Here is a 454,600-nt window from a genome sequence, read left to right as displayed (position 1 = left end):
AGGTGCGGGTGCCCGAGACGTCGGTCCCCGACACCGCGGCGGCCGAGGTCACCGTCCGCTCCGACGACGGCGATGTCGTCGTGGACAGTGTCGTCGAAGACGTGGGCCTCGGGCGCCGCTAGGCCGGGGCGACGCGGTCGATGATCTCGGCCGCCGACCCCGGACCGGCCTGGCGCCACCCGGTACCGGCCCATACGTTGGTGGCGTTGGGATCGCCCGCGGCCACCGAGGCCTTGCGCACCGGGCTGGTCAGATAATGGATCTCGGGATAGCCCAGCGGAGCCTGTGCGTCGTGCTCGACGGTGAAGCGGTTGCGCAGCCCGCGGGCATAGCGCCCGGAAAATGCCCGGGTGACAACGGTTTCGGTGAACTCGGGACTCTGCAGAGCGGCGCGGTGCACCGGGCTGCTGCCGGATTCGTCGGCCAGCAAGAACGCGGTACCGAGCTGGACGGCCACCGCGCCGGCGGCCAGCACACGCGCCACGTCGGCGGCGCTGACCAGCCCGCCCGCCGCGGCGACCGGGACGTCAACCGCGTCCAGCACCTCGGCCAGCAACTGATCCAGTGGTTGGGATGCGGGCGCGGCGGCCGGGTCGAACGTGCCCCGGTGTCCACCCGCTCCCGGCCCCTGTACGGCCAGGGCATCCACGCCCCGGGCCACCGCCAGTCGTGCCTCGTCCAGCGTCGTCACCGTCCCGACGGTCGTGATACCCGCACCGCGCAGCCGGGCGATCTCCTGCTCGCCCGGCAGTCCGAAGGTGAACGACACCACCTCCGGACGCAGGTCGAGCACCACGTCCAGCTTGTCGGCCCACGCGTCGTCGTCGTAGCGAGGGTCACCCAGTGCCACGCCGTAGCGCTGCGCCTCACCGGCCAGTTCCGCGGCGTAAGCCCGGATCTGCTCGGATGTACCCGCGCTGGGCTGCACGGCGAACAGATTCACGCCGAGCGCTTCGGTGGTCAAACCGCGCGCGGCAGTGATCTTTTCGGCCAGCGTTTCCGCGGCCAGATAACCGGCTGCGAGGAACCCCAAGCCGCCGGCGGTGCTGCCCGCCGCGGCCAGTTCCGGGGTCGTGGGCCCGCCGGCCATCGGCGCCACGATCACCGGCCGTTGCAACCCGCGAATATCGAATGTGCCCATCACCGCACCGCCTTCCCGAACAACAGCACGTCCTGCGGTTCGTCGCTGATATTGGGGAACACCGCATACCGCGCAAGCCTTCCCTCAAGTGGCAGACCACACCGTCGCAGTACCCCGGCCGAACCGGCATTGTCGACATGGCAGTACGCCGTGATCCGGTACACCGTGGGATCGGGCCGCAGGTCGGCCAGCATCAACGAAACCGCCTCCGACATCAGGCCTCTTCCCCACCACTGCCGCGCCAGGCAGTAACCCAGTTCCACCGCATACGGCTGCGGGCGTCGACGGCCACACAGCCCGGCCACTTCGCCGTCCACTTCGATCAGCCAGGTCTGCTCGTCCCCCACGTTGAACAACGTGGTGATGACGCGGCGCGTTTCGGTCACTCCCGCGTGCGGGCGCCAGGACAGATACCGCGTCACCTCGGGATCGGAGGCGATGCGGGTGTACAACGCCTCGGCGTCCTCGACAACCGGTGGCCTCAGCCGCACCTGCGGCCCGGCCAGGATCTGGGTGTTGGGCATGGTTCCCATCCTGCACCGTTGCCGGTGCCCCGGGTCCAGCGGTTTACTGGACTGAATGGCAATCACCTTCAATCACACCATCGTCGCCGCCAGGGACCGGCGTGTCTCAGCCGAGTTCCTCACCGAGTTGTTCGGCCTGCCCGGCCCGCAGGAGTTCGGGCCGTTTCTGGCCGTGACCCTCAATCACGGGGTGAGCCTCGACTACGCCCAGGTGGGTGCCGACGACGAAATTCGGCCACAGCACTACGCATTCCTGGTCTCCGAGGAAGAGTTCGACTCGATCTACGGCAAGATCCGCGACCGCGGCATGCAGCACTGGGCCGATCCCCGCGGTCAGCGCCCAGGCGAGATCAATCACAACGACGGCGGCCGCGGGGTCTACTTCCAGGACCCTTCAGGGCATTACCTGGAAATCATCACCCGACCGTACGGCGGCTGAGCACTCGCGCCGCGAGCAGCGCGACGCCTTCGCCGTGCAAGCGCGGCAACATCTCCGCCCGGTTGCCGAGCACCGATACCAACTCGGCCGCGCGGCCCTCGACGAGCGGGCCGTGCTCACCGTGTGCCCATTCCACATCCGTCGCCACCAGCTTCAGTCCACGACTGTTGCGGTACGCCGGCACGAACGGGTTCGGAAGGGCCACTTGGGTATTGAGCACCGCGATGATTGTGTCGGCGGGGATCCGCGGTTCCCGGCCGAGGGCGCACAGGATGTCGAGCTCGTGGGTGACGTGGTCACCGACGAGCAACCGACGCGGGAAGTACCGGCCGAGGCCGGACGGCCGGTCCGTCAACCTGCGGAAATCGTCCAACAGTTCGCCGGGGCTGCGGCGGAAGGCGCAGCTCTGGGCCAACGCGGTGTTGGCGGGGTCGAAAGCACGCCTACGGACTATCGCCGCGGTGAACTCCCCGAAACCACAGCTGTAGCCGACCACCATGTGCGCCAGCACCTCATGGTTCGTCCACTCCGTACACAGGCTCGGTGAGGCCCACTCGTCTTCGCCCAGCGTCGCGGCGACCTCGGCGAACCGGGTGTCGTTGGCCCGCAGCATGTCACGCGTGGACACCGAGATGCTCCGTGAGGAAGGCGGTTTGATCGGCCACTACCCCGCTCACCAGTGGTGGGTGATAGATCGCGAAATGGTCGGAGTCGTAGTGCCGGGCGACGCCATTGGGCGCCCGCTCGGCCACGAGCTCGGCGTAGCGCGGATCCATCAGGTTCTCCCGGTCGCACACGCAGACCAGCAGCGGGGCCCGGACGCGACGCGCATGCCGCAGCGCTGAGGTGGCCACCATGCGCAGCGCGTCGAGCGCGGCGATCCGGTTGTCGAAGCCGGCGCCCGGCGGCACGGTCGAGTTCCAGCCGGCCTCCGCCGCCGGCGCGCTGACCATGGCGTACCCGCCGGGCGGACCGACGATCGGCACGTAACGGCGGCTCCGGCGCAACAACGCGCGCACCCCGTCCTCGAGAATGGCCGGCGTCAGCCGCAAGGGGCCGAGCAGACCCGAACTGCGTATCGCACCCGGCCCGTGCACGATCGGGCACTGCACGACTGCGGCTACGACATCGACACGCTCGGCGGCCACCCGCACCACGTTCATCCCGCCGAGGCTGGTGCCCCACAATCCCAGGCGGGCGGCGTCGACATCGGTGTGCCTGCTCAGGTAATCCAGCGCCGCATGCACGTCCTGGCATTGCTTCGGAATGGAGATATGTTGGCGCGGAAGGCCTTCCGACGCTCCGGTGTGGCGATAATCGAAAGCCAGGGTGGCGAGGCCCGCGGTCGCGAAATGCTGCTCGTACTGCGCCAGCATCATGTCGTGCGTCGCGCCGAGCCCGTGGGTCAGCACCACCGCCGGGTGCGGGCCGGGCGTCGTGGGCAGCGTCAGCCAGGCTGCGCATTCGTCGGTGCCGGATACGAAGCCGACGCGGGTGGTGGGTATCGCGACCTGCATGACGACCTCCAAGATAAGTACGGTGTACGTATTCGATACACTGCAATACGTACGACGTACTTGTCAAGGAGTCAGGCATGCGGGCACGTTTCACGGTCGATGAAATCGCCTCAGCGGCATTGGGAATCGTCGACGCATCCGGACCGGAGGCGTTGAGCATGCGGGCACTGGCCGCCGCCTTGGGCACCGGACCGATGACGATGTACAACTACGTCGCCGACAAGGAGGCCCTGGAGGAACTGGTGGTCGCCGCGGTGGTCGCCGAGATCACCGTGCCGGGGGTGACCGACGACTGGCGGCACGACGTGCACGCGATTGCGACCGCCATGTGGCGTGGGGTGCGGGCGCACCCGGCGGCGATCCCGTTGGTGCTGACGCGCCGAATGTCCTCGGCCACCGGTTTCGCCGTCGCCGATGCACTGGTGGCCGCGCTCGGCCGCGCCGGCCTGTCCGACGGCGACCGGCTTTCGGCTTTCCACGCCGTGCTGGGACTGGTCACCGGATCCGCGCAGGCCCAACTTGCCGGCCCGCTGACCGGTGGTAGACCCGAGGCCGCGAACCGCATCGGATCGGTGGCGGCGGACGAGTATCCGCATATCGAAACGCTGTCGCACGTGGCCGCGCGGACACCGGTCACCGACGACTTCGACGGCGGACTACGCATGCTGATCGACGGCATCGCGATGCGTGCGGGCACCGCTACCCGTGTCCGCGCTGCTCTTCCTGATTGAGGTAGTTACCCGCCAGCTTCGCCACGTGGCCGGGCAGCGAGCCGGCCGCCACGTCGGCCAGGCTGGTCTCTTCCAGCACCGAACGCATGCTGGCCCGCAGCGCACGCCAGACGTCGGTCAGCGCCGCCGTCGGGCCGGAATACGGCAGATCCCCCAGTCCGATGTCACGCACACTGGCCAGCGGTCCGTCGATGCAGCGCAGCACGTCGGCGATGCTGATCTCACCGGCCGGGCGGGCCAGCTCGTAGCCGCCGTCGCGACCTCGATGGCTGCGGACCAGCCGGTCGTTGCGCAACGCGGTCAGGATGTCGACGAGGAACTGCGCCGGGATGCCCTGCGCCTTGGCCAGGTCATCGGTTTTGACCAGCTCACCGTCGTCGACCGTCGCGAGCTGCACCATGGCTCGGACGGCATACTCCGCCTTCGCCGACATTCGCATGCTCAGGATTGTGCCAGTTCAGTCATCGCGCACCGATGTAGGAAGCGGGAGTCCCGGCCGCGTCGTCACGCCTAATCCGGGATACCCGCGGCATCCGGGACGACGATGGCGAACAGATCCGACATCGCGGCCAGGCTGGCCGACTGCATGACCGCGGCGGGCACGGGTGCGCTGTCGGGGCCGGCCAGCGTGCGGGTGGCGGTGGCAGCGGCCACCACGGTCGGCGCGTAGCCGAGGTTGAAGGCGCCGCGCGCGGTGGAGTTGACGCACATGTGCGTCATGAATCCGGCCAGCACCAGATTCGACGCGTCGAGGCCCTTGAGCCGATCGTCGAGGTCGGTCTGGACAAATGAATTGGGAAATTGCTTGACCACCACCGGTTCTCCCTCGCGCGGGGCCACCGAAGCGACGATCGCGCCACTCTCCCCGTCGATGTCGTAGAGGGAGCCGGGACCGTCGGAGTGCTGAATGTGAATGATCGGGACACCCGCGCTGCGGGCCCGGTCGAGCAGTTGCGCGGCCTGCTCGAGCGCGGCCTGCACGCCTTCGAGCTCCATGATTCCCTGCGTGTAGGTGTTCTGACAGTCGATCAGGACCAGGGTGGAATCGGCGAGACGGGCCGGTGCAGCGGGCAGACTGGCCAGTTCACGCAGCGTTGGGCGGGTCATTCTGGTGAGCCTAGTGACCTTCCCGAGATCAACGCTATGCCTTCGAGGGGCACTACCCCTTCGTGACGGCCAATACCTGCTCGGCGAGTTCGGGCCGGCATACGATCAGATCGGGCAGCGTGGGGTCGGCCGAGTTGTAGCGGAGCGGCGAGCCGTCGATGCGGGAGGTATACAGACCGGCGGCGCGGGCCACCGCGACGGGCGCGGCCGAATCCCACTCGTACTGACCACCCGCGTGCACGTACACATCGGCGACCCCGCGGACCACCGCGGCGACTTTGGCTCCGGCCGAACCCATTTCCACCAGGGTGCCGCCGAGCGCCTCCCGGACCGCGAGTGCCACCGCGGGCGGGCGGGTGCGTGACACCACGACCCGGGGCGGACCGTCGAAGGGACGCGGCGCGGCCACCTCGGGAGTGGACAGCGTGGTGTTCTGCGCCGGCAACGCGACCGCGCCGGCCACGAGCTCGCCGGCACTCCACAGCGCCACGTGCACGGCCCAGTCGTCACGGCCCAGTTCGGAGAACTCCCGGGTCCCGTCCAGCGGGTCCACGATCCACACCCTGTCGGCGCTGAGCCGGGCCGGGTCAGCCCGCTGATCGGCCGTGGCCTCCTCGGACAGCACCGAGTCGCCGGGACGCAGCGCCGCCAGCTCGGCCATCAGGAAGTCGTGGGACTGCTTGTCCCCGGCCGCCTTTCGCTCGGCAGCCGAGGCATCGGCGAAATCGGCACGGACGTCGAGCAGCAGATCTCCGGCTCTGGTGGCCAGCCGGGCAGCCAGTTCATGATCGTTCACGACGGCAATTCCAGCAGCTCGATCACCATGTCTGCCAGTTCAGCGGTGCTGTGATCCGGCGTGAGCCGCAGATCCGGGTTCTTCGGCCGCTGGTACGGGCTGTCGATTCCGGTGAAGTGGGTGATCTCACCGGCCCGCGCCTTGGCGTACAGACCCTTGGGGTCACGGCTTTCGCAGTCCTCCAGCGGGGTGTCGCAGAAGACCTCGTAGAAGTCGACTCCGCGCTCGGTGGCGACCTTCCGCGCCAGCTCACGGTGCTCCTCCAGCGGGCTGATCGCCGGCACCAGCACGATCTGGCCCGAATCGGCCAGCAGCGCCGCGACGTGGGCCAGCCTGCGCAGGTTCTCTGCCCGGTCGGCCATCGAGAAGCCGAGGTCGGCATTGAGTCCATGGCGCAGGTTGTCGCCGTCCAGAACGTAGGCGGACACGCCCTTTTCGAGCAGCTTCTGCTCGACCAGCATCGCCACCGAGGACTTGCCCGACCCGGACAAGCCGGTGAACCACACGGTGCGCCCACGGCTGAGCCGATCCTGCGGGGTGACCAGCGACTCGTGCCGCACCGCGTTGGGACTTGCGGTTTCGTGGCGGGTGTCGCGCAACACCATGCCGGCGCCCACGGTGCCGTTGGTGTTGGGATCGATCAGGATGAACGATCCGGTGGCCGCGTTGCGGCTGTACTCGTCGAGCAGCAGCGGGGCTTGGGTGCGTAGCGAGATACGGCCCAGCTCATTGAGTTTGAGGGCACTCGCGGACTTGTCCCGATGCAGGGTGTTGACGTCGAGGCGGTAGTCCAAGCCGGTGACCTTGGCCCGCGTGGTTCGCGTCGTGTGCTTGATCAGGTATTCACGCCCCGGCTCCAGCGAGGACTCGTCGGCCATCCAGCACACCGTGGCGTCGAACTCCTGGGTGACCCGGGGCTGGTTGTTGGGCCGCGCGAACATGTCGCCGCGCGAGATGTCGATGTCGTCGGACAGGCTGATGGACACCGCCATCGGAGGGAACGCCTCCTCGACCGGCCCACTGGGCCCGGCGATCTCGGTGATGCGGCTGGGCTTTCCGGCCGGCAACACGATCACATCGTCGCCCGGGCGCAGCACACCGCTGGCGACGGTGCCGGCGTAACTGCGGTGGTCCGCGTGCTCGTGGGTCTGCGGGCGGATCACGTACTGCACCGGGAAGCGCACGTCGACCAGATTGCGGTCACCGGCGATGTAGACGTCTTCCAGGTGGCTCAGCAAGGCCGGGCCGTCATACCAGGGCGTGACGTCCGACTTGGTGACGACGTTGTCGCCCTTCAGTGCCGACAGCGGGATCGTGGTCACGTCGTGAACATCCAAACGCGCTGCGAACGCGTGGAACTCGTCGCGGATCGCCTCGAACCGCTCCTGATCCCAATCGATCAGGTCCATCTTGTTCACGGCCAGCACGATGTGCTGGATGCCCAGCAGCGAAGCCAGGAACGCGTGCCGGCGTGACTGCTCGAGCAGGCCGTGACGTGCGTCGACCAGCACGATGGCCAGCTGCGCGGTGGACGTCCCGGTCACCATGTTGCGGGTGTACTGGATGTGTCCGGGGGTGTCGGCGATGATGAATTTGCGCTTGGCCGTGGCGAAGTAGCGGTAGGCGACATCGATGGTGATGCCCTGTTCCCGCTCGGCCCGCAGGCCGTCGGTGACCAGCGCGAGGTCGGTGTAGTCGTTACCGCGCTCCTTGGAGGTCCGCTCGACCGCCGCCAGCTGGTCCTCCATGACAGCCTTGGAGTCGTACAGCAGCCGGCCGATCAGGGTGGACTTGCCGTCGTCGACGGAACCCGCGGTGGCGATGCGAAGAAGCGTTGCCATGTCAGAAATACCCCTCGCGCTTGCGATCTTCCATTCCGGCCTCGGAGATCCGGTCATCGGCGCGGGTGGCCCCGCGCTCGGTGAGCCGGGATATCGCGGTTTCGGCGATCACCTCGGAAACCGTTGCCGCCGTTGACTCGACACAACCGGTGCAGGTGACGTCGCCGACGGTGCGGAAGCGCACCGACTTCTCGATGACCGGCTCATCCTTGCGGGGCTGCATGTACTTGTGGACCGCGAGCAGCATGCCGTCGCGCTCGAACACCTTGCGGCGGTGGGAGTAATAGATGGACGGCAGCTTGATCTTCTCGGCACCGATGTAGGACCAGATGTCGAACTCGGTCCAGTTCGAGATCGGGAACGCCCGGATGTGCTCGCCCTTGTGGTGCCGGCCGTTGTACAGGTTCCACAGTTCGGGGCGCTGCGCCTTGGGATCCCACTGGCCGAACTCGTCGCGGAAGGAGAACACGCGCTCCTTGGCGCGGGCCTTCTCCTCATCGCGCCGGGCACCACCGAAGGCGGCGTCGAACTTGTTCTCCCGGATCCCGCGAAGCAGGGTCACGGTCTGGATCGGGTTGCGCGACGGGATGGTCTCCACCACGCGGCCCGCATCGATGTCATCCTGCACCTTGGCGACCACAAGACGCGCACCGTAGTGCTCAACGAGTTCGTCGCGAGTCTCGTACACCTCGTCGAAGTTGTGGCCGGTGTCGACATGCATCACCGGGAACGGCAGCCGGCCGGGCGCGAACGCCTTCACGGCCAGGTGCAGCATCACGATCGAATCTTTTCCGCCGGAGAACAGCAGCACGGGCCGCTCGAACTCCGCGGCGACCTCGCGGATGATGTGGATGGCCTCGGCCTCCAGCGACCGCAGGTGGCTCAGCTCGTACTGCCCGGCGCGCCCGGACTGCTGGTCTGTTTTCTGTGCGGCGGTCATCGCTTCCCCATTAAGTTGGTAGGAATGGCCAGAATTGCAAGCATGGCCAGGAATGTATCCGTCCTGTCGCTGCGGTGTCAATGGGCCCGGCCGTCAGGCCCGGTGCCCGCTGACGTGCGCGCCCGCCCGACGGGGCAGTCGCACGGTCGCGACCAGGGTCAGCGCCAGCACCGTACCCAGGACCAGGTAGGTCGCCGAATATGAGGTGAGCTGGCTGAGCAGCAGCGCCGCCACTGCGACCCCGAGGCCGGCCGCCAGCTCCTGCACCGAGGCGTTGAGCGTGTTGGCATGCGTCAACTCCTCCCCCTCGACGTCGGAGAACGCCAGACTGTTGTATGCGGTGAAGCCGATGGACCGCAGCGCCCCGCTGACATAGAGGACGACGGCCATCAGGGCCAACGGCAGCCCCGGCCGTAATGCGGCCAGCAGCGCGAAGCACGCCACCGAAGCCAGGCCGTTGACCAGGAGCACGGTGCGGATGCCGAATCGGCGCATCAACGGAGTGGTGATCGGCTTGATGGTGAGGTTCCCGGCGAACAGCGCGGCCACCATGAAACCGGCGGCCAGCGGCGTCCAGCCGAACTCCAGCTGAAACTGCAGCGGCAGCAGAAACGGCACAGCCGTGATCACCAGGCGATACAGCGAGCCGGCCAGCACGGTGATCCGCAGGGTGTGCACCCGCAGCACCCGCAACTGCACCAGCGGGGTAGCCGCGGTGAGCAGCCGGCACACCGCGACAGCGAGCAGCAGGACGGCCGCGGCACCGCACCCTGCCACCAACCCCCAGTCGGTCCCCGAAACCCGGATGTTCTCCAAGGCGATGAGGGCCGCCGCAATCCCTGAGGTGAGTGCCAGCAGACCCGGCCAATCCAGGGAGCGGGCGCCGGGCTGCGGCGCACCGCGGACCAGTTTGAGCGCAAGGACAACTCCCACCACGCCGATCGGAATGTTGACCGCGAAGATCCACCGCCAGCTGCCCAGCGTGGCGATGGCCCCGCCGAGGACCGGGGCCAGCACCGGTGCGGTCAAGGCCGGCCAGGTCAACAGGGCGATGGCACGCACCAGGTCGGACTTGCTGCTCTGGCGCAGTACCGCCAGCCGGCCGACCGGCACCATCATGGCGCCGCCGACCCCCTGCAGGACCCGCGTCAGCACCAGCATCGGCAGCGACACACTCACCGCGCAGCCGACCGAGGCCAGCGTGAACACGGCGATGGCGCCGATGAACACCCGGCGCGTGCCGAACCGGTCGGCCAGCCAACCGCTGGCCGGGATCAGCACCGCCACCGTGACGAGATACGCCGAGATCGCCACATTGACGTCGATGGCCTCGACGCCGAACGACGCGGCGATCAGCGGGATGGCCGGGACGATGATCGTGGCGTCAAGGATCTCCATGAACAGGCTGCCGGCCACCAGCAACGCCATGCCGCGCGGAAAGCTCCGATTTTCGGGCACCGACATCACCGGCGCCGCCGAACCGGGACGGTTACCCCACAGGTAATTGAGACGCCGACCGCGGGCGGCGGACACTGGCCACCATGAGTGTCCAGACCGGCCCTGCCGTCATGGCGCAGTTTCTGCCCCAGTCGCCTTTCGTCGCCAAACTGGGCATTGTCGCCGAGAACCTGGACGGCCCCGAGGTGCGGCTGCGGCTGCCGTGGGATCCCGCGAACATCACGATCGCCGACATGGTGCACGGCGGTGCGATCGCGGCGTTGGCCGACGTCACGGTGATGGCTGCGGCCTGGGCGCAGGCCGAGGTTCCGGATTCCCTTCGCGGAGTGACCGTCTCGATGACGATCAACTATCTGGCACCGGCCCGGGCCACCGATCTGCTCGGCCTCGGGCGCGTACTGCGTCAGGGTAGGTCCTTGGTGAATTGTGAGGTCGATGTCGTCACGCCCGAAGGCGAAGCGGTGGCCAAAGCCATTGCGACGTACAAGGTGGGCTGAGCGGGCACCGAGATTCAGGTGTGGACCTCGTTGAGTTTGCCCGTGGCGACGTCGAATACGAAGCCGCGCAATGACTCGTGCTCGGTGACGAACGGGCTGGCCTCGATCCGCCGCAATGACTGACGCACATCCTCTTCAAGATCGACGAATGACTCGGCCGCCCAGTTCGGCTTGATGCCGGTGTCGTCCTGGATCTGCTGTTTGAACCCGTCGTCGGTGAACGTCAGCATGCCGCAATCGGTGTGGTGGATCAGGATGATCTCCTTGGTACCCAACAGCCGCTGACTGATCGCCAGCGACCGGATCTCGTCGTCGGTGATGACGCCGCCGGCGTTGCGGATGACATGCGCCTCACCGTCGCCCAGACCGAGGACGCGATAGACGTCCAGCCTGGCATCCATGCATGCCACCACCGCGACGTGCTTGCTCGGCGGCAGCGGCAACGGCCCCGTGAAGGTCGTGGCATAGACCTCGTTGTTGGCCAGGTACTGATCGGTGACAGACATCCTTCGACGCTAACCCCGTGCCGCCACCGGAACCAGAGGCAGAATCAGGCTGAGCCGATGGGGTGCCACCCGGGCGGGTCAGGCGACAGGCGCGGACAGGTCGTATACGGGGACCTCGCCGACCATGCTCTTGGTGAAGTGCTGGCGCACCCAAGTGGTGATCTCCCCCGAACTACTGTCGGCATCACGGGGCGGTCCGCCTCGACCGCTTGCGGGCCGATCGAGGAAGTAACGCACCTGACCGTCCGCGACATACTGCTGGAACTGCGCCAGTGTGGGCGAGTTGTCGCTGCCGGTGAATCCGCCGATCGCCATCAGCGACTCCCCCGTCTTGAGCTCGAGGTCGCTGACCATCATCGACCCCACACTCGCTGCGGCCCAACGGCCGTCGGCACCCGCGATGAGCTCGGCCAAGGCCGGGTCATCAGCGCGCCCGAAGCCGGGGCCGGGTCCGCCCGGACCGCCGAAGCCCATGTCCCGGTTGGGGCCCGAGGTGGCCATCGGCCCACCGCCGTGGACTTTGGCCACGGTCTCGACCGTGTACGCCGCGGTCGCACCCAGCCCGAACACCAAGGCTGCCAGTGCCACCACCACAGGCACCTTGCCAGGTCGGTGGGCGGCGATCGCCAGGGCCACCGCCGTCACCACGGAGCCGATCAGGACGATCCAGCGCAGCGCCGGCAGCCAGTCGGGGGTCCTTTCGAGCAGCACGAAGGCCCACACGCCCGTCCCGGCCACCATGACGGCCAGCACCAGCCGCGCCGCCAGTCGCGCACGGACACGCCATAATTCGACGACTGAGATGCCCACCACCGCGGCTGTGGCGGGCGCCAGCGCCACGGTGTAGTAGGGGTGGATGATCCCGTCCATGAAGCTGAACACCACGGCGGTGACCAGGAGCCAGCCGCCCCACATCAGCAGGCCGGCCCGCAGCCCGGCGGTCCGCGCGGTCCGCCGCGTCAGCCAGAGTGCGGCCACCAGACCGATCAGCGCAGCAGGCAACAACCACGACGCCTCGGTGCCCATCGACATGCCGAACATCCGGCCGATCCCCGGATCACCGCCGAACATCAGATTCGCGCCGCCGCCCGGGCCATGACCCGGACCTGGGCCGCCCGGTCCGGGACCACCGCCGCGGCCCGGGCCTTCACCGCCCAGAATGCGTTGCAGGCCGTTGTAACCGAAGGCAAGTTGCAGCAGGCTGTTGTCGGTCGAGCCGGCGATGTACGGCCGGGAATCCGCCGGCCACAGCGCGACCAGCGCGATGTACCAGCCCGATGAGATGACCATCGTGGCCGCGCCGATCAGCAAGGTGCCCAACCGTTTCCACACGCCGGCCGCGGGTGCGGCGACCAGGAACATCAATGCCAGGCCCGGCACGATCAAGAATGCCTGCAGCATCTTGGTCAGGAAGGCGAACCCCAGCGCGCATCCGGCCAGGGCCACCCACCCGGCGCTCGCCCTGGCCGAGACGGGCCCGACTGCGCGGACCATGAAGTAGGCGGCCAGCACCAGCAGCAGCACCAGGAGCGCATCGGGATTGTTGTAGCGAAACATCGAAGCCGCCACCGGCGTCAGCGCCAGCGCCACTCCGGCGATCAGTCCCGCCGCGGGACCGCTGGTCCGCCGCACGGTGGCATACAGGAGCGCCACGGCGCCCACGCCCATGAGCGCCTGCGGCAGCAGCATGGTGAACTCATTGAAGCCGAATACCCTGCCCGACAAGCCCATTGCCCACATCGCGGCCGGCGGCTTGTCCACAGTGATGGCATTGCCGGCGTCCAGCGAGCCGAACAGCCAGGCCTTCCAGGACTGGGTTCCGGCCTGCGCCGCGGCCGCGTAGTAGCTGTTGGCCCACCCCGAAGATCCGAGCGCCCACAAGTACAGCACCGCGGTGCCGGCCAGCAGCGCCCAGTACGACGGCCGAACCCAGCGCGGGGTCACCGCGTTCGGTGGTTCCGCGGTCACTGTGTCGGCATCGGGGGCCGCGTCAACGATGGTCGTCATATCCCTGTCTCTCGATTCAGCTCGGCGGCGCGCCGCGTCCGCGACGGGTGGAACACCCATCCTCGCAACAGCAGGAAGCGCACCACGGTGGCGAGAAGGTTGGCCGCCACCAACACCGCGAGTTCGACTCCGCGGTGCGGGACGGGCGCCACGACGTGCAGGAGCCCCAACGATCCACTCGTGATGGTCAGAGCGATCGCAAAGACAGTCAGGCCCTCAAGGTGATGCCGCGTGACGCTGCCCGTCCCGGCAATTCCGAACGTGAACCGCCGGTTGGCGGCGGTGTTCCCGATCGCCGTCACCAACAGCGCGATCAGGTTGGCCGCCTGCGCCCCGGCGCCGGTCCGCAGCGCCGTGAACAACAGCAGATAGGCCAGCGTGGAGATCACACCGACAGCGCCGAAGCGCACCACCTGACGCAGCAGCGATCCGGGGGCCGCCGTCTTCCGCGACGATCCGAGTTGCGCGGCGATGGTGTTCACCGGGATCGATCCGTTGGCGAACCCGCGCAACAACCGGCCGATACCCTTGAGGTCCGCGGTTGCGGTGGCGACAATGTCGACCCGGCTGTCCGGATCGTCCACCCAGTCCACCGGCACCTCGTGAATACGCAGGCCGCTGCGCTCGGCCAGCACCAGCAGCTCGGTGTCGAAGAACCATCCGGTGTCGGCTACATGCGGCAGCAGCCGGTCGGCGACGTCGGCGCGGATCGCCTTGAAACCGCACTGCGCATCCGAGAACCGCGCCGCCAGAGTCGATTTCAGGATCAAGTTGTAGCAGCGCGAGATGAACTCGCGCTTGGCGCCGCGGATCACCCGCGAGCCGCGGCCCAACCGGGTACCGATGGCCAGATCGGAGTGACCGGAGATCAGCGGTGCCACCAGCGGTGCGAGGGCAGCCAGATCGGTGGACAGATCGACGTCCATGTAGGCCAGCACCGGGGCGTCCGAGGTCGACCACACGGCCCGCAGTGCGCGTCCGCGACCCTTCTCCTCCAATCGCACCACCCGCACACCGTCGAGTTCGGAAGCCAGCTGGGCCGCGATGCGCGGAGTGTCGTCGACACTGGCATTGTCGGCGATGGTGATGCGCACCGGCACGGCGAAATTCTCTTCGAGGTAGCGGTGCAGCCGCCGTACCGAATCGGCGAGCGCAGCCTGTTCGTTGTACACCGGCACGACGACATCGAGCACCGGAACCCCGGCCTCGCGGGCGGCCAGTGCGGCGTTGGGCCGCGACGCGAATCGGAACCTCTGTTCGGGGTCTTGGACCAAGGTTGTCATGACTTCATCGTTCTCCGGCGGTGTGTGATCTGGGTTGGGCGAAGCTATGCGCCTGCTATGTGTTCGTCGCACGTCGAGTCAGGTCGTAGATGGTCACGCCGTCGACGGTGACCGGGTTGTAGTGGGCCTGCACCCATTCCGCTATCTCGGTGGCCGCACGACTGCCGGTGGGGGTATGCCCGCCGAATCCGCCCGCCATGATGCGGGACCGGATGAAGTAGTGGATCGCACCGTCATCGGCCAGCCGCTGGAACTGCTCAAGCGTCGGCGCCGGATCGGTGCCGTTGAAGCCGCCGACAGCCATCACCGGTGCGCGAGCGGCCAATTGGTATCCCGCGGCATTCGACGATCCCACCACCGCCGCGGCCCACCGGTAGTGCTCAGCGCCGGCAGCCAGCGTCGCGGTCAGCTCCGGTCCGGGTTCCGGCGCCGCGAACATTCCGCCGAAGCCACCTCCGCGCGCCGGCCCGACGGACGGTATCGCCCCGGTGTGCGGGCTCGCCGCGGTGGCGATCGAATATGCGGCGGGCCCGGCCAGGCATGCCGCAACGGCCAGCACCGCCGTCACCCGCACCATCGGCCGGTCCAGCCGTCCCGCCACCAGCAAAAGTACTGCCGCGCCAACGCCCCCGACCCCGACGGCGGCCCGCAGCCAGGGATACGGATCGTCATGGCGGCTCAGCAGCACCGCGGCCAGGATCGCGGTCACCAGCACCGCACCCGACATCGCGGTGGCGGCCCGGATGTCGGCGCGGCGGCGCCAGAGGAGCACGGCCCCGATGCCGCTCACCGCGCCGAGCGCCGGGGCGAGCGCCACGGTGTAATAGGGATGCACGATGCCGTGCATGAAGCTGAACACCACAGCGGTCACCAACAGCCAGCCGCCCCAGATGATCAGCGCGGCGCGGGTGGGATCGGTACGCGGTGCCCGACGGGTCAGGTAGAGGCCGGCCACCAGGCAGATCAGCGCGGCGGGAAGCAACCAGGCGATATCGGCGCCCATCTGGGATCCGAACAGCCGGCCCGGTCCGACATCGAAATTGAGATTGCCCAGGCCGCCGGTTTCATCACCGGTCAACCTCCCCAAACCGTTGTAGCCCAAAGCCAATTCGATGATGCTGTCATTCTGCGAGCCACCGATGTAGGGCCGGGCCGAGGCCGGCCACAGCTCCACGAGCACGAGATACCAGCCACCGCTGAGGATCATCGTCGCGGCGGCGGTGACGACATCGAGCACACGCCGGCCCAGCGGGCGGTCCCCGGCCACGAGCGCCGCACCGGCAAAGGCCGGCAAGACCAGGAACGCCTGCAGCATCTTGGCCAGGAAGCCGAAGCCGACCGCGGCGCCTGCGGCGACGAACCACCAACGGCTGGAATCCTTTTCGATTCCGCGCTGTACGCAGTAGGCCGCCACGACGAGCAACAGCACCAACAATGCGTCGGGGTTGTTGAATCGGAAGATCAACGCCGCCACCGGCGTCAGCGCCAGCACCGCACCGGCCAGCAGGCCGGCCCACGGTCCGGCGGCACCGCGCACCGCGGCATAGAGCACCGCGACCGCGCCGACACCCATGAGCGCCTGCGGCACCAGAACACTCCATGAGTTCAGCCCGAACAGCCGCACCGAGATGTCGACGATCCACAACGCCGCGGGTGTCTTGTCGACGGTGATGGCGTTGCCCGCATCACTTGAGCCGAACAGCATCGCGGTCCAGTTCTGCGACCCGGCCTGCGCCGCGGCCGAGTAGAACGCATTCGCCCACCCACTCCTGGACAAGTTCCAGAGGTACAGCACCGCGGTGCCGGCCAACAGCAGGCCCAGGACAACTCGGTGCGGGCAGACGGAGAATCGCGTCACCGGTCCGGCTTGTGCGCGAGTCTGCTCGGCGGGGGAAGCCTCGGCAGGCAGAACCAGGGTCACCACCCCATGTTTGCCGTGTCCGCTAGGTGCCGGATTGGTCCGTCCTGTGTGTGCCCTGTGAGCTCGACCCCGGCAGGCGCACCACGAACTCGGTCGAACCCCGGCTGCTGTCCACTTTGATGGTGCCGCCATGGGCCTTGACCACCGCGGCGACGATCGCCAGGCCCAGCCCGGTACTGCCCTCGCGCCGCGAACGCGACGAATCGCCGCGGGCAAACCGTTCGAACACGTCCGGCAGCAGGCCCGGCGATATCCCCGGGCCATCGTCGGCGACGGTGATCAGCACCGCATCCGGATCAGGTTGCAGCGACACCGTCACCGAGGTGCCCGCCGGGGTGTGGGTACGGGCGTTGGCCAGCAGATTCGCCAGCACCTGGTGAAGCCTGGCCTCGTCGCCCTCGATCACCACCGGATCCTCGGGCAGGTCAAGTGACCACTGGTGGTCGGGACCCGCGATGTGTGCATCGCTGACCGTGTCGACCACGAGCCGGGAGAGATCGACGCTGTCGCGTTCCAACGGCCGCCCGGCGTCGAGGCGGGCCAGCAACAGCATGTCTTCGACCAGTTGTGTCATCCGTGTCGTCTCGGACTCCACCCGGTTCATCGCGTGAGCCACGTCGCCGGGCAGTTCGGCACGCTTGCGCTGGGCCAGTTCGGTATAGCCGCGGATGGCCGCGAGCGGCGTCCGCAACTCGTGGCTGGCGTCGGCGACGAACTGGCGCACCCGGGTCTCACTGGCGTGCCGGGCCGACAGGGCACTCGCGATGCGATCGAGCATCCGGTTCAGCGAGGTGCCGAGCTGTCCGACCTCGGTGTGGGCGCCGGCCGGGTCGACAGGGACGATCGGCGTGGGCAACTGCACTTCACCACGGTCGAGCTCGAGATCGGCCACCCTGCGCGCCGCAGCCGAGACTCGGGACAGCGGGGCGAGTTGGTGCCGGATGATCAGGATTCCGGCGACTGTCGCGGCAATCAACGCGATGAGCGCCAACACACAGAACATTCCGAGCACCCATAGCAACGTGTCGTCGACGATGGCGGTCGGCAGCCCGGTCACGATGGTCTGCGGTCCGCCGTGGCGCGGGTGCAGACCGATCAGCCGGTAGCGGCCCAAGCCGTCGAGGTCGACCGTCTCAGGCACGCGGGTTGCCGGGATCTGCGAAAGCTGTTCAGCCGCTGCCGCAGTCACCTCGACCCGCTCGCCTTCCGCAGTGATCACCCCGGCGTCCACGGGACGGTTCGGTGACACCACCGCGCCGACCATGCGGGCGGCCTGTCCGGGGGCGTTGAGGAACCCGGGACCGGGGCCTTCCTCGGGGTCGAACGGGATGCGATGGTGACCGCGGGTACCCGGCGGCGGTGGGAATCCCGGTGGCGGGGGTGGTAATTCGAAGATCGCGGCCGAGCGCCGCCCGGCCTCGATGAGCTGATCGTCGAGCTGGTTCATCAGAAACCGTTGCAGCGCAAACTCTGTCGCCACCCCGATGCTCGCGCACACCACCGCCAGCAGAGCCACCTGGGTGATGACAAGCCGGGCCCGCAACGACCACGTCCGCGGTGACCACCATCGGGTGGCGCTCGCGGTCCCCGTCGTCACCTCAACGCGCCGGCCGGAGAACGTAACCCGCACCGCGCAAGGTGTGAATCATCGGTTCGCGGCCGCTGTCGATCTTCTTGCGCAGGTACGACACATACAGTTCGACGATGTTGGACCGTCCACCGAAGTCGTAACTCCAAACCCGATCCAGGATCTGCGCCTTGCTCAACACCCGCTTGGCATTGCGCATCATGAACCGCAGGAGTTCGAATTCGGTGGCGGTCAGCGTGATCGGTTCCCCACCGCGGGTCACCTCGTGGCTGTCCTCGTCGAGCACCAGATCGCCCACGACGATCTTGGCGCCACCGTCTTCACTGGTCACCCCGGTGCGCCGCAGCAGCGCCCGCAACCGCAGCACCACTTCCTCCAGGCTGAACGGCTTGGTCACGTAGTCGTCGCCGCCTGCGGTCAGCCCGGCGATGCGATCCTCCACCGAGTCCTTGGCGGTCAGCAGCAGCAGCGGCAGGCCGGGAATCTGCTCGCGCAGTTTCCGCAGGACGTCCAGACCGCTCATGTCGGGGAGCATCACGTCGAGCACGACCACATCTGGCGGGTTCTCCCGGGCCGCGGCAAGCGCGCTCGCGCCGTCCCCGGCCGTCGCGATGTCCCAGCCCTCGTAACGCAGCGCCATCGACACCAGTTCGGCCAGCACCGGCTCGTCGTCGACCACCAGCACCCGGATCGGGTTGCCGTCGGCGCGGCGCATGACGGCGCGCCCTGACTCGGAATCGGTGCCATTGGTCGTCGTGCTCACCTGATCATTATTCGTCGGCCCCATAGGCCCACACTGTGCGCTTTCTATGTGCAGGCTGTGAAGCGCGCAGAGTCCGCGCACAGCCGGCTCATAGGCAACACCGGCACCGTGGAGCACATGAGCATCCGACACACGGCCGCCGCGGTGGGCATCGCCGTGGCTATCGCCGGACTCGGCGGCACGGCGATCTACGCCGCCACCGACAGCCACAGCCCGGGCTTTCCTGGACCACCGCCGCGAGACCGGGCCGACTCGGCGACCGTGCACAGCGAGGCGGTGCTGGCTGACGGCGACGGCGGTTACACCACGGCGCTGACGCAGACCGGCACGATCACCGAACTCACCGCGACCTCGGTCACAGTCCGCAGCAACGACGGCTTCACCCAGAGCTACACCGTGCCGGCGGCCGCCAAAACCCCATTCGGGGTCGATGACCGGGTCATGGTGCGCGCGACCCGCAACGAGCCCGCCACAGCCGGCAAGCCGACCGTCACCAGCATGGGAGAAGCGCCGGACAGCCGCCCGCCGTCGCCCTAGTTGCCGTACCCGTCGGGCAGTTCCACCTTGACCGTCGGCTTCGCAAACGACGTCTCCAACTCACTGGGAGCCGTTGTCTTGGTTACGGTTTCACCCACGGTGACCGCCGGCACCGCCGCACTGGTCGGCGCCTGGGCCATCATCGTCCCGATGGCGCCCATGGTTGCCAGTGCGATCGCTCCCACACCGGCCATCGCATAGTTGGTCCGCTTGTTGCGTTCGTCTCCTGTCACATCGACCTCCCTACCGGGAATCCACCGCCCGCGAAACCGGGCGCATGGCGCGCCGACTGGTCGGATCAGGCCCGATCAGTGTGGCGTGGCAAACCCCGATGGCGTCGTCGCCGAGACGGTCGGTGACGCCTCTGACGTCTCGGGAGCCGTCGGCGGAGTCGTCGTAGTGACGGTCTGTCCAGTGGTGATGGCCGGCGGTTCGACCCGCTGCTCGGCGCCGGCGAGGCCACCGCCCATCCCGACCCCGAGCACCGCCGTGGCTAACCCGCCGATCACGCCGACGCCGGCCGTGATCCATTTGAGATTTCTTTGATTGTTTTCCTTCGCGTTACGCATATGTTCGCCTCCCGCCGCGTCGTATAACCCTTGCGGCCGGAGGTGAAACAAGCGCCCGGTGCCTGCTCCGGCGATCAGTGCGTGGTGGCGAACCCGGACGGCGGCGTGTTGCCCCTCATCGAGGGCACCGCCATGGATACCGCCGGCGCGGTCGGCGGCGTCGTCTCGGTACTGGTCTGGCCGAGGTTCATGTGCGAACCGGCGGCCAGTGCCCCGGAACCGGTACCCACCTGCCCGTCCGACACAGCGCCGAACACGCCGAGCCCCACCACTGCCGCACCACCGGCCACCGCAGCGAGCACTTTCACATTCTTGAGTCCGCTGAGCTTCATGTATTTCAGTGAACCCCTGATTTCTACATCGACGCTGTGGCTCGACTGACAGTTACCCACCGAGTGCGGGCGACTGATTTACCCTGTCTGGCATGCAGCCGTGGGCGGGAAGAACCGAATGACGCGCTTTCTGGCGCGCCGGCTGCTCAACTACATCGTGTTGCTGGCCCTGGCATCGTTTCTCACCTTCACCCTGACCTCGCTGAACTTCAAACCCCTCGACAGCCTGGAACAGCGCAACCCGCGGCCACCGCAGTCAGCGATCGACGCCAAGAGCGCCGAACTCGGCCTCGACAAGCCCATCCCGCTGCGGTACGTCGACTGGGCTGCCGGCGCGGTCCGCGGCGATTTCGGCACGACGGTGACCGGGCAGCCGGTATCCGACGAATTGTGGCGGCGCATCGGGGTGACGCTGCGGCTCCTGGTCGTCGGCGCGATCTCCGGCGCCGTGATCGGCGTGGTGGTCGGGGCCTGGGGCGCGATCCGTCAGTACCGGCTGTCAGATCGCGTCATCACCGTGCTGTCGCTGCTGGTGATCAGTACGCCGTCGTTCGTGATCGCCAACATGCTGATCCTGGCGGCGCTCAACGTGAACTCGATGCTGGGCGTGCAGATCTTCGAGTACACCGGCGAAACGGCGCCGGTGCCCGTCGGCGGCGCCTGGGACCAGTTCGTCGACCGCCTGCAGCACCTCGTGTTGCCGACGTTCACGCTGGCCCTGATGGCCATCGCCGGCTACAGCCGGTACCAGCGCAACGCGATGCTCGACGTGCTCGGCCAGGACTTCATCCGCACCGCGCGAGCCAAGGGACTGACCCGGCGCCAAGCCCTGTTCAAGCACGGGCTGCGCACCGCGCTCATCCCGATGGCCACCCTGTTCGCCTATGGCGTCGCCGGATTGGTCACGGGCTCCGTGTTCGTCGAGAAGATCTTCGGCTGGCACGGCATGGGCGAATGGGTCGTCCAGGGCATCGCCACCCAGGACACCAACATCATCGCGGCCATCACGGTGTTCACCGGCACCGTGATCCTCGTTGCCGGCCTGCTCTCCGACGTCATCTATGCGTTCCTCGACCCCAGGGTGCGAGTCACATGAGCCAGACCTCCGATACGACCACCGACGCCACCGCGGCCCGCTCAGGTCTGCACACCGAGGAATTCGCCACCCGGCGCACCCTGGTGTTCCGCCGGTTCCTGCGCAACTGGCCCGCCGTGGTGTCGCTGGCACTGCTGGTGATCATGTTCGTGGCCTGCTACGCGCTACCGTCGGTCCTGCCCTACAGCTACTCGGACCTCGACTACTACGCACTGCAGGAACCACCGTCGGTCCATCACTGGTTCGGCACCAACGCGCTGGGACAGGACATCTTCGCCCAAACCCTGCGCGGCATGCAGAAATCCATGTTGATCGGTGTCTGCGTGGCGTTCATCTCGACCGTCATCGCCGCCACGGTCGGTTCGGTCGCCGGATACTTCGGCGGCTGGCGCGATCGCACCCTCATGTGGATCGTCGACGTGCTGCTGGTGGTCCCCAGCTTCATCCTGATCGCCATCGTCACACCGCGGTTGAGCCAGTCCGACCGGGTGTTCTGGCTGATCGTGCTGCTCTCCGCGTTCAGCTGGATGATCAGTTCGCGCATCGTGCGCGGGATGACCCTGAGCCTGCGGGAGCGCGAATTCGTGTTGGCTGCCCGCTATATGGGTGTCAGCAGCCGGCGCATCATCGTGCGCCACATCCTGCCCAACGTGGCCTCCATCCTGATCATCGACACCGCACTCAACGTCGGTGTGGCGATCCTGTCCGAAACCGGGTTGAGCTACCTGGGATTCGGCATCCAGGCGCCCGATGTCTCGCTGGGCACGCTGATCGCCGACGGCACCAAATCCGCCACCACGTTCCCCTGGGTCTTCCTGTTCCCCGCCGGGGTGTTGGTGCTGATCATCCTGTGCGCCAACCTGATCGGTGACGGCTTGCGCGACGCACTCGACCCGGGCAGCCGCCGGCTGCGGCGCCGGAAGTCTGTTGGCCGGAGGTCACGCCGATGACCCGACTTCTCGAAGTATCCGATCTGACGGTGGACTTCCCCACCGATACCGATGCGGTCCACGCGGTGCGGGGCCTGAACTTTCACGTCGACGCCGGCGAGGTGGTGGCGCTCGTCGGTGAGTCCGGAGCCGGGAAATCGGCCAGTGCCATGGCGGTGGTCGGGCTGTTGCCGGAATTCGCCGAGGTCTCTGGATCGGTGCGGCTGCGCGGAGAGGAACTGGTCGGTTTATCGGACGCGGAGATGTCCCGAGTCCGGGGCAACACCATCGGCACGGTGTTCCAGGACCCGATGTCGGCACTCACCCCGGTGTACACGGTGGGCGATCAGATCGCCGAAGCCCTGAGAGTCCACAACCGCGATCTGGACCGGCGCGCGGCGCGGCTCCGCGCCACCGAACTTCTCGAGCTGGTCGGCATCGCGCAGCCGGCACAACGAGCCCGTTCCTTCCCGCATGAGTTGTCCGGCGGCGAACGCCAGCGGGTGGTCATCGCCATCGCCATCGCCAATGATCCCGATCTGCTGATCTGCGATGAGCCCACCACAGCCCTGGACGTCACGGTGCAGGCCCAGATCCTCGACGTGCTCAAGACCGCGCGCGACGTCACCGGCGCCGGGGTGCTGATCATCACCCACGACCTGGGTGTGGTGGCCGAATTCGCCGACCGGGCGCTGGTGATGTACGCCGGCCGGGCTGTCGAGGATGCACCGGTGGCCCGGCTGTACGAGCAGGCCAGGATGCCGTACACCGTCGGGCTGCTCGGCTCGGTGCCGCGCCTGGATGCCCCGCAGGGCGCCCGCCTGGTGCCGATCCCCGGTGCGCCGCCGTCACTCACCGCGACGCCGCACGGATGCCCGTTCGCCCCGCGCTGCCCACTGGCCATCGATGAATGTGAGGCCGCAGAACCCGAACTCATCGAGTTGGCGCCGGACCACCACGCCGCCTGTATCCGCACCGATCAGGTCGCCGGTCGCAGCGCCGCCGAGATCTATCAGGTGCCCGGCACCACCAGCACCACCGATGGTGCGCCCGACGACGACCCCCAGGTGGTGCTGCGGGTGCGGGAGCTGTCCAAGACCTACAAGCTGACCAAAGGGGTGGTGCTGCGCAGACAGGTCGGTGAGGTCCGTGCTGTCGACGACGTCAGCTTCGACCTGCGCAGCGGCCGCACCCTCGGCATCGTCGGCGAGTCCGGATCGGGCAAGTCGACCACCCTGCATCAGATACTGAATCTGTCTGCGCCGCAATCAGGTTCGATCGAGGTGCTCGGCTCGGATGTGGCCACCCTGAACCGGAAAACCCGCCGCGCCATGCGTACCGACCTTCAAGTGGTGTTCCAGGATCCGGTGGCATCACTGGACCCCCGGCTGCCGGTGTCGGACGTGTTGGCTGAGCCGTTGACCGCCAACGGTTTCGACAAACCCCGGATCGACGAACGGGTGGCCGAGCTACTCGAGTTGGTGGGCCTGCGACGCGCCGACGCCGGCCGCTACCCGGCCGAATTCTCCGGCGGTCAGAAACAACGCATCGGGATCGCCCGCGCCCTGGCCCTGCAGCCCAAGATCATCGCGCTCGACGAACCGGTCTCCGCACTGGACGTCTCCATCCAGGCCGGAATCATCAACCTGTTGCTGGACCTGCAGGACCAATTCGGCCTGGCCTATCTGTTCGTGTCCCATGACCTGTCCGTGGTCAAGCACCTGGCGCACGATGTCGCGGTGATGTACAAGGGCGCAGTCGTCGAACAGGGCTCCGGCGATGCGGTGTTCGCCAACCCCCAGCATGAGTACACCCGCAAGTTGTTGGCCGCGGTTCCGCAACCCAAGCCTGTCGACTGAATTCATCTGTTGTACGGGGTCTCCCGGACCCAACTGAACCCCCTCTCCACCAACGGAAACGAGTTCGGATCCACCTTGGTACACCAGGCGTGGATGCGGTGCCCGGCATAGTCGTCGGCGTCGATGACCAGCCGGTTCGGATCCGGCCACCAATACGTCAGGCGCACCCGCACGGGAGTCTGTTTGAAGGTACCTACCTCGACGTAGTGGTTCAGATCGATGAAATGCCGACTCGGGTCGATGCTGCCGCCATATTCCTCGAACGAGTCGTCCATATGCTGAATGGTCAGCCGCACCGGATCGGCCATGCTGAACGATCGGTCGAAAACCACCCGGCGCCACTGCAATTCATCGGTCAGGAGTGGGTCACGCCGGTAGCCTTCGGCGGAGAAACCGTCGACCTTGTAGATGCCGTACAACTCCGGGACCGGCCTGGACCATTGCTGCCAGTTCTGTGCGGCCATGGCACCGAACAGGCTCGCACCGAGGATCAACTGCGCCACCAGCGCAATCCGATTGGCTCGCCCGGTGCTGAAGAGCTGCGGCGTACGCGCCGCCGGAACCGCCCGGTAGGAGAAGAGCACCGCAGCCAGCCGCGCGGCATACGGCGCCAGCAGGAACAAGCTCACCATCAGCAGCATCGACGAAACCGTCTTGAGTCGGATGTCGTAGGTCATGTTGAGCAGGAAGACCTGCGTCATATCGACTGCGCACAGCAGCGCTCCCGCAGGGACCGCCCGCGGGATGAGCAGCAGCACGCCGGCAAGCAGTTCGGCCGAGCCGAGCACAATCTGGTACGACTGCGAGATGCTCACCTGCGACCAGAGCACGCCCTGCGGGCTGAAATTGCCGAACGGTTCGACCAGCCGGTTGAGGACGAACGGCATCTGAGTCGGGATTGCCTTGGCCATGCCGAAATAGAACATCGCGGTGGCCAGCACGAATCGCAGGTACAGCGACAGCCACGCCCACATCCGCGGGTAGCCGCCGCGATGCCGGTCCAGCACCGACCACAGTGCCGTCGCCGATATGGAGACAACCACCATGAGAAACAACGCCGTCCACTGGAAAGCGCTGTCGCTGCCCACCTGGAGGCTCTCGACCCGCAGCCCCAAAATGTGGGACGCAGTCCACTCGATCGGCGGGCGCAGCGTCGCGAGCAGCCCCGACACCGAAGCCCAGGGCAGCCTGATCCCCACCCCTGCCAGAAGGATCGGGGTCAGTCCCAGCAGGCAGGCCAGGCCGAACAAGCCGAAGTAGCAGGCACCGAACCGGAAGCCGATCCGGATAGCAAGCGGCCAGCGAACATCGTCAGGACCTGGATCTGTCACGGCGCCCCTCCCCCTGAACCACACGCGACTTATCACGGTATCGGCTGCCGAAGGTCCAGCGACCGCCAATTGACACCGCGGGGTCCTGTCCCCAAATTGGCCCGGCTACCTCTAGCATCGGCGAGATGAACGGGTTGAAGATCCGACGCGTCGCCGTCGTCGCCGCAGTCACCGCACTGGCCCTGGCCGGATGCTCGGGCGGTGACCGGGAAACCCCGTCGGCCGGCGGCAATGCCGAGATCGGTAGCACCAACGACATCAATCCGCAGGATGTCGCGAACCTGCGCCAGGGCGGCAACCTGCGGCTTGCCCTGACCGAGTTCCCCTCGAACTTCAATCCGCTGCACATCGACGGCAACACCGGCGATGTCGGCTCACTGACCCGGGCGACGATGCCCCGCGCGTTCGTGATCGCGGCGGATGGTTCGGCGACGGTGAACACCGACTACTTCACCAACGTCGAACTGACGAGCACCAACCCGCAGGTGGTGACCTACACGATCAACCCCAAGGCGGTGTGGACCGACGGCACGCCGATCACCTGGGAGGACATCAAGTTCCAGAGCGAGGCCAACAGCGGGAAGGATCCCGCATTCGTCATCGCCGCACCCAACGGCTTCGAGCGGGTGGCCTCGGTCACCCGCGGCGTGGACGACCGCCAGGCCGTGATGACCTTCGCCAAGCCGTACGCGGACTGGAAGGGCATGTTCGCCGGTAACGGCCGGCTGCTGCCCAAGAGCATGACCGCGACCCCCGAGGCGTTCAACAAGGCTCAACTGAGCCAGCCCGGTCCGTCCGCGGGCCCGTTCCTGGTGTCCAACATCGACCGCGGTGCACAGCGGATCACCATGAGCCGCAACCCGAAATGGTGGGGCGCCCCGCCGCTGCTGGACACCATCACCTACCTGGTGCTCGATGACGCCGCACGCATTCCCGCGCTGCAGAACAACACCATCGACGCCACCGGGACCGCGTCACTGGATGAGCTGACCATCGCCCGCAAGACCGCGGGCATCAGCATCCGGCGGGCACCGTCGGCCAGTTGGTATCACCTGACCTTCAACGGCGCGCCCGGCTCGATCCTGGCCGATCCGGCCCTGCGCAGTGCGGTCGCCAAGGGCATCGACCGTCAGGCGCTGGCCAACATCACCCAGCGCGGTCTCACCGACAATCCGGCGCCGCTGAACAACCACATCTTCGTCGCGGGACAGCAGGGTTACCAGGACAACGCCGCGTCGGTGGCCTTCGACCCCGAAAAAGCGAAGGCGGAACTGGACGCACTGGGCTGGAAAGTGCCTGAGGGAAAGCAGTTTCGGGAGAAGGACGGCAAGGAACTCGTGATCCGCAACGTGTTCTACGACGCGGGCAGCACGCGGCAGGTGGCCCAGATCGCCCAGAACATGCTGGGCCAGATCGGGGTGAACCTGAAGCTCGACACCAAGCCGGGCACCGGGTTCTTCACCAACTACATCATCAAGGGCGACTTCGACATCGCCCAGTTCGCCTTCCTCGGCGACGCTTTCCCACTGAGCTCACTGACCCAGATCTACGCGCAGGACGGCGCCAGTAACTTCGGCAAGATCGGCAGCCCGGAGATCGACGCCAAGATCGAGCAGACCCTGGAAGAGCTGGATCCGGCGAAGGCGCTGACCCTGGCCAACGAACTCGACCAGATGTTGTTCGCCGAGGTGTTCAGCCTCCCACTGTTCCAATCACCCGGAAACGTCGCGGTGCGCAGCAACCTCGCCAATTTCGGGGCCCCCGGTCTGGCCGACATCGACTACACCAAGGTCGGTTTCCTCAAGTAGTTCGTGGGCTGCGCCATCTGGTGGCAGGCAGCACCGCCTCCACGGCCATCGCAGCCGCGATCGCCGATATCGCCAGCCGGACGACAAGGCGCGCGGGCAAGGCGTCGAGTTCATCCGCGGTGGCCGAAAGTTGTTCCGCCGCACCGTCGACCACGGCGCGGATCACCGCGAACGCAGCTCGCTCCCGGGTATCGAGGACGCTGTGGGCGACTGTCGGCATCCTCACCAGCACGGCCCCGGGCACCAGTGCCGCGATCCGTTCGGCCACCGCCGGCGGCGTGGTCAGATCCCGGCCACCGGACACCACGACGGTGCGCCAGTGGAACTGCGGCAATTCGGCCACCAGGTCGAAGGGTTCGGCCTCGAAGGGTTCGTAGAACTTCGCACTGCCGATCATGTCGGCCATGTCGAGAGCCGGGTCCAGCGGGAGTCCGTCGGGTACGCCGGCATAATTCAACTCGCGAAAGGCTATTCGTCCGACGAGATCTACCTCATTGCGGTACGGCGCTTTTCGCGTCGAGAGCCGGCTCAGGCCGGCGAGCGCGGTCCACACCAGGGTGCGTCCGCTCAGCAGCAGGTCGAGTTGGCGGTTCAGCAGCGCGGCCCCGCCGAATCCATACAGGAGGCCGGCAAGTTCTGCACCCTTGGTGGCCAGAACCCCGTCTGCCACCAGGCGCCGGACCTTGGGCGCCAGCTCCGCCGTCTCGGGGTCCGAACCATCCCACAGCAGACCTCGAATGGCACTGCGCATCGCCTCGATATCGGCGGTGGACAGCAGGGGCGAGTCCAGGACCATCGCCGCGATCCGGTCTGGGTGCCGTACCCCGAACCCGGCGGCGATGTAACTACCGTACGACGTGCCGTAAAGCACCGCTTCGTGCACACCGGCGTCGTCGAGCACCGCGGCGATGTCATCGACCACCTGCTCGACGGTGATGGCCGCGGGCGGCAGATCAGCACCCGCATCGGTGTGCCGGGACATCCCGACGCCCCGGTGTTCGATCATGATCACGTCGAATCCGGCGGCGGCGGCGCGCCGGCGCAGCGCGCGATAGGGCTGGATCGAGGCGACGCCGGGACCGCCCGGGATGATCACGACCGGGTGCGCCGATTTGCGGCCGGCCCGCACATAGAAAAGGTCGAACTGCTCGTCGGTATCAGGACTGACCGGGCGTCGCACCGCCCGCACCCCCGGTAGCGCGGCGAGCTTGTCGTGCGCCCGCCTGCGCTTGGCGTTCATGGTCATTGCGCTCCATTGTGCCGCGCAACGCTCAGATCAGATAGATGGTGAAGATCGCCCCGAACAGCACCACCAACCACCCGTCGGTGGCGAGCTTGAGCCACCTGGGCGCGGTCCGGACCTCCATGAACTGCCGGATGATCAAGCGGGATTTGACCAGCGTCAACGCCAGCACCAGGGCGGTGATGGGCACGCTGGCCCGCAGAGCCTCCGAGTACTGGGCCGGCGCCAGCCACCAGGAGCCGACGGTGATGGCGACGAGTACGAGCCACGTCCGGGTCACTGCCCTGTCGGTCATGGTCACCTCACCACGTACAAGAGGCCGAAGATGATCACCCAGAGCAGGTCGACCATGTGCCAGTAGACCGCGCCCGATTCCACCACCGACGCCCGGCGACGGGACGGATTGCCGAGCTCGCGCACGATCACGCCCAGCACGATGAGCCCGATCAGTACGTGGATCAGGTGGACACCGGTGAGCACGTAATAGAACGAGTAGAACATCTCCGAGTTGGTGTGCCCGGCCCGGATCTTGACCACCCATTCATAACCCTTGCATGCCATGAACATCAGGCCGCCGACACCGCCGGCGTAGGTGAGCCGGATGGCCGTTGCGTGACGACCGGCCCGGGAGGCCAGCACCGCACGCGCCACCACCCAGGAACTCGTCAGCAGGATCACCGTGTTGAGGACACCCATGGTGATGTCGAGATGCTGTTGGGCACGCAGGAATTCATCCGGATGCAGGCTCCGGTAGATCATGACGACGATGAAGTAGCCACCGAAGATGACCAGATCGCCGAGCACCATCACCCACATGTGGCCGTCGCCCGGCAGGTGGGCCGGCATCGCCTGTGGTCGTGAATCAGTTTGCGTCACTGCATGCCGCCTCACGCATCGCTGCCTGCCTCAACAACACGATCAATGCCGAGAGCCAGACAGAGAACACCACCACCGCCCACCAGAAGGCGATCGAGCCGTTCCAGGCGAAGGGCCCGGACTGGAACAGGAACATTTGGGTGGCGATCACCTCCGTGATGATCTGCCAGATGGTCACATAGGCGAACCAGGCCGGGAAGACAGCGTTCTTGTCGTACAGGATCGCGATGGCCAGCACCAGGTAGGCCGCCGTGAAACAGCCCAATGATCCGTTGTACGAAAGCATTCCGAGGTCGTAGAGCAAGCTGATCAGTTCCGGGTCACGGTCGGGCCGGAACGCCGCGGTGAGGAAACACACCGACACCAACAGGAAGCCCGGCACCGCACCGACACCCATGCCGCCGATATAGCCATAGGCGAAAGCCGAACCCACCGACATGCGCTTGATCTGGTACGCGACGAGTCCGTTGGTCATCGCCGCGCCGCCCAGCAGGATCAGCAGCAGGCAGAAGCCGATCTTGATGGTCAGACCGTGTTCGGTGAAGAACGCCACCTTGTCGGCCGCGGTGACATCGGGCCGGGGTGGCGGTGTCACCCGCGTCAGTATGCAGATGATGACGCCGAAGGCCCCGTACCAGGCCGGGAAAAACCAGGTCATCAACCGCACATCGGGCTTGCCCGGCGGCGCGTCGGTGAGCAGGGTCATGCGACGACACCCTCGTGGACGGCCTGGTTGACCACCGCGCGGCGCAGCATGAAGAACATCACGACGACGAACACCGCGAATGCCCCGTTGCGCAACCAGAAGGCCAGCGCGCCATCCCAGGCCAGCGGACCCGTCTGGAACACCGCAGCACCCGCGGCCGGGATCATCGCCACCGCGGTTGCCAGCGAGTAATGCCCTACCCAGCGGGGAAACACCGGGTCGGGCCCGTTGTCGAAGTAGACCGCGACTGCCAGCAGCACGAATTGCGACACCACCATGCCCACCGGCGCGATGAACACGATCCAGGCCAGGTCGTCGAGCAGCAGGATCAGCTCGGGATTGCGGTCCGGCCGAAACGCGGCCACCAGGAAGAAGACGTTGGACAGCGCGAAGATCGTGGCGCCGCTGACCACCGCGGTGAGGTAGCAGTAGGCGAACACGTGGCTCTGGGTCTTCATGCGCTTCATCTGGACGACGATCACCATGAAGAACGGCAGGATCAGGATGCCGCAGAGGTTGAACGTCACCTGGCTGAATCGGATCCATGCGGTGTGTTCGGCGTAGAACTCGGCGACCTCTTGCGCGTTCCAGGTGGGTGACATCGGTGGCCAGAAGCCGGGGAACGCCAGCAGAGCCACCAGCAGCACCGCCCCGACCACCGGTCCGGTCCACAGGCTCACCCACTGGGCCTTGATGTTTCCGGCTTTCGGCAGGTCTTGAACCTGCTCCAGGATCTGCACGCCAACCTCCTAGAACTGACTTGAGTCAGAAACCCTCGTTGTCGAAACCGTAACCGCAGTGCCGATGAAATGAAAGGGCGATACTGAGTACAGTCAGTTCTCGGTGTCGTAGCATCGGGCCGTGCTCACTGGATCGCCGCGCAGCCGCAAAGGCCAGCAGACCCGGGAACGGTTACTCGGCGCAGCCATCGCCGAGTTCAAACGCGCGGGCATGGCCGCGGCCGACACCGCGGTGATCGCGTCGGCCGCCGGGGTCGCCCACGGCACGTTCTTCTTCCACTTCCCCACCAAGGAACACGTCCTCGTAGAACTGGAACGGCGCGAGGAAACCAGGATGGCAGCCGAACTCAACCGGTTCTTCGCCGAACCACACGATGTGCGCGCCACCCTCGCCGAATCCGTGCGCATGCTGGAGAAGCTGGAGCGGCGCCTCGGCCGTCCGTTGTTCAAAGACTTTCTGGCCCTGCACTTCTCCACCACCCGGCCGCCCACGGAGGAATGGGCACACCACCCCGTACTGGTTGCCCTGGTCGAAGAACTCCAGCGCGCCAACGACGCCGGCGAGATCCCGGACGAGGTGGACGTGCTGTACAACGGAGCATCGTTCTTCGCCGGGCTCTACGCCCTGCTGATCACCATCCCCGATTCCCCCGAGGTCCGGGCCCCGATGATGAACGAGTACCTGACCACGTACCTCTATGGCATGCGGGTAAAGGGCCTACGCCCGGCGGCCAAGGGATCAGGCTGATCCAAACGCGTGCCCACCGGTAACCCGCGCGGATACAACAGTGCCATGACCACCGTCGAGAACGTGACCCGTGTTTTGCCCGGTACGCCGGAATGGGACGACCTGCTGGCCTCGATCGCCGAGGGAGCCAAGGACCGCGACCTCAACGACGAGAATCCCTTCGATCAGGTCGCGGCGCTGAAACGGGCCGGCTTCGGAAGCCTGCGACTTCCCGAGTCCCTCGGCGGTGCCGGATACACTGTGCCGCAGCTGTTCTCCGCGGTGATCGACGTGGCCAAGGCCGATCCCATCGTGGCCCACATCTTCCGCACCCATTTCTGGTTCACCGAGGAGCGGCTGCGCAGCGCCGACGATCCGGTGGCCAAACGCTGGCTCGACAAGATCGCCGAGGGCAAGATCTTCGGTAATGCGTTCAGCGAGAAGGGTTCCCTGGCAGTGGGCAGCCTCGTGTTCAACACCCGGTTGCTGGCCGACGCGGAGAATCCGGGCGCCTTCCGGCTCACCGGCGAGAAGTACTACAGCACCGGCACCCTGTTCTCGGATTATCTGACCGTGACCGCCACCACCGACCACGACTCGGTGGCCAACGTCCTTGTCCCCACCGACCGTGAGGGCGTCCGACTCGTCGACGACTGGGACGGATTCGGCCAGCGCCGCACCGGGACCGGCACCACGACGTTGACCGATGTCGCGGTCGCCGCCGACGAGATCCTGTCCGATACCCCGTACGACGCCGAACCGGTGCCGACCGTGCAGTACGCCGCGTTGCAGTTGTTCATCCACGCCGTGGTCGCCGGCATCCTGGCCAATGTCGTCGATGACGGTGTAGCGCTGCTGCGCTCACGCGAACGCAACTTCAGCCATGCCGTCACCGAACGACCCACCGATGATCCGCTGCTGCAACGCCAGCTCGGGGTGCTGGCCAGCACCGCCTATGTGGCGCGGGCCGCAGTACTCGATGCGGCTGCCGCGATCGGGGCCGCCACGGATTCCGCCGTCGACGGCATTCCCGATCCGCGGCTCGCCGAGGAAGCCCAGCTCAAGGTCGCGAAGGTCAAAGTCCACCTAGATGACGTCGCACCCGAAGCCGCTACCCGCCTGCTGGAACTCGGCGGCGCGAGCGCGGCCTCTCGCCAGCGCAACCTGGATCGGCACTGGCGCAACATCCGGACCATCACACTGCACAATCCGGTGGCCTACAAGGCCCGGGTGATCGGCCAGAACCTGTTGCACGGCACGCCTGTTCCGGCCAACGCCTACTTCTGAGCGATCAGGTCGGCCGCCTTCTCGCCGATCAGCACACTGGGCGCGTGGGTGTGTCCGCGGATGAGCGTCGGCATGACCGACGCATCGGCGACCCGCAACGCTTCGATTCCCCGGACTCGCAGCTGAGGGTCGACCACGCTGTCCTCGTCGCTTCCCATGCGACAGGTGCCGACCGGGTGATACAGCGTGTGCGACACCGATTCCAGTGCACGCGTGAGCGTCTCGTCATCCAGATCGGACGCGTACAGTGCTGAGGCATTCAGTGTTGATGCGTTCACCGGCCTGGCCACCTTGCCGATCACGTTCGCCAGCTCCGGGGACCCGGCGATGTCGGCGGTCATCCGCAATCCGACCATCAGCGCGGTCCGATCCGCTTCATCGCTCAGGTAGCGCGGGTCGATGACCGGTTTGTCCATCGGATCGGCCGACCGCAACGTGATGGTGCCGTGACTGCGGGGCTTGAGAAGGATGGGGCCCATCACGATGGCGTGGCCATACGGGTCACCGATGCCCTCGTCGAAGAAGGGCGCGGGAGCGAAGATCAGTTCCAGGTCCGGCAGATCCAATTCGGGCCTGCTTCGGACAAACCCGTACGCCTCACCGACATTCGAGGTCAGCATGCCACGGCGCCGTGCCAGGTAGTTCACCAGTTCCAGCGGCTTCTCAGCGGCGAACAGGCTGTCGTCGCGCACGTCGAATCCCAGCGGAACAACCAGGTGGTCAAGGAGATTGGCGCCGACGCCGGGTGCATGCCGGGTCACCTCGATACCGTGGGAGGCCAGTTGATCACGGTCACCGATCCCCGACAGCATCAGCAGTTGCGGCGAGTTGATCGCGCCCCCGCACAAGATGACCTCGCGACGCGCCGTCACCACCTCCCGGACACCGGCCCTGTCGAATTCGACGCCGACGGCACGGTTCCCGGCGAAGACGATCCGCGTGGCGGTGGCCTCGGTGAGCAGATTGAGGTTGCCCCGCCGCAGTGCGGGTTTGAGATAGGCATCGGCGGTGCTCCACCGGGCACCGCGGCGCTGGGTCACCCTGGTCTCACAGAATCCGTCGTGGCCACATTCAACGGCCGCGGCCAGCCAGGCCGCCGTCGAGCCGCGTGGACTGCGTTGCGCCTCGATGACCAACGGCCCGGCCTCGATGCGCTTCATGTACTTTTCGAGGCCGGCCCAGTTCCAGTCTTCCCCGGCGTGTTCGCCCCACTCGTCGTAGTCGGCGGGAAACCCTGGGACCCACATCATCGCGTTCATCGACGATGAGCCGCCGAGAGTCTTGCCGCGCGGCCAGTAGATCTGGCGGCCGCCGAGCTGCGGTTGGGGCTCGGTCAGGTAATCCCAGTCCACTTCGCTGCGGAACAGCTTCGAGAATGCCGCAGGGATATGGATGAACTTGTTGCGGTCGCGCGGCCCGGCCTCCAAGGCCAGCACCGACACGTCCGGCTGGGCACTCAGCCGGTTCGCCAGTACCGCGCCTGCCGAACCGGTCCCCACCACGATGTAGTCAGCCTCCACGTGGCGGAGTGTATGGCCCCGGCGCGGCCGGTCGCGGCTAATTGGAGGTGGTGGTCAATTCGATGTGGTGCGCAGCCCCGACGCTCGCGTAGCGCTCCGGGCTGCAGGTCAAGACGATGACCTGCCCGTCCCCGCCGACAGCGTCGAATACGGCACCCATCTTGGTCAGCCGGTCCGGATCGGTGAAACCCAGCGCGTCGTCGATGATGACGGGGACGCTGTCCTCCTTTGCCACCATCGAGGCACCGGCCAGCCGCGCGACGATGGCCAGCTGCTCCTTGGCGCCGCCAGACAACGATTCGTAGGGCACCGTCCGGCCCGACAGCGTGCGGGTCCGGATGTTGAGGTCACTGTCGACGTCCACCTCGAAGTCCTCACCGAAGACAAGCCGGCCCAGCCGCTGCACTTCGAGGCGGAACGGATCGGCGTAACGCTGCCGGGTGGCATCCCGGTGGCGCGCCATCACCGTCCGCAGCGTCTCGGCCGCGCGGGCCCGACGGTGCACCCGTAGATACTCCGCATGGGCATGCTCGCGTTCGGTTTCGGCGGCGTCCAGATGACCTTTACGTCCCTGGGTGCCGTACACCTTGAGTTGCGCCGCCACCTCCCGCAACGCCTCGACCGCCGACTCGTGGCGGGCGTCCAGCTGCTCGGCGCGGCGGACCGCCGCGTCGAGCGTGGCGTTCACCGAGTCAGGTTCGGTAGCCGACAATTCAGTACGCAGCGCGGCTACCCGGCCGGCTGTGACGGTGGCCTCCTCGTCGGCGGCCTGGGCGTTGACTGCCAACTCGTCGTCGCCGGTCTGCGCACGCTGCACTTCCAACCGGCCGCCGGCCACCGTCAGCTCGGCCTGGGCCGTGGTGAGCTTGTCGCGTAACACGCTCAGGCGGGTCGTTTTCTCCGCCAACTTCTTCGCCGCTGCGGCCACCACCTTGCGGCTGGTCTCACTGTCGGCGACTGCCTGGCGGTGCGATGCCACGGCAGCGTCGAGTTCCGTTCGTGCGGTGGCGACATCGACGGGACCGGCCAGATCGAACAAGCCGTCCTCATCGGGCTGACCGGCGCGCAACCGGGTCAGCTGTGATCGCAGAGCAGCCAGGTCGTCCTCACCGGTCAGCGCCTCGACCGTGGCCCGCAACCGATCTCGGCTCCCGAGCAATTCGCGACGTCGGCCATCAAGGACACGCGCGGCCTCGACACCGTCGACGCCCACCGCGGCCAGCGCTGCGGCCAGCGCATCCTGCGCCTCGTCGAGGCGGGCCCGAGTCTGCGCGGCGGGGGCGCCCGGCACCACGCGGACGGTGAGCACACCGGGCACGTCGATCGCGGTGTCGGCGGTGGTATTGACCGACCACAGCCGGCCCGCCTCCAACGTCACCTGCGCCTCATCCACCCGGACATCCCGGTCGGTAGCCGCCACGAGTTCGATTCGCGCCGAGGCGAGTTCAGCCTGTCCGGCGGCGCGTTCCACCGCGACCGCGGCCGCCTCGACGGCCCGCATACCCGTATCGTCGAGCGTGATCGCGGCGAGTTCGCTCGCGATGCGATCCAGTTCCCGTGTGCCGGCGTCGATCTTGCTCAGCCGGGTGGCCAACCGATCGGCCTCGTCCCGGTCGGTCATGCGCGTCAGCGTGGCGCGGGCGGCCTCCACCCGAAGTTCCTGCTCCTGTGCCACCACCCGAGCCTGTTCGGCCGCGGCTTCAGCAGCCTCGTGAACCTCACGCGCCGTGGTGGTTTCACCCTCGGCGACAACCAAACCGGCCTGCAGCTCGGTGATGGTCGTCGCCCGCTCGTCGAGCTCGGCGCGCAGCCGCCGCCGTTCGGTGAGCGCAGCGGCCGATGCCGCCTGGGCCAGTCGCGCCGCCTCGGCGACCATCTCGGCCTCCTTGAGCCGCTGCACGAGTGCGGCAACGGTCTCGGCAGCCTTGCGGGCCGCGGTCAGCCCGGCCCGGGCCTCTTCACGCTGCCCGGTCAGCCCGGTGACCTCGGCACTGAGTTCGGTGTGCCGGCGCACCGCGTCATCGACCTCGGCGACCGCGGCGGCGCACTGGGCCACCGCGCTCTCGGCGGCGGCGAGCCGCTTGGTGACCGACGCCCACTCGCCGGTGGGCCTGCCGGTCGCGGTGAAGTAGCGCAGGTACTCCGCGTCGATGCGCTCGATCAGCAGCGGCTCATCGCCGGAGAGGGCGACCGCCTCGCCGGCGGCCACGTCCAGCGCGCGCGCCAGCGCATCCGAGCCCGACAGGTCGACCGGTGCGGTGGACCCGGCCTGCAGCACTCGCTGGGCCTGCCACAGGCTGGTGTCGACGGTCTCGGCGAGCATGGTCAGCACCCGCTCGTGCGCTTCGTCGCCGCTGAGCTGCTCGCGCACCGGCGCCAGCACGGTCAACTGGGTCTCGGCGCGCTTGTGGAAGCGCTTGCGGTACATGAATCGATAAGGGCCGGTGGAGATTTCGGCCATCACCTCGGCCCCGACATCGGCATGGGTCGGCTTGACCTGCTTGACTTCCTTCTTGCCCGAGCGGTCCTTGGCCTCGAGGAGGAGATCCAGCGCCTCGATCATCGAGGATTTACCGATCTCGTTGGCGCCGCTGACCACCACCACCCCGTGATCGGGAAACTCGATCTCACGGTGGGTGACGCCGCGGTAGTTGGTCAGGACCAGGCGGTGCAGTTTCATGCCGCACTCGACCGATCGACCAGGCGCAGCAGCAAGCCCAGCGCCGCGCGGGCGTCGTCGGCGCCGGCTCCCTCGGTGCGGGCGGTGGCCACCAACTCCTCCACCGCGGCCGCCGCGAACCCACCGATACCCAGATCGTCGAACTCACCGTCGGCCGGCAGCACTGCGATCTCGGTGTGCCGTTCCCACATCGTCAGCGCAGCGAACAACCGGGCGTACTTGTCGAGGCAGGCGTCCAGTGCAGCCTTGTCGGTCACCGTCAGGGAGCCCGTCAAGGCCAGGCGCACCACGGTTCGTTCCTTGTGCGGCAACAGGTCCAGATTGAGGTCCAGGTCGGCCACGTCGCGGTCGGTGTCCACCTCTCGGCGCAATGTGACAAACCGCCAGCGACCCACCCGCTCGGAATCGACCCGGACCCCGCGGTGCGGATCGGTCTCGTCGATCTCGACCAGAAGCACATGTCCAGGATCGGATTCGATGTCGTCGTAGTTGGTCACCTCGGGTGAGCCCGAGTACCAGACCCGGCCCGTCGAGCCGACCTCGGTACGGGAGTGCTTGTCCCCCAACGCCACGTAGTGAACCGCACCCCGCGTCAGAGCTTCCTCGACGGCGGCCAGCCGGATCAGCGACGGCTTGTCCTTGTCCGGATCGAGGATGTCGACGCCACCGTGACCGACCACCACGCGGGTGACACCGTCGGCGGGCAGCTCGGCAAGGACGTCGCCGACCAGATCCGAGGTGGGCGCCTTGGACCGCCACGGTGCGGCCACGATCTGCAGCCCGGGCCGCACCTCGTGCACCCCCGCGCGATCGAGGACCACGACGTTGTCCGGGCATTCGGCGGTGAACAGCGCACTGGTGTAGACCGAGGCCGCGTCGAGCGGATCATGGTTGCCCGGCAGCAGGTACACGGGCACGCCGATGGCACGCATGGCCTCCAGTGACAAGCTGACCTCACGCGGCGCCAACTGGTTGTGCTCGAACACGTCACCCGACACCACGACGAACTCGGCGCCCGAGGCCGCGGCCACGGCACCGAGTGCGGCGACGGCCTCGCGGCGCGCCGCCGCGTACCGGGGCTGAGCCTCACCGTCACCGGCACTGAGGAAGTGACGGGTCATGCCGAGTTGCCAATCGGCGGTGTGCAGAAAACGCATCGGCCCCGTCCTTTCTCGTCGGCTCGTCTTCCGAGCAAGGCGAGTGTAAAACCGGAGGCCGACAAGTCCCGGGACCTGCGGCGGCATGGCCCCGCCCGGGTGCCGATACCGTATGCAGCATGGCCAACCCGATCAGTCCGGTCAGAACCCTGCTGCTGATGCGCCACGCCAAGTCGGACTATCCCGACGGGGTCGCCGACCACGACCGCCCGCTGGCCGCGCGCGGCATCAGGGAGGCGGCGCTGGCCGGTGAGTGGATCCGCGAGAATTTCGGTGCGGTGGACGCGGTGCTGTGCTCTACGGCCACCCGCACCCGTCAGACACTGGAGCGCACGGGCGTCGAGGCTCCCGTGCAGTTCGCCGAACGCATCTACGACGCCAGACCGGGAACCGTGATCGACGAGATCAACGGTGTGGCGTCACGTTTCGGCTCCGACCCGTCGACGCTGCTGGTCATCGGCCACGAGCCGGCGATGTCCGCCGTCGCCCTCGGTCTCGCCGACGGCTCCAACCGCGCTGCGGCGGAGAGCATCTCGCTGAAGTTCCCGACCTCGGCGATCGCCGTCCTCCGTGCCGGCACGCCCTGGGATCAGCTGGCACTCGGCGGCGCGAAGCTGGTCCGGTTCCACATCCCCCGTTAGGAGTTCGTGGCCAGCGTCAGTTCCATGAGCTTGGTCGCCATCGGGCAGGCATCAATACCCGGACCCTGCGGATTGACCCACCAACCGACCACACCGGCCGCGTCGCTTGCCACGCCACAGGCCCCGTTGAGGCCCTGGGGCCGCATGATGATCGAATCCACACCGGCGATCCGCCGCTGCTCGATCGCATACTGCAGCTTCTCCGCAGTCTGCCGTTCGTTGTCGAGGCTGCCCTGCTCATACCAGAACCGGGTGATGTCGACCAGGCCGGCGGGATTGGCCGCCTGCCAGCGACACACGGCACCGACGAAGGTGCTCTGGATGTCCAACGGGTCGGCGCCCACCGTCTTGGCCAGGATGTCCTGCGTCAGGACATCGCATTCCTTGAGCAGGTTCGGGTAGGTCTTCTCGGACTTGTTGTTGCTGGGCCCACCACCGGAGCCCTCCTTGGCCGCGGTCCCGTCAACCGTGGTGGTGCACCCGGTCAGCCCGACGAACACTGCCAACGCGGCCATCAGTGGGGCGAACCCGCGCTTGACTGAATTGCTCCTCGCGTGCGCGGTCATCATTTGGAATTCACAATCGACTGGCGGGTCAGCTCCTTGGCGACCTCACACGGATCGGGATAGGGCTTCTGGTCGAAGCTCACGGACCACTCGATGAAATCGTCGTCGAACTGGATACCGATCTCACACAGGTTCACGTCGCCGGCCTTGAGCGGGTTCTCCCCCACGGCGATGAAACCGCCGTGGCCCTCGATGTTGATGTCCTCCACGCTGGTCCGCGACAGCTCCTCGGTCTTACGTTCGCGGCCGATTGGGCTGCCCCTGAACCAGGTGAACGAGAAGTGCGGTCCCAGGATGCTGCCGCCCTGTAACCACTGGCAGCCCGACGAATTGGTCGCGGTGTTGACCAGCCCCTGCACCTGGGTCAGCTCGGTCACCGTCTGGTCGGTCACGCCGCCGCAATGCGGAAAATGCGGGCCGTGCTCGCCCGAGCCACCGGCACTCGGCGTCTCGGTCTGCGGAACCTGAGGGGACGCCTGCTCGCCGGACGAGCAGGCGGCGAACACCGGAACCATTGCCGCAGCCAACACCGCGAAGGCTCTGGCGTGGGCGAATCGTGGCTTGGCGGCCGTGCGGACAGTCACGCCATGCACTGTAGCGGCAACACCTATGCACTATCCCGACATGCCGACTGACCTGGTCTTTCACCGAGGCGGACACGGCCGCGGCTGGACACCGACGCTGCCGCGCCGGTGTGCGAGAGTAGCCAGATGCTCTGGGCGCTGCTGCGACAGTACGTGCGGCCGTACCGGCGGCTGCTCGCGATCGTCGCCACACTCCAGGTGATCAGCACTCTGGCTTCGCTGTACCTGCCGACGGTCAACGCCGCCATCATCGACGACGGAGTGGCCAAGGGTGACACCGCGCGCATCATCGAACTCGGCGGAGTGATGCTGGGTGTCACCGGCCTGCAGGTGGCGTGCGCGATCGGGGCGGTGTTCTTCGGATCGCGTGCCGCCATGAGTTTCGGCCGCGATCTGCGCTCGGCGATCTTCCACCACGTCACCACTTTCTCGGCGGAGGAGACCGCGCGGTTCGGCGCCCCGTCGCTGCTGACCCGCACCACCAACGACGTCGGCCAGATTCAGCAGCTGCTCCAGATGACCGCCACCATCCTCATCACCGCACCGATCATGTCGATCGGCGGAATCCTGATGGCACTGCACCAGGACGCCGGGCTCTCATGGCTGCTTCTGGTGAGCGTGCCGGTGCTGGCACTGACCAATTACTGGATCATCAGGCACCTGATGCCGATCTTCCGCCGCATGCAGAGGTTGATCGACGGGATCAACCGGGTGATGCGCGATCAGCTGTCCGGCATCAGGGTGATCCGGGCCTTCGCCCGCGAACCCGTCGAGCAACGACGCTTCGCCGACGCCAGCGAGGCCTTGTCGACCACCGCGCTGGAAGCCGGGAAATGGCAGGCGCTCATGCTGCCTGCGACCACCCTGGTGATCAACATCTCCAGTGTCGCGCTGATCTGGTTCGGCGGGCTGCGCATCGACTCCGGCCACATGCAGGTGGGCTCGCTGATCGCGTTTCTGGCGTACTTCATGCAGATCCTCATGGCCGTGCTGATGGTCGCCGTACTGGGCGTGATGCTGCCGCGTGCCTCGGTGTGCGCCGAACGCGTGACCGGGGTGCTGGCCACCCGGCCACGGATCACCAGCCCGGCCGATCCGGTCCGGCTGCAGAGACTCGCCGGCGAGATCGACTTCGATGACGCGTCGTTCAGCTATCCCGGCGCCGATCGCCCCGTGCTGCAGCAGGTTTCGTTTCGCGCTCGGCGCGGCACCACCACCGCGGTCGTGGGTTCCACCGGTTCCGGCAAATCCACCCTGCTGGCGATGATCTGCCGGTTCTACGACGTCACGGCCGGCGCGGTCCGCATCGACGGTGTCGATGTCCGCGAGCTCGATCTCGAACAGCTGTGGGCGGCCATCGGCCTGGTCCCCCAGCGCGGCTACCTGTTCTCCGGGACCGTCGCCGAGAACCTGCGCTACGGGGCTGCACCGGGACAGGTGCTCACCGACGAACAGATGTGGGAGGCACTGCGCGTCGCGGCGGCCGACGACTTCGTGCGGGCCCACCCGGACGGACTGGAACGCCCGGTGGCCCAGGGCGGCATCAACTTCTCGGGTGGGCAGCGACAACGACTCGCGATCGCACGGGCGGTGATCCGCAGACCCGCGGTCTACCTTTTCGACGACGCGTTCTCGGCACTGGACGTGCACACCGATGCCCGGGTGCGGGCCGCCCTGCGCGAGGTGTCGGCCGACGCCACCGTGGTCATCGTGTCGCAACGGATCTCGACAGTGATCGAGGCCGACCAGGTGGTCGTGGTCGAGGACGGCCGCATCGTCGGCATCGGCACCCATGAGGCACTGCTCGTCGACTGCCCCGCCTACGCCGAGTTCGCCGCATCACAGGCGATCACCGCCGGAGAAGCGCGATGACCGGGCCTGCGCTGCGCCGCAGCGGAACGCCCGTCGCCCCGGTAGAGCGCACCCGCGACTTCCGGGGCTCGGCCCTGCGCCTGCTCAGACGCCTGGTGCCGCAACGAGGTCTGGCGATCTCGGTGGTGCTGCTCGGCGTGGCCGGTATCGCGATCGGGGTGATCGGCCCCCGGATTCTCGGGCACGCCACCGACCTGTTGTTCAACGGTGTGATCGGACGCGAGTTGCCCGCGGGCCTGACCAAGGACCAGGCGGTCGCCGCGGCCCGCGCCCGCGGCGACACGACGTTCGCCGATCTTCTGTCCGGCATGAACGTGATTCCCGGGCAAGGCGTGGATTTCGCCGCGGTAGCCAGAACCCTCGCCCTGGCGCTCGGCCTGTATCTGCTTGCCGCGGTGCTGGTTTGGCTGCAGGCCAGATTGCTCAACGTGACCGTACAGCGCACCATGGTGGCGCTACGGGCCGAGGTCGAGGACAAACTGCACCGACTTCCGCTGTCCTACTTCGATTCCCGACAGCGCGGTGAGGTGCTCAGCCGGGTGACCAACGACATCGACAACATCCAGGGCTCGGTGTCGATGACCATCAGTCAGCTGCTGACCTCGGTTCTGACAGTGTTCGCGGTGCTCGTGATGATGCTGACCATCTCGCCGCTGCTGGCGCTGCTGACCGTCGTCACCGTCCCGCTGTCACTGTGGGTGACGCGCTGGATCACCCGGCGCTCGCAGCCGTTGTTCGTGGCGCAGTGGCGCAACACCGGGCGGCTGGCGGCCCACATCGAGGAGACCTACAGCGGTTTCACGATCGTGAAGACCTTCGGACACCGGGAGGCCGCGCAGCGGCGCTTCGACGAACTCAACGACGAGGTCTACCGCTCCAGCATCGGCGCGCAGTTCTTTTCGGGCCTGGTGGGCCCGGCGACGATGTTCATCGGCAACCTCAGCTATGTGGCCGTCGCCGTGGTGGGCGGCCTGCAGGTGGCAGGGGGGCAGATCACCCTGGGCAGCATTCAGGCGTTCATCCAGTACGTGCGCCAGTTCAATCAGCCGCTGGGTCAGGTGGCCGGGATGTACAACACCCTGCAGTCCGGAATCGCCAGCGCCGAACGTGTTTTCGAGCTGCTCGATGCCGAGGAGCAATCCCCCGAACCGGCGTCGCCCCTGGAAATCCGCAGTGGCCGCGTCGAATTCGACCAGGTCAATTTCAGTTATCTGCCGGGCACTCCGGTGATCGAAGACCTGTCGCTGGTGGCCGAACCGGGCAGCACCGTGGCGATCGTGGGCCCCACCGGGGCCGGTAAGACGACGTGCGTGAACCTGCTGATGCGCTTCTACGACGTCGACTCCGGCCGGATCCTGATCGACGGTGTGGACATCTCGACGGTGAGCCGCCAGTCGCTGCGCTCCTCGATCGGCATGGTGCTGCAGGACACCTGGTTGTTCGGCGGCACCATCTACGACAACATCGCCTACGGCCGGCCGGATGCCTCCGAGGACGAGGTGATCGAGGCGGCCAGGGCGGCATACGTGGACCGCTTCGTGCACACCTTGCCGAACGGGTACGACACGCGCGTCGACGACGACGGCGGTGCCATCAGCGCCGGCGAGAAGCAGTTGATCACGATCGCCCGGGCGGTGCTGGCCCGGCCGCGGGTGCTGGTGCTCGACGAGGCCACCAGCGCGGTGGACACCCGCACCGAACTGCTGATCCAGCAGGCAATGGCCGAGCTGCGCCGCGACCGGACGAGTTTCATCATCGCCCACCGCCTTTCGACCATCCGCGACGCCGACCTGATCCTGGTGATGGATGCCGGGCGCATCATCGAACGCGGCACCCACGAGGAGCTGATGTCACGGCATGGCCGGTACTGGGAGATGACGCAGGTTTAGCCTCCAGATTCCGTTACAAATTGTAGTGTCGGTGTAATGACGACCAGTACCGTGCACACATTCTGCCGGTACTGCCTGGCCTCCTGCGGGCTGGAGGTCACGGTCGAGGACAATCGCGTGCTGAAGATCGCCGCAGACAAGCTCAACCCGCATTCCTGGAGTGATTTCTGCGCGAAGGGCCGCACCGCCGGCCAGGTGGTGGAACATCCGCGCCGCATCCTGGCGCCGATGCGCCGGGTCGGTGACACCTACGTCGAGGCGAGCTGGGATGAGGCGATCGGCGACATCGCCCAGCGGATGAACCGCATCATCGAGGCCGACGGCCCGGATGCGGTGGCCGCCTATTACGGGAACCCGGCCGGGTATTCGTCGTCGAATCTGGTGTTCATGAACGCCTGGCTGGACGCGATCGGCACATACAACCGCTATGCGGTCGGGTCGGTGGACCAGAACGCGCTGCACGTGGTGGCCGAGGCCATGTACGGATCACCGCTGATGGTGCCGGTGTCCGATGTCGACAACTGCGACTACTTCCTGATCGTCGGCGCCAATCCGGCTGTGAGCGCCTGGAATTGGGTTGAGTCGGTGCCGGGTGGCTGGCGCCGCGCGTTGACCCGGCAGAAGCAGGGAGCCCGCATCGTCGTGGTGGACCCGATCCGCACGGAAAGCGCGCAGGCCGCGGATCTGCATCTGCCGGTGCGTCCGGGCGCGGACTGGGCGCTGTTGCTGGGGATGGTCAAGGTCATCCTCGACGAGGGGCGCGAGCACCGCGCCGATTGCGCCGAGCTGGCCGCCGGGGTGCCAGATCTACGTGCCCTGGTCGCCGGTGCCGACATCGACGATCTGGCCGCCCGCTGCGATATCGCCCCCGAGATGATCGAGCGGGTAGCGCGCGAATTCGCCTCGGCGCCAGGGGCGATGGTGATCACCCGCACCGGGGTGTCGCTGCATACCGCGGGCACGGTGGCCGAATGGCTGGGTCACGTGCTCAACCTGATCACCGGGCGGATGGACCGGCCCGGCGGGCGCCGTTTCGAACCGGGCTATGTCGACACGCTGCGGTTGGCCGGACTGGCTGCCACCCGCCCGCACACCAGCCGGCTGGCGGGCCGTGGTCTGGTGGCCGGCGCGCACGCGCTGGCGGAGCTGCCCGACGAGATCACCACGCCCGGGCGCGGGCAGATCCGCGCGCTGCTGATCAACTCCGGCAATCCGGTGATCTCCGGACCGGATGGGGCCAGGCTCGACAAGGCACTGTCACAGCTGGAGCTGCTGGTCGCCATCGATCTGGTGCAGCGCGAGAGCCACCGGCATGCGCACTGGCTGCTACCCGCGGTGCACTGGCTGGAACGCGACGATCTACTGGCGTTCACCAGCGGTATGCACGACGAGCCCTATGTCCAGTACGGCGGGAGGGCCGTCGAGCCACCCGCAGGCGCCCGCGAAGAGTGGCAGGTGTTCACCGATCTGGCTCTGGCCATGCGCCGTCCGCTGTTCGGCGCCAGAGGATTCAACGCTTTCATCCGGGCCACCCGCTGGCTGGCCGCGCGGACCCGCCGGCCCGGCCTGTCGTTCGGGCCGCACTGGATGGACCGCCTGATCGTCCTGACGTCACGCAAGGTCGACGGGCACAAGCTCACCTGGCGAGAGTTGAAGGCGCACCCGCACGGCCTGGTGCTCGGGCCCCGGCGGTTCGGCCGGTTTCGCGACGCGTTGCGGACCCCGGACCACAAGGTCCACGCGGCACCGACCGAATTCCTGGCGCGGGCCCGGGAACTGCTCACCACGCCGGATCCCGGTGCGCCGGATGGCTTCCCGTTCCTGTTGGGCAACCGACGCCGGAGGCATTCGATGAACTCGTGGCTGAACGAGCTGCCCGGCCTGCATCCGGGCGGCAAGGGCAATGAGGTGCTGCTGCACCCACTGGACGCCGCGGCACTGGGCATCGCGACCGGCGACCGGGTGCGGGTGTTCTCACCGGTCGGGCGAGTTGAAGTGACGGCCACGCTCAGCGACCGGCCACGCCGCGGCGTGGCCGTGCTCGATCATGGCTGGGGTTCGGGCACTTTCGACCCACGTCACGGCGGCGCGCCGGAATCCTACGGGGTCAACCGCAACCTGCTGGCCGACCGGACGTCGGTGGACCCGCTCTCGCAGACCTCGGCGCTGGGCTCGGTGTACGTCGGGATCGAGCGGATCTAGACGCCTGGGCCCTCGGAGCGCAGATCGTCGACCGCCTTCATGGCGTCACGCAGCTTGTCCAGCCACTCCTCGGTGTGCTGGCCGACCAGGCGCACCGACCAGGCCAGCGCGTCAGAGCGGGAACGGGCCACGCCCGCGTCGACCAACGTGTCGAGGACCTGCCGTTCGGGCTGCTTGAGCCGGGTCATCACCGGTACTGCGATGTGGGTGAACAGGATTCGCTCCGGCTCGCCGTCGCCTGTGTCGATTTCCACTCCCCAGGAGACCTTGCGGTCGAACCGGCCCTGTGCCTCGTCGGCGATGCGCATACGTTCGCCGCGCGTCTCCTCCCGGAACCGCGAGGCGCGCCCGGAGGCGCGTGCCTTGGTCTCGGAAACATCCGGATCGGGCAGTCTGCCGATCACGGTGATCTCTTCACGGTCGACGACCACGGTCGGATCGCCGGTGAACCAGGCCTCGGGCAACCGGCCCGCGAACCATTCGGCGGCCTCATCCGCGGAGCGGCGGTGCTGTTGATGTTTAGTCATGATTACATGATTACACCGTTACAAGGCTGATAGGGCGGCGTTCACCAACGGCGAACGTGGGTTCTTCGCGGCTGCGCGGTCAGTTGCGCTTGAGCAGCAACGCGGCCCCGCCGGCCAGCACCAGGGCGACCAGCAGCAGTCCCGCCCAGCCGGGACCGGCCAGCCACCAGACGGCACCCAGCACGATCAGCGCCGGTGACACGGCGAACAGCACCATGCCGGGGTGCTGCTTCAAGACCGCGAGCGCGCCCTGAGCACGGATCGGGTCGATTTCCTTTGCCATGGCACCAGAATGCCAGGGGTTCGCCGCGTTCGTAACTTGTAACCTGGTGTCGATTTCGACTCCCCCACACGAATCAAGGAGAAACCGTGAGCGCACCCGGACAACCCGGCTGGCTGCCCGACCCCGAAGGCCGCTACGAATACCGGTGGTGGGACGGGCAATCGTGGACCGACCAGGTGTCCCATCAGGGCCAGGCGGGCCGCGCGCCGCTCGGGGGTGCGCCGCAACACCCGCAGCAGGCCCAGGCCCAGGCGCAGGCTCAGGCCCAGCCTCAGGGTGACGGCTTCTCCGGAATCAGCGGGGACCTCGTCGACGGACGGTTCAGTGAGAAAGAGGCGACTCCGATCGCCAACCAGAACAAGAAGATGCTGCGGGTGCGCCTCGGCGAACCCTTCATGGCCCGGCAGGGCTCGATGGTCGCCTACCAGGGCAACGTGGACTTCGCCTTCGAGGGCGGCGGCGCGTCGAAGTTCATCAAGAAGGCCCTCACCGGTGAAGGCCTTCCGCTGATGCGCTGCCAGGGTCAGGGCGATGTGTTCCTGGCCGATCAGGGTTTCGACGTACACCTGCTGCAGCTGTCCAACTCGGGCCTGTCGATCAGCGGCAAGAACGTGCTGGCCTTCTCATCGAGCCTGGACTGGAACATCGAGCGGGTCCGCGGCGGGAGCATCGCCACCGGCGGCCTGTTCAACACCACCCTGCGCGGCACCGGGTGGGTGGCACTGACCACCGACGGCCCGCCCGTGGTGCTCAACGCCGCCGAGGCACCGACCTTCGCCGACACCAACGCCGTGGTGGCATGGTCGGCCCATCTGCAGACGCAGCTCAAGACCAGCTTCAAGGCGAGCGCCCTGATCGGCCGGGGATCCGGCGAAGCCCTACAGGTCGCGTTCCACGGCAACGGTTTCGTGATCGTGCAGCCTTCGGAGGGTGTCACGGTCCCGGTGCAGTGACCGGCGCGCTGGGCGCCAGCCTGCCGCCGTCCCGCATCAGCACGTAGAGCGCCGCCGCGGACACCAGCCCGATTGCCGTGAGGCCCAGCCACACCAGTTCGGCCAGGCCCGCGGCGCGCGCCGCGCCGATCAGCGAGCCGGTGGCCACGTTGCCCAGCAGGATCCCGATGCCGACGACGGTGTTGTAGAACCCGTAGTGGGTGGCCACCAGCCGATCCCCCGACAACGCCACGACGGTGTCCATCTCGAACGGGAACACCGCGGCCGAGCCGAGGGCCAGCAGCGCCGACGACGCGAGCAGCGCGGCCACCGCGGCGGGGTTGCCGAACCGGTCAGCATCGGGCACCACGGCCATCGGGACGAAAGCCGCGGCCAGCACCAGCAGGCCCACCACCAGACTGCGACGCGGCCCCCAGCGGTCTACGAACCATCGCGTGATGCGCAACTGGCCGCCGACCGCGATCAAGCCGGACACCACGAATATCGCTGCTACCAAAGCAGTTTCGTCCCCCGGCCGCAGCGCGGCCGCCTGCAACGGCAATGCCAGGTAGACCTGGAAGGACAGTACGTAGGAGCCGATCATCGCCAGCGCGAACAACAGGAACCCGCGGTTGGCGACGACGCTGCGCCAGTCGTCGAGCACCGAAGTACGCTCGGCTACCGGTGCGGCGCGATGCCGCGGAAGCGCCAGCAGCTGAGCCACCGTGAGCACCGCGAAGACGCCGGCCGCCACCGCTGCCGTGACCCGGAAATCGAAGGCCAGCAAGGCCATTCCCGCCAGCGGGCCCAGCAGGATCCCGGCCTGGTAGAACACGTTGAACGTGGCGAAGGCCTCGACGCGGCGGTCACCGGCGTCGGCGGCCAGGTAGGCCCGCACCGCGGGGTTGAACAGGGCCCCGGCGAACCCTGTTGCGGCCGAGGCGATCAGCATCACCGGCAGCGTGTCGGCGACGACCAGAAGACCGAAACCCGCGGTGCGTAACAGGCACCCGGCGACGATCAGCGGCTTGTAGCCCAGCCGGTCGGCCAGGGTGCCGCCGAGAATGAACATGCCCTGCTGGGAGAAGTTCCGCACACCCAACACCAGGCCCACCGCCCACGCAGCGAGACCGAGCGGGCCCGCGAGATAGCCGGCCAGGTACGGCATCAGCATGTAGAAGCCGAGATTGATCCCGAACTGGTTGACCATCAACAGCCGGCTGGGCAGGTCGAAACTGCGGAACTGCGCGACGAGTCCGCTCATCCGGCGACCGCCATCGGGTCGGCGACCGTCTCGCAGCGGGTCCAGGATCGCACCACGCGATCGGTCGGGTTGGCGATCGTCTCCGGTTCGTCGGCCGGCCGATGATCGAGCAGTCCGAGCTCACGGCAGTAGTCGTCGTTGTACACGGTGTCGAAGTAACGCTGCGGACCGTCGGGGAACACCGCGGCGATCGTGGTGCCCTCCTGGTGATTTCGCGCGGCCCAGCCGGCAACCAGGCCGACCGCGCCGACGCTCCAGCCCCCGCTGGCGTAGTACGTCGAGGCCAATGTCCGGGCCGCCCAGACCGCGTCGGCCGGGGTGACCCAGTGCACCTCGTCGAAGGCGCCGTAGTCGACGTTGCGGGGATAGATGCTCGAACCGAGCCCCCGCATCACACGGGTCGCGGCGGGCTGACCGAAGATCGTCGAGCCGATCGTGTCCACCCCGATCAGACGCAGATCCGGGTTGAACTCCCGCAGTACCCGCGCAACACCGGCAGAATGCCCGCCCGTGCCGACCGAGCAGACCAGGACGTCGACATGGCCGATCTGGGCGTTGAGTTCCAGCGCCAACGGCCGGTAGGCCTCGACATTGTCGGGATTGTTGTATTGGTCGGGATACCAGGCGGTGTCGTCGGCCGCCAGCAACTCGGCCACCCGGTCCCGCCGGGCCTGCTGCCAGCCTCCGGTGGGGTGCGGCTGGGTCACCGTAGAAACCCGAGCACCATAGGCCGTCAGCATTCTCTCGATGATGGGTTCCAAACCGGGGTCGGTCACCACTGTCACCGGGTGGTGATAGATCGTGCCGGCGAATGCCAGCCCCAGACCCAAAGTGCCACTGGTTGATTCGATGATGCGGCCGCCCGGCTTCAGATCGCCGCGGGCCCGGGCCTGCTCGACCATGTACATTGCGGGCCGGTCCTTCATGCCGCCGGGATTGAAACCTTCGAGCTTCGCCCAGAATCCCCGCCCGGCGTCTGCGAACGGAGTCGAAACCCACAGGGTGGGAGTGTGGCCGACCATGGTGTTGGGACCACGGTTTCGACGCAATATGTGAAAGGAACGGGTGGAAAGGGCATGATTCATGGATCCGTCGTTTCTGTATCTCCAGCCGCGCCGCGCGCGGCGATTGACCTGGACAGTGTTGGAGCACTGGCAGATCAGCGGCGGGCGATACAGATCCGGATCAGAAGTTCCTGTCCGGCGAGCGGAATCCTGTGGCGGTCGGGTGGACCTCGCTGTGCCCGCACCACGGCGCACCCGCACAACACCGCACAGCCGACGATGAGTGCGACCACCGACAGCGCGGCCGCGGTGGCGATGGTCCGCGGCAACACCGCCGCGGCGAATCCCTCCGGCGAGTGGGACGCAGGATTGTCGCCGACATGCGGGTGGTCGAGCATCAGCGCATCGCTGCCGGTCCCGATCGCGGCGGACACCGCGTGAGGCAGATGCACCGGCTCGTCCCGGCTCGGCGTCTGCCACTGCCCGGCCAGAGCGGCCGCCCACAGGACGATCGCCATCATGGCCGCAAGCCGTGACGCGGTCCGAATCATCGGAACCGTCTCAGCCGCAAGCTGTTACTGACCACGAACACCGAGGAGAACGCCATCGCGGCGCCGGCCAGCATCGGGTTGAGCAGGCCGGCCGCGGCCAGTGGCAGTGCCGCGACGTTGTAGGCGAATGCCCAGAACAGGTTGCCCTTGATGGTGGCCAACGTCCGCCGGGACAACCGGATGGCGTCGGCGGCCGCCCGCAGATCACCGCGCACCAGGGTCAGATCGCCGGCCTCGATCGCCACATCTGTGCCGGTGCCCATGGCCAGGCCCAGGTCGGCCTGGGCCAGCGCGGCAGCGTCGTTGACACCGTCACCGACCATGGCCACCACCCGGCCCTCATCCTGTAGCCGCTTGATCACGTCGACCTTGTCCTGCGGTAGCACCTCGGCGTAAACCTGTTGCACCCCAACTTGTTGCGCTATCGCCTGCGCTGCGGCCTCGTTGTCGCCGGTCAGCATGATCGGTTCGAGGCCGAGGGCGCGCAGCTGCTCGACCGCCTCTTTCGAGGTGGCCTTGATCGCGTCGGCGACCACCAGGACCGCGCGTGCCCGACCGTCCCACCCCACGGCGATCGCCGTCCGGCCCTGGTCCTGAGCCTCGCGCATCGCGGTGTCCAGCTCAGCGGACAACTGCTGTCCCCAGTCGGCCAGCAACTGGCGCCGGCCCACCACCAGGGCATGGCCGTCGACGACACCCTGCACCCCGAGCCCGGCCACGTTGGCGAAGCCCTCCACCGCGGGCAGCTCGCCTACAGTGTCTTTGGCGGCGGAGCGAGCACCCTTGGCGATGGCTTGGGCAATCGGGTGTTCGGAGCCGTCCTCGACCGCGCCGGCCAGCCGCAACACCTCGGCGGGATCCTCGCCCGGCGCGGCGATCACGTCCAGCAGCGTCATGGCGCCGGTGGTCACGGTTCCGGTCTTGTCCAGCACCACGGTGTCCACCCGGCGGGTGGATTCCAGCACCTCGGGCCCCTTGATCAGGATGCCGAGCTGCGCACCGCGCCCGGTGCCGACCAACAGCGCCGTCGGGGTGGCCAGACCCAGTGCACACGGGCAGGCGATGATCAACACCGCCACCGCGGCGGTGAACGCCGCGGCCACCGAACCTCCGGTCCCCATCCAGAATCCGAGGGTTCCCACCGCGAGCGCGATGACGATCGGCACGAAGACCGCCGAAACCCTGTCGGCCAGGCGTTGCGCCTGGGCCTTGCCGGACTGGGCGTCCTCGACCAGCCGGGCCATCTGGGCCAGCTGCGTGTCGGATCCGATTCGCCTGGCCCGCACCACGAGCCGGCCGCCGGCATTGACCGTGGCGCCGACCACCTGGTCACCTGGTGCCACTTCGACGGGCACCGATTCACCTGTGAGCATCGAGACGTCGACCGCCGACGAGCCGTCGACGACCTCACCGTCGGTGGCGATCTTCTCGCCAGGCCGGACCACGAACTCGTCGCCGACGGCCAGCGAATCGATGGGGATGCGTTGTTCCACACCGTCTCTCAGGACCGCGACGTCTTTGGCGCCGAGCTCGAGCAACGCCCGCAGTGCCGCGCCGGCGCGACGTTTGGAACGCGCCTCGAAGTACCGGCCGGCCAGGATGAAGGTCGTGACGCCTGCGGCGACCTCCAGATAGATGTTGCCGGTGCCGTCGGATTGAGAGATGGAGAGCGAAAACGGGTGCGTCATCCCGGGCATCCCGGCGGTACCCCAGAACAGGGCATACAGCGACCAGCCGAACGCCGCGATGGTGCCCATCGAGATGAGCGTGTCCATGGTGGCGTTGCCGTGACGCAGATTCGTCCAGGCGGCCCGGTGGAACGGCAGCGCACCCCACACCACGACCGGTGCGGCCAGGGTGAGTGACAGCCATTGCCAGTTGGTGAACTGCAACGCCGGAATCATCGCCATGGCCACGACCGGCACGGTCAGCACGGCGGACACGATCAGCCGGGTGCGCAACGCAGCGGTCGGATCGTCCTCGGCACGGGTTTCGACCGGTCCGGTGGCGGGCAGTTGTGCGGTGTAGCCGGCTGTTTCGACGGCGTCGATCAGCTGCTCGGGCGTCACCTCACCCGCCACGTCGACAGTGGCCTTCTCTGTCGCGAAGTTCACCGTCGCCGTGACACCGTCCAGGTTGTTGAGCTTGCGCTCGATGCGTCCGGCGCACGAAGCGCACGTCATCCCGCCGATCTCGAGTACGACGTGTCCGGTCGCGGTGCTCACGGTGCCCCCTCAACGGTGAATTCGGCGGTGTGCACCGCATCGCGGTGCTTGAAATCCAGGAACAGCCGGTACGTGCCGGCACTGGGAAGGGTTGTGTGGAAAGCGATCTGCGGGCCCGGCGCGGTCGACGGATCGCCGGCATCGCTCATCGGATGGACATGCAGGTATTCCAGGTCCGCGGCGCGCACCGCGACCAGGTGACCATAGGCCCCCAGGTATGGCTGCAGGTCGGTGACGGGCTTGCCGTCCCGGCTGACGGACAGCGTCAGCTCCGAGGGCCGGCCGGACCTGGTCACCCCGGCGAGGGTCACGGTGTAACCGTCGACGGTGGCCGTTGTGGCGGGTGCGGGCAGCGGCTGTCGCTGGTATTTCCCGGCGACGGTCATATCGGCGCCGAGCGTCATCGCATCGCCGCCGGCCGGCACGACGTCGGCGAACACGCGGTAATCCCCGGGCTTGGTCAGGTCCAGCGGAACACTCCAGGTGCCGGAATCGTCGAGCACGGGATGCACGTGCTGGTAGTCGGCGAGATCGCGGCGCACCACGATCAGATGCAGCAGTTCGTCGTGACTCTCGACGTACTCGGTGACCGGCGCGCCGGAGCCGTCGACGATGCGGAACCGCAGCGGTACGGCGGGGCCCGACGGCAGATCCGTCTCATCGAGTTGCAACGTGTACTGCGAGCCATGGTCTGCAGCGTGACCGGCGCCGTGTCCGTCTACGGGGTCGCCGGCCGGCATGACCGCAGAGCCGATCCCGAAGGACACGGCGAACACCACCACAAGTCCCACGACGAACCCGATGAGCTTCTGCGGCGTACTCATGATCGACCTCGGCTCAACTCGCGACGGCGTAGCCGGCCTCGGCTACCGCGTCGCTGATCGCGGCCGGATCGAGCCGGCTCTCGCTGTCGATGGTCACCTGCCCGGACGCCAGGTCGACCTCGACGGTGCGCACACCGGGGAGTCCGCCGACCTCCTCACGCACCGATGTGGCGCAATGTCCACACGTCATGCCGGTGACCGTGACGGTTTGGGTACTCATGCACATTCCTCCTGAAGTCAGCTCGTCCTACATCCATACTATACCCCCCTAGGGTATCAATTCCACGGCTCCCCCGGTCGACTGCTGCAGTATGGGCAGATGGAGCAGATACCGGGCGGCTACCGGGCCCTCGTGGTCGACGATGAAGCCCCACTGGCCGAGGTGGTCGCGAGTTACCTCACCCGCGAACAGTTCGAGGTCACCGTCGCTCACGACGGGACCGAAGCCGTGCGACTGGCCCGCGAGGTCGACCCTGACGTTGTCGTCCTGGACCTCGGCCTGCCGGGCATCGACGGCGTGGAAGTCTGCCGATCGCTGCGCACGTTCTCCGACGCCTATGTCGTGATGCTCACCGCCCGGGACACAGAGATGGACACCATCGTCGGACTGTCGGTGGGAGCCGACGACTACATGACGAAACCGTTCAGCCCACGCGAACTGGTGGCCAGGGTCCGGGCGATGCTGCGCCGGCCGCGGGTCTCCTCCGCCGCGGCGACCGACGGCCGGGTCTTCGGTGCGCTGCGCATCGACGTCGACGGACGTCAGGTCTTCCTCGATGGTGAGCCGATCATGCTGACGCGCACCGAGTTCGATGTGCTCGCCGCCCTCTCGGCACGCCCCGGCGTGGCGCTCAGCCGGCGTCAGATACTCGAATCCGTCTGGGAGACCACCTATGTCGGCAACGAACACCTCGTCGACGTCCATATCGGTCACCTCCGCCGCAAGCTCGGCGACGATCCCGCCGACCCGGTGTACGTGATCACCGTGCGCGGCGTCGGATATCGCATGGGCACCGGGCAGGACGGCCGGCGATGAGCCTGGGCCTGCGCACGCGACTGCTGTCGGCTCAGGCCCTGGTGCTGCTGACCGGTGCGGGAACCACCGCACTGGTGGCCGCCGTCGTCGGGCCGCCTCTGTTCCGCGAACATCTGCACCGCGCAGGGGTATCCGGTGATTCGGCCGAGCAGATGCACGCCGAGGAGGCCTACGTCTACGCCACGGCGATCTCGATCGGGGTCGCGTCGTGCGTCGCGATCCTCGCGGCACTGATCGTCACCTGGTACTTCGGCAGGCGCCTGCAGCGGTCGCTCACCCAGGTGTCCCAGGCTGCCACGGCCATCGCCGACGGCCGCTTCGACTCCCGGGTTCCACCGGCCCATCTGGGCGACGAATTCGACTCCCTGGAAAGTTCTTTCAACCAGATGGCCGCGAGATTGGCCGCCGTCGACGCCGGCCGCCGCAGGCTGTTCAGCGATCTTGCCCATGAGATCCGGACTCCGGTTTCGGTGTTGGAGGCCTACTTCGAGGCCATCGAGGACGGTGTGAGAACCCTTGACCCCGGGACGGTTTCGATGCTGCGCCAACAGACCCACCGGCTGGTCCGGTTCGCCGACGACGCGGCCGCCCTGGCCAAGGCCGAGGAAAGCCCGGCCACGGTCACCCCCGCAGCGGTCGCGACGCACACCGTCGTGGCCGCCGCCGTCGCCGCGGCCCAGGACCGGTTCGACGACAAGGGGGTGACGCTGAGCTGGCAGGCCGACCAGGACCTGCCGCCGCTGTGGGCCGATCCGCACCGGCTGGCCCAGATCCTCGGCAACCTGCTGGACAACGCGTTGCGGCACACCCCGGCCGGCGGCCGGGTGACGATCGACGCCACGGCCGGCCCGGACAGGAGCGTCACGCTGACGGTGACCGACACCGGGGAGGGCATCCCTGCCGAGCACCTGCCCCATGTCTTCGAGCGGTTCTACCGGGCCGACACGGCTCGCGACCGCGACCACGGCGGATCCGGCATCGGGTTGGCGATCGTGAAGGCCCTGGTCGAGGCGCACCGCGGCCGCATCAGCGCAGCCAGTTCGGGGACCGGGACCACCTTCACGATCATCCTGCCGACCGGTTAGAGCGAGCTCAGGATCTGCCGCATGGTGTCGATCTCCTGCTGCTGGGTCTTCACGATGGTGTGGGCCATCTCGACCGCAGCGGAGTACTTGCCGTCTTTGATCTCATCCTGGGCCATGGTGATCGCGCCCTCGTGGTGAGCGATCATGTGCGTCAGGTACAGCTTGGCCGCCTCGGCGCCCTGGGCGTTGCGTAGCGCGGTCATGTCCGTCTCCGACACCATGCCCTGCATGGCGGGCATGTTCCCGTGCCCCATGTCGCCGTGGTTCATGTCGCCGTGGTTCATCGGCGGCATGGGCGGGTTGCCCCACTGCTTCAGCCAGCCCTGCATCTGCTCGATCTCCGGCGCCTGGGCGCCCTTGATCTGGGTGGCCAGCTCGGTCACCCGCGGATCGATACCCTGCTTGCCCAGCAGCACGTCACTCATCTCGACTGCCTGCTGGTGGTGCGGAATCATGTGCTGGGCGAACATCACATCGGCATCGTTGTGCGCCTCGGCGCTGACCGGCGCACCGGCCGCAGCCGAGGTGCTCGTGCCGTTGGTCATTTCCAAGTCCGCGGTCCGGTCTGCCTGGTCATTGCTACAACCGGCCACCAGGACCGCCGCGACCGCCGCGCCGGCACTCAGCATCATCAGTTTCGTCATGCCTCAAGCCTCCCGAGACTCGATGTGGCTGTCCTAGTCGTTCGATGAAGATTCGATAAAGCTCCGCGGATCGCTATGCGGGCCTGGCACGGAAGAGCTTCACGTCGCTCTTGACGCCCTTGAGGCGGCGGGCCCCCGCGAACGACCAGACGAATCGGTCTTCCTCGCCCTCCTTCCGCGCGATCGCCGTACGGGTGGACTCGGCCACCAGCACGGTCCCGGGCCGCGCCACCCCGGTGACTCGGCTGGCCAGATTCACCGAGCTGCCGAACCAGTCACCGGCCCGGCTCACCGCGGGGCCGGTCGCCAGACCGACCCGCAGTCGCGGGAAGTCCGCATCCGTTTCGGTGGCGGCCACCAACTGCAGCACCGCATCGAGCAGCGCCGCCGGATCGGGACTGACGAGCATCACCGCATCGCCGATCGTCTTGATCAGCCGCACCGGGCCGACGGCCACTGCGCGTGCCGCGTCGGCCAGCCGATTCGCCAGCCGCTCAAGGTCTTCGGGCTGCACGACCTCGCCCAGCCGGGTGAACCCGACGATGTCGGCGAACGCGATGGTGACCAACCGGGCACCGGGCAGCGGAACTCCCTCGGCCCGCTCCGAAGCGCTCACCGCCTCGGTCTCCATCGCATGCCGCAGCTGGACGAACAGCATGTCCCGGATCATCGGGCCGATCAGCGGGGCAGCCTCGGCGACCAGTGCCTCGCTCGCCTTGGCGGTTTCCAGTTCCGTCGCTCCAGGTGTCAACACCGCCGCCAGCGCGGCATAACGCATCACCTCGGCGGCCCGGCCCAGCCCCTCCGACAGCACCCGGGTGATCAAGACGAGTTCGTCCGGGGCGATACCGAGCTCAAGGAACCGCTCGGCGAAGCCGACCGCCTCGGCGTCGGCCCGCAACAGCACCGCTGCATCGGGATCCTCGACGGTTGCCAGTCCCATCGCGCGTTGCAGCCGCTGGACAAGGCCTACATCCAGTCCGGTCTGCTCGCTGATCTCCCGGGTGGACACGTAGGTGCCGTCGTCCCCGGCCACCCGGCGCGAAGCCAACAGCATCGGGGTGACGGCCTGACGGATCTGATCGGCGGTGATGCCGCGCGACAGCAGCCATTCGACCAGCTCGGCACGCTGTGCACCGGCCTCGCCGTCGAGCCCGTCCAGGAGAGTGGGGTCGGCCACCATCAGGTCAAGGTATACCCACGCACCGCATGAACCGCCGGAGCTGTCGAAGAACTCAACAGTGTCGACATGTCCTGTGGGTAGCGGACGTCCACGATCACCGAGTCCCCGAAGCGGTAGGGCCTACCGGCCACCAAGCCGGCGAACTGCTTACGCAGTCGCGACATCTCGGCGCGCACCGTCACCACCCTGGTCCGATCGCCGTAGAGATCCTCGGCCAGCTCCGGTGCCGACCGGCCCTGACGGCTGGTCGCCAGCACCAGCAGGATCTCGGCATGACGGCTGGAGATGCTGCGCCGCCAATTGCCGAACTGGCCGGCCATCTCCAGCGACGGTTCGCTGTCGCGCAGGTCCAGGATCACCCGCGACGGCGCCGCATCGGGCTCGGCCTCGTCGGCGACCCGCACCAGCCATCCGCCCGGCAGCGCCTCCACATCGCACATACCGAAGGGGGGAATCCAAGCCCGTCCCGGTAATCCGTTCTCGGGCAACAGGATCCGGTTGTGCAGCGGCAAGGAGTCCACCGCGGCGACCCAGCCCTCGGCATCGACGGCGAGCGCCGGGTTACCCACCCTGGCCAGAATCGGTGCCGCCACGGCGCGCAACCGGTTCAACGTACGGTCATGCGACTCGCGCAATTGTGATTCCGCGAGCCGCGCCACCAGATCCACCAGCGCGACGGTGGTCGGATGCACCGTCGAGGCCGGGCCGGACACGTCCACGATGCCGATGACCTGACCGGTCCGCGGATCGCGGATCGGCGCACCGGCGCAGGTCCACGGGTGGTGGCTGCGCAGGAAATGCTCGGCCGAGAAGATCTGCACCGCACGGTGTGAAGCCAGCGCCGTACCTATCCCGTTGGTGCCGACCGCGCTCTCACTCCACGTCGCCCCCTCGATGAAACCGAGGCGATCGGCAAGGCTGAGGACCCGCGGCGAGCCCGAACGCCAGAGCACCCGGCCGCGGGCATCGGCCACCACCAGGATGTTGTCCTGCTCGATCACCGAATCCAGCCCCCGCGATACGTCATCGAGGATGGCGACCAGACCCGACGTTTGCCGCAGCATGTCCAACCCTGCCGTCTCAACGCGCGGCGGGGTGTGGTGGTCTGGATTTATCCCCTTTGCCCGCAACCGATTCCAGGAATCCTCGATCACCGAGCGGGGCCGCGCCGGTGACCGATCACCGGACATGGTGGCGTCGTACACCTCAGACAGCAGTCTGGCGTACCGGCGAGGGTCGTCGCCCACGGCAACCGCGGGTTCGGGGATGCGGGGTCCGGGCATCATCACCGATTGTGCTCCACATCACACCAAGGCGCCAATCTCCGGTTACCGATACACCAACCCCCCGTCGATCAGACCCGCCTGACCGGTCATGTAATCGGCATCCGGGCCGGCCAGATAAGCGACGAATCCGGCCACGTCCTCGGGTGTTTCCGGCCGCCCCAACGCGATGCCGCCCGCGTACTTCTGGAACGTCTCCCCCTCGGCGGCACCGGTCAGCTCGGCGAACCGCTTGTCGATCTCGACCCACATGTCGGTGCCGACGATCCCGGGACAGTATGCGTTGACCGTGATGCCCGCCGACGCGTACTCCTTGGCCGCGGCCTGCGTCAGGCCACGCACCGCGAATTTGGTTGCGCTGTACACGCCCAACATCGCGAAGCCGTCATGACCGGCGATGGACGAGGCGTTGATGATCTTGCCCGGACGGCCCAGCTCGATGAACTTGGCTGCGGCAGCCTGGATTCCCCACAGCACTCCGTCGACGTTGATCGACCACACTCGGGCGACGTCGGCGGGCGTGACCTCGGCAATCGGTCCGACCAGCGCGACCCCGGCGTTGTTGATCATGATGTCGAGCCCACCGAGGGCGGCCGCGGCGTGCTCGACCGCCGCGTACACCGAGTCCCGATCACTCACGTCGGTGACGAAAGTCGTCGTTTTCGAGCCGATTTCGGCGATCTCCGCGGCGACGCCGTCGATTCCGTCCGCTACCACGTCGACCAGGGCGACGGCGGCACCTTCCCGCGCCAGTCGCAGCGCGATCCCCCGTCCGATCCCGCGGCCCGCGCCTGTCACCAGCGCCACCTTGCTCTGCAGCGTCACGATGCGCCCCCGCTCGGATCGACCAGAACCTTCATCTTCTGCCCTGCGTGCAGAGCCTCGAACCCCTCGTCGATCACGTCGTCGATCGCAATGGGCGTGACCCATCCCCTCGTGTCATAGACCCCCTGTGCCATGAGATCGATGACCGCCTCGAAATCCGCCGAGGTGTAGCACAGCGAACCTTGGATGCGGGATTCGTTCATCACCAGGTTGAGCAACGGTGTCGGCAGCGGCTTCTCGTAGATCGCGACGCTGACCGTCGGTTTGCGGGCTCCGACGCACGCCGTGGCGGCCGCGATGGCCGGTGCCACGCCGGCAGCGTCGAATGCGGCGTCGGCCCCGCGTCCCTCGGTGTGATCGGCGATGAAAGCCGGAACGTCCGTGGTTGTCGGGTCAAGGGTCTTGGCGCCGAGCGCCTCGATGGCAGTCCTGCGGGTGGGCGACGGTTCGCAGACGTACACGTCGTCGAGCCCCTTGCCCCGCAGCGCGAACCACAGACCGATGCCGATCGGGCCGGCACCGAAGATCACCGCGGTGTGCAGCGGGCCGACCTCGCCGAGGGTGGCGGCGTGGTAGGCCACCGACATCGGCTCGACCAGCGCGCCGAGTTCGAGGGAGACATTGTCAGGGAGCCGGTGCAGCATTTCCGTTGGCACCACGGTGTATTCAGCCATGCCGCCGTCGGACATCAGGCCGTGGAAGCCGATCTGCTGACAGACGTTGTAGGTCCCGGCCCGGCACGGTGCGCAGTGCCCGCAACGGTAGATCGGCTCGACGGCGACCCGGTCACCCGGGGCGTAGTCCGTGACGCCGGCGCCGACCTCGGTGATGGTTCCCGAGAATTCGTGCCCCATGGTCAGCGGAAGCTGCCGTCCGGTCAGCGGATGCGGCTCGGTCGGCACGAAGATCGGACCGGCATAGTATTCATGCAGGTCAGTACCACAGATCCCGTTGAAGCCCACCTTGATCTTGACGGTGCCGGGTGTCGGATCAGGCTCCGGAACGTCGGCGACTTCGACCTTGTTCGGTCCGTAGTACACAGCTGCTCTCATAGTGGACTGTCTAGGCGCATTGCCGGGCGCAGCGTAAGGGTTGCAAGACGTTGCGCCGTCAAACGTCGGGGGTTTGCAACCCCGTGCAACCCTTGTTGCGGTTGCCCACACGGTGTGGGCTGGGCCACATGACACAGACCACCGCCGCACCGCTGGCCACGCTGTCACCACAGGAACGGGTTGACGCCTGGCTGGCCGATTTCGAATCCGCACTGGCCGATCGGGACATCCAACGCGTCGTCGGGAAGTTCGCGACCGACAGCTTCTGGCGTGACCTGGTTGCGTTCACCTGGAACCTCAAGACCCTCGAGGGCCGGGACGGCATGGCCGACATGCTGACGGCACGCTTGGACGACACCGATCCTTCCGGTTTCCGGACGGCAGAAACTCCGACCGAGGAATTCGACGGAGAACACGTCGTCACCTCGGCGTTCATCGAGTTCGAAACCGCGGCGGGCCGGGGCAAGGGCCATCTGCGACTGCGCGACGAGCTGGGCTGGACCCTGCTGACCACATTGCAGGAGCTCAAGGGCCACGAGGAGCGTAAAGGCGCCAACCGTCCGCTGGGCGCCGTGCACGGCTCGGATCCGGACCGGCGGTCATGGGCCGAGAAGCGCCTCGACGAGGATCTGACCCTGGGCTACAGCGAGCAGCCCTACACCGTGGTGATCGGCGGTGGCCAGGGCGGTATCGCACTGGGTGCCCGGCTGCGCCAGCTCGGCGTGCCGGCCATCGTCGTCGACCAACACGAGCGGCCCGGCGACCAGTGGCGCAAGCGCTACAAGTCGCTGTGCCTGCACGACCCGGTCTGGTACGACCACCTGCCCTATCTGCCGTTCCCGCCCAACTGGCCGGTGTTCGCGCCCAAGGACAAGATCGGCGACTGGCTGGAGTTCTACACCCGGGTCATGGAGGTGCCGTACTGGAGCTCGACGACCTGCTTGTCGGCGTCCTACGACGAGGACGAACAGCGGTGGACCGTCGAGGTGAACCGCAACGGCGAGCCGGTGACGCTGCGGCCGACGCAGTTGGTACTGGCGACCGGGATGTCGGGCAAGCCCAGCATCCCGACGATCCCGGGCCAGGATGTCTTCCGCGGCGAGCAGCACCACTCCAGCCACCACCCGGGCCCAGACCAGTACACGGGCAAGCGAGTCGTGGTGATCGGATCCAACAACTCCGCGCACGACATCTGTAAAGCGTTGTACGAGAACTACGTCGACGTCACGATGGTGCAGCGCTCCTCGACCCACATCGTGCGCTCGGAATCACTGATGGAGCTCGGCCTCGGCGACCTGTACTCGGAGCGGGCCGTCGCGGCGGGAATGACCACAGAGAAAGCCGACCTGACTTTCGCGTCCCTGCCTTATGCCATCATGGCCGACTTCCAGCGGCCCATCTACGATGCAATCCGCCAGCGCGACAAGGACTTCTACGCCCGATTGGAAGCCGCCGGATTCGAGCTCGACTTCGGCGACGACGATTCAGGCCTTTTCATGAAGTACCTTCGCCGAGGCTCGGGCTACTACATCGACGTCGGCGCCTGCGAGCTGATCGCCGACGGCAGCATCAAACTCGCGCACGGCGAGGTGGACCGGCTGACCGAGGACTCGGTGATCCTGGCCGACGGCACCGAACTGCCCGCCGACGTGGTGGTGTACGCCACCGGGTTCGGTTCGATGAACGGCTGGGCGGCCGATCTGATCAGCCAGGAAGTCGCCGATCGGATCGGCAAGGTCTGGGGCCTGGGCTCGGGCACCACCAAGGATCCCGGGCCGTGGGAAGGCGAACAACGCAACATGTGGAAGCCCACCCAACAGCCCAACCTGTGGCTGCACGGCGGCAATCTGCACCAATCCCGGCATTATTCGCTGTATCTGGCGTTGCAGCTCAAGGCCCGCTATGAGGGCCTGGCAACGCCGGTGTACGGACTGCAGGAGGTCCATCACCTGAGCTGACGACCTACGACATGGCGCCCCGAACGTGACATAACCCCCACGCCGTTCGGGGCGCCCGCGTGCGCGGCGTATACATGCGAGGGTGACCGAGCTGCTGCACGGGCTGGCACCCATCGCCGGTCGGGAGCCCCGCGTACTGATCCTGGGAAACATGCCGAGCGTGATGTCGCTGGCCTCCGGTCAGTACTACGGCAATCCGCGAAACGCATTCTGGCGCATCACCGGGTCCCTATTCGGGTTCAGTGCCGATGCGCCGTATCAGGATCGGGTGGCGATCCTCCACACACACCGCATTGCGGTGTGGGACGTGCTGCGGTCCTGCCGAAGGGTGGGCAGCCTGGACTCGGCCGTGGAACGAGACAGCATGGTACCCAACGACTTTGCCGGGTTCTTCGCAGCACACCCCACGCTGCGGCAGGTGGTGTTCAACGGTGCTGCGGCCGAATCGAACTACCGGCGTCTGGTGGGCACTCCTCCGGTTCCATGCGTCCGGGCACCGTCGACCAGCCCCGCACAGACGATGCGCTATGAGGACAAACTGAAGGCCTGGCAGGCCGCGCTGGGAGTCATGGGCGGCTAGGCCCGCGTCGTCGTGCCCGTTGCTCGATTCGCTACCCATGGGAAAAGTCCCATCGTGCCTGTGCGGCAACCCGGCCCCTCTGCTGTTGCTGCGTTCTATCCTCGATGCAGCGGGTTCTCCGACGGCCGGGGGCTTCGAATGACGGAAACTACGACATGCCGTGCGTGTGGCACCGAGCCGCGGGCAGGTGCCCGGTTCTGCGACGTCTGCGGCGCACCGGTCAAGGTGGCACCTAACGCCGAATACAAGCAGGTCACCGTCTTGTTCGCCGATGTGGTGCGCTCCATGGACATCGCAACGACGCTGGGCGCCGAACGGCTCCGCGAGATCATGAGCGAGCTGTTCAACCGCTCCGCCGCGGTAGTCCGCCGCTACGGCGGCACCGTGGACAAATTCACCGGCGACGGCATCATGGCCATATTCGGTGCACCCGTGGCGCTGGAGGACCACGCTTTTCGGTCCTGCCTGGCGGCATTGGAGATCCATCAGCAGACCGCACTCCTGGCAGTGCAGGTGAAGGCCCGCGATGGCCTCGACCTGCAGTTGCGAATCGGGTTGAGTTCGGGTCAGGTCATCACCGGCGAGGTGGGCACCGACACGATGAGCTACACCGCGATCGGCGAGCACGTGGGCATGGCGCAACGCATGGAATCGGTCGCCCCACCGGGCGGAGTGATGCTGACCGAATCGACCGCAAACCTGGTCAAAGACACCATGAAGCTTGCCGACCCAGAGATGGTCCAGGTCAAGGGCGCCAGCCAGAGGACTCGGGCCCGCAGGCTCCTCGAGGTCAATTCCGCACACGACCTACTCGCTGTCGGCGAGTCGAACCTCGTCGGCCGGGGCTGGGAGTTGTCCGCCGTAGAAGGCATTCTCGAGCGCTCGGTCCAGGGGCACGGCAGCATCGTCCTGCTGGTCGGCGGGCCCGGGATCGGCAAGAGCCGGCTGGTCAGCGAACTCGCGGCCAAGGCCACTGCGCGCGGGGTGCCGGTGCACTCGACATTCTGCGAGTCGCACACCACCGAAATCCCGTTCCACGCCATCACGGGACTTCTGAAGGCAGCATTCGGCGTGGCCGAACTCGACCGCGCGGCGGCGCGTACGAAGGTCCGCACCCAGATTCCCGACGACGCCCCGGCCAGCCTGCAGCTGCTCGACGACCTGCTCGGCATCGCCGACCCCGACGTCGTCCCACCGGCGATAGACCCAGACGCTCGGCGGCGCCGGCTCACCACCCTGGTCAATGCGGCATCGCTGGCGCGAACGACACCGGCGGTCTATGTCGTCGAGGACGCGCACTGGATCGACGGCGTCAGCGAATCGATGTTGTCGGATTTCCTGTCGGTGACACCGCAAACCCCCTCCCTCGTCGTGATCACCTACCGTCCCGAATACCACGGCGCACTGAGTCATGTCCATGGTGCGCAGACGATTGTGCTTGCCCCACTGGATGATTCGGAGACCTCGACGCTGATCACCGAGCTGCTGGGAAGCGGCGACGGGGTGGCAGGCCTGACCGATACCATCGCCGCGCGCGCTGCCGGCAACCCGTTCTTCGCGCTGGAGATCGTGCGCGATCTGACCGAACGCGGTCTGCTCCGTGGCGAGCGAGGCGCCTACGTGCTGTGCGACGGGCACGGCCGCGTGAGCGTCCCCGCCACCCTGCAGGCGACCATCGCCGCGCGTATCGACAGGCTCGATCCGGCGGCCAAGCGAACCCTGTGCGCCGCGTCCGTCATCGGGTCACGGTTCAGCGCAGGTTTGTTGACCTGCCTCAACACCGATCCGGTGTTCGAGGAGCTGATCGAAGCCGAACTCATCGATCAGGTGCAGTACACGCCTCATGCGGAGTTCGCGTTCCATCACCCGATGGTGCGGACCGTCGCATACGAATCACAGCTCAAGGCCGATCGCTCAGAACTCCACAGGCGTCTGGCCGACACCATCGCCGATCGCGAACCCGGACAAGCCGACGAGAACGCGGCATTGATCGCCGAACACCTGGAAGCCGCCGGTGACCTACGGGCGGCTTACGCCTGGCACATGCGCGCCGGAGCGTGGGCCAACAGCCGCGATACCGCTGCGGCGCAAGTGTGCTGGGAGCGCGCCCGCCAGATCGCGGACTTGTTGCCCGCCGACGATCCGGACCGGGCGGCGATGCGGATAGCACCACGCACACTGGTGTGCGGCAACGGCTTCCGAAGCAAGGTAACTGTCTCCGGTGCCCGATTCGAGGAACTTCGTGAGCTGTGCGAGGCCGCCGGAGACAAGGCATCATTGGCGATCGGCATGGCCGGGCTGACCGGTGAACTGATGCTGCAAGGCCGGGTCCGCGACGCGGCGCGGCAAGTTTCCGAGCACATGACGCTGATCGAGTCCATCGGCGATCCGACACTCACCGTCGGACTGTCCCCCACACCGATCGCCCTCAAGATCGAGAGCGGCGAAATGGGTGAAGTGCTGCGCTGGTCGCAGACGGCAATCGATCTGGCCGACGGCGATCCCACCAAGGGCAACTTCATCATGGGGTCACCGCTGGCAGCCGCGTTCGCTGCCCGCAGCATCGCGAAATGGGCTCTCGGGCTTGATGGTTGGCGTGCGGATCTGGAACACGCGCTCGCCATGGCACGCACCACGGACAAGTTCTCGCATGCCCTAGTCATCACCTGGACGTACTTCACCACGTTGTCCTGCGGGGTTCTGCTCGCCAGCGACGAGGCGATGCGTGACATCGACGACGCCCTGCAGATCACCGAAGGAGCCGGCGACGATATCGCGCTCGGCCTCGCCCGGGTGACCATGGGATATGCCTTGCTGAATCGAGAGTCTCCGGCCGACCGCGAGCGGGGATTGACGATCCTCGGCGAAGTCCGGCAGATGTGTCTGAGCGGACGGTTCTACCTGTCCGAACTTGTGGGTATCGACGTGTACACCGCACGCGAGCGCGCCAAACGCGGTGACCGCGCAGGCACGATCCGGATACTGCGCCAGGCAATCGACGACCTATTTCACAGCGGGCAGCTTTCGTACAACATCCTGGCGACGGGCATTCTCGCCGAGACCCTCGTGGACAGGGGCGCCAAGGGGGACCTGGCCGAGGCTGAGGCCGCCATCAACAGACTGGCCGCGATCCCTGTCGAAGATCGCCTCATCCTTCGCGACATCATGCTGCTGAGGAGCCGGGCCCTCATCGCCCGCGCGAAAGGCGACGACGCCGGCTACCGCGAATTCCGGGACGGATACCGAGACATAGCGAGCAGGCTCGGCTTCGAGGGGCACATGGCTCTGGCTGCGGCGTTGCCCTGAGCGATCAGGAAATCTGCGTTTGCGTGTCGGTGCGTGGTGGCATAATCGAACACATGTTCGACGGGGATTCCGATGATGGCGGTGCAGCGCTGATCGACGCGATCACCGCCGGGGCGCGCGCGGAATCGGCAGCGATCGCCGCGCGGTTGGCCGCGATCGGGGAACTGGATACCCGCCGCGAACAGGAACTGGCCGAGACCGTTTTTTGGACCACCGATCCGTTCGAGGAGGTGGCCGCCGAAATCTCAGCCGCCCTGCGGATCAGCCGCAACCGGGCAGGTACCCAGATCCGGCGGGCCCGAGTCTTGCGCGACAAACTGCCCCTGGTGGCAGCCCGCTTCGCCGCCGGCGACATCGACTACCGGGTGGTGTGCATCATCATCGCCCGCACCGAAACCGCCCATTCCTCGGTGTGGGCACAGCTCGATGAGGCACTGGCCTCGCGGGCACGCACCTGGATGCGTTTGTCGGAACGGCAGTTGCGTGAACGCGTTGATCAGCAGGTCGCCAAACTCGACCCCAACGGGGTGCGGGTGCCACCGGATCTGACCGAAGACGCGTTCGTTCAGATCGACCCCGGCAGCCCCGGACGGGCCACACTATGGGCCAACGTCGATGCCACCGACGCGGCGGCACTGGATCAACGCCTGGACGCGGTGGCCAACACGGTCTGCGACAACGACCCGCGCACTCATGCGCAGCGACGTGCTGCCGCGATCGGGCCGGTGGCCCGCATGCAAGCCCAACTGCGGTGCCTGTGCGGGTTACCCGAATGCCCGGCCACCCAGAAGCGGGCCGCCGCCAATGCCGCGGTCATTCATGTGCTGGCTGAGCAGGCCACTGTGGATGGCACCTCCAATAATCCCGGCTATCTGCCCGGGCATGGCATCCTGCCCGCCCAATCGGTGCGCGATCTGGTGGGCTCGGCCAAACTCAAGCCGGTGCGCATACCCGCCGAGACGGCCGCGCCCACCAAACCCAGCACCCCCGCCGCACCCGCCGCACCCGCCGCACCCGCCGCGTCAGCCGAGACGGTGAAATCCCGTGAGTCTGCCGACCCGGCCAAATCCACCGGACCGGCTGATCCTCCTGCGCCCATCGAAACGCCTGACCCGCCTGAGGTATCCGAACCGAGCAAGCTGGTCGAGCCCACCGAACCGCCCGCACACACTGAACCGGCTGAGATGCCTGAGCCGTCCGATGCGGGCATGTCGAGCGAGCCCGGCAGGCCGACAGAAACCAGCGCACCGGACGATGCGGGCGAGCCCGGGTACCGCCCGTCGGCGGGGCTCTCCGAATTCATCCAGTGGCGCGATCTGACCTGCCGATTCCCCGGCTGCGACGCCCCCGCCCAACGCTGCGACATCGACCACACGGTGCCCTACCCGCTGGGACCGACCCACCCGTCCAACAACAAGCTCTACTGCCGGGCCCATCACCTACTGAAAACCTTCAGCGCCGGCTGGTCGGATCGCCAACTACCCGACGGCACCATCGAATTCACCGCACCCACCGGCCACACCTACATCACCGAACCCCACGGCGCCGCCCTGTTCCCCACCCTGGCCCAACCCACCGGCAACCTGCACCAGCCCGAACCCGAAACACCCCACCCCAACCGCGGCGCGAAAATGCCGACCCGCCGACACACCCGCGAACAAGACCGCCAACACCGCATCACCGAAGAACGCTGCCTACGCGCCGAACTCAACAACAACCTCGAACACGAACGCCAATTCCAAGCCTGGATCGCCGAACACTACGAACCACCCCCACCATTCTGAGTGCTGATCGCGTACTCACCCGGTGTGCTGCCCAGCATGGACCGGAAGTCGTTGATGAAATGGGCCTGGTCATACCAGCCGAGTCGCACTGCGAGGTCGGCGAAATCCACGCCGGGTGAACTCTCGATCTCCAGCGCCGCCTGCTGCAGGCGGTACCGGCACAGCACCCACTTGACCGTCACACCGACGTAGCGGCGGAACACCCGCTGCGTGCTCCGCGTGCTCCACGGCGCGAGCGCCATGACCTGCTCTACCCGATGCAATGACGCGTCGTCACGCATCCGGTCAATCAACGGCACCAACGCCCGGTACGTTTCGTCCAACGGCGCTTTGGACGCCGCGATCGTGGCATCCAGGCGGGCGCCGGCGATGTCGACGTCCTCCCCCAGTATCACTGGGCCACCCAATAATTCGTCATCGACCGAAGCTACCCGCCCGGTCATCGCGGCAGCGTCGCCGCCGAACCGCGCGGTGAAGCCGCCGGGCCGGAATCGTGCCCCCACCACACCGCCCCGACCGCTGATCGTGATGCGGAAAACCTTCGGCACCACCCCGTGCAGCAACGTGCTGGGAAGGCGATGGCCGTGGCGCACAACATCATCCCCCCACTCACGGGTCAGATGCATGGCAGGAAAGGTGATGACCGTGCTCTCGAACGGACCCGCCTCACGCCGGTCCCAGGTCACCGACCAGAAATGCTCGACAAACCTCGCGGCCTCCGCTGTCGGCGGCCACCTGCGCAGGTCGAAAGCCGAGGCATTGCCGGCGCGGCCGACCACGCCCCGCTCTGGCGCATTTTGCTCTGGCGCGTTTTTCCAAGCGGCCATGGACCACAGCCTACGAAACTGGTCGATATGAGTGTCACACCGATTCCGGAGGGCTACACCAGCCTGACCCCGTTCATCTGCGTCGACGGCGCGGCCAAGGCGATCACGTTCTACCAGAAGGTGTTCGGCGCCGAAGTCGTCGAGCGAATGGACGGACCCGACGGCACCGTCGCACATGCCGAACTGGACTTCGGCACCGGCCGGCTGCAACTCGGAGACCCGCAGGAGGCCTATCAGATCGCAGCCCCGGCACCGGGGGCCGCCGCGACCCATTCGATCGGGCTGTATTGCCCAGACGTCGATGAGGTGGTGGCCCGGGCCGAGGAGGCCGGAGCGACGATCCGTGAACCCGCGCAGACTTTCGTCACGGGCGATCGGTTTGCCTCCATCCTCGACCCGTTCGGCCAACGCTGGACCGTGATGACCCGCGTCGAGGACCTCACGCCGGCCGAACGCGAACACCGCGTCGCCGAATGGGCGGCGACCGCCGGAGGCTAACGTGGCGGGATGTCTTGCGTGTTCTGCGCCATCGTCGCCGGGCGGGCGCCCGCCGTCCGCATCTACGAGGACGACGACTACCTGGGCATCCTCGACATCAGGCCCTTCACTCGGGGACATACCTTGGTGATCCCCAAGCGGCACACCGTCGACCTGACCGATACCCCGCCGGAGGCGGTGGCCGCGATGGCGGGCATCGGTCAGCGCATCGCCCGGGCCGCCCGGCGATCCGGGCTGCACGCCGACGGCAACAACATCGTGATCAACGACGGCAAGGCGGCGTTCCAGAGCGTGTTCCACATCCACCTTCACGTGGTGCCGCGCCAGACCGGCGACAAACTGTCCTTCGTCAAGGGCATGGTGGTGCGCCGGGACCCCGACCGCGAGGAGTCCGGGCGGCTGCTACGTGCGGCATTGGCGGAACTCGACGCGGCCGAGCACGATTGACTCCATGAGTGATCTGTCCCCCGTGGAGAAGATCGGCCTCCGGCTACTGCATGTCCATGACCTGATCTACCAAAAGTCGAACGGGATGGTCGGGCACCGCCTACCCGGTGTTCCGCCCAGCCTGCTGTTGCGCACCACGGGCGCCAAGACCGGCCAGGCCCGGATCAATACGCTGAGCTATGCCCGCGACGGCGAGGATTACCTGGTGGTCGCCTCGATGGGTGGCGCCCCGCGTTCACCGGGTTGGTATCACAACCTGAAAGCCCAGCCCCGCATCGAGATCAACGTGGGCCCGCGACGGCTCAGCGTCACGGCCAAACCGGTGCTGCCCGACGATCCCGACTATCAGCGGTTGTGGAAGATCGTCAACGACAACAACTCTCATCGCTACGAGGCGTACCAGAAGAAGACCAGCCGACCGATTCCGATCGTGGTGCTGACGCCTACGAGCTAGAACAGTTCCTTCGCCAGCAGTTCCAAGGTGGTGTCGCGTGCCGTCGCGGTGGCCGGGTCCGCGCCGCGGCGGGCCGAACCCACCGGGTTGACCATGACCTCGTCGACGCCGAATTCATCGGCCAGGGCACGAACCTGGTCGGCCGCCTCGGCCGGTGAGCCCACCACGGCACGCTTGAGGCCGGAGGCCACGACGGCCCGGGCCTGCGGGGTCAGGGTGCCCGACTCTGCCACCGCCTCGGCATCCTCGACCAGGTCGAGCGGGCCGAGGGGCTGGCCGGTGCGGAGCCGGCCCATCATCTGCAACTGCGGCAGGATAAGTGCCTCCGCTTCTTCCCTGGTGTCAGCCACCGAGGCGTTGACGGTCAGGAAGGTCACCGGCTCGGACGCCAACTCGCTGGGCTGGAATTCGTCGCGGTAGACCGCCAGCGCCTCCGCGGTGCCCTGCCCTGAGAAATGGTGGGCGAACACGTACGGCAACCCCTTGGCCGCAGCCAGGTGCGCCGAGTACATCGACGAGCCGAGCAGCCACATCCGCGGTTCGGTGACCGCGGCCGGCGTCGCCTTCAGCACGTAGTTCTCCCGCATCAGGTCGCGCGGCAACGGCACCCGCACCCCGCGGGCGCCCATCAGGGCGACCACGTCGTCGAGGTACTGGGGAAACGCCTCGATGTCGCGATCATCCCGGCCGGCGGCGCCACGCAGCGCCAGCGAGGTGACGGGGTCAGATCCCGGGGCCCGGCCGATACCGAGGTCGATACGGCCGGGGTGCATGCCCTCCAGCAGCGCGAACTGCTCGGCCACGGCGAGCGGCGCATGGTTGGGCAGCATCACCCCGCCCGAACCGAGCCGCAGCTGCGAAGTGTGCGCGGCCAGGTGCGCGATCAGCACCGGCGGACTGGTGGCGGCCACCGCAGGCATGTTGTGGTGCTCGGCGAGCCAGTAGCGGGTGTAGCCCAGCCGGTCAGCCGTCTGCGCCAGATGAGTCGTTGCCGTCAGGGCATCGGCAGATGTCTGGTCGGTACGTACCGGGACGAGATCAAGGACAGAAAGCCGCATGACAGCGTCAACGTCACGAGCCGTCCCGTTCGTTCCCGGCCACCTCAGCCGAAAGACGTTTGGCGGTGACGAAGATGTCGTCGAGCATGGCCTCGGTGAGCCGGCCGGTGAACGTGTTCTGCTGGCTCGGGTGAAAGCAGCCGAGCAGCGTGACGGGGCCGAAGACCGAGGTCAGAGACGTGGTCGCGCCATGGCCGAACTTGGGCGCGGGTTTGATGTTCGAGCCGATCAGCTCCAGGGCGGCTCGCCACGCAAAACCGCCCAACGCGATGACCACCCGCACCGACGGCCCGACGAGTCGCCATTCGGCCTGTATCCAGGCCGCACAGGTTGCCCGCTCGTCCGGGGTCGGCGCATTGGCCGGCGGCGCGCAGCGCACCGCGGCGGCCATGCGGGTGTCGATCAGCTGCATGCCGTCGGCCGCGTCGACGCACACAGCCTGATTGGCCAGGCCGGCCCGGTGCAACGCCGCGAACAGGAAATCCCCGGACCGGTCGCCGGTGAACACCCGCCCGGTGCGGTTGGCACCGTTGGCGGCCGGGGCCAGCCCGACGATGAAGATGCCGGGTTGCTCGGCGCCGAACCCGGGAGCGGGCCTCCCCCAATATGGTTGATCGGCAAAGGATTTCCGCTTCGCCACGGCCACCTCTTCACGCCAGGTGACCAGCCGGGGACAAGCCCGGCACACCGAGATCTGCGCGTCGAGCTCGTCCACCGTGGCGACCCGGGCCGCCAACCGCCGGGCCTGCGCTGCCGTCTTGGCCACCGGCGTCGACGCATCAGCAGGATCACCGGGCCACCCCGAACCGGGCGGCACGGGCGAGGCGAACAGAACCCCTGTCCGCGGATGTGGGAGATGAGACGTCGACACCTCGTCCACTGTGCCGGAAATTCCGTCGCGGCGGGTGCCGGTGCGCTGTTACATTCGGCCGCGATACCCCATGACGAACACCAGGCGCGGCCCACTGCTGCTGATCCTGTTCGCCGCATTGATGGCCGGCGCAGGAAACGGAATCACGATTGTCGCGTTCCCATGGCTGGTGTTGCAGCGCAACGGATCCGCACTCGAGGCCTCCATTGTCGCGATGGCCGGGACACTCCCGCTGCTCGTCGCCACGCTGATCGCCGGGGCGGCAGTCGACTATCTGGGCCGCCGGCGGGTCTCGATGATCTCCGATCTGCTGTCCGCCCTGTCGGTCGCCGCAGTCCCGATGCTGGCCCTGACCTTCGGCGTCGACGCGGTGAATGTCGTTGCGCTCGCACTACTCGCCGGGTTGGGTGCCTTTTTCGATCCGGCCGGGATGACCGCGCGTGAGACCATGCTGCCCGAGGCCGCCGGGCGGGCGGGCTGGACGCTGGACCACGCCAACAGCGTGTACGAGGCGGTGTTCAACCTGGCCTACATCGTCGGCCCGGGTATCGGCGGCCTGTTGATCGCCACCCTCGGCGGGATCAACACCATGTGGGTGACTGCCGGGGCATTCTGCTGCTCGATCCTGGCCATCTCGGTGCTACGCCTGGAAGGTGCGGGAACCCCGGACCGCACGGCATTGCCCGAGGGCGCGTGGGCGGGAATCGTCGAGGGGTTGCGATTCGTCTGGCACACACCGGTATTGCGCACACTGGCGATCGTCGATCTGGTGGCCACCGGGCTCTACATGCCGATGGAGTCGGTTCTGTTTCCCAAATACTTCACCGACCGTGACGAGCCGGCCCAACTGGGCTGGGTGTTGATGGCGCTGAGCATCGGCGGGCTCTTGGGTGCGCTCGGCTATGCGGTGCTGTCGAAATACATGAGCCGACGGGCCACCATGCTGACCGCGGTGATCACGCTCGGCGTGGCGATGACGGTGATCGCCTTCCTGCCACCGCTTCCCCTGATTCTGGTGCTGTGCGCGATCGTCGGCTTCGTCTACGGACCGATCGCACCCATCTACAACTACGTCATGCAGACCACCGCACCCCAGCACCTGCGCGGTCGGGTGGTCGGGGTGATGGGTTCACTGGCGTACGCCGCGGGCCCGCTCGGGCTGATCCTGGCGGGGCCGCTGGCCGACGCCGCTGGGCTGCACGCGACGTTCCTGGCCCTGTCTCTGCCGATGCTGCTGCTGGGGCTCGTCGCACTGTCCCTGACCGCGCTGCGCGAGCTGGACAGGCCACGAGCTGAGCTCAACTAAGCCCTGACCCGCAGTGGCGCAAAGGCTTTCGCCAACCGCTCGACCGCCGCGGGATCACCGTCGATGACCAGCCGGCCGTCGGACACCAGGTCGGGTACCCGAGCTGGGTCCATCGCCGCGGCCAGCACCTCAGCCTCGCCGGTGAGCGTCACGTCGACCGCCGTCCCGTCGTCGCACGTGTCCACGCTGTCCGGGCCGATGACCACCGCGGCCTGCCCGTCGGGGGTCACCAGGCGGACGGTGACGGGCGACTCGTCACGGTCCGCTCGGACGTAGGCGCGCACCGCGCGGATCAGCCATTCGGGACGCACGGCGTCGCCGGGCACGCGGGTCTCGATCAGGTGCCGGCCCCAACGGATGTAAGCGTTGATGACGTCCTCCAGGGCCCGGCCGTCATCGGTGAGCTCGTACACCGTCGTGGAGGCGGGTTGCGGCAACGTGCGCTTCTGGACCAGGCCGTGCGCCTCCAGATCACGCAGCCGCCCGGCCAGCATGTCGGTGGCGATCGGAGCCAATGAGCTCAACAGGTCGCCGTAGCGCTTGGGGCCCTCGAGTAGATCCCGGACCACCAGCAAGGTCCATCGATCCCCGACCAGATCCAGGCTCTTCGCCAATGCGCAGTGCTGTCCGTACGACCGTGACGCCATATGCCCAGGATAACTCGAATTGGAATTTCCAAGTTGGTACTTGTTTTTTCCAAGTTCGTCGGCTTACCGTGACGCCATGACCCTCGACCATCTGCTCACCGCCGCCACGGGCGAAGCCCTCGCCTTCGCCGACCTGCTTGAAAGCCTCGACCCGGCCCAGCGCCGTTCCGCCACACCGTGCGCCGGCTGGACCATCGACGACCTGGCCGACCACGTGGCCGTCGTCTGCTTTCGCGACGCCGAGTCCTACCACCGGGCGCGGGCCCAAATCACCACGCCGCCAGGGCAACTCACGCTTGCCAGCCCCGATCTGCCTGGCTCGATCCGGCTGGCGGTCGGACACCTGCAAGCAGCGTTCGACCAGGCACCCAGCCAGTGGCCGGTGATACCGGCCCCGTTCGGCGACTTGCCTGTGGCGGCCGCGCTGCGCTCGCTGATCCTGGAATTCGGGGTACACCTCGACGACCTGCGAGTGGCCATCGGCGAACGGCACTCGACGTTCTCCCCCGCCACCATCGAGGCGATCCTCGGGTTCGGCGAGTTGTTCCTGTTGCGCCAGGCCCAGCCGCTGGAGAGCGGCCCTGTCACCCTGCGCCTGAACGCGCCGTCGAAGTCCATGGCGATCACCTGGACCGGGAAGGACTGGGCCCCGGGGGCCGGCGCCGACGAGCACCGCGTCAACGGCTCTGACGACGCGATTGCGCGGCTCATGCTGCGCCGAGCCGAAGCCGACGACCTGGTTGCCGCGGCGATCCGCCCACTCTAGGAGAGAGACGAAATGACGACACTACCAACACCTCTCGTCGATATCGACGCCCTCCCGGTCTGCGATCACCTGCTCGACATGCGCATCGAGTTCGAATCGGTGCATGCCTTCTCCACCCCCGTGGGCACCCGCATGACATTTGTCGTCAAGCACGGCCGTTGCCTCGGTCCGCGCATCGCTGCCGACGTCCTGCCCGGCGGGGGCGACTGGCTGCTTCTCGGCAGCGACGGGGTGGCGCGGCTGGACGTGCGCGCGACGCTGCGCACCGATGACGGCGCCTTCATCCACCTGACCAACACCGGCCGGGTCCGGATGGACCAGAAGACGGCCAACCGGTTCACCGCCGGAGAACTCATCCGTCACGACGAGATGACGGCGCGGTCCAGTCCCCTCTTCGAGACCGACGACGAGCGCTACCGGTGGCTCAACGCGATCCACACCGTTGCCATCAACCAGGTATCGCTCAGCGAAGTGCACTACCGGGTATTCGCCGTCGGCTGACGCCCGCTCGTAGGATCGCGGTGTGCTGTCAGAGCTGATCGCCGAACTTCCCGAAGGTGTCGTCGTCACCGACCCCGACATCCTGGCCTCCTACCGCCAGGACCGGGCCGCCGATCCGTCGGCGGGCACCCCGCTGGCCGTGGTCCGGCCCACCCGCACCGAGGAGGTGCAGGCCGTGCTGCGCTGGGCCAGCACCCACCGGGTTGCGGTGGTGCCGCGCGGCGCGGGCACGGGATTGTCCGGCGGCGCGACAGCGCTCGACGGCGGCATCGTCTTGTCCACCGAGAAGATGCGGGACATCACCGTCGACCAGGTCACCCGCACCGCCGTGGTGCAGCCCGGTCTGCTCAACGCCGAAGTGAAGAAAGCTGTTGCCGCACAGGGACTGTGGTACCCACCAGACCCATCGTCATACGAGATCTGCAGCATCGGCGGCAATGTCGCCACCAACGCGGGCGGGCTGTGTTGCGTCAAGTACGGAGTGACCACCGACTACGTGCTGGGCCTGCAGGTGGTGCTGGCCGACGGCACCGCGGTGCGCCTGGGCGGCCCACGCTTGAAAGACGTTGCGGGCCTGAGCCTGACCAAGCTGTTCGTCGGAAGCGAGGGCACCCTCGGCGTTGTCACCGAGGCGACGCTGCGGCTGCTGCCTCCACAGCACGCGCCGTGCACCGTGGTGGCCACGTTCGATTCTGTCGAGGCCGCCGCCGGCGCCGTCGTGAAGATCACCGGCAAGATCCGGCCGTCGATGCTGGAGTTCATGGACGCCGTCGCGATCAACGCCGTCGAGGACAAGCTCAAGATGGGGCTGGACCGCAATGCCGCGGCCATGATGGTGGCAGCTTCCGATGATCGCGGTGCCGCCGGCGCCGACGACGCCGAGTTCATGGCTCAGGTGTTCACCGAATGCGGTGCCACCGAGGTGTTTTCCACCTCCGACCCCGACGAGGGCGAGGCCTTCGTGGCGGCCCGCCGGTTCGCCATCCCGGCCGTGGAGGCCAAGGGGTCACTACTCCTGGAGGACGTCGGGGTGCCGCTGCCCGCACTGGCCGAACTGGTCAGCGGGGTGGCAGCGATCGCGGCCCGTCGGGATCTGCTGATCTCGGTGATCGCCCATGCCGGTGACGGCAACACCCACCCGCTGATCGTGTTCGACCCGGCCGATGCCGACATGGCCGCGCGGGCTCAGACGGCGTTCGGCGAGATCATGGATCTTGCTGTGGGGCTGGGTGGCACCATCACCGGGGAGCACGGCGTGGGACGGCTCAAGCAACCGTGGCTGGCCGGCCAGATCGGCCCGGACGCAGTGGAACTCAATCACCGGATCAAGCGGGCACTGGACCCGCAGAACATCCTCAATCCCGGCGCGGCGATCTAGCCGCTCAGGCCATGCCGAAACTGCTGAGCAGACTGCTTGTCCGCCATGCGATCAACGCCGCGAAGACCACCAGCACGCCCACCGAAACCGCCGTCTGAATCGCGTCGCGGCGCGCGCGGGGGGCATACACGAAGGCCGCGGCGATCCCCGCACCGGTCACCAGGCCGCCGATGTGGCCCTGCCAGCTGATGGCTCCGGTCCCCAGCGCGGGCCCGGCGAAGGTGAACACCAGGTTGATGACGACGACGGCTGCGATCGAGCGAACGTCGAGGTTGAGCTTGCGGGCCACCACGAAGATCGCGCCGAACAGGCCGAAGATCGCGCCGGAAGCGCCGGCGGTCGCGGAGTTCAGCGGGGACAGCAGATAGACGAGGACCGAGCCGCCGAGCCCGCTCAGCGCGTACAGCGCCCCGAACCGCAGCCGCCCCAGCCACTGCTCCAGCGGCGGCCCCACCACATACAGCGCCCACATGTTGAACAGCAGGTGCATCGCGCCGTAGTGCAGGAACATCGACGTCACCAGGCGGTAGTACTGGTCATGCGCGGCGACACCGGGCGGCCACAGCGTGAATTCCTGCTCCAGGCTCTTGGAGGTCATCTGCAGCACGAACATCAGCACGTTCACGGCGATGAGCGCATAGGTCAAGATTGGAGCTCCCGTGCGGGCCTTTCCGCCGAACTGGGTGCGCGGTGCCCGCACCGCCTTCGCACCCTCGTTCACGCATTCCACGCATTGATGGCCGACGGCCGCCGATCGCATGCACTCCGGGCAGACGGGACGCTGGCACCGTGTGCAGCGCACATACGTCGGACGGTCCGGATGCCGGTAACACGTCGGCGTCTGGGCAGGTAGCTGCGGCGTGCCAGGGGTGCTCATCACGTCCGAGCCTATCCGGCAACCCCGCTATTGACACCGATGCGGCGGATGTCGTACCAATAAGACATGGCAGCGACTTTGTCTCACAGCCCCGCCCGGTTCGTCCCCGCCGACGCCGACAGCTGGCCCAACCCATGGCCGATGTACGCCGCGCTGCGCGACCACGACCCGGTACACCACGTGGTGCCCGACGAGCATCCTGAACAGGACTACTACGTGCTGTCCCGGCACGCCGACATCTGGGCCGCGGCGCGCGATCACGGGACCTTCTCCTCCGCGCAGGGCCTGACAGTCACCTACGGCGAGCTGGACATGATCGGACTGGCCGACAACCCGCCGTTCGTCATGCAGGACCCGCCGGTGCACACCGAGTTCCGCAAGCTCGTCTCCCGCGGGTTCACCCCGCGGCAGGTCGAAGCCGTCGAGCCGAAGGTCCGGGAGTTCGTCGTCGAGCGCCTCGAGGGGTTGCGCTCGAACGGCGGCGGGGACATCGTCACCGAGCTGTTCAAGCCGCTGCCCTCGATGGTCGTCGCGCACTACCTCGGGGTACCCGAGACCGACCGCGACCAGTTCGACGGCTGGACCGACGCCATCGTCGCCGCCAACAGCTCGGCCGGCGGCATCGCCGAGGCGATGGGAACCGCGGGTGCCGCCGTGGCCTCGATGATGGGCTACTTCTCCGAGCTCATCGAACGGCGCCGTCGCGAACCTGGTGATGACACGATCTCGCACCTGGTCGCGGCCGGTGTCGGAGCAGACGGCGACATCGCGGGCGTGCTGTCGATCCTGGCCTTCACCTTCACCATGGTCACCGGCGGCAACGACACCACCACCGGAATGCTCGGCGGCGCAGTGCAACTCCTGCAGCAGCGACCGGATCAACGCCGGCTCCTGATCGACGATCCAGAGCTGATCCCGGTTGCGATCGACGAATTCCTGCGGTTGACCTCCCCCGTGCAGGGCCTGGCCCGCACCGCCACCCGCGACGTCACCATCGCCGACACCACCATCCCGGCCGGACGCAAGGCCCTGCTGCTCTACGGCTCAGGCAACCGTGACGAACGCGAATTCGGGAGCAACGCAGCCGAACTCGATGTGCGACGAGCTCCACGCAACATCCTGACCTTCAGCCACGGCGCCCACTTCTGCCTCGGCGCAGCGGCCGCACGGATGCAATCCCGCGTGGCTCTGACCGAATTACTCTCGCGCTACCCCGATTTCGAGGTCGACCTGGAGTCGGTGGTATGGGCCGGAGGCAGCTACGTGCGGCGGCCGCTGTCAGTGCAGTTCCAGGCCGGAACCTGATGTCGCGCGACTGGTTGTCGGCCCGGCGGTCCGAAGTGGCCGCCGACCACATCCTCGACGCAGCTGACGCCCTGTTCACCCGCCAGGACGCGGCGACCGTCGGGATGCACGAGATCGCCTCGGCTGCAGGATGTTCCCGCGCCACGCTATACCGGTACTTCGAAAATCGCGATGCGCTCTACACCGCCTACGTACACCGCGAGGCGCGCCGCCTCTACGAAGAGGTCAGCGAGCAGGTGGCCACTGTCACCGATCCGGCGCAACGGCTGATCGAAGGCGTGATCACCGCACTGAACGCGGTACGCGACAGTCCGGCACTGGCCTCCTGGTTCGCCACCGCAGAGCGGCCGATCGGCGGCGAGATGGCCGAGCACTCCGAGGTGATCCGAGCCCTGGTGGAAGGTTTCGTGCGTTCGCTCGCCGGTGGGGCCGGCGGCGACGGCGAGGTGGGACGGCGAGCCCGGTGGCTGGTGCGCGTCATGGTGTCGATGCTGCTGTTTCCCGGCGTCGACGAGGCCGACGAGCGCACCATGCTCGCCGAGTTCGTCGCCCCGCTGGTGATCCCGGGGCAATTGCCCGTCGAGTAGCCGATTGCCGGGCGCGACGCGCTGAGCTGCCCCATACTTTCGAATATGGCCAACCGCTCGACGCCGCTGCCGCCTTTGCCGACGGCGTCCACCATCGCCGAGGTGGTCGCGACCATCAACACGATCACCGACTGGGCCGCGGAAACCTCAAGCCGACTGGGCTATTTCGCAGCCCTGTACAAGCGGATCACCATCGCGGTCGGCACCGCGGTCGACGACGGGGTGTTCCAGGACGGTCCCGGCATGGACCGCCTCGACGCGGCATTCGCGTCCCGGTACTTCGACGCGCTCAACGGCTACTTCCACCCCGACCGCTACCCGAAGCCCACCCGGTCGTGGCGAGCGACGTTCGAGTGGGCTCAGAAGCCCGCGCCGATCCTGGTGCAGCACATGCTTTCCGGGGTCACCGCTCACATCGTGCTGGACCTCGGAATCGCGGTGCAGGGTCTGGTCGGGGCCAACAAACTGCCCTCGCTCCACAAGGATTTCGACACCATCAACGCGGTGCTGGCCAGCCAGATCGGCGGGGTGGTCAACGACATCAACGAACTCTCTCCGGCGCTGGCCGACATCTACGCCGTGCTCCGGCAGCATCAGATCTTCGTCCTCAACGAGGCCATCCGTTCGCTGCGCGACAGCGCCTGGCGGTTCGCCACGGTGCTGGCCCTCGAGCCCGGATTCGCGCGACCGACGACGATCTGGGCGCGCGACCTCCAGGTCAGCCGGCAGGCGCAGGCAGTGTTCGACCCGCCCAGCTTGATCGGTGCCTTCGACCTCGCGATCAAGGAGATCGCCGCCCGCGAGAGCCGCGACGTGGCCCACAACGTCCGGGTGCTCGACGAGATCGCCGAGACGCCCGCGCCGATCCAGACTGCGCTCTGAGTCAGACGCTCAGGCCACCCAATAGGCCCGTGCCTTGACGGATTTGCGGGGGATGCCGTACTCCTCGCGGAAGATCCGCGCCACGGCCCGGGTGGTGCGGTTGTTGCAGGCAACCCAGCCGAAGTGGTCGGAGGCGTCGAAAGCCGATGCACTCACAGCCTCGATCAGATTCCCGTCGGCGCGGTCCACCCAGGTGATCTCGGCGTCACCGGTGACCGGCAGTTCGCGATCGTCGTCGTGGCCCGCCTCGAGGAAGACTCGGGCCGGCGCGTCCCCGATCGCATCCAGCAGCGAGTTGATCGCGGGCAGCGACGCGGTGTCGCCGACGATCACATAGCCGGCAGGTGGCGGTTCGGGCAACGCGAAGTCGCTGCCCAGGACCGTGACCTCCAGAACATCGCCGGGCCGTGCGGTACGGGCCCAGCTGGTCGCGATGCCGTCGTGCATGGCGAAATCGATGTCGACGGTCCCGGCCTCCACATCGGGATTGACCAGCGTGTAGCCACGTTGGTGCGCCTTGCCGCCATTGGGAAACCAGCCCCGCACCCACATCGTCGGATGCACCCGCTGTTCGGCGAGCAGCCGCTCGGCGCGGAAGTGCAGTCTCAGGTAATTCGGCGTGAGTTCGGTGCAGCCTGACACCGTCAGCTCGTAATCACCGCCCCGCCAAAGCTTGACCAGGGCTCCTTCCAACCCGCGCGACGCCTTCTGCTCGCCCATGTACACCTCTCGAGAGACTCTTTCGTTAGGTAAGCATACCCTAACTACAAGATCAGGAGCGGACGCGCGTGAACCGGTGCAGCAACCACGCTGCCGGAATGGTGAACACCATCGTGAGCACGAACAGGCTGAACATCGACCCGGTGTAGACCGGATCGCGCATCACCTCGACCATCACCAATTCCATGATCATCAGGTGGATCAGGAAGATCTCGTAAGAGATCTCACCGAGGAAGACCATAGGCCGCGAAGCCAGAAACCGGTTGTACCAACCGCGGTCGCCCAGCGCCGGCGGTGCCACCAACAACGCCGCGATCACCGCGTAGAAGAACGTCTTGAACAACGCCTCACTCAACTTGGCCGGCGACGTGGTCGGTTCCCCCGCGATCGGCGTCGACGCGATGAAATAACACACCACCGCCAACGGCACACACACCATGGCGTAGCCGCGCACCTTGAGCTGCCCCAGCACCGTCAGGGCCATCCCCGCCACGAACCACGCCATGTAGGTGGGCAGCCAAAGCCGGGCGCCGTCAGGCAGATTCGTCGAATCGTGCACGATCGTGAGCCACACCGGCGACACCGCGGCCAACAGCGCCAGACCGAAGAACAACAAGCCCGGCCGCCAACGCCGCCGGCACAACACCACCATCAGCAGGTAGGCGATCAGCGGCAGCACCACATAGAACGCCGCCTCCACCGCCAGGCTCCACATCTGCGTCAGCCCCTGGTGCAGGTAGGAGAACAGGTAGTTGTCGGTGTAGATCTGGGTCAGCGTCAGATTGCGGAACAGCCCGATCCAGGTGTGCCCGGGATTCGGGCCCCCGGTCCGAAAGTGATAGAGCAGGTACGCGATGAGCACCGTCACCACGTAGGCCGGCATGATCCGTCGTACCCGGTGCCAGGCATAGCGGCGCACCGACGGTGGCGCACCACCGGTCGCAGAAGCCTTCACCCACGGCCGGAACAACAGAAACCCACTGAGCACGAAGAAGATCGGCACCCCGATCTCGGCACGCGAATACACCAGCCCCACATATCCCTGCGGGTACTTCCCGGTGGTGTAGGCCGCATGCGTCAGCACCACCAGAATGGCGGCCACCGCGCGGATCCCGGTCAGCGAAGCGACGCGGATGGACGACGACGCCGGGGCGTCGACCGATTCGAGACCACCCTGATCCGACGGATCCGTCACGCTGCGGGAAACCGTCACTTGGTCTTCCGGTGCGGCTTCCCCGAGCGGTCTTTGTTCTCGGATCGGCCCTTGTACTCGGAGCGGCCCTGGTATTCACGACGCGGCCCACGGTCGGCACGTTCACCGCCACGCTCGGGCTCCAGATTGATCAGCATGCCCGAGATGCGGGTGTTCTCCAGCGCTTTGAGCGTCTTGCTGGGCAACTTCTCGGGCAACTCCACCAACGAGTAGTCCCCACGGATGGTGATGTGACCGAACTCGTTGCGGTGCAGACCGCCCTCGTTGGCAATAGCGCCCACGATGTGGCCCGGCCCGACCTTGTGCCGCTTGCCCACCGAGATCCGGTAGGTCGCCAGGCCTTCGGGTCGCGGACGCTCCTTGCGCGGGGGCCGATCATCTCGGTCGCGATCCCGCTCTTTGCGCTTCTCCGGCGGCGGCTCGGTCATCAGGAACTGTTCGCCGTTGCGCGATTGCAACGCAAGCGCCGCGGCGATATCGACCATCGGCACGTCGTTCTCGCGCTCGAAGTCCTCGATGATCCGGCGGAACAACTCCAGCCCGTCGGCGTTGAGCGAGTCGGTGATCGAGTCACGGAACTTGGCCACGCGCTGCGCGTTGACATCGTCGACGCTGGGCAGCTCGGCCTCGATGACCTTCGACCGGGTGTGCTTCTCGATCGACTTGAGCAGGTGGCGCTCACGCGGTGTGACGAAAAGCAGTGCATGTCCGGAGCGGCCGGCCCGGCCGGTGCGGCCGATGCGGTGCACATAGGACTCGGTGTCGTGCGGGATGTCGTAGTTGACGACATGCGAGATCCGCTCGACGTCCAGGCCGCGGGCAGCGACATCGGTGGCGACCAGGATGTCGATGGTGCCGTCCTTGAGCGCGGCGATGGTGCGCTCGCGCTGGGCCTGGTTGATATCACCGTTGATGGCCGCGGCCGCGAAACCGCGTGCCTTGAGCCGCTCCGCGACCTCCTCGGTGGCCTGCTTGGTGCGGACGAACACGATCATCGCGTCGCCCTCTTCGACCTCGAGCACCCGCGTCAGCGCGTCCAGCTTGCGCGCACCGGCCACCTGGATGAACCGCTGCGTGATGTTCTCGGCGGTGGCGGTCTTGGCCTTGACCGTGACCTCGACCGGATTGTGCAGGTATTTGGTGGTGATCTTGCGGATCGCCGGCGGCATGGTGGCCGAGAACAGCGCCACCTGCTTGTACTCCGGAGTGTCGGCGAGGATCCGCTCGACCTCTTCGGCGAACCCCATGGTGAGCATCTCGTCGGCCTCATCGAGCACCAGGTAGTCCAGGTTCGACAGATCCAGCGTGCCGCGCTCGAGGTGATCGATCACGCGCCCCGGGGTGCCCACCACCACCTGCGCACCGCGCCTCAGCCCGGACAGCTGCACGGTGTAGGACGCGCCGCCGTAGATCGGCAGCACGTTGACCGCGGGCAGATGCGCGCCGTACCGGCCGAATGCCTCCGCTACCTGCAATGCCAACTCACGAGTCGGGGCCAGCACCAGCGCCTGGGTGGCCTTGCTCGACGTGTCGATCTTGGACAGGATCGGGATGGCGAAAGCCGCGGTCTTGCCGGTACCGGTCTGAGCCAGGCCGACCACGTCGGAGCCCGCCAGCATCGCCGGAATGGTCGCGGCCTGGATCGCCGAAGGCGTTTCGTAGCCGACATCAGTGACTGCCTTCAACACCGCAGGGTCAATCTGCAGGTCGGCAAACGTTGGGGCGGTATCCCCCGAATCCGGTTCTGGCGAGCTCATCGGTTCAGAAGTCTAGTGCCAATCGACGGGAATCCTGGCCGCGCGCCTGCACAAACCCGCCGCGGGGCCACGGTAGGTTGCCCAACTGTGAATCGGGTCGCAACGTTCGCGACGGCGCCATGGGCCATCTTGGCGGCCGCGCTCACCCTCACCGCGTGCGGATCGGGTGATTCCACCGTCTCCAAAACGCCCGACGCCGGACCCGGCCCCGCACCGACCTCGGTGACCGCACCCGCCGCCAAGGCCGCGCCCACGTCGGCACCAGCCCAGGCCGATCCGTGCGCGGTGAACTTGGCCGCTCCCGAGATCGCCAAAGCCGTCTCCGAGCTGCCGCGAGACCCGCGCAGCAACCAGGCCTGGAGTCCCGAGCCGGTCGCGGGCAACTACAACGAGTGCGCGCAGCTGTCGGCGGTGATCGTGCGGGCCAACACCAACTCCGCACATCCGAACACCCGGGCCGTCCTGTTCCACCTCGGCAAGTTCATCCCCACCGGTGTGCCCGACACGTACGGCTTCAACAGCATCGACAAGACGGCCAGTACCGGTGACACCGTGGCTCTGCAGTACTCCGGCGGACTCCACGGACTGGCCAGCACGGTGAAGTTCCGCTGGAACGGCGGCGGTGTGGAGTTGATGGGCAACATGTAGCTTTTCACCCGCGAGACAGAAGCCAGGGTCGTCAAATCGTCGGCTTGGCAACCGCAGGCGCTGTTTCGCGAAGGTCGGGGCCTGAATGTCGGACAGTGACTGCATTCTCGCCGCATGGGAACGATATTCGTCGGCAGCGAGGCCATCGCACGAGGCGAACTCACCAGGGGCCGCCTTCGCTCTGCATATCGGGCGATCTTTCCGGACATCTACACCCCGCGGATGGCTGAACCCTCGCTGTACGGCAACACAGTCGGCGCGTGGTTGTGGTCCAAGCGGGGTGGAGTCATCACCGGCCGAGCCGCCGCGGCACTCCACGGTGCCAAATGGGTCGACGAGGAAGCGCCGATCGAACTCATCTGGGCCAACAATCGGCCGCCGCGCGGAATCGTCACCCACAACGACCGATTCGCTCCGGACGAAGTGGAGGAGATCCACGGCATGGCCGTCACGAGCTCGGCCCGGACCGCGCTCGACCTAGGCCGATACCTGCCCCGCCGCGCCGCCGTCGAGCATCTCGACGCGCTCGCCCGAGCGACGGGCCTGGACGTAGAGCACGTCAGCCGCTCATCGACCGGTACGCGGGTGCCCGTGGAATGCGGAGGTGCCGGGAGGCGCTCAGGCTGATGGATGCCGGCGCTGATTCGCCGAAGGAGACCTGGCTGCGCCTGCTGGTGGTGGACGCCGGTTACCCGCGACCCCGCACCCAGATCCCTGTCCTCGACGATTACGGCAATGAGTTCGCCTATCTCGACATGGGCTGGGACGACCCCATGATCGCCTTGGAGTACGACGGGATTCAGCACCAGACCGACCGCAAGCGGTACGCCTGGGACGCCACACGGTTGCGCATGATCCAGCGCCAGGGCTGGCTGCACATACGCGTCATCAAGGAAGACCGTCCCCGCGAGGTGCTCAACCGGGTGCGGGCGGCTTGGGCGCAGCGCGAGACAGAAGCCAGGGCTGCCAAGCCGGCGGCTTAGCAGCCACACATGCTGTTTCACGACGGAGACGCACAGTGTCGGGGCGCTGACCTACAGTGGCACCGTGTTCGTCACCGACGAAGGCGCGTCGGGGCCGACGGTCATCTACAGCGCGTCGGACCTGGCTGCGGCCGCCCGCTGTGAATATGCCCTGCTGCGCTCGTTCGACGCGCGGCTGGGTCGAGGCCCTGCGGTGTCTTCTGATGACGAATTGCTTGCCCGCACAGCAGAACTCGGCGACGAGCATGAGCAGCGCCACCTCGATGAACTGCGCGCCGACGCTGAGGTGACGGTGATCGGCCGGCCCGCCTACACGGTGGCCGGGCTGACATCGGCGGCCGCGGCCACCCTCGACGCGGCACAACGTCGGGATCCGGTGATCTACCAGGCCGCGATGTTCGACGGCCGGTTCGCCGGATTCGCCGATTTCCTGATCTGGGACGGTGACCGCTACCGCCTGCGGGACACCAAACTGTCCCGCTCGGTGAAGGTCGAGGCGCTGCTGCAGCTGGCCGCCTACGCCGATGTGTTGTCGGGTGCCGGCGTGCCGGTCGCGGACGAGGTCGATCTGGTCCTCGGCGACGGCGGGATGTCCAGTTACCGCGTCGCCGAACTGCTGGCGGTGTACCGGCCGCGGCGCACCGCACTCCAGGCACTGCTCGACGGTCATCTCGCCGGCGGTACGGCCGTGCACTGGTCCGACGACACGGTGCGGGCATGCTTCGGGTGCGGCGAATGCGAACAGCAGGTCCGCGCCACCGACGACCTCTTCCTCGTTGCGGGTATGCGGGCGAGCCAACGGGCCCGGCTCATCGAGGCCGGTGTCACCACCACCCGTCAATTGGCCGGCCACACCGATGCGGTGCCCGGGTTGGCCCAGCGCTCCCTCACTGCGCTCAGGGGTCAGGCCCGCCTACAGGTGGCGCCGCAGCCAGATGGCAAGCCGCCGTACGAAGTCATCGATCCGCAACCACTGATGCTGCTGCCGGATCCGGACAAGGGTGACCTCTTCTTCGACTACGAAGGCGACCCGTTGTGGACGGCCAACGGCCAGGACTGGGGGCTGGAATACCTGTGGGGCGTGCTGGGCGCGGAAGGGCACTTCCAGCCGTTGTGGGCGCACGACCGGTCCAGCGAACGCCAGGTGCTCATCGATTTCCTGGATCTGGTCCGCAAGCGGCGCAAGCGTTTTCCCAAGATGCACATCTACCACTACGCGCCGTACGAGCGCAGCACGCTGCTGCGTCTGGCCGGCCGCTACGGCGTGGGCGAGAACGACGTCGACGATCTGTTGCGCAACGGTATCCTCGTCGACCTTCTTCCGTTGGTGCGCAAGAGCATTCGCGTCGGCACCGAGAACTACAGCATCAAATCGCTGGAACCGCTGTACATGGGTAACGAGCTGCGCGGCGGTGAAGTCACCAAGGCCACCGATTCGATCACCGAATACGCGCGCTACTGCGCACTGCGCGACGCCGGTCATCACGACGAGGCCGCCACCGTGCTCAAGGAGATCGAGGACTACAACCGCTACGACTGCCGGTCCACGCACCGATTGCGGGACTGGCTGATCAACCGCGCGTTCGAGGCCGGGGTGCCACCGCGTGGCCCGCAACCGGTGCGCGACGGTGCGCCGATCGAGAAGGCCGACGCCGTCGACCGCAAGCTGCTGCGCTTCGCCGGTGACGGAGTGGAACCTCGAACCGCCGAGCAGCAGGCGGCGGCACTCATCGCCGCAGCCCGCGGCTTCCACAAGCGTGAGGACAAACCATTCTGGTGGGGCCATTTCGACCGGCTCAACAATCCTGTCGACGAATGGGCGGACAGCACAGGAGTTTTCGTCGCCGAAGAGGCGGAGGTGGTCACCGACTGGCACATCCCGCCGCGGGCGCGCAAACCACAACGGCAGGTCCGGCTGACCGGCGCCATCGACTCCGGCGAGCTGGGTACCGAGGTCTACGCGCTCTACACCGCGCCGGCCCCGGCCGGGCTGTCCGACGACCCGGACCGTCGCGGGTTCGGCAGCGCCACCGTCATCGGCTGCGACAACCCCGACGCACCGACCGAGGTGCTCATCACCGAACGCCAGCCCACCGGCGGCGACGCTTTCACCCAGGTACCGTTCGCGCTGACACCCGGTCCGCCGATCAACACCCGGCCGCTTCAAGTGTCCATCGACGGGACGGCGGCGAGCGTGAGCGCCGGCCTGCCTACGCTTCCCGCCGACGCGGTGACCGACATCCTGTTGCGGCGGGCGCCACGCACCGTGAGCGGCCGGCCGCTGCCCCGCACCGGTGAGACCGCAGCCGATATCACGGCGGCCCTGCTGGATCTGGATTGCTCCTACATCGCGGTGCACGGGCCACCCGGCACGGGCAAGACCCATACCTCGGCGCAGATCATCGCCCGGCTGGTCAACGAAAACCGTTGGCGTATCGGCATCGTCGCGCAGTCGCATGCGGTGATCGAACACCTGCTCGACCAGGTCCTCGACGCCGGCGTGACACCCGAACAGGTCGCCAAGAAACGCAAGGGCGCCGACCCGCGCTGGACCGAGATCGACCAGAACCACTACGCCTCGTTCATCGCCGACCACCCGGGATGCGTGATCGGCGGTACCGCATGGGATTTCGCGAACGAAGCCCGGGTGCCGCGGCAATGCCTCGACCTGCTGGTGCTCGAAGAAGCCGGCCAGTTCAATCTCGCCAACACCATCGCGGTCGCGCCGGCCGCGCGCAACCTCCTGCTCCTGGGAGATCCGCAGCAACTCCCCCAGGTCTGCCAGGGGACCCATCCGGCTCCGGTCGACGATTCCGCGTTGGGCTGGCTGGTCGAGGGTGCGCACACGTTGCCGGCCGAGCGCGGCTATTTCCTCGACTGCTCGTTCCGGATGCATCCGGCGGTGTGCGGGCCGGTGTCGCGACTGTCGTATGACGGTCGGCTGCAGTCACACGAAAAGATCAGTGCCGCACGCCAACTCGACGGCATCCAACCCGGAGTCCGGGCACTCGAAGTCCCGCACCTCGGCAATTCGACCGACAGCCCCGAAGAGGCCGACGCGATCGTCGCGGCCATCACCGGGTTGCTGGGCACCACGTGGACCGACGAGCACGGCAGCACGCCGCTGGACCAGGACCACGTGCTGGTGGTGACGCCGTACAACGCCCAGGTGACCACGGTGCGCCGAGCCCTCGACGCGGCGGGCCTGACCGACGTGCAGGCCGGCACGGTGGACAAGTTCCAGGGCAGGCAGGCGCCCGTGGTGTTCGTCTCGATGACGGCGTCATCGGCCGCCGACGTGCCCCGGGGAATCGGGTTCCTGCTGAACCGCAACCGGCTCAACGTGGCGATCAGCCGGGCCAAATACGTCGCCTACATCGTGCGCTCGCCACAACTCACCGACTATCTGCCGGCCCAGCCGGACAGCCTGGTCGCGCTCGGCGCATTCCTGGGTCTGACCGATCCTGTGATACACCCGACCTGTGACTGAAACGCTTACCGAAACGCTTGCCGGGATTGTCGGTTCAAGTTATGTCACCACCGATCCCGACGTGCTGGACAGCCGCTGCGTCGACCACACCGGGCGTTACCGCGGGCAGGCCACGGCGCTGGTGCGCCCCGGTGACGCCGGCGAAGTGGCCGCGGTGCTGCGGGCCTGCCGCGACGCGGGAGCATGTGTCACGGTGCAGGGCGGCCGTACCTCACTGGTCGCCGGGACAGTGCCGGAGAACGACGACATCCTGTTGTCCACCGAACGACTCGACGAGATCGGCGCCGTCGACACCGTCGAGCGCCGCGTCAGCGTCGGCGCGGGGACAACCCTGGCCGCCGTGCAACGTGCCGCCACAGCGGCCGGACTGGTCTTCGGCGTAGACCTGGCCGCACGCGAGTCGGCCACGGTCGGCGGGATGGCCTCCACCAACGCCGGGGGTCTGCGGACGGTGCGCTACGGCAACATGGGCGAGCAGGTGCTGGGACTGGACGTCGCACTGCCCGATGGGTCGGTAGTGCACCGGCACAGCCGGGTACGTCGCGACAACACCGGCTACGACCTGGCCTCGCTGTTCATCGGTGCCGAGGGCACGCTCGGCGTGATCACTGCCCTGGACCTCCGGCTGCACCCCACCCCGACCCACCGGGTCACCGCGATCTGCGGGTTCGCCGACCTGGATGCGCTTGCCGACGCCGGCCGCACCTTCCGTGACCTCGAGGGCATCGCCGCGCTGGAGTTGATCGACGCGCGGGCCAGTGCGCTGACCGCCGAACACCTGGGCGTCGGCGCACCGGTCGAGGGCGCCTGGCAGCTGTTGATCGAATTGGCCGGCGCCGGCGACCAGACCGAACGCCTGGCCGACGCGTTGGAGGGCGCCGACATCTGCGGCGAACCAGCAGTCGGTGTCGACGCGAATGCCCAGCAGCGGTTGTGGCAGGTGCGCGAGTCGGTGGCCGAGGTGCTCGGATTGTTCGGTCCGCCACTGAAATTCGATGTCTCGCTGCCGTTGTCGACGATCCAGGGCTTCGCCGAGGCGGCCGCCGGGTTGATCGCCGGGCATGCGCCAGACGCCATTCCGGTGCTGTTCGGCCACATCGGCGAGGGCAATCTGCACCTGAACGTGCTGCGCTGCGGGGCGGACGCCGAGGCGGGGCTGTACGCCGCGATGATGGCACTGATCGCCCAGCACGGCGGCAACGTGAGCTCCGAACACGGCGTGGGCTCACGCAAGCGCGATTACGTGGCGATGTCCCGCACCGAGGCCGACATCGCGGCCATGCGCACGGTCAAGGCCGCGTTCGATCCGGACGGCTATCTGAATCCCGCCGTGCTGTTCCGTCGCGCTCGGCCATGAACTCCGCGTAGACGGTCTCCCACTGCGGAGCATGGAATGCGTCCGTGACGGCTTCGTCGTCGTCGAGCACGTCCTCGTCGTCGTGGCTCAGCAGGAAATCGACGTAGTCGTCGTCATCGTCGTCGCGGGGATCCAGGTACGGCTCCGGGTTCGCATGCGGCGTCCATGCCGGCTCGGCATCGAAACCGAGCAGGAACAGCGCGGCCACCACACCGAACAGCGCGACGAACGCAGGCAGAAGCATGGACTGCGACATCGCCGCGGCGAACGGCGCGTGCAGGAACGCGGGCAGCTCGGCGGCCGAACCCTCGCCGCGGGGCACAGCGCTCGCCGCTCCCGGCATCTCGGCGCCGATGCGCGAGGTCATGTATGCCGCGATCCCGGCACTGCCGAGCACCGACCCCACCTGCCGGGTCGCGTTGTACACACCGGAGCCGGCCCCGGCCAGGTCCGGCGGCAGGTTGCGCGTCGCGGTGGCCGCCAGCGGGGACCAGATGAACGCCATGCCGATGCCCATCACCAACTGCGGCAACAGCAGCCGCCAGATCGGCGTCGTCGGCGTCATCTCGAACGCCAGCCAGGTCAACCCGATCGCCATGGCCGAGAAGCCGAAGCCGATCACCGGTGTCGGATGCGCGCGGTCGACGATGCGGCCCACCACCGGAGCCAGTACACCGCTGGCGATCGCGGTCGGCGCCGTCAGCAGCGCCGAGCGGATCGGCGAAAGCCCGCACACCGTCTGGGCATAGAACATCAACGGCAGGATCATCGCGGTGACCGCGAACCCGATCGTCGCGACACCCAGATTGGCCAGGCTGAAATCGCGGTCCTGGAAGATCCGCAGCGGGATCAGCGGCTCGGCGGTGTTGACCGCCTGCCAGCACACGAACGCCACCATCACGGCGATGCCGACGGCGCCGGTGGCCCACACCCACGGCGCCCAGTCCCGCGACTGGCCCTCCTGGAGGGCGAACACGATCAGGAACATGCCGACTCCGGACAACACGACGCCCAGTACGTCGAATCGGTGCAACTGAGTCGGCAACGCCGGAACCAGCCACACCGCCAGCCCGAGACCCAGGATTCCGATCGGCACGTTGACGAAGAAGATCCACTGCCAGCCCAGTCCCCCGACCAACACGCCACCGGCCAGCGGGCCGACCAGAGTGGCCACCCCGGCGGTCGCACCCCACACGCTCATCGCCACCCCACGCCGCTCGGGCGGGAAGATCCGGGTGATCGTCGACAAGGTCTGCGGCGTCAACAGCGCCGCGCCGATGCCCTGCACCACCCTGGCGGCGATCAGCATCCCGAGGCTGCCGGACAGGCCGCACCACAGTGAGGCCGCGGTGAACACGGTCAGGCCGGCCAGGTAGAGATTCTTGGGCCCGTACACATCGCCCAGCCGCCCCGCGACCAGCAGCGGCACCGCGTAGGCGAGCAGGTACGCACTGGTCACCCAGATCACGCCGTCGTAATCGGCGCCGAGGGCATCCATGATCGTCGGGTTCGCGACGGCCACGATCGTCGCGTCGACCAGGATCATGAAGAACCCGACCATCATGGCCCACAGCGCGTTCCACGGATTGTCCGCACGCGCGGGCACACTGCCCTGCGGGCTGGAAGTTCGGGCGTTGAGCGCTGGCGACATGTCGAATGTGGTGGGTTGGGCCTCGGGTTCGACCTTTGTTGGGTAGTTGGCGGGCCCAGCTGACGCTACCCGGGACCGGGTCAGGCCGGCTCGACAACCGCCTCCGGAGCGACGTCGAGCGTGTCGCCTGAATATTCGCCAAGCTCATCCTCGCCGTTACGCCGACCGACCAGCAGCAGCGCCGTCAAGGCGATCGCCATGCCTGCCGTCATCACCCACGACAACGCCAGCGCGCCGTTGCCCAGCGCCCCGATCGCCGGAGCCACGGCGGCACCGAGCCCGAACTGCGCCGCGCCCAGCAACGCCGCCGCCGTGCCCGCGGCGTCGGGGTGACGCGACAGCGCGAGGGCCGGGGCGTTGGGAAGCACCAGGCCCATCCCAGCCAGGATCGCCAGCACCGGGACCACGAACGCCGCCAGCCCGCCCACGTGCGCGACGGTCAGCACGATGAACACCAACCCGGCGAACGCCGACCAGCTCAGCGCCGCCATCGTGATGGCCTGGGGCGAGAACCGGCGCAGCAGCACCACGTTGAATTGGGTGGAGCCGATCAGCGCGACCGCGCCCGCGGCGAACACGAGCGCGAACGCCTGCTGGTCCAGACCGTAGTCGCCCTGCAGCACGAACGGCGCTGCCGAGATGTAGGCGAACAGCCCCGACATGCCGAGCGCGGCGACCAGAACGAGGATGACGAATCGCGCGTCACGCAGAAGCTCGGCGTAGGTGCCGATGATCCCGCGCACCGCCAGTGGGCGGCGGTGCGAAACCGGCAACGTCTCGGGCAGGGCCAACGCGGCCATCGCCAGCAGTCCGCCGGCCACCACCACGAGCGCGACGAAGACCCAGTGCCACGAGCCGTGCAACAGCACCGCCGCGCCCAACGAGGGCGCCAGCACCGGGGCCACCCCGAGCACGAGCATCAACCGCGACATCACGGTGGCCGCCACGGTTCCACTGAACAGGTCACCGACCACGGCGATGGCCACCACCGAGGCGGCTGCCGCACCCATGCCCTGCAGTGCACGTGCCAACCCCAGGATCGCGATGTCGGGCGCCAGGACACACAGCACCGAGGCCACCATGTGCAGCACGATGCCCGCCATCAAGGGGCGCCTACGGCCCAGCGAGTCCGACAGCGGACCGACGATCAGCTGCCCCAGGGCCAGGCCGGCCAGCGTGCCGGTGAGCGTCAGCTGCGCCACCGAGGAGGAGACCGTGAGCTCGTCGGCGATGCGGGGCAGAGCCGGCAGATACATGTCGATGGTCAGCGGACCCAGCGCGACCAGAGCCCCCAACACGAGAATCATCCGGATCCGGCCCGGCACCGGACTGTGCACAGTTACCGATGCTGCCTTCCTCACGTCGGGCGATGATGCCATGAAGTTGAACAGCCCCGCATTCGAGTTTTTTGTTCCCGGCCGGTTGCGTCCGGCGGGTATACCCAGTGACAGCCGTCACCCTCGGGCACCCGAAGCCTGCCGTCGTTCGTTCTCCCTGCGACAGGCCACGGGTTAGCCTGGCAACCGACGATGGGTTCACAACTGGGAGGCCCCGAAGTGTTTGCGCGGTCGAAGCAACTGCCGGCGAAGGTCGAGGAGACCGAAGACCCCAGCGCGGCGGCCAAGGTGCTGTCCCATGTCATCGAACGCAGCTCGCGCGTTCAGGCCCCCGCGGTCAAGGCCTACGTGGACCGGCTGCGCAGCCAACAGCCCAACGCCACCCCGGCAGAGATCGTCACCCGGCTCGAGAAGCACTACCTGGCCGCGGTGATGGCCAGCGGTGCCGCCGTCGGCTCCGCGGCGGCGTTCCCGGGCATCGGAACCCTGGCCGCGCTGTCGGCCGTGGCCGGGGAGACCGTCGTCTTCCTGGAAGCCACGTCGGTGTTCGTGCTCGCGGTCGCCGAGGTGCACGGCATCCCCGCCGACCACCGCGAACGACGCCGCGCGCTGGTGCTCTCCGTCCTGGTCGGCGACGACAGCAAGCACGCCATCGCCGACCTCCTCGGCACCGGGCGCACCAGCGGTGCGTGGCTGTCCGACGGCGCCGCGACACTGCCGTTGCCCGCGGTCTCGCAGCTCAACTCCCGGCTGCTCAAGTACTTCGTCAAGCGGTATACGCTCAAGCGCGGCGCGATGGCTTTCGGCAAGATGCTGCCGGTGGGTATCGGGGCTGTCATCGGCGGTGTCGGCAACCGGTTGATGGGTAAGAAGATCGTCGCCAACGCCCGCCAGGCGTTCGGCGCGCCCCCGCCGCGGTGGCCTGCAACGTTGCATGTGCTGCCGTCCGTCGCGTCAGCCAGCCCCATGCCGACCTCAGGCGGAGCCGAAAGGCGATAGCCTTTATGCGGCGGTCGAGCGGGGCCAACCGCACACAGAAGAACACAAGCGGCACGCCTCCTTGTGACGGCGAGCCGGACACAAGAATCGAGGCGAGTGTCTGCCGTGAGCAGTTCACCTTCACCATTCGGGCAGAACGAGTGGTTGGTCGAGGAGATGTATCGCAAGTTCCGCGAGGATCCCTCTTCGGTGGATCCGAGTTGGCACGAATTCCTGGTCGACTACTCCCCTGAGCCCACCACCGACAGCACCGCCGCCAACGGTCAGCCGGCAGCGCCTGCCGCACCCGCGACACCTGCCGCGGCAGCTCCGGCAGCGCCCGCCCCGGCGGCTCCCGCTCCGGCCACTCCGGCGGCTCCTGCCAAGGCAGCTCCGGCAAACGCAGCTCCGGCAAAGGCGGCTCCGGCCAAACCCGCGAAGGCCGGTCCGGCTCCTGCCGAAGGTGACGAGTCACAGGTGCTGCGCGGTGCAGCGGCGGCCGTCGTCAAGAACATGAACGCCTCCCTGGAGGTGCCCACCGCGACGAGTGTGCGGGCCATCCCGGCCAAGCTGATGATCGACAACCGCGTCGTCATCAACAACCACCTCAAGCGCACCCGCGGCGGCAAGGTCAGCTTCACCCACCTGCTCGGCTACGCCATCGTGCAGGCGGTCAAGAAGTTCCCGAACATGAACCGCTACTTCGCCGAGGTCAACGGCAAGCCCGCGGCGGTCACCCCGGCCCACACCAATCTGGGCCTGGCCATCGACCTACCCGGCAAGGACGGCAGTCGATCACTGGTCGTGGCCGCCATCAAGCGTTGCGAGACAATGCAATTCGGCCAGTTCATCGCAGCCTACGAGGACATCGTGCGCCGGGCCCGCGACGGCAAGCTGACCGCCGAGGACTTCTCCGGCGTAAGCATCTCGCTGACCAACCCCGGCACCATCGGAACCGTGCACTCGGTGCCGCGGCTCATGCAGGGTCAGGGCGCCATCATCGGCGCCGGCGCCATGGAGTACCCGGCCGAGTTCCAGGGCGCCAGCGAGGAACGCATCGCCGACCTGGGTATCGGCAAGCTGATCACCCTGACCTCGACCTACGACCACCGCATCATCCAGGGCGCCGAGTCCGGCGACTTCCTGCGCACCATCCACCAGCTCCTGCTCGACGACGAGTTCTTCGACGAGATCTTCCGTGAACTGGGCATCCCCTATGAGCCGGTGCGCTGGCGCGTCGACAATCCGGATTCCATCGCCGACAAGAACGCGCGCGTCATCGAGCTGATCGCGGCCTACCGCAACCGCGGTCACCTGATGGCCGACATCGACCCGCTGCGGCTGGACAACATGCGGTTCCGCAGCCACCCCGATCTGGACGTCAACACCCACGGCCTGACGCTGTGGGATCTGGACCGCGAGTTCAAGGTCGACGGGTTCGCGGGCAAGCAGTACATGAAGCTGCGCGACGTGCTCTCGGTGCTGCGCGACGCGTACTGCCGCCACATCGGTGTGGAGTACACCCACATCCTCGAACCCGAGCAGCAGCGCTGGCTCCAGGAGCGCGTCGAGATCAAGCACGACAAGCCGACCGTCGCCGAGCAGAAGTACATTCTGAGCAAGCTCAACGCGGCCGAGGCGTTCGAAACGTTCCTGCAGACCAAATACGTTGGGCAGAAGCGGTTCTCGCTCGAAGGCGCAGAGACCGTGATCCCGATGATGGATGCCGCCATCGACCAGTGCGCAGAACACGCGCTCGCCGAGGTGGTCATCGGCATGCCGCACCGCGGCCGGCTCAACGTGCTGGCCAACATCGTCGGCAAGCCGTACAGCCAGATCTTCACCGAGTTCGAGGGCAACCTCAATCCGTCCCAGGCCCACGGCTCCGGCGACGTGAAATACCACCTGGGCGCATCCGGCAACTACATCCAGATGTTCGGCGAGAACGACATTCAGGTGTCGCTGACCGCCAACCCCTCGCACCTCGAAGCGGTCGACCCGGTGCTCGAGGGCCTGGTGCGGGCCAAGCAGGATCTGCTCGACAGCGGCAAGGATGCCGACGGCTCCGGTGAATATCCGGTGGTTCCGCTGATGCTGCACGGCGATGCGGCGTTCGCCGGGCAAGGCGTGGTCGCCGAGACACTGAACCTCGCCCTGCTGGACGGCTACCGAACCGGCGGCACCATCCACATCGTGGTCAACAACCAGATCGGGTTCACCACGGCGCCGACGGATTCGCGCTCCAGCGAGTACTGCACCGACGTGGCCAAGATGATCGGCGCGCCGATCTTCCACGTCAACGGCGACGATCCCGAGGCGTGCGCCTGGGTGGCGCGCCTGGCAGTGGACTTCCGGCAGGCGTTCAAGAAGGACGTCGTCATCGACATGCTGTGCTACCGCCGCCGCGGCCACAACGAAGGCGACGACCCGTCGATGACCCAGCCGTACATGTACGACGTCATCGATACCAAGCGCGGCTCGCGCAAGGCGTACACCGAAGCCCTGATCGGCCGCGGCGACATCTCGATGAAAGAAGCCGAGGACGCCCTGCGCGACTACCAGGGCCAGCTCGAGCGCGTGTTCAACGAGGTTCGCGAACTGGAGAAGCACGCGGCCGAGCCCAGCGAGTCCGTCGAGGCCGACCAGCAGATCCCGCAGCGTCTCGCGACCGCGGTGGACAAGTCTCTGCTGGCCCGGATCGGCGATGCCCACCTGGCCCTGCCGGACGGGTTCACCGTGCACCCGCGCGTCAAGCCGGTGCTGGAGAAGCGCCGCGAGATGGCCTACGAAGGCAAGGTCGACTGGGCGTTCGCCGAGCTGCTCGCGCTCGGGTCGCTCATCTCGGAGGGCAAGCTGGTCCGATTGAGCGGCCAGGACACCCAGCGCGGCACCTTCACCCAACGCCACTCCGTGATCGTCGACCGCAAGACCGGCGAGGAGTTCACGCCGCTGCAATTGCTGGCCACCACCACGGACGGCACCCCGACCGGCGGCAAGTTCCTGGTGTACAACTCGGCGCTGTCGGAGTACGCCGCCGTGGGCTTCGAATACGGCTACTCGGTGGGCAACCCCGACGCGATGGTGTTGTGGGAGGCGCAGTTCGGCGACTTCGTCAACGGCGCCCAGTCGATCATCGACGAATTCATCTCCTCCGGCGAGGCCAAGTGGGGCCAGCTCTCCGACGTCGTGCTGCTGTTGCCGCACGGCCACGAGGGGCAGGGTCCCGACCACACCTCGGGCCGCATCGAGCGCTTCCTGCAACTGTGGGCCGAGGGTTCGATGACCATCGCGGTGCCGTCGACCCCGGCGAACTACTTCCACCTGCTCCGCCGCCACGGACTCGACGGCATCCAGCGTCCGCTCATCGTCTTCACCCCGAAGTCGATGCTGCGCAACAAGGCCGCCGTCAGCGACATCCGCGACTTCACCGAGAACAAGTTCCGCTCGGTCCTGGAGGAATCGGTCTACACCGATGGCGAGGGCGACCGCGGCAAGGTCACCCGGGTCCTGCTCTGCAGCGGGAAGATCTACTACGACCTCGCCGCGCGCAAGGCCAAGGACAACCGCGAAGACGTCGCGATCGTGCGTCTGGAACAGCTTGCCCCGCTGCCGCGCCGCCGGCTGGCCGAGACCCTCGACCGCTACCCGAACGTCACCGAGAAGTTCTGGGTCCAGGAGGAGCCGGCCAACCAGGGTGCCTGGCCGTCACTCGGCCTGACCCTGCCCGAGGTGCTGCCGGAGCGCTTCTACGGGATCAAGCGGATCTCGCGGCGGGCGATGTCGGCGCCGTCCTCGGGTTCGTCGAAGGTGCACGCTGTCGAACAGCAGGAGATCATCGACGAGGCGTTCGGCTAGACGCCAGCTTCGCCCAGATCAACGAAATGGTCGCTGCCGCACGTCGGTAGCGACCATTTCGTGGTTTTGGGCGAGGAGTTTACATCACCGTGCGCGCAACGGTGGGCCGGGTCGGCGCGGGCGGCTACTCATCTAGGGTGACTATCGCAGCTGACCCGGTCGTCGATGAAGAGCCAGCTACACCCAACACTCCCGCAACGGTGCGCACCGCCGTGCTGGCCAGCGTGCTCGGAACCACCATCGAGTGGTACGACTTCTTCCTGTATGCCACGGCCGCGAGCCTGGTGTTCAACCACACGTTCTTCCCGGACCAGAGCTCGTTCGTCGGCACGATGCTGGCCTTCGCCACGTTCGCGGTCGGGTTCCTGGTCCGGCCCATCGGCGGATTCGTCTTCGGACATATCGGCGACCGGATCGGCCGGAAGAAGACGCTGGCGCTGACCATGCTGTTGATGGGCGCGGCCACTGCGCTGATGGGTGTGCTGCCCACCGCCGCGCAGATCGGTGTGCTGGCCCCGGTCCTGCTGCTGGTGTTACGCGTGGTCCAGGGATTCGCCCTCGGCGGCGAATGGGCAGGCGCGGTGCTGCTGGCCGTCGAGCACAGCCCCCGCAATCGCCGCGGGCTGTTCGGCAGCATCCCTCAGGTGGGACTCGCCTTGGGCCTTGCCCTCGGCACCGGCGTGTTCGTGCTGCTGCAGGTGTGGCTGTCGGCCGAGGCATTCCAGACCTACGGCTGGCGGATCGCTTTCCTGTTCAGCGTGGTGCTGGTGATCTTCGGCGTCGTGGTGCGGTTCCGGGTGGCCGAGACACCGGCGTTCGAGAAACTGCGCGACGACGACGAACGCTCTGCGGTCCCCGTGAAGGAGATCTTCCGCCCTCCGGTATTGCGCTCGACCGTGCTGGGCCTGCTGTCGCGCTGGGGCGAGGGCGCCGCGTTCAACACCTGGGGCGTGTTCACCATCTCGTATGCCACCGCCACGCTGCATCTGGGCAAGGTGCCGGTGCTGGTTGTGGTGACGGCAGCGGCGTTGCTCATGGCGGTGCTGCTGCCGGTGTCGGGTCTGTTCGCCGACCGGTTCAGCCCGAAAGCCGTCTACGCGTCCGGTATCGCCGCCTATGGCGTCGTGGTGTTCCCGGCGTTCGCATTGTTCGGCACCGGCAGCATCGTGGCGTATGCGATCGGAATGGTGTTGGCGTTCGGCGTCATTCATGCCTGGTTCTACGGTGCGCAGGGCACGCTCTACGCGTCGCTGTTCCCGACCCGGACCCGCTACACCGGGCTGTCGACGGTGTATCAGCTCTCCGGTGTCTACGCCTCGGGCCTGACCCCGCTGATCCTCACGGCGCTGATCGCCGCCGGCGGCGGCACGCCGTGGCTGGCGTGCGGATATCTGGTGGCCACCGCGGTCGTCAGCGTCGTCGCCACCCTGCTGTTGCGGCCGGAGCACTGATCAGCAGGCTCAACACGTCAGTACCTGTGGGCCCGCGTCGGTGATCGCGACGGTGTTCTCGCTGTGCGCGGTGCGTGACCCGTCGGCCGATCGGATGGTCCAGCCGTCGCGGTCGTAGACGATGCGGTTGGTGCCCGCGGCCAGCCACGGTTCCAGCGCCAGCGTCATCCCCACCCGCAACGGCATGCCGCGGCCCGACGTGCCCCGGTTGGGTACGTGTGGGTCCTCGTGCATGGTCCGGCCCAGCCCGTGCCCGCCGAAGTCCAGATTGACCGGATAGCCGTAATCGGCGACGACGGCTCCGATGGCCGCCGAGATGTCGCCCAGCCGATTGCCGGGTCGCGCCGCGGCGGTTCCGGCGGCCAGCGCCTCCTCGGTGGCCCGGATCAGGCGCACGTCGGCGGCCGCGGGCGTCCCCACGATCACGGTGCGGGCCGCGTCGGCGACCCAGCCGTCGATCGACACGGCGAAGTCCAGGCTCAACACGTCGCCGTCGTTGAGCCGATAGTTGTGCGGAAGACCGTGCAGCACAGCGTCATTGACCGACAGGCAGATGACGTTGCGAAACGGACCCCGGCCGAACGACGGAGCGTAGTCCCAGTAGCAGGACTCCGCTCCACGGCGTTTCACCATGTCGCGGGCGTGGTGTTCGAGGTCGAGCAGGTTGATGCCGACCTCGGCGAGCCCGCTCAACTCGCTGAGCACCTCGGCCACGAACCGCCCGGTGACCCGCATCTTCTCGATCTCGTCGGCGGTTTTCAGCTCGACCATGTCCACATCCTTTCCGGTATTTAAATACCAACACTAGCGGTATATAAATACCGGCGCTACCGTGGTGTCGTGGTTCGCACCCCGCTCACCCCCGCACAGATCGCCGCCGGCCGACGGCTCGGCGAGACACTGCGGGCCGCTCGCGCCGACCGATCTCTCGACGAGGTTGCCGAGCACGCAGGCATTTCCCCGGAGACCCTGCGCAAGATCGAGACGGGCCGGCTGCCCTCCCCCGCGTTCGGCACGGTCGTCGGTCTGAGCGACGCTCTCGGAATCCCGCTGGAAACCCTGGCCGAAGTGTGGCGCCCCGTCAGCGCGGCGGCGTCGTAGCCCGACTCACACGGGACCGCGGGTACCGGCTAATCTCGACACCATTCGAACCACACAAGGGAGTGTTCTATGGAGGGCTTCGCCGGAAAGGTTGCCGTCGTCACCGGCGCCGGATCGGGAATCGGACAGGCACTGGCCATTGAACTCGGACGTTCCGGGGCCAAGCTGGCGATCAGCGACGTCGACGTCGAGGGTCTGGCGGTCACGGAGGAACGCCTGAAGGCCATCGGCGCCGAGGTGAAGACCGACCGGCTCGACGTCACCGAGCGCGAGGCATTCCTGCTGTACGCCGACGCGGTCAAGGAGCACTTCGGCAAGGTCAACCAGATCTACAACAACGCGGGTATCGCCTTCACCGGCGATGTCGAAGTCAGCCAATTCAAGGACATCGAGCGCGTGATGGACGTCGACTACTGGGGCGTCGTCAACGGCACCAAGGCGTTCCTGCCGCACCTGATCGCCTCGGGCGACGGACATGTCGTCAACGTGTCGAGCCTGTTCGGCATCTTCTCGGTGCCCGGTCAGGCGGCCTACAACTCCGCCAAGTTCGCGGTCCGCGGCTTCACCGAGGCCCTGCGCCAGGAAATGATCGTGGCCAAGCATCCGGTCAAGGTGACCTGCGTGCATCCCGGCGGGATCAAGACCGCCATCGCGCGCAACGCGACCACCGCCGAGGGGCTGGACCAGAAGGCGCTCGCCGAGTCCTTCGACAAGAAGCTGGCCAACACCACGCCGCAGCGCGCGGCCAAGATCATCCTCGAGGCAGTGCGCAAGAACAAGGCGCGCGTGCTCGTCGGGCCCGATGCCAAGATCCTCGACGTGATCGTCCGGATCACCGGCTCGGGGTACCAGCGGCTGTTCGCCTCGGCGGTCGGAAAGGCCATGCCGAGCTGACGCTCCGGTCAGTGGCCCAGAGGGTTGGCCTGCAGGAACGCATCGGCCACCGCCGCAGGATCCTTGCCCTCGGCGACCTGCCTGCGCATATCGGCCAGTGACCCGGTATCGAGGACGCCGGCGATCTCGTTGAGCGCCAGGATCTGATGCTCGTCGAGTGTGTTGCGGCGATACAGCGGCACCACATTCTCACCGCGGATCAATGCGGTCTTGTCGGCCAGCACGGTCAGGTCCGACGGGATGGCCGGATCGGCCGTCGTCGACCAGGCCGCGTTGATCGTGCCGGCCCGCAGGGCGGCGAACAGGCTCTTCGCGTCGGGGAACCTGCCGGGCTCGGGCAGGGCGCAAGAACCCACCGTCGTGGGTGTCTTGGCGCCGGCCACCGCACCCGGCCGGGCCTTGGCACAGTTGCGCCGCACCGCGCTCAGATCCGTCCCGCCCCAGGCTTTGGCCGTCGCCTCGGTGACCACCAGCGCCGGCTTGTCCTGGGCCGACATGGTGTAGTCACCGGCGGCGACACCCTCGGGCAGCGCCGACACCAGGTCCCGGTAGACCTGTTCATCCGCGCGGGCCGTGGCCGTCGGATTCAGGGCGGTCAGGAACCGGCCGGTGAACCCCGGCTGCACGGTGACCGATCCCGAATCGAGCACACCGGGCACGCCGTCGGTCTCGGTGACCACGGCCGGCGTGCCGTAGTAGCGCAGCGCCGCCGCATACAGGTGCCCGAGCAACACCGACTCGGGCGCGGGCCCGGCACCGACCGCGAGAGCGGCGGGAGCCGAGTGGCCGCAACCCGCTGACGCCAGCGCGAACAGCACCAGCAGCGCCGACGCCAGCATGCGGCGCATCGGTGAACTCAGGACTCTGCGGGGTCAACCGCCGCCGCGACCGCCGCCGCCACCGCGGGGCCGACCCGCGGATCCAGCGCGCTGGGCACGATGTGGTCGACCGCCAGATCGTCGCCGACGACCGAGAAGATGGCCTCGGCAGCCGCCACCTTCATCTTCTCGGTGATCCTGCGGGCACCGGCGTCGAGCGCACCGCGGAACACCCCGGGGAAGGCCAGCACGTTGTTGATCTGGTTCGGGAAGTCGCTGCGTCCGGTCGCGACCACCGCCGCGTACTTGCGGGCGGCGTCCGGGTGGATCTCCGGATCCGGGTTGGACAGCGCGAAGACGATGCTGTTGGGCGCCATCGTCGCGATGAGCTCCTCGGGCACGACGCCTGCGGACACCCCGAGGAAGACGTCGGCACCCTCGAGCGCCTCGGCCACGCCACCGGTGAGCTTGCGCGGATTGGTCCGTCCGGCCAGCTCGGCCTTGAAGCTGTTGAGGTTGTCGCGGCCGGAATGCACGATGCCCTGCGAATCGAGCACGACGACGTCGGTGATGCCCTTGTTCAGCAAGATGTTGGCGCAGGCCACTCCCGCCGCACCTGCGCCCGAGATGACCACACGCAATGAATGGATGTCACGCTCAAGCACCTTCGTGGCGCCCAGCAGCGCGGCCAGCACCACGATCGCCGTGCCGTGCTGGTCATCGTGCATGACCGGGCAGTCAAGCGCCTCGATCACCCGGCGCTCGATCTCGAAGCAGCGCGGGGCAGAGATGTCCTCGAGGTTCACCGCGCCGAACGTCGGACGCAGCCGGATCAGGGTTTCGACGATCTCGTCGGGATCCTTGGTGTCGAGCACGATCGGGATCGAGTTCAGCCCGCCGAAGGACTTGAACAGCGCGCTCTTGCCCTCCATGACCGGGAGCGACGCCGCGGGACCGATATCGCCGAGGCCCAGCACCGCAGTGCCGTCGCTGACCACCACGACCAGGCGGTTGGCCCACGTGTACTTGGCCGCGAGGGTGTGGTCAGTGGCGATCGCCCGGCTCACCTGGGCGACGCCGGGGGTGTAGGCGATGGACAGCGCACGCTGGGTATCCAGCGGCTCCTTCAACTCGACCGAGAGCTTTCCGCCTTCATGGTGTTCGAAGATCTCGGCGTCTTCGATCACAACTTGCGGGGTGCGCTCCGCTGACGAGCGCTCGGGCGAGGAGGCGACTGTACTTTCCGACACGGCGCAAGGGTACTTCAATGCCATTTCTCACATGGCCGGGTTCCCCGCTGGTGAGGGTTACTCAACAGTAGGTGCGCGTAGCATTCGTTGTGCTGATCAGGTTGCTGCGAACCGTGCAGGAAGGTGGGGACAAATGCCCTCATTCCGCGCGCTGCCGCCGGCCCTGCGGACGACCCCGAGGCCCCGGCCGGCAGAGCCCGACGCCAAGTCGATCCACGTCCCCGTCGCGCGGGCCATGGTCGATTGCGGGGTCTACAGCGGCGGAGACCGGTTGCCCGGCAAATACACCCATGCCGCGGCGCTGAACAAGGTCCGAGAGTTGCAGGCAGCGGGCGAGAAGGCGTTCGTCTGGATCGGCCTCCACGAACCCGACGAATTCCAGATGCAATCGGTGGCAGACGTTTTCGGCCTACACGAGCTGGCGGTCGAGGACGCGGTGCACGCCCACCAGCGGCCCAAGCTCGAGCGGTACGACAAGACCCTGTTCCTCGTGCTCAAGACCATCAACTACGTCGAGCACGAGTCGGTGGCACTGGCCCGCGAGATCGTCGAGACCGGCGAGATCATGATCTTCGTGGGACCGGACTTCGTGGTCACCGTCCGCCACGGCGAGCACGGTGGATTGGCCGGTGTACGCAAACGGCTGGAATCCTCCCCCGCCATCCTCAAACTCGGACCATTCGCGGTCATGCACGCGATCGCCGACCACGTGGTGGACAGCTACCTCGACGTGACCGATCTGATGGAAACCGACATCGACTCCATGGAGGAGGACATCTTCTCCCCCGGCACGCGCACCAACATCGAGTGCATCTACCTACTCAAGCGTGAGGTCGTCGAAATGCGCCGAGCCGTAGCGCCTTTGACGCTCGCGCTGTCCCGGTTGCTGACCGACCACAACGATCTCATCTCGGTCGAGGTGCGCAGGTACATGCGCGACGTGCACGACCACAACGTGCAGGCCTCCGACCGCGTCACGAGCTACGACGAGATGCTCAGCTCACTGGTGCAGGCCGCACTGGGCAAGGTCGCCATGCAGCAGAACGTGGACATGCGCAAGATCTCGGCGTGGGTCGCCATCGCCGCGGTGCCGACCGCGATGGCCGGGATCTACGGGATGAACTTCGAGCACATGCCCGAATTACAGTGGACCTGGGGCTATCCGGCCGTGCTGGTGGCGATGGCAGTCATCTGCTTTGCGCTGTACCGCACCTTCCGCCACAACGACTGGCTCTAGCTCGGACTCGCGGCCCGGCGGGTCGGATCGAGTACGTCGACCCCGTCGGTCTGCCAGGCCTCACGCATCGCATCGGCTCCCTTGAGCCGCACCCAGGCCGCCTCGGTGGCGGTGATCGGCGTGGCCGACAGCACCGTCACCGCGGACAGTGGATCGGGCAGGGTCACCTCGCCGATATCGCTCGGGCCCAACAGAAATGCGCTGAACGGCGCGGAGTCGAACAACTGCGTCTCCAGATCGACGAGCGCGTCGGCCTCCAGGACCAGCCCCTCCACCGCGGGCGCGGCAGCCAGCACGGCCAGCGACCGGGCCAGCCCGTTCGGCGTCGGGCCCCGCAGGGACAGCACCACCTCGGCCCGGGGACCGTGGATCGGATCGGACACCAGCTCGGTCGGATCGAACATCGGATGACGTGAACAGCCCAGCGTCACATAGTGATACAGATCAGGACCACCGAACCGCAGCACGTCGATGCGCTCGGTTCCCAGGAACGTGACGCTGGCGCTGACAGGTTCTGCGGTGATGCCGGCAGCGCCGAAGTGCTCGCCCACGTGGGCGCGGACGGCAGCCAGGACGTCGATCACTCTTCTGTCGGTTCTCCGGCCGCTTCGGCCGGCGCTTCCTCGACCTCAGCTTCCTCGGCCTCAGCTTGCTCGGCCTCGGTGGGCTCCTCGGCCTCAGTGGGCTCGGTGCGGGTCAGGTTCAGCCCGGTCTCGGCATCGAAGATCACCAATTTCGAGGTGTCGAACGCCAGCTGGACCTGCTGACCGGCTGCCGCCTTGGACTCCGCGGAGACGCGCGCCACGAACTCGTTGGCGCCCGAGCCCGAATCGGCGGCCAACTCGGCGAGCTGCGCTGCCTCGGCGCCGGCACCTTCGATGGTGAAGTGCACGTACTTGTCGGCACCGAGCGACTCGACGATGTCAGCACGCACGGGGAAGCTCAGCGCCCGGATCCGGGCGTAGCCGTCGAGCAGCGAAGCATCCTCGAGATGTTCGGGCCGGATCCCGACGATGATGTTGTCCGGCTTGGGCTGGCGGGCCAGCAGATCGTGCACCTGCTGGGTCAGGGTGACGTCGCCGAACGGCAGCCGCACCCCCACGTCGGTGAAGGTGGCCGGGAAGAAGTTCATCGCCGGTGACCCGATGAAACCGGCCACGAACAGATTCGCCGGGTTGTTGTACAGCTCGTCGGGAGTGCCGATCTGCTGAATCTCGCCCGCCAGCAACACCACAACGCGATCTCCGAGCGTCATGGCCTCGGTCTGATCATGTGTCACGTAGACCGTGGTGGTACCCAGCCGGCTCTGCAGCCGCGCGATCTCGGCGCGCATCTGCACACGCAACTTGGCGTCGAGGTTGCTCAGCGGCTCATCCATCAGGAATGCCTTGGGACGCCGCACGATTGCCCGGCCCATCGCCACCCTCTGACGCTGCCCGCCGGACAGCTGAGCCGGCTTGCGGTCGAGCAGTTCGGTCAGGTCGAGGATCTTGGCCGTCTCCTCGACCTTGGCCGCGATCTCGTCCTTCTTGAGTTTGGCCAGGGTCAGCGGGAACGCGATGTTCTGGCGCACCGTCATGTGCGGGTAGAGCGCGTACGACTGGAACACCATCGCGATGTCGCGATCCTTGGGCGCCTTGTCGTTGACCCGCTCCCCGGCGATGCGCAGCTCGCCCGACGAGATGTCCTCAAGCCCGGCAATCATGTTCAGGGTGGTGGACTTCCCACATCCAGACGGGCCCACCAGGATGATGAACTCGCCGTCGGCGATGGTCATCGAGAACTCTTTGACGGCTTCCCTGGTACCGCCTGCGCCGTCGGGGTAACTCTTGGTGACCCGGTCCAACACAATTTCGGCCATCCAATTACCCCTTTACCGCACCAGATGTCAGGCCAGCGACGATACGTCGCTGGAAGATGAGAACAAAGATGATGATCGGGATGGTGATGACCATCGCCCCTGCAGCGATCGACCCGGTCGGCTCCTCGAACTGCGAACTGCCGGTGAAGTTCGCGATCGCCACGGGCGCGGTGATCGCCCGCTGCGTCGCGGTCAGCGACAACGCCAGCAGCAGGTCGTTCCACGCGAAGATGAAGACCAGGATGGCCGCGGTGACGATGCCCGGGGCCGCCAGCGGTGCGATCACCATGCGGAAGGCCTGGGCCGGGGTGGCCCCGTCCATCTTGGCGGCCTTCTCCAGATCCCATGGGATCTCCCGGAAGAAGGCCGACAGCGTGTAGATCGCCAGCGGCAGTGCGAACGTGATGTAGGGAATGATCAGGCCGGGCCAGGTGTCGAACAAGCCGATCGTCCGCCACAGGTTGAAGATCGGGGTCACCAGCGAGATCTGCGGGAACATTGCGATCAACAGGGCGACGCCCACCAACAGCTTCTTTCCGGGGAAATCCAACCGGGCCACCGCGTACGCGGCCATGCCACCGATCACCACCGCGATCACCGTGGTGATCAAGCCGATGCCGATCGAGTTGACCAACGCCGAGGTGAAGATGTTGCCGGTGAAGATGCCCTTGTAGTTGTCGAACGTGATCTGAGCCGGAATGAGCTTGCCGTCCTTGACACTCGACGTCGGCTTCAACGACAGCGACAAAATCCACAGCACCGGGATCAGCGCATAGAGCACCACCAGGATGTTCACGACGGTCCACCCCGTCGCGCGCTGCGCACTCACCCGCTCGGTCATCGACACTGTCCTCTGCTCTTCGCGCGAGCGCTCATCGGCCCTCCACCTCTGCGCCGGGCGCCGACGCACCGAAGATCTTGATGAAGACGAACGCGATGACCGCCACCGACAAGAAGATCAATACGCTGATGGCCGAACCCAATCCGAGATTGAAAGCCTTGAACAAGTTGTCATACCCCAGGATCGACACCGATCCGGTGTTGTTGGCACCACCGGTCAACACATAGATGTTGTCGAAGATCCGGAACGCGTCGAGGGTCCGGAACAGCAGCGCGACCAGGATAGCCGGTTTGATCAGCGGCAGAATCACTTTCACCAGCCGCGTCCAGGCCCCCGCCCCGTCGACCTCGGCCGCGTTGAGCAGATCCTGCGGCACCAGCGCCAGGCCGGCCAGCAACAGCAGTGCCATGAACGGCGTGGTCTTCCACACCTCGGCGAGCACGATGATGGCCAGCGACGGCAGCTGTTCGGTCAACGGGGCACTGCCGTCGGGCAGCAGGTTGGCCAGATAGCCCGTGCCCGGAGTCCAGGCGTAGTACCAGCTGTAGGACGCCGCCACCGTCACGATCCCGTACGGAATCAGCACCGCGGTACGGACCACGCCCTTACCGAAGATGGTGCGGTGCATGACGAGTGCCAAGGCCATGCCGAGGACGAACTCGATGGTCACCGAGACGACGGTGATCGCCAGCGTCACCGCGAACGCCATCCACCAGTAGCGGTCGGTGAGGATGGTCTGATAGTTCGCGAGCCCGACGAACGTCGTGTCGTCGGGAGCGGCCAGGTTGTAGCGCTGCAGGCTCAGCCACACCGCGTACCCGATCGGATACGCGGTCACCGCGACCATCAGGATCACTGCGGGCGCGATCAGCCCGAACGCCAGCCTGCGCTCCGAGGCACGGTCCGTCGTGGAGGTGCTCATGGGATCAGCCCCTTGCCGTCGATGGCCTTCTGCACCTGTTCGGTCAGCTCATCGGCGGTGTGCTCCGGGTCGATGTTCGTGATCGGCGCCAGGGTTGCCGAAATGCGGGTGGACACAGCCTGATACACCGGCGTCGCGGGGCGCACCGCGGCATTGGTCAGTTGCTCGCGGATGATCGCGTACTGCGGGTACTTGGTCTGGAACGCAGGATCGTCGTACAGCGATTCGCGCACCGCGGGCAGCCCGCCCTCGACCGAGGTATAGCGCTGATTCTCCACGTTGCGCAGGCATCGGATGGCCTCGAATGCCTCGGCCTTGTGCCGGCTGGTCTTGGCCACCGCGAGGTTCAGCCCGCCCAGGGTCACCTTGGCCGGCTCACCCTCGCGCACACCCGGATAGTTGGCGAACCCGAACACCTCTTTGCTGGCCTCATATGCCGATTCGAATTGCTCGTCCGTGGGCGAGAAGGTACCCAGATCGTTGATGGCCCCGGCGAGATCGGCACGTTGGTCGAGCGGCAGGAACTTCACGCCGCCCTTGACGGCGTTCTCCAGCAGCGAGGGCAGCACGAACGGCCAGTTGACCTCGAGTGCGGCCTTGCCCTGCTCCAGGGCGAGCCGGGCCGTCGCCTCGTCGGTCTGGGTCACCGACGGATCGGCTCCCGGAGCCGTGGCAACCGATTTGATGACCTGCAGCGCCTTGACGGTGGCCGCCCGGTGCTCCGGCGTGTCGGTCAGGGTGACGGTCTTGCCGTCATCGGAGAGCACCTGGCCGCCCGCGCTGGCCAGCAGGGTGTTGAACCAGACGACGAGGCCCTCGTACTGCTTGGCCTGTACCGCAATCCAACTGGGCTTGCCCGCCGCATGCAGGCGGTTCGCCTCGGAAACCATGCCATCCCAGGTTGACGGCGGCGCGTCCATCAAATCGGCCCGGTACCAAAGCAATTGGGTGTTGGTGGTGATGGGCGACGCATACAGCTTGTCTTGCCAGCGCGCGGTCTCCAGCGGCCCGGGCAGCGTGTTCTCCGTCGCGTCGGACTCGGCCTCCCCCGCCGGATCCTCGGATAGTGGGACGGCCCAGCCCGCCTCGGCGAACTCAGCGGTCCACACCACGTCGAGCGCCATGATGTCGAGCGTCTTGTCGTTACCGGTCAGCCGACGCGCCAGCTGCAACCGTTGGTCGTCAGCACCTTTCGGCAAACTCACCTGCTTGATGGTGAAGCGGTCGCCGAGTTCGGCGTTGCAGCGTTTGGCCACGGCGGTGAAAGTCGCCATCTCGTTGGCCGGGGTGTAGTAGTTGATGACGATCCCGTCGTCGCCCTTACCACAACCTGACACCACCGAGGCCGTCGTCAACGCGGCCACTGCCGCAGCACATAGCCGCCGAGCGCGCACCGCTGTGCCTCCCGTTCGCATTCGATGTCGCCGCCGCAGCGGCTCCCGCGCGCAAACCGTAGAGCCATGCGGAGCGGATGTCCAACAGTTTGGGCGTGCCGCGTCACAATCGTGACCTGCGGACATTCTGCCACCACGGCCGGGATGCGGCCGCCTATCGCGTCAGATCGTCAAGCGCGCCAGCAGATCCCGGCCCTGTTCGGCGCCCTGCGGATCGCACAGGACGTCGTATCGTCCCGCGACCAGCTGCATCGTCGAACTGAAATCTCTTGTGCCGCGAGCCATCGCATACGGGATGGCCGAGGTGATCAGGCCGAAGAAGACGCCGGCAACCAGGCCGGTGAGCAGCGCGCTCCACGGGTTGGGGCTGAAGAACCCCAGGATCAGGCCGATGAACAGGCCGAGCCACGCGCCCGACAAGACACCGCCGCCCAGCACCTTCGGCCAGCTCAGGCGGCCGGTGACGCGCTCGACCTGCATCAGATCAACCCCGACGATCGTCACCTGCTGCACCGGGAACTGTTGGTCGGACAGGTAGTCGACGGCGCGCTGGGCCTCCGCGTACGTCGGGTAGGAACCGATGGGCCAGCCTTTGGGCGGCGTCGGCAATGCACCGCGCGCGGCAGGCGCCGCACCCGGTGTCTGACCGGACTGAAATGGGCTCGTCATCGAACTTCACTCTCCTCCGCAGCGCCCCCTCGGCGGCTGCTCTTGTTACAGCAACGCCCTCACACCGGATTTGGTGCCGATCTCACGCGCCCGGGGCGTCACCGTCCGTGCGCTAGGTTGATCAGCATGACAAACCCGGACGGCAACGCGGGCGAAACGCCGCCATCCGATCCCGGCTCCCAGCCGTCTGAACCGTTGTCCGGCGGCTACGAAGCACCTTCCATCGAACATTCCCAGGATCGGCCGCAGAGCGGCGGGGCGCAACCGCAATACGGGTTCGAACCGCAGAGCTACGACGTCAATCCGTCTTATCCGCCGTATCCGCCGTATCCGCCCGCGATCGACTATCCCGCGGACATCCCACATGACTACGCTCCGCCGCCGTTCCCGGGCGCATCCGCTTATCCCCCGCCGTATCCGCCGCCGGGGTACGGCTATCCCGTCGGCTACGGGATGTCGCCGGCGGGCACCACCAACACCATGGCCATCGGATCGCTGGTCGCCTCGATCGTGTCGGTGCCCCTGTTCGCCGTCTGCGGGATCGGACTGCTCGCCGCCCTGGTCGGAATCGGCCTCGGGATCGCCGGACTGAATCAGATCAAGCAGAACAGACAATCCGGCCAGGGCTTAGCCATTGCCGGCATCATCATCGGGGCCCTCAGCGCCCTCTTCAATGCAGGCTGGCTCTTGTTCTTCGTCGGCGCCATGTTCGCCGCGTAGCGAGCCGTCACACGACCCGGATCAGGTCGGCGGCCGGAACGGTTCGGCCAGCCGGCTCATGCCCGCCGCCCGCCCTTTGCCCGCGATCACCAAGGCCATCTTTCTGCTGGCCTCATCGATCATCTCGTCGCCCAGCATCACCGCGCCCCTGGCCCCACCGGCGTGCGAGGTGTGCCATTCATAGGCATCGAGGATCAGCTCGGCATGGTCGTAATCGGCCTGACGCGGACTGAAGATCTCGTTGCCCGCCTCGATCTGGTCCGGATGCAGGACCCACTTGCCGTCGTAGCCCAGCGCGGCCGAACGGCCGGCCACGCGGCGGAACCCATCGACATCGCGCACTTTGACATACGGGCCGTCGATCGCGTTGATGCCGCGCGCCCGGGCTGCCACCAGGATCCGCATCAGCACATGGTGGTGCGCGTCGCCGATGTCGTACCCGTCCGGTTGCCCGCCGACCTCCAGGGTGCGCATGTTCAGGCTGGCCGCCATGTCACCGGGCCCGAGCACGAGTGCCTGTATCCGCGGAGCCGCCGCGATCGCGTCGACATTGGTCAGCCCCTGCGCGTTCTCGATCTGGGCCTCGATGCCGATGCCACCCGGTTCAAGACCGTGGGTGGCCTCCAACTGGCTGAGCAGCAGATCGAGGGCCTGGACGTGGGATACCTCGGTGACCTTGGGCAGCACGATCAGGTCGAGCGCCACCCCGGCCTTCGTGACCACCTCGATCACGTCGGCATGGGTCCACGGTGTGCTCCAGTCGTTGACCCGCACCCCGCGCAGTTGTCCGGCCCAGCCGTCGTCCGCCAGTGCCGCCGCCACCTGTGTGCGGGCCGACTCCTTGGCATCGGGGGCGACCGCATCCTCCAGGTCGAGGAACACCTCGTCAGCCGGCAGGCTTTTGGCCTTCTCGATCATCTTCAGGCTGCTTCCCGGAACCGAGAGGCACGTTCTACGGGGCCGATACGTGTTCTCCACGACCACAGTCTCTACCCTTTGATTCATGGCGGCGGTGAACAGGGTCTACGCGGCCCGGCTTGCGGGGATGGTGGTGCTGGGCCCCGACGGGGAGTCCATCGGCCGTGTCCGCGACGTGGTGATCAGCATCAGCATCGTCCGCCAACAGCCGCGCGTTCTCGGCCTGGTGGTCGAATTGCTCACGCGGCGAAGGATTTTCGTTCCGATTCTGCGGGTGACAGCGATCGAGCCGGGTTCGGTGACACTGGCGACCGGCAGTGTGTCACTGCGCCGCTTCGCGCAACGGCCCGGCGAGGTTCTGGTGTTGGGCCAGGTGCTCGAGACCCGGGTGCGGATCGACGACCCCGACCTGGAGCAGCTGGCCGGAATCGACGTCGTGGTAGTCGATCTGGGCATCGAGCAGACCCGGACCCGCGACTGGGTGGTGACGCGGGTGGCCGTGCGCCCCCAGCGACGGCTGGGGCGGCGCAGCAACATCCACGTCGTCGAGTGGCAGAACGTGCACGGGTTGACGCCGTCGGGCCTGGCGATGCCCGACCAGGGGGTGGCCTCACTGCTCGAGCAGTTCGAGGGACAGCGTCCGGTCGAGGTGGCCGAGGCCCTGCGGGAGTTGCCGGTCAAGCGGCGCTACGAGCTGTACCGGGCGTTCGACGACGAGCGTTTGGCCGACGTGCTTCAGGAGCTGCCGGAGGACGAGCAGGCCGCGGTGCTGCGTCAGCTGAACACCGAGCGCGCCGCCGACGTGCTGGAGGCCATGGATCCCGACGACGCCGCCGACGTTCTGGGCTCCATGACGCCGGCCGACGCCGAGACGCTGCTGCGCAAGATGGACCCCGAGGACTCCGAGGATGTGCGACGGCTGTTGGCGCACTCACCCGACACCGCGGGCGGTCTGATGACCAGCGAACCGGTGGTCCTCGCCCCGGACACCACGGTCGCCGAGGCGCTGGCGCAGGTGCGCGACCCGGACCTCACCCCCGCACTGGCATCGATGGCCTTCGTCACCCGTCCCCCCAGCGCCACACCCACCGGCCACTACCTGGGCTGCGTGCACCTCCAGCGGCTGCTGCGCGAACCGCCTGCGGCCCTGGTGAGCGGCATCATCGACAAGGACTTGCCCAGCTTGAGCCCGGCCGATTCGCTGGCCGCCGTGACCCGCTACTTCGCCGCCTACAACCTGGTGTGCGGGCCGGTGGTCGATGAGGAGAACCACCTGCTCGGGGCGGTGTCGGTGGACGACGTGCTCGACCACATGCTGCCGGTCGACTGGCGCGAACACGACGAGCCGGAACTCCCGGTGGCGGGCTCATGAGCGAATCGTCAGCGCGTCAGCGGTTGGACACCCCCCGTGGCACGCGCGGTTTCGGGCTGCACGTCGACGTCGAGGCGGTCGGCCAGTTCGGCGAATCCGTCGCACGCTTCCTCGGCACCGGCCGGTATCTGGCGATCCAGACGATCATCGTGCTGGTCTGGATCGCCCTGAACATCGGCGTCTTCACGTTCGAGTGGGATCCCTACCCGTTCATCCTGCTCAACCTGGCCTTCTCCACCCAGGCCGCCTACGCCGCCCCGCTGATCCTGCTGGCCCAGAACCGCCAGGAGAACCGGGACCGCGTCTCGCTGGAAGAGGACCGGCGCCGGGCCGAGCAGACCAAGGCGGACACCGAGTACCTGGCCCGCGAGCTGGCGTCGCTGCGGCTGGCGGTGGGCGAGGTCGTCACGCGCGATTATCTGCGCCGTGAGCTGGAGGAACTGCGGGAACTGATCACCGAACTGAACCCGCACCCCGATCCCGACCGAACCGCTCCGGGCAAAGTCGACGGGGCCGAGCGCCGGTCCAAACGCGGTGGTTGATATCGCTGTCCACCATTGTCGTAACAACGGAAACCGCGACTATGTATGGTGACTTGGTTCACAACGTGATATTTGGCCGAAGTCGACCTAAGGACGGGTAAGTGCGCGTAGGGGGAGGAGCGGTGATCGCAACCGCTCGGCGCCGTATGAGCCGGCTGGTGCGCTCGCCCGCGCTCGGCGTCGCCGTGCTGGCCCCCATCGTGCTGGTCGCCGGCGCCGGATCGGCCGCCCCGGGTGCCGACGTGTCCAACACCGCCGTCACGCCTCTGGCCGCGGTCGAACCGCGGATCGACCGCTCGGGTCCCGCGGTGGTCGCCGCCACCAGGCCGCCGACCAACTTCCGCATCAAGTCGATGAACACGATTTCGGCTCCGCCGCCGGCGTTCGTCGTCAATTCCCCTGGCGCCCTGGGCATTCCAGGGTCCTCACTCAAGGCCTACCGCAATGCCGAGCGGATGATGGCCGCGGCCTACCCCGGCTGCGGCATCAGCTGGAATCTGCTGGCCGGTATCGGACGGATCGAATCCGGCCACGCCAACGGCGGCGCCACCGATGCCCGCGGCACTGCCGTGCGCCCCATCTACGGCCCCGCGCTCGACGGCACCTTGCCGGGCAACGAGATCATCGTCCAGAGCGCCCAGGCCGGACGGATCTCATACGTTCGGGCGATGGGCCCGATGCAGTTCCTGCCAGGGACCTGGGCTCGCTACGCCTCCGACGGCGACGGCGACGGCAAGGCCGATGTGCAGAACGTGTTCGACTCGGCGCTGGCTGCCGCCCGCTATCTGTGCAGCGGCGGGCTCAACCTGCGCGATCAGTCACAGGTCATGTCGGCCATCCTCCGGTACAACAACTCGGTGGCCTACGCCCGCAACGTGTTGGGCTGGGCCGCGGCATATGCCACCGGCGTGGTGCCGGTCGACCTGCCCGAGATCACCGGGTCCATTCCGCCGATCGGCGACTCCCATCTGGACAATCCGGAAGGCCTCGGCCCCGGCCTGCCCACGGATGCCACCGGCCTGCCCGCGGGCGATCCGCTGGCCCTCATTCCGCTGCTCAACCGCAATGAGACCGGCACGCAGAACGTTCCCGGGTTTGCACCCGGGCAGGTGCTCGGCCCGCTGCCCGGTCCGGCACAGGCCATCCCGTCGGAGACGCCGGCCGCACCGCCACAATGGGTCCCGCCGTGGGAGCAACCGCGTCAACCCGCGTGTGTGGTTTTCTGCCTCGGAGAGCAGGCTCCCCCGCCGGCTCCCGCGCCCGGACCGCAGCAGCTTCCGCCTCCCGCACCGGGACTCGCGCCCGCTCCGCCCGCCCCGGCGGGTCCGCCGATCGAGGCGGCACCCCCGGCTCCGGCACTCGGCCCGGCATTGGGACCGGCAGTAGGACCGGCCCCCGGCCCCGCCCCGGGCCCGGCTCCAGGCCCGGCCTGACGCTGGTCTGAAGCGGCCTGGATCAGAGAGGCCGCAGCGCCGCCGTAGACTCGGCGATGATGTCCGAATCTGCCACTGAGCTGCAATCCGCGGTTCGCGCCGCGCTGGCCAAGGTGATCGACCCCGAATTGCGGAAGCCGATCACCGAACTCGGCATGGTCAAGAACATCTCGATCGAGGCCGACCACGGCGTACACGTCGAGATCTACCTGACCACCGCGGCCTGCCCGAAGAAGAACGAGATCTCCGACCTGGTGAAGGCCGCCGTCACCGACGTGCCCGGCACCGGCGCCGTCAAGGTGAGCCTCGACGTGATGAACGACGAGCAGCGCGCCGAGTTGCGCACGATGCTGCGCGGCGATTCCCGCGAGCCGGTGATCCCGTTCGCCCAGCCCAATTCCCTGACCCGGGTCTACGCGGTGGCTTCAGGCAAGGGTGGCGTCGGCAAATCGAGCGTCACGGTCAACCTGGCCGCCGCGATGGCCGCCCGCGGATTGTCCGTCGGTCTGCTGGATGCCGACATCTACGGCCATTCGGTGCCACGGATGATGGGCACCAACGACCGGCCCACACAGGTCGACTCGATGATCCTGCCGCCGATCGCCCACGACGTGAAAGTCATCTCGATCGCGATGTTCACCCAGGGCAACACGCCCGTGGTGTGGCGCGGGCCGATGCTGCACCGGGCGCTGCAGCAGTTCCTGGCCGATGTCTACTGGGGCGATCTGGACGTGCTGCTGCTCGATCTGCCGCCCGGCACCGGCGATATCGCCATCTCGGTCGCCCAGTTGATCCCAGGCGCGGAGATCCTCGTGGTGACCACTCCGCAGATGGCTGCCGCCGAGGTGGCCGAGCGGGCCGGCGCGATTGCCCTGCAGACCCGCCAGCGCATCGCGGGCGTGGTCGAGAACATGTCCGGCCTGCAGATGCCGGACGGCACCGTCATGCAGCTCTTCGGCGAGGGCGGCGGCCGTCAGGTGGCCGACTCGCTGACCCGCTCGGTGGGCGCCGAGGTGCCGCTGCTGGGTCAGGTCCCGCTGGACCCGGCGCTCGTGGCCGCGGGTGACTCCGGGGTTCCGCTGGTGTTGTCTGCGCCAGAATCAGCCGCAGGCGCCGAGCTGCGCAAGATCGCCGAGGGCCTGTCGGCCCGCAAGCGGGGCCTGGCCGGGATGTCGCTGGGTCTGGATACCGCGCGCCGCTAAGTGGCGTCGGGGTCGAATGTGGTGCCGGCCGGCTTGGCCGCGGGATCGCCGACGGGCTTGTCGTTCGTGGGTGTCGGCGGCTGCGTCCGGTTGTCGTCGAAGGCGCCGGTCAGGAATGAATCGTCACCTTCGAGCAGGTGCTTGGTGATCGCGGCCCGCGGCGTCATGCCGCGCAGCTTCTGGAGCTCGGCAAGCGGTTGCCGAAGATCGTCGAACTCCGGCCCCAGATCCTGACGCAACTGGGTGGTGGCGCCGCTGACGTAGTCGCGGGCCTGCTTCAGGGCACCGGATGTCCACCGGATGGCACCGGGCAGGCGCTCGGGTCCCAGGATCACCAGACCGGCGATCACCAGGACCAGCATCTCTCCCCACCCGATGTTCGCGAACATCGTTACTGCGCTTTTTGATCGTCGCCGATCGGCGTGACCATGAATGTCATCGGCCGACCGTCGCGGAGCACCTCGACCGGGGATTCCTGCCCGATCTTGAGTTGACGCACCGCGACAACCATCTCATCGGCGTCGGCGACCTTGCGGTCCCCCACCTTGACCACCACGTCGTTCTCCAGGATGCCGGCCTTGTCAGCCGGGCCACCGGCGTTGACGTTGCGGACCTGCGCGCCCGAGGCCACGCTGTTGCTCACCGTGACGGCGCTGAGCAACAGGGTCGGATGCGCGACCTTGCCGTCCTTGATCAGGTTCTCGACGACCTGCTTGACCTCGTTGACGGGGATCGCGAAACCGAGCCCACTGGCGCTGTCCGACAAGGACTTTCCGGCCGTGTTGATCCCGATCACCTCGGAGGACATGTTGATCAGCGGGCCACCGGAGTTGCCGTGGTTGATCGAGGCATCGGTCTGCAGCCCGTCGATCACGGTGTCGGTGTCGGAACCCTCACCCGAGAGCGGCACCGGCCGGTGCAGTGCGCTGATGATGCCGTGCGTGACCGTGCTGCGCAGGCCCAGCGGAGCTCCGGCGGCGATCACTTCCTCACCGACGCGCACCTTCTCGGAATCGCCGAACCGCGCCACGACGAGGTTGTCGACGTTGTCGACCTTGAGCACCGCGAGATCGGTCTTGGGGTCGCGGCCGACCAGGTTGGCCGGCACTTCCTTGCCGTCGTTGAACACCACGGTGATCTGGTAGTCCGCGGGCTTGCTCGCGGCATCGGAGATCACGTGGTTGTTGGTGACGATGTAGCCCTTGCCGTCGACGACGACGCCCGAGCCCTGTGAGCCCTCGGTCTTGCTCTTGGCCTCGATGGTCACCACGGAGTCCTCGACCGCGCTGGCGACGGTGGCGAACCGGCCGGCGTCGGGCGACGGAAGGTCACCGGTCTCCAGCGTCACCTTGGAGGTCGTGAAGGCCTGCACGGTGCCCGCGGTCTTCTGCCCGACCCAGCCGCCGATGAAGGCGATCAACCCGGCGACGATGAACAGGATCACCAACGACGGCCACGACACCCGGCCGCCGAACAGGACCTCGCGGGCGCCCAACTTGCCGATCGGAGCCGCAGTGACGACCGGTGCGGCCGGCGCCTGAGCGGGGGTGCCGAGCGCCGGGATGGCGCCCGGATCGCGCCAGGGATCGTCGAAATCGTCGTCGCCGGCGTTCCGCTCGGCCTCAAGCGCTCCGGCGTCGGTCGGATGGCGCTGCAGGGAGTCGTCAGTGCCGGACGGGCGGCCGAAGGCCTCGGCCAGCACAGGATCGGGTGGTTGGTCCTTGGGGGCGTACTCGCCCTGGTCCTGATACTTCTCCGCGCCGAGGAAGGAGCCGTCGACGCCCGCGGGCCGGCCGAACGTGCGCTGCGACAACTGGTCGACGGGTGGCCGCTCGACAGGGCGCGGTTCCAGACGGCCGCTCTCGTCGGACTGGTCCTGGTTGGTCACCGGTGTATCACTCTCTATCGGAGCGCCTGCCCCAGCCGGATAGGCCGACGCCGGTCACTGATCGCCTTGCTGTGCAGCCTACCGGCGCTTACGCCGACTCCGCGTCGGGTCATCGGCAAACTGAGGCTGTTCGCCGACCTCGGCCGAAGGCTGTGGGCTGTGGTGCGGTATCTGCGACAACAGTCCCAACAGGGAATTCGGAATGGCTATCGGACAGGAGTCCCGCAATGCGGCCCGGGCCTGGCCCTGGGCGTCGACCTCGGCCGCGCAATCCGGGCACAGGGACAAGTGATGGGCGGCCCGCAGATGCGCGCTCATCCGCAATTCACCGTCGACGAAGGCCGCGATGGCCTCGGTCGAGAGGTGTTCGGTGGAACCGAACTGGCGAGGTGCGCCCACCGGGGCGTCACTCTGAGAAGCGAACTGCGCAGGCAACCAGGAGAAAGCCCGACGGAACACATGTCCCGGGTCGACCATCACCCAGCTCCTCTCGCCACGACGAATTGTCCTGACCCGAATGTAGCGCGACCGGGCGCGCTGAACACCAACCACCGCTAGGCGGACTTGGCGGTTTCCGGCGAGTTCTTCGCCAGATACTCGCGCAACGCCTGCCGGCCGCGGTGAATGCGGCTGCGCACCGTGCCGAGTTTGACGCCCAGCGTGGCGCCGATCTCCTCGTAGGACAGCCCCTCGATGTCGCACAGGACCACGGCCGCGCGGAACTCCGGGGCGAGTGAGTCCAAGGCGGCCTGCAGATCGGCCCCCAACCGCGAGTCGTGGTAGATCTGCTCGGGGTTCGGGTCGTCGGCGGGCACCCGGTCGTAGTCCTCGGGCAGCGCTTCCATCCGGATACGTCCGCGGCGGCGGACCATGTCCAGGAACAAGTTGGTGGTGATGCGGTGCAACCAGCCCTCGAAGGTGCCGGGCTGGTAGTTCTGCACCGAGCGGAAGACCCGGATGAAGGTCTCCTGGGTGAGGTCCTCGGCGTCGTGCTGGTTGCCCGAGAGGCGGTAGGCCAGGCGGTACACCCGGTCCGCGTGTTGGCGGACCAGCTCATCCCAAGACGGCATCGCGGACTGATCACCGGTCGCGTCGAACACCGCGGTACCGGTCAGTTCGTCGGACGGCTCGACCCATTCACCTGCGGTGAATTGCTCCAGGTGTGCCATTGACACCGGGGCGTGCTGGGTGGCCAGGTTCGAGTTAACAGTGTCGACGCTCGTCGGATCCTCCTGATCACAGATTTCACCCGGCTCAACACGATTGACGACATCGTTATTCCGATTGGTGTCCTGGTTGTGCTGGGCGGTGCGCCAGCGGGCGCCGTGTTCCATGCCGATACCGTTCCTGATCCCGGTGTGGCGGATATATGAGCAATCTGAACTTTCCCTGAGAATGCCGACGATACGTCCGATTACCAGGCCGAACCAGCGAATATCCGGCCGGTGATAACCGCCACGCACGGGCGTGTCGCGACGGCGCCCCGTCGGTCTGGCCTACGCTGCGGGCATGGTCAGCTCCAACCCCGGTCACGCCGAGGCGATCGTGACGCATGCCGAACGGTCGATCTCCGAGGACGAGATCGTCGCGGCTGCACGCGAGCGGGCCGAAGAACTCGGCGCGGGCGCCGTCACCCCGGCCGTAGGGGCGTTGCTGAGCGTGCTCGCGCGGCTCACCGGCGGCAAGGCGGTCGTCGAAGTCGGCACCGGGGCCGGCGTCAGCGGGTTGTGGCTGTTGTCCGGCATGAGCGACGACGGCGTGCTGACCACCATCGATGTCGAGCCCGAGCATCAGCGCATCGCCAAGCAGGGCTTCAACGAGGCCGGAGTCGGCCCCGGGCGCACCCGGCTGATCAGCGGCCGCGCCCAGGAGGTCCTGACCCGTCTGGCCGACGAGTCCTATGACCTGGTGTTCATCGATGCCGAGCCGATCGACCAGCCGCAGTTCGTGGCCGAAGCGGTGCGCCTCCTGCGTTCCGGCGGCGCGATCGTGCTGCACCGGGCCGCGCTCGGCGGCCGGGCCGGTGACGCCTCCGCCAACGATGCGGAGGTCACTGCCGTGCGCGAAGCGGCCCGGCTGATCGCCGAGGACGAACGGCTGACGCCGGTGCTGATCCCGCTGGGTGACGGCCTGCTCGCGGCCGCTCGCGACTGACTTTTCTCCCGCGAGCAGACACAAAACTGCCCTCTCTGGCGCGAAAAAGGGCAGTTTTGTGTCTGCTCGCGGGCATTTCGCGATCTTTACGGATTCCTGACGGGGCCTCCCCTTGACCGCGCGCTGAACGGGTGTTTAGCGTATTGAACATGCGTTCAGTCGATGATCGGACAGCGATGGCGCGGATCCGCGATGCCGCGATCGAGCAGTACGGACAACACGGATTCAGCGTGGGGCTGCGCACCATCGCCGAGTCCGCCGGCGTCAGCGCCGCCTTGGTGATCCACCACTTCGGCTCCAAGGAAGGGCTGCGCAAGGCGTGCGACGCCTACGTGGCCGAGGTGGTGCGCGAAGCCAAGACCGAGTCACTTCAGAGCGGTGACCCCTCCACCTGGATGGCCCAGATGGCCGAGATCGAGTCCTATGCCCCGCTGATGGCCTATCTGGTCCGCAGCATGCAATCGGGCAGCGATCTGGCGAAGTCCTTCTGGCGCACCATGGTGGACAACGCCGAGGAATACCTCCAAGAGGGCGTGCGGACGGGGCTGCTCAAACCCAGCCGCGATCCCAGGGCGCGGGCCAAGTTCATGGCGATATGCAGTGGCGGCGGCTTCCTGCTGTACCTGCAGATGCACGACGACCCGACAGACCTGCGCCGGGTGCTGCGCGATTACGGCGAGGACATGATGCTGCCCGCCCTCGAGCTCTACACCGAGGGCCTGATGACCGACTCGACGATGTACGACGCCTTCCTGCACCAACGCGAACAAGGCACCCCGTTCAGTTCCACGCCAACCGAGACCAAGGAGCCAGCGTGAACAACTCCGTCGAAATCCGCGGACTGTCAAAGTCTTTCGGGCACACCAAAGCCCTCGATGGACTGAACCTGACTGTGTCCCCCGGCGACGTCACCGGTTTCCTCGGCCCCAACGGCGCGGGAAAGTCCACCGCCATCCGGGTGCTGCTCGGCCTCCTGCGCGCCGACAGCGGCACCGTGCGCCTTCTGGGCGGCGACCCGTGGCGCGACGCAGTCGCCCTGCACCGCCGGATCGCCTACGTTCCCGGCGATGTCACGTTGTGGCCCAACCTGACCGGTATGCAGGCCATCGACTTCTTGTGCCGGCTGCGCGGCAACGGCGTCGACACCAGCCGCCGCGACGCGCTGATCGAGCGGTTCGAGCTGGACCCGCACAAGAAGGCCCGCACATACTCCAAGGGCAACCGGCAGAAGGTCGCCATCATCGCGGCATTCAGCTGCCATTCCGAGCTCTACATCCTCGATGAGCCCACTTCGGGACTGGACCCGTTGATGGAAAAGGCATTTCAGCAATGTGTGGCCGAAGTCGCCGGCCAGGGTGCCGCGGTCCTGCTGTCCAGTCACATCCTTGCCGAGGTGGAAAAGCTCTGCGACAACGTGACGATCATCCGGGCAGGACGCACGGTGCGTTCCGGAACCTTGGAAGAGTTGCGACATCTGATGCGCACCAAGGTCGTCGCCCGCACGCGCTCCGACGGCCGGGCGCTGCAGAACACGCCCTACGTTCACGACTTCACCAGCCGCGACGGCGCCGTGACCTTCTCGGTGGACCGCAACGACATCGAGTTCGCCCTGGATCACCTCACCGAACTCGGTATCGAAGACCTCACCGTCGCACCGGCGTCGCTGGAGGACATGTTCCTCCGCGAATACCAAGGGGTGACGCGATGACCCCGACACCGATGGCAACTGCTGCAGCCCGGCCATCGGGTCCGGCGCGGGCGGCCACGTCGTCCTTCACCGGCACCGCAACGCTGTTGCGGCTGGCGCTGCGCCGGGACCGCGTACGTCTCAGCGTGTGGCTGGCAATCCTGACGTTGATGATGGTGTACGCCCCCAACGCAATTCGGCTGGCCTATCCGGGCGAAGAACAACGGCTGGCCCGCGTCAACCTGCTCAAGACACCCGCCGGCATGATGCTCGGCGGCCCCATGTTCGGTGTCAACGAGACCGACCTGGGCGTGATGATGGCCAACGAGCTGACACTCACGCTGACCATCGCCACCTCGATCCTCGCTATTCTCACGGTGATTCGTCATACCCGCGCCGAGGAGGAGAACGGCACCGCCGAGTTGGTGCTCTCCTCGGTGGTGGGCCGGTATGCCCGGACCACCGCGGCCCTCATCCTGGTCGGCGGCCTCAACGCCGTGCTGGCCCTCACCATGACCCTGGCGATGGCCTCCACCGGCTTCGGCATCGCCGACACCGCAGCCATGTGCCTGGGTATCACCGGGGTGGCCATGGTGTTCGGCGCGGTCGCCGCCGTGACCGCACAACTGTGGCGACAGGCCCGCACGGCGTCGGGTGCGGCGATGGCGGTGCTGGCGGTGGCCGCACTGGTGCGCGGGGCCGGCGACGTCATCGACAACTCGGGCAGCGTCTTGAGTTGGTTCTCCCCGATCGCCTGGGCGCAGCAGATGCGGCCCTTCGTGGACCTACGCTGGTGGCCGTTCGGCTTGTTGGTGATCCTGGCCGTCGCGCTGATGGCCGTGGCCGCGGTGCTGGAGCGCCGACGCCAATACGACGCGGGCACCATCGCATCCGCGGGCGAGAAGCCCGATGCGCCCACCATCACCGGCCCGCTGCGCCTGCACGCCACGCTGCAACGCGGCCAGACCATCGGTTGGGCCGCCGGGCTGTTCGTGGCAGGGCTGGTTTTCGGCTCGATGACCAAAGCCCTGCTGGACGCGGCCAAGACGAACGATTTGATCGCCCGGCTGCTCTCCACCACCGGCAACGACGGCATCTACACCACCATGACGCAGTTCCTGGCCGCGGCGGCCAGCGCGTACGTCGCCTCCGCGGTACTGCGGGTGTACGCCGACGAGCAGAACGGGCTGGGCGAGCCGGTGCTGGCCGGTGCGGTATCGCGGTGGCGCTGGCTGTTGGGCGCGGTCTGCTGTGCAGTGGCGGGAGCGGCGATCCTGATGTTCTGCGCGGGGCTGGGCAACGGCCTGGGCGCCGGGCTGACGCTGGGCCAGCCGGCCACGATCGTCCACCTCACCCTGGCCGCGCTGGCCTATCTGCCCGCGCTCGCCGTGGTGGCCTCGATCGCGGCGCTGGCCGTGGCGCTGCGGGCGCCGTGGATCGCATGGCTCGCCGTCACATTCGTGATCACCACGCTGTACCTCGGGGCGCTGCTGCGCCTACCGCGCTGGCTGCTCGACCTGTCCCCGGTGGGCCAGACGACGGTGCCGAGAGAGTTTCCCGCTCTGGCGCTGTTGGTAATGCTGATCGCCGCAACGGTTTTGGCGGCCGTCGCGGGCTGGATCTATCGCAACCGCGACGCGGTGTGAACCGAAAAGGAGGCAGTCGATGAAACTCGCACTTCAGACAATCGCTTCAGGGGTGTTCGGCCTGGCACTCTTCGCCGTTGCGCTGTTCTGGCCGGCCGGCACGTTCGACTATTGGCAGGCTTGGGTTTTCGTCGCCGTCTTCATGGCCACCACCATGCTCCCGAGCATCTACCTCGCGGTCAGAGACCCTGCCGCCCTGCAACGACGCCTGCACGGCGGGCCCACCGCGGAAACGCGGATCGTGCAGAAGATCGTCATCTGGGCGATCACGGTCTCGGCTTTCGCGGCGTTCGTCGTCAGCGCCCTCGACCACCGGTTCGGCTGGTCGAGCGTGCCGATCGCAGTGGTCGTCCTCGGCAACGTCGTGGTGGCGGTCGGGCTCGTCCTCGCCCAAGCCGTGGTCTTCCAGAACAGCTTCGCCGGCGCCAGCATCCGGGTGGAGGACCAACAGCCGCTCGTGTCAACGGGTCTCTACGGTCTGGTCCGGCACCCGATGTACTTCGGCGCGGTGGTGATGATGTTCGGCACCCCGTTGGCACTGGGTTCCTACTGGGGCCTGCTGGTGTCGATCGTGTCGGTGCCGATTTTCGGGGCGCGGATCGCCGATGAGGAGAAGATGCTGCGCACCGAGCTCGACGGCTACGACGAATACGCCCAGAAGGTCCGCTACCGGCTTTTGCCCTACGTCTGGTGAGGGCGTCGAGATGAAGATCGGCCTACGAGCAGCCGGGTCCGCGCTCATCGGGTTCGTGGTGTTCGGGCTGCTCGTGTTCGCACCGGCCGGCACGTTCGACTACTGGCAGGGCTGGGCGTTCATCGCCGTGTTCGCGGTCGTCTCGACATTGCCCAGCATCTACCTCGCCGTACACGATCCAGCGGCACTTCGACGCCGGATGCAGGCAGGGCCGACCTCCGAGACACGGCCGGTGCAGAAGTTGGCGAGCAGCATGGCGTTCCTGTTGCTTGCGATCATGATCGTGGTCAGCGCACTCGACCACCGGCTCGGGTGGTCGGCCGTGCCCCCCGTCGTCTCGGTGCTCGGAAATGCACTTGTGGCGGCGGGACTCGGCATCGCGATGCTCGTAGTCGTCCAGAACAGCTACGCGGCTGCCAACGTCAAGGTGGAGGCCGGACAGACAGTGGTGTCCACCGGCCTGTACGGGCTCGTCCGCCATCCGATGTACTTCGGCAACGTGATCATGCTGATCGGGTTGCCGCCGGCTCTCGGCTCCTACTGGGCGCTGCTGTTCATCGTCCCGGGACTGGTCGTGCTGAGCGTGCGCATCCTCGACGAGGAGAAGATGCTGCGCGCCGAACTGGACGGCTACGACCCGTACACCCGGAAGGTTCGCTACCGGCTTCTGCCCTACGTGTGGTGATCGCCGAAAACGGTCCGCAGCGGATAACCGCGAACCGCAGGGACGCGGGCCGAGTTCGCCGCATACTGCAGTGATGGAACTGTTGACTGGCTTTGGCCTGGCCACCGCGGCGGGGCTGAACGCCTACATCCCGTTGCTGGCCTTGGGCCTGCTGTCACGCTTCACCCCTCTGGTGTCGTTGCCGCCGGGGTGGTCCTGGCTCGAGAACGGCTGGGTGATCGCCATCGTGGCGGTGCTGCTGATCGTCGAAGTGATCGCCGACAAGATTCCCGCGCTCGACTCCGTGAACGACACCATCCAGACCTTCGTCCGCCCGACCGCGGGCGGCATCGTGTTCGGTTCGGGCACCGCGTCGCAGACCGCCGCCGTCGCCGACCCGGGCGCTTTCGCCCAATCCGGTCAATGGATTCCCGTGGCGATCGGCGCGGTCACCGCGCTCATCGTGTCGTTGACCAAATCGACGGTCAGACCGGCCGCCAACGTGGCCACGGCCGGGGTCGCCGCACCCGTGCTGTCCACCTTCGAGGACGTCACGAGTGTGGGGTTGGTCTTCGTCGCGATCCTGCTGCCCATCCTCGTGCTCGTTGCACTGCTCGCCCTGATCTGGGGCGCCTTCCGGCTGTGGCGTTGGCGCAGGCGCCGTGGCGAGGCCAAGGTCGGCATCAACGCACGCACCAGTGGGCTACCGCGCCGCGCGGCGGTGGACCTGTGGGAGTGAAGCCGGGCTGAGGACCAGACGGGTCAGATCCACACGCCCTTGCCCACCGCGACCACACCGCCCGCACTGATCGCGAACCGTTCCCGGTCCTTGTCGAGGTCCACACCCACCATCTCGCCCGGGCCCACCACGACGTTCTTGTCCAGGATCGCGTGGCGGACCACCGCTCCCCGGCCGATCCTCACACCCGGCATCAGCACACTGCCCTCCACGATGGCGCCGTCATCGATCGCCACGTTCGACGACAACACCGAATTGCGTACCGACGCGGCCGAAATGATGCTCCCGGCCCCGACCACCGACTCCTGGGCCGAACCTCCGTTGACGAACTTGGCCGGCGCCAGGTTCTCGGACTCACCGCGGATCGGCCAGCGCTTGTTGTAGAGGTTGAACACCGGGTGCACCGACACCAGATCCATGTGCGCGTCGTAGAAGGCATCTAGGGTTCCGACGTCGCGCCAGTACCCGTGGTCGCGTTCGGTGGCCCCGGGCACCTCGTTGTTGTTGAAGTCGTAGACCGCTGCCATGCCGTCGGACACCAGCCGCGGAATGATGTCGCCACCCATGTCGTGGTCGGAGTGGTCGTCGTCGGCATCGGCGCGGATCGCGTCGATGAGCACCTTCGTGGTGAAGATGTAGTTGCCCATCGACACGAAGGTCTGCTCGGCATCATCGGGAGTGCCCGGGGGCTCCGCCGGTTTTTCGATGAATTCCCTGATGCGCCCGGAATCGTCGGCGTCGATGCAGCCGAACGCGCTGGCCTCCGCGCGCGGCACCCGGATTCCGGCCACGGTCGCCCCGGCGCCACTGTCGATGTGGAACCGCAGCATCTGCTCGGGATCCATCCGGTACACGTGGTCGGCGCCGAAGATGATGATGTAGTCAGGGTCTTCGTCGTAGATCAGATTGAGCGACTGGTAGATCGCATCCGCCGAACCGGTGTACCAGCGCGGTCCGAGCCGCTGCTGGGCCGGGACCGGGGTGATGTACTCACCGGCCAGACCCGAGAGGCGCCAGTTCTGGCTGATGTGACGGTCCAGTGAATGCGACTTGTATTGCGTCAGAACGCAGATCCGCAGGTATCGAGCGTTCACCAGGTTCGACAACACGAAGTCGATCAGCCGGTAGGCGCCGCCGAAGGGAACTGCCGGCTTGGCGCGATCAGCTGTCAACGGGTACAGCCGTTTGCCCTCTCCCCCGGCCAGAACGATGCCCAGCACATGTGGCAACTCCCTCATGCGTCCAAACCTATCCGCCAACCAGCACCGCGGCCAGCCAATGGCAACAGAAGTGTGCGGCGGGTAGCTGGACCCATCACGACGCACTACCGTCTCGGATATGCGGGTGGCCATGATGACTCGGGAATATCCACCCGAGGTGTACGGCGGTGCCGGTGTGCACGTCACCGAACTTGTCGCGCAATTGCGGCAGCTGTGCGATGTCGACGTGCACTGCATGGGCGCCCCGCGGGACGGGGCCTTCGTGGCGCAGCCCGATCCGGCGCTGCGCGGCGCCAACGCCGCGCTGTCGACCCTGTCGGCGGACCTCAACATGGTCAACTCCGCCAGCACACCGGACCGGGCGGCCACGGTGGTGCACTCACACACCTGGTATGCCGGGATGGCCGGGCACCTGACCGGGCTGCTCTACGGCATCCCCCATGTACTGACCGCGCATTCGCTGGAGCCCCTACGCCCGTGGAAGGCCGAGCAACTGGGCGGGGGCTACCGGGTGTCCTCGTGGGTGGAACGCACCGCGATCGAAGCCGCTGACGCCGTGATCGCGGTGAGTTCCGGGATGCGCGACGACGTGCTGCGTACCTATCCCGCGCTCGACCCTAACCGGGTGCATGTGGTGCGCAACGGGATCGACACCGACGTCTGGTATCCGGCTCCGCCTGCCGTCCACGACTCGGTGCTCGCCGAACTCGGGGTCGACATGAACCGCCCGATCGTGGCGTTCGTCGGGCGCATCACGCGGCAGAAGGGGGTGGCCCACCTGGTGGCCGCGGCCCACCGGTTCAGCCCCGAGGTGCAGCTGGTGCTCTGTGCCGGCGCACCCGACACACCCGAGATCGCGGCGGAGGTGTCCTCGGCCGTGGCCGAGCTCGCTCGGGCCCGAACCGGCGTGTTTTGGGTGCGGGAAATGCTGCCGATCAACAAGATCCGCGAAATACTCTCCGCTGCAACGGTTTTCGTGTGCCCATCAGTTTACGAGCCGCTGGGTATCGTGAACCTGGAAGCGATGGCATGTTCGACACCGGTCGTCGCCTCCGATGTCGGCGGTATCCCCGAGGTCGTCGCCGACCGGCAGACCGGCCTTCTCGTGCACTACGACGCCACCGATCCGCGCTTCTTCGAGATGCGCCTGGCCGACGCGGTCAACGCATTGGTGGCCGAGCCGGAAACCGCCAGGGAGTACGGCGAGGCCGGCCGCAGACGGTGCATCGCAGAATTCTCCTGGGCCCACATCGCCGAGCAGACCCTGGAGATATACCGCAAGGTGTCCGCCTGAGCGGACACCTTGCGAAGTCGATCAGCTGGTGACGGCTTTGAGTTCGTCGCCCAGCGCAGCGGCCTCGTCGGGAGTCAGTTCGACAACGAGGCGCCCACCGCCTTCCAGCGGTACTCGCATTACGATCCCTCGCCCCTCTTTGGTTGCTTCCAGTGGACCGTCACCAGTCCGGGGCTTCATCGCCGCCATCGAGTGCTCCCTCCAACTTCGCCGGCCCGTGTCAGCGGGCCAGGTTGGGGCCGAAGCCGCCCACTCGTTGGCGGCACCCGGCGTTGAACTGCTACTGAACTAGCCCTATTGTTCCTTATCCGAGCCCATGCTTGTGCAAAGACCCTTCGGATACCGACTGATGTCACTTTTGACCGGTCGCCGGAACCCAACAGGACGCGACATGATCGTCGACCATCCCGGTGGCCTGCATCAACGCATATGCCGTAGTGGGGCCGACGAATTTGAAACCGCGGCGTTTGAGTTCTTTCGCCATGGCAGTCGATTCCGGTGTCACCGCAGGCACTTGGTCCAGGTCAGCGGGCCGCGGGCGGCTCGGCGGGGCGAATGACCACAGCAGTTCACTCAAATCGACGTCAAGGTCGGTGACGGCCCTGGCGTTGGAGATGGTCGCGACGATCTTGGCCCGGTTGCGCACGATGCCGGTATCGGCCATCAACCGCTCGACGTCGTCGTCGGTGTACTTCGCCACCTTGCCCGCGTCGAATCCGTCGAACGCGGCCCGGAAATTCTCCCGCTTGCGCAGGATCGTCAGCCAGCTCAGTCCGCTCTGGAAGGCCTCCAGGCTGATCCGCTCGAACAGCGCCGCGGAATCACGCAGCGGCCGGCCCCACTCGGTGTCGTGATAGTCGCGGTAGAGGGTGTCGCCGGATTGCACGGCCCAGCCACAGCGGATTCGGGCGTCGGCGGTGCCGACAATCCGGCCAGCGTCGGCGGTGCCGACAATCCGGCCAGCGTCGGTCACGACTCCTCCGAGGTGCGGACCTCGCCTGCAGTGGCCGACACTTCTTCGCCGTCGTCGTCCTCGTCGTCCTGGTCGTCGTCGTAGCCATCGAAGTCGTCGGGCACGCCGTAGGCCGCGCGCACGGCGGCGAGTTCTCCGCGCATCGCGTCCAGCTCCCGGCCCAGCCGGTCCAGGACCCAGTCCACCTCGCTGGTCTTGTATCCGCGGAGGGCCTGGGCGAACTTGACGGCATTCACGTCGGCCGCGGTGACGCCCGAGGCAGGCAGGACCGTAGCAGTCGTGCCCCGCGGCAACGGCGGCAGCGTCTCACCCCGGCCGAAGATGACGCTGCCCAGACCGAACAGCACCGTGGCCACCAGAACCAGCACCACCAGGTACAGCAGTATCAGTGTCACGCCCTCGATACTGCCTCACGCATGCGACACCTGGCGCGGGCGCCGGGCGACGATGGGCCACTCACCCGCCGTCGGCGCCGATCAGTGAGGCCGCAGGCTCACCATGGGCGGGCGATCGGCCAGAGACACCGACGACACCCGCGGGGTGAAATCGTCGCCGTCGAGGTAGAACTGCGTCAGCCCCACCCCGGAATCGGCGATCCCGCAGCGCGACAACAGGGTCGCGATCACCTGCCGGCTCATCGAGGCCAGTTCGGTCAGCGGCCGGTTGCGGTGGGCCCGCACTCCGAGGTTCACCTGGGCGATGGCGTCCAGGCCGAGCCGGTCGTAGGTATCGACCAGCAGGCCGATCTCCACGCCGTAGCCAGGCGCGAAGGGCACCGAGGTCAGCAGCTCGCGGGTGCCCGCGTACTCGCCGCCCAGCGGCTGCAGCACGCAGTTCAGCTCGGGGCGCAGCGAGGCCAGCAGCGGACGTGCCACCAGCTCGGTGACCCGGCCACCGCCGTTGGCGTCCTCGGCGCCGCTGACCTTGAGCGGCCGGCGGTAGAAACCCTTGACCAGGTGCACGCCGTCGGCGGTGAGCAGCGGGCCGAGAAGCTTGGGGACGAACATCGGGTCGGGGTCGATCAGGTCGGAATCGACGAAGGCGATGATGTCGCCCGTGGTGGCCGCCAGCGACCGCCACAGCACCTCGCCCTTGCCCGGCTGCGGCGCGACCTCGGGCAGCGCGACCTCGCGGCTGACCACCCGTGCCCCGGCGGCGACCGCGCGAATCTCGGTGTCGTCGGTCGAGCCCGAATCGAGCACGATCAGCTCGTCGACGAGCCCACCCAGCAACGGGGTGATGGTCTCGACTACCGAGGCGACGGTTTCTTCCTCGTTGAGGGCGGGCAGCACCACGGAAACCGTGCGGCCCGCTTTGGCGGCCTCCAGCTCGGCGATGGTCCAGCTCGGCCGGTTCCAGCTGTGGTCGGTCAGCCAGCGGTGCCCGACCACTCCGTCGGTGACGGCCAATTCGGGTATTGCGGTCATGCCAGCCCCCTCACTGTTCGTGCGGGTGTCCGCACTCCCTGGATCGACGCGACCATCTCCAGTACGCGCCGCGTGGGTCCGACCTCGTGTACCCGGAACATGGCCGCTCCATCCGCGGCGGCGAGTGCCGTCGCGGCCAGGGTGCCCTCCAGGCGTTCGGTCAGATCCACACCGAGAGTCTCCCCGACAAAATCCTTGTTGCTCAGCGCCATCAGGACTGGCCATCCGGTCTTAACAAGATCTTTTACGTGGCGCAACAAACTAAGACCGTGATGAGTGTTTTTACCGAAATCATGGGTCGGGTCGATCAGGATCCGATCCCGCGGCACACCCGTTGCTACGGCCCGCTCGGCGGCCGCGGTCACCTCGGCGATGACGTCGTCGACGACGCCGCGTTCGGTGATCCCGTAATTGACCCGGAACGGCCGCGTCCGCGGCACCGCGCCGCCGGTGTGTGAGCACACCAGCCCGGCGCCGAATTCGGCGGCCACCTCGGGCAGCCCGGGATCCGCGCCCGCCCAGGTGTCGTTGATCAGATCCGCTCCGGCCGCACAGGCCTGCTTGGCCACCGCGGCCCGCCAGGTGTCGACGGAGATCAGCTGATCCGGATAGGTGGTACGCAGCCATTCGATGAACGGCACGACGCGCGCGATCTCCTCTTGTGGATCGACCACGCCTCCGGGGCCCGCCTTGACCCCGCCCACGTCGATGACGTCGGCGCCCTCGTCGATCACCCGTGCCACTGCGGCCTTGGCCGCGTCATCGCTGAAGGTGGCACCGCGGTCGTAGAACGAGTCCGGCGTCCGGTTGACGATCGCCATGATCAGCGCACGGTCACCCGCGACCGGGCGACCCAGGAAGCGTCCACTGCACGTCGACAACACGCCTCCATAGTGCCTGGTGCGGCGCCCACGGCAGTATTCACACCAGGTTCCGCGCCGTTTTCTACCCCTTGGTCGTCGCCCGAGCGATCGACAACCCAGGCGTCGAAATCAGCGCGGAGCTCTACCCGCCTGACTACTTGGGCCGCTTCCCGGCCGTCACTTCCTCGGGGTACTCGGGATAGAACGGCACGTAGCCTTCGTCCCGGCCGGCCAGCACGTACAGCGGATCCTCGATATCCGATCCATAGCCCTGCTTGCGCAGGTCGACCTTCTGGCTCTTGAAGGTCGAGGTGTGGGCGAGTTCGGTGACGACGCGAACGAACAGCGGCACGGCATAGGCCGGCAGGTGGTCGTAGAACGCCTCGGCGATCGCCTTTCCGTCGAACTCCTTGCCGTCTTTGAGCTGGACGGCGGCCATGCCGGCGCGGCCACCGGCGCCGGGCACCTCGACACCGAAGACCGTGCATTCCTCGATCAGCGGATTGGCCGCGACGGCGGCCTCCACCTCGGTGGTGGCCACGTTCTCGCCCTTCCACCGGAAGGTGTCGCCGAGGCGATCGGCGAACGCGGCGTGGCCAAGCCCCTGCGAACGCATCAGGTCACCGGTGTTGAACCAGACGTCACCTTCCTTGAAGGCGTTGCGCACCAGCTTCTTCTCGCTTGCCGAGGGATCGGTGTACCCGTCGAACGGTTGCAGCGCGCTGATCTTGGACAGCATCAGCCCCGGTTCGCCGCGCTTGACCTTGCGCAGCCGGCCGTCGGCGCCGCGGGCGGGTTCACCGCTGTCGGCGTCGTATTCGACGAAGGCGACGGGGCTCGGGCAGATGCCGGTGGACTTCGAGACGTTGAAGACGTTGACGAAGGCGGTGTTGCCCTCGCTGGCGGCGTAGAACTCGCAGACGCGCGGGATGCCGAACCGCTGGGTGAACTCGTCCCAGATGGCCGGGCGCAGTCCGTTGCCGACGATCACGCGGACCTTGTGTGCGCGGTCGGTCGGCTTGGGCGGCTGGTTGAGCAGGTAGCCGCAGATCTCGCCGATGTAGACGAACGCGGTCGCGCCGTAGTCGATGACCTCGTCCCAGAATCGCGAGGCCGAGAACGACTTGCCCAGTGCCAGTGCCGCGCCCGAGTTCAGTGCCGAACCGACCGAGACGGTCAGCGCGTTGTTGTGATAGAGCGGCAGGCAGCAGTACAGGGTGTCATCGCTGTGCAGCCGGAGCCCCAGACCGCCGAATCCGGCCAGGGCCCGCAGCCAGCGGTAGTGGGTCATGACGCTGGCCTTGGGCATGCCCGTGGTGCCCGAGGTGAAGATGTAGAAGGCCTTGTCCTTGGCGAGGACTGCCGACGTGCTGGCCGGGTTGGTGGTCGGCGCGGTGGACGCCAGCCGGCGCAGCTCGTCGAGCGTGATCAGCCCGTTGACCTCGGCCCCGCATTCGGTGATGTGCTCGACCAGATCGACCTCGGCCACCACTGCGGCGGCGTCGAGCAGCCCGAAGCTGTGGGCGAGCACCTTGCCGCGCTGGTGGTAGTTGAGCATGCCGGCGACGGCGCCGCATTTGACGATCGCGAGCATCAGCAGTACCGCGTCGGGCGAGTTGCGCAGCATCACCCCGACCACGTCCCCGTGGCCGACGCCTTTGGCGGCCAGCACCGCGGCGTAGCGATTGACGGTCTCGTTGGCTTCCCGGTAGGTGATGCGCTCATCGCCGAACTTGAGGAAAACCCGGTCGGCGTACTGGGCGGCCCGCTCCTGGAACACCTTGCCGATCGAGGTCTTGGCCGTCGGCCGGGCCATCATCCCGGTGAGTACACCCCTGGCGATGACCGGCGCATCCATCAGCAGACCGGGCACCTGGCTGGCGAGGTCGAGTAAGCCGACGCTGCTCCTGGTGCCCGATTTCTGGTCGGTCATGCGGTGTCCCCCTGCGCGTTGTTATGGGTCTCGAGATGGCTCTCGTGTGGCCAACACCATAGCCGCGCCTGGTAACCGCCGTTACCGCCGGTTCTAGGTAACCGCCTCGCACGCCTCGAGTGCGGCGGCGACCTCGTCGACGACGACCAACCGGTCCAGCGCCTGACTGGTCACGTAGCCGGAGTCGACCAGCCCGCGCAGCCAGGCCAATAATCCGTCGTAATGGCCGAACGGGTCGAGCAGCACGACGGGCTTCTCGTGCATCCCCAGGTAACCCGCTGTCCACGCCTCGAAGAACTCTTCCAGCGTGCCGATGCCACCGGGCAACGCGATGAACGCGTCGGAGCGGTCCTCCATCTCCTTCTTGCGTTCCCGCATGGTGTCGGTGACCACGAGTTCTTCGGCGTCCACGTCGGCGAGTTCGCGGTGCACGAGTGCCTTGGGGATCACCCCGACCGTCCGGCCGTTGGACGAGCGGGCCGCACGTGCCACCGCGCCCATGGCCGACACGTTGCCGCCGCCGGAGACCAACGTCCACCCGCGCTTGGCGATCGCCACCCCTACCTCGCTGGCCAGTGCCAGCAGCTCTGGATGGGTCGGACCTGAAGCGCAATAGACACACACCGCAAACTCGCGGTCAGTTTCACCGGACACGTACACAACGTAGAGGGTGCCGGTGAACCGCCGATGTCGGGAGGGCGATGGACGGGACGCCGCCCCAGCAGGGAGACTGAGCCTGAACGCGGAGGGCGAATCTGGTGAGTGACGAAGTCGATCAACCGACACGGTTGAGCCGCGAGTTCATCCTGGACACCGCGATCGGGCTGATCGATCGCGAGGGTCTGACGAAATTGACCATGCGACGGCTGGGTACGGCGTGCGGTGTCGAGGCGATGGCGCTCTACCGCTATGTACACAGCCGGGGCGATCTGCTGACCGGAGTCGTCAACCACATCGTGGACCGCCTCCACACCGATCAGCTCGCCGCGCGCCGGCAGGAAGACGGTTGGCAGGACTTCCTGGTCCGGCTCGGTCATGGCGTGCGTCAGATCGCCATCGAACATCCCGAGGTGTTCCCGCTCGTGGCCACCGAGGCCCCGGAAGCCCCCTGGGTACGGCCGCCTTTGCGGAGCCTGCGCTGGATGGAGACGTTCCTGGAGACCCTCATCTCCTACGGGTTCAGCGATGAAGCGGCCGTGGCCGCATACCGCGCGTACACCACGTTCCTGGTGGGTCAATTGCTGCTCGAGGTATCCGCTCGCGGCGTGGCGCTCAGCCCCGCCGAGGCGGTTCTGGACGACGAGCCGCGTACCGATACGTCGCTGGCCGATTACCCGAACCTGCGGCGGTTGCAGCCGATGCTTGCCCAGGACCACAGCATCGACGAGTTCGAAGAATCGCTGGAAGCATTGCTCGACCGCATCGAAGGCTGGCTGAACTAGCGGTCGCCAGAATCATGATCAAACCCTGTTTACAACGTAAACAGACCCGGCTATGCTCGGTTTCACCGTGGAAACGCATCATGATCACCAGCTGCGCTGGACGACTCGAACCACAACCGAAGCCCTTGTTGTCCAGGTCTTCGGTCAGGTCGATGCGCACAACGAATCCGACTGGCAGCACATGCTGCGCGAGTGTGCCGCCACTCCTGACCGCTCGCTGTTCATCGTCGACTGCGGAGGCCTGGATTTCATGAGCTGCGGCGCACTGGTCGCCCTGGCCAAGCAGACGGCCGACAGCCGACAGCTCGGCGTCACCATGCGGCTCGTCATCCGCCAGCCGAGCATCATGCGAATCATCACCAGATGCGGTCTGGACGACTCGGTGTCGGCGCACCCGGACCTCGATTCGGCGTTGGACGGTCACCGCTCGCCATAGGATTCGGTGGATGGCTGTCGACTGGGTGATCGCACCGTGTGACCGTGTGCTCGACGGCCTGGAGGCCGGCCTGCAGGAACGCAGCGGCGCGGCCCTGCTCGGCCCTGACGGGGTGGGCAAGACGTCCGTGGCCCGCACTGCGGCCGAACATCTGGCGGGCGATTTCCGTCGGGTCGTGTGGATCACCGGCACCGAATCGGCTGCGGCAGTTCCGTTCGCGGCGGTGGCACACCTGATCGACATTCCCTCGGCGGGCAAGACCGCCGACGTGTTACGGGCGGCGCGCGGGGCGCTGGGGTCCGATCTGTTGCTGATCGTCGACGACGCCCATCTGCTGGACCGGTTGTCGGCAGCCCTGGTGTATCAACTCGCGGTGAGCGGTGCGGCCAAACTCATCGTGACCGCAGCCGCGGCGGAGGCACCCGATGACGTCGCGGCGTTGTGGGACGAAGGCCTGGTGAGTCGAGTCGAAATGTCACCGCCCGGGCACGACGATGCCCGGCTGGCCGATCAGGTCTCCACGTTTCTGGATGATCTGCCCGACGGTGCGGTCACCGTCCTGCGGCAGTTGGCGGTGCACGACCCGCTGCCGCTGGCCGATCTGATCGCGATGACCAGCGCCGAGGGCGTGCAGGAGGCGCAACGGTGCGGCGTGGTGAGCGTCGACGACGCAGTGGCACGTTGTGTGCATCCACTGTTTCTCAGCACGATGCGGGCCACGGTCGGCGGCCCGGGCCTGCGGCGCCTGCGCAGCAAGCTGGTCGAGCGGTTGTCCGCGGCACCACGCCGCGGGGTGGTGGACCGGCTGCGGGTGGCGGTACTGGCCCTCGACAGCGACGCCGACCTGCCCGCCGAAGAGCTCTCCGGCGCCGCCGCCGAGGCCCTTCGATTGGGCGACCTGGAATTGAGTGAGCGCCTGGCGCGGGCCGCGATCGCCGCCGGCCCCGGCTCCGGTCCGGAATTCGCCGGATTGCTCACGCTGGCATACGCGTTGGCCTGGCAGGGCCGCGGCCGAGAGGCCGACGCCGTCCTCGGACAGATCGACCCGGCAGGCCTGTCCGAGGACCAACTGATGGCGTGGGCGTTGCCGCAGGCGGCCAACCAGTTCTGGATGCTGTCGGAACCCGAACGCGCCACGGCATTCCTGCGCGCCACCCGCCGCCGGGTGTCGACACCGGCGGCGCAGAGCACGCTTGACGCGCTGGCGGCCACTTTCGCGATGAATGCCGGTACCCCACAACGTGCTTTGGGCCTGGCGCAGGAGGTGCTGGCCTCCCCCGCGGCCGACGACACCGCGCTCGGCTGGGCCGGCTCGACGGCGGCGCTGAGTTGCGCGCGGATCGGCCTCTTCGACCAGGTCGACGCGATGGCCGAGCGTGCGCTGGCGGCGGGACATCCGGGCCTGTTGCGATTCACCAGCGGATTCGGCCAGACCACGGCGCTACTGATGACGGGCCGGCTGGACCGGGCGCAGGAGACGGCCAAGAGCATCACCGATTTCACCCAGCTGCTGCAGCCCGGCCGCTCCATCGGTGAGGTTCTGATGGCCGACGTGCTCCTGGTCGGCGGCCAGCTCGATCAGGCGATCGCATTGTTACGCAAGGCAACTGTCGCCCTGGCGCCGACCGGATATTCCTGGGGATCGCTGGCCTGGATGTTGTTGGCCCAGGCCCTCGGTCAACGCGGGATGCCGGTCGAAGCCGGAAAAGCGCTGTCCCGTGCGGAATCCCGACATGGGCTGAAGTCGATGCTCTTCGCGCCCGAGTTGGCACTGGCCCGAGCCTGGACCTGCCAGGCCCGCAAGGATTCGGTGGGTGCGGTGACCGCCGCCCGTGAGGCCACCAAGGCCGCCGAGCGCGGCGGCCAATCCGCGGTGATGCTGCGAGCCTTGCACGACGGCGTTCGGCTGGGCGATACCCGCGCTGTCGATGCGCTGGCCAGGGTCGACTTGGATTGCGTGTTCGGGAAGCTGACGTCGGACCACGCGCGTGCGTTGACAGCCGGCGACAGTGCGGCGTTGCGCCACATCTCCGCTCAGTATGAGGCGGTCGGAATGTCGGCGGCTGCCCGCGACGCGGCCCGGCAGGCTTCCGCATAGAACGTAGAATGCCCGCTTAGACCGCACGATCTCCAGGGGGCTCGATGAACCAGTTCATCGCCGACGTCGGCGCCTTGAACGGCTGGCAAGGGATGGTCGACGAGGTCAGCGGACAGGTGAGCAGCTTCAAGGGTTCGTTCGCCGGCCCGTCGGACCTGGCGTCCAGCCACGGCGCCATCGGTTTCCCGATGCAGAACGCGTTCGACGGCGCGTCGTCCGCCCGGGCCGGCGCGCTGGGTGCCACGCAAGTCGCCGCAGGCAGGATGGCCCAGCTCCTCGGCGAGGCCTCGCAGGCCTATCAACGCGGCGATGTCGCTGCGGGTGACCGCCTCAGAGCCCAGGCCGAAGCGATCGAGGGCGCGGGTTCGCCGGCATCAGCACGCGGCGCAGCAGGCCCGGCGAGCTCGTCCAGTGGTGGAGCTGGACAGATGGTCGGGCAGTTCAGCCAGCTGGCCGGGCAGATGGCGCAGTCCATCACGCAGCCGCTGCAAGGTCTCACCGAAGCCATGACACAGGTACCCCAGCAGGTCATGCAGGGAGTGCAGGGCATCGTCGAGTCCGCCACCCAGGCGGCCGGAGGAGGTGGCGACGCTGCCGCCCTGGCGGCCGACCACCAGGGCCGTGACGACGCGCCTGGGGAGGGACCGGCGGATCGGGACGGCGGCCAGGGCGATGGCCAGGGCAAGGACAAAGACAAGGACGACCGCGCCTCAGCCGGGGCGGCGGCAACGGACAGCTACGACATCGGCATGGCGCCCACGCAGATCCACCACATCAACCCACGGCGGCAGTAGCGCTCACCTCACCGCCCTCCAGCCGCAGCCAGCGGTCGATGCCGATCGCCTCCAGGAACCGTTCGTCGTGGCTGACCACCACGAACGCCCCTCGGTAGGCGTTCAGGGCGGACTCCAGTTGCCCCACACTGACCAGGTCGAGGTTGTTGGTCGGCTCGTCCAGGAGCAGCAGCTGAGGCGCGGGTTCGGCGTACAGCACGCATGCCAGCGTCGCCCGCAACCGCTCCCCGCCGGACAAGGCGGCCACCGGCAGATGGATGCGGTCACCGCGAAACAGGAACTGCGCCAACAGATGCATGCGCCGGGTGTGTGACAGGCTCGGCGCGGCGGCAGCCAGACTCTCGGCCACGGTGCGCTCCTCGTCCAGCAGATCCAAGCGTTGCGACAAGGACGCGATACGTCCATCGGCCCGCTGCACGGTCCCGGTCTCGGGTTGGAGCGTGCCGTCGATGATCCGCAGCAGTGTGGACTTGCCCGCCCCGTTGGGACCGGTCAGGGCGATGCGCTCCGGACCGCGGATGGAAAGATCGATCCCGTTGTCGGCAAACAATTTCCGACCTCCGCGACTGATCTGCAATCCCTCTCCGCTGAATACGGTGCGTCCCGCGGGCACCACGGTGTCCGGCAGATCGACCGCAATCACTTTGTCGTCACGCAGCGATCGTTCGGCTTCGTCGAGCCGGGTTCGCGCGTCATCGACGCGGCGGGCATGGACATCGTCGGCCCTCGCGGCTGATTCCTGCGCATCGCGTTTGAGCTTGCCCGCGACGATTTTCGGCAGCCCCGCGTCCTTGACGTTGCGGGCAGCGTTCGACGAACGGCGGGCGGCGCGTTCCCGAGCCTCCTGCATCTGCCGCTTCTCCCGCTTGAGCTGTTGTTCGGCATTGCGGATATTGCCCTCGGCCACTGCCTGCGCGGCCTCGACCGTTTCCTGGTAAGCGGTGAAATTGCCGCCGTAGAAGACGATTTCACCCCGGTAGAGTTCGGCGATCTGATCCATGCGATCCAGCAGCACCCGGTCATGACTGACCACCAGCAGACATCCGGTGTAGCTGTCCAGTGCGTCGTACAGGCGGTGCCGAGCACCGTTGTCCAGATTGTTGGTCGGCTCGTCGAGCAGCAGAACCGCGGGCCTCTTGAGCAGTTGGGCCGCCAGCCCCAGGGACACCACTTCGCCGCCGGATAGTGTCCCCAGCCGCCGGTCCAGGGCCAGACCATGAAGGCCGAGCCGGTCCAGCTGAGCACGCGACCGTTCCTCGATGTCCCAGTCGTCGCCGATGGTCGTGAACACCTCGTCGCTGGCATCGCCGTCGGCGAGCGCCGCGAGCGCGTCGAGCACCGGCGCCACCCCCAGCACGGCCGCCACGGTGAGATCTGCTGTGAACGGCAGGGTTTGGGGCAGGTAGCCGACTCCCCCGTCGACCGTCACCGTGCCGGCCGAGGGGCGGTACTCGCCGGCGATCAGTTTGAGCAGCGTGCTCTTACCGGCGCCGTTGGGGGCGACCAGTCCGGTGCGGCCGGGCCCGACGGAGAACGAGAGGTCCGAGAACAGCTCGACGTCATCGGGCCAGGAGAACGACAAATGGGAACAGACAATAGACATGCTGGTACTCCAAGGGTGACGCGGGGCAACAACCACCGCATTGCCAGACAGGAACGAATCGACTCTCGGGGATCACCCGGAGATATCGTCGACTCCCAGCATGTTTTCAGCCCACCTCGGTTGACAGCAGATGCGTTACCCATAGTACGCACCGGTGCAACCGATTTCCGGTTCAGAGCGCCCCGCGCAGCCGATCCAGTTGTCGCCGTTCGTGTTTCGTCGGCCGGCCGGCCCCTCGATCACGAACCCCCGCCACCGCGACCGTCTCCTTCGGTGGCGGCGGCGGGCTACGGTCGATCAGACATTCCGAAGCCACGGAGGCGCCCACGCGTTTGGCGATCGGGCGGATGACCTCCACGATCCGTTCACGTCCGTCCAGCCGAACGCGGACCTCGTCACCGGGGCTGACGTGTTGCGCGGCCTTCGCGGGGACATTGTTGACCCGGACATGGCCGCCGCGGCAAGCCGCTGCCGCAGCCGAGCGGGTCTTGGTGATTCGCACGGCCCAGATCCAGCTGTCGACGCGGACGCTACTCATGCCAGGTATCGCCTCAGCATGTCGGTGACAGAGGTGATCTGGGACATCTCGACCCGCTCATCGACCTTGTGGGCGAGATTGGGATCGCCCGGCCCGTAGTTGACGGCCGGGATCCCGAGCGCGGCGAACCGGGCCACATCCGTCCACCCGTATTTGGCACGGACCTGTCCGCCGGCCGCGGCGACCAGTGCGGCCGCCGCCGGTTTGGCCAGGCCCGGAAGGGCGCCCGCGGCGGCGTCGGTCAATTCGATGTCGACGTCGAGCCCGTCGAGCACCTCGTGTACGTGGGCGAGCGCTTGTTCGATGCTTCGGTCGGGGGCGAACCGGAAGTTGACGGTCACCGATGCGGCGTCGGGGATGACGTTGCCCGCGATCCCCCCGTCGATGCGTACCGCCGACAGCCCTTCCCGGTATACGCAGCCGTCGATGTCGACATTGCGGGGCTGATAGTCGGTGAGGCGGCCCAGAACCGCGCCCAGTTTGTGAATGGCGTTGTCGCCCAGCCAGGACCGCGCCGAATGGGCCCGGGTGCCGGTGGCGCCGACGACAACGCGGATGGTGCCCTGGCAGCCCGCCTCGATGAAGCCACCGGACGGTTCACCGAGGATCGCGACGTCGGCCTGCAGCCAGTCGGGCAACTCACGCTCGATGCGGCCCAGCCCGTTGGCGCTGGACTCGATCTCCTCACAGTCGTACATCACCAGGGTGATGTCGTGGCTCGGCTCGGCGATGGTCGCGGCCAGGTGCAGGAACACCGCGTCACCGGACTTCATGTCCGAGGTGCCGCAGCCCCACAGTTCGCCGTTAGCGACGTGGCTCGGCACGTTGTCGGCGGCAGGGACGGTGTCGATGTGTCCGGCCAGCATGACCCGAGAAGCACGACCCAGGTGAGTGCGGGCCAGCACCGCGTCACCGTTGCGGATGACCTCGAAGTGCGGGGCCTGCGCGCGCAGCGCAGCTTCGATCTCGTCGGCGATGAGCTGCTCGTGGCGCGACTCGCTGGGGATGTCCACCAGGGCAGCGGTCAGCGCGATCGGATCGGCAGTCAGGTCTAGCCCCATAGCCTCCGAGGCTAGTCCAGTAACCTAGGCCAACGTGACTGCAGCATCTGGCGTCGGCCTGGCCACCATCACCGCCGACGGGACCGTCCTGGACACCTGGTTTCCCGCCCCTGAGCTGAGCGCGTCCGGCGAGGCCGGCACGGTGAAGCTGACGGGTGACGACGTACCCGCCGAGTTCGCGGACCTGACTGGCCCCGATGCCGACCGCGGTGTCGAGGTGGTTGCGGTGCGCACCACGATCGCCTCGATCGAGGACAAGCCTGCCGACACGCATGACGTCTGGCTGCGGCTGCATCTGCTCTCGCACCGGCTGACCAAGCCGCACGAGGCCAACCTCGACGGCATCTTCGGCCTGCTGACCAATGTGGTGTGGACGAGCTTCGGGCCATGCGCGGTCGACGGATTCGAAACGGTGCGCGCGCGGCTGCGGCGGCGCGGCGCGGTCACCGTCTACGGCGTCGACAAGTTCCCGCGGATGGTCGACTACGTGTTGCCGTCGGGCGTGCGGATCGCCGATGCCGACCGCGTCCGCCTCGGTGCACACCTGGCCGCGGGCACGACGGTCATGCACGAGGGGTTCGTGAACTTCAACGCCGGCACGCTGGGCACCTCGATGGTGGAGGGCCGGATCTCGGCCGGTGTCGTGGTGGACGACGGATCGGACGTCGGTGGCGGCGCGTCGATCATGGGCACCCTGTCCGGCGGCGGCAAAGAGGTGATCTCGGTCGGCAAGCGCTGCCTGCTGGGCGCCAACTCCGGCCTGGGCATCTCACTCGGCGATGACTGCGTGATCGAGGCCGGACTCTATGTCACCGGCGGCACCAAGGTCAGCACTGCTGACGGCCAGACCACCAAGGCGATCGAGCTGTCCGGCGCGAACAACCTGCTGTTCCGCCGCAACTCACTGTCGGGTGCGGTCGAGGTCGTCAAGCGTGACGGCACCGGCATCACGCTCAACGACGCGTTGCACGCCAACTAGCTCTTCCACGCAGCCGAATGTTGGCTTGTGTGTCAAAACTCGCGAAAATCTGACACACGAGCCAACGTTCGACGCTCAGCGCGGCTCAGGCGCAAGGAATCCCGTGCGGACCGCCGACCCAATGGCCCGGCGGGGAGTTCCCCGGGCACCATTTCTTGATCTGCCCTGGCGGGACGTTGGGGACCGGGTTCCAGTCAACCCAGCCAGGTCCAGGAACCCAGGGAATGTTCGGGCCCCAGCCAGGATCAGCCTGCGCTGCCGCCGCACCGAGTCCGAGAGATCCGGCACCCAGCGCACCAGCGACGATTGCCGTTCCTGCGATTTTCTTGATATTCACGTGTGGCCTCCAAACATCGGCAGGTTGACGTGCACTTTCTGACCCCTCTATCGCCCAAGCTACGCCTTTTGTTAGCGCGCCGGCGCCCGCCAGCCCCTACTACTCGGCAGCAAGCACGCAGAACTCATTGCCCTCGGGGTCGGCCAGCACCACCCATGTTTCGTCGCCCTGGCCGACGTCGACATGGCGAGCGCCCAAACCGACCAGCCGGTCCACCTCGGCCCGCTGATCGTCGGGGGTGAAGTCCGGGTGCACCCGGTTCTTGACCACCTTGTCCTCGGGCACGGCCGTGAACAACCACGTGGGGCCGGCGCCCGGTGGCGGGGTCAACAGGACGTCGCCCTCGGAATCGGTGTGTGCAGGCCAGCCGAGCGCCTTCGACCACCACGCACCCAACGCTTCGGGGTCGTGGGCGTCGATGCAGATCTCGGAGAACCTCAGCCCCATTGCGCGAGTTCCTTTTTCATCACCTTGCCCATCGCATTGCGGGGCAGGCTGTCCACCAGCCGCACTTCCCGGGGCCGTTTGTGCGCCGAAAGCTGTTGGGCGACAAACTCGATCAGCGCCTCGGGGGCGGCATCGCCGACGACGAAGGCGACGATGCGTTGGCCGAGATCGTCGTCGGGAACCCCGACCACAGCCACCTCTTCGACACCGTCGTGGCCCAGCAGCACGGTCTCGATCTCACCCGCACCGATGCGGTATCCGCCGGACTTGATCAGGTCCACCGATTCGCGCCCGACGATGCGGTGCATCCCGTCGGGATCGATGACGGCGACATCGCCGGTGCGGTACCAGCCGTCGGGGTCGAAGGCGTCGGCCGTGGCGTCGGGCCGGTTGAGGTAACCGTCGAACACCATCGGGCCCTTGATCTGCAGCCTGCCGATGGTCGCACCGTCGTGGGGCACCGCTGCGCCGTCGTCGTCGACGAGCCGGGTCTGTACCCCAGCCACCGGCAGCCCGACCCAACCGGGCCTGCGCTCGCCGTCAGCTCGTGTGCTCAACGTGATCAGCGACTCCGTGCTGCCGTAGCGCTCCACGGGGGCATGTCCGGTCAGCCGGACCAACTCGTCGAAGACCGGCTCCGGCAGCGGCGCACTGCCTGAGACCAGCAGCCGCGCCGTGGACAGCGCCAGCGCCGAGTCGAGATCCTTGACCACCCGAGACCACACCGTCGGCACTCCGAAGTAGAGCGTGCCCTGCGCTTGCGCGTACGCGGCAGGCGTCGGTTTCCCGGTGTGCACGAAGCGGTTTCCGATCCGCAGCGAGCCGAGCAGGCCCAGCACCAGACCGTGCACGTGGAACAACGGGAGCCCGTGCACCAGGGTGTCGGCCGCGGTCCACTGCCATGCCTCGGCCAGCGCGTCGATATCGTCGGCGATGGCCTTTCGGCTGATCGGCACGCCCTTGGGCGCTCCCGTGGTCCCCGAGGTGTACATGATGATCGCGGTCGCATGCGGCGGTGGCTCGGGATAGCGGTGCCAAGATCGGGCGTGCACCCGCACCGGGATGTGCGACAACCCTTCGGTCTCGTCGGGCAGCTCCCCCAGCCAGGCCTGGGCACCGGAGTCGGTGAGGATGTGCCGACGCTCTGCCGCTCCGACGTCGGCGGGTATCGGGACCACCGGCACGCCCGCGATCAGACATCCGATGATGGCGAGGACGGTCGTCGGGGTCGGTGTCGCCAGGACGGCGACCCGTCGCGCCACCGCGACCCGCTCGGCCACCGATGTGGCGGCACCGACGAGATCACTGCGGCTCAGCACCGCACCATCGATGGAAACGGCGTCGGGCAGGTCAGCACCGGCGGCGACGGCCGCGGGGTTCAGGGAGGCCAGCAACACGCTTGTGAGGCTACCGGCGCGGCGCCCGGCGAACCCACGCACTCGACAGGATGCGAAGTTGACGCGAGGCTGGAGCCCATGGGTACAGCCGGGCGCGACCGCGACGACGCCGGTCGGCCACGCAGCACCCGCCCTCGTGACGCACTCGGCCGGCCTTTGCCCTACGGCAGTGACGGCGTCGCTCGCATTCCCGATGACTTGGAGCTCACCCCGGCCGAAACTCTCGCCTACGCGCAGGAACTGCTCGACCAGGGTCAGGCGTTTCACGCGCATGAAGTGCTCGAGGCGGCGTGGAAGAACGGCCCCGAGCACGAACGTGCGCTGTGGCAAGGATTGGCGCAGTTGGCCGTGGGCATCACCCATGTGCAGCGCGGCAACCGAATTGGCGCCGCGGCCCTGTTGAGGCGCGCATCGGCGCGGCTTTCCCTCGTCGACCGACCGGCACCCTATGACATCGACGTGGCCGCACTGGTCGAGTATGCCGACGCGCTCGCCGATGAGACCGAAAAGGGCGACGTCGGAGCAGAGCGGTTACACATTCGTCTGCGCAGGGATCGATAAGGAGGAGCATGGGCACGATCCGGCAGATAGCCACGCGCCAGGTGTACCGGAACAACTGGCTGACGCTGCGCGAGGACGAGGTCGTCCGGCCCGACGGCAGCACCGGGGTCTACGCCGTGGTGGACAAACCGACGTATGCCCTGGTGATCCCATTCGATCCGGACCATGACCGGTTCCACCTCGTCGAACAGTTCCGCTACCCGCTTGGGATGCGGCGGTGGGAGTTCCCCCAGGGCACCGCACTCGAACAGGAGCATCTCGACCCGACTGCGTTGGCTCACCGGGAACTTCGCGAGGAGACGGGGCTGCGCGCCGAGAGCATGCAACGGCTCGGTCAGCTCGACGTGGCTGCCGGTATGAGCAGCCAGCGCGGCTGGGTGTTCTTGGCGACCGGCTTGACCGAGGGTGAGCACGAACGCGAGCACGAGGAACAGGACATGCACAGTGCGTGGTTCTCTCGCGAGGAGCTGAACCGCATGATCGGCGACGGCGACATCACCGACGCCCAGACTCTGGCGGCATTGACATATCTACTGTTGCACGAGAGCGGAATTCGCCGTTGACATCAACTTTCGTCGAGGTTCTCGCGTCGACCGCATGCGCCAACCAGAGGTGATAGTCACCGGCCTGAGTGCTCACTGATCTTGCTTCAGCGCCGCTCGGCCAGGGCCCGCAGGAAGAACATCAGGTTGGCCGGACGCTCGGCCAGGCGTCGCACGAAGTAGCCGTACCACTCGTTGCCGAACGGTACGTATACCCGCACGTGGTTGCCCGCCTCGGCCAGCCGGCGCTGTTCGGCATCGCGAATGTTGTAGAGCATCTGGTACTCGAATCCGTCTACGCCGCGGGCGAATTCGTCGGCCAGTCCCGGAACCGCGTCGATGATCACCGGATCGTGTGAGGCCACCATCGGATAGCCCGATCCGGCCATCAGCACGCGCAGGCACCGCAGGTAGGAGTCGGTGACCTCGTCGGCGTCGCGGTAGGCCACCGAAGCGGGTTCGTCGTAGGCGCCCTTGCACAGCCTGATCCGGGCGCCCGATGCGGCGAACTCGCGGCAGTCGCTTTCCGTCCGGTGCAGGTATGCCTGCAAAACCGTTCCCAGCCAGTCGAATTCGGTGCGGAGATCACGCACGATCGCCAGGGTCGAGTCGGTGGTGGTGTGGTCCTCGGCGTCCACGGTCACCCAGGCCCCCACTTCGCGGGCCTTGGCGCAGATGGTGTGGGCGTTCTCGTAGGCGATCTTCTCACCGTCGCGCGGCAGCGCCTGGCCGAGGGCCGACAGCTTGAGCGACACTTCCAGCGGTCGCACTTCCGCATCGACATCGCCGCGGTGCGCCAGCCCGTCGAGCAGGGTCAGGTAGGCCTGCACGGTGCGTTCGGCGTCCTCGTTGCTCGTGGTGTCCTCGCCGAGGTAGTCGACGGAGACGAAGCGGCCCGAATCTCTCAGCGCACCAACGGTGTCGAGCGCATCGGGCACCGTCTCCCCCGCCACGAACCGGTCCACCACCTTGCGCGTGACCGGCAGGCGCTCAGCTGTGTGACGTAGCCGCGATGAGTGCGACGCGGCCAGGATCGTCGGTCGGGCAACCCGCTGGAACATCGACTCAATCGCTGCTCGCGTGCGCACCATCTCAGACCCCCATGTGTGGGTAGGTGTGATCGGTGGGCGGCACGAATGTCTCCTTGATGGAGCGGGCCGAGGTCCAGCGCAACAGGTTCAGCGCCGAACCGGCCTTGTCGTTGGTGCCCGAGGCGCGTGATCCGCCGAACGGCTGCTGGCCGACCACCGCGCCGGTCGGCTTGTCATTGATGTAGAAGTTCCCTGCCGCATGCCGCAGCCGGTCGGCGGCGGTGAGGACCGCTGCACGATCGTCGGCGATCACCGCGCCGGTCAAGGCGTATCTCGCCCCGGTGTCGACCACGTCGAGGATTCGTTCGTATTCATCGTCCGGGTAGACGTGCACGGCCAGGATCGGTCCGAAGTACTCGGTGGAGAAGGCCTCGTCGGTCGGATCGTCGGACAGGAGGACCGTCGGCCGGACGAAATAGCCTTCACTGTCGTCATATTCGCCGCCGGCCGCGATGGTGAGGCCCGCGGCGCTCTTGGCTCGCTCGATCGCCGCGACGTTCTTGGCGAAGGAGCGTTGGTCGATGACGGCACCGCCGTAGTTGGTCAGGTCGGTGACATCGCCGTACTTGAGATCCGATGTGGCCGAGAGGAAGTCGTCGCCCATCCGGTGCCATACCGAACGCGGGATGAAGGCCCGGGACGCCGCTGAGCATTTCTGCCCCTGATAGTCGAAGGCACCGCGGATCATGGCCGTACGCAGGACGTCCGGGCGGGCCGAGGCGTGGGCGACGATGAAGTCCTTGCCACCGGTTTCTCCGACCAGGCGCGGATAGGTGTGGTAGCGCTCGATGTTCGCTCCGACCTCGCGCCACAGGTGCTGGAACGTGGCTGTGGATCCGGTGAAATGGATACCGGCCAGTCGCGGGTCGGCCAGCGCCACGTCGGAAACCGCGATTCCGTCACCGGTCACCAGGTTGATCACTCCGGGTGGCAGGCCGGCGGCCTCCAGCAGCTGCATGGTCAGGTATGCCGCGAAGGTCTGGGTGGGTGAGGGTTTCCACACCACCGTGTTGCCCATCAGCGCGGGCGCGGTGGGCAGATTGCCGGCGATCGCGGTGAAATTGAACGGGGTGATCGCGTAGACGAAACCTTCGAGCGGCCGGTGGTCGGTGCGGTTCCACACACCGGGGCTGCTGACGGGCTGCTGGGCCAGGATCTGGCGGGCGAACTCCACGTTGAACCGCCAGAAGTCGATCAGCTCGCAGGGCGCGTCGATCTCGGCCTGATAGGCGGTCTTCGACTGGCCGAGCATGGTGGCCGCGGCGATCTTCTCCCGCCACGGGCCGGACAGCAGGTCGGCCGCACGGAGGAACACCGCCGCGCGTTCGTCGAATGGCATGGCCGCCCAGTCATGCTTGGCGGCCGATGCGGCGTCGACGGCTGCGGCGGCCTCGGCGTGTTCGGCGTTGGTCAGCGTGCCCAGCCGAGCGCTGTGGCGATGGGGCTGCACCACGTCGATACGCGCGCCGCTGCCCATCGTGTGTCTGCCGCCGATGACGTGCGGCAGGTCGATCGGGGCGCCGGCCAGTTCGTCGAGCACGGTGCTGAGGCGGGCTCGTTCCCCCGAGCCTGGCGCGTAGTCGTGGACCGGCTCGTTGGCCGGCGAAGGCACGTCGGTGATGGCATCCATGAGTCAAGAATCCCCGACGTGATGGGCGCAACATTTGTCCGTTCCGACAAGTCTTCGCGCATCGATCGGTAGGATCGGACAATATGCGGACGACGGGCGTCAGCCTGGGCCAGCTGCTGTTGGCGCTGGATGCCACGCTGGTGCGGCTGGTACAGGCACCGCGCGGACTCGATCTGCCCGTGGCCTCGGCCGCGCTGATCGATTCCGACGATGTCCGCCTGGGCTTGGCACCGTCCGCGGGAGCCGCCGATGTGTTCTTCCTGCTCGGAGTCTCCGAGGCCGACGCGTTGCGCTGGGTCGAACAGCAGGCCGTGCGCCGGGTGCCCGCTGCAATCTTCATCAAGGAGCCGTCGGGCGCCGTCGTCGAACGTGCGGTGGCAGCAGGCACCGCGGTGGTCGCCGTCGATCCGCGGGCCCGGTGGGAGCGGCTCTACCGGTTGGTCAACCACGTGTTCGAGCACCACGGCGACGGTGCCCTGCACGATTCGGGCACCGACCTGTTCGGCCTTGCCCAGTCGGTGGCCGAACGCACCCACGGCATGGTCAGCATCGAGGACGCCCAGTCTCACGTTTTGGCCTATTCGGCATCCAGCGACGAGGCCGACGAGCTGCGCCGGCTGTCGATCCTCGGCCGGGCCGGCCCGCCCGAGCATCTCGCCTGGATCGCGCAATGGGGCATCTTCGACGCACTGCGGTCACGGCCGGAGGCGGTGCGGGTGGCCGAGCGTCCCGAACTCGGATTACGCCCCCGGCTGGCGATCGGCATCTTCGCGCCCGCGGTCGACGAGCGCCGGGCACCGCCCTTCGTCGGCACCATCTGGGTCCAGCAAGGCAGCCGTCCGTTCGCCGATGATGCCGAGGAGGTGCTGCGAGGGGCGGCGGTGCTCGCCGGGCGCATCATCGCCCGGCTGGCCGCCACCCCGTCGACGCATGCCGTGCGGGTGCAGGAGCTGCTGGGGTTGGGCGAGCCGGGCGCCCCCGTCGAGATCGACCTGATCGCCAGGGAATTGGGGGTGGCCGCCGACGGCCGGGCCGCGGTGATCGGGTTCGACAGCCGCGCCGGAGGCGCGAGAAAAACCGGCGGACCGCCCGACACCCGGATCGCCGACGTTCTGGCATTGAGCGCCAGCGCTTTTCGTCATGACGCGCAGATGGCCTCGGTGGGTTCACGGGTCTATGTACTGTTCCCGAGCACCGGTAAGGCAGTGACGTCGTGGGTGCGGGGCACCGTGGCGGCGCTGCGCGAGGAGTTGGGTCTGCAGTTGCACGCCGTGGTCGCGAGCCCGGTGGCCGGGTTGTCGGGTGCTGCCACCGCCCGGGCCGATGTGGACCGGGTGCTCGACACCGCCGAGCGTCACCCCGGAACGCTGGCCGCGGTCACCTCACTGGCCGAGGCGCGCACCACAGTCCTGCTCGACGAGATCGTCACCTCGATCGCGGCCGACGAGCGTCTGATCGACCCGCGGGTGCGGGCGTTGCGGGCCGACGAACCGGTGCTGGCCGAAACCCTGGGTGTGTACCTGGACTGTTTCGGCGATGTCGCGGCGGCGGCACAACATCTGCACGTGCACCCCAACACGGTTCGCTACCGGATCCGCCGGGTCGAGCAGTTGCTGGGGGCCTCGCTCAACGATGCGGATGTGCGCCTGCTGCTCTCGTTGAGTCTGCGCGCCACCGCCTGAGCCGAGATCCGGCACCCGGCCGAAACTGGTGCACTCGGCGGCGCTGTTCGTCGCCCAGAATGGCTTCGAGAGTGACGCGACGAGTTCGACGAGGGGGTCATCATGCTGGCGCTGGGCATTCTGTGCTTCGTACTTGCCGCCGTGCTGGCGTACTTCGCGTTTCAGCCCAAACTCGCTTTCTACCTCGACGAGGGCTGGAAGTTCCGCGACCGCACGGAGCCGTCGGACACCTACGTCGCGGTCAACGGCGTCGGGCGGATCATCGGTGCGGTCGTGGCCATGGTCGTGGGCATCGCCTGCATCGGGCAGTACTTCGGCGAGAAGGGCGATGAGCGGGCCAAGCAGGAACAAACCGACCTCTATGCCGCAGCAGAGCAACGATGCGAGGCACAGGTTCGTCCGCGGTTCAACCAGACCATCAAGTGGGACAACGGGAAGATCGCCAATCACCAAGAAGTACAAGCGCTTGCCGACGAGCTCAAAGTCGAGATCGAGTTCGTCGAGGACGCGGTCCGCAGGCGCGGCAATCAGCCCAACACCCCCACAGAGAACATGTGGGTGCGCGACCGCACGCTGCCGAAGTACCACGACATGCTGCTCTACTACCACGGCGGCTTACAGAGCCTGGGGGAATCGCAGCAGCTCACCAAATGTTCCATGGCTCGCCCGCCGGTCTGATCGGCAACGCGCTGTCCATCGTTCGGTTGACAGACGAATCAGCCGTGAAGTCGTCGCGCGGAGGCGACCGGAGGAGCACCGTGGGGGTATGACTACCGAAGCGGTTCAGCAGGAATCCGAGCATCCCTTTCTGAGCGGGAACTTCGCGCCGGTGCACGACGAGGTGACCGTCACCGATCTCACGGTCACCGGAACCCTCCCGGACTATCTCGACGGGCGCTATCTGCGCACCGGGCCCAATCCGCTGCGCGCTCCCGATCCACGACACCACCACTGGTTCCTGGGTGACGGCATGGCGCACGGGATCCGGCTGCGCGACGGCGCGGCGACCTGGTACCGGAATCGCTGGATCCGGTCGAGTTCGGTGGCACGCGAACTCGGCGAGAAATGGGCCGGAGGCGCGCACACGGGAGGATTCGACTTTCCGGCCAATACCAACATCATCGGCCATGCCGGTAGGACGTTGGTGCTCACCGAGGCCGGTGCGCGGCCGTATGAACTCACCGACGAACTCGACACCGTGGGACCGTCCGATTTCTGCGGCACGCTGTTCGGCGGATTTACCGCGCACCCCAAGCACGATCCGAAAACCGGTGAGCTGCACGCAGTCTCATACAACCCGCTGCGTGGCAACCTGGTGAGCTACTCCATCACCGGTGTAGACGGCCGGGTCCGGCGCACCGTCGACATCGCCTTGCGGGCACAGACGATGATGCATGACTTCACCCTGACCGAGAAGTATGTGGTGCTCTACGACCTGCCGGTGCTGCTCGACCTGGCCGGCATGGTCAAGAGCGCTCCCGCGCGCACTGCGGCGCGACTGCTCACCGGATTCGCCGCCCGCCACGCGGTTCCGGATTTCGTGCTGCGGGCAGCGATGCGCGGGTCCGAACGCGCCCCATTGCCTACGACGGCCATGCCCTACCGTTGGGCGCCCGAGCATGGCGCCCGGATCGGCCTGATGCCTCGCGAGGGTGCTGCCGCCGACATCCGGTGGTTCGACATCCCGCCGTGCTACGTGTTCCACGCCCTCAACGGTTACGACCGGACCGGGCCCGACGGCGAGCAGGTTGTGCTCGACGTGGTCCGGCATCCCGCGGTGTTCACCACCGGCGACCGTCTGTTCACCGATTCGATCTCGTTGGACCGCTGGACCATTGATCTTCACACCGGCCGGGTACACGAGCAGCGGCTCGACGACTCCACCCAGGAATTCCCGCGTATCGACGACCGACTGACGGGACTGCCGCACCGGTACGGCTACACCGTCAGCCTGCCGTCGGAGTCGGATGCGGCGCCGGATGCGGCGCCGGCCGCCGTCCTGCGCCACGACGTGCGCGAGGGTACCACCGAGCGCGTCGACTTCGGACCCGGGCGCGAACCGGGCGAGTTCGTCTTCGTCCCATCTGGTCCGGACGCCGACGAGAACGACGGAGTCGTCATGGGATTCGTCTACGACCGCGCCGAGAACCGCAGTGATCTCGTGCTGCTCGACGGGCAGAGCCTGGCACCCGTTGCCACCGTGCATATTCCGGTGCGGGTTCCGCACGGCTTCCACGGCAATTGGGTGGCCACCGAGGGTTCGTCCGCCCGCTAGCATCGGCAGATGACCGAAACCGGTCCCACCACAATCGCGGCTTCGAAGCCTGCCGTCGGCGAGCCGTCGGACTGGCACTGGATGTGGGAGACCTACGTCTGCGGTTTGTGCGTCGCGGCGATCATCGCGGTGGCGCTGCTCCGAGAAACCTTCGGCGGCAATGTGCCGGTGGCCTGCGGTGCGCTCGGTGCCATCGTGTTGATCGTTCTGATGTTCGGACGCAACGTCATTCACGATGCGGATCCGGCCGCCGGGCCGGTGCGAGCCCGGCCGGCGTCGTTCGTGGCAGCGGTGATCGGGTTGTGGCTGATCGCCGTCATCGCGGCGGACCCGGCCGTCGCGGCCATACCGGCGCTCTACCCGCTCATCTTCGCCACGCTGCCGCTGGCCGCGGCTTTGACGCTGACCTTCCTGGTCACCTTGGCCCCGTTGGCACTCGCCGCAGCGACCCACGGACTGGATTGGGCGAGCCTGCCCGCCGTGGCGGCGGTAACGCTGGTGGGTGCGGTGGCCGCCCCGATCATCGGCACCACGATCATGACCACCATGCGACAGCGCCAGCAGCTGGCCGAGACGGTCGCCGAATTGGCGGCCAGCCGGGCCGAGGCCTCCCGGCTGTCGCGGGAGGCCGGTGTGGCGGCGGAGCGGGAGCGGCTGGCCCGCGAGATCCACGACACCCTGGCCCAGGGGTTCACCAGCATCGTGGCGCTGGCCCAGGCGGTGCAAGCGGAAAGCGACAGTGACCCGGCCGCCGCGATCCGGCACGTCGAGCTCATCCGCAGCACCGCGCGCGACAACCTGGCCGAGGCCCGCACGATGGTGACGCGACTGACCCCGGCGGCGTTGGAGGACGGCACGCTGTCCGCCGCGCTGCGCCGTCAGGCCGAGGGCCTCGCCGCCGAGACCGGCATCGCCGTCGACGTCCGGATCGACGACGACCTGCCGCAGCTGGGCATGGCCACCGACGTGGTGTTGCTGCGCAGTGCACAGGAGGCGATGACGAACGTGCGCCGGCATTCCCACGCCAGTGAGCTCAAGGTGCGGCTGCAGGCGGCACCGGACGGAGTACGACTATCCCTGTCCGACAACGGCATCGGCCTACAGGCCGATCATGCCGACGGGTTCGGCCTGCGCGGCATGCGGGCCCGGATCGACCAGGTGGGCGGTACGTTGACGCTGTCCACGCCCGAGGGCGGCGGGGTGCGGGTCGTGGTGGCGGTGCCGGCATGACGACCGTTTTGCTGGTCGACGACCACCCTGTGGTCCGCGAGGGTCTGCGCGGCATGATCGACGCCGAGGACGACCTGACGGTGATCGGCGAGGCCGGTTCCGGGGCAGAGGCGATCGGGCTGGCCCACACGCTGCGCCCCGACGTCATCCTGATGGATCTGCGGATGCCCGGGATCGACGGCGTCAGCGCGACCGCGCGCATCCTGGCCGACAATCCGTCCACCCACATCGTGGTCGTCACGACCTACGAAAGCGATACCGACATCCTGCGGGCCGTCGAGGCCGGGGCAACGGGCTATCTGCTCAAGGACGCCTCGCGCGCCGAGCTGGCCCGCGCAGTACGTGACGCCGCGCGCGGCAAGACGGTGCTCGCCCCCGGGGTGGCCGATCGATTGGTCAACGCGGTCCGCACACCGCCTGTCACGCTGTCGGCGCGCGAGGCGCAGGTGCTGGGCTTGGTGGCCAAGGGCGCCACCAACGCCGACATCGGCCATGCCCTGCACATCAGCGAGGCCACGGTGAAGACGCATCTGCTGCGCGCGTTCCACAAGCTCGGGGTGTCCGACCGCACGGCGGCGGTCACCACAGCGATGTCGCTGGGATTGCTCGGCTGAGTCTCGCGAGCAAGTCAGGCGAGGCGCGCGACCGCAGCCGCGATGCGCTCGTCCGTCGCCGTCAGCGCAACCCGCACATACTGCGCTCCGGCCGGGCCGTAGAACTCACCCGGCGCGGCGAGGATCCCGCGCTCGGCCAGCCATCTGACGGTGTCGCGGCACGGCTCGCCGCGGGTCACCCACAGGTACAGGCCGGCCTCGGAGTGCTCCACGGTGAACCCGGCTCCCTGAAGGGCAGGCAACAGCACCGCACGACGCTTCGCGTAGCGCTCGCGCTGGGCAGCCTCGTGCTCGTCGTCGTCGAGGGCGGCCACCATCGCTGACTGCACCGGCGTCGGCACGATCATCCCGGCATGCTTGCGCACCGCGAGAAGTTCGGCCACCACGGCAGGATCGCCCGCGACGAAACCCGCGCGGTACCCGGCCAGCGAGGACGTCTTGGACAGTGAGTGGACGGCCAGCAGACCGGTGTGGTCGCCATCGCAGACCGACGGGTGCAGGACGCTGAGCGGCTCCGCATCCCAGCTGAGGCCCAGATAGCACTCATCGGAGGCGATCAGCACGTCGCGCTCGCGGGCCCAGGACACCACCTTGCGCAGATGGTCCACGCCGAGCACACGGCCGGTGGGGTTGCTGGGCGAGTTCAGATAGATCAGCGCGGGACGCTGGGGACCCAGCTGGGTCAGCGAATCGGCGCGCAGCACCTGCGCCCCGGCCAGCAGCGCGCCCACCTCGTAGGTCGGGTAGGCCAGTTCGGGGACGACGACGATATCGCCGGGACCGACGGCAAGCAGGGTCGGCAGCCACGCGATCAGCTCCTTGGTGCCGATCACCGGCAGCACGGCATCCGGCGCCAGGCCGGTGATGCCGTACCGGCGTCGCAGTGCTGCTTCCGCGGAGGCCCGAAGGGCCGGGGTACCGGCAGTCGTCGGGTATCCGGGAGACGAGCTGGCAGCGGCCAGCGCGTCCCGGATCACCGGCGCAACGGGGTCTACGGGAGTGCCTACCGAAAGGTCGACGATTCCGTCGGGGTGCGAGCGGGCCAGCGCCGTGACGTCGGCCAGGGTGTCCCACGGGAACTCTGGCAGTAGCGCCGAACGACGCTGTCGCACCACGTCAGTCTCGAAGCCGGATTCGACTGTGCTCAGTCCTCGGCCTTGGCCGGCAGGTCCTTGATGGCCTGCGGGTCGTTGTCGGTCTCGCCGACCTTCGAAGCGCCGCCGGGGGAACCCAACTCGGAGAAGAAGTCGGCGTTGGCCTGCGCGTAGCTGCTCCACTGGTCCGGGACGTCATCTTCGTAGTAGATGGCCTCGACCGGGCAGACCGGTTCGCATGCGCCGCAGTCCACACACTCGTCGGGGTGGATGTACAACATGCGTGCACCCTCGTAGATGCAGTCGACCGGGCACTCTTCGATACATGCCTTGTCTTTGATGTCGACGCAGGGTTCGGCAATGACGTACGTCACTGATGTCTCTCCTGTCCAGTGGGCTGCTGGGCTCGGTGGTCGGGACTCTGATGAGTCGACGTCACAGTATGCGTTGCCCATACTTGGACGCTCGTCTCAGTGTGCCCTAACTTCACGCACCACCCGTTAAGGGTGGCGCGTAGTAACTGATACTAAACGTCGCAGATACCTCTCGCCTAGTCGCCACGGTCGATTACTTGCCCGCCGACGATGGCATACAACTAGTTGCATAGGACCGCCGGTCCCACCTACCCTGCCGACATGGGGTTGGCCTATCCGAACCTTTTGTCACCGTTGGACCTCGGGTTCACCACACTGCGCAACCGCGTGGTGATGGGCTCGATGCACACGGGTCTGGAGGATCGCGCCGGCGACACCGCGAAGCTGGCCGAGTACTTCGCCGAGCGCGCCCGTGGCGGCGTCGGGCTGATCATCACCGGCGGCTACGCACCGAACAAGACCGGCTGGCTGCTGCCGTTCGCCTCACAACTGGTGTCTTCTTCGGAAGCGCGGCGCCATCGCCGGATCACCGGCGCGGTGCACGACGCGGACGGCAAGATCCTGCTGCAGATCCTGCACGCCGGACGCTATGCCTACCACCCTCTTTCGGTGAGCGCGTCCGCGATCAAGGCCCCCATCAACCCCTTCCGGCCGCGGGCGCTGCGCGATGTCGAGGGCACCATCGACGATTTCGTCCGCTGCGCACTGCTGGCCCGCGAGGCGGGTTATGACGGTGTCGAGATCATGGGAAGCGAGGGCTATCTGCTCAACCAGTTCCTCGCGCCGCGCACCAACAAGCGCACCGACGCATGGGGCGGTACCCCGGAGAAACGTCGCCGCTTCCCGGTCGAGATCGTGCGCCGAGTGCGTGAGGCGGCGGGTTCCGATTTCATCATCTGCTACCGGATGTCGATGGCCGACTACGTCGAGGACGGTCAGAGCTGGGACGAAATCATCGCGCTGGCAACCGAAGTCGAGGCTGCAGGGGCGACGATCATCAACTCGGGTTTCGGTTGGCACGAGGCGCGGGTGCCCACCATCGTCACCTCGGTACCCAACAGCGCATTCGTCGACATCAGCAGTGCGGTGGCCGAGCACGTCTCCGTCCCGGTGGTGGCCTCCAACCGGATCAACATGCCGGAGACCGCCGAACAGACCCTGGCCGAGACCCACGTGCAGATGATCTCGATGGCCCGGCCCTTCCTCAGCGACCCGGACTGGGTGCTCAAGGCCGCCGAGCAACGCGCCGACGAGATCAACACGTGCATCGCCTGCAATCAGGCCTGCCTCGACCACGCCTTCGTGCACAAGAAGGTGTCCTGCTTGCTCAACCCCCGCGCCGGGCGGGAGACGACGCTGACACTGAGCCCGACGCGTCGCGCCCGGTCCGTGGCCGTCGTCGGAGCCGGGCCCGCCGGGTTGTCCGCCGCGGTCAGCGCCGCCCAACGCGGTCATCACGTGACGCTGTTCGAGGCGGCGTCGGCGATCGGAGGCCAATTCGACTTGGCCAGAAGGATTCCCGGCAAGGAGGAGTTCAACCAGACCATCCGCTACTACACCACCATGCTCGCCAAGCTCGAGGTCGACGTGCGATTGGGCGTCCGGGCCGGGGTCGAGGACCTGACCGGCTTCGACGAGGTGGTGCTGGCCAGCGGGGTCACCCCGCGACTTCCCGCCATTCCGGGGATCGACCATCCAAAGGTTCTCACCTATGCGCAGGCCATCACCGGGGCGCCGGTGGGCAAGTCGGTGGCGGTGATCGGCGCGGGCGGAATCGGTTTCGATGTCAGTGAATTCCTGACGACCGACCTGTCCCCGACGCTGAACCTGAAGGAATGGAAGGCCGAGTGGGGCGCGGCCGACCCCCAGGAGGCCCGCGGAGCACTCGCCACTGCGCTGCCCGCACCGGCCGTCCGGGAGGTGTACCTGCTACAGCGCACCAAGGGCGCTCAGGGCCGAAACCTCGGCAAAACCAGCGGTTGGGTGCACCGTGCGTCGCTGAAAGCCAAAGGGGTGCAGCAGCTTTCCGGGGTGAACTACGAGCTCATCGACGATGAGGGCCTTCACATCAGCTTCGGTTCCGAGCACCGGGACCGGCGCGTACTACCGGTCGACAATGTGGTGATCTGCGCCGGTCAGGAATCGGTACGCGATCTCGAGGAGGCGTTGCGCGGCGCGGGAATCGAGCCCCACATCATCGGAGGCGCGGCTGTGGCAGCAGAACTCGATGCCAAGCGAGCCATCAGGCAGGGAACGGAGCTGGCCGCCGAGCTGTGAGTCGCTGGCCGAGGACCGGCACTAACCGCGGGTGTCGATCACCTGCTGGGCAACATCGACGAGCTTGGTGTTGCTGTCCTGCGACAGCCGCCTCAGCATCTCGAAGGCTTGTACGTCGTCCACCTGGTAACGCTCCATGATGATGCCTTTGGCCTGGCCGATGCGGTCCCTCGTGGTCAGCGCCGACGTCAGCTGCTCGGTGTGCTTGCCTGCCAGCAGCGCAGCGGCCGCGTGCGCGGCGAGCACGGTCCCGATGGTCTCCGCTTCGCCGTCCCACGCCCCGGGCTGGAAGCCGAACAGGTTGAGCGCGCCGGCCGTGCGGTCCGCGGTGTAGAGCTTGAAGGACAGCCCGCTGAACACACCGATATCGGCGGCGGCCTTCGAATAGCTCGGCCACCTCGTTTCCTCGCGGAAGTCGTCGGTGCGGACCACGGTGTCGGCCAGGGCGGCCTGCATACACGGACCTTCCTGGAAGGCCATCTGCAGTCGGTCGAGTTCATGGGGCAGATCGCTGGTGCCTGCCAGCGACTCGAAGCTGCCACCGGTACCGATGAGCAACACCCCGGCGGTGTCCGCGCCGGGGATCAGTTCGGTGGCCGCCGCGGTGACACCGCTCAGTATCTGATCGACGGTCCGTGGCATGGCGACAGCGCGGGCGAGGTCCGCCATGCGCACCGCCAGACCGTGGCGCGTCAGTTCCACCATGTCAGTTCCGCCATGTCGGACGGGGTTCCCGCACTCGGACGGTTGCACACATGACGTTTGTCACCGCGGAGCCGGGGCATCCTGATTCTTTAGGTGAGGGCCATGGTCGACCATCGCCCCCACTCAGGTCTCGCCGGTTCAGACATCGAGCCGACGGGACCGCCTTCTGGCGAATGTCACGCTGGCGTGGCCCTGGAGGCCGATCGCCACGCCAGCGTGACAAAGCAGCAGGTCAGGCCTGCTTGAGCGCCTCGATCTCGAGGGTGATGGTGACCTTGTCGCCGATGACGGTGCCACCGGTTTCCAGCGGCATGTCGATGTCGATGCCGAAGTCCTTGCGGTTCAGCACAACCGATGCCTCGAACCCGGCCACGGCGCCCTGCCCCATCCCGGGGTTCACGCCGTTGTACTCGAGCTTGAGGGAAACCGGCTTGGTCACGCCCTTCAGGGTGAAGTCGCCGTCGAGGACGTAGTCGTCCCCATCGGGCCGCACGCTGGTCGAGACGAAGGTGGCGGTCGGGTGATTCTCGGCGTCAAAAAAGTCTGCGGAGCGCACGTGCGCGTCGCGCTGCTCGTTGCGGGTGTCGATGGAGTTGAGGTCGATGGTGGCGCTGACCGACGGGGTGCCGTCCTCGGCAATGGTGATCGCGCCGCTGAAGGTCTCGAAGCTGCCGCGAACCTTGCTCACCATGAGGTGGCGGACCGAAAAGTTGATCGATGAATGCACCGGATCGATGGCCCAGGTGCCTGTGGTCAGATCGGTGGCTACGGCTGCGGTCATGGTGTCTCCTTGATTTTCGGGCCGGTCCTTCCGGCACCTTCAGTGGAGACAACCGGACCGTGGTCCGATTCAATTCCCGATTTTCGGGATTTTTCTGCCGATTTCGAAAGCGCAGCGCATCATGCTCTGGTCAGCAATTTGCATCACTGTCAATTTCAAGATCGGACCGACTGGTATGCGCACACTCATCGCCGCCATCGCGTGCACCGCAGCAACAACCGGCGACGCCGGAAGCCTCTCCTGCGAGATCCTCGACGGGCGGCTGATGGACTCCGGTATCGCGGGTGACGGGCACGACGTGAATTGCTTGACCCGCGCGAGCGCCCTGTCATAGCTCGGCGCAGAAGGCTAGGCAGCCAGCGGTGAGTAGTCGGTGGAGCGCTGACGCGCGGGCCGGCCGATGCCCTCGGCGATCGCGACGAGCTCGGCCACAGTCTTGGCCGAGCCGTTCTCCGAGCCGGCCATCCGGGAGATCGTCTCCTCCATCAACGTGCCGCCCAGGTCGTTGGCGCCGCCCCGCAGCATCACCTGCGTGCGTTCGGTACCGAGCTTGACCCACGACGTCTGGATGTGAGAGATCCGGCCATGCAACATGATGCGGGCCAACGCGTGCACAGCCCGATTGTCGCGGTGCGTCGGCCCGGGACGCGCGCCACCGGCCAGATACAGCGGGGACGACTGGTGCACGAACGGCAGGGGCACGAACTCGGTGAAGCCGCCGGTCCGATCCTGGATGGAACGCAGCACGTTGAGGTGCCCGACCCAGTGTTTCGGCGTGTCCACGTGGCCGTACATCATCGTCGATGACGAGCGCAGCCCCACTTCGTGCGCGGTGGTCACCACGTTGATCCACTCCGACGTCGGCAACTTGCCCTTGGTCAGCACCCAGCGCACCTCGTCGTCGAGGATCTCGGCGGCCGTGCCCGGGATGGTGTCCAACCCTGCCTCGCGCAGCGAGGTCAGCCACTCCCGCACAGACAGCCCACTGCGGGTGACACCGTTGGCGATCTCCATGGGCGAGAACGCGTGCACGTGCATCGACGGCACCCGCGCCTTGACGGCCCGGACCAGATCGGCATAACCCGTGACGGGAAGCTCGGGGTCGATGCCGCCCTGCATGCACACCTCGGTGGCGCCGGCGACGTGCGCCTCCCAGGCCCGGTCGGCGACCTCGTCGGTGGACAGCGAATAGGCGTCGGCGTCGCCCTTGCGCTGCGCGAACGCGCAGAACCGGCAGCCGGTGTAGCAGATGTTCGTGAAGTTGATGTTGCGGTTCACGACGAAGGTGACGTCGTCGCCGACGACGTCACGACGCAATGAATCCGCCAGTGCGGTAACGGCTTCCAGCGCCGGGCCGTCCGCGGTGGCCAGCGCCAGGTACTCGTCGTCGCTGCAGCCGCCCGGATCGCGTTCGGCCGATCGCAACGCGGCCAGCACATCGGTGTCGATGCGTTCGGGAGCCCGCGCGGCGAGCTCGTGCACCTTGGCCCGGATCGACTCCCAGTCGCCGAACGCGCTGTCCAGATCGCTGCGGGTCTCGGTGAGCCGGCCCTCGGAGTCGATCGCGGAGTGCAGATCGGTGCGGCCCAGCGATTCGGAGGCCTCGTCGGGCTCCTGCCACGGCCGTCCGACCGGGTTGACGTCGAGCGCGAACCCGGTGTCGGGATCGGCCAGCGCATCCACGTGCCCGCGCACCCGCGGATCGATCCACGCCGCGCCGGCCTGTACGTACTGCGGTTGCGCGGTGAGTCTTTGCACCAGGTCGTAACCGGCTGCGGCGGTGACGTCGGCCAGGTCGTCGAGAGCCGGCCATGGCCGTTCCGGGTTGACGTGGTCGGGGGTCAGCGGCGAGACGCCACCCCAGTCGTCGACACCTGCGCCGATCAGCGCCAGGCATTCGTCACGCGAGACCAGATTCGGCGGGGCCTGGACGCGCATCTTGGGGCCCAGCACCAGGCGGGTGACGGCGATCGTCGCGATGAAGTCGTCGATGCCGGCATCTGGCGTCGACGCCATCGCGGTGTGGTCCTTGGCCCGGAAGTTCTGCACGATCACTTCTTGAACGTGACCGAACTCCTTGTGGGACTTGCGGATTGCGTGCATGGTCTCGGCCCGCTCGGTCAGCGTCTCGCCGATACCGACCAGCAGCCCGGTGGTGAACGGGATCGAGAGCCGGCCGGCATCATCCAGCGTCCGCAGCCGTACGGCGGGGTCTTTGTCCGGGCTGCCGTAATGGGCCTCGCCCTTGAGCTCGAACAGGCGCCGGGAGGTGGTCTCCAGCATCATGCCCATCGACGGCGCGACGGGCTTGAGGCGCGAGAGCTCCGACCAGCTCATCACGCCGGGGTTCAGGTGCGGCAGCAGCCCGGTCTCCTCGAGGACCCGGATGGCCATGGCCCGCACGTAGTCCAGCGTGGAGTCGTAGCCGCGCTCGTCGAGCCACTGCCGGGCTTCGTCCCAGCGATCCTCGGGCCGGTCACCGAGGGTGAACAGCGCTTCCTTGCAACCCAGTTCGGCACCACGGCGCGCGACGTCGAGAATCTCGTCGGGCTCCATGTACATCCCCATGCCCTGCGCGCGCAGCTTGCCGGGCACGGTGACAAAGGTGCAGTAATGGCAGGTATCGCGGCACAGATGCGTCACTGGGATGAAGACCTTGCGCGAGTAGCTGACCGGCAGCCGGCCGTTCGCCCCGCGCCGGCCCGCCGATTCAAGGCCGGCGTCGCGGACCCGCGCGGCGCTGGCACACAGATCGGTCAGGTCCTCGCCCCGGGCCGTCATCGCGATGGCAGCCTCGTCGACGTTGAGGGTCACGCCGTCACGGGCCCGGCGCAGGACCCGCCGTAGAGCCCCCGAAGTGATCGGCGCACTCGGCACCGTGGATTTCGGTGGGACGGCCGGGATGGGCAGATCGGCGCCGTGCTGGGGGTTCAGAGCCACTCCCGTGTAACCCCGTCGTTGTGCTCAATCATCCACGCGTCTCACATTCTGAAACCAATGTGCCCGGCATACCGGCCACAGTAGACCTAGCATGTCGGCGCAACACGCCGCCCTTATTGGACACACAATTTAAAGGAGCGACGAACAGGTTCACGACCACGTAAGTTATTTCCGTCGGGAAGGGGATACCGGAGGAGTCGTGATGTCTACAAGTGTTCGTTCGTATCTGGTCGCGGGAGCCGCCGCAGCTACTGCCACAGCCATCGCCCTCGCCCCGGTACAGGCAGCACCCGCCGACATCGCAGTCCCCGCGCAACCTACTTCCACCCAGCCGCAGCTGACGCAGGCCATGGTCGACCTGCTCGCCGCGGCCAGCCGCATGACGGCCGCGGTGGCGCCGAACCTGACGGATCCGACGGACGCCGCGCCCGCGCCGGGCATTGCCCCAGCCGCCGCTGTGACCCGCGATGTCGCTGTGCAGAATGCGGCTGGCAATTTCTTGGAGTCCTCATACCTGGGAGTCCAGGCCTGGGTCGACTGGGCTGTGGATTACGGCACCGACCTGGCCTACTGGGTTGGGCAATGGGTTCCGTTCGTCAGCCCCATCACCACTCAGGTCGACATCTTCTACTGGACACTGATCAAACCGATCGCGGATGCCGTTGTTCTCACCTTCCTGGTCCCAGTGGTCAACGACCCGCTGAATCTTGGGGTGTGGGTCAACTCCGCCGGTGCGGCGATCAACCAGTCGTTCCAGGCCGCGGTCAACTTTGGAGTCGCCGAGTTCAACGAGTTCTTCGGCTGGATCCTCCCGCCGCTGCCGCCACCATTCCCCACGGTTGCATCGGTCGCGACGACCCAGACGCTCGGCGGCCCATTGGCATCCGGCCTGCGCGAACTGGTCGGCGATCTGGTGCGGCCGTCGACGGATTTCATGACCAACCTTGCGGCGCCCGCGGCGTTCACCGAGGGAATTACCCAGCGCCCGCTGGCGTCCATCACTGGTGCACTCACGAAGGCCGGCGAGAACTTGGCCACAGCGTTCGAGAAGCTATCCGAGGGAACGGGCATCGAGACCCTCGCAGACCGGCTCAAGGCGCAGGCCGCCGAGGGTGAGCAGAACCCGGTCGCCGAGCTCACCGACCACCTGAGCGACACCGTCGAGACAGTCTCGAACGACGCCGAACCGCAGGAGATCACGACCGTACAGAAAGGCGACATCAGCGTCGTCCCGAAGTCGGTGCGCCAGTCGCTGCGGAATGCTCAGGACGCAACCGCGGTCGACAAGACAGAAGGAGCCGACAAGGCACCTGGCCGGACCATCGTCTCAGGCAAACAGGGCATCCGCTCTGCCGTCGACAAGTCGGCGGCGGGTGCGAAGAAGGCCGGCGACGATGCCCGCGACGCGGTCAAGACGGCCGTCAAGAATGCGGCGCCGAAGCCCAAGGTCAAGAAGGAAAAGACCGTGTCGTCCAAGGATTCCCAGCAGTCCAACGGCAACGACAGCGGCAAGTCGGGCAGTTCCAAGCACGACAAGAAGTGAGTCAGCGGCGGTAATGCCGTCGCAGTATCGCCGCCGGTGGTAACGCACCGGCGGCGATGAATATCAGCGAGCCGTAGGCCATCAGTCCACTGCCGGCGAAGATGATGTCTCCGCCAGGTCCGCCGAAAGTCATCGCCACGACGGTAGCCAGCCACGTCCACAGCGGCAGCGCCGCCACCCGCATGGAATCGGTCCAGTGGACGGCGGCCCACACCAGCGCGGTGTTGAGTGCTCCGACGAACAGTGCGCTCACCGGAAATGGGATCGAGCCGATGTATGACGGCAACAACAATGCACCTACGACGGCGGAGATGATGCCGTCAATGGCGAGCAGTGCCAGGACGATGCGACCCAGCACGAGGTCCGAGGGCGTGCCCAGGTCGGGTCTCAGGTGGGGATGCTGTCGAGCAGACCGACCAGCGAACCCACCACCCACTGGAAGTTGTCCGCACGGTCCTGCCAGTGCTGCAGGTTCGGATCCAGATCGGGGTCCATGAATGTCCCTTCGACGCCTCTGATTAACCGGAGCTTACCGCGTCCAGTTTTGGCTATTGCAGATTCAGTCCGTGCAGCAGGTCGGTTTCCCACCCACGTTCGTCGCGCTCCCCCGCCTCGCCGGAGACCAGGACGTAATGCTCCTCGCCGATCAGTGGCAGTGCCAGATTGTTGGACAGGGCGAATGCGGTGCCGTCGGAAGAGACGGTGACCTGCGTGGCGTGCGCGCGCATCGCGGCGACCTTGGCCGGAAGCTGCGCGGTGGCGTCGACCACGGCATCGATCTGTTCGTCGCTGTACCCGAACGGGACATCGCCGACGTCGATCCGGATCCACTCCTCGGGAGTGTCCCGCAGATTTTGGAGGCCGGCCCGCATCGCGGTGCTCGCCATGACCGTCCAATAGAACTTGGGGACGGCCCAGCCGCCGCCGTCCCGTGCGGCCTCGACCGCCGCGGTGGTGACGCGATGGGCCTGTTTGTGGTCGGGATGGCCGTAGCCGCCGTCGGGATCGTAGGTGACGACGACGTGTGGCCGCAGGGTCTCGATGATCTGCACCAGTTCGCCGACGGCCTCGTCGAAATCGGCGTCGATGAAGCGCTGTTGCTTGCGCGCCGACGTGCCCTCCATGCCCGAGTCACGCCATCGACCGGGACCGCCGAGGAACTGTGGTTCGCCGATACCCAGAGCGTTCAGCGCTTTGGTCAGCTCACTGATCCGGTAGCCGCCGAGTTGGTCGGCGTGGTCCACGGCCAACTGCGCGTAGCGGTCACCGATGACCTCTCCCTCCTCGCCTAGGGTGCACGTCACCACGTGTACCTCCGCGCCGCGCGCGGCGTAGTGCGCGATGGTGGCACCGGTGGTCAGGGTTTCGTCGTCCGGGTGGGCGTGGACAAACAGGAGACGGGGCGCTTCGTTCGGCATCGTGATCGACGATAGCCCGCGCACCGTCAGCCGCGCCCGACGACTCATGTCACCGGCTTTCTCCACCGCGCTGACGAATCCACGCGTGCCGCATACATTCACGGAGTGACCCGGCGTGAGCTTGAGTTCGGCTGCAGCATCGTCGTTGTCGGGCTGCTGGCGGGCCTGGCCGGGATGGCGACGACGGTTCTGCTGCATTTCGTCGAACACCTCACCTACGCCTATTCGTTCGGCTCGCTGCTCGATGGCGTCAGCGGGAGCAGTCCGGTGCGCCGCGCCCTCGGCCCGATGATCGGTGGAGCACTGGCCGGGTTCGGCTGGTGGATTCTGCGCCGGCACTATGTGATTCCCGGACTGGCCTCGACCATCGCCAATCATGGGCCCATTCCCCGGGTTTCACTGACGCTCGACGCCGCGCTGCAGGTACTGGTGGTGGGGGCCGGAGCGTCCCTGGGCCGTGAGGGCGCACCCCGTCAGGTTGCGGCTGTGCTCGGCGACGCCGGCACCTCCCGGTGGGCGCTGACTGCGCACGACCGTCAGATCCTGCTCGCCTGCGCCGCGGGGGCCGGCCTGGGAGCGGTGTACAGCGTGCCGGTCGGCGGTGCCTTGTTCGCGATCCGCATCATGCTGCACACGTGGCATCCGCGGGCCGTCGGCGCCGCGTTGATCACCTCGGCGCTGGCGGTCGCCGTCGCGGCGCCCGTGACCCATGTCCGAGCTCCGCTGGTATGGCCGGATCCGAGCCTGTCCTATTTTCTGACCGGTTTCGCGCTGGTCCTTGCGCCGCTGGCCCTGGCTGTTGGCATGGCTTTCAATCGGATCATGGCGCTGGCCCGGCCTCCGGCGGCGCTCACGTCGTGGCTGATCATCCCGGGCATTGCGGGGGCGGGCCTGCTTGTCGGCCTCGGTTCGGTGTGGTGGCCGGAGCTCCCGGGCAATGGCAAGAGCATCCTCACCGTCAGTCTCGACAGTGGGATGACGCTCGGCTCTGCCGCGGTGATCCTGCTCCTCAAGCCCGTCCTCACCGCGATCTTCCTGCGCGCCGGCGCGGTGGGCGGCATGCTCACCCCGGCGCTCGCGACCGGCGCCGCGCTCGGCTCGCTCATTGCCATTTCGATCAACACCCTGGGCCTTCACCCCGTCAGCGTCGCCGCCGTCTCGCTCACCTGTGCAGCCGGCGTGCTTGCCGTGACGCAGCGCGCGCCGATCTGGGCCGCGCTCTTCGTGTGGGAACTCGCGCGGCCGCCGCTTTGGGTACTGCTGCCGTTCCTGGCTGCCGCGCTGGCCGCCCACGGGCTCCAATCCCTGGCCGAGCGGCGCACCGAAGTAGCGGTCGACTGACCGACCGCGAGCAAACCTCGACGACGAAATCCGTAGTCTTTGAAACTGACCGCGACTGCCACTTCGTTGCTATCGCAAAGACTGTGCGAATACCGAGACCGCTGGTCCCATTGGTGTCGCGCGTCGCACCGACGGCCTTCTTGTTTTACAGATCACATCGCATTGTCCACTGTGCGCGTGCTAACTCTTCAGCCGGCATCGCGACGGCATTACCGCTGGGTAACCTAACCGCGCTTATCCTCCTGGACTTCGCTGGCAATCAAATGACGCTCACCGACATATGTTTGCCATAGCCCTCCTGTCAGCGGCCCTAATATCGCTACTTTGGGTATCGCAACCATGGGTGGCGACCACGGTAAATGCGTACTACCAGCAATATCCCAGATACCTTGAGTCTATTTGCGGGGTCCAATGCGGGTCTCGGCGAGCTGAAAAATAGTTAAGAAAATTTGCAGACAGCGGAACTTACTATGGGGTAACTTCTGCGCCGACCTTAGTTACGCTCCCGTAAGGAGATTCAATGCAACTCGCTGCTCGGTCCTACCTGGCTGCGGGGGTGGCACTCGTAGGTGCCAGCGCCATCGCAGTCAGCCCCATGGCTCCGTCTGTTCCAGAGGTGCATGTACCTGTCGCCCTCACGACTGCGGTGGACAACCCGCTGACCGTGTTCGCGCCGGTGGTCACCACCACCCAGACGTTGATCAGCAACATCATCGAACGCCAGACCAGCAACCCGGCTGCGATCCCCCGCCAGCTCATCGACAACGCGGTCGGCGGCTATCAGGCCTTCATGAGCACGCCCCCGGCTTGGCAGATCGCACAGGTTCTCGCCGACGGAGTCATCGCGGCCCAGAACTTCGGCCCCAACCTTGCCGCGCTCGGCGAAACCACGTCCGCGGCGGGGACCGCGATCAGTGAGGCCCTCGGTGATTTGGCGGCCGGTCTGCCCGCCGGGCTTGAGGCCGCTGCAGCACAGATCGCCGCCGGTAATGCCGGCGGCGCCCTCGATGTCTTGGTGCAGGGCGGAATGCAGCCCATCATCAATATCCTGATATTTGCGGTGTCCCCGGAGATCAACGCCATCGGGCATGTACTCAACGTTCCGCAACCGATCATCGATGCTACGTCGGAGGCCGCACTCGGAGTGGTCATCGGACTGGCCGCCTCAACGATCGGCGTCGGGTACGACCTGGACGGTCAGCCGAGAGCCATTGTGAAGCAGGCTCTCGTCGGAGCTCAGGATGTGGCGAACGCCGTCGCCACCGGCGATCCGGTCAAGGTGATCAACGCCGTCCAACACGGCATCGCGGACTTCGCCACGAGCGTGGTCTTCCAAACCGACGCGACGATCTCGATGGGCAATTACATCGCGGACTCCTACGTGAACGCCCTCAAGCAGATCAAGCCCAAGCCGTTCACTCCTCCGACCGAGGTCCTCACCACCAAGGCACTGGCCGCCCCGGCACCCGCTGCCACCACAGCGGTCACCACGGCGCTGGAGCCGGTGACCGCACCGGCCGGCAAGGCCGAGGCTGCTCCAGTTACAGACGCGGACAACGCTTCTGACGCCGACACGGGTGCAGCCGCGACGGACACCGACGGCGCCACCCCGGCCGTGACCAAGGTCGCGACGAAGGTATCCCCGAAGTCTGCCAACGTGCAGGAGAAGGCGAATCCCGCCAAGGCAGTTCGCAACCAGGTGAAGTCGGCCGTCAAGAAGCTGACCGACGGCCTGAAGAAGGACAAGAGCGGCGTCCAGAAGAGCGCCGAGAAGAAGACGGACTCGTCGGGCGACGCGGCGAAGAGCGCCGACAAGGGTGCCGACAAGTAGGCCTGAGCACCACCCGGCGACCCCCTCCATCCACGCGATGGAGGGGGCTCTTCCGTTCTGAGGGATTTCTCAGCTGCTGCTCAGATACACCTCGGATCGCCAGGGTCCACACTCGCGTGGAGGCGAAATGGCGACCGCGGACATTTGATTGCCGTGGCAATGCTGTAGCAAAACCCTTTAACCGACGCCTCGCGTACTGCCGCCTTGGCTGTCGCCGCCGCGTTCGGGATGCCGCCTGCCGGTGTGGCGCCACCGTGCGCAGCCACCGTTTTGCGCTAAATCTCGATGCCACGAGAACTCGCTGATCGACATCGATTTCGCCGGCACAACGCAATTTCAGCGAACACCGGTGATTCTGCGATATTTGATTGCGATCGACAGTGTCGTTCGAAGTCGGAGCTTCGCGAAGGCCCCCTAACCAAAGGCTCTATCAGCTAGTTTCCCTTGCTTACGATCCGATTAGCCGGCAATCCAGCCTTGAATGCAACTTTTCAAAAACTCAATTTTGTAAAGTTACTCTCAGGTAGCTTCAGCCTCGTCGGGGATCGGAATGATCTGGAGGAGAAGCCATGCACGTCGCAGCCCATCCCTATTTCACCGCTGGTGTCGCCTTCCTCGGAGCGGGCGCCATCGCGATGAGTCCGGTCGCGCCGCCGATGCCGGACATCACGGTTCCGGCGGTTTCATCGGCTGAGGTGAGCCTGTCGGCAGCAACCGATCCGATCCAGGCATATCTGGACCTGTTCACGAACACCTTCACCAATGTGTCGACCATCATCGGACAGGAAGTGACCGATCCCGCGCCTGTCCTGCTACAGGTGATCACGAATCAGCTCAGCACCGCGGGTTCGCTTTTCACCGCCTTGCAAGGCTCCGCAACCGCGCTGGGCAATGCGCTTGACCCGTCGAACCCCTGGAGCATCCCGTCCTTGCTGCAGGCCTCTCTGACCGATCTCATGGCGGGCGACGTCAACAGCGCGGTGGCCAACCTCTGGAGCGCATTCCTGACCCCTGTCGCCGGCGCCGTCCTTCCATTGCTCGAGCCCGCCATCAACGCCGTCAGACAGCCGGTGCAGAACCTGGCCAATGTGCTGAGCAACCCGGCGATTGTGGCATTGCCCGCGCTCGGCCTGCTCAACGTCGCATACCGGACGATCACGGTGGCGGGAAACGTCGGACAGGAGATCGTTGACTCTGCCACGGCGGGTGATCCGCTCGGCGTCGTGAACGCGATGCTCAGCAGCCCGGCCGTCATCACGGATGCGTTCCTCAACGGTGACGAGCTCGGCGGCGGCGTGTTCGGTCCCAACCTGGGCCTTCTTAGCACCCTGCGGCAGGCACGCGAGATGATCGCTGCGGCAATCACTCCGCCGGCCACCGAGGAGTCACGCGCAGCCGCGGACACGACCCTGCCGTCCGCGGCGAAGGTCGTCACGCTCGACGTCAGTCCGAAGCCAGCACCCGCGCCGGCCCCGGCCGTCGCGCCGATTCAGCAGGCACCGGCCGAAACCGCGCCAGCTGCAGAGGATTCCGTTGCCGCCACCACCTCAGTCGGCGCCAACGCGGTGGTGAAGGACAGCATCAAGGCAGCACCCGGCAAGAGCCTGTCGACCAAGCGGTCCGCGTCGGCCAAACAGGTCCGCGAAGGCATCCAGGGGACGGTCAAGAACGTCACCGACGGAATCAAGAAAGCCGCCGATGGACTCAGCGGCAAGAGCGCCAAAGCAGGCAAGCACTCCGTGTCCGCCAAGTCCGGCGCAGACTCGTCATCGTCAGATTCGAGCAACGCAGCCTGACACAGCACCCTCAGTGGGCCTCCTCGGACGAGGGGGCCCACTGCCTTTCTCAGCGCGCCTTTGTCCAGGTGCCCGCGTCGCCGACGATGCCGACGGGCACGGCACCGGTGAGGCTGACGCTCTGCACGCTCGGTCCGGCCGCCACGATCGTGGTGTCCTGCAGGATCGGAAGCACGGTCGACATACTCCACAACCGGGGCTCGACGGCCTGGATCACCTCGGCGATGTTCTGCGAACCATCCAGCGCGCCATCAATTTTCGCTTGGATGCTGTGATCACAGATCCCGGTGATATTGCTGGGCGCCTGGACCAGGGCACCTGAATCCGGGGCCGGAATCGGCTGGGTCGTGGTCTGCGTGGTCGAGGGCGCAGGAGGTGCGGAGCTTGGCGTCGGCTTCGATGACGGCGAGGGCGCGACACCGGGAACCGCGGTCGAGACGGCGGTCGCCTCCAATGCGCGGCAGCCGTAGCGAGAGGCGAGGCTGGTCGCCAGGTCTCCCCCGGCCTGGTGCCAGCCGACAATCGCGTCGACACGGTTGTTGGTCAACGCATCTCCGTAGAGCGCGACCGGATCCAGGGCCAACACGGAGGCGTCGATGCCGACATTGCGTAGTTGATCGGCGGCGGTGTTGGCCACGGCCACCGACGTCGGATCATTGGACGCCACACCGAGCACCAACGACAACGTGGCCCCGTCCTTGGTGATGCGTTGCCTGCCGTTGTCCGGCGCCGGCGGCGCGCCGGGCGCGGGCGGAGTCTCCACGGGTTCGATCTGATAACCCGAGGCGCGCAGCAGATCCAGTGCGGCTTCCCGTGACATCGCCGGGGGCGCTGTCGGTATGTAGCCGGGATCGGACGGAGAGCGCACCTGTGCCTGCGCCAACGTCACGGTGTTGTCATCGCCCGCACCCACCGACGCGAGCAGGTCGACATCGATCAGACCGAGGATCGCCTTGCGCACCTGGGCTTCTGCCAATGTGGGCTGTCCGCCGCGCAGCGTCAATTGCATCACCCGCGGTGTGACGATTCTGGCGGTGCGGACATCCGGGATCGCGCTCAGCTGCGCGAATGTGGCTGCGCCACCGTGCACCTGGGCCACCTGGGTGTCGCCGTTGCGAATCGAGTCGGCAAGCGCAGCGGGCGCGCCGCCCCGGCGGAACAACACCAGATCCGGCTTGGCCGGCACACTCCAGTACCGGTCGTTGCGCGCGAGAAGGATCTCGTCACGCTGCGGGTCAATGCTCTCCACCCGGAACTGCCCGCCGGTGACCGGCATCGCGCGGGCCAGGCCCGCACCGAAACCGCCCGGGATGTCCTTGACGATGTGGGCCGGAAGGATGTCGTTGAACAGCTCTCGCCACGCCGGATAGGGCTGGGAGAAGGTCACCACCGCCTGCTTGCCGCCCTCCACCGATTGCACGCCGGTGATCAGGTCGTAGCCCGCCGGGTCGACAACGCCTGGCTGGCTGACCATTTGGCGCCACAGATACCAGTAGTCGTCGGCGGCGATGGGCGCGTTGTCGGTCCACTGCGCTTCGGGGCGAATCTTGTAGGTGACCGTGAACGGATTCTGGCTTGTCACCTCAGCCGATTCGAGAAGCGTCGGGTCCAGCTCCCAGTTGGAACCCGTCGGAGACTTCGGGTCGGGCACCGGGCGGAACGAACTCGGCAGCACCATCGAGGCGACCGCCGCGTTCACCGGGGACTGGTCCGACAGCAGGTGCGGGTTGAAGCCAGGGCCGATCGAATCGATGGCCATGATGATCTGCGTCGCCTTCATGGGGGGCGGCGGCGTCGTCTCTGTGGTCTCGGTGCTCTGCGGGGCCGGCGGCGGACTGACCGTGCAGCCGCTGAACAGAAGTGCCGGCACCGAAACGAGCGCCCCGATCGTCAAGCGGGCGCGGCGGAGGGGTGTCGGCACGCTACTCAGGGTATCGACCCTCTCCGGCCGCCACCGCCGCGCACCGGCCCTGCGGGGCAAACGGTCCACCTGCTACCGATGTCGGAACAATGGATCTAATTTTCAGGCCGTACCGACCATGCATATGGCCAGATCCGGCCGCCTCAACAGGCACTGAGCCTGCAGCGGCGGAGCGAAACGCAACATATTGCCGCTTCGGCAGTCTTTTTACATCCATCCCAGGCAATTGTCGGATAAAGTCAGCCCGGTCGGGCGGAGTGACCGACATCACATTCACCCAGCTGCAGTGACACTGCGGTGAGGGCGCTGAGCACTCGCACTTTTGCGCCGCCGACGCAGAGTCAGCGTCAGCGGGAAGGGGCAAGAGCGAGAACTAGCCCCGCGCCTTGGCCCGCGCCTTCGCGCGCGCCCGCAGCGATGCCGTCAGCTCCACCTTGCGCACGCGGACGACCTCGGGCGTCACCTCGACGCATTCGTCTTCGGCGCAGAACTCCATGGCCTGCTCGAGGCCCAGATCCAGTGGCCGCGCAAGCGTTTCCATGACGTCGGCGGTCGACGACCGCATGTTGGTCAGCTTCTTCTCGCGGGTGACGTTGACATCGAGATCCTCGGCGCGCGGGTTGATCCCGACGACCTGACCCTCGTAGGTGTCCTCGCCCGGCTCGACGAAGAACTGTCCGCGGTCGGCCAGCTGGATCATCGCGAACGGGGTGATCGAGCCGGACCGGTCGCTCACCAGCGAACCGGTGTGGCGGGCGCGGATCTCGCCGGCCCACGGCCGGTAACCGTCGAACACGGCGTTGGCGATGCCGGTGCCGCGCGTCAGGGTCAGGAAGTCGGTCCGGAATCCGATCAGTCCGCGGCTGGGCACGATGAAGTCCATCCGGACCCACCCGGCGGCATGGTTGGCCATCTCTTCCATGCGGCCCTTGCGGGCGGCCATCAACTGCGTGATGGCGCCGACGAACTCCTCCGGGCAGTCGATGGTCATCGCCTCGAACGGCTCGTGCAGCTTGCCGTCGATGTTGCGGGTAACCACCTGCGGCTTGCCGACAGTCAGCTCGAACCCTTCGCGGCGCATCTGCTCGACCAGCACGGCCAGCGCCAGCTCGCCTCGGCCCTGCACCTCCCAGGCGTCGGGACGACCGATGTCGACGACCTTGATCGACACATTGCCGACCAGCTCCGCGTCGAGGCGGTTCTTCACCATCCGGGCGGTCAGCTTGTGGCCGGAGACCTTGCCGGCCAGCGGCGAGGTGTTCGTCCCGATGGTGACCGAGATCGCCGGCTCGTCGACGGTGATACGGGGCAGCGCATGGGCGTGATCGGTGTCGGCCAGGGTGTCGCCGATCATGATCTCCGGCATACCCGCAACGGCCACGATGTCGCCGGCGACGGCCTCGTCGGTGGGCGTGCGTTCAACGCCCTCGGTGACCAGCAGCTCGGTGATCTTGGCGTTGGTGATGACCGGGTGGCCGTCGACCTCGCGCATCCAGGCAACCTGCTGGCCCTTCTTGAGCCGGCCCTTGTAGATGCGGATCAGCGCGAGACGGCCCAGGAAGGCCGAGGCGTCGAGGTTGGTCACGAGCGCCTGCAGCGGAGCCTCCGGATCACCCTGTGGCGGCGGAATGTGCTCGAGCAGCACATCGAAAAGCGGGTCGAGGTTCTCGCCGTCGGGGTTCTCGCCGTTGGCGGGCTGCGTCGTGGAAGCGATGCCGGCGCGTCCCGACGCGTACAGCGTGGGAAGGTCCAGCGCCTTCTCGGCGGCAGCCTGGGCCTCGTCGTCGAGATCGGAGGCGACGTCGAGCAGCAGGTCGTGGCTTTCCTCGACCACCTCGGCGATACGCGCGTCGGGCCGGTCGGTCTTGTTGACCACCAGGAGCACGGGCAGGTGCGCGGCCAGCGCCTTGCGCAGCACGAACCGGGTCTGAGGGAGCGGGCCCTCCGAGGCGTCGACCAGCAGAACCACGCCGTCGACCATGGACAGTCCGCGCTCCACCTCGCCGCCGAAATCGGCGTGCCCGGGTGTGTCGATGACGTTGATCACCGTCATGGTGCCGTCGGGGTGATGGCGGTGTACCGCGGTGTTCTTGGCCAGGATGGTGATGCCTTTTTCCTTCTCAAGGTCACCGGAGTCCATCAGGCGCTCCACCGCGTCGTCGCCGCGGTGCGTCAAGGCACCCGACTGTCGCAGCATCGCGTCGACTAGGGTCGTCTTGCCGTGGTCGACGTGGGCGACGATGGCGACGTTGCGAAAGCTCGGGCGTGAATCCACACCGACATTCTCGCAGGCACGCCGGTCGATCACGAAAACGAGAGAGCCCCGTCACGTTGAAGTCCGCAAAGATCGCCGGCCTCAAGCCCAAGAAGAAGTGCTGTAAGAGCAAGCCGCGCTGCAAACGCTGCCCGTTGGTGCTGCACAAGGTCCGCAAGGCCGAACACCACGGATTGAGCGGTAAAGAACTGGACAAGGTCTTCAAACGGGCCAGGAAATCCTGAGGTTCGCGAGTACCGTTTCAGGTATCCGTCACGTTGCCATAGGCGTGCTTGGAGGTGCCAGGATGACGGTTTACGAAGTGCTCACGGTCACGTTGATCATGGTGCTCGCGCTCGGGACCACGGTGGCGATCTATGTGGGCATGGCCAACTGGATCGGCGCCTGCTACATGGTCCGGTGCAGCGAATGCCACCACCTCACCTTCGCGTCGGCGAACCAGCCGCAGGCCTCGTGCGCGCACTGCCGCCACCCGATGCTGTTGCATCCGCTGTACGCGACGCAGCACCCCGGCCACGCCGTGCGGGTCGTCGAAGACCGGTTGCGGTACTAGCCCACGCCCCCGTAGTGCGGCATCGCATGGTCGCGGAGCGCACGCCCGGTGACCTTCTCCGCGCGTATCCGCACGAAGTGGTCGCGTCGTCCCTCGGCCCACGGCTGGACGAATGTCCCGGCGACCGCGACCTGATCGTCGACGTCGGTGATCGGCTCGGCGTGCCCCACGATGGTCACGCTCCAGCCGGTGTGGAGATCGGCGTCGAGTTCATCAGCCTCGAACGCCACCACCTGATGGTCGATGGCTGCGGAGAGCTTGGGCCCGCCGGCCACCCGGATCACCACATCGTCACGCCACACCCGGAAGTTGACGGGCTGCACGGCCGGCAACGCATCCTCGGTGAATACCAACCGTCCGACCCGCACCCGCTCCAGCAGATCCAGGCACTGCCTGCGGGTGAGAACGTCGAGTTCTTGTCCCTTCATCGGTCAACCTCCGTGTGCCGGTAGCAGGTGCGAGCGGCTGCATGTGCAGCCTTCTCCATACCGGCAATCCTCCGCCTGTCCACAGCCCCGGGGCAGGGCCAAAGGTCCCTAGTTCGAGGTCCGGGAGCGCTCACCAACCGCGACGCTGCGGACGTGATCCGACCAGCTCGCTGCGTTCGGCGACATCGCGGCTGCGGTACACGACGTAAGGCCGGAACAGGTACCCGATCGGGGCGCTGAACACGTGCACCAAACGGGTGAACGGCCACAGGCAGAACAACACCAGCGCGATCATCACGTGGATGTGGAAGTAGACCGGTGCCTGGGCCATCAGATCGCCGCGGGGCTGAAGGATCCAGATCGAGCGGAACCAGGGAGACACGGTCTCGCGGTAATCGTGCTCGGCGCCCTCAGGTGTCGCCCCGATCGCGGTGCAGGCGAAGCCGGCCACCAGAGCCGCCACCAGCACCACATACATCGTCTTGTCGTTGACGGTGGTGGCCATGAAGACCGGGCCGGTGGCGCGGCGCCGGTAGATGAGCAGTGCGATCCCGACCAGAGCCGCGATACCGGCGAGACCGCCGAGGACCACCGCCTGCAAATGATAGAAGTGGTCGCTCATCACCAGGTTCATCCACGACTCGGGGATGAACAGCCCGACGACGTGGCCGATGAACACCACGAGCATGCCGAAATGGAACATCGGGCTGGCTATCCGCAGCAGCCGCGACTCGTAGAGCTGTGACGAGCGCGTGGTCCAGCCGAACTTGTCGTAGCGGTACCGCCACCAGGTGCCGACGGCGACGACCGCCAGCGTCACATAGGGCACCACGTCCCAGAAGATCTCCCAGTTCATCTCCCCGGCCTCCTCATACCCTTCGCGGCGGCACTGTCAATTGAAATGGCTGCAGCCCAACGGATTCAGCAGGCGGACCGGCCATCATCAATCGCGACACGTCGTCCACCGAAGCCAGGGGTGGCAGGGTTGCGTTCACGGCTGTGACAACGGGGGCGTAGGGCGACGTCCGCTCGGCCAACGCCCGGGCCACCACACCGATCGGCAGGCGGTACTTGTTGAGCAGCCGCCGGCCCGCATCCGGGTCGACCGTCGCGGCGAATTCCAGTACCACCGGAAGATGGTCGGGTGCTTCGCCTTTAGGGATCTCAACGCCTGAGGCACGGTAAGTCTGGGTGAATTCGACCATGTCCGCGCCGCGGTTCCTGGTGTCCCCCGACGTCCAGTAGGTCAGGAGCATGGTGCACCGCTTCTGCAGGTCGAAGGTCTCGACATACTCCTGCTGTAGCTGCATGGTCGGTCGAAGGCTCAGTCCGACAACGGTTTCGCCGAGCAGCGCCCTGGGCTCCCCCGTGACATGGTCCAGCAGACGCGCCGCGGTCTGCAGCCGGTCGGCATGGTGGTCGTCCGGGTAGGCGAGCATCAGCGAAGCCGCCTGCCACACCAGGCGGTGCTGCATCGTTTGGTCGCGGGTTCGGTTGCGAAGCTTCATCACTGATCACCCCCAGGGAACATGCCCGACGGCACTCCCCTGCCGTCCCAGTTGAGCAGGTTGACGCGAGACGGCCGTTCGGCGTTGGCGGCCATCCCGCCGCTGGTCTGCCGGTGTTGCAGCGCGTGGAAGGTCTCCACCGCCACCGGTACCGGCCCGCCGCTGGCCTCGCCGAACGGACCCGACTCATACATTCCCGGTCCCCCTTCGAAGGACAGCGAGCAGCCGGGTTCTTCCGCGCCAGGTATCGCCTCGGAGCTGTATGCGGTCGGAATGACGTAGCGCTCCTCGTATTTCGCGAGTGCCAGCAGCCGGTACATCTCGTAGGTCTGCTCCTCGGTCATGCCCACCGCGGCCGGGATGTGCGGCTGCGTCTGCCGGCCCAGGTTGATGTCGCGCATGTAGGACCTCATCGCCGCCAAACGTCGGAGCACCCCTTCGACGACGGCGGTGTCCCCCGCGGTGAACAACCCGGCCAGGTATTCGATCGGGATACGCAAAGCCTCCAGCGCCCCGAAGAGATTGCCGACGTCCTCGCCGTCATGCCCGTCGCGGCTGACCGCGTCGACGACCGGCGACAGCGGTGGGATGTACCACACCATCGGCACCGTCCGGAATTCCGGATGCAGCGGCAACGCAACGCCATAGGTGTGGATGAGCTTGTACACCGGTGAACGTTGAGCGGCCTCGATCCACTCATCGGAGATGCCCTCGGCCCGGGCACCGGCGATCACCTCGGGATCGGCCGGATCCAGCAGGATCTGGCGCTGTGCCTCGTACAGGTCCTTCTCATCGGGCACCGACGCCGCATCCAGTACCCGGTCGACGTCGTAGAACACCAGTCCGAGGTAGCGCAACCGGCCCACGCAGGTTTCCGAGCACACCGTGGGCAACCCGACCTCGATGCGTGGATAACACAACGTGCACTTCTCGGCCTTGCCGGTCTTGTGGTTGAAATACACCTTCTTGTAAGGACATCCGGATACACACATGCGCCAGCCCCGGCAGCGATCCTGATCGACCAGCACGATGCCGTCTTCTGAACGCTTGTACATCGCACCCGACGGGCAGGACGCCACACACGACGGGTTCAGGCAGTGTTCGCAGATCCGGGGCAGATAGAACATGAACGTCTGCTCGAGCTCGAGTTTGATCTGCTCGCTGACCTGCTTGAGGATCGGATCCCCCGGAACGATTTCCGGTGAGCCGGCCAGATCGTCGTCCCAGTTCGCCGACCACGACACCTTCATCGGTTTGCCGGTGATGAGGCTGCGCGGCGGTGCGGTGGGAAAGTGCTCACCCAGCGGCGCCGACGTCAGGTTCTCGTAGTCGTACGTCCATGGCTCGTAGTAGTCATCGATCGACGGCAGCTTCGGGTTCGCGAAGATCCTGGCCAGCTTGGCCAGCCGGCCACCGTCGCGCAGCCGCAACCGGCCGCGGCGGTCCAGCCGCCAACCCCCACGCCACTTCTCCTGATCCTCGTAGGTACGGGGATAACCCTGCCCGGGACGGGTTTCGACGTTGTTGAACCAGACGTACTCGGTGCCGGCCCGGTTGGTCCAGGCCTGTTTACACGTCACCGAACAGGTCTGACACCCGATGCACTTGTCGAGGTTCATCACCATCGCCATCTGGGCCATGACCTTCACTGGTATCGCACCTCCTGCGATCGACGCCGGACGACCGTGACCTCATCACGCTGATTTCCGGTGGGGCCGAGATAGTTCCAGGCAAACGAGTGCTGGGCGTACCCGCCGGCGAGGTGGCTGGGTTTGACCAGCAGCCGGGTCAGCGAATTGTGGATACCGCCGCGGGTTCCGGTGGTCTCCGTCAGCGGTACGTCGATGGTCCGTTCCTGTGCGTGGTAGACGTACACCACGCCTTCGGGCATGCGGTGGCTGACCACCGCCCGGCAGACCAGCACCCCGTTGCGGTTCACCGCCTCGATCCAATCGTTGTCCTTCACTTCGATCTTCGCCGCATCCGGCGGGCTCATCCACATGGTGGGACCACCGCGGGACAGCGACAACATGAACAGGTTGTCCTGGTACTCCGAGTGGATCGACCACTTGGAATGCGGGGTCAGGTACCGCACAGTCAGGCCGATACCGTCGCGGCCCAGCTTGGATTCGCCGAACAACCGCGCCATGTCCAGCGGAGGCCGGTAGATCGGCAGCTGCTCGCCGAGTTCCTCCAACCAGTCGTGGTCGACATAGAAGTGCATGCGTCCGGTGAGGGTGTGGAACGGTTTCAGCTCCTCGATGTTGACCGTGAAAGGCGCGTAGCGGCGCCCACCGGTTTCACTGCCCGACCACTCCGGGCTGGTGATCACCGGGACCGGACGGGCCTGGGTGTCGGCGTAGGTGATCCGGCGCTCCTCGCTGCCTTCGGCCAGGTGCACCAGCTTGCGCCCGGTGCGCTTCTCCAGCTCCTTGAATCCCTGCACCGCCAGCCGGCCGTTCGAGGTGCCCGACAACGCCAGGATGACGTCGACCATCCGCTCCGCGGTGGTGATGGCGGGACGGCCCTGTGCCGCACCGGAATCCATCACACCGAACTTCGCGGCGAGTTCGCCGACCTCCTGGTCGGGGTGGGTGGTGATGCCCTTGGTGGTCAGCCCCAGGGTCTCGACCAACGGACCCAGGGCCGCCCATTTCTCGGCGATCGCCGGGTAATCTCGCTCGACGACCGCCAACGGGCCCATCGTCTTGCCGGGCACCGGCGTTTCGCCCGTCGCTCGCCAATCATGTTCGGTACCACCGGGACAGGCCATCGCAGCGGGGGTGTCGTGCTGCAGCGTGCCCATCACCACATCGGTGCGGGTGCCCAGGTGACGGGCGGCCAGCGCGCTGAAGGCGCGGGCGATCGCGCCGAAAGCCTCGAAGTCCGAACGGGTTTCCCAGGGCGGGTCCACGGCCGGGCTGAACGCGTGCACATACGGATGCATGTCGGTGCTGGACAGGTCCGCCTTCTCGTACCAGGTCGCCGCGGGCAGCACCACATCGGAGAGCAGCGTCGTCGAGGTCATCCGGAAGTCGATCGACATCAGCAGGTCCAGCTTGCCCTCGGGAATGTCGTCGGTCCACGCCACGTCGTTGGGCCGCAACTCCTCTCCGGTCGGTTCGGCCTGCACGTTCGATGTCGTGCCCAGCAGGTGACGCAGGAAGTACTCGTTGCCCTTACTGGACGAGCCCAGCAGGTTGGCCCGCCAGACATTGAGCACACGCGGCCAGTTGGCCGGATTGTCCGGATCGGTGACCGCGAGTTTGAGCCCGCCGCTTGCCAATTGGCCGGCCACATAGTCGGGCACGTCCTGGCCTGCCGCCTTGGCCTCGTCGACCACATCCAGACTGGAACGGTCGAACTGCGGGTAGAACGGTGTCCATCCCATGGCCACCGCCGAAGTCAGCACGTCCATCGTGTGCTTGTCGCGGAATCGACCACGGCCGACCGGGCTGGACAGGGCGTCCGCACGGTAGCCGTCATAGCGCCACTGATCGGTGTGGGCGTACCAGTACGACGTCCCGGCCATCTGTCGTGGCGGGCGCGACCAGTCCGTGCCCATCGCCATCGCGGCCCACCCGGTGACGGGACGGCACTTCTCCTGACCCACGTAATGCGCCCAGCCGCCGCCGTTGCGGCCCATCGAACCGGTGAGCATCAGCATCGCCAGCACCGCCCGGTAGGTGGCGTCGCCGTGGAACCACTGGCAGATGCCGGCGCCCATGATGATCATCGACCGGCCGCCGGATTCCTCGGCGTTGCGGGCGAACTCACGCGCCACCCGGATCGCCTGAGCGGCCGACACTCCGGTGATCTGCTCTTGCCAGGCCGGGGTGTAGGGCCGGGTGGCGTCGTCGTAACCGGTGGGCCAGTCCCCGGGCAGGCCGGGCCGGTGCACGCCGTACTGGGCCAGCATCAGATCGAACACCGTGCACACGCGGTGATCGCCGACCCGCCGCACCGGGACGCCGCGCCGCATGGTCGCGCCACTGCCGTCGACGGTGTCGAAGAGCGGCAGCGTGATCTCGGCGGTCTCGAAGGTGTCGCCCAACACGGTCAGCGCCGGAGACAGGTTTTCCAGATCGAGGTTCCACTTGCCGACACCGTCACTGCCGTAACGGAAGCCGAGCGAGCCCTGCGGCACTGCGACGCTGCCGCTTGCACTGTCGAGCAGTACGGGTTTGAACGCCGCGTTCTCCTGTTCGGCCACGGGGCCGCCGAGGTCGGCCGCAGTCAGGTTCTTACCGGGAACCAGCACGCCGTCGCGCTCTTCGAGCTTCACCAGGAACGGCAGATCGGTGAATTGGCGGACGTAGTCGACGAAGAACGGCACGCGTTTCTGCACAAAGCATTCGTCGAGGATCACGTGCCCCATGGCCATCGCCAGCGCGCCGTCGGTGCCCGCCGCACACGGCATCCACTCGTCGGCGAACTTGGTGTTGTCGGCGTAATCCGGGCTGACCGTCACCACTTTCGTGCCGCGGTAGCGCACCTCGGCCATCCAGTGCGCGTCGGGCGTGCGCGTCACGGGAACGTTGGAACCCCACATCATCAGATACGCCGCGTCCCACCAGTCGCCTGACTCCGGCACATCGGTCTGATCGCCGAACACCTGCGGCGAGGCCACCGGCAGATCGGCGTACCAGTCGTAGAACGATGTCATCACCCCGCCGATGAGTTCCACGAACCGGGACCCGGCCGCGAACGACACCATCGACATCGCCGGGATCGGCGAGAATCCGGTCACCCGGTCCGGCCCGTAGGTCTTGATGGTGTGCACGTGTGCGGCGGCGATCATCTCGGTGGCCTCGGTCCAGCTGACCCGGACCAGGCCACCCTTGCCACGGGCCTGGTGGTAGCGCTTGCGGCGCTCGGGGTCAGCTTGAATATCGGCCCACGCCAGAACCGGATCCTTCAAGCGCGCCTTGGCTTCCCGGTACATCTCGACCAGCACGCCGCGCGCATACGGATACCGCACCCGCGTCGGCGAGTAGGTGTACCACGAGAACGCGGCACCGCGCGGACAGCCGCGCGGCTCGTACTCGGGACGGTCGGGACCCACCGATGGATAGTCCGTCTCCTGGGTCTCCCAGGTGATGATGCCGTCCTTGACGTAGATCTTCCATGAGCACGACCCTGTGCAGTTGACGCCGTGGGTCGATCGGACCACCTTGTCGTGACTCCAGCGGTCGCGGTAGAACACGTCGCCCTGACGTCCGCCCTGACGGGTGACCGTACGCAGATCACTGGAGAACTCACCGGCGGTGAAGAACCTGCCACTGCGTTCGAGCAGTTCCTCGATCGGTCCGCCGATGTGGGGCTTGGTCATTGAGGCGCCTCCTTGGCCCGCTCGGGCTCGTGCGCGTGTAACCGGAGTGCGGTGTAGCCGAACGCCAGCAGTGCCGTCGCCACGAGCAGCACAAGCCCGACTGAATAGTCGTGGTCCACTGCGTCGTACGTCGCACCCATCACCAGCGGCGGGAAGTAGCCACCCAAACCGCCTGCGGCAGCGACGATCCCGGTGATCGAGCCGACCTCCTTGGCAGGTGACCGGCGGGCCACCCAGGCGAACACGCCGCCGGTGCCGATGCCCAGGAAGATCGCCAGGCCGATGAACGTCGCCGCCGACCATACATCGGGCGGCGGTTGGAATATGGCGACGAACGCGAGCACGGCGGTTCCGGCGAAGGAGGTGAGCACCACGTACTTGGGCGGGATCCGGTCCGACAGCGCGCCGCCGATGGGCCGGGCCAGCACTGCGGCCAACGCGAATCCCGCTGTACGGCTACCGGCTTGGACGGCGGAGAACTCGTACACGTTCTTGATGTAGGTCGGCAGGTAATTGCTGAACGCGACGAATCCACCGAAAACCACCGCGTACAGGAACGACATCTCCCATGTCACCGGTAGCTTCAGCGCCGATATGAGTTTGGGTATCACCGGATCGGTATTCGGCTGGAACGCCGGTGAATTGCGCATTGCCACCAAGCACAGCACCGCCGTCAGCGCCAGCGCGACCGCGATGATGAGATGGGTGGGGAACAACCCGAACCAGCGGACGAATCTCGGCGTGAAGAACGCCGACAAGGCCGTGCCGACCATGCCCATACCGAACACGCCGGTGGCGTAGCCGCGGCGCGAGGGCTCATACCAGTTGTTGGCGAACGGGATTCCGACCGCGAAGATGGTGCCCGCGATGCCCAGGAAAAACCCGCACACCAACAACAGCGGGTAAGACCTGGCCTCGCCTGCCGCGCCGACGGCCAGCACCGGCACGATCGAGGCCAGCGTCACCGCCAGGAACATCGTGCGTCCGCCGTACCTGTCGGTCAGCGCGCCGACTGCCACCCGGCCGAGCGATCCGACCAGGATCGGGGTCGCGACGAGCATCGATGCCTGCGTGCTGCTCAGCTTCATGTCGCCGGCGTATGTGGTGGACAGCGGGCCGATCATGTTCCAGGCCCAGAAATTGATGGCCGAGACCCAGGTGGCCAGCACGAGATTCAAACTCTGCCCTTGGCCCAGGTACGGCGTACTTGCCGTGGTCACCACCCCAGCAAAACATCATGTTCGGCGCGGTCGCGTCATTTTCCCGGAAACGTTGCGGGCAGCTTCATGGAAATGTAATCCGCAACATCGGTGTGCCGAAATTAATCCTGTTGTGCCCCAACGAGTAACTCGGTGCGCCCGCGAATCGGCCTAATCCGCCATCGGTGATCTGACCGGCCACGAGGTCAGCGCTTCGGCCAGATCCGCGAGCCAGGCCCGGTCGGCGGGTACCCAAGCGAGCTCGTCGAGTTCGTCGACCGTCACCCACCGCAGCGCCCGGTGATCATGCGCCTGCGGTGTGCCCGAGGCGAGGCTGACGCGGTAGGCACGCAGCGTCATGCCCGCGTTCAGTGCGACATCCGCGCCCAGGCGCCCACCGACGGTCACCTCGACGCCCAGTTCCTCCCGGAGTTCGCGGGTCAGGGCCTCCGCGTCGCTCTCGTCGGCAGCGACCTTGCCGCCCGGCAACTCCCACAGACCGGCCAACTCCGGGGGCCGCTGCCGTTGCGCGACCAACAGGCCGGCCTGCGAGAACAGGGCACCGGCCACCACGATCTGCTGATCCATCGCGCCTGACGGTATACCGTCGGGCATATGGCCGTGTTATCGAACGATCAGGTCGACGCCGCACTGCCCGATCTGCCGGGCTGGGAACGCGCGGCGGGCGCCCTGCGCAGATCCACCAAATTCCCGACGTTTCTCGACGGCATCGACGCGGTACGCCGCGTGGCTGAGTTCGCCGAGGAGAAAGACCATCACCCCGATATTGACATCCGGTGGCGCACAGTCACTTTCGCATTGGTGACGCACTCCGCCGGTGGCATCACCGACAAGGACGTCCAGATGGCCACGGAGATCAACCGGATTCTGTCCGACCAGCCGAGCTAGTCGCGATCCAGGCGAGCGTCGCCAGCGTCGCGACGATATAGATCAGTCCGGCCCACGCCAGATACCAGGGCCGGCCGATCACCCAGATCGTGGGCTGGGCGAAGCTGAGCAGCCATGGCACCCCGACCAGTGTCAGCGCCAGCCAACCCCAGCCCAGGATTCGTGCCCCGACCCGCTCGGCCAGTGGCCCGTGCAGCAACCAGATCATCAGCGGGATCAACCAGACCCAGTGGTGCGTCCAGGAAATCGGTGAAAGCAGCAACCCGAACAGGCTGACGATGACGATGCCGCCGAGCCTGTCGGCACTGCCGCCGACGGCCCGCCACGCCAGCACGGCGAGGACCGCGGTGACGGCGATGCCGAGCAGCACGGCCGGGCCGTACCCGGCGTCGTGGCCGAGGATGCGCGAGATCCCGCCGCGCCATGACTGGTTGAACGACGTCCCGATCGGCCCGATCCGGTCTGCGTCGCCGAGCAATTCGGTGAAGTACCGGCGCGCCTCGTCACCGATCACGAGCACCGAAACCGCGACCGTTCCGAAGAACACCACCGCCGAGAACACCGCGGTGGCCCAGCGACGCGCGCCGACGAAGTACAGCCCCGACACTGCGGGCGTCAGTTTCACCCCCGCGGCCAGGCCCACCAGCAGACCTGACAGCCACCAGCGATTGCTGTAGACGGCGTACAGCACCGCGAGCACCAGGACGACGTTGACCTGTCCGTAGTCGAAGGTGCTGCGCAGCGGTTCGGTCCAGATGCCGACGGCCGTCCACAGCATCGCGACCCGCCGGGGCGCAGGTCCGCCGAGCAACAGCTGACTGATCCGCGCCACGCCGTACAGCGCGGCGACGATGCCGAGCTGCCAGCAGAACGCGACCAGGCCGAAGGGCAGCAGGTGCAACGGATAGAACACCACCGCGGCGAACGGCGGATAGGTGAAAGGCAGTGGGAAATCCGGCGTCTGGTCCGCGTAGACGTAGTCGTAGAGCGCGCCCGCGTGCCCGTCGAGCGTGGCGGCGCCACCGACATAGACATGCAGATCGACGAAATTGGCGCCGTTGGGGACGAGGTACGTCCAGGCCAGGCGCGCCGCAACGCTGAGGACCAGCAACGCAGGCGCCAGACGGTAGAGCCGCGCGGTTGCTGAGACGTGGGTGGCCGGTTCGGTGTTAACGGAGACGACTTTAGCGACCCGCCTTCGGCCGTCTTGTGCATGCCGTTCGTCACGGCCGCATTTGTCGCGCCGGCGGCGCGAACGCGGCCGGCGCATCACGCTCAAGGCACTGCCCGGTAACGAATCCGGCCGATGCAGTAACGGTTGAATAACCGCCACACGTGTCCCTTGAGTCACACCAGTAACTCCGTAGTTTCGCCTACAGACGTGCAAGCAACCGATTGGGAGAACCATGATCTTCACCTGGAAAACACTTTCCACCAGCATGATCGCGGCCGCCGGCGCAGTCCCGGTCGCGTTGGCCCTCAGCGCCACAGCGAACGCCGAACCGGTGGCTCCGGCCCCGGCCGTTCCCGGCGCGCCGAACCTGCCGATCGTCAACCAGCTCGCCGGCGTGCCGGCCGCCGCGCCGCAACTGCTGCAGGGCGTGAGTTCCGCGTTGACCGGCACCCCCGCCGCCGCACCGGCGCCGGTTCCGTCGGCCACCGCTTCGGTGACACTGCCGCAAGCCCCGGGGGCTGCCGCACCGGCAGCGGCCAATGCGCCCTTGGGATCGCTGGTGCCGGGTCTGCCCGCCGCACCGGCTGCCGCACCCGCTGCCCCGGCCGCGACGGCTCCGGCCACTGGCCCCGCATCCTTGATCCCCTCAGCCGAGCTGACGATCCCGCAGGTGCCCGGGATGCCGATCCCGCTGCCCCAGAAGGTGAACATCCCGGGCGACCTGGCCTCACTGGCTCCGGTCGCGGCTCAGACGGCACTGCCTGCCACCGCCGCGGCGGCTCCGCTGGCACCGGCCGCCGCAGCGGCCCCGGCAGTGGCAGCTCCCGCGGCCGCCGCCGCGCCCGGAATCTCCAACCCGGGGGTCGCAGCACTGGCTCCGCTGTTCACCGCCGGCCTGCCCTGATCCACGAACTGGTCTGACCGCCCGAAACGATTGGGAAAGCCATGTCACCGCGCAAGTCACCGAGAATGTTGTTCGCCGGAGCCATCGCCGTCGGTACGTCGGCCGCGTTGCTGTTCGGCACCGGAGTAGCCAACGCCGATCCGGCGCCGGCTGCACCTCTGCCGATCGACAACGTGCAGGCACCCGGTCTGCCGGCGATGGAGGGTCTGAGCCCGATCATCCAGCAGGCTGCAGCCGATCCAGGAGGCGCGGTGCAGCTGTTGATGGCGGCTGCGCAGGCCTTCGCTGCCAACAAGCAGGAATCGGCTGAATCCCGCAACGTCGCGACGGCGGTCAACCAGTTCGCAGCCCAGCCCGTCGCCGCACCAGAGCATGTTCCCGCTCTGGGCGCCGGCGGCGACGCCCACCTGCCGACGGGTGTCGACCCGGCCCACGCGGCCGGACCACCGGCCCCCGAGGCGCTGCCCGCTCCGGCACCCGCCCCGGCACCGGCACCGGCGCCTGCTCCGGAAGGCGCACCCGCGCCGGCTCCGGAGGCTGTTCCGGCGGCGGCCACGATCCCGGCTCCTGCCCCCGCACCTGCCCCTGCCCCTGCCCCTGCCCCTGACGCGGCGGCGGCACCGGCGGGCGCCGCGACCCCTGGCTTCGGACCCGATACGCCGACGAAGCAGGACTTCATGTACCCGTCGATCAGCAACGGGTGCCTCAAAGACGGCGGAAATGTTCTGGCCACGGCGATTTCAGTGGCCGGCCCGGCCACCATCCCGCTGCCCGGCCCGCAAGCCGGCCAGACCGCGTACGTGTTCACCGCGATCGGCACGCCCGGCCCGGCCGCTCAGCAGAAGCTCCCGCTCAACGCCACGTGGGTGAACCTGACGACGGGCAAGTCCGGCAGCGTGACGCTCCAGCCGCGCCCGGACCTCAACCCCGAGGGCCCGACCACGCTGACCGCGATCGCCGACACCGGATCGGGCAGCATCATGACGACGATCTTCGGACAGGTCACGACAACCGAGATGCAGTGCCAGTTCATGCCCACCATCGGATCCACGGTGGTGCCCTGACCACACCATATGAATGGGGAAACGAAATTCCCGGTCGTCGGCCTCATGGCTGGCGACCGGGAATTTTGTTTGGGGCTGTTGAAGTCTGGGCCTCAGTAGGCCATGAAGAGAATCATTTCCCGGTCGTACTCCCGACCCGGGTGCTGCTGGGCCAGGTGGGCCTGAGCCTTCTCGACCAGGTCGTCTTCGTCAGTCCCGCTGATCGCTTCTCCGCAGGGGCAGTTCAGATGTGTCTTCGCCATATGTTCACCATCGCATAGGCCGCGCGGCATTTTTCGTCGAGTGTGCGTACAGATCGCAATTCCAGGCCTCGACACGCTCTCACCGCACGCTCGGTGGCTCGATCGACTAGGCCTTGGCGGCCTTGGCCTCTTTCGCGGCCGCCTTCTGGGCTTTCTTGTACGTGCGCACCTTCTGCAACGAGCCGGGATCCACCACATCGGCCACCGACATATACGAGCCGGCCTTGCCGTAATCCCCCGCGGCCTCCCGCCAACCCTTCGGCGTCACGCCGTACTGCTTACCCAACAGCGCCAGGAAGATCCGGGCTTTTTGATCGCCGAAACCGGGCAGCCGCTTGAGCCTGCGCAACACCTCTTTGCCCTCGGGGTCGCCACCGGTCCACAGGGCCGTCACGTCGCCGTCGTACTCGTCGACGATGGCGCGGGCCAGATCCTGCACCCGCTTGCCCATCGAGCCCGGAAACCGGTGAATGGCAGGGGTTTGCGAAACCAGCGCGATGAATTCGTCCGGGTTGTAGTCGGCGATTTCGCGGGCGTCGACGTCACCGAGGCGGTCGGCGATCTTCTTGGGCCCGGCGAACGCCGTCTCCATCGGGATCTGCTGGTCCAACAACATCCCGACCAAGAGCGCGAACGGGTTGGACTCCAGCAGAGCGTCGGCCTCCGGATCTTGTACCAGCTGCAGTTTTCCCACGTCGCCAGTCTAGAACCAGTCCCGTTTTTGACGCCTGTGTCGGTCGAGTGTGCGAATGTGTACGCGATACCCGGTGATGTGCCCATAGGAGATGGACATGAGACGCGTCGTTGCACCTCTTTTTGCAGCGGTGGTTACCGCTCTCGCGTTGGCCGCCACCGCCAATGCGATCCCCGACCAGGGCACGCCGGCATTCGACGAATACATGCAGGGCCTGGACCGCAATGGATTCCACCTCAACCCGGATACTGCCTGGCGCGTTGCTCACCAGGCTTGTACGGGCAGCATCCCGGGGTACATCAGTTGGGAACTGGCCGCACAGGGCGTGATCGGCCCAGGTGCCGAACAGCGGGTGTACGACGTGGCCAGAAAGTACGCCTGCCCCGTCCAGTAGGTGAGCTAGCTGCGGTTTCGTCGCACAGCAATCTAAGGTTGGCCGCACGATGTCCGGCGAGGTTGCAGTTGCGCTGGCCCTGGCGCTGATCCTGGCGGCGGTCGCCGCCGTCGTCGTCGTGCGCACCCGAAGAGTGGTGGCGACCCCCACCGAACGGGCCGTGCATGCCGCGCTGCACACCGCGGCTCAGGCCGCTCGCGCATTGCGCCAGGGCCTGGACACCGAATCCGCTCAGACCGCGGCGCCCTACCTACGTGAGTTGACGGGCACCGCGGGGCTGGCCCTGTTCGACGACGACGCGGCCCTGCTGGCGCGTGACCACGACGACGACGCGATCTGGCAGTCCGGCACCGACGAGGTCTGTGCGGACACGGCGCGGGAGTCGATCACCGCCGGACGCCGTGTGCTGCGCACCGCGCGCTCGACAGCCGTCGTGGCCCAACCGCTGCTGACCGAGGGCGGTGAGGTGCTCGGCGCCCTCGTCGTACTGGCACCGGCCAGCCCCGGCCCGGGCATGCTGGGGGCGGTCGGCGAGGTGGCGCGCTACGCGGCCAGCCAAATCGAGCTCGCCGAACTCGACGCGTCGCGGGCCCGGCTGGACCGGGCCGAGGTGCTGGCGCTCCGTGCCCAGATCAGTCCGCACTTCATCTACAACGCGCTCAACACGATTGCGTCGTTCGTCCGCACCGATCCCGACCGGGCCCGCGAACTGGTCCTGGAATTCGCCGACTTCACGCGCTACTCGTTCCGTGCGGCCGGGCAGTACACCACGCTGGCCGAGGAGCTGCGCAACATCGACCGCTACCTCACGCTGGAGCGGGCCCGGTTCGGCACCAACCTCAAGGTGCGGCTGCAGGTGGCTCCGGAGGTGCTCAACGTCGTGGTGCCGTTTCTCGCACTGCAACCGTTGGTGGAGAACGCCGTGCGGCACGGGTTGGCGGGCAACGGCGGCGGATCGGTGGAGATCGTCGCGCGCGACGCAGGCACCGAATGCGTGATCACGGTCGAGGACGACGGCACGGGCATGGATCCGGACACGCTGCGCGCCGGTCCGGGCGACGCACTGGCCGACCGCACCGGTGAATCCGCGCATGTCGGGTTGACGAATGTGGATCATCGGCTGCGCGCGGCATTCGGCAACGATTACGGTCTTGTGGTCGAGACAGCGGTCGGTGCGGGCACGAAAGTGGTGATGCGCGTGCCGAAGTTCCGTTCAGGGGTCCGAGCCGGCGGAGGTGCCTTGGGGTGAGCTCCAGTCTGACCGTGCTCGCCGTCGACGACGAGGCGCCCGCACTCGACGAGCTGGCCTACCTGCTGGGCCGGCACCCCGACATCGGCGAGGTGTACACCGCGTCCGACGCCACGTCGGCGCTACGCGAACTCAATCAGCACACCATCGACGCGGTGTTCCTCGACATCAACATGCCCGGTCTGTCGGGTATCGAATTGGCCGGTGTGCTGGCCAATTACGCGAACCGGCCCGCCGTGGTGTTCGTCACCGCCCACGAGGACAAGGCGGTGGCCGCCTTCGACGTCGGGGCCGTCGACTATCTGCTCAAGCCGATCCGGCAGAACCGCCTCGATGAGGCCGTGCGCCGGGTCGCCTCCGCGGCAGCCAGAGCCAGTGAGTCGCCCGGGCCGGCCACCGCCGAGGATCAGGACTGGAATGTGGTGCCCGCCGAACTGGGCGGCATCACGCACCTGGTGCCCCGCGACAGCATCGGCTGGGTCGAGGCCGAAGGGGACTACGCCAGGCTGCATTCGGCGACCGGCGCGCATCTGGTGCGAATCCCGTTGAGCACGTTGGAAACCCGGTGGCGCGATCATGGCTTTCAGCGCATCCACCGGTCCTACCTGGTCTCGCTGCGGCAGGTCACCGGGCTGCGCACGTCCGACGGCGCGGTACTGGTGCGGCTGCGCGCCAACGGGACCTCGCCCGCGGTGGAGCTGCCGGTGAGCCGGCGTCAGGCGCGGGAACTGCGGGACCGATTGGTCCGCGACCCCATGCGCTCACTGAAGCCTGCGGGCAGCGATGAGTGAGCGGCCCGCACCGGGTTCTGCCGGGCGGCCCACCCCGCAACGGCAGCGCGTCGTGCTCGCGCACCGGCGGGGCACCCGCATGGTGCGCACCCGGGTCGAGGTCCAGGAGCAGACGCAGGTGGGCGACGCGCTGGTCCGCGGCCTGGTCCGGACTCAGCTCGGCCTCGCACTGCGGCTGGCCGCGGTCGTGGTGACGATCGTGGTGGCACTCGTTGTGCTCGATGCCGCCGTGCCGGATCTGGCTGCACTCACCGTATTCGGCGTCCGGCTCAACTGGCTGATCCTGGCCGGGCTGATCTATCCGCTCTTGTACGGCGTGGGGCGGCTCTATGTGCGGCTGGCCGAGCAGGGCGAACGGGACTTCGTCCGCGTCGTCGACAGCGAACCATGACCGGCGCACCGCTGACCGCCGCCGCGCTGCTGGTCGCCGTGGTGGCCACCATCGCGATCGGGGCGTACGGAGTCCGGTTGTCGCGCACCACCTCCGACTTCCTGGTCGCCTCGCGCAGCGTCGGCCCGCAATGGAATGCCGCCGCGATCTCCGGTGAATACCTCTCCGCTGCTTCATTTCTCGGGGTGGCGGGGCTGATCGCCAAGTATGGTGCCGACGCGCTGTGGTACCCCGTCGGTTTCACCGCCGGCTATCTGGGCGTCTTGTTGTTCGTGGCGGCGCCACTGCGCCGCTCCGGCGCCTACACCGTTCCCGACTTCGCCGAGTTCCGTCTCGGCTCGGCACGGCTGCGCAAGGTGGCCATGCTCGTCGTCGTGGTGATCTGCCTGTTCTATCTGGCCCCGCAGTACCAAGGAGCCGGCCTGGCCCTGAAAACACTTCTGGGCGTTCCGGTCTGGGTCGGCCCGCTGCTGGTCGCCGCGATCGTCATCACCAACGTGGTGGCCGGCGGCATGCGGTCGATCACCTTCGTGCAGGCCTTCCAATACTGGCTCAAGCTCACCGCCGTCGCGGTCCCCGCAATGGCGCTGCTCGGGTTGTTCATCAGCGACCGTGGCGAATTGGGTGGCCCACTGCCGCCGACCGTGCAGCAGCAGACCACCGTGCAGGTCGAGACGGAAGTGGTGGTGCAGGTCATCGAACCGTCCGGCATCACCGTGACCGGCGATCTGGACGGACGCCACGTGCAGTCCGCCACGATCAGCTCGCCGGGGCGCCACACCCTCGGCGCGGGCACCACGCTGACGCTGGCCGCCGGCGCGGCGACACCGGTGGTGGCCGGCACCCCGGGCACCGGCAGCGAGTGGATCGCCTCCGGCGGCGGCCTGGGCGGCGGGCATCCGCGGTATCAGGTGTTGTCCATCATCGTCGCGACGTTCCTGGGCACCATGGGTCTGCCGCATGTGCTGGTCCGCTTCTACACCAACCCGGACGGTAGGGCGGCGCGCCGAACCGCGCTCGCGGTCGTGGCACTTCTGTCGGTGTTCTACTTGTTCCCGGTCTTGCTCGGCGTGTTCTCCCGGTTGTACGTTCCGCAGCTGTTGATCACCGGAACAGCCGATGCCGCAGTCCTTTTGGCGCCCGGCGCCGCTGTCGGCGGAATCGGCGGCCAACTGCTGGCCGCGCTGGTGGCCGCGGGTGCCATCGCGGCATTCCTGGCCACCTCCTCGGGCCTGCTGATCAGCGTCGCCGGCGCACTGGCCACCGACGTGTTGCGTGGCCGGGTGCGCGACTTCCGGGTCGCCGCCGTAATCGGCGGGTTGATTCCGATTCCGTTGTCGCTCATGGTGTCCGGACTCGAATTGTCGCGCAGCGTCGGATTGGCCTTCGCCGTCGCGGCCTCGACGCTGTGCCCGCTGCTGGTGCTCGGGATCTGGTGGCGCGGCCTGACCGTCGTCGGCGCGGCCTGCGGACTCGTGGTGGGCGGTTGCCTGTGCGCCGGTGCGGTGCTCGTGGCAATCAGTGGCGGGGTGGACGACGACGTCCTCGGTGGCTGGCCCGCCGTGACGATCGGGTATCCGGCGGCGGTCAGTGTCCCGATCGCCTTTCTCACCATGATCGTCGTCAGCCTGTTCACCCGGCCCACCCCGGGCGTCGCGCAGATCTTCGCGCGCATGCACGTGCCCGAGCGCCTCGGCCTCGGTGTCGAGCGGGTGCCCGCGGGCTGACCCGCCTGCCGTTCAGCCTTCCCGACCGACCGCTCAGCGCAGCGATCGCCGAATTCGGCGTATGGACTGCGATACCGCTCCTGTGTGACCCACCTCTCAATTAGGTTCAGGCGATCCGCTCATAGCCAATTGTCAGGAGCCCTCGGTGCCCGAAATCGACCTTCCCGAGAGGGTTGCCCCCACCGGGGCGCAGTTCCTCGCCACGCAGGCAAGTCCCGAATTCCAGGAATTGCGTACGAGGTTGCGCCGCTTCGTCTTTCCCATGACCGCGTTCTTCCTGCTCTGGTACGGCCTCTACGTGGCCCTCGGCGCGTTCGCCCACGACTTCATGGCCATCCCGGTGTTCGGCAATGTCAATGTCGGCCTGCTGATCGGGCTTGGCCAGTTCCTGTCCACGTTCGTGATCACGGGCCTGTACGTGCGCTTCGCCAACAGGGAACTCGACCCGCGGGCCACCGCCATCCGCGAAGAGCTGGAGGGCACCCGATGACCATCACGACACTCGCCGCCGAAACCGTCGGCAACCCCGTCGCCAATATCGGCATCTTCAGCCTGTTCGTCGTCGTCACGATGGTCGTCGTGATCAAGGCGAGCAAGCGCAACGCCACCGCCGATGAGTTCTTCACCGGCGGCCGCGGCTTCTCGGGCCCGCAGAACGGCATCGCCATCGCCGGCGATTACCTGTCCGCGGCCAGCTTCCTCGGCATCGCCGGGGCCATCGCCGTCTACGGCTACGACGGCTTCCTCTACTCCATCGGCTTCCTGGTGGCCTGGCTGGTGGCCCTGCTGCTGGTGGCCGAATTGCTGCGCAACACCGGTAAATTCACCATGGCCGATGTGCTGAGCTTCCGGCTCAAGCAGCGGCCGGTCCGGCTGGCCGCGGCTATCTCGACGCTGACGGTGTCGCTGTTCTACCTGCTGGCTCAGATGGCCGGGGCCGGCGGCCTGGTCGCCCTGCTGCTCGACGTCAACAGCCGGGCCGGTCAATCGATCGTGATCGCCGTCGTCGGCATCCTGATGATCGTCTACGTCCTGGTCGGCGGCATGAAGGGCACCACGTGGGTGCAGATCATCAAAGCCGTCCTGCTCATCGCCGGCGCTGCCCTGATGACCGTGATGGTGCTCAGCAAGTTCGGGCTGAATTTTTCCGAGATTCTCGGCTCGGCGCAGTCGGCCATCTCCGAGGCCACCACCAAGGGCGTGTCGAGCCGCGACGTGCTGGCACCGGGCGCGCAGTACGGCGGGTCGCTGACCTCCCAGATCAACTTCATCTCGCTGGCGCTGGCGCTGGTGCTCGGCACCGCGGGCCTGCCGCACGTGCTGATGCGTTTCTATACCGTGCCGACCGCGAAAGAGGCTCGGCGGTCGGTGGTCTGGGCGATCGCGCTGATCGGCGCGTTCTACCTGTTCACCCTGGTACTGGGTTACGGCGCGGCCGCACTGGTCGGTCCGGACCGGATACTCGGGGCGGCCGGCGGCGTGAACTCCGCGGCCCCGCTGCTGGCGTTCGAACTCGGCGGCGTGATCCTGCTCGGTGTCATCTCCGCGGTGGCGTTCGCCACGATCCTCGCGGTGGTGGCCGGCCTGACCATCACGGCGTCGGCCTCGTTCGCGCACGATGTCTATGCCTCGGTTCTCAAGTCCCACAAGGTAACCGAGCAGGAGCAGGTGCGGGTCTCGCGGATCACCGCGGTCGTCCTGGGAGTGTTCGCGATCGGGCTGGGCATCCTGGCCAACGGTCAGAACGTCGCGTTCCTGGTGGCGTTGGCCTTCGCAGTGGCAGCCGCAGCCAACCTGCCGACGATCGTGTACTCGCTGTACTGGAAGCGGTTCAACACCCGCGGCGCCCTGTGGAGCATGTACGGCGGGCTGATCTCGACCATCGTGCTGATCGTGTTCTCCCCCGCCGTATCGGGCAGCAAGACCGCGATGATCCCCGGTGCGGACTTCGCTTTCTTCCCGCTGGCCAACCCGGGCATCGTGTCCATTCCGCTGGCGTTCGCCCTCGGCATCATCGGCACGCTCACGTCCTCCGACACCGGCGACGCCGAACTCAACGCCGAGATGGAGGTGCGATCACTGACGGGTGTGGGCGCCGAGAAGGCGGTCAGCCACTAGACCCACCACTTCGCCGAAACGGCATTCCAGCAGAGAAACTCCGAGTAGCAGCCTGCTGGAATGCCGTTTCGGCGGAATAACAGGTGGCGCGGTGCCGCTACCCTGAACTGTGCTCAGGCGCTTCTCGTTTCCTCTCCTCGCGTACGCGTTCGCCGCGATCATGGTGGGTACCACGCTGCCCACGCCGATGTATGCGCTCTACGCCGAGCACATGCATTTCGGTGTGCTGACGACCACGATCATCTACGCCGCCTACGCCGGCGGCGTGCTGGCCGCCCTACTGGGGTTCGGCCGGTGGTCTGATGCCCTGGGCCGGCGGCCCATGCTGCTGGCCGGTGTGGTGTTCGCGGTGGCCAGCGCGGTGGTGTTCCTGTTCGCCGACTCGGTGCAGGTGCTCCTGATCGGCCGGGTGCTCTCCGGCCTTTCGGCGGGCGTCTTCACCGGAACCGCCACTGCGGCCGTCATCGAGGCTGCCCCGCCGGGGTGGAAACCCAGGGCCGCCGCGGTGGCGACGGTGGCCAATATCGGCGGTCTGGGCGCGGGCCCGCTGTTGGCCGGTCTCCTCGTGCAATACGCGCCGGAACCGCTTCGCCTGCCGTTCCTGGTGCACATAGGGCTGGCACTGTTGGCCGGGATCGCGGTTCTGGTCGTGCCGGAGACATCGTCGCGCACCGGCCGCATCGGGTTGCAGCGGCTGTCGGTACCTCCCGAGGTGCGGACGGTTTTCGTCATCGCCGCCCTGGCGGCCTTCGCCGGTTTCGCCGTGACGGGTCTGTTCACCGCAGTCGCACCGTCCTTTCTGTCCACGGTGATCGGCATCGGCAACCACGCGGTGGCCGGCGCGATCGCCTGCTCGATCTTCGCCGCGTCGGCTTTGACCCAGGTCGCGGCGAATCGAATGGCCACCGGCCGGGCGGTCGCGGTAGGGTGCGCGCTGCTGATCGCCGGGATGATGATTCTGACTGCGGCACTGTATTTTTCGTCGCTGGCCGGTCTGATCGCGGCAGCAGTGGTGTCGGGTGTGGGCCAGGGAATGAGTTTCAGCCGCGGGCTCGCGGCCGTCGTCGAGCGCGCCCCCGCCCAACGCCGCGCCGAGGTCAGCTCCACCTACTTCGTCGTCGCCTATATCGCCATCTCGCTGCCGGTGATCGGCGAAGGGCTGGCCGCCCAATCGCTGGGCTTGCGCACCGCCGGGGTGACCTTCGCGATCGGAGTCGCGATACTGGCCACGATCTGTCTGGCCGCCATCCTGGTCGCCGAGCGCCGGGAGAAGTTGAGTGCTTCTACCTAGGGACTACGGGCCCCCGGGGCCATAGCGTTTCTGCCATGACCCTTGCTGCTGACCCAGCTGCCGAGAAAGCCCCCGCGAACGGCCTGTTCCCGTGCCCCGCCGAGGTCGAGGCCCAGACCCCTGCCGACCGGGACCGGGCCATCGACGTCATCCGGATCGTCTCGCTGATCGGTGTGGTGTTCGGCCACACCGTCATGGCCACCAGCACCATCCGCGATGACGTGTTCATCTGGAGCAACCTGCTCACCGCATCCACTGTCTTCCAGGCGCTGACCTGGGTGTTCCAGATCATGCCGTTGTTCTTCTTCGCCGGTGTGGCGGCTTCGGTGCAGTCATGGCAACCGGGTGCTTCCTGGGGCGGCTGGCTGCTGAAGCGCTGCACCCGGCTGTACCGCCCGGTGTTCTACTACCTGGCCTTCTGGACCGTCACCCTGGCGGTGCTGCGGTTCGTCCTGCCGGTCCATGTGTACGAGCCGATCGCCGGGATCTCCATCCAGCTGCTCTGGTTCCTGGGCGCCTATGTCCTGGTGCTGGCGGCGGTCCCGCTGCTCGCCCGCATCACGACGACCGCACAGCTGGCCGGCGCGGTCGTCGGCACCTATGCGTTCATCGCGCTCATCGATGCCGTCCGGATCAACCTCGACGGTTACACCTCGTTGGGCTATCTCAACACCGTCGTGTGGTTGATTCCCGGTGTGTTCGGTGTCGCCTACCGTCGCCACTTGCTGTCCAGCGCCGCCGCGCTCAAGATCGGCGTCGGCATGCTCGTCGTCAACCTGGGACTGCTGTACTTCGGCCCCTATGAGCTGAGCCTCGTCGGCATCGAGACCCAGCACCTGAAGAACATGACACCGCCGTCGCTACTGCTCGCCGGGCACGCAATCATGATGTGCGCGTTCGCGATTGCCGCTGCCCCGGCCATCAACCGGTGGGCGCAGCGGCCGCGGGTGTGGTGGCTGGCCGCGATCGGCAACTCGGGCGCGATGACGCTGTACCTGTGGCACATGCCGCTGCTGCTCGGCCTGCATCTGGTGTTCGACTACCTGGGTCTGGACCGCTATGACCCAGGCGCCCCCGGATTTGTGGCGCTGTCGGTGCTGCAACTGGCATTGATGGCCGGCGTGGTCGCGATCGTGTTCATCGCGCTGCGGCCCTTGGAGAACAACCCACTGCCGCTGTGGGACGGTGGCGCGGTGTCCTGCACCGGGATCCGCAGCGCTGCCGTCGGTCTACTTCTCTGTGTGGCCGGTGCGGCCACGCTGACCTCAGTGGCCTGGGGGCTGAAGGATCAGGGTGTGTACTGCGTGGCGGTCATGGTGGTCGCGCTCGTCACGGCCCGCTGGTTGGCGTCTACGCGGCGGATTGCTGCTCAATACTGACTGCGATCAGCCGCATTGATGATGGTCCGTGCCTACGCGGCACGGTCGAGCCGAGTGAACCCGCACCCCGGCGCGCACGGCCGGCCGGACACGGCAATCCGGTGCCGCTGCAGCACCCGAGCGATCTTGCTCGCAGTCTGGCACGGGCGGTCGAACACCTGCCCGTAGGAAAGCCTGACGGTCGACCGGCCGTCGACGGCGGCATCCAGATCCCGTTCGAAATCCGCATCCCGCCCCGTTGCCGAATCGTGAAAAACCCGGCCGTCGAGCTCGACGACCAGTCGTTCACCGTATTCGGCATCGAGATAGCAGACGCCGACCGACGACGCCGACCGCTTCTGACGGATTGCTCGGGGCAGACTGTGCGGCCGCTCCACCCGAGCGAGATAGCCATGCTCAAGGACCGAACAGGTGCCGTCGGCGATGTCGACGAGCACTGCCCGCAGCCAGCGGCGACGGCGCATCCGCCCCCGAGAATCCAGGGTTTGCAACAACCGCTGTGCGGTGGTGCGCCGGGACTGGCAGGCATTGGCCAGGATTGCGATGGCATCGAGTTCGGAGTTGAGGTGGCACGCGACGTCCAGTGCGGCTTCCTCGTAACGCATCCGCGGTGGACCGACATTCCACAGCACGCGCTCATCGAAGTGCGCGACTCGGTGAATGCGGACTCCGGCCGGCTCGGCCAATGTCGACCGTTGTCGCGCAACGGCGACATGGATGGGAGAGGTTTGCGCTCCCAGTGCAGTTTCGAAGCAAAGCGCGGCCGGTGCCGCGTAAAGGACTGCAGCCCAGGCCCTTTGCGACCATGTCAACGGTCCGGTGTGATCGACATAGACACCCGCATGCACTCGCGCCCACTCGTTGCGCCTCAGCAGCCGCCGGATCTCGTGCTCCTGCAGATCCGCATCCAAGGCCTGCCGACGCGAGATCACCCCGTCCTGCTGCCCAAGCACATCGTCGACATCCACCGAATCGATACTGGTCCACGGGTGCGACGGTCACCAGAGCGTTTCGCCGACCTGTGGATAACCGCTTACGCGGCGGATTGCTGCTCAATACTGACTGCGATCCGCCGCATAGATGCCCGGTCTAGCCGCTCTTGCGGCGGAACTCCCGGCGGCTCTCCACCGGGCCGTGTGCCCGCGGCTGCTTACGTCCGCCGTCCGCGTGCGACGCGCCTCCCGCCGACTGCGCCTTCTTGCGTTCCAGCGCCTCCCGGAATTTGCGCTTGTTGTCGTCTTCGGGAGTGTCGTCAGCCATACGCCGCAGCGTAGCCTGCCGACGACGCCGTCGTCACGCTCTTTACCGCAGGCCCGGCGGCATGCCGTACACGTGCGTGATCGGCAGGGTCAGCAGCACACGGCGGTCGTCGACCATGGCGCGCCGGTAGTCATCCCAGTCCGGATGTTCACCGGCGATATTGCGGTACAACGCAATCAGGCCCTCGACCGTATCGTCGTCGGGTGCCGCGGCCGGCGGGGTGAGGATCGCGTCGCCCTCGGCCACGGCATAGGACCAGCCGTCGTCAGAGCTGACATGGACGGACGCGCGCGGATCTCGCCGCAGATTGCGCGTCTTGGCCCGCGGTTCGGTGATCGACACCTGGATCTGCACGGTCCGCGGATCGAAGTAGTAGGACACGTTGGACAGCTGCGGACGACCGTCCTGTTTGATCGTCGCGAGAACTCCCAGCGAGTTGCCGCCGATCAAGGCCAAAAGCTTGTCGTCGAAAACCTGGCGCCCCATGTGACGAGCGTACGTCTTTACCATCGGTTCGATGAGTGTGATTGACGGCAACACCCTCGAAGGCGTCTCGGCGACGACGTTGTGGACCCTGAGCAACCGCGCCAGGGAGGCCAGGCGTTCCGACGGCGTGATCCGCGACCCGTGGGCGGTGGCGCTGCTCGACGCGATCGACTTCGACTACGGCAAGTTCGGCAGGCCCATGCAAGCCCATGCCCTGCGGGGCCGCACGTTCGACATCGAGACCCGCGACTACCTCTCGTCGCATCCGAAGGCCGCTGTGGTGGCGCTCGCCGAGGGACTGCAGACCAGTTTCTGGCGGCTCGATCAGGCCGGCGTGGCCGATGAATTGACGTGGTATTCCGTGGATCTACCGCCCGTGATGGCGATCCGCGATCGCCTGCTGCCCGATGATGACCGGATCGTGGCGCTGGCTCAGTCGGCCCTCGACCGCAGCTGGATGGACCGGGTGGACGCCGGAGACGGAGTGTTCATCACCGCCGAGGGCCTGTTGATGTACCTGGAGCCCGAGGATGTGCGTAGCCTGATCGCCGACTGCGCGGCCCGCTTCCCCGGCGGCCGGATGATATTCGACTCGATTCCGCCGTGGGCGAGCCGACGTACTTTGAAGGGTCTGCACCTGTCCAACCGCTACATTGCGCCACCGATGCCGTTTGCCCTCACCCCCGACGAGGGCCTGGCCATGGCGGGAACGGGACCAGGCGCCGTCGCCGGGGTGCGGTCGGCCCGCGATGTGGCGATGCCTGCCGGGCGCGGCCTGTTCAAGCTGGCGGCCCAGCCGTGGCCGGACCGGATCGGCCTGATCCGCCGCAACCGCCCGTCCATCACGGTGCTGGACTTCTGACCGGCCGGCTCTGTAACGACATGCCACTGCTCAAGCGCCGCCTGCTGACGGTTTTCGTCGCGATGCTCATCGCCGGGGTCACTCCCTCGTGCGCGACGAAGACCCCGGCGGAAACGCGGACCGCTCAGATCGAGGTGGTGCCCGAGGTCCTCAGCGAGCCCAAGATGAGCGTCACCCGGTTCCACTACCTGCCCGAAGGCCTGCCCAAGGATCGGTACCCCGACCAGAACTGGGCCGATCTGTACCTGCCCGCCGGCGCGCATGCGTTCAATTCGGTTCCGCTGGTCGTGCTCATCCACGGTGGCGGCTGGAAGAGCACTATGGGTGCCGGAGTGTTCGACGGCCTGGCCCGGGAGCTGACCCGGCGCGGCATGGCCGTCTACAACATCGAGTACCGCCGGATCGGCTCGGGCGGCGGCTGGCCGACCACTTTCGACGATGTGGCCCGCGCCATGGACTACGTCGCCCAGGTGAACCTGCAGTACCCACAGCTGGCCATCGACGATGCGCTCGTGGTGGGCCACAGTGCGGGCGCTCAGTTGGCGGTCTGGGCCAGCACCCGCCACGACCTGCACGGTGACGAGGTCGGATCCCGGCCGCTGTTCCGTCCGACCAAGGTCATCTCACTGGCCGGTCCGCTCGACATGGTGTACGCCGCCAACCACGGCGACAGTCACATCGTCGCGGTGCTCGGCGGCCGCCCCGCCCAGGTGCCGCAGCGGTACGCCTCGGTGGACCCGATCCAGAACCTCGACCCGAGGGTGCCCGTCATCGCGGTCCACGGCACGCTCGATACCGTTGTGGCGCCGGCCAATTCGCAGCGCTATGTCGCCGCACTGAAGAAGCGCGGCGGCCGGGCCGCCGTCGAGCTGCTCCCCGGCGAGAACCACACGTCGATCGTCTCGACGCGCTCCCCCGGCTTCAGGCGGGTACTGCGCCTCATCACCGCCACCTCCGACGCCGAACTGGACCAGTTGCCGGTGAAGTGACGTTTAGGCTGATGCCGTGACCCGCTACATCGCGCTCCTGCGCGGCGTCAACGTCGGAGGCGTCAACCTCAAGATGGCCGAGGTGGCCGCCGCCATGGAAGCGGCCGGCTTCAGTGAAGTCCGCACCGTCCTCGCGAGCGGAAATGTCTTGTTGGACAGCACTTCCACTGCCGCGAAGGTCCGCACTGCGGCCGAGCGCGCGCTACGCGACGCCTTCGGCTACGAGGCCTGGGTGCTGGTTTACGACCTGGCCACGCTGCAGAAGATCTCGCAGGGATACCCGTTCGAGCGTGAAGTCCCCGACCACCATTCGTATGTCACGTTCGTCAGCGACGCCGAGTTGCTCGACGAGCTGGCGGCGCTGACCCCGGGCCACGGGGAAAAGGTGCAGCGCGGTGACGGGGTGCTCTACTGGCAGGTGCGTCGCGCCGCCACGCTGGACAGCACGATCGGCAAGACCATGGGCAAGAAGCGCTACAAGTCCTCGACCACAACACGCAACCTGCGCACGTTGGACAAGCTGTTGCGCTGAGGGGTCAGCGGCACGCCCTTAGCATCCACCCCAGTCCGTCACTGGTGCCCGCGGCCGGGCGATATTCGCAGCCGACCCAGCCGTCGAAGCCTGTCGCGTCGATGACCGCCAGCAGGTAGTCGATCGCCAATTCGCCGCTGTCGGGCTCGTGCCGATCGGGAACGCCGGCGATTTGCAGATGACCGACCCGGCCGGTCGGAATGTCGGATCTCAGCCGGACCGTGACGTCGCCTTCGGTGATCTGACAGTGATAGAGGTCCAGCTGCACCTTGAGATTCGGCGCAGCGACCTCGTCGACGATCCGGTGCGCCTCGTCCTGCAGGCTCAGCAGATAGCCGGGCATGTCCCGCTGATTGATGGGCTCGATCATCACATCGACGCCACGGCTCCCGGCCCGCTCGGCAGCCCAGGCGAGGTTGGCTCGGTACACCGTCAGGCAGTCCTCGCGGCGTGCGCCGGCCGGAACGACACCGGCCATCACGTGCACGCGCGGGCAGTCCAGGATCTCCGCATAACCCAGCGCACGCTGGAACCCGGCACGGAACTCGGCCTCGCGTCCGGGAAGTGAGGCGGTGCCGCGTTCCCCGGACTCGAAATCTCCCGGTGGGGCGTTGAACAGGACCTGCCGCAGTCCGTTGGCATCGAGCAGGCCCCGCAGTTGCTCGGCCGGGTACGCATACGGGAAGAGGTACTCCACCGCCGTGAACCCGTCGGCCGCCGCGGCGGCGAACCGGTCAGGAAAGGCGTGCTCGACGTACATCATGGAGAGGTTGGCCGCAAAGCGTGGCACGGCAGACTCCTTACACCTGAGCTGATCAGCGCTTGACGCCATCCTTGCCGAACGCAGGTACATTCGCGCCATGACGGGTAGCTCAGACAAGGTGAGCGGCAGCGCGCTCACCGGCGTTTCCGAGACCGCACTGATGACGCTTCAGGTGCGCGCGCACGAAGCGCGACGGCCGGACGGCCTGATCGACGATCCGATGGCGGTGCAACTGGTCGACTCGATCGATTTCGACTTCGCCAAGTTCGGCTACACCCGCCGTCAGGACATGGCCCTGCGATCGCTGCTGTTCGACCGGATGACCGGTAATTACCTTCGCGAGCATCCGGGGGCCACGGTGGTCGCGCTCGCCGAGGGCCTGCAGACCAGCTTCTACCGGCTCGATGCCGCCGGGCTGGGACATCAGTTCCGTTGGCTGTCAGTCGATCTGGAGCCGATGATCGAGCTCCGCAACCAGCTGCTGCCGAAACCGGACCGCGTCACCCAATGCCCCCAGTCGGCTTTGGACTTCAGCTGGATGGACCATGTCGACGCAGGCGCCGGCGTCTTCATCACCGCCGAGGGTCTGCTGATGTACCTGCAGCCCGAGGAGGCCATGTCGCTGATCCGCGCCTGCGCCCAACGCTTTCCGGGTGGACAGATGTTGTTCGACCTGCCGCCGGCGTTCTTCGCCTTCCTCACCCGCAGAGGCATGCCCACCTCACGGCGCTACCGGGTGCCGCCGATGCCGTTCAGCCTGACGCCCGCGCAGCTTGCCGATCTGGTCAACACCGTTCCCGGGGTGCGGACCGTGCGCGATCTGCCGATGCCGTCCGGACGCGGCAGGATCTTCAACACCCTGCTGCAGGCGCAGCACCTGCCGATCTTCGACCCTGTGCGCCCATTGGTGGGACTGCTGGAGTTCGGGTAGAGCCTGCGAGCCCCTACTGGGCCCACACGTCCTCGACATAGCGATCGGAACCCACCAGATCCGCAAGCCAGTTCGCGGCGGCGTCTTCGTCTGTCCCGGTGTGACGGCGGTAGATGTCGCGGAAGGCACCGCGCACCGCGGGAGCCATCCGGGCTCCGTCGCCGCATACGTACACGTGGGCGTCCATGTCCGGGTCGCCCAGCATCACCCAAACCTCGTCGGCATCGGCGACGATGCGGTCCTGCACATACCGGATCTCGTCTTCGGGCCGCCGCGAGAAGGCCGGGCGCATCCGCACCACGCCCGCGCGTTCGGCCGCCTCGAATTCGTCGCGGAACAGGTAGTCGACGTCAGGATGGCGTACCCCGAAGAAACACAATGCCGATGTGTAAGGCTCGCGCGCGGCCTGCGCCGCCAGCCGGTCTCCGATGAATCCCCGGAACGGGGCGACCCCGGTTCCGGCGCCGACGAGGATGACGTTCTTCGCGGGCTCGGCTCCGGCGCGAAACGCACGGCGCGCGGTATCGACGCGCATCCGAATCTGTTGTCCTGGCACCGCATCGGCGAGGTAGCTGGATGACACCCCGCGGAAGACGCCGTATCCCGAACGTGCAGGCCCCTCGAGCACGCTGACCACCAGTTCGGCCTCACGCGGGATCTGGCGGGCCGAGGAGGCGATGGAGTAATGCCGGGGCGCCATCGGCTCGAACAACTCCAGCAGTTCGGCCCGCGACAGTTCGGTGGCGGCGAACTCGGCCAGGCATTCGGTGACGCTGAGCGCACGGGCTTCGGGATGTTCGGCGAGTTCGGTCAGTGCCGCCCGTTCAGGAGGACACGGGTTGGCCGCCGCCAACCGCAACAGCTGACTTCGGCTGGCGGGCTTACGGAGTTCGATGAAATGGGTGAGCAGTTCACGGACGCTGACTTCGCGGTCGATCGCGATGGCCCGGCGCGTGGTGCGCCGCGGATTGACCGAGATCCGGCGGTCGAGCCGCAGCTCCAGCAATTCGGCGACCTCCTCCACGACCTCGGGGCTGTTGTCGGGCAGGACCGTCAGGTGATCGCCGGTCTGGTATTCGAGGTCGTCGGGAAGTGCTATCCGAATCAGCCGCTTGGCATTTCCCATGTCACGGTCGTCGACCAATGCCACATTGTCGAGCACGGTTGCCGGCTGCACCTCGAAACGCGCATCGATCGCCGATGTCACGGGCCCGTCGATGGCGCGCAGTGCGTACAAGAGTTCGCCGTCGGTGGTATCGGCGGGAGCCCGCGTACCGTCGGCGGGCGCGAGGGCGTCCCACAGGGCTGCCGAGAAGTCTTCGACCGTCCCAGCGAAGTCTCCCGACGTGTCGGCCTCACCACGCGGAATCACCGGTGGGCCAACCAGTTCCAAGAGACGCTGATCGATGCGTTTCGGGATGGTCTGGTAGGTCTCGGCCCAGTTCCGGTCACCGACACCGAGTATGGCGTAGGAGACGGCCGGTTGCGCCTGCGTCCCCGGATCGTCCAGCCACTCGACGAAACGCCGCGCATCGTCGGTGGGTTGCCCGTTGTAGGACGCGGCGATCACCACCAGCGCCCCGTCGTTGGGCAGTGCCCCCGCTGCGGTGTCGAGGGCGGCCACGGTCGTCTGGTAACCCAGGTCGGTGGCCTCGTCGGCCAGCTGCTGCGCCAGCGATCGGCAGTTGCCGAGGTTGGAGCCGTGCAGCACGGTCACTTTCGCACCGGGCGCGGCGACTGCGCGCGGCCTCGGCGTCGACGATTCCGCAGCGGGGCCTGCGGCGTGCCGGCGGTCCTGCGGTGTTCGCCGCACCAATTGCAGGTGGAATCCGACGGGCTTTCGCAGGAGATCGCTGTGAGTGCGCAACTGGTAGTGCTCGACGTCCAGGAACCTATACCGGTGCACCAGGGTGGCCAGCGCCATGGTCGCCTCGTGCAAGGCGAACTGACGGCCGATACAGGACCGGGCACCGGTGCCGAAAGGCTTGAACAGGTTGACCGGACGCCCGGCGGCCCGCTCGGCGCCGAACCGGGCCGGGTCGAACAACTCGACGTTGTCCCCCCACTCGGGCTGCCGGTGCAGCGCCGAGGTCGGCACCGTGACGACCTCACCCTTGCGCACCGGATACCGGCCGCCGATGACGGTGTCCGCCAATGCCATCCGGTCGAATTCCCGGACCGGCGGGGACAGCCGCAACGTCTCGTCGACGATCTGCCGGATGTAGGTGAGCTTGCCGATCTCGTCGAACGCGGGCACGTGGTCGTCGTCCGTCCCGAACAATCCATCCACCTCGAGGCAAGCCTGGTGCAGCACCGCGGGGTCCTTGACGATGCTGTACAACGCGGTCGGCATCAGGGTCGAGGTGGTGTCCTGCCCGGCGATCAGGAACGTCAGGATCTGGTTGCGGACGCTGTCGTGATCAAGCCGCGGGGCACCGTCGGCGGCAGGTTCGAGCATCAGGGCGAGCAGATCGTCCAACTCGGCCTCGCCCGCGCGGTGGCCGGCGATCAATTCGTCGATGAAGGCGAACAGGTTGTCGCGTTCGGCAGCGAAGACTGTGCGGTCGCCACCACCGGGGGCCAGAATCTGATCTAGCGCCGCTGCGAAGCTGGCGGGGATATCTGCCAGCCCGTCGTGGTGATACGAGTTGAAGCGCGCCCCGAATCCGGCCAGGCCCACGGTGTCCATGGCCAGCTTCGCGAGGTCCCCCGCGACATCAACCAACCGCGGCCCGACCGCTCCGGCGGTCTCGTCCCACAACGCGACCATCTGGCGGTTGATGTCGAGCATGGCCGGGTGGTAGCTGCGCAACCCACTGAAGCTGAACCCGGGCATCAGGACGTCATGGGCCTGCTGCCAACCATCCTCGCCGGGATATGACGTGAAAAGCCCGTTGCCGACCAGGGTTCGGAATCGGTCCAACCGCACCGTGATGCCCTTGGCGAATCGCGTCTCGTCGCACAGTTCGTCGACGAGCGACAGGGAGCACGCATAGAGCCGTCTACTGCCGGTGAAGTCGGCGTAGAACAAGGGCCCGTACTGTTCGGCGAGCACGTCGGCGGGGAGCGCGTAGGGACGTCCGGCAACCGGGCCCGGCGGCAGGGTCACGCCGACCGCCGATGGCACATCGTCGATGTCCGGTGGTAGCGCCGGTGAGAACGTCTCCATGGGCGCGAGCTTAGCCACGCACCACGAGCTGTCCCTGCGAATCAGCCTCAGAGAACGAGCTGAGGCGCCCGGGCGGCATCGTCGGCCGGACGACGGGAGCCGAACCGCAGAGCCGAACCGTCGACAGGTCCTTTACGCAGCGTCTGTGCGTCAACCGTGTAGTTCATCGTCATCTGCCACGGTCCGTCGACTCCCTGGCGCGGAATGTCGTCGATCGAACGCTGCACGTACCCCGCGGCGAAGTCCAGCAGCGGGCGGGTCTGACCACCGGAGAATTCGGGTCGCACGGAGTCAAAGCCGTTGTCGTCCATGTGCTTCAGCAGTCGGCAGAAGTGCTCGCAGAGCAGCCCGACCTTGAGCGTCCACGACGAGTTGGTGTAGCCGAAGGCAAACGCGAAGTTCGGAACGCCCGAGAGCATGATGCCCTTGTACGCCACCGTGTCAGCGAGGTTAACCGGCTCGCCGTCTACCGACAGACTCATCCCGCCGAACAGCTGGATGTTCAATCCCGTTGCGGTGACGATGATGTCGGCGTCCAGTTCGCGGCCAGACTCCAGCAGGATGCCGTTCTCGGTGAACGTGGCGATGCGGTCGGTGACCACCGACGCGCCGCCGTCGCCGAGCGCGGTGAACAGGTCACCGTCGGGCACTGCGCACAGCCGCTGATCCCACGGGTTGTAGTGGGGGCTGAAGTGCTCGTCCACCGGATAGCCGTCGGGCAGTTTGGCGGCGTTGATCCACCGGATCACGGCACGGGCAGCCTTCGGGTACTTCTGGCACAACGTGTAGACCGCGCGCTGCTTGAGAATGTTCTTGCGCCGCGTCAGCGCGTAACCGCGCTCGTCACCGAGCAACCGCTTCGCGGTATTGGCGAAGGAGTCCTTGGCCGGCACTGGCATCACATAGGTCGGCGAGCGCTGCAGCATGGTGACGTGGGCCGCCGTGCCCGCCATCGCGGGGACAAGCGTGACCGCGGTGGCACCGCTGCCGATCACGACGACCTTCTTGCCCGCGTAATCGAGGTCCTCGGGCCACTGCTGCGGGTGGACGATGCGCCCGGCGAAGCGGTCGGCGCCGTCGAAGTGCGGGGTGTATCCCTGGTCGTAGCGGTAGTACCCGCCGCCGCAGAACAGCCAGCTCGCCGAGACCTGGACGAGTTCACCGGTGTCCGCACGCTCGATGTCCACGGTCCAGGAGGCCCGGACCGAGTCCCAGGCCGCGCTCAGCACCTTGTGGTGGAACCGGATGTGGCGGTCGATGCCGTTCTCCGAGACCGTCTCGCGCAGGTAGGCCAGGATCTTGTCCGCAGAGGCGATGGCGTGTTCGTCGCGCCACGGCTTGAACTCGTAGCCGAAGGTGTGGAGGTCGGAGTCCGACCGGATTCCCGGGTAACGGAAGAGATCCCAGGTGCCGCCGGTGGCTCCGCGGGCCTCCAGGATCGCGTAGCTGCGCCCCGGATGTTCGCGCTGGAGGTAGTAGGCGGCACCGATGCCGGAGATGCCGGCGCCGATGATGAGTACGTCGACGTGTTCGGTCTGGGTCATGCCTCAATGGTTGCGGCCGCGGGCTCCCTTACCCAAGGTCGAAAGTGCCAGACATTCGCCGTCTTGTGGTGCACTTTGCACCACCGCTCTACGCTGGAGCGATGGTGTGGCAGCCACCGTCGCAACGGGTACAGGACCTGATCCGGCAATGTGCCCAGATCGTGCTCAATCCCCGCCAGGACTGGCTCGAGGAATTCGACTCCGCGGTCCTGGCCGCCAGTCCGACCGTCGCGTCCGACCCTGAGCTCGCGGCGGCGGTGGTCCGCAGCAACCACGCCAACCTCTTCTTCTGGGGCACGGCGAACGTGCGCGATCCGGGTGCCCCGGTGCCACCGAACACCGGACCGGAGCCGTTGAGCATCGCACGGGAGCTGGTGCGTCGCGGTGTCAACGAGTTTCCCCTCGACGCCTACCGGGTCGGCGAGGGCGTGGCGTGGCGTCGCCTCATGGAGATCGCCTTCGAGCTGACCTCCGACCCCGCCGAGCTGCACGAGATGCTGGACGTGTGCTCGCAGTCCATCAGCGCGTTCGTCGACGCCACGCTGGCCGGGATCGCCGCCCAGATCGACCTTGAACGCGACGACCTGACCCGCGGCACCCACGCCGAGCGGCGCGAGACCGTCGCGCTCCTGCTCGAGGGTGCCCCGATTCCCAGGCAACGGGCCGAGGCGCGGCTGGGTCATGCGCTGACCGGCACCCATACGGCTGCGGTGATCTGGAGTGAGGACTCCGACACAGACCTGTCTGGACTGGATCGGGTCGCCGAGGCATTCGGCCAAACCTGCGGTGACCCGCGTCCGTTGAGCGTGCTGGCCAGCACCGCCACCAGATGGGTGTGGGCAGCAGGCACCCCCGATGTCGAGGAGGGCTTTGCGGCCCTGATCCGCGCCACCGCATCGGCACCCGGCGTCCGGATCGCCGTCGGCCCCGTCGCCGACGGCCTGGATGGCTTCCGGCGCAGCCATTTCGACGCGATCACCACCCAGCAGATGATGGCCCGGCTGCACTCCACGCAACAGATCGCACGGTTCGGCGACGTCGAACTGGTCGCACTGATCACCTCCGAACCGGATCGCGCCGCCGAATTCGTCAGCCACAACCTCGGCGCCTTCGAGCCCGCCGACACCGAATTACAGGAGACGGTGCGGGTATTCGTCGACGAGCAGTGCAACGCGTCGCGCGCCGCCGCGCGGCTGTACCTGCACCGCAATACCCTGCTGCGCCGCCTGGCCCGCGCCGACGAACTCCTGCCGCGCCCGCTCTCCGACAACAGTGTCGCGGTCGCCGTCGCCCTGGATGTGCTGCGCTGGCGGGGCAACCGGACCGGTTGACTCGGGCTGAGCCGATCAGTCGAATGCCGTGTCCAGATAGCGCATGGCATCGGTCTTGCCGATCCCCAGTGCACGGGCGGCCTCGGCGAACGAGTGCGCGGCCGCGGCCATCGCGGCGTCGGCCGGATCCGCTCGTGCGACGAATGTCCCGTACCGCCCGCGGGTCTCCACGACCCCCGCCGACTCCAGCTCGCGATATGCCCTGGCCACGGTATTCACCGCGAGCCCGACCTTGCCGGCCAGTTCGCGCACAGTTGGCAGCCGGGTGCCCGGCATGAGCCGCCCCTGCCTTATTCCATCGATGATCTGGATCCTGAGTTGATCGAACAACGGCTTATCCGCGCTCGGGTCAACCAGCACCCAATCCCCCAACTCACCCACACGCCCAGTATCACCCAAACCGACTACGTTGGTGATGTGCGAGTGACTGTCCTCAGCGGTGCCGGAATCTCGGCCGAAAGCGGTGTGCCAACGTTCCGCGACGTGGAGACGGGTCTGTGGGCGCAGGTGGACCCCTATGAAATTTCCAGCGTCGAAGGCTGGCAGCGGCATCCCGAGAAGGTCTGGGCCTGGTATCTGTGGCGCCATTACATGATGGCCGACGTGCAACCCAACGACGGACATCGGGCTGTCGCGGCGTGGCAGGACTTCGCCGACGTACACGTCATCACCCAGAACGTCGACAACCTGCACGAGCGCGCCGGGAGCACCAACGTCTACCACCTGCACGGCAACTTATTCGAGTTCCGTTGCGATGCTTGCGGTTCGAGGTTCGAAGGCGTCCTTCCGGCGATGCCGGAACCGGTGGAGACCATCGAACCCCCGGTGTGCCCGTGCGGCGGCCTGATCCGGCCGAGCGTCGTGTGGTTCGGCGAGCCGCTGCCCGACGACGCCTGGCAACCGTCGGTACAGGCGGTGGGCAATGCCGACGTGGTGATCGTGGTGGGCACCAGTTCCGTGGTGTATCCCGCGGCAGGTCTGGCCGAAGCGGCCGTCGCCGCGGGCACCGTGGTGGTCGAGGTCAATCCCGAGCGCACCCCACTGTCCGACAGCGCGACCATCTCACTGCGCGAGACCGCGGCCGGTTCCTTGCCGAATCTGCTGCAGCGATTGCCTACGCTGCTGGGCACTAAGCAGGCTTGACGGCGCGGCCGATGGCGAACTCCGTCACCGGCAGCGGCACCCAGGCAGGCATCGCCAATTCCCGGTGAGCCACGGCGACCTCGAATCCGCTACTCGCGATGGTCTGCTCGGTGTGCCGATGGGTGTGGCAGTTGCCGAACAGCCGCGGCCACACCGTGGCATCAGCCACGCGCTGCATCCCGGCCCGCCACCCGCTGCCCGCGACATGCTCCAGATAACGCAGCTCCCCGCCCGGCCGGACCAATGAGAACAGCTGGGACAGAACAGTGTCCGGCTGATCGATGGAGCACAGCACCAACGAGCAGACCACCGCGTCGAACGGTTCTGCGCTGCTGAACTTCTCGGCCGTGTCACTGGTTACTGTCACCGGGATCGGGGCCTTGGCCGCAGCACTGCGAGCCACCTCGGCCAGGTGACGTTCGGGCTCGATGGCGATCACCTCGGTCACCGTCGACGGATAGAAGGCGAAATTGGTCCCGGTGCCGGCACCGATCTCCAGAACCCGGCCGCTGAGCCCGGCGAGATTCTCGGCGCGCAGCCGACGCAGCGCTTTGGGCTCCGAGTTCGACAACGTCTTCCACACCCGGGCGAAAAACGGATTGTCGACAGTCCTGTCAGTCACGGTGCTCCTCCGTCGGCGTATTCACTGGCAAATCCCTTCAGCCTTGCGATGGTCTCCAAGGGCTCGAGATCGGTCCCGATGATCCCCGAGACGATCTGGCCGGTACAGACCGCCCGCAGCACCCGGTCGGCGAACTCCTCGACATCTCCCCATGGCAGATACGGTTTGGAGATCAGGATGGCCGCCACGCCGTGCGCCGCCGTCCAGAGTTCCAGCGCCATCGTCGTGGCGTCACCGGGCGGGTACACACCCTCGGCGATCAGCGCTTCCATGGCAGCGCGCATGTGCTGGAACGCCGAGCTGTTGAGTGTGGTGTCGACATCGCTTCCCGGCCTGCCCTCACCCATCGTCGCGAGCCGGTACAACTCGGGCGTGCGCCGGGCGAAGTTCACATACGCGTGTCCCTGGGCACGCAGCACCTCGATGGTGGAGGAGTGATCTGCGGCCGCCCGCTGCATCTCCTCGTCGAGCTTCTCGAAGTACCGTGAGCACACCGCGTCCAGCAGCGCGTCCTTGTCCGCGAAGTGCAGATAGATCGAGGGGGGCGTCACCCCGACCCGCTGAGCCACCGACCGGATCGACACAGCTTTGGCGTGGCCGGTTTCCAGCAGCAATTCGGTTGTGGCATCAAGGATCTGATCACGCAGCAGCTCCCCGGAGCCACGCGGTGCGCGTCGGCGCTTACCAGGCTGGATCATGGCGCTAGCCGGTGTCCGTCATGCCCGCACGGGCCCGTTCCCGTTTGGCCCCGCCCGGCGGAAGGTCGCCGGGCCCATCCGGATCGAGTTCGGCGGGAGCCGACTCGCTGATCCCGATCCGCCGGTGCAGACGGGCCAACGGCGCGGGCGCCCACCAGTTCCACTGCCCCATCAGGTGCATGAACGCCGGTACCAACAACATTCGCACCAATGTGGCGTCGACGAGGACCGCGATGGTCAGTCCAAGGCCGAACATCCGCATGAAGGCCACCTGCGCGGCGATCAGCGCCGCGAACGAGATCGACATCAGTAGCGCCGCGGCCGTCACCACCCGGCCGGTGCGGGCCAGGCCGAGTGCCACACTCTCGTCGTTCCGTGCCCGCGGGGACATCTCGGTGCTGTCGGGCCGGGTCTGTCCGGACGCCAGCCAGTACTCACGGATGCGCGAGACCAGGAACACCTCGTAGTCCATGGACAGCCCGAACGCGATGCAGAACAGCAAGACCGGCAGATTGGCCACCAATGTGCCCGTCGATGTCGTTCCCAGCGCACCCAGGTGCCCGTCCTGGAAGATCCACACCAGCGCACCGAAGGCCGCAGAGAGCGACAAAACGTTGAGCACCAACGCCTTCAGCGGAAGTACGACGCTGCCGGTGAGCAGGAACAGCAGTATGAAGGTGATCGCGGCGATGATGCCGAGCACCATCGGCAAGCGGGCGGTGATCGCCTGCGAACTGTCGCGGTTGACCTGCGCGATGCCGGTGAACTGCACCTCGGCCGGTGCGGGCACCGCGTGCAGTGCGTCCAGCTGGGCCTCGGAGGCGTCGCTGAACAGCGGCACGCTGCTTCCGACCGTCAGATACGCACTGCCGTCGGCTATTCCGGTTCCCGAGGCCGGCGGGCCGACTCGGCGACCGTCGACGAAGGTGCCGCCGGGTGCCGACACCGATGCCCCATCGGCGGCCCGCGACAGATCACTCGCGTAGCGATCGATCTCGGCGGGCGGCAGCCCCGCCACGTCGGGAAGCACCACGGTGACGGCGGTCGAGGAGTCGACGGCGAAATCGCTACGTAACTCATCGCCGACCTGACGCGCCGATGCAGAAGACGGCAGGACGCGGTCGTCCGGGAACCCCCACTTGATGCCGAGGAAAGGTGCGCCCAGCATCAGCAGCAGCGCGATGACCCCGAGTCCGACCGGAACCGAGCGACGCATGACGCGCTTGGTCATCCGGTACCAGAAGCTCGCTTCTACGGGCTTGGCCACGGGTTCGGGCCGTCCGAGCATCCGCCGGATGAACCGGCGCACGTCATATGCGTCCAGCCGGTCACCCAGCAACACGATGGCGGCCGGGGCGACCACGATGGCTGCGAACGCGGCCAGCCCCACGACCGCGATCCCGGCGTAGGCGAAGGATTTGAGGAAGTACATCGGGAACAGCACCATCGCCACCATCGACAGCGCCACGGTCAACGCCGAGAACAGCACCGTGCGCCCGGCCGTGACCATGGTGCGTACCAACGCGCGGTCCGGGTCGATGCCGTCGGCAAGTTCGTCGCGGTAACGGCTGACGATCAAGAGGGTGTAATCGATGGCCAGCGCGAGCCCCATGGCGACGGTGAGGTTGAGCGCGAATATCGAGACGTCGGTGACCATCGTGAACCCGCGCAGCACAGCCAACGATCCGAGGATCGCGAATCCGCCGACCGCCAGCGGTAGCGCGGCGGCGAGCAGTCCGCCGAACACCCACACCAGCACGAGGAAGCTCAGCGGAATCGCGATGGATTCCATCATCAAGAGGTCTTTTTCGCTCTGGCCGTTGATCTGGACGTAGATCATCGCCTCTCCGCCGCCCCGCACGGTCACGCCGTCACGGTCGTGCACCAGCTGGCCGGTGAGCTCTTTGGCGTGTTTCTGCGCGCCGCTCTCGCCGCCGGTGATTCCGGCCAGGATCAGCCCGGTCTTGCCGTCCTTACTGATCAGCGTTGCGGCCGCGGGTGCGGGCACCGTCCAGGTCGAGCTCACCTCGGTCACGTACGGCGACGCTTTGAGCTGGGCGGCGATGTCGGTACCCACGGCCCGGGCCGCGGGACTATTGGCCCCGGCGGCCGAGTCGTCGATGACGCTGATGACCAACTGCATGTCCCCGCGGGCGAACTTGTCCGAGAGCAGCCGCGTGGCCTGCGCCGATTCCGAAGTCGGGTCCTGGAACCCGCCGGCCGACAGGCTCTTGGCCACCGGAATGCCGAAGATGCCCGCGGCCACCATGGCCAGCGCCGCCACCACGAGCACACGTCGCGGGGCGGCGATGGCCAGATGGGCGATTCGGTGCAGCACGTGGTGTCCTTCCCCCGATGAGTATCGCCGTTAAGTTAACAGCGGTAAGTTTCCAGCGTCAACGTAGGTCTCGCTCTACATACGGCCCCGGGCACCGAACGGTTCACCGGATCCGACGTCGTGTCATCCGCGGTGAGTTCTGCGGCCTGGCAGGGTCTAGTTGGTTATGACAACCAGCACCGTCGCCGAAACCGCGACCACCCGCATGACCGATACCGGATTGCTCATCCTGCGCCTCGCCATCGGCGCAACGATGCTGCAGGCCGGCCTGATCAAGGCTTTCGACTTCAGCACCACCGTGGGGTTCATGGAATCCAGCGGCTGGCGGCTTCCCGCGTTCGGTGCGTTCATGGTGACCGCGGCGGAGACCCTCGGCGGTATCGGCCTGCTGCTGGGCATCCTGACTCCGCTGGCCGCGTGTGCGGTGATCGGCGCGATGGTGGACGCCTGGGCCGTCAACGTGTCGATGGACGCGTTCTGGTCGCAGCCGTTCAACGTTCCGTTCCTGGCAGCATTCGCCGCCGCGGCGCTCCTGTTCACCGGGGCCGGTGCCATGTCGGTCGATGAGCGGGTGTTCGGGCGCTCCCGCGTGCCGGCCCGGGCCGCGGTCGGCCTGCTGGTGGTCGGCGTCATCATCGCGGTGGTGACCTGGATCGCCCTGAACGGCAGCAACCCGATCCACTTCACAAAACCCGCCGTCTGAGACCCGCGTGGCTGGGCTACTCGCGAGAAACCTACCCAAAAGTAGGATTGCCACCATTTTCCGAACCGTGACTCAAAGATTCCTTAATGGTGACCCATACGCTCAGTGTCATGTGGATCGACGACACCAGTGCCGATGTCATCAAGGTTGACTTCGAGGCTCTCTACCATGGCGATGTCCTGGTCGAGGGGGAAACCTCCGAGCAGTTTGACGACTTCCAAGAACTGCCAACCGCAGTATGAGAAAACGCGCGCCTCGCGGCGCGCGTTTCTCCTACTGACTTCGCAGTAACTTTGCCCCTCCGGGGCCGCAGTCCTCGCTTCAGGCGAGGACTGCTTCTTTCTCCGACTCGGCTTCGCCGGCGCCGATCATGTTCGCCAGGCGCACACCGATCAGCTCCTCGGCCTCCGACACCATCCGCGAGACGAGTTCGCCGCAGGTGGGAATGTCATTGATCAGGCCCATCGACGTCCCGACCGACCAGATGCCCGCGTCGAGGTCGCCAATCTCGTAAACCTTCACGCCGCGCTTGCCGGCCACCAGATCCTTGACGTCCTCGAACTGGCCGCCGTCCTTGAGGATCTGCACCACCTCACGCGAGACGGTGTTGCTCGCGACCCGCGCGGTGTTGCCCAGGCTGCGGAAGATCAGCTCGGTGTCGAGCTCCGTGCCCGCCACGATCGCTTCCTTGACCTTCTGATGGATCGCTGATTCGGCCGTGCACATGAACCGCGAGCCCATGTTGATGCCGTCGGCACCCAGGGCCAGCGCGGCCACCAAACCGCGCGCGTCGGCGAAACCACCCGAGGCGATCATCGGGATCTCGATCTTGGCCGCCGCCGCCGGGATCAACACGAGCCCCGGGATGTCGTCCTCACCCGGATGTCCGGCACACTCGAACCCGTCGATGCTGATGCCGTCCACACCCAGGCTCTGCGCCTTGACCGCGTGGCGCACCGAGGTGCACTTGTGCAGCACCTTGATGCCGTTGTCGTGGAACATCGGCAGGTGCGGCGCCGGGTTGGAGCCGGCGGTCTCGACGATCTTGATCCCCGAGTCGACGATCACCTGGCGGTACTCGTCATAGGGCGGCGGGTTGATCGTCGGCAGGATCGTCAGGTTCACACCGAACGGCTTGTCGGTGAGCTCACGACACCGCTCGATTTCCTTCGCCAGATCCGCCGGGGTCGGCTGCGTCAGTGCGGTGATGAAACCCAGCGCACCCGCATTCGCCACGGCCGCAACGAGTTCGGCGCGGCCGACCCACTGCATGCCACCCTGCACGATGGGGTGCTCGATCCCGAATGTCTCGGTGAACTTCGTCTTCAATGCCATTAGGACTCTCTCCTGTGTTTTCTGCTCTTCGCGCAAGCGCTCATCTGTTGACTCGGCTCTTCGCGCAAGCGCTCATCTGTTGACTCGGCTCTTCGCGCAAGCGCTCATCTGTTGACTCGGCTCTTCGCGCAAGCGCTCATCGCGGAGCCATGCGGATTGCGCCATCGAGGCGGATCACCTCGCCGTTGAGCATCGGGTTCTCGACGATGTGCACGGCCAGGGCGCCGTACTCATCGGGATCGCCCAGCCGGGCCGGGTGCGGCACCTGCTGCCCCAGCGACTTCTGCGCCTCTTCGGGCAGCGAGCCCAGCAGCGGCGTCTTGAACAGACCCGGCGCGATGGTGCACACCCGGATCAGCTCACGCGAGAGGTCACGCGCGATCGGCAGGGTCATGCCGACCACACCGCCCTTGGACGCCGAGTACGCGGCCTGGCCGATCTGCCCGTCGAACGCCGCCACCGAGGCGGTGTTGATGATGACGCCGCGCTCCTCGCCGTTCGGACCGATCGGTTCGGTCTTGGCGATGCGCTCGGCCGACAGCCGGATCACGTTGAATGTGCCGATCAGGTTGACCTCGACCACCTTGCGGAACCCGTCGAGCGGGAATGCACCGTTCTTGCTCAGGGTCTTGATCGCATTGCCGATGCCGGCGCAGTTGACGTTGATGCGCACCGGGCCAAGCGATTCCGCGACGTCGAGCGCCTCGGACACTCCCGCCTCGTCGGTGACATCCGTGCCGACGAACTTGGCCCGATCACCGAGTTCGGCCACGACCTCCTCACCCTTGAGGTCGATCACGACCACCTGAGCGCCCGCGTCCAGCAGCCGCTTGGTGGTGGCCAGGCCCAGGCCGGAGGCACCGCCGGTGACGACGGCTACCGCGTCCTTGATCTCCATTTACCGCATTCCTTTCCGGCCGGCGTCGCGCCGACCCACTCATGTGCCCGAACTGAACGGTGAACTAAACCCAGTCCCGCAGAACCGATTCGGTGTCGGCGCCGCGCGGGCTCGGCGGGGTCGGCACCGCCGGGGTGCTGCGCGAGAACCGCGGTGCCGGCATCGGCTGCAGGTTCCCCTCGTCATCGAAGAATGTGTCGCGCTCGGCGATGTGCGGCTCGGTGAGCACCTCGGCGAACGACAACACCGGCGTCGCACACGCGTCGGTACCGGCGAACACCTTGGCCCAGTGATCGCGGTCGTGCGCGGCGAACGCCTTGGTGAAGGCCTCGCGCAGTTCGGGCCAGCGGCCCATGTCGTTCTGCGCCGGGAGGTCGGCGCCGTCGAGTCCCAGGCCCTTGAGCAGTTCGGCGTAGAACTGCGGCTCGATCGCACCGATGGCCATGTATTTGCCGTCGGCGGTCTCGTAGGTGTCGTAGTAGGGGGCGCCGGTGTCGAGCATGTTGGTGCCGCGCTCGTCGGACCACAGACCGTTGGCGCGGAAACCCCACATCATCTGCATCAGCACGGACGAGCCGTCGACCATGGCCGCGTCGATCACCTGTCCCTTGCCGGAGGTCTGCCGCTCGAACAGCGCAGAGAGGATGCCGACGAGCAGGAACATCGAGCCGCCACCGAAATCGCCGGCGAGGTTCAGCGGTGGGACCGGCCGCTCACCCTTGCGGCCGACCGCGTGCAGCAGGCCGTTGAGGGAGATGTAGTTGATGTCGTGGCCGGCCTGCAGGGCCCGCGGCCCGTCCTGACCCCACCCCGTCATCCGGGCATAGATCAGGCGCTCGTTGACCTTGGCGCAATCTTCTGGTCCCAGCCCCAGGCGTTCGGTGACGCCGGGCCGGTAGCCCTCGATCAGCACGTCGGCCTTCGAGATCAGATTGAGCACCAGCTCGCGACCCTCGTCGCTCTTGAGGTCTGCCGCCATCGAGCGACGGTTGCGCAGCATCGAATCCCGATCGCCGGCGGGCACTCCCCCGCTACGACCCGGCCGCTCGATGCGCACGACGTCGGCGCCCAGATCGCCGAGAATCATCGCCGCGTGCGGACCCGGGCCGATACCGGCCAACTCAACAACGCGCAAACCTTGCAGTGGTCCTGCCATGCTCTTCCGCCCTTCGCGTGTTAGGCCTTGGTTGACCGGTGACATAGCTTACTTGTATAACCTTCTCGACCGGCATGGCCATAGCCGGCCCCGCCCGGACCGGCCGTCGGCCCGTCAGACTTAAGGTGCATAGATGACCGTGACCCGCGAATACCCCGACGTCAAAGACCTGACCGTGTCCCTCGAGGGCGGCGTGCTTTCGGTGACACTGAACCGGCCCGACAGCCTGAACTCCCTGACCCAGGACATGCTCGTGGCGATCGCCGACGCCATGGATCTCGCCGGCACCGACCCGGACGTACGCGTGGTCCGCCTCGGCGGCGCGGGCCGCGGGTTCAGCTCCGGCGCGGGCATCAGCGAGGAAGACCAGAACGCCAAGAGCCACGACGCCGAAGGCGTGCTCGACGCGGCGAACCGCGCCGTCGCCTCCATCGTGGCGCTGCCGAAGCCGGTCGTGGCCGTCGTCCAGGGACCCGCCGCCGGCGTCGGGGTGTCACTGGCCCTGGCGTGCGACGTCGTGCTGGCCTCGGAGGCAGCCTTCTTCCTGTTGGCGTTCACCAAGATCGGGTTGATGCCCGACGGCGGCGCCTCGGCTCTGGTCGCCGCGAACATCGGCCGGATCCGGGCCATGCGACTGGCGCTGCTGGCGGATCGCCTCACCGCTGCCGACGCCTACGACTGGGGTCTGATCAGCGCCGTGTACCCGGTCGACGAGTTCGACGCCGCGGTGGACAAGGTCATCGCGAAGCTGCGCTCGGGTCCGGCGGTGGCGCTGCGCGAGACCAAGCAGGCCGTCAATGCGGCCACGCTCACCGAGCTCGAGGGTGCCTTCGCCCGCGAGCGCAAGGGCCAGCTGCAGCTGCTGGTGTCCGACGACTTCCGTGAGGGCACCAAGGCCTTCCAGCAGAACCGGCGCCCGGAGTTCACCCAGTCCTGACTCCTCCGAGCAGACGCAAAACTGCCCTTTCTCGCGTCGAAATGGGCAGCTTTGTGTCTGCTCGCGGGCGAAAATCGTTGGACTCAACCCACTCCGGGTGGGCACCATCGAATGTTGTGAGCATGCAACACGACATTCAGACGCCGGTTGGTCAGACCGGCGGCTGGCGTGTGCTCGCCCCCTTCCGCATCCGCGAATACCGGCTGCTGATCGCCGCGGTCACATTGTCGATCTTCGCCGAGGGCATGTGGTCGGTGGTGATGGCCTTGCAGGTCATCGCGATCGACAACGATCCGGCCTCACTGTCGCTGGTGGCCACCTGCCTCGGCGCCGGGCTGGTGGCGTTCGTTCTCGTCGGCGGCATCACGGCCGACCGGATCAACCAGCGCACGATCATCATCGCGGTCGAGACCGTCAATCTGGTGGCGGTCACGACCATCGCGGTGCTGGGCCTGCTCGACGTGCTGAAGATCTGGCATCTGGCCGTCGCGTCGGGCATTCTCGGCATCGCCGCGGCGTTCTTCTTCCCCGCCTACAGCGCACTGCTGCCGCGCATCCTGCCGCCCGAACAATTGTTGGCGGCCAATGGTGTTGAGGGCGTGGTGCGTCCGGTTTTCCAGCGTTCTGTCGGGCCCGCGGTGGCAGGCATGGTGATCGCCGCGACCTTCCCTTCACTGGGCGCCGTGGTGGTGGCGGTGTTGTTCGGCCTGGGCCTGGCCCTGCTGGTCGCCACCCGCCCGGCAGTGGATTCGATTGCAGCACCCGATGATCGAGATCAGCCGCACGTATTGCGTGATCTGCGTGAAGGTTTCGCATTCATGGTCCGCACGCCGTGGCTGCTGTGGACGCTGTTGTTCGCCAGCATGTTCGTGCTCGTCGTCCTCGGGCCGATCGAGGTACTGCTGCCGTTCATCGCCCAGGACCGGTTCGCCGACGGCGCCCGCGCGTACGGATTCATCCTGGCGTTCTTCGGATTCGGCAGCGCGCTGGGGGCATTGACGGTGTCCTCACGCCGGATGCCGAGGCGCTATCTGACCACCATGATGGCGATGTGGGGCCTGGGATCGGTGCCGCTGGTGATCGTCGGCGTCACATCGTCGTTCCCGTTGATGGCCGCGGCCACGTTCTGCGTCGGCGTCACCGACGGTGCCGGAATGGTGATCTGGGGAACGCTGCTGCAGCGCCGGGTGCCAACGGAGATGCTGGGTCGGGTCTCGAGCCTCGACTTCTTCGTGTCGCTGGCGTTCATGCCGCTGTCGTTCGCGATCGTCGGCCCGCTGTCGAAGGTGGTCTCGATGGAGTCCATCTTCCTGGTGGCGGGGCTGCTGCCTGCCGTGCTGGCCGCGGTGGCGGTGGCGGCGGCGCGGATGCCGCGCGACGAGCTGGCACATCCACTGCGCTAGGCGAACACCCCGGCAACGACGGCCGCGATCGCGGCATCGACCGCACGATGCGCGTCGGCGACCGTGAGAGTGCGCGTGCTGGTGAGGAATTGGTAGTAGAGCGGGGCGGAGACCTGCCGGATGACCGCAGCGGCATCGGTTCCGGCCGGCGCTTCGCCCCGCTCCACCGCATCGGTCACACATCCGGCCCACTCCAGGATTCGCCGGTCGTAGAACAGCTGCAACGCGGCCGCGGTGTGTCGGTCGGAGGTCGCCGCCGCGATAGCGGCCTTGAACAGCCTGCCTTGGCGCGCATCGTTGAGGGTGCGACGCACCAGGGTCGCATTGGCCCGGAGATCACCACGCAGTGATCCGGTGTCGGCCCGGCGCACCGACTGTTCGGCCATGTCGGCCAAGAGGTCTGCCACCAAGGCCGGGACCGAGCCCCACCGCCGGTACACCGTCGACTTGCCGACGGCCGCCCGTTCGGCCACAGCCGTCAGTTCCAGACCAGCCAACCCCTCCTCGATGAGTAGGTCGGCTGTCGCGCGCAACACCGCTTCGCGCACCGCGGCGGTGCGCCCGCCCGGTCGTTCGGCTGCCATGCGGCTCATCTTAATGGGAATATTGTCTCGTTAGCGCCACGTTCCTTATCAGGAAGACAATCCCGTTAAGGAGTGGCAATGGAATATCGCAGAGTGGGCGACTCTGACCTCATGGTCTCCGAGCTGAGCTTCGGCGCAGCGACTTTCGGTGGCTCGGGAGAGTTCTTCGGCGCCTGGGGTGATACCGGGGTCGACCAGGCGCGGGCAATGGTCGATCTGGCCCTGGAGGCCGGCATCAATTTGTTCGACACCGCCGACGCGTACTCCGACGGCGCCTCGGAAGAGGTGCTCGGCGCGGCTCTGCGCGGGCGCCGCGACAGCGTGCTGATCTCCACGAAGGCCGCGCTGCCGACCGGCCCCGACGACTGGGGCACATCGCGGGCGCGGCTGTTGCGGGCCGTCGATTCCGCGCTGACACGCCTGCAGACCGACCGGATCGACCTGTTCCAGTTGCATGCGTACGACGCGTTCACACCGATCGAGGAAGTCCTGCAAGCGCTCGACACCCTCGTCGAGCAAGGCAAAGTGCGCTACACCGGAGTGTCGAACTTCTCCGGATGGCAGCTGACGAAGTCCCTGAGCCTCGCCGAAAAGCACGATCGCCCAAGGTATATCGCGCACCAGGTGTACTACTCACTGATCGGCCGCGATTACGAATGGGAGCTCATGCCGTTGGCGATGGCCGAAGGAGTCGGCGCACTGGTATGGAGCCCTCTGGGCTGGGGCCGACTGACCGGGAAGATCCGCCGCGGCCGGCCGCTGCCCGAGCGCAGCCGGCTGCACGCCACCGCGAACGCAGGGCCGCCGGTCGACGACGAATTCCTCTACGGTGTCGTCGACGCACTCGACGCGATCGCCGCGGAAACCGGCAGAACCGTGCCACAGGTCGCACTCAACTGGCTGCTGCGCAGGCCGACGGTCTCGTCGGTCATCATCGGGGCCCGCGACGAACGGCAATTACGCGACAACCTCGGTGCGGTCGGGTGGGCACTGGACGCCGACCAGATCGCGCGGCTGGACGCCGCAAGCACCCGGGAGGCGCCGTATCCCTACTTCCCGTACTTCCGCCAGGACGGGTTCGCCCGGCTCAATCCGCCTCTCGGTGCAATCCGGTGAGATGCGTGTAAGCCTTGGCGTTGATCTCGTTGTGGCCGACCTCGTCGTCGCTGAGCTCGCGGCGCACCTTGGCGGGCACACCGGCGACCAGCGAACGCGGCGGCACCACCATGCCCTGGGGCACCACGGCACCGGCGGCGACCAGTGACCCGGCGCCGATCACCGCACCGTTGAGCACCACTGCGCCCATCCCGACCAGGCTGTCCTGCTCAACGGTGCAGCCGTGCAGCACCACGTTGTGTCCCACCGTCACCCCGGCGGCGATCCGGCACGGGAAACCCGGGTCGACGTGGACGGTCACCCCGTCCTGGATGTTGCTGCCCTCACCGACCTCGATGGGCTCGAATTCGGCGCGCAGCGTGGCGCCGTACCAGACACTGGCACCGGCGGCCAGCGAAACCTGGCCGATCACACTGGCATTGGGGGCAACCCAGGCATCCGGGTCGATCTGCGGGGTATGACCGGCGACGGACACGATCAGCGGCTCTGGCATGCCGGTCATGGTAGACAGCCGACCGGCCTGCTCACGCGCCCTGGTACACCTTGCGGTAGCTCGACGGGGACATCCCGAGCCCGCGCCGCAGATGGTGACGCAGGTTGCCGGCGGTGCCCAGACCCGAACGCCTGGCCACCTCGTCGACCGGCAGGTCCCCGGATTCCAGCAGTTCGCGGGCCAGGTCCAGCCTGCGGCTGCGGATCCAGGCGCCCGGAGCCTGTCCGGTCTCCTCACGGAAGCGACGGTTGAACGTGCGGGCGCTCATGTGGGCGTGCACGGCCAGCCGCGTCACGGTGAGTTCCTCGTCGAGGTGCCCCAGTACCCAGTCGCGGGTGGCCGCGGTCGAGGCCTGATCGGTGACCGTGAACCCGTGGTCGATGAACTGGGCCTGTCCGCCCTCCCGCCACGGCGGCACCACGCAGTAACGGGCCACCGCGTTGGCCACCCGGGCACCGTGGTCGGAACGAATGATGTGTAGGCACAAGTCGATTCCTGCGGCCAGGCCCGCCGAGGTCAGGACGTCGCCGTCGTCGACGAACAGGATTTCCTCATCGAGGTGAACGCCGGGATGCAGCCGGCGCATATCCGCCGCGAACCGCCAATGCGTGGTGGCCGGGCGGCCGTCCAGCAGACCAGCGGCAGCCAGCACGAAAGCCCCGGTGCAGATCGACACCAGCCGCGTGCCGGGGCGAATGCGCGCCAGGGCCTTGCTCACGTCGGCGCCCAGCACACCGTCGGTCCGCGCCGGCGCGTACCTGGTGCCCGGAATCACCACGGTGTCGGCCGATTCCAGCGCCTCGGCTCCTGCGGCGGGCACCATCGCGAACCCGGTCGTGGACGGCACCGGGTCGGTGGTGAGCCCGCACGTCACGACGTCGTAGAGCGAATTCCCGTCGCTGTCGGTGGCGTTGGAGAACAGCAGCGGCGCGATGGTGGCATCGAAGCCGACCACGGGCTCCAGCAGCAGGACGACGACGCGGTGCACGACGCCAGTGTGGCACGTTTTTGACGGTTGCTGTCGTTTATGCCACTGGTACCGACGGCTCTCCTCGGCGAAGGTGGTCGGGTGACACTCGCCTCCAACCCGAACCCGACGCGCTTGGGCATCCACTGGGCGTGGGTGGTCGCCACGGTGAGCTTCGTGGCGATCCTGGGCGCGGCCGGGTTCCGGTCCATTCCGGGCGTGATGATGAATCCGCTGCATCACGAGTTCGGCTGGTCGCACGGCACGGTTGGGCTGGCGATGTCGGTCAACATGATGTTGTACGGGCTCACCGCGCCGTTCGCCGCCGCACTCATGGAACGATTCGGGGTCCGGCCGGTGCTGACCGTGTCGCTGCTGCTGATCGCGACGGGTTCGGCCTGCAGCATCGCGATGACAGCCAGTTGGCAGTTGGTGCTGCTGTGGGGCGTCCTGGTCGGGATCGGCACCGGGTCGATTTCGATGGGATTCGTGGCGACCATCGCCACCCGCTGGTTCGAACAGCGCCGCGGACTGGTCACCGGTGTGCTCACCGCCGCCAGCGCCACCGGTCAACTGCTGTTCCTGCCGGTGGTCGCGGCTGTCACCACGCAGCACGGCTGGCGCTGCGCGTCGTTGATCGTCGCGGCTGCCTCACTGGCCGTCGTCCCGCTCGTCGCGCTCTTCATGCGCAACCGCCCCGCCGACCTGGGTCTGGCCCCCTACGGGGCAACTCAACTCGTCCCACCGGCCCCGGCGCCGGCGGGCGGCTTCACGACGGCCCTCGACGGCCTGCGCATCGGCGCGCGGACCCGCGTGTTCTGGCTGCTGGCCGGCAGCTTCGCGATCTGTGGGATGACCACCAACGGTCTGATCGGCACGCATTTCATCCCGGCTGCCAACGACCACGGCATGCCGACGACGGTCGCCGCAGGGCTGCTCGCCACCATCGGCATTCTCGACGTCATGGGGACGGTGTTCTCCGGCTGGCTCACCGACCGCGTGGACCCCCGGCTGCTGCTGCTGGTCTACTACGCGGGCCGCGGCCTGTCACTGATCCTGTTGCCGTCACTGCTCTCCCCGCACGCCGAACCGAGCACCTGGGTGTTCGTTATCTTCTACGGCCTGGACTGGGTGGCCACCGTGCCGCCGACGATCGTGCTGTGCCGCGACTACTTCGGGGATCGTTCGCCGGTGGTGTTCGGCTGGGTGTTCGCCTCCCACCAGGTCGGCGCGGCCATCGCGGCGGCGGGCGCGGGGTGGCTGCGGGATCTGAACGGCAACTACGACCTGGCCTTCCGATTGGCCGCCGGGCTGTGTTTCGTCGCCGCCGTGCTTTGTCTCAGTATCCGAAAAGCGCAGGTCACAAGCCTCGAAGCAGACAGCCTGGACAGGGCGGCTTTGCCGTAACCACAACGTAGCGCTTACGATCCGATGCGGCGCCGCGGGGAACGCCGAGTCGGTGGTGCTCGCGGTCGCTCGCCATAGTCGCGCGGAAGATTCGCGTAACGCGTCACCGGCAGCCGACGAATAAAGGCTAGGCATGAGCGGGAGGAAGACCCACCAATGAAGACTCGCACCAAGACACTGGGCGTTGCTGCGGCCGTCGCCGCCATGACGGCGTCGCTGCCGTTGGCGGTCACCGCCTACGCCGACCCGGCGCCGACGACGACCACCGCCCCGGTCGTGGAGATCCCCGACCCGCAGGGCTCGGGCTGCGACAACTTCAAGAAGGCCATGCCGGATTGGAAGAGCCTCGCGGATCTGCCGGCAGGCAAGGTTCTGGCCAGCATCCCGGACATCAGCACCTTCAACGCCGCGCTGTCCGGCGGCATGAACCCGGCCGTCAACATCGTGCCGGTGCTCGACAACGGCCCGTACGTGATCTTCGCGCCGACCAATGACGCGTTCGCCGCGATGGAGCCCGGCAAGCTCGACGCGCTCAAGGCCGATCCGGCCGCGCTCACCAGCCTGGACTACTACCACGCGTTCCTGGGCCTGCTCGGCCCCGATGACGTCAAGGGGCAGCGGCCCACCCAGCAGGGCGCCGAGGTCAAGGTGACCGGCAAGGGTGGCGACATCAAGGTCAACGACACCGCGAAGCTGGTCTGCGGTCCCATCCAGGCGCAGAACGCCCGGATCTACATGATCGACAGCGTGCTCGATCCCAACAGCCCGCCGGAGGCCCTCGTGCCGACCGTCTCGGGCACCAGCACCACGACCACGACGAAGGCCCCGGAAGCCACTCCGGCTGCCGACGCGCCGATCGGCTGATTTCTTTCGCTGAGCAGACACAAAACTGTCCCTTTTCACCTGGAAAGGGACAGTTTTCTGTCTGCTCAGGGTCAATCAGGCGGCAGCCTCGAGGTGAGTCCTGATTCGAGAACACAGTTCAGCCGGATACCGCCGGACATCGTCGACCACAGCCGGCACACTGGTCCAGTCGATCTCCTGCAACCGGGCTGACTTCATCCGGTCATGTTTGACTGCAATAGGATTCGCGTGCCAGTCCATGCTGTCGTATTCGGCCGCGACGCGGTGGTCGGGCCAGGCGAAATCCACCCGCCACAGTTGTCCGTGGCGGTCGACGATCTCGTACTGCAGTTCCGGAGTAGGCAGGCCCCAATCGATGAAGACCAGCCTCATCTCGGACTCCATCGGCGACTCCGCCCTGGCGTCAGCGTAATCCAGCAGTTCGCGAACCTTCACCACGCCGCGGCGGCCGTGCTGATCCTTGAGGGCATGCTCGAGTTCGACCCGAGTGCAAGTGCCGGTGCGCAGCGCGGCGTCGAGCGTGGCCAGAGCGCGTGGACGCCGTAACGTCCGCGCCAACTCGATGGCAGTCCAAGCCGGCGCCGTCAGCAGTCGGCCATCGATCTTCTTGAGCGGAGCGCCAATTCGTTGATGCACCATGAGGTCTGGTGACGGTCTCATGCGTACCCCCGGGTCGAGGATGTGGGTCCGAACCGTGTTCTCGGTGTCGAAGCCGTAAAACTGGGCGGCGGTGCCCAGACAGCCCACAATCGGAATCCCCGACACCAGATCCAGCGCACGGATCCGCCGAGTCGTATCAGGCGGCCCCCACGAATAGACGCCATGCCACAGCCGGACGATCTCACCGGCGCGGACCCGCCGCGCAAGTGTCCGGTACGTCATCACGGCAAGCAGCTGATTCGTTGTCGCGACGCCGTTGTTGAGAGCGAACACTTCGTCGAGCGTCATGCCCGTGATTGTTTGCGGGCAATCCGCGAGCCGCCACCATTTGTCTTCGAGGCCTGTGGATAACCCGGTGAGCAGACACAAAACTGTCCCTTTTCACGTGAAAAGGGACAGTTTTGTGTCTGCTCGCGAGAGAACTAGACGCCGAGCTCCCGGCCGATGATTTCCTTCATGATCTCGGTGGTGCCACCGAAGATCGTCTGGATACGTCCGTCCACGTAGGCGCGGGCGACCCGGTACTCCATCATGTAGCCGTAGCCGCCGTGCAGCTGCACGCAGTTGTCGATGACCTTCTTGGCGACCTCGGTCGCCCACCACTTGGCCTTGGCGGCTTCGACCGCGGTGAGCTCACCGTCGACCACGCCCTGCAGGCAGCGGTCGATGTAGGTCTCGGTGACCTCCAGCTCGGTCTCCATCTCGGCGAGCAGGAACCGGTTGTGCTGGAAGCTGCCGATGGGCTGACCAAATGCCTTGCGGTCCTTGGCGTATTGCAGCGTCTCCTGGAAGACCGCCCGCGCGCCGTAAATCGCCGAGATGGCGATCGAGAGCCGCTCCGACGGCAGGTTGGTCATCAGGTGGTAGAAACCGCGACCTTCCTTGCCCAGCAGGTTGGCGCCCGGCACGCGCACGTTCTCGAAGTTCAGCTCCGAGGTGTCCTGACTGTGCAGGCCCATCTTGTCGAGCTTGCGACCGCGGGTGAAGCCCTCCATCCCCCGCTCCACCACGAACAACGTGAAGCCCTTGTGCCCGGCCTCCGGGTCGGTTCGGGCCACCACGACGCACAGGTCGCAGTTGATGCCCGACGAGATGAATGTCTTGGCCCCGTTGATGATCCAGTCGTCACCGTCGCGCACCGCCGAGGTGCGGATGCCGGCCAGATCGCTACCCGCGCCGGGTTCGGTCATCGCGACCGCGATGATCGTCTCGCCGCTGGCGATGCCGGGCAGCCAGCGCTTCTTCTGCTCGTCGTTGGTGAGGTCCTTGAAGTACGGACCGACGACATCGTTGTGCAGGCTCAGCGCCGGGCCGTGCACGCCGGCCTTGGCGATCTCCTCGTCGATGATGGCGTTGAACCGGAAATCGTCCGAACCGCCGCCGCCGAATTCCTCGGGCATGTTGAAACCGATGACGCCGTACTTGCCCGCGGCGGTGTACGCCGATCGGTCGACGATGCGCTCGGTCTCCCACTTCTCGGAGTTGGGCACGAGCTCACGCTCGATGTACTCCTTGACCGTGTCGCGGAACGCCTCGTGCTCCGCGGTGTAGATCGTCCGCTTCATGACTTACTTTGCCTTCCAAACAGGTTCACGCTTCTGGGCGAAGGCCAGCGGCCCTTCCTTGGCGTCCTCGGTCTGCAGCAGGGTGCTGAACTCGCGGTTGGTGCGCTTCCAGCCGTCCTTGTCGCCGGTGATGACGCCCTCGTCGGCGCCATAGGCAACCCGCTTGCTGGCCTGCACAGCCAGCGGTGCGTTGCCCGTGATCCGTTCGGCCAGCTTGAGTGCGGCGTCCACGACGGTGCCGTCCGGCACGACCTGGTTGATCAGGCCCCATCGCAGCGCGTCGGCCGATGGCATCGGCTCACCGGTGAACAACAACTCGTTGGCCACCTTGCGGGGCAGCTGCTCGGCGATGCGGAACACGCCACCGGCACCGGCGATCAGGCCGCGCTTCACCTCGGGCAGACCGAATTTGGCGCTCTCCTCGGCGACGATCAGATCGCTGGCCAGGGCCAGCTCGGTGCCGCCACCCAGGGCAGTGCCGTTGACCGCGGCGATGGTCGGCTTGTCGATGAAATGGCTGACGTAGCCGGCGAATCCGTATTCCGGATGCTCGGGGTGAAAGAGATTCTCCCCGCGCGAGATCGCCTTCAGATCGGCGCCGGCGCAGAAGGATTTGTCACCCGAGCCGGTGAGCACGACGACACGGATCTCGGGATCATTCTGGGCCTGCTCCAGCGCGTCGCCGACGGCGATGCTGACCGAGGCGTTGATCGCGTTGCGCGCCTCGGGCCGGTTGATCGTGATGAGCAAGACGTTGCCGCGCTTCTCTACGAGCGCACCGGGCTGGTTGTCGGTCACAGGAGCTCCAGAATGGTCGCGTTGGCCTGGCCGCCACCTTCGCACATGGTCTGCAGGCCGTACTGAATGTTGTTGTCCCGCATGTGGTACAGCAGGGTGGTCAGGATACGGGCACCGGAGCCGCCGAGCGGATGGCCCAGAGCGATCGCACCGCCGTTGGGGTTGAGCCGCTCCTCGTCGGCGCCGATGTCCTTGAGCCAGGCCATCGGAACCGGGGCGAACGCCTCGTTGACCTCGAACACGCCGATCTGGTCGACGGTCAGGCCGGACTTGGCCAGCGCCTTCTGGGTGGCAGGGATCGGCGCGGTCAGCATGATGACCGGGTCGGCGCCGGCGAGCACCGCGGTGTGCACCTTGGCAAGTGGCTTGAGCCCCAGGTCTTTTGCCTTGTCGGCTGACATGACCAGCAGTGCGGCCGAGCCGTCGGAGATCTGGCTGGAGTTACCGGCGTGGATCACACCGTCCTCCTTGAAGGCCGGCTTGATGGCGGCCATGGACTCGACTGTGCCGCCGCGGCGGATGCCGCCGTCTTCCAAGACGACGTTGCCGTCTTGGTCTTTGATGCCCACGATCTGGTCCTTGAACGCACCGGCATCCTGTGCGGCCGCGGCCTTTTCGTGCGACCGCAGGGAGAACTCGTCGAGCTGGGTGCGCGACAGGCCCCACTGCTCGGCGATCATCTCGGCGCCGACACCCTGGTTGGGGGTCTTGTGGTCGTAGCGTTCCCGGAACGCCTCCGGGTAGGGGTGTCCGCCGCTGGCCAGCGAGGATCCCATCGGGGTGCGTGACATCGACTCGACCCCACCGGCCACGACGACGTCGTAGTGCCCGGCGATGACGCCGGCGACGGCGAAGTGCAGGGACTGCTGGCTGGAACCGCACTGGCGGTCGACGGTCACACCGGGGACAGTCTCTGGCCAACCCGCGGTCAGCAGGGCGGTGCGGGCGATGTCGAGCGCCTGCTCACCCGCCTGCATGACGCAGCCCCAGATGACGTCGTCGACGAGGGCGGGGTCGATCCCGGCGCGCTGCACCAGTCCGTTGAGCACCTGGGCCGACAGCTCCGACGGATGCACACCCGAGAGAGCGCCGTTGCGCTTCCCGACAGGTGACCGGACAGCCTCGACGATGACGGCTTCAGCCATGACTTCTCCTTTGAAGGGTGGGTGGTGCGACCTCAACGAGGCACTCGAGGTGAAAATAGACCAGTAGGTTTACTAGGTCAACCTACTGGTTGGTAGATGCCGATGTTCCGTTCCTGTGGCAGACAGATGGTTTACTGAGTTGTACAGCTGACCGTCCGGTCGGCATGAAGTTGTCCTACCTGGGAGTGTCTGGTGGCTCGAACCACACCACTGGCGCCGATGATCGGCCCCGACGCGATAGCCCCGCAGGCGCCGGTCCGCTCTCCGAAGACGGCCGAGCTCGTCGCGGGCACTTTACGGCGCATGGTGGTCGACGGCCAGCTCAAAGAGGGCGACTTCCTGCCCAACGAAGCCGAGCTCATGGAGCATTTCGGCGTCAGCAGGCCAACGCTGCGCGAGGCCGTGCGGGTTCTGGAGTCCGAGCGTCTGGTCGAGGTCCGCCGTGGCTCGCGCACCGGCGCCCGGGTCCGGGTGCCGGGCCCCGAGATCGTCGCGCGCCCGGCCGGCCTGCTGCTCGAACTGTCCGGTGCCGATATCGCCGACCTCCTGGTGGGCAGGGCGGCGATCGAGCCGATGGCCGCCCGCCTGCTCGCCGAAAAGGGCGACGAGGCGGCCTTCGCCGAGCTGGAGCGGATGCTCGACGAGCACATCCCGACGGACTACCAGTCGGACAGGCTGGCCGAGACCACCGGCGACTTTCACCGCCGCGTCGTCGAGCTGTCGGGCAATGCCACGCTCGGCATCATCGCCGGCATGCTGCACGAGATCACCGTGCGCCACCACGCCTTCCTGTTCAAGGAGCGCCGGCCGGTGTCGAAAACTGACTTCGACAAGCTGATGCGGTCCTATCGCAAGCTGATTCAGATCATCCGCTCCGGCGACGGCGACGCCGCCGAAGCGCACTGGCGCAAACACCTCGACACCGCGCGCATCCTGATGTTGAAGGACATCGAGAGCGTCAAGGTGCGCGACGTGATGCGCTGAGACTAGGTGTAGACCGGTAGTTCGTCGTCCCAGGGCTGCCTGGTCACCATGTCGGACACCTTGACGTACCCCCGCTCGAACTCACCGGTGGCCGCGTCGACGAGCCGGTACTGCTGGGTCTGACGCTGGATCGGCTGGGCGTCGAGCATGACGATGCGGACTTCCCCCGGCTCGAAATGGCACCGCTTCTGCAGGGCCGCCACCAACTGCTCATTGCTCATGTGCCCGTCGCCGAAGTTCCAGCCGATGGCCGTGGAGACGATGCGCTCCCCGTCGGTCAGTACGTAGTCCTCCTCGTTCTGGCCCGTCATCGCCCGGTGCGCCAGGGTGAACAGGGCCCGGCCGTGAGAGTTGAAGCCGCGGAACGCATATCCCATGTACAGATACATCTGGGCGGTCTCCGGGCTGCCGTAGTACCGCTCCATCTGCGCGGCGGGCATGCTGGCAATCGCGACGATGTGCTTCTCGATCTTCTCGGCGGCCGACGGCTTCACGCACCACAGCGAAGTGTCCCAGTTACCGGCGTAGTACCGCATGCCGGGCAGGAACGAGACCTTGCGCGGGAACAGGTTTCCCAGCACGACAATGCCTGCGACCACCGCGAACAACACGAGCGGCCACGGGCTGGTGAGATCCCCCAGCCCGATACCGGAGTGCCCGACGAACAGCGCCAGCACCGAGAACATCATGAAGACGTTCCACTCCAGCGGCACGCCCATCGGAATGGAGCTCAGGATGCCGAAGTGGAACACCAGCATGACAAACGCGGCAATGGCGGTCGCCCAGCCACCGTGCGAGAAGAAGAGCACCAACGGCACCAAACCCTCGATGGCAGTGGAGAAGTGGGCCAGGAACCGCGACGGCCATCCCGGCCGGAGGTCATCGGGAAAGTGCTCGAAGAACCTCCGCTTGATCCAGCGCGGCCGGAACACCGGATTGTTGCTCATCATCGTCGAGATGACGAACGGGAAGTGCTTGTTGAGCTTGGAGGTCGCCGCGCCAAGCCAGATCACCATGCACACCAGCTTGGCCGCGATGACGATGTCCGCACCGGTGAACAGGAAACAGACCGCCAGCGAGCCGTACACCTCACCGCGCGCGGCGAGGAAGATCACCTTGTCGCGCAGGCCTGCCACGGCCAGCAGACCGATGATCGCGGCGGTCTGCCACACCGGCAGCACGCCGATCTGACTGCCCAGCGCCGGGATGGGGCCGGTGCCCTGTGACGCCAGGGCCACCACGAGCATCACCAGCAGGGCCCCGTACAGCACGACATCGACGATGGTGCGGCTGTCCCCTTTGGTAAGCGGTACGCGGTTCGGCCACGGTGGCAGGCGAATCGTCTTGGGCCGCAACCAGTACAGGATCGATCCCATGGGCGGGAAGAACCGGTTGTTGAGTGGGCCGAAGCCGCAGCCGAGGCCGATGACCTCGAACAGCATCGTGTAGAACACGACCTTCTGGTAGACGATCGGCTCGGCATACCAGGAAGCCACGTTCGTGAATCCGTCGACGCCCTGAGTGCCCAAGGCGATCAGCCAGGCGCCGAGGATGTACGCCAGGATCTTCACGACATAGAAGAGGTGCAACGCAATCGGAGTCCCGAAGCCGACCTCCGCCCAGTGCCGCGCCATCGGCCGGATCTTCTCCGCGCGAGTGCCCTTGCTCCACTGCTCGAAGTCGATCTCGGGAGATACCTGTTTGAGAAAACCCATGCCGGACAGATTAGAACGTGTTCTAGTCCAGCTTCACGCGAACAGACGCAAACCTGCCCCTTTTGGAGCGAAACTGGGCAGGTTTGCGTCTGCTCAGCGGGAAATCAAGACTTCACCGGCGGCCGGTAGAAGATCGCCAGCTGTCCGATGCCACCGGCCAGGCCGAGGACGATCGCGATCGCCATGCCGCACCAGCCGTTCAGCAGGTGGTAGAAGCCGCAGTTGGAGAACAGCAGATGGTCGAGGCTGAAGCGGCCCGCCCCCGTGCCGGCGATCGCCACCGCCGCCACCGCCAGGATCAGGTTGTACTCCCAGCCTTCCTTGACGATGAAGAATCCGTTGGCCCGGTGGACGGTCCAGGCCGCCACCAGCATCAGCGCCACAAACCCCGCGGCGGGCACCGGCGTGAGCAGGCCCAAAGCCAACCCCAGCCCAGCCGCCACTTCCGTGCTCGCCGCGACCCGGGCGTGGAACATGCCCGGCTTCATGCCGATGCTGTCGAACCAACCCGCGGTGCCCGGGATGCGCCCGCCACCGAAGAACTTGTTGTAGCCATGGGCGGCCATGGTGAGGCCGAGCACCACGCGCAGGAGCAGGACCGCAGTGTCGTAAGCGTAGGAAGCCATGTAACAGAATGTAGGACATCTGTTAAGCCGCCGCCCAGCCCCCATCCACACTGAGGATCGCCCCGTGGATGTTCCCGGCTTCCTCACCGGCCAGGAATGTCACCGCGGCGGCGACCTCTTCGGGCGTGCTCATGCGGCGGGACGGAATGCGGGCGAGCACCGGGGCGACGTGATCAGCGGCCTCCAGCGCGCGTTCCGTGGCGATCGGCCCGGGAGCCACCGCGTTCACCCGCACCCCGCGGGGGCCGTACTCGACCGCCCACGACTTGGTCAGCGAGTGCACGGCAGCCTTGGTCGACGAGTACAACGCCGACTGGTCTCCGCCGATCAACCCCGTGATCGAGCCGACGTTGACCACCGCGCCGTGCCCACGCTCGGCCATCGCGGGCACCAGGGCGCCGGTCAGCAGGAAGGGTGCGACGACGTTGGTCTGATACGACTCGAGCAGTGCCTGCTCGGACACCTCCCCGGAGGGTTCAGGCATCCCCCACACCCCGGCGTTGTTGACCAAGATGTCGATCTGCCCGCCGGCGACTGCCGCGGCTTCTCGCGCCAGCCGGTGAACCTCGTCGCCGCCGGCACCGAGATCGGCGGCGACGAACTCGGCCTGCCCTCCGGCAGAGCGGATCTCGGCGACGACGGCATCGCCGCGTTCTTTGTTGCGACCGCTGACGACGACGAGGGCACCCTGGGCCGCCAGCGCTTTGGCGATGGCGACGCCGAGGCCGCCGGTAGATCCTGTGACAAGTACTGTGCGACCTTGCAGGCGCGTAGTGTTTGGACTCATGAGTCCAGGTATAGGCCGCTAAAAATGGACCTGCAAGTCCAGAAACTCACCGCCAAGGGCGAGGCCACCCGACGCCGCATCATCGAGGGCGCCGCCACGGTGATCCGCAGTCACGGCGTGGCGGCCACCACGCTCGACGACATCCGCGCCCACACCCAGACCTCGAAGAGTCAGCTGTTCCATTACTTCCCCGACGGCAAGGACCAGCTGCTGCTCGCCGTCGCCGAACGCGAAGCCCAGATGGTGCTGGAGGACCAGCAGCCCTACCTCGGCGAGCTGACCTCGTGGGCGGCCTGGCAGCGGTGGCGTGACGCCGTGGTGGAGCGTTATCGCCGCCAAGGCCAGAGCTGTCCCCTGAGCCTGTTGATGTCAGAGATCGGGCGCACGACTCCCGGCGCCCAGGCGGTCACCAACGCCCTGCTGCGGCAATGGCATGACGAGATCGCCGCGGGCATTCGGCACATGCAGGCGCAGGGGAAGATGGCGGCCGATCTCGACGCCGACCGGACGGGCGCCGCGCTGCTGGCCGGAATCCAGGGCGGGGTCAGCGTGATGCTGGCCTCCGGCGACCTCAGTTACCTGGAGTCCGCGCTGGACGTCGGCATCGCGATGCTGCGCCGCGGTCAGCCCGCCAGCGCCGCATCCAGCCGGGCGACGTAGGCGTCGATGTCCCCGATTGCCGACTGCGCGGCATGCACGCTGACCGCCACGGTCTCCCCGATGCCGTGCACCCCGTGGGTCAGCCCCATCATGAGCGACAGCGAGGGATAGCCGGCCGTCACCACCACTCGCGCATTGCCGAAATGCAGGTCGGCGTCGCCCCGGTTGACGCTGGACACCACCGTGTTGCCGGTCACCATGGGCGCGCGCACCGCCGGATCGAATTGCTCTGTCCCCCAACGTAGCAACGGTGCGGGCGTGGCGGCGAACGCCCGGCTGGACGCGATCATCGCCGGGTGTGCGGCACGGCGACGGCGGTCCGCGATGTCCGCTGCGATGCGCGTGCTGCGCTCGGCTACCGCCAGTTCGGGATACAAGCCGATGCCGACGTTGCCGAAGTGGTTGTGCGCATGACGCACGCCGGGCTTGGCCATCGGCACCTCGGCGCCGAGAGCGGCGGTGTCATCACCGAGTTCGCGCAGATGCTCGTCCAGCGCCGAGGAGATGGCCGCCAGTACCCCGACAGTCACCGTCGGACCGGGTATCTGAGTTCGCCGCCGGACGATGGTGCGCACCCAGCGCTGCCCGCTCGGCGCGGCGTTGCTGCGCAGCACAGGCCGCGACGGCGCCTGCGGAGGGACCGCTCCAGAAGCCGTGTCGCGCAACAACCGCCGGTGAGTACGGGCGGCCTGCACCGCACGCCATGGCAGCCGCGCGGCCGGCAGCCGCGAAGAGGACACCGGCACGACGTCGCCGGGCCGACCCAACAACCAGGCGGCCAGTGCCGAGGCCCGGGTGCCGTCGGCAAGGGCGTGGGCCATCTGCAGGACGACGACGGTGCCGGTTCCGGCTCCGGCTCCGACTCCGGCTCCGGGAACGTCACGGACCCGGGCGAATACGTGCAACGTCCAGGGTGTGCGGGTGGCATCGAGCTGATGATCGGCCAGGCCGGCGACGGCGTCCAGGCATTCGTTCCAGCCCAGTTCGTTGTCGTATCTGGCGAACTGATCGTCTCCCACGTGCCGCGGTACCCATGCCGGATACGTCAGCCGGCAGTCGTCACGGACTTGTACGGACAAATCGGGGCACCGTTGCGCGCGAGTGCGCACCTCGGCCAGCGCGGCGTCCAGATCGTCCGGCACACCGCCGAATCCGTACAGCAGGAACTGATCGTTGGGGAATTTGGCCGACATCCACCAGTTCTGGGCGTCGATTGCGGCCAGCCGGCGCACCGGTCAGCTCCTCGCAGGGCTGCCGACGAAATCCATCAGGTGCTTCGCCACCACATCCGGCTGTTCGAGCTGCAGAAAGTGGCCGGCGTCGTCGACGATGCTCACCGCACTGTCCCGCGGCAGAACTCTCTGCACCCACCGGGCGTAATCCGGTGTCGCGCAGCCATCGTCGGCACCGTGCAGGTACAACGTGGGCACCGACGGCGGCGAGAGCCAGTGCTGGTGCAATGCGGCGTACTGCGGCGGGGGCTTGCTGAGACGAATCGTGGCCCGGTAGTAGCCGAGCGCCGCGCGCCACCGATCCCGTGCGCCGATGGCGGCGTCGACATGTCGCACGTCGTCGGCCGCGGCGTATCCGGGTGACCACAGCTTCCACAGCCGGGGCACCACCCAGGACGCGGAACGGTCTGGCAGCCAGGGCAATTGGAAGTACATCATGTACCAGCTGCGCAGCATCTGGCGCGGCAGCCTGGCCATCAACTTGCCCGTCTCGGGCACCCGGCCCAGCGGCTGGAACGACGCAGGCGGCGGCACGGACATGATCACCGTCTTGGCGAACGCGTTGTCCGGCATGGCGGCCAGACCCGCTGCCGCGATGGCACCCCAATCATGCCCGATGAGGATGTCGCGGCCGGTCGGTCCCGCGGCCCGCAACACGTGCAACGCGTCGTCCATCAATGCCCCGATGTGATAGCTCCCGTCGGTGGGTACCGACGAGGGCACATAGCCACGCATGAACGGCGCCACCACTTTCCAGCCCGCCTCTGCCAGCGCAGGCGCCACCTTGCGCCAGCCGTAGGCAGTGTCGGGAAAGCCGTGCAGGCACAACGCAACCGGACCGTCATCCGGTCCCCACACCAGCGCCCGCAATTGCACTGCGGGAGTGGCTACATCGATCCAGCGTGGCCCGGTCACAGCGGCACCGGCTCGTACTCGGACATCAGCCAGCGGTCACCGTCTTTGACCATGGTGACGCGCGCGACCGACGGAGTCTTCTGCGGCATGTGGTTTCCCACCTGAACGCTCTGGTTGACGAACAGCACCAATTCGGCGCGGTCGGACTTCGCGCTCACCACCCCGGCCCGCAACACCTCGGCGAAGGCCGCGATCTGCTGAGCATGTGCCGCGGGGATGACCTCGTTGATCATCGCGGTGTAGGTGCCGCGGAAATCCCCGGTCATCCGGTCACGGGCGGCGGTGAGCTGCTGATCAACGGTTTCCGTCTCATAGGACAGCATCTGGCCCGTGATCTCTTTGGCGGCCTGCACCGATTCGTCTCGGGCCGCCTCGCTTTGATCCTGCGACACCGTCAGCCACCGCAACACCCCGCACGTCAATGCCAGCACCAGCGCGATGGCCGCCAGCACCACACCCAGGCTCACCCGTGACCGGGACCGCGACGGCGTGGCTTCGGCAGGCTCATCGGCGGCCTCGGCGGCAGGCTCATCGGCGGCCTCGTCCGCATCGCTTTCGGCGCTGTCGTCCTCGGACCCGGTGTCGACCGCGTCCTCGGCTACCGACTCCGTGTCGGGCACGGCCTCGGATTCGGCCGGCACAGACTCAGTTTCGACAGCGTCCGCGGCGCTCGTCACCTCGACGGTCTCCGCCGTGGGGCTGTCCTGCTCGGTGCTCTGGGCGGGATCCGCGGCGACCTTGCGACGCCCGGCCGGCGGCATCTTGTGCCGGCCGCTCACTGGATGAACTCCACGTTCGAGACCTTCGCCTTGCCTTCAATTTCCTGCACTGTCAACACCATTCGCCACACTTGGGGCGCCTGCTCCGGCACGCCCGCATTCGTCGACCGAACGGTCACCGACACGAGGACATCCGCCTTGTCGTCCGAGTAGGACTCCAGCCCCGATGAGGTGACGGTGCCGACCGACTTCGACTTGATCTGCTTGACCACCTCGAGGAACGACTTCGAACGCTTGTCGAAGTCGTCGTAGAACCGTCCGGTCGATATGTCGAGCACTCGCTGGACGTTGTCCTCGGCGTGTTCCCAGTCGATGCTGGTGAGGTTGGTGGCACCCTCCCGTGCGGTCTCCATGAACATCGAACGGCGCTGCTGTTCGTGGTGAACCTGGTAGAAGCCGTAGCCCAGCCAGCCGGTCAGTGCCACGAGCGCGACGACCAGCACACCGCCGACGACCGCCGCAGACGGCGAGCGCAGGAAGCCACTCCGCTTCGGTGCCGCGGCGTCATCCGCTGCGGGTGCGCGCTCTGCCTCCTCAGCCTCAGGTTCGGCGGCGTCGGTCGACTCTGTTTCGGCCTCGGGTTCTGGAACCTCGGCCTCAGGGGCGGACTGGCTCGACTCCGCGGTGTCGGTCGGGGTGACCGGCTCGGCGTCGGCGCTGTCGTCTGCCATACATCTGCTCCTCGGTGGCCCTACGTGGTGCGTGCAACGGCACGCGTGCGGTCCAAAGTACGTGGCACCGGTCACACCGTCACCAGCGGTACCGGCGGTCCCGGACAGCTCGGCCGGTCGGACTCCCCCTAGCCGCTGCCAGACCCAGGACAGGCGATTCGCGCCCCCACCGCACGCAGCGCAAAGTCCAAAGCCGCATCACACGCGCGCTCCCAATCACCGTCGGCGCTCAGACGGGACAACTCATGACTGACCACCGCGCGGATCGCCGCGGCATCCTGCTCGGGCCTGGTCAGCGGAAACGACCCGTCGTCGCGGCCGCGGAGCAGCAGGGCCGCCAGCGACCGTTCGCGGTCGAGGCGCCACTGTTCTTGCACGGACTGGTAGCCCTTGGCCGATCGGACTTCTTCCAGATCCAGAACCAGAGCGCGCCCGCGCAACCGCGCCTCGTGTATCACGTCGAACGACACCTCGATCCACTGCGCCAGTTGATCTGCGGGCGCGCCGCCGGCGTCTTCGGCGATCTGGTCGAGCCGCTGACCCAGCGACTTGCCCGAACTCTCCTGCATGGCCAGGAACAACGCGTCTTTGGATTCGAAGTGCCGATAGAACGCCCGGGTGGACAATCCGGCCCGAGCCAGCACCGCAGCGATCGGCACCGCACCGGTGTGAGGCTCGGACAGGCAGGCGAAGGCTGCCTTGATGATCGCGTGGCGCTCATCGGCCATCGCGTCGTCGGCTTCGGCGCCTGGCTCGATCTGCACGATTGACGATTCTAGGAACGGCACGCGGTACGGGTCGCAGATGTGAAGAAAACGCACCTGGGTAACGTGACCTCCCGGGGCCTGCCGAGAGGAATGTCCGTGAGCACCGGGAAAACCGAGAACAGCGAATCGCGCACTGTCACGTTCCGCGGGGTCGACGACCTGAACCTGGTCGGTGACGAATGGAACCGGGGTGCCGCCTCCGCCGCTGACCGGCCCACCGTCCTGCTGCTACACGGCGGCGGCCAGAACCGGTTCTCGTGGAAGAACACCGGGCAGATCCTGGCTGATCGTGGTTTGCACGTGATTGCCCTCGACGCCCGAGGCCACGGGGACAGCGACCGCTCACCGAGCGCGAACTATTCGGTGGAAGCCCTTTCCGCGGACGTTCAGCAGGTGCTCTACCAAATCGGACGCCCGGTGGTCCTGATCGGCGCCAGCATGGGTGGGCTGACCGGCATCCTGGCCGCGCACGAGGCCGGCCCCGAACTGGTCACCAAGCTGGTCCTGGTCGATGTGGTGCCGCGGTTCGAGAAGAGCGGGAGTGCCCGCATCCGCGATTTCATGTTCACCAACGTCGACGGCTTCGACTCCCTGGAGCAAGCCGCCGAGGCCGTCGCCGCCTACCTGCCCTACCGCACCAAACCCCGCAGCCCGGAGGGGCTGAAGAAGAACCTGCGGTTGCGCGACGGACGCTGGTATTGGCACTGGGATCCGGCGTTCCTCACCAAACCCGAGGACGATCCGTTCGTCCGGGTGGAAAAGCTCGAACAGGCCGCGATGAACCTGACCGTCCCGATCCTGCTGATCCGCGGCAAGCTGTCCGATGTGGTCAGCCCCGAGGGTGTCCAGGACTTCTTGGAGAAGGTTCCCGCCGCAGAGTTCGTCGAGTTGGCCGATGCGGGCCACACTGCCGCCGGCGACGACAACGACGCGTTCTCCCAGGTCGTCGCGGAGTTCGTCGGACGGTGAACGCCGAGCGTGACACTGTCGGCTTCAACTTCCTGCGCGAACCTGAGCTGCCCGCGCCTGCGATCACCGACACCCAGGCCCGCGACATTCTGGCCGCCCACTTCGACCTGAACGGGAACGTGAAATCGCTCGGCAGTCAACAGGATAAGAACTTCCTGGTCGATGTCGGATCCGACATCGCCGGTGTCCTGAAGATCGCCAACCCGGCGTTCAACGAGATCGAACTGACCGCCCAGGAGCTGGCCGCGGAGCGCATCGCAACGGCAGAGCCGGATCTGCGGGTGGCGCAGTCGTTGCCCAACCGACACGACGAGAAGCTCACTGCCGTAGCAGGTCTGGGCTCGAACGGGGCCGAACGCACCGCCTATGTCCGGCTGCTGAGGCACCTGCCCGGCGGAACGCTCGTCGAATCCGGGTATCTGCCGCCGGCCACGGTCGCCGAGCTGGGCGCGCTGGCCGGGCGGGTGAGCCGGGCGTTGGCCGGTTTCAGCCATCCCGGGCTGGACCGCGTCCTGCAATGGGACCTGCGTTACGGGGCCGAAGTGGTGCGCCGACTGGTCACCCACGTCGACGACGACATTGTGCGCGCCCGCCTGCAGGCCGCCACCGATCAGGCCTGGGCACACATCGAACCGCTGGCAGACGCACTGCCCGTACAGGCCGTGCACATGGACCTCACCGACGCGAATGTGGTTGTGTCCCATGGACGTGGTGGTGCGGTGCATCCCGACGGGATCATCGACTTCGGCGACCTCGCCGACAGCTGGGCAGTCGGTGAACTGGCCATCACCCTGTCCTGCGTACTGCAACATCCGGGCGGCGCTCCGGCCGCCGTCCTGCCCGGCATCCGCGCCTTCCACGCCATCCGCCCCCTCAGCGTTGCCGAGGCGGAAGCGTTGTGGCCGTTGCTGGTTCTGCGTACCGCCGTCCTGATCGTCAGCGGTGCGCATCAGGCCGGTTTCGATCCGGACAACGACTACCTCACCGAACAGGCTGACGGCGAGTGGCAGATGTTCGAGCGCGCCACCTCGGTGCCGATCGAGGTCATGGCCGCGCTGATCAAAGCCGACCTCGGGCTGGCATCGCCTCCCTCGCAGCCCCGGCCCGACCGCCCGATGATCACGCCGCCCAAGTCGGTGGTGACACTGGATCTGAGCGCGACGTCGGATGCCCTGGACGACGCGTTCACCCCCGGCGGCTGGCTGAAACCCGACGTCGAGGACGAATTGGCCAGGGCCGCAATCGATGACGGCGCGCACGTGGTGGTGACCCGGTTCGGGCAACCTCGGATCTCACGGGCTCCGGCATTGAGCCAGGAAGAGCCGGCGGTGGTCCCGACCGGGGTCAGTGTGTGGCCGGCGGAGCGCCTGGAGCTGGCCGCACCGTTCACCGGTGAGGTCGTCGACCGCTCGGCGGATTCGGTGACGCTGCGGGGTGCCGAGTACGAGCTGACCCTCACCGGGATCGGTTCTGTTTCAGGCGCCTCGGGTCCCTCGGGCGAGGTTTTGGGCACGGCCGAACCGGGCCGTTGGACGCACGTGGCCCTGCGCCCGGTGGGTGCCCCACGCGCCCCTGAGCTGACGACCCCTGGCCTGGCGCCGGGTTGGCTGGCCTGCGTGCGTGATCCACGACCGCTGCTGGGGCTCGCACCGCTCGACGCCGAGCCGGCAGACGCCGATCTGGTGACCCGGCGAGACCGGGCATTCGCGCCCGTGCAGGAGCATTACTATCGGCGGCCGCCGCGCATCGAACGGGGTTGGCGGCATTTCCTGATGTCCACCAGCGGACGCTGCTACCTGGACATGGTCAACAACGTCACGGTGTTGGGCCATGCGCACCCCCGTATCGCGGCGGCAGCGGCCCGTCAGCTCCGCAAGCTGAACACCAACTCGCGGTTCAACTATGCCTCCGTCGTCGAGTTCAGCGAACGCCTCGCCGGGCTGCTACCGGACCCGCTGGACACGGTATTTCTGGTCAACTCCGGATCTGAGGCCAGTGACCTGGCGCTGCGGTTGGCGATCGCGGCAGCGGGCCGGCCCGATGTGGTGGCAATGCGCGAGGCGTATCACGGCTGGACGTATGGCACCGACGCCGTGTCGACCTCCACCGCGGACAACCCGAATGCGCTCACCACCCGGCCGGATTGGGTGCACACTGTCGAATCGCCCAACAGCTTCCGCGGTAAGTACCGCGGAAGCGAGGTCGGGCGATACGCGGTGGACGCGGTGGCCCAGATCGACCAGTTGATCGCCGAGGGGCGCGCACCGGCTGCATTCATCTGCGAGACGGTCTACGGCAACGCCGGCGGCATGGCCCTACCCGACGGATACCTGCCGCAGGTCTACGCGGCGGTGCGCAGGGCGGGCGGATACGCGGTCGCGGATGAAGTGCAGGTCGGCTACGGCCGCCTCGGTGAGTGGTTTTGGGGTTTCCAGCAGCAGGGCGTGGTCCCCGACATCGTGTCGATGGCGAAATCGGTCGGAAACGGCTACCCCTTGGGCGCGGTGGTCACCACCCGCGAGGTGGCCGAGGCGTTCCGCAGCCAGGGTTACTTCTTCTCCTCCACCGGCGGCAGTCCCCTGTCGTGCACGATCGGGATGACGGTGCTCGATGTGTTGAACGACGAAGGGCTGCAGGCCAACGCGGCCCGCGTGGGCGCCCACCTGAAGTCACGGCTCGAGGAGCTGGCTGCGCGCCACCCGATCATCGGCACCGTTCACGGTGTCGGCCTGTATCTGGGTGTCGAGATGATCCGCGATCCCGACACTCTCGAGCCAGCCACCGAGGAAACGGCCCTCATTTGTGACCGGATGCTCGAACTCGGAGTGATCATCCAGCCGACCGGCGACCACCAGAACATCCTGAAAACCAAGCCGCCATTGTGCATCGACATCGAAGCGGCCGATTTCTACGCCGACACCCTGGAGCGGGTACTTACCGAAGGCTGGTGAGCGAGGCTGTCCGACATGCCCCGAAGTTGCCGACGAGAGGTAACCGAGAGCTTGACGAACACTTTCCGCAGGTGCCACTCGACGGTGTGGGTGCTGATGAACAGCTGCTCTCCGATCGCAGCGTTGGTCAGTCCGGCTGCTGCGAGCCGCGCGATCTGTGCCTCCTGAGCCGTCAGAACATCGCCGCCGGCAACCGGCTGTCGGCCCGCCCGCTCCCCCTTCGCGATCAACTCGCGCCCGGCACGATCGGCGAAAGCCCGGGCACCAAAGGCACAGAACATGTCGTGCGCGATGGTGAGCTGCTCCTCGGCCGCCGACCGGCGCTTCCGACGGCGCAGCCATTCCCCGTAGCGCAGATGGGCCCGGGCCAGGTGGACCCTGATGCGGGTACGTCCCAACCGGTCGATCGCCTCACGGTAGTGAGCCTCGGCGTCTCCATCGCCGGCCACCAGAGCCCGTGCGCTCGCCAAAGTCCCTAGGGCCCAATCCGTGTCGCGAACCGATATACGCTCGGTGAGGCGCCCGCAGGCCTCCTGCGCAGCGTCGATGTTGCCGATGCGGGTCGCCGCCTCGATCAGTTCGACCAGATACCATCCGTACAGTCCGAGGTCCTCATACTCGGCAGCCTGCCGGGCCGCGGCGAACGCCTCCTCATAGCGGCCCAGACCATTGCAGAGCACGGCGGTCGCATATCGGGCCAGACCCAGCATCCGGCCTTCCCCAGAGGCAGATGCTGTCTCGGCACCAGCCTTGAGCGCATCGAGATGGTCCGGATCACCCTTCCACGCATCCAGCGCAAGCGAGTGATAGCGCAGCGGTGAGTAGTAGCGGGTCGACAGGGAGGTCGAATCAGCCTCCGTCAGAAGGTCTTCGGCGGCAACGAGCTCGCCGGCCAACATGTGCACGACGGCCCGGTAGGCCAGGGTCTCCGGAAGCAGTGCCAACGCGTCGGACGCCCGGACTCGTCGCACTGCCGCCGTGGAGAGCCGGTGCACCAACCCGTCATCCCATAGTTCATAGGCCGTGGACTGCTGGATGAGAAGCAGCGCGGGCACCATCCACCGCGACGCCTGGGAATCGGCATCACGACGATGCGCACCCAGCTCCTCCACCGCCGCCGGCAATCCCTCCCCGGCATACGGAACACCGATGATCTGAGCCGTCATACCCCGCAACACGGTGCCCACCGGCCCAGAACCGGTGGATAGGCTTTCGATACCGCACCGCGCGGTCTCGGCCGTCCGCGCCACGTCCGGGATATCTCCGAGCCGGCCTGCGTACATCGCCGCAGCGAGAGCTTCAAGATGCGTCTCAAGGCTCACCTCAGCGTCGAAGTGCTCGAATTCGACTGCAGCATCACTCATCCGGGATGCGATCTCACTCAATGAAGCCGCCCTGCCGTCGCCGCTGCGCCGCTTGGCGAACTCCATCTGCGCGGACAACCGCGCGGCTCGCGCCCGCTGCAGGCCGGTCATCGGTGCGAGGCCCGCCATGGCGAGCAACTCGTCGGCATCGGAAAAGGCGCCGGCATCGAGCTTGGCCCGCGCTGCGGCCAGCGCGCGGTCACAGCGAAGTTCCGGAACCGATGTCAGGACCGCGGCCCGCTCGAGAAATGTTGCGGCAACCGCCATACCGTTCCTCGCGTGCGCATGACCGGCAGCGACTTCCAGTTGCGCTGCCACCTCATCGTCGGGCCACGTCGCGGCGTTGGCGATATGCCAGATCCGGCGGTCCGGATCGATCTCGACATCGGTGACTTCGGCCAGTACACGGTGCATCTCGCGGCGTACGGACGGGGCGGCAGCGTGGTAAGCGGCCGACCGCGCGAGGGGGTGCAGAAACCGCACATCGGAGTCTATTTCGACCACTCGGGCGGTTACCGCGGGCGCCAGCACGTCGGCAGTGATCCCCAGGTTGTCCGCGACGCGACCCAACACAGCGGCATCGCCGACCGGCTCGGCCGCAGCGGCGAGGAGCAGCTGCCGAGTCGATCCGGGCAGCGCGCGGATCAACTCGACATAGTCGAGTTCGATTCTTTTGGCCCCCGAAGGGGTGTCGCCGCGGCGCAGCGCCCCGGCAAGTTCTGCGGCGGCACGATCACGCGGAAGTGAAACCAAAGCAAGCGGATTACCGCGGGTCTCGGCGATGATCCGATCGCTGACGCGCGGGTCGAGACGGGTCATCATCACCGTGCCCAGCAGGACTCGCGCGTGCTCATCCGACAACGGGCCGATCATGCGTTCGGGCAATCCGCTCAACACGTCTGCCCCGGGGTCACGAGTCGCGAACACCAACCCGGCCCGTTCGGTGGTCAATCGCCTCGCCACAGCAGCCAGAACCGCCAGCGTCACGGGGTCCAGCCAATGCGCGTCATCGACGACCCAGACCAGCGGCTCATCGCGGCAGGCAGCGGTCAGCAAATTCAAAACGGCTGAGTGCACCAATTTTTCGGTCGGCGGCGCACCGGATCCCAGTCCCAGAATCACCACCAGTGCGTCGCGTTGGGCAGTCGGCAGTTCGGCGAGGTGGCCGAGCAGCGGTCGGCACAACTGCTGTAGGCCGGCGAAGTCGAGATCCATGTCGAATGGCACTCCGGTCACCCGTACCGATCGGTAGTGCCCGACCCGCGCGAGAAGATGGTTCAGCAACTCGGTCTTCCCGACACCGACCTCCCCGCGCAGCACCAGAACCCTGCCCCCGCTCCGCACTCCCGTGACCAGATCCTCCAGAACCCGGCATTCGGTATCGCGTCCGATCAGCACGCGCGCACCGGCATCGTGAAAAGATCTCCGCCACATACACATATCGACCGCACAGCAGCCGATTCTGTGACAGCCTCTAGTTCCCCAGCTTCGACGCGATATGCCGACGGGAACGGATACCCAACTTGCCGAACACTTTTCGCAGGTGCCACTCGACGGTGTGAGCGCTGATGAACAGCTGCGCGCCGATCTCCGAATTGGTCAGTCCGTCGGCGGCGAGCCGGGCGATCTGCATCTCCTGCGCGGTGAGCGACGCGGCGTCGACCGCCCGCCGGCCCGTTGCCCTGGCCGACGTCGCTGCCCCTGCGGCGGCGAGTTCTCGGCGGGCCCGCTCAGCGAACCCGTCGGCGCCCAAGTCGCTCAGCAGGGCGTATGCCTGGCGGAGGCGTTGCCGGGCTTCGCCCCGTCGCTGTTCGCTCCGCAGCCACTCGCCGTACACCAAATAGGCTCGTGCGGTGAGCATTCGGACGTCCGTACGCTCAAGAAACTCGATCGCCTCCCGATAGCGTTGTTCGGCGACGGGACCGTCAGCCACCAGCGCGCCGACGTAGGCCGCCGTGCCGCGCACCCAGTCGGTCCCGCTCACCGCAGCCATGTTCTCGATATGTCGCACCGCCTCGGTCGCCTCGGCCGGCACCCCCGATCGTGCTGCCGCCTCGACCAATTCGACCATCGACCATGTCGACAGTCCAAGCTCCCGTGGATATGCCGATCCACGCCGAGCAGCCAGGAGCGCCTCGTCATACCGGCCGAGTCCGTTGTACAGTACCGCGGCTGCCCACTCCGTCGCCGTCAGTGCCTTGCCCTCGCCGCGCAACAACGGGTCGGAGGTGATCAGATCGATCGCTTGCATCGTGCGCGTCTCGTCGCCTCGCCACGGTTCGACGACCATGGCGCCGTAGTGCGCGAAAAAACTGCTTCCGGTGACCTCGCCCAACGTTGCGGCCTGAGCGACCAGCGCGTCGGACGCGGCCAGGTCGCCCGCATAAACGCGGTTCGACAACCGCAGCAGCAGCGCCGACGGCAGGACGGCAAGTGCGCCGGCGTCCACAGCAAGCTCGACCAACCTGGCCGACAGCGTGGACCAGGCGTCGAATTCCCAAGTGTTGTGCGCCAATCGGCACGCCAAGGGCAGCCAGCCCAACCCATCCGCTGGGGAGAACCCTCCTGTTCGATAGGCCGCGAGGGCACGGTGAACCAGCGGCGCCCCCTGCGCGTAACCCGCAACCGTGATCCGGGAAACGCCTTCCAGGAGCAGATCTGAGCAAGCCGGGTCCGCGGGCCGCCGCATCGCGAGGATCGCAGCCGCCACCTGCTCCACCCCGACCTCGTCAGGCAATCTGCCGGCGGTGAGGGCGGCGTAGAGGGCATCACGGTAGGTCTCGGTTGCCAACGCCGAGTCAAGTGGCTCAAGCTGTTTGGCCGCGCCGAGGAGTGAGGGCAGACCCGCGCTCGCGCTCCGGAACGAGAAGAGACTTCGCCCACGCACGAGTTCGGCGAGGGCATGCTCACGCTTGGTCAACGGCAGCGCCGCGAGGTCGTCGAGAAGTTCGAGAGCCTCACCGAACTCGCCTGCCTCGCTCTTGGCCTGCGCTGCTGCCAGCGACCGGGAGCCACGACGACGCGGATCAGGCGTGAGTTCGGCGGAACGGTCGAGAAATGCGGCCGCCGCGGCAGCACCACCCCGTGCGCGGGCGCGGGCAGCCGCCAGCTCGAGGCCTGCGGCCACACCTTCATCGGGCTGACCTGCCGCACTTGCCAAGTGCCACGCACGTCGATCGGGGTCGTGTTCGGGGTCCGTCGCCTCAGCCAACGCGCGGTGCACCTGCCGGCGCTGCAGTGTCGTCGCCGATTTGTATACCGCCGAGCGCACCAGCGGATGCCGGAACCGGACCATCGTGCCGATGGTGAGTAGCTCGCCCGCCTGAGCTTCGGAGCCGGCGGCGACGGTGTCGATGTTCAACTCCACGGCCGCGCGGCGCAACAACGCAGCATCTCCCACCGGATCAGCCGCGGCGAGCAGCACCAGAAGCTGGGCCCCCGGTGACAACGAACGAAGGCGACGCAAGAAACCCTTCTCGATCTGGCCGGCCAGCGGTTGGTCGTCGATCCGGTCGGTCCACACGGCCACCTGCGCAGCCGTCACCTCACGTGGAAGTTCCAGGAGCGCAAGTGGATTCCCCCGGGATTCGGCCAGAATACGATCGAGCACCCGGTCGTCGACGCGGCCCGGGCAGCCCCGTGCCAGCAGAGTCCGGGCGTCGTGATCGCCCAGGCCCTCGATCCGCAGCGCAGGTAGATCCGCCAGGGCATCGCCCACTACGGGCTCGCGTACTGCGAAGAGCAGCACCACCCGCTCGGCCAGCAGCCGGCGACCGACAAACGACAAGGTCTGAGCGGAAATCCGGTCCAACCACTGCGCATCGTCGATCAAACACACCACGGGCTGCCGCGCCGCCGCTTCCGCCAACAGGCTCAGGACTGCCAGTCCGACGAGGAACCGGTCCGCGGGAGTGCCCGCGCTGAGCCCGAACGCCGTTTCGAGCGCCGACCGCTGTGGGACAGGTAGCCGGTCGAGATGTTTCCGGAAGGGCTCGCACAGCCGGTTCAACCCGCCGAAAGCCAGCTCTGCCTCCGCCTCGATCCCCGCGACGCGCACCACCTGGCATGCGGGCGCGTGGTCGCCCACGTAGTCGAGCAACGCGGTCTTGCCGATGCCGGCTTCTCCCCGCAGGACCAGTGCTGCACTGCGACCGCCCGCCACCGCCGTGACCATGTCGTCGAGGGCCGTGCGCTCCCATCGCCGGCCGACAAGCCGTCCCCGCGTTCCGTCGAGTCGCGCCATCTCCTCGACACGAGGCGTCTCGACGGTCCAGGCCAACCGGCCTGAGGTATCGGGACTCATGCGGCTCGGGAGGCGGCGTAGCCGCCGGCGAGGATGTGCTCCAGATCCCGCCGATCACCGGTGCGCGCGGCCTGCAGGAACGCGGTGGCAAGACGGCGGTGCGCGGCAATCCGGACTGCTGAGACGCGCTCACCGGTGTCGAGGCGGGTCTGGGCCCGGCGAACCAGTTGCCGCGCGTTGGCGACACTGGTCCGCAGCAACGCGGCGATGTCCACATACGCATAGTCGAACCCTCTGCGCAGCACGTAGGCGCCCAGCTCCCCTGGCGTCAACCTGGCCATCAGCAGCGCCAGCAGCTCCTCGACCAGAGCGGTCTGTTCGGTCCGCGACACGGGCTCGTCGGCGCCGGTGTCGACCAGGTAGTCCAATGGCGACGCGGTCGGTGCTTCGTAGCGGTGCCGGGCCGACTGGATGACGTTGATCGCGAGGTTCGTCGTGGTGGTGGTCAGAAATGCGGCCGGGTTCTCCACGATCGCGCGGTCCGTGCGCTGCCACCGCAGCCAGGCCTCCTGGACCAGGTCTTCAGCGCCACAGGTCTCTCCGGTAACTCCGTAGGCGATACCGAACAGCCGCGTGCGATGGGTGAGAAAGGTGTCGAGAGCCAGGCCCAGTTCATCCGGTGTCGACATACCTCCACCCTGGATGCCACGGGGCCTCCGTCGCGCCACGGAACTGCGTGGTCGAGTCCGTGGGCTGTGCACCACGGGACTACGCGGGCCGGCTACGTAGCGGGGCTAGCCCGAAGGTGCCAGGGCACCCGGCAGCTCGCGGCGGGAGCTGATGCCGAGCTTCGTGTACACCTTGCGCAGGTGCCATTCCACGGTGTGTGGGCTGAGGAAGAGCTCCGCGCCGATCTTCGGGTTGGTCATTCCGGCGGCGGCCAACGCGGCGATCTGCGCCTCCTGCGGGGTCAGGCTGGTCGTCGGCCCGGCTTCCCGGCTTCGCACGTGCTCACCGGTGGCCAGCAGTTCGCGCCGCGCCCGTTCGGCGAACGCCGTGGCTCCCATGCCATCGAACATCTGGTGTGCGGTGCGGAGGTGTTCCCGCGCCAGTGCCCGCCGACGGTTCCGGCGCAACCACTCGCCGTAGAGCAGGTGGGTGCGTGCCACCTCGACGACCACGCGGTCGCGGGCAAGTTCCTCGATGGCCGTGCGGTACAGCGCGTCCGCCTCGTCATCGTCGGCGAGCAGGGCTCGGCTGCGCGCGCTGACGCCACGTGCCCAGCCGGAACCGGCCGCGCGCGTCAGTTCAACCAGACGATCGAGCGATGTCTGGGCCGCCCCGAGCTCGCCACACCGCACCGCGGCCTCGACATGCTCGACCAACGACAGCCCGGTGAAGTTGTAGCCGTCGTGCTCGATGCCCGCCCGGGCCACCGCGAGTGCCTCGTCGTACCGCGCCAGGCCGTTGTACAGCACTCCCTGGACATAGCCGGTGACCCCCAGGAGCGAGACCTCGCCGTGTTGGGCAGCACGGGCTTTGGCCTCCGCGATCGGGCCGGCAGCGGCATCCTCCTCACCGCGCCACGCGGCCAGCACCAGCGAGGCGTAGGCGTGTGGGGTTTGTCCGGTCGCGGTGGAGATCGCGTCGGCCTCGTCGATCATGCGGGCGGCCGTGGCGAAGTCGCCATGGTGGATGTAGACGCCACCCAGGTAGATCAGCGCCGGCGGCAACGCCCCGAGCGCACCGATGTCACGGGCGAGCCTCACCGCCCGGGTGGCGAAGGTGTCCCACGCGGGCAGATCCCACCCGTAGTGGATGAACGATTCCAGCGCGACCGGCACGAGCAGCAGCCATCGCATCGTCGCCTCACGGCTGTGCAGGTCCTCCTGCGCGAACGGTTCGAAGGCCCGGCGCAATGCCGGCACACCGGTCTCATAGCCGTCGGCCAGCAGGGTGGCGACGCCGTCCAACAGCAGGTCGGCGGCCTCGGAGTTCGACGGCGGAGCGCCGGAAGCCCGGGCGGCGACCGCCGCGGCCTTGGCGCCGGCGGCTCCGTGGACCCGGCCGGCGAAGACTGTCGCGCTGATCGCCTCCAGATAGGTCTCGCGGGCCAGTGGCGACCCGGCGGCCGTGAATTGCGCGGCGGCGTCGAGCAGCAATGGAGCCGCTTCGTCACTGCGACTGCGGCCGAACAGGATTCGGGCCCGCAGACGTGCCAGCCGGGCCTGGTCCAACGGGTCGAGCGGACACAAGCTGGCCAGGGTGGCCAACTCGGTCGCGCGATCCGGGGAGGCGGCCGAGAAATGTGCTTCGGCCGCCGCGAGCGCCCGCCGCCCGCGCTGCCAGAGGTCCGGGGTCAGCTCGGTGGCGCGCTCCAGCAGGACCGCCTCGGCCGCCATCCCACCGCGCTGCCGCGCCCGGCCCGCCGCGTGGTCCAAGCCCGCCGCGACCTCCTCGTCGGGCCCATCGGCGGCCTCCGCCGCGTGCCAGGCGCAGCGGTCCGGATCGAGAACCGGGTCGGTGACGGCCGCCAGGGCCCGGTGGACTGCCCGGCGCTCCTCGGGATCGGCCTGCCGGTACACCGCCGAGCGCACCAGCGGGTGGCGGAACCGGACGGACTCGCCGAATTCGATCAGACCGGCCGCCTTGGCGGGCGCGGCATCGGGCGCGATGTCCATCGCCTCGGCCGCGCGCACCAACAGCCGGGCCTCCCCGATCGGCTCCGCCGCCGCGATCAAAAGCAGCGTTCGGGTCGGCGCCGGCAGCATCTGGATCCGGTCGGCGAAGCCCTGTTCTATGCGACTCGACACCGATTCGCGGGCCGTCGCAGTCCCCGCCTCCATGCCGTAGGCGAGCTCAGCGGCACTGCGGCCGCGGTAGAGCTCGAGCAGCGCGAGCGGATTGCCGGAGGTCTCGGCGACCAGCCGATCGCGTACGCGCTCCTCGAGCCGCCCCTCCACCGCGGCCTCCAGCAGTTCACCGGCCGCTGCCGGCTCGAGACCTCCCAGCCGCAGTTCAGGCAGGTTCTTGAGGACCGCCTGGCCCTCTGGATCGCGCACGGAGTAGACCATCGCGACGGCCTCGGCCAACAGCCGGCGCGCCACGAACTCCAACGTCAGCACGGACACCTGATCCAGCCACTGGGCGTCGTCGACGATGACCAGTACGGGCTTTGTCTCTGAGGCCCGGGTGAGCAGGGTCAGAACCGCCAGGCCGACCAGGAACCGATCCGGCGGATCACCGGCGGCCAACCCGAAGGCGACCCGCAGCGCATCCCGCTGCGGCTCGGGCAGCGCATCGACCGTGCCGAGGAACGGTGCGCACAGTTGGTGCAGGCCGGCATAGGCGAGTTCCATGTCCGCCTCGATCCCGCGGGCGGTGGTCACGGTCATCCCCGAGGCCTGGGCCGCCACGAACTCCAACAACACCGATTTCCCGATGCCGGCCTCGCCCCGGATCACCGCTACCGCCGATTCACCCCGGCGCAGCCCGCTGAGCAGGTCGGTCAACTGCGTGCACTCGCGTTGCCTGCCAACCAGGTTGGGCAACGGGCTGGCACTCATGCGTACGGCTCCTGGCAGGGCTGGGCGGCACGGATGTGCACGGCTGGCGAGAAATCTACCGGGATTGTCACAAACCGTGACGCCGCCCGGTCGGTACTTATAACCAGTCGTCTGCCCCAGGAGATTCCATGTCACCCCGCGAACATCAGCTCGCCACGTCTGTCCTGGTGGTGGGGGTCGGGGGTGCCGGGTTGCGAGTGGCCATCGAACTCGCCGAGGCCGGCGTGGCGGTCACGGCAGTGGGCAAGCACACACCGGATGACGATCACACCGGTCTGACCCTCAGCGGGATCAACGCGGCGCTGGATACCGGCAACGGCTGGGAACAGCACGCGGCCGACACCCTGCTGGAAAGCCGCCTGCTGGCCGATCCACGCACCGTGCAGCGGGTCGCCCAGGGCGCCGCCCAAGGCATCCACGACCTGGAGCGCTTCGGCATGCGCTTCGAGCGTCACGACGCAGGACGGGCCACCGGGACCCATCCGTACCGGCGCAAGGCCGACGCCGGCGAAGTGCAACGCGTCCTGCGTGAACACGCGGTCCGGCTCGGGATCCCGATCCTCCCGACGGTTTATGTGACTCAGATCCTGGTGAACGACGGAGCGGTCTTCGGCGCCTACGGCTTCGATCTCGTCGACGGCGCACGGTATCTCGTGCATGCCGACGCGGTGGTCCTGGCGACAGGTGGCCACACCCGGATCTGGCGCCGGACATCGGCCCGCCGGGACGAGAACACCGGCGACTCGTTCCGCCTCGCCGCCGAGGCGGGCGCCGGATTGCGAGACGCCGAACTGGTGCAGTTCCGGCCATTCGGCTTACTCGGTCCCGAAAACGCGGCAGGGACACTGATCAGCGATTCGGTGTGCGAAGAGGGCGGTTTACTACTGAACACCGTCGGCGAACGGTTCATGACCCGATACGACCCCGAACACATGGAGCGCACCAGTCGGGACCGGGCCGCGATGGCGTCCTACGCCGAGATCACGGCGGGGCGCGGTACCCGGACCGGCGGGGTCTGGCTGGACCTGTCGCATCTGCCTGCCGAGAAGGTCATGACCCGACTGCCGCAGGTGTACCAGACCGTGTTGGAGCTCCAGGGGCGCGACGTCACCCGGGACCCGATCGAGGTGGCCCCGACCGCGCACTACTCGTTGGGCGGGGTCGCGGTCCGGCCCCAGGACCACGGCACCGAGGTCGACGGGCTGTTCGTCACCGGCGAAGCCACCACCGGATTGCACGGCGCGGGCCTGCTGGACGGAAACTCCTTGATCGCGGTGATGGTCTACGGCCGGCTGACCGGGCAAGCCGCAGCCGACTACTCGGCGCGGCTCACCGCCCAGCGTCGCTCACTGGCGGCGGTCCGTGAAGCTGAGGCGCAAGTCGACCGACTGCTGGCCGCCGATGGCGGTGAGAACATCCGCGGGTTGCAGCGTGCGGTGCGCAACCTGATGACCGAGCACGCCGGAGTGGTCCGAGACGAGACCGGCCTGCTCTCCGGATTGGCAGCGCTCGGGGAGATCGAGGCGCGCATCGCCGACGTGGGTGTGCACACCGACATCAGCGGCTTCGCGGACCTGGCGCACGCCTTCGACCTCCGGTCCGCAGTGCTTTCCGCCCGCGCCACGCTCGAGTGTGCGCTGGAACGACGTGAGACCCGGGGCTGCCACATCCGTTCCGACTACCCCGATCTCGACCCGGCGCTGCGGGTGAACCTGGTGTGGTCACCGCACCACGGCGTGCGCCGCGAGCCGGTCGCACCGATACCCACCGACATTGCCGAGTTGATGCAGTAGGAGTCAGCGCTTCGGTTCGCCGTGCTCGGCCTCGGCCAACCGCTGGTGCAGACGCTCGCGAATGTCCTGCGGGGTGTAGGCATTTCGGCGACGCTGATCACGCGCCACCATCACGCCACCCGCGACGACACCGGCGACACCGGCCAGTCCGACCCACTTCCAGATACTGCGCATGCTCAAAGTGTGCCTAAGCTTCGGTGGTGAAAGCGAACACGGTGTCGTTGACCAAGGCGCTGGAGGAAACCCGCACCGGTGACATCTGGCTGTTTCGCGGTGGCTCCGGTCCGGACCGGGCGATCCAGACCCTCACCAACAGTCCCGTCAACCACGTCGGGATGACCGTGGCCATCGACGACCTGCCACCGCTGATCTGGCACGCCGAGCTCGGCGACAAGCTGCTCGACATGTGGACCGGCACCAACCATCGCGGGGTGCAACTCAACGATGCCCGCGAAGTCGTGGAACGATGGGCGCACAGCTATGGGCAGCGCTGCTGGTTGCGTCAGCTCACCCCGTTCGCGTCCCGAGAGCAGGAAGACAACCTCCTCAAGGTGATCGCCCGGATGGACGGCACGGCCTTCCCCACCACCGCGCGGCTCACCGGTCGCTGGCTTCGCGGGCGGATACCCGGCGCAGGCGATTTCACGCGGGGAATCCCGTTTGTGCACAGCAAGGTTCGCGAGTCCACCGAGCGCAAGAAGGCCCGCACCCGTCAGGTCGGGCTCGAGACCGCCTACTGTGCCGAAACCGTGGCCATCACCTATGAGGAGATGGGCCTGGTGACCACCGAGAAGCACTACAACTGGTTCGATCCGGGCTCGTTCTGGAGTGGTGACGAGTTGCCGCTGGCGGCCGGCTACAGGTTGAGCGACGAGATCTCCGTGATCATCGACTGACCCCGTCTATACCTGCTGGCAGGTATAGACGGATTGCCGTCAGCGGTGAGGCATTCGGAAACCCGAACGGCAAAGCTGGATGCGACGACCGCACCAGCCCCGGAGACCCCCAGATGTTGACAGTCGAATGGCCGACCGACCAGATGCTGGAGCCCACCAGCAACCTGCTCCGCCATGGGGCACCGATGAAGTGAACGCCGCACTGCGCCGCATGCTCGTCGCCGAGGCGATGGCAGGACTACCGGAGGCGCACCGCGCTGTTCTCAGCCGGGCGTACTACCTGGGTTGGACGACCGGGAAGATCGCCGACGATCTCGGGATTGCCGAGGGCACGGTCAAATCCCGGCTGCACGACGTGCTGCGCCGCCTGAAGATGAGTCTGGCCGAGATGGGGTGCGACACCACGCCCGGGACATAACACAGGCGCGGTCCCTGATCAGGCAGATGCACCCAGGGCGTGCTTGACCAACTCGACGTCCAGCGTCGGAACCTGAACATCGAATGACGCGGTGGCACATGCGAGATCGAATGCGGTGAACTTCGGTCCGATGACTTTCTCACGATGCCACAAGCGCGGAGTGTATCGGCGTTGGCGCTGCACCGCCTGTTGTCAGACCCTCCCGCGCGCGGCCCACGCGGTGGCGCTGACAGTGAAGGGTCCGTCACCCAGACGGTCGCGAGCCACCGATGCGAGACGTGCTCGAGCGACATCGTCCAAGCCCTGGACATAGTCACCAGCGGGACCCACGCCGAATGTGTATGGCTCCCACCAGTCCTCGAAGGTGGCATGTACAAGGTCGACAGTCAGGGGGCGCTCGTCCACGTCGCGCAGGCCGGCCGCTTCGAGTATCTCGGTCAGGTGGCCCCTGTGCGCGCCGGAGAGCAGCGCTTCATCCTCGGCTTCTGGGGCGATGACGTGAACAGCCTCCCAGAACGGCGCCAGCGCGCCGGTCGGACCGTCCCACACGCATGCTGCGATGACGCCGTCAGGCCGAGTCACCCGCGCCATCTGCCTCACACCGGCCACCGGATCCGACATGAAGTGCACGACCAATTGCGCCAGGGATGCATCGAAATCGGCTGTGTCGTATGGCAATTCCTCTGCAGTCCCCCGCCGCGCGTCGACATCCGGAAATCGTGCGCGGATCGCGTCGATGAACGGCGGCGACGGATCGATAGCCGTGACGTTGGCTCCGACCGACAGCAGTTGCGCGGTCAGCGCGCCCGGCCCACATCCCACGTCGAGCACCTTGTCACCCGCACCGACCCCGGAAAATGCCGCGAACATCTCCGCAAGAGGCTCGGCGTACCGGCCCATGAAGCGCGTATAGGCGTCCGGAGGGACAACAAAACCCACGAGGAAATGCTACGTCGCCGGCTCTTTCAGGAGACCGATTCGCCGACCGCTAGACCCCGAACTTGGCGCGAGCCTCACCGGTGACCGGAGTGAACAAGTTGACGAGATTTCCGTCGGGATCGCGGAACAGCAGCGCCCGATTGCCCCACGGCATCGTCGTCGGCTTGGTGACAACGTCATGCAACCGGTCGCTGAGGCGCTCATAGTCCGCGTCCACATCGTCGACGATGAACTCGATGATCGCGCTCCGGTTGGCTGCGGGCTCGGCCGCCCCGACGCCGAAAAGCGGGACTGTCTTGTCGCTACCGATGGCCAAAGTACCTGCGGGCGTGGGAATCTCTGCGAACAGTTCGTTGGCCCAGACGGCGTCGGCTGCGGTGACCGCCTCGTAGAACGAGACGAGACGCTGCACGTCGGCGGTGATGAGCCGGATCGAGACAAGCTTCATTCAGCACACGCTAGACACAGGCACCGACATTTCGCCTCAGCGTTCGACCAGTGCACCGATACCGTTCTTGCCATGGCTGACGACAATCTGCGGACTGCTCTTGAGGCACATTGGGCGTCATCCGACGTCAACGACTTCGACGCCGAGCATCGGATCTACCGGGGTGACGCGGTCCTCGACTATCCCCAATCAGGTGAGCGGATCCGCGGGCGGGACAGGATTCAGGCTTCCCGCGAAGCCCAGCCCAATGCCAAGCGTTTCACGGTCCGCCGCATCGTCGGTGCCGGTGACCTGTGGATCAGCGAACTCGTGATGACCTACGACGGGCAACCGTCCTATGTGGTGAGCATCATGGAATTCGTGGAGGGCGAAGTCGTCCACGAGACGCAGTACTTCGGGGATCCGTTCAGTCCCGGGCCATCCCGTACTCAGTGGGTCGAATCGATGGAGTGACTGGGGAACTCACCCGTCGAAGCGGAACTCCACCGCGTCGCATCACCGAGAGACGTCGGGCTGGTGAACGATCGCGTCAGCGCATCAACCGCGGTTGACCCTGACGGCCTCTTGAATCAGCGCTTTGAACGCATCCGCATCCAACTCGTCGTCCTCGCGCAGATCAATCGAACGTCTGACCGGCGCCTCTAGGCTGGCGTTGAACAAATGGTCTGGATCGCTCACGGACGAGCCTTTGGCGAAAGTCAACTTGACCTTGCCCTTGTACATTTCCAGCGTGCAGATCAGGCCGTCCAGTGAGAACGCCGGCACGCCATCGGGGTTCGATGGCTTGCGCCACTTGATCTCCTCGACGACGTCGGGCTCAGCTTGTTTGATCAACGACCGGATCTCATCGACCCGATCGACGCGCCAATCCCCACTCACAGCCGACAATCTACTCCAACCAAACGGGGTCCTGACCGCCTGACAAGCGTGGGCCGTTCGCACGAAAATGAGGCCTGATGCGTGCATTCCCCCACGCTCGGCGCGGGAATCAATCGCTGCGCGTGCGAGGATCTACTCGAGCGCCAATTGTCCAAATGCCCGGGAGCAGCAATGGCAAACCGCTGGTCTGGAGTGACCATCGACTGCGCCGATCCGGTACAGATGTCGACCTTCTGGGCTGCCGTGCTCGGCATTCCGGCATCGAACGAGCACGGGGACGATCCGAACTGGGCGACGGTGGGTTCGCGCTCGGCACCGCTTCCCCGCCTCACCTTCCAGCGCGTACCTGAACCGAAGGCCGGAAAGGTACGCGTTCACCTGGATGTAGAGGTCGACGACATCGAAGCCGGACGGCAACGGGTCGAGGAACTCGGCGGACGCTTCTCGGGCTTTCGGCACGAATACAACGAGGGCGTCGTGTTGAACATGCTGGATCCCGAGGGCAACGAGTTCTGTCTGGTCCAGTACTTCGACAAGCCCGCTGCTACACGTTGAACCGGAACTCCACCAAATGCCGTTGCCAAACAACGTCACCCGTCGAAGACGACGATGCCGCAATCTTCAGAAGCCGCTTTGAGTCGTTTGTCCCTGGTCCATAGTGGTCCGCCACCCGCCAACGCCACAGCCCCGAGGAGATGAACATCGATTGCGCTCAATCCTCGGTCCCACAGTCGGCGACGTTCGACCAGATGAAGCACCTCAGCGTGCGTGGCAGTCGGGAACTGGTAGAGGTTTGACAGCAAGCCGAGCACGTCGTCGCGCTTCTTGATCGAACCCAACGACAATTCCTCAATGACCAACGGATGGCAGCCGATTTCATCGAGGGCGAGCAAACTGATCAGTCGCGGCTCTGCGGCGTGCAGATGGTCAATCCAAATCGACGTGTCAACGAGAATCATCGGCAGACGTCCTCCGCCGGGGAGCGGCCTTCGCGTGAAGGTCCGTGCCGCCGAGGGCCGCCAGGCGGCGACCACTCTCGACTCGGATAAGCGTCTCCAAGCCTTGCCGGAGCAGCGCCACGTTTTCCGACACACCGGTGAGTTCTGCCGCTTTCGCCAGCAAGGCATCGTCGATAGTCACAGTCGTTCGCATCTGACACCTCCAGGTGCATCAATTGATGCACCTAATGATGCCATGGATCTGTTCGACAGGGTTCGGAAGCCTTGATGTGGCAGCAGTCGTTGGAACCGAAACTCAGCTACACGTTGAAACGGAACTCCACCACGTCCCCGTCAGCCATGACGTAGTCCTTGCCCTCCATCCGGACCTTGCCCGCGGCCTTGGCGGCGGCCATCGAACCGGCCTCGACGAGGTCGTCGAACGACACCACCTCGGCTTTGATGAAGCCCTTCTCGAAGTCGGTGTGGATCACGCCGGCCGCCTTGGGAGCGGTATCGCCCTGATGGATCGTCCACGCCCGTGATTCCTTGGGCCCGGCCGTCAGATAGGTCTGCAGTCGCAACGTGTGGAAGCCGGCCCGGGCCAGCGCGTCCAGGCCACGCTCGGTCTGCCCGATCGACTCCAGCAGCTCGTTGGCCGACTCGTCGTCGAGCTCGATCAGCTCGGATTCGATCTTGGCGTCCAGGAACACCGCGTCGGCAGGAGCCACGAGCGCGCGCAGCTCTGCCTGCTTGGCCGCATCGGTGAGCACCGACTCGTCGGCGTTGAACACGTACAGGAACGGCTTGGTGGTCATGAGGTTGAGCTCACGCAGCACCGACCAGTCCTGGGCCGAGGAGACCGTAGAAGACAAAGTCTTGCCGCCATCCAGTACCGCCTGGGCCGCGACCGCCGCTTCCAGCACCGGCTTGCGTTCCTTGTTGTTGCGGGCTTCCTTCTCCAGGCGCGGCACCGCCTTCTCCAGCGTCTGCATGTCGGCGAGGATCAGCTCGGTCTCGATCACCTCGATGTCCGAGCGCGGGTCGACCCGGCCGTCGACGTGGACCACGTCGTCGTCGGCGAACACGCGAACCACCTGACAGATGGCGTCGCACTCGCGGATGTTGGCGAGGAACTTGTTGCCGAGGCCGGCGCCCTCGGATGCGCCTTTGACGATGCCTGCGATATCGACGAACGTCACCGGCGCCGGCACCGTCTTCTCCGAGCCGAAGATCTCGGCGAGCTTGTCGAGCCGGGGATCGGGCAGCGGAACCACGCCCTCATTGGGCTCGATGGTCGCAAACGGATAGTTGGCCGCCAACACGTCGTTACGCGTCAGGGCATTGAACAGAGTCGACTTTCCGACGTTGGGCAAACCGACGATTCCCAGGTTCAGGCTCACAGGGACCACAGTCTAAGCCGGTGTGATCGGCACGCCAGCGCGAGCTGGCAGCACGCGGCCAGAAAGAGCCGGTACGGTCAACGTGTGTCAGGACAGCGCGCACAGTCGGCAGTGCCGGCTGACCATCGCTCTGTACACCCGCGATTCGCCGGTGTGCCGTGGTGGGGTGCTGTGCTGGTGGCGGTCACGGCTACCGCGATCGGCTTTGCTTTCGACGCCGGCTCGGGTGATCGCGAGCTCAGCTCGGTGTTCGGTTTCTGCTATTCCGTCGGTTGCCTTTTGGCTGTTCTGGTGGTGCAGCAGGCCGGCCTGTTCACCGCCGTGATCCAGCCCCCACTCATCCTTTTCGTCGCTGTGCCAGGGTCGTATTTCCTGTTTCACGGCGGCCAGCTGGCCGGCGTGAAAGACCTGGCGATCAACTGCGGATATCCGCTGATCGAACGCTTCCCGCTGATGTTGTTCCTCTCGGCCGCGGTGCTGCTGATCGGACTGGGCCGGTGGTATGTCGGTCTGACGTCACATCGCGGAGCCGACCCGGCCGAGGCATCTGACTCCGGAGCGGCCAAAACCGCCAAAGCGTCGCCCGCCACGGCGATTGTGTCATCTGTCACAGCGAAACTTTCCGGGCTGGTTCTCCGCAAACCCGCCACCACGACTGCGCGCCGGGACAGGACGGCCTCTTCGGCAGGGGCGGCGGATGCGCCGCCGCGGCGGCGCCCGTCCGAACGGCCTGCCCGACGACGCCCGGCCGGCGCCGAGCCCGGCACGGGCGCGGCAGCGGCGGCCGGGACAGCTTCTGGGCGACCCCGCGGCGAGCGGAGGCCGACCAAGCGCCCCGCAGCCGCTCGGCCCCGTCCCAGCCGTGCCGCCGAGGGCGATCTGGGCAGCGAGGTCGACGCGGCGATGCCCGAGCGGCCACGTCGGCCCAGGCCCCCGCGATCTGCCGAGCCCGGAACCGGCGAGCCCCGCCGACGCGTGCGGACTCAGCCGCGCAAACAGCCCCCGCCGGAGCGACGCGACACAGGTGGATTCGAGGTCCCACGTGAGCGGCCGCAGCGGCAGCGCCGCCGGTTCGACGACTATCAGCCGTTCGAGGATTCATTCGATCCGCCGACCGGCTCCGGCCGCTCTACCCACCACCCGGTGTCGCGGGTGCGCTATCGCGGTTCTGACGACGAGGATCACCGGGTCGAGCACCGGACACGGCCCCGCTCACCCAAGGGTGCGGCAGCCAGGGGCCGTCACTCGTGGGATCACGACGACTGAGCATCAACTGACGAGCAGACGCCGAACCCCCCTTTTCCATGGCGAAAAGGGGGGTTCGGCGTGTGCTCAGGAAACCTGGGAGCGCGGCGGGCGGATCTCACGCGGCAGCGCGAACACCAACGTCTCGTTGGCGGTGGTCACCGGCTGCACGGTCCCGTAGCCGTAGTCCGCAAGCCGCTCGAGCACACCGCGCACCAGCACCTCGGGCACCGAGGCTCCAGACGTGACGCCCACTGTGGTGACGCCCTCCAGCCAGGCCGGGTCGATGTCCTCGGCGTAATCCACGAGGTGCGAAGCCTGCGAGCCGGCGCCGAGTGCCACCTCGACCAACCGCACCGAGTTCGACGAGTTGCGCGAACCCACCACGATCACCAGTTCGCATTCGGGAGCCATCGCCTTGACCGCCACCTGACGGTTCTGCGTCGCGTAGCAGATGTCGTCGCTCGGCGGATCCTGCAATGTCGGGAACTTGTCGCGGAGCCGACGCACCGTCTCCATGGTCTCGTCGACGCTCAGCGTGGTCTGCGAAAGCCAGATCACCTTGTTCGGGTCCCGCACCGTGACGTTGTCCACCGCGTCAGGATTGTCGACCACCTGGACGTGCTCGGGCGCCTCACCGGCGGTGCCGACCACCTCTTCGTGACCTTCGTGACCGATCAGCAGGATGTCGTAATCGTCGCGGGCGAATCGCTTGGCCTCGTTGTGCACCTTGGTGACCAGCGGGCAGGTGGCGTCGATGACCTGCAGGCTGCGCTCGGCGGCGGTTTCGTGGACGGTCGGGGCGACGCCGTGCGCCGAGAACACCACGATCGCCCCTTCGGGAACCTCGTCGGTCTCGTCGACGAAGACGGCGCCGGCCTTCGCCAGGGTCTCCACCACGTGCTTGTTGTGCACGATCTCGTGCCGCACGTAGACCGGCGCGCCGTGCTTCTCCAAGGCCCGTTCGACGGTCTCGACGGCACGATCCACACCCGCGCAATATCCGCGGGGCTCGGCCAGCAGGACCCGTTTGCCCGAAGCGTGCGAACCACCGCCTGACCTCACCGAGCTGGTGGCACCCGGGATACCCATGTTGATTGTCGGCGGCATGTCTCCAGGGTACGGGGCGACATCGCAACGGAGCCAGCCGTGGCTGTGGCTAGTCTGGTGCTCATGGGAACCGCACCGTATGGGGTCCGGCTGCTGGTTGGTGCCGCCGCTACCGCCCTGGAAGAAACTCGCAAGTTACCTCAGACGATCCTCACCTATCCCATGACGATGGCCAGTCAGGCGGCGAACCTCGTCATGCACGTCCAGCAGAACCTGGCTGAGCTGGTGGTGAAGGGCGACGAGACACTCGAGCAGCTGTTTCCGCCCAAGGACGAGCAACCCGAGTGGGCCACGTTCGACGAAGATCTCGAGTCCGACTCGGGTGAGGACGCCGACTCGCCCGGAGCCGGTGACGGCGAGCGGCGCACCGAGGGACGGTTCGCCCTGTACAGCACCGGCGAGCCCGAGTCGGCCGGCCCGACGAACGGCAAGGCCGCACGTGCCACCACCGCGGGCGCAGCACCGGACATCGCGGGCGAGCTCGGGTACGACGCGCTGACCCTGGCGCAGCTGCGCGCCCGGTTGACCTCACTGCGGGTGGCCGACCTCGAAGCGCTGCTGGCCTACGAAGAGGCCGGCCGGGCCCGTGCACCGTTCGTCACGCTGCTCGCCAACAGGATCACCCGCGCGACCGCGAAGTGACCGAACCGGGTCAGTCACCGGAGAACCCCTGGCCGGTCCGCGCAGTGGCGACCCGCGTCGCCAAATGGATCGACCGGCTCGGCACCGTCTGGGTCGAGGGGCAGCTGACCGAACTCAAGGTCCGCCCGGATTCCAAGACGGTCTTCATGGTGCTGCGGGATCCGGCGGCCGACATGTCGCTGACGCTGACCTGCCCGCGCGATCTGGTGCGCAATGCCCCGGTCAAGCTGACCGAGGGCACCCAGGTGATCATCTGCGGTAAACCGAATTTCTACACCGGCCGCGGCACATTCTCGTTGCGGGTCAGCGAGATTCGCGCAGTCGGCATCGGCGAGCTGTTGGCCCGGATCGAGCGGCTGCGGCGGCTGCTGGAGGCCGAGGGACTGTTCGATCCGCGGCTCAAACGGCCGATCCCGTTCCTGCCCAACACCATCGGCCTCATCACCGGCCGCGCATCGGCCGCCGAGCGTGACGTGACGACGGTCGCCGCCGGTCGCTGGCCGGCGGTCCGCTTCGCGATTCGCAACACCATCGTGCAGGGGCCCAACGCCGTACCGCAGATCGTCGAAGCCCTAGCGGCCCTTGACCTTCAGCCCGAGGTCGATGTCATCGTCCTGGCCCGCGGCGGCGGCAGCGTCGAGGATCTGCTGCCGTTTTCCGACGAGACGCTGTGCCGGGCCATCGCCGCGTGCCGCACCCCGGTGGTCAGCGCGATCGGCCACGAACCCGACACTCCCCTGTCCGATCTCGTCGCCGACGTCCGCGCGGCCACGCCGACCGACGCGGCCAAGCGGATCGTGCCCGACGCGGCCGCCGAGCAGGCGCTGATCAACGATCTGCATCGGCGCAGCGCCCGCGCGCTACGCAACTGGGTGCACCGCGAGCAACATCATCTGGAGCAGTTGCGCAGCCGTCCGGTACTGGCGCAGCCCTTGGCGGCGCTCGCCGCGCGCGCCGACGAGATCGCGCGCGCCCGGGCCACTGCCGAACGCGACATCACCCGCAAGATCGCCGCGGAGGCCGACACCGTCGGGCACCTGGCGGCGCGACTGACCTCGCTGGGTCCGGCGGCCACGCTGGCCCGGGGATATGCGGTGGTCCAGGCGGTTCCGGCGTCCGGTGCACCGACAGTGCTGCGTACTGTGGCCGACGCGCCGAACGGCACCCGCTTGCGGGTCCGGGTGTCCGACGGAGTGATCTCGGCTGTCAGCGACGGCAGCGAGTAGAGGGGTGTGAGGATCGTGAGCATTAAGCCCATTAGTGAACTGGGATATGAAGAGGCCCGCGACGAACTGATCGCTGTCGTGCAGCAGCTGGAGCAGGGCGGGCTGGACCTCGATGCTTCGCTCACCCTCTGGGAACGTGGCGAGAAGCTGGCACAACGCTGTGAAGAACATTTAGCTGGCGCACGGCAGCGGGTCGAGGAGGCACTCGCAGCGCGCGAGTCCGACGACGGTTGACCCAGCAATCGTCTTCACTGGTGACGCTCGAAACTGGAACCTGTTTCAGTTATGCTGCCCGTCATGGGTGACGCATCTCTGACCACTGAACTCGGCCGCGTCCTGGTGACCGGTGGCTCCGGCTTCGTCGGCGCCAACCTGGTGACCGAGCTGCTCGACCGCGGATATGCCGTGCGCTCGTTCGACCGCGCGCCGTCACCGCTGGGCGATCACGCCGGCCTGGAGGTCATCGAGGGCGACATCTGCAACCCGGAAACGGTGGCCGCGGCCGTCAAGGACATCGACACGATCATTCACACTGCGGCGATCATCGACCTGATGGGCGGCGCCTCGGTCACCGACGAGTACCGGCAGCGCAGCTTCGCCGTCAACGTCGAGGGCACCAAGAACCTGGTGCACGCGGGCCAGGCGGCCGGCGTGAAGCGCTTCGTCTACACCGCCTCCAACAGTGTGGTGATGGGCGGACAGGACATCGTCAACGGTGACGAGACCATGCCGTACACCAACCGGTTCAACGACCTCTACACCGAGACCAAGGTCGTGGCCGAGAAGTTCGTGCTCTCCCAGAACGGTGAGCAGGGCATGCTGACGTGTTCGATCCGGCCCAGCGGCATCTGGGGCCGCGGCGATCAGACCATGTTCCGGAAGGTGTTCGAGAACGTACTGGCCGGACACGTCAAGGTGCTCGTCGGCAACAAGAACATCAAGCTGGACAACTCCTACGTGCACAACCTGATCCACGGGTTCATCCTGGCCGGCCAGCACCTGGTCCCCGGTGGCACCGCGCCCGGTCAGGCCTACTTCATCAACGACGGCGAGCCGATCAACATGTTCGAGTTCGCCCGTCCGGTGATCGCGGCATGCGGTCGCAAGTTGCCCACCTTCTACGTGTCAGGACGCCTGGTGCACAAGGTGATGATGGCGTGGCAGTGGCTGCACTTCAAGTTCGCCCTCCCCGAGCCGTTGATCGAACCCCTTGCGGTGGAACGGCTTTACCTCAACAACTACTTCTCGATCGGCAAGGCCGGACGCGATCTGGGCTACCAGCCGTTGTTCACCACCGAGAAGGCCATGACCGAGTGCATGCCGTACTACACGGACCTGTTCCATCAGATGGAGACCGAGGCGGCCAAGCAGCCGGTCACCGCCTAGCTCGATCGCCGCGCGGCGGTCAGCGGTACAGGTGCACCGGATGGTGCGTGGACTGTTCGATACGCGCCGACGCCTCGTGCAGTAGTTCGGTTCCCAGCGTGATGAGCGCGCGCGCCGCCGCGATCTCCTCACCGATCATCGGCGCCCCGGGGTCTCTGGGATTGCGGTAGGCATCGCCTGTAGTGGACATCGTGTCGTCGCGCAGCTGCGCACGCGCCGAGGCATGGGTATGAACGTCGTCCTCGGAAAACTCGATCTCGACGAGCCATTTGTTGGTCAGATCCTTGTCGTACATGTCAATCAGCCTCCACCTCTAGGGTGCGCCGGATACGTCCCGCACACCAGGGCGCGCCGTGATGAACAGGTGGCGAACCATGGCCAGGAACGTCACGGCCCACACCGCCGACGCACGGAGTTTGGCGAGTCAATGGCCGACCAGGGACAACGCGTGCCCGCGACGAAGCTTGCCCGACGGCGTTTTCGGGATCGCTCCCGGCGGTAGGACGACAACGGTGCGTGGCCGTGCGTCGACCTCTGTCACCACATGATGGGCGACGTCATGCTGGATACGGCGAACCTCGCCATGGTCATCGAAAGCGTGCGATTCCACTGCGACGGCGAAGGACTCCGTCGAACGGCCGGAATGCAGTCGCACCGCAACGGCGCAACCCGGTCGCACGCCCTCGACACGACTGGCGGCGCGCTCGATGTCGGTCGGATGGATGTTGCGTCCGGCCATGATGATGACGTCCTTGACCCGGCCGCAGACCACGATGTGGCCGTTCTCCGTCAGGTAGCCCAGGTCGCCGGTGTCGTACCAACCCCGCTCGTCCTGAGCCGGCACAAATCCCGCCGCCGTGGTGTAACCGCGGGTCAGCGATTCACCGCGAACCTGGATCACTCCGACGCCGCGGGCCGGCAGCACCTTCCCGTCCTCATCGACAACGCGGGCTTCGAGCCCACTCAGCAGCGGGCCCAGTGTCGCCAGCCGGCGACGATTACCGTTCTTGGCCGGCACCGCACGTCGCAGCGTCGCCAGGATGTCATCGTCCACCTCATCGACCACCAGGCCGGAGTTGCACTCCGAGAACGAAACCGCGACCGTGGTCTCGGCCATGCCGTACGCCGGCAGAATCGCTTCCGGTCGCAAGCCGAACGGCTTGCCCGCAGCGCACAGATCCTCGACGTCGGCCGGCTCGACCTGCTCGGCACCCGACAACGCCCACCGCAACGTCGACAGGTCGAACTCGCCGGGTGTGGCCTGCCTACGCAACCGCTTGGCCAACAGTGCATAGGCGAAGTTCGGCGCGGCGGTCATCGTGCCCTTGTACTTGTCGATGAGCCGCGCCCACAGCAAGGTGTCCTGCAGGAAATCCATTGGCGTGATCTTGACCAGCTCTGCGCCGAAGTACATCGGAACCGTCAGGAACCCGGTCATCCCCATGTCGTGGAACAACGGAAGCCAGCTGATGATCACGTCGGTTTCCAGGTCGAACTCGGCGCCGACGAACATCGCCTCAGCGTTGGAACACACATTGCGGTGGGTGATTTGAACCGCTTTGGGAGGTCCCGTCGATCCCGATGTCAGTTGCAGCAATGCCAGGTCGTCGTCATCGACGTGGATCGGTTCGATCGGCTCCGCGGCAAGAAGTTCATCAATGGTGACAACGGCCAGGCGGCGTTCAGCCAGCGCGGGCGCGGCAGCCAGAAACGGCTCGGATATCACAACGGTGCCGGCGTCGACGGCCTCGACCACCTCGGTCGTTTCAGCAGCCCATTGCACGAGGTCGGTGCGAGGGGTGGGTTGGTGCAGCATGGTCAGGCTGGCGCCACGCATCCACACCGCCTGCGCGGTCGGCGCGACCTCGACCGGAAGTCCGGCCAGCACCGCGATCGCGTCGCCGTGGCCTACACCCGCCGCGGCGAGGCCGCCCGCGATCCGCCGCGCGCGCTGATGCACCTGCTCCCAGCTATGCCGCACCGGCGCATGCGGTTCACCGGTGACCATCCCCCTGGAGCTCGCGTGCGCGTTTGCGTACATCGTCTCGGTGAATCTGCTCATGGATCCCCCCTGAACCCATTTCGCCGCGTTTCCGCGAGTGATTCGTCCCTGAAAAACGCACGTAGTCATCGGCGATGCTCGCACCACTGTCAGAGCAATCGCAGACGGCGGCCGGACAGCCGACACTGGACGAACCTACGATTTCGACAGAATAACCAGCCTGGGTCACGATACGAGGCCATCTGCCGGCCAACCGGTGGCCGTGTCGTCGTTCCTGGAAGAATATTTGCTTGGGCAACAAGGCAATACACGCGCCGGACAACGAGAACATCGACGGCGATGGCACATTCACGGGACCATCGACCTTGAACGAGGCCCCGGCCGAACATGAACGCCTCGGTAAATATCTGCTGAGAAGCATGGCGAAGCCCACCGGCAGCCCACGAAACCACCTACCGTCGGCCAGAGACCGAAAAGTCGGGGACCGACAGGAGGGACCGCACCATGCCCAACGGCAAACCGAACATCCTGGTCATCTGGGGCGACGACATCGGGATCAGCAATCTCAGTTGCTACAGCGACGGATTGATGGGATACCGCACCCCGAACATCGACCGCATCGCCAACGAGGGCATGCGATTCACCGACTCCTACGGTGAGCAAAGCTGTACGGCCGGGCGCGCCGCCTTCATCAGTGGGCAGAGCGTCTACCGCACCGGAATGAGCAAAGTCGGCATACCCGGGGCCGACATCGGTTGGTCCGCCGAGGATCCCACGATCGCCGAGTTGCTCAAGCCGTTGGGTTACGCCACCGGGCAATTCGGCAAGAATCACTTCGGCGATCTGAACAAGTACCTGCCGACGGTGCACGGCTTCGACGAGTTCTTCGGCAATCTCTACCACCTCAACGCCGAGGAGGAGCCGGAGAGCTACGACTATCCGCACGAGGACCGTTATCCCAGGCTCTACAAGCTGGCCAAGCCCAGAGGCGTACTCAAATGCAAGGCCACTGCCGAAGTATCCGCAGAACCGGATGATCCGAAATACGGGCCCGTGGGTAAGCAGACCATCGAGGACACCGGTCCGCTGACGACCAAGCGGATGGAGACCATCGACGAGGACATCGCCGACGCGACCGTCGACTACATCAAACGCCAGCACGCGGCGGACAATCCGTTCTTCGTGTGGTGCAACTTCACCCACATGCACCTGTACACCCACACCAAGCCGGAAAGCCGCGGGCAGGCCGGGCTGTGGCAGTCGCCGTACCACGACACGATGATCGATCACGACCGCAACGTGGGCACGGTGCTCGACGTGCTCGATGAACTCGGTATCGCCGACGACACCATCGTCATCTACTCGACTGACAACGGGCCGCACCGCAACACCTGGCCGGACGCCGGCACCACACCGTTCCGCAGCGAGAAGGACACCAACTGGGAGGGCGCCTTCCGGGTGCCCGAACTCATCCGCTGGCCCGGAAAGATCAAGGCGGGCACCGTCTCCAACGAGATCGTCCAACACCATGATTGGCTGCCCACGCTGCTGGCCGCGGCCGGCGACCCGGACATCAGCGAGAAGCTGAAGACGGGGTACAAGGCAGGCGCGGACGGAAACACCGAGTACAAGGTGCACATCGACGGCTTCAACCTGTTGCCGTATCTGACCGGTGAGGTCGACACCAGTCCGCGGCGTGGGTTCTTCTACTTCTCCGACGACGGCGATCTGGTTGCCATGCGCTTCGAGAACTGGAAGATCGTGTTCGCCGAACAACGCTGCCAGGGGACCCTGCGGATCTGGGCCGAACCGTTCACGCCGTTGCGCGTACCCAAGCTGTTCAATCTGCGTACCGACCCCTACGAGTACGCCGACATCACGTCGAACACGTACTACGAATGGTTATTGCGGCATGATTTCTTCGTGTTCTACGCGACAGCGATGGCGACGAAATTCCTCGAGACGTTCGAGGAATTCAAGCCACGGCACCCACCGGCGAGCTTCAGCATCGATCACGCCGTCGAGAAACTGCACGCATTCCTGGCCAAGGACTGAAGGGAAATCGGAATTATGCCGAACGGCAAACCCAACATCCTCGTGATTTGGGGCGATGACATCGGAATCTGGAATCTGAGTTGCTACAGCCGCGGCATGATGGGCTACCAGACTCCGAACATCGACCGGATCGCCAATGAGGGCATGCTTTTCACCGACTCGTACGGCGAGCAGAGTTGCACCGCGGGCCGTGCGTCGTTCATCACCGGTCAGAGCGTCTATCGCACCGGGATGAGCAAGGTGGGTATGCCCGGCGTCGACGTCGGACTCCAGAAGGAGGACCCGACGATTGCCGAACTGCTCAAGCCGATGGGTTACGCCACCGGACAATTCGGCAAGAACCACCTCGGCGACCTGAACAAGTTCCTACCCACCGCGCACGGATTCGATGAGTTCTTCGGGAACCTGTACCACCTCAACGCCGAGGAGGAACCCGAGCACGAGGACTACCCCACTGCCGAGGAAGCCCCGAAGATGCGGGCCGCGTTGCTGCCCCGCGGTGTCATCCACTCCTGGGCCACCGAAGAGGACTCCGGCGAAGTCGACCCGCGGTACGGACCGGTCGGCAAACAGCGCATCGAGGACACCGGACCGCTGACCAAGAAGCGGATGGAAACCGTCGACGACGAAACCACCTCTGCCTGTGCTGATTTCATCAAACGCCAGCACGAGGCGGACACCCCGTTCTTCGTCTGGATGAACCTGACCCACATGCACTTCCGGACTCACACCAAGCCGGAGAGCCGGGGACAGGCCGGCCGCTGGCAGTCGCCGTACCACGACACCATGATCGACCACGATCGCAACGTCGGCACGCTGCTGGACCTGGTCGACGAACTCGGCATCGCCGAGGACACCATCGTGATCTATTCGACGGACAACGGCCCACACGCGAACTCCTGGCCGGACGGTGCGACAACTCCGTTCCGCAGCGAGAAGGCGACCAACTGGGAAGGCGCCTTCCGGATTCCGGAGATGGTTCGTTGGCCCGGCAAGATCAAGCCGGGATCGATCTCGAACGAGATTGTGCAGCACCATGATTGGCTTCCCACCTTCTTGGCTGCGGCAGGCGAGCCGGACATCGTCGAGAAACTGAAGAAGGGCCACACAGCGGGGGCCGACGGAAAGACCGATTACAAGGTTCACATCGACGGGTACAACCTGCTGCCCTACCTCACCGGCGAGGTGGACAAGAGCCCGCGGCGCGGAATGATCTACTTCTCCGACGATGGCGACGTGCTGGGTATTCGGGCCGACAACTGGAAGATCGTGTTCATGGAGCAGCGTTGCCAGGGCACCCTCCAGGTGTGGTTCGAACCGTTCACCAAGTTGCGTGCGCCCAAGCTGTTCAACCTGCGCACCGACCCGTTCGAGCGCGCGGATGTCACATCGAACACGTACTGGGACTGGATGATCGACCGCTTGTTCCTCATGTTCTACGGCTCTGCGATCGTGACGCAGTTCCTGGAGACCTTCAAGGAATTCCCGCCGCGTCAGGAGCCGGCGTCGTTCACCATCAATCACGCTGTCGACGAACTCAAGAAGTTCCTCGCAACGGGGGGCGGCTAGGCGGTGACCGAACTGCTCTCCTGGTCCGAGGGCCCTACGAAGTCGGCGCTCGTCGACTTCGTAGGGCGGGTCACAACCGAGGTTCCGCCCGAGGAGCGGGTCGCGGTCTTCGACAACGACGGCACGCTGTGGTGTGAGAAGCCGGCCTACATCCAGCTGGATTTTCTGGTGCGCCGGCTGGCCGCCCAGGCGGCCGCCGACCCGGCATTGGCGGCCAAGCAGCCCTACGCCGCAGCGGCTTCCGGCGATCTGGCCTGGTTCGGGGATGCCGTCACCAAGCACTACAACGGTGACGATTCCGGTCTCAAAGTCCTTGCCGGCGGCATACTTTCGGCCTATGCCGGGATGTCGGTCGAGGACCATGCCGCCCGCATCAAGGCGTTCTTCGCCGAGGCGCAGCACCCGACGCTGAAGCGGCCGTACACCGCGTGTGCCTACCTGCCGATGGTGGAACTGCTGCGCTATCTGGAGGCCAACGGGTTCACCAACTACATCGCCTCCGGCGGCGGCCGTGATTTCATGCGCCCGGTGACCATGTCGATGTACGGCGTTCCACCGGAGCGGGTGATCGGCAGTTCGGTGGGTCTCGATTTCGTCGACGGCCAACTCAGGACGACGGCCACGCCGGAGTTCCTGAATGATGGTCCGGTCAAGGCGGTGCGGATCTGGGGGCGGATCGGGCGGCGACCGATCTTCGCGGCCGGTAACTCGAACGGCGATATCCAGATGCTCGAGTACACCGCCGCTGGGACAGGCCCGTCGATGGGTCTGCTGGTCCGTCACGACGACGACGAACGGGAATTCGGGTACACCGCAGGCGCCGAGAAGGCCTTCGGGCTCGCGGCCGACCGAGGCTGGACGGTGGCGAGCATGCGTGACGATTGGGCGACGGTCTTTGACTGAGTGTGCAGTGACGTCATCGACTCTGCGCCCACGGCGCAAAAGTGCGAGAAATGCTCACCCTCACCGCAGAGTCGATGCATGACCGCGGCGGATCTGGTGTGGATTCCGGCGCAGACGGCGATCCTCGGCTCGGACACGCACTACCCCGAGGAAGCGCCGACGCGTGAAGTTGCCACGGCGGGGTTCTGGATCCAGCGTCACCAGGTGACCAACGCCGACTACGCCGAATTCGTGGACGCCACGGGCTATGTGACGGTCGCCGAGCGTCCGGTCGACCCCGACGACTTCCCAGGAGCCCCACCGGAGAACCTGGTGCCCGGCTCCATGGTGTTCCGCCGCACCGCCGGCCCGGTGGATCTCAGGCACATCAACCTGTGGTGGGCGTGGACTCCCGGCGCGTGCTGGAATCACCCCCGCGGTCCGCGCTCGACGTTGACGGGCCGTGAGCAGCATCCCGTGGTGCACATCGCCTTTGACGATGCCGCCGCATACGCCGAGTGGGCCGGGCTGGAACTGCCCACCGAAGCGGAGTGGGAGACCGCGGCGCGGGGCGGCCTGGCGGGAGCCGCGTACACCTGGGGCGAGGAACCCGAGCAGCCCGGACAGCAACTGGCCAACTACTGGCATGGCGAATTCCCGTATCTGCCCGAAACTGGTTACGGCACAACCAAACCAGTCGGCAGCTTCGAGCCCAACGGATACGGTCTGTTCGACATGGCAGGTAACGCCTGGGAATGGACGACAGACTGGTACGGCGAGGACCGGGCGACCACACCGTGCTGCGCCGCAGACACCTATGACCCGAACCAGCCGCAGTTCCAGATCGGGCGCAAGGTGATCAAAGGTGGCTCGTTCCTGTGCGCCGACAGCTACTGCATGCGGTACCGCCCGGCTGCCCGGCGACCGCAGATGGTGGATACGGGCATGAGCCACATCAGTTTTCGATGCGTCAAACGGTCCTAGCCGAATGCCGGCGCGACGAACCGGCGCAGCATCTGCCGCTCGGTAGTCTCATCAGGCCCCGGCCAGACCAGCAGGGACAGCACCAGACGCACGATCCACGCCGCGGCCGCCGGATCGTCCTCGTCGAGTCCGGTGAGTTCAGTGGCGAAGGCGGCAGGCACCGGCGACCGTGCAAGATCCGCCATTCCGCCCCCACTGCGGAGCGAGCCGAGTAACAGACCGAACATCGGGTCGGCTCGAATACGTTGCAGTGCGACGGTGATCGCGGTCAGCACCCGTTCGGCTCCGGTCAATCCCTCGACTGCCCGGCGCACCTCCGCCACGATCGCAGCAGCCAGGCGGGCCAGGACCGCGTCACGGATCTGGGCCTTACCGCCCGCATGCCGGTAGACCGTCGCGCGTGAGCAGTGCACCCGTGCGGCCAACGCGTCGATGTCCAGCGAGTCAAGCCCGTCGCGTGCAGCCATCTCGGCGGCCGCGGTGTAGATGCGTTCGGCAGCCTCGACGCGGCGGTCGCCCCCGACCAACCAGTCCGCGCGCTTGGGAGACATACGTGCGAGATTATCTCAGTTTGAGACAAGACTCCCGATTGGTCTCAGAGGGTCCGCAGGTCACCGAGTCGCCTTGAGACGCGTCCTCGCCCCAGGCCCCGACGTCGCATATCAACATGTCAGCGCACCGTTGACGACCCCTGAGTGGACAGCCAACCTGGGCAAATGCTCCTGGCACACGAACTGTTCGACCCGGCCTGTCTGCAGGATCCGTATCCGCTCTACGACCGACTCCGGGCCGACGCACCGGTCGCACGAGTCGGCGACTCGGCGTTTTTCGTGGTGAGCACTTTCGACGCCGTCCTCGAGGCCACCGCGCGCACGCAGGACTTCTCGTCGAACCTGACCGCCACCATGTGGGCGCAACCCGACGGCACAGTCAGTGCATTCGGCATGGGCGAGCCTGGCAACCCAACCCATGTGCTGGCCACCGCTGACGACCCGGCCCACGCCGCGCATCGCAAGCTGGTGCTGCCCCGGATGGCGGCCAAGCGGATCTCCGAGCTCGAACCGTTCATCGCCGCCACAGCCGCGGAACTGCTCGCCAGGGCCGGCGAGGAGTTCGAATGGATGTCCACACTGGCCGACCGGCTGCCCATGCTGGTCGTCGCGAAGCTGCTGGGGCTTCCGGCCGAGGACGCGGACCGGCTGGTGACGTGGGCCTATGCAAGCACCCAGCTGCTCGATGGACTGGTGGACGCCGACCAGCTGACCGCCTCAGGGATCGCGGCCGTCGAACTCGGCGGTTACCTGACGGACCGGTTCGTCGAGGCTTCGGCAAATCCTGGCGAAAACCTGCTGGGCGACCTGGCCGCCTACTGTGCGGCTGAGCGGGTGTCCCGCGACACGGCGGTGTTCATGCTGATCCAGCTGGTGGGCGCGGGAGGCGAATCGACCGCGTCATTGATCGGTAGCGCCGTCTGGATTCTGAGCCGGCGGCCTGACCTGGCCGAGCGGCTGCGGCGGGATCCGGCGATGATCGCGCCGTTTCTGGAGGAGGTCCTGCGGTTCGAGTCCCCGTTCCGGGGGCACTATCGCCACGTCCTGGCTGATACCGAACTGGCAGGCGTCGCATTGCCCGCGGACAGCCACGTGCTGCTGTTGTGGGGCGCGGCCAACCGGGACGACGCGGTGTTCGAGGATCCGAACGAGTTTCGGCTGGACCGGCCGAATATCAAGGCGCACCTGGCGTTCGGCAAGGGCGGGCACTTCTGCCTCGGGGCCGCGCTGGCCCGGCTCGAAGCCCGCATCGTGATCTCGTCACTGCTGTCGGCGGGCACCAGCATCCGCCCGGCCGGCGATGCCGAATGGCAGCCCAGCCTGCTGGTGCGACGTCTACGACAGCTTCCGCTGAGTGTGCGGTGAACTACCCAGAACTCAGGCGGCTTGCTCGGCGAGCGCGATGCTGTCGTCGTCGACGAACACGAGGCCACCGTCGTCGAGGTTGACAGCCCACCGTCGCGCCGGTTCGACGATGCGCTCCCCAGCGACCTCGACCGCGGTCCCAGCCAAGTCGGCGAAATCTTCGACGACCGTGCCGTGCAGTTCTTCGTCAGTTCCCGGATACACAACTACCGAGGACCCGACAGCAACCTCTTCGGCAATTTCGCCGGAGTCACTGTCGTTAACCCCAGACACGACATCTTCGGACATCACACACCTCCCCAATTGCTGACGCGTGCAACCGAGTACATCACAAACGCCTGCGATTGGCTCACTTTCGCCGATACCTACAGCCACACCTTGCATAGGTGCTGGGCAAATTTCCAAATCCGGCAACAACGACCATTCCGGCAAACGCGTCACATAGCCATGCCCGCCGTGTCCCCGGTCACACTTAACTATTCACGTCGCCATTGGCCAGTGCTTTTGAGGCAACGGCAGCAACATTCGCCTGAACTGGCAGGTCCCCAGTTCGACCGTCGCCGCCTGGTTGCTGAGCAGGCCGGGGCGAACAGCCCGCCAAAAACCCGCCGGCCCGGTCCCGATCGCGGTGACACACACCACATCGGCGTTCGCTAGTGTTGCAACACGTTCTAGCGAGGAGGCATATGTCCGACGCTGTTTTGGTTACCGGAGCGTTCGGTTTGGTGGGCTCCGCCGTGGTGAAGACGCTGGCCGCCGGCGGCCGCGAGGTCGTCGCGACCGATCTCGACGTATCCGCCAACCGCAAGGCCGCCGCCGCTCTCCCGGCCTCCGTCCAGGTGCGTTGGGCCGACCTGACCGACGCCGCTGCCGTCGACGCACTGGTGTCCGCGGTCGCACCGGCCGCCATCATCCACCTCGCCGCGATCATCCCGCCGTTCTGCTACATGCGCCGCGGGCTGGCCCGCAAGGTCAACGTCGAGGCCACGGCATCACTGCTGCGGGCCGCCGAGGCCCAGCCGACTCCGCCCCGGTTCGTGCAGGCATCCAGCATCGCCGTCTACGGCGCCCGCAATCCGCACCACATCGACGATGTCCTCAGGCCCGACACCCCGGTCAATCCGTCCGACATCTACGGGGCCCACAAGGTCGAGGCCGAAGCCCTGGTCCGGTCCTCGAAGCTGGACTGGCTGATTCTGCGACTCGGTGGCGTGATGAGCTGCGAGTTCAGCTTGGACATCGATGTCGACCTCATCTCTTTCGAGAGCGTGCTGCCCGCCGACGGGCGCCTGCAGACCGTCGACGTGCGCGATGTCGCGGCGGCATTCGCGGCCGCCACCACCGTTCCCACCGAAACCGCCAACCACGAGGTGCTCCTGATCGGCGGAGATTCCGCGACCCATCGGCACACACAGTCCGCGGTCGGGTCGCAGGCGGCCACCGCGATGGGGATCAAGGGCGGCCTGCCGATCGGCAGGCCCGGCAACCCGGACGATGACTCCGCCTGGTTCGCCACCGACTGGATGGACACCAGCCGCTCGCAGGAAGTGCTCGGCTTCCAGCACCATTCGTGGCCCCAACTGCTGGCCGACACCAGGGCGAACGCCGGATTGAAGCGTTTCCCGATCGGTCTGGCCGCACCGTTCATCCGCGCGTTCCTGCGGTCGAAGTCCGCCTACAAGGACTATCCCGGGAAGGTGGCCGACCCGTGGAACGCGATCGACAAGAAGTGGGGCGACCATCAACCGGACGGGGATCAGCCATGAGCACAAAGCGCGTAGCGATCGTCATCGGCGGAGCCTCGGGGATCGGATGGGCCAGCGCCCAGGCCCTGGCCGCCGAAGGTTGCCGCATCGTCGTGGCCGACCGTGACGCCGAGGGCGCGGCCGCCCGAGCCGCGCAACTCGGTGCTCCACACGCCAGCTTCTACGTCGACGTCACCGACGAGGATGCGGTCCAGAAGTTGTTCGACGACGTCGCGGCGGTCGGACCGATCGATGTTGTGGTCAACTGCGCGGGATTCAGCAATGTCGGCCTGATCACCGACATGCCGGTCGAGGATTTCCGCTCGGTCGTCGACGTCTGCCTCAACGGCGGGTTCATCGTCGCCAAACACGCCGGCCGCAATCTTCCCGAAGGCGGTGTGCTGGTGTCGATTTCATCGCTGAACGGGCGCCAGCCCGCCGCCGGAATGAGCGCGTACTGTGCCGCCAAGGCCGGGTTGTCGATGCTGACGCAGGTGGCCGCACTTGAGCTGGGGCCGCGCGGCATCCGGGTCAACGCGATCGCGCCGGGATTCGTGAAGACTCCGCTGACCGATCCCGCCGCGATGATCCCCGGTGTGGTCGAGGAGTACGTCGAGAACACCGCGCTGGGCCGCAGCGGAACCCCCGAGGACATCGCCGCCGCCGTGGTGTTCCTGTGTTCACCGCAGGCGTCGTGGCTGACCGGCGAGGTGCTCGATCTCAACGGCGGCGCACATCTCAAGCGCTACCCGGACGTGCTCGGTCACGTCATGAAACTGGCCCAGGCGTGACACCAGACCTCTCCGGCAAACAGGCGATCGTCACCGGGGCCGGATCGGGTATCGGCGCGGCGCTGTGCCGCGCGCTGGTGGCCGCCGGCGCCGAGGTGCTCTGCACCGACATCGACGAGGCTGCGGCGGCCTGTACCGCGGCACCGCTTGGCGCCCGGTCGGCACGCCTCGACGTCACCGACGCGGCAGCTGTGCAGAGCGCCGTCGACGGCGTCGTCGACCGGACCGGGCGGCTCGACCTGATGTTCAACAACGCGGGCATCGTCTGGGGCGGGGACACCGAACTGCTCACGTTGGACCAGTGGAACGCCATCATCGACGTCAACGTGCGCGGTGTCGTCCACGGCGTCGCCGCGGCGTATCCGCAGATGATCCGGCAGGGCCACGGCCACATCGTCAACACCGCATCGATGGCGGGGCTGGCCGCCGCAGGTCAACTCACCAGTTACGTGATGACCAAGCACGCCGTCGTCGGGCTGTCGTTGGCGCTGCGCTCGGAGGCCGCCGCCCACGGCGTGGGCGTACTGGCGGTGTGCCCGGCCGCGGTCGAGACCCCGATCCTGGACAAGGGCGCGGTCGGCGGCTTCGTCGGTCGCGACTACTTTCTGCAAGGCCAAGGGGTCAAGACCGCCTACGACGCCGACCGGCTGGCGGCCGACACCCTGCGCGCCATCGCCCGCAACAAGGCAGTCGTGGTCAAACCCCGTCGCGCCCATGCCTCCTGGCTGATCGCCCGTCTGGCGCCCGGCCTGATGCAGCGGCTCTCGATGCGCTTCGTCGCCTCGCAGCGCGCCGGTCAGGCCGCCCGCCGCTCGGCGCTGGGCTCCGACGTCACGCCTGCGTGACGCTCAATGCCGACCGTCGCGCCGGCGTGGCGATAGGGTCAGCCCAACGGCGGGAAGGGTCGGAGATGAAAGACGAGTTCACCCTCACCCAGAAGCGGGCCCTGGCGGTTTTCACCGTGCTCGCCCTGTTGCTCGGGGTCTATTTCCTGCGCAGCTTCTTCGTCCTGATCGTGATGGCCGCCGTCGGCGCCTACCTGTTCACCCCCCTCTACCAACGGTTTCAACGCCGATTCGGCACCGGCCTGTCGGCCACGCTGACGTTGTTGGTCGCCATCCTCATGGTGATCATCCCGGTGTCCCTCATCGTGTTCATGGCCATCGTTCAGGTCACCCAACTCGTCAATACGGTCAGCACGTGGATCGCCGACACCGACATCAGCACGCTCGGTGACCGGGCGCTGCAACTGATCAACTCGATGCTCGGGCGGGTGCCCTTCCTGGACATCCATCTCACCGCAGATTCGTTGCGCGACACCGTGGTCAAACTCTCCCAGCACCTCGGGGAATGGCTGCTGGGCATCCTGCAGGGCGCGGTCGGCGGCATGGTCGGCGCCATCACCTCGTCGATCATCTTCCTGTACGTGTTCATCTCGATGCTGGTCAACAACGCGGACATGGCCACGCTGATCCGCAGGCTGAACCCGTTGGGCGAGGAGATCACCGACCTGTACCTGGCCAAGACCGGCGCCATGGTGAAGGGAACAGTCAAGGGCCAGTTCGTGATCGCGTTCTGCCAGGGTGTGGCCGGGGCCATCTCGATCTACATCGCCGGCTTCCACAACGGGTTCTTCGTCTTCGCGATCCTGTTGACCGCCCTGTCGGTGATCCCGCTCGGCGGCGGCATCGTGACGATTCCGTTCGGCATCGGAATGATGTTCTTCGGCAACATCATCGGCGGAATCTTCGTGGTGGTGTTCCACCTGTTGGTGGTCACCAACATCGACAACCTGCTGCGCCCGTGGCTCGTGCCCAAGGCGGCCCGACTCGACCCCGCACTGATGCTGCTGGCGGTGTTCGCCGGTATCTCGATGTTCGGCTTCTTCGGTCTGGTGATCGGCCCGGTGCTGATGATCATCATCGTCACCACGGTCAGCGTGTACCTGGCCGTCTACAAGGGCGTCGAGCTCGAAACCGACGAGCCCGACGAACCGGGCCGGCGCCCGTGGCGGCGGTTGTGGGACTGGATCCAGAAGCGGCTCAGGGGCGAGAAAACCGCACCCCGAGCCGTGTCCGAAGCCGAAGCTGAGCCGTCAGCCGCACCTCCGCCTAATTCGCGCTCAGACGCTCAGTAAGGAAAGCCACCACCCGCTTGCGGGCCTCATAGGCCGGATGCCCGTCGACCTCGCGCACCTGATCGGTCAGCACCGAATGCGCGGATGCCGAGAGGCCGTGCGCGTTGCCTTTCTTCGAGTCGATCTCGATGACCTCGAACGCGTCGCCGAGGCGGGCCTTGAGAGTGGCGAACCGCTCCCCCGGCGCCAGCTTGTCCTGGCTGAACCGCAGTGCCAGCGCGCACAGGCCGTCATTGGCGACGCGCTGTTCGATGACCTTGAGCTCGGCCTCCGACATGCCGGGATCGCGTTTCTGCGCGGCCGTCAGGGCAATCGGTACCGAAGGCTGGCTCAGCACCGGGGCCAGCACGCTGTCGTCCACCGCGGCCGCGAGCGCGAAACCACCCGTGAAGCACTGCCCGATGACGCCGACACCCTTACCGGGTGTGATGGCGTTGAGGTCGCGGGCCAGCGCCCGCAGATAATGCGCGACGGGCCGATCCGCATTGGTCGCGAATGCCGAAAACTCCCGTGTCACGCAGGCTTTCACCATGACCGGGATGGCACCCGGACGGACAGCCGCCGCGCCGGGGGTGCCGAACAGCGACGGGGCCGCGACGGTGAAACCGTTGTCGACCAGATGGTTGCCGAGCGCGAGCACACCGGGATGCAGACCGGGAATCTCGGGAATCAGGACCACGCCGGGGCCTTCGCCCTTGCGGTACACGTCGTAGGTCTGATCGGCGGCGGTGAAAGGAGTGGCTGTCCACCCCGTGAGATCTGCAACTGGCGACGACAACACGGGCTCCATCCGTTAGTGCGTCACGGCCTCTTGATCGGCAGCGGCGACTGCTTCTGCGTCGCACTCGCAAGCGTACGGTACTCATCAGTACCACCGGCGCCCGTGATCGCCACCTGCGCCGGCCCGCTCAGCTTCGTCGTCCACACCGGTTCGGGGTCGCTGCTCTCGTAGACCACCCAGGTCACCCCGTCGACGTCCTGAGTGCCGGACGCATACGAATCCGGCTTGATCGAGGCCACCAGAGCGGCCTCATCGGCGTTGCTCTGGGTCAGGCTCAGGTACTTCCCGGTGGGCGCCAGGTAGCCGATACGTGAGGACACCGCGCGGCCGTGCTGACCGTCGGGCAGCGTCAGACCGCCGTCGATGCCGTGACGACTGCCGGAGTTGGGCTGCCAGCCCTCGGGCAGCCGGGGCATCCGGATCGGGATCTTCAGGGTGTCGGCGTCGGCCTGCAGGGCGGCCGGAGCATCGAATTCGGGAGCCGGACCCACACCGGGGCCACCCGCCTGAAAGGAGCACATGCCCAGCATTCCTGCGAGCACGATGCACGCCACCACCAGCGGCGCCATCGACCAGAACATATCCCGGCCGTCCTGCAGCAACCGCGACTTTTCCGGCTTCGGCACCGGGGTTGGCTGGGAGGTCGGCTCAGTGGACATGTTCGTCAGTATCCCAGCTCCCTAAGCCGTAGCCGGTTCTGGGACAATCTGGGCCATGAGTCCCACGCGGGGAGAAGCCCCGGATCGCAACCTTGCCCTCGAACTCGTCCGGGTGACCGAGGCCGGCGCCATGGCCGCAGGCCGCTGGGTCGGTCGCGGCGACAAGGAAGGCGGCGACGGGGCGGCCGTCGACGCCATGCGTGAGCTGGTCAACTCGGTCTCGATGCGCGGCGTCGTGGTGATCGGCGAGGGCGAGAAAGACGAAGCACCGATGCTCTTCAACGGTGAAGAGGTCGGCAACGGCGATGGACCGGAGTGCGACTTCGCCGTCGACCCCGTCGACGGAACCACGCTGATGAGCAAGGGTATGCCCAACGCCATCTCGGTGCTCGCGGTCGCCGAGCGCGGCGCCATGTTCGACCCGTCGGCCGTGTTCTACATGAACAAGATCGCCGTCGGCCCCGAGTGTGCAGACGCCATCGACATCACCGCCCCGATCGGCGAGAACATCCGGCGGGTGGCCAAGGTGCGTGGAGCCTCGGTGAGCGATCTGACCGTGTGCATCCTGGACCGGCCGCGGCACGCCCAGCTGATCGAGGACGCCCGCGCCGCCGGGGCCCGCATCCGGCTGATCACCGACGGCGACGTCGCCGGCGCGATCTCGGCCTGCCGCCCCAACTCCGGTACCGACATCCTGGCCGGCATCGGCGGGACGCCCGAGGGCATCATCGCCGCGGCCGCGATCCGCTGTATGGGCGGCGCGATCCAGGCCCAGCTGGCTCCGACCGACGACGCCGAACGCCAGAAGGCCATCGACGCCGGCTACGACCTGGACCAAGTGCTGTCGACGGACGACCTGGTCTCGGGTGAGAACGTCTTCTTCTGCGCGACCGGCGTCACCGACGGTGACCTGCTCAAGGGCGTGCAGTACTACCCCGGCGGCTGCACCACCCAGTCCATCGTGATGCGCTCCAAGTCCGGCACCGTCCGGATGATCGAGGCCTACCACCGGCTGACGAAACTCAACGAGTACTCCGCCATCGACTTCACCGGCGACAAGACCGCCGCCTACCCGCTCCCGTAATCCGCCAGAAAGGGCAACATGAGCACCGATACCGACGGAGCTGTCGAGTACCGCATCGAGCACGACACCATGGGCGAGGTCCGGGTGCCGGTCAACGCCCTGTGGCGGGCGCAGACCCAGCGGGCCGTGGAGAACTTCCCGATCTCCTTCCGCGGCCTGGAGCGCACCCAGATCCGCGCGTTGGGCCTGCTGAAGGCCGCCTGCGCGCAGGTCAACAAGGACCTGGGCCTGCTGGCCGGCGAGAAGGCCGACGCCATCATCGCCGCGGCCGGCGAGATCGCCGACGGCCTACACGATGACCAGTTCCCGATCGATGTGTTCCAGACCGGCTCGGGCACCAGCTCGAACATGAACGCCAATGAGGTGATCGCCTCGATCGCCGCGCGTAACGGCGTGACCGTCCACCCCAACGACGACGTGAACATGTCGCAGAGCTCCAATGACACGTTCCCGACGGCCACCCACATCGCGGCCACCGAAGCCGCTGTGCGCCACCTGATTCCGGCGCTCGAGGTGTTGCACGCCTCGCTGGCCGCCAAGGCCAAGCAGTGGAAGACCGTGGTGAAGTCCGGCCGCACCCATCTGATGGACGCGGTGCCGGTGACGCTGGGCCAGGAGTTCGGCGGCTACGCCCGCCAGATCGAGGCCGGCATCGAACGAGTCAAGGCCACGCTGCCCCGGCTCGGTGAGCTCGCCATCGGCGGTACCGCGGTGGGCACCGGACTCAACGCTCCCGACGGCTTCGGAGCCAAGGTGGTCGAGGTTCTGGTCAACCAGACCGGACTTGCCGAATTGCGCACCGCCGCAGACTCATTCGAGGCTCAGGCGGCCCGCGACGGGCTGGTCGAGGCGTCGGGTGCGCTGAAGACCATCGCCGCCTCGCTGACCAAGATCGCCAACGATGTGCGCTGGATGGGCTCGGGCCCGCTGACCGGCCTGGGCGAGATCCAGCTGCCGGACCTGCAGCCGGGCAGCTCGATCATGCCGGGCAAGGTCAACCCCGTTCTGCCCGAGGCGGTTACCCAGGTGGCCGCACAGGTCATCGGCAACGACGCCGCCGTCACCGTCGGCGGCCTGTCGGGTGCGTTCGAGCTCAACGTCTACATCCCGATGATGGCCCGCAACGTGCTGGAGTCGTTCACCCTGCTGAGCAATGTGTCCCGGTTGTTCGCCGAGAAGTGCATCGACGGCCTGGTGGCCAACGAGGAGCACCTGCGCACCCTTGCCGAGTCGTCGCCGTCGATCGTGACGCCGCTGAACTCCGCGATCGGCTACGAGGAGGCCGCGAAGGTCGCCAAGCAGGCACTCAAGGAGAAGAAGACCATCCGCCAGACCGTGATCGACCGCGGCCTGATCGGCGACAAGCTGAGCGAGGCCGAGCTGGACAAGCGCCTCGACGTGCTCGCCATGGCGAAGGTCAAGCCGGGCGACTAGCCCTCACCTTCTCTGCGCGAGCAGACAGAAAACTGCCCATTTTCTTCGGAAGATGGGCAGTTTTCTGTCTGCTCGCCAGGCAAACGCTACTCGGGAAGCGGTGCGGCCCAACGCAACACGGTCCCGCCACCGGGCCGGTCGGTCACGGTGAACGCGCCGCCCGCACTCAACGCGCGCGCCCGCAGATTCCCCAGCCCGCTCTCGGTGATCTCGGCCGCGATGCCGCAGCCGTTGTCGGACACCTCGATCGACAGGTCGTCGGCAACCTCTACGACGACAGTGAGTTCACTTGCCCCCGAATGGCGTACCGCATTGCTGATCGCCTCGCGCAACACCGCCTCGGCGTGATCGGCCAGGGTCGCCTCGACCACCGAGAGCGGGCCGACGAATCGCGTCCCGATGTGTACCGGCGCGTCGGCGAACTGGGCGATCACCTCATCGAGCCGCTGTCGCAGTCGCGTCGTACCGGCCTGCGCCCCATGCAGATCGAAGATCGCGGTCCGGATCTCCTGGATGACCGCCTGCAGGTCATCCACGGTCCCGCCGAGCCGCTGCCGAACCTCCGGGGATTGCGCCCGCGGGATCGTGCCCTGCAGTGACAGACCCACGGCGAACAGCCGCTGGATCACATGATCGTGCAGGTCACGGGCGATCCGGTCGCGATCGGCGAGGATCTCCAGCTCACGCACCGTGCGTTGTGAGCTGGCCAACTGCCAGGCCACGGCAGCTTGGTCCGCGAACGCGGCGGCCATGTCGAGCTGTTCTGAGGTGAAGATGCGCGCGCCGTCGGCCCGCACGGCCACCAGTACACCGGCGACGGTGTCGACTGTGCGCAGCGGCAGCACCAGCGCCGGACCACCTGAGCCGTCCAGCTCGAGGCGGTCCAGCCGGTGCGGAGTGCCGTCGCGGAAGGCCGCACCCACCGCATCGTCGGCTGCCCGGCCCAACGGAATCGAGTCAACCGTGGTCGCGCTGCCCGCAGTGGCGGCGACCACCAGGGCGTCAGCCTCACCGGCGGGTGCCTCGCTGTCGGGTACCGCCACCACGATGCGATCGGCACCGGTCAGCTTGAGCGCCTCGTCGGCGACCATCCGGAACACCGTGGCCGGGTCGGTACCGCCCAGCAGCGCGGTGCCGATGTCGCGCGTGGCCGTGATCCAGGCCTGCCGGTCGCGCGAGAGTTGGTACAGCCGGGCGTTCTCCACCGCGACTCCCGCGGCCGCGGCCAGCGCTTCGACCAGCACCTCGTCGTCCTCGCTGAACGGCTGCCCGTTGATCTTTTCGGTCAGGTAGAGGTTGCCGAACACCTCGTCGCGGATGCGCACCGGAACACCGAGAAACGTCCGCATCGGCGGGTGATTCGGCGGGAACCCGACCGAGGCGGGATGCCGGTGGATGTCGCCGAGCCGGATCGGTTTCGGGTCATCGATCAGCACGCCGAGCACACCCCGGCCCTCGGGCAGATGTCCGATCAGCGCCCGGGTTTCGTCGTCGATGCCCTGATAGACGAACTCGGTCAGTTCATGGTCGTCGCCACGCACACCCAGCGCGCCGTAACGGGCGTCGACCAGCTCGATCGCCGTCCGCACGATGGTGCTCAGCGTGACCTCGAGATCCAGTCCCGAGGTGACAGCGAGCATGGCCTCGACGAGGCCGTCGATCCGGTCACGGCCGGTGATGATCTCCTCGACCCGATCCTGGACCTCGGTGAGCAATTCGCGTAACCGCAGCTGCGCGAGCGCCCCCTTCAACGGCGAGATGTGGGGCTCGTCGTCAGGTTGCGCATCCGGCCCGCTCACACGTCCCATGCTGGCATCATCAGCGACTTCGCACAAAGCTCGCCCGATACCTCACCCGGCGGCCGGCTCGGGGCCGAACCGGAATCGGCGGCCGGTGACGCGGAGCGAGGTCACCCGCACCCAATGCGGTTTCGCCATCGCCGTCCACGGCAGTAGCTGCGCCCGCTCGGCTCCTTCGATCTCCTCGTCCGTGCGCAGGGTCTGCGCGACCCCTTGCACGATCACGCTCCAGCCTTCGGCTGCGTTGTGATCGTCTACCTCGAACAACACACGGCGATTGATTGCCGCGCTGATCAGTTTCGTTCCTTCCGCGGTCCGGAACAGGACGGTGCGGTCCTGCACCGCGAAGTTGACCGGAAAGATGTTCGCCTCGTTGTCCACGGTGGTGACGATCCTGCCGAGCGTCACGCTTCCCAACAACCGCCAGCACTCCGTCTCGGAGAGAATCGTGACCGGCTCACCGCGCGTTGACAATTCGGCTCCCGGGACGGTGATCACATCAAGACTCATAGCCGCGAGATTAGCTACCGAGGAGATCGCGCCGACATGGGAGAAATGCCCTTTTGTCGGGGACCAAAGTCCCTGGCATCAATCATGATTACGGCGGTCCAGTGTGGACGCGAACACCGCGGCCTGCGTGCGGCGTTCCATGCCCAGCTTGGCGAGTAACCGCGACACGTAGTTCTTGACGGTCTTCTCGGCGAGGAACATCCGGGCCGCGATCTGCCGGTTGGTCAGGCCCTCCCCCAGCAGATCCAGCAGCACCCGCTCCTGTTGGGTCAGCCCGGCCAGCGGATCGGAACGCTCGGCGTCGCCGCGCAGTTTGGCCATCAGTGCGGTGGCGGCGCGGTTGTCCAGCAGCGACTTCCCCGCGCCGACGTCCTTGATCGCCTGGGCCAGTTCCATGCCCTTGATGTCCTTGACCACGTAGCCGCTGGCACCCGCCAAGATGGCATCCAGCATGGCTTCGTCGGAGGTGAACGAGGTCAACATCAGGCAGCGCAGATCGGGCATGCGCGACAACAGATCTCGGCACAGCTCGATGCCGTTGCCGTCGGGCAGGCGCACATCGAGCACCGCGACGTCGGGTGCCAGCGCGGGCACCCGGGCCAGCGCCTGTGCCACCGAGTCGGCCTCGCCGATCACGTCCAGCTCAGGGTCGGCGCTGAGCAGGTCGATCAGCCCGCGGCGAACCACCTCATGGTCGTCGACCAGAAAAACTCTGATCATTACCCGAGTCTCACAACCGGTGGCGCCGATCGCAAGTGAGCACTGCACAACCGGTGCTCGCCAACGCCGTCCGCAACGCAGCCGAATCCGGATGGTCGGCGCCGAGCACGAGCACCTGAGCCGACGCCGGATGTGCCGCCAGGTATTCCGCAGCGCCGGTATAGCCGTCGATGCTCTCCACCTCGAGATCCGGGGATCGCTTCAGCGCGCGGGCCAGCCGGCGCTCCAGCTGCGCCTGAGACAGCCGGTCGCGCTCGGCGACGGCACTCGCGTCGTACATCTCGCGGTGCCGGGCTCCCCACGTGGTCAGCACCCGCAGCGGCGCGCCGCGCCGAACGGCCTCCTCGATCGCGGTGTGCAGCGCGTCATTGCTCGTGGTGCGGCCATCGGCCTCGACCACGACGGCGGCGGTCGCGGTGATGGTGGCGGCGGCAGGGTCGATCAGGGTGTCGGTCACGGTCATCTCCTATTCCGGGGTCTCAGGATTCGAAGGTCAGGATGGCGTCGACGGGCCGGCGCGGCGTGGGCGGCGGTGCGTCGGTGATCGTCGGGGCGATGCCGATCCGTACCAGCAGTTGCGGGCAGGCGTCGCGGTCGATCAGGCTTGCGATGATGTCGCGGCTGGCGTGCAACTCGGTCACGTGGCTCACCGGGCAGGTGCTCAGACCCGAGAGCGTGCACTCCAACAGCAGCGCCGAGAGGGCCTCGCCCGCATCGAAGGCGTCTGCGCGGCTGTACCCGTCGGTGGAGAGTACGACCAGGGTGGCCGAATCGTCGCGGACGGTGGGACGCCGATCGGTGTGTGCGGTGACCGGGAATGTGCGCGCCACCGCCACCCGCTCACTTTCGGCGGCCGACACCAGGGAGCTCTGCGGGATGCCATCTTCGGTCGCGAACGGTGTTGTCCACCAAGCCAGTTCGGCGTGGTAGGCGGAATCGTAGAGACGCAGCGACTCGGTCAGCTCCGCAGCCTCTGCCACGACGTCGCGCATGTCCTCGGCCACCACGTCCAGATGTACGGGGCTGTCGGGCATCCGCGCCCGCAACAACGTTTCGAAGGAATCCCAGTCCACGTACCCCGTCATCGGCAGGCGGTCGGTGCGCCGGGCCAGGATCGCATCGGCCCTCCGGCAGTGCGCATCCGTGACGAAGTCCATCGGCGAAAACTGAAGCGTCGCCAGATGATCGAGGTCGTTCGGGTTGGGGAAGCGATCGACGGCAGTGGCCCAGCCGGCCGCGGCCATGGCGACCCGCAGGTGGTCCAGCAGCACACCGCAGCTGATGATCGCTTCACGCGACGACCGGTCGGTCGCCGTCACCACCCGATTGGGATCGAGATGCAGCTGCAGGCAATCACCTTGGACCACCAGCCGCCACGGTTGGGTGTTGTGCAGTGAAGGTGCCCGCGATGCCAACTGCACCGCACGGGTGAGGGTCGCTGTATCGAACATCGTGTGAGGCATGCTTCAAGCCTCGTCGCGACCGAGCCCGCCGGTTAGGGTCTTTGGTCCTCAAACCGGCGCGATGTGCGTCTCACACGCGTCTCATGCCCCGTTGTTGGGGCCGCCGGAGTTCGCTCCGGGGATGTCGGTGATGGGGAAGTTCGGCATCGGCGCGGGTGAGGGTGTCGCGGGCAGCGACGGAATCTCCTCCGGCGGGATGTCCTTGAGCGCCTCGGCCGGTGGCACTGGCGGGCCGTTCTCCCGGCTGCCGTAACTGGTGCCCGGTTCGCGCTCACCGAGCATGTGGCTGACCGTCACCAGGTGGTAGCCGTTGGCCTTGAGCACCGGGATGAACTGGTACACCAGGTCCACGGTCGACGAGTAGGTGTCGTGGAACAGCACCACGTTATTGGGCCTGATCTGGGTCATCAGCATGTAGCGGGTAGCCGCCGTGTTGGCGTCGTTGGCCCAGTCGAACGGGATCACGTCCCAGTTGATGTCGGCCAGACCCTGCTTGCGCGCCTCTGCCAGCACCTGGTCGTTGACCAGCCCGCCTGCCGTGCGAACCAGCTTCGGCCGTTGGCCCGTCGCGGCCTCGATGGCATCGCTGGCCTTGCTGAACTGCGCGGGGATCTCCTCGGGCGGGATGGTGGTCATGTTGGGGTGTTCCCAGGTGTGGCTGCCCAGTTCCATCCCGGCCTCGACCACCCGCTTGGCGCCCTCGGGATTGGCGGCGACCTTGTTGCCGATCTCGAAGAAGGTGGCCTTGGCGTCGTTGTCCTTGAGGATCTGCAAGAGCCGGTCGGTGTACGGGCCGGGGCCGTCGTCGAAGGTGAGTGCGATGCACTTCTCGGTCGCACAGTCCACGTGATCGGGATCGTCCCGGCGGATGTGCCCGGTGAGCACCCCCACCACCAGAACCACCACGGCGGCGGTCACGCCGACGACAGTCCACCGCCACGCCTGACTTTTGGGTAGCCTCGCCACTCCGGCAGCCTACCGGCCTGCGATTTGGGTGCGTTCGGTAACTCCTGGCGTTACCGAACGCACCCAAATCACTCAGGGAATCAGGGCAGGGCGCCGGGACTGAACTCCTCCAGCATTTCGGTGACCAGTGCGGCGATCGGCGAGCGTTCGCTGCGCTGCAGCGTGATGTGGGCGAACAAGGGGTGACCCTTGAGCTTCTCGATCACCGCCGCGACGCCGTCGTGACGACCCACCCGAAGGTTGTCACGCTGGGCCACATCGTGGGTGAGCACCACCCGCGAACCCGCGCCGAGCCGCGACAGCACCGTCAGCAGCACGTTGCGTTCCAGTGACTGCGCTTCGTCGACGATCACGAACGAGTCGTGCAGGGACCGGCCCCGAATGTGGGTCAGCGGAAGCACTTCCAGCATTCCGCGGGACAGCACCTCATCGAGGACCGCAGAACTGGCCAACCCTTCGAGGGTGTCGAAGACGGCCTGGGCCCACGGACCCATCTTCTCGCTCTCGCTGCCCGGCAGATAGCCGAGATCCTGTCCACCGACCGCGTACAGCGGACGGAACACCACCACCTTGCGTTGGGTGCGACGTTCCAGCACGGCTTCGAGGCCCGCGCACAACGCCAGCGCGGATTTGCCGGTGCCGGCCTTTCCGCCGAGCGACACGATGCCGACCGATTCGTCGAGCAGCAGATCGAGGGCGACGCGTTGTTCGGCTGACCTTCCCCGGAGGCCGAACACTTCGCGATCACCGCGTACCAGCTGCACCCGCTTCTCGGCATTGACCCGACCGAGCGCCGACGAACTCCCACTGAGTAACCGAATTCCGGTGTGGCAGGGCAGATCCCGGGCCTCGGTGAGATCGATCTCACCGTCGGCGAACAGGGCGTCGATCTCTTCCGCCGCCACATCGAACTCGGTCATACCGGTCCAGCCCGACACCACGACATCCTGCGCGTGGTACTCGTCGGCGGCCAGGCCGACCGCGCCGGCCTTGACGCGGAGCGGGATGTCCTTGCTCACCAGCGTGACTTGTTTACCCTCCGCAGCGAGATTGGCTGCGCATGCGAGGATCCGGGTGTCGTTGGTCTCGGTGCGAAAGCCCGTGGGCAACACCGACTGGTCGATGTGATTCAACTCGACCTGCAACGTACCGCCTTCTGCGCCAACAGGAATCGGCTGATCCAGCCGTCCATGCTCAAGACGCAGATCATCGAACATCCGCAGCGCCTGCCGGGCGAACCAGCCCAGCTCGTGGTGGTGCCGTTTGGCTTCCAGCTCGCTGATCACGACCAGCGGGACCACCACTTCATGCTCGGCGAACCGGTTGCATGCCCATGGATCGGACAGCAACACGGACGTGTCGAGCACATAGGTACGGACAGGAGTTTCAGTCACGTGGCGCTCCTAGAACCCGCGCGGCCCCACACGAGTTTCTCGGTGGACACTGCGGCACCAGGACCGGAGCCGGTCCTCTCGAGATCAAACCGATCGGTACCGTCCGGACAGCAGAGCATGTCGCTAGCCATCGGATTCGACGCTACTCCCGCCTCGGCGGGGTTGCTGGCTGGCGCGCCGCGTGATTGACGCCCGCCGCGTTACGTGTTGATGAACTCCTGGAGCGCGGGTTCATCAGCCAGGCCCCATGCGGTGATCCGGTCGGAGATGACCTGGGCCAAGGCGGGCTTGTCGAAGATGCCGGCCTCGGCCACCAGCGCGACCTTGTCCTGGTAGGCGTCGATGTCTGCGCCGATCAGGTCGAGTTCGCGGGCGCGGGCGGCGATGGCCGCCACGGTCTCGTCGCGGTGGGTGCCCAGCACGTGCGTCACCAGGTTGGCGAAGAACAGTTCGTGACGTTCCTCGTCGCGGGCGATGCGGTCGATCAGTGCACCCAGGACCGGCTCGGTGACCTGCGCGCGCAGGTTGCGGCTGAACACGGCGTGGGCGCGCTCGAAGTACGCCATGAACACCAGCGTCTCGATCTGGCTGTAGCGGTCGGCGCGGTAGCCCTTCATCACGTGCTCGACGCGGACGTCCTCGTTGGCCGTCGGGTCGATCTCGCGGGTGACGACGAGGTAGTTGCGCAGGGCGACGGCGTGCAGGTGTTCCTCGGCCGTCCAGCGGCCCAGGAAGCGGCCCCACTTCTCGTCGAGGATGAAGTGCTCGACGAGCTCGCGGTGGTAGCCGGACAGATTGTCCTTGGTGATCAGCAGGATCTCCGAGGCGTCGGTGACGTTCTTGGGCAACGTCACCTGCGACGGATCCCAATCCTGACCACCGAGGAAGGCGAAGTTCTCACCCTGGTCGAACGGCACGTAATCGTGTGCGTACCAGAGATCCTCGGTGTCCAGGTGGCGACGCAGCTCTGCTTCGACAACCGGCTCGAGTTCAAGGGTCAGCGCGTTAGCGACAGGTTTCTGTGCCATGAGGTAACTGTAACCCGGGTTCACATGTTCTTGAAAGTCGGGCCGCTGTGTGTCGCGGCCCGACTCAGAGGGATGGTCAGAGGGTCAGGCCGGGGTACAGCGGGTTGGCGTCGAGCAACTCGGCCGAGGCCGCGTGCACGCGGTCGGCGGTGCCGTCGGCCAGCTTGTATTTCGCCTTGGACGCACCTTCGGGCTGCGTGTTGGACAGCACCTCGACGATCAGCTCGGCGACGCGGTCGAAGTCGTCGGCGCCGAATCCGCGGCTCGTCAGCGCCGGGGTGCCCAGCCGGATGCCGCTCGTGTACCAGGCGCCGTTGGGGTCGGCCGGGACCGCGTTGCGGTTGGTGACGACGCCGGCGTCCAGCAGTGCGGACTCGGCCTGCCGCCCGGTCAGCCCGAACGAGCGCACGTCCAGCAGCACGATGTGGTTGTCGGTACCGCCGGTGACCAGACCCGCGTCACGCTTGACGAAGCCGTCGGCCAGCGCCTGGGCGTTGTCCGCGACCTGCTGGGCGTAGGTCTGGAAGGCCGGCTGACGTGCTTCGGCCAGGGCGACGGCCTTGGCCGCCATGACGTGGCTCAGCGGCCCGCCCAGCACCATCGGGCAGCCCTTGTCGACGGCAGGCGCGAACTCCTCGGTGGCCAGCACCATGCCGCCGCGCGGACCGCGCAGCGACTTGTGGGTGGTGGTCGTGGTGACGTGGGCGTGCGGCACCGGGTTCTCGTCACCGGTGAACACCTTGCCTGCCACCAGGCCGGCGAAGTGCGCCATGTCGACCATGAGGGTGGCGCCGACCTCGTCGGCGATCTCGCGCATCTTCGCGAAGTTCACCCGCCGCGGATAGGCCGAGTAGCCCGCGACCAGCACCAGCGGCTTGAACTCACGGGCCGCGGCAGCCACGGCGTCGTAGTCGAGGAAACCCGTCTCGGGATTGGTCCCGTAGCTGTGCTGGTGGAACATCTTGCCGGAGATGTTGGGCCGGAAGCCGTGGGTGAGGTGCCCGCCGGCATCCAGCGACATCCCGAGGAGGCGCTGGTTGCCCAGCTTGCTGCGCAGGGTCTCCCAGTCCGCCTCGGACAGGTCGTTGACGTGCTTGGCGCCCAGCTCGGCCAGGCCGGGGGCCTCGACCTTGGTGGCCAGGATGGCCCAGTAGGCAACGAGATTGGCGTCGATGCCGGAGTGGGGCTGAACGTAGGCGTAGGGGGCGCCGAACAGTTCGCGGGCGTGCTCGGCGGCAAGGGCCTCGACGGTGTCGACGTTCTGGCAGCCCGCGTAGAAGCGGTGCCCGACGGTGCCCTCGGCGTACTTGTCGGAGAACCAGGTGCCCATGGTGAGCAGCACGGCCGGCGAGGCGTAATTCTCGCTCGCGATCAGCTTGAGCGAATCGCGTTGATCGGCAAGCTCTTTGCGGGTGGCTGCCGCGACCCGGGGCTCGACGGATTCGATGACCTGCAGTGCGGCCTGATAGGCGGCGCTTGAGGTGTCGGCGTACTCGGCGCCGGAAGCCGCGGGCAAGGTGGATGACGAGTCTGCTGCCATGGGTTTTAGCCTAGTCGAGGGCTCACGGGCGATTCTCCCGGCTCATGTGTGTTGAGCAGCTGACTGGCACTCCCGTGCGTTCGTCGTTTCCGACACCACGGTCGTCGCCGCTCACGATGCACAGCCCAGGCGTCGAAACGAGGCCGACGGGGCTCAGCCCCGCAATGTCGACGGGATCAGCGGCTCATCGAGCAGCCGGCCGAAACGCTGGGTCAGCGACACACCGTCGGGCCGGTCGTCCAACCAGGCCCGCAGCAACCGGTAGCCCTCGATGTAGGTGCTGGTGTAGGCCCGCCACAACGGCGAGGACAGGAACCGCAGCGTCTGGCGCGCCCGGGTGTCGTCGATCAGCAGCCATCGCTTGAGGAACTCGGCCACCTCGTCGACGTCGCGATGCTCGTCGTGCAGCATCAGCGCGGCGTCCTGACGCACGTCGGCCAGCCCGGCGACCGCGTCCGAGATGGCCTCGGCGCGCTCCCCGTCGAACCGCAGGCCGAGGTCGGCGTAGATATCGGCCGCCCACGTCCCCCATCCGGGCCCGACGATGGCATGCAACGCCAGGTCGGCCAAGCCCTCGGCCATCAGGCATTGCGGGGTGTTGACGAGGAAGATCGTCTGTTCCAGTTCGCCGTCGCGGGCCACCAGCCCGGCCTCTTTGCGGCAGTGCTCGGTGTGGTGGCCCGGGTAGGACTCGTGGGCCACCAGCCGCGGCAGGTTGGCCATCTGTTGTTTGAGGTCGGCGTTGACCGCGACCGTGGACTGGTAATCGCCCAGGTAGTAGTTGAACCCCGACCACGGCTTGTCGGTGACCACCTCATAGGTGATGGTCTCGGTCTCCGGCAACGGGTACACGGCCCGCACCTTGTCGCGCAGCGCCGAGGAGAACGCGTGGATGCACTCCTCGAGGCGGGCCGGCGGGATCTCGTCTCCGCTGCGGTGCGCCTGAATCCGTTCGGCCAGTGGACCGGTGCCGCCGAGTGCGTCGTCCAGCTTGGCGTGGGCCTGGCGGTAGCGCTCCGGATCGCCCTTGGCGATCCGCACGTCGAAGTAGGCCTGCACCTCGTCGACGAAACCGACCTGCTCGCCGGCGAACTTCCGGCCCGCGCAGTTGAGCGCACGCAGGTGCGCGGCGATGTATTCGGCGCGGTCGTGTTCGAGGTCGTCGGGGATCAGGGTGAGTAACCGGTCGGCCTGCCGGGCCAGATCGGCCGGGTCGGGCGCAGGCTCGTTCTCCACCGCACGGCGCAGCTGGGGGTCACCGGTGAAGGAGTCGACATAACCGTCCTCGACGCGGTCGAAGCGCAGGCCGAGAAGCAGATACTCGCGAATCAGAGTGGCCGAATCCGTCACCGTGCCGGTTCCGGAGCCCGTCGTTTTCTCGATCCCGTTAGCCATGCCCACAACCGTAGATGCAAGACTGGCCGAATGCCGCGGCCGAGCGAGCCGAGCCCCTATGTGGAGTTCGACCGAAGTCAATGGCGTGCACTGCGCATGTCGACACCGCTGAAACTCACCGAGGACGAGCTCCTGCGCCTACGGGGTATGGGCGAGAAGCTCGACATCCTCGAAGTCGAAGAGGTCTATCTGCCCCTGGCCCGGTTGATCCACCTGCAGGTGGCCGCCCGGCAGCGGTTGTTCGCCGCGACGGCGGAGTTCCTCGGTGAGCCGCAGCAGAATCCGGACCGGCCGGTGCCGTTCGTCATCGGTGTGGCGGGCAGCGTGGCGGTCGGAAAATCGACCACCGCCCGTGTGCTGCAGGCCCTGCTGGCCCGCTGGGGTCACCATCCTCGGGTCGACCTGGTGACCACCGACGGATTTCTCTACCCGAACAAGGAGCTCAACCGCCGGAACCTCATGCACCGCAAGGGTTTCCCGGAGAGTTACGATCGGCGCGGCTTGATGCGGTTCGTCACCGCGGTGAAATCCGGGGCCGACGAGGTGTGTGCACCGGTGTATTCACACCTGCTCTACGACATCGTGCCGGGTGAGATGCAGGTGGTGCGCCATCCCGACATCCTGATCCTGGAAGGGCTCAACGTTTTGCAGACCGGCCCGGCACTGATGGTGTCGGACCTGTTCGACTTCTCGGTGTACGTCGACGCGCGTATCGAGGACATCGAGCAGTGGTACATCTCCCGGTTCCTGACGATGCGCTCGACGGCGTTCGCCGATCCGGCCTCGCACTTCCACCACTATTCGACCCTGACCGATGAGCAGGCCGTGTTTGCCGCGCGCGACATCTGGCATTCGATCAACCGGCCCAATCTGATCGAGAACATCCTGCCGACGCGGCCGCGGGCCACCCTGGTCCTGCGCAAGGATTCCGACCATTCGATCAACCGGCTGCGCCTGCGCAAGCTGTAGCCCGCTCGCGCCGAATGGCCGGTTATCTCACGGATTTCGGCAATCCGCGGGCAGTAACCGGCCACTCGAACGGTGTCGATCAGGCAGGAATCCTCCGCACCCCGACGTACTGCAGTTCGGCCATCGCCAGCGTGTAGATACCGGTGCCGATGACGAACACGACGCCCGCTGTGGTCAGCGACATGGTGAACACGGCGGCCAGTGCGATCACGGTGCAGGCCGCGTTGGCGATCACCGTGCCGATGCCTGCGGGACGCACCCGCTCTATGCCGGCAAGGGCGAACACCGCGATGCCGTAGAGGACCGAGAAGACGCCGACGCCGTATTCGACGGATCGCGGCAGGCCGGTCAGGTCGGCGAACCACCCGGCGGCGGCCAACAGCGCGATCCCGCTGATGCCGACGAGGACTGCGTCGAGCCGCATGGCCAGGCGCAGCAGCGAATCGGTTGAGTTCCTGGTGCCTGCGGATCCGGTGGCGGTGATGGCGGACATGATTCTCCTTCTTTCGTGGTGATTTCCTGTGGTGCATCGACTTTTCGAGCGCTGGAGCACGGTGCGGGGATGCTCGCCGTAACCTCTTCCGGCGGGCACCCCGCACCGGCTCGGGAAGGAGTCACGCCAGCCGGCGCACTCCGCGGTATTGCAGCCAGGCCAACACCAGGTTGGCGCCGACGAATCCGAGCACCAACTCGTCGCCGGTCGGGGTCAACGGCAACCAGTCGGTCACGATCGCGGCGACCGTGGTGATCGTGAAGGCCACGTTGCCGGCGAGGACGGCGACGCCCACGCGGCGGACCCGCGACACCGCGGCCAGTACGTACAGCAGGGCGCCATAGCCGACCAGGAACGCGCCGGCCAGCCACCCGGCGGTGGCGGAAAGCCCCGCGACGCGGGCCAGTTGATCGGCGGCCATGGCCACCAGCAGGCCGACTCCGGCACACACGGTGGCATCGGCGCGCAGGGCGAACCGCAGCAGGGAATCTTCCGCAGCTGCGGCCCCAGCCGCTGCGGCGGTGGCGTCGGATCGGGGTCGGTTCAGGATCGCGGTCATATCGGGCTCCTCGGCGATGAGGCTGTCGATCGGTGGAACATCTCCGACCTTGCCCACGAGGCGCTGCCAGATCGACGCCAAACACTGCCAAGCACTGCCAAGCCCAGGTCAGCGCTATTTCTGGAGGCGAGGCTCCCTATCGGCCAGTGGAGCCGACCGCCGGTGCCAGATCGCTGCGCAGGTCCGCGGCGATCACCCGCGCGGCGGCGTTCTGCCAGTTGTGCAGCGAGCGCTGCGGCACCTCGGTGACAAACCACTGCCACGCCTGCCGGGCGACCGGATCGAGGCCGGCCGCGGTGGCGTTCTGCGCGTAGGCGCGGACCCCGATGACGTAGGGGAAGTACAGCGAGTTGTAGTGGCGCCATTGCTCGGTGGTGCCGAAGTCTCCGCCGTCGCGGGGTTTGAGCGCGGCGATCCGGTCGGCCAGCAGAGCCTTGAGTTCATTGGCGCGTTCCAGCGGCTGATCCGGCGCTCCACGCTGCGCGAGCCGGGCATCGATCGCGGGCAGCGCGGTGAGCGGGCTGGCCACCAGTTTGGACAGATCGCCGTAGTGGCCGAGGGCGCGTCGCGTGAGCCGGGCGAACGCGTCGTCATCGATGCCGCCCAGCGGATGGTCCGATCGCAGCGGCAGCGCGGCCTCGGTCTGGCGCAGTGCTTCACGGTCGGCGCGAAGGTCCGGGGACCGGGAGAACGCCAGCCGGTCGAAGATCCCGGCCAGCGGATCGGCCAGCACTTCCACGGCGACGGCGACCGCCAGGCTGGTGAACAACAAGATCGTCATGACCGTGCGACCGGTCCCGGCATCGAGCACGGCCATGCCGATCAGGGCCTGGGCCGCGAACGGGACCGCGATGACGAGCGTGCCGATGATCGAGCGCCGCATGTCCGCCCGCAGCGCCTGACCCTCGTCGAAGGCATCCCAGATCGCGACCGCGACACCGAGCAGCGCCACGTCGAATCCCGTTGACGCCAGGGCCAGCCAGCTGGGCACCAACCCCAGCGGGATCACCAGGATCGCGTTGCCCAGCGCGAAGAACAGGGTCGCGACGATGATGAAGCCCACCACCGATCCCGGTTTGGCGCCGCCCAGCACGGCCTTGACCATGGCGCCCAAAGAGGACAGCGAGATCACCGCGAACATCACCCAGTGACCGGTGCGCAGCGGCCCGTCGACGCTGCCCGCGAGCCCCGCCCCGGCCAGTGCAAGCACCGCGACGGCGAAGATCGCCGCGACCTCACCCACGCGGGACCGGAAGGTGTCGGCCGGGCGCGCCAGTTCGACCATGACCGCGAACCAGGCGATACCCGGCAACGCCACCAGATAGATCTCGATACGGCTCAGCACTTCCGAGCCGGTCACCAGGCGGACTGCGTCGAGCGCGACCACGGCGGCGAAACTGGTCAGCCCGACCGCCGCGAGGACCAGGACGGGCTTACGCGGGTCGCGGGCAAGCAGGTACAGGCCCAGCCACCAGCTGAGCGTGAAGACCACTGCCGACAGCGCAGCCATGGCTCAAGTTTGGCACTACTTGCCGAATCGGCGGTGCCGGGCCGTGTAATCGCGCAGTGCCCGCAGGAAGTCGACGCGGCGGAACGCGGGCCAGTACGCCTCGGTGAACCACATCTCCGAATATGCGCTCTGCCACAACAGGAATCCGCTGAGCCGTTGCTCACCCGAGGTGCGGATGACCAGATCGGGATCGGGTTGCCCTGAGGTGTACAGGTTCTCGGAGATCCCCTCGACGGTGACGGCGTCCACGAGTTGTTCGGCAGTCGCACCGTTGGCCAGCTGCTTGGACAGCAGTGAGCGCACCGCGTCCACGATCTCCTGCCGTCCGCCGTAGGCCACGGCGACGTTCACGTGAAACTTCCCGTTTCTGCCGTTGGTCGACTCGACCGCCTCGCGGAGCCGGCGGGCCGGCTCCTCCCCCAACAACTCCAGGTCACCGACCATGCGCACGCTCCAGGTGTTGGAGGGCGCGCAGATCTCCTCGACCACGTCGGTGATGATCTCGAGCAGGGCGGACAACTCTTCGGGATCGCGTTGAAGGTTCTCGGTGGAGAGCAGATAGACCGTCGTCATCTCGATGCCCGCGGCCTGGCACCACCGCAGCATCTCGGCGATCTTGGCCGCGCCCATCCGGTAACCGATGCTGACATCGTCGTAACCTGCGTCACGCGCCCAGCGGCGGTTGCCGTCACACAACACGGCGATATGGCGAGGTAGCTCGGATTTGGACCGCGTCAGTTCCTGACGCAACCGCATCTCGTAGAGCCGATAGGCCGGTTCCTTGAGCCGCGGGGGAATGATGTCCACGAGAGTCCAGACTACTGTGAGCGTCGGGGTACACCATGGTTCTCAATGGAGGTGACATGACCGCGCCGACCGGTAGCACCAAGCCCTACCGTTCAGCGGCTGCGCTGAACCGGCCCGCAGAAGACCTGCCCGAGGCGGTCGCCGAAGGCGTCGCCCAATTCCTGGGCAGGCCACGGGCACGCGGCTGGATCCACGTGTACTCGGCGATCGTGGCGTTCATCGCCGGCGCGGCACTGGTATCGGTGTCCTGGTCGCTGGAGTCCACGCGGGCGGGCCTGGCCACGCTTCTCTACACCTTCACGATCGTGGCGATGTTCGCCGTCAGCGGCACGTACCACCGGGTGACGTGGAAATCACCCAGCGCCCGCAAGTGGATGAAGCGCCTCGACCACTCGATGATCTTCATCTTCATCGCCGGCAGCTATACCCCGTTCGCACTGCTGGCCCTGCCCGAATCCAAAGGCATGGTGCTGTTCTGGATCGTCTGGGGCGGGGCGATCGCCGGTGTGCTGCTCAAGATGTTCTGGCCGTCGGCACCACGCTGGCTCGGCGTACCGCTCTACATCCTGCTGGGCTGGGTGGCGGCCTGGTTCATCGGGCCGATCATGCACGGCGCCGGTGTGGCCGCGGTGGTGCTGCTGATCGTCGGCGGTGCGCTCTACAGCATCGGCGGTGTGCTGTACGCCCTCAAATGGCCCAACCCGTGGCCGACCACCTTCGGCCACCACGAGTTCTTCCACGCCTGCACCGCGGTGGCAGCGATCTGCCATTACATCGCCATGTGGTTCGCCGTCTTCTGACGCGAAAGCCCCGCATCACCGAAGCGATGCGGGGCTCTCGAATGCGGCTACCCAGAGTGCGGTCAGAGCTGCGTGATGTCGGCTGCCGACCAGTACGCCTTCATGGACGTGATCTTGCCGTCGGCGTCGAAGGTCATGACCTCCATGGGTTCGATGCGCATCGCGCCGCCGACGACGATGGAGAACAGGAACGCAGCCTCGTGTCCGCCGGGCCGGAACTTGAGCAGCTCGGTCGTGATCTCGGCGCCCGCCGCGGTCAGGTTCTTGTAGAAGCCCTCGATCGCTTGGCGCCCGATGTGGACCTCGCCACTGCCCACCGGATCCTCAAGCGTCGCGTCATCGGTGTACAGCGCGGCGACCTCGGCCGCGGAACCGCCTGCGACGGTGTCGAGGTAGCGCTTGACGAAGGACTCCAGGGCTGCGGCATCGTGGCTCATGGCCGCGAGGCTACACGTGCGCCACATCAGCCGTCTTGAGGTTCACCGCCCAGCGAGACAGCGAGTTCTCCGACCGTGGTGACGGGCAGATCGCACACGGTTCCACGACAGACGTAGGCGGCCTCGGCGCCGTCCACCCGGTCGCGTCCCTTCAGCAGCTCCGTCGAATCTGGGGCGCCGCCGATCACCAGTGCACCGCCGGGCGCCAGCCGCCGCGCGGCGGTCAAAAGGTCAGAGGACGGATCGCAGGCGACTGCCACCTGGATCGGTCCGCGCACCTGCGCCTCGGCGACCGCCAGCCAGTGCCCGCCGGATCGGGCCGCGCGGGCCAGGATCGGCGAGGCGGAGGACAAAGTCTCCTGTGCCGCATCGACATAGCGCTGCGAGCCGGTCAGGTATCCCGCCGCCTGCAGGGCCTCGGCGATCAGCGAGGCGCCCGATGGTGTCGCGCCGTCGATCGGATCGGCAGGACGCACCATCAGTTTCTCGGCGTCGTCGGCTGTGTCGAACCAGCGGCCGGGCTGATCGGGATCGGCGAAGTGCTCGAGTGCGATGTCGAGCAGACCAACCGCCTCGGACAGCCCGAAGCCGGTGAGCTGATACAGCGTCAGCAATGCGGTGGCAAGCGCCGCATGATCTTCCAGGATGGCCGCGCTCTGCCCCACCCGGCCACCGAGGCCGGCACGGCGCAACCGGCCGTCCACCACATGCAGATCGAGCAGACGGCGCGCACAATCGACTGCGGCAGAAAGAAATTCGGGGTGTTCGAGGGCCACCGACGCTTCGGCCAGCGCAGTGATGGCCAGCCCGTTCCAGGCGGTCACCACCTTGTCGTCGCGTGCGGGCTGGGGCCGCAGCGCGCGGGCCGCCAGCAGCGCCGCACGCACCGTCTCGAAACGGGACTCGTCGTCGGGATCGCCATGCAGTTGCAGCACCGAGGCGCCGTGCTCGAACGTCCCGCTCTGGTTCACGCTGAAAAGTGAAGCCGCCCAAGCTCCGTCGTCGTCCCCGAGGACCGAGCGCAGTTCGGCGGGTGTCCACACATAGGTCAGCCCCTCGTGCCCGCCCGCGTCGGCGTCCAGCGAGGAGGTGAACATGCCACCGGCACCCAGATCTGACAGTATGAACGCCGCAGTCTGTCGAGTCACCCTGCGCGCCAACGGATCTCCCGTACGACGCGCGAGGTGCGCGTACACCCTCAGCAGCAGCGCGTTGTCGTAGAGCATCTTCTCGAAGTGGGGCACCACCCAGTGGGGGTCGACACTGTAGCGGGCGAATCCACCGGCCAGCTGGTCATAGATGCCGCCGCGGGCCATCGCCGAACATGTGCGTCGCACGGCGGTCAGGGCCGCGGTGGAACCGGTGCGTTCATGGTGGCGCAGCAGGCCCTCCAACAAAGCCGACGGCGGGAACTTCGGCGCGCCGCCAAAGCCGCCGTACGTCTCGTCCTCGTCTTGCAGCGCCGCCGCCACCGCGTGGTCGCACAACTCGGTGCCCACCGGCGCCCCGCCGCCCGGCAGCCCGGCGGACATCGAGCGTAGTTCGGTGGCGATCTGATCCGAGGCGCGCTCCACCTCGTCGCGCCGGTCCCGCCAGGTTTCGGAGACCGCGTCCAACAGTTGCAGGAACCCGAGCTTCGGGTAGTACGTGCCGCAGAAGAACGGTCGGCCGGTGGGAGTCAGGAAGCAGGTCATGGGCCAGCCGCCCTGCCCGGTCAGCGCCACGGTGGCGTTCATGTACACCGCGTCCAGATCGGGACGCTCCTCACGGTCCACCTTGATGCAGACGAATCCGTCGTTGAGCACCGCGGCCACCTCGGCGTCGTCGAACGACTCGTGCGCCATCACATGGCACCAGTGACACGCCGCGTAGCCGATGGACAGCAGGATGGGAACATCCCGCGCGGCGGCTTCGGCGAGCGCCTCGGGCGTCCACTCTCGCCAGTGCACCGGATTGTCGGCGTGCTGGCGTAGGTACGGGCTGGTGGACCCGCCGAGCGTGTTACCCGCCACCCGGCTCCCGTGGCTGACCGTTGTGGTCATCGGGACTGCTGTTCACCGCGTCGCCGTCAGGGTTCTCGACCGTGCCGTCGTCGGCGGCCTGATCGGGCTCGGGGTGTTCGGGGTCGAACGATTCGGGCAGCTTGCGCAGATGCCGGTTCATCGACCAGACCAACGCGAAGGTGCCGATCAACAGCGCCACGGTGATCAGCAGGCCGAGCGGAGTCGCCTTGCCGAACTCGGGTCCGGTGTTGCGCGGCTCGTCGGCGAGCAGGGTGACCACTGCGGTCAATGTGTCGATCATTTCTCAATCCCGGTGAACAGGTCGTCTTCCGGCAGATTCACCGGCACACGTGACCGCGCCAACTCGAACTCCTCCGTCGGCCAGAGCCGCTGCTGCCACTCGATCGGCGCTTGGAAGAAATCGCCTTTCGGGTCGATCTGGGTCGCGTGCGCGCGCAGCGCATCGTCGCGCTGGCTGAAGTACTCCGAGCATTCAACACGGGTGGTGATCCGGTTGGCGAATATGTCGTGATCGGGGTCCCAGTGCTCCAGCCATTTGGCGAAGGGACCTGTTTGCCCGTTCTTGGCGAACTCGTCCTGCAGCAGCTGCATGCGCTGACGCAGGAAGCCATGGTTGTAGTACAGCTTCGACACGCTCCACGGCATCCCCGCGTCGGGATACAGCCGGTAGTCGGCGGCCGCTTCGTACGCCGCCACCGACACCTCGTGGCAACGAATGTGGTCGGGATGCGGGTAGCCACCGTTCTCGTCATACGTGGTCAGCACGTGCGGCTTGAACTCGCGGATCACCCGGACCAGCCGGGCAACCGGCTCGGCCAGCGGCACCAGCGCGAAGCAACCCTCCGGCAGCGGGGGCGGCGGGTCGCCCTCGGGCAAGCCCGAGTCGACGAAGCCCAGCCAGTGATGCTCCACGCCGAGGATCTCGGCTGCCTTCGCCATCTCGTCCCGGCGCACCTCGTGGATCCGGCCGTGAACCTCGGGAAGGTCCATCGCCGGATTGAGAATGTCGCCACGCTCGCCGCCGGTGAGCGTCACGACCATGACGCGCACACCTTCGGCCGCATAGCGCGCGGTGGTTGCCGCACCCTTGCTCGACTCATCGTCCGGGTGGGCATGCACCGCCATCAACCGCAGTTCACTCATGTCGCTTTCATCTAACTACGGCGTCCTCTTACCTAATCCCTGTACCCAAACCTTCAGCCCACTGCCTGGGCTGCGGCGACTGATCTGTCTGGCCCTATAGTTCCAGTTCTGATGGTCGAACGCCCCGCCGCCCGCTACGGATCCCGCCAAATGTCCCGGCAGACCCGGCGCTGGATCACGTTCGCGCTGGTCGCGCTGGTGGTCGTGGCAGGTGTGATCCTCGCGGTCGTGGCCTTCCAGCGGTTGGGCACCGGGGAGGTGAAGGGCGAGCTCTCGGCCTACGAACTGATCGACGACCAAACCGTCGCGGTGACCATCGGGGTGACCCGCCCCGACCCGTCGAAGCCCGTGGTGTGCATCGTGCGGGCCCGCTCCATCGACGGCAGCGAAACCGGCCGGCGCGAGGTCCTGGTCGGCCCGTCCGATCAAACGGTGGTACAGGTGACCACGGAGGTCAAATCCAGCCGACGCCCCGTGATCGGGGACGTCTACGGCTGCGGGACGGATGTGCCGTCCTACCTGGTAGCGCCCTGATTTTTACATCCGCAACCCACGTCGGACAGCCATTAAATGAAGATTCGTTGGCCGCTCGGTGGTACGATTGTGCGATACACGGTTCCTCGCTGGGGCCGTGTATTGCTGCATTAGCACTCGGTTTGGTGCTTACGCCCGCGGCAATACACGCGCCGTCCCCGGCCGGAAGCAACGGACTTCGTACGCGAGGAAGGCGCACGAGCGCCGCACGCAAGACAGACAGGAGCGCGAGAACATGACCGACACACAGGTCACCTGGCTCACTCAGGATGCATTCGACCGGTTGAAGGCGGAGCTGGATCAGCTGATCGCCAATCGACCGGTGATCGCCGCCGAGATCAACGACCGCCGCGAAGAGGGCGATCTGCGCGAGAACGGCGGCTACCACGCCGCCCGCGAGGAGCAGGGCCAGCAGGAGGCCCGTATCCGCCAGCTGCAGGAGCTGCTCAACAACGCCAAGGTCGGAGAGGCACCCAAGCAGTCCGGTGTCGCGCTTCCCGGTTCGGTCGTCAAGGTGTACTACGACGACGACAAGAACGACACCGAGACGTTCCTGATCGCCACCCGCCAGGAGGGCATCAGCGTCGGCAAGCTCGAGGTGTACTCCCCCAACTCACCGCTGGGCAGTGCCTTGATCGATGCCAAAGAGGGCGAATCGCGCACCTACACCGTGCCCAACGGCAACACCGTGAAGGTCACGCTGGTCAGCGCCGAGCCCTACCACGCCTGACGGGCCGCCCCAGGGCGACGCACTACAGTCGGGGAAATGGCGCAAATCGCCGAAGACCTGTTCTTGCTGTTGCTGGACAACGCAGCCGCGCAACCCGGTCTCGACCGTCACCGCAGGCAGAAGGTGCTCAGCGCCGCGGTACTGCTCGATCTGGCGTATGCCTGCCGCATCCGCCCGGCGATGGCGGGCGAACCGATCGAGGCGGGTCGGCTGATCGCGCTGGCCGGCAACTGGCCGGCCGATCCGGTCGGCGACCCGGCATTCGAACTACTGCGACGCCGGCCGCTCGCCGCTGACACCGCACTGGCGAAGCTGAGCAAGCACACCCAGCCCGCCCTGGAGCAGCATCTCGAACGCCTGGGGCACATCCGCCGCGTCCGCATGCCCGGCAAAGGCTTTCCGGGCAGGACGGCGTACTGCTGGCCGCTGACCGACCGGGAGCGGGTGAGTCAAACGCGGGCGGCCCTGATGGCCGCGTTGTTCGACGGCCATAACCCGGTGCCATCGATCGCGGCGGTCATCTGCCTGCTCCATGCGGTCGACGGGCTGGGTGCCGTTCTCAGCCTCAACGACCGGGGCTGGCGGTGGGTACATGCCCGGTCCACCGAAATCGCCACGGGCAGTTGGGTGGACGAGACCGCGTCGGCACTGCCGGAGATGAATCTGGCGATGACGACGTCGGCGCTGCGTCCTGCCCTGATGTGATTCCCTGACGCGAACAGACGCGTAGGTACCTGGAAATCAACGGTTTTCGGTACCCACCCGCCTGCCCGGCGTCACTTGCCGAGCGCCTGCTCCAGGTCGGCCAGCAGATCGGCGGCGTGCTCGATGCCCACCGACAGGCGCACCAGGTTGTCCGGCACTTCCAGCTGAGAACCCGCGGTCGACGCATGCGTCATGGCCCCCGGGTACTCGATCAGCGACTCGACCCCACCCAACGACTCGGCGAGAATGAAAAGCTCGGTCCGCGAGCACAATTCACGTGCGGCGCGTGGTCCACCACGCAGCTGCAGGCTCACCATGCCACCGAAACCGGACATCTGGCGCGCGGCGACATCGTGGTTGGGATGGCTGGCCAGACCGGGATAGAGCACCGTCTCGACCGCCGGATGCCCGTCGAGGAATTCGGCGATGAGCGCGGCGTTCTCGCTGTGCTGACGCATCCGCAGCACCAGCGTCTTGAGCCCACGCATGGTCAGGTACGCGTCGAACGGCCCCGGCACCGCGCCGGCCCCGTTCTGCAGGAACGCGAATGCCGCGTCGAGTTCCTCGTCGTTGGTCAGCAGCGCGCCGCCCACCACATCCGAGTGCCCGCCGATGTACTTGGTGGTGGAGTGCAGCACGATGTCAGCGCCCAGCAGCAGCGGCTGCTGCAGCGCCGGTGAGGCAAATGTGTTGTCCACCAACACTTTGATGCCCGCCGACGATGCGATCTGCACGATCGCGGCGATGTCGGCCACACTCAGCAGCGGGTTGGTCGGGGTCTCCACCCAGATCATCCGGGTGCGCGGGGTCAGCGCCGACCGCACCGCGTCCAGGTCACTCAGCGGGACGGGGGTATGCGTGACGTTCCACTGCGAGAACACCTTGTCGATGAGCCGGAACGTGCCGCCGTAGGCGTCGTCGGGGATCACCACGTGGTCGCCGGGCCGCAGCACCGCGCGCAGCGCACAGTCGGTGGCGGCCATGCCCGAGGCGAAGGCCCGTCCGTAGGAGGCCTCCTCGACAGCGGCCAGCGCCGCTTCCAGGGCCTGCCGGGTCGGGTTGCCGGTGCGGGCGTATTCGAATCCGCCGCGCAGCCCGCCGACGCCGTCCTGGGCGAAGGTCGAACTGGCGTAGATCGGGGTGTTGACGGCTCCGGTGCCCGGGTCGGGTCGGTAACCGGCGTGGATGGCTTTTGTGGCCAGACCGTGCCACCTGCGCTGTTCACTCATAACGCGTCGAGCCTATCGGGGTGGGCGCGGGCGCGCCCGGCCCACCACCTCTAATCCGGGCGCGGTGGTCACCGCGGCGGGTCAGTTACGCAGCTTGCGCCCGTACTGGTCTGGGATGGATCGGGTGAACATCATCACCGCATCCACCAACGCCCAGATCCCGACGCCCACGCAGATGAAGATTCCGACGATCAGCCATGACGTGATGATGCCGAGGATGGTCAGCCCCAGCTGGATCGCGCCGATGTTGGTGGAGCCGATGTAGAAACGTCCGACGCCCAAACCACCCAGGAAGAACTGCAGGAGACCGGCGGTGATGGCGGACTTGTCGGACAACGGCTCGCCGGTGAGCGGATCACGACCGTACGGCGCCGACGGGTCCATGGCGTAGGCACCGTAGGGCTGCGGCTGGCCCTGGTACCCCGGCGGCGGACCGGGCGGCGGGTAGCCGCCCGGCTGGCCCTGGGGCGGATACCCGCCGTAGGGCGGAAACCCTTGCGGCGGCATGCCTTGTGGCGGGACACCCTGCGGAGGCAGACCCTGCGGAGGCAGACCCTGCGGGGGCATTCCCTGCGGGGGCATGCCCTGCGGCGGCATCCCGTACATATCTCCGGGCTGGTTTGGCATAGACATTGGGGCCACGACTTTCTCGAATGCACCGAGCGGTTGGGATCGGCAGGCTTGCTCACATGATGTCACGGACCACAACGCCCACGGCGCGGGCGTTTCTGCCCTGTGCGCCGTGGGCGTCGAGTTCGGTTCTACTACTGGGACAGCGGTGCCACCTGGCCGCCGCTGAGCCGACGCCAGGCATACACCTGGATCAACAGAACGAGCGGGATCGCCACGATGAGGCCGAGCCCGCACGGGATCGCACCGACGATCGCGATGGCGATCATCACGAGCACGGTGAGCAGCACGGTCCCGAAGTTGGGCTTCACGAGTTCGAAGCTTGCCTTGACCGCGTCGACCGCCTTGAGATTGCGGTCCACTGCGGCCACCGTCGTGAACAGGAACAGAACACCCAGGATTACGTCGGCGATGAAAGCCAAAGGCATGGTGAGGAACCAGAGCCCGGGCACGAAGGCACTCGGGAGCTGCAGTACGAAGTTGACCGCGAACGTGATCGCACCGACGATCACCGTCGCAAGGACCACGTTGGTGACGTTGCGCGGCTTGAAGAACGATCCGATCGTCACCGGCTGACCATTGGCGATGTCGAGCAGACCCGAGGTGTAGGCCGCGGCGATCCATCCGCTGAGGATCAACATCACGATCCCGCCGACGAACATCACGATGGTGCCGGCGACACCGAGATTGCCTGAGGCCGCGAAGCTGAAGTCCTCGTCATAGGACTCATAGCTGCCGGCGGCCTCGGGCGACACCGCGGCTGCGATGAGAGTGATGACGACCCACACGGCAGCCGACGCCGCCCCGAACACCAGGCCCGGCACGATCAGTTCGACCGGATGCTTGAGGAACTTGTTCCAGGCCCATGAGAACGCGTCACCGATGTTGTAGGGCGCGACGCCGAAGCCGGGGCCACCGGCGGGCGGGTAGCCCGGGGCCTGATATCCCGATGGCGGATAGCCGCCGGGAGGCGGGTAACCCCCCGACGGGGGGTAACCACCGGGAGGCGGGTAACCACCGGGCGGCGGGTAGCCGCCACCTTGCGGCGGGGGTGGTGGCGGATAGCCACCCTGTTGCGGAGGTGGCGGGTAGCCGCCGGGAGGCGGAGGCGGCGGGTAACCGCCGGCGGGCGGTGGCGGGTAGCCACCCTGGGGAGGAGGTGGAGGCGGATATCCACCCTCTGGCGGCGGCGGGTAACTCCCGGGCGGGGGCGGTTGATCGGTCACGTCGAAAGCTCTCCTCATCTCGGATAGCGCTCCGCGAACGGACGCTACTTTCTGCCGGCACCTAGATGTACTGACTGCTCCACACGCAGATTACGCACCGTCAACCCGGTTTTGCAGGTCAACACGAGCGCATTCACCGAGCACAGCGGGACGGTTCTGGCCATGGGCAGCGATGGTCTCTGTGTTTGCCGGCCCTGGCGCAGCTCACCCTAACTGAGAAGTTGCTGGAGACAAGGTATTCCACGCGTCGACAGCCGCCGCGACGTGTCTAGTGCCTACCGCCACCATTGGACAGGAAGCCGAGCAGGTCGTGGCGGGTGAGCACGCCGACCGGCTTGCCCTCTTCGACGACCATCACCGCGTCGCATTCGCGCAGTGTCTTCGCCGCCGTGGAAACCAGCTCTCCCGCACCGATGAGCGGCAACGGCGGGCTCATGTGCTCGGCGACCGCGTCGGCCAGCTTCGCCCGCCCTTCGAACACCGCGGACAGCAGTTCTCGCTCGGAAACACTGCCTGCCACCTCGCCCGCCATCACCGGAGGCTCGGCGCCGACCACCGGCATCTGGGAGACGCCGTATTCGCGGAGGATGCCGATCGCGTCACGCACCGTCTCCGACGGGTGGGTGTGTACCAAGTCGGGCAGCGCACCGGACTTGCCGCGCAGCACGTCGCCGACGGTCGACTGTTCGATGGAACCGTCGAGCCGATTGCGCAGGAAACCATAGGACGACATCCAAGCGTCGTTGAAAATCTTTGAGAGATAACCGCGTCCGCCGTCGGGCAACAGCACCACGACGACCGAGTCGGGACCGGCCTTGCGAGCGACCTCCAGCGCGGCCACCACCGCCATGCCACAGGACCCACCGACCAGCAATGCCTCTTCGCGGGCCAGCCGTCGCGTCATGTCGAACGAATCGGCGTCGGACACGGCGATGATCTCGTCGGGGACCGCGGGATCGTAGGCCGACGGCCAGAAATCCTCACCGACGCCTTCCACCAGGTAGGGGCGGCCCGTGCCGCCGGAGTACACCGAGCCCTCCGGGTCGGCACCCACCACCTTCACTTGGCCGTCGGAGATCTCCTTGAGATAGCGGCCGGCACCGGTGATGGTGCCGCCGGTGCCGACGCCGGCGACGAAATGCGTCACCGTGCCGTCGGTGTCGGCCCAGATCTCCGGGCCGGTCGTCTCGTAGTGGCTCTCCGGCCCCATCGGGTTGGAGTACTGGTCGGGCTTCCAGGCGCCCTCGATCTCCTCCACGAGCCGGTTGGAGACGCTGTAGTAGCTGTCCGGATGGTCCGGCGGCACGGCCGTCGGGCACACCACAACCTCGGCACCGTAGGCGCGCAACACATTCTGCTTGTCCTCGCTGACCTTGTCGGGGCAGACGAAGATGCACTTGTAGCCGCGCAGCTGGGCGACCAGCGCGAGACCGACACCGGTATTGCCGGACGTCGGTTCGACGATGGTGCCTCCGGGCTTGAGCTCACCACTGGCCTCGGCGGCGTCGATCATCTTGGCCGCGATGCGGTCCTTGGAGCTGCCACCGGGGTTCAGGTACTCGATCTTGGCCAGGACCACCCCCGAGCCTTCGGGGACAACTGAGTTCAGCTGTACCAGCGGGGTATTGCCGATGAGCTCACTGATGTGCCTGGCGATGCGCATACGTCAATGGTCTCAGGCCCGCCGAGAGCTCACCAGGTGGCCTCTCGAATGTATTCGCCGATCTGGCGCAACGACCGCTTCGCTTCCGACACCAGGGGCGACGCGAGCTGGAAGACGTGCATCTGACCGGGCCAGATCCGCAGCTCGACCGGCACCCCGGCGGCTGCCAGCATGTGCGCCCCTTTGCGCGCATCGCTGAGCAGAACCTCCGAGCCGGACGCGTGGATCAGCGTGCGCGGCAGACCGGGCTCTACGTGATCGAGCGGCTCGTAGACCTGCTCGCCCTTGCGTTTGGCCGCGGCCTCGACGAGCTCGACGAGTGCGTCGAACGCCTTGGCCGGGAACATCGCGTCGGAGTGGATGTTCGGGTGGTTGGCCCGCGATTCGTTGTCGATCTCGAACAGTGGCGACATCGTCACGATGGCGGCGGGGACTTCGCCCTCGTCGAGCAGGCGCTCGGCGAGAGCCAGCGACAGGTAGCCGCCCGCCGAGTCGCCGGCCAGCACGATCTGGTCCGGTTCATAGCCGGTCAGCCGCAGCCACTGGTAGGCGTCGTAACAGTCGTCGATCGCGGTGCCCACCGAGTGCTTGGGGACCATGCGGTAGTCGACGACGAGCACCGGGCTGTCGGCATATCCCGACAGCGCGGTCACGATGCCGGAGTGTGTGTTGGCGCCACAGGCCAGGAACGCACCGCCGTGCAGGTACAGAATGACGCTGCGCTTCCCGTCGGCGGGCAGTACGCCGTCGGCGCGGACCAGCTGCGCGGTGCAGTGGGGCAACGCGATGGTGGCCTTGATGGTGCCCGGGACCGGGCGGAGCAGCCGCGCGGCGAAATTGACGAGCCCGAACGGCCACGGCAGATGCGGTACGTGGCTACCAATTGCCAATGTCGGTTTGATTGTCAGCATCGCCGCCAGCGAAGCCAATCGGCCGGCCAGACTCGGGCCGTCCTCGACCACCTCGACGGGTGCACCGTCACTGACCGGAAACCTACGCCCGCGGTACGCCCTAGCTGGGGCTATACCAGCATGATGAGACCTGGCTACCTTGCTCGGTGCAGTCATCGTCACCACTTCCTACGTCTTTGTAGTGCTAGGTGAGCTTCGTCACTCAGACAACCCGGGTAACTTAGCTTGACATCCGTAAACAGTTCAACAGTCAAATAAACTGATTTGATACCGGACTTGATACAGCACTGTGATCGCCACGCTGCATCGCCACGCGGACAACCCGTCTCGTCCGCCTAAACTGATCACGTGGGCACACGCTTGGCGCGTCGGTCGACCATCACTTTCGCTGCTGCGGCGACGTTGGCTTCTACGGCTTCGGCCTACATCGGAGCGCGCAATCTGTTGAACGGGCAGGCCGACAAGGCCCGCCAGGTCATCCCGAAATCCTGGGACATCCCGCCTCGCGCCGACGGCGTGTATCTCCCCGGCGGCGGGCCGGTGCAGAAATGGGAGCGCGGCGTCCCGTTCGACCTGCACCTGATGATCTTCGGCGACTCCACGGCCACCGGATACGGCTGCCACGTGCCCGACGAGGTGCCGGGGGTCTTGATCGCGCGCGGTGTGGCCGAGCAGCTCGACAAGCGAGTCCGCTTGAGTACCAAGGCGATTGTGGGTGCCACCTCGAAAGGCCTGTCCGGGCAGATCGACGCCATGTTCGTGGCCGGGCCGCCGCCGGATGCCGCGGTGATCATGGTCGGCGCCAACGACATCACCAAGCCCAACGGCCTCGGGGCATCGGCGCGCCGGCTGGGTGCCGCGGTCCACCGGTTGCGCTCGGCGGGGGCCGTCGTCGTGGTCGGCACCTGCCCGGACTTCGGCGTGATCACCGCGATCCCGCAGCCGCTGCGCTGGTACACCCGCCGGCGGGGTTTGCGGCTGGCCCGCGCCCAGGCCGGCGCGGTGCGGGTCGCCGGCGGCGTTCCGGTGCCGTTCTCCGACCTGCTGGCACCAGAGTTCTACAAGGCCCCTGACCTGTTGTTCTCCGAAGACATGTTCCACCCGTCGGCAGCAGGCTATGCGCTGGCGGCCAAGCAGTTGCTTCCCGCGCTGTGCAATGCGCTCGGCGAATGGGACGGCGACGCGGCATTGGAATCCGGATCCGCCGATACCCGGACACTGCTGACCCGGCTGGGCTCGGTGAGCAGGCTGTGGCGCCGCTCAACCGGGGTGCCCGCACCCATCGTGGTGCACGCGGGCTAGTTTCAACCTGAGTTTTCCAAGCCATTCGATATCCCAGGAGCCGTCATGCCTGAAGCCGTCATCGTTGCCACTGCCCGCTCACCCATCGGCCGGGCCGGCAAAGGGTCACTCGTCACCATGCGGCCCGATGATCTCGCCGCCCAGATGGTCAAGGCTGTCCTCGACAAGGTGCCCGCGCTGGACCCGCGCGACATCGATGACCTGATCATGGGCTGTGGCCAGCCGGGCGGAAAGTCCGGCTTCAACATCGGCCGCACGGTCGCGGTCCAGCTGGGCTACGACTTCCTGCCCGGCACCACCGTCAACCGCTACTGCTCGTCCTCGCTGCAGAGCACCCGCATGGCGTTCCACGCGATCAAGGCCGGCGAGGGCCACGCGTTCATCTCCGCCGGCGTGGAGACCGTGTCGCAGTTCGCCACCGGCAACGCCGACGGTTGGCCCGACACCAAGAACCCGCTGTACGCCGACGCCATGGCCCGCAGTGAGCAGGCCGCCACCGGCGCCGAGGAATGGCACGACCCGCGCGAGGACGGCCTGCTGCCCGACGTCTACCTCGCGATGGGCCAGACCGCCGAGAACGTCGCACTGCACACCGGTGTCAGCCGTGAGGACCAGGACCACTGGGCGGTCCGGTCGCAGAACCGCGCCGAGGAGGCCATCAACTCCGGTTTCTTCGCCCGCGAGATCACCCCGGTCACGCTGGCCGACGGCACCGTCGTGTCGACCGATGACGGCCCCCGCGCCGGCACCACCTACGAGAAGATCAGCCAGCTCAAGCCCGTGTTCCGGCCCAACGGCACCGTGACCGCCGGCAACGCCTGCCCGCTGAACGACGGCGCCGCCGCGCTCGTGGTGATGAGCGATGTGCGGGCCAAGGAGCTGGGCCTGACCCCGCTGGCCCGCGTGGTGTCGACGGGCGTCTCCGGTCTGTCGCCCGAGATCATGGGCCTGGGCCCGATCGAGGCGGTCAAGAAGGCCCTCGGCAACGCGAAGATGTCCATCGACGACATCGACCTCTACGAGATCAACGAGGCGTTCGCGGTGCAGGTGCTCGGTTCGGCCCGCGCGCTCGGCATGGACGAGGACAAGCTGAACGTCTCCGGCGGCGCGATCGCCCTGGGCCACCCGTTCGGCATGACCGGTGCCCGCATCACCGCCACGCTGCTCAACAACCTGCAGACCCACGACAAGACCTTCGGCATCGAGACCATGTGTGTCGGTGGCGGCCAGGGTATGGCGATGGTTGTGGAGCGTCTCTCCTAATTGGCTTTGACTCTGCGGTGAGGGCGCAAAAGTGCGAGTAACCCGCGCCCTCACCGCAGAGTCACCGGCGTGACGACGCACGCCAGGCAGCGGCTACGCGGGCGAGGATGTCGGGCCGCCGGTGCCCCTTGGCTACTTGGATCGTGGTCCAACCGGCTTGCCTGATGTGTTCGTGGCGGACGATGTCGTAACCAAGCGCATCGGCATGCTGTACGCCGTCGTATTCGACCGCAAGCATCCGCTCCTCCCACCCCATGTCCAGGTAATACCGCGATCGGCCATTCCGACCCGGCACCGGGATCTGTGTTTGCGGCCGCGGGTAGCCATCGTCGATGACCATGAGACGAAGCCAGGTTTCCTTGGGCGACTGAGCGCCCGGGTCATAGAGATCGAGCGCAGCCTCAAGCTGACGTAGCCCACGCGCATGCCGATGACGATCCGCCAGCGCCAAGACATCAACAGCTTTGAATCCAGTCGCATTACCGAGCGCGTCGAGGCGCGCCACCGCTTCGCCCAGTGGCCCGCGCCTGCCGAGGTCGAATGCCGTCCGCTCGGGCGTCGTCACGTTGAGCCCGTCGCGCCGTTGAACCTCCCCGGGCAACAACAGGTCGGTACGGGTGATCACTCCCCGCGGAGCCCTCGCATTCGCCCAGATCAGCTCGACTGGAACGTCGTCGTCAACCCACTCTGCGCGATGCATCGCGGATGCGGCAAGACCCGCGACCACCGCTTCGCGATGCGACCACAACCACGCCGCCTGCGTTCGTCGCCGCAACGTCGGGGCAATCCGCTTGTCCAGGTACACATTTGGCATCAGCGATCGGTAGTAGCGGCGCAACTCGTAGCGGTTCACCGCACCGCATGCCAAAGCCTCACTGCCGACGAAGGGATCGCTTGCGATGTCCATGGCCACAGGCTGGTTTCAGTTGCCGACATTCGTCCCCCGCCGCACTATCCGGGGCTTCGCGATGTGGATGAATCTTGGCTTGGGGATATCCATCTCGCGCATGCCGCCCGTTTGACTCTGCGCTCTGGGTGCAAACGTGCGAGAGACCTGCGCCCTCATCGCAGAGTCAACCCAAAAGAAAAAGGCGCCCGCAATCGCGGACGCCTTTCTCGGGGCAGGGTCGCTAGTCGTTGTTGAAGTACGACAGCAACCGAAGGATCTCGATGTACAGCCAGACCAGGGTGACGGTCAGGCCCAGGGCGATGCCCCACGCGGCCTTCTCCGGCGCACCCGCACGGATCATCTGGTCGGCGGCGTCGAAGTCGATCAGGAAGCTGAACGCCGCCAAGGCGATCACGAAGAGCGAGAACGCGATAGACAGGCCACCGCCCGAGCGCAGGCCCAGGCCTTCGCCGCCTCCGACGCCGAACATCGCGAGCACGAAGTTCACCAGAACCAGTGCGAGGACGCCGAACATCGCGGCGACGATCATCCGGGTGAACTTGGGCGTCACCCGGATGGCACCGGTCTTGTAGACCACGAGCATGCCGATGAACACACCGATCGAGGCCACGACGGCCTGGAAGATCATGGTGGGTCCGCCGTTGGACACGAGGTTGGCGAAGAGGAACGACGCGCCACCGAGGAACAGACCCTCAAGCGCTGCGTAGCTCAGCACGATGGCCGGGTTGTCCTGCTTACGGCCGAAGGTGGCGATGAGCACCATGACCAGGCCGCCGAGGCCGCCGATCAAGGTGACCGGTCCCATCAGCGCCTGGTTCGCGGCCACCATGAAGTAGGACACGACCGCGACTGCTGACACGACAGCCAACGTGATGCCGGTCTTGGTGACGACGTCATCGATGGTCAGCGGCCGGGAAACGCCGGTCTGCGGCTGCTGCAGGTACTCCTGCGCGTAGGGCTGCGCCTGCACCTGCTGTGCACCGAAGCCGGCGGCTCCGGTACCGAAATTTGCGTATCCGCCCTGCGTCTTAGGCAGGCTGCGGAATACCGGGTTGCTGGTTTCGCGCACCGTCGTGTTCCTCTCCTATGAGATGTTCGAGAACGAACTACTAGCTCAACGATCAATGTTCCGGGTGGGTTCCCGTCGAGCCGAAAAGACTCCCAGGAAACTTCCAGGTTCGATCTTGAGGCAAACCCTACCCGTAGCGCACCATCACTGGGGGTCCGAACTAGATTGCAACTCGTGACAGAAAACGAGGACGTCCTAGTAAGTGTCCGCAACGGCGTCGGCATCCTCACGCTGAACCGGCCCAAGGCGATCAACTCGCTCAACGATGCGATGGTCGCGGGCATGTCCGAGGCGCTCCACGCCTGGGAGAACGACGAGTCCGTGCACACCGTGCTGCTGACCGGTTCCGGCGAACGCGGCCTGTGCGCGGGTGGCGATGTCGTGGCGCTCTATCACAGCGCTCGTGAGGGCGGCGCCGACGCACGCCGCTTCTGGTACGACGAGTACCTGCTCAACGCCTACATCGGCAGCTATCCAAAGCCGTACGTGGCGTTGATGGACGGCATCGTGATGGGCGGTGGTGTGGGTGTGGCCGCGCACGGGACCGTTCGGATCGCCACCGACACCACCAAGATGGCGATGCCCGAGGTCGGCATCGGCTTCATCCCCGACGTCGGCGGTACCTATCTTCTGTCGCGGGCTCCGGGCCGGTTGGGACTGCACGCCGCACTCACCGGCGCACCGTTCTCTGGGGCCGACGCGATCGCCATGGGTTTCGCCGATCACTACGTGCCCCATGACAAGCTGGCCGCCTTCACCGAGTCCGTCGTCGCCGACGGCGTCGAGAACGCCCTGGCCACCTACGCCGTCGAACCGCCGGCCGGCCCTCTGCTGGACCAGCGCGCCTGGATCGACGAGTGCTATGCCGGCGACACCGTGTCAGACATCGTCACCGCGCTTCGTGGCCACGGAGGCGCCGCCGAAAAGGCGGCCGACCTGATCGCCACCCGCTCCCCCGTCGCCCTGGCGGTGACGCTGGAAGCAGTGCGCCGGGCCGCCAAGCTGGAGACACTGGAAGACGTGCTGCGCCAGGAATACCGGACCTCGTGCGCATCGGTGAAATCCCATGATTTCGTCGAGGGCATCCGCGCCCAGCTCGTCGACAAGGACCGCAACCCGCAGTGGTCCCCCGCCTCGATCGCCGCGGTCACCCCCGCCGACGTCGAGGCGTACTTCGTTCCGGCAGAACCCGATCTGACCTTTCAGGAGGAGTCCAAATGAGTGAGTTCGAGACGATCCTGGTTACCCGCACCGACCGGGTCGCCACCATCACCCTGAACCGGCCCAAGGCGCTCAATGCGCTCAACAGCCAGGTCATGACCGAAGTGACCAGTGCAGCAGCCGAACTCGACCGCGACTCCGGCGTCGGCGCCATCATCCTCACCGGCAACGAGAAGGCCTTCGCCGCCGGCGCCGACATCAAGGAGATGGCCGAGCTGTCTTTCGCCGACGTGTACTCGGCCGACTTCTTCGAGCTGTGGTCGAAGTTCGCGGCCACCCGCACGCCCACGATCGCCGCGGTCGCCGGCTACGCGCTCGGCGGCGGCTGCGAGCTGGCGATGATGTGCGACATCTTGATCGCCGCGGATACGGCCAAGTTCGGTCAGCCCGAGATCAAGCTGGGCGTGCTCCCCGGCATGGGCGGTTCGCAGCGGCTGACCCGGGCCATCGGCAAGGCCAAGGCGATGGACCTGATCCTCACCGGCCGCACCATCGACGCCGTGGAAGCCGAACGCGCAGGCCTGGTTTCCCGCCTGGTGCCGGCCGACTCCCTGATCGACGAGGCCCTCGCCGTGGCGGAGACCATCGCCGGGATGTCACTTTCGGCCTCGCGGATGGCCAAGGAAGCGGTCAACCGCGCCTTCGAGTCCAGCCTGGCCGAAGGATTGCTCTACGAGCGCAGGCTGTTCCACTCGGCCTTCGCCACAGCCGACCAGAAGGAAGGCATGGCGGCGTTCTCTGAGAAGCGCGCCGCCAACTTCACCCATCGCTAAAGTCGACGGGTGACCGACACCGACTCACCCTCACCGGCCACCGAAACGGCCGAGGCTTCTTCCGAGCCCGCTGCCGAACCGGTGGCCCAGCCGGTGTGGTGGCTGCGCCACTACACGTTCTTCGGTACCGCGGTGGGTCTGGTGTTCATCTGGTTCTCCCTGACGCCGTCGCTGCTGCCGCGCGGCCCGCTGTTCCAGGGTCTGGTCAGCGGGGCCGCCGGCGCGACGGGCTATGGGCTGGGCGTTTTCGGGGTGTGGCTGGTCCGCTACATGCGTTCGGCGGAGACCAGCCCGCGTGCGCCGAAGTGGGCGTGGCTGACCTTGCTGGTCGTCGGCGTCATCGGCCAGGTCCTGATGATCGTCTATTTCCACGTCTGGCAGGACGAGATCCGCGACTTTATGGGAGTGCCGCGGCTGACGTTCTGGGATCACCCGTTGACCGCGGTGCTGTCGATCGTGGTGCTGTTCGCGTTCGTCGAAGTGGGCCAGCTGATCGGCAAACTGGTGCGCTTCCTGGACCTCAAGCTGGATCGCTTTCTTCCACCACGGGTTTCGGCCGTTGTGGTCGTGGCTTTGTTGTTGGCGTTGAGCGTCGCCCTGCTGAACGGTGTGGTGGCCCGGGTGGCGATGGACACCATCAACCGGACCTTCGCGGCGGTCAACGATGAGGACGACCCTGACTTCGCCGCGCCGATGTCGAATCTGCGCTCGGGTGGCCCGCAATCGCTGTCCCCATGGGAAACGCTGGGCCATCAGGGCCGGGTGTTCGTATCGGCCGGCCCTACCGTGCAACAACTTTCGCGGTTCAACGGCAAACCCGCAACCGAACCGATCCGTGCCTACGCCGGCCTGCATTCCGCTGACGGCATCAAGGCCACCGCGGCGTTGGCTGCCAGGGAATTACAGCGCACCGGCGGGCTGAACCGGGCGGTGGTCGCCGTGGCCACGACGACCGGCACGGGCTGGATCAACGAGGCCGAGGCCTCGGCGCTGGAGTACATGTACAACGGCAACACCGCGATCGTGAGCATGCAGTACTCGTTCCTGCCCAGCTGGCTTTCGTTCCTGGTCGATCAGGAGAACGCGCTGCAGGCCGGGCAGGCGTTGTTCGAGGCGGTCGACGCGTTGGTGCGCGCGATGCCGCAGGAAAAGCGCCCGAAGTTGGTGGTATTCGGCGAAAGCCTGGGGTCGTTCGGCGGCGAGGCACCGTTCTTGGCACTGAACAATCTCGTCGCCCGTACGGATGGTGCGCTGTTCTCGGGCCCCACGTTCAAGAACACGATCTGGACCACGCTGACCCGCGATCGCGATGCCGGTTCGCCGGAGTGGTTACCGATCTACGACAAGGGCGAAAACGTCCGGTTCAGTGCGACAGCCGAGAATCTGGACCGGCCGGACGCGCCATGGGGCCACCCCCGCGCGGTGTACCTGCAACACGCGTCGGACCCGATTTCGTGGTGGACGCCCGACTTGCTGTTCGCCAAACCGGACTGGCTCCGCGAGCCCCGCGGGTACGACGTGTCCCGTCGCATGGAGTGGATTCCGGTGGTGACGTTCCTGCAGGTGTCAGCGGATATGGCGGTGGCGGTCGACGTACCCGACGGCCACGGCCATGTGTACGTGAAGAACGTGGCCGACGCGTGGGCCGCGGTGCTGCAGCCGCCCGGGTGGACGCCGGAGCTGACCGCGAAACTGCGCCCGATGCTGTCGAACAACGAAAACGCCTGAGCCGCAGCCGATCAGGCGTGTCCGGCGGCGACCAGCGCGTGATAGCCGCCGATGACATCAGTGGATCGGTGCAGCCCGAGGTCCACCAATGAGGCAGCGGCCAGGCTCGAGGTGTAGCCCTCCGAGCACAGGATCACCCAGTAGACGTCGTCGTCGACGGCCTGCGGTATCCGGGCATCGCTGGTCGGATCGCAGCGCCACTCCAGCACGTTGCGCTCGATGATCAGTGCGCCGGGCACCGAGCCCTCGGCGGCCCGTTGGGCGGCCGGCCGGATGTCGACCAGCACGGCACCGGATTCCAGCGCGTCGGGAAGGTCCGAAGCGGGCAGACGGTGCAGGCGGGCACGGGCCTGCTGTAGTACGGCGTCGATACGGCTCATCGGTGTCACTCCGGTGCGTCGGTGAGTTCGGTGCGGTTGCGCCGCAACGTGTTCTGCGGTGTCACCTCGTAGTAGGACATCGCGGTCAGCGGCGGTGAGTAGGCGTGCACGCTCAGCGTCGGCCCTGACACCGTCACCGGTCCGGGTGCGTGGACCACATCGTGTACCCAGCCCAGGGGAAACGCCGCCTGATCGCCCGCCGTGAGCCGTCGTTGACGCAACAGCTCACCGTCCCAACGAGTTTCGCGCAGCGAGCCGGACACCACGGTCAAGGCGCCCAGCGAGCCGCCGTGGTCGTGCAGTTCGGTCGACTTGTCGGGCACCCAGCTGATCAGCCAGACCTCGACTTCGTCGTCGCCGGACAACCGGGTGTACCAGCGGTCGTCTTTGGGCAGGCCCCGCAGTAAGCGGTCATAGCGGCCGGACAACACGTCGTCAGCGGCGCGGTCGGTGGTGTGCAGTAGATCGGGCAGTCGCAGCCGGGTGGGCGCGGAGACGGCAGGAACGGGCGCAAGCGTGGACAGCATCAGTGAAGCTCCAAGAATGACGGCGGATCAGGGCAGACGAGCGCGCTAGCGAGCCCGACAACACTCCTGGAATCCGGTCCCTTCCGTCACGGCCGCCAGTGTTGCATAGATTGGCTGCATGCGCAGTTACACGTGGACCACACGCCTGACCGCCGGAGCCGTCACCGCCGCCGGGCTGGGCCTGCTGATCGGATGCTCGACGGAGGCCGGCAAGGAGCAGTCCGGGGCATCCACGGCACCTCCCCCGCAGACGACCGCGACCACCGAGTCGGCCACTCCGACGGTCAAGCCCGGTGAGGTCGCGACATCCCCGGCCGGCGTCACGACCGCCGTCGGCGCCGACGCGCAGTCCACCGAAGAGGAGTATTTCCAGGCCTGTCACGCCGCGAAGACCTGGATGGAGACCAAGGGCGGTGATCTCAAGACGCAGATCGAGCCGTACCTGGCGAGCGTGCAGGCACCCGATGCGGCGCCCGGGCCGGGCACCTACAACGTGGCGTGGGCCCAGCTCGAGCCGGCGCGTCAGGCTGCCGTCATCGTCGCGGCGCGGGCAGCGGCCGACGAGCTCTGCAGCTAGTTCGAATCACGTTGCGGCGAATCCCCGGATCCGCCGCGCTGGGCGGCCACCCAGGCGCGTCCCCGCTCGACGGCGATGTCGAGTGCGCCGAATATCCGGTCGGTGGCCGGCTCGATGCCGTCGTCGCCCAACAGGTCATCGAGACCACCGCGCCGCAGCACCTCCGCGGTCCCGGGTTCGACGCCGGCGATGATCAGCCGTCCGTTGTTGGCGTTCAGCTGGCCGGCCCAGCGGCGCAGCGCCTTGATCGTCACCGACGACGGCACATCGGGGAGCGCCCGCAGGCTGAGCACCACGACGGCATTGGAGGTGCCATCGGCGCGTGGCCAGTCCTCGTCGATGCGGGCGACCTCGGCGAACAGCCCGACCCCGGCGTAATGCAGCACGGTCACGTCGTTGCTGGCGCACTTTTCGGGAACCGGGGATTCCTTCCAATCACCGTCTCCGGTCGGTGTCAGAGCCACCAACTGCGCGGCCTTGGCCGCCTTGGCGCAGTAGAGCACCAGTGAGGTGATCACGCCGATGAGGATCGCGGTGTGCAGCGGCAGCTGCGTGGTGGCCGCGAAGGTCACCAGCATCGCCACCGCCGACAGCGGGGCGACTCGCAGCACCAGCTTGATGTCGGGCAGCCGGCCGACCACGAGCTCGGCACCGATCACGAGAATCAGCCCGCCGATCACCGGCATCGGGATGATCTCCGCGGCCGACCCGGCCACCAGCACCAGCAGCGCGAGCCAGATGCCGGCGAAGATGCCCGACCACCGGGTCTGGGCACCCGCCGAGGTCGACACCCCGGTGCGCGACAGTGAACCGCCGGCCGGCAGCGCACCGAACAGTCCGCCCGCGACGTTGGCCGCGCCCTGGGCCAGGAAATCGCCGTTCATGTTGGTGCGGCTGCCGTCGGGATTGGGCACGGCAGCCGAGATTCCGGCGGCCTGCGCCAGTGCGACGAGTGCCACCGCCACGCCGCCGACGAGCAGTTCGGGTATGGCGGCGAAGTTCGGAACCGTCACCGGTGGAAGCGCATTCGCGATCGACGCGATGTCACCGACGGTTTCGACGTCCACCTTTGCCACCGCGACAACAGCCGTGACAACCACCAGCGCGATCAACGTTGCGAAGGATTCCAGCGGTTTGATGAAGTGGAACACCGCCCACACGGCGACGGTGCCCAAAGCTACCGCCACCGCAGTGCCGGACCACAGACCGATGTGCGCAAGTGAGTCGATAAATTTGCCAATGGTGTTGCCACTCTGCGGTTTATAGCCCGTGGCGTCACCGAGCACGCCGGCGACGATCTGCAGGGCGATGCCGGTGGAGAACCCCGTCATCACGGCGTTGGAGACGAAGTTCATGATCGAGCCGAACCGCAGCAGACCGAACAGCAGCATCACGACACCGACCACGATCGCCAGTGCGGCGACGTTGGCCGGATCGGCCGGATCCAGCCCGGCCTCCTTGAGCACGCTGCGCGATGTCAGTGCGATCGCGCTCGTCAGCGTGGTCACCATCAGCACCGTGCGGGCGAACAGTGATCCGACGATGCCGGGCACGATGCCGGCGTAGATACCGGCCACAGGGTTGAACCCGCCGATGCTGGCATAGGCCATTCCCTCGGGAATGGAGAACAACCCCGTCACCAGCCCGGCAATCACATCTCGAGGCTTGGGACGGCCCAGTTTCCGCGCGAATGTTGGTGCGCCCACATATCAACCCTCCCACGAATGGGTCTGTCGTGGGCGATACTGCGAATGTGCGCGTGCCGGGAATCGTTCCGTATCAGCGGCAGTGGCTTCGCGCGGACGTGGTCGCCGGTCTCGCGGCCGGTGCCGTGATCATTCCCCAGGCCATGGCGTACGCGACGGTGGCGCACATGCCGGTCCAATTCGGCCTGTACACGTGCATGCTGCCGCTGGTGGTGTACGCGTTCATCGGTGGCTCCCGCACCACCAGCGTCACCACCACGTCGACGATCGCCACACTCAGCGCGTCGACAATGGTCGGCGCGGGCATCGCCGCCGGATCTCCCGACGCGCAGGCACATCTGATCACGTTGACCATGCTGGTCGGGGCATTCCTCCTGGCGGCGCGGCTGCTGCGTCTCGGAGCGATCATCGAGAACATCAACGAGGCCACCCTGCTCGGCCTCAAGGTGGGGGTCGGGGTGACAGTCGCCGCGTCCCAGCTACCCAAACTCTTTGGTGTGGAGGATGATCCGCATGCCACCGGGTTCTTCCACATTCTGTGGTCCGTGCTGCGCCACATCGGCCAGCTGAACATCCCCACCGTGCTGCTGTCGATCGTCACGATCACGCTTCTCCTACTGATCGGGAAGTTTGCGCCGCTGGTGCCGGGCCCGCTGGTGGTGGTCGTGCTCGGCATCGTGCTCGCCGCGTTCGGCGGGTTGCCTTCGATGGGCGTGGCATTGATCCCCGAGGTTCCGCAGGGAATTCCGCTGCCGGCACTGCCCGCCCTCGACCATGTCGGACAACTCATCCCGGGCGCGCTGGCTATCGCGATGATGGCGTTCCTGGAAACGGTCGCAGTCGCACGCAGCGTTCGCCGGCCCGAGGAACCTCAGATCGATGCCGACCGCGAGTTGTCCGCCAATGGCGTTGCCGCGCTGGTGAGTTCGTTCTTCCACACATTGCCGCCGGCCGGCGGGTTCTCTCAGACCGGGATGAATCTGCGGACCGGAGCCAGGACGCAGGTCTGCGGTCTGGTCACCGCGGCGCTGGCCGTGCTGGTCGCGGTGTTGCTGGCACCGGTGCTCTCGAAGCTGCCGCAGGCCACGCTCGGCGCGATGGTGTTGGTCGCGGTGCTCGGCCTGATCGATATCGGTGCCCTGCAGCGGTTGTACCGGTTCGACAAACTGGAATTCAGTCTCGCGGCGATCGTCGGGGTGTTCGGTCTGACGGTCGGCCTGCTGCCCGCCGTCGCAGCGGGGGTGTTGCTCACCTTGTATTTCGTGCTGAGAGAGGCCAACCGCGCTCACGTCGTCCAGGTCAACGCTCACCCGCTGGTGCTGCGCTTCGAACTCGGTCTGTACACCGCCAACCTTCGGGCCAACATCGACGCGGTCGCCGCGCTGGTCGCCGCCTGCGATCCGCAGCCGGACGCCGTAGTCCTCGACCTGTCCCGGCTGCCCTGGCTGAGCTCGACGATCCTGGACGGTTTGCGGGATCTCGAGACGGGGATGCACGGTGTCGAGGTCCGTTACGCCGGTCTGCGGGACGATCTGCACCGGGCCGCGCTGCGTTGGCCCTGGTGGCAGGACGTGGAGCGGCAGGGCCGGTATCTCGGCACCACCGGCGACGACGTCGGTTCGCCAGGGCGGTGAGCCGCTCGGCAGGCATCTCACGGACGTCGGGAATCACCAGTCCTTCAGGTGCACCACAATGGAGGCATGCGTGTTGCTCTGGCCCTCGGTAGTGGCGGGGCTCGCGGCTACGCGCACATCGGGGTGATCAACGAGCTGCACGATCGCGGTTACGAAGTTGTCGGCGTTTCCGGGTCATCGATGGGTGCCCTGGTCGGCGGGCTGCACGCGGCGGGCAAGCTCGACGATTTCGCCGACTGGGCCCGGACGTTGACCCAGCGGGCAGTCCTGCGGCTGCTGGATCCGTCGATCACCGCTGCGGGGATCCTGCGCGCCGAGAAGATTCTCGACGCGGTCCGCGACATCATCGGCGACGCCACGATCGAAGACCTGCCCATCCCCTACACGGCTGTGGCGACCGATCTGATCGCCGGCAAATCGGTGTGGCTGCAACGCGGGCCGCTGGACTCTGCCATCCGCGCGTCGATCGCCATCCCCGGGGTCATCGCGCCGCATGTGCTCAACGGCCGGCTGCTCGGCGATGGCGGCATCCTCGACCCACTGCCCATGGCCCCGATCGCCGCGGTCAACGCTGATCTCACCATCGCGGTCAGCCTGTCCGGCGGCGACCCGGGCACCGCGCCCACACCCGAGGACCCGGAACGACGCCCCACCACGGAATGGCTCAACCGCATGATGCGCAGCACCTCGGCCGTGCTGGACACGGCGTCGGTGCGGTCGATGTTGGATCGGCCCACGGCCAGGGCCGTACTGAGCCGGTTCGGCGCGTCGATTCCGCCCGAGGACACCCTCGATCCTGACGACTCGGCCGACGACGCAGATGTGCCCGAGGTGCCCGAGCCGGCCGAGGTGCCGAAGCTGGGCAGCTTCGAGGTGATGAACCGCACCATCGACATCGCCCAGGCCGCGCTGGCCCGGCACACGCTCGCCGCCTACCCGCCCGATCTGCTGATCGAGGTATCCCGCACGGCCTGCCGGAGCCTGGAGTTCCATCGCGCCGCCGAGGTCATCGAGGTGGGGCGGGAGCTGGCCGCCCGTGCGCTCGACGGCTGACCGCCGCACTTCGCCGAAACGGCATTCCAGCAGGCGGCTTCTCGTACTTTTCCTGCTGGAATGCCGTTTCGCCGGGTGCGTCAGCCGTTGAGGAACTGCGCGACCTCAGCCGCCACCCGTCGCCCCTGGGCGCGGCCGGCCTGAGCCGACGGTATCCGGCATGCCGGGTCCAGCGGGTTCTTGCCGAACGCGGCGAGCGCATCGTCGTCGGCGAAGATCCCGAACGAGCGTCCGTCGAAGCCGTCGACCTCCTCCGCCGCGCCACCACCGAACGGCGATGGCGTCGAGCGTCCTTGCGGTACCAGCGCCACGGCGGTGTCGCAGTCGGCCGCCAGTGCCATGTTGACCGCGCTGCCGATGCCGCCGTCCATGAACCGGCGGCCCCCGATCGTCACCACAGGCCACACCGCGGGCACCGCACAACTGGCGGCCACCGCGTCGACCAGCGATACCCCGGAGTTCCGGTCCAGCGTCACCAGTTCTCCGGTGTCGATGTCGACGGCCGAGATGCGCAGGTCGCGGTCGGGCCAGTCATGCGAGGGCAGGCGCTGCTCGATCACCTTGCGTCGGCGTGCCGGGTCGATGGTGGCGGTGTCGAGCGCCACGGCACCGATCTGCCGCAGCTTCTGCGCCTTGGTGGTGCCAGGGGCGAGCATGGCCTCGACGAACAGGTCCGTGACGCTGTCGATACTCACCCCGGGGTCGAGCTCGGGTGATGCGGCACCCACCTGGCGCTCGAAAAGCTCCTCGAGCCGGAGCCCGCTGCCGAGCTGGGCGGACACCGTCGAACCCGCCGACGTGCCCACCAACACATCCGAGGCAAGCAACGCATCCGCGGTTTCGGGCGATTCGTCGGCGATGCCCTGCAGGATGCCGGTTTCCCAGGCGATGCCCGCGATACCGCCACCGGCGAGCACCAATGCACGTTTGGAAGTCACGAACGTCGAGTGTGCCAGGGCACCTCAAGCGGCAGCTCAGCGTGTCGTGAGGCCGCGTAATTCGCAGAACCGTCCGGCACCGGCGGCAGAACCAACAATCGGCACATGGCCTCGGGCCACCCGATGAAGTGCCATGATTCGGAGAGTAGCCGGGTGAGAGAAGGGGACGCCATGACATCCGATCTCGGGCCGACCATGCGGGCGGAACGTTTCTACGCCGACACCAAAAGAGTTGTGGTGGAGGATGTTCCGATCCCGCAACCCGGACCGGGCGAGGTGCTGGTCAAGGTGGCGTTCTGCGGCATCTGCCATTCGGACCTCAGCCTGATCAACGGCACCTTCCCGGCGCAGGCGCCGGTGGTCACGCAAGGACATGAGGCGTCCGGCACCATCGCCGCGCTCGGCCCGGGTGTCACCGGTTGGGCTGAGGGTGACCGCGTCATCGTCGCGGCGGGCAGGCCCTGTATGGAATGTCCCAACTGCCGGCGCGGCGATATCGGCAACTGCATGCGAATCCGGTTGATGGCCTTCGCTTATGACGGGGCGTGGGCCGAATACACGCTGGCTCAGGCGGTCGGGCTCACGCGGGTTCCGGACAACGTGCCGCTGGAGCAGGCGGCGATCCTCGCCGATGCGGTGTCGACGCCGTACGGCGCGGTGGTGCGCACGGGCAAGGTCGGCATCGGCGAGTCCGTCGGGGTATGGGGCCTGGGCGGCGTGGGCACCCATATCGCGCAGCTGGCCCGGTTGGTCGGCGCGGTGCCGGTGGTGGCCGTCGACGTCAAGCCCGAAGTGCTGGAGCGTGCCTTGGAACTCGGCGCCGATTACGCGTTCGATGCCGGTGACGAGCAGCTGGGCGAGAAGATCGCCGACGTCACCGGTGGCCGTGGGCTCGATGTGGCGTTCGACGCGGTGGGGCTCAAGTCGACGTTCGAGCAGGCGCTGGGCCAGTTGACGGTCGGGGGCCGGCTGGTCGCGGTCGGGATGAGCGCCCAGGAACCCACGATCGGCCCGACGTCGATGTTCGGGCTGACGCAGAAACAGGTACTCGGACATCTGGGGTATCAGAACGTCGACATCTCGACGCTCGCCACGCTGGTGTCCTTGGGCCGGCTGGATCTGTCGCGTTCGATCAGTGAGATCGTGTCATTGGAGGACATCGCGTCGGGTATCGACAAGCTGGAACGCCAGGAAGGCAATCCGATCCGGATCCTGGTGCGGCCCTGAGGTTCTCAGTACGCCGAACCTGAAGATATGTGCGAGTTCCAGGCGATTGGTCGCACACGAGCTCAGGTTCGGCGAGCTTTGCCTGTGATCAGCGGCAGATCCGGGTAGGCGACGACGCCGGGTTCGGCAGCGCACACCGCGGGCACAGAGTTGACGCAGTGGGCGGCGGTGGCGACGACACCGGACTCGGGGCCCTCCTCCCCCGCCTCGGACTGGAAGCCCTTGATGATCACGGTGAAGTCCGGGTTGCCGCGGACCTCCATCTCGTAGCGCTGCCCGGCGGGGCCGAAAGTCCATGCGGGATCGAGGTTTTCTTCGCCCATCAGCCAGTTCACCGTGACCCGGACGACGGGCTCGCCGTCGGCGAGCGCCTCCCAGTGGAACTTACGAGCTGCCACCTGACCGGGTTCGATCACGCCGATCGGCGAGTCGATGGGCGCCGTCGCCACGGCGATCTCCTGGGTGGCCCGGATCCGTGGGTCGATCTCGAAGCCCACCTGGTCGACGACCATCTTGACGGCCTGGATGAATCCGCCGTCGAGCATCTTCTGCATCGGCCCGCTCAGCGCGGTGTCGGGAGTGCCGCCGAATCCCATGACGTGGCGCACCACATCGGGTGCGTCATAGGTGCGGAGGTCGGAAAACTCCTCGGCGCGAACGAAGTTCACCCCGGTGGCCATCGCGGAGAACACCAGCGGGAACTTCTCGCTGATCCCGCCGGGTGCGATGCCGGTGCCGTGCAGCGTGGCGTTGCCCTCCACCGCGGCGGCCCGCACGGGGGCGGCCTGCTTCTCGCTGGGGTACAGCCAGCCCACCGGGGTGATGACGTTCTTGCCCGAGCGCAGCAGCGCCGCGACCTCGTCAGGGTTGGGGATGAGCGGCGAGTAGATCACCGCGTCGGCGTCCAGCGCCAGGATCTCCTCCACGCTGTTGGTAGCGGTGACACCGAGTGGTGCGGTGCCGATGATGTCGCCGACGTCTCTACCGTTCTTGGCGTCCGAATGCACCCAACAGCCGACCAGTTCCAAGTCGGGGTGTTCCAGCACGCCTTTGATCGCGGCCACTCCGACCCCACCGGTTGCCCACTGCACAACTTTGAGCACGGCGCACCCTTCCCAAGGAAACTAGAACGTGTTCCAACTATCTCTACACCACGGAAAGCGTGATCTGTATGTTTCTGGACATGGCTAACAAAGTTTTCGTCGTCGGTGTGGGGATGACGAAGTTCGAGAAACCCGGACGGCGCGAGGGTTGGGACTACCCGGACATGGCGCGGGAGTCGGGTACCAAGGCGTTGGAGGACGCCGGGATCTCCTATGACCAGGTTCAGCAGGGTTACGTCGGGTACTGCTCGGGCGACTCGACCTCCGGTCAGCGCGCGCTCTACGAGCTCGGTATGACGGGCCTGCCGATCGTCAACGTCAACAACAACTGTTCGACCGGCTCGACCGCGCTCTACCTCGCCGCGCAGGCGATCCGGGGCGGCCTGGCGGACTGCACCATCGCGTTGGGCTTCGAGAAGATGCAGCCCGGCTCGCTGGGCGCCGGTGCGCAGGACCGCGAGTCCCCGCTGGGCCGGCACGTCAAGGCGCTGGCCGAGATCGACGAGTTCGCTTTCCCCGTCGCCCCGTGGATGTTCGGCGCGGCCGGCCGCGAGCACATGAAGAAGTACGGCACCACCGCCGAACACTTCGCGAAGATCGGCTTCAAGAACCACAAGCACTCGGTGAACAACCCGTACGCGCAGTTCCAGGACGAGTACACCCTCGACGACATCCTGGGCGCCAAGATGATCTCCGATCCCCTGACCAAGCTGCAGTGCTCCCCCACCTCCGACGGGTCGGGTGCGGCGATCCTCGCCAGCGAGGCGTTCGTCGACAAGCATGGGCTGGCCTCACAGGCCGTCGAGATCGTCGGGCAGGCGATGACCACCGACTTCGCCTCGACCTTCGACGGAAGCGCCGCCAACATCATCGGCTATGACATGAATGTGCAAGCCGCCCAACAGGTTTACGCGCAGTCCGGTCTCGGCCCGGAAGATTTCCAGGTGATCGAGTTGCACGATTGCTTCTCAGCCAACGAGCTGCTGCTGTACGAAGCCCTGGGCCTGTGCGGTGAGGGCGAGGCACCGCGGCTGATCGACAACGACGACACCACCTACGGCGGACGCTGGGTGGTCAACCCGTCCGGCGGTCTGATCTCCAAGGGGCACCCGCTGGGTGCGACGGGCCTGGCCCAGTGCTCCGAGCTGACCTGGCAGTTGCGCGGCACCGCCGACAAGCGACAGGTCGACGGCGTCAACGCAGCCCTGCAGCACAACATCGGCCTCGGCGGCGCGGCCGTCGTGACGGCGTACCAGCGCGCCGAGCGCTAGGACTTTCCTCCGCGAGCAGACGCAAAACTGCCCCAAATCGCCGACAAATAGGCAGGTTTGTGTCTGCTCGCGGGAGAACTCAGCCCGTCAGCATCGCGTCGATCAGGCGGCGTAACACCTGCTTGATGTCGCGGCGGGCCTTCTTCGGGTCCTCGGCGGTGGCGATGGCCATGGCCGCCTCGTCGAGAGCGCCGATCAGCACATGCGCCAACGCCCGGACCGGCTGCCGGGCGAGTTGGCCGGCCTTGATCGCCTCACTCAAAAGCTGCTCGGTCATCCCCAGGCTGTAGCGCTGGGCGACGTCGCGGAAACCGGCCCAGCCGAGCACGCTCGGCGCGTCGAGCAGGACCAACTGCCGCACCTCAGGGTCGCCGGACACCTCAAGCCAGGCATCCACCGCGGCCCGGATCGCGGCGGCGGGCGTGGCCGCCCCCGATGCCGCCACCTCGGTTGCCAGCCGGGTCATCACATCCTGCTCGACGACCTCCACCACGGCCAGGAAAAGCGCTGCCTTGTCGGCGAATTGGTGGTACATCGCGCCACGGGTCACCCCGGCGGCGGTGGCGATCTCGGGGGTCCCCACGTCCGCATAACCACGTTCGCCCCACAGTCGCCGGGCGGCCGAGATCAACGCCTCGCGGGTCGCCGCGGAGCGTTCCTCCTGGGTACGTCTCTTGATTTCCATACACCCTGTTGGTAAGTTACGGACACACTGTTTGTAAATGTGCATCGAGCCGGGAGTCATCCATGTCGATCATTGAGATTAACGCCGGAACCATCCATTACGAGGAATTCGGCCCATCCGACGGCCGGCCGGTCGTCTTCGTCCACGGGTACATGATGGGCGGTCAGTTGTGGCGGCAGGTCAGCGCCCGACTGGCCACGCGCGGCCTGCGGTGCATCGTCCCCACCTGGCCGCTGGGCGCGCACCCCGAGCCACTTCGCCCCGGCGCCGACCGCAGCATCCGTGGCGTGGCCGACGTCGTCGCCGACACCCTGGACGCACTGGACCTGCAGGATGTCGTGCTGGTCGGCAATGACACCGGCGGTGTGGTCACGCAGCTGGTGGCAGTGCATCATCCGGAGCGGATCGGTGCGCTGGTGCTGACGAGTTGCGATGCGTTCGAACACTTTCCGCCGCCGATCCTCAAACCGGTGATCCGAGCCGCGCATTCGAAGGCGCTGTTCCGTGTAGGCATCCAACTGACCCGGGTCCAAGCCGTGCGCCGGCGGGCCTTCGCCGGGCTGGCGCACTCGAACATCGATAGCTTCACCCGCGAGTGGGTACGCACCGCACTCTCGAATCCGGCGATCGTCGAGGACCTCCGCCAGTTCACGTTGTCGCTGCGCACCGACGTCACCACCGGGGTGGCCGCGCGACTCCCCGAATTCGACAAGCCGACTCTCATCGCATGGTCGGCCGATGACGTCTTCTTCGAGGTCAGCGATGGCGAGCGACTGGCGAAGATCATCCCGCAGGCGCGCTTCGAGGTCATCGACGGCGCGCGCACCTTCTCGATGGTCGACCGGCCGGACCGGCTGGCCGATCTGCTGTCGACCATCGCGGTACGCGCCGAGCGGTGACGGTCCGGCGAGTTCTACAGCGTGATCACCTCATAGGCTCCGTCGGCATGACGGGCGCGGATGGTCTTCTTGTCGTACTTGCCGACGCTGGTGCGCGGCACCTCTTCGACGAATGCCCATCGCTCGGGAAGCCACCAGCGAACCACCTTGTCCGCCAAGAACTCCCGTAGTTCGTCCGGCTCCGCTGATGCACCCTCCTCCAGCACGACGACGGCCAGAGGACGTTCCTGCCAACGCTCGTCGGGGACGCCGACGACGGCGGCCTCGAGCACCGCGGGGTGGGCGATGAGGTGGTTCTCCAACTCCACCGAGGAGATCCACTCCCCGCCGGACTTGATGACGTCCTTGGCGCGGTCGGTCAACGTGACGTAGCCCTGCGGATCGATCACGCCGACGTCTCCGGTGCGCAGCCAGCCGGTGTCGAACTTCTCGGAATCGCGGTCGAGGTAATAGGCCCCGGTGATCCACGGTCCGCGCACCTCGAGTTCGCCGACGGCGTCGCCGTCATTGGGCAGCGGGGCACCCGCGTCGTCGACGACGCGCACCTCCACGCCACACATCGGCCGGCCCTGGCTGACTCGCATCTCCCACTGACGTTCCTCGGACACCCCGGGCAGCGGCTTGGCCACCGTCGCCAGAGGCGAGGTCTCGGTCATCCCCCAGGCCTGCTGGATGTACACGCCGTAGGTCTCCTGGAAAGTCTGCATCAGCGAAAGCGGTACTGCCGAACCGCCACACGCCACCAGCCGCAGCGATGAAACATCATGTCCCGGTTCTTTTTCCAGGCGATGCATGACGTCGTTCCAGATGGTCGGCACGGCGCCGGCCAGCGTTGGGCGCTGCGATTCGATCAGGTCGATCAACGATGCACCGTCCATGAACCGGTCGGGCATCACCAGGTTGGCGCCGGCCATCAGTGCCGCGTACGCCAATCCCCACGCGTTGGCATGGAACATCGGGACGATCGGCAGCACCGAGTCACTGCAGCTGACGTCGAGCGCGTTGGCAGTGCAGGTGTTGAGCGCGTGCAGGTAGCTCGACCGGTGGCTGTACACCACGCCTTTCGGATTGCCGGTGGTGCCACTCGTGTAACACATTGCCGCCGCGGAGTTTTCGTCAACCTCGGGCCAGTCGAATTCCATGGGTCGGTCAGCCAACAGCTCCTCCCAGCGCAGCACCGTCGGACCTTTCAGCATGTCCACGTCGCCGTCGCCGACGACGATCACGGTGTGCACGGTCTCCAACAGCGGAAGCACCGGCGCCAGTAGCGGCACCAGGGACGCGTCGGCGATCACCACGCTGTCGGCGGCCTCGTTGGCGATGTAGGCGATCTGTTCCGGGGACAGCCGGATGTTGAGTGTGTGCAGCACGGCGCCCATCGCGGGCACGGCGAGGTAGGCGGCGAGATGTTCGGTGTTGTTCCACATGAACGTGCCGACACGCTGGTCGCCGTCGATCCCGAGGCCGCGCAGCGCATGCGCCAGTTGAGCGGACTGCCCGCCCAGCTCCCGATAGCTGATGGTGCGGTAGCGGCCCTGGCCGCAGGCGGTGGTCACGGTCCGGTCCCCGTTGATTCCGCACGCGTGGCGCAGTATCGCGGTGATCGTCAACGGCCAGTTCTGCATCGTGCTCTTCACGGGCGCGATGCTATGCGCTTGCCGCGAGGCGCCGGCGGGAACGAATCGAATTCCCTGAACGATGTATGTAGGGGAAGATGAGCTGACAACGGCGAAAGGGCGTGACCGATGCGCGTGAAATGGTCCCTGGCGGCAGTCGCAGTGGCTGCGTTCGGAGTGATCGGCGCGTCGTCGGCGGTGGCCTCGGCCGAGGAAACCGCGCAGGAGACGATCAGCCGCCTTCAGTCCGAGGGCTACACCGTCACGATCGACAAGATCGGCACTGCACCGCTGGACCAGTGCACGGTCACCAGCGTCCGCAACCCCCGGCAGGTCAGCCAGTTGGTGCCGTATGTCGGTCCGGGATTGGGCGGCGATCGGATCCTGGTGCCTTCGATCACCAGCCAGACCGTGTCGGTATCGCTCAACTGCCAGCGCTGAGCGCTACTTCGAACAGTCCAGTGACACCGTGATGGTGCGTCGCACCACCACCGGCACGAGGTCGAAGTCCTTTTTCCCGTTCTTGCCGAACCGTTCGACCCGGATCAGCCTGGTCTGGGTCTGTGGGTTACGGATGCTGGTGACGGTGCACTGATCGAGTGGGGCACTGCCGACCCGGTCGATGTTGACCTGAAATCCCTCGGCTTCCAGCTGGCCGATGGTGACGACCGGTGAATCGGCATATGCCGGAGCAGCGGTTGCCAGCACTGCGCCCAATGCCCCCGACGCGGCCAGCATGACGATCGATGTACGCATGACCGTGTCTTCTTTCTCAAAGCCCCGCACTCACCTTGTCGGTGATGCCCTCACCCTTGTTACGTGCTGGAACGGTTGCGAGTTCAACGCGAAAGGCCCGACCGGGTTCACCGGCGGGGCCTTTCTGCTTGTGTCGAGCCGCTACAGGCGGGCCGGCTCGGGCATGCGGTCCGCGTGGTTGTCGACCATGGTGAGTTCGTCGAATGGAGCGTCACCACGCAGCACCGCATCGACCTTGGCCTTGTCCACGGTGTGCGTCCATGATCCGACGAGCAGGGTGGCCACCGCATTGCCGGAGAAGTTGGTCACCGCGCGGGCTTCGGACATGAACCGGTCGATCCCGACGATGAGCCCGACGCCGTCGAGCAGGTCCGGGCGATGCGCCTGCAGGCCGCCGGCCAGGGTGGCCAATCCGGCGCCGGTCACGCCGGCCGCTCCCTTCGACGCGACGATCATGAACACCAGCAGGCCGATCTGCTGCCCGACGGACATCGGGGCGCTCAGCGCGTCCGCGATGAACAGCGCCGCCATGGTCAGGTAGATCGCCGTGCCGTCGAGGTTGAACGAATATCCGGTCGGCACAACGACACCCACGGTGCTGCGGTCCACGCCCAGGTGCTCCATCTTGGCGATCAGCCGCGGCAGCGCCGACTCTGACGAGGACGTCGAGAAGATCAACAGGTACTCGCGGGCCAGGTACCGCACCAGCTTGAAGATGGACACGCCCGACACCGCGCGCAGCAGTACGCCGAGGACGCCGAACACGAACAGCACGCACGTCACATAGAAGCCGAGCATGAGGGTCAGCAGCTGGGTGACGGCGGTCCAGCCGGTCTGCCCGACGACGTTGGCGATCGCGCCGAACGCGCCGATGGGCGCCAGCCACAGGATCATGATCAGCACCTTGAACACGAGCTTCTGCAGGTGCTCGATGCCGCGCAGGATCGGCTCGCCGGCGCTGCCCATGCCCTGCAGCGCGAACCCGACCAGCAGCGCCACGAACAGGGCCTGGAGCACGCTTCCGGCCGTGAGTGAGGAGAACAGCGTCTCGGGAATGATGCCCTGGACGAAGTCCATCAGTCCGCCGGACTCGTGTGCCTTCTCCGCGAGTTCGGCGCCCTTGCCCGCCGAACTCTCCGTCAGGTGCATGCCGCTGCCCGGGTGGATCAGGTTGCCGACCACCAGACCGATGGTCAGCGCGATCGTGGACATCACCAGGAAATACGCGAAGGCCAGGCCACCGACCTTGCCGACCGTGGCGGCCTTGCGTACCGAGCCGATACCCAACACGATCGTGCAGAAGATGATGGGGCCGATCATCATCTTGATCAGGTTGACGAACATGGTGCCGAGCACGCCGACGCTCTTGCCCACCTCGGGTGCGACGAGCCCGACCACCACGCCGATGACTACGGCCGCGATGACCGCGATGTAGAGCCAGTGGGTGCGGTCACGACGACGCGGCGTCGCGGGTTCGGGGTGTGGGTCTACGGACACGGTCATCGGTGCCACCTCCAGGTCGGGTCCGGTCGGACTTCGAATGCGCTCTACATGCACCTTCGACCATAGGGTGAGCCAGGTCACGTTTTAGTTCATTACGTTCATGCCGCGATCCGCGCGACGGAATTGCTCAGATACCGGTGCAGAGCGAGACGAACGGGATCGGTGCGCAGATGCCCACCGAGAAGTAGGGCGTGATGTCGCCGTTCCATGCCGGCGGCGGAGGCGGCGGGGGCGGCGGCAACGGGGCCGCCACGCAGGTGTTCGAAGGCGGGTCGTATACGGTGCCCGCTCCGCACTCGGTGGCGTTGGCGGCCGCCGGACCGATCGCCGTCACAACTGCCAGTGCCGCAATCGCGGCCACGATGACGCTTGCCAGGCGATGAATCATGCAGTTCATCGCAGTCTCCCTCGGATCTACCCTCGACCCTGCCTACGGTCAGAGTCTACGACTGTCCGCCCACCGATATCACCCCCAAATTGACGGTGGGGAAGACCGCGGGGGATGTCCAAGCGAGCCCGCTACCAGGGACATCTGGGTCATTATCTTGTAGTTCGTTACGTTCACAATCCGGAGGCGTCATGGCTCGTCGGTGGCGGCAGTTGTCGGGCCGGGCCTGGCCGCGCTCGCTCGCCGGACAGGCCATCGCGCTGCAGGTGCTTGTGGTCGCGGTGGTGGTGCTGGCCGGCACCGCGCTGGCCCTGTTCGATGCCCGCCGCGACGGGCAGGAGGCGGCCCGGCAGCAGGTGATCGGTATCGCGACAGCCCTGGCCGATTCCCCATCGACCGCGGACGCCATCGAATCCGGCTCTGCGACAAAGATTTTGCAGCCGGTCACCGAGGCGGTCCGGACCAGCACCGACATCGCGTTCATCACGATCATGGCCCCGGACGGAATCCGGTTCACCCACACCGATCCCGGTCAGATCGGCGGACACTACCTCGGCACGGTAGAGCCCGCGTTGCGCGGCGAGACGTTCAGCGAGGTCTATACCGGGACACTGGGTCCATCGGTGCGCGCGATCGCACCGGTGCGTGGTCGCGACGGACGTGTCGTGGGCCTGGTGTCAGCAGGGATCACGCAGCAGACGCTGGGGCAGCGTTGGCGTGCGCAGATACCGGTGATCGCCGCGATAACCATTGCCGCGCTGGCGGTTTCCCTGATCGGCGGCTGGGCCATCCGGCGCAGGTTGTTACGCCAGACGCGAGGTCTGCGGCCCGACGAACTGCGGGTCATGTACGACCACCACGATGCCATCCTGCATTCGGTGTCGGAGGGGCTCATCGTGCTCGATCGTGACGGCGTGGTGCTGGCCAATGACGAGGCGCGCAGGCTGCTGGGCCTGCCGGCCGGACCGGTGGCTGCCCGGGATCTGCCGGACTTTCTGCGCAGCGCCGATCCTGGGGCGCGCGACGAGTTGCACCTCACCGCGGATCGGGTGCTGGTGGTCAATCGGGCCCGGGTCGCCGACAGCGGCTCGGAGGTGGTCACGATCCGTGACCGCACCGAATTACAAGGCGCGCTGGGCGAACTCAGCTCGCTGCAGGTCCTGGCCGACTCGTTGCGGGCGCAGGCGCACGAATCGGCGAACAAGTTGCACACCGTGGTCACGATGGTGGAGATGGGCCGGCCCGAGGACGCGGTCCGGTTCGCCACCAGCGAACTGGAGTTGACGCAACACCTGGTGGATCGATTGTCGCTGGCCGTCGGCGAACCGGCGCTGGTGGCACTGCTTCTCGGTAAGACCGCGCAGGCCGACGAACGCGGAATCGCGCTGACGGTCACCGAGGACACGCAGTTGGCCGCCGACGCGGTGCTCACGGGGCAGGAGATGGTGACGGTGCTGGGTAATCTGATCGACAATGCGATGGATGCCTGTGATCGCGAAGATCCGTGGATCGAGGTCACGGTGAGCCAGGATGATCGGGAGTTGTTGCTCCGGGTGGCCGACAGCGGTCCCGGTATGGACCCGTCCACATTCGAACAGGCCATGCAGCGCGGATATTCGACCAAGTCGGACTCGTCCGGCCACGGTCTGGGCCTGGCCCTCGTGGCACAGACCGTCAAACGGCACGGTGGGACGTTGCGAACCGACGTCACCTACGGTTCGGTGGTCACCGCGACGGTACCGGTAGCCTCCCACCGATGATGATCAATGTGCTGATCGTGGAGGACGATCCGTTGATCGCCGAGGCCCATCAGGCCTATCTCGGTCGCCTGGAAGGTTTTTCGGTGGCAGGGGTGGCACACACCGCGCGCGACGCGATGCGCGCGGCATCCGAGGCCGCCGCGTCCGAACATCCCGTCGATCTGGTGCTGCTCGACATCGGGTTGCCCGATGCCAGCGGAATCTCGTTGGCGTCCGGCCTTTCCGGGCTGCGGCCCGCACCCGACATCATCGCCATCACCTCCGAACGCGACCTGGAGATGGTGCGCGCCGCGGTGGCGCACGGCGCCCTGGCGTATCTGCTCAAACCGTTCGCCTTCGCGGCATTTCGCGATCGGCTGGAGCGCTATCGTCGCTACCGTTCGGCGCTGCCGTCGGGAACCGATGCGGCCAGCCAGGCCGAAGTGGATCGGGCGCTGGCCGAATTACGGATCGCCTCAAGCGAATCTGCGAAGTCCTCGGTAAAGGGCGCGGCGCCGCAGACCACCGAGGGGATCGCTGTGGCGGTGCGCGATGAGCCGAACGGATTGACCGCCGATGAGGCGGCCAACCGGGTCGGAGTCTCGCGGGTGACGGCGTGGCGCTATCTGGAGCGGCTGGCCGATGACGGCGTCATGACCCGCAGCACCGAGTACGGCAAGGCCGGACGGCCGCGCACCCGGTACCGCTGGCGCTGAATCAGGCGCCAGCCGGCTCCAGGGCGGGAAGCTGGTGCATCTCCACCGCATCCACGGAGGCCAGCTGCGAGTACAGGGACTCCGCGACGTCGAAGATGTTGACCTGGCCGGCGTAGTCGGCGATGTAGAGCCCGGTGCCGTCGGCCCGCATGGCGACAGCGGAGGGCTGCGCGTGCACGTCGACACTGCCCTGGATCTGGCTGGTCAGCGTGCACCACACGACGACGCGGTCGTAGTCGACCAGGTAGGCGCGGGTGGCGTCGGGGCTCAGTACCAGCTGGGTGGGCGCTGCACCGACCTCGACCGCGTCCACCACGGTTCCGGCGGACAGGTCGACGGTGTGCACCACACCGCGGTGCTCCAGGTCGGAGGTCAGCACGTAGGCGATGCCGTCGGCGATCGCGATGTCGCGGATCGGTGCACCGATCCACACGGTGGCCTGCGCCTGTGCGGTTTCGGTGTTCACGATGACCAGCCGGCTGCCGCGGAAGTCGGAGGTGGCGACGTACAGGCGCTTGCCGGTCGGGTCGATCTCCAGGGCGTCCAGGTTGACGCCCGAGCCGGTGGCGATGTCGATGGTGCCCACGCGCTCGGCGGTGGTGTCGATGACGGCGATGTCGATGCGGTCGTGGCCGGCGCGACCGGCGAACACCCGCTTGCCGTCCGGGCTGATGGCCAGCGCCGTGACGCCGAAGGCCAGCGGGTACTCGTTGAGCACCGCGCCGGTGATGGTGTCGACCGTCACGATCGAGTCGTGTCCTGCGGTGGCGACGCTCACGTAGGCGCGGTCATCGGCGACGACGACGGCGAAAGGGTCTCCGGCCAGGCGAACCGAACCCACCACGCCCATGGTGTGGGGGTTGATCACAGTGAGGCTCTGCGCCGCGGCGTTGGTGACCACCGCGGTCTCGCGGTCGGGGTCCACGGCGATGTCGCCCAGCGGGCCACGTCCGACCTCGACCAGGCCGGCCACGTCGATGTCGTCGAGCGCACCGTCGAATGCGACGCCGCGCGCCGACGTGTCGTCGATGGCACGGTCATGGCGGCCAGGGCGCAGCGCTTCAGTCAGCGCGCGCAAGAAGTTGTTTGCCATGGTCATCGGCACCTCCGCCGGCAAGGCTTTCACCGGCTCTAGATTTCAAGTCGATCTGCGCCGGGAGTGGCGCGGTTGCATCGAGTCTAGCGACCAAACCGACAGGTCCTGGACGAGTTCGCAGCGAATACGCGGCACTCATCAATTCTCTCTCAGAATGCGCTTAAGAAATTCTTCGTTATCGACTCGTTACCTTTTCGTCGCATTCGATTAAATGCTTGTTACCAGGCATTTCTCAGCATCGGCGAGGCATGGCGCATTTCATGCACAGCAGCGCCGTCAACAGCAATTCTTACCATCTCCGGCAAAAGTGAGCCGTAGATCACACCGCGACACGCCAGCAAACTTTCTGCGGCGTCAATGCGCGAAGGCGGGCAGAAATGCCGTAAATGTGTTACCGATGTGAAAGTTGAGCCGTCCCGGATGGCGAGTTCGCTACCGACAGCAACTGGCCGGACACCGGTCAGAGCCGCAGCGCGGCAGCTGTGGCGGGACCGACGATTCCGTCGACCTTGAGGCCGGGCGTGCGGCGCTGGAATTCCTTCACGGCCGCCTCGGTCCGCGGACCGAACACGCCGTCGACCTCAAGATCGCCCGCATACGCCGCATAGGCCGCCTTGAGCCGGCGCTGCAGCCGGGCGACCTCCGGGCCCTCCATCGGCGCGAAAAGCAGGGTGTCGGTGTACTGCCCCACCGGCACCGGCGGACGGGGCGTCGGCGCCGGATTCGCGATGTCGCCGATCTGCGCCTGGATGTCGGCGCGCAGGATGTCCATGTCGATGGCGCCCGGATCCCACTTGCCTTGCGCGCGACCCGCATACTCCTTGTGCCCGATGGTGCGTTGGGAGGTCTGCGCCAACCGGCGATTGATCGCTGCGCAACACCGCACCAGCGCGAAATACTGTGCGTCGGGCCAGTTCTTGCGGTGCGGCGCGGTGGGACTGGTACCGCTGTTGGCACATTCGATACCGATCATGTGCCAGTTGCCCATGTTCGTCGGCAGCCACGGATACTGGCCGACCCCGGCGTGCCACGCCACCCCGAGCGCCACGACGGTCACCGTGCCGTCGCGCGCGATGTGCAACTGCGACAACGGGCCCGGAAGATCCGGGCGGCCATTGGCGATCGAGGCGGCCGTGGCCGTATCCGATCCGGTGTGGTGCACCATCACCCCGCGGATGTCCTTGAAATCGCCGTGCCCGCGGGTACGCCAGCCGGGATACTCGACAAGGCTGACACCTTCTGCCCGAAGTACATCGGCCAGCCAGACCGGGTCACCGGTCCATCGTCCCGTCTGAGGCACTGAGATTCCTTTTCGTCGTGCAGCAAACCGTCTGCGCCAACAAGCCTACGCCCGGCCGCCGACATCGCCCGGAACGCGATTGTCCGATCAGATCGGTTATGCATCAAGTAATTTGCTCACCGGCACGTCACCTGCGCGCAGGCGCATGACACGGTTCGCGAACACGGTTGTCAGCAAATGCAGTTGCGCAGCGGCCCAGTCACTTCCCACCCGCACCGCCGGTCGATGTGCGAGCATCTGCGCATGGACCCGAAGGACGATCCCGAGGCCCGCATCCGGGAACTCGAGCGCCCGCTCGCCGATGCCGCCCGCACGTCAGAGCTCGGCACCGGGGTTTCCGCCGGTCCGCAGCCGTGGACACATTCGAACTCCTTCCCGCCACCACCCCCGGGACCACCGGCACCGTGGCCCGGCTACGAGCCGTATCCGGCAGCACCGCGGCCGCAACGCAGGTCGAACGGTGCGCCGCTGTTCTTGATGTTCGGTGTACTCGCGCTCGCCCTGCTGGTCGGCGGTCTCGTGACGGCGTATCTGACGTTCGGTGGCTCGGAGACAGCCGGCACTGACACCGACACGATCACCGACAGCCAGTCGACCACCATCCGGCAGACCACCATCGCCGAGGTGCCGTTCCCCGGACCGGTTGGGCCGACACAGATTCCGGCCGGAGAGACGGTGATGGTCGCGGGCGTGGGCGAGAACCGGACCATCGAATGCCGGGAAAACACCGTCACCGTCAGCGGCATGCGGAACAAGCTGGAGATCACCGGCCACTGCACAGCGGTGATCGTGTCCGGCATCGAGAACACCATCACGGTCGACTCCGTCGAATCCATCGGGGTATCCGGATTCGACAACCGGGTCACCTTCCACACCGGGCAACCCGACGTGGCGAACTCGGGTCAGTCCAACGTGGTCGAGCAGGGCTGACCGGTTCAGGACGGGCGGTCCAGGCGCCCCACGAAATCGCGCAACAGGGCCACCAGCGGTGCCGGGTTGTCTTCCGGCGCCCAGGCATAGGAATCGTCGATGAACTCAAGTGCGCCCTGCGGCAGCGTGTGCGCCAGCCGTGACGCGCCCTCGGCGGGGAAGTAACGCTCCTCCCGCGGCCAGATGACCATGGCCGGGCGGTGGTAGTCGGCCAATCGTGGTGAGTACCTCGCCAGATAGGCCGGAGAGAGCCCGTCGAGGAACCGCCGGAAATCCTTGCGCACCAACGGATCTTTGCGCAGCGGTCGCAGATACTCGGCCATGACGTCCGCCGGGATCGGACGCTTGGTCGCACCGCCGTAGGTGATCCGCAGCCGTTGCACGGGTTTCAGTCCGATGACGGCCGACTGCAACAGCGCGGCGCCAGGCAGCGAGGCGAGCCGGGCGAGCACCTTGACCGGCCACGGGTCGGAGTCGAACGCATTGGTTGCGACGAGCACCAGCGCCTCGACCCGCTGTGGGTGCTCGGCCGCGACGACCTGGGCGATGTCGCCGCCGTAGCCGTTGCCGACGAGCACCGCCTGCTCCAACCCGAGGGCGTCGAGCAGATCGATGACGGTGCGGGCCAGACCGGGCAGGGTCAGATCGGCGCCGGGTAGGGCGGGACTGTGCGACCCGAGGGCCAGATCGGGTGCGATGCAGTGGAACCCGCCGCCGAGGCCGTCGACCACATGGCGCCAGACCAGTCCGTTGGCCACCAGGCCGTGCAACAGCATCACCGGCCTCCCGCTGCCGTGTTCACGAACGCCGACCGGCCCGCAGGGCAGCGGGACCATCCGCCGGGAGCTGAGCGTGTTCATCTGCTGTGTCCTCTCGCCACGAGCACAGGACAATCAATACAGACTGTATGCAAACACATCAAGCCGTGAACATCAATACATACAGCTTGTTAAAATTTTCCGATGAGCGACGATCCCCGCGACGGCCGAGAACAGCGCAGTGAGGCGACCCGAGCGGCACTGATCGCGGCCGCCCGCTCGCTGTTCGTCGTACGCGGCTACGCGGCGGTTTCCACCGGGGACATCGCGCGCGTCGCAGCCGTCACCCGCAACGCGCTGTACTACCACTTCCCCACCAAGGAGGCGGTGTTCCGGGCGGTCTACGAGGACGTCGAGGGCCAACTGGCTGCGCGGGTACTACCGGCAGCCCTGGCCCACGACAGCAGCAGAGCGCAGCTCGAGGCCGGGATCGAAGAGTTCCTCGACGGCTGCCTGGACCCCACCGTCGCCCGGATCAGCGTGCTGCAGGCGCCGGCTGCACTGGGATTCGCGCAGATGCGCGAGATCGACAACCGCAATTACCTCGGCGCCTTGCGCGACGGCATCCGCAGCGCGGTCGAGGAGGGTGAGCTGCCCGGCCTTCCGGTGGACACGCTCGCGTCGATGCTCATCGGCGCGCTGGACGAGGCGGCCCTGCTGATCGCGAGCGCCGACGATCCCGCCGCGGCCCGTCGCGATGCCGGCGCGGTGGCCCGAGCACTGGTCGACGGGCTCTTCGTGAAGTAGGCGCTACAGCACCTTCGACAGAAATTCCTGCAGCCGAGGATGTTTCGGGTTGTCGAATACCGCAGCCGGGGAGTCGTCCTCGACGATGTTGCCGTCGGCCATGAAGATCACCCGAGAGGCCACCTCGCGGGCGAAACCCATCTCGTGGGTGACGACCACCATCGTCATGCCACCTTCGGCCAGATCGCGCAGCACCTGCAGCACGTCGCCGACCATCTCGGGGTCCAGCGCGCTGGTGGCCTCGTCGAACAACATGATCGACGGGTTCATCGCCAGGGCCCGGGCGATGGCGACGCGCTGCTTCTGACCGCCGGACAACGTGGCGGGCTTGACCTTGGCCTTCTCCGCCAGCCCCACCTGGGTCAGCAGCTCCATGGCCCGCTTCTCGGCGGCGGCCTTGTTCATCTTCTTGGTCAGCAGCGGGGCCAGCGTCACGTTGTCGATCACCGTCATGTGCGGGAACAGGTTGAAGTGCTGGAACACCATGCCGATGTGCTGACGGACCTTGTCCAGGTCCACTTTCCGGTCGGTGAGGTCGAATCCGTCGACGGTGACCTTGCCCGCAGTGATGTCCTCCAGCTTGTTGAGACACCGCAGAAAGGTCGACTTGCCGGAGCCTGACGGTCCGATGACGCAGACCACCTCGCCCTTGCTGACCGTGGTGTCGATGCCGTCGAGCACCACCAGATCGCCGAAGGATTTCTTCAGGCCTTCGATGCGGATCTTGACCGTGCCCTCGGGCTCGGCGGCCGCGGCTTCCGGTACCAGCTGGGTCATTTCACGAGCCTCTTCTCAAGCCGATCAGAAAGTTTCGTCAACGCCATGATGACAATGAAGTAGATGATGCCGATGATCAGCCACATGGTGAACGACTGGTAGTTGCGGGCGATGATCAGCCGCCCGGTCTGGGTCAGCTCGGCGATACCGATCACCGACAGGATCGAAGTGTCCTTGAGGGTGATGACGAACTGGTTGATGTACGACGGGATCATGGTCCGAATGGCCTGCGGCAGAATGACTTTTCGCATCGCCGGTAGGTACCCGATACCGAGGCTGCGCGCCGCCTCCATCTGGCCCTTGTCCACCGACTGGATTCCGCCTCGGACGATCTCGGTCATGTAGGCCCCGGCGTTGAGCGACAGCGTGATGATGCCCGCGGTCAGCGCCGACATCTGGAAGCCCAGTGCCGTCGGAATGCCGAAATAGATGAAGAAGGCCTGCACCAGCAGCGGCGTGCCACGGAAGATGTCGACGAAGGTCGTACCGATGCCCCGCAACACAATCGACCGTGACACCCGGAAGAGCCCGAAGATGACGCCGAGCACCAGCGCGATGGCGATCGACACCACCGTCAGGATCAGCGTCATCTTCAGGCCGGTCATCAGGAACGGGAACGTGCTCTTGAGCAGTCCGGCGAAGGAGTTGTCGGACACCGTGGCGCCTTCGCCGAGGTACTTCTCGACGATCTCGTCGTACCGGCCGGAGTCCTTGAGTTCCTTGAGGCCGGCGTTGAACTTTGTCAGCAGTTCGGCGTTTCGCCCTTTGTTGACCGCGAAGCCGTAGCTGGAGCCCTTCTCCTTCGGCGTCACGGTCTTGAACCCGTTGCCCTGCTGGATGCCATACGCGAGCACCGGATAGTCCTCGAAGACGGCCACGGAGTTACCGGTCTTGACTTCCTCGAACATCGAGGCCGAATCCGCGAACGAGACGATCTGGAAGCCGTACTTGTCCTTGATCGACGCGGCGAATTCGGCACCCTGGGTGCCGTTCTTGACGGCGACCCGCTTGCCCTTGAGGTCGGCGTAGGACTTGATGTCCTCGTTGGCGGCCAGCACCGCCATCTGCACGCCGGATTCGAAGTACGGGTCGGAGAAGTCGAACACCTTCTTGCGCTCGTCGGTGATCGACATGCCGGCGATCACGCCGTCGGCCTGATTGGCCTGAACGGCCTGCAGCGCGGCATCGAAGCCCAGCGGCTTGATCGTGACGTCGAACTTCTGGTTCGCCGCGATCTCCTTGATGAGGTCGATGTCGATGCCGACGAATTTTCCGTCCACATCTTGAAATTCGAACGGCGCGAAGGTGATGTCGGTGGCGACGACGTAGGTCTCGCCATCGGCGGCAGCGCGGGCCGGAGCCAGCATCGCGGCCCCGAACAGCCCGACCATCAACGCCACGACGGCGGCCATCAGCCGTTGCGGGGACCGGATGACTCCGGCGATGCCCTCGCCCGACGTGGATTCGGCTCTCATCGCTGCGGCTCCTATCCAGGGTTTGAAACGACGAGTCCCCACGCTATCGTCGCGAAACCGATTAGGGCGGGATTTCGGGGTACGGCGGGCGCCACCGGCTTAGCATCGCCACATGGCCGGGTCCCTCAAGATGTCGTGGGAGCTGTTCGGGGACCACAGACGGATCAAGTCCCAACCGTTCGGTGAGCGCAACGACGGGGTGGTATTCAATGCATCCGGAGTCGTGCAGGTGGCACCGGACCGGTTCGTCTTCATCGACAATCACGATGCCACAGCGGTTTTCGAGCTCGCCCTGGATCCCGACAGCGGCAAATCGGAAGGGATCAAGCGACGCAATCTGGCCGGAGTGACGGAGCAACAGCTCGGCGATCCCGAGGGTTTGACGCGCGTCGACGCAGACGGCCGAACATACCTCGTCGCGGCATCGTCCTTGTCCGTATCGGGCTCGCGGGTAAATGACGGGCTGGTCCGCATCACCTATACCGACTCCGGTGACCTGCGAGCCGAACCGATGACAGGTTTCCGGTCCTGGCTGCTGACGCATGCGCCCACCCTGGCGACCGCAGCCACATGCGAACCCGATGACGGCGGGCTCAACATGGAAGGTCTGGCATGGGATCCGGGCGCCGGCACGCTGGTGTTCGGCGTGCGGGGACCTGCGCAGCCCGGACAGGTGACGATCGTCGAGGTTTCCGTGCATACCGGCACTGCCGCCTGGAGCACCAGCTCCCTGGGCGCCCCGGTCACACGGACCCTGCGGGTACCCCATTCGGCAGCGTTGCAGGGCATCCGCGACATCTCGTATGACGAGCGTTCCGCAGAGTTCCTGATCCTGCTTGGCAAGTCGTTGAGCAAGAAAGCCGAGCCGTTCGCACTGTGCACGTGGACCCGCGGCACCGACGCGCTACGGGTCACGGGGACGCGCTTCCGTGCATCGATGAAGCCGGAAGGCTGCACCGCGTTCTACCGGAACGGCCGACGACGGATCCTCATCGTCGACGACCGCGGCGGGTACGCGGTGGCCGACGGTTGAATTCTCAGTAGAGGCAGATCCGCGAGCCGAGTGACTCCTGATGGACCCGGGCCCGACCACCCGGGGTGAGATCCATGCCGTATGTCGCCTGCAGGTTGGTCCGCGCGCTCACCAGCCGGAAATAGCCGCTGTAGGCAAAGTCGGCCGGCACCGATGCCGAGGGCACGATCGCGAACTCCTCTGCGCGGTCGGCGTTGGCCGGCACGCAGGTGTAGAGGTACTTGTGTCCCTGGTCGGTGGCCAGGCTGTTGCTGGCGTGCAGCACGCGCCCGGAGCCTTGGTTGGTCAACGATTTCCGTCCACCTTCGGCGGCATTGATCCGCCACAGGTCGGCCGGATCATTGTCGTCATTGAGCGGCCAGTGGTAGACCTCGAAGTTCTCCGGTACGGACGCCCCGGGCGGGATCGTCTCGCTGCTGCTGGCGTGCAGGGCGGCGCCGGCCTCCTCATTGAGCAGGTAGACGGTGGTGTCCTCGGGGATCCCGGTCAACGCATAGGCGGCTGATTCGGCCAGCCGCAGCTGCTGGCGCACAGTTGCCACCCGCGCGCCGGCATCGGGCACACCGAGCTCGCTCACCAGGCCTTGCAACTGATCCAGCAGTGGCCTGAGCGCCGTCTGCTGGGATTCCCGGCTGAAAATCGTGTCGCGGAAGGCGCGGATCTGACCGAACAGCTGCTCGCGGCGGGCCGCGTCGGCACGCACCAGCCGTGCGAGCACCGCGGCGCCACCCAGCTTGAACCGGTGGTCGGTGCGCAAGGTCTGGTCAATGCCCCACGGGATCAGCTTGAACTTGATGTCGCCGACCCCGGGCGCCTCGACGGCGGTGACGTCGTTGTACACGTAGGTGTTGTTGGTGTTGTTGGAGTAGCCGTCCCAGTGTTTGAGGAAGAACTCCATGGCGTACAACCGGATGAACTGCTCGAGGTCGAACACGTCCGCGGCCCCGGCGATCCCGTGGTCGGCGATGTGGCCGATCGCGAACTTGAGGTCTGCCTTGTTGTCGAACGCCGACAGTGACTCGGTGGCGATGAGGCGCACGCGGCCCGCGACGAAATCATCCCTGTGCTCGATTTCGTACAGGTTCCCTTCCATGTTGCCGAAGTTGCGCTCGATGTAGCGCTTCATGATCGGTTCGGCATTGACATAGACGCCCGGCGCGTCGACCCCGGGAAAGTCCTGTCCGATCGGCGTGCCGTTCACGAAGATGCGCGCCAAGTTGCACCTCGAATGCGGGAGCCCGGCCATCGCCAGCAGGCGGTAGCCGAGTGGTTGGCGAATGTAGGACAAGTCCTGGATCGAATTGTTCAGAGTCAGGTAGCGCGACCCGAACAGATCCTCGGCCCGCTCCTCACTGGTGTCGCTGAACTTGCCGAAATCTAGGTGAATACAGGGTTTTTCGCTGTTGATCGAGCCGCAGAAGGATTTTTTCTTGATGCCGACATCGCTGAATTCGGCCCGCGCAGGGAACGCCGTACCCGAGATCTCGACCGAGGCGGCCTTGCGCCAGGTATAGCGCGGACCGCCGTCCCAGTCGAAGTTACAGATCCCACCGGCGGGCTGCTCGGCGCGCACCGCGTCCCAATCTGCCTGCGCCATGGCGATTCTGATGGTCAGCACATTGTCGAGTGCGTAGAGCGCGTCAAGCTTCTGCTGCTGTTGCGCGCTCATCGGATCTCCCCCATGTCAGCACCTTTCGCCGCATTCTTGCGATCAGTGTGCGCGACGCCGACGGGAGTGGCGATCCAATTGCACTGCGCGGGAAACAGATAGTTGCACAGGAAAGGTCCCGCCCACCACGCCATCGACCAATGGCAAAGCGCGTGTTGAGTTTTACAAATCGATCGGCGTGTCCATCACCCGGCTTCGGGAGGCCTGGCTGTAAAAGAACGTTCGGTCCAAGACGCCACATATAGAGGTAGTGCACTACGCGTGAGGCAACATCACCCGCGGCCGTACGTTTTCTGCATCAGAGCGCCGAACCGTACGGCGCTTGGTCCAGAGGAAGTTTCGACATGAGCGTTTTCAATCCGGTTTCCGTGATCAGACGCGAAACCTCACGACAGACCGTACCGGCCCGGCACTCACACGAGCCCGTACTCATCACCGAACAGCAAGTGCTGTTCAGTACCGCCGCGGCAGCGGGTAGCCGTGGCCACCGCGACGTCGTCGCCATGGTGTCACACGCCGCGGCGTCGGTGGCAGAACACTGGCACGCCCGTGCCGAGCGGCGGCGCGCCACCTACTACCCACCGCGCTGCACCTACCTCGAGCGCGGACTGATGGCTCGGGAGATGGAACGGCTCTGACCGGCAGGCCCGGGTCAGCCGGCCAGAGCGACCGGCGTGACCACCTCGGAGTATCGCGATGCGTCACCGACGACGGCCCGGCTGCGTCTGCCGTGGACATCGACCGGGACATCTCCGGCCAGTGTGATCCGGCTCAGTCGGCGGTACTGATCGTCGTAGTCGGCCACCGCGTAGTGCTGGGTGGCCCGGTTGTCCCAGATCGCCAGGTCGCCCGGTTCCCAGCTCCAGCGAATCGTGTTCTCCAGCTTGATCACCCGATTCTGCAGCAGCTGGAACAGGGTGGCCGACTCCGCGGAGCTCAAGCCCACGAACTGTTTGATGAAATGGCCCAGCAGCAACACCCGCCTGCCCGTTTCAGGATGGACCCGCACCACAGGGTGTTCGGTTTCGTAGTAGTCGGAGACGAATTCATCGCGGTACTGCCGCTCGGACTCGGCCAGATCGTCGTGACGTCCGTCGTAATCGGCCGCATAGTCGTACTGATTGGTGTGCACCGCCCACAGATTCTCGACCAGGGCGCGCAGCGGCCCGGGCAGCTGATCGTAAGCGGCCTCCGTCGACGCCCACGTCGTGGTGCCGCCGTAATCCGGCAGCGTCACCGCCCTCAGCAGCGAGGCCTTCGGAACGCGGTCGACGAACGTCACATCGGTGTGCCAGCTGTTGGCCTTGTCATACCGCGAGTCGATGGGCAGGATCCGCTCGCCCCGCGAGGTGACGGTCGGGTGTGCCCGCGTCGGGGTGCCGAGCAACCGCGCGAACGCCAGCTGACCGTCGTCGTCGAGATGGTGTTGCCCACGGAAAAAGATGACCTTGTGCTCAACCAGGGCATCGTTGATCGCCGACACCGTGGACGGGTCGAGAGTGCCGTTGACGTCGATTCCATCGATGCGGGCCCCGATGTGGGCACCGAGCTTCACTACACGCAGAGAGGACACCCCGCCACCATCGGCGAGAGGGTGCCTGAACACCACGGTTGCACTCACCACGAGCGCAAAGAGCTGCGAAGGTCAGTCGATCCGGATGACGTAGGTGCCGTCGTCGTCGCGCTCGATCTGTCCGTCGAGAGCGTTGATCCACACCGGGGTGTCGCGCCGCGAACCGAGGAAAGCACTCTGCACGGAACCGCCGGGCTGAAGATCGACGTTCCATTCATCGTCCTGGGCGACGATGGTGAGGATCTCCTCACCGTTGGCACGACGGATCGAGATCAGCTGACCGTTGGAGTCCAGGTCCTCCAGGTCCGCATCGTCGTCATCGAGGTACTCATCAAGCTCAGCGTCTTCGAAGATCTCGGCGTCCGAACCACTGACATCGTCATGCACGCCGACGACTGTACCGAGCATCACGTCGTCCGATGAAGGCCCCGGCGACTTCAGACGCTAACGTGCATCCGACGTTTACGGGCCGTTCGCCCGGGGAACAACGACACCCGCTGCGGCGTTGGCCAGACATTGGTCTGGTTATTAGGAGGATCATCTATGGCAACTGATTACGACGCACCTCGCGTCAAGGAGACGGAAGAGGCCACCGACGAGTCGCTCGAAGAGCTGGCGGCCCAGCGGCGCACTTCGGCGAACACCGCTGTGATCGACGAGGACGAGGTGGTCGATTCGTTCGACCTGCCGGACGCCGATCTCTCCGGTGAGGAACTCAGTGTGCGGGTCGTTCCCAAGCAGGCTGACGAATTCACCTGTTCCAGCTGCTTCCTGGTGCACCACCGCACCCGGATGGCCCTGCAAAAGGGCGATCAGCAGTTCTGCGTCGACTGCGTATAGCTCACCACGGAGTCATGGCGATCCGCGCCGGAAGTCCGTCGCGGTCGCCTACCGTGACCTTCGTGACTGAAGCCGCCATTCGACAGCGCATCGCCGAGGGTGTCGACGCGATCCGTGCGCGCGACCTCGACACGCTGACCGCCCTGTACGCACCCGACGTCGTCTCATTCGACCTCGGCGCCCCGCTCCGGTACGCCGGGGACGACAACAAGCGAAGGGCCTGGCAGGAGGTCTTCACCGCCTACACCGGTCCGATCGGTTACGACGTCCACGAACTCACGGTCACCACCGAGGGCGACATCGCCTTCGTCCACAGCCTCAATCATGTGCGCGGCACGCTGGTCAGTGGCCGCGGCATCGACATGTGGCTGCGATGGACGGCCTGCCTGCGCTGCGTCGATGGCATCTGGGTGGTCGTTCATGACCATGTGTCGGTGCCGGCAGACCTCGAGTACGGCAAGGCGATCATCAATCTCACGCCGTGATCTGCCAGAACGGCCCACACCGCCGCGCATAGTTCCTATCCTCAGACCTGCAGACCGACAACGACGTTGGGGGCGCAGATGTCTGACAGTGCCATGGTGGATGCTCGACGTGCCGAGCGCAGCTACTACTTCGACCGACACACCCCGCAGTATCGCGACCAGTTCGAACCGATCACCTCGGAGATGCTGGGTACCTGCCCGCTCGCCTGGACCGACACCTACGGCGGGCACTGGGTGGCCGCCGGCAGCAACGAAGTCTTCGAACTCGCCCGGTGCCCGCACATCTCGAACGACAACGACATCGTCGGCGAGCGAAAAGGCTACCGGGGCATCAACATTCCGCGCGGCGAGGTCAGCACACAGTTCCGCGGCGGGATGTTGGAGATGGACGATCCCGAACACCGGGCCTACCGGACACCGCTCAACGGTTACCTGTCGCCGGCCGCGGTTGCGCGGTGGAAGCCGGTGGTCGACGAGCTCGTCAGGGCCTGTCTGGACGAGAAGATCGAAGACGGCAGTATCGATTTCGTCGACGATCTGGCGAACATCGTCCCCGCGGTGTTGACGCTGGGTCTGCTGGGTGTCCCGCTGGCCGAGTGGGAGATCTACTGCGAACCCGCCCACGCATCGGTGTACACGCGCGCCGACTCCCCCGACGCCAAACGCGTCTTCGACCTGTCGGTGGCTTCGGCGGTGCACATGATGGAGCACGTCGCGGTGATCCGGCAGAACCCGCGGCCGGGGTTGATCGACGCCATGGCCCAGATGCGCGTCGATGGCCGGCCGGCACCTGATTCGGAGATCCTGGGCATGCTGATGCTCTTGGTCGGCGGCGGTTTCGACACCACCACAGCGTTGACCGCGCACTCGCTCGAGTGGCTTTCGCAGCACCCGGATGAGCGCGAGCGGTTGAGCCGGGACCGGGCGACCCTGCTCGACTCGGCGACCGAGGAGTTCCTGCGGTTCTTCACCCCCGCGCCCGGGGACGGCCGCACCATCGCCGAGGACATCGAAGTGGATGGCGTGCCGCTCCGGGAGGGCGAGCGACTGTGGTTGTCCTGGGCGATGGCCAACCGCGACCCACAGGTGTTCGAGAATCCCAACGAAATCGTGATGGATCGATCCGGTAACCGGCACTTCAGCTTTGGGCTCGGCGTGCATCGCTGCATCGGGTCGAATGTCGCGCGGACGGTGTTCAAGTCCATGCTCACCGGGGTGCTCGACCGCATGCCGGATTATCGGTGCGATCCGGCCGGCGCAGTGCACTACGAGACCATCGGCGTCATCCAGGGCATGCAACATCTGCCCGCGACATTCACCCCGGGGCGGCGGACCGGGGCCGGCCTGGCCGAAACTTTGGAGAAACTGCAGCGGATCTGCGATGAGCAGCAGTTGGCCGCGCCGATCACCGTGCACAAGGCCGCCGCGGTCATCGACTGAGCCCGCCTGGCGGCCGGAGAGGTAAACGATGTCGAACATGGCGACCGGATCCCACGGTGAGATCCAGCTCGAAAATGACTGCTTCCGTGTGACTCGGTGGACGATCGACCCCGGTGGTGCGATACCGATGCACCGGCACGATTACGAGTACGTGGTAGTCCCACTGGTCACCGACACCATGCATGTCGTCACTGCCGATGGCATCGAGATCGTCTCCGAACTCGTTGCCGGTCAAAGCTATTCACGCCCCGCGGGGTCCGAGCACACCGTCGAGAATCGCGGCGACAGCCACCCGATCGTCTTCGTCGAAGTGGAGCGACTCGCGTAACCCGGCAGTGCCCGGCGGGACTCTGAGGCGCGGTTTCCCCCGATTCAGGGGACGACGTGAGGTCGCCGCGTCCATATCGTCAATGCCATGGCGCACAACGGAAACAACGATTGGTCCCAGCCGGCAGCCCTTGCCCTTCCCAAAGAGGGCTATTTCGAGCTGACGCGGGGACGGTACGGCCCGGTTTTTCCCCGCACCCCCGCCTGCTACGGATTCAACATCATCGCCAAAGTGATCGACGGCCACGAGCAGGCCATCCGGGACTACGGCAAGCAGCTCGAGGCGGCCGTCGCCGCGCAGCCCGACGTGCTCGCGCCGCTCAAGCTCCACTATCTGCGCTGGCAGCTGTTCGACGTCGGCTCCGGTGTGCACTTCCAGTACCAGGGCATCTTCGACACCGACTTCGACAAGTACACCGAGGACGCGGTCAAACTGTTCAGTTCGACGGGCATCACCACGGCGTTCACCCACCTGGAGGGCTTCCCGGAGGACTGGAAGACCAATCCGGAGGCGTTCATCATGTTCGTTCGGGACCACCAGGTGCCCAGCTTCCTGGAGTATGGCGAGTACCCGTACGTCACGTCCGAGGAGGTCAAGAAGGCCCTGCGGCTCAAAGCCGCGTTCTCCGACATGCTGGATCAGATGCAATGACAGTCCTCGAATTCGACGACATCCAGCACATCATGCTGACCGGGACGCCCCACTTGACCGGTCGCTACGAGTTCCTGTCCTTCGATACCCCCGAAGCGGGGCGCGCCTGGCTGGCCGAGATGGTTCCCCTGGTGCAGTCGGCCACCGATGTCCGCGAGACGGTCAATGTCTTCAGGCGCTGGGTCAACCTGGCCTTTACCTGGAACGGATTGCGCGCACTGGGTCTGGACGACGGGTCACTCGCCTCGTTCCCGGACGAGTTTCGGGAGGGCATGGCGTCGCGGGCCGACATCCTCGGAGACACCGGTGCGGCCGCGCCCGAACACTGGGTGGGCGGGCTCGCGGATGACGATCTGCACGCCATCGTCATCCTGTTCGCCCGGGACGAGGACGAACGCGTGCGGTGCGTCGGCGAACACGATGCACTGCTGGCTCGCTGCCCCGGCGTGCGGTCACTGTCGCATCTGGATCTGGCGGCCACCGCACCGTTCGAGTACGACCACGATCACTTCGGGTATCGCGATCCGGTGTCTCAGCCGCAGATGGAGGGCTCCGGAGAGGTACTGATACCCGGCTCCGGCGGGGCGCTGGCGCCGGGAGAGTTTCTCCTCGGCTATCCGGACGAAGAGGGCCTGGTGTCGAATCAGCCTACACCCGAGGCCCTTTCGCGCAACGGTAGCTATATGGCGTACCGTCGGCTGGAGGAACATGTCGGGGTCTTTCGCGACTACCTGAGACAGAATGCCGAGGGCGCCGAGGGCGAGGAACTGCTGGCCGCGAAATTCATGGGCCGCTGGCGCAGCGGTGCGCCGTTGGTGCTGGCACCCGAGCACGACGATCCAGAACTGGGTGCGGATCCGATGCGTAACAACGATTTCGACTACGGCGAACTGGATCCCCACGGGTATGCGTGCCCGCTCGGCTCTCACGCCCGCCGCCTCAACCCGCGTGACACCGAACCGAATCCCAATCGGCGCAGGCTGATCCGGCGCAGCGGCACCTACGGGCCGGCACTGCCCGAAGGCGCCGCCGACGACGGGATCGAACGCGGTGTGGGGATGTTCCTGATCTGCGCCAGCCTGGTACGTCAGTTCGAGTTCGCCCAAAACGTCTGGATCAACGACACAGCGTTCAAAGATCTCGACAACGAACACGATCCCATCTGCGGCACCCAGGACGGCACGCTGGAGTTCACGATTCCGAAGCGACCGATCCGCAAGGTACACAAGGGGTTACCCGCATTCACCACGCTGCGCGGCGGGGCGTACTTCTTCCTGCCCGGTATGAGCGCGCTGCGGTACCTCACAAACCTCTGAGCCGAGAAACAAGGTGACACCATGACCACACCCCTCCCCTATGCCCGCACCTACAACCAAGCCCACATCGCTCGCCCGCACAACGGCAACCGACGGGTCAGCATCTACTGGTCGTGGAGCTACCCGTGGGAGGTCCAGCGCGATCCCTCACTGCTCTACAACCGGTACTCCACCATGACGGAAGTTCGTCTGGCGACCTGGCCCGCCTACGCAGGACCCGAGTACGACCCGCGCGACTTCCTGCAGGGCATCGACGGAACGCTGGAGCTGTTCCACCGCTCCTCCTTGTCATTTCAGGATGTCGCCGGCGAGGCCACCGGGCATCCGGTGGCGGTATTCCAGCGGGTAGATCAGGCCGGGTATCGGCTGCCGATCGATGAACGCATCCTGAACGACACCGACACCCTGATGATCTTCGGCCTGGACCACCTGCTCGGCGACGAGGCCGCCACCGATGAGGAGATCGCCGCGATCCAGCAGTGGTTGAAGCGCGAGGGCACCTGCCTGATGCTGGCACCGCACCATGACGTCGGGTTCACCGACGACAAGGAACAGCAGCAGATGGAATACCTGCACCACGGTGATCCGCTGACACCGCGGATCCAGCGCTTCAGTGGCTACGCCCGGTCGCTTCTGACCGGGCTGAACATCCCGGTGCACAACACCTGGGGGCTGCGTCCGGCCACGGTCGAGGGAACCAAACAGATTGTGCCGCTTACCGGCTTCCGCGATCTGGATTCCGCCGGCCTGTTGCGCGACGTCACCACGCTGGCCTTGCATCCGCACCTGCCGCACTATGAGCTGACCGCGCCCGAGGGGCCGGACCTCAGAGTGCTGGGCCGGCAGTTGATCGACCAGACCCGGCCGCATCCGTTCACCCTGGCAGGCAACACCGAGTTCAACGCTCTGGTCCACATGCCGCCGTCCGGTGACCGCGCCGGGGACATCGTGCTGGTCGACTCCACCCACTTCACGACGCTGTTCGGCGCCAGCGACAGCCTGAAGTCCTTCTGGCGCAATCTCGTAACGATGTCTTGACGGGAACCGGCATGAACGATCTGCTCTTGCGGGGTTCGAATATCGCCGTCGTCTTCTTCGTCGTGTCGAGCACTCTGGCCGTCGGTCTGGGGTTGACCGTCGGCCAGATTATGGCCCCGCTCAAGAATATTCGGGGGGTGGCACTGTCTCTCGCCGCCAACTTCGTGCTGGCGCCGCTGGCCGCGTTCGGACTGTGGCAGGTGTTCGACCTCGACGATCCGCTCGGGATCGGGCTGCTGCTGTGCGGGCTCGCGGCCGGCGCACCGTTCCTGATCAAGCTCGCCGAGTTCGCGAAGGCCGACATGGCCTTCGCGGTGGGCCTGATGGTGCTGTTGATGGTGGTCACTGTGGGATACGTGCCGCTGATCCTGCCGATCTTCGTCTCGGGCACCGCGGTCAACCCCGTCCAGATCGCCGTGTCTCTCGTGGTGCTGATGCTCATCCCGCTGGCCGCGGGCCTGCTGCTGCGGGCCCGCGGTCCCGGCGTGGCCACCCGCATTCAGCCCGTGATCGCGAAGGTGTCCACCGTCAGCATGATTCTCGTGATCGTGTTCACGATCGCTGCCCATTTCAACAGCGTGCTGTCGGTTTTCGGCACGTTCGGCATCCTGGCGGCCGTCGTCTACACCTTGATCTGCGCCGGGATCGGTTGGCTCATGGGCGGTCCCGGGACACGGGAGGTGCTGGCGCTGGGGACCGCTCAGCGCAACGCCGCAGCAGCATTCGTGGTCGCCGGCCAGAACTTCGACGATCCGAAGGTGGTCGTGATGATCACCGTGGTATTGATCGTCGAGTTCCTGATGCTCTTGCCGTTCGCGCGGCGGCTCGCGCGGTCTCGCTGAGCAGCCCGAGCCGGTCGGCCTCGGCCACCGCAGCGGCGCGCGAGGAGACGGCGAGCTTGCGGTAGATCGATGTGGCCTGGCTTTTCACGGTTTCCCGGCCCAGGATCAGCTCATCGGCGATGCGCTGCAGCGACAGATGGGTGGCCAGGTACGGCAACAGCCGCAGCTCCGCCGTCGTCAACGACGACCGGGCGCCGCGGGCCGCACGGGCTTTCGACACGTCTCGGATGCGTTCCAGCCACTGCCCGATGCCGGCAGCCTCGACTTCACGCCGATGCGCACGTTCCGCCTCGACCAGGTGACGGTCGCACATTTCGGTGTCGTCGATCTCGATGGCGGCACCGGCGACCAGCACGTGGGCCATCAGGGCGGTGCGGGCGGACAGATCGCCCAGCCGGTCAAGGAGTCGCTCGGTCGCGCCGACGGCCGAGCGGACTCCGGCCACGTCGCCGCGCCGGGCCCGCACCAGCGCGTCCACCGCGTAGACCACCACCATCGGGACCATGTCGGACAAGTCACGTGAGTCGACGATCGAGCGTGCGGCCGCGGCGTGCTCGACGGCGGCCGGCAGATCACCGTCATCGAGGTCCAGTGCGGCGAGATGTGCCAACGCGGCGGCCTGGAATCCAGGCAGGTCCTCGATCACCGGTAGCGCGGATTCCAGGGTGGCCCGCGCCTGCCCGGGTTCGCCGAGCATGGACAGCGCGGCACCCTTCATCGTGGTGGCCGCGCCCCACCACGGATTCACCAGGTGATCTCCTGCGCCGCAGACCGTTTCGGCATGACGGATGACCTCCCCCACGCCCCCGACACCGAGCAGTGAGCCGATCAGCGCCGCAGCCAGCTCGACCGAGGGCGTGCCGTCGGCGAGCGGTTCACCGGAGTCCGCCGAGCTCGCCGTCAGCAACGACCGCTGGATCAACTCGGCGTCACCGGTCATGACACCCAGCCAGGCCCGCGCGATCGCCGCGTCGGGATAGTCGGTGAAGGTCTGCTCATCGATCAGGCTGAGCCGCCGGGCCAGCACGCCGACTCGGCCGTCGAAACCCAACCGAACGGCGTCCACGCCCACCAGCGCGGCCGCCTGGGCACGGTCGTCGGCGGCCAGCGCCTGGATCAATGCGCCGTCCACATCGCCGGCTTGGGCCAGCCGATCCGCCGCCTTCGCGGCCAGCTCCCGGAACCGGTCCGGATCGCGGTCGCGCAATCGGGCGCGCAGCAGATCACCGAACAGCTGGTGGTAGCGGTACCAGACGCCTTGCGTATCAAGAGAAACCAGGAACATGTTGCCCGAGTGGGTGATCGTGTCCAGCATCGCAGCGGAATCGGTACGTTCCAGCAGCGCGTCGAGCTCGTCGGCGCAAAAGCGGTCCAAGACCGCTGATTCGGTCAGAAACGTGGCGATATCGGGCTCAAGCTGACTGAGCACCTCCTCCACCAGATACTCGGCCACCAGCCGGTGCCGACCGGTCACGGCCTCAGCGGGTGCGCCATCGCGGAGCGCCAATGCCGCCATGACCACCCCGGCGGCCCACCCTTCACACTTGTCGAGAACGCGCGCGATCGTGGCGTCGTCAGTACCGGCGCCGAGGGCCGCGAATGCCTCTGCGCCTTCGGATTCGGACAGCTTCAGCTCCGGAATGCCGAGCTCGACGACATAGCCTTGCAGTCGGCGTCGCGCCAGATCGAGCGCCGGCGTCTGTCGGCCGACCAGCGCCAGCGTCGTCGAGGTCGGCGCCAGGTCCACCACCGCACGCAAGGCGCCGACGGCTGCGGTTGCCGACAACTCGTGAACATCGTCGAGCACCAGGACGACAGGCCCACAGCTCTCAAGCGCCTGGATGAATGCCGAAACCAGTTGGGTCTCAGCGCGGCCCGCCCCCTGCAGGTAGTGCAGCACTGTCGGATCGATAGGGCTGATCTGGTTCAGCGCCGTGGCGAGATGCAACAGCAGATGGGCGGGGTCGTTGTCGAGGTTGTCCAGCCGCGCCCATGCGAACGGGCGTTCGTCGGCGTCGTCCCACTGCACGACGGCGGTGGTCTTGCCGTATCCCGCGGGCGCCGCGACCACCACCAGACCGCTGCGATCCCGCAACACCCGGGTGATTCCCGGGCGGGGAACACCGGCCCGCGCGGTGGCCGGCCGTCCGACCGTCGCCACCGGAATGTGTGTCGGCCAGGATCCTGCTCCCACTTGCGCATCGTAGGCCAGATGCGTCGGACCTCAGCTTTGGTAGGACAGGTTGTCAGAAATGCCAACGGGTGGTCTTGACGCGTTGCTGAAACGCGTCGAGCGCCGCGAGGTCCTTCTTCATCAGAGGCTTGTTGACCTTCTCGGTGAAGAAGTCGATGAGCGGACCGGCGAAGAACGCGGTCATCACGGTGCCGATGCCGACCTGTCCGTGGAACGCCAGGGCCAGCGCCACGAACGCGAGGTCCTGGGCCACGCGCACCACCCGGTACGGCAGGTGGGTGTGATCGACGATGATCGGGGCGATCGCGTCGTACGGGGCGTTGCCGAGCGCGGCCGTCATGTACATCGACGCTCCGGCGGCGAACAACGTGATCCCGACCAGAAACATCGCGGTCTGCAGCACACGTCCGGGGTCCGCGGGAACCAGCGGGCTCAGCAAGGCCGAGAACCATTGGATGAAGTAGCCGGTCATCACCATGTTGATGACCGAGCCGATCCCGATGTACATGCGGCCGAAGAAGAAGACGGGGATCAGCAGCACGGCGTTGCTGATGAGCTGGTACGTGCCGAGGTCCAGACCGATGGTGTCGCTGATGCCGATGTTGGCCGCGGTGTAGGGATCCACCCCGACCTGCGCGACGCGCAACACCGCCGATCCGAAACCCAGGACAGCCACACCCACGAGCGCCCAGAAGGACCGCCGCCAGTAGTGCTTGTCTCGACTACCCACAATCGATGACTATCGCAGGCCTCGGCAACGATTCACGGCCGACGCGTCGGCCCGCAACCGCAGTTAGCGGGTTTCCACCTCGAACTCGACCAACCCTTCGCTACGGGCATCGACGACGACGCGCTCCCAGCTGATCACCGCGGCGGCGATCACCGTGATCGCGGTGGCGAAGCCGGCGAGTGAGGCCAGCACCGTCGCCCATTGACCATCGGTGGCAACAGCGAGCAGGATCGCGGCGAATCCTCCGGCGAGTACCAGCCCGGCGATCAGCGCGCTGCGCGGGTGCATGCCGGACACGGAGTGGGTGCCCCGGCGCGTCGATTCGATCGGCGTGGTCATGCCACCACTGTGCCCGCACTGCCTGAGCAGGCGTGAAGCGTTTCTTATGGAAACACTGTCAACCCAACAGGCCGCCGGCAAAACAGTTCGATCCCCTCCGGCGCACGCCGCCCGGCTATCGTGGTCGGCTATGGCCAACTTGGATCGCCGCAAAATGATGATGTTGTCAGGTCTGGGCGTGATGGCGGCGGCACTACCCGCACCGCAAGCGCAGGCCCTCCCGACCAAGCCCCAGACCCCGCCCGTTCCGGCGCCCTCGGCACCGCAGGCGGCGGCAAGCTATGTATTCGCCGACGAATTCGACGGGCCCGCGGGCTCGGCCCCGAACGGGTCGAAGTGGACCATCGCGAAGGCCCGCGAGACCATCAAGGACCCCACCTACTGGGAGCAGCCCGGCCGCATCGGCCAGTACCGGGACGACCGCAAGAACGCCTTCCTCGACGGCAAAGGGAATCTCGTCATCCGCGCCACGAAGGAAGGCGACGCCTACTACGGCGCCAAGCTGGCGAGCGTATGGGAGGGCGGTGCCGGGCACACCTGGGAAGCCCGGATCAAGTTCAACTGCCTGACCCCCGGTGCCTGGCCGGCCTTCTGGCTGGGCACGCTCGGCGAGGGCGAACTCGACATCGTGGAGTGGTACGGCAACGGCAAATGGCCGTCGGCCACCACCGTGCACGCCAAGTCGAACGGCGGCGAATGGGAGACCCACAACATCGCCGTCGACACCGGCTGGCACACCTGGCGCACCCAATGGGACGCCAACGGCGCCCGCTTCTGGCAGGACTACACCGAAGGTGCGAAGCCCTACTTCGAGGTCGCGGCGAGCCAGCTGCCGGACTGGCCGTTCAGCCAGCCCGGCTACACCATGTTCGTGGTGTTGAACCTCGCTGTCGCGGGCTCGGGTGGAGAAGATCCCAGTGCCGGTACCTACCCGGCCGACATGCTCGTGGACTACGTACGCGTCTGGTAGGCGCGCCGCCGTCCGCTACTTCGGCGTGATGGTCTCGGCGAAGGTGCCGTCACCCTTGTTCAGCCAGGTGATGGTGCCGTGCTGGAATTCGCTGATCCAGCCACCGTTGGCCGTGTCCGGGCCGCCGGCCGTCTCATCCTCGTCCTTGGTGGGGAAGCCCAGCTGGCCCGCTGGGCCGCCGTTTGCGGTGTAGACCCGCAAGATCTCGCCCTGCACGACATGTGCGCCGGTCGACGGCGAGGAGTAGATGGTGCCGTTGGCGAAAGCCTGCACCGTGCCATCGCCGACCTTTTCCGGTTGCGCGGTCGGAAGGCCCAACTTGGCTTCACCGCCGGCGTCGGAGTACGCCTTTGCGATGGGAGCGTCGAGTACCACCTCGCCGACGCCGGGCGCATTCACCGTGCTGGGTGCGCCTTCGACAGCCGACGAGACCGCGCTCGAAGCGGAGCTGGCCCCCTCTTTGGCCTTGCTCGTGCCGGCATCGACTGCCGACGACGCAGCACTCGTGGCACTGGACAAGGCGTCTTTGGTGTTGTCTTTCGCTTCCTGCGAGCACGCGACGGCCGCCGCCCCGGTGATGGCGAGAGCTGCGGCGAGCGCACCTGTGCGTTTCATCAGCTTTGGGTTCATTTTCCGAACGTAACACCGGAACAACTGCTCGTCAGCAACATACGGAAATCGTGGGACGGAATGCCCAAATCAGGGACGCGGGTCCCGCATGCTGACCTATGGGCCGTTCAGCACATCTGCCATCGCACGCGCATACCCGTGCCTACCTGCCCTTTTATGACTCAGTCGCAATGGCGCGAATTCGCATGGAATGGCGTCACGCCGACTGCGTTGCGAATCAATGTGCCATGAGCAACGGTGCCGGCAAATGGCGGGTAGACGCGCGATTATCGTGGGGTAACGGCGAATGGAGGCATATGAGTTCCGAGACCCGACTCGATCGCACCGGTGCGGCGACCACTGTCACCGAATACCCTGACCGGTTCACCATCGACGTCGACGGCACCACAGTGGGGATCGCCGACTTCCACGACCGCGACGGCCGCCGCATCTTTCCGCACACCGAGGTTCAGCCGCAGTACCGCGGCCGCGGCCTGGCGACCATCCTGATCGCCGAAGCCTTGCGCTCCACCCGCGCCGCCGGTCTGCGGATAGTGCCGACGTGTTGGATGGTGGCCGAGTACATCGACAAGCATCCGGAGTACGCGGACATCACCGACCGGTGAGACTGTGTCCGTACATGTGGGCTCTTAGCCCGCCTGGGGCGTCACCAGGTACTTCTCACCGGTGGCCTTCTGTAGGTAGCCGTTGAACGCGTCGGGCTTGAGCATGCCGGCCAGCGAGACCTCTTGGGTGTAGCTGCTTGCGAAGGTCGTGGTGAGTTCGGCGGCGACACGGGCGCGCAGCCGGGCGATGGTCTCCGGCCCGGCACCGGCGAGAAACGGTGTGAGCAGCCAACCCCCGACACCCCAGGCCATCCCGAAGTTTCGGGTGAGAACGGTCGGGCCCGTGTCGAGGCTGCCGTAGATGTACACCTGCTTGTGAACGCTCGAACCGTAGCGGGAGTACTGCGCGGCGGTCGCGTTGGCGGCCCGCTCCATGCCGTTGAGGATCTGGCTCGCCAACGTGCCGCCGCCGGTGGCGTCGAACGCCAGGGTCGCCGACGTCGCCTTGAGTGCTTCGACGAGATCCGCCTCGTACGACGGCGACGACGAATTGCAGACATGGACCGCACCGAGGCCGCGCAGGATCTCTTCCTGCTCCGCCTTGCGGACGATGTTGACCAACGGCACCCCGTCGGCCAGGCAGGCCTTGACCAGCATCTGACCGAGATTCGACGCCGCGGCGGTGTGCACCAGGGCCGAATGCCCTTCGCGGCGCATGGTTTCCAGCATGCCCAGCGACGTGAGCGGGTTGACGAATGACGATGCGCCGTCCTTCGCCGTCGCGCCCTCGGGCAGGACCAGACATGCCTCGGCTTTGACCACTCGGTATTGGGAGTACATCGCGCCACCGGCGATTCCCACGGTCTTGCCGAGCAGTGCTTGCGCCTGCGCCGACTCCCCCGCCGCCACCACGGTGCCCGCGCCTTCATTGCCCACCGGAAGCGAGATGCCGACGCGTGCCGCCAGACCGGCCAGGGCCCCTTCTTTCAGCGGCGCCGTGACGACGGGCCGGTCCGGGGTGCCCGCGACGGTCGCCGCCGACATGTCTGCCGCGCTCGGAATCAGCAGACCCAGGTCCGACGGGTTGATCGGCGAGGCTTCGACCCGGACCACGACCTCGTCTCGTGCCGGGGTGGCCACCGCAACCTCGTGCAGCGACAACTCGAGCATGCCGTCCTCTGTCACCAGCGACCGCAGTTCCAGAGCCGTCCTGGGCAGTGCATCAGTCATGTCTGAACACTACGTCCGGCCCTGCCCTCGGGACGTTCACCGCGTGGACTTCATCGAGATTGGTGCAGCCCAGCGTCGCTGACCCGGGTGAGAATGGAGTCGGCAGATTGGGGGCTGCGTGGCGTACACGGTGTCGAAGATTCGCAACTCAAAGCCCGATGTCCTGAGCACTGCGGCTACTGATGCGGAGACTTCAGCGCAGCGGGTCAACAGCCAGATCGCCCAAGGCCGCGAACAGATGAGCACGCTGCGCGAGGACTGGATCGGTACGGCCTCGGACGCCGCCGGCAAACAGTACGGCGAGCTCATCGGGTATCAGCAGGCCTACAGCCAGACCTTCGCAACGTTGAAGGCTGCACTGAGTAAGCACGGCCCCAAGCTCGTTGGCTACAAGGCAAAACTGGATACCGCAGTCAACGAGGCCGAGGGCCGATGGGACGTCGCCGACGGCGGCTCAGTCTCACTAGGTCGCATGTTGAAGTTGTATCTGTATATGAATCCCACACAGTGGTTCAAGATCGAGGCGATGCGCATCGAGGTCGAAAACCATCCCAGGGACGACACGGATTACTTCATGCTGCCTGAGAAAGTCAACGCAGAGCAGGCCCGTCAGGCAGCCTTGATGACTTACATCTTCAACGCTGGGACGGGTTATGGGTCGTCGCGAGGCAACATCAATAATGACTTCGCGGAGACACCCTATTCAGCTGCCGAGGTACAACGAATCAAGGACCGTCAGGCAGCGAACAGCTGGAGCTACGATCTACTCGAGCATGCGACTGGTCGGTTTGCCGCCACACCGAACGGCATGCTGATGGGTGTGGGGGGTGGACCGATTCAGCAGACGGTCAGCCAGCAGGCCGGCACCTGCGTAGGCGACATATTCGCGGTCAACATGGACCATCCGCCTCACGGACCGGCCCAAGAATTGCGCAACCTCATCCAGTCGGGAACGTCGACGTGGCAAGCAGACGACGGAACGCTTCGCCAGGGCAACGATATTGATCGCATCCTGCACCACGAGGAGCGTCACTCTCAACAGTGGGCCCACGAAGGTCGCGCCAATTTCTTGCGGCAGTACTTCTGGCCCACCGACGCTGACCCCAACCCTTTCGAGTCCAATGCCGGCGGCAGCGACGGCGGGTACCACTGATGCGCCGCCTGTTCTGTGTCCTGACGATAATGGTTGTCGCTCTGCCACTCAGCGCATGCTGGGCCTTCCATGGGGATCAGTTCGCGACCTCGCTGCCGTCGTCGCAGTTCGGCTTACGTGTCACCGATGGGCAGTTACGGATCTGGACCGGAACCCCTTGTGAAGGAACCAAATATGTCAACGTCGGCTTCAGCTCATCGGGCGGCAGCGACATTCAGTTGCAGATCTTCACCCCCAGCGTTGAGGAGGGCCTGACACCCGGAGTCGAGTTCGAGTACTTGAATCTTGGTGGTCCGTATCCCGGCTTCAGCATCAAACACTCCCTGCCCCACGGATTCGACTGGCGCACCGCGAAGCTATTTAGTTTCGATGTCGTTGGCCCACCAGTCGCCCGCGGGATCGGTGGGGTGAACTTCCCCCCGATCGCCACCGAGATCAGCGAACACTCGGCCGAGCACCCCGAAGACACCTACTACTTCCCACAATTCGGCTGGCTCAACCCAACCGAGGTCGCAGCCAAAGACGGCAAGGAATTTCTGACCGTCTGCACACCCGACCCCGCGAAGCGCGAGTCCCAGGAGTCGGTCATCGGGGTCCGCGTCACCGACGGCGCCCTCCAATTCTGGACGGGCGCCCCCTGCCCCGCGGACGACAGAGTGGTCGTCACCTTCCAACCAGGACAAACCGAGACCGTCCTGCAGAAAAAGGGCGATCTCGGCATCGAGCACATCTCCCTCGACCGGCCCGATCCCGAGTTCACCGTCAGCCGTCCACTTCCCCACGACTTCGACTGGCGCACAGCCGAATCAGTGCTGCTACGGCTCTTCAGCACCGCGCAAGTGCGCGTCCACGACCCCAACCTCGTGTGGAGCAAGAGCACCCAACTCGCCGTCCCGATCGCCGAGTCCGCACTACATCCTCCGGACACCTACTACTTCGAAGGAATCGGCTGGCTCAACCCAGCTGACGTCGCCGCCCGCGACGGCTCCGCTATGCACACAATCTGTGGTGAGTAGCACCGGCTACACCGAGCATCCGCCTCCGGTGACCAACTCACACGTGGTCTGCAGACCGTTGAGCACTCCAGCCGGGATCGCGGAGATGAAGTCGGTCGCGCTGATTGCCCGCAATGATGTGAGGTCCTTGGCCTTTTGCGTGCCGATCAGCACCGCCACGGCGTCGCCTCTGTCCGTGGTGATCGTGAACGAGTCGTCGCCGTCGCCGTACTGGCCGGCACAGTCGACGCCGGTCTTACAGGCCCCGGTGGCGGGATCGATGTTCTCCTCGAACATGTCGTTGATCCACCCCGCGGACAGCTCGCGCACGGCCAGCGGATTCTGCGGTTGCGGGAACCCGGCGATGGCGTAGGCGGCGACCTGGATCAGCGGGTTGCCGCCCTGCATCGGGTCCATGTGCACGCCGTCTTCGAGAACGACGCCGGTGAATTGCCCTGGCCGCGCTTCGGACAGCTGGTCGTTGACGTCGCTGAACACATTGAGGAAATTCAGTGGGGCGCCGATCTCGTAGATCGGGATGTAGTCGTTCGGATCGTCGTCGCTGCTGTCAACGGTGCCGTTCGTTTCCAGCTCGTCCAGCCGATCCATGGCATCGGGGATGATCGCGCCCATCGGCACCGCATCGTAAATCACCACGCCGGCAAGCTCATTGGGTGCGTCCAGCCCCTGTTCGCGCCGGCGGCTCAGTCCTTCGGCGTAGTATCCGGCGACCCCAGGCGCGAACCCGCCGCCCAGCGAGTGCCCGACGAGGACGAACTGCGTTGGTACATCGAGATTCTCGACGCGACCGGCCTTCAGCTCCGCGGTGTCCATGCTGGCGTTCAGCGCCGTGCGGTCCGGATCGAGAAACAATTGGGCAACGGCCTCGTGGAGGTTGTCGCCCCCGAGCCACATGCCGTCGGCCTCGAACGGGTTCGACGTGAACGTGGTGGTGACGACGACGCTGTTGGTCGATTGGGCCAGATACGACGCGGTATAGCTGTACAGCGGACCGTTCGCCAGGAAGCCGTGCTGCAGATAGATCAGCCGCGTGGGTGGCTCGCCATTGTCAGAAGTCGGGAAATACCAGTTGGATTCGACTTCATGACCTTCGGAGATGACCAGTGTGGAGGTGCTGACCTCGACGGAGTCCCGCAACGCCGGCGGCACCACCGGATCGCCGCCGACGGCCCGCTCCAGCGTGGCCAGGGTGTCGAACACGACGTCACCGATCACCGATACCGGCTTGGGGTAGTTCTGCGGCTCGGGGTTGAGCACCAATGTCCCGAGGCTGCGGATCACGTCATGGATGACCTCGAGCGGATCCTCGTGAGTCGGTGTTGCCGCGGCGAGGCTGACGACCCGGGCGTCGGCTTGGTCCGGGCCAGTCGGTTTCAGCGCGTCGCGCAGCGTTGTACCGACCTGGATGTCGCGCTGTTCGATCGCCGTCGCCGCACTCCCCGCCGGCAGATGCATGCGTTCACGTTGGGCGGCGATGGCCGACCGGATGCCGATCGGCGGCCGGACGCGGATCTCCACATCGCTCGTCGGCTCGTCGCCGATCGGGGTCGCTTCTGCCACGGCGCCTTTGGCGGCAGCGCTGGCGTCGTCGGCCGCGTGACGAATCTCGCGGGCCGTGTCCCGAAAGTCGCTGCGCGCCTTGGCAGTGACTGAATCGGCCAATTGGCGGAGGGGCCGCGGTGCCTCGTCGGACTTGGCTGCCCGCGAGGTGGTCGCGGGTTTCGTTTCGGCGGCCTGCGCGTCTGAGACCTCGGATTTGGGCCGCTGTTTGACCGCACGCGTTTTCCGATGCTGGGGTTTCTGGGCGGACTCGTTGTGGGTGGCCGACGGCTTCGCGTCCTGCTTCGATCCGCCGTCGTTGTCGGCGTGAGCCGTCCCTGCCCCGGCGAGCACCGCCGCCGACAATCCAGCCGTGAACATCCCGGCACCAACCCACGCCGCTACCCGCGTCATTATTCGCCCCCCGTTACATCGAACTCGACCTTTGTCACGCTAGCGGTCATCGGTGGTCTGTCGGGCGAAATTGGACGAGATGGCGAAACGATCAGGCCCCGAGCGGGTTCAGCGCTGGCCGAGGTCGAGAGATTCGCGCGATATCCGGAAGAAATGCCCCGTGCCGGTGTCGGTGCAGATGACTCCTGAGGGTTGCGCCTCGCATTTGATCGGGCCGGCCCAACGCGTCTGACCGTACGGCAGCGTAGGCATTCCGGAGTCGAAAATCGTGTCGCCGTGGCAGTGCACCACGGGCGTGCCCCCTGGCTTCAGGCTGATGCGGTCGCCCCAGTCCAGGTGGCAGTCAGCCGGCTTGGGCGGCGCGGTATAGCTGTGCTCGCGGATCTCGCACACCACGCCGTTGGTGCTGTCGGAATTACTGGCGACCAGACACCAGATGTTGCCCGACGGGGTGACGAACTTGGTGGACGCCGGGCAGGCGGAAGCGGTCGCGGGGAGGGTGAGGACGGCCGCCGCTGCGGCGACGAACGGGACGAGGTGACGTCGGAATGTGCTCATGGCCTTGAGCATGCGGTGGCGGCCTTGCGAAATTCTCAATGGAATCTTGTGCCGAGTCGGTCCGCAATGGCCGCCGGTTTTGCGCTGAGTTCCACGCCCCAGGCGATCGCGGCACCGCGCCGCATTCCCTCGGCATCACCGCTGGTCAGATAGGCCCTTTCCGCCACCGGACCGGTCCGGGCGGCGGGATGGCGTGCGGCGAGCGCGGTGGCCAGCCGCTGGACCGGATCGATCAGGGCGGTATCCGGCAGCGCGTCGGCGAACCAGTCGCTCACGGCCGGATAGTGGGTGCAGGCCAGCACCAGGGCCTGTGCCCGCCGCAGCGGCGCCAAGATCCGGCGCAGATCCGCGACGAATCCCGGTGAGCCGACGCTGCCGGCCTCGATGTGCGCCGACAACGGTTGCGCCACCCGCGACAGCACCTCGCGACCGGGCCGGGCCAACCCGCGCCGGTAGCAGCCACTGGCAATGGTGCGCCGCCCGCCGACGACGCCGACGGGCCCGCGGATCTGATCGGAGACGGAAGCCAGGCCGTGGCCGATGATGCCCTCCACCGGAACCGGGGCCCGCGTGAGCCGTGGACCGACGGTGCTCGCGGCATTGCAGGCCAGCACCACCTCGGTGGCGCCTCTCAACGCGAGTTCGGCGATCACCGCGCTGAGCCGGGCGGCCAGGTCCGCACTGTGCATCCGGCCGTAGGGTGTGGTGCCGGCATCCGACCAGTACAGAACCGGCAGTCCGGGCACGCATCGGTCCAACTCGCGTACCAGCCCGATGCCGCCGATGCCCCAGTCGAGGACGCCGAGGCAGGGAGCCGGCGTCATGGGTAGGTGAGCGGGGCCGTGGACCCCTTGGCCAGCGGTCCGGAATCGAACGCCACCAGACGCTGTGACAGGGTCGCCGTCAGCAGCCGAAGCCGGGTGCCGGGAAACCGGCTGGCGAAATACCAGCGGTACTCGTGTTCGGCACGGATCGGGTTGTGTCGCAGCATCTCCAGCCATGCCGGATGAGTAGTCAGCGCCCTCAGATCGGCGGCAAAGCGCGGCCGGGCCCGTCGGGTGCGCACGTGTTCGAGGGCCGATCGGGCGAGTACCGGGAGCTCGCGAACCCGTATCGGATGCTCCACCATGTCGACCACCCACAGCCTTCCGCCGGGCGCCAGCACCCGGCGGATCTCCGCCATCACCGGATCCCAATCCAGGTACCGAAACGACAGAAAGCAGATGACCACATCGACGTGGTCGTCGGGCAGGTGCATCTGCGGGCCGTCGACGGTGGCGAACCGCAGCCGTGGACGTTGCCGGCCGCGTTTGCGCGCTTGGGTGACCATCCCCGAGGAGATGTCCACGCCGACGCCGAAGTCGAGTAGGCCGTCATCGTCCAAAGCACGCAACAACGCACCACTGCCACACCCGATTTCGAGTACCCGCAGCCCGCGTCCGAGGTCGGCGCGGACGCGGACGGCCTGCTCGGACACCCACCGCCATTCCGCGCCGCGCACCCGGATGTCGGCGTATGCGCGGTCGTACAGTTCGGCGACGGGGTCATATGAGCCGGCGGACCCTGCCGGGTTGGGCATGCAGCGGACCGGCGACTGGGCTGCGGCACCCAGGTATTTGCGGACGGTGCCGAATGGCCCGTGCGACTTCCGGCCCGGCGCGTCGATCAGGTACAGGTCGGTGCGGGACACCGGCCGGCGGCCCGCCCAGCGGAATCTGTCCTGGCGTGCCGACACCGTGGTGTAGTCGCGGTTACCGAAAGCGGGTACACCGAACACATTCGCGAAGAACGGTGCGAACCAGCGCGCGGTGCGGCAGGCGTGGAAGTGGGCCTGGCCATTGGCGGTGAAAGGGATTGTCATGGACCGCCATTCGTGCGGTGAGAACTGCTCGGGCCAAGCGGTCGATCCGAACATGGGGCCGTACATTCCGGAATGGCTGATGAGGTGCAGCTGGTCGACCATCCGGCCGGCCTGGGCCAATCGGGTGAGCTCGGCGACGAACTCCGCCTTGTGATGCAGGCCCGACACCATGACCTCGGCATCGGGATGGGCGGCGGCCAGTTCGCGTGCCATCGTCGCGGCGGCCACCGCGAACTCTTCGGATCCTCCCCGGTAATACGTGGTGTGGGCCACCCAGATGACCGGCGCCGCAATCACTTCAGGTGACACTCGGGCGAAGGGAACGCGCCGGTGCTGCCCGGCAGGAATCCAGGCACCGTAGTTGCCGACCAACTCCAACATCTCGGAGTGCTCCAGATCGAACACCCTCATGCTGGTCGCCGGTGGACTGTAGAAGTGCAACGTCAAGCCGCCGTCCAGGCCGGCCATATCGTGAATGACGTCCCTGGTGATGCGTGTTGCCGCACCGGCCAGGTGCTCGGATCTGCCGGTGATGGCCAACTCTGGACCGTCCCAACCGAACCGCCGCTCCTCGAACCGGCCCTCCAGCACGATCACGAATCCGCCCGCACCGCCGTGGTCGTGCGGTGCGCAGCGCTGCCCCAGCCGCCACCGGGCCAGCATGATCTCGACCTCGCCGTCGATACGCAGGATCGTCCGGGAGTACGGCTCACCATCGTTCGGGTCGCTCGCCAAAGCGGCCAGCCCGGCCCGCACGTGGGCCACCCGCACCAGCAGTTCGGGCCCGGGGGCCTTTCCCCTGACGGCGACACCGGCGAGCACGTCGAGCAGCGATTCCAGTTCGGCGACGCCGTCGTGCCGGGCGGGTAGGTGCGAAATCGTGGTCATGTCGCAACGATGACGCCGACACCTTGCAGGATTCTCAACGGATCCTTGCGGTAGCGCCGCGCGGCGTCACAATGGGATGCGGACCGCGCCGAACACCGGGAAGGCTTGTGATGGGTGAACCTCGTCTCGGGTTCGGCCTGTTGGGTCCGCTGCAGGTCACCCTGGACTACAGCCCCCTGGCGTTGGGTACGCCCAAACAGCGTGCGGTGCTGGCGGTCCTGCTCATCAACCGCAATCGGGCGGTCAGCACCGAATCGTTGATCGATGCGGTCTGGGACGGTGAGCCGGTGCCCGCGGCCCGTGCCACCATCCACACCCATGTGTCGAACCTGCGTCGCCTGCTCGGCGGCTCCGAACGGGAAGCCCGTTCAGCACTGGTCAAAGCGGCTCCCGGTTATCGACTCAACGTGGATCCCGGCAGTTGCGATCTGGACCGGTTCATCAGTGAGAAGGCCGCCGGCCTGAACGCCGCTGCCGCGGGACGTTTCGAGCGGGCCGGTACGCACCTGTCGGCGGCGCTCGCGCAATGGCGCGGAGACGTCCTCGACGATCTGCACGGATTCAGATTCGTCGACACCTTCGCCTCGGCCCTGGCCGAAGACCACGTGCTGGTACACACCAGCCGCGCCGAGGCCGAGATCGCCTGCGGGCGGGCCTCGACCGTCATCGCCGACCTCGAAGAGCTCGTCGCCCGGCATCCGTACCGGGAACCGGTGTGGGCCCAGTTGATCACCGCCTACTACGTCGCGGAGCGGCAGTCCGACGCGCTGGACGCCTACCGGCGGGTCAAGTCAGTACTGGCCGAGGACCTCGGCATCGATCCCGGGCCGACGCTCAGCGCACTGCATGCGCGCATCCTGCGTCAGGAGCGGCTGGACATCCGGCAGGCCGCCATGGCCACCGCCGCGCGCACCGTGAGCGCCGGACTCACGGCCGGCGGGAGAGTTTCGACGGCCGCCGCATTGCGCGACGGCGCAGGACACCGATATCCGTTGCAGCCGAACATCACCCGCATCGGGAGGTTGCCCGACAACGACATCGTGCTCGCCGACGCCGAGATCAGCCGCCATCACGCGGTGATCATCGACACCGGAGGCAGTTTCGTGATCACCGACCTGCAGTCGGCCAACGGTGTGCAGGTTCGGCAGGAACGCATCCGCCCCAGCGCCACCCTCGGCGACGGTGACCGTGTCCGCATCTGCGGCCATGAGTTCACCTTCGAGCTTGAAAGCGCTGCGCCGTGAAATCCGCTCGCAACGGCCGGCTATGGGTCCTGGTCGCGGTCTTCGCGGCGATCGCGCTCACTGCGGGGGTGATCATCGGGACACATATCGGGGGCCGCCCGAACGCACGCAGCTCTGCCCCCACCGCGTCGCTCGCCACGGAGTTCGCGCAGCTGGAAACGCAGCTGCATGCCGTTGCGGGAATCGCGCTCAGCGGCGTCGGACCCGGCCACGAGCCAATGTCGTTGGGCCAGTGGCAAAGCGGACCGGCATGGTCGACCATCAAGGTGCCGTTGATCATCGCCGCGCTGCGCGCGGAGGTGCCGCCGCAGATCACCGACGCCATGACCGCGGCCATCACTGAATCCGACAATGCCGCGGCCGAATCGATCTGGGACAGCCTGGGCACGCCGGCAGAGGCCGCACGCAAGGTCGAAGCGGTGCTGCGGCAGGCCGGTGATCCGACGGTCGTCCAATCACAACGTGTCCGCCCGGAGTTCAGCGCCTCGGGGCAGACCGACTGGTCGCTGACCGACCAGGTGCGGTTCACCTCGGCCGCGGTGTGCGACAAGGAGAATGACCCCGTGTTCGACCTCATGGGCCGCGTCCAACAAGACCAGCGCTGGGGCATCGGCACCGTGGTCGACAGCCGGTTCAAGGGCGGCTGGGGACCGTCACCGACAGGCGGTTACCTGGTCCGTCAGATCGGTGTGGTGACCACCCCGGGCGGTACAGTGGCCGTCGCCATAGCGGCGCTGCCGTTCTCGGGGAAGTTCGAGGACGGCACCGCGGCGCTCACCACGATGACCGACTGGCTGAGCCAACGGCTGGGCGCCGTGCCGGCCGGGCACTGCTAGGGCTGCGCCTAGGGGCTGCGCCGATCACCACAGATAGACGCGGGCATTCTTGCCACCCGTGCAGGTGATCCAGCTGTCACCTGGGGACTGCCGGCAGTGCATCAAGAAATTGGATCCGTCGCACAATGCGCCGGGCACCGTCCCGCAGTCCACCGCCCCCGGTGCCGAGACGGCGCGCGGCAGCGGGCTCGCGTTGCCGTACTCGGCCCAGTACGACGTCAGCACGCTGTTGGTGAAAAGGCATGAGGTTTCGGGGGTTCCGCGCCCGGCGCGGCTCGCGAACCCGGTGGCGGTGGTCGCCGCGAAACCGTCATCACACGACTGGTGCAGGCTGCTCTGATCGGGACCGGTGATCAGTGGCGGCACCGGGCCGTCTGCCTGCGCCGTATCTCTCTGCGACGCCGACGGCGGCGGTGCGTCCGCGGATTGTCCGGCGTTGTTGGCGAGCATGCCGATCACGACCCCGATGCCGCCGAGGATCAGCGCGGCCGCCACCGCGATGACGGTGGGCAGTACCCATCCCCGCCTGCGAGGTTCTGAATGGGCGGGCTCCGCAGCGGACTGCGTCGGGATCGGGAAGCTGGCCGGGCCGGCAAAAGGCGCCGCAAGGGTCGGCGCCTGGTGCGGCAGGGTCGCCGGCGCAGACCCGGCCTGCAGCGCCCGTTGCGCGGCGCGCCCCAGCCCGCCCGTCGTCCCGTAGCGGTCATCGGGATCCTTGGCCATGCCGCGTGACACCACATCGTCGAAAGTCGTGGGCACGGCCGGATTTGTGATGCTGGGCCGCGGCGGTGGCGCCGAGACATGGGCGGCGAGCACGGTTTCCAGGCTGTCACTGATGAATGGCGGGTGGCCCGTCAACGATTCGTACAACACGCACGCCAGCGAGTACGTATCGACCGCCGGTGTCACTACCTGGCCGGTGAACCGTTCGGGCGCCATGTAATTCAGCGTCCCGATGCGGGATCCTGCTGTGGTCAACCGGGTGTCACCCTGACTCTCGGCGATGCCGAAGTCGACGAGGTAGGCGAAATCGGCCGGGGTGACGATGATGTTCTGCGGCTTGATGTCGCGATGGATCAGCCCGGCGGCGTGTGCCGCGTCCAGGGCCGCCGCGATCTGGATGACGATGGCCACCGCACGCGCCGGCTGCAGTGGGCCGTCCGCAGTCAGGTCCGCCAGCGTCGTCCCCTGCACCAGCCGCATGTCGATGTAGAGGCTGCCGTCGATCTCGCCCCAGTCGTGAATCGGGATGACATGGGGTTCCTGCAAGACGGCGGCCGCGTGCGATTCCCGCTGGAACCGGGTGCGAAATGTGACGTCTCTGGAGTACTCGTCGGCGAGGATCTTCAAAGCCACGACCCGGTTCTTCTCCGCATCGAAGGCCTCGTACACCTCCCCCATCCCGCCCTTGCCGAGCAGGCGCGTGATCGAGTACTTGCCGAACGTCGTACCGACGCGCGAATTCACTGCCGATCCCCCTGGTCTTTCGATATAGACGAAGTATCGCCTGTGAGCCCACCGGATGCAGATGATTGCCGACCATCCGGCCTGTCAGGGGCTCCCGAGCGCAGGCACCGTGTCGGACGAGCCTTTCGGCCGCTGATAGCCGGGGCAGGTGACCTCGATCTTCACCTGGCGCCACCCGGTCCCCCTATCGTCGGCGGGCATCCGTCCGCTGATCGTGTACGCGTCGTCGACCTTGATCGCCGTCATCTCACGAGAGTCCTTGGTGAACCCGTTGGCTTCCGGGATATGAAAGCCTGCTGCCGTGACGACCAGGCGGTGTGCCGTCGTCAGCATCACTCGAACGCTTCGTCTGTGGTCCGTTGCCGATGGCGAGGCGTAGATCAGCAGGTTGCCGTCAGGGAACCTGGTGCAGGTGACCTGCGCGGCCAGGGTGTGGATGTCACCGTCGAGCACGATCTTCACCTCGGACATGCCGGCCCCGGACGTACAACCCACCAGGAGTGCGATCGCAGCCGTCGGCGCCGCGATGCCGACGCGGGCACGCATTCGTGAAGTATGAGCGCGGTGCGGTGCCGGAGCGACCGGAATGCCGGACGGGCGGCACACCTACGACGCCATCGGGTCAACCGGCTGCGAAAACCGCTGCCTTTCCGTTTGAGGACTTCTGCGCAGCCACGCCGTGAGTCCGACGGCATGCGGTTGCGGCAAACCGGCAACAATCTCCAAGTCACGATATCGAGGGGCTCACCGCAGTTCTGGGGCCGACGGAGCGCCCAAGGATTCCCACAGGGCTCTCGCCTGCCCAACAACGGCAGCGAGTCTGTCTACTCGGCCTGCCAGGCGCAAACAACCCAGTGCCAGCTCGTGCGGGGTGTCGGCGCTCAGTTGTCCGTCGGCGCGGATTGCTGCGATCGACTCGACGAGTCGAAACGGATGATCCGCCGCGGCTGCTACCCCCGTGTGAGTGGCCACTGACTCGGTGAACTCCCGGTAGTGCCCCCGGAGCTGCGCTCGCATTTGGTGCGCGGGATGGAAGGCCGCAGAATTCGCTTCCGGCAGGGCGAATAGCACGCCCAGATTCCAGCGCCACGTCGCCAGGACATTCGCGTCGTGAAAGGCCAGTGCGTAGAGGCGCGCGGCGGCATCGTCCGCGGTGTACGCCTGGACACCCGCCAGTGCCTCGGCGGCCTCGAGAGCAGGGCACACCAGCGCTTCCAGCAGACTGCCCAGGATCTGTTCCTTGGAACCGAAGTGGTGGTACAGCACGTTCTGGCGCACCCCGACCGCTTCGGCGATCTGCCGGGTCGTGGTGCCGCCGAAACCTTGCAAAGTAATCAATTCCGCTGCTGCGTCCAATATTTCAGCGCGAGTGTTGCGCCCCTCCCGGGTTGGGCTTGTCGACCGGGGCCGTCCACGTCCCTGCACGCTCCTCATCGTGGCACACCAGACACCGCCGTTACGCGCTGTTAACGCACGGTACGTGTCCGTAACGCGAGGATTATCAGCGCGCATCATCGATATCCTTTTATAGGTCGTGTGACCAATATTCTGGATCCGGAAACAGATTCCCCACCGATGCCCGCCGCCGGGGATGATCACCTCGCCGACCAAAACCGGCGAAGGGACTTCACCCTCGGCTCGGTGTTCGCCGTAGCGTTCGCCTTCATCTCCCCGATCATCGCGTTGTACGCGATCTTCAATATCGGACTGCTCACCGCAGGGCCCTCCTTCTGGTGGGCCTTCGCCGTCGTGCTCGGCGGCCAACTGTTGGTGGCCCTGATCTTCGGTGAGTTGTCCAGCAGATGGCCAGAAGAAGGTGGCGTCTACGCGTGGTCTCGACGGCTGGTCGGTGACCGGTACGCGTGGCTCGCCGGCTGGGTCTACATCTGCACCCTGATCACACTCAACGCCGCAGCGGCCTTCTCGGCCAGCGTATTCGCCGCCACCGTCTTCGGATTCGCCGAGGCGGACATGCAAACCCGAGTGGCCTTCGCTGTCGCTGTAACACTGATCGCCACCCTCGTGAACGTTCTCGATCGGCGAATCCTCAAGGTGTTCATCGTGCTGTCCATTGCTTGTGAGGTCATCGCGAGCCTTATCGTTGGCACCATCCTGCTGGTGTTCCATCGCCAGAACGATTTCTCGGTGCTACTCAACGGGTTTCAGGACGGCGGCACAGCTTTTGTGCTCGGACCGTTCCTCGCCGCGGTAGCCATCGTCGGATGGGCATTCATTGGATTCGAGAGCGCCGGTGACCTCGCCGCCGAAGTCAAACGCCCTGAACACAATGTGCCGCTGGCACAGATCGCGTCCCTGATGCTGGTGGCCGCGACCGTCATGTACGCCGGCCTGGCGCTGATCCTGGCGGTCCCGGACCTTGACGCCGTGGCCGCCGGCGGCGGCGACGGCGACGGCGACGCGATCTTGGCCGCCCTGGCCGGCAATCTGGGACCTGAAGTGGTGGTACCTATGTCGGTCATCGTCTGCATCGGGTTCACTGCCGGCATCGCCGCAGTGAGCAGCGCGTTGTCTCGCACGGTGCACGCCCTCGCTGTCAGTCAATCACTGCCGGGTTCCGCACGCCTCGCCAAACTGTCACAGCGAGATGCCCTACCCCGCAACGCACTTCTGCTGACCGCGACGGCCACCTGCGTAGTGCTGCTGCTGTCGGTTTCGATCGGCTTCTTCGACGTCATGATCGCAATGTCCACCGGCGGCTTCTACATCGCTTTCCTGCTACCCGTGGCCGCCATGCTCGTCACGCGACTGCGCGGCATGTGGGTCGCCAGCCACTTCACACTCGGCACCGTCGGCGGCTTGATTGTCAACGTGTTGGCCGCGGTGTGGTTGGTGGGCCAGATCGTCAACATCTCCTGGCCCCGCGACACCGGGGCACCCTGGTATGTCGAATGGGGATGTGTGGTGATGTACGCCATCAGCGGAATGCTCGGCACCGCGATCTTCCTTCACCGCAGGCACCGCATCACGGACGAGGTGACCACCCGTGCATAACATCACTACTCCCACCTCGGACACGGTTCTCATCTGTATCGACGTCCAGCGCGACTTCGTCCCCGCTGCGGGCGGCAACGAGTCGCCCGAAGTCAGCACCATCAGATCGCTGGTTCACGATGCGCGGGCGCGCCGGATCCCGGTGGTCTTCATCCGCGAAGTTCACCATCCCACCTTGGTGGACCTGGGTCGTGAGGTCGACGGCGCCGAAGAATTGCACTGCATCGACGGGACGTCCGGAGCCGAGTTCATCGACCAGTTCGGCCCGCTGACAGGTGAATACGAAGTTCGCAAACGCCGCTACTCGGCCTTCTTCAACACGGACCTCGACACCATACTCCGCGGGTACAAGGCCACCACGGTTGTTCTGGTCGGTGGGCTGACCGATGTGTGTGTGCATTACACCGCCGTCGATGCCCATCAACACGACTATCACTTTCGTGTTGTCGCCGACGCGGTCTACGGCTCATCCAAAGCCGCCCATACTGCCGCCCTCAACGCCATGGCCTATCTGCAGACCAGTTCTGTTATCGACGCCCGGCAGGCTGCGGAACTCTTCACCGGGGCACAGGTCAGAGTTTGAACCGGCCTGGCGCGCGGCCTTGCTTATGCCGACTGCGGCGGCTCTGTGGCACTCCGAGATCCTGGAATCTATCCGGCGACTGGGTCCTGTCGAGCTAAAAGGTGCTACTCAGTTAAAGCCGGCCCGCAACGAAATCGGCTGCCTGCACGACCTTTCCCGACTGCACATAGGACACGTGGGCGCCCATGTCCCAGCCGCCTTCCCAGCAGATCGGGTCGGCCTCGTTGCACTGGTCGATCGAGTTGGCGGCGTATTGAGGAGCGAGCGTCGGCAACGGCATCCCGGAAGCCAGGAGGCCCGAGAAACTGGTGCGGGGCGTACCGAACAGTGCGGTGGCCGCCACATGATCGGCGGTCTGGGGAGACGCTGCGGTGGTGGCCTGTTCGATGACGGCCGCGCCCTGCGAGTAGCCGCCCAGCACCATCTTGGTGTTCGGACAACTGGCCGCGATGGACTCGATCAGGGACCGCGCCGCGTCGGTGCCGGCCGGGGTGCTGTTGTGGAAGTCGTTGTTGGCCGGGTAGTCCACCGCGGTTCCGTCGACGGTGCGCGGTGCCACCCGGGCCCGCAGGTCGTCGACGAACGGACCGCCGACACTGCCGAGGCCGGGCGGCTCGTTGGTGCCACGGGCGAACACCACCTCGACGTCGGGGCACGGTGCCGCTGTGGCCGAGGCGGGCGTAACCGTCGGGAAAGCTGCGGCGAATGCCGCAAACGCCAGAATCAAAGCAGGCTTGCTGGTCATACCGACCGATCGTAGAGCCGCGCGAGACAAGCCTGCCGGATTGGGCCCGACAAACTTGCGGTCAGCCTCGCCGCCCAGCACGTTCGGCGAAAGCGTCGAGCGCGGCGAGCACTTCGGGAGAACGCCACACTCGATCGCGCGGCCCATTGGTCGTCTCGACGAGGATTCCCGCGTCGGCAAGGGGGTTGAGGTATCTGTGGGCATTGGTGGACTTGATGCCCAGTTCCTGGGCCAGGAGAGGAGCGTTCACGACCGGACGGCGAGGCAACAAATCTGCAACCTTCCACACCGCCGAGTCCGACCGGGCCGTGATCACGTCGTTCCAGCTCTCCCGAATCTCACGAAGGTCCGCGACCAGTTGCCGCCCGTTGGCAATTGCCAGGACGGTGGCCTGCGAGAAGCGCTCGACGATCGGCGCGGCGTCACCATCGCGATAACTGGTCAAGGCGGCGAAGTATGCGCCCGTGTCTGCCAGCAGCGCCGCCGATACCGGCACTGTCACCTGGCGCGTCAGACCCTTGTTGCGCAACATAGCCTGCACCAATGCGCGACCGGTGCGCCCGTTCCCGTCGGTGAACGGGTGGATGGTCTCGAACTGGGCATGGCCCACCGCGATCTGCGGAAGTGTGGGAACGTCGGCTCGCTGCGCGAAGGCGATCAGGTCGCGTATCGCGCTAGCGATCAGCTCGGGGCGCGGGCCAACGAATGTCGCGCCGATGGGCGTGGAGCCACCGCCGATCCACACCGACTCGGTGCGGAATTCGCCTGGCGTATGGCGTGATTCATTCACCATCAACACGCGGTGCATTTCGCGGATGGCGTCGGCGTCAACGGAGTCGGACAAGGCGACCGCTGGCTGCATCGCGGCGGTGTTGGCGACGATCATCTCCGCATTGCGCTTGGCCTTGCCACCGGGCAGCTCGGCCTCGGCGATAGCGCGGGCCGAAGCCGTCAGGTTCTCGATCTGCGAGCTTGCGGCCGACTCCGACCGCAGCAAGACTGCGGCGAACGGTGCGATTTCGCCTCCGAGTTCGGCGTCGAAACGGGTGATCTCGTGGCTGGCGGCCTCGGCGTCTGCGGACACGGAAGGCGGCAACTCCAGAACCAGGTCAACGATGCTGGCCGGCACAGCGGGGTGGTAGGTGCCGTACTTGGGCCTCGCCGCGCTTGCGTATCGCCTGTCCCCCGGTTCCCAGCGAACCTTCTCGTAGGTGACTGGACGAAGTGAAGTCACAGGCCTAGCTTAACCTCACTTATGTGAATAAGTGAGGTTAAAGGAGCCGGTTGACTTCACTTGACGCAGAAAGCGGCAGTGCCGGCGCTGTGGGGTTATGCGCAGCTGACGTCACAATGCTGGAGAAGAACTGTGCCCCCAGTCGGACTCGAACCGACACTGTGCGGATTTTAAGTCCGCTGCCTCTGCCAATTGGGCTATGGGGGCGTCGCACGAGAGCATATTTCAGATCGGTTCGTCGTCATCAGACCGCCCTCACTACCGCCCTACCTGTCGATCAACCCACCTCGACGACAATCTTCCCGGACGGGCCGCGATCGAGCTGGTCCAGCGCCGCCGGTAGATCGTGTAACGGATAGCGTGCCCCGATCACGGGCTTCGTCCCCGTACTGTCGATTGCGCTGACCAGTTCACTGAGTGCGCGCCGGTGCCCAGTGCCGATACCGTGAATGGTGATGTCTTTCATCAGTATTGGCATTACCGGTGTCGTTACCTCGAACCCGTCGAGCGCCCCGATGAGATGGATGTGGCCGCCGACCGCGACCACTTGCGCCGCCTTGCCGAGATGCGCGCCGCCGACGAGCTCCAGCACGTGGTCCACACCGCGGTCGCCCGTCAGCCCGAGAATGGTCTCAGTCCAGTCAGCGCTGCGCCGATCCACGACATGGTCTGCGCCCAGTTGTGCGACTCGGTCCAGTTTGTCCGCACTGCCCGACACGATGACCTCGGCGCCATGCATCTTCGCGATCTGGACACCGAACAACGCGACACCACCGGTACCTTCGACCAACACGACATCACCGGCCCGCACATGACCACGTTCCACCAGCGCGAACCACGCCGTGAGCCCGGCGACCGGCAGCGTACTGGCCTCCGCTGGCGACAGGGTCCGCGGAGCCCGGACAACCCAATCTTGCGGCAGCGCTACATATTCGGCGAGCACTCCGGGGTAGAAGCCACCGAGTGTCCAGTAGGAGGGTGTCCGTGCGTCACCCGCCCGGGCGCCGTCGAGCCAGTCCGGAGTGAACACCGAGATCACCTGATCGTCCACGGCGAATCGGGTCACCGAGTCGCCGGCCACGACGACGGTCCCGGCGAGATCGGACCCCGGGGTGAAGGGGAATTCCAGCGGTAGTCCGCGGCCCGTTTCGATCACCATCTTGTCGCGATGGTTCAGGGAAACCGCGGCCACCTTGATCAGGACTTCGCCGGGACCGGGTTGCGGGACGGCCACCTCACGCAACCGGAGCGCGTCGCGGCCGATTCCGTCCATCTCCCAGCGGCGCATGATTTCAGCCATGAGCCGCTGCAACCAGGTCGGACAGGCGCATATTCCCCGGGAATGCCGAGCCGCGTGCCGGAACCACGGTCGGCGCAGATGAGGTTGCGCAGGTTTGATTGAATGAGGCCGCAGGGCTGAACAGCGACGGGGGCCGCATATGCCGAGCAGTATCGCGAATTCGATTGCCGTAGTTGCCGAATGGATTGCATCGGCACTAGGACCACAGGCCATGCGGGTGATCGCCCGCTTCAACAAGTACGTCACCAACCCGCTGCAGCGACTGTGGGCGCCCTGGTTGCCGTACATGGCCGTCATCGAGCACACCGGCCGCAAGTCGGGCAAGCCGTACCGCACGCCGGTCATGGCGTTCATCGACAGCAAGTCCGTCTCGGTGGTGCTGAACTACGGCGAGCATTCGGATTGGGTGCGCAATGTCCGGGCCGCAGGCGCCGCTGAGGTGGTGCACCGCGGCCGACGCTACCGGCTGACGAATCCCCGGATCATCCCGCCCACCGACCAGAAAGCCCGGTTGGTCGCCTCCTTGGCGCCACGAATCTGAGGTTGTGTGCGAGTTTCGGCCAGGATCTCGCACACAAGTTCAGGTTCGGCGAGGCCAGCGGGCGTAGGCTCCCCATATCCCGACTCCCGGGAGGCTGCGATGCCCGAACTGGCCATCGAACTGCGCGACGTGGTCCGCGAGTACAAGGTCGGCGGCCAGACAGTGCGCGCCCTCGACGCGATCACCCTGCAGCTCAACGGCGGGCAGTTCGTCTCGATCATCGGCCCCTCGGGCGCTGGTAAGAGCACGCTGCTGCACCTGCTCGGCGCGCTGGACTCCCCCGATTCGGGCTCGATCACCTTCGACGGCGAGGAGATCGGCCGCCTGGGCGACGAGCAGCAGTCGGCGTTCCGCCACCACCGGGTGGGCTTCGTCTTCCAGTTCTTCAACCTGTTGCCGACACTGTCGGCCTGGGAGAACGTGGCCGTCCCGAAGCTCCTCGACGGGGTCAGGCTGGGCAAGGTCAAACCCCAGGCCGTGGAACTGCTGGACCGCGTGGGCCTGGGTAACCGGACCGAGCACCGGCCCTCGGAACTGTCCGGCGGACAGATGCAACGCGTCGCGGTGGCGCGGGCCATGATGATGGACCCGCCGCTGATCCTGGCCGACGAGCCCACCGGCAACCTCGATTCGACGACGGGCGCGGCGATCTTGGCGCTGCTGGCCGAGGTCGCCCATGAGGAGGGCCGTGGCCGGCTGGTGGTGATGGTGACCCACAATGCCGACGCTGCGGCAGCCACGGATCGGGTGATCACCTTGCAGGACGGTCGGCTGGGCTCCGACGAGATGTCGGTGGTGCCGGGGTGAGACCCCACCACGCGATAGCGGCCGCAGCCAGCCGGCTTCGCGTGTTCAGCCTGCGTGAACTCACCGTGCACCGACGGCGCACCATCGCCTCGATCGCCGTAATGGCAGTGTCGGCAATGTATCTCGTCGCGATCCTTGGCATCTTCGGGTCGATCACCGGGTCGGTCAACCGCCTGGCCGATGGCGTCGCCGGCGTCGCCGCGCTTGAAGTCTCCGGTGTCACCGACTCGGGATTTGCTGAAGCCGTGCTGACCGACGTGGCCAAGGTTCCCGGCGTCGCGACCGCCGCCCCGATGATCCGGATGTCCGCGCCCACTGCGACTGAACCGGTGCTGCTGTTCGGCGCCGACGACCGCAGCCGCGCCTTGGAGGGCGCGCTGAAAGATGCCGTCGGGGTCCAGGTCCAGGCGCCGACAGCAGCCGAGGGCGTGCGCGTCGGGCCCGCTGTCGGTCACGCGAAAGGCGAGACGTTCCAGCTCGGCTCGGGAACGGTCACCGTCGCCGAAGTGCTTGAGGGCAAACAACTCGCGGACCTCAACGGGGGCCACTATGTGCTGGCTCCACTTCCGTTGGCCCAGAACGTCACCGGACGCCTTGGCCAACTCGATTCGATCCTGATCACCGCCGCACCGGGTGCCGACCTCAACACCGTGCGCGAGCAGGTCACGAAAGCCGTGAACGGCCGGGCCATCGTCGCGGCCCCGAGCTTGCGGGCGGCCCGGGCCGGTGACGGCGTCAAGCTGATGAACTACATGGCCTTGATGGGCGCGGCGGTCGCGTTGGTGGTCGGTGCGTTTCTGATCTACACGACGATGACCATGGCCATCGCCCAGCGCCGTCCCGTCATCTCGATGCTGCGCGCCATCGGTGGTCGCCGCACCACCATCGTGCGCGACATGTTGGCCGAGGCCACGATGCTCGGGCTGATCGGCGGCACCATCGGCTCACTGTTGGGAATAGTGCTGGGCCGCATGGCGATCGGTCGCCTGCCACCGACGGTGACCCAGGGCCTCGAAGCCCGCATCGAGTATTGGCTGCCCGGCTATGCGATCCCGGTCGCCATCGCGGCGACGGCGTTGACGAGTGTGGCGGCGTCGGCGATGGCGGCCCGGCAGGTGTACAAGGTCTCGCCGATCGAGGCGCTGGCCCCGGTTGGGGTGTCGGCCGCGGACAACGTGCCGCGCTGGCTGCGCATCGTCACCGGATTCGCGGCGGTGGCCGTGCTGGCGGCGTCGATCCTGGTGGTGTTCTACCTGCCGGGCTCAATGGCTTTCGTCGCGATCGCCGCCCTGTTCACCGCGCAGATCGCACTCGGCTTCGCGCTCGCCGGGCCCATTGTCAGAGCCACCGCCGCCGTCGCGCGCCTGTTCGGCTCGGCCGGCGCGCTGGGTGCGGCAACGGTCGAGCGGGCTCCACGGCGGGTGTGGGCCACCGTGATGACCGTGCTGATCGCGGTGGTGACCACGGTGGTGATCACCGGCACGAACAACGACATGATCCGGTCGGCACGCGACGTCTTCGCCCCGGTCGCCGACGTCGATGTCTGGGTGAGCGCCAATTCCCCCGACCAGTACCCCACTGGCCTTCTGCCACAAGGACTTACCGAGAGTGTCACCGAGGTGCCCGGAGTCGCGAACGTCACCGAAGGCGCCCTGGGATTCGCCGTCGTCGGCGGCACGCGCGTCATGCTCGACGGCTTCGCCCCCGGCAGCCACGAGGCACTCTTCCAGGCCCTCGACGACCAGACCCGCAGCGACGTGCTGGCGGGCCGCGGCGTGGTCCTCTCACAGAATCTGGGCAAGACCCTCAACGTCCGGGTGGGCGACGACCTGCAGTTGCAGACACCGCACGGCCCGAAGCAGGCGAGAGTGCTGGCGCTGGTGCCCTACTTCTCGACAGTGATCGGCACTGTCGGGATGGGCCTCGACCAGATGCGGGCCTGGTTCGACCGGCCAGGGTCGACGACGCTGCAGGTCACCGCAGTCAAGGGAACGGACGCCGATCGGCTGCTCGCCAACGTCCGTCACGTCGTCCCCGCACCGAATCACACCTACGACGGCCGCACCGCGCTGGCCGGTCTTGAGGCCCCGCTGCACCAGAGCATGCTGATCGCCAACGCGGTGTGGATCATCGTGGTGTTCGTCGCGGCCGTCGCGCTGTTGAACACGCTGACGTTGTCAGTGCTGGAACGGCGGCGCGAGATCGGGGTCCTGCGGGCGATGGGATCCAGCCGCCGCTATACGTTGGCCATGGTGCTGGCCGAGGCGGCGGCCATCGGCATCGTGGGTGGTGTCCTGGGACTGGGGGTCGGCCTGGTCGACCAGTGGTTGTTCAGCCTCGTCAGCGGGGACATCATGAATTTCGACGTCACGTTCCGGCCGAGTCCGATGGCGCTGGTGTTCACCCTCGGCGCCCTGGCCATCAGTCTGCTGGGGTCGGTGCCGCCGGCGCGACGAGCGGCGCGGCTCAACATCATCGAGGCCGTCAACGTCGAATAGTCGCGACACCCCGCAGATGTGGTGTGCACGGTGGTGGCACCAGTGTCCGGCGGCTGCTGCGCAGCCGGCTCGTGTCGAATCCTGCTGCGGCGATGGCCTCGACGGTGCGGCGGTTCGGCTCGCAGCCCGACGACAGCCATGACCACGGTCCCGCGATGAGGTCCTGGAATCGCCCCATCAAGCCGTCACCGCGCACGTGCTCCAGAACGACCAGCCGGCCATCGGAGGTCAGCACCCGCCGAATCTCGGCGAGGGTGGCGGCCACATCGTCGACCGAACACAGCACCAGACCGACATGGACCGAGTCGAAACTGTTGTCCGGGAACGGAATCAACTCACCGGATCCATCGACCACATCGACGTCGATGGCGTGGCGCCGGGCCAGGGCGCTCGCCATCCGGCGCATCGCGGCATCGGGCTCCACCGCGGCCACCGACGTCACCAGAGCGGGCAGGAACAATAGATCGGTTCCCGGGCCGAGCCCCACCAACAACAACCGGCCGGTGGCATGGCTCATCGCCTCGCGGCGGTACCGGCGATAGAACAGCCGGTCGAACACCGGCATCCCGAAGCGATAGACATACGGGAACAACGGATTACGACGCCTCACACCGCGCCCCCAGATCCATCCGAAACGGCGGATATTCGTCGCTCATCAGCGACACGTACACGGCCACGCGATAGCGCCACCGCACCATGCCCATCAGAAAGTCGAACATGGCGTGCGAAATCGTGCCTCTGGCCAACAGACGCACCGCGGAGATGACGCACAGCACCTGCAGGAGCGGCTCCATCGCCCAGCACACGATGATCTGCGGTAGCGCCAGCAGCCACCACTTCACCAGAACCGCCCCTCGGGACAGCTGTTCGGGATAGTCGACCTCGAGATCGCCCGGATAGTCGGCCCTGGCCTTGAGTGTGAACGGCGGGTACTTGTCGGTGCTGTTCATCGGGAACCGGTAATTCATCACCCGCCACGACCAGCGCAGGACCCCGACGTTGAAATCGAAAAGCGGCCGCGGAAACCGGCCGGTGAACACGATGGCGACACCGGCGGCAAGGGTCACCACCGGGTACACCAGGTACAGGCCGATCAGTATCGGGTAGTGCGGCACGGCCAGCACACACCATTTGACGAGCCACAACCGGCTCGACGGCGCGTCGATCGCGCCCCACACCCGCACGGCCTCAGCAGGCATGTTCACCCCTGTCGGCTCCCGGCGCGGCGGCGAGATCCCGATTGATCTCCGCCGCCAGCCGGCGATGGCTCACAGCCCGCAGGAACGTCGACAACACCCACGTCATGACCCGGTCGGGCACCATCGCCGCCGGCCGCAGCACGAACTCGCCATGCGAAACCTGCAGCGACGCCACCCGGGACACCGCCGCGACCCGGCGTCGGCGGGTCTTCTCATACCAGCGCAACGCACCGGACACATCGCCGTTCGCACTGTGCCGGACGTCCGAAATCGCTTTGCACAGCACCATCGTGTCGAGCAACGCCTGGTTGGTTCCCTGTGCCAGCGTCGGCGGCATGGTGTGGGCAGCGTCGCCCAACAATGTCACCGCTCCGTGTCCCGGGCTGGGGACGGGATGCCGGAAGTGTGGATACGGCGAACGAGCCAGGTCGTCGTCGGTCAACGTGACCAGCAATCGATCCACCAACTCCGACCATCCAGTGAAGTTCGCCCGGACCACATCGATGGGGCGTTCCGGCCGGACAAAATCCGGCGACCACGGCAGGTCGAACCACCACTGCACCTCGGTGCCCCCGGCCGGCCACAGGCCGAGATTGCCGCGCTCCCCGACGATGACGAAGGCGACCCGGCGATCCGCCCCGTCCGGAAGCGCGGCCAGCCCTTGCCAGCTGCACCACCCCGTCGGCTCGGCATGCGCCGCGCCGACGATCTCGCGGACCCTGGAGTGTAGGCCGTCCGCCCCGATCACCAAATCTCCTGCCACACAACGTCCGTCGGCGAGATCGACTCTCGCCCCACTGCCGCCGTCCGCCACGCCGACCACCTGGGCGCCGCACCGAATCCGTTCGGCCGGAAAATCTTCGAGCAATCGTTCGAGCAGAACCCGGCGCGGGACCATGCGAACCGGCGCACCCATCCGGTTCACGATCGCGGTCACGTCGAGGGTGGTCATCGGGCGGCCCGACGACGTCATGACCCGCACCGTGGACAGCTGCTGACCGGCGCCGTTCATACCGACGCCGAGCTGCCTCAGCACGCTTTCGCCGTTCGACCAGATGGTGACGGCGCCGCCACCCGCCCGCACTTCGGGGCGCTGCTCGAACACCGTGACGTCGTGGCCGTCGCGGAGCAAGCCCCGGGCGATGGAGATCCCGCCGACCCCTGCGCCGACAACGAGGACCCTCAGCGGCCTTTTCGGCGCTGGCTGGACGTGGTGCCGGCTCTGGGGCCGTATAGAGCCCACGGCTCAATTTATGTCCGGTGCGGTCCCGCTGTACAGGGCTGTTGCCGGGCCGGCCCTAGAACCGGGCGTCCTGCCCAGCTGCCACAACCACCACCGGCCGCGGAAAGCGCAGCGTCGCACAGGCATCGTCGACCGTCACCTCGATGGCCCGGCCCAGCTCGGACAGACGGTCAGGCGTGGCGCCGAAGGCCAACCCGCCGCCGACCCACAGTCGGGCGAGAACCACCCCATGCCTACGACGAATATCGGCCATCTCCGTGATCACATCACCGACCACCTCTGGGAGTGCGGTGAAACAGTCTTTGCCCGAATCGATTTCGCGATACAGGCCGACCAGATCGAGACGCGGCCCGTCGATCACCGCCTTGACCGCATCAGCGTTCGTCGAACCGAGGATGACCCGTTGCCGACGATGCCGCACGGCGCAGGAAACCAGTAGGTGAATGTGCTCGACGCTGCTGACCACCAACCGTCCGACGCCGAGGTTGGCGCTACAGAAGACCACCTCATCACCACTGAACCCATCGGCGTGCAGCACCAGGCGCATCGGATGAATACCCGTTCCGATCGCCACCGCGAGATCACCACCGTCGCGCACCTCGACACTCAAACCATGATCGCGTGCCCATTTGGCCACGTTGGGATCCCGAAGAGCGCGGGCGGGAAGGGCAAGCTCGACAGGATCGAGCGCGCGGCAATACGTCGCGCATCGCCGCATGGCCTCCCGCTCGGACGACTGCGGCACCGTCGCCGAAGATGTGGGCCAAAACCCTGTCGTCAATGTCACCAGAACCTCTTCTTCACTGCGCCGCGACCCGGTGCCGCATGCGCCTGCTTCGAGCCTTACGCTGCCGCGACGGCCGGGCCAGGATCCTTGCGGTGTCTTGATGCGCCACGGTCAAATATTCATGCGGCCTTGACATTTCGGAGTACTGATCGCTTGGTTCTGATACTGTGCCAGCCCGACGCGCCGCACAGTCGCCTCAGCCCGATACTTCCGCCGACGGATATCGGGCGTAAATGACATTGCGGTATTGAGCGTTAATGCCGCCGTCACGCATTCATCGCGCCGCGGTTCGGACAATGAGAGCCGGAACACGTCGCAACGAATCCGATGGTGAGGATGCATTTCCCATGTCTCAGCCAGGTGTTGCTCGCGCCCTCGTCACCCCCTGAGACGCGGGCTTTCCTGGGTCCCGGGCAAGAACTCGTAAAGGTCCGGCAGCCGAGCGTAAAGAAGACATAAAGATCATGGCCGGCCACCCGCAGCGGACGCACCCTTGATCAGTCGCCGAGAGCCGGCGGCGTGAAAACGTGTTGGAGAACCCATGTCCGTAGTGGTGTTCATCGTGCTGACAGTGGCGATCTTTGCGCTGCTGGGCCTGGTGCAGAAGTTGGTCGAGGGCCTGTGAGCTACGAAAACGTCGTCGGCCTGGGCCTGGCGATCCTGATCGCGCTGTTTCTCTTCGCGGCGCTGCTGTTCCCGGAAAGGTTCTAGTGACTACTACAACCGCGGGCATCGTCTTCCTCGTTGTCCTCATCCTCGCCGTGGTGGCCGTCCACGTACCGCTCGGCGATTACATGTACCGCGTCTACACGGCCGAGAAGCACTCTCGTGCCGAACGCCTGATCTACCGCCTGATCGGCGCCGACCCGAAGGCCGAACAGACCTGGGGCGCCTATGCCCGCAGCGTGCTGGCCTTCTCCGCGATCAGCATCCTGTTCCTGTTCATCTTGCAGCTGCTGCAGGGCAAGTTGCCGCTGCACCTGAATGATCCAGGAACCCCGATGACACCGGCGCTGGCCTGGAACACCGCCGTCAGCTTCGTGACCAACACGAACTGGCAGGCATACTCAGGTGAGTCCACCCAGGGCCACCTCGTACAGATGGCCGGCCTGGCGGTACAGAACTTCGTCTCGGCCGCGGTCGGCATGGCCGTGGCGATGGCCTTCGTCCGTGGCCTGGTCCGGCGCAACACCGGCGACCTCGGCAACTTCTGGGTGGACCTGGTACGCGGCAATCTCCGTATCCTGCTGCCGATTTCGGTCATCGGCGCGCTGATCCTGGTCGGCGGCGGAGCCATCCAGAACTTCGCGCTGCACACCGAGGTCGTCAACACGCTCGTGGGCGGCACTCAGACCATTCCGGGTGGCCCGGTCGCCAGCCAGGAAGTCATCAAACTGCTCGGCACCAACGGCGGCGGCTTCTTCAACGCGAACTCCGCGCACCCGTTCGAGAACCCCACCACCTGGACCAACTGGGTGGAGATCTTCCTGATCCTGATGATCCCGTTCTCGCTGCCGCGGACGTTCGGACGGATGGTCGGCAACCCCAAGCAGGGCTACGCGATCGCCGCCGTGATGGCCGTGATCGCCACCGTCAGCGTCAGCCTGATGATGCTGTTCCAGCTGCAGGCCCACGGCACTGTCCCCACCGCCGCCGGTGCCGCGATGGAAGGCGTCGAGCAGCGGTTCGGCATCGCCAACTCGGCGGTGTTCGCGGATGCGACGACGCTGACGTCGACCGGTGCGGTGGACTCGTTCCACGATTCGTACACCAGCCTCGGTGGCCTGATCACGATGTTCAACATGCAGCTCGGTGAGGTGGCGCCCGGCGGCGTCGGCTCCGGCCTGTACGGCATGTTGGTGCTGGCGATCCTCACGGTGTTCGTCGCAGGTCTCATGGTCGGGCGCACCCCGGAGTACCTGGGCAAGAAGATCACCCCGCGGGAGATCAAGCTCGCCGCAACGTATTTCCTGATCACCCCGTTGCTCGTGCTGACCGGCACCGCAGTGGCGATGGCGATGCCCGGGCAACGGGCGGGCATGCTCAACACCGGACCACACGGCCTCTCGGAAGTGCTGTACGCCTTCACCTCTGCGGCCAACAACAACGGTTCCGCATTCGCCGGCATCAGCGTCAACACCGAGTGGTACAACACCGCGCTCGGTCTCGCGATGGTGTTCGGCCGGTTCCTGCCGATCATCTTCGTGCTGGCGCTCGCCGGATCACTGGCCAAACAGGGCAAGACACCCGAGTCCATCGGCACATTGCCCACCCATCGACCCCAGTTCGTCGGCATGGTCGCCGGCGTGACGCTGATCCTGGTCGCCCTCACCTTCTTGCCCATGCTCGCGCTCGGGCCCCTTGCTGAAGGAATTCACTGAAATGTCCGTATCCACTCTCGATTCACCGTCGTCCGCGCAGCGGAAACCCAGTAGTTCCAACCAGATCAAGGGCGGCCTACTCGACCCGAAGATGCTGTGGCGCTCGATGCCCGACGCGCTGCGCAAGCTCGACCCCTGCACGCTGTGGCGCAATCCCGTCATGTTCATCGTCGAGATCGGCGCCGTAGCGGCAACACTGGGCACCGTTCTGAATATGTCGTGGTTCTCCTGGCTGATCGTCATCTGGCTGTGGCTCACGGTGATCTTCGCCAACCTGGCCGAGGCGGTCGCCGAGGGACGCGGCAAGGCCCAGGCCGAATCGCTCCGCAAAACCAAGACCTCCACCATGGCCCGCCGACTGACCGGATGGGCGCCGGGTACCGCTGGGAGCGAAGAAGAAGTTGCCGCCCCGCTGCTGCAGCAGGGTGACGTCGTGGTGGTCGAGGCCGGCCAGGTCATCCCCGGCGACGGTGATGTCGTGGAAGGCATTGCCTCGGTGGATGAATCGGCGATCACCGGTGAATCGGCGCCCGTCATCCGGGAGTCCGGTGGCGACCGGAGCGCCGTCACCGGCGGCACCACGGTGCTGTCCGACCGCATCGTCGTCAAGATCACGCAGAAGCCCGGTGAGAGCTTCATCGACCGGATGATCAACCTCGTCGAGGGCGCCAACCGGCAGAAGACCCCCAACGAGATCGCGCTCAACATCCTGCTGGCCTCGTTGACGATCATCTTCGTCTTCGCCGTCGCCACCCTGCAGCCGCTGGCCATCTTCTCCAAGACCAACAACCCCGGCGTCGCAGACACCCTGGCACTCAACGGAAACGGCATCTCCGGCATCGTCATGGTGTCGCTGCTGGTGTGCCTCATCCCGACGACGATCGGCGCTCTGCTCTCGGCGATCGGCATCGCCGGCATGGACCGCCTGGTGCAGCGCAATGTGCTGGCCATGTCCGGCCGCGCCGTCGAGGCCGCCGGTGACGTCAACACCCTGCTGCTCGACAAGACCGGCACCATCACCCTCGGCAACCGCCAGGCCGCGGCGTTCGTGCCACTGTCCGGTGTCACTGACGCCCAACTCGCCGATGCGGCACAGCTGTCGAGCCTGGCCGACGAAACCCCCGAGGGCCGCTCGATCGTGGTGTTCGCCAAACAGCAGTACGGCCTGCGCGGCCGCACACCCGGCGAACTCGACAAGGCGTACTGGGTGGAATTCAGCGCCAACACCCGGATGTCCGGCGTCGACCTCTCCGACGAGCACCGGCTGCGCAAAGGCGCTGCGGGCGCCGTCGCCGAATGGGTGCGGACCGAAGGAGGCCGGGTACCAACCGAACTCGGCGACATCGTCGACGGCATCTCCGCCGCGGGCGGCACCCCGCTGGTGGTCGGCCATGTGTTCAACGGCCATGCTGAGGTGCTCGGCGTCATCCATCTCAAGGACGTCGTCAAACAGGGCATGCGGGAACGCTTCGACGAGATGCGCCGCATGGGCATCCGCACCGTGATGATCACGGGCGACAACCCGTTGACCGCCAAGGCCATTGCCGACGAGGCCGGTGTGGACGACTTCCTCGCCGAGGCCACGCCCGAGGACAAGATGGCGCTGATCAAGAAGGAGCAGGCCGGCGGCAAGCTCGTCGCGATGACCGGTGACGGCACCAACGACGCCCCCGCCCTGGCCCAGGCCGACGTGGGTGTCGCGATGAACAGCGGAACCTCGGCGGCCAAAGAGGCCGGCAACATGGTGGATCTCGACTCCGACCCCACCAAGCTCATCGAGATCGTGGAGATCGGCAAGCAGTTGCTGATCACCCGCGGGGCGTTGACCACGTTCTCCATCGCCAATGACATCGCGAAGTACTTCGCGATCATCCCGGCCTTGTTCGTGGCCCTGTTCCCCGGCCTGGATCTGCTGAACATCATGCGCCTGCACAGCCCGCAGTCGGCGATCCTGTCCGCGGTGATCTTCAACGCGATCATCATCGTGGTGCTGATCCCGTTGGCACTCAAGGGTGTCCGCTACACACCCAGCAGCGCATCCAAGTTGTTGAGCCGCAACCTGTATGTCTACGGCCTGGGCGGCATCATCGCGCCGTTCATCGGCATCAAGCTGATCGACCTCGTCGTCCAACTCTTCCCGGGAATGTGACATGAAATTCTCCAACGTGCTCCGTCAACATGCAGCCGCCCTGCGGGCCCTGCTGGTACTCACCGTGATCCTGGGCATCGGCTATCCCGTGTTCATCTGGCTGGTGGCCCAGATTCCCGGCCTGAGCGAGCGGGCCGACGGATCGTTGATCGAGGTGAACGGAAAGCCGGTGGGCAGCAGCCTGATCGGTCAGTCGTTCACCGACGCCGACGGCAATCCCCTGCCGCGGTACTTCCAGAGCCGCCCGTCGAACGCCGGCGCCGGCTATGACCCGATGGCCACCAGCGCGAGCAACCTCGGCCCGGAGAGCGTCGTCGACCAACCCGACAAGCCCAGCCTGCTCACCCTGGTGTGCTCGCGCAGCGTGGCCGTCGGCGAACTCGACGGCGTCGACGGTGCCCGCCCGTTCTGCACCGGCGGCGGGGTCGGCGCGGTGCTGTCGGTGATCGGGCCGCGCGATGCGCGCGGCAATGTGGTGCACCCGACGCGGGTGGTCAGCGTCAACGAACCGTGTGACACCACGAAGACGCCGTTCCTGAACACCTATGAAGGTGTGCGAGTGGAATGTGCCAGGACCGGTGAGGCCTACAGCACCGGTCTGATCGTGCCGGTCCGGGGCAGCGCGCCGGCAGACCCCGCGGTGCCGGCCGACGCGGTCACCGCCAGTGGCAGTGGGCTGGACCCGCACATCTCGTTGGCCTACGCGGATCTGCAGGTGAACCGGGTGGCCAAGGCGCGCGGTCTGAACCCCGAGTTGGTGCGCGCCATGGTGGCCCAGCACACCGAAGGACGCACCCTGGGCTTCTTCGGCGAACCGCGGGTCAACGTGCTCGAACTCAACATCGCCCTCGACTCGCTGTAGGCACGAGGATGATGGTCTTGTGAGTACGCCGTCGCCAAGCCCCGTCAAACGCGGTGAGCTGCGCATATACCTGGGCGCGGCTCCCGGCGTGGGCAAGACCTTCGCGATGCTCGGCGAGGCGCACCGCCGGCTCGAACGGGGCACCGACGTGGTTGCCGCGGTGGTCGAAACGCACGGGCGCAAGAAAACGGCGAATCTGCTCGACGGCATCGAGACCATCCCGCCGCGCTACGTCGAGTACCGGGGAGGCCGCTTCCCCGAACTCGACGTGGCCGCGGTGCTGGCCCGCCATCCGCAGGTGGTGCTGGTCGACGAGCTCGCCCATACCAACACCCCGGGCAGCAAGAACCCCAAGCGCTGGCAGGACGTCGAGGAACTGCTCGCCGCCGGGATCACCGTGATCTCCACGGTCAACGTCCAGCATCTGGAAAGCCTCAATGACGTGGTCACCCAGATCACCGGAATCGAGCAGCAGGAGAAAGTTCCCGACGAAGTGGTGCGGGCCGCCGATCAGATCGAGCTGGTCGACATCACGCCGGAGGCACTGCGCCGCAGGCTGTCTCACGGCAACGTGTACGCCCCCGAGCGCGTCGATGCCGCGCTGTCCAACTACTTCCGGCGCGGAAACCTCACCGCCCTACGAGAACTGGCCCTGCTGTGGCTGGCCGACCAGGTCGACGCCGCACTGGCCAAGTACCGCGCGGACAACAAGATCACCGACACGTGGGAGGCCCGCGAACGGGTGGTGGTCGCCGTCACCGGCGGCGCCGAGTCGGAAACCCTGGTGCGCAGGGCGTCCCGGATCGCATCGAAATCCAGTGCCGAGCTGATGGTGGTGCACGTCGTCCGCGGCGACGGACTCTCGGGAGTCTCGGCGCCTCAGATGGGCAAGGTGCGGGAGCTGGCCATCAGCCTCGGCGCGACCCTGCACACCGTCGTCGGCGACGACGTGCCGACGGCGCTCATGGATTTCGCGCGCGAACGCAACGCCACTCAGTTGGTACTCGGCACGTCGAGGCGGTCCCGCTGGGCCCGCATGTTCGACGAGGGCATCGGCGCGGCGGTGGTGCAGCAATCCGGCAAGATCGATGTGCACATGGTCACCCATGAGCAGGCCCGCCGCGGGTTCGGCTGGTCCACAGCCACACCCAGGCAGCGCCACGTCGTGTCCTGGCTTGCCGGCCTGGTGGTTCCCTCCGCGATATGCCTGGCGATCGTCACCCTGCTGGACCCCTATCTCGGGGTCGGCGGCGAGAGCGCCCTGTTCTTCATCGGCGTGCTGATCGTCGCACTGCTCGGCGGGGTTGCGCCCGCGGGGCTTTCGGCGCTGTTGTCCGGGCTGCTGCTGAACTACTTCCTGGTCGCCCCGCGCCACACGTTCACCATCTCCGAGCCCGACAGTGCCGTCACCGTTGTCGTGCTGCTGCTGGTCGCGGTGGCCGTCGCGGCTTTGGTCGACGGCGCCGCGAGCCGGGCCCGCGAAGCCAGGAAGGCCTCGCAGGAGGCGGAGCTCTTGACGCTCTTCGCCGGGTCGGTGCTGCGCGGCGCCGACCTGACCACCCTGCTGGAGCGGTTGCGGGAGACGTACTCTCAACGCGCGGTGAGCCTGCTGCGGGAACGCAACGGGACGGCGGACATCGTCGCGTGCGTGGGCACGAAGCCGTGCGCGGACGTGGACACCGCCGACACCGCGATCGAAGTCGGGGACGACGAATTCTGGTTGCTGATGTCCGGGCGCAAACTGGCCGCGCGGGATCGCCGGGTCCTGAGCGCCGTCGCCAAACAAGCGGCCGGACTGGTCAAACAGCGCGAACTCACCGAGGAGGCCGGCAAGGCCGAGGCCATCGCGCAAGCCGATGAGCTGCGCCGCTCGCTGCTGTCGGCGGTCAGCCATGACCTGCGCACCCCGCTGGCCGCGGCCAAGGCGGCGGCCTCGAGCCTGCGCAGTGAGGACATCGACTTCTCGGCCGAGGACACCGCCGAGTTGCTGGCCACCATCGAGGAGTCCGTCGACGCGCTCACGGCGCTCGTCGGCAATCTGCTGGACTCGTCCCGCCTGTCGGCCGGGGTGGTCCGTCCCGAACTGCGCCGGGTGTATCTGGAGGAGACGACACAGCGCGCGCTGCTGGGAATCAGCAAGGGTGCCACGGGATTCACGCGAGAAGGGCTGGACCGGGTGAAGGTCGAAGTCGGCGACGCGGTGGCGATGGCCGACGCCGGGCTGCTTGAGCGGGTGCTGGCCAACCTGATCGACAACGCCCTGCGGTATGCACCCGACGGCCCCATCCGGGTCAGTGCCGGGCAGATCGCCGACCGGGTATTGATCGCGGTGATCGACGAGGGGCCCGGCATGCCGCGCGGAGCCGAGGAACAACTCTTCGCACCATTCCAGCGCCTTGGCGATCACGACACCACCATCGGCGTCGGGCTGGGCCTGTCCGTCGCCCGCGGCTTCGTCGAAGCCATGGGCGGGACCATCTCCGCGACCGACACCCCCGGCGGTGGCCTGACCGTCGAAATCGACCTCGCCGCACCGCCGAAGGACGAACCGGCATGACATCGACCAACGCCCCCAAAACCCGTGTCCTGGTGATCGACGACGAGCCCCAGATCCTTCGCGCGCTGCGGATCAACCTGTCGGTCCGCGGCTACGAGGTCGACACCGCCACCAACGGCGGGCAGGGCCTGCGCGCCGCGGCCGATCACCGGCCCGACGTGATCGTGCTCGATCTCGGTCTACCCGACATGTCGGGCATCGAGGTGCTGGCAGGCCTTCGCGGTTGGCTGTCGGCACCGGTGATCGTGCTGTCGGCCCGCACCGACTCGACCGACAAGGTCGAGGCCCTCGACGCAGGCGCCGACGACTACGTCACCAAACCCTTTGGCATGGACGAGTTCCTGGCCCGGCTGCGTGCCGCCGTGCGCCGTGGTGCGGCCGCATCCGAAACCGATGAGCCGATTGTCGAGACCTCGTCGTTCACCGTGGATCTGGCCGCCAAGAAGGTGACCAAGAACAACGCCGAGGTGCACCTGACCCCCACCGAGTGGGGCATGCTCGAGATGCTGGTGCGCAACCGCGGCAAGCTGGTGGGCCGCGAAGAGCTGTTGCGTGAGGTGTGGGGACCGGCCTACGCCAAGGAAACCCACTATCTGCGGGTGTATCTCGCGCAGCTGCGCCGCAAGCTCGAAGACGATCCGTCGCATCCGGTGCACCTGCTGACCGAGGCGGGCATGGGCTACCGCTTCCAGGAGTAACTCCCTCCCGCGAGCAGACATGAAACTGCCCATTTTGAGCGGATTTTGGGCAGTTTTGTGTCTGCTCGCGGGACGAAAGTGGGTTACCGCGATCCGACGGTGAGCGCCAGGACAGCACGGTTGAGGCGACGACGCGGCCAGCCGCGTGCACCGTCGGCGGCCAGCATCGCGGCGGCGACCAGACCGTTGTGCCCGGCACCGATCACCACCGCATCCGCGTTGTCGCACCTCATTCCGGCTCGGTCCGGCGTTCGGCCAGCGTGGCCAGCCGTTCGGTGCATTCCCTGTTCCGCGGGTAGACGGCCAACAGTGCCAGCCTGCGCGGTATCCAGTTCAGCGGCCCGCCGACGGGTACCTCGGCCATCTCGATCCGCGATCCGTGTTCGGTGTCGCTGAGCCGCAGCACGATTCGGGCCAGCCCGAATGGCCTGGTCTTGGCCAGCAGCACCAGTTCCTTGGTGGGTCTGCAGGATTCGACCTCGGTCTCGTCGTTGACCACCACCGGCCACACTCCGATCGCGTGATGGATGCGGCTTCCCGGCGCGGGCCAGTGCGGGTCGACCGCACGCATGCGGGTGTTGCCCACCACCCATTGGGAGTACGTCCATCCGTCGGCGATGACATCCCACACCTGTTGCCTGGTGGCGGTGGTCTCACGCTTGACGGTCAGCGGACTGTCCACCGCTGCCGGGGATGACTCCATCACAGATTCCTTCCGACTCGGGTTCATCCGGCCGGACGCGAAATCAGCCGGCTCGCAGCCGCTTTGACCGAATCGGGCAGCACCCGATTGGCCAGACCCATCGCCTTGGACGGCACCGACGCCGCGACGACCTTGCGCCGGCCGCTCATCAGGGCGTCGTAGCCCTGCTTCGCCACCTCGGACGGATCGTCCTTGGGCATCTGCCCGACCACTGTGTCCTGCATCTGGCTGCGCCGGAAGAAGTTGGTGTCGGTGGGACCCGGCATCAGCGCGGTGACGGTGATCTCGGTGTCGCGAAGCTCATCGTGCAACGCTTCGGAGAACGACTGGATGAAGGATTTGGAAGCGTTGTACACGGTTTGCAGGGAGCCCGGCATCGTGGCCGCGATCGATGAGGTGAACAGCACCTTGCCCGTCCCGCGTGCCGCCATGTCGCGCAGCACCAGCTTGGCCAGCTGGGTCGTGGAACGCACGTTGAGGTCGATGATCGCGAGGTCGGTCTCCAGGTCCCCTTCGATGAAGGGACCGGAGCGCGCCGCTCCGGCGTTGAGCACCGCGACATCCAGATGCCGCTTTCCGTCCGTCGCCCCCTCGGTCGCGGCGTAGTAGAGCTGCTCGACGTCTTCGGGCTTGCGCAGATCGAGTTGCATCGCCCGTACACTCGCCCCGGCCGAGCCGAGTTGCTCGGCAGTGTCATGCACGGCCTCGTCATCCGCGGCCACGATCAGGTCGTAGCCGTCGGCGACGAGCAGTTTCGCCAGCTCGAAACCGATTCCGCTGGATGCGCCGGTCACCAGGGCCAGCCGAGAAGTGTCAGCCATGGCCGCTGGGCTACCCGGCTGACGACGGGCCAAACCTCTCGAGGCAAGCCGGGGCGGTGAGATGCCCGCTGGACAAAGGCCTCATTTGTAGGCGTTTTTCGCCAGGTTGCAACCACGTTGCAACGTGACGCAGATTACGGTTCCTGCTATGTCCGGTTACCGCGCCCTTTTCGACGCCAGCCTCACCGACCCGGCCAGGTTCTGGGCCGACGCGGCCAAGGCGGTGACATGGGCGTCGGAACCTCAGCGAATTCTCGACGACACCAACCCGCCGTTCTACCGCTGGTTCCCCGACGGAGAGCTCAATACCTGTGCCAATGCCCTGGACCGGCATGTGCCCGAGCGCGGCGAGCAGACCGCCCTGATCTATGACTCCCCCGTCACCGGCACCAAAGCCACCTACTCCTATCGCGAGTTGCGCGACGCCACCGCCGCGTTCGCCGGCGCCCTGCGCGGGCTCGGAGTGAACAAGGGCGATCTCGTGGTGATCTACATGCCGATGGTGCCCGAGGCCGTCATCGCCATGCTGGCCTGCGCGCGTCTCGGCGCGGTGCACTCGGTGGTGTTCGGCGGATTCGCTGCGCACGAGCTGGCGACCCGCATCGACGACGCACGTCCTGTCGTCGTGGTGAGCGCGTCCTGCGGTATCGAACCCACACGCACCATCGAATACAAGCCCATGCTGGATACGGCACTGGAGATCGCCGAGCACAAGCCCAAGGCGTGCGTCATCCTGCAACGCGAGCAGTGCCCGTGTGAATTGGTCGACGGGCGCGATCACGACTGGCAGCAGTTGGTGACCGCCGCGCAACCCGCCGATCCGGTGCCGGTGGCGGCGACCGACCCGCTGTACGTGCTCTACACGTCGGGCACCACCGGTAAACCCAAGGGCATCGTCCGCGACAACGGGGGCCACGCGGTCGCCCTGTTGTGGAGCATGCGCCACATCTACGACGTGGCACCCGGCGACGTGTTCTGGGCGGCCTCCGACGTCGGCTGGGTGGTCGGCCACTCCTACATCGTCTACGCACCACTGCTTCTGGGCGCGACAACCGTTCTGTACGAAGGCAAACCGGTCGGCACCCCCGACGCCGGAGCGTTCTGGCGCGTGGCCGCCGAGTACGGCGTCAAGGCGCTGTTCACCGCGCCGACCGCGATCCGCGCGATCAAGAAGGAAGACCCCCACGCCACGCTGTTGGCCGACCACGACCTGTCCGGGCTCAAGTACCTGTTCCAGGCCGGCGAGCGCCTCGACCCCGACACCTATCACTGGGCGGCCGACAAACTCGGCATCCCCGTGGTCGATCACTGGTGGCAGACCGAAACCGGATGGGCCATCGCGGCCGACCCGATGGGCGTCGAACCCCTGCCGATCAAGGCCGGTTCGGCCACGGTGCCGATGCCGGGCTATGACGTGCAGATCCTGCGTTCGGACGGCACCCGGTGCGAAGCCGGTGAGGAAGGCGCGATCTGCATCAAGCTGCCGCTGCCGCCCGGCACGCTGCCCACGCTGTGGGGCGACGACCATCGCTATGTCGCGTCGTACCTGTCGGCATTCACCGGCTATTACCTCACCGGCGACGGCGGCTACGTCGACTCCGACGGCTACCTGTTCGTCATGGGCCGCACCGACGACGTGATAAACGTTGCCGGGCATCGCTTGTCGACGGGGTCGATCGAAGCCGTACTGGCCGATCATCCTTCCGTGGCCGAGTGTGCGGTGATCGGTGTCGCCGACGAACTCAAGGGTCAGGTGCCGCGGGGCTTCGTGGTGCTCAAGTCCGGGGCCTCGACCGAGGGAATCACCCAGGAGCTCGTCGACCGGGTGCGGGAAAACATCGGTGCCGTGGCGGTTTTCAAGAAGGTGGACGTGGTCGCGGCATTGCCGAAGACCCGCTCGGGCAAGATCTTGCGCAAGACCATGCGCGGTATCGCCGACGGGCTGGACGAGCCGGTGCCCTCCACCATCGAGGATCCCGCGGTGCTCGACGCGCTCAAGAGCGTGCTGCACCCCTAGTTCCTCTGCCGAGCAGACACAAAACTGCCCAATTCCTGCGAGAATTGGGCAGTTTTGTGTCTGCTCGCGGCATTAGCGCTAGGAAAATCGGGGCCACGCGCGGTTGCCCAGCAGTCGCAGCCCGTTGAGCACGACCAGGATGGTGGACCCCTCATGACCGGCCACACCGAGTGGTAAGGGCAAGTGCCCGAACAGGTCCCAGGTCACCAGCACGGTGATGACGGTGGCCGCGAGGACCAGATTGGCGATCACAAGTCGTCTGGCCCGCCGGGACAGCGCGATCACCGCCGCGATGGCCGAGAGGTCATCGCCCACGGTCACCACGTCGGCGGTGTCGACGGTCAGATCGGCGCCGCTGCGTCCCATCGCCATCGACGAATGCGCCGACGCCATGGCCGGTGCATCGTTGACTCCGTCGCCGACCACGAGCACGCGTCGCCCACCGGATTCCAGTTCGCGCACCGCGGCCACCTTGTCTTCGGGCAGCAGCCCGGCCCGCACGTCCTCGATACCCAGCTGCGTGGCCAGGTGGGTCGCCGCCGCGCGGTTGTCACCGGTGAGCAGTACCGGCGAAGCTCCCGTGAGCGCGCGCAACGCGCGCACGGCAGCCACCGCACCCGGGCGGGCGTCGTCATGCAGTCCCAAGACGCCGATCGCTTGGCCGCCAGCGGTCACCACGATGGCCGTCGCTCCGGTGGCCTCGATCTCCGCCACGGCCGCGATGGCGGGACCCGAATACGCCGCCGGGCTGAGCACCTCGACCTGGCGCCCGTCGACGACGGCCCGGACCCCGCGACCGGCGCGGGCGGTGAAGCCGGTGCCCTGAGACACCGCGACGGCGTGGGTTGTCGCCTCGGCGGTGATGGCGCGCCCGATCGGGTGCTCACTGAATTGTTCTGCGGCAGCGGCGGTTGCCAGCATCTGGTCGCGCGTCCACTCGCCGAGTGGCACGACGTGCGACACCCGGGGCGTACCCGTGGTCAGTGTTCCGGTCTTGTCGAGGACGACGACGTCCGTATCGGCCAGCCGCTCCATGGCAACCGCCGATTTCACCAGCACACCGCGGCGGCTGGCGTTGGCGATCGCGCACAGCAGTGGCGGCATGGTGGCGAGCACCACCGCGCACGGCGATGCGACGATCATGAAAGTCATGGCGCGCAACAGAGTTGAGCGCACATCGGCGCCGAACATCAGCGGCACGGCGAACAGCGCCAGCGTGGCGACCACCACGAGCACCGAATAGCGCTGCTCCACCTTCTCGATGAACAGCTGCGTGGTGGCCTTGGTCGCCGAGGCCTGGGCGACGGCGGCGACGATGCGGGCCATCACCGTGCTCGACGGGTCCTGGGTGACCGTGACCTGCAGCGCCCCAGAGCTGTTGAGCGTTCCGGCGAAGACGTCGTCACCTACGTGTTTCGCGACCGGCAACGGCTCGCCGGTGATCGAGGACTGGTCGACATCCGAGGACCCGCCGACCACGGTGCCGTCGGCCGAGATCCGTTCACCGGGACGGATGAGGATCCGGTCCCCCGGCCGCAACGACTCCGCCGCGACGATGCGGTGGGCGCCGCCATCTACGAGCAATGTCGCGTCGGCCGGGGCCAGATCGAGCAGACCGCGCACCGAACGTTCGGTGCGTGCCGTGGCCACGTCTTCCAATGCACCCGATGTCGCGAAGATGACGATCAACAGTGCGCCGTCGAAAACCTGTCCGATGGCCGCCGCACCGATGGCCGCCAAGATCATCAGCAGATCGACATCGAGCGTGCGGTCGCGCAGCGCCTGAACGCCGGACACCGCCGACTGCCAGCCGCCGGCGAGGTAGCCCGCCAGATACAGGGTCCACCACAACGGTTGTGGCGCATCGGCGAGTTGAGCAGCCACCGCGGCCAGCATCAGCGCCAGGGCGGCGACGGCCCAGCGCACCGAGGCCAGGGACCAGATCCAGGCGCCGATGCCGCGTGCCCCGATGAGCTGGGCACCGCCGTCAGGCACAGGCAACCGGTCGGCCGAGACCGCGGTCATGGACTCCACCCCCTACTCACTCGCGCCACACCATGCTGACATTTATACATGTAGAGATTGAAATGTATCACCGATGTTTTTGTCCACATGCTTGAATGAATGCCATGGGCCATGGAGTTGAGGGGCGTACGACGCCGGCAGCCGCCCTCGACGCGGCCTCAGCAGCCAAAGTCGCCGAGACCCTGCAGGCCCTGGCCTCCCCCAATCGATTGCTGATCCTGACCCGGCTGCGGGAATCGCCGTGTTCGGTTACCGAACTGTCCGCGGCGGTCGGCATGGAGCAGCCCGCGGTCTCCAACCAACTTCGGCTATTGCGGGCGCTCGGCTTGGTGACCGGCGACAGATCCGGCCGCAATATCGTCTACCGGCTCTACGACAACCATGTCGCGCAACTACTCGATGAAGCCATCTACCACATCGAGCATCTCCGGCTCGGCGCCCGCGAAACCTCCGCCTGAGCCCTAAGTCTGCTGCGGCCAAAGAGTTTCACGAGTTGTTCACCTGAGCGCGCCGACCCACGACAGCTCGCGTGGCAAAAACGCGCGCCGTTGGGGGAATCCTTTATTTTCAGGGTGGGCCGAACTATTGTGAAGTCGTTATATGTTGATGTCCGCCCATACTCGGGTGTTTGCTGCCGGCCTGCCGGTGGCACCCGAAAAGTGAGGAGTTGAACAACGATGCGCATGGCAACCAAGGGATCGTGTACCTGTCGCTGCAATGCCTGCGATGGTGGCCACCACTGCGGAAACCCGCCGAACTGCAACGCACGGCGCTGACGCCGTCGGTGGCCTGCCGCCCGGGCAACCGGCGGCAGGCCACCACCAGCACCCGCTACGCCGCCTGACCAACAGGCCATACTTCATCGATCGCACCGATCGGTCGTGCGATTTCGCGCTTCGTCGCATATCTGACCACTGCTCCTCCCCGGTTCCGGCCCCGCACTGCCTTATGCTGCGGCTGTGCTCTCCGCGCTGACTTGGGGCCTGGTCGCCGCATCCTCACTGCTCATCGGCGCCGTCGCGGGCGTGGTGCGGAACTGGAATCGACGCCTCGTCGGTCTCGTCCTCGGCTTCGGCGCCGGGGCGCTCATCTCCAGCATCTCCTTCGAACTCGCCGAGGAAGGCTTCCAGGCCAGCGGCGGCTGGGCCGTCGCATTCGGCCTGGCCCTCGGGGCGGTGGTGTTCTACCTCGCGGACAAAGCAGTAGACCGACTGGGCCGCAACGGAACCCAGACCGCCGGACTCCCCCTGTTACTCGGGGCTCTGCTGGACGGCATTCCCGAGCAGGCCGCGCTCGGCATCGGCATCGCCACCGGGGCCGGTGTCAGCCTGGCCCTCGTCGTGTCCATCTTCGTGTCGAACCTGCCCGAGGCCATCGGCTCGGCCAGTGACATGCGATCAGCCGGAGAACCGGCCCGCCGCATCGTGGGCGGCTGGGCCGCGATTGCCGCACTGTGCGCGCTGGCCACCGTCGCCGGCTATCAGCTGCAGAATGTGGCCGGTGCCGAGTTCCAGGGCGGCATAAACGGTTTCGCCGCGGGAGCACTGCTGGTCATGCTGGTGGGCTCGATGATCCCGGAGGCCACCGAGAAAGCCGGCGAGAATGCCGGGCTGGCGGCGGTACTGGGATTCGCGGTCGCCGCGGGACTGTCGCTGGCCGGGTGAACCACCCGCGGGTTAGGTTCGGCAGGTGACTGCGCAGTGGCACCTCGGGCCTCTCAGCGTCGGAGTGCACAACCTCTTCGTCGCCCTCGGTGTGTCCGCCGCCCTGCTGGTGTTCGTCTCCGAGGCCCGCCGTCGCGGTGCGGTCAGCGAGCAGTCCGTGGTCGCCGCGGCCGGGGCGCTGATCGGTGGCGCGATCGGGATGAGGTTGACGGGGTGGATACATCACCTGGACTTCAGCTCCAATCCCAGCCTGGCCCAGGCCTGGCAGTTCGGCTCACGCAGCATCCTCGGCGGCCTGCTCGGCGCCTACCTCGGCGTCCTCATCGCCAAGCGGATCGGCGGTTACCGCGGCAAAACCGGTGACCTGTTCGCGCCCGCGGTCGCACTCGGCATGGCGATCGGCCGCATCGGCTGCCACCTGACAGAAGCCCCCGGCCGGCCCACCACGCTGCCGTGGGGCATCCACGCGCCGGCCGACACCCCCGAATGCCCGGGCTGCGTTGCCGGAGCCGCCATGCATCCCTCGTTTCTCTACGAGATCGCCTTCCAGCTCACCGCATTCGCCGTGCTGTTGTGGCTGCGTCCCCGTATCGGCAAGCCCGGTGAACTGTTCGTCCTCTACGTCGCCGGATACGCGGTGTTCCGCTTCCTCGTCGAGTTCGTCCGGGCCAACGAGACCGTGTGGCTGGATCTGACCCGGCCGCAATGGTTCCTGCTGCCATCGTTGCTGATCCTGGGATTTCGGCTGTGGTACGGCTACCGCCGCGGGTACTATCGCAACCCAGCCCACTCTCAGGAGGTGCCCGCATGACGACACCGCCCGGCCCACCTGACGACCCGCCCCCACCCGGCGAAGACCCACCGCAGTTCGGCCCACAAAGCTTTGAACCTCAAGGGATCCCACCGGCCTACCAAGGCCCCCCGGCCGCTCCACCGCCGCCGGGCTATCCTCCCTACCCGTATCCGCCGGGCTATCCCTACGGACCTCCACCACAACCCCCACGGCGCATCTCGGTCCCCATGGTGATTCTCGGCCCGTTTCTCTACGCCGCCCTCAACCTGGTGATCGGGTTCGCCGCCTTCATCGGCGCCGGCGCTGCCGACAGCAGCGGCGGCAGCACCAACGCGGTCTTCGGCGGCGCCGCTCTGCTCTTGGCCTTCATCGCGTTCGGCTCCGGGACCCTGATGTTGTTGTCGAAGAACCCGACAGCCAAGGGGCTGGGCATCGGACTGATGGTCGGCTGGGCGCTGGTCTCGCTGTTCACCGCCGGGTTCTGCACCGGCATCAACCCCGAGTTGTACGCCCTGTGAGCACCGGCATGGGGTTGCGCGGTGACCGGCTGCACCGTTACGTCAGCGCGTTCTGCCCGCGCTGCCATGACGAGGCACCCGAGCGCCCGCTGACCGACGTCGCCCGCCTGGCCGGCATCCTGGTCGAGCGCGACGGACACGTCTGGCTCGAACGCGGCTGCCGCACACATGGATTGGTACGCACACTCTACGACGAGGATCCTGAGATCCTGTCCTATCTGGAGGAGTGGACCGCCCCGACAAAGGCCCACATACCCGATGTCGCAGGCAATTTCGACCCCATCCCGTCGGCGTATCTGCAGGGCTTGCCCGAGATGCAGACACAGCACACCTGCATCCTGCTGGAGGACATCGCCGAGACCTGCAACCTGCGCTGCCCGACCTGTTTCACCGACAGCTCGCCCGATTTGCGCCACGTGGTGCCGACCACCGACGTGCTGGCCAACGTCGACCAACGGCTGGCCCGCGAGAACGGACGCATCGACGTCCTGATGCTCAGCGGGGGCGAACCCACGTTGCACCCCGACCTGGCCGAGTTGCTCGATCAGCTGGTCGCCCGACCGATCACGCGAATCCTGGTCAACAGCAACGGTGTCCGCATCAGCAACGACGACGGACTACTCGACCTGCTGACCACGCACCGCGAACGCGTCGAGGTCTACCTGCAATACGACGGGTTATCCGAGCAGGCACATCGCCACCACCGCGGCGGCGACCTGCGCAGAATCAAACACCAAGCCCTGCAACGACTCTCCGAGCGGGAGATCTTCACCACCCTGGTGATGACATGCGCGCTCGGGGTGAACGACGACGAGATCGGCGACATGGTCCAGCTCGCCCTGGACACCCCGTACGTCGGCGGCCTCACCATCCAGCCGCAGTTCGGCTCCGGCCGCTCCGGCGCGATCGACCCGATGAACCGGCTCACCCATACCGGCGTGCTCAAGCGGCTGGGCCCGCAGACCGGCGGCGCCGTCACCTGGCGCGATCTGACCGCACTGCCGTGCTCACACCCGCACTGCTGCTCGGTCGGCTACCTCGTCCGCGACGACAGTGACCAGTGGCGCTCACTGGTATCGGTGATCGGCACCGACAGCCTCAAGGACAAGCTCGGCCTGGTCGCGAACCGGATCGCCGACACCGAGATCCCCCGCGAATTGCGGACTGCGGTGCGGGAATCTCTGCTCGGCCTGCTCTCGGAACAGTCCTCGTTGTCCCATCCTCAGATCGGCGATGTCTGGCGCGCCATCTGCGAAAGCTGCGACCTCGGTATGGGGACATTGCTGACCCTGGCGTCCTCGGCCTTGCCGGGCCGCCGCCGCAAGATCCGCCAGTTGCTGGGTGAACGCGTGGTCCGGCTGACCGTCAAACCGTTCATGGACATGTCCACGATGATCGAAGAACGCCTGATTCAGTGTTGTGTGCACGTCGGAACCCGCTCCGGACAGCCCGATTCGGCCCAGCACCAGTGCGCGCCGTTCTGTGCCGTGCAGGCGTGGCCCGCACTCGGTCGTCAGCGGCTGTCGCTTTCCGCCGGGCAGGCATTACCGCTCATCGAGATTCGATGACGCGGCGAACCACCAGGTCATAGTCCCCACACGGCGCCGGAGCCGCCGGGCGCAACGGTAAGCGGGCCCGACCAGCGGCGTCGGCAACCAGGTCAAGACGGCTTTCTGCCACGCGCCGATGGCAGAAACTCTCAACTACTGTTCCTAACCGTCCTCTTAAGCTGCTAACTTGCCATGAAGTGGGTGTCCCACTGCCGGGGGGCCTGCCACCTTTTTTGGACCAGTCAGGAGTGAATGCCTTGAAGATGACGAATATCAGTGCGGCCTTTGCCGCAGCGGCTGTCGCCGCCGCGGCGATCGTCGGCAGCGCCCCGATGGCGCTTGCTGACGACAGTGCCGTAACCAACGCCTCGCTCGGCAGCCAGGCCAAGCTGGACAACGGCGCCCAGGGCTGGACGGTCACCGACCTGAAGCCCAGCACCGACACCATCAACTACCAGCCGCGTGGCACCCTCTGGGAAGTCACCGCCACCAATGAGGCCCTCGAGGGCTCGGTGACGCCGATCGTCTCCAACTTCAACATCCGCGCCGCGGACGGGCAGAACTACCGCGCACTGTTCCAGGTACCCAGCAGCGAGGGCGTCAACCCGGCAACCCTGGCCGAGGGCCAGAAGACCAGCGGCAAGATCTACTTCGACGTGACCGGCGCCCAGCCCTCCACCGTCGTCTACAACGCCGGTGGGCACGATCTCCTGGTGTGGGACAAGCCGGCTGCGCCCGCCGCAGCCCCGGCTGCCGGTGCCCCGAAGCGTCCGGCACCCGCCGCGGCCCCCGCCGGTACCGCCACCGCTCCGGCCGCCGCTCCCGCCGCTGCCACCCCGGCGCCCGCCGCCATCCCGGCTGCACCGGCCGGCACCGGTGCAGGTAGCCGCGCGGCAGACCTGCCCGCCGCCACCCCGGCTCCGGGCGCTCCGGCTGCCACCCCCGCCGGCACCGAAGCGGTTCCGGCCGCTCCGGCACCGGGCGCCCCGGCCACCGAGTCGACCCCCGTCGCGCACGGCACGCCGGTCTCCGAAGGTGTTCCGGCACCGGCCGCCGCCGGCGCGGGAAACGCCGCCACCGCGGTTCCGCCGGCCGAGGGCGTTCCGGCTGAAGGTGTCCCCGCCGCGGCTCCGGGCGCTCCGGCTGCTCCGGCCGCTCCAGCACCGGGTGCACCGGCTGCTCCGGCACCGGGTGCTCCGGCACCGGCTGCTCCGGCCACCGAGCCTGCACTGGTTCCGGCCGGCACCCAGCCGGCTGTCACCACGCCGGCCCCGGCCCCTGCGGTCGCGCCGGCGAGCAGCCACGGCACAGCGTCCTGATCTAGTAGTCACGGCAACGGCCGGACGCGGGCAACCGCGTTCGGCCGTTGTTTTGTGTGGAGGTGTTTTGTGTGGGGGGTGTCCGAGCTTGGCCCGACGCCGCTGCTCGTGTGCTCGCCGCTTTCGACACCTGGGCTGCGCCGAGCTCGCCACCACGACCCCACGGTAGAAACCGGCGCACCACCGCAGCAGGCACGCTCGCCGCTTTCCACACCTGGGCTACGCCGAGCCCGCGACCACGACCTCACGGTAGAAAACGGCGCACCACCGCAGCAGGCACGCTCGCCGCTTTCCACACCTGGGCAGCGCCGAGCCCGCGACCACGACCCCACGGTAGAAAACGGCGCGCAGCGAAGCGCTGCCGAAGATGGTCAGGCGATCGACAGCGCGATGCCGTCGAGAATGTCGTGCTCGCTGACCACCAGTTCGCCGATACCGGCTCGCTCTCCCAGTACGGCCGCCAGCTCCTCGACGATGATGGCGCCGCCACCGATCACGTCGGCCCGGCCGGCATGCATCGGGCCGAGCGCCAGACGTTCAGCTTTGGTCATCCCGATGATCTGCTCACACACCGCGAGCAGGTCGTCGAACCCTATGCGCGACAGGTGAATTGCCTCGGGATCGTACTCGGTCATGCGCTGCGCCAGCGCAGACAACGTCGTCATCGTGCCGGCCACACCCACCCAGGCGCGCGCACCCTCGACCGGCACCACCCGAAGCGCCCCGGCCAGGCCGTCACGGGCCACCGCCCGCGCCTGCGCCACCTCGGCAGCAGTGGGCGGGTCCGAGTGCAGGCACCGTTCGGTCAGCCGGACACACCCGATGTCGACGGAGAAGCCCGCCTGCACCACCGTGTCGCCGAGTACCAGTTCGGTTGAGCCGCCACCGAGATCGACGACCACGAAAGGCCCTGCGGCAGAGTCGAGTTCACCGACCGCGCCATGGAATGACAGCTCGGCCTCCTCGGTGCCGGTAATCACCTCGGCCACCGATCCCGGGACCACCTTGCCCAGCAGCCGGGCGGTCATCGCGAAGAACTCGTCGCGGTTGCCGGCATCGCGCGCCGCCGAGGTCGCCACCATCCGTACCGCGGCCACCTCGTGTCCGGCCATGAGTTCCACATAGTCGGCCAGCGCGGACTCGGTGCGCGCCAACGCTTCCGGGGCGAACTCGCCTGTGGCGTCGACACCCTGCCCGAGCCGCACCACCCGCATCTCGCGGTGGACGTCGCGCAGCTTCCCGTCCACAAGGTCAGCGATCAGCAGGCGAATCGAGTTGGTGCCACAATCGATTGCGCCGACTCGTCTCAAACCCACACCTCACGATCCAGGATTCCGGCCATCGCCGGCTCCACCGCCAAGACGGCCAGCGCCTCATCGCCAAAGGGATTGACCCCCGGGCCTTTTGCCAACGAGTGCGCCATCACCACGTGCAGACACTTGACCCGGTCGGGCATGCCACCGCCGGTGAACGTGGTACCCAGCGGTTCGATCGCATCCCGCTCGGCCAGATAGGACTCATGCGCCCGCAGGTACGCGGCGGCCAGGTCTTCATCCTGCTGCAGCCGCTCGGACATCTCCCGCATCAGCCCCGAGGATTCCAGCCGACTGGCGGCAGCGGTGAGCGCCGGATGCGTCAGGTAGTACAGCGTCGGGAACGGCGTGCCGTCAGGAAGTCTGGGCGCGGTCTTGACGACGCCCGGCTCGCCGTTGGGGCAGCGGTAGGCGATCTCGAGGACTCCGCGCGGCTCACGGCCCAATTGCCGTGCCACGGCGTCGATGTCGGCGGGATCAACCATTGGGACCTCTGGACGGCGGGGCGGGCGGAGGCGGCGGTCCGCCGGGCGCGGGCACAGGTCCGCCCGGCGCGGGGCCGCCGATGGTCGGCGAAATCCCGTGCGGCTCATCGGCAATCGTGTGCCACAGCGAGGTGTACCACGGCTGACCCGCGGGCACTGTGGACCCCGGAAGGGCAGGCGTTCCCGGCTCGCCCGAGACGACGGCCCCCGGTGGCAACTGCACCTGGTACGGGGTGTCGCCGGGCATGACGAAGCCGAGCCGTTCCCTGGCCTGCGCCGCGATGTACACCGGGTCGGCCAGCTTGACCTTCTGCTGCTCAAGGTCGGCGATCTGGGCCCGTAACCGCTCCTCGCTGGCTTTCAGCTGTTTCATCTCGGTGCGCTGGCCGAAGTAGGTGCGCACCGGCCCGGCGATCGTCAGCGTCAGCACGCACACCACCGCGGCCAGGATCGCCGCCCGGCGGGCAGTCGACCCGAACCGCTGTTCGGACTGCAGCTCGGCCTGCTGCTGAGCCTGCACCGCAATGGCTTTGGTGACCAATTCATCGGCCACCGGCTCAGCCTGCGCCGGACGGGCCTCGGCCGTCCGGCGGCGCGGCTGGGAAGCGCGCGGCCGATTCGACTCCCCGGCCTTGCCCGGCTTACCGGGTCGGGAGGCCGGGGACCGTCGCTTCGGATCGGGCCGCTTCGCTTCGGGCATCGACGTGTTGGTGCGCAGGCGCCTGCGTTACTTGGCCTCGAACCGAGGGAAGGCGAGATCGCCCGCGTAGCGCGCGGCGTCGCCGAGTGCCTCCTCGATGCGAAGCAACTGGTTGTACTTGGCCACCCGCTCGCTGCGAGCCGGGGCACCGGTCTTGATCTGACCGCTGCCCACCGCGACCGCGAGGTCCGCGATGGTGGTGTCCTCGGTCTCGCCGGAGCGGTGGCTCATCATGGTGCGGTAGCCGCTGTTGTGCGCCAGGGCAACAGCATCCAGAGTCTCGGTGAGCGTGCCGATCTGGTTGACCTTCACCAGCAGCGCGTTCGCGGCGCCACGCTCGATGCCGTCCTCGAGACGCTCGGGGTTGGTGACGAACAGGTCGTCGCCGACGAGCTGAACCCGGTCACCGATGGCCGAGGTCAGCGCCACCCAGCCGTCCCAGTCGTCCTCGGACAGCGGATCCTCGATCGAGACCAGCGGGTAGGCGTCGATCAGGCCCGCGTAGAACTCGGACATCTGCTCGGCGGTACGGGTCTCCTTCTCGAAGGCGTAACCCGAACCCTCCGTGTAGAACTCGGTCGCGGCCACGTCCAGCGCCAGCGCCACGTCACTGCCCAGCTTGAACCCGGTGGCCTCGATGGCCACCGCGATCAGGTCGAGGGCGGCCTTGGTGCCTGCGACGTCGGGGGCGAAACCGCCCTCGTCGCCGAGACCGGTGGACAGGCCCTGCTTCTTGAGCACCGACTTGAGCGAGTGGTACACCTCGGCGCCCCAGCGCAGCGACTCCTTGAACGACGGAGCGCCGATCGGGGCGACCATGAACTCCTGGACGTCCACCCCGGTGTCGGCGTGGGCGCCGCCGTTGAGGATGTTCATCATCGGCACCGGAAGGATGTGCGCGTTGGGTCCACCCAGGTACCGGAACAGCGGCAAAGCCGCGCTGTCCGCTGCGGCCTTGGCCACCGCGAGCGAGACGCCGAGGATCGCGTTGGCACCCAGCCGGGACTTGTCGGGCGTGCCGTCGAGATCCAGCAGTGCCTGATCGACCAGACGCTGATCATCGGCGGCCTGCCCGATGATCGCCGGGGCGATCTCGTCCAGGACGGCCTCCACGGCCTTCTCGACGCCCTTGCCGCCGTAGCGGGAGCCGCCGTCGCGCAGCTCCACCGCTTCGTGCTCGCCGGTCGACGCACCCGACGGCACCGCAGCCCGGGCGAACGTGCCGTCGGTCAGGGCCACCTCGACCTCGACCGTCGGGTTGCCACGGGAGTCGAGGATCTCGCGGGCTCCAACCTGCTCGATGATGGGCACTGGCTTCTCCTTATTGAGTCCTGCGTGTAGGGATGAGACTAGACGTGAGGCCTGTGGTGGCGTGTTCGGGCGTGTCACTCGCGATGCTCAATTGAGTCACAACGCGTGGCCCTCCGCATACGCTGTCGCCCAGTCGCGAACCATCCGGGCGTACTGGTCGGAGTTGTTGTAGGCCTTCAGCGCCTTCATCCAGCCCCTCGGGGTGGCGAGTTCCTTGCCGTACCAGCACAGCAGACCGGCCGCCGAGAGCGCCGCGTCGTCGAAGTTGTCCGGGCTCACCACGCCGTCGTTGTTGGCATCCACCCCGAAATGCCCCCAGGTCTCCGGGATGAACTGCATCGGCCCCATGGCACGGTCCATCAGCGGATCGCCGTCCAGCTTGCCCTTGTCGGTGTCGGGAATGCGCAGGTTGCCGGCGGTCCCGTCCAGTTGCACGCCCCGGATCGGCGGCGTCACGTCGCCGTTGCGCGCGACCATCGCTCCGCGATAGGTGCCGTGGTGGCTCTCGACCATGCCGATGCCGGCCAACGTGGTCCAGGCCAGTTGGCAGTTCGGGTTCTCCACCTGGGCGACGCGCGCGGCGTAGGCGTAGGCCTCGAGGGCGTTGACAGGCATGCCCAGTGCCGGTGCTCGCTGCGCGGCCCAATCGTGCAGCTGATCGGCAGGCCTGCCCTTGGCGTAGGTGTCGATCGCGGGCACCGCATCGCCGGCCGGCGGTGGCACACCCTCGGGAATTGGCGTCCCCAGATGCCACGAACAGCTGGATGCCAACAGCAGCGCTGTCGCAGCAATTACGGCGACAGCCCGCAGCCAACGCACTGGCGACACCGGACTCCCTCAACCCCGCTCTATCTGATTGGCCATCGTCGCATGCGCGCCCATCACTGTGTCGGGCGACGGGCCGCTGCCGGAAGAACAGCAGGTGACGTCGGTCGCACTCACAGGCCCCCCTGCTAAGGTGAGCCACGCCTTGCTATGGCAAGGCAAGGCTACGTTTTTTATGGTGTGTTCACCCCGGTCGAGCGAGGACGGTTTGATGACTGCCATCTCGGACGTTCCGACCAGCACGCTGGCCGCATCCAACGTCACATCGCAGGTGTTCGGCAGCGGCCTGATCGGTTTGCGGGAAGGCCTCGAAGCCGCCATCGTGGTGTCGATCCTGGTCGCGTTCCTGGTCAAGTCCGAACGCCGCGACGCCCTCAAATGGGTGTGGCTCGGCGTGGGCGCCGCAATCGCGATGACCGTCACCGTCTTCCTGGTGATCCAATTCGGCGAGAACACCATCAGCGGACTCGGCGCCGAAGCCATCGCGGGCATCGCCTCCCTGATCGCCGTCGTCATCGTCACCACCATGGTGCTGTGGATGAAACGCGCGTCGGCCTCGTTGTCCGGTCAGCTACGCGGCGAGATGTCGCAGGCGCTGCAGACCGGTGGCCTGGCGGTGGCGCTGCTGGCCTTCCTGGCGGTGGGCCGTGAAGGCGTCGAGACGGCGCTGTTCATGGTGGGCTACGCCGAGGCCGAGACGCTCTGGCCGCTGACCGGCCTGATCATCGGTGTACTGATCGCCGCGGCGATCGCCTACGCCATGTACGCCGGCGCCGTCCGGATCAATCTCGCAAAATTCTTCAAATACACCGGCATCTTCCTGGTCGTGGTGGCGGCCGGAATCCTGGCCTACGGCATCAAGGCGCTGCAGACCGTGGGTTGGATCCCCGGGCTCAGCGCCAAGGCCTTCGACATGAGTGGTGCGTTCGACTGGTCGGCCTGGTACGGCGAGATCATCCAGGGCGTCTTCAACATCGACCCGACGCCCACCGTGCTGCAGTTCGGCGCGTGGCTGGCCTACATCGTCGTGGTGTTGGCGCTGTTCCTGAAGCCGCTGCGGACCGTGGGGACCGCCAGTGCTGAGACTTCCTCCGAGCCGACCGTCGAGCCGGAGACCTCCAATGCATCCGAAAGGTCCACCAAGTGAAGCTGACTCCTGCCGTGAAGACCGGATTCGCGGCGACCGCCGCGGTCCTGGCCGGGATCTCGATGAGCGCCTGCCAGGCCAAGGAGGCCGACGGCGGCAGCGCGAGCGGCGAGGGCGCCGAGAAGAGCGCCCAGATCACCGTCGATGCCTCTGACACCGAGTGCAAGCTTTCGGGAACCACCGCGACGACCGGTCCCAGCACCTTCGTGGTCACCAACTCCGGCGACAAGGTCACCGAGTTCTACGTCTACGGCGAGGGCGAGCGGGTCATGGGCGAGGTGGAGAACATCTCCCCCGGGCTCAAGCGTCAGTTGATCGTTCAGCTCACCCAGCCGGGCACCTACCAGACGTCGTGCCGCCCCGGCATGGTCGGTGAGGGCATCCGCGCCAACTTCGTGGTGACCGGCGAGGCCGTCAAGGTCGACACCGAGGGCAAGTTCAAGGAAGCCGCCGACAGCTACAAGCGCTACGTACTCAGCCAGACCGATGCGCTCATCCCATCGACCGAGGCGTTCGTCGCGGCCGTCAAGGCCAAGGACGTCGCCAAGGCCAAGTCGCTGTATCCGACCACGCGCACCTATTACGAGCGCATCGAGCCGGTCGCCGAATCCTTCCCCGACGACCTCGATCCGCGGATCGACCTGCGCGAGGCCGATCTGGAAGAGGGCCAGAAGTGGACCGGCTTCCACGCCCTGGAGAAGCAACTGTGGGTGACCGGCCTCCAGCCCGACGCCAACGCCCTGGCCGATCAGCTGTTGGCCGACGTCAAGGAGCTCGAGGCCGGCGTCAAGGATCCCAAGTGGACAATCGACTCCACCCAGATCGCCGGTGGCGCCCAGGGTCTGCTCGACGAGGTCGCGATGAGCAAGATAAGCGGTGAAGAGGACATCTTCAGCCACACCGACCTGTGGGACTTCAAGGCCAACGTCGAAGGCTCTCAGACCGCGGTGGCCTCGGTGCGCCCGATCCTCGACGAGCGCGACGCCGAGCTGGGCAAGCGCTTGGACGCCAGGTTCGGCGATGTCGAGAAGTTGCTGGAGAAGTATCGTGACGGCGACGGCTTCGTCTCCTACGACAAGGTGACCGAGCCGCAACGCCAGGAACTGTCACGCGCCATCGACGCGCTGAGCAAAGAAGTGAGCCAGGTACAAGGTGTCATCGCCCACCAATGATTCGGTAGCCGGCTCAGGTTCCGCCCCGGCGGCTGAGCACACCGGCGGGATCTCCCGGCGCAAGCTGTTCGGCGCCGCGGGGGTCACCGCGGCAGTGGTCGGTGCGGCCGGCGCGGGTGCGCTGGCCGGCCGTGCCTCTGCTGCCAGCGTCCCGCACGGTGCCCTGCAGGGCCCGGTCCCCTTCCGCGGTGACCGGCAGGCGGGCATCATCACCGAGGCGCAGGACCGGATGCATTTCTGCTCCTTCGACGTCACCACCGACAACCGCGACGACGTCGTCGCCCTGCTCAAGCAGTGGACCCAGATGGCCGAGCGGATGACGCGCGGCGAGGAGACCGAAGACGGCGGCGCCGTGGACGGCAATCCGTATGCGCCCCCGTCGGATACCGGTGAGGCGCTGGGCCTTCCGGCCTCACAGCTCACCCTCACCATCGGGTTCGGGCCGTCGTTCTTCGTCAAGCACGGCAAGGACCGGTTCGGCATCGCCGACAAGCAGCCGGCCGAGCTCAAAGATCTGCCGAAGTTTCCCAACGAGACGATGGACCCGGCGCGCTGTGGCGGCGACATCTGCGTGCAGGCGTGTGCGAACGACCCGCAGGTCGCGGTGCACGCGATCCGTAATCTGGCCCGAGTCGGCTTCGGCACGGTCGCGGTGCGGTACTCGCAGCTGGGGTTCGGCCGTACCTCGTCGACCACCCGGGATCAGGCAACCCCGCGAAACCTGTTCGGGTTCAAGGACGGAACCAACAACCTCAAGTCCGACCAGACCGATCTGCTCGACAAGAATGTCTGGGTCGCCGAGGGCGACGGTCCCGCCTGGCTCACCGGCGGCAGCTATCTGATCACCCGGCGCATCCGGATGCGCATCGAGAACTGGGACCGCACCACGCTTCTGGAGCAGGAGCGGGTGATCGGCCGGCAGAAGGGCAGCGGCGCGCCCAACGGTCTGCATCAGGAATTCGACGAGCTCGATTTCGAGATCACCGATGGCAAGGGCAATCCCAAGATCGACACGGATGCGCACGTTCGGTTGGCCTCGGCCGAACATCTGGGCGGTATCGAAATCCTGCGCCGCGGTTACAACTTCACCGATGGCTCGGACGGATTCGGGCACCTGGACGCGGGCCTGTTCTTCATCGCGTTCGTGCGCAGTCCAGAGAAGCAGTTCATCCCGATGCAACGGGAATTGGCCCGCAAGGACGCGCTCAACGAGTACATCACCCATACCGGCACGGGGATCTTCGCCTGCCCGCCGGGGCTGCGCGACGGTGACACCTCGGGTTACTGGGGTTCGACGCTGTTCGAGTGAGCCGGGGGCTCAACCGTTGGGGCTCAACAGGATCTGAGAGAGCCGGGTGGTGGTGGCGACGCCATCCTCGTAGCCGCCCTGCCCGTTGAGCCCGTTCATGACGGCCAGCGTGTAGCGCTGATTGGGACCGGCGAAGCCGACCGAGTTGATCACCCAACCGCCCTGTTCCTGCGACCAGCCGTTCTTGTTGCCGGGGCTCATCGACGGGCCTGCACCCCATACGCCCCACTGCTGTTCGGGACCGACCCGCTGCATTTCGGCGACCACGGCCGACGCCTCGGCCGGATTCAGCTGTGTCAGCGTGTAATTCATCAGCCGATCGAGGTCATTGGTGCTGGATTTCTGAAAGCCCCAGTACGGGAACATGTCACCGAACCCCGGTTGCGGCCGCAGGTCCGTCATGCCGTACCGGGGGAAGCCGGCGTTGAACGCCTTGTGATCGGGCCCGCCGTAGCGCGTCCACAGCGAATCGGCCGCGTCGTTGTCTGAGTTCCGCAGCATGTTCACCATGAGTTGCCGGTCATCACCCGAAAGTCGCAGTGCCCCGGCGCGTTCACGAGTCAACAGGTCGACCACCATGGCCAGCTTGATGGTGGAGGCGGTCCAGATCATGGCACCCGCATTGGCATTGGCGTACCGCGCGCCCGACGAGCGATCGCGCAACACGTAGCCGACAGTGCCCGGCCGCGACGCCAGGTAGGCGTCGGCCGCCGCGATCCGCGAGCGCAGGTCACACCCAGTGGCCACGCAGTCCGCATGTGCTTGCGGTACAACCGTTCCCAGACTGAGCGTCAGGACGACGGCCGCGATCCGCAATAGCCTCATCGGCCATACGGTAGTTCTCGCGGTCCTGGCCCGGCGTCCCCACATCCGGACCGTCCCGAGCCGAAACCCGGCCGTTGCCAGTTCGTGACCGGCGTCTGCCCGGAGTCACAGGTGTCACAGGAGCCCCTCGCCGGAAACAGGGATGCCGTAGTGCCCGCCTGCGAGCGACAATTCAGCGACAATCGCCACCTGGGCCCCGTCGGACTCAACTGTCCCAACTCATCAGCCACATATGACACTTGGACCTCGGTGGTCTCGTTGGCATCAGATTTCGACATGCCCGGCTTACAGCGACACTGTCGCTCGTAGGCGGGCAACCCGATTTCTGGGACGCACGAGGCTGACGCGCACTTGAGTGACGCAAGTTCAGATCGTGTCTGTGACATGTGATGCTCAGGGTGCGTAGGTGGCGATTGTCGCTGGATTGTCGCTCGCAGCCGGGCAGGTCGGACATCGACTTCCTGCGCCGACACGCGACGCAACGACACGCCGGGCAGCTCAGGGTTGGTCAGACTCGTCCGGGTCGTCCGGGTCGTCCGCGGTCTTGTTGGCGTCGGTTTCCTCGGCGTCCACTGCATCGGATTCACCGGCCTGGGTGGCCTCAACGCCAGAATCGTCGGCACTCACCTCGGCAACGTCGGAATCAGCCGATTCTTCGTCAGCGTCGGCTTCGGCAGTGTCGGCTTCTTCGTCAGCGTCGGCATCGTCGGTGGCGTCGGCATCTCCGTCGAGCTCATCGTCGGTATCGAACTCGAACTCAGGTTCGGGCTCGGGTTCGGGTTCGGGTTCGACAACCGCAGCGGGCCAGTAAGCGCGCCACTCCTTCTCGGTAATGGACCCGAGCGGTGACACGTCGAGTTCCTCGGGAACATCCTCGCCCCGACGACCGGCGGCCACGTCGGATTCCACCACCCGCACAGTGTCCATGAACTCCAAAACGGCGCTGCGCAAGTCGTTCTCGGCATCAGCGTCCGCCGACACCACCACCGAGGTCAGCACCGGGGGTACCAGGTCGGCGGGCAACCCGGCCTGCGCCACCCGGGCCAGCACCTTCTGAGCCAGCGCCAAAGCCGGCTGCCCCGTAGGCACATCGTCCATCGAGGACCCACGAGCCTTCACCTTCTGCTCCTGAGCCTTGCGTTGCTCCCACTGGGCCAGCTGCTCGTCCAGCGAAATCGATTCCCCGGCAAGCACTGCCGGCACCCGGTTGCCGAGCTTGCGCACGAGCGAGTCAGCAACGTCGTCGATGTTGAACGGGTGAACGGGTGCATCCTCGGCGATGCGGGCATGGAACAACACCTGCAGCAGCACATCGCCGAGTTCTTCGCGCAGCTCGTCGGCGTTACCACCGCGTACCGCGTCGAACAGTTCGTAGGTCTCCTCGAGGAGATAGCGACGCAGCGAATCGTGGGTCTGCTCGCTCTCCCACGGCCCGTCGCTGCGCAGCTTGTCCATCATCGCCACGGCGTCCAGGAGCCGCTCCCCTGCCTGTGCCCGCGGGGCGGCGATCAACCGGTCGCCGGCCGCCAAACGCGTCTTGACGGCCGGATGCTCCGGGTCCGATGACAGCAGAACGGGAGCATCCTCACCGTCGTATGCGGGCCGCGCCGCCGGCAGCGACCATGGCACCTTGACCGGCATTTCCTCGGTGTACTGCACATCACCGGTGAGCAGATCGATCGCGTCGACGGGGATCAGTGACGGGCGTCGCGGGTCGACCAGTACGACGGTCATCGGACTTCACCCCTCACTATTTCGTCGAGATTTGCTGATCTCGGTTATACCAATACTCTGCCGGACATCGACGTACCCCGTGAGCACGGCCAATGCGGCGATTCGCCGGCCCCGGGCGTCCCGACACGGGATGGCCGCCCTGCCCAAAGGCAAGGCGGCCATCATGTCACAGGCCGTGGCTTACGACTGCGGCGGGAACTCGCCTTCCGGGATCACCCAGTGACCCGGCGTCTCATCGAAAAACGGATTGGCGACGCCGTTAACCGTCGGCAGCTTCTTCAGCTGACCAGGCGGAATTCCGAAGAACGGATTGGCAACGCCGTTGACAACTGGCGAATTCATCAACTGCCCGGGCGCAATATTCGTGTTCGGCATCCGGAAGAAATTGTTCACCTCCGGAAACTGCACGGTGGGCACGTTCACGTCAGGAACGTTGACACTCGGCACGTTCACATCAGGAACGTTCACAGCCGGCACGTTCACATCAGGAACGTTGACGCTCGGCACGTTCACATCAGGAACGTTGACGCTCGGCACGTTCACATCAGGAACGTTCACAGCCGGCACGTTCGCATCAGGAACGTTCACGCTCGGCACATTCACATCAGGAACGTTCACAGCCGGCACGTTGACGTTCGGAACAACCGGGCTGGGAACCGGAGGCGGCTGGGGCACGTGCGGCGCGGCTGCTGCCAGGCCTGCGCCCAAGCCGAGCCCACCGAGTCCCAATGCACCGGCCATCGTTGTGGTTACTGCGATCTTCTTGAATTCCATGGTCACTCCTTCGCCTTGCGTCACCGCGACGATCACCTATCGGATAGCAATCGCGTGATGTTCGGTTTGGGAAATTGCATGACCGCCCTATGGCCGACGATCTTGCCGCCTCTTCGATTGACGACAACGCAATACCTTGACCCCCCGACGTGTATGTCGGATCGCAACGCCAGAGCGTTATCAGCAATGACGAATTCGAGTCCCGCGAGCACGCAAAAATGCGCGATCACCAGGCATTCAGCGCGAAAAATCGAGATCGGCGGTGATGTCGACGCTGTCTTGCGCCTGACCGTGCAGCACCAGCACCAGACCAGCCACCATTCGGACAATGTCGAGGTCACGGATCCGCGGCGAGCCGATACCGTCGCTCTCGCGTGGGATCGGCACCTGAACCACCGAGGTGGTGGCCCGGTAGTGCGCACCCGGGTACATCCGCTTGAGCCGCAGCTGCGCGGAATCGGGCAGCACCAGCGGTGACAGCTTGATCGTCGAGGCCGACACGGCGCCGATCTCGGTGATGCCGTACTCGCGGCACAACAGCCGCAATCGCGCCACCGCCACCAACCGCTGGGCCTCCACCGGAAGCGGGCCGTAACGGTCGACGAGTTCGTCCACCACGGCCTTCACGGCGGCCTCGTCCGTGGCCGCAGCCAGTCGCCGGTAGCCCTCCAGCCGCAGCCGGTCACTGCCGATGTACTCCGGCGGCAGATGTGCGTCGACCGGCAGATCGACCCGCACCTCTTTCGGTTCCTCCGCTGTGGCAACGGTTTTCCCGTCAGCCGCCGCTCGGTAAGCCTCAACGGCCTCGCCGACCAGCCGCACATACAGGTCGAAACCGACACCCGCCACGTGGCCGGACTGCTCCACGCCGAGCACGTTGCCCGCCCCGCGGATCTCCAGGTCCTTCATCGCCACGGCCATGCCGGCGCCCAGCTCGTTGTTCTGCGCTATGGTGGCCAGCCGGTCATATGCCGTCTCGGTCAGCGGGGAATTGGGTGGATACAGGAAGTAGGCGTATCCACGCTCGCGGCTGCGGCCCACCCGGCCCCGCAGCTGATGCAGCTGCGACAGCCCGAAGGTGTCGGCCCGCTCGACGATCAACGTGTTGGCGTTGGAGATGTCCAGGCCGGTCTCGACGATCGTGGTGCAGACCAGGATGTCGTACTCGCGGTTCCAGAAACCCTCGACGGTCTTCTCCAGGGTCTCCTCGTTCATCTGCCCGTGCGCGACGACGACCCGCGCCTCGGGCACCAGCTGGCGGATTCGCGCCGCGGCCTGGTCGATGGTGCGCACCCGGTTGTGGATGTAGAACACCTGCCCGTCGCGCAGCAGCTCACGGCGCAACGCCGCGGCCACCTGCTTGTCGTCTTGCGGTCCGACGTAGGTCAGCACCGGATACCGCTCCTCGGGCGGGGTGAGGATCGTCGACATCTCGCGGATGCCGGCCAGGCTCATCTCCAGGGTGCGCGGGATCGGGGTGGCGCTCATGGTCAGCACGTCGACGTGGGTGCGCATCGACTTGATGTGTTCTTTGTGCTCGACGCCGAACCGCTGTTCCTCGTCAACGATGATGAGGCCCAGGTCTTTCCAGGTCACCCCGGTCTGCAGCAGCCGGTGCGTGCCGATCACCACGTCGACCGAGCCGTCGGTCATGCCCTCCATGGTGGCCCGCGACTCGGCCGGGTCGGTGAACCGCGACAGTCCCTTGACGGTCACCGGGAAGCCTGCCATCCGGTTGGTGAAGGTCTGCAGATGCTGGTCGGCCAGCAGCGTCGTCGGCACCAGCACCGCAACCTGCTTACCGTCCTGCACGGCCTTGAACGCTGCGCGCACCGCGATCTCGGTCTTGCCGTAGCCCACGTCGCCACAGATCACCCGGTCCATCGGAACCGGTTTCTCCATATCGGATTTGACCTCGGTGATGGCGGTCAGCTGATCCACCGTCTCGGTGAAGCCGAACGCATCCTCCATCTCGTTCTGCCATGGAGTGTCGGGGCTGAACGCATGTCCGGGCGCCGATTGCCGCTTCGCGTACAGCGTCACCAGTTCACTGGCGATCTCACGAACGGCCTTGCGGGCCTTGGTTTTCGTGTTGGCCCAGTCGCTTCCGCCGAGCTTCGACAGCGACGGCGCCTCACCACCGACGTAGCGCGAGAGCTGATCCAGCGAATCCATCGGTACATATAGGCGATCGGCCCCGCCGCCTCGTTTCGCCGACGCGTATTCCAGGACCAGGTATTCGCGACGGGCGCCGCCGACCACGCGCTCCGTCATCTCGACGAACTTGCCGATGCCGTGCTGATCGTGGACCACGAGATCGCCGGCGCTCAGCGCCAGCGGATCGACGACGTTACGGCGTTTGGCCGCAAGCCTTTTGCCCTCCGACGCCGTCACCCGGTTACCGGTCAGGTCGGTCTCGGTGATGATCACGAGGTTGGCCCCGGGCAGGATCACGCCGTCGTGCAGCGGTCCCTTGAGGACCCCGACCACACCGGCCTTGGGTGGAGCGCCGGGCTCCAACATCCCTGCGGGCGTGTCGGATTCACCGAGCTGCTCAACGATGCGGTGTGCGGTACCGGTGCCCGGGGTGACCACCGCGGCGTACCCGCCGGTCGCGACGTGCGCCCGCAGCATCGCGAAGATCTCATCAAGGCTCTGCTGACTGCGAGCCGAAGGAGACGGCCGCAAGTCGAGTTCGGTGGCCTTGCCGTCGGGCAACTGGCTCAGCGTCCACCACGGGTGCCCGCCGGCCACGGCATCCTCACGCGCCTGCTCGAACGGGACGAATCCGGACGCGCCCAACGCTTCGATGTCGATCGGGGCATCGCCACCGACCGCGGCCACCGACCAGGAGGCCTCCAAAAATTCCTGCCCGGTCTTGATCAGATCGCCGGCCCGTGTCCGCACCTTCTCCGGGTCGCACAGCAGCACCGGCGCTCCCTCGGGAAGATGGTGCGTCAGAGTCGTCGGCTGGACGGGATGCAGCAACGGCAGCAGCGCCTCCATCCCGTCGACCGGGATGCCTTCGGCAAGCTTGGCCAGCATGTCGGGCACGCTGCCCGGCACGCTGTTCTCGTGAGTGGGGTGCTCCTGAGCGAGCACCGCGGCGCGCTCCCGCACCCCGGGAGTCATCAGCAGTTCACGGCACGGCACCGCGACGACGTTCTGCACCGGGATCTCGGGAATCGAGCGCTGGTCGGCGATCGAGAACATCCGCATCTCGGAGATCTCGTCGCCCCAGAACTCGACGCGGACCGGGTGCTCGGCGGTCGGCGGGAAGATGTCGAGGATGCCGCCGCGCACGGCGAACTCCCCGCGTTTGCCCACCATGTCGACGCGGGTGTACGCCAGGTCGACGAGCCGGGCGACCACGGCTTCGAACTCGGCCTCGGCGCCGACGGTGAGGGAGACCGGCTCGGTACTCACGACATCGGGAGCCATGGGCTGCAGCAGGGAACGCGTGGTGGTGACGATCACCCGCAGCGGCGGGCCCAGCGTCGCGTCGTCGGGATTGGCGAGCCGACGCAACAGCAACAAGCGGGCCCCGACCGTCTCGACACCCGGGGACAGTCGTTCGTGCGGCAGCGTCTCCCACGACGGGAACAGCGCCACGGCGTCGCCGACCACGCCGCGCAGTTCGGCAGTCAGATCGTCGGCTTCGCGGCCGGTGGCGGCGACCACCAGCAACGGCCCCTGCTGGGCCAGGCCGGCAGCCACCAACACGCGCGCGCTGGGCGGCCCGACGAGCGCGAGATCGGCGGGCCGGTCGGCGGCACGACGAAGAACGTCCTGCAAGGACGGGTCGGTCAATGCCAGTTCAACGAGACCCGCAATCGGGGTCTGGACATGGATGTGCCCCGGTGCGGTCATGATGAGGCCATTCTACGGGGCCGGGATTTCGGCTCCGCCTCGATCTACCCGGGGCGATCATGGAGCGATGAAGCGTTTCGCGGTGGCGATCGTCGCGGTCCTGACGGCGGCGCTGGCCGCACTGTGGCTCGCCACGCGGGAGGCACCGCAGTCCGCGCGGGAAGCGGTGCCGACGCACCTCGGACCCGACGGTGTACCGGACTTCGCCGCCTACCCCGCTGTCGACCCGACGCAGTACATCCTGCGCACGGGCCAAGGTTTTCCGGTCCAGGGGTTTCGCACGCCGGCCGGCTTCGTCTGTCTGACCACCCAGCACCGGGCGATGTACGCACTGGACTGCCGTGGGCCGTTCGTCGACGCCCCCGACGGGGCCAACCTCGCGCACCTGTTCAGTTACGGCACCTCCAACGGCGCGATCCCGCTGAGTTTCTCTCACACCGACGAGCCGCTGTCCCCCGTCGACGGTCTGCGCGAGGACGAGGCTCCGATGCTGCCCGCGGGCCAACGCTTCGACGTCGGCAACGCCACCTGCATTCACACCGACGACATCCTGTTGGCCTGCCGGATGGCGGACCCGGTCAGGGGCAACGGGTTCATCGCCACGGCCACCGGGACGACGTCGTTCGGGAGGACCTGACCCGTCAAGATCGGGCCGGGCGGCGTCAAGGGATCGTCAAGGCCGATGACGCAGGCCCCGGCAAGGCCGACTGTGAAGTCATGACATTGCTGGACATCCTGCCTTCGCTTCGCGGCACCACGCGACCACGACTCGATCCGAACATCTGGCCGCTGACCACGGGTGTCGACGAGGACGGCCGCATCGCGATCGGACGGGTGCCGCTGACCGAGATCGCCGACGAATACCGCACCCCGGCCTACGTGCTCGACGAGACCGATTTCCGGACCCGCGCCCGGCGCTACCGCGCTGCCCTCAGCCAGGCAGAGGTGGTCTATGCCGGCAAGTCACTGCTGACCACCGCGGTCGCCCGCTGGGTTGCCGAGGAGGGGCTGGGGGTCGACGTGTGCTCCGCCGCCGAGTTGGCGACAGCGCTGGCCGGCGGCGTCGACCCGGCCCGCATCGTGATGCACGGCAATGCCAAATCGTGCGTCGAATTGCGCGATGCGATCGACATCGGCGTGGGCCGCATCGTGATCGACTCCCCGATGGAGATCACCTACCTGGCCGGGCTGGCACGCCGCCCGCAGCCGGTGCTGATCCGGGTGACGCCCGACATCGACATCCACGGCCATCGAGCGGTCACCACCGGCGTGACGGACCAGAAGTTCGGCTTCGCACTGGCCGACCGCATGGCCGCCCGCGCCGCCGCTCGCATTCTGGCCACCCCCAACCTGGATCTTGTTGGCCTGCACTGCCATATCGGCTCACAGATCAGCGATCCGGCGCCATACGGAGAAGCCGTGCAGCGCTTGATCGGCGCGATGGCCGACATCCGCAGCGACCACGGGCTGGTGCTGACCGAACTCAACATCGGTGGGGGCCATGCGGTTCCGTATGTCCGCGGTGACGCGGCCCTCGATGTCCGCGCGCTGGCCACCGTCGTCGATGACGCTTTGACGGCGGCGTGCGCCGCCGAACGGTTCCCCCGGCCGCGTCTGGTCGTCGAGCCCGGGCGGGGCATCAGCGCGCGGGCCGGGGTGACGCTGTACCGGGTGTGCGGAGTCAAGTCCCAGCCCGGCGGACGCACCTTTGTCGCCGTGGACGGCGGCATGAGCGACAATCCGCGAGTCGCCCTCTACGGCGCGAAATACACCGTAGCCCTTGCCAATCGACACCCGCTGGGACCGACCATGGTGGTCACCGTGGTGGGCCGGCATTGCGAAGCCGGTGACGAGATCGTCCACGACGTCGAACTGCCCGCCGATATTCGTGCCGGCGACCTGCTGGCCGTGGCCTGCACCGGGGCCTACCAGCACAGCATGGCCTCGACCTACAACATGGTGGGCCGCCCGCCCGTGGTGTCGGTGCGCGAGGGTGCGTCGCGGGTGCTGGTGCGGCGGGGGACGCCGGCGGACCTCCTCTCGCGGCGGTGGAGTTGAGCGCTTGCGCGAAGACCCGGCAGTGGAGTTGAGCGCTTGCGCGAAGACCCGGCGGTGGAGTTGAAGGCCGTCATCCATCCCGCTCGACAGCATCCTTGATCCTGGCCAGCCGGCGTTCCCAGCCCGCCGCGATACCGTCGAGCCGGCGCGCCACCTCGCTGAGCCGAGCCCCCACCGCCTCGTACTTGACCTCACGCCCCACCCGGGTGGCCACCACCAGGCCGACGTCGGTGAGCACCTTCAGATGTTTGGCGATGGCCTGGCGGCTGATGGGGAGTTCCTCGGCCAGCGACGACGCGGATGCGGGCCGACGGCCGAGGGCAACCAGAACCTGCCAGCGGCTGTCGTCGGCCAGCGCGGCGAAAACCTGTACCGGCGAGGCGCTCTCATGCATCGGCGGCGGCACCCACCAGATACTTCTCGGCCAGGCCGAGCTCGAGCGTCCAGCCGCCGGAGTGGTCGTCGAACCGGGAGCGGCGGTTGGCCTCGGGCTCGTCGAGCGAGGCGAAACCGCTCTCGACCACACGCAGCACCACGCCGGACGGGGCTGGGGTGATCCAGAATTCGACGAGGGTGGACGAGCTGTCGAGGTCATCGGCGTCGATGTGCCAGCGGAAGGCCGCGTAGCGCGGCTCATCGAGTGTGACAGTGCGCAACGCGAACCTTCCGTGTGTGGGGTCGGTGACGATGGCGACGTCGCCGTCACGCTCGATGCGGTGTTCGGTGATGCGCTCCTCGTTGATGTACCAGCCGGGTTCGCTCACCAGGTCCCAGACTCGTTGCGCCGGTGCGTCGATGGTGATCTCGCGCTCGATGCGGTCGTAGTCGGTGGTCATGTGGATGTTCCTCTCTGGCGGGACTGTTGCAACCCAAGGGTTGCACATAACCTCCCGATGCTGCAACCCCCGGGTTGCAGTTGACTTACTCCTCGTGCAGGACCGGATCCGACTCCAGATGAGTCAGCCCGTTCCACATCAGGTTGACCACGTGGGCGGCGACCACTTCTTTCTTGGGCTCACGGACGTCGAGCCACCACTGCGCGGTCATCGACACCGAGCCGACCAGCGCCTGGGCATAAAGTGGCGCCAGGTCGGGGTCGAGCCCGCGCCGGGAGAAGTCCCCGGCCAGTATCGAAGACACCTGATTGACCGCATCGTTGAGCAACGTCGAGTACGTGCCCGAGGTGATAGCGGCCGGCGAGTCCCGGATCAGGATGCGAAAGCCGTCGGTGCGTTCCTCGACATAGGTCAGCAGGGCCAGCGCCACCCGCTCGACCCGCACCCGGGACCGGTTGTTGGTCAGCGAGGAGGTGATCCCGTCCAGCAGGGCCGACATCTCCCGGTCGACGACGACGGCGTACAGGCCCTCTTTGCCGCCGAAGTGCTCGTAGACCACGGGTTTGGACACGTTGGCACGTAGCGCGATCTCCTCGATCGAGGTGCCCTCATAGCCCCGCTCGGCGAACAGCGACTTGGCGATCTCGATGAGCTGTTGTCGCCGTTCGGTGCCGGTCATCCGCGCCCGAGGGGCCCGGATTTCCTTGTCGGGTGCTGCCACGCATATCAGGCTAGACCGTTCGACTAGAGTCTCTCCCGAACATTCCGTCGTGGTGTAATCGGCAGCACCTCTGATTTTGGTTCAGATAGTTCAGGTTCGAGTCCTGGCGACGGAGCGAGGCTTGCCGAGCGACCCGACAGCATGAGGGCAATTGCGTACGCCGAGCGTGCACAGAATGCACGCTTGCGACGACATGTCTCGAACAGACGTGAACGTTCGCGGAGAGGGAGGCATTTGTGTCGAGCACCGAAGCCGCAGTCGTCGTACTGGCAGCAGGTGCCGGAACCCGAATGCGCTCGGACACCCCCAAGGTGCTGCACACCCTGGCCGGCCGCAGCATGCTCAGCCACGCGGTCCACACCGTCGCCAACGCGGCCGCCCAGCATCTGGTGGTCGTTCTCGGCCACGACCGTGAGCGCATCGCGCCGGCGGTCAGCGAGCTGGCCGACAAGCTGGGCCGCACCATCGACGTCGCCATCCAGGACCAGCAGCTGGGCACCGGCCATGCCGTGGCATGCGGGCTCAGCTCGTTGCCCGACGCATTCGCCGGCACGGTCGTGGTGACCTCGGGCGATGTCCCGCTGCTCGACGCCGACACCCTGGCCGGACTCATCGAGACCCACAGCGCCGCGACGGCTGCTGCCACCGTGCTCACCACCACCGTGCCCGACCCGACGGGCTACGGCCGCATCCTGCGCACCCAGGACAACGAAGTCATCGGCATCGTCGAACAGGCCGACGCCACCGAGTCACAGCGGGCGATCCGCGAGGTCAACGCCGGTGTGTACGCCTTCGACATCGCCGACCTGCGCTCGGCGCTGAGCAGGTTGAGCTCGAACAATGCGCAGCAGGAGCTGTACCTCACCGACGTCATCGCGATCGTGCGCCAGGACGGCCGGACCGTGCGGGCCATGCACGTCGACGACAGCGCGCTGGTCGCCGGCGTCAACGACCGGGTGCAGCTGGCCGATCTGGGCGCCGAGCTCAACCGTCGCATCGTGGCCCGCCATCAACGCGCCGGTGTCACGATCATCGACCCGGCCACCACCTGGATCGACGTCGACGTCGCCATCGGCCGCGACACCGTCGTGCGCCCGGGAACCCAACTGCTGGGCACCACCGAGATCGGTGCCGGCTGCGAGATCGGTCCGGATTCCACGCTGACCGACGTCGAGGTGGGCGACGGCGCATCGGTGGTGCGCACCCACGGGCAGCTCGCCGTGATCGGTGCGGGCGCCACAGTCGGCCCGTTCACCTATCTGCGGCCGGGCACGATCCTCGGCGCGGAGGCCAAACTCGGCGCCTTCGTCGAGACGAAGAACTCCACGATCGGCACGGCCACCAAGGTGCCGCACCTGACCTACGTCGGCGACGCCGACATCGGTGACCACAGCAACATCGGGGCCTCCAGCGTCTTCGTCAACTACGACGGCGAGAACAAGCACCGGACCACCATCGGCTCCCATGTGCGCACCGGCTCCGACACGATGTTCATCGCCCCGGTCACCGTGGGGGACGGCGCCTACACCGGCGCGGGCACCGTGCTGCGCGACGACGTCCCGCCCGGTGCGCTGGCGGTCTCGGACAACGCCCAGCGAACCATCGACGGCTGGGTCGAACGCAAGCGTCCGGGCTCAGCCGCCGCGGCAGCGGCAAAAGCTGCTTCAGCCGCGGACGCCGCGCGCAAAGCCCAAGACGAAGAGGCTTAGCCACCGGCCGGTGGACAACCGGTAGTACCGAGGATTGCGGTCAATATCGAGCAGCAATCCTCGGTGCTGATGGCCCGTGGCCGCGACGCAAGCACGACGGAATCGACGTTTCGTGTTGGCAATCTGGTAACCCGGCTACGAACTACCAGAAACGCTACGTACGATTGCTCCGTATCGATCCCCAACCGCGAAGGCAGCCAAGTGGCCACGGACTGGACCGACAATCGAAAAAACCTGATGCTGTTCTCGGGGCGCGCACACCCGGAACTGGCAGAACAAGTGGCCAAGGAGCTGGGGATCGAGGTCACGGCGCAAACCGCCCGTGACTTTGCCAACGGCGAGATCTTCGTCCGGTTCGACGAGTCCGTGCGCGGCTGCGACGCGTTCGTCCTGCAATCACACCCGGCTCCGCTCAACCAGTGGTTGATGGAACAGCTCATCATGATCGACGCGCTCAAGCGCGGTAGCGCGAAGCGGATCACCGCGATCCTGCCGTTCTATCCCTATGCGCGCCAAGACAAGAAGCACCGCGGCCGCGAGCCCATCTCGGCCCGCCTGGTCGCCGATCTGCTCAAGACCGCGGGCGCCGACCGCATCGTCTCGGTCGACCTGCACACCGACCAGATCCAGGGATTCTTCGACGGGCCCGTGGACCACATGCGGGCCCAATCGCTGCTGTGCGGCTACATCGGCGACAACTACGCCGACAACGACCTGGTGGTCGTCTCCCCCGACTCGGGCCGGGTCCGGGTCGCCGAGAAATGGGCCGACTCCTTGGGTGGCGTTCCGCTCGCCTTCATTCACAAGACCCGTGACCCACTGGTGCCCAACCAGGTCAAGGCCAACCGCGTCGTCGGTGACGTCAAGGGCAAGACCTGCATCCTCACCGACGACATGATCGACACCGGCGGCACCATCGCCGGCGCGGTCAAACTGCTGCGTGAGGACGGCGCCAAGGACGTGATCATCGCCGCGACCCACGGCGTGCTGTCCGAACCGGCCGCGCAGCGCCTGGCCGACTGCGGTGCCCGCGAGGTGATCGTCACCAACACGCTGCCGATCACCGAGGACAAGCAGTTCGCGCAGCTGACCGTGCTGTCCATCGCGCCGCTGCTGGCCAGCACCATTCGCGCGGTGTTCGAGAACGGTTCGGTCACCGGGCTGTTCGACGGGTCGGCCTAGATGCCAGCTGAATCTCCTGAGCGGCCCGCCGCCGTCATCTACCACAACCCGAAGTGCTCAACCTCGCGCAAAACGCTGGATCTCTTGCGCGAGAACGGCATCGAGCCCGAGATCGTGCAGTACCTCAAGACGCCGCCGACGCGTGACGAGATCGCCGCCCTGATCAAAGCTGCGCGCATCGACGTGCGGACCGCGGTGCGCAAACGCGAATCCCTTTACGGCGAGCTGGGTTTGGCCGACGCATCCGACGAGGAACTGCTCGACGCAATGGCCGAGAACCCCATCCTGATCGAGCGGCCGTTCGTCGTCACCGCCAAGGGCACCCGGCTGGCCCGGCCGATCGATTCGGTGCGCGAGATTCTGTGAAGCGGCTGCTCGTCACCGCCGCCGCGCTGGCGGTCCTGGTCACCGGTTGTGGCGCCGAAACGCCTGACTACAAGTCGATCTGGACCACGAGTTCGACCACCCCGGCCGCCCCTGCGGACAACCAGCCAGTGCCCCTGTGGCAGTTCCTGGAGGACTCCGGTGTCGTCGGCGAGCCCATCGCTCCCGAGAAGATCCCGCACCTGAGCATCACCATGCCCAGCCCGCCGGGATGGCACCCGTACAACAATCCCAACCTGGCGCCGGGTACCCGGATGATCGCCAAGGGCGACACCTACCCCACCGCGATGATGCTGGCCTTCGCCTTGCACGGCGATTTCGACGTGCCCAAGGCGCTGAAGGACCACGGCTACGCCGATGCCCAGCTGTCGGAGAACTTCAAGCAGCTCAACGCATCCAACGCGGACTGGAAGGGCTTCCCTTCGGCGATGATCGAGGGCAGCTACGACCTCAACGGCAAACGCATGCAGAGCTACAACCGCGTCATCATCGCCAACGACGGGCTGCAGCCGCCGCAGCGTTACCTCGTCCAGCTGACCGTGACGACCTACGCCGACGAGGCTGCCGCCCAGGGACCGGACATCGAGTCGATCATCGCCGGCTTCAACATCGCCAAGAAATGAAGCCGCGAGGAAGTGCCGGCTCGACCGTAGGGTGGTCAGCATGAGTGGATGGACCAGTGCCGACCTGCCGTCGTTTTCCGGCCGTCGGGTGATCGTCACCGGCGCGAACAGCGGGCTGGGGCTCGTCACCGCCCGTGAACTCGCCCACGTCGGCGCCAAGGTCACCGTCGCGGTGCGCAACCTGGAGAAGGGCACCGCGGCCGCCGAGACGATGACCGGCGGACAGGTTGAGGTACGCAAGCTCGACCTGCAGGACCTGGCCTCGGTGCACGAGTTCGCCGATACCGTCGAGAGCGTCGACGTGCTGATCAACAACGCCGGCATCATGGCGGTCCCGCTGAGCCGGACCGCCGACGGGTTCGAGAGCCAGATCGGCACCAACCACCTCGGCCACTTCGCGCTGACCAACCTGTTGCTGCCCAAGGTCACCGACCGGGTGGTGACGGTGTCCTCGTTGATGCACTGGATCGGGAAGATCAGCCTGCGCGACCTCAACTGGAAATCGCGCCCGTATTCGGCATGGCTGGCCTACGGGCAGTCCAAGCTGGCCAATCTGATGTTCACCTCCGAATTGCAGCGCCGGCTGACCGCCTCGGGCTCGCAGGTACGCGCGCTGGCCGCCCACCCCGGCTATTCGGCCACCAACCTGCAGGGTCAGTCCGGCAACAAATTGGGCGCCCGGATGATGGCCACCGCCAACCGGGTATTCGCCAGCGACGCGTCGTTCGGCGCACGTCAGACCCTGTTTGCGGTGTCCCAGGACGTGCCCGGCGACAGCTTCATCGGGCCGCGGTTCGGCCAGTTCGGCCCCAGCCAGCCGGTCGGGCGCAGCCCGCTGGCCCGGCAGGTGGACACCCAGAAGACGCTCTGGGAGCTGTCCGAACAGCTCACCAGGACCACCTACCCGCTGTAGCGCGCGGCCACCGATTTTCGGGAGCGGCCCGGTCTTTGCTACCCTGACCTGGCGTCACGGCGAGGGTGGACCAACTGGACCACCGTTATCGGCGGGAACTTCTTCGAGTGTTGCGACCCTTGCCGTGCTGACGATCTGACCGCAGTACCGCAATTAGAGGAGCAACATCATGGCCAAGGCCGCCGCCAAGAACATCCCGAACAAGCTGACCGCGTCCGTGCGTACCCGCACCGGCAAGGGCGCGTCGCGCCAGGCCCGCCGCGACGGCAAGGTGCCCACCGTGCTGTACGGCCACGGCACCGAGCCCCAGCACCTGGAGCTCAACGCCCGTGAGTTCGCTGCGGTGCTGCGCCACGCCGGCACCAACGCCGTGCTGACCCTCGACGTCGAAGGCACCGAGGCGCTGGCGCTGACCAAGGCTCTCGACATCCACCCGATCCGCCGCAACATCCAGCACGCCGACCTGCTCGTCGTGCGCCGTGGCGAGAAGGTCAACGTCGAGGTCAACGTCGTCCTCGAGGGCGACGCCGTCCCGGGCACCCTGGTCACCCAGGAGACCAACACCATCGAGATCGAGGTCGACGCAATGTCGATCCCCGAGCATCTGACCGTCTCGATCGATGGCGTCGAGGCCGGCACCCAGATTCTGGCCGGCCAGGTCGAGCTGCCCGGCGGTGTTTCGCTGCTCTCGGATCCCGAACTGCTGGTGGCCAACATCGTCGAGGCCCCGAGCACCGAGGACCTCGAGGCCGAGGGCGCCGGCGAGACCGCCGAGGCCCCGGCCGAGGAGCCGGTCGCCGAGGCTGCCGAAGACTCCGAGTAAGCACGCGCCGAGACACTCAGGGCACTGCGCGAATGGCCGAGCCGCTGCTGGTGGTGGGCCTGGGAAATCCCGGGCCCGCCTACGCCAAAACCCGGCACAATGTCGGGTTCATGGTGGCCGATGTACTGGCCGCCCGCATCGGCTCGGCCTTCAAAGTGCACAAGAAGTCAGGCGCCGAAGTGATCACCGGCCGGCTCGCGGGAGCGCCGGTGGTACTGGCCAAACCTCGGTGCTACATGAACGAGTCCGGCCGTCAGGTCGGGCCGTTGGCCAAGTTCTATTCGGTGCCTCCCGGCCGCATCGTGGTGATCCACGACGAGCTCGACATCGACTTCGGCCGGATCCGGCTCAAGGTCGGTGGCGGCGAGGGCGGCCACAACGGACTGCGTTCGGTGGCATCAGCCCTGGGCAGCAAGGAGTTTCAGCGGGTTCGGATCGGAGTGGGCCGCCCGCCGGGTCGCAAGGATCCGGCGGCGTTCGTGCTGGAAGCCTTCACCGCCGCCGAACGCGCAGAGGTCCCGACGATCTGTGAGCAAGCCGCTGACGCCACCGAGCTGTTGATCGCTCAAGGCCTGGAGCCGGCCCAGAACACCGTGCACGCCTGGTGATTCCGCTGCCTCACCAGCGAAACGGCCGGTCCAGGCGCAGCGTGCGCTCCGCCGGTGCGTACCAGCCCTGCGGCGCATGCTGGTCGGTGTGCAGATAGCACCGCACACGCACCTCTGGGCTGCCCGGCCGAAATGTGAGCAACCGGCTGATCGGCAAGGTCGTGATCGGCATGTGATGGCGGCTCAATGACGCCACGTTCATGAAATAGGTTCCGCCCCAAGCTTGCTCGATATGAGTCTTGCCGCCGTGGGAATCGTCGGGATTGGTGTGGGTGTGCCCGGCCAGCCACAGCGCGACCGCACCCGGATGCTCGGTGAGGTACCGCTCAAAGGCTCCGGAGTCCGGCTTGCCGCCGACCCAGTACAGATAGGACGCGCCCTGTGGCGTCCCTTCCGAAAACGGGCGGTGGTAGTGCTCGTAGAGCTGCCCGTCCGCGCCGCGACGCACCCCTTCCCACTCCCCTGACGCCACCGTGGTGTCCTTGAGGACGTAGTGGTGCACCGTGATGACGATCGAATCACGGTTCTGCTCAACCATGTTCGCCCACCACTCGAAGGTCTCGGCGGAGACGACGCCACCGGGGTTGCCGCCCAGCGTGCCCCGGCCGACGGACTGAGACGGCTCGTTGCGGTCGCTGAGCATCAGGAACAGCAGGTTGCCCACCCGGAACGAATACCGCTCCCAGGTCCCGGTCACCTGGTACGGCCGCGCACCGGCGTCGACCCCGGAATGTTCGGTGTGCATGCCCAGCGGATCGATCCACTTCTGCCACCACCAGGCGTCGGGCTCGGAAAGACCACTGCGGTCGTGATTTCCGCACACCGAGTAGACGTCCTCCCGCCGGTGCCGGCGCAACACCGCAAGCTGCCTGCGGACCTCCCTGCCCTCGGCGTCGTCGGGCAGGCTGTGATGCGCACCGGACATGTCGCCGACGTCCAGCGCGATATCCCACTCGAACGGCGGACCGCCCTGCGTACCACCGAATTCCGACTGCCGGATGGCCTCGGCGAGGCTCTCGCGGCCGAACTGCTTGTCGGTCCCCACGTGGGCATCACCGAATGCCCACAGCCGGAACTCATCCTGCCGTGTCGCCATCGTGGCGAAACCTTAGCGAGGCCGGGACATCCCGTCCGGCATTGCACTCACGGTGATTCCAGCGGCGGTCAGCGGCCTCCGATTCCGCTGTCCACCACCTTTACGGTCTTGTGCGGATACCGCTTCTCGGCGTGAGCCTTGGCCGCCGAGTTGGGCAGCACGTACAGCGTCTCCCTCTTGTCCTGCAGAGGTTTGAGCACCCGGTCCATGAACTCCTTGCGGTCGTCGAGGTACGGTTCGATCACGTCCTCCCCCGCCGGGCACACCGCCAGGCAGTACGCCGCCTTGTAGTTGGCCTTGAACGACAGGCTCTGCCACATCGAGGCGTTCTCGGAATCGCTGACTCGCGAACGGAAATCGGCGGCATCGCTGCTGTCGGCAACGGTCTGCACCCAGTCGGTGAACCCGCCCATGAACTCGCGGTAGTTGTGCACCGAGCAGGCGACGAAGTCGAACTCGCCGTCCTTGCCGATCGCCCCGACCGGGCAGGCCGCCACGCACAGCTTGCATTCCAGGCACGGCGAATAGTCGAGCGGCGCACCGTAACTGCTGATCGGCGTGCCGACCAGAATGGTCGCCAGCAGGATGAAGTTGCCGAATCTCGGGTGGATCACGTTGCGATGGATCCCCATCACCCCCAGGCCGGACGCCACCGCGACGGGCTTGTGCGCCACCACCCAGATCCGCCCCGGGTACCTGTCCATCTCCATCGGGAAGGTGGCCGACGGGTTCACCGCGCGATGCCCGGCATCCTCCAACGCCCGGGTGATGCGGTGCGCGGCCTCGTTGATGATCTCGCCGCTGCGGTGAAATTCCTGGTTGGCGACGCTGCGCGTGGACGAGCGCACGTTGTCGCGGTTCATCTTCACCACCAGCGAGATGTATCCGCGCACTCCCGGCAGCGCGGCCTCGGCATGTTCTCGCTCCGAGGCCAGGGCCGGATCGTCCACGCCGGCGAAGGCCACGTCGTCGGCACCGGCGTCGAGGCACAGCGCGCGCAGCCAGTCCGCGTCGACGATGTCGGGGACCGCGGCGTCCGGACGGGCACGCACCGCACGGACGGTCGGATGGTCAGCCAGGCGGGGCGGAAGTTTCGGCTTCATCAGGCTGAGTATAGTGATCCATACCCAGCATGCAAGGATCTACCCGATCGGCGTAAAGAATCCGTTCACGCGGCATGCGCGCGCATGCCCAGCGGGTACACCCGAGATATGGATGGCATCAGGCTCCTGCGGCCCGTGCTCGACGGCTCCCGGGCGTGGGGGTGCGTGCAGGTGAGGCCCGGGCGCTTCGGCATCACCTACTACCGGCTGGTGGTGTATCCGCCCGGCCTGAGCACGTCCGAGCGCCGCCTCGTCCGGCTGGCCCGGGGCTGGCCGCTGTGGGGAATGGCGGTGTGGCTGCTGTGCCAGCTCTGGCTGGTCGGGCAGATGTCGCCGTGGCCGGCGTTCGGGATTTCCACCGCGGTTTACCTGGCCGCCGGAGCCGTTGCGCTCGGCCTGTCCGGCAGCGCGTTCCACGGTGTGCGGACACTGTGCGCGACGACGATGGCCGGTTGCGACGACCCGGCATCCGTTGCCGCCCGAGAGCGCCTGGTCGTGTTGGCCGCCGAACTCCTCCACGCCGACGAGTGCCTCGCACGCGGCGAGATCACCGCCGTCGACCACGAGCTCATCTGGTGGCGGGTCTACAACCAGATGCGGGCCGACGATGTCTCATCCACGCGGCACACGAATTGAATGCCGCACGGGGTCAGGCGACGTTTCCGGTCAGCCCGTGACCAGCGAGACCGAATTGGCGCGCCGAAGCTTGCCGGACGGAGTCTTGGGGATGCTGCCGGGCCCGAGCACCACGACATTGCGCGGACGCATGTCGACCTCGGAGACCACCTCGTGGGCGACCTGATGTTCGATGCGGCGCACCTCGGCCGGATCCTGCCAGGCATTGGACTCGACGGCGACGGCGAAGGTCTCGCGCGAATGCCCGGCGTCCAGGCGCACTGCGACGGCGCAGCCGGGGCGGACGCCTTCCACCCTGCCCGCCGCGCGTTCGATGTCCGTCGGGTAGATGTTGCGTCCGGCCATGATGATCACGTCCTTGACGCGACCACACACGATGACGTTGCCCTCTTCGGTGATGTAGCCGAGATCGCCGGTGTCGTACCAGCCGTGCTCGTCCTGGGCCGGCAGGAAACCGCCCATGGTGATGTAGCCGGGAGTCAGCGACTCGCCGCGAAGCTCGATGACGCCGACCCCGCGGGCGGCCATCACATCGCCGTGCTCGTCGACGACACGGGCCTCAAGGTCCTGCAGCAGCGGGCCGAGTGAGGCCAGCCGGCGGGTGTTGCCCTTGGTGGCGGGCACCGCACGGCGCAGCGCGGCCAGCAGGTCGGCATCGACCTCGTCGACCACCAGCCCGGCGCCGCACGGAGAGAACGACACGGCCAGGCAGGTCTCTGCCATGCCGTAGGCCGGCAGGATCGCGTGCGGGTCGAGACCGAACGGCTTGCCCGCGTCGAGCAGGTCCTCGACGTCGGCCGGTTCCACGGGCTCAGCGCCGGACAGCGCGAACCGCAGTGTGGACAGATCGAAATCGCCGGGCTTGGCCTGGCGGCGCAACCGCTTGGCGAACAGCGCGTAGGCGAAGTTGGGCGCCGCGGTCATGGTGCCCTTGTACTTGTCGATGAGCTTGGCCCACAGCAGGGTGTCGCGCAGGAAGTCCATCGGCGTGACCTTGACGAGCTCGGCGCCGAAGTACATCGGGATGGTGAGGAAGCCGACCATGCCCATGTCATGGAAGCAGGGCAGCCAGCTGACCATGACGTCCTTGTCGACGTCGTACTGCGCGCCGATGAACATCGCCTCGGCGTTGGAGTGAATGTTGCGGTGCGTGATCTGCACGGCCTTCGGTGATCCAGTGGACCCGGACGTCAGCTGCATCAGCGCCAGATCGTCCTCGCCGGTTTCCACCGGGTCGATCGGGTCGGCGGCCAGCAGATCGGCCACCTTGACCACCTTGATGCCTTTTTCCTCCAGCACCGGGATGGCGACCAGGAACGGCTCGGAGACGATGACGGCGTCGGCCTCGATCATGCCGATGACGTTCATGGTGTCCTCGGCCCACACCGCCAGGTCCGTGCGCGGGGTCGGCTGGTGCAGCATGGTCAGGCTCGCGCCGCGCATCCACACGCCTTGAGCGGTGGGAGCGATCTCCACCGGGAAGCCGGCCAGAACGCCGACGGCGTCGCCATGGCCGATACCCGCGGCGGCCAGACCGCCCGCGATGCGCCGGGCCCGTTCGTGAACCTCACCCCAGGTGTGGCGAACCGGTTCGTGCGGCTCGCCGGTCACCATGCCGCGCTTGCTCTCCCGAGCGTTGCGGTACATCTTCTCGGTGAATCTGCTCACGACGACCTCCTTGGCTTCCGCGACCGCAGCACCGGCGGCAGTGCGCCAGGTGCAGTTGCCCGGTTATCCATGCTCCGCCCGCTTTGCACTGCTTTTGGGTAGGCGCGCGCACACGATTGGGGAGCAGTTATGTCTCGAAAAGGTGATACCCCAGAATCGGGGATACAGCTCCGCGACCGCCCACCGTCATGGGAGGCGGGCGGAAAAATCTCCGACGCGAGATCGCTAGCATTCACCGCCGATCATCTTAAGAGACCCTTAAGTAACTGCCAAACCCTCGCGTTAATTGAGGTCTGCGTCACAGTTTCGGGCTGATGTAGTTGGACTGCGTCATTTTCCACTCAGGGGTTGTTCCGCACAAAGTACGCAGCCCTGGCGTCGAAAACCAGCACGACAGTAGACACGACAGTAGAGCAGCCCACCGCCCGACCCGCCCGTCAGGCCGACGTGGACGGCTCCGGGACCACCCGGGCACCGCTCACCGGGCCGCTGGCCACCCGCACGGTCCGGCACACTCCCGCTCCGGCCAGCTCCGCACCGACATCCACGGCCGACGTCGAGGACGGGCACAGGAACGCGCACGTCGGGCCCGATCCGGACACCATGCCGGCCAGTGCGCCGGCCTCCACCCCGGCCCGCAACGTCCGGCGCAGGTCGGGGTACAGGCTCAGGGCCGCCGGCTGCAGGTCATTGCCGAGCAGCGGGGCCAGTTCGGCCGGGTCACCGGAAGCCAGCGCGGCCAGCACGGGCTCGGGCTCCTCGACCCGCGGCGGTCCTCCGGTCGAGGTGTCCGCGCGCAGCCGATCCAGCTCGCCGAACACCTTCGGGGTGGACAGTCCCTTGTGCGCGAACGCCAGCACCCAGTGGAAGGTGCTGCGGGCCAGGACCGTGGCCAGCTCCTCGCCGCGCCCGGTGCCCAGGGCCGTGCCGCCGTGCAGCGCGAACGGGACGTCACTGCCCAGCTGGGCGGCCAGGGCGTGCAGATCGCGCCGGGGCACGCCGAGCTCCCACAGCGTGTTCATCGCCACCAGTACCGCGGCCGCGTCGGCACTGCCGCCGGCCATGCCACCGGCCACCGGGATCGACTTGTCGATGCTGATCGCCACATCCGGCGACCGGCCCACATGCTCGGCCAGCAGCTCGGCGGCGCGCCAGGCAAGGTTGCGCTCGTCGGTGGGCACGGCATCGACACCCTCGCCATCGACCGTCAGCGACAACATGTCGGCGTTGCGCACCGTCACCTCGTCGAGCAGCGACACGGCGTGGAACACCGTGGTCAGGTCGTGGTAGCCGTCGTCACGGACGTCGCCGACGGCCAGATACAGGTTCACCTTGCCGGGGACACGCACGGTGACAGAACCGGTGGGGACCCACTCGGATGCGGTACTGCCGTCGGATGCTGACACGGCCACGACACTATCGCCGCCAACCCACGGTTGTCGGCGAACTTAAGCTGAGACGGTGCCCTCACCCGAGGTGATCGTCGCGGGATACACCGCGGTGAAAGTCATGGGCACCGGCGGCTCGGCCGTCGTTTACCTGGCTCGCGACCCAGACGGAGCCACGGTCGCGCTCAAAATTCTCGACGATCGGCATCGCCAGCCGGCCCAACTGGCGCGGCTGCAACGTGAGTTCGACTTCGCCCGCCGGCTCGCCCACCCCCACATCGTCAGGGTGTTCGCGGCGGGCCCGGGCTGGCTGGCGATGGAGTTCCTCGACGGCGGCACGGTGAACATCCTCACCGGTATCCCCGAGCGGTTGGTCGCGTTGACCCAGATCGCCGGGGCACTCGATCTCGCCCACCGCCGCGGGATCGTGCACTGCGACGTCAAGCCCGCCAATATCCTTGTCGACGAGCCGTTTTCGAGAGCAGTACTGATCGACTTCGGCGTGGCGCACTCGATGGCCGAGGACGTCGCCGCCCGGCTCGCCCATGACCGCTCCGCCCGGATGAGTCTGGATCCGGCCCGGCGCATCACCCGTCAGCCATCCCAGCCGCACCCCAACATCCAAGCGTCACTGCCCTATTCGGCACCCGAACTGCTGGTCGGGAGAACGCCGTCGGCGGCCACGGACCAGTATGCGTTGGCCTGCACGACGGTTGAACTGCTGACCGGAACGCCGCCGTTCACCGCGGATACCGCCGTGGCTCTGATCGATCAGCAGCTCTACAGCCGGCCGCCGCGAATATCGCAGCGGTGCAGCTGGATTCCACGCGCGGCGGACTCCATCATCGCCAAGGCGATGGCCAAGGAACCGGACCGGCGCCACGCTTCGTGCGCAGAGTTCGTCGGCCTGATCACCAAAGTCATGGAGCCCGCAGGCGACCCCCAGAACGAAGAAGATCGCGAGAATCTTCGATAGTCTCGCGATCCTCTCCGGCGCAAATTCAGTGCGCCGCCTCGACCTCGGCTTGTTCCACGGCCTTTACTTCGGCCGTTTCTCCGGCCTTCGCTTTGGCCTCGCCCTCGGCTTCCTTTGCCCGCTGCAACAGCCGGACGAAGTCGGCGATGCCGAGCGTCTCGCCACGGCGCGACGGGTCGATACTGGCGGCCAGCAGCCGCTCAGCCGACTCGTTGCCCGAACCCGCCCAATCGGCGAACGCGTTGCGGGAGGTCTTGCGCCGCTGCGCGAACCCGATGTCGATGAGCTTGAACACCTCATCGCGGAACGCGGCGTCCGTCGGCCACGGCGACGTCTCGTACCGGTCGATGCGGACCAGTCCGGAGTACACCCGCGGAATCGGCCAGAACACCGTCGGCGACACCATGCCGTGCCTGCGCACGTTTCCGTAGAAACGCGCCTTGGCACTGGGTACGCCGTAATCCTTGCCGCCGGGTTCCGCCGCGAGCCGCTCGGCCACCTCGGCCTGCACCATGACCATCACCGTCCGGATAGACGGGAATTCGGCCAGCAGGTGCAGCAGCGCGGGCACCGCCACGTTGTACGGCAGATTCGCCACGAGTGCTGTCGGTTGATCGGTCAGATCAGACGGCATCAGCGTCAGGATGTCCTGGTTGATGACGGTCAGCCGGTTGATCTCGCTGTGGGAGTGATCGGCGATGGTGGCAGGCAATTGCCTGGCCAGCACCGGATCGATCTCCACTGCGGTCACCCTGGCGCCACGGTCCAACAGGGGCAGGGTCAGTGACCCCAGACCCGGTCCGACCTCCAGCACATGGTCGTTCCGGTGGATCCCGGAAGCCGACACGATGCGCCGAACGGTGTTGGCATCATGAACGAAGTTCTGGCCAAAGGCCTTGCGTGGACGAAAATCGATTTCTTTCGCCAAGCGTCGTATCTCGGTCCGCCCGAGCAGTCGAATAGTCAGCGCGCCCCAATCCTCCCACTACACACCGGCCAAGCTCCCCATCCTTGCCGGGCCTGCGTCACCGTAGCAATCGCAATCTGCTCTTCTCTTGTCGCCAGATCGGCTCTCGGAGCATACCGCAGACCACCCTGTCGCTCCCAGGTGTTTTGGTCGAATTGGACCCCGCCAAAGAAACCGTTACCCGTGTTAATCGCCCAGTTACCTCCCGCTTCGCACTGCGAGAGGGCGTCCCAGGCGGCGCCGTTGGTAACCGGCGGGACCTCGGTGCCGGGCTTTGCTCCGACGCGGAGTACGCCGTCGCGGGCCGGCTCGATCACGACATTGGCTACTGGCAGCCTGCCGGTCTCGACGCCGTTCACCTTGGCCACCGCGTAGGTCACGTCCTGGGTGCCCGGGGCGCCCGGGTCCTCGACGACCTGACGGCTCATGTTCATGCCGGCGTCTTCGATGCGCTTGTTGCCCGGGGTCAGTGGTACCCGCTGGGTGACCTTCTCGATGCGCATGCGGGTCACCTGAACGTGCATACCCTCGGTGACCGGGGTCGATGCCGCCGGAACCACGGTGTCGTTCTGCTCGAGTGGTGCGCCCGCGGCGGCCAGCAGACCGGCCACGTTCGGGGCGGCGAGGTGCACCGTCTGCACGTTGCCGCCGTCGTCGATCCGGACCGTCTTGGCGCTCACCACGGGCAGTGCCATACCGGCCAGCGGCACCCTGCTGCCACGGGACGCCGCTGCCGGCGCCTTGTCGGTCATCTTCAGCTGTGCGAGGGCCTCGTCGACGGTCGACGCGGTGGTCCACACCTGCTTGCTGTCGTTGCCGTCCAACGACAATTCCAGCGGCCGGCTGCGGCGCAGGACGATGGTGTCGGCCTGGTGCACGGACTCGTCGCCGGAGGGGTAGAGATCGTCGCGGTCGCCTACCGAGAATCCGTTCTCCTGGACCACATCGATCACCCGGGACTTCATCGTCGTCACCGTCATCGGCGCGCCGTCGACGCTCAGCGTGACGGTCTTGTGCGATTCGACGGCGTAGCCCCCGGCCGCGGTGAGTGTGACCAGAAGGGCTCCCACCACGCCGCGCAGCAGCGGCGAGCGGGATTCATGAAGTTTGTTGAGTGCGTCCACGTTTTGGCGTTCTCCCCGGTTCGGACGGCATGCATCACCGCCGGCGGTTGAGCTTTGATCACAAGACGGTAACGAAAAGCGTCGGTAGTAACAACCTGACTCGGCAACTACACCGCGCGATTCCCGTTAAGTCCGTACACCCGCGCCGCAGTGGCTGCGGTCTCGGACGCGACCTCCTGGGCGGGTCGGTCCAGCAACTCTGCGAGTGCCCGCACAGTGTATGGCAGGCAGTACGGCTCGTTCGGCGCCCCGCGGTACGGGTGCGGTGTCAGAAACGGCGCGTCGGTCTCCACCAGCAGCTGACCGGGTGGGATCAGCCGGGCGGCTTCGCGCAGCTCAGAGGCATTCTTGAAGCTGACCGTGCCCGAAAGGCTCAGCACCCAGCCGGCCTCGACGCAGGTGTGGGCCATCTCCGGTCCCGAGGAAAAACAGTGGAAGATCACTGTGTCGGGCGCCCCTTCGGCCCGCAGCACGTCCAGAACGTCGGCGTCGGCGTCGCGGTTGTGGATCATCAGCGGCTTACCGGTGCGCTTGGCCAGATCGATGTGCCACGCGAAGCCCTCGCGCTGCTCCGCCGGTGTCGCGCAGCCGTCCAAGCGGCCCGGCCAGTACAAGTCCATCCCGGTCTCCCCGACCGCGACCACCCGCGGATGGGCCGCCAGCCGCTCGAGTTCAGCCCTGGCCGCGTCGTCGAGCACATTGGCCCGGGTGGGATGCAGCGCCACCGCGCCGTACACCCGGTCGTCGGCCTCGACGGCCGTGGTGACCCAGCGCGCCGAGTCCAGGTCGTCGGCGATGGTGACCACCTGGCCCACCCCGACGGCCGCCGCGCGGTCCATGATGGCGCGGACGTCGGCGGCGCTGTTCGCACCGCAGGCGTCGAGATGAGTGTGTGCATCGACGAGCGGAGCCAACGGCTCCGGGGCCGGCGGCTTGTCCCTGGCTGAGCGTTTGGAACCCACCGCAACACCATAAGGTGGAAACAAATGAGTGAGCCTTTCTACATAACTACGGCGATCGCCTACCCCAACGGCGCGCCACACATCGGGCATGCCTACGAGTACGTCGCCACCGATGCGATCGCCCGGTTCAAGCGACTCGACGGCTTCGACGTGCGCTACCTGACCGGTACCGACGTCCACGGCCAGAAGATGGCCGAGACCGCGGCCGCCGAGGGAATCTCGGCAGCCGAGCTGGCCAACCGCAACTCCGATGTGTTCGAGGGGCTGCAGGAGAAGCTCAACATCTCCTTCGACCGGTTCATCCGCACCTCCGACGCCGACCACTTCGAGGCGTCCAAGGAGATCTGGCGCGCGATGAACGAGTCGGGCGACATCTATCTCGGCACCTACTCCGGCTGGTACTCCGTGCGCGACGAACGCTTCTTCGCCGAGGACGAGACCACCGAAGGCCCCGACGGCACCCGCACCGCAATCGAGACGGGCACTCCGGTCACCTGGACCGAAGAGCAGACCTATTTCTTCCGGCTGTCGGCCTACGCCGAGCGGCTGCTGGCCCACTATCAGGCCCACCCCGAGTTCATCGGGCCGGACGTGCGCCGCAACGAGATCGTCAGCTTCGTCTCCGGCGGGCTGAAGGATCTGTCGATCTCGCGGACCACGTTCGACTGGGGAGTGCCCGTCCCCGACCACCCCGACCACGTGATGTACGTCTGGGTGGACGCGCTGACCAACTACCTGACCGGCGTGGGATTCCCCGACACCGCGTCGGAGTCCTTCCGAAAGTACTGGCCCGCCAATCTGCACATGATCGGCAAGGACATCATCCGGTTCCACAGCGTGTACTGGCCGGCGTTCCTGATGTCGGCCGGAATCGCGCTGCCCGAAAGGGTTTTCGCGCACGGCTTCATCAACGTCAAGGGCGAGAAGATGAGCAAGTCGGTCGGCAACGTCGTCGACCCCATTGCGCTCGTCGACACGTTCGGCCTCGACCAGGTGCGCTACTTCTTCCTGCGCGAGGTGTCCTTCGGTCAGGACGGCAGCTACAGCGAGGAAGCCATCATCGGTCGGATCAACGCCGACCTCGCCAACGAGCTGGGCAACCTCGCGCAGCGCTCGTTGTCGATGGTGGCCAAGAACCTCGATGGCGTGGTGCCCGATCCCGGAACGCTCACCGACGACGACACGGCGCTGCTCAACGCGGCCGACGCCCTGCTCGAGCAGGTGCGCCGGCACTACGACGTACCGGCGATGCACCTTGCGCTGGAAGCGATCTGGTCTGTTCTGGGCGCGGCGAACCGCTATTTCTCCGCTCAGGAGCCGTGGGTGCTGCGCAAGTCAGATGACCCCGCGGACCAACAGCGGTTCGGTACGGTGCTCTACACGACGCTCGAAGTGGTGCGGATCGCAACGCTGCTCACGCAGCCGGTGATGCCGGACTCGACGGCCAAGCTGCTCGACCTGCTGGGCCAGCCGACCGACGCACGCGACTTCGGCTCGATCGGTACCCGGATCAAGCCCGGTACCGAATTGCCCGCTCCGACTGGGGTTTTCCCCCGCTACCAGATGGACTGACATGGCCGGACTACACGAGAAACTGCAGGCGATCTACGAGGAAGTCGGGCAGCGCAACGCCGGCGAGCAGGAGTTCCACCAGGCGGTCTACGAGGTGCTGACCAGCCTCGGACCCGTGGTGGCCAAGCATCCCGAATACGCCGACGGCGCCATCATCCGCCGGCTGTGCGAGCCCGAACGCCAGATCATCTTCCGGGTGCCCTGGCATGACGATTCCGGTGTCGCACAGATCAACCGCGGCTTCCGCGTCGAGTTCAACTCGGCGCTGGGACCGTTCAAGGGCGGTCTGCGATTCCACCCGTCGGTCTACCTCGGGATCGTGAAATTCCTCGGCTTCGAGCAGATCTTCAAGAACTCGCTGACCGGTCTGCCGATCGGCGGCGGCAAGGGTGGATCGGACTTCGATCCCAAGGGCCGGTCCGACGCCGAGATCATGCGGTTCTGCCAGTCCTTCATGACCGAGCTCTACCGCCACATCGGCGAGTACACCGATGTCCCGGCCGGCGACATCGGCGTCGGTATGCGCGAAATCGGTTACCTCTTCGGCCAATACAAGCGAATCACCAACCGCTACGAGTCCGGTGTGCTGACCGGCAAAGGTCTCACCTGGGGCGGCTCACAGGTCCGCACCGAGGCCACCGGATACGGCACGGTGTTCTTCGTCGACGAGATACTGCGCTCGAGCGGGCAGTCCTTCGAGGGCAAACAGGTGGTGGTGTCCGGTTCGGGCAACGTGGCGATCTACGCGATCGAGAAGGTGCACGCACTCGGCGGCACAGTCGTGGCCTGCTCGGACTCGGGCGGCTACGTGCGCGACGACAAGGGCATCGACCTCGACCTGCTCAAGGAGATCAAGGAACTGCGCCGGGGCCGCATCGAGGACTACGCCGAGGCGCGCGGCGGCGCGGCCGAGGTCGTGACCGGCCGCAGGGTGTGGGAGGTCCCGTGCGACATCGCGCTGCCCTGCGCCACGCAGAACGAGGTTTCCGGTGCGGACGCGACGGCGTTGATCAGGTCCGGGTGCCAGATCGTCGCCGAGGGCGCAAACATGCCGTGCACACCCGAGGCGGTCAAGTTCTTCGAGGAGGCCGGGGTGAGGTTCGCCCCGGGCAAGGCCGCCAACGCCGGCGGCGTGGCCACCAGTGCACTGGAGATGCAGCAGAACGCCTCGCGTGACTCGTGGACCTTCGACGACACCGAAGCGCGGCTGGCCGAGATCATGCGGCGCATCCACGACCGTTGCCTGACCACCGCCGACGAGTACGGGCAGCCCGGCAATTACGTCGCCGGCGCCAACATCGCCGGATTCATCCGGGTGGCCGACGCGATGCTGGCCCTGGGCTTGGTTTAAGGGCTCCGCCTGGCGATCCGCCCTCCTGAGTGATCTGAGTCACATAATCCGGGGCGGCTGTCACAAACGCGGGGTGCGCGGTGTCTTGAGGGCACAAGCCTTTGAGGACAGGAGACGCTCCCATGACCGAGAGAACTGCACAGACCACCCGGGTGATCGTGATCGGCGGAGGTTACGCCGGGGTGCTGGCGGCCAATCGACTGCAGGGCACCCCGGGAGTGGCTGTCACGCTGGTGAATCCGCGGCCCGAGTTCGTCGAGCGGATCCGGTTGCACCAGTTGGCCGCCGGAAACCACACCGCCACCGCGGCCTACCAGGAACTGCTGGGCGGCGGGGTGCGGCTGGTGGTCGATGGCGCCGACCACATCGACGCCGACATCCGTCAGGTGCAACTGACCTCCGGCGAGGTGCTCGACTACGACTACCTTGTGTATGCCGTCGGCAGCACTGCCGGAATCCCCGCCTCGGTACCCGGCGCCGCCGAATCCGCCTATCCGCTTTCAGAATTCGAGCACGCCCAACGCCTGCACGCCCGCCTGCAGGATGTGCCGATGTCGGCGCCGGTGGTCGTCGTCGGCGGCGGCCTGACGGGGATCGAGGCCGCCGGCGAGTTCGCCGAACAGGGCCGCTCGGTCACCCTGGTCACCGACGTGGTCGGGGCGTCGCTGGGCGCCGGTGCCCGGCGCTCGGTGGTCAAGGCGCTGACCAAGCTCGGTGTCTCGATCATCGACGGACCCGAGATCCTGGTGACGGGAGTCGAAGCCGACGCCATCACGCTGGCCGACGGCAACCGCCTGCCCAGTGCGGTGACGGTGTGGACCACCGGGTTCGGGGTTCCCGGGCTGGCCGCCGCCAGCGGGCTGCGCACCGACGAGCTCGGCCGGTTGCTCACCGACGAAACCCTCACCAGCATCGACGATGCACGCATCGTCGCCGCCGGTGACGCGGCCTCACCGTCGGGGATTCCCCTGCGGATGAGCTGCCAGTCGGCGGGCCCGATGGGCGTTCAGGCCGCCAACACCGTGCTGGCCCGCATCGCCGGAGCCGAACCCAAGGTCATCAACCAGGCCTTCGCCGGTCAGTGCGTGAGCGTGGGCCGGACCTACGGGACCGTGCAGCTGTGCCACTCCGACGACAGCCCGCGCCGCGTCTTCATCGGCGGGCGTACGGCAGCATTCTTCAAGGAGCAGGTGTGCCGCGCGACCCTGACGTTCCTGGAGAAGGAGGGCGTCAAGCCGGGGTCCTACTTCTGGTTCAAGGGTGGCAACCGGGCGCGCCAGCTCGCCGAGGCGCAGCCGGGAGCACTGATCGGTGCGGACACGAGGAGCAAGGACAACCGATGAATCCCTCTGGCGCGGGTAACTCGGACTCGGACTCGAACTCGAACGAACACGCCGAACGGTTCACGCTGCTGAGGCCGTTGCTGTTCACCATCGCGTACGAGATCCTCGGGACGGCAACGGAATCCGACGACGTCCTGCAGGAGAGTTACCTGCGCTGGGCCGAGGTCGACCTGGCGACGGTGACCGACACCAAGGCCTATCTGGCCAAGCTGGTCACCCGCCAGGCCCTCAATGCGCTGCGAGCCGAATCGCGGCGCCGCGAGGAGTATGTGGGCCCCTGGCTGCCCGAACCTCTGCTGCTGGCCACCGATGAAGCCGGCGACCCCTCAGCGGATGTGGTTCTGGCCGAGTCGGTTTCGATGGCGATGCTGGTGGTACTCGAGACGCTGACCCCCGATGAGCGCGCGGTGTTCGTGCTGCGCGAGGTGTTCGGGTTCAGTCACGACGAGATCGCCGCCGCCGTCGACAAATCCGCGAGCGCGGTGCGTCAGATGGCGCACCGGGCCCGCAACCATGTGCAATCGCGCCGCAAGCGGTTCGACACCGTCGACCCGCAGGTGTCGACCGAGGTCACGCAGCGGTTTTTCGCCGCGGCAACCACCGGCGACATGAACGGGCTGCTGGAACTTCTCGCGCCGGACGTGGTGTGGACCGCCGACAGCGACGGTAAGCGCAGCGCCGCCCGCCGCCCGGTGACCGGGGCGCAGTCGGTGGCGAAGCTCGTCATCGGCCTGATGCGGTTCACCTCGTCAGGCGGCCGCTTCGAGCCCACGACGTACAACAACGCCCCCGCGCTCAAGCTGTACCTCGACGACAGCTTCGAAGGCGTCATCACCGTCGAGGTCGTCGACGGCAAGATCACGCACTTCTACGCGATGCGCAATCCGGACAAGCTGACCGGCATAGATATCCCGCGGGTGATCAGTCGGTAGCTTTCTCCCCGCGAGCAGTCCCCCGCAAGCGGGAGGGGCCCCCAACAAACCTGCCCATTTTCACGCGAAATTAGGCAGTTTTGCGTCTGCTCGCGGGAGGCCGCAAGCTTGCTCCATGCGGATCGTGCGGCTCGGCGCCCTGGGCGATGCACCGGCGGTGCTGCGCGGTGTCGCCGCGGCGGCCCGGGCCGCGGGGCTCGCGCCGCCGGCCGCGATGATCGGCGACTGGTTCGGCTCGCGTGCGGTGATCGCGCCCTCGGTATCGGTGGCCCCGGTGACACCGGAAACCTGCTTCGAGGTGGCCCAGGACGCCGTAGGACCGGCAGGCAGTGTGGGTGGCGGCTGGTTCGGTTACCTCTGTTACCCCGATCCGGGCGCCGACGGCGCACCGCCCCGCATCCCGGTGGCCGCGGGCGGCTGGTCGGACTGCGTGCTGCGCCAGGACGCCGACGGCCTCTGGTGGTTCGAAAGTCTCAGTGGCGCAGAATTTCCCACCTGGCTGCGGGCATTGGAGCCGGCTGAGCCACGCGGCTACACGCTCGCCTGGGTGGCCCCCGACCGCGACGACCACCGGCGCGGCGTGCTCGCCTGCCTGGAGGCCATCGCGGCGGGCGAGGTGTATCAGGCCTGTGTGTGCACCAGATTCACCGGGCAGATCGACGGTGAGCCGATCGACTTCTTCACGGAAGCGGTCGCCCGGACCGCGCCGTCGCGCGCCGCGTACGTCGCCGGGGACTGGGGCGTGGTGGCCTCGCTGTCCCCCGAGTTGTTCCTGCGCCGGTCCGGCAACGCGGTGGCCTCCAGCCCGATCAAGGGCACGCTGCCTTCCTCGGCCGATCCGGTCGCCCTGCTCGCCTCGGTCAAAGACGTCGCCGAGAACGTCATGATCGTCGACCTGGTGCGCAACGACCTGGGACGGGTGGCGACCACCGGCAGCGTGACGGTGCCCGAACTGCTCGCGGTGCATCCGGCACCAGGAGTCTGGCATCTGGTTTCGACAGTCACCGCCGACGTGCCCACGCGCCTGCCGATGAGTGCGCTGCTCGACGCGACCTTCCCGCCGGCCTCGGTGACCGGCACCCCTAAACTCCGCGCCCGCCAGCTACTGCGGCAGTGGGAGCCGGCGCGACGCGGAGTCTATTGCGGAACAGTCGGTTTGGCCTCACCTGTGGCGGGCTGCGAACTCAACGTGGCGATCCGCACGGTGGAGTTCAGCTCCGACGGGGTGGCGGTGCTCGGCGTCGGTGGCGGCATCACCGCCGATTCCGACGTCGACGCGGAATGGGAAGAATGCCTGCACAAGTCAGCGTCGATCGTCGCGTTGTCCGGTCAAAGACAGCAGCTTTCGTCAGGGGGCTGAGTCGGGCACGAGAGCCGATCCCCACATCGCGACCCGCGCGTTGAACGCGCCCGTGTCCGGGGACTCGGGATGCCAGGCGGAGATATCGACGGCGACGGGAACGAAGCTGTTGCCTTCATAGATGGGCACAGCCGAGTACGCCTGAACCTTCCCCTCTCGGATGAGCGAAGCGACGATGTTGAGATCGACATCCGCCTTCGCCGCCGCCGAGCCGACCGGGCAATACACCACGTTCTGAACGTGATCATGCCCGCCGAACTCGGCCGGCATGAGGTACATCCGCTCCAATTGTCCCTGTGCACAAAGCTGCTCGGCCTTTTCCGCGGAATCGACCATCGAGAAATCCGGACCCATGCCGCCACCCTAACCGGAGCGTCGGAGCGTCAGACGCACCAAATCTGCGACCGACGACGGGCTTCAGTCCCGGGCCCGCAGCACGGCGTCGTAGAGCTCCCGCCGCGACGGCGCGCCCGGATTCGCCGCGATCACCTGCGCGCAGGCGTCCTTGACCCGGATCCCGTCGGCTACCAACTCCTCGACCTCGGCCACCAGATCGGGCAGCTCGACGGTCGGAGTGCCTCCGGCCAAGACCACGGTGATCTCCCCCAGCACGCCGTCGGCTGCCCACTCCGCCAGCTCGCCCAGGCCGCCGCGGCGGATCTCCTCATGAGTCTTGGTCAGCTCGCGACACACCGCGGCACGCCGCGACGGGCCGAGCACTTCGACCGCGTCGCGCAGAGTCTCGGCCAGCCGTCGCGGGGACTCGAAGAACACGGTGGTGCGCGGTTCGGCGGCCAGAGTCCGCAGCCACGCCAGCCGCGCGGCGTGTTTGCGCGGGGCGAAGCCCTCGAAGCAGAACCGGTCCGAGGCCAGCCCGGACACCGCCAGTGCCGTGGTCACGGCCGAGGGCCCGGGCAGACAGGACACCTGCCACCCGGCTTCTATACACGCCGTCACCAGGCGGTAACCGGGGTCGTTGATCAACGGCATGCCTGCGTCGCTCACCACGAGCACCGTCGCGCCCGCCGCGATCTCCTCCACCAGGCCGGGCACGCGCCCGGACTCGTTCTGGTCGAAGAAACTCAGGATCCGGCCCGCCGGCTGCACGCCCAGCGACTGGGCCAGGCCACGGATGCGCCGGGTATCTTCGGCCGCCACGATGTCGGCCGTCTCGAGCGCCTCGACCAGCCGCGCCGAGGCGTCGTCGGGCCGGCCCAGCGGCGTGGCGCCGATCAGTAGTTTGCCGGGTGTCACGACCGACAGCCTACGATCGCTTGCGTGACCGCCACCGCCACCGAATCGCCGACGGCAGGTCGCTCGGTCCCGTTGATCAGCCCCGCGCCGCTGATCCCGGCCCCCGATTTCGGGCCGACGGACCGGCTGCAGGGCTGGATGATGACCGCCATCATCACCGCCCTGGCCGCGATAAGCCGGTTCCTGAACCTGGGCTCGCCGACCGATGCCGGCACCCCCGTCTTCGACGAGAAGCACTACGCGCCGCAGGCCTGGCAGATGCTGTACAACCACGGGATCGAGGACAACCCGGGCTACGGGCTCGTGGTGCATCCGCCGGTGGGCAAGCAGCTCATCTCGATCGGCGAGGCGCTGTTCGGCTACAACGGCCTGGGCTGGCGGTTCTCCGGCGCCGTCTGCGGTGTGCTGATCGTGATGCTGGTGGTGCGGATCGCGCGCCGGATCAGCCGCTCCACCCTCGTCGGCGGCATCGCCGGGCTGCTGGTGATCGCCGACGGGGTCAGTTTCGTATCGGCCCGCACGGCGCTGCTCGACGTGTTCCTGGTCGTGTTCGTGGTGGCGGCGTTCGCCTGCCTGATGGTGGACCGCGATGACGTCCGCCGGCGCATGCACAACGTGTTCATGGAGGGCCGCATCGCCGAGACCCCGTGGGGGCCGCGACTGGGCGTGCGGTGGTGGCGGTTCGGTGCGGGAGTGCTGCTCGGCCTGGCCTGCGCCACCAAATGGTCGGGGCTGTACTTCGTCGCGTTCTTCGGCGTCATGACCCTGGTGCTCGACGCCATCGCGCGCAAGCAGTACCACGTGCAAGCGCCGTGGCGGGGCACGCTGCGCCGCGATGTGTGGCCGGCCGCGTACGTGTTCGGATTCATCCCCGCGGCCGTCTACCTGGCGTCGTACGGGCCGTGGTTCGCCTCCGAGACCGGCGTCAACCGGTACGAGGCGGGCCAGTCCATCGGCGAGAACAGCATCATCCCGCTACCCGGCGCGTTGCGCTCGCTGTGGCATTACACCTATGCCGCATACCATTTCCACGCCGGGCTGACCAACGCCGACGGCAATCACCACCCGTGGGAATCCAAGCCGTGGACCTGGCCGATGTCGTTGCGGCCGGTGCTCTACGCCATCGACAACCACGATGTGGCCGGCTGTGGCGCACAGTCATGCGTCAAAGCCGTGATGCTGGTGGGCACTCCGGCCATGTGGTTCGTCGCGGTGCCGGTGCTGGGATGGGCCCTGTGGCGGGCCGTGGTGCGGCGCGACTGGCGCTACGGCGTGGTGCTGGTCGGGTACTCGGCCGGCTTCCTGCCCTGGTTCCTCGACATCGACCGGCAGATGTACTTCTTCTACGCCACCGTGATGGCACCGTTCCTGGTGCTCGCGATCGCGCTCATTCTCGGCGACATCCTGTACAAGCCGAAACAGAACCCGGAGCGTCGAACGCTGGGGCTGCTGGTGGTGTGCTTCTACCTGGCGCTGGTGATCGCGAATTTCGCGTGGCTGTATCCGATACTCACGGGCATCCCGATCTCGCAATCGACCTGGAATCTGGAGATCTGGCTGCCTTCGTGGCGTTAGGTTTCGTGGCGTCAGGTGCGGACTTGGCTCGCGTCGCCACGCCGCTTTCTACCGCTGGGCTGTAGATCGCGTGGCGAGTTCAAGGGGTCGATGCAACAGTTGGTGGATTTGAGAGTAGTTCGGTGAGGGCTTCGGCTGGGGTTTTCCATCCCAGGGTCTTGCGGGGTCTTCCGTTGAGTTCGGAGGCGACCTGGTCGAGGTATCCGGGCCCCCACAACGAGAGATCTGTCCCTTTCGGGAAGTATTGGCGCAGCAGTCCGTTGGTGTTCTCATTGCTGCCGCGTTGCCATGGCGAATGCGGGTCGCAGAAGTAGATGTCGAGGTCGGTGGCTTTGGCGATGGCCTTGTGGTTGGCCATCTCCGAGCCCTGATCCCAGG

The 454,600-nt window shown here is 66.9% G+C and carries 436 protein-coding genes, 2 tRNA genes and 1 pseudogene (1 of these 439 cut by a window edge); 202 read left to right on the top strand and 237 right to left on the bottom strand.

The window, feature by feature from the left end:
• Positions 1 to 122 carry the end of a DUF4097 family beta strand repeat-containing protein gene (locus H977_RS0112470; RefSeq protein ID WP_029108183.1) on the top strand. The gene continues 775 nt to the left of window position 1, outside the view, so only the last 122 of its 897 coding nucleotides appear in the window; its start codon lies off the left edge, out of view; its stop codon occupies positions 120 to 122.
• Here H977_RS0112470 and H977_RS0112465 read toward each other — a convergent pair.
• Together H977_RS0112465 and H977_RS0112460 are read right to left on the bottom strand one after the other, a co-directional pair.
• Positions 119 to 1,141, bottom strand: a complete 1,023-nt coding sequence (locus H977_RS0112465) for a nitronate monooxygenase (RefSeq protein ID WP_029108182.1) — start codon at positions 1,139 to 1,141, stop codon at positions 119 to 121. The genes H977_RS0112470 and H977_RS0112465 overlap by 4 nt on opposite strands.
• Positions 1,141 to 1,665 carry a GNAT family N-acetyltransferase gene (locus H977_RS0112460; RefSeq protein ID WP_029108181.1) on the bottom strand — a complete coding sequence of 175 codons (525 nt, stop codon included), beginning with the start codon at positions 1,663 to 1,665 and terminating at the stop codon, positions 1,141 to 1,143. The genes H977_RS0112465 and H977_RS0112460 overlap by 1 nt, the downstream gene beginning before the upstream one ends.
• Positions 1,666 to 1,720: 55 nt before the next feature.
• Between H977_RS0112460 and H977_RS0112455 the strand changes: the two genes are divergently transcribed.
• Positions 1,721 to 2,104: a VOC family protein gene (locus tag H977_RS0112455; RefSeq protein WP_029108180.1), complete on the top strand. Its 384-nt coding sequence runs from the start codon at positions 1,721 to 1,723 to the stop codon at positions 2,102 to 2,104.
• On the opposite strand, the gene H977_RS0112450 is transcribed toward H977_RS0112455, so the two are convergent.
• Both H977_RS0112450 and H977_RS0112445 read right to left on the bottom strand, forming a co-directional pair.
• On the bottom strand, positions 2,082 to 2,732 hold the full coding sequence (locus tag H977_RS0112450) for a maleylpyruvate isomerase family mycothiol-dependent enzyme (protein ID WP_029108179.1): 651 nt from the start codon (positions 2,730 to 2,732) through the stop codon (positions 2,082 to 2,084). The two genes, H977_RS0112455 and H977_RS0112450, sit on opposite strands and share 23 nt — an antisense overlap.
• Positions 2,719 to 3,633: an alpha/beta hydrolase gene (locus tag H977_RS0112445; protein ID WP_231395938.1), complete on the bottom strand. Its 915-nt coding sequence runs from the start codon at positions 3,631 to 3,633 to the stop codon at positions 2,719 to 2,721. The genes H977_RS0112450 and H977_RS0112445 overlap by 14 nt, the downstream gene beginning before the upstream one ends.
• A 65-nt stretch (positions 3,634 to 3,698) precedes the next feature.
• Between H977_RS0112445 and H977_RS0112440 the strand changes: the two genes are divergently transcribed.
• Positions 3,699 to 4,352, top strand: coding sequence for a TetR/AcrR family transcriptional regulator (locus tag H977_RS0112440; RefSeq protein WP_029108177.1), 654 nt, complete (start codon positions 3,699 to 3,701; stop codon positions 4,350 to 4,352).
• Here H977_RS0112440 and H977_RS0112435 read toward each other — a convergent pair.
• From H977_RS0112435 to H977_RS0112410, 6 genes are all read right to left on the bottom strand, one after another.
• Entirely contained in the window at positions 4,321 to 4,791 is a 471-nt protein-coding gene (locus H977_RS0112435; RefSeq protein ID WP_029108176.1) for an Rrf2 family transcriptional regulator, read from the bottom strand. The genes H977_RS0112440 and H977_RS0112435 overlap by 32 nt on opposite strands.
• Positions 4,792 to 4,862: 71 nt before the next feature.
• On the bottom strand, positions 4,863 to 5,459 hold the full coding sequence (locus tag H977_RS0112430) for a cysteine hydrolase family protein (RefSeq protein ID WP_029108175.1): 597 nt from the start codon (positions 5,457 to 5,459) through the stop codon (positions 4,863 to 4,865).
• Positions 5,460 to 5,511: 52 nt separating this feature from the next.
• Complete coding sequence (locus tag H977_RS0112425; RefSeq protein ID WP_029108174.1) at positions 5,512 to 6,255, bottom strand: 3'(2'),5'-bisphosphate nucleotidase CysQ; 744 nt, start codon at positions 6,253 to 6,255, stop codon at positions 5,512 to 5,514.
• Entirely contained in the window at positions 6,252 to 8,096 is a 1,845-nt protein-coding gene (cysN, locus tag H977_RS0112420) for a sulfate adenylyltransferase subunit CysN (protein WP_196808221.1), read from the bottom strand. Before cysN ends, H977_RS0112425 begins: the two co-directional genes overlap by 4 nt.
• A gap of 1 nt (position 8,097) precedes the next feature.
• Positions 8,098 to 9,036, bottom strand: a complete 939-nt coding sequence (gene cysD / locus H977_RS0112415; protein WP_029108172.1) for a sulfate adenylyltransferase subunit CysD — start codon at positions 9,034 to 9,036, stop codon at positions 8,098 to 8,100.
• 93 nt (positions 9,037 to 9,129) lie between these two features.
• Complete coding sequence (locus tag H977_RS0112410; RefSeq protein ID WP_029108171.1) at positions 9,130 to 10,464, bottom strand: MFS transporter; 1,335 nt, start codon at positions 10,462 to 10,464, stop codon at positions 9,130 to 9,132.
• A gap of 113 nt (positions 10,465 to 10,577) precedes the next feature.
• Here H977_RS0112410 and H977_RS0112405 point away from each other — a divergent pair, with 113 nt between their 5' ends.
• Positions 10,578 to 10,991, top strand: coding sequence for a PaaI family thioesterase (locus H977_RS0112405; protein ID WP_029108170.1), 414 nt, complete (start codon positions 10,578 to 10,580; stop codon positions 10,989 to 10,991).
• Between the two features lie 14 nt (positions 10,992 to 11,005).
• Here the strand turns inward: H977_RS0112405 and H977_RS0112400 are convergent, their stop codons facing one another.
• The 6 genes from H977_RS0112400 to H977_RS0112375 form a co-directional block, all read right to left on the bottom strand.
• Positions 11,006 to 11,497, bottom strand: a complete 492-nt coding sequence (locus tag H977_RS0112400) for a beta-class carbonic anhydrase (protein ID WP_029108169.1) — start codon at positions 11,495 to 11,497, stop codon at positions 11,006 to 11,008.
• A 78-nt stretch (positions 11,498 to 11,575) separates the two neighbouring features.
• A complete protein-coding gene (locus H977_RS0112395) occupies positions 11,576 to 13,504 on the bottom strand; it encodes a glycosyltransferase family 39 protein (protein WP_029108168.1) in 1,929 nt (642 codons plus the stop codon).
• Positions 13,501 to 14,787 carry a bifunctional glycosyltransferase family 2/GtrA family protein gene (locus H977_RS0112390; RefSeq protein WP_029108167.1) on the bottom strand — a complete coding sequence of 429 codons (1,287 nt, stop codon included), beginning with the start codon at positions 14,785 to 14,787 and terminating at the stop codon, positions 13,501 to 13,503. Before H977_RS0112390 ends, H977_RS0112395 begins: the two co-directional genes overlap by 4 nt.
• Before the next feature lie 55 nt (positions 14,788 to 14,842).
• A complete protein-coding gene (locus tag H977_RS0112385) occupies positions 14,843 to 16,708 on the bottom strand; it encodes a glycosyltransferase family 39 protein (protein ID WP_029108166.1) in 1,866 nt (621 codons plus the stop codon).
• Positions 16,709 to 16,730: 22 nt separating this feature from the next.
• On the bottom strand, positions 16,731 to 18,305 hold the full coding sequence (locus H977_RS0112380) for a sensor histidine kinase (RefSeq protein ID WP_029108165.1): 1,575 nt from the start codon (positions 18,303 to 18,305) through the stop codon (positions 16,731 to 16,733).
• Between the two features lies 1 nt (position 18,306).
• A complete protein-coding gene (locus tag H977_RS0112375) occupies positions 18,307 to 19,011 on the bottom strand; it encodes a response regulator transcription factor (RefSeq protein WP_029108164.1) in 705 nt (234 codons plus the stop codon).
• A 165-nt stretch (positions 19,012 to 19,176) separates the two neighbouring features.
• Here H977_RS0112375 and H977_RS0112370 point away from each other — a divergent pair, with 165 nt between their 5' ends.
• Positions 19,177 to 19,596: a hypothetical protein gene (locus tag H977_RS0112370; RefSeq protein ID WP_029108163.1), complete on the top strand. Its 420-nt coding sequence runs from the start codon at positions 19,177 to 19,179 to the stop codon at positions 19,594 to 19,596.
• Here the strand turns inward: H977_RS0112370 and H977_RS0112365 are convergent.
• The 3 genes from H977_RS0112365 to H977_RS0112355 all read right to left on the bottom strand — a co-directional run bounded on the left by H977_RS0112365 (position 19,593) and on the right by H977_RS0112355 (position 20,497).
• A complete protein-coding gene (locus H977_RS0112365; RefSeq protein ID WP_029108162.1) occupies positions 19,593 to 19,829 on the bottom strand; it encodes a hypothetical protein in 237 nt (78 codons plus the stop codon). The genes H977_RS0112370 and H977_RS0112365 overlap by 4 nt on opposite strands.
• A gap of 75 nt (positions 19,830 to 19,904) precedes the next feature.
• The gene (locus H977_RS0112360; protein ID WP_029108161.1) at positions 19,905 to 20,165 is read right to left on the bottom strand and encodes a hypothetical protein; all 261 of its coding nucleotides are present in this window, start codon (positions 20,163 to 20,165) and stop codon (positions 19,905 to 19,907) included.
• Between the two features lie 74 nt (positions 20,166 to 20,239).
• Positions 20,240 to 20,497 (bottom strand): hypothetical protein, encoded by a 258-nt coding sequence (locus H977_RS0112355; RefSeq protein ID WP_036475745.1) that lies wholly within the window; start codon positions 20,495 to 20,497, stop codon positions 20,240 to 20,242.
• Positions 20,498 to 20,615: 118 nt separating this feature from the next.
• Between H977_RS0112355 and H977_RS0112350 the strand changes: the two genes are divergently transcribed.
• The 3 genes from H977_RS0112350 to H977_RS0112340 are packed head-to-tail and all read left to right on the top strand — an operon-like array spanning position 20,616 to position 24,381.
• Positions 20,616 to 21,593, top strand: a complete 978-nt coding sequence (locus H977_RS0112350) for an ABC transporter permease (protein WP_029108159.1) — start codon at positions 20,616 to 20,618, stop codon at positions 21,591 to 21,593.
• Positions 21,590 to 22,543: an ABC transporter permease gene (locus H977_RS0112345; RefSeq protein ID WP_029108158.1), complete on the top strand. Its 954-nt coding sequence runs from the start codon at positions 21,590 to 21,592 to the stop codon at positions 22,541 to 22,543. Before H977_RS0112350 ends, H977_RS0112345 begins: the two co-directional genes overlap by 4 nt.
• Positions 22,540 to 24,381: an ABC transporter ATP-binding protein gene (locus H977_RS0112340; RefSeq protein ID WP_029108157.1), complete on the top strand. Its 1,842-nt coding sequence runs from the start codon at positions 22,540 to 22,542 to the stop codon at positions 24,379 to 24,381. The genes H977_RS0112345 and H977_RS0112340 overlap by 4 nt, the downstream gene beginning before the upstream one ends.
• Before the next feature lie 2 nt (positions 24,382 to 24,383).
• On the opposite strand, the gene H977_RS0112335 is transcribed toward H977_RS0112340, so the two are convergent.
• Positions 24,384 to 25,736 carry a DoxX family protein gene (locus H977_RS0112335; protein ID WP_502691162.1) on the bottom strand — a complete coding sequence of 451 codons (1,353 nt, stop codon included), beginning with the start codon at positions 25,734 to 25,736 and terminating at the stop codon, positions 24,384 to 24,386.
• Between the two features lie 101 nt (positions 25,737 to 25,837).
• On the opposite strand from H977_RS0112335, the gene H977_RS0112330 reads away from it, so the two are divergent.
• Positions 25,838 to 27,520, top strand: a complete 1,683-nt coding sequence (locus H977_RS0112330) for an ABC transporter family substrate-binding protein (RefSeq protein ID WP_196808220.1) — start codon at positions 25,838 to 25,840, stop codon at positions 27,518 to 27,520.
• Here H977_RS0112330 and H977_RS0112325 read toward each other — a convergent pair.
• The 5 genes from H977_RS0112325 to H977_RS0112305 are packed head-to-tail and all read right to left on the bottom strand — an operon-like array spanning position 27,513 to position 31,085.
• On the bottom strand, positions 27,513 to 28,766 hold the full coding sequence (locus H977_RS0112325; RefSeq protein WP_029108154.1) for an alpha/beta fold hydrolase: 1,254 nt from the start codon (positions 28,764 to 28,766) through the stop codon (positions 27,513 to 27,515). The two genes, H977_RS0112330 and H977_RS0112325, sit on opposite strands and share 8 nt — an antisense overlap.
• A 25-nt stretch (positions 28,767 to 28,791) precedes the next feature.
• Entirely contained in the window at positions 28,792 to 29,058 is a 267-nt protein-coding gene (locus H977_RS0112320; protein ID WP_029108153.1) for a cytochrome C oxidase subunit IV family protein, read from the bottom strand.
• A 2-nt stretch (positions 29,059 to 29,060) separates the two neighbouring features.
• Positions 29,061 to 29,609 carry a cytochrome c oxidase subunit 3 gene (locus H977_RS0112315; RefSeq protein ID WP_155946621.1) on the bottom strand — a complete coding sequence of 183 codons (549 nt, stop codon included), beginning with the start codon at positions 29,607 to 29,609 and terminating at the stop codon, positions 29,061 to 29,063.
• Between the two features lie 16 nt (positions 29,610 to 29,625).
• The gene (locus H977_RS0112310; protein ID WP_029108151.1) at positions 29,626 to 30,345 is read right to left on the bottom strand and encodes a hypothetical protein; all 720 of its coding nucleotides are present in this window, start codon (positions 30,343 to 30,345) and stop codon (positions 29,626 to 29,628) included.
• Entirely contained in the window at positions 30,342 to 31,085 is a 744-nt protein-coding gene (locus tag H977_RS0112305; RefSeq protein WP_029108150.1) for a hypothetical protein, read from the bottom strand. Before H977_RS0112305 ends, H977_RS0112310 begins: the two co-directional genes overlap by 4 nt.
• Before the next feature lie 121 nt (positions 31,086 to 31,206).
• Here H977_RS0112305 and H977_RS0112300 point away from each other — a divergent pair, with 121 nt between their 5' ends.
• Together H977_RS0112300 and H977_RS0112295 are read left to right on the top strand one after the other, a co-directional pair.
• Positions 31,207 to 31,833: a TetR/AcrR family transcriptional regulator gene (locus H977_RS0112300; RefSeq protein ID WP_029108149.1), complete on the top strand. Its 627-nt coding sequence runs from the start codon at positions 31,207 to 31,209 to the stop codon at positions 31,831 to 31,833.
• Between the two features lie 45 nt (positions 31,834 to 31,878).
• Positions 31,879 to 33,099 (top strand): acyl-CoA dehydrogenase family protein, encoded by a 1,221-nt coding sequence (locus H977_RS0112295; RefSeq protein ID WP_029108148.1) that lies wholly within the window; start codon positions 31,879 to 31,881, stop codon positions 33,097 to 33,099.
• On the opposite strand, the gene H977_RS0112290 is transcribed toward H977_RS0112295, so the two are convergent.
• The 3 genes from H977_RS0112290 to H977_RS0112280 are packed head-to-tail and all read right to left on the bottom strand — an operon-like array spanning position 33,090 to position 38,456.
• Positions 33,090 to 34,619 carry a GMC family oxidoreductase gene (locus H977_RS0112290; protein ID WP_029108147.1) on the bottom strand — a complete coding sequence of 510 codons (1,530 nt, stop codon included), beginning with the start codon at positions 34,617 to 34,619 and terminating at the stop codon, positions 33,090 to 33,092. The genes H977_RS0112295 and H977_RS0112290 overlap by 10 nt on opposite strands.
• Before the next feature lie 37 nt (positions 34,620 to 34,656).
• Positions 34,657 to 37,299, bottom strand: coding sequence for an AAA family ATPase (locus H977_RS0112285; protein ID WP_029108146.1), 2,643 nt, complete (start codon positions 37,297 to 37,299; stop codon positions 34,657 to 34,659).
• On the bottom strand, positions 37,296 to 38,456 hold the full coding sequence (locus H977_RS0112280; protein WP_029108145.1) for a metallophosphoesterase family protein: 1,161 nt from the start codon (positions 38,454 to 38,456) through the stop codon (positions 37,296 to 37,298). Before H977_RS0112280 ends, H977_RS0112285 begins: the two co-directional genes overlap by 4 nt.
• A 119-nt stretch (positions 38,457 to 38,575) precedes the next feature.
• Here H977_RS0112280 and H977_RS0112275 point away from each other — a divergent pair, with 119 nt between their 5' ends.
• Positions 38,576 to 39,097 carry a SixA phosphatase family protein gene (locus tag H977_RS0112275; RefSeq protein ID WP_196808219.1) on the top strand — a complete coding sequence of 174 codons (522 nt, stop codon included), beginning with the start codon at positions 38,576 to 38,578 and terminating at the stop codon, positions 39,095 to 39,097.
• Here the strand turns inward: H977_RS0112275 and H977_RS0112270 are convergent.
• Complete coding sequence (locus H977_RS0112270) at positions 39,094 to 39,612, bottom strand: DUF3558 domain-containing protein (RefSeq protein WP_036475842.1); 519 nt, start codon at positions 39,610 to 39,612, stop codon at positions 39,094 to 39,096. The genes H977_RS0112275 and H977_RS0112270 overlap by 4 nt on opposite strands.
• Positions 39,613 to 39,662: 50 nt before the next feature.
• Positions 39,663 to 40,256, bottom strand: coding sequence for a DUF3558 domain-containing protein (locus tag H977_RS0112265; RefSeq protein WP_081681697.1), 594 nt, complete (start codon positions 40,254 to 40,256; stop codon positions 39,663 to 39,665).
• A 117-nt stretch (positions 40,257 to 40,373) separates the two neighbouring features.
• On the opposite strand from H977_RS0112265, the gene H977_RS0112260 reads away from it, so the two are divergent.
• The 3 genes from H977_RS0112260 to H977_RS0112250 are packed head-to-tail and all read left to right on the top strand — an operon-like array spanning position 40,374 to position 46,210.
• Complete coding sequence (locus H977_RS0112260; RefSeq protein WP_029108141.1) at positions 40,374 to 42,119, top strand: ABC transporter ATP-binding protein; 1,746 nt, start codon at positions 40,374 to 40,376, stop codon at positions 42,117 to 42,119.
• Positions 42,116 to 44,008 (top strand): ABC transporter ATP-binding protein, encoded by a 1,893-nt coding sequence (locus H977_RS0112255; protein ID WP_029108140.1) that lies wholly within the window; start codon positions 42,116 to 42,118, stop codon positions 44,006 to 44,008. The genes H977_RS0112260 and H977_RS0112255 overlap by 4 nt, the downstream gene beginning before the upstream one ends.
• A gap of 36 nt (positions 44,009 to 44,044) precedes the next feature.
• On the top strand, positions 44,045 to 46,210 hold the full coding sequence (locus H977_RS0112250; RefSeq protein ID WP_029108139.1) for a molybdopterin-containing oxidoreductase family protein: 2,166 nt from the start codon (positions 44,045 to 44,047) through the stop codon (positions 46,208 to 46,210).
• Here H977_RS0112250 and abmR read toward each other — a convergent pair.
• Together abmR and H977_RS0112240 are read right to left on the bottom strand one after the other, a co-directional pair.
• The gene (gene abmR, locus H977_RS0112245) at positions 46,207 to 46,737 is read right to left on the bottom strand and encodes an ATP-binding transcription factor AbmR (RefSeq protein ID WP_029108138.1); all 531 of its coding nucleotides are present in this window, start codon (positions 46,735 to 46,737) and stop codon (positions 46,207 to 46,209) included. The genes H977_RS0112250 and abmR overlap by 4 nt on opposite strands.
• 79 nt (positions 46,738 to 46,816) lie before the next feature.
• Positions 46,817 to 47,020, bottom strand: a complete 204-nt coding sequence (locus H977_RS0112240; RefSeq protein ID WP_029108137.1) for a hypothetical protein — start codon at positions 47,018 to 47,020, stop codon at positions 46,817 to 46,819.
• 86 nt (positions 47,021 to 47,106) lie between these two features.
• On the opposite strand from H977_RS0112240, the gene H977_RS0112235 reads away from it, so the two are divergent.
• On the top strand, positions 47,107 to 47,973 hold the full coding sequence (locus H977_RS0112235; protein WP_029108136.1) for an AIM24 family protein: 867 nt from the start codon (positions 47,107 to 47,109) through the stop codon (positions 47,971 to 47,973).
• Here the strand turns inward: H977_RS0112235 and H977_RS0112230 are convergent.
• The 6 genes from H977_RS0112230 to H977_RS0112205 all read right to left on the bottom strand — a co-directional run bounded on the left by H977_RS0112230 (position 47,954) and on the right by H977_RS0112205 (position 54,040).
• Positions 47,954 to 49,216 carry an MFS transporter gene (locus H977_RS0112230; protein ID WP_029108135.1) on the bottom strand — a complete coding sequence of 421 codons (1,263 nt, stop codon included), beginning with the start codon at positions 49,214 to 49,216 and terminating at the stop codon, positions 47,954 to 47,956. The genes H977_RS0112235 and H977_RS0112230 overlap by 20 nt on opposite strands.
• Complete coding sequence (locus tag H977_RS0112225; RefSeq protein ID WP_029108134.1) at positions 49,213 to 50,301, bottom strand: PLP-dependent cysteine synthase family protein; 1,089 nt, start codon at positions 50,299 to 50,301, stop codon at positions 49,213 to 49,215. The genes H977_RS0112230 and H977_RS0112225 overlap by 4 nt, the downstream gene beginning before the upstream one ends.
• A 74-nt stretch (positions 50,302 to 50,375) precedes the next feature.
• Positions 50,376 to 50,771 (bottom strand): putative copper homeostasis (lipo)protein LpqS, encoded by a 396-nt coding sequence (gene lpqS / locus H977_RS33005; protein ID WP_155946609.1) that lies wholly within the window; start codon positions 50,769 to 50,771, stop codon positions 50,376 to 50,378.
• Positions 50,768 to 52,996, bottom strand: a complete 2,229-nt coding sequence (locus H977_RS0112215) for a heavy metal translocating P-type ATPase (protein WP_029108133.1) — start codon at positions 52,994 to 52,996, stop codon at positions 50,768 to 50,770. The genes lpqS and H977_RS0112215 overlap by 4 nt, the downstream gene beginning before the upstream one ends.
• Positions 52,993 to 53,820: a DUF8832 domain-containing protein gene (locus H977_RS0112210; RefSeq protein ID WP_029108132.1), complete on the bottom strand. Its 828-nt coding sequence runs from the start codon at positions 53,818 to 53,820 to the stop codon at positions 52,993 to 52,995. The genes H977_RS0112215 and H977_RS0112210 overlap by 4 nt, the downstream gene beginning before the upstream one ends.
• A gap of 13 nt (positions 53,821 to 53,833) precedes the next feature.
• The gene (locus H977_RS0112205) at positions 53,834 to 54,040 is read right to left on the bottom strand and encodes a heavy-metal-associated domain-containing protein (RefSeq protein WP_029108131.1); all 207 of its coding nucleotides are present in this window, start codon (positions 54,038 to 54,040) and stop codon (positions 53,834 to 53,836) included.
• A 99-nt stretch (positions 54,041 to 54,139) separates the two neighbouring features.
• On the opposite strand from H977_RS0112205, the gene H977_RS0112200 reads away from it, so the two are divergent.
• Positions 54,140 to 54,856 carry a response regulator gene (locus tag H977_RS0112200; protein ID WP_029108130.1) on the top strand — a complete coding sequence of 239 codons (717 nt, stop codon included), beginning with the start codon at positions 54,140 to 54,142 and terminating at the stop codon, positions 54,854 to 54,856.
• Positions 54,853 to 55,941 carry a sensor histidine kinase gene (locus tag H977_RS0112195; protein WP_029108129.1) on the top strand — a complete coding sequence of 363 codons (1,089 nt, stop codon included), beginning with the start codon at positions 54,853 to 54,855 and terminating at the stop codon, positions 55,939 to 55,941. The genes H977_RS0112200 and H977_RS0112195 overlap by 4 nt, the downstream gene beginning before the upstream one ends.
• Here H977_RS0112195 and H977_RS0112190 read toward each other — a convergent pair.
• From H977_RS0112190 to H977_RS0112170, 5 genes are all read right to left on the bottom strand, one after another.
• On the bottom strand, positions 55,938 to 56,585 hold the full coding sequence (locus H977_RS0112190; RefSeq protein ID WP_029108128.1) for a DUF305 domain-containing protein: 648 nt from the start codon (positions 56,583 to 56,585) through the stop codon (positions 55,938 to 55,940). The genes H977_RS0112195 and H977_RS0112190 overlap by 4 nt on opposite strands.
• 73 nt (positions 56,586 to 56,658) lie before the next feature.
• Positions 56,659 to 57,768 (bottom strand): adenylate/guanylate cyclase domain-containing protein, encoded by a 1,110-nt coding sequence (locus tag H977_RS0112185; RefSeq protein ID WP_029108127.1) that lies wholly within the window; start codon positions 57,766 to 57,768, stop codon positions 56,659 to 56,661.
• On the bottom strand, positions 57,768 to 59,051 hold the full coding sequence (locus H977_RS0112180) for a GAF domain-containing protein (RefSeq protein WP_196808218.1): 1,284 nt from the start codon (positions 59,049 to 59,051) through the stop codon (positions 57,768 to 57,770). Before H977_RS0112180 ends, H977_RS0112185 begins: the two co-directional genes overlap by 1 nt.
• A gap of 45 nt (positions 59,052 to 59,096) precedes the next feature.
• Complete coding sequence (locus tag H977_RS0112175; protein ID WP_029108125.1) at positions 59,097 to 59,876, bottom strand: acetoin reductase; 780 nt, start codon at positions 59,874 to 59,876, stop codon at positions 59,097 to 59,099.
• Entirely contained in the window at positions 59,873 to 60,928 is a 1,056-nt protein-coding gene (locus tag H977_RS0112170) for a 2,3-butanediol dehydrogenase (protein WP_029108124.1), read from the bottom strand. Before H977_RS0112170 ends, H977_RS0112175 begins: the two co-directional genes overlap by 4 nt.
• Before the next feature lie 128 nt (positions 60,929 to 61,056).
• On the opposite strand from H977_RS0112170, the gene H977_RS0112165 reads away from it, so the two are divergent.
• The 4 genes from H977_RS0112165 (at position 61,057) to H977_RS35810 (ending at position 68,556) form a co-directional block, all read left to right on the top strand.
• Entirely contained in the window at positions 61,057 to 62,886 is a 1,830-nt protein-coding gene (locus tag H977_RS0112165) for a flavin-containing monooxygenase (RefSeq protein ID WP_029108123.1), read from the top strand.
• Between the two features lie 82 nt (positions 62,887 to 62,968).
• Positions 62,969 to 63,466 (top strand): DNA-deoxyinosine glycosylase, encoded by a 498-nt coding sequence (locus H977_RS0112160; RefSeq protein WP_029108122.1) that lies wholly within the window; start codon positions 62,969 to 62,971, stop codon positions 63,464 to 63,466.
• Between the two features lie 138 nt (positions 63,467 to 63,604).
• Entirely contained in the window at positions 63,605 to 66,772 is a 3,168-nt protein-coding gene (locus tag H977_RS0112155) for an ATP-binding protein (RefSeq protein ID WP_029108121.1), read from the top strand.
• Between the two features lie 53 nt (positions 66,773 to 66,825).
• Complete coding sequence (locus H977_RS35810; RefSeq protein ID WP_029108120.1) at positions 66,826 to 68,556, top strand: HNH endonuclease; 1,731 nt, start codon at positions 66,826 to 66,828, stop codon at positions 68,554 to 68,556.
• Here the strand turns inward: H977_RS35810 and H977_RS0112145 are convergent.
• Positions 68,532 to 69,383, bottom strand: a complete 852-nt coding sequence (locus H977_RS0112145; RefSeq protein ID WP_029108119.1) for an AraC family transcriptional regulator — start codon at positions 69,381 to 69,383, stop codon at positions 68,532 to 68,534. The two genes, H977_RS35810 and H977_RS0112145, sit on opposite strands and share 25 nt — an antisense overlap.
• A 27-nt stretch (positions 69,384 to 69,410) precedes the next feature.
• On the opposite strand from H977_RS0112145, the gene H977_RS0112140 reads away from it, so the two are divergent.
• From H977_RS0112140 to H977_RS0112130, 3 genes are read left to right on the top strand one after another with little or no spacing between them, the layout of a single operon-like run.
• Entirely contained in the window at positions 69,411 to 69,881 is a 471-nt protein-coding gene (locus H977_RS0112140; protein WP_029108118.1) for a VOC family protein, read from the top strand.
• A gap of 9 nt (positions 69,882 to 69,890) precedes the next feature.
• Positions 69,891 to 70,328, top strand: coding sequence for an HIT family protein (locus H977_RS0112135; RefSeq protein ID WP_029108117.1), 438 nt, complete (start codon positions 69,891 to 69,893; stop codon positions 70,326 to 70,328).
• 4 nt (positions 70,329 to 70,332) lie between these two features.
• Entirely contained in the window at positions 70,333 to 70,782 is a 450-nt protein-coding gene (locus H977_RS0112130) for a nitroreductase family deazaflavin-dependent oxidoreductase (RefSeq protein ID WP_029108116.1), read from the top strand.
• Here the strand turns inward: H977_RS0112130 and H977_RS0112125 are convergent.
• Both H977_RS0112125 and H977_RS0112120 read right to left on the bottom strand, forming a co-directional pair.
• Positions 70,779 to 71,840 carry an LLM class flavin-dependent oxidoreductase gene (locus tag H977_RS0112125; protein WP_029108115.1) on the bottom strand — a complete coding sequence of 354 codons (1,062 nt, stop codon included), beginning with the start codon at positions 71,838 to 71,840 and terminating at the stop codon, positions 70,779 to 70,781. The two genes, H977_RS0112130 and H977_RS0112125, sit on opposite strands and share 4 nt — an antisense overlap.
• 13 nt (positions 71,841 to 71,853) lie before the next feature.
• Positions 71,854 to 72,711, bottom strand: coding sequence for a uracil-DNA glycosylase (locus H977_RS0112120; protein ID WP_029108114.1), 858 nt, complete (start codon positions 72,709 to 72,711; stop codon positions 71,854 to 71,856).
• A 70-nt stretch (positions 72,712 to 72,781) separates the two neighbouring features.
• On the opposite strand from H977_RS0112120, the gene tap reads away from it, so the two are divergent.
• On the top strand, positions 72,782 to 74,017 hold the full coding sequence (tap, locus tag H977_RS0112115) for a multidrug efflux MFS transporter Tap (protein ID WP_029108113.1): 1,236 nt from the start codon (positions 72,782 to 72,784) through the stop codon (positions 74,015 to 74,017).
• On the opposite strand, the gene H977_RS0112110 is transcribed toward tap, so the two are convergent.
• Positions 74,014 to 74,664: a winged helix-turn-helix transcriptional regulator gene (locus H977_RS0112110; RefSeq protein WP_029108112.1), complete on the bottom strand. Its 651-nt coding sequence runs from the start codon at positions 74,662 to 74,664 to the stop codon at positions 74,014 to 74,016. The two genes, tap and H977_RS0112110, sit on opposite strands and share 4 nt — an antisense overlap.
• A gap of 76 nt (positions 74,665 to 74,740) precedes the next feature.
• On the opposite strand from H977_RS0112110, the gene H977_RS0112105 reads away from it, so the two are divergent.
• Genes H977_RS0112105 through H977_RS0112095 form a run of 3 tightly spaced genes read left to right on the top strand, consistent with a single transcriptional unit; the run spans position 74,741 to position 77,309 of the window.
• Positions 74,741 to 75,430 carry a maleylpyruvate isomerase family mycothiol-dependent enzyme gene (locus tag H977_RS0112105; protein WP_029108111.1) on the top strand — a complete coding sequence of 230 codons (690 nt, stop codon included), beginning with the start codon at positions 74,741 to 74,743 and terminating at the stop codon, positions 75,428 to 75,430.
• 12 nt (positions 75,431 to 75,442) lie between these two features.
• On the top strand, positions 75,443 to 75,931 hold the full coding sequence (locus H977_RS0112100) for a DUF3237 domain-containing protein (RefSeq protein WP_029108110.1): 489 nt from the start codon (positions 75,443 to 75,445) through the stop codon (positions 75,929 to 75,931).
• Positions 75,932 to 75,953: 22 nt separating this feature from the next.
• Positions 75,954 to 77,309, top strand: a complete 1,356-nt coding sequence (locus H977_RS0112095; RefSeq protein WP_029108109.1) for an FAD-binding oxidoreductase — start codon at positions 75,954 to 75,956, stop codon at positions 77,307 to 77,309.
• A gap of 4 nt (positions 77,310 to 77,313) precedes the next feature.
• Here H977_RS0112095 and H977_RS0112090 read toward each other — a convergent pair whose 3' ends face one another.
• Positions 77,314 to 78,186, bottom strand: coding sequence for a rhomboid family intramembrane serine protease (locus H977_RS0112090; RefSeq protein WP_081681705.1), 873 nt, complete (start codon positions 78,184 to 78,186; stop codon positions 77,314 to 77,316).
• Between the two features lie 66 nt (positions 78,187 to 78,252).
• Here H977_RS0112090 and H977_RS0112085 point away from each other — a divergent pair, with 66 nt between their 5' ends.
• The 3 genes from H977_RS0112085 to H977_RS0112075 are packed head-to-tail and all read left to right on the top strand — an operon-like array spanning position 78,253 to position 80,960.
• A complete protein-coding gene (locus tag H977_RS0112085; RefSeq protein ID WP_029108107.1) occupies positions 78,253 to 79,491 on the top strand; it encodes a cytochrome P450 in 1,239 nt (412 codons plus the stop codon).
• Positions 79,491 to 80,078 (top strand): TetR/AcrR family transcriptional regulator, encoded by a 588-nt coding sequence (locus H977_RS0112080; protein WP_029108106.1) that lies wholly within the window; start codon positions 79,491 to 79,493, stop codon positions 80,076 to 80,078. The genes H977_RS0112085 and H977_RS0112080 overlap by 1 nt, the downstream gene beginning before the upstream one ends.
• A gap of 45 nt (positions 80,079 to 80,123) precedes the next feature.
• Positions 80,124 to 80,960 carry a DUF5995 family protein gene (locus H977_RS0112075; protein WP_029108105.1) on the top strand — a complete coding sequence of 279 codons (837 nt, stop codon included), beginning with the start codon at positions 80,124 to 80,126 and terminating at the stop codon, positions 80,958 to 80,960.
• 9 nt (positions 80,961 to 80,969) lie between these two features.
• Here the strand turns inward: H977_RS0112075 and H977_RS0112070 are convergent, their stop codons facing one another.
• Genes H977_RS0112070 through H977_RS0112060 form a run of 3 tightly spaced genes read right to left on the bottom strand, consistent with a single transcriptional unit; the run spans position 80,970 to position 84,650 of the window.
• Positions 80,970 to 81,680 carry a siderophore-interacting protein gene (locus H977_RS0112070; RefSeq protein WP_029108104.1) on the bottom strand — a complete coding sequence of 237 codons (711 nt, stop codon included), beginning with the start codon at positions 81,678 to 81,680 and terminating at the stop codon, positions 80,970 to 80,972.
• A gap of 52 nt (positions 81,681 to 81,732) precedes the next feature.
• Positions 81,733 to 82,893, bottom strand: a complete 1,161-nt coding sequence (locus H977_RS0112065; RefSeq protein ID WP_029108103.1) for an acyltransferase family protein — start codon at positions 82,891 to 82,893, stop codon at positions 81,733 to 81,735.
• Positions 82,890 to 84,650, bottom strand: a complete 1,761-nt coding sequence (locus tag H977_RS0112060) for a DEAD/DEAH box helicase (RefSeq protein ID WP_029108102.1) — start codon at positions 84,648 to 84,650, stop codon at positions 82,890 to 82,892. The genes H977_RS0112065 and H977_RS0112060 overlap by 4 nt, the downstream gene beginning before the upstream one ends.
• Before the next feature lie 87 nt (positions 84,651 to 84,737).
• On the opposite strand from H977_RS0112060, the gene H977_RS0112055 reads away from it, so the two are divergent.
• The 4 genes and pseudogenes from H977_RS0112055 to H977_RS0112040 all read left to right on the top strand — a co-directional run bounded on the left by H977_RS0112055 (position 84,738) and on the right by H977_RS0112040 (position 91,128).
• A complete protein-coding gene (locus H977_RS0112055; protein ID WP_051288807.1) occupies positions 84,738 to 85,298 on the top strand; it encodes an LppP/LprE family lipoprotein in 561 nt (186 codons plus the stop codon).
• 114 nt (positions 85,299 to 85,412) lie between these two features.
• Positions 85,413 to 86,281 (top strand): annotated as a pseudogene (locus H977_RS32995) (putative endonuclease domain-containing protein).
• A gap of 64 nt (positions 86,282 to 86,345) precedes the next feature.
• Entirely contained in the window at positions 86,346 to 89,771 is a 3,426-nt protein-coding gene (locus H977_RS0112045; RefSeq protein ID WP_029108100.1) for a TM0106 family RecB-like putative nuclease, read from the top strand.
• A complete protein-coding gene (locus H977_RS0112040) occupies positions 89,764 to 91,128 on the top strand; it encodes an FAD-binding oxidoreductase (RefSeq protein WP_029108099.1) in 1,365 nt (454 codons plus the stop codon). Before H977_RS0112045 ends, H977_RS0112040 begins: the two co-directional genes overlap by 8 nt.
• Here the strand turns inward: H977_RS0112040 and H977_RS32990 are convergent.
• Together H977_RS32990 and H977_RS0112030 are read right to left on the bottom strand one after the other, a co-directional pair.
• Positions 91,061 to 92,779, bottom strand: coding sequence for a DHA2 family efflux MFS transporter permease subunit (locus H977_RS32990; RefSeq protein WP_051288806.1), 1,719 nt, complete (start codon positions 92,777 to 92,779; stop codon positions 91,061 to 91,063). The two genes, H977_RS0112040 and H977_RS32990, sit on opposite strands and share 68 nt — an antisense overlap.
• A gap of 80 nt (positions 92,780 to 92,859) precedes the next feature.
• A complete protein-coding gene (locus H977_RS0112030; RefSeq protein ID WP_029108098.1) occupies positions 92,860 to 94,158 on the bottom strand; it encodes a multidrug effflux MFS transporter in 1,299 nt (432 codons plus the stop codon).
• 150 nt (positions 94,159 to 94,308) lie between these two features.
• Between H977_RS0112030 and H977_RS32985 the strand changes: the two genes are divergently transcribed.
• The 3 genes from H977_RS32985 to H977_RS0112015 all read left to right on the top strand — a co-directional run bounded on the left by H977_RS32985 (position 94,309) and on the right by H977_RS0112015 (position 100,400).
• Positions 94,309 to 95,115, top strand: coding sequence for a hypothetical protein (locus H977_RS32985; protein ID WP_051288805.1), 807 nt, complete (start codon positions 94,309 to 94,311; stop codon positions 95,113 to 95,115).
• Between the two features lie 156 nt (positions 95,116 to 95,271).
• On the top strand, positions 95,272 to 98,949 hold the full coding sequence (locus H977_RS0112020; protein WP_502691167.1) for a multifunctional oxoglutarate decarboxylase/oxoglutarate dehydrogenase thiamine pyrophosphate-binding subunit/dihydrolipoyllysine-residue succinyltransferase subunit: 3,678 nt from the start codon (positions 95,272 to 95,274) through the stop codon (positions 98,947 to 98,949).
• Positions 98,950 to 99,092: 143 nt separating this feature from the next.
• Entirely contained in the window at positions 99,093 to 100,400 is a 1,308-nt protein-coding gene (locus H977_RS0112015) for an MFS transporter (RefSeq protein WP_196808226.1), read from the top strand.
• A gap of 9 nt (positions 100,401 to 100,409) precedes the next feature.
• On the opposite strand, the gene map is transcribed toward H977_RS0112015, so the two are convergent.
• Positions 100,410 to 101,171, bottom strand: a complete 762-nt coding sequence (gene map / locus H977_RS0112010) for a type I methionyl aminopeptidase (protein ID WP_029108095.1) — start codon at positions 101,169 to 101,171, stop codon at positions 100,410 to 100,412.
• Positions 101,172 to 101,240: 69 nt separating this feature from the next.
• Between map and H977_RS0112005 the strand changes: the two genes are divergently transcribed.
• Complete coding sequence (locus H977_RS0112005) at positions 101,241 to 101,501, top strand: helix-turn-helix domain-containing protein (protein ID WP_029108094.1); 261 nt, start codon at positions 101,241 to 101,243, stop codon at positions 101,499 to 101,501.
• A 69-nt stretch (positions 101,502 to 101,570) separates the two neighbouring features.
• Positions 101,571 to 102,395: an SDR family NAD(P)-dependent oxidoreductase gene (locus H977_RS0112000; protein WP_029108093.1), complete on the top strand. Its 825-nt coding sequence runs from the start codon at positions 101,571 to 101,573 to the stop codon at positions 102,393 to 102,395.
• Between the two features lie 8 nt (positions 102,396 to 102,403).
• Here H977_RS0112000 and H977_RS0111995 read toward each other — a convergent pair whose 3' ends face one another.
• Positions 102,404 to 103,243 carry a glycine betaine ABC transporter substrate-binding protein gene (locus H977_RS0111995; protein WP_029108092.1) on the bottom strand — a complete coding sequence of 280 codons (840 nt, stop codon included), beginning with the start codon at positions 103,241 to 103,243 and terminating at the stop codon, positions 102,404 to 102,406.
• Between the two features lie 8 nt (positions 103,244 to 103,251).
• On the bottom strand, positions 103,252 to 104,487 hold the full coding sequence (locus tag H977_RS0111990) for an NAD(P)-dependent malic enzyme (protein ID WP_419186569.1): 1,236 nt from the start codon (positions 104,485 to 104,487) through the stop codon (positions 103,252 to 103,254).
• Positions 104,488 to 104,596: 109 nt separating this feature from the next.
• Between H977_RS0111990 and corA the strand changes: the two genes are divergently transcribed.
• The gene (gene corA / locus H977_RS0111985; RefSeq protein WP_029108090.1) at positions 104,597 to 105,700 is read left to right on the top strand and encodes a magnesium/cobalt transporter CorA; all 1,104 of its coding nucleotides are present in this window, start codon (positions 104,597 to 104,599) and stop codon (positions 105,698 to 105,700) included.
• Here the strand turns inward: corA and H977_RS0111980 are convergent.
• From H977_RS0111980 to H977_RS0111955, 6 genes are all read right to left on the bottom strand, one after another.
• Positions 105,697 to 106,284 carry a suppressor of fused domain protein gene (locus H977_RS0111980; RefSeq protein ID WP_029108089.1) on the bottom strand — a complete coding sequence of 196 codons (588 nt, stop codon included), beginning with the start codon at positions 106,282 to 106,284 and terminating at the stop codon, positions 105,697 to 105,699. The two genes, corA and H977_RS0111980, sit on opposite strands and share 4 nt — an antisense overlap.
• Positions 106,281 to 107,561, bottom strand: coding sequence for an ABC transporter ATP-binding protein (locus H977_RS0111975; protein WP_029108088.1), 1,281 nt, complete (start codon positions 107,559 to 107,561; stop codon positions 106,281 to 106,283). Before H977_RS0111975 ends, H977_RS0111980 begins: the two co-directional genes overlap by 4 nt.
• 4 nt (positions 107,562 to 107,565) lie before the next feature.
• A complete protein-coding gene (locus tag H977_RS0111970; protein ID WP_196808225.1) occupies positions 107,566 to 108,390 on the bottom strand; it encodes a carbohydrate ABC transporter permease in 825 nt (274 codons plus the stop codon).
• 43 nt (positions 108,391 to 108,433) lie between these two features.
• A complete protein-coding gene (locus H977_RS0111965; RefSeq protein WP_029108086.1) occupies positions 108,434 to 109,324 on the bottom strand; it encodes a carbohydrate ABC transporter permease in 891 nt (296 codons plus the stop codon).
• Positions 109,321 to 110,718 (bottom strand): ABC transporter substrate-binding protein, encoded by a 1,398-nt coding sequence (locus H977_RS0111960; protein ID WP_029108085.1) that lies wholly within the window; start codon positions 110,716 to 110,718, stop codon positions 109,321 to 109,323. The genes H977_RS0111965 and H977_RS0111960 overlap by 4 nt, the downstream gene beginning before the upstream one ends.
• Before the next feature lie 162 nt (positions 110,719 to 110,880).
• Positions 110,881 to 111,387: a YflT domain-containing protein gene (locus tag H977_RS0111955; protein WP_029108084.1), complete on the bottom strand. Its 507-nt coding sequence runs from the start codon at positions 111,385 to 111,387 to the stop codon at positions 110,881 to 110,883.
• Positions 111,388 to 111,513: 126 nt separating this feature from the next.
• Here H977_RS0111955 and H977_RS32980 point away from each other — a divergent pair, with 126 nt between their 5' ends.
• Positions 111,514 to 112,107 carry a DUF4190 domain-containing protein gene (locus H977_RS32980; RefSeq protein ID WP_051288804.1) on the top strand — a complete coding sequence of 198 codons (594 nt, stop codon included), beginning with the start codon at positions 111,514 to 111,516 and terminating at the stop codon, positions 112,105 to 112,107.
• Between the two features lie 21 nt (positions 112,108 to 112,128).
• Here H977_RS32980 and H977_RS0111945 read toward each other — a convergent pair whose 3' ends face one another.
• Entirely contained in the window at positions 112,129 to 113,085 is a 957-nt protein-coding gene (locus H977_RS0111945) for an HpcH/HpaI aldolase/citrate lyase family protein (RefSeq protein WP_029108083.1), read from the bottom strand.
• Positions 113,086 to 113,110: 25 nt separating this feature from the next.
• On the opposite strand from H977_RS0111945, the gene H977_RS0111940 reads away from it, so the two are divergent.
• From H977_RS0111940 to H977_RS0111925, 4 genes are all read left to right on the top strand, one after another.
• Entirely contained in the window at positions 113,111 to 114,397 is a 1,287-nt protein-coding gene (locus H977_RS0111940; RefSeq protein ID WP_029108082.1) for a magnesium transporter MgtE N-terminal domain-containing protein, read from the top strand.
• Positions 114,394 to 114,939, top strand: a complete 546-nt coding sequence (locus tag H977_RS0111935; RefSeq protein ID WP_029108081.1) for a DUF1003 domain-containing protein — start codon at positions 114,394 to 114,396, stop codon at positions 114,937 to 114,939. Before H977_RS0111940 ends, H977_RS0111935 begins: the two co-directional genes overlap by 4 nt.
• Positions 114,940 to 115,085: 146 nt before the next feature.
• Entirely contained in the window at positions 115,086 to 116,372 is a 1,287-nt protein-coding gene (locus tag H977_RS0111930) for a lytic transglycosylase domain-containing protein (RefSeq protein WP_051288803.1), read from the top strand.
• Positions 116,373 to 116,431: 59 nt separating this feature from the next.
• Positions 116,432 to 117,574, top strand: coding sequence for an Mrp/NBP35 family ATP-binding protein (locus tag H977_RS0111925; RefSeq protein WP_029108079.1), 1,143 nt, complete (start codon positions 116,432 to 116,434; stop codon positions 117,572 to 117,574).
• Here the strand turns inward: H977_RS0111925 and tatB are convergent.
• The 4 genes from tatB to sigE form a co-directional block, all read right to left on the bottom strand.
• Entirely contained in the window at positions 117,571 to 117,963 is a 393-nt protein-coding gene (gene tatB / locus H977_RS0111920; protein WP_029108078.1) for a Sec-independent protein translocase protein TatB, read from the bottom strand. The genes H977_RS0111925 and tatB overlap by 4 nt on opposite strands.
• A 2-nt stretch (positions 117,964 to 117,965) precedes the next feature.
• On the bottom strand, positions 117,966 to 119,462 hold the full coding sequence (gene htrA / locus H977_RS0111915; RefSeq protein ID WP_029108077.1) for a serine protease HtrA: 1,497 nt from the start codon (positions 119,460 to 119,462) through the stop codon (positions 117,966 to 117,968).
• A 78-nt stretch (positions 119,463 to 119,540) separates the two neighbouring features.
• Positions 119,541 to 119,939, bottom strand: a complete 399-nt coding sequence (rseA, locus tag H977_RS0111910; protein ID WP_029108076.1) for an anti-sigma E factor RseA — start codon at positions 119,937 to 119,939, stop codon at positions 119,541 to 119,543.
• A gap of 77 nt (positions 119,940 to 120,016) precedes the next feature.
• Positions 120,017 to 120,796 carry an RNA polymerase sigma factor SigE gene (sigE, locus tag H977_RS0111905; protein WP_029108075.1) on the bottom strand — a complete coding sequence of 260 codons (780 nt, stop codon included), beginning with the start codon at positions 120,794 to 120,796 and terminating at the stop codon, positions 120,017 to 120,019.
• A 175-nt stretch (positions 120,797 to 120,971) separates the two neighbouring features.
• Here sigE and H977_RS0111900 point away from each other — a divergent pair, with 175 nt between their 5' ends.
• From H977_RS0111900 to H977_RS0111870, 7 genes are all read left to right on the top strand, one after another.
• Positions 120,972 to 121,616 carry an O-methyltransferase gene (locus H977_RS0111900; protein WP_029108074.1) on the top strand — a complete coding sequence of 215 codons (645 nt, stop codon included), beginning with the start codon at positions 120,972 to 120,974 and terminating at the stop codon, positions 121,614 to 121,616.
• Positions 121,617 to 121,765: 149 nt separating this feature from the next.
• A complete protein-coding gene (locus H977_RS0111895) occupies positions 121,766 to 122,434 on the top strand; it encodes a TetR/AcrR family transcriptional regulator (RefSeq protein WP_029108073.1) in 669 nt (222 codons plus the stop codon).
• Positions 122,431 to 123,324, top strand: a complete 894-nt coding sequence (locus H977_RS0111890) for an ABC transporter ATP-binding protein (RefSeq protein ID WP_029108072.1) — start codon at positions 122,431 to 122,433, stop codon at positions 123,322 to 123,324. Before H977_RS0111895 ends, H977_RS0111890 begins: the two co-directional genes overlap by 4 nt.
• 11 nt (positions 123,325 to 123,335) lie before the next feature.
• Entirely contained in the window at positions 123,336 to 124,949 is a 1,614-nt protein-coding gene (locus H977_RS0111885; protein ID WP_029108071.1) for an ABC transporter permease, read from the top strand.
• A gap of 19 nt (positions 124,950 to 124,968) precedes the next feature.
• Positions 124,969 to 125,643 (top strand): methyltransferase family protein, encoded by a 675-nt coding sequence (locus H977_RS0111880; protein ID WP_029108070.1) that lies wholly within the window; start codon positions 124,969 to 124,971, stop codon positions 125,641 to 125,643.
• Positions 125,644 to 125,653: 10 nt separating this feature from the next.
• Positions 125,654 to 126,328, top strand: a complete 675-nt coding sequence (locus tag H977_RS0111875) for a methyltransferase family protein (protein WP_029108069.1) — start codon at positions 125,654 to 125,656, stop codon at positions 126,326 to 126,328.
• Between the two features lie 73 nt (positions 126,329 to 126,401).
• Complete coding sequence (locus H977_RS0111870; protein WP_029108068.1) at positions 126,402 to 127,046, top strand: DUF4126 domain-containing protein; 645 nt, start codon at positions 126,402 to 126,404, stop codon at positions 127,044 to 127,046.
• 23 nt (positions 127,047 to 127,069) lie between these two features.
• Here H977_RS0111870 and glgC read toward each other — a convergent pair whose 3' ends face one another.
• The gene (glgC, locus tag H977_RS0111865) at positions 127,070 to 128,284 is read right to left on the bottom strand and encodes a glucose-1-phosphate adenylyltransferase (RefSeq protein ID WP_029108067.1); all 1,215 of its coding nucleotides are present in this window, start codon (positions 128,282 to 128,284) and stop codon (positions 127,070 to 127,072) included.
• A gap of 100 nt (positions 128,285 to 128,384) precedes the next feature.
• Between glgC and glgA the strand changes: the two genes are divergently transcribed.
• On the top strand, positions 128,385 to 129,560 hold the full coding sequence (gene glgA, locus H977_RS0111860) for a glycogen synthase (protein ID WP_029108066.1): 1,176 nt from the start codon (positions 128,385 to 128,387) through the stop codon (positions 129,558 to 129,560).
• A gap of 21 nt (positions 129,561 to 129,581) precedes the next feature.
• On the opposite strand, the gene H977_RS34785 is transcribed toward glgA, so the two are convergent.
• From H977_RS34785 to log, 7 genes are all read right to left on the bottom strand, one after another.
• The gene (locus H977_RS34785; protein WP_003885506.1) at positions 129,582 to 129,749 is read right to left on the bottom strand and encodes a DUF3117 domain-containing protein; all 168 of its coding nucleotides are present in this window, start codon (positions 129,747 to 129,749) and stop codon (positions 129,582 to 129,584) included.
• Positions 129,750 to 129,912: 163 nt separating this feature from the next.
• The gene (locus H977_RS0111850) at positions 129,913 to 130,515 is read right to left on the bottom strand and encodes a DNA-3-methyladenine glycosylase I (RefSeq protein WP_502691166.1); all 603 of its coding nucleotides are present in this window, start codon (positions 130,513 to 130,515) and stop codon (positions 129,913 to 129,915) included.
• 14 nt (positions 130,516 to 130,529) lie between these two features.
• Entirely contained in the window at positions 130,530 to 130,928 is a 399-nt protein-coding gene (locus tag H977_RS0111845; protein WP_029108064.1) for a DivIVA domain-containing protein, read from the bottom strand.
• Positions 130,929 to 131,009: 81 nt separating this feature from the next.
• Positions 131,010 to 131,960, bottom strand: coding sequence for a glucosyl-3-phosphoglycerate synthase (locus tag H977_RS0111840; RefSeq protein ID WP_029108063.1), 951 nt, complete (start codon positions 131,958 to 131,960; stop codon positions 131,010 to 131,012).
• Entirely contained in the window at positions 131,957 to 132,781 is an 825-nt protein-coding gene (folP, locus tag H977_RS0111835; protein WP_051288821.1) for a dihydropteroate synthase, read from the bottom strand. Before folP ends, H977_RS0111840 begins: the two co-directional genes overlap by 4 nt.
• Positions 132,782 to 132,977: 196 nt before the next feature.
• Positions 132,978 to 134,756, bottom strand: coding sequence for a long-chain-acyl-CoA synthetase FadD6 (gene fadD6 / locus H977_RS0111830; RefSeq protein WP_029108061.1), 1,779 nt, complete (start codon positions 134,754 to 134,756; stop codon positions 132,978 to 132,980).
• Positions 134,757 to 134,849: 93 nt separating this feature from the next.
• A complete protein-coding gene (log, locus tag H977_RS0111825) occupies positions 134,850 to 135,410 on the bottom strand; it encodes a cytokinin riboside 5'-monophosphate phosphoribohydrolase (RefSeq protein ID WP_029108060.1) in 561 nt (186 codons plus the stop codon).
• 104 nt (positions 135,411 to 135,514) lie between these two features.
• Here log and H977_RS0111820 point away from each other — a divergent pair, with 104 nt between their 5' ends.
• From H977_RS0111820 to H977_RS32970, 4 genes are all read left to right on the top strand, one after another.
• Positions 135,515 to 136,198, top strand: coding sequence for a TetR/AcrR family transcriptional regulator (locus H977_RS0111820; RefSeq protein ID WP_029108059.1), 684 nt, complete (start codon positions 135,515 to 135,517; stop codon positions 136,196 to 136,198).
• 67 nt (positions 136,199 to 136,265) lie between these two features.
• Positions 136,266 to 136,634, top strand: a complete 369-nt coding sequence (locus H977_RS32975) for an anti-sigma factor antagonist (protein WP_196808216.1) — start codon at positions 136,266 to 136,268, stop codon at positions 136,632 to 136,634.
• A gap of 10 nt (positions 136,635 to 136,644) precedes the next feature.
• Positions 136,645 to 138,732, top strand: coding sequence for an ATP-binding protein (locus H977_RS0111810; protein WP_029108058.1), 2,088 nt, complete (start codon positions 136,645 to 136,647; stop codon positions 138,730 to 138,732).
• A 44-nt stretch (positions 138,733 to 138,776) separates the two neighbouring features.
• The gene (locus tag H977_RS32970; RefSeq protein ID WP_051288801.1) at positions 138,777 to 139,526 is read left to right on the top strand and encodes a type VII secretion target; all 750 of its coding nucleotides are present in this window, start codon (positions 138,777 to 138,779) and stop codon (positions 139,524 to 139,526) included.
• On the opposite strand, the gene H977_RS0111800 is transcribed toward H977_RS32970, so the two are convergent.
• The 3 genes from H977_RS0111800 to dapE all read right to left on the bottom strand — a co-directional run bounded on the left by H977_RS0111800 (position 139,507) and on the right by dapE (position 142,728).
• A complete protein-coding gene (locus H977_RS0111800) occupies positions 139,507 to 141,129 on the bottom strand; it encodes an ABC-F family ATP-binding cassette domain-containing protein (RefSeq protein WP_029108057.1) in 1,623 nt (540 codons plus the stop codon). The genes H977_RS32970 and H977_RS0111800 overlap by 20 nt on opposite strands.
• Before the next feature lie 172 nt (positions 141,130 to 141,301).
• Positions 141,302 to 141,667 carry an RNA-binding S4 domain-containing protein gene (locus H977_RS0111795; RefSeq protein WP_029108056.1) on the bottom strand — a complete coding sequence of 122 codons (366 nt, stop codon included), beginning with the start codon at positions 141,665 to 141,667 and terminating at the stop codon, positions 141,302 to 141,304.
• Positions 141,664 to 142,728 (bottom strand): succinyl-diaminopimelate desuccinylase, encoded by a 1,065-nt coding sequence (gene dapE, locus H977_RS0111790; protein ID WP_029108055.1) that lies wholly within the window; start codon positions 142,726 to 142,728, stop codon positions 141,664 to 141,666. Before dapE ends, H977_RS0111795 begins: the two co-directional genes overlap by 4 nt.
• A gap of 34 nt (positions 142,729 to 142,762) precedes the next feature.
• Here dapE and dapD point away from each other — a divergent pair, with 34 nt between their 5' ends.
• On the top strand, positions 142,763 to 143,707 hold the full coding sequence (dapD, locus tag H977_RS0111785; protein WP_029108054.1) for a 2,3,4,5-tetrahydropyridine-2,6-dicarboxylate N-succinyltransferase: 945 nt from the start codon (positions 142,763 to 142,765) through the stop codon (positions 143,705 to 143,707).
• A 436-nt stretch (positions 143,708 to 144,143) separates the two neighbouring features.
• Here the strand turns inward: dapD and H977_RS0111780 are convergent, their stop codons facing one another.
• Together H977_RS0111780 and H977_RS0111775 are read right to left on the bottom strand one after the other, a co-directional pair.
• Positions 144,144 to 144,491 carry a VOC family protein gene (locus H977_RS0111780; RefSeq protein WP_029108053.1) on the bottom strand — a complete coding sequence of 116 codons (348 nt, stop codon included), beginning with the start codon at positions 144,489 to 144,491 and terminating at the stop codon, positions 144,144 to 144,146.
• Positions 144,482 to 145,888 carry an acyl-CoA synthetase gene (locus H977_RS0111775; RefSeq protein WP_029108052.1) on the bottom strand — a complete coding sequence of 469 codons (1,407 nt, stop codon included), beginning with the start codon at positions 145,886 to 145,888 and terminating at the stop codon, positions 144,482 to 144,484. Before H977_RS0111775 ends, H977_RS0111780 begins: the two co-directional genes overlap by 10 nt.
• A 78-nt stretch (positions 145,889 to 145,966) precedes the next feature.
• On the opposite strand from H977_RS0111775, the gene H977_RS0111770 reads away from it, so the two are divergent.
• Positions 145,967 to 146,449: a DUF309 domain-containing protein gene (locus H977_RS0111770; protein WP_036475730.1), complete on the top strand. Its 483-nt coding sequence runs from the start codon at positions 145,967 to 145,969 to the stop codon at positions 146,447 to 146,449.
• 8 nt (positions 146,450 to 146,457) lie between these two features.
• Positions 146,458 to 147,012 (top strand): NUDIX domain-containing protein, encoded by a 555-nt coding sequence (locus H977_RS0111765; protein WP_029108051.1) that lies wholly within the window; start codon positions 146,458 to 146,460, stop codon positions 147,010 to 147,012.
• Between the two features lie 86 nt (positions 147,013 to 147,098).
• Here the strand turns inward: H977_RS0111765 and H977_RS0111760 are convergent, their stop codons facing one another.
• Together H977_RS0111760 and pruA are read right to left on the bottom strand one after the other, a co-directional pair.
• The gene (locus H977_RS0111760; protein WP_036475825.1) at positions 147,099 to 148,052 is read right to left on the bottom strand and encodes a proline dehydrogenase family protein; all 954 of its coding nucleotides are present in this window, start codon (positions 148,050 to 148,052) and stop codon (positions 147,099 to 147,101) included.
• A gap of 31 nt (positions 148,053 to 148,083) precedes the next feature.
• On the bottom strand, positions 148,084 to 149,712 hold the full coding sequence (gene pruA / locus H977_RS0111755) for an L-glutamate gamma-semialdehyde dehydrogenase (RefSeq protein ID WP_029108049.1): 1,629 nt from the start codon (positions 149,710 to 149,712) through the stop codon (positions 148,084 to 148,086).
• An 83-nt stretch (positions 149,713 to 149,795) separates the two neighbouring features.
• On the opposite strand from pruA, the gene H977_RS0111750 reads away from it, so the two are divergent.
• The 5 genes from H977_RS0111750 (at position 149,796) to H977_RS0111730 (ending at position 155,513) form a co-directional block, all read left to right on the top strand.
• On the top strand, positions 149,796 to 151,394 hold the full coding sequence (locus tag H977_RS0111750; protein WP_029108048.1) for a PucR family transcriptional regulator: 1,599 nt from the start codon (positions 149,796 to 149,798) through the stop codon (positions 151,392 to 151,394).
• Positions 151,395 to 151,496: 102 nt separating this feature from the next.
• On the top strand, positions 151,497 to 152,072 hold the full coding sequence (locus H977_RS0111745) for a DUF6199 family natural product biosynthesis protein (RefSeq protein ID WP_029108047.1): 576 nt from the start codon (positions 151,497 to 151,499) through the stop codon (positions 152,070 to 152,072).
• Positions 152,073 to 152,160: 88 nt separating this feature from the next.
• Positions 152,161 to 153,669, top strand: coding sequence for a carotenoid oxygenase family protein (locus H977_RS0111740; RefSeq protein WP_029108046.1), 1,509 nt, complete (start codon positions 152,161 to 152,163; stop codon positions 153,667 to 153,669).
• A gap of 9 nt (positions 153,670 to 153,678) precedes the next feature.
• Positions 153,679 to 154,899, top strand: a complete 1,221-nt coding sequence (locus tag H977_RS0111735; protein WP_051288800.1) for a sensor histidine kinase — start codon at positions 153,679 to 153,681, stop codon at positions 154,897 to 154,899.
• On the top strand, positions 154,896 to 155,513 hold the full coding sequence (locus H977_RS0111730) for a response regulator (RefSeq protein WP_029108044.1): 618 nt from the start codon (positions 154,896 to 154,898) through the stop codon (positions 155,511 to 155,513). Before H977_RS0111735 ends, H977_RS0111730 begins: the two co-directional genes overlap by 4 nt.
• 14 nt (positions 155,514 to 155,527) lie before the next feature.
• On the opposite strand, the gene dapC is transcribed toward H977_RS0111730, so the two are convergent.
• Positions 155,528 to 156,628 carry a succinyldiaminopimelate transaminase gene (gene dapC, locus H977_RS0111725; RefSeq protein WP_029108043.1) on the bottom strand — a complete coding sequence of 367 codons (1,101 nt, stop codon included), beginning with the start codon at positions 156,626 to 156,628 and terminating at the stop codon, positions 155,528 to 155,530.
• Between the two features lie 29 nt (positions 156,629 to 156,657).
• Positions 156,658 to 156,981: a ferredoxin gene (gene fdxA / locus H977_RS0111720; RefSeq protein WP_029108042.1), complete on the bottom strand. Its 324-nt coding sequence runs from the start codon at positions 156,979 to 156,981 to the stop codon at positions 156,658 to 156,660.
• A 261-nt stretch (positions 156,982 to 157,242) separates the two neighbouring features.
• Between fdxA and H977_RS0111715 the strand changes: the two genes are divergently transcribed.
• Positions 157,243 to 159,258 (top strand): NADPH-dependent 2,4-dienoyl-CoA reductase, encoded by a 2,016-nt coding sequence (locus H977_RS0111715; protein WP_029108041.1) that lies wholly within the window; start codon positions 157,243 to 157,245, stop codon positions 159,256 to 159,258.
• 21 nt (positions 159,259 to 159,279) lie between these two features.
• Here H977_RS0111715 and H977_RS0111710 read toward each other — a convergent pair whose 3' ends face one another.
• Both H977_RS0111710 and H977_RS0111705 read right to left on the bottom strand, forming a co-directional pair.
• Entirely contained in the window at positions 159,280 to 159,963 is a 684-nt protein-coding gene (locus H977_RS0111710) for a GAF and ANTAR domain-containing protein (RefSeq protein WP_029108040.1), read from the bottom strand.
• A gap of 232 nt (positions 159,964 to 160,195) precedes the next feature.
• Complete coding sequence (locus H977_RS0111705; protein WP_029108039.1) at positions 160,196 to 160,744, bottom strand: YceI family protein; 549 nt, start codon at positions 160,742 to 160,744, stop codon at positions 160,196 to 160,198.
• Between the two features lie 175 nt (positions 160,745 to 160,919).
• Between H977_RS0111705 and H977_RS34420 the strand changes: the two genes are divergently transcribed.
• Positions 160,920 to 161,078 carry a hypothetical protein gene (locus tag H977_RS34420; RefSeq protein ID WP_155946605.1) on the top strand — a complete coding sequence of 53 codons (159 nt, stop codon included), beginning with the start codon at positions 160,920 to 160,922 and terminating at the stop codon, positions 161,076 to 161,078.
• Positions 161,079 to 161,092: 14 nt separating this feature from the next.
• Here H977_RS34420 and H977_RS0111695 read toward each other — a convergent pair whose 3' ends face one another.
• Positions 161,093 to 163,684, bottom strand: coding sequence for a bifunctional FO biosynthesis protein CofGH (locus H977_RS0111695; RefSeq protein WP_029108037.1), 2,592 nt, complete (start codon positions 163,682 to 163,684; stop codon positions 161,093 to 161,095).
• A gap of 202 nt (positions 163,685 to 163,886) precedes the next feature.
• Between H977_RS0111695 and H977_RS34415 the strand changes: the two genes are divergently transcribed.
• Positions 163,887 to 165,227 carry a hypothetical protein gene (locus H977_RS34415; protein ID WP_155946604.1) on the top strand — a complete coding sequence of 447 codons (1,341 nt, stop codon included), beginning with the start codon at positions 163,887 to 163,889 and terminating at the stop codon, positions 165,225 to 165,227.
• 1 nt (position 165,228) lies between these two features.
• Here the strand turns inward: H977_RS34415 and H977_RS0111685 are convergent, their stop codons facing one another.
• Positions 165,229 to 165,618 (bottom strand): hypothetical protein, encoded by a 390-nt coding sequence (locus H977_RS0111685; RefSeq protein ID WP_502691165.1) that lies wholly within the window; start codon positions 165,616 to 165,618, stop codon positions 165,229 to 165,231.
• A gap of 157 nt (positions 165,619 to 165,775) precedes the next feature.
• Positions 165,776 to 166,645 (bottom strand): N-acetyl-1-D-myo-inositol-2-amino-2-deoxy-alpha-D-glucopyranoside deacetylase, encoded by an 870-nt coding sequence (gene mshB, locus H977_RS0111675; protein WP_029108035.1) that lies wholly within the window; start codon positions 166,643 to 166,645, stop codon positions 165,776 to 165,778.
• A gap of 105 nt (positions 166,646 to 166,750) precedes the next feature.
• Between mshB and H977_RS0111670 the strand changes: the two genes are divergently transcribed.
• From H977_RS0111670 to H977_RS0111660, 3 genes are all read left to right on the top strand, one after another.
• Positions 166,751 to 167,986, top strand: a complete 1,236-nt coding sequence (locus H977_RS0111670) for a chloride channel protein (RefSeq protein ID WP_029108034.1) — start codon at positions 166,751 to 166,753, stop codon at positions 167,984 to 167,986.
• Between the two features lie 520 nt (positions 167,987 to 168,506).
• Positions 168,507 to 169,817: a hypothetical protein gene (locus tag H977_RS0111665; protein ID WP_155946602.1), complete on the top strand. Its 1,311-nt coding sequence runs from the start codon at positions 168,507 to 168,509 to the stop codon at positions 169,815 to 169,817.
• 569 nt (positions 169,818 to 170,386) lie between these two features.
• The gene (locus tag H977_RS0111660) at positions 170,387 to 171,613 is read left to right on the top strand and encodes a hypothetical protein (protein WP_029108032.1); all 1,227 of its coding nucleotides are present in this window, start codon (positions 170,387 to 170,389) and stop codon (positions 171,611 to 171,613) included.
• 49 nt (positions 171,614 to 171,662) lie between these two features.
• Here H977_RS0111660 and H977_RS0111655 read toward each other — a convergent pair whose 3' ends face one another.
• Both H977_RS0111655 and typA read right to left on the bottom strand, forming a co-directional pair.
• Positions 171,663 to 173,534, bottom strand: coding sequence for an ABC transporter family substrate-binding protein (locus H977_RS0111655; RefSeq protein ID WP_029108031.1), 1,872 nt, complete (start codon positions 173,532 to 173,534; stop codon positions 171,663 to 171,665).
• A 373-nt stretch (positions 173,535 to 173,907) separates the two neighbouring features.
• Positions 173,908 to 175,809 (bottom strand): translational GTPase TypA, encoded by a 1,902-nt coding sequence (gene typA / locus H977_RS0111650; RefSeq protein ID WP_029108030.1) that lies wholly within the window; start codon positions 175,807 to 175,809, stop codon positions 173,908 to 173,910.
• Positions 175,810 to 175,865: 56 nt separating this feature from the next.
• Between typA and H977_RS35250 the strand changes: the two genes are divergently transcribed.
• Together H977_RS35250 and H977_RS0111640 are read left to right on the top strand one after the other, a co-directional pair.
• On the top strand, positions 175,866 to 176,033 hold the full coding sequence (locus H977_RS35250) for a hypothetical protein (protein WP_097926522.1): 168 nt from the start codon (positions 175,866 to 175,868) through the stop codon (positions 176,031 to 176,033).
• 62 nt (positions 176,034 to 176,095) lie between these two features.
• Positions 176,096 to 176,362, top strand: coding sequence for a hypothetical protein (locus tag H977_RS0111640; protein ID WP_029108029.1), 267 nt, complete (start codon positions 176,096 to 176,098; stop codon positions 176,360 to 176,362).
• On the opposite strand, the gene H977_RS0111635 is transcribed toward H977_RS0111640, so the two are convergent.
• The 7 genes from H977_RS0111635 to H977_RS0111605 all read right to left on the bottom strand — a co-directional run bounded on the left by H977_RS0111635 (position 176,359) and on the right by H977_RS0111605 (position 185,417).
• Positions 176,359 to 176,790 carry a pyridoxamine 5'-phosphate oxidase family protein gene (locus H977_RS0111635; RefSeq protein WP_029108028.1) on the bottom strand — a complete coding sequence of 144 codons (432 nt, stop codon included), beginning with the start codon at positions 176,788 to 176,790 and terminating at the stop codon, positions 176,359 to 176,361. The two genes, H977_RS0111640 and H977_RS0111635, sit on opposite strands and share 4 nt — an antisense overlap.
• A 130-nt stretch (positions 176,791 to 176,920) precedes the next feature.
• Positions 176,921 to 177,646 (bottom strand): respiratory nitrate reductase subunit gamma, encoded by a 726-nt coding sequence (gene narI, locus H977_RS0111630; protein WP_029108027.1) that lies wholly within the window; start codon positions 177,644 to 177,646, stop codon positions 176,921 to 176,923.
• 13 nt (positions 177,647 to 177,659) lie between these two features.
• Complete coding sequence (gene narJ / locus H977_RS0111625) at positions 177,660 to 178,298, bottom strand: nitrate reductase molybdenum cofactor assembly chaperone (RefSeq protein ID WP_029108026.1); 639 nt, start codon at positions 178,296 to 178,298, stop codon at positions 177,660 to 177,662.
• Positions 178,298 to 179,947, bottom strand: coding sequence for a nitrate reductase subunit beta (gene narH, locus H977_RS0111620; protein ID WP_029108025.1), 1,650 nt, complete (start codon positions 179,945 to 179,947; stop codon positions 178,298 to 178,300). The genes narJ and narH overlap by 1 nt, the downstream gene beginning before the upstream one ends.
• Complete coding sequence (locus H977_RS0111615; protein WP_029108024.1) at positions 179,944 to 183,630, bottom strand: nitrate reductase subunit alpha; 3,687 nt, start codon at positions 183,628 to 183,630, stop codon at positions 179,944 to 179,946. Before H977_RS0111615 ends, narH begins: the two co-directional genes overlap by 4 nt.
• A complete protein-coding gene (locus H977_RS0111610; protein WP_502691164.1) occupies positions 183,627 to 184,826 on the bottom strand; it encodes a nitrate/nitrite transporter in 1,200 nt (399 codons plus the stop codon). Before H977_RS0111610 ends, H977_RS0111615 begins: the two co-directional genes overlap by 4 nt.
• 174 nt (positions 184,827 to 185,000) lie before the next feature.
• Complete coding sequence (locus H977_RS0111605; RefSeq protein ID WP_029108022.1) at positions 185,001 to 185,417, bottom strand: (deoxy)nucleoside triphosphate pyrophosphohydrolase; 417 nt, start codon at positions 185,415 to 185,417, stop codon at positions 185,001 to 185,003.
• Positions 185,418 to 185,444: 27 nt separating this feature from the next.
• Here H977_RS0111605 and H977_RS0111600 point away from each other — a divergent pair, with 27 nt between their 5' ends.
• Entirely contained in the window at positions 185,445 to 185,738 is a 294-nt protein-coding gene (locus tag H977_RS0111600; RefSeq protein WP_029108021.1) for a 4a-hydroxytetrahydrobiopterin dehydratase, read from the top strand.
• Here the strand turns inward: H977_RS0111600 and H977_RS0111595 are convergent.
• Positions 185,707 to 187,011 (bottom strand): mannosyltransferase, encoded by a 1,305-nt coding sequence (locus tag H977_RS0111595; protein WP_502691163.1) that lies wholly within the window; start codon positions 187,009 to 187,011, stop codon positions 185,707 to 185,709. The two genes, H977_RS0111600 and H977_RS0111595, sit on opposite strands and share 32 nt — an antisense overlap.
• Before the next feature lie 133 nt (positions 187,012 to 187,144).
• Here H977_RS0111595 and H977_RS0111590 point away from each other — a divergent pair, with 133 nt between their 5' ends.
• Both H977_RS0111590 and H977_RS0111585 read left to right on the top strand, forming a co-directional pair.
• A complete protein-coding gene (locus H977_RS0111590; RefSeq protein ID WP_029108019.1) occupies positions 187,145 to 187,816 on the top strand; it encodes a hypothetical protein in 672 nt (223 codons plus the stop codon).
• A 41-nt stretch (positions 187,817 to 187,857) separates the two neighbouring features.
• Entirely contained in the window at positions 187,858 to 188,880 is a 1,023-nt protein-coding gene (locus H977_RS0111585; protein WP_029108018.1) for an Rv1157c family protein, read from the top strand.
• A gap of 92 nt (positions 188,881 to 188,972) precedes the next feature.
• Here the strand turns inward: H977_RS0111585 and H977_RS34775 are convergent, their stop codons facing one another.
• Positions 188,973 to 189,122: a DUF1059 domain-containing protein gene (locus H977_RS34775; protein WP_003882209.1), complete on the bottom strand. Its 150-nt coding sequence runs from the start codon at positions 189,120 to 189,122 to the stop codon at positions 188,973 to 188,975.
• A 106-nt stretch (positions 189,123 to 189,228) separates the two neighbouring features.
• Positions 189,229 to 189,816: an HhH-GPD-type base excision DNA repair protein gene (locus H977_RS0111575; RefSeq protein ID WP_029108017.1), complete on the bottom strand. Its 588-nt coding sequence runs from the start codon at positions 189,814 to 189,816 to the stop codon at positions 189,229 to 189,231.
• A 91-nt stretch (positions 189,817 to 189,907) separates the two neighbouring features.
• Here H977_RS0111575 and H977_RS0111570 point away from each other — a divergent pair, with 91 nt between their 5' ends.
• The 9 genes from H977_RS0111570 to H977_RS0111530 all read left to right on the top strand — a co-directional run bounded on the left by H977_RS0111570 (position 189,908) and on the right by H977_RS0111530 (position 199,156).
• Complete coding sequence (locus H977_RS0111570) at positions 189,908 to 190,210, top strand: hypothetical protein (RefSeq protein WP_036475726.1); 303 nt, start codon at positions 189,908 to 189,910, stop codon at positions 190,208 to 190,210.
• A gap of 49 nt (positions 190,211 to 190,259) precedes the next feature.
• A complete protein-coding gene (locus H977_RS0111565) occupies positions 190,260 to 191,459 on the top strand; it encodes a sensor histidine kinase (protein ID WP_029108015.1) in 1,200 nt (399 codons plus the stop codon).
• Positions 191,456 to 192,250 carry a LytR/AlgR family response regulator transcription factor gene (locus H977_RS0111560; RefSeq protein ID WP_029108014.1) on the top strand — a complete coding sequence of 265 codons (795 nt, stop codon included), beginning with the start codon at positions 191,456 to 191,458 and terminating at the stop codon, positions 192,248 to 192,250. Before H977_RS0111565 ends, H977_RS0111560 begins: the two co-directional genes overlap by 4 nt.
• A complete protein-coding gene (locus H977_RS0111555; protein ID WP_029108013.1) occupies positions 192,243 to 192,641 on the top strand; it encodes a hypothetical protein in 399 nt (132 codons plus the stop codon). The genes H977_RS0111560 and H977_RS0111555 overlap by 8 nt, the downstream gene beginning before the upstream one ends.
• On the top strand, positions 192,638 to 194,368 hold the full coding sequence (locus H977_RS0111550; protein ID WP_029108012.1) for a sodium/solute symporter: 1,731 nt from the start codon (positions 192,638 to 192,640) through the stop codon (positions 194,366 to 194,368). The genes H977_RS0111555 and H977_RS0111550 overlap by 4 nt, the downstream gene beginning before the upstream one ends.
• Before the next feature lie 145 nt (positions 194,369 to 194,513).
• A complete protein-coding gene (locus H977_RS0111545; protein ID WP_029108011.1) occupies positions 194,514 to 194,858 on the top strand; it encodes a DUF485 domain-containing protein in 345 nt (114 codons plus the stop codon).
• Positions 194,855 to 196,486 (top strand): monocarboxylic acid transporter, encoded by a 1,632-nt coding sequence (locus tag H977_RS0111540; RefSeq protein WP_029108010.1) that lies wholly within the window; start codon positions 194,855 to 194,857, stop codon positions 196,484 to 196,486. The genes H977_RS0111545 and H977_RS0111540 overlap by 4 nt, the downstream gene beginning before the upstream one ends.
• Before the next feature lie 109 nt (positions 196,487 to 196,595).
• Positions 196,596 to 197,777 carry an MFS transporter gene (locus H977_RS0111535; RefSeq protein WP_029108009.1) on the top strand — a complete coding sequence of 394 codons (1,182 nt, stop codon included), beginning with the start codon at positions 196,596 to 196,598 and terminating at the stop codon, positions 197,775 to 197,777.
• A gap of 35 nt (positions 197,778 to 197,812) precedes the next feature.
• A complete protein-coding gene (locus H977_RS0111530) occupies positions 197,813 to 199,156 on the top strand; it encodes an acyltransferase family protein (RefSeq protein WP_051288798.1) in 1,344 nt (447 codons plus the stop codon).
• Between the two features lie 32 nt (positions 199,157 to 199,188).
• Here the strand turns inward: H977_RS0111530 and H977_RS0111525 are convergent, their stop codons facing one another.
• From H977_RS0111525 to H977_RS0111515, 3 genes are all read right to left on the bottom strand, one after another.
• Positions 199,189 to 200,124, bottom strand: a complete 936-nt coding sequence (locus H977_RS0111525) for a type IV toxin-antitoxin system AbiEi family antitoxin domain-containing protein (protein WP_029108007.1) — start codon at positions 200,122 to 200,124, stop codon at positions 199,189 to 199,191.
• Between the two features lie 121 nt (positions 200,125 to 200,245).
• Entirely contained in the window at positions 200,246 to 200,416 is a 171-nt protein-coding gene (locus H977_RS35245; protein ID WP_155946601.1) for a DUF5302 domain-containing protein, read from the bottom strand.
• Between the two features lie 42 nt (positions 200,417 to 200,458).
• Positions 200,459 to 200,902, bottom strand: coding sequence for a PPOX class F420-dependent oxidoreductase (locus H977_RS0111515; protein WP_029108006.1), 444 nt, complete (start codon positions 200,900 to 200,902; stop codon positions 200,459 to 200,461).
• Positions 200,903 to 200,933: 31 nt separating this feature from the next.
• Between H977_RS0111515 and H977_RS0111510 the strand changes: the two genes are divergently transcribed.
• From H977_RS0111510 to H977_RS0111500, 3 genes are read left to right on the top strand one after another with little or no spacing between them, the layout of a single operon-like run.
• Positions 200,934 to 201,764: a class I SAM-dependent methyltransferase gene (locus tag H977_RS0111510; protein WP_029108005.1), complete on the top strand. Its 831-nt coding sequence runs from the start codon at positions 200,934 to 200,936 to the stop codon at positions 201,762 to 201,764.
• Positions 201,765 to 201,784: 20 nt separating this feature from the next.
• Positions 201,785 to 202,753, top strand: a complete 969-nt coding sequence (locus H977_RS0111505; protein ID WP_029108004.1) for an alpha/beta hydrolase family protein — start codon at positions 201,785 to 201,787, stop codon at positions 202,751 to 202,753.
• 16 nt (positions 202,754 to 202,769) lie between these two features.
• Positions 202,770 to 203,285 (top strand): DUF1697 domain-containing protein, encoded by a 516-nt coding sequence (locus H977_RS0111500; RefSeq protein WP_029108003.1) that lies wholly within the window; start codon positions 202,770 to 202,772, stop codon positions 203,283 to 203,285.
• Positions 203,286 to 203,289: 4 nt separating this feature from the next.
• Here the strand turns inward: H977_RS0111500 and otnI are convergent, their stop codons facing one another.
• Positions 203,290 to 204,075, bottom strand: a complete 786-nt coding sequence (gene otnI, locus H977_RS0111495; protein WP_029108002.1) for a 2-oxo-tetronate isomerase — start codon at positions 204,073 to 204,075, stop codon at positions 203,290 to 203,292.
• A 70-nt stretch (positions 204,076 to 204,145) separates the two neighbouring features.
• Here otnI and H977_RS0111490 point away from each other — a divergent pair, with 70 nt between their 5' ends.
• Positions 204,146 to 204,979 (top strand): class I SAM-dependent methyltransferase, encoded by an 834-nt coding sequence (locus H977_RS0111490; RefSeq protein ID WP_029108001.1) that lies wholly within the window; start codon positions 204,146 to 204,148, stop codon positions 204,977 to 204,979.
• 13 nt (positions 204,980 to 204,992) lie between these two features.
• On the opposite strand, the gene H977_RS0111485 is transcribed toward H977_RS0111490, so the two are convergent.
• Positions 204,993 to 208,148: a bifunctional cytochrome P450/NADPH--P450 reductase gene (locus H977_RS0111485; RefSeq protein ID WP_029108000.1), complete on the bottom strand. Its 3,156-nt coding sequence runs from the start codon at positions 208,146 to 208,148 to the stop codon at positions 204,993 to 204,995.
• 47 nt (positions 208,149 to 208,195) lie between these two features.
• The gene (locus tag H977_RS32960; RefSeq protein WP_036475723.1) at positions 208,196 to 209,692 is read right to left on the bottom strand and encodes a flavin-containing monooxygenase; all 1,497 of its coding nucleotides are present in this window, start codon (positions 209,690 to 209,692) and stop codon (positions 208,196 to 208,198) included.
• A gap of 101 nt (positions 209,693 to 209,793) precedes the next feature.
• Here H977_RS32960 and H977_RS0111475 point away from each other — a divergent pair, with 101 nt between their 5' ends.
• Positions 209,794 to 211,023, top strand: coding sequence for an Rv1453 family transcriptional regulator (locus tag H977_RS0111475; protein ID WP_029107999.1), 1,230 nt, complete (start codon positions 209,794 to 209,796; stop codon positions 211,021 to 211,023).
• A gap of 15 nt (positions 211,024 to 211,038) precedes the next feature.
• Here the strand turns inward: H977_RS0111475 and H977_RS0111470 are convergent, their stop codons facing one another.
• On the bottom strand, positions 211,039 to 211,404 hold the full coding sequence (locus H977_RS0111470) for an Rv1152 family transcriptional regulator (protein ID WP_029107998.1): 366 nt from the start codon (positions 211,402 to 211,404) through the stop codon (positions 211,039 to 211,041).
• 36 nt (positions 211,405 to 211,440) lie between these two features.
• Here H977_RS0111470 and H977_RS0111465 point away from each other — a divergent pair, with 36 nt between their 5' ends.
• Positions 211,441 to 212,166, top strand: coding sequence for an NAD-dependent deacylase (locus tag H977_RS0111465; RefSeq protein ID WP_029107997.1), 726 nt, complete (start codon positions 211,441 to 211,443; stop codon positions 212,164 to 212,166).
• On the opposite strand, the gene H977_RS0111460 is transcribed toward H977_RS0111465, so the two are convergent.
• Genes H977_RS0111460 through H977_RS32955 form a run of 3 tightly spaced genes read right to left on the bottom strand, consistent with a single transcriptional unit; the run spans position 212,153 to position 215,824 of the window.
• The gene (locus tag H977_RS0111460) at positions 212,153 to 212,788 is read right to left on the bottom strand and encodes a class I SAM-dependent methyltransferase (RefSeq protein WP_029107996.1); all 636 of its coding nucleotides are present in this window, start codon (positions 212,786 to 212,788) and stop codon (positions 212,153 to 212,155) included. The genes H977_RS0111465 and H977_RS0111460 overlap by 14 nt on opposite strands.
• Positions 212,785 to 213,486, bottom strand: a complete 702-nt coding sequence (locus tag H977_RS0111455; protein ID WP_029107995.1) for a TetR/AcrR family transcriptional regulator — start codon at positions 213,484 to 213,486, stop codon at positions 212,785 to 212,787. The genes H977_RS0111460 and H977_RS0111455 overlap by 4 nt, the downstream gene beginning before the upstream one ends.
• Positions 213,487 to 213,490: 4 nt before the next feature.
• Complete coding sequence (locus tag H977_RS32955; RefSeq protein WP_036475720.1) at positions 213,491 to 215,824, bottom strand: MMPL family transporter; 2,334 nt, start codon at positions 215,822 to 215,824, stop codon at positions 213,491 to 213,493.
• Positions 215,825 to 215,990: 166 nt separating this feature from the next.
• On the opposite strand from H977_RS32955, the gene H977_RS0111445 reads away from it, so the two are divergent.
• Both H977_RS0111445 and H977_RS36050 read left to right on the top strand, forming a co-directional pair.
• Complete coding sequence (locus H977_RS0111445; protein WP_029107994.1) at positions 215,991 to 216,527, top strand: DoxX family protein; 537 nt, start codon at positions 215,991 to 215,993, stop codon at positions 216,525 to 216,527.
• A gap of 110 nt (positions 216,528 to 216,637) precedes the next feature.
• Complete coding sequence (locus H977_RS36050) at positions 216,638 to 216,769, top strand: hypothetical protein (protein WP_003882239.1); 132 nt, start codon at positions 216,638 to 216,640, stop codon at positions 216,767 to 216,769.
• 79 nt (positions 216,770 to 216,848) lie between these two features.
• Here H977_RS36050 and H977_RS0111435 read toward each other — a convergent pair whose 3' ends face one another.
• The 3 genes from H977_RS0111435 to H977_RS0111425 all read right to left on the bottom strand — a co-directional run bounded on the left by H977_RS0111435 (position 216,849) and on the right by H977_RS0111425 (position 219,916).
• Positions 216,849 to 217,862 carry an NAD(P)H-dependent flavin oxidoreductase gene (locus H977_RS0111435; RefSeq protein ID WP_029107993.1) on the bottom strand — a complete coding sequence of 338 codons (1,014 nt, stop codon included), beginning with the start codon at positions 217,860 to 217,862 and terminating at the stop codon, positions 216,849 to 216,851.
• Positions 217,863 to 217,998: 136 nt separating this feature from the next.
• Positions 217,999 to 218,760 carry a 3-hydroxyacyl-CoA dehydrogenase gene (locus H977_RS0111430; protein ID WP_029107992.1) on the bottom strand — a complete coding sequence of 254 codons (762 nt, stop codon included), beginning with the start codon at positions 218,758 to 218,760 and terminating at the stop codon, positions 217,999 to 218,001.
• Positions 218,761 to 218,824: 64 nt separating this feature from the next.
• A complete protein-coding gene (locus H977_RS0111425; protein ID WP_029107991.1) occupies positions 218,825 to 219,916 on the bottom strand; it encodes a CaiB/BaiF CoA transferase family protein in 1,092 nt (363 codons plus the stop codon).
• A 133-nt stretch (positions 219,917 to 220,049) separates the two neighbouring features.
• Here H977_RS0111425 and H977_RS0111420 point away from each other — a divergent pair, with 133 nt between their 5' ends.
• Positions 220,050 to 220,853, top strand: coding sequence for an enoyl-CoA hydratase (locus H977_RS0111420; protein ID WP_029107990.1), 804 nt, complete (start codon positions 220,050 to 220,052; stop codon positions 220,851 to 220,853).
• A gap of 122 nt (positions 220,854 to 220,975) precedes the next feature.
• A complete protein-coding gene (gene tet(V) / locus H977_RS0111415) occupies positions 220,976 to 222,256 on the top strand; it encodes a tetracycline efflux MFS transporter Tet(V) (RefSeq protein ID WP_155946614.1) in 1,281 nt (426 codons plus the stop codon).
• Here the strand turns inward: tet(V) and H977_RS0111410 are convergent.
• Entirely contained in the window at positions 222,253 to 222,840 is a 588-nt protein-coding gene (locus H977_RS0111410; protein WP_051288797.1) for a TetR/AcrR family transcriptional regulator, read from the bottom strand. The genes tet(V) and H977_RS0111410 overlap by 4 nt on opposite strands.
• A 78-nt stretch (positions 222,841 to 222,918) precedes the next feature.
• On the opposite strand from H977_RS0111410, the gene H977_RS0111405 reads away from it, so the two are divergent.
• Positions 222,919 to 223,956 carry an aldo/keto reductase gene (locus H977_RS0111405; protein WP_029107987.1) on the top strand — a complete coding sequence of 346 codons (1,038 nt, stop codon included), beginning with the start codon at positions 222,919 to 222,921 and terminating at the stop codon, positions 223,954 to 223,956.
• On the opposite strand, the gene H977_RS0111400 is transcribed toward H977_RS0111405, so the two are convergent.
• Complete coding sequence (locus H977_RS0111400; RefSeq protein WP_029107986.1) at positions 223,928 to 224,449, bottom strand: gamma carbonic anhydrase family protein; 522 nt, start codon at positions 224,447 to 224,449, stop codon at positions 223,928 to 223,930. The genes H977_RS0111405 and H977_RS0111400 overlap by 29 nt on opposite strands.
• A 31-nt stretch (positions 224,450 to 224,480) precedes the next feature.
• A complete protein-coding gene (locus H977_RS0111395; RefSeq protein WP_029107985.1) occupies positions 224,481 to 225,437 on the bottom strand; it encodes a GlxA family transcriptional regulator in 957 nt (318 codons plus the stop codon).
• A gap of 39 nt (positions 225,438 to 225,476) precedes the next feature.
• Here H977_RS0111395 and H977_RS0111390 point away from each other — a divergent pair, with 39 nt between their 5' ends.
• Positions 225,477 to 226,823, top strand: coding sequence for an MFS transporter (locus H977_RS0111390; RefSeq protein ID WP_029107984.1), 1,347 nt, complete (start codon positions 225,477 to 225,479; stop codon positions 226,821 to 226,823).
• A 156-nt stretch (positions 226,824 to 226,979) separates the two neighbouring features.
• Entirely contained in the window at positions 226,980 to 227,687 is a 708-nt protein-coding gene (locus H977_RS0111385; protein WP_029107983.1) for a fasciclin domain-containing protein, read from the top strand.
• 75 nt (positions 227,688 to 227,762) lie between these two features.
• Here H977_RS0111385 and H977_RS0111380 read toward each other — a convergent pair whose 3' ends face one another.
• The 4 genes from H977_RS0111380 to H977_RS0111365 all read right to left on the bottom strand — a co-directional run bounded on the left by H977_RS0111380 (position 227,763) and on the right by H977_RS0111365 (position 231,855).
• Positions 227,763 to 228,635: a type IV toxin-antitoxin system AbiEi family antitoxin domain-containing protein gene (locus H977_RS0111380; RefSeq protein ID WP_029107982.1), complete on the bottom strand. Its 873-nt coding sequence runs from the start codon at positions 228,633 to 228,635 to the stop codon at positions 227,763 to 227,765.
• A gap of 134 nt (positions 228,636 to 228,769) precedes the next feature.
• Positions 228,770 to 229,912: an acyl-CoA dehydrogenase family protein gene (locus H977_RS0111375; RefSeq protein ID WP_029107981.1), complete on the bottom strand. Its 1,143-nt coding sequence runs from the start codon at positions 229,910 to 229,912 to the stop codon at positions 228,770 to 228,772.
• A gap of 3 nt (positions 229,913 to 229,915) precedes the next feature.
• On the bottom strand, positions 229,916 to 230,710 hold the full coding sequence (locus H977_RS0111370; protein ID WP_029107980.1) for a crotonase/enoyl-CoA hydratase family protein: 795 nt from the start codon (positions 230,708 to 230,710) through the stop codon (positions 229,916 to 229,918).
• Positions 230,707 to 231,855 carry a thiolase family protein gene (locus H977_RS0111365; protein WP_029107979.1) on the bottom strand — a complete coding sequence of 383 codons (1,149 nt, stop codon included), beginning with the start codon at positions 231,853 to 231,855 and terminating at the stop codon, positions 230,707 to 230,709. The genes H977_RS0111370 and H977_RS0111365 overlap by 4 nt, the downstream gene beginning before the upstream one ends.
• A gap of 192 nt (positions 231,856 to 232,047) precedes the next feature.
• Here H977_RS0111365 and H977_RS0111360 point away from each other — a divergent pair, with 192 nt between their 5' ends.
• Complete coding sequence (locus H977_RS0111360) at positions 232,048 to 232,839, top strand: FadR/GntR family transcriptional regulator (RefSeq protein ID WP_029107978.1); 792 nt, start codon at positions 232,048 to 232,050, stop codon at positions 232,837 to 232,839.
• Positions 232,840 to 232,841: 2 nt separating this feature from the next.
• Here the strand turns inward: H977_RS0111360 and H977_RS0111355 are convergent, their stop codons facing one another.
• The 3 genes from H977_RS0111355 to H977_RS0111345 all read right to left on the bottom strand — a co-directional run bounded on the left by H977_RS0111355 (position 232,842) and on the right by H977_RS0111345 (position 235,967).
• Entirely contained in the window at positions 232,842 to 234,554 is a 1,713-nt protein-coding gene (locus tag H977_RS0111355) for a DUF3556 domain-containing protein (RefSeq protein ID WP_029107977.1), read from the bottom strand.
• Positions 234,555 to 234,658: 104 nt separating this feature from the next.
• The gene (locus H977_RS0111350; protein WP_029107976.1) at positions 234,659 to 235,180 is read right to left on the bottom strand and encodes a DoxX family protein; all 522 of its coding nucleotides are present in this window, start codon (positions 235,178 to 235,180) and stop codon (positions 234,659 to 234,661) included.
• 22 nt (positions 235,181 to 235,202) lie between these two features.
• Positions 235,203 to 235,967 (bottom strand): SDR family NAD(P)-dependent oxidoreductase, encoded by a 765-nt coding sequence (locus H977_RS0111345; protein WP_029107975.1) that lies wholly within the window; start codon positions 235,965 to 235,967, stop codon positions 235,203 to 235,205.
• A 24-nt stretch (positions 235,968 to 235,991) separates the two neighbouring features.
• Here H977_RS0111345 and H977_RS0111340 point away from each other — a divergent pair, with 24 nt between their 5' ends.
• Positions 235,992 to 236,627 (top strand): TetR/AcrR family transcriptional regulator, encoded by a 636-nt coding sequence (locus tag H977_RS0111340; RefSeq protein ID WP_029107974.1) that lies wholly within the window; start codon positions 235,992 to 235,994, stop codon positions 236,625 to 236,627.
• Here H977_RS0111340 and H977_RS0111335 read toward each other — a convergent pair.
• The 5 genes from H977_RS0111335 to H977_RS0111315 all read right to left on the bottom strand — a co-directional run bounded on the left by H977_RS0111335 (position 236,591) and on the right by H977_RS0111315 (position 240,988).
• On the bottom strand, positions 236,591 to 237,859 hold the full coding sequence (locus H977_RS0111335; RefSeq protein WP_029107973.1) for a WS/DGAT/MGAT family O-acyltransferase: 1,269 nt from the start codon (positions 237,857 to 237,859) through the stop codon (positions 236,591 to 236,593). The genes H977_RS0111340 and H977_RS0111335 overlap by 37 nt on opposite strands.
• Positions 237,860 to 237,862: 3 nt before the next feature.
• On the bottom strand, positions 237,863 to 238,774 hold the full coding sequence (locus tag H977_RS0111330; protein WP_029107972.1) for an alpha/beta fold hydrolase: 912 nt from the start codon (positions 238,772 to 238,774) through the stop codon (positions 237,863 to 237,865).
• Positions 238,771 to 239,553, bottom strand: coding sequence for a hypothetical protein (locus H977_RS0111325; RefSeq protein WP_029107971.1), 783 nt, complete (start codon positions 239,551 to 239,553; stop codon positions 238,771 to 238,773). Before H977_RS0111325 ends, H977_RS0111330 begins: the two co-directional genes overlap by 4 nt.
• A complete protein-coding gene (locus H977_RS0111320; protein ID WP_029107970.1) occupies positions 239,550 to 240,224 on the bottom strand; it encodes an Rv1363c family protein in 675 nt (224 codons plus the stop codon). The genes H977_RS0111325 and H977_RS0111320 overlap by 4 nt, the downstream gene beginning before the upstream one ends.
• A 128-nt stretch (positions 240,225 to 240,352) precedes the next feature.
• On the bottom strand, positions 240,353 to 240,988 hold the full coding sequence (locus H977_RS0111315; protein WP_353587761.1) for a TetR/AcrR family transcriptional regulator: 636 nt from the start codon (positions 240,986 to 240,988) through the stop codon (positions 240,353 to 240,355).
• A gap of 99 nt (positions 240,989 to 241,087) precedes the next feature.
• On the opposite strand from H977_RS0111315, the gene H977_RS0111310 reads away from it, so the two are divergent.
• Both H977_RS0111310 and H977_RS0111305 read left to right on the top strand, forming a co-directional pair.
• Positions 241,088 to 241,960: an alpha/beta fold hydrolase gene (locus tag H977_RS0111310; protein ID WP_029107968.1), complete on the top strand. Its 873-nt coding sequence runs from the start codon at positions 241,088 to 241,090 to the stop codon at positions 241,958 to 241,960.
• On the top strand, positions 241,957 to 244,911 hold the full coding sequence (locus tag H977_RS0111305; RefSeq protein ID WP_029107967.1) for an aminotransferase: 2,955 nt from the start codon (positions 241,957 to 241,959) through the stop codon (positions 244,909 to 244,911). Before H977_RS0111310 ends, H977_RS0111305 begins: the two co-directional genes overlap by 4 nt.
• Here H977_RS0111305 and H977_RS0111300 read toward each other — a convergent pair.
• The 4 genes from H977_RS0111300 to H977_RS0111285 form a co-directional block, all read right to left on the bottom strand.
• Entirely contained in the window at positions 244,869 to 247,709 is a 2,841-nt protein-coding gene (locus H977_RS0111300; RefSeq protein WP_036475712.1) for a helix-turn-helix transcriptional regulator, read from the bottom strand. The two genes, H977_RS0111305 and H977_RS0111300, sit on opposite strands and share 43 nt — an antisense overlap.
• Before the next feature lie 40 nt (positions 247,710 to 247,749).
• Positions 247,750 to 250,578: a LuxR C-terminal-related transcriptional regulator gene (locus tag H977_RS0111295; RefSeq protein ID WP_231395936.1), complete on the bottom strand. Its 2,829-nt coding sequence runs from the start codon at positions 250,576 to 250,578 to the stop codon at positions 247,750 to 247,752.
• Positions 250,575 to 251,207: a sigma factor gene (locus H977_RS32950; RefSeq protein WP_051288796.1), complete on the bottom strand. Its 633-nt coding sequence runs from the start codon at positions 251,205 to 251,207 to the stop codon at positions 250,575 to 250,577. Before H977_RS32950 ends, H977_RS0111295 begins: the two co-directional genes overlap by 4 nt.
• Positions 251,208 to 251,312: 105 nt before the next feature.
• Complete coding sequence (locus tag H977_RS0111285) at positions 251,313 to 254,084, bottom strand: helix-turn-helix transcriptional regulator (RefSeq protein ID WP_029107964.1); 2,772 nt, start codon at positions 254,082 to 254,084, stop codon at positions 251,313 to 251,315.
• A gap of 128 nt (positions 254,085 to 254,212) precedes the next feature.
• Between H977_RS0111285 and H977_RS0111280 the strand changes: the two genes are divergently transcribed.
• The gene (locus H977_RS0111280; protein ID WP_029107963.1) at positions 254,213 to 255,877 is read left to right on the top strand and encodes an FAD-binding protein; all 1,665 of its coding nucleotides are present in this window, start codon (positions 254,213 to 254,215) and stop codon (positions 255,875 to 255,877) included.
• Between the two features lie 3 nt (positions 255,878 to 255,880).
• On the opposite strand, the gene H977_RS35235 is transcribed toward H977_RS0111280, so the two are convergent.
• On the bottom strand, positions 255,881 to 256,051 hold the full coding sequence (locus tag H977_RS35235) for a hypothetical protein (RefSeq protein ID WP_101906485.1): 171 nt from the start codon (positions 256,049 to 256,051) through the stop codon (positions 255,881 to 255,883).
• Positions 256,052 to 256,092: 41 nt separating this feature from the next.
• Between H977_RS35235 and H977_RS0111270 the strand changes: the two genes are divergently transcribed.
• On the top strand, positions 256,093 to 256,773 hold the full coding sequence (locus tag H977_RS0111270) for a hypothetical protein (RefSeq protein ID WP_029107962.1): 681 nt from the start codon (positions 256,093 to 256,095) through the stop codon (positions 256,771 to 256,773).
• A 127-nt stretch (positions 256,774 to 256,900) separates the two neighbouring features.
• Complete coding sequence (locus tag H977_RS32945; RefSeq protein WP_051288795.1) at positions 256,901 to 257,191, top strand: sigma factor-like helix-turn-helix DNA-binding protein; 291 nt, start codon at positions 256,901 to 256,903, stop codon at positions 257,189 to 257,191.
• Positions 257,192 to 257,209: 18 nt separating this feature from the next.
• Here the strand turns inward: H977_RS32945 and H977_RS36045 are convergent, their stop codons facing one another.
• Genes H977_RS36045 through H977_RS0111250 form a run of 3 tightly spaced genes read right to left on the bottom strand, consistent with a single transcriptional unit; the run spans position 257,210 to position 258,578 of the window.
• Positions 257,210 to 257,344: a hypothetical protein gene (locus H977_RS36045; protein ID WP_286162635.1), complete on the bottom strand. Its 135-nt coding sequence runs from the start codon at positions 257,342 to 257,344 to the stop codon at positions 257,210 to 257,212.
• Between the two features lie 39 nt (positions 257,345 to 257,383).
• Positions 257,384 to 258,130, bottom strand: a complete 747-nt coding sequence (locus H977_RS0111255; RefSeq protein ID WP_029107961.1) for a class I SAM-dependent methyltransferase — start codon at positions 258,128 to 258,130, stop codon at positions 257,384 to 257,386.
• A gap of 49 nt (positions 258,131 to 258,179) precedes the next feature.
• A complete protein-coding gene (locus H977_RS0111250) occupies positions 258,180 to 258,578 on the bottom strand; it encodes a VOC family protein (RefSeq protein WP_029107960.1) in 399 nt (132 codons plus the stop codon).
• Positions 258,579 to 258,650: 72 nt separating this feature from the next.
• Here H977_RS0111250 and H977_RS0111245 point away from each other — a divergent pair, with 72 nt between their 5' ends.
• Positions 258,651 to 259,031, top strand: a complete 381-nt coding sequence (locus H977_RS0111245; protein ID WP_029107959.1) for a nuclear transport factor 2 family protein — start codon at positions 258,651 to 258,653, stop codon at positions 259,029 to 259,031.
• Between the two features lie 84 nt (positions 259,032 to 259,115).
• Here H977_RS0111245 and H977_RS0111240 read toward each other — a convergent pair whose 3' ends face one another.
• Entirely contained in the window at positions 259,116 to 259,457 is a 342-nt protein-coding gene (locus tag H977_RS0111240) for a DUF1801 domain-containing protein (protein WP_029107958.1), read from the bottom strand.
• 171 nt (positions 259,458 to 259,628) lie between these two features.
• Here H977_RS0111240 and H977_RS0111235 point away from each other — a divergent pair, with 171 nt between their 5' ends.
• Positions 259,629 to 260,012, top strand: a complete 384-nt coding sequence (locus H977_RS0111235; RefSeq protein WP_029107957.1) for a VOC family protein — start codon at positions 259,629 to 259,631, stop codon at positions 260,010 to 260,012.
• Between the two features lie 35 nt (positions 260,013 to 260,047).
• Here the strand turns inward: H977_RS0111235 and H977_RS0111230 are convergent, their stop codons facing one another.
• The 3 genes from H977_RS0111230 to ychF form a co-directional block, all read right to left on the bottom strand.
• On the bottom strand, positions 260,048 to 260,416 hold the full coding sequence (locus tag H977_RS0111230; protein ID WP_029107956.1) for a type II toxin-antitoxin system VapC family toxin: 369 nt from the start codon (positions 260,414 to 260,416) through the stop codon (positions 260,048 to 260,050).
• A complete protein-coding gene (locus H977_RS0111225) occupies positions 260,403 to 260,609 on the bottom strand; it encodes a type II toxin-antitoxin system VapB family antitoxin (RefSeq protein WP_029107955.1) in 207 nt (68 codons plus the stop codon). Before H977_RS0111225 ends, H977_RS0111230 begins: the two co-directional genes overlap by 14 nt.
• Positions 260,610 to 260,715: 106 nt before the next feature.
• On the bottom strand, positions 260,716 to 261,798 hold the full coding sequence (gene ychF, locus H977_RS0111220; protein ID WP_029107954.1) for a redox-regulated ATPase YchF: 1,083 nt from the start codon (positions 261,796 to 261,798) through the stop codon (positions 260,716 to 260,718).
• Positions 261,799 to 261,882: 84 nt separating this feature from the next.
• Here ychF and H977_RS0111215 point away from each other — a divergent pair, with 84 nt between their 5' ends.
• The gene (locus tag H977_RS0111215) at positions 261,883 to 263,064 is read left to right on the top strand and encodes a DUF6542 domain-containing protein (protein ID WP_029107953.1); all 1,182 of its coding nucleotides are present in this window, start codon (positions 261,883 to 261,885) and stop codon (positions 263,062 to 263,064) included.
• A gap of 66 nt (positions 263,065 to 263,130) precedes the next feature.
• Here the strand turns inward: H977_RS0111215 and H977_RS0111210 are convergent, their stop codons facing one another.
• Positions 263,131 to 264,153, bottom strand: a complete 1,023-nt coding sequence (locus tag H977_RS0111210; RefSeq protein ID WP_029107952.1) for a 4-hydroxy-3-methylbut-2-enyl diphosphate reductase — start codon at positions 264,151 to 264,153, stop codon at positions 263,131 to 263,133.
• Between the two features lie 63 nt (positions 264,154 to 264,216).
• Here H977_RS0111210 and H977_RS0111205 point away from each other — a divergent pair, with 63 nt between their 5' ends.
• From H977_RS0111205 to H977_RS0111190, 4 genes are read left to right on the top strand one after another with little or no spacing between them, the layout of a single operon-like run.
• A complete protein-coding gene (locus tag H977_RS0111205; protein WP_029107951.1) occupies positions 264,217 to 264,795 on the top strand; it encodes a lipid droplet-associated protein in 579 nt (192 codons plus the stop codon).
• Positions 264,792 to 266,021: an exodeoxyribonuclease VII large subunit gene (xseA, locus tag H977_RS0111200; protein ID WP_029107950.1), complete on the top strand. Its 1,230-nt coding sequence runs from the start codon at positions 264,792 to 264,794 to the stop codon at positions 266,019 to 266,021. The genes H977_RS0111205 and xseA overlap by 4 nt, the downstream gene beginning before the upstream one ends.
• 21 nt (positions 266,022 to 266,042) lie before the next feature.
• A complete protein-coding gene (locus tag H977_RS0111195; RefSeq protein ID WP_029107949.1) occupies positions 266,043 to 266,255 on the top strand; it encodes an exodeoxyribonuclease VII small subunit in 213 nt (70 codons plus the stop codon).
• A 51-nt stretch (positions 266,256 to 266,306) separates the two neighbouring features.
• The gene (locus H977_RS0111190) at positions 266,307 to 267,407 is read left to right on the top strand and encodes a 3-beta-hydroxysteroid dehydrogenase (protein ID WP_196808213.1); all 1,101 of its coding nucleotides are present in this window, start codon (positions 266,307 to 266,309) and stop codon (positions 267,405 to 267,407) included.
• 19 nt (positions 267,408 to 267,426) lie between these two features.
• On the opposite strand, the gene H977_RS0111185 is transcribed toward H977_RS0111190, so the two are convergent.
• Positions 267,427 to 267,702 carry a DUF1876 domain-containing protein gene (locus H977_RS0111185; RefSeq protein ID WP_029107947.1) on the bottom strand — a complete coding sequence of 92 codons (276 nt, stop codon included), beginning with the start codon at positions 267,700 to 267,702 and terminating at the stop codon, positions 267,427 to 267,429.
• Between the two features lie 129 nt (positions 267,703 to 267,831).
• Positions 267,832 to 269,469 (bottom strand): fatty acyl-AMP ligase, encoded by a 1,638-nt coding sequence (locus H977_RS0111180; protein ID WP_029107946.1) that lies wholly within the window; start codon positions 269,467 to 269,469, stop codon positions 267,832 to 267,834.
• Between the two features lie 444 nt (positions 269,470 to 269,913).
• On the opposite strand from H977_RS0111180, the gene H977_RS0111175 reads away from it, so the two are divergent.
• The 4 genes from H977_RS0111175 (at position 269,914) to H977_RS0111160 (ending at position 274,899) form a co-directional block, all read left to right on the top strand.
• Positions 269,914 to 271,464 (top strand): arylsulfatase, encoded by a 1,551-nt coding sequence (locus tag H977_RS0111175; protein ID WP_029107945.1) that lies wholly within the window; start codon positions 269,914 to 269,916, stop codon positions 271,462 to 271,464.
• Positions 271,465 to 271,479: 15 nt separating this feature from the next.
• Positions 271,480 to 273,033 carry an arylsulfatase gene (locus tag H977_RS0111170; RefSeq protein ID WP_029107944.1) on the top strand — a complete coding sequence of 518 codons (1,554 nt, stop codon included), beginning with the start codon at positions 271,480 to 271,482 and terminating at the stop codon, positions 273,031 to 273,033.
• A gap of 3 nt (positions 273,034 to 273,036) precedes the next feature.
• Positions 273,037 to 273,936 (top strand): HAD family hydrolase, encoded by a 900-nt coding sequence (locus tag H977_RS0111165; protein WP_029107943.1) that lies wholly within the window; start codon positions 273,037 to 273,039, stop codon positions 273,934 to 273,936.
• A gap of 78 nt (positions 273,937 to 274,014) precedes the next feature.
• Positions 274,015 to 274,899 carry a formylglycine-generating enzyme family protein gene (locus tag H977_RS0111160; protein WP_029107942.1) on the top strand — a complete coding sequence of 295 codons (885 nt, stop codon included), beginning with the start codon at positions 274,015 to 274,017 and terminating at the stop codon, positions 274,897 to 274,899.
• On the opposite strand, the gene H977_RS0111155 is transcribed toward H977_RS0111160, so the two are convergent.
• On the bottom strand, positions 274,896 to 275,450 hold the full coding sequence (locus H977_RS0111155) for a TetR/AcrR family transcriptional regulator (RefSeq protein ID WP_029107941.1): 555 nt from the start codon (positions 275,448 to 275,450) through the stop codon (positions 274,896 to 274,898). The two genes, H977_RS0111160 and H977_RS0111155, sit on opposite strands and share 4 nt — an antisense overlap.
• 165 nt (positions 275,451 to 275,615) lie before the next feature.
• Between H977_RS0111155 and H977_RS0111150 the strand changes: the two genes are divergently transcribed.
• Entirely contained in the window at positions 275,616 to 276,815 is a 1,200-nt protein-coding gene (locus H977_RS0111150; protein WP_029107940.1) for a cytochrome P450, read from the top strand.
• Positions 276,816 to 276,827: 12 nt separating this feature from the next.
• Here the strand turns inward: H977_RS0111150 and H977_RS0111145 are convergent, their stop codons facing one another.
• Positions 276,828 to 277,103 carry a hypothetical protein gene (locus H977_RS0111145; RefSeq protein WP_196808212.1) on the bottom strand — a complete coding sequence of 92 codons (276 nt, stop codon included), beginning with the start codon at positions 277,101 to 277,103 and terminating at the stop codon, positions 276,828 to 276,830.
• A 398-nt stretch (positions 277,104 to 277,501) separates the two neighbouring features.
• Between H977_RS0111145 and H977_RS0111140 the strand changes: the two genes are divergently transcribed.
• From H977_RS0111140 to H977_RS0111125, 4 genes are all read left to right on the top strand, one after another.
• On the top strand, positions 277,502 to 278,581 hold the full coding sequence (locus tag H977_RS0111140) for a cholesterol dehydrogenase/isomerase (RefSeq protein ID WP_029107938.1): 1,080 nt from the start codon (positions 277,502 to 277,504) through the stop codon (positions 278,579 to 278,581).
• Positions 278,578 to 279,351: an SDR family NAD(P)-dependent oxidoreductase gene (locus H977_RS0111135; protein WP_029107937.1), complete on the top strand. Its 774-nt coding sequence runs from the start codon at positions 278,578 to 278,580 to the stop codon at positions 279,349 to 279,351. The genes H977_RS0111140 and H977_RS0111135 overlap by 4 nt, the downstream gene beginning before the upstream one ends.
• Positions 279,348 to 280,196, top strand: coding sequence for an SDR family NAD(P)-dependent oxidoreductase (locus H977_RS0111130; protein WP_029107936.1), 849 nt, complete (start codon positions 279,348 to 279,350; stop codon positions 280,194 to 280,196). The genes H977_RS0111135 and H977_RS0111130 overlap by 4 nt, the downstream gene beginning before the upstream one ends.
• Before the next feature lie 65 nt (positions 280,197 to 280,261).
• Positions 280,262 to 281,488 (top strand): AI-2E family transporter, encoded by a 1,227-nt coding sequence (locus H977_RS0111125; protein ID WP_029107935.1) that lies wholly within the window; start codon positions 280,262 to 280,264, stop codon positions 281,486 to 281,488.
• Here H977_RS0111125 and H977_RS0111120 read toward each other — a convergent pair.
• Complete coding sequence (locus H977_RS0111120) at positions 281,463 to 282,266, bottom strand: dienelactone hydrolase family protein (protein WP_029107934.1); 804 nt, start codon at positions 282,264 to 282,266, stop codon at positions 281,463 to 281,465. The two genes, H977_RS0111125 and H977_RS0111120, sit on opposite strands and share 26 nt — an antisense overlap.
• Positions 282,267 to 282,289: 23 nt before the next feature.
• Positions 282,290 to 282,928, bottom strand: a complete 639-nt coding sequence (locus tag H977_RS0111115; RefSeq protein ID WP_029107933.1) for a DUF4245 domain-containing protein — start codon at positions 282,926 to 282,928, stop codon at positions 282,290 to 282,292.
• A 55-nt stretch (positions 282,929 to 282,983) separates the two neighbouring features.
• Between H977_RS0111115 and glpX the strand changes: the two genes are divergently transcribed.
• Positions 282,984 to 284,012 (top strand): class II fructose-bisphosphatase, encoded by a 1,029-nt coding sequence (glpX, locus tag H977_RS0111110; protein ID WP_029107932.1) that lies wholly within the window; start codon positions 282,984 to 282,986, stop codon positions 284,010 to 284,012.
• Positions 284,013 to 284,030: 18 nt separating this feature from the next.
• The gene (locus H977_RS0111105; protein ID WP_029107931.1) at positions 284,031 to 285,446 is read left to right on the top strand and encodes a class II fumarate hydratase; all 1,416 of its coding nucleotides are present in this window, start codon (positions 284,031 to 284,033) and stop codon (positions 285,444 to 285,446) included.
• A gap of 86 nt (positions 285,447 to 285,532) precedes the next feature.
• Here H977_RS0111105 and H977_RS0111100 read toward each other — a convergent pair whose 3' ends face one another.
• The 10 genes from H977_RS0111100 to H977_RS0111055 all read right to left on the bottom strand — a co-directional run bounded on the left by H977_RS0111100 (position 285,533) and on the right by H977_RS0111055 (position 296,261).
• Entirely contained in the window at positions 285,533 to 287,254 is a 1,722-nt protein-coding gene (locus H977_RS0111100) for a sensor histidine kinase (protein WP_051288794.1), read from the bottom strand.
• Between the two features lie 42 nt (positions 287,255 to 287,296).
• Entirely contained in the window at positions 287,297 to 287,755 is a 459-nt protein-coding gene (locus H977_RS0111095) for a pyridoxamine 5'-phosphate oxidase family protein (RefSeq protein WP_051288793.1), read from the bottom strand.
• Between the two features lie 78 nt (positions 287,756 to 287,833).
• Positions 287,834 to 288,475, bottom strand: a complete 642-nt coding sequence (gene dosR, locus H977_RS0111090) for a hypoxia response regulator transcription factor DosR/DevR (RefSeq protein ID WP_029107928.1) — start codon at positions 288,473 to 288,475, stop codon at positions 287,834 to 287,836.
• A gap of 10 nt (positions 288,476 to 288,485) precedes the next feature.
• Positions 288,486 to 288,932, bottom strand: coding sequence for a universal stress protein (locus tag H977_RS32940; protein WP_196808211.1), 447 nt, complete (start codon positions 288,930 to 288,932; stop codon positions 288,486 to 288,488).
• Between the two features lie 22 nt (positions 288,933 to 288,954).
• Complete coding sequence (locus H977_RS0111080; protein ID WP_029107927.1) at positions 288,955 to 289,938, bottom strand: Acg family FMN-binding oxidoreductase; 984 nt, start codon at positions 289,936 to 289,938, stop codon at positions 288,955 to 288,957.
• Between the two features lie 81 nt (positions 289,939 to 290,019).
• Positions 290,020 to 290,904, bottom strand: a complete 885-nt coding sequence (locus H977_RS0111075; RefSeq protein ID WP_029107926.1) for a polysaccharide deacetylase family protein — start codon at positions 290,902 to 290,904, stop codon at positions 290,020 to 290,022.
• A gap of 80 nt (positions 290,905 to 290,984) precedes the next feature.
• Positions 290,985 to 292,298, bottom strand: coding sequence for an RNA 5'-3' helicase PhoH2 (gene phoH2 / locus H977_RS0111070; RefSeq protein ID WP_029107925.1), 1,314 nt, complete (start codon positions 292,296 to 292,298; stop codon positions 290,985 to 290,987).
• Between the two features lie 200 nt (positions 292,299 to 292,498).
• Positions 292,499 to 293,326, bottom strand: coding sequence for an acyl-ACP desaturase (locus H977_RS0111065; protein WP_029107924.1), 828 nt, complete (start codon positions 293,324 to 293,326; stop codon positions 292,499 to 292,501).
• A gap of 76 nt (positions 293,327 to 293,402) precedes the next feature.
• A complete protein-coding gene (locus H977_RS0111060; protein WP_029107923.1) occupies positions 293,403 to 294,866 on the bottom strand; it encodes a glycine hydroxymethyltransferase in 1,464 nt (487 codons plus the stop codon).
• 153 nt (positions 294,867 to 295,019) lie between these two features.
• Positions 295,020 to 296,261: a hypothetical protein gene (locus H977_RS0111055; protein ID WP_029107922.1), complete on the bottom strand. Its 1,242-nt coding sequence runs from the start codon at positions 296,259 to 296,261 to the stop codon at positions 295,020 to 295,022.
• Between the two features lie 30 nt (positions 296,262 to 296,291).
• On the opposite strand from H977_RS0111055, the gene coaA reads away from it, so the two are divergent.
• A complete protein-coding gene (coaA, locus tag H977_RS0111050; RefSeq protein WP_029107921.1) occupies positions 296,292 to 297,230 on the top strand; it encodes a type I pantothenate kinase in 939 nt (312 codons plus the stop codon).
• A 79-nt stretch (positions 297,231 to 297,309) separates the two neighbouring features.
• Here the strand turns inward: coaA and H977_RS0111045 are convergent, their stop codons facing one another.
• The 4 genes from H977_RS0111045 to H977_RS0111030 form a co-directional block, all read right to left on the bottom strand.
• Positions 297,310 to 297,723, bottom strand: coding sequence for a hypothetical protein (locus H977_RS0111045; RefSeq protein ID WP_029107920.1), 414 nt, complete (start codon positions 297,721 to 297,723; stop codon positions 297,310 to 297,312).
• A 121-nt stretch (positions 297,724 to 297,844) separates the two neighbouring features.
• Positions 297,845 to 298,282, bottom strand: a complete 438-nt coding sequence (locus H977_RS0111040) for a hypothetical protein (RefSeq protein WP_029107919.1) — start codon at positions 298,280 to 298,282, stop codon at positions 297,845 to 297,847.
• Positions 298,283 to 298,418: 136 nt separating this feature from the next.
• Complete coding sequence (locus tag H977_RS0111035) at positions 298,419 to 299,792, bottom strand: hypothetical protein (protein WP_029107918.1); 1,374 nt, start codon at positions 299,790 to 299,792, stop codon at positions 298,419 to 298,421.
• Positions 299,793 to 299,807: 15 nt separating this feature from the next.
• Complete coding sequence (locus H977_RS0111030; RefSeq protein ID WP_029107917.1) at positions 299,808 to 300,599, bottom strand: (2Z,6E)-farnesyl diphosphate synthase; 792 nt, start codon at positions 300,597 to 300,599, stop codon at positions 299,808 to 299,810.
• A gap of 56 nt (positions 300,600 to 300,655) precedes the next feature.
• Here H977_RS0111030 and trhA point away from each other — a divergent pair, with 56 nt between their 5' ends.
• Positions 300,656 to 301,399: a PAQR family membrane homeostasis protein TrhA gene (gene trhA, locus H977_RS0111025; RefSeq protein WP_029107916.1), complete on the top strand. Its 744-nt coding sequence runs from the start codon at positions 300,656 to 300,658 to the stop codon at positions 301,397 to 301,399.
• A 62-nt stretch (positions 301,400 to 301,461) separates the two neighbouring features.
• Here trhA and H977_RS0111020 read toward each other — a convergent pair whose 3' ends face one another.
• Genes H977_RS0111020 through mca form a run of 4 tightly spaced genes read right to left on the bottom strand, consistent with a single transcriptional unit; the run spans position 301,462 to position 305,003 of the window.
• Positions 301,462 to 301,836, bottom strand: a complete 375-nt coding sequence (locus H977_RS0111020; protein WP_029107915.1) for a nuclear transport factor 2 family protein — start codon at positions 301,834 to 301,836, stop codon at positions 301,462 to 301,464.
• A 26-nt stretch (positions 301,837 to 301,862) separates the two neighbouring features.
• A complete protein-coding gene (locus tag H977_RS0111015; RefSeq protein WP_051288791.1) occupies positions 301,863 to 303,878 on the bottom strand; it encodes a thioredoxin domain-containing protein in 2,016 nt (671 codons plus the stop codon).
• Entirely contained in the window at positions 303,838 to 304,140 is a 303-nt protein-coding gene (locus tag H977_RS0111010; RefSeq protein ID WP_036475697.1) for a hypothetical protein, read from the bottom strand. Before H977_RS0111010 ends, H977_RS0111015 begins: the two co-directional genes overlap by 41 nt.
• On the bottom strand, positions 304,137 to 305,003 hold the full coding sequence (gene mca, locus H977_RS0111005; protein WP_029107912.1) for a mycothiol conjugate amidase Mca: 867 nt from the start codon (positions 305,001 to 305,003) through the stop codon (positions 304,137 to 304,139). Before mca ends, H977_RS0111010 begins: the two co-directional genes overlap by 4 nt.
• 111 nt (positions 305,004 to 305,114) lie before the next feature.
• Here mca and H977_RS0111000 point away from each other — a divergent pair, with 111 nt between their 5' ends.
• The 3 genes from H977_RS0111000 (at position 305,115) to H977_RS0110990 (ending at position 306,972) form a co-directional block, all read left to right on the top strand.
• Positions 305,115 to 305,537 (top strand): DUF4307 domain-containing protein, encoded by a 423-nt coding sequence (locus tag H977_RS0111000; RefSeq protein ID WP_029107911.1) that lies wholly within the window; start codon positions 305,115 to 305,117, stop codon positions 305,535 to 305,537.
• A 235-nt stretch (positions 305,538 to 305,772) separates the two neighbouring features.
• A complete protein-coding gene (gene greA, locus H977_RS0110995) occupies positions 305,773 to 306,267 on the top strand; it encodes a transcription elongation factor GreA (protein WP_029107910.1) in 495 nt (164 codons plus the stop codon).
• Between the two features lie 36 nt (positions 306,268 to 306,303).
• A complete protein-coding gene (locus H977_RS0110990) occupies positions 306,304 to 306,972 on the top strand; it encodes a GOLPH3/VPS74 family protein (protein ID WP_029107909.1) in 669 nt (222 codons plus the stop codon).
• A 71-nt stretch (positions 306,973 to 307,043) separates the two neighbouring features.
• On the opposite strand, the gene H977_RS0110985 is transcribed toward H977_RS0110990, so the two are convergent.
• From H977_RS0110985 to H977_RS0110965, 5 genes are all read right to left on the bottom strand, one after another.
• On the bottom strand, positions 307,044 to 308,201 hold the full coding sequence (locus H977_RS0110985; RefSeq protein ID WP_029107908.1) for a cystathionine gamma-synthase: 1,158 nt from the start codon (positions 308,199 to 308,201) through the stop codon (positions 307,044 to 307,046).
• 81 nt (positions 308,202 to 308,282) lie between these two features.
• On the bottom strand, positions 308,283 to 308,834 hold the full coding sequence (locus H977_RS0110980) for a TM2 domain-containing protein (protein WP_029107907.1): 552 nt from the start codon (positions 308,832 to 308,834) through the stop codon (positions 308,283 to 308,285).
• 131 nt (positions 308,835 to 308,965) lie between these two features.
• Positions 308,966 to 310,057: a DUF2189 domain-containing protein gene (locus H977_RS0110975; protein WP_029107906.1), complete on the bottom strand. Its 1,092-nt coding sequence runs from the start codon at positions 310,055 to 310,057 to the stop codon at positions 308,966 to 308,968.
• Between the two features lie 268 nt (positions 310,058 to 310,325).
• Positions 310,326 to 311,720, bottom strand: a complete 1,395-nt coding sequence (locus H977_RS0110970) for a cystathionine beta-synthase (RefSeq protein WP_029107905.1) — start codon at positions 311,718 to 311,720, stop codon at positions 310,326 to 310,328.
• A gap of 29 nt (positions 311,721 to 311,749) precedes the next feature.
• A complete protein-coding gene (locus H977_RS0110965) occupies positions 311,750 to 312,787 on the bottom strand; it encodes an alpha/beta hydrolase (RefSeq protein WP_029107904.1) in 1,038 nt (345 codons plus the stop codon).
• 192 nt (positions 312,788 to 312,979) lie between these two features.
• Here H977_RS0110965 and H977_RS0110960 point away from each other — a divergent pair, with 192 nt between their 5' ends.
• The gene (locus H977_RS0110960) at positions 312,980 to 313,933 is read left to right on the top strand and encodes an SGNH/GDSL hydrolase family protein (RefSeq protein ID WP_029107903.1); all 954 of its coding nucleotides are present in this window, start codon (positions 312,980 to 312,982) and stop codon (positions 313,931 to 313,933) included.
• Between the two features lie 45 nt (positions 313,934 to 313,978).
• Positions 313,979 to 315,196 (top strand): acetyl-CoA C-acetyltransferase, encoded by a 1,218-nt coding sequence (locus H977_RS0110955; protein ID WP_029107902.1) that lies wholly within the window; start codon positions 313,979 to 313,981, stop codon positions 315,194 to 315,196.
• Positions 315,197 to 315,257: 61 nt separating this feature from the next.
• Here the strand turns inward: H977_RS0110955 and H977_RS0110950 are convergent, their stop codons facing one another.
• Positions 315,258 to 316,103: a putative endonuclease domain-containing protein gene (locus tag H977_RS0110950; protein ID WP_036475694.1), complete on the bottom strand. Its 846-nt coding sequence runs from the start codon at positions 316,101 to 316,103 to the stop codon at positions 315,258 to 315,260.
• A 223-nt stretch (positions 316,104 to 316,326) separates the two neighbouring features.
• The gene (locus tag H977_RS0110945; RefSeq protein WP_029107900.1) at positions 316,327 to 317,175 is read right to left on the bottom strand and encodes a Bax inhibitor-1/YccA family protein; all 849 of its coding nucleotides are present in this window, start codon (positions 317,173 to 317,175) and stop codon (positions 316,327 to 316,329) included.
• 174 nt (positions 317,176 to 317,349) lie between these two features.
• On the opposite strand from H977_RS0110945, the gene H977_RS0110940 reads away from it, so the two are divergent.
• The 3 genes from H977_RS0110940 (at position 317,350) to H977_RS0110930 (ending at position 320,897) form a co-directional block, all read left to right on the top strand.
• Positions 317,350 to 318,396 (top strand): enoyl-CoA hydratase/isomerase family protein, encoded by a 1,047-nt coding sequence (locus tag H977_RS0110940; RefSeq protein ID WP_029107899.1) that lies wholly within the window; start codon positions 317,350 to 317,352, stop codon positions 318,394 to 318,396.
• The gene (locus H977_RS0110935; RefSeq protein WP_029107898.1) at positions 318,393 to 319,169 is read left to right on the top strand and encodes an enoyl-CoA hydratase; all 777 of its coding nucleotides are present in this window, start codon (positions 318,393 to 318,395) and stop codon (positions 319,167 to 319,169) included. The genes H977_RS0110940 and H977_RS0110935 overlap by 4 nt, the downstream gene beginning before the upstream one ends.
• 81 nt (positions 319,170 to 319,250) lie before the next feature.
• Positions 319,251 to 320,897 (top strand): alpha/beta hydrolase, encoded by a 1,647-nt coding sequence (locus H977_RS0110930; protein WP_155946612.1) that lies wholly within the window; start codon positions 319,251 to 319,253, stop codon positions 320,895 to 320,897.
• 11 nt (positions 320,898 to 320,908) lie between these two features.
• Here H977_RS0110930 and H977_RS0110925 read toward each other — a convergent pair whose 3' ends face one another.
• Entirely contained in the window at positions 320,909 to 321,277 is a 369-nt protein-coding gene (locus H977_RS0110925) for a rhodanese-like domain-containing protein (RefSeq protein WP_029107896.1), read from the bottom strand.
• 5 nt (positions 321,278 to 321,282) lie between these two features.
• On the bottom strand, positions 321,283 to 321,804 hold the full coding sequence (locus H977_RS0110920; protein WP_029107895.1) for a cysteine dioxygenase: 522 nt from the start codon (positions 321,802 to 321,804) through the stop codon (positions 321,283 to 321,285).
• Positions 321,805 to 321,922: 118 nt separating this feature from the next.
• Between H977_RS0110920 and lpqV the strand changes: the two genes are divergently transcribed.
• The gene (lpqV, locus tag H977_RS0110915) at positions 321,923 to 322,381 is read left to right on the top strand and encodes a lipoprotein LpqV (protein ID WP_029107894.1); all 459 of its coding nucleotides are present in this window, start codon (positions 321,923 to 321,925) and stop codon (positions 322,379 to 322,381) included.
• Here lpqV and H977_RS0110910 read toward each other — a convergent pair.
• Positions 322,378 to 324,036 carry a SulP family inorganic anion transporter gene (locus H977_RS0110910; RefSeq protein WP_231395935.1) on the bottom strand — a complete coding sequence of 553 codons (1,659 nt, stop codon included), beginning with the start codon at positions 324,034 to 324,036 and terminating at the stop codon, positions 322,378 to 322,380. The two genes, lpqV and H977_RS0110910, sit on opposite strands and share 4 nt — an antisense overlap.
• Positions 324,037 to 324,116: 80 nt before the next feature.
• Here H977_RS0110910 and H977_RS0110905 point away from each other — a divergent pair, with 80 nt between their 5' ends.
• Both H977_RS0110905 and H977_RS0110900 read left to right on the top strand, forming a co-directional pair.
• A complete protein-coding gene (locus tag H977_RS0110905; RefSeq protein WP_051288790.1) occupies positions 324,117 to 325,721 on the top strand; it encodes a SulP family inorganic anion transporter in 1,605 nt (534 codons plus the stop codon).
• Between the two features lie 66 nt (positions 325,722 to 325,787).
• Positions 325,788 to 326,774, top strand: coding sequence for a patatin-like phospholipase family protein (locus H977_RS0110900; protein ID WP_029107891.1), 987 nt, complete (start codon positions 325,788 to 325,790; stop codon positions 326,772 to 326,774).
• 80 nt (positions 326,775 to 326,854) lie between these two features.
• Here H977_RS0110900 and H977_RS0110895 read toward each other — a convergent pair whose 3' ends face one another.
• Positions 326,855 to 327,712 (bottom strand): patatin-like phospholipase family protein, encoded by an 858-nt coding sequence (locus H977_RS0110895; protein ID WP_029107890.1) that lies wholly within the window; start codon positions 327,710 to 327,712, stop codon positions 326,855 to 326,857.
• Positions 327,713 to 327,883: 171 nt separating this feature from the next.
• On the opposite strand from H977_RS0110895, the gene H977_RS0110890 reads away from it, so the two are divergent.
• Positions 327,884 to 328,939 carry a zinc-binding dehydrogenase gene (locus H977_RS0110890; protein WP_029107889.1) on the top strand — a complete coding sequence of 352 codons (1,056 nt, stop codon included), beginning with the start codon at positions 327,884 to 327,886 and terminating at the stop codon, positions 328,937 to 328,939.
• 62 nt (positions 328,940 to 329,001) lie between these two features.
• Here the strand turns inward: H977_RS0110890 and H977_RS0110885 are convergent, their stop codons facing one another.
• The gene (locus tag H977_RS0110885) at positions 329,002 to 330,042 is read right to left on the bottom strand and encodes an NAD(P)H-dependent amine dehydrogenase family protein (RefSeq protein ID WP_029107888.1); all 1,041 of its coding nucleotides are present in this window, start codon (positions 330,040 to 330,042) and stop codon (positions 329,002 to 329,004) included.
• An 80-nt stretch (positions 330,043 to 330,122) separates the two neighbouring features.
• Here H977_RS0110885 and H977_RS0110880 point away from each other — a divergent pair, with 80 nt between their 5' ends.
• Positions 330,123 to 331,313 carry a lipid-transfer protein gene (locus tag H977_RS0110880; RefSeq protein WP_029107887.1) on the top strand — a complete coding sequence of 397 codons (1,191 nt, stop codon included), beginning with the start codon at positions 330,123 to 330,125 and terminating at the stop codon, positions 331,311 to 331,313.
• 79 nt (positions 331,314 to 331,392) lie between these two features.
• Here the strand turns inward: H977_RS0110880 and H977_RS0110875 are convergent, their stop codons facing one another.
• A complete protein-coding gene (locus tag H977_RS0110875; protein WP_029107886.1) occupies positions 331,393 to 331,998 on the bottom strand; it encodes a TetR/AcrR family transcriptional regulator in 606 nt (201 codons plus the stop codon).
• A 62-nt stretch (positions 331,999 to 332,060) separates the two neighbouring features.
• Between H977_RS0110875 and H977_RS0110870 the strand changes: the two genes are divergently transcribed.
• Positions 332,061 to 332,897 carry an alpha/beta fold hydrolase gene (locus tag H977_RS0110870; RefSeq protein WP_029107885.1) on the top strand — a complete coding sequence of 279 codons (837 nt, stop codon included), beginning with the start codon at positions 332,061 to 332,063 and terminating at the stop codon, positions 332,895 to 332,897.
• Between the two features lie 14 nt (positions 332,898 to 332,911).
• Here the strand turns inward: H977_RS0110870 and H977_RS0110865 are convergent, their stop codons facing one another.
• The gene (locus H977_RS0110865; protein WP_029107884.1) at positions 332,912 to 334,534 is read right to left on the bottom strand and encodes a long-chain fatty acid--CoA ligase; all 1,623 of its coding nucleotides are present in this window, start codon (positions 334,532 to 334,534) and stop codon (positions 332,912 to 332,914) included.
• 108 nt (positions 334,535 to 334,642) lie between these two features.
• Here H977_RS0110865 and H977_RS0110860 point away from each other — a divergent pair, with 108 nt between their 5' ends.
• A complete protein-coding gene (locus H977_RS0110860; protein WP_029107883.1) occupies positions 334,643 to 334,954 on the top strand; it encodes a hypothetical protein in 312 nt (103 codons plus the stop codon).
• Positions 334,955 to 334,957: 3 nt separating this feature from the next.
• On the opposite strand, the gene H977_RS0110855 is transcribed toward H977_RS0110860, so the two are convergent.
• The 3 genes from H977_RS0110855 to H977_RS0110845 form a co-directional block, all read right to left on the bottom strand.
• Positions 334,958 to 335,269: a hypothetical protein gene (locus H977_RS0110855; RefSeq protein ID WP_029107882.1), complete on the bottom strand. Its 312-nt coding sequence runs from the start codon at positions 335,267 to 335,269 to the stop codon at positions 334,958 to 334,960.
• Between the two features lie 141 nt (positions 335,270 to 335,410).
• Entirely contained in the window at positions 335,411 to 336,772 is a 1,362-nt protein-coding gene (locus tag H977_RS0110850) for a cation:dicarboxylate symporter family transporter (RefSeq protein ID WP_029107881.1), read from the bottom strand.
• A 127-nt stretch (positions 336,773 to 336,899) separates the two neighbouring features.
• Complete coding sequence (locus tag H977_RS0110845; RefSeq protein ID WP_029107880.1) at positions 336,900 to 337,169, bottom strand: hypothetical protein; 270 nt, start codon at positions 337,167 to 337,169, stop codon at positions 336,900 to 336,902.
• A 182-nt stretch (positions 337,170 to 337,351) separates the two neighbouring features.
• Between H977_RS0110845 and H977_RS0110840 the strand changes: the two genes are divergently transcribed.
• Complete coding sequence (locus H977_RS0110840; RefSeq protein ID WP_029107879.1) at positions 337,352 to 338,920, top strand: sensor histidine kinase; 1,569 nt, start codon at positions 337,352 to 337,354, stop codon at positions 338,918 to 338,920.
• Positions 338,920 to 339,615: a response regulator gene (locus H977_RS0110835; protein ID WP_029107878.1), complete on the top strand. Its 696-nt coding sequence runs from the start codon at positions 338,920 to 338,922 to the stop codon at positions 339,613 to 339,615. Before H977_RS0110840 ends, H977_RS0110835 begins: the two co-directional genes overlap by 1 nt.
• 1 nt (position 339,616) lies before the next feature.
• Here the strand turns inward: H977_RS0110835 and H977_RS0110830 are convergent, their stop codons facing one another.
• Both H977_RS0110830 and H977_RS0110825 read right to left on the bottom strand, forming a co-directional pair.
• Complete coding sequence (locus tag H977_RS0110830) at positions 339,617 to 340,708, bottom strand: MmpL3/TtfA transport complex stabilizer (protein ID WP_081681702.1); 1,092 nt, start codon at positions 340,706 to 340,708, stop codon at positions 339,617 to 339,619.
• 463 nt (positions 340,709 to 341,171) lie between these two features.
• A complete protein-coding gene (locus tag H977_RS0110825; RefSeq protein ID WP_029107876.1) occupies positions 341,172 to 342,011 on the bottom strand; it encodes a peptidoglycan recognition protein family protein in 840 nt (279 codons plus the stop codon).
• Between the two features lie 243 nt (positions 342,012 to 342,254).
• On the opposite strand from H977_RS0110825, the gene H977_RS0110815 reads away from it, so the two are divergent.
• Positions 342,255 to 342,941 (top strand): DUF3060 domain-containing protein, encoded by a 687-nt coding sequence (locus H977_RS0110815; RefSeq protein ID WP_029107875.1) that lies wholly within the window; start codon positions 342,255 to 342,257, stop codon positions 342,939 to 342,941.
• A 5-nt stretch (positions 342,942 to 342,946) separates the two neighbouring features.
• Here the strand turns inward: H977_RS0110815 and H977_RS0110810 are convergent, their stop codons facing one another.
• Complete coding sequence (locus H977_RS0110810; protein WP_029107874.1) at positions 342,947 to 343,801, bottom strand: alpha/beta fold hydrolase; 855 nt, start codon at positions 343,799 to 343,801, stop codon at positions 342,947 to 342,949.
• 102 nt (positions 343,802 to 343,903) lie between these two features.
• On the opposite strand from H977_RS0110810, the gene H977_RS0110805 reads away from it, so the two are divergent.
• Positions 343,904 to 344,506: a TetR/AcrR family transcriptional regulator gene (locus H977_RS0110805; RefSeq protein WP_029107873.1), complete on the top strand. Its 603-nt coding sequence runs from the start codon at positions 343,904 to 343,906 to the stop codon at positions 344,504 to 344,506.
• 3 nt (positions 344,507 to 344,509) lie between these two features.
• Here H977_RS0110805 and H977_RS0110800 read toward each other — a convergent pair whose 3' ends face one another.
• Both H977_RS0110800 and H977_RS0110795 read right to left on the bottom strand, forming a co-directional pair.
• Positions 344,510 to 345,283: an amino acid ABC transporter ATP-binding protein gene (locus H977_RS0110800; protein ID WP_029107872.1), complete on the bottom strand. Its 774-nt coding sequence runs from the start codon at positions 345,281 to 345,283 to the stop codon at positions 344,510 to 344,512.
• Positions 345,280 to 346,695, bottom strand: a complete 1,416-nt coding sequence (locus tag H977_RS0110795) for an amino acid ABC transporter substrate-binding protein/permease (protein WP_029107871.1) — start codon at positions 346,693 to 346,695, stop codon at positions 345,280 to 345,282. Before H977_RS0110795 ends, H977_RS0110800 begins: the two co-directional genes overlap by 4 nt.
• 175 nt (positions 346,696 to 346,870) lie before the next feature.
• On the opposite strand from H977_RS0110795, the gene H977_RS0110790 reads away from it, so the two are divergent.
• Positions 346,871 to 347,791, top strand: coding sequence for a DUF3616 domain-containing protein (locus tag H977_RS0110790; RefSeq protein ID WP_231395934.1), 921 nt, complete (start codon positions 346,871 to 346,873; stop codon positions 347,789 to 347,791).
• Between the two features lie 4 nt (positions 347,792 to 347,795).
• On the opposite strand, the gene H977_RS0110785 is transcribed toward H977_RS0110790, so the two are convergent.
• A complete protein-coding gene (locus H977_RS0110785; protein WP_029107869.1) occupies positions 347,796 to 349,460 on the bottom strand; it encodes a CotH kinase family protein in 1,665 nt (554 codons plus the stop codon).
• A 344-nt stretch (positions 349,461 to 349,804) separates the two neighbouring features.
• Here H977_RS0110785 and H977_RS0110775 point away from each other — a divergent pair, with 344 nt between their 5' ends.
• Entirely contained in the window at positions 349,805 to 350,098 is a 294-nt protein-coding gene (locus tag H977_RS0110775; RefSeq protein ID WP_029107868.1) for a hypothetical protein, read from the top strand.
• 14 nt (positions 350,099 to 350,112) lie between these two features.
• Here the strand turns inward: H977_RS0110775 and H977_RS0110770 are convergent, their stop codons facing one another.
• Together H977_RS0110770 and H977_RS0110765 are read right to left on the bottom strand one after the other, a co-directional pair.
• Positions 350,113 to 351,033: a TauD/TfdA dioxygenase family protein gene (locus H977_RS0110770; RefSeq protein WP_029107867.1), complete on the bottom strand. Its 921-nt coding sequence runs from the start codon at positions 351,031 to 351,033 to the stop codon at positions 350,113 to 350,115.
• A gap of 72 nt (positions 351,034 to 351,105) precedes the next feature.
• Entirely contained in the window at positions 351,106 to 351,420 is a 315-nt protein-coding gene (locus tag H977_RS0110765; RefSeq protein WP_231395933.1) for a hypothetical protein, read from the bottom strand.
• Positions 351,421 to 351,576: 156 nt separating this feature from the next.
• Here H977_RS0110765 and H977_RS0110760 point away from each other — a divergent pair, with 156 nt between their 5' ends.
• From H977_RS0110760 to H977_RS0110725, 8 genes are all read left to right on the top strand, one after another.
• Positions 351,577 to 351,873, top strand: a complete 297-nt coding sequence (locus H977_RS0110760) for a DUF4193 domain-containing protein (RefSeq protein ID WP_029107865.1) — start codon at positions 351,577 to 351,579, stop codon at positions 351,871 to 351,873.
• A gap of 62 nt (positions 351,874 to 351,935) precedes the next feature.
• Positions 351,936 to 352,358 carry a YybH family protein gene (locus H977_RS0110755; protein ID WP_029107864.1) on the top strand — a complete coding sequence of 141 codons (423 nt, stop codon included), beginning with the start codon at positions 351,936 to 351,938 and terminating at the stop codon, positions 352,356 to 352,358.
• Between the two features lie 78 nt (positions 352,359 to 352,436).
• The gene (locus tag H977_RS0110750; RefSeq protein ID WP_029107863.1) at positions 352,437 to 353,798 is read left to right on the top strand and encodes a cytochrome P450; all 1,362 of its coding nucleotides are present in this window, start codon (positions 352,437 to 352,439) and stop codon (positions 353,796 to 353,798) included.
• Positions 353,799 to 353,835: 37 nt separating this feature from the next.
• Entirely contained in the window at positions 353,836 to 354,126 is a 291-nt protein-coding gene (locus H977_RS0110745; protein WP_029107862.1) for a cupin domain-containing protein, read from the top strand.
• Between the two features lie 87 nt (positions 354,127 to 354,213).
• Positions 354,214 to 354,777, top strand: coding sequence for a hypothetical protein (locus H977_RS0110740; protein WP_029107861.1), 564 nt, complete (start codon positions 354,214 to 354,216; stop codon positions 354,775 to 354,777).
• A complete protein-coding gene (locus H977_RS0110735; protein ID WP_029107860.1) occupies positions 354,774 to 356,093 on the top strand; it encodes a Dyp-type peroxidase in 1,320 nt (439 codons plus the stop codon). The genes H977_RS0110740 and H977_RS0110735 overlap by 4 nt, the downstream gene beginning before the upstream one ends.
• A gap of 21 nt (positions 356,094 to 356,114) precedes the next feature.
• A complete protein-coding gene (locus tag H977_RS0110730) occupies positions 356,115 to 357,131 on the top strand; it encodes a hypothetical protein (protein WP_029107859.1) in 1,017 nt (338 codons plus the stop codon).
• Between the two features lie 11 nt (positions 357,132 to 357,142).
• Complete coding sequence (locus H977_RS0110725; RefSeq protein ID WP_029107858.1) at positions 357,143 to 357,973, top strand: bile acid:sodium symporter family protein; 831 nt, start codon at positions 357,143 to 357,145, stop codon at positions 357,971 to 357,973.
• On the opposite strand, the gene H977_RS32935 is transcribed toward H977_RS0110725, so the two are convergent.
• From H977_RS32935 to H977_RS0110710, 3 genes are all read right to left on the bottom strand, one after another.
• Positions 357,903 to 360,167 (bottom strand): winged helix-turn-helix domain-containing protein, encoded by a 2,265-nt coding sequence (locus H977_RS32935; RefSeq protein WP_081681690.1) that lies wholly within the window; start codon positions 360,165 to 360,167, stop codon positions 357,903 to 357,905. The two genes, H977_RS0110725 and H977_RS32935, sit on opposite strands and share 71 nt — an antisense overlap.
• 52 nt (positions 360,168 to 360,219) lie before the next feature.
• Positions 360,220 to 360,897, bottom strand: coding sequence for a YczE/YyaS/YitT family protein (locus tag H977_RS32930; protein ID WP_051288789.1), 678 nt, complete (start codon positions 360,895 to 360,897; stop codon positions 360,220 to 360,222).
• A gap of 63 nt (positions 360,898 to 360,960) precedes the next feature.
• The gene (locus H977_RS0110710) at positions 360,961 to 361,236 is read right to left on the bottom strand and encodes a hypothetical protein (protein WP_231395932.1); all 276 of its coding nucleotides are present in this window, start codon (positions 361,234 to 361,236) and stop codon (positions 360,961 to 360,963) included.
• Positions 361,237 to 361,366: 130 nt separating this feature from the next.
• Here H977_RS0110710 and H977_RS0110705 point away from each other — a divergent pair, with 130 nt between their 5' ends.
• On the top strand, positions 361,367 to 362,206 hold the full coding sequence (locus tag H977_RS0110705; RefSeq protein ID WP_029107856.1) for a glycoside hydrolase family 16 protein: 840 nt from the start codon (positions 361,367 to 361,369) through the stop codon (positions 362,204 to 362,206).
• A gap of 15 nt (positions 362,207 to 362,221) precedes the next feature.
• Here H977_RS0110705 and H977_RS0110700 read toward each other — a convergent pair whose 3' ends face one another.
• Entirely contained in the window at positions 362,222 to 362,836 is a 615-nt protein-coding gene (locus H977_RS0110700; protein WP_029107855.1) for an LGFP repeat-containing protein, read from the bottom strand.
• 296 nt (positions 362,837 to 363,132) lie between these two features.
• Here H977_RS0110700 and H977_RS0110695 point away from each other — a divergent pair, with 296 nt between their 5' ends.
• Positions 363,133 to 363,441: a GNAT family N-acetyltransferase gene (locus H977_RS0110695; RefSeq protein WP_029107854.1), complete on the top strand. Its 309-nt coding sequence runs from the start codon at positions 363,133 to 363,135 to the stop codon at positions 363,439 to 363,441.
• Positions 363,442 to 363,465: 24 nt separating this feature from the next.
• Here the strand turns inward: H977_RS0110695 and H977_RS0110690 are convergent, their stop codons facing one another.
• On the bottom strand, positions 363,466 to 364,611 hold the full coding sequence (locus H977_RS0110690; protein WP_029107853.1) for a zinc-binding dehydrogenase: 1,146 nt from the start codon (positions 364,609 to 364,611) through the stop codon (positions 363,466 to 363,468).
• 118 nt (positions 364,612 to 364,729) lie between these two features.
• On the opposite strand from H977_RS0110690, the gene H977_RS35230 reads away from it, so the two are divergent.
• Positions 364,730 to 365,764, top strand: a complete 1,035-nt coding sequence (locus H977_RS35230) for a WXG100 family type VII secretion target (protein ID WP_051288788.1) — start codon at positions 364,730 to 364,732, stop codon at positions 365,762 to 365,764.
• Positions 365,765 to 365,793: 29 nt separating this feature from the next.
• Positions 365,794 to 366,780, top strand: coding sequence for a hypothetical protein (locus H977_RS32920; protein WP_051288787.1), 987 nt, complete (start codon positions 365,794 to 365,796; stop codon positions 366,778 to 366,780).
• A gap of 6 nt (positions 366,781 to 366,786) precedes the next feature.
• Here H977_RS32920 and H977_RS34405 read toward each other — a convergent pair whose 3' ends face one another.
• The 4 genes from H977_RS34405 to H977_RS34400 all read right to left on the bottom strand — a co-directional run bounded on the left by H977_RS34405 (position 366,787) and on the right by H977_RS34400 (position 372,040).
• Positions 366,787 to 368,700 (bottom strand): hypothetical protein, encoded by a 1,914-nt coding sequence (locus H977_RS34405; protein WP_155946600.1) that lies wholly within the window; start codon positions 368,698 to 368,700, stop codon positions 366,787 to 366,789.
• Positions 368,701 to 368,841: 141 nt separating this feature from the next.
• Complete coding sequence (locus H977_RS0110670; RefSeq protein ID WP_029107852.1) at positions 368,842 to 369,291, bottom strand: DUF6636 domain-containing protein; 450 nt, start codon at positions 369,289 to 369,291, stop codon at positions 368,842 to 368,844.
• A gap of 35 nt (positions 369,292 to 369,326) precedes the next feature.
• Positions 369,327 to 370,115 carry a glutamate racemase gene (locus tag H977_RS0110665; RefSeq protein ID WP_029107851.1) on the bottom strand — a complete coding sequence of 263 codons (789 nt, stop codon included), beginning with the start codon at positions 370,113 to 370,115 and terminating at the stop codon, positions 369,327 to 369,329.
• Entirely contained in the window at positions 370,112 to 372,040 is a 1,929-nt protein-coding gene (locus H977_RS34400) for a methyltransferase domain-containing protein (protein WP_051288784.1), read from the bottom strand. The genes H977_RS0110665 and H977_RS34400 overlap by 4 nt, the downstream gene beginning before the upstream one ends.
• 110 nt (positions 372,041 to 372,150) lie before the next feature.
• Between H977_RS34400 and H977_RS0110655 the strand changes: the two genes are divergently transcribed.
• Together H977_RS0110655 and H977_RS0110650 are read left to right on the top strand one after the other, a co-directional pair.
• On the top strand, positions 372,151 to 373,284 hold the full coding sequence (locus H977_RS0110655) for an AfsR/SARP family transcriptional regulator (RefSeq protein WP_029107850.1): 1,134 nt from the start codon (positions 372,151 to 372,153) through the stop codon (positions 373,282 to 373,284).
• Positions 373,281 to 374,120, top strand: coding sequence for a serine hydrolase (locus H977_RS0110650; protein WP_029107849.1), 840 nt, complete (start codon positions 373,281 to 373,283; stop codon positions 374,118 to 374,120). Before H977_RS0110655 ends, H977_RS0110650 begins: the two co-directional genes overlap by 4 nt.
• 24 nt (positions 374,121 to 374,144) lie before the next feature.
• Here the strand turns inward: H977_RS0110650 and H977_RS0110645 are convergent, their stop codons facing one another.
• The 3 genes from H977_RS0110645 to H977_RS0110635 all read right to left on the bottom strand — a co-directional run bounded on the left by H977_RS0110645 (position 374,145) and on the right by H977_RS0110635 (position 377,021).
• Positions 374,145 to 375,587 carry a serine/threonine-protein kinase gene (locus H977_RS0110645; RefSeq protein WP_029107848.1) on the bottom strand — a complete coding sequence of 481 codons (1,443 nt, stop codon included), beginning with the start codon at positions 375,585 to 375,587 and terminating at the stop codon, positions 374,145 to 374,147.
• Positions 375,588 to 375,671: 84 nt separating this feature from the next.
• Positions 375,672 to 376,133 carry a lipoprotein LpqH gene (locus H977_RS0110640; RefSeq protein ID WP_029107847.1) on the bottom strand — a complete coding sequence of 154 codons (462 nt, stop codon included), beginning with the start codon at positions 376,131 to 376,133 and terminating at the stop codon, positions 375,672 to 375,674.
• Between the two features lie 198 nt (positions 376,134 to 376,331).
• The gene (locus H977_RS0110635) at positions 376,332 to 377,021 is read right to left on the bottom strand and encodes a TetR/AcrR family transcriptional regulator (protein WP_029107846.1); all 690 of its coding nucleotides are present in this window, start codon (positions 377,019 to 377,021) and stop codon (positions 376,332 to 376,334) included.
• Positions 377,022 to 377,123: 102 nt separating this feature from the next.
• Between H977_RS0110635 and H977_RS32905 the strand changes: the two genes are divergently transcribed.
• Both H977_RS32905 and H977_RS32900 read left to right on the top strand, forming a co-directional pair.
• On the top strand, positions 377,124 to 378,599 hold the full coding sequence (locus tag H977_RS32905; RefSeq protein ID WP_051288782.1) for an APC family permease: 1,476 nt from the start codon (positions 377,124 to 377,126) through the stop codon (positions 378,597 to 378,599).
• Positions 378,592 to 379,182: a cysteine hydrolase family protein gene (locus H977_RS32900; protein WP_036475682.1), complete on the top strand. Its 591-nt coding sequence runs from the start codon at positions 378,592 to 378,594 to the stop codon at positions 379,180 to 379,182. The genes H977_RS32905 and H977_RS32900 overlap by 8 nt, the downstream gene beginning before the upstream one ends.
• A gap of 112 nt (positions 379,183 to 379,294) precedes the next feature.
• On the opposite strand, the gene H977_RS0110620 is transcribed toward H977_RS32900, so the two are convergent.
• From H977_RS0110620 to H977_RS0110605, 4 genes are all read right to left on the bottom strand, one after another.
• Positions 379,295 to 379,927 carry a cutinase family protein gene (locus H977_RS0110620; RefSeq protein ID WP_029107845.1) on the bottom strand — a complete coding sequence of 211 codons (633 nt, stop codon included), beginning with the start codon at positions 379,925 to 379,927 and terminating at the stop codon, positions 379,295 to 379,297.
• Positions 379,928 to 379,988: 61 nt separating this feature from the next.
• Positions 379,989 to 381,161 (bottom strand): Fic family protein, encoded by a 1,173-nt coding sequence (locus H977_RS0110615; RefSeq protein ID WP_029107844.1) that lies wholly within the window; start codon positions 381,159 to 381,161, stop codon positions 379,989 to 379,991.
• Between the two features lie 133 nt (positions 381,162 to 381,294).
• Positions 381,295 to 381,368, bottom strand: a tRNA-Leu gene (locus H977_RS0110610).
• A gap of 70 nt (positions 381,369 to 381,438) precedes the next feature.
• Complete coding sequence (locus H977_RS0110605) at positions 381,439 to 382,461, bottom strand: zinc-dependent alcohol dehydrogenase family protein (protein WP_231395931.1); 1,023 nt, start codon at positions 382,459 to 382,461, stop codon at positions 381,439 to 381,441.
• 211 nt (positions 382,462 to 382,672) lie between these two features.
• Between H977_RS0110605 and H977_RS32895 the strand changes: the two genes are divergently transcribed.
• From H977_RS32895 to H977_RS0110590, 3 genes are all read left to right on the top strand, one after another.
• Positions 382,673 to 383,002: a nitroreductase family deazaflavin-dependent oxidoreductase gene (locus H977_RS32895; protein ID WP_051288781.1), complete on the top strand. Its 330-nt coding sequence runs from the start codon at positions 382,673 to 382,675 to the stop codon at positions 383,000 to 383,002.
• 99 nt (positions 383,003 to 383,101) lie between these two features.
• Positions 383,102 to 383,809, top strand: coding sequence for an ABC transporter ATP-binding protein (locus tag H977_RS0110595; RefSeq protein ID WP_502691161.1), 708 nt, complete (start codon positions 383,102 to 383,104; stop codon positions 383,807 to 383,809).
• Positions 383,806 to 386,307 carry an FtsX-like permease family protein gene (locus H977_RS0110590; protein WP_029107841.1) on the top strand — a complete coding sequence of 834 codons (2,502 nt, stop codon included), beginning with the start codon at positions 383,806 to 383,808 and terminating at the stop codon, positions 386,305 to 386,307. Before H977_RS0110595 ends, H977_RS0110590 begins: the two co-directional genes overlap by 4 nt.
• Here H977_RS0110590 and H977_RS0110585 read toward each other — a convergent pair.
• From H977_RS0110585 to H977_RS0110570, 4 genes are all read right to left on the bottom strand, one after another.
• Positions 386,294 to 386,917 carry a class I SAM-dependent methyltransferase gene (locus tag H977_RS0110585; protein ID WP_029107840.1) on the bottom strand — a complete coding sequence of 208 codons (624 nt, stop codon included), beginning with the start codon at positions 386,915 to 386,917 and terminating at the stop codon, positions 386,294 to 386,296. The two genes, H977_RS0110590 and H977_RS0110585, sit on opposite strands and share 14 nt — an antisense overlap.
• The gene (locus H977_RS0110580; protein WP_029107839.1) at positions 386,904 to 387,485 is read right to left on the bottom strand and encodes a DUF4389 domain-containing protein; all 582 of its coding nucleotides are present in this window, start codon (positions 387,483 to 387,485) and stop codon (positions 386,904 to 386,906) included. Before H977_RS0110580 ends, H977_RS0110585 begins: the two co-directional genes overlap by 14 nt.
• A gap of 10 nt (positions 387,486 to 387,495) precedes the next feature.
• The gene (locus H977_RS32890; protein WP_051288815.1) at positions 387,496 to 388,740 is read right to left on the bottom strand and encodes an FAD-dependent oxidoreductase; all 1,245 of its coding nucleotides are present in this window, start codon (positions 388,738 to 388,740) and stop codon (positions 387,496 to 387,498) included.
• A 64-nt stretch (positions 388,741 to 388,804) separates the two neighbouring features.
• Positions 388,805 to 389,536 (bottom strand): type III PLP-dependent enzyme domain-containing protein, encoded by a 732-nt coding sequence (locus H977_RS0110570; RefSeq protein ID WP_029107838.1) that lies wholly within the window; start codon positions 389,534 to 389,536, stop codon positions 388,805 to 388,807.
• A 621-nt stretch (positions 389,537 to 390,157) separates the two neighbouring features.
• Between H977_RS0110570 and H977_RS35225 the strand changes: the two genes are divergently transcribed.
• Genes H977_RS35225 through H977_RS0110535 form a run of 6 tightly spaced genes read left to right on the top strand, consistent with a single transcriptional unit; the run spans position 390,158 to position 398,183 of the window.
• The gene (locus H977_RS35225) at positions 390,158 to 390,247 is read left to right on the top strand and encodes a potassium-transporting ATPase subunit F (protein ID WP_019347277.1); all 90 of its coding nucleotides are present in this window, start codon (positions 390,158 to 390,160) and stop codon (positions 390,245 to 390,247) included.
• Positions 390,247 to 391,917, top strand: coding sequence for a potassium-transporting ATPase subunit KdpA (gene kdpA / locus H977_RS0110555; RefSeq protein ID WP_029107837.1), 1,671 nt, complete (start codon positions 390,247 to 390,249; stop codon positions 391,915 to 391,917). The genes H977_RS35225 and kdpA overlap by 1 nt, the downstream gene beginning before the upstream one ends.
• A 1-nt stretch (position 391,918) precedes the next feature.
• On the top strand, positions 391,919 to 394,066 hold the full coding sequence (gene kdpB, locus H977_RS0110550) for a potassium-transporting ATPase subunit KdpB (RefSeq protein WP_029107836.1): 2,148 nt from the start codon (positions 391,919 to 391,921) through the stop codon (positions 394,064 to 394,066).
• Between the two features lies 1 nt (position 394,067).
• Positions 394,068 to 394,928, top strand: a complete 861-nt coding sequence (locus H977_RS0110545; RefSeq protein WP_029107835.1) for a potassium-transporting ATPase subunit C — start codon at positions 394,068 to 394,070, stop codon at positions 394,926 to 394,928.
• Positions 394,929 to 394,947: 19 nt separating this feature from the next.
• Positions 394,948 to 397,485, top strand: a complete 2,538-nt coding sequence (locus H977_RS0110540) for a DUF4118 domain-containing protein (protein ID WP_029107834.1) — start codon at positions 394,948 to 394,950, stop codon at positions 397,483 to 397,485.
• Positions 397,482 to 398,183, top strand: coding sequence for a response regulator (locus H977_RS0110535; RefSeq protein ID WP_029107833.1), 702 nt, complete (start codon positions 397,482 to 397,484; stop codon positions 398,181 to 398,183). The genes H977_RS0110540 and H977_RS0110535 overlap by 4 nt, the downstream gene beginning before the upstream one ends.
• 83 nt (positions 398,184 to 398,266) lie before the next feature.
• Here H977_RS0110535 and H977_RS35595 read toward each other — a convergent pair whose 3' ends face one another.
• From H977_RS35595 to H977_RS0110520, 3 genes are read right to left on the bottom strand one after another with little or no spacing between them, the layout of a single operon-like run.
• A complete protein-coding gene (locus H977_RS35595; protein WP_196808230.1) occupies positions 398,267 to 398,416 on the bottom strand; it encodes a hypothetical protein in 150 nt (49 codons plus the stop codon).
• Entirely contained in the window at positions 398,413 to 398,886 is a 474-nt protein-coding gene (locus tag H977_RS0110525) for an SRPBCC family protein (protein WP_029107832.1), read from the bottom strand. Before H977_RS0110525 ends, H977_RS35595 begins: the two co-directional genes overlap by 4 nt.
• Before the next feature lie 23 nt (positions 398,887 to 398,909).
• The gene (locus tag H977_RS0110520) at positions 398,910 to 399,707 is read right to left on the bottom strand and encodes an SDR family NAD(P)-dependent oxidoreductase (protein WP_029107831.1); all 798 of its coding nucleotides are present in this window, start codon (positions 399,705 to 399,707) and stop codon (positions 398,910 to 398,912) included.
• A 148-nt stretch (positions 399,708 to 399,855) separates the two neighbouring features.
• Here H977_RS0110520 and H977_RS0110515 point away from each other — a divergent pair, with 148 nt between their 5' ends.
• Positions 399,856 to 401,724 carry a propionyl-CoA synthetase gene (locus H977_RS0110515; RefSeq protein WP_029107830.1) on the top strand — a complete coding sequence of 623 codons (1,869 nt, stop codon included), beginning with the start codon at positions 399,856 to 399,858 and terminating at the stop codon, positions 401,722 to 401,724.
• A gap of 78 nt (positions 401,725 to 401,802) precedes the next feature.
• On the opposite strand, the gene H977_RS0110510 is transcribed toward H977_RS0110515, so the two are convergent.
• Positions 401,803 to 403,749, bottom strand: a complete 1,947-nt coding sequence (locus H977_RS0110510; RefSeq protein ID WP_036475768.1) for a heavy metal translocating P-type ATPase — start codon at positions 403,747 to 403,749, stop codon at positions 401,803 to 401,805.
• 104 nt (positions 403,750 to 403,853) lie between these two features.
• Here H977_RS0110510 and H977_RS0110505 point away from each other — a divergent pair, with 104 nt between their 5' ends.
• From H977_RS0110505 to H977_RS0110475, 7 genes are all read left to right on the top strand, one after another.
• A complete protein-coding gene (locus tag H977_RS0110505; RefSeq protein ID WP_029107828.1) occupies positions 403,854 to 404,207 on the top strand; it encodes an ArsR/SmtB family transcription factor in 354 nt (117 codons plus the stop codon).
• A gap of 209 nt (positions 404,208 to 404,416) precedes the next feature.
• On the top strand, positions 404,417 to 404,593 hold the full coding sequence (locus tag H977_RS35590; RefSeq protein ID WP_196808208.1) for a hypothetical protein: 177 nt from the start codon (positions 404,417 to 404,419) through the stop codon (positions 404,591 to 404,593).
• A gap of 115 nt (positions 404,594 to 404,708) precedes the next feature.
• Positions 404,709 to 405,413, top strand: a complete 705-nt coding sequence (locus tag H977_RS0110495) for a ZIP family metal transporter (protein WP_029107827.1) — start codon at positions 404,709 to 404,711, stop codon at positions 405,411 to 405,413.
• A 25-nt stretch (positions 405,414 to 405,438) separates the two neighbouring features.
• The gene (locus H977_RS0110490) at positions 405,439 to 406,224 is read left to right on the top strand and encodes a prolipoprotein diacylglyceryl transferase (protein WP_029107826.1); all 786 of its coding nucleotides are present in this window, start codon (positions 405,439 to 405,441) and stop codon (positions 406,222 to 406,224) included.
• Positions 406,221 to 406,724, top strand: coding sequence for a hypothetical protein (locus tag H977_RS35800; RefSeq protein ID WP_231395930.1), 504 nt, complete (start codon positions 406,221 to 406,223; stop codon positions 406,722 to 406,724). Before H977_RS0110490 ends, H977_RS35800 begins: the two co-directional genes overlap by 4 nt.
• Before the next feature lie 8 nt (positions 406,725 to 406,732).
• Positions 406,733 to 408,292, top strand: coding sequence for a radical SAM protein (locus H977_RS0110480; protein ID WP_036475766.1), 1,560 nt, complete (start codon positions 406,733 to 406,735; stop codon positions 408,290 to 408,292).
• Positions 408,293 to 408,537: 245 nt separating this feature from the next.
• Positions 408,538 to 409,593 carry an MPT63 family protein gene (locus H977_RS0110475; protein WP_196808223.1) on the top strand — a complete coding sequence of 352 codons (1,056 nt, stop codon included), beginning with the start codon at positions 408,538 to 408,540 and terminating at the stop codon, positions 409,591 to 409,593.
• A 371-nt stretch (positions 409,594 to 409,964) separates the two neighbouring features.
• On the opposite strand, the gene H977_RS0110470 is transcribed toward H977_RS0110475, so the two are convergent.
• From H977_RS0110470 to H977_RS0110450, 5 genes are all read right to left on the bottom strand, one after another.
• Positions 409,965 to 410,909 carry a Ppx/GppA phosphatase family protein gene (locus tag H977_RS0110470; protein WP_196808207.1) on the bottom strand — a complete coding sequence of 315 codons (945 nt, stop codon included), beginning with the start codon at positions 410,907 to 410,909 and terminating at the stop codon, positions 409,965 to 409,967.
• A complete protein-coding gene (locus H977_RS0110465) occupies positions 410,900 to 411,391 on the bottom strand; it encodes a DUF501 domain-containing protein (protein ID WP_029107821.1) in 492 nt (163 codons plus the stop codon). Before H977_RS0110465 ends, H977_RS0110470 begins: the two co-directional genes overlap by 10 nt.
• A complete protein-coding gene (locus H977_RS0110460) occupies positions 411,384 to 412,091 on the bottom strand; it encodes an FtsB family cell division protein (protein WP_029107820.1) in 708 nt (235 codons plus the stop codon). Before H977_RS0110460 ends, H977_RS0110465 begins: the two co-directional genes overlap by 8 nt.
• A 27-nt stretch (positions 412,092 to 412,118) precedes the next feature.
• On the bottom strand, positions 412,119 to 413,402 hold the full coding sequence (eno, locus tag H977_RS0110455) for a phosphopyruvate hydratase (RefSeq protein ID WP_029107819.1): 1,284 nt from the start codon (positions 413,400 to 413,402) through the stop codon (positions 412,119 to 412,121).
• 96 nt (positions 413,403 to 413,498) lie between these two features.
• Complete coding sequence (locus tag H977_RS0110450) at positions 413,499 to 414,230, bottom strand: lytic transglycosylase domain-containing protein (RefSeq protein WP_029107818.1); 732 nt, start codon at positions 414,228 to 414,230, stop codon at positions 413,499 to 413,501.
• Positions 414,231 to 414,438: 208 nt separating this feature from the next.
• Between H977_RS0110450 and efeU the strand changes: the two genes are divergently transcribed.
• From efeU to efeB, 3 genes are read left to right on the top strand one after another with little or no spacing between them, the layout of a single operon-like run.
• Positions 414,439 to 415,374, top strand: coding sequence for an iron uptake transporter permease EfeU (efeU, locus tag H977_RS0110445; RefSeq protein WP_029107817.1), 936 nt, complete (start codon positions 414,439 to 414,441; stop codon positions 415,372 to 415,374).
• Positions 415,371 to 416,546, top strand: a complete 1,176-nt coding sequence (efeO, locus tag H977_RS0110440) for an iron uptake system protein EfeO (RefSeq protein WP_029107816.1) — start codon at positions 415,371 to 415,373, stop codon at positions 416,544 to 416,546. The genes efeU and efeO overlap by 4 nt, the downstream gene beginning before the upstream one ends.
• Positions 416,527 to 417,855, top strand: a complete 1,329-nt coding sequence (gene efeB / locus H977_RS0110435) for an iron uptake transporter deferrochelatase/peroxidase subunit (protein ID WP_029107815.1) — start codon at positions 416,527 to 416,529, stop codon at positions 417,853 to 417,855. Before efeO ends, efeB begins: the two co-directional genes overlap by 20 nt.
• 9 nt (positions 417,856 to 417,864) lie before the next feature.
• On the opposite strand, the gene H977_RS0110430 is transcribed toward efeB, so the two are convergent.
• From H977_RS0110430 to mfd, 4 genes are all read right to left on the bottom strand, one after another.
• Positions 417,865 to 418,680, bottom strand: a complete 816-nt coding sequence (locus H977_RS0110430; protein WP_029107814.1) for a serine hydrolase — start codon at positions 418,678 to 418,680, stop codon at positions 417,865 to 417,867.
• Between the two features lie 498 nt (positions 418,681 to 419,178).
• A complete protein-coding gene (locus tag H977_RS32875) occupies positions 419,179 to 420,414 on the bottom strand; it encodes a nucleoside triphosphate pyrophosphohydrolase (RefSeq protein ID WP_081681686.1) in 1,236 nt (411 codons plus the stop codon).
• Between the two features lie 180 nt (positions 420,415 to 420,594).
• On the bottom strand, positions 420,595 to 421,188 hold the full coding sequence (locus tag H977_RS0110420) for a hypothetical protein (protein WP_036475759.1): 594 nt from the start codon (positions 421,186 to 421,188) through the stop codon (positions 420,595 to 420,597).
• Between the two features lie 237 nt (positions 421,189 to 421,425).
• Positions 421,426 to 425,058: a transcription-repair coupling factor gene (gene mfd, locus H977_RS0110415; protein ID WP_029107812.1), complete on the bottom strand. Its 3,633-nt coding sequence runs from the start codon at positions 425,056 to 425,058 to the stop codon at positions 421,426 to 421,428.
• A 67-nt stretch (positions 425,059 to 425,125) separates the two neighbouring features.
• On the opposite strand from mfd, the gene H977_RS0110410 reads away from it, so the two are divergent.
• Together H977_RS0110410 and lysA are read left to right on the top strand one after the other, a co-directional pair.
• The gene (locus H977_RS0110410; protein WP_029107811.1) at positions 425,126 to 425,695 is read left to right on the top strand and encodes a hypothetical protein; all 570 of its coding nucleotides are present in this window, start codon (positions 425,126 to 425,128) and stop codon (positions 425,693 to 425,695) included.
• 80 nt (positions 425,696 to 425,775) lie between these two features.
• Positions 425,776 to 427,116 (top strand): diaminopimelate decarboxylase, encoded by a 1,341-nt coding sequence (gene lysA / locus H977_RS0110405; RefSeq protein WP_029107810.1) that lies wholly within the window; start codon positions 425,776 to 425,778, stop codon positions 427,114 to 427,116.
• A 70-nt stretch (positions 427,117 to 427,186) separates the two neighbouring features.
• On the opposite strand, the gene H977_RS0110400 is transcribed toward lysA, so the two are convergent.
• From H977_RS0110400 to H977_RS0110390, 3 genes are all read right to left on the bottom strand, one after another.
• Entirely contained in the window at positions 427,187 to 427,510 is a 324-nt protein-coding gene (locus H977_RS0110400) for an ArsR/SmtB family transcription factor (protein ID WP_029107809.1), read from the bottom strand.
• Complete coding sequence (locus H977_RS0110395) at positions 427,503 to 427,952, bottom strand: SRPBCC domain-containing protein (RefSeq protein WP_036475677.1); 450 nt, start codon at positions 427,950 to 427,952, stop codon at positions 427,503 to 427,505. The genes H977_RS0110400 and H977_RS0110395 overlap by 8 nt, the downstream gene beginning before the upstream one ends.
• 85 nt (positions 427,953 to 428,037) lie before the next feature.
• Entirely contained in the window at positions 428,038 to 428,631 is a 594-nt protein-coding gene (locus H977_RS0110390; protein ID WP_036475676.1) for a TetR/AcrR family transcriptional regulator, read from the bottom strand.
• 85 nt (positions 428,632 to 428,716) lie between these two features.
• Between H977_RS0110390 and H977_RS0110385 the strand changes: the two genes are divergently transcribed.
• The 8 genes from H977_RS0110385 (at position 428,717) to pth (ending at position 434,915) form a co-directional block, all read left to right on the top strand.
• A tRNA-Gln gene (locus tag H977_RS0110385) sits at positions 428,717 to 428,788 on the top strand.
• 121 nt (positions 428,789 to 428,909) lie between these two features.
• Positions 428,910 to 430,382, top strand: coding sequence for a bifunctional UDP-N-acetylglucosamine diphosphorylase/glucosamine-1-phosphate N-acetyltransferase GlmU (gene glmU / locus H977_RS0110380; protein ID WP_029107806.1), 1,473 nt, complete (start codon positions 428,910 to 428,912; stop codon positions 430,380 to 430,382).
• Between the two features lie 201 nt (positions 430,383 to 430,583).
• Positions 430,584 to 431,564 (top strand): ribose-phosphate diphosphokinase, encoded by a 981-nt coding sequence (locus tag H977_RS0110375; RefSeq protein ID WP_029107805.1) that lies wholly within the window; start codon positions 430,584 to 430,586, stop codon positions 431,562 to 431,564.
• Positions 431,565 to 431,930 (top strand): arsenate reductase (glutaredoxin), encoded by a 366-nt coding sequence (gene arsC / locus H977_RS0110370; protein ID WP_029107804.1) that lies wholly within the window; start codon positions 431,565 to 431,567, stop codon positions 431,928 to 431,930. It abuts the gene before it with no gap.
• Positions 431,927 to 432,571, top strand: a complete 645-nt coding sequence (locus H977_RS0110365) for an LpqN/LpqT family lipoprotein (RefSeq protein WP_502691160.1) — start codon at positions 431,927 to 431,929, stop codon at positions 432,569 to 432,571. The genes arsC and H977_RS0110365 overlap by 4 nt, the downstream gene beginning before the upstream one ends.
• Before the next feature lie 40 nt (positions 432,572 to 432,611).
• A complete protein-coding gene (locus H977_RS0110360) occupies positions 432,612 to 433,484 on the top strand; it encodes an oxidoreductase (RefSeq protein ID WP_029107802.1) in 873 nt (290 codons plus the stop codon).
• 169 nt (positions 433,485 to 433,653) lie between these two features.
• Positions 433,654 to 434,307 (top strand): 50S ribosomal protein L25/general stress protein Ctc, encoded by a 654-nt coding sequence (locus tag H977_RS0110355; protein WP_029107801.1) that lies wholly within the window; start codon positions 433,654 to 433,656, stop codon positions 434,305 to 434,307.
• Positions 434,308 to 434,339: 32 nt separating this feature from the next.
• Positions 434,340 to 434,915, top strand: a complete 576-nt coding sequence (gene pth, locus H977_RS0110350; protein ID WP_029107800.1) for an aminoacyl-tRNA hydrolase — start codon at positions 434,340 to 434,342, stop codon at positions 434,913 to 434,915.
• Between the two features lie 10 nt (positions 434,916 to 434,925).
• Here the strand turns inward: pth and H977_RS0110345 are convergent, their stop codons facing one another.
• Positions 434,926 to 436,011: a metallophosphoesterase gene (locus H977_RS0110345; protein WP_029107799.1), complete on the bottom strand. Its 1,086-nt coding sequence runs from the start codon at positions 436,009 to 436,011 to the stop codon at positions 434,926 to 434,928.
• A gap of 68 nt (positions 436,012 to 436,079) precedes the next feature.
• Complete coding sequence (locus tag H977_RS0110340) at positions 436,080 to 437,114, bottom strand: 4Fe-4S binding protein (protein ID WP_029107798.1); 1,035 nt, start codon at positions 437,112 to 437,114, stop codon at positions 436,080 to 436,082.
• Between the two features lie 108 nt (positions 437,115 to 437,222).
• Between H977_RS0110340 and H977_RS0110335 the strand changes: the two genes are divergently transcribed.
• Complete coding sequence (locus tag H977_RS0110335; RefSeq protein WP_029107797.1) at positions 437,223 to 437,750, top strand: DUF6611 family protein; 528 nt, start codon at positions 437,223 to 437,225, stop codon at positions 437,748 to 437,750.
• 30 nt (positions 437,751 to 437,780) lie between these two features.
• On the opposite strand, the gene H977_RS0110330 is transcribed toward H977_RS0110335, so the two are convergent.
• Both H977_RS0110330 and H977_RS0110325 read right to left on the bottom strand, forming a co-directional pair.
• Positions 437,781 to 439,418 carry a fatty acyl-AMP ligase gene (locus H977_RS0110330; RefSeq protein WP_029107796.1) on the bottom strand — a complete coding sequence of 546 codons (1,638 nt, stop codon included), beginning with the start codon at positions 439,416 to 439,418 and terminating at the stop codon, positions 437,781 to 437,783.
• Between the two features lie 437 nt (positions 439,419 to 439,855).
• The gene (locus tag H977_RS0110325; protein ID WP_029107795.1) at positions 439,856 to 440,824 is read right to left on the bottom strand and encodes a 4-(cytidine 5'-diphospho)-2-C-methyl-D-erythritol kinase; all 969 of its coding nucleotides are present in this window, start codon (positions 440,822 to 440,824) and stop codon (positions 439,856 to 439,858) included.
• A gap of 103 nt (positions 440,825 to 440,927) precedes the next feature.
• On the opposite strand from H977_RS0110325, the gene H977_RS32870 reads away from it, so the two are divergent.
• Entirely contained in the window at positions 440,928 to 441,782 is an 855-nt protein-coding gene (locus H977_RS32870; RefSeq protein WP_051288812.1) for a serine/threonine-protein kinase, read from the top strand.
• A gap of 25 nt (positions 441,783 to 441,807) precedes the next feature.
• Here H977_RS32870 and rsmA read toward each other — a convergent pair whose 3' ends face one another.
• The 3 genes from rsmA to H977_RS0110305 form a co-directional block, all read right to left on the bottom strand.
• Positions 441,808 to 442,749 (bottom strand): 16S rRNA (adenine(1518)-N(6)/adenine(1519)-N(6))-dimethyltransferase RsmA, encoded by a 942-nt coding sequence (gene rsmA / locus H977_RS0110315; RefSeq protein WP_029107794.1) that lies wholly within the window; start codon positions 442,747 to 442,749, stop codon positions 441,808 to 441,810.
• Positions 442,746 to 443,873 carry a resuscitation-promoting factor gene (locus H977_RS0110310; protein WP_029107793.1) on the bottom strand — a complete coding sequence of 376 codons (1,128 nt, stop codon included), beginning with the start codon at positions 443,871 to 443,873 and terminating at the stop codon, positions 442,746 to 442,748. The genes rsmA and H977_RS0110310 overlap by 4 nt, the downstream gene beginning before the upstream one ends.
• A gap of 107 nt (positions 443,874 to 443,980) precedes the next feature.
• Positions 443,981 to 444,835, bottom strand: a complete 855-nt coding sequence (locus H977_RS0110305; protein ID WP_029107792.1) for a TatD family hydrolase — start codon at positions 444,833 to 444,835, stop codon at positions 443,981 to 443,983.
• A 24-nt stretch (positions 444,836 to 444,859) separates the two neighbouring features.
• Here H977_RS0110305 and metG point away from each other — a divergent pair, with 24 nt between their 5' ends.
• The 5 genes from metG (at position 444,860) to H977_RS0110280 (ending at position 451,393) form a co-directional block, all read left to right on the top strand.
• A complete protein-coding gene (gene metG / locus H977_RS0110300) occupies positions 444,860 to 446,407 on the top strand; it encodes a methionine--tRNA ligase (RefSeq protein ID WP_029107791.1) in 1,548 nt (515 codons plus the stop codon).
• A gap of 1 nt (position 446,408) precedes the next feature.
• Positions 446,409 to 447,758: an NADP-specific glutamate dehydrogenase gene (gene gdhA, locus H977_RS0110295; protein ID WP_029107790.1), complete on the top strand. Its 1,350-nt coding sequence runs from the start codon at positions 446,409 to 446,411 to the stop codon at positions 447,756 to 447,758.
• Positions 447,759 to 447,880: 122 nt separating this feature from the next.
• The gene (locus H977_RS0110290) at positions 447,881 to 449,101 is read left to right on the top strand and encodes an NAD(P)/FAD-dependent oxidoreductase (RefSeq protein WP_029107789.1); all 1,221 of its coding nucleotides are present in this window, start codon (positions 447,881 to 447,883) and stop codon (positions 449,099 to 449,101) included.
• Positions 449,098 to 450,033 carry an RNA polymerase sigma-70 factor gene (locus H977_RS0110285; RefSeq protein ID WP_029107788.1) on the top strand — a complete coding sequence of 312 codons (936 nt, stop codon included), beginning with the start codon at positions 449,098 to 449,100 and terminating at the stop codon, positions 450,031 to 450,033. The genes H977_RS0110290 and H977_RS0110285 overlap by 4 nt, the downstream gene beginning before the upstream one ends.
• A 115-nt stretch (positions 450,034 to 450,148) precedes the next feature.
• Positions 450,149 to 451,393 (top strand): aminodeoxychorismate synthase component I, encoded by a 1,245-nt coding sequence (locus H977_RS0110280; protein WP_029107787.1) that lies wholly within the window; start codon positions 450,149 to 450,151, stop codon positions 451,391 to 451,393.
• Here H977_RS0110280 and H977_RS32865 read toward each other — a convergent pair.
• A complete protein-coding gene (locus tag H977_RS32865) occupies positions 451,382 to 451,747 on the bottom strand; it encodes a hypothetical protein (RefSeq protein WP_196808206.1) in 366 nt (121 codons plus the stop codon). The genes H977_RS0110280 and H977_RS32865 overlap by 12 nt on opposite strands.
• Positions 451,748 to 451,810: 63 nt before the next feature.
• Positions 451,811 to 452,647, bottom strand: a complete 837-nt coding sequence (gene rsmI / locus H977_RS0110270) for a 16S rRNA (cytidine(1402)-2'-O)-methyltransferase (protein WP_029107786.1) — start codon at positions 452,645 to 452,647, stop codon at positions 451,811 to 451,813.
• Positions 452,648 to 452,671: 24 nt separating this feature from the next.
• Between rsmI and H977_RS0110265 the strand changes: the two genes are divergently transcribed.
• Positions 452,672 to 454,222: a dolichyl-phosphate-mannose--protein mannosyltransferase gene (locus H977_RS0110265; RefSeq protein WP_029107785.1), complete on the top strand. Its 1,551-nt coding sequence runs from the start codon at positions 452,672 to 452,674 to the stop codon at positions 454,220 to 454,222.
• 79 nt (positions 454,223 to 454,301) lie between these two features.
• On the opposite strand, the gene H977_RS0110260 is transcribed toward H977_RS0110265, so the two are convergent.
• A partial coding sequence (locus H977_RS0110260) for an IS30 family transposase (RefSeq protein WP_029107784.1) occupies positions 454,302 to 454,600 on the bottom strand: 299 nt, incomplete at its 5' end.

This window comes from Mycobacterium sp. URHD0025 (assembly GCF_000426065.1).
In the GTDB taxonomy this organism is placed as follows: Bacteria; Actinomycetota; Actinomycetes; order Mycobacteriales; family Mycobacteriaceae; genus Mycobacterium.
This window is presented reverse-complemented; position numbering and strand designations above follow the sequence as displayed.

Excerpts from the sequence above, each read along its gene's own strand:
- H977_RS0111930 (WP_051288803.1), top strand. The coding sequence starts at position 115,086 with ATGAGCCGGCTGGTGCGCTCGCCCGCGCTCGGCGTCGCCGTGCTGGCC.
- H977_RS0110460 (WP_029107820.1), bottom strand. The coding sequence starts at position 412,091 with ATGCCCGAAGCGAAGCGGCCCGATCCGAAGCGACGGTCCCCGGCCTCC.
- H977_RS0112275 (WP_196808219.1), top strand. The coding sequence starts at position 38,576 with ATGGCCAACCCGATCAGTCCGGTCAGAACCCTGCTGCTGATGCGCCAC.
- H977_RS0110980 (WP_029107907.1), bottom strand. The coding sequence starts at position 308,834 with ATGTCTATGCCAAACCAGCCCGGAGATATGTACGGGATGCCGCCGCAG.
- H977_RS0111600 (WP_029108021.1), top strand. The coding sequence starts at position 185,445 with ATGGCCGTGTTATCGAACGATCAGGTCGACGCCGCACTGCCCGATCTG.
- H977_RS0110285 (WP_029107788.1), top strand. The coding sequence starts at position 449,098 with ATGAATCCCTCTGGCGCGGGTAACTCGGACTCGGACTCGAACTCGAAC.
- mca (WP_029107912.1), bottom strand. The coding sequence starts at position 305,003 with ATGAGTGAACTGCGGTTGATGGCGGTGCATGCCCACCCGGACGATGAG.
- H977_RS0111100 (WP_051288794.1), bottom strand. The coding sequence starts at position 287,254 with ATGGGACGTGTGAGCGGGCCGGATGCGCAACCTGACGACGAGCCCCAC.
- H977_RS0111020 (WP_029107915.1), bottom strand. The coding sequence starts at position 301,836 with ATGAGCCACGATGCCGCAGCCCTGGAGTCCTTCGTCAAGCGCTACCTC.
- H977_RS0111055 (WP_029107922.1), bottom strand. The coding sequence starts at position 296,261 with ATGGCTAACGGGATCGAGAAAACGACGGGCTCCGGAACCGGCACGGTG.
- H977_RS0110745 (WP_029107862.1), top strand. The coding sequence starts at position 353,836 with ATGGCGACCGGATCCCACGGTGAGATCCAGCTCGAAAATGACTGCTTC.
- H977_RS0111475 (WP_029107999.1), top strand. The coding sequence starts at position 209,794 with ATGGTGTGGCAGCCACCGTCGCAACGGGTACAGGACCTGATCCGGCAA.
- H977_RS36050 (WP_003882239.1), top strand. The coding sequence starts at position 216,638 with ATGTGGATCGACGACACCAGTGCCGATGTCATCAAGGTTGACTTCGAG.
- H977_RS0110480 (WP_036475766.1), top strand. The coding sequence starts at position 406,733 with ATGGGGTTGCGCGGTGACCGGCTGCACCGTTACGTCAGCGCGTTCTGC.
- H977_RS35235 (WP_101906485.1), bottom strand. The coding sequence starts at position 256,051 with ATGCGCAGTATCTGGAAGTGGGTCGGACTGGCCGGTGTCGCCGGTGTC.
- H977_RS0110635 (WP_029107846.1), bottom strand. The coding sequence starts at position 377,021 with ATGAGGAGCGTGCAGGGACGTGGACGGCCCCGGTCGACAAGCCCAACC.
- H977_RS0112440 (WP_029108177.1), top strand. The coding sequence starts at position 3,699 with ATGCGGGCACGTTTCACGGTCGATGAAATCGCCTCAGCGGCATTGGGA.
- H977_RS0111300 (WP_036475712.1), bottom strand. The coding sequence starts at position 247,709 with ATGTGGCGGAGATCTTTTCACGATGCCGGTGCGCGCGTGCTGATCGGA.
- H977_RS0112345 (WP_029108158.1), top strand. The coding sequence starts at position 21,590 with ATGAGCCAGACCTCCGATACGACCACCGACGCCACCGCGGCCCGCTCA.
- H977_RS0112140 (WP_029108118.1), top strand. The coding sequence starts at position 69,411 with ATGAGTGTCACACCGATTCCGGAGGGCTACACCAGCCTGACCCCGTTC.
- H977_RS0111445 (WP_029107994.1), top strand. The coding sequence starts at position 215,991 with ATGACAACCAGCACCGTCGCCGAAACCGCGACCACCCGCATGACCGAT.
- H977_RS0110880 (WP_029107887.1), top strand. The coding sequence starts at position 330,123 with ATGGCTAACAAAGTTTTCGTCGTCGGTGTGGGGATGACGAAGTTCGAG.
- H977_RS0111405 (WP_029107987.1), top strand. The coding sequence starts at position 222,919 with ATGGAATATCGCAGAGTGGGCGACTCTGACCTCATGGTCTCCGAGCTG.
- H977_RS0110695 (WP_029107854.1), top strand. The coding sequence starts at position 363,133 with ATGAGTTCCGAGACCCGACTCGATCGCACCGGTGCGGCGACCACTGTC.
- H977_RS0110805 (WP_029107873.1), top strand. The coding sequence starts at position 343,904 with ATGAGCGACGATCCCCGCGACGGCCGAGAACAGCGCAGTGAGGCGACC.
- H977_RS0110965 (WP_029107904.1), bottom strand. The coding sequence starts at position 312,787 with ATGACTGCACCGAGCAAGGTAGCCAGGTCTCATCATGCTGGTATAGCC.
- H977_RS0111135 (WP_029107937.1), top strand. The coding sequence starts at position 278,578 with ATGAGCACAAAGCGCGTAGCGATCGTCATCGGCGGAGCCTCGGGGATC.
- H977_RS0111035 (WP_029107918.1), bottom strand. The coding sequence starts at position 299,792 with ATGGCTGCGCTGTCGGCAGTGGTCTTCACGCTCAGCTGGTGGCTGGGC.
- H977_RS0110535 (WP_029107833.1), top strand. The coding sequence starts at position 397,482 with ATGACATCGACCAACGCCCCCAAAACCCGTGTCCTGGTGATCGACGAC.
- H977_RS34415 (WP_155946604.1), top strand. The coding sequence starts at position 163,887 with ATGTCTACAAGTGTTCGTTCGTATCTGGTCGCGGGAGCCGCCGCAGCT.
- H977_RS0110280 (WP_029107787.1), top strand. The coding sequence starts at position 450,149 with ATGCGGATCGTGCGGCTCGGCGCCCTGGGCGATGCACCGGCGGTGCTG.
- H977_RS0110355 (WP_029107801.1), top strand. The coding sequence starts at position 433,654 with ATGGCCAAGGCCGCCGCCAAGAACATCCCGAACAAGCTGACCGCGTCC.
- H977_RS32990 (WP_051288806.1), bottom strand. The coding sequence starts at position 92,779 with ATGTCGCCAGCGCTCAACGCCCGAACTTCCAGCCCGCAGGGCAGTGTG.
- H977_RS0112125 (WP_029108115.1), bottom strand. The coding sequence starts at position 71,840 with ATGCGGCTTTCTGTCCTTGATCTCGTCCCGGTACGTACCGACCAGACA.
- H977_RS0111900 (WP_029108074.1), top strand. The coding sequence starts at position 120,972 with ATGGTCAGCTCCAACCCCGGTCACGCCGAGGCGATCGTGACGCATGCC.
- H977_RS0112255 (WP_029108140.1), top strand. The coding sequence starts at position 42,116 with ATGACCGGGCCTGCGCTGCGCCGCAGCGGAACGCCCGTCGCCCCGGTA.
- H977_RS0112370 (WP_029108163.1), top strand. The coding sequence starts at position 19,177 with ATGAGCATCCGACACACGGCCGCCGCGGTGGGCATCGCCGTGGCTATC.
- H977_RS0112465 (WP_029108182.1), bottom strand. The coding sequence starts at position 1,141 with ATGGGCACATTCGATATTCGCGGGTTGCAACGGCCGGTGATCGTGGCG.
- corA (WP_029108090.1), top strand. The coding sequence starts at position 104,597 with ATGCCCTCATTCCGCGCGCTGCCGCCGGCCCTGCGGACGACCCCGAGG.
- H977_RS0112185 (WP_029108127.1), bottom strand. The coding sequence starts at position 57,768 with ATGGTGGCCGACCCCACTCTCCTGGACGGGCTCGACGGCGAGGCCGGT.
- H977_RS0111060 (WP_029107923.1), bottom strand. The coding sequence starts at position 294,866 with ATGGCAGCAGACTCGTCATCCACCTTGCCCGCGGCTTCCGGCGCCGAG.
- H977_RS0111295 (WP_231395936.1), bottom strand. The coding sequence starts at position 250,578 with ATGAGTCCCGATACCTCAGGCCGGTTGGCCTGGACCGTCGAGACGCCT.
- abmR (WP_029108138.1), bottom strand. The coding sequence starts at position 46,737 with ATGACTAAACATCAACAGCACCGCCGCTCCGCGGATGAGGCCGCCGAA.
- H977_RS0110795 (WP_029107871.1), bottom strand. The coding sequence starts at position 346,695 with ATGGCCGCCGTCGTGGCGTTGATGGTCGGGCTGTTCGGGGCCGCGATG.
- H977_RS0110835 (WP_029107878.1), top strand. The coding sequence starts at position 338,920 with ATGATCAATGTGCTGATCGTGGAGGACGATCCGTTGATCGCCGAGGCC.
- H977_RS0112320 (WP_029108153.1), bottom strand. The coding sequence starts at position 29,058 with ATGACCGACAGGGCAGTGACCCGGACGTGGCTCGTACTCGTCGCCATC.
- H977_RS0110955 (WP_029107902.1), top strand. The coding sequence starts at position 313,979 with ATGCCTGAAGCCGTCATCGTTGCCACTGCCCGCTCACCCATCGGCCGG.
- H977_RS0110640 (WP_029107847.1), bottom strand. The coding sequence starts at position 376,133 with ATGCGTGCCCGCGTCGGCATCGCGGCGCCGACGGCTGCGATCGCACTC.
- H977_RS0111665 (WP_155946602.1), top strand. The coding sequence starts at position 168,507 with ATGCAACTCGCTGCTCGGTCCTACCTGGCTGCGGGGGTGGCACTCGTA.
- H977_RS0111810 (WP_029108058.1), top strand. The coding sequence starts at position 136,645 with ATGGCTGTCGACTGGGTGATCGCACCGTGTGACCGTGTGCTCGACGGC.
- sigE (WP_029108075.1), bottom strand. The coding sequence starts at position 120,796 with ATGGAACACGGCGCCCGCTGGCGCACCGCCCAGCACAACCAGGACACC.
- H977_RS0110790 (WP_231395934.1), top strand. The coding sequence starts at position 346,871 with ATGGCCGGGTCCCTCAAGATGTCGTGGGAGCTGTTCGGGGACCACAGA.
- H977_RS0110690 (WP_029107853.1), bottom strand. The coding sequence starts at position 364,611 with ATGACTGATGCACTGCCCAGGACGGCTCTGGAACTGCGGTCGCTGGTG.
- H977_RS0111225 (WP_029107955.1), bottom strand. The coding sequence starts at position 260,609 with ATGCGAACGACTGTGACTATCGACGATGCCTTGCTGGCGAAAGCGGCA.
- H977_RS0111180 (WP_029107946.1), bottom strand. The coding sequence starts at position 269,469 with ATGAGCAGATTCACCGAGACGATGTACGCAAACGCGCACGCGAGCTCC.
- H977_RS0111245 (WP_029107959.1), top strand. The coding sequence starts at position 258,651 with ATGGCTGACGACAATCTGCGGACTGCTCTTGAGGCACATTGGGCGTCA.
- H977_RS0111010 (WP_036475697.1), bottom strand. The coding sequence starts at position 304,140 with ATGATCGACACATTGACCGCAGTGGTCACCCTGCTCGCCGACGAGCCG.
- H977_RS0111490 (WP_029108001.1), top strand. The coding sequence starts at position 204,146 with ATGACGGGTAGCTCAGACAAGGTGAGCGGCAGCGCGCTCACCGGCGTT.
- H977_RS0110390 (WP_036475676.1), bottom strand. The coding sequence starts at position 428,631 with ATGACCGGCACCGAACGGCGACAACAGCTCATCGAGATCGCCAAGTCG.
- H977_RS0111095 (WP_051288793.1), bottom strand. The coding sequence starts at position 287,755 with ATGAGTCTTGATGTGATCACCGTCCCGGGAGCCGAATTGTCAACGCGC.
- H977_RS0112340 (WP_029108157.1), top strand. The coding sequence starts at position 22,540 with ATGACCCGACTTCTCGAAGTATCCGATCTGACGGTGGACTTCCCCACC.
- H977_RS0110750 (WP_029107863.1), top strand. The coding sequence starts at position 352,437 with ATGTCTGACAGTGCCATGGTGGATGCTCGACGTGCCGAGCGCAGCTAC.
- H977_RS0110830 (WP_081681702.1), bottom strand. The coding sequence starts at position 340,708 with ATGGCAAACAACTTCTTGCGCGCGCTGACTGAAGCGCTGCGCCCTGGC.
- H977_RS0112030 (WP_029108098.1), bottom strand. The coding sequence starts at position 94,158 with ATGGCATCATCGCCCGACGTGAGGAAGGCAGCATCGGTAACTGTGCAC.
- H977_RS0110900 (WP_029107891.1), top strand. The coding sequence starts at position 325,788 with ATGCGTGTTGCTCTGGCCCTCGGTAGTGGCGGGGCTCGCGGCTACGCG.
- H977_RS0110505 (WP_029107828.1), top strand. The coding sequence starts at position 403,854 with ATGGGCCATGGAGTTGAGGGGCGTACGACGCCGGCAGCCGCCCTCGAC.
- H977_RS0111975 (WP_029108088.1), bottom strand. The coding sequence starts at position 107,561 with ATGGCCGAAATTGTGTTGGACCGGGTCACCAAGAGTTACCCCGACGGC.
- H977_RS32865 (WP_196808206.1), bottom strand. The coding sequence starts at position 451,747 with ATGGGTCCGGATTTCTCGATGGTCGATTCCGCGGAAAAGGCCGAGCAG.
- H977_RS0111740 (WP_029108046.1), top strand. The coding sequence starts at position 152,161 with ATGACTACCGAAGCGGTTCAGCAGGAATCCGAGCATCCCTTTCTGAGC.
- H977_RS0111840 (WP_029108063.1), bottom strand. The coding sequence starts at position 131,960 with ATGACCGCAATACCCGAATTGGCCGTCACCGACGGAGTGGTCGGGCAC.
- H977_RS32945 (WP_051288795.1), top strand. The coding sequence starts at position 256,901 with ATGGCCGACCGACCAGATGCTGGAGCCCACCAGCAACCTGCTCCGCCA.
- H977_RS0111530 (WP_051288798.1), top strand. The coding sequence starts at position 197,813 with ATGACCCTTGCTGCTGACCCAGCTGCCGAGAAAGCCCCCGCGAACGGC.
- H977_RS0110525 (WP_029107832.1), bottom strand. The coding sequence starts at position 398,886 with ATGGAGTCATCCCCGGCAGCGGTGGACAGTCCGCTGACCGTCAAGCGT.
- rseA (WP_029108076.1), bottom strand. The coding sequence starts at position 119,939 with ATGGTCGACCCGGGACATGTGTTCCGTCGGGCTTTCTCCTGGTTGCCT.
- H977_RS0112200 (WP_029108130.1), top strand. The coding sequence starts at position 54,140 with ATGGAGCAGATACCGGGCGGCTACCGGGCCCTCGTGGTCGACGATGAA.
- H977_RS0110335 (WP_029107797.1), top strand. The coding sequence starts at position 437,223 with ATGGATGGCATCAGGCTCCTGCGGCCCGTGCTCGACGGCTCCCGGGCG.
- H977_RS0110990 (WP_029107909.1), top strand. The coding sequence starts at position 306,304 with ATGGCGCAAATCGCCGAAGACCTGTTCTTGCTGTTGCTGGACAACGCA.
- H977_RS0111345 (WP_029107975.1), bottom strand. The coding sequence starts at position 235,967 with ATGAGTCCAAACACTACGCGCCTGCAAGGTCGCACAGTACTTGTCACA.
- H977_RS0112435 (WP_029108176.1), bottom strand. The coding sequence starts at position 4,791 with ATGCGAATGTCGGCGAAGGCGGAGTATGCCGTCCGAGCCATGGTGCAG.
- H977_RS0110875 (WP_029107886.1), bottom strand. The coding sequence starts at position 331,998 with ATGGAAATCAAGAGACGTACCCAGGAGGAACGCTCCGCGGCGACCCGC.
- H977_RS0111040 (WP_029107919.1), bottom strand. The coding sequence starts at position 298,282 with ATGACCGCGATCCTGAACCGACCCCGATCCGACGCCACCGCCGCAGCG.
- H977_RS0111875 (WP_029108069.1), top strand. The coding sequence starts at position 125,654 with ATGAAGATCGGCCTACGAGCAGCCGGGTCCGCGCTCATCGGGTTCGTG.
- dapE (WP_029108055.1), bottom strand. The coding sequence starts at position 142,728 with ATGGGGCTAGACCTGACTGCCGATCCGATCGCGCTGACCGCTGCCCTG.
- H977_RS0110845 (WP_029107880.1), bottom strand. The coding sequence starts at position 337,169 with ATGAACTGCATGATTCATCGCCTGGCAAGCGTCATCGTGGCCGCGATT.
- trhA (WP_029107916.1), top strand. The coding sequence starts at position 300,656 with ATGACCGCGCCGACCGGTAGCACCAAGCCCTACCGTTCAGCGGCTGCG.
- H977_RS0111250 (WP_029107960.1), bottom strand. The coding sequence starts at position 258,578 with ATGAAGCTTGTCTCGATCCGGCTCATCACCGCCGACGTGCAGCGTCTC.
- H977_RS32960 (WP_036475723.1), bottom strand. The coding sequence starts at position 209,692 with ATGACCCAGACCGAACACGTCGACGTACTCATCATCGGCGCCGGCATC.
- H977_RS0112100 (WP_029108110.1), top strand. The coding sequence starts at position 75,443 with ATGACGACACTACCAACACCTCTCGTCGATATCGACGCCCTCCCGGTC.
- H977_RS0112360 (WP_029108161.1), bottom strand. The coding sequence starts at position 20,165 with ATGCGTAACGCGAAGGAAAACAATCAAAGAAATCTCAAATGGATCACG.
- H977_RS0111615 (WP_029108024.1), bottom strand. The coding sequence starts at position 183,630 with ATGACCAAGCCCCACATCGGCGGACCGATCGAGGAACTGCTCGAACGC.
- H977_RS0111585 (WP_029108018.1), top strand. The coding sequence starts at position 187,858 with ATGTCACCGCGCAAGTCACCGAGAATGTTGTTCGCCGGAGCCATCGCC.
- H977_RS0110475 (WP_196808223.1), top strand. The coding sequence starts at position 408,538 with ATGACGAATATCAGTGCGGCCTTTGCCGCAGCGGCTGTCGCCGCCGCG.
- mshB (WP_029108035.1), bottom strand. The coding sequence starts at position 166,645 with ATGCCGAACGAAGCGCCCCGTCTCCTGTTTGTCCACGCCCACCCGGAC.
- H977_RS0111795 (WP_029108056.1), bottom strand. The coding sequence starts at position 141,667 with ATGAGTAGCGTCCGCGTCGACAGCTGGATCTGGGCCGTGCGAATCACC.
- H977_RS0110655 (WP_029107850.1), top strand. The coding sequence starts at position 372,151 with ATGGGTGAACCTCGTCTCGGGTTCGGCCTGTTGGGTCCGCTGCAGGTC.
- H977_RS0112105 (WP_029108111.1), top strand. The coding sequence starts at position 74,741 with ATGACCCTCGACCATCTGCTCACCGCCGCCACGGGCGAAGCCCTCGCC.
- H977_RS0111750 (WP_029108048.1), top strand. The coding sequence starts at position 149,796 with ATGCGGACGACGGGCGTCAGCCTGGGCCAGCTGCTGTTGGCGCTGGAT.
- H977_RS0110420 (WP_036475759.1), bottom strand. The coding sequence starts at position 421,188 with ATGGAATTCAAGAAGATCGCAGTAACCACAACGATGGCCGGTGCATTG.
- H977_RS0110870 (WP_029107885.1), top strand. The coding sequence starts at position 332,061 with ATGTCGATCATTGAGATTAACGCCGGAACCATCCATTACGAGGAATTC.
- H977_RS0111455 (WP_029107995.1), bottom strand. The coding sequence starts at position 213,486 with ATGATCCAGCCTGGTAAGCGCCGACGCGCACCGCGTGGCTCCGGGGAG.
- H977_RS0111765 (WP_029108051.1), top strand. The coding sequence starts at position 146,458 with ATGGGCACGATCCGGCAGATAGCCACGCGCCAGGTGTACCGGAACAAC.
- H977_RS0110605 (WP_231395931.1), bottom strand. The coding sequence starts at position 382,461 with ATGGCTGAAATCATGCGCCGCTGGGAGATGGACGGAATCGGCCGCGAC.
- H977_RS0112075 (WP_029108105.1), top strand. The coding sequence starts at position 80,124 with ATGGCCAACCGCTCGACGCCGCTGCCGCCTTTGCCGACGGCGTCCACC.
- H977_RS0110815 (WP_029107875.1), top strand. The coding sequence starts at position 342,255 with ATGGACCCGAAGGACGATCCCGAGGCCCGCATCCGGGAACTCGAGCGC.
- H977_RS0110465 (WP_029107821.1), bottom strand. The coding sequence starts at position 411,391 with ATGGTTGATCCCGCCGACATCGACGCCGTGGCACGGCAATTGGGCCGT.
- H977_RS0110850 (WP_029107881.1), bottom strand. The coding sequence starts at position 336,772 with ATGACCGTGTCCGTAGACCCACACCCCGAACCCGCGACGCCGCGTCGT.
- H977_RS0111550 (WP_029108012.1), top strand. The coding sequence starts at position 192,638 with ATGACCGGCGCACCGCTGACCGCCGCCGCGCTGCTGGTCGCCGTGGTG.
- H977_RS0110430 (WP_029107814.1), bottom strand. The coding sequence starts at position 418,680 with ATGAGGCTATTGCGGATCGCGGCCGTCGTCCTGACGCTCAGTCTGGGA.
- H977_RS0110510 (WP_036475768.1), bottom strand. The coding sequence starts at position 403,749 with ATGACCGCGGTCTCGGCCGACCGGTTGCCTGTGCCTGACGGCGGTGCC.
- H977_RS0112090 (WP_081681705.1), bottom strand. The coding sequence starts at position 78,186 with ATGAGCACCCCTGGCACGCCGCAGCTACCTGCCCAGACGCCGACGTGT.
- H977_RS35810 (WP_029108120.1), top strand. The coding sequence starts at position 66,826 with ATGTTCGACGGGGATTCCGATGATGGCGGTGCAGCGCTGATCGACGCG.
- H977_RS0110515 (WP_029107830.1), top strand. The coding sequence starts at position 399,856 with ATGTCCGGTTACCGCGCCCTTTTCGACGCCAGCCTCACCGACCCGGCC.
- H977_RS0112085 (WP_029108107.1), top strand. The coding sequence starts at position 78,253 with ATGGCAGCGACTTTGTCTCACAGCCCCGCCCGGTTCGTCCCCGCCGAC.
- H977_RS0112330 (WP_196808220.1), top strand. The coding sequence starts at position 25,838 with ATGAACGGGTTGAAGATCCGACGCGTCGCCGTCGTCGCCGCAGTCACC.
- H977_RS0112455 (WP_029108180.1), top strand. The coding sequence starts at position 1,721 with ATGGCAATCACCTTCAATCACACCATCGTCGCCGCCAGGGACCGGCGT.
- H977_RS0112180 (WP_196808218.1), bottom strand. The coding sequence starts at position 59,051 with ATGCCCGGACCCCGCATCCCCGAACCCGCGGTTGCCGTGGGCGACGAC.
- H977_RS32985 (WP_051288805.1), top strand. The coding sequence starts at position 94,309 with ATGGGTTCACAACTGGGAGGCCCCGAAGTGTTTGCGCGGTCGAAGCAA.
- H977_RS35245 (WP_155946601.1), bottom strand. The coding sequence starts at position 200,416 with ATGGCTGACGACACTCCCGAAGACGACAACAAGCGCAAATTCCGGGAG.
- H977_RS35595 (WP_196808230.1), bottom strand. The coding sequence starts at position 398,416 with ATGAGGTGCGACAACGCGGATGCGGTGGTGATCGGTGCCGGGCACAAC.
- H977_RS0110760 (WP_029107865.1), top strand. The coding sequence starts at position 351,577 with ATGGCAACTGATTACGACGCACCTCGCGTCAAGGAGACGGAAGAGGCC.
- H977_RS0112155 (WP_029108121.1), top strand. The coding sequence starts at position 63,605 with ATGACGGAAACTACGACATGCCGTGCGTGTGGCACCGAGCCGCGGGCA.
- H977_RS0110360 (WP_029107802.1), top strand. The coding sequence starts at position 432,612 with ATGAGTGGATGGACCAGTGCCGACCTGCCGTCGTTTTCCGGCCGTCGG.
- H977_RS34405 (WP_155946600.1), bottom strand. The coding sequence starts at position 368,700 with ATGTTCACGGCTGGATTGTCGGCGGCGGTGCTCGCCGGGGCAGGGACG.
- H977_RS0110670 (WP_029107852.1), bottom strand. The coding sequence starts at position 369,291 with ATGAGCACATTCCGACGTCACCTCGTCCCGTTCGTCGCCGCAGCGGCG.
- H977_RS0110545 (WP_029107835.1), top strand. The coding sequence starts at position 394,068 with ATGAAATTCTCCAACGTGCTCCGTCAACATGCAGCCGCCCTGCGGGCC.
- H977_RS0111995 (WP_029108092.1), bottom strand. The coding sequence starts at position 103,243 with ATGCGCCGCATGCTGGCGTCGGCGCTGCTGGTGCTGTTCGCGCTGGCG.
- coaA (WP_029107921.1), top strand. The coding sequence starts at position 296,292 with ATGCCGCGGCCGAGCGAGCCGAGCCCCTATGTGGAGTTCGACCGAAGT.
- H977_RS0110810 (WP_029107874.1), bottom strand. The coding sequence starts at position 343,801 with ATGAACACGCTCAGCTCCCGGCGGATGGTCCCGCTGCCCTGCGGGCCG.
- H977_RS0111205 (WP_029107951.1), top strand. The coding sequence starts at position 264,217 with ATGGGAACCGCACCGTATGGGGTCCGGCTGCTGGTTGGTGCCGCCGCT.
- H977_RS0110740 (WP_029107861.1), top strand. The coding sequence starts at position 354,214 with ATGGCGCACAACGGAAACAACGATTGGTCCCAGCCGGCAGCCCTTGCC.
- H977_RS0111170 (WP_029107944.1), top strand. The coding sequence starts at position 271,480 with ATGCCGAACGGCAAACCCAACATCCTCGTGATTTGGGGCGATGACATC.
- H977_RS0110735 (WP_029107860.1), top strand. The coding sequence starts at position 354,774 with ATGACAGTCCTCGAATTCGACGACATCCAGCACATCATGCTGACCGGG.
- H977_RS0111935 (WP_029108081.1), top strand. The coding sequence starts at position 114,394 with ATGAGCGAATCGTCAGCGCGTCAGCGGTTGGACACCCCCCGTGGCACG.
- H977_RS0111155 (WP_029107941.1), bottom strand. The coding sequence starts at position 275,450 with ATGTCTCCCAAGCGCGCGGACTGGTTGGTCGGGGGCGACCGCCGCGTC.
- H977_RS0112130 (WP_029108116.1), top strand. The coding sequence starts at position 70,333 with ATGAGTGATCTGTCCCCCGTGGAGAAGATCGGCCTCCGGCTACTGCAT.
- mfd (WP_029107812.1), bottom strand. The coding sequence starts at position 425,058 with ATGACCGCACCGGGGCACATCCATGTCCAGACCCCGATTGCGGGTCTC.
- pruA (WP_029108049.1), bottom strand. The coding sequence starts at position 149,712 with ATGGATGCCATCACCGACGTGCCTTCGCCGGCCAACGAGCCGGTCCAC.
- H977_RS0111570 (WP_036475726.1), top strand. The coding sequence starts at position 189,908 with ATGGACATGAGACGCGTCGTTGCACCTCTTTTTGCAGCGGTGGTTACC.
- H977_RS0111080 (WP_029107927.1), bottom strand. The coding sequence starts at position 289,938 with ATGCCTCACACGATGTTCGATACAGCGACCCTCACCCGTGCGGTGCAG.
- H977_RS34775 (WP_003882209.1), bottom strand. The coding sequence starts at position 189,122 with ATGGCGAAGACACATCTGAACTGCCCCTGCGGAGAAGCGATCAGCGGG.
- greA (WP_029107910.1), top strand. The coding sequence starts at position 305,773 with ATGACCGACACACAGGTCACCTGGCTCACTCAGGATGCATTCGACCGG.
- lpqV (WP_029107894.1), top strand. The coding sequence starts at position 321,923 with ATGCGCAGTTACACGTGGACCACACGCCTGACCGCCGGAGCCGTCACC.
- H977_RS0112190 (WP_029108128.1), bottom strand. The coding sequence starts at position 56,585 with ATGACGAAACTGATGATGCTGAGTGCCGGCGCGGCGGTCGCGGCGGTC.
- H977_RS0112280 (WP_029108145.1), bottom strand. The coding sequence starts at position 38,456 with ATGCGTTTTCTGCACACCGCCGATTGGCAACTCGGCATGACCCGTCAC.
- H977_RS0111760 (WP_036475825.1), bottom strand. The coding sequence starts at position 148,052 with ATGTTCCAGCGGGTTGCCCGACCGACGATCCTGGCCGCGTCGCACTCA.
- H977_RS0111230 (WP_029107956.1), bottom strand. The coding sequence starts at position 260,416 with ATGATTCTCGTTGACACGTCGATTTGGATTGACCATCTGCACGCCGCA.
- H977_RS0110925 (WP_029107896.1), bottom strand. The coding sequence starts at position 321,277 with ATGAGCCGTATCGACGCCGTACTACAGCAGGCCCGTGCCCGCCTGCAC.
- cysD (WP_029108172.1), bottom strand. The coding sequence starts at position 9,036 with ATGACCGCCGCACAGAAAACAGACCAGCAGTCCGGGCGCGCCGGGCAG.
- H977_RS0111770 (WP_036475730.1), top strand. The coding sequence starts at position 145,967 with ATGGGTACAGCCGGGCGCGACCGCGACGACGCCGGTCGGCCACGCAGC.
- H977_RS0112110 (WP_029108112.1), bottom strand. The coding sequence starts at position 74,664 with ATGGCGTCACGGTCGTACGGACAGCACTGCGCATTGGCGAAGAGCCTG.
- H977_RS0110345 (WP_029107799.1), bottom strand. The coding sequence starts at position 436,011 with ATGGCGACACGGCAGGATGAGTTCCGGCTGTGGGCATTCGGTGATGCC.
- H977_RS32920 (WP_051288787.1), top strand. The coding sequence starts at position 365,794 with ATGGTTGTCGCTCTGCCACTCAGCGCATGCTGGGCCTTCCATGGGGAT.
- H977_RS0110340 (WP_029107798.1), bottom strand. The coding sequence starts at position 437,114 with ATGAAGCCGAAACTTCCGCCCCGCCTGGCTGACCATCCGACCGTCCGT.
- H977_RS0112195 (WP_029108129.1), top strand. The coding sequence starts at position 54,853 with ATGAGCCTGGGCCTGCGCACGCGACTGCTGTCGGCTCAGGCCCTGGTG.
- H977_RS0111435 (WP_029107993.1), bottom strand. The coding sequence starts at position 217,862 with ATGGCATTGAAGACGAAGTTCACCGAGACATTCGGGATCGAGCACCCC.
- H977_RS0112270 (WP_036475842.1), bottom strand. The coding sequence starts at position 39,612 with ATGGCCGCGTTGGCAGTGTTCGTCGGGCTGACCGGGTGCACCACCACG.
- H977_RS0112395 (WP_029108168.1), bottom strand. The coding sequence starts at position 13,504 with ATGACGACCATCGTTGACGCGGCCCCCGATGCCGACACAGTGACCGCG.
- H977_RS0112315 (WP_155946621.1), bottom strand. The coding sequence starts at position 29,609 with ATGCCGGCCCACCTGCCGGGCGACGGCCACATGTGGGTGATGGTGCTC.
- H977_RS0111285 (WP_029107964.1), bottom strand. The coding sequence starts at position 254,084 with ATGAGTGCCAGCCCGTTGCCCAACCTGGTTGGCAGGCAACGCGAGTGC.
- H977_RS0111000 (WP_029107911.1), top strand. The coding sequence starts at position 305,115 with ATGGTCGAACGCCCCGCCGCCCGCTACGGATCCCGCCAAATGTCCCGG.
- H977_RS0111045 (WP_029107920.1), bottom strand. The coding sequence starts at position 297,723 with ATGTCCGCCATCACCGCCACCGGATCCGCAGGCACCAGGAACTCAACC.
- H977_RS0112170 (WP_029108124.1), bottom strand. The coding sequence starts at position 60,928 with ATGAGAGCAGCTGTGTACTACGGACCGAACAAGGTCGAAGTCGCCGAC.
- lysA (WP_029107810.1), top strand. The coding sequence starts at position 425,776 with ATGACATTGCTGGACATCCTGCCTTCGCTTCGCGGCACCACGCGACCA.
- H977_RS0110665 (WP_029107851.1), bottom strand. The coding sequence starts at position 370,115 with ATGACGCCGGCTCCCTGCCTCGGCGTCCTCGACTGGGGCATCGGCGGC.
- H977_RS32870 (WP_051288812.1), top strand. The coding sequence starts at position 440,928 with ATGGGCACCGGCGGCTCGGCCGTCGTTTACCTGGCTCGCGACCCAGAC.
- H977_RS0111420 (WP_029107990.1), top strand. The coding sequence starts at position 220,050 with ATGACCGTGACCCGCGAATACCCCGACGTCAAAGACCTGACCGTGTCC.
- pth (WP_029107800.1), top strand. The coding sequence starts at position 434,340 with ATGGCCGAGCCGCTGCTGGTGGTGGGCCTGGGAAATCCCGGGCCCGCC.
- H977_RS0110700 (WP_029107855.1), bottom strand. The coding sequence starts at position 362,836 with ATGAACCCAAAGCTGATGAAACGCACAGGTGCGCTCGCCGCAGCTCTC.
- H977_RS0111320 (WP_029107970.1), bottom strand. The coding sequence starts at position 240,224 with ATGGCAGACGACAGCGCCGACGCCGAGCCGGTCACCCCGACCGACACC.
- H977_RS0111385 (WP_029107983.1), top strand. The coding sequence starts at position 226,980 with ATGAAGACTCGCACCAAGACACTGGGCGTTGCTGCGGCCGTCGCCGCC.
- tap (WP_029108113.1), top strand. The coding sequence starts at position 72,782 with ATGACGAACACCAGGCGCGGCCCACTGCTGCTGATCCTGTTCGCCGCA.
- H977_RS0111430 (WP_029107992.1), bottom strand. The coding sequence starts at position 218,760 with ATGGAGATCAAGGACGCGGTAGCCGTCGTCACCGGCGGTGCCTCCGGC.
- H977_RS0111355 (WP_029107977.1), bottom strand. The coding sequence starts at position 234,554 with ATGGGTTTTCTCAAACAGGTATCTCCCGAGATCGACTTCGAGCAGTGG.
- H977_RS0111870 (WP_029108068.1), top strand. The coding sequence starts at position 126,402 with ATGGAACTGTTGACTGGCTTTGGCCTGGCCACCGCGGCGGGGCTGAAC.
- H977_RS0112250 (WP_029108139.1), top strand. The coding sequence starts at position 44,045 with ATGACGACCAGTACCGTGCACACATTCTGCCGGTACTGCCTGGCCTCC.
- H977_RS0111280 (WP_029107963.1), top strand. The coding sequence starts at position 254,213 with ATGTCACCCCGCGAACATCAGCTCGCCACGTCTGTCCTGGTGGTGGGG.
- H977_RS34420 (WP_155946605.1), top strand. The coding sequence starts at position 160,920 with ATGCGCACACTCATCGCCGCCATCGCGTGCACCGCAGCAACAACCGGC.
- H977_RS0111715 (WP_029108041.1), top strand. The coding sequence starts at position 157,243 with ATGGGGTTGGCCTATCCGAACCTTTTGTCACCGTTGGACCTCGGGTTC.
- H977_RS0112325 (WP_029108154.1), bottom strand. The coding sequence starts at position 28,766 with ATGACCATGAACGCCAAGCGCAGGCGGGCGCACGACAAGCTCGCCGCG.
- H977_RS0111015 (WP_051288791.1), bottom strand. The coding sequence starts at position 303,878 with ATGACCACAACGGTCAGCCACGGGAGCCGGGTGGCGGGTAACACGCTC.
- H977_RS35800 (WP_231395930.1), top strand. The coding sequence starts at position 406,221 with ATGACGACACCGCCCGGCCCACCTGACGACCCGCCCCCACCCGGCGAA.
- H977_RS0111105 (WP_029107931.1), top strand. The coding sequence starts at position 284,031 with ATGAGCACCGATACCGACGGAGCTGTCGAGTACCGCATCGAGCACGAC.
- H977_RS0111640 (WP_029108029.1), top strand. The coding sequence starts at position 176,096 with ATGACGGTTTACGAAGTGCTCACGGTCACGTTGATCATGGTGCTCGCG.
- H977_RS0112145 (WP_029108119.1), bottom strand. The coding sequence starts at position 69,383 with ATGGCCGCTTGGAAAAACGCGCCAGAGCAAAATGCGCCAGAGCGGGGC.
- H977_RS0110860 (WP_029107883.1), top strand. The coding sequence starts at position 334,643 with ATGCGCGTGAAATGGTCCCTGGCGGCAGTCGCAGTGGCTGCGTTCGGA.
- H977_RS32875 (WP_081681686.1), bottom strand. The coding sequence starts at position 420,414 with ATGACCGTCGTACTGGTCGACCCGCGACGCCCGTCACTGATCCCCGTC.
- H977_RS0112400 (WP_029108169.1), bottom strand. The coding sequence starts at position 11,497 with ATGTCTGTCACCGATCAGTACCTGGCCAACAACGAGGTCTATGCCACG.
- H977_RS0111425 (WP_029107991.1), bottom strand. The coding sequence starts at position 219,916 with ATGGCAGGACCACTGCAAGGTTTGCGCGTTGTTGAGTTGGCCGGTATC.
- H977_RS0111730 (WP_029108044.1), top strand. The coding sequence starts at position 154,896 with ATGACGACCGTTTTGCTGGTCGACGACCACCCTGTGGTCCGCGAGGGT.
- H977_RS0112020 (WP_502691167.1), top strand. The coding sequence starts at position 95,272 with ATGTATCGCAAGTTCCGCGAGGATCCCTCTTCGGTGGATCCGAGTTGG.
- cysN (WP_196808221.1), bottom strand. The coding sequence starts at position 8,096 with ATGGCAACGCTTCTTCGCATCGCCACCGCGGGTTCCGTCGACGACGGC.
- H977_RS0112000 (WP_029108093.1), top strand. The coding sequence starts at position 101,571 with ATGGAGGGCTTCGCCGGAAAGGTTGCCGTCGTCACCGGCGCCGGATCG.
- H977_RS0111065 (WP_029107924.1), bottom strand. The coding sequence starts at position 293,326 with ATGGCACAGAAACCTGTCGCTAACGCGCTGACCCTTGAACTCGAGCCG.
- H977_RS0112070 (WP_029108104.1), bottom strand. The coding sequence starts at position 81,680 with ATGGGCGAGCAGAAGGCGTCGCGCGGGTTGGAAGGAGCCCTGGTCAAG.
- H977_RS0112430 (WP_029108175.1), bottom strand. The coding sequence starts at position 5,459 with ATGACCCGCCCAACGCTGCGTGAACTGGCCAGTCTGCCCGCTGCACCG.
- dosR (WP_029107928.1), bottom strand. The coding sequence starts at position 288,475 with ATGATCAGAGTTTTTCTGGTCGACGACCATGAGGTGGTTCGCCGCGGG.
- H977_RS0111660 (WP_029108032.1), top strand. The coding sequence starts at position 170,387 with ATGCACGTCGCAGCCCATCCCTATTTCACCGCTGGTGTCGCCTTCCTC.
- H977_RS0111955 (WP_029108084.1), bottom strand. The coding sequence starts at position 111,387 with ATGACGAGCCCATTTCAGTCCGGTCAGACACCGGGTGCGGCGCCTGCC.
- H977_RS0112390 (WP_029108167.1), bottom strand. The coding sequence starts at position 14,787 with ATGACAACCTTGGTCCAAGACCCCGAACAGAGGTTCCGATTCGCGTCG.
- H977_RS0111380 (WP_029107982.1), bottom strand. The coding sequence starts at position 228,635 with ATGACGCTCGACGAAGTGTTCGCTCTCAACAACGGCGTCGCGACAACG.
- H977_RS0111390 (WP_029107984.1), top strand. The coding sequence starts at position 225,477 with ATGCCACTGGTACCGACGGCTCTCCTCGGCGAAGGTGGTCGGGTGACA.
- H977_RS0110985 (WP_029107908.1), bottom strand. The coding sequence starts at position 308,201 with ATGAGTGAACAGCGCAGGTGGCACGGTCTGGCCACAAAAGCCATCCAC.
- H977_RS0111410 (WP_051288797.1), bottom strand. The coding sequence starts at position 222,840 with ATGGCAGCCGAACGACCGGGCGGGCGCACCGCCGCGGTGCGCGAAGCG.
- H977_RS0110395 (WP_036475677.1), bottom strand. The coding sequence starts at position 427,952 with ATGACCACCGACTACGACCGCATCGAGCGCGAGATCACCATCGACGCA.
- map (WP_029108095.1), bottom strand. The coding sequence starts at position 101,171 with ATGGTCGAGCTGAAAACCGCCGACGAGATCGAGAAGATGCGGGTCACC.
- H977_RS0110520 (WP_029107831.1), bottom strand. The coding sequence starts at position 399,707 with ATGGCTGACACTTCTCGGCTGGCCCTGGTGACCGGCGCATCCAGCGGA.
- narI (WP_029108027.1), bottom strand. The coding sequence starts at position 177,646 with ATGAACTGGGAGATCTTCTGGGACGTGGTGCCCTATGTGACGCTGGCG.
- H977_RS0110705 (WP_029107856.1), top strand. The coding sequence starts at position 361,367 with ATGGCCAACTTGGATCGCCGCAAAATGATGATGTTGTCAGGTCTGGGC.
- H977_RS0110785 (WP_029107869.1), bottom strand. The coding sequence starts at position 349,460 with ATGAGCGCGCAACAGCAGCAGAAGCTTGACGCGCTCTACGCACTCGAC.
- H977_RS0112165 (WP_029108123.1), top strand. The coding sequence starts at position 61,057 with ATGACACAGACCACCGCCGCACCGCTGGCCACGCTGTCACCACAGGAA.
- H977_RS0111505 (WP_029108004.1), top strand. The coding sequence starts at position 201,785 with ATGCCACTGCTCAAGCGCCGCCTGCTGACGGTTTTCGTCGCGATGCTC.
- H977_RS32895 (WP_051288781.1), top strand. The coding sequence starts at position 382,673 with ATGCGGGTGATCGCCCGCTTCAACAAGTACGTCACCAACCCGCTGCAG.
- H977_RS0110800 (WP_029107872.1), bottom strand. The coding sequence starts at position 345,283 with ATGACCCAGCTGGTACCGGAAGCCGCGGCCGCCGAGCCCGAGGGCACG.
- H977_RS0111880 (WP_029108070.1), top strand. The coding sequence starts at position 124,969 with ATGAAACTCGCACTTCAGACAATCGCTTCAGGGGTGTTCGGCCTGGCA.
- H977_RS0110970 (WP_029107905.1), bottom strand. The coding sequence starts at position 311,720 with ATGCGCATCGCCAGGCACATCAGTGAGCTCATCGGCAATACCCCGCTG.
- H977_RS0112135 (WP_029108117.1), top strand. The coding sequence starts at position 69,891 with ATGTCTTGCGTGTTCTGCGCCATCGTCGCCGGGCGGGCGCCCGCCGTC.
- H977_RS0112350 (WP_029108159.1), top strand. The coding sequence starts at position 20,616 with ATGACGCGCTTTCTGGCGCGCCGGCTGCTCAACTACATCGTGTTGCTG.
- H977_RS0111515 (WP_029108006.1), bottom strand. The coding sequence starts at position 200,902 with ATGGGGCGCCAGGTTTTCGACGACAAGCTTTTGGCCTTGATCGGCGGC.
- H977_RS0112410 (WP_029108171.1), bottom strand. The coding sequence starts at position 10,464 with ATGGCGTTGCTGGTGGCCGGCAGCCTGTTCATGGAGATCCTTGACGCC.
- H977_RS32970 (WP_051288801.1), top strand. The coding sequence starts at position 138,777 with ATGAACCAGTTCATCGCCGACGTCGGCGCCTTGAACGGCTGGCAAGGG.
- H977_RS0111235 (WP_029107957.1), top strand. The coding sequence starts at position 259,629 with ATGGCAAACCGCTGGTCTGGAGTGACCATCGACTGCGCCGATCCGGTA.
- H977_RS0110400 (WP_029107809.1), bottom strand. The coding sequence starts at position 427,510 with ATGCATGAGAGCGCCTCGCCGGTACAGGTTTTCGCCGCGCTGGCCGAC.
- H977_RS0110935 (WP_029107898.1), top strand. The coding sequence starts at position 318,393 with ATGAGTGAGTTCGAGACGATCCTGGTTACCCGCACCGACCGGGTCGCC.
- H977_RS0111145 (WP_196808212.1), bottom strand. The coding sequence starts at position 277,103 with ATGTCCGAAGATGTCGTGTCTGGGGTTAACGACAGTGACTCCGGCGAA.
- H977_RS0112210 (WP_029108132.1), bottom strand. The coding sequence starts at position 53,820 with ATGAGTACGCCGCAGAAGCTCATCGGGTTCGTCGTGGGACTTGTGGTG.
- fadD6 (WP_029108061.1), bottom strand. The coding sequence starts at position 134,756 with ATGACCGACCAGAAATCGGGCACCAGGAGCAGCGTCGGCTTACTCGAC.
- H977_RS0112080 (WP_029108106.1), top strand. The coding sequence starts at position 79,491 with ATGTCGCGCGACTGGTTGTCGGCCCGGCGGTCCGAAGTGGCCGCCGAC.
- H977_RS0111175 (WP_029107945.1), top strand. The coding sequence starts at position 269,914 with ATGCCCAACGGCAAACCGAACATCCTGGTCATCTGGGGCGACGACATC.
- lpqS (WP_155946609.1), bottom strand. The coding sequence starts at position 50,771 with ATGATTCGGACCGCGTCACGGCTTGCGGCCATGATGGCGATCGTCCTG.
- H977_RS0111735 (WP_051288800.1), top strand. The coding sequence starts at position 153,679 with ATGACCGAAACCGGTCCCACCACAATCGCGGCTTCGAAGCCTGCCGTC.
- H977_RS0111185 (WP_029107947.1), bottom strand. The coding sequence starts at position 267,702 with ATGTACGACAAGGATCTGACCAACAAATGGCTCGTCGAGATCGAGTTT.
- H977_RS0112240 (WP_029108137.1), bottom strand. The coding sequence starts at position 47,020 with ATGGCAAAGGAAATCGACCCGATCCGTGCTCAGGGCGCGCTCGCGGTC.
- H977_RS0111365 (WP_029107979.1), bottom strand. The coding sequence starts at position 231,855 with ATGGCTGAAGCCGTCATCGTCGAGGCTGTCCGGTCACCTGTCGGGAAG.
- H977_RS0112260 (WP_029108141.1), top strand. The coding sequence starts at position 40,374 with ATGCTCTGGGCGCTGCTGCGACAGTACGTGCGGCCGTACCGGCGGCTG.
- glpX (WP_029107932.1), top strand. The coding sequence starts at position 282,984 with ATGAGTCCCACGCGGGGAGAAGCCCCGGATCGCAACCTTGCCCTCGAA.
- H977_RS0110890 (WP_029107889.1), top strand. The coding sequence starts at position 327,884 with ATGACATCCGATCTCGGGCCGACCATGCGGGCGGAACGTTTCTACGCC.
- tatB (WP_029108078.1), bottom strand. The coding sequence starts at position 117,963 with ATGTTCGCGAACATCGGGTGGGGAGAGATGCTGGTCCTGGTGATCGCC.
- H977_RS0111635 (WP_029108028.1), bottom strand. The coding sequence starts at position 176,790 with ATGAAGGGACAAGAACTCGACGTTCTCACCCGCAGGCAGTGCCTGGAT.
- H977_RS0110410 (WP_029107811.1), top strand. The coding sequence starts at position 425,126 with ATGAAGCGTTTCGCGGTGGCGATCGTCGCGGTCCTGACGGCGGCGCTG.
- H977_RS0111140 (WP_029107938.1), top strand. The coding sequence starts at position 277,502 with ATGTCCGACGCTGTTTTGGTTACCGGAGCGTTCGGTTTGGTGGGCTCC.
- glgA (WP_029108066.1), top strand. The coding sequence starts at position 128,385 with ATGCGGGTGGCCATGATGACTCGGGAATATCCACCCGAGGTGTACGGC.
- H977_RS0112310 (WP_029108151.1), bottom strand. The coding sequence starts at position 30,345 with ATGACCCTGCTCACCGACGCGCCGCCGGGCAAGCCCGATGTGCGGTTG.
- H977_RS0111800 (WP_029108057.1), bottom strand. The coding sequence starts at position 141,129 with ATGTCTATTGTCTGTTCCCATTTGTCGTTCTCCTGGCCCGATGACGTC.
- H977_RS0112205 (WP_029108131.1), bottom strand. The coding sequence starts at position 54,040 with ATGAGTACCCAAACCGTCACGGTCACCGGCATGACGTGTGGACATTGC.
- H977_RS0111885 (WP_029108071.1), top strand. The coding sequence starts at position 123,336 with ATGGCAACTGCTGCAGCCCGGCCATCGGGTCCGGCGCGGGCGGCCACG.
- H977_RS0111895 (WP_029108073.1), top strand. The coding sequence starts at position 121,766 with ATGCGTTCAGTCGATGATCGGACAGCGATGGCGCGGATCCGCGATGCC.
- H977_RS0111125 (WP_029107935.1), top strand. The coding sequence starts at position 280,262 with ATGAAAGACGAGTTCACCCTCACCCAGAAGCGGGCCCTGGCGGTTTTC.
- H977_RS0111965 (WP_029108086.1), bottom strand. The coding sequence starts at position 109,324 with ATGAGCACCTCCACGACGGACCGTGCCTCGGAGCGCAGGCTGGCGTTC.
- H977_RS0112225 (WP_029108134.1), bottom strand. The coding sequence starts at position 50,301 with ATGAATCATGCCCTTTCCACCCGTTCCTTTCACATATTGCGTCGAAAC.
- H977_RS0111925 (WP_029108079.1), top strand. The coding sequence starts at position 116,432 with ATGTCCGAATCTGCCACTGAGCTGCAATCCGCGGTTCGCGCCGCGCTG.
- H977_RS0111590 (WP_029108019.1), top strand. The coding sequence starts at position 187,145 with ATGATCTTCACCTGGAAAACACTTTCCACCAGCATGATCGCGGCCGCC.
- H977_RS0111780 (WP_029108053.1), bottom strand. The coding sequence starts at position 144,491 with ATGGGGCTGAGGTTCTCCGAGATCTGCATCGACGCCCACGACCCCGAA.
- H977_RS0112405 (WP_029108170.1), top strand. The coding sequence starts at position 10,578 with ATGAGTGTCCAGACCGGCCCTGCCGTCATGGCGCAGTTTCTGCCCCAG.
- H977_RS0111605 (WP_029108022.1), bottom strand. The coding sequence starts at position 185,417 with ATGGATCAGCAGATCGTGGTGGCCGGTGCCCTGTTCTCGCAGGCCGGC.
- H977_RS0111160 (WP_029107942.1), top strand. The coding sequence starts at position 274,015 with ATGACCGCGGCGGATCTGGTGTGGATTCCGGCGCAGACGGCGATCCTC.
- H977_RS0111375 (WP_029107981.1), bottom strand. The coding sequence starts at position 229,912 with ATGAAGCGGACGATCTACACCGCGGAGCACGAGGCGTTCCGCGACACG.
- H977_RS0111705 (WP_029108039.1), bottom strand. The coding sequence starts at position 160,744 with ATGACCGCAGCCGTAGCCACCGATCTGACCACAGGCACCTGGGCCATC.
- H977_RS0111540 (WP_029108010.1), top strand. The coding sequence starts at position 194,855 with ATGACCATCACGACACTCGCCGCCGAAACCGTCGGCAACCCCGTCGCC.
- H977_RS0111745 (WP_029108047.1), top strand. The coding sequence starts at position 151,497 with ATGCTGGCGCTGGGCATTCTGTGCTTCGTACTTGCCGCCGTGCTGGCG.
- H977_RS0110920 (WP_029107895.1), bottom strand. The coding sequence starts at position 321,804 with ATGCTGTCCACGCTTGCGCCCGTTCCTGCCGTCTCCGCGCCCACCCGG.
- H977_RS0111485 (WP_029108000.1), bottom strand. The coding sequence starts at position 208,148 with ATGGAGACGTTCTCACCGGCGCTACCACCGGACATCGACGATGTGCCA.
- H977_RS0111115 (WP_029107933.1), bottom strand. The coding sequence starts at position 282,928 with ATGTCCACTGAGCCGACCTCCCAGCCAACCCCGGTGCCGAAGCCGGAA.
- folP (WP_051288821.1), bottom strand. The coding sequence starts at position 132,781 with ATGGCGATCGTCAACCGGACGCCGGACTCGTTCTACGACCGCGGTGCC.
- H977_RS34785 (WP_003885506.1), bottom strand. The coding sequence starts at position 129,749 with ATGGCGGCGATGAAGCCCCGGACTGGTGACGGTCCACTGGAAGCAACC.
- metG (WP_029107791.1), top strand. The coding sequence starts at position 444,860 with ATGAGTGAGCCTTTCTACATAACTACGGCGATCGCCTACCCCAACGGC.
- kdpB (WP_029107836.1), top strand. The coding sequence starts at position 391,919 with ATGTCCGTATCCACTCTCGATTCACCGTCGTCCGCGCAGCGGAAACCC.
- H977_RS32980 (WP_051288804.1), top strand. The coding sequence starts at position 111,514 with ATGACAAACCCGGACGGCAACGCGGGCGAAACGCCGCCATCCGATCCC.
- H977_RS0110620 (WP_029107845.1), bottom strand. The coding sequence starts at position 379,927 with ATGACCAGCAAGCCTGCTTTGATTCTGGCGTTTGCGGCATTCGCCGCA.
- H977_RS0111350 (WP_029107976.1), bottom strand. The coding sequence starts at position 235,180 with ATGGCTTCCTACGCTTACGACACTGCGGTCCTGCTCCTGCGCGTGGTG.
- H977_RS0110950 (WP_036475694.1), bottom strand. The coding sequence starts at position 316,103 with ATGGACATCGCAAGCGATCCCTTCGTCGGCAGTGAGGCTTTGGCATGC.
- arsC (WP_029107804.1), top strand. The coding sequence starts at position 431,565 with ATGCCAGCTGAATCTCCTGAGCGGCCCGCCGCCGTCATCTACCACAAC.
- H977_RS0111710 (WP_029108040.1), bottom strand. The coding sequence starts at position 159,963 with ATGGTGGAACTGACGCGCCACGGTCTGGCGGTGCGCATGGCGGACCTC.
- H977_RS0112295 (WP_029108148.1), top strand. The coding sequence starts at position 31,879 with ATGACCACCGTCGAGAACGTGACCCGTGTTTTGCCCGGTACGCCGGAA.
- H977_RS0112230 (WP_029108135.1), bottom strand. The coding sequence starts at position 49,216 with ATGAGCGGACTCGTCGCGCAGTTCCGCAGTTTCGACCTGCCCAGCCGG.
- H977_RS0110730 (WP_029107859.1), top strand. The coding sequence starts at position 356,115 with ATGACCACACCCCTCCCCTATGCCCGCACCTACAACCAAGCCCACATC.
- H977_RS34400 (WP_051288784.1), bottom strand. The coding sequence starts at position 372,040 with ATGACCACGATTTCGCACCTACCCGCCCGGCACGACGGCGTCGCCGAA.
- H977_RS0112375 (WP_029108164.1), bottom strand. The coding sequence starts at position 19,011 with ATGCGCCGCGCCGACGGCAACCCGATCCGGGTGCTGGTGGTCGACGAC.
- efeU (WP_029107817.1), top strand. The coding sequence starts at position 414,439 with ATGACTGCCATCTCGGACGTTCCGACCAGCACGCTGGCCGCATCCAAC.
- H977_RS0112060 (WP_029108102.1), bottom strand. The coding sequence starts at position 84,650 with ATGAGCTCGCCAGAACCGGATTCGGGGGATACCGCCCCAACGTTTGCC.
- H977_RS0110595 (WP_502691161.1), top strand. The coding sequence starts at position 383,102 with ATGCCCGAACTGGCCATCGAACTGCGCGACGTGGTCCGCGAGTACAAG.
- H977_RS0111190 (WP_196808213.1), top strand. The coding sequence starts at position 266,307 with ATGCTGCCCGTCATGGGTGACGCATCTCTGACCACTGAACTCGGCCGC.
- H977_RS32950 (WP_051288796.1), bottom strand. The coding sequence starts at position 251,207 with ATGTCGACACCGGATGAACTGGGCCTGGCTCTCGACACCTTTCTCACC.
- H977_RS0110725 (WP_029107858.1), top strand. The coding sequence starts at position 357,143 with ATGAACGATCTGCTCTTGCGGGGTTCGAATATCGCCGTCGTCTTCTTC.
- H977_RS0111555 (WP_029108013.1), top strand. The coding sequence starts at position 192,243 with ATGAGTGAGCGGCCCGCACCGGGTTCTGCCGGGCGGCCCACCCCGCAA.
- H977_RS0112355 (WP_036475745.1), bottom strand. The coding sequence starts at position 20,497 with ATGAAGCTCAGCGGACTCAAGAATGTGAAAGTGCTCGCTGCGGTGGCC.
- H977_RS0111565 (WP_029108015.1), top strand. The coding sequence starts at position 190,260 with ATGTCCGGCGAGGTTGCAGTTGCGCTGGCCCTGGCGCTGATCCTGGCG.
- H977_RS0110855 (WP_029107882.1), bottom strand. The coding sequence starts at position 335,269 with ATGCGTACATCGATCGTCATGCTGGCCGCGTCGGGGGCATTGGGCGCA.
- H977_RS0111510 (WP_029108005.1), top strand. The coding sequence starts at position 200,934 with ATGAGTGTGATTGACGGCAACACCCTCGAAGGCGTCTCGGCGACGACG.
- narJ (WP_029108026.1), bottom strand. The coding sequence starts at position 178,298 with ATGAAGCTTCGCAACCGAACCCGCGACCAAACGATGCAGCACCGCCTG.
- H977_RS0111990 (WP_419186569.1), bottom strand. The coding sequence starts at position 104,487 with ATGGCATTGAAGTACCCTTGCGCCGTGTCGGAAAGTACAGTCGCCTCC.
- H977_RS0111340 (WP_029107974.1), top strand. The coding sequence starts at position 235,992 with ATGGACCTGCAAGTCCAGAAACTCACCGCCAAGGGCGAGGCCACCCGA.
- H977_RS0111400 (WP_029107986.1), bottom strand. The coding sequence starts at position 224,449 with ATGCCAGAGCCGCTGATCGTGTCCGTCGCCGGTCATACCCCGCAGATC.
- glgC (WP_029108067.1), bottom strand. The coding sequence starts at position 128,284 with ATGAGGGAGTTGCCACATGTGCTGGGCATCGTTCTGGCCGGGGGAGAG.
- H977_RS0110840 (WP_029107879.1), top strand. The coding sequence starts at position 337,352 with ATGGCTCGTCGGTGGCGGCAGTTGTCGGGCCGGGCCTGGCCGCGCTCG.
- H977_RS0111940 (WP_029108082.1), top strand. The coding sequence starts at position 113,111 with ATGGCGGCGGTGAACAGGGTCTACGCGGCCCGGCTTGCGGGGATGGTG.
- H977_RS0110710 (WP_231395932.1), bottom strand. The coding sequence starts at position 361,236 with ATGACCACGCCGATCGAATCGACGCGCCGGGGCACCCACTCCGTGTCC.
- H977_RS0110775 (WP_029107868.1), top strand. The coding sequence starts at position 349,805 with ATGAGCGTTTTCAATCCGGTTTCCGTGATCAGACGCGAAACCTCACGA.
- gdhA (WP_029107790.1), top strand. The coding sequence starts at position 446,409 with ATGGCCGGACTACACGAGAAACTGCAGGCGATCTACGAGGAAGTCGGG.
- H977_RS0112460 (WP_029108181.1), bottom strand. The coding sequence starts at position 1,665 with ATGCCCAACACCCAGATCCTGGCCGGGCCGCAGGTGCGGCTGAGGCCA.
- H977_RS0112285 (WP_029108146.1), bottom strand. The coding sequence starts at position 37,299 with ATGAAACTGCACCGCCTGGTCCTGACCAACTACCGCGGCGTCACCCAC.
- H977_RS0111210 (WP_029107952.1), bottom strand. The coding sequence starts at position 264,153 with ATGCCGCCGACAATCAACATGGGTATCCCGGGTGCCACCAGCTCGGTG.
- H977_RS0110290 (WP_029107789.1), top strand. The coding sequence starts at position 447,881 with ATGACCGAGAGAACTGCACAGACCACCCGGGTGATCGTGATCGGCGGA.
- H977_RS0111150 (WP_029107940.1), top strand. The coding sequence starts at position 275,616 with ATGCTCCTGGCACACGAACTGTTCGACCCGGCCTGTCTGCAGGATCCG.